General features: G+C 59.5%; 427 protein-coding genes, 3 tRNA genes, 1 other RNA gene and 2 pseudogenes (2 of these 433 running past the window's edge). 235 read left to right on the top strand and 198 right to left on the bottom strand.

The window, feature by feature from the left end; genetic code table 11:
* Positions 1-240, top strand: the final stretch of a protein-coding gene (locus tag AKG12_RS06820) for a LysR substrate-binding domain-containing protein (RefSeq protein ID WP_046801611.1). 657 nt of this gene lie to the left of the window's left edge; 240 of the gene's 897 nt are visible here — the last part of the coding sequence; its start codon lies off the left edge, out of view; it ends in the stop codon at positions 238-240.
* 7 nt (positions 241-247) lie between these two features.
* On the opposite strand, the gene AKG12_RS06815 is transcribed toward AKG12_RS06820, so the two are convergent.
* From AKG12_RS06815 to AKG12_RS06775, 9 genes are all read right to left on the bottom strand, one after another.
* The gene (locus tag AKG12_RS06815; protein WP_052818269.1) at positions 248-1114 is read right to left on the bottom strand and encodes a D-amino-acid transaminase; all 867 of its coding nucleotides are present in this window, start codon (positions 1112-1114) and stop codon (positions 248-250) included.
* Positions 1115-1134: 20 nt separating this feature from the next.
* Positions 1135-2193, bottom strand: coding sequence for a P1 family peptidase (locus AKG12_RS06810; protein WP_052818268.1), 1059 nt, complete (start codon positions 2191-2193; stop codon positions 1135-1137).
* A gap of 143 nt (positions 2194-2336) precedes the next feature.
* A complete protein-coding gene (locus tag AKG12_RS06805; protein ID WP_052818267.1) occupies positions 2337-3296 on the bottom strand; it encodes a sugar kinase in 960 nt (319 codons plus the stop codon).
* 20 nt (positions 3297-3316) lie between these two features.
* Positions 3317-4375 carry an ABC transporter ATP-binding protein gene (locus AKG12_RS06800; RefSeq protein WP_052818266.1) on the bottom strand — a complete coding sequence of 353 codons (1059 nt, stop codon included), beginning with the start codon at positions 4373-4375 and terminating at the stop codon, positions 3317-3319.
* 30 nt (positions 4376-4405) lie between these two features.
* Positions 4406-5227: a carbohydrate ABC transporter permease gene (locus tag AKG12_RS06795; RefSeq protein WP_175414563.1), complete on the bottom strand. Its 822-nt coding sequence runs from the start codon at positions 5225-5227 to the stop codon at positions 4406-4408.
* A gap of 14 nt (positions 5228-5241) precedes the next feature.
* Positions 5242-6180, bottom strand: a complete 939-nt coding sequence (locus AKG12_RS06790) for a carbohydrate ABC transporter permease (RefSeq protein ID WP_046801557.1) — start codon at positions 6178-6180, stop codon at positions 5242-5244.
* Complete coding sequence (locus tag AKG12_RS06785) at positions 6180-7511, bottom strand: ABC transporter substrate-binding protein (RefSeq protein ID WP_052818265.1); 1332 nt, start codon at positions 7509-7511, stop codon at positions 6180-6182. The genes AKG12_RS06790 and AKG12_RS06785 overlap by 1 nt, the downstream gene beginning before the upstream one ends.
* A 104-nt stretch (positions 7512-7615) precedes the next feature.
* Entirely contained in the window at positions 7616-8272 is a 657-nt protein-coding gene (locus AKG12_RS06780) for a GntR family transcriptional regulator (RefSeq protein WP_046801555.1), read from the bottom strand.
* Between the two features lie 21 nt (positions 8273-8293).
* Entirely contained in the window at positions 8294-9178 is an 885-nt protein-coding gene (locus AKG12_RS06775) for a dihydrodipicolinate synthase family protein (protein ID WP_052818264.1), read from the bottom strand.
* A 313-nt stretch (positions 9179-9491) separates the two neighbouring features.
* Here AKG12_RS06775 and AKG12_RS06770 point away from each other — a divergent pair, with 313 nt between their 5' ends.
* From AKG12_RS06770 to rutF, 7 genes are all read left to right on the top strand, one after another.
* The gene (locus AKG12_RS06770) at positions 9492-10103 is read left to right on the top strand and encodes a biliverdin-producing heme oxygenase (RefSeq protein ID WP_052818263.1); all 612 of its coding nucleotides are present in this window, start codon (positions 9492-9494) and stop codon (positions 10101-10103) included.
* Positions 10104-10505: 402 nt separating this feature from the next.
* Positions 10506-11597, top strand: coding sequence for a pyrimidine utilization protein A (rutA, locus tag AKG12_RS06765; RefSeq protein WP_046801552.1), 1092 nt, complete (start codon positions 10506-10508; stop codon positions 11595-11597).
* Positions 11594-12334, top strand: coding sequence for a pyrimidine utilization protein B (rutB, locus tag AKG12_RS06760; protein ID WP_052818262.1), 741 nt, complete (start codon positions 11594-11596; stop codon positions 12332-12334). Before rutA ends, rutB begins: the two co-directional genes overlap by 4 nt.
* Before the next feature lie 26 nt (positions 12335-12360).
* Positions 12361-12747, top strand: a complete 387-nt coding sequence (rutC, locus tag AKG12_RS06755; RefSeq protein WP_045023399.1) for a pyrimidine utilization protein C — start codon at positions 12361-12363, stop codon at positions 12745-12747.
* A 14-nt stretch (positions 12748-12761) separates the two neighbouring features.
* Positions 12762-13553, top strand: a complete 792-nt coding sequence (rutD, locus tag AKG12_RS06750; protein ID WP_052818261.1) for a pyrimidine utilization protein D — start codon at positions 12762-12764, stop codon at positions 13551-13553.
* Positions 13554-13570: 17 nt separating this feature from the next.
* Entirely contained in the window at positions 13571-14161 is a 591-nt protein-coding gene (locus AKG12_RS06745) for a malonic semialdehyde reductase (RefSeq protein WP_052818260.1), read from the top strand.
* A gap of 26 nt (positions 14162-14187) precedes the next feature.
* A complete protein-coding gene (rutF, locus tag AKG12_RS06740; RefSeq protein ID WP_052818259.1) occupies positions 14188-14712 on the top strand; it encodes an NADH-dependent FMN reductase RutF in 525 nt (174 codons plus the stop codon).
* Between the two features lie 136 nt (positions 14713-14848).
* On the opposite strand, the gene AKG12_RS06735 is transcribed toward rutF, so the two are convergent.
* From AKG12_RS06735 to AKG12_RS06725, 3 genes are all read right to left on the bottom strand, one after another.
* Positions 14849-16282, bottom strand: a complete 1434-nt coding sequence (locus AKG12_RS06735; protein WP_052818258.1) for an NAD(P)(+) transhydrogenase (Re/Si-specific) subunit beta — start codon at positions 16280-16282, stop codon at positions 14849-14851.
* Between the two features lie 20 nt (positions 16283-16302).
* Positions 16303-17877, bottom strand: a complete 1575-nt coding sequence (locus tag AKG12_RS06730) for a Re/Si-specific NAD(P)(+) transhydrogenase subunit alpha (RefSeq protein WP_052818257.1) — start codon at positions 17875-17877, stop codon at positions 16303-16305.
* 197 nt (positions 17878-18074) lie between these two features.
* Complete coding sequence (locus AKG12_RS06725) at positions 18075-19958, bottom strand: MFS transporter (protein ID WP_052818256.1); 1884 nt, start codon at positions 19956-19958, stop codon at positions 18075-18077.
* Positions 19959-20468: 510 nt separating this feature from the next.
* On the opposite strand from AKG12_RS06725, the gene AKG12_RS06715 reads away from it, so the two are divergent.
* Entirely contained in the window at positions 20469-21503 is a 1035-nt protein-coding gene (locus AKG12_RS06715; RefSeq protein ID WP_046801543.1) for an aspartate-semialdehyde dehydrogenase, read from the top strand.
* 214 nt (positions 21504-21717) lie between these two features.
* Positions 21718-22533, top strand: coding sequence for a lytic murein transglycosylase (locus AKG12_RS06710; RefSeq protein ID WP_052818254.1), 816 nt, complete (start codon positions 21718-21720; stop codon positions 22531-22533).
* A gap of 244 nt (positions 22534-22777) precedes the next feature.
* On the opposite strand, the gene AKG12_RS06705 is transcribed toward AKG12_RS06710, so the two are convergent.
* Positions 22778-23419, bottom strand: a complete 642-nt coding sequence (locus AKG12_RS06705) for a carbonic anhydrase (RefSeq protein WP_046801541.1) — start codon at positions 23417-23419, stop codon at positions 22778-22780.
* A gap of 174 nt (positions 23420-23593) precedes the next feature.
* A complete protein-coding gene (gene pdxY / locus AKG12_RS06700; RefSeq protein ID WP_046801610.1) occupies positions 23594-24469 on the bottom strand; it encodes a pyridoxal kinase PdxY in 876 nt (291 codons plus the stop codon).
* A 268-nt stretch (positions 24470-24737) separates the two neighbouring features.
* On the opposite strand from pdxY, the gene AKG12_RS06695 reads away from it, so the two are divergent.
* Both AKG12_RS06695 and AKG12_RS06690 read left to right on the top strand, forming a co-directional pair.
* A complete protein-coding gene (locus AKG12_RS06695) occupies positions 24738-26198 on the top strand; it encodes a phospholipase D-like domain-containing protein (protein ID WP_052818253.1) in 1461 nt (486 codons plus the stop codon).
* Between the two features lie 28 nt (positions 26199-26226).
* Complete coding sequence (locus AKG12_RS06690; protein ID WP_046801539.1) at positions 26227-27072, top strand: endonuclease/exonuclease/phosphatase family protein; 846 nt, start codon at positions 26227-26229, stop codon at positions 27070-27072.
* A 49-nt stretch (positions 27073-27121) separates the two neighbouring features.
* On the opposite strand, the gene AKG12_RS06685 is transcribed toward AKG12_RS06690, so the two are convergent.
* The 4 genes from AKG12_RS06685 to AKG12_RS06670 all read right to left on the bottom strand — a co-directional run bounded on the left by AKG12_RS06685 (position 27122) and on the right by AKG12_RS06670 (position 32986).
* On the bottom strand, positions 27122-27325 hold the full coding sequence (locus AKG12_RS06685; protein ID WP_046801538.1) for a hypothetical protein: 204 nt from the start codon (positions 27323-27325) through the stop codon (positions 27122-27124).
* A 291-nt stretch (positions 27326-27616) separates the two neighbouring features.
* Positions 27617-30811: an efflux RND transporter permease subunit gene (locus tag AKG12_RS06680; RefSeq protein WP_046801537.1), complete on the bottom strand. Its 3195-nt coding sequence runs from the start codon at positions 30809-30811 to the stop codon at positions 27617-27619.
* Between the two features lie 131 nt (positions 30812-30942).
* Positions 30943-32133, bottom strand: a complete 1191-nt coding sequence (locus tag AKG12_RS06675; RefSeq protein WP_046801536.1) for an efflux RND transporter periplasmic adaptor subunit — start codon at positions 32131-32133, stop codon at positions 30943-30945.
* Positions 32134-32188: 55 nt separating this feature from the next.
* Positions 32189-32986: an alpha/beta hydrolase fold domain-containing protein gene (locus tag AKG12_RS06670; RefSeq protein WP_046801535.1), complete on the bottom strand. Its 798-nt coding sequence runs from the start codon at positions 32984-32986 to the stop codon at positions 32189-32191.
* A gap of 134 nt (positions 32987-33120) precedes the next feature.
* Between AKG12_RS06670 and AKG12_RS06665 the strand changes: the two genes are divergently transcribed.
* The gene (locus tag AKG12_RS06665; RefSeq protein ID WP_046801534.1) at positions 33121-34020 is read left to right on the top strand and encodes a LysR family transcriptional regulator; all 900 of its coding nucleotides are present in this window, start codon (positions 33121-33123) and stop codon (positions 34018-34020) included.
* Between the two features lie 9 nt (positions 34021-34029).
* Here AKG12_RS06665 and AKG12_RS06660 read toward each other — a convergent pair whose 3' ends face one another.
* Entirely contained in the window at positions 34030-34929 is a 900-nt protein-coding gene (locus tag AKG12_RS06660; RefSeq protein ID WP_046801609.1) for a LysR family transcriptional regulator, read from the bottom strand.
* A gap of 190 nt (positions 34930-35119) precedes the next feature.
* Between AKG12_RS06660 and AKG12_RS06655 the strand changes: the two genes are divergently transcribed.
* Together AKG12_RS06655 and AKG12_RS06650 are read left to right on the top strand one after the other, a co-directional pair.
* Positions 35120-36301, top strand: a complete 1182-nt coding sequence (locus AKG12_RS06655) for an MFS transporter (RefSeq protein WP_052818252.1) — start codon at positions 35120-35122, stop codon at positions 36299-36301.
* A 66-nt stretch (positions 36302-36367) separates the two neighbouring features.
* Positions 36368-37201, top strand: coding sequence for an aldo/keto reductase (locus tag AKG12_RS06650; protein WP_052818251.1), 834 nt, complete (start codon positions 36368-36370; stop codon positions 37199-37201).
* A 151-nt stretch (positions 37202-37352) separates the two neighbouring features.
* Here the strand turns inward: AKG12_RS06650 and AKG12_RS06645 are convergent.
* Positions 37353-37427: transfer RNA gene (locus AKG12_RS06645), tRNA-Gly, on the bottom strand.
* Positions 37428-37800: 373 nt separating this feature from the next.
* Between AKG12_RS06645 and AKG12_RS30680 the strand changes: the two genes are divergently transcribed.
* Positions 37801-38022 carry a hypothetical protein gene (locus AKG12_RS30680; RefSeq protein ID WP_161991265.1) on the top strand — a complete coding sequence of 74 codons (222 nt, stop codon included), beginning with the start codon at positions 37801-37803 and terminating at the stop codon, positions 38020-38022.
* A gap of 78 nt (positions 38023-38100) precedes the next feature.
* Here AKG12_RS30680 and dps read toward each other — a convergent pair whose 3' ends face one another.
* From dps to AKG12_RS06590, 10 genes are all read right to left on the bottom strand, one after another.
* Complete coding sequence (gene dps / locus AKG12_RS06635) at positions 38101-38589, bottom strand: DNA starvation/stationary phase protection protein Dps (RefSeq protein ID WP_006312098.1); 489 nt, start codon at positions 38587-38589, stop codon at positions 38101-38103.
* Positions 38590-38711: 122 nt separating this feature from the next.
* Positions 38712-39470 (bottom strand): iron ABC transporter ATP-binding protein, encoded by a 759-nt coding sequence (locus AKG12_RS06630; RefSeq protein WP_052818250.1) that lies wholly within the window; start codon positions 39468-39470, stop codon positions 38712-38714.
* Entirely contained in the window at positions 39467-40435 is a 969-nt protein-coding gene (locus AKG12_RS06625; RefSeq protein ID WP_052818249.1) for an iron chelate uptake ABC transporter family permease subunit, read from the bottom strand. Before AKG12_RS06625 ends, AKG12_RS06630 begins: the two co-directional genes overlap by 4 nt.
* On the bottom strand, positions 40428-41393 hold the full coding sequence (locus AKG12_RS06620; protein ID WP_046801528.1) for an ABC transporter permease: 966 nt from the start codon (positions 41391-41393) through the stop codon (positions 40428-40430). Before AKG12_RS06620 ends, AKG12_RS06625 begins: the two co-directional genes overlap by 8 nt.
* Before the next feature lie 76 nt (positions 41394-41469).
* Positions 41470-42405, bottom strand: a complete 936-nt coding sequence (locus tag AKG12_RS06615) for a siderophore ABC transporter substrate-binding protein (RefSeq protein WP_046801608.1) — start codon at positions 42403-42405, stop codon at positions 41470-41472.
* Between the two features lie 416 nt (positions 42406-42821).
* Positions 42822-43082: a hypothetical protein gene (locus AKG12_RS06610; RefSeq protein ID WP_052818248.1), complete on the bottom strand. Its 261-nt coding sequence runs from the start codon at positions 43080-43082 to the stop codon at positions 42822-42824.
* Between the two features lie 128 nt (positions 43083-43210).
* Positions 43211-44728, bottom strand: coding sequence for a tripartite tricarboxylate transporter permease (locus tag AKG12_RS06605; RefSeq protein ID WP_052818247.1), 1518 nt, complete (start codon positions 44726-44728; stop codon positions 43211-43213).
* Positions 44729-44834: 106 nt separating this feature from the next.
* Positions 44835-45329: a tripartite tricarboxylate transporter TctB family protein gene (locus tag AKG12_RS06600; protein WP_046801525.1), complete on the bottom strand. Its 495-nt coding sequence runs from the start codon at positions 45327-45329 to the stop codon at positions 44835-44837.
* Positions 45326-46270 (bottom strand): Bug family tripartite tricarboxylate transporter substrate binding protein, encoded by a 945-nt coding sequence (locus AKG12_RS06595; protein ID WP_046801524.1) that lies wholly within the window; start codon positions 46268-46270, stop codon positions 45326-45328. Before AKG12_RS06595 ends, AKG12_RS06600 begins: the two co-directional genes overlap by 4 nt.
* Positions 46271-46700: 430 nt before the next feature.
* Positions 46701-47768 carry an ABC transporter substrate-binding protein gene (locus AKG12_RS06590; protein WP_052818371.1) on the bottom strand — a complete coding sequence of 356 codons (1068 nt, stop codon included), beginning with the start codon at positions 47766-47768 and terminating at the stop codon, positions 46701-46703.
* Positions 47769-47848: 80 nt separating this feature from the next.
* Here AKG12_RS06590 and AKG12_RS06585 point away from each other — a divergent pair, with 80 nt between their 5' ends.
* Positions 47849-48529, top strand: a complete 681-nt coding sequence (locus AKG12_RS06585) for a response regulator (protein WP_010972345.1) — start codon at positions 47849-47851, stop codon at positions 48527-48529.
* Entirely contained in the window at positions 48526-49920 is a 1395-nt protein-coding gene (locus AKG12_RS06580; RefSeq protein ID WP_052818246.1) for a sensor histidine kinase, read from the top strand. Before AKG12_RS06585 ends, AKG12_RS06580 begins: the two co-directional genes overlap by 4 nt.
* Positions 49921-49932: 12 nt before the next feature.
* Here AKG12_RS06580 and AKG12_RS06575 read toward each other — a convergent pair whose 3' ends face one another.
* The 6 genes from AKG12_RS06575 to hmuQ all read right to left on the bottom strand — a co-directional run bounded on the left by AKG12_RS06575 (position 49933) and on the right by hmuQ (position 53668).
* Positions 49933-50238, bottom strand: a complete 306-nt coding sequence (locus AKG12_RS06575) for an addiction module antidote protein (protein WP_026363923.1) — start codon at positions 50236-50238, stop codon at positions 49933-49935.
* 4 nt (positions 50239-50242) lie between these two features.
* Entirely contained in the window at positions 50243-50539 is a 297-nt protein-coding gene (locus AKG12_RS06570; RefSeq protein WP_052818245.1) for a type II toxin-antitoxin system RelE/ParE family toxin, read from the bottom strand.
* A gap of 45 nt (positions 50540-50584) precedes the next feature.
* Positions 50585-51469, bottom strand: a complete 885-nt coding sequence (gene purU / locus AKG12_RS06565) for a formyltetrahydrofolate deformylase (protein WP_046801517.1) — start codon at positions 51467-51469, stop codon at positions 50585-50587.
* A gap of 207 nt (positions 51470-51676) precedes the next feature.
* Entirely contained in the window at positions 51677-52453 is a 777-nt protein-coding gene (locus AKG12_RS06560) for a YbaY family lipoprotein (protein ID WP_052818244.1), read from the bottom strand.
* Between the two features lie 332 nt (positions 52454-52785).
* Complete coding sequence (gene hutX / locus AKG12_RS06550) at positions 52786-53310, bottom strand: heme utilization cystosolic carrier protein HutX (protein ID WP_052818370.1); 525 nt, start codon at positions 53308-53310, stop codon at positions 52786-52788.
* A 10-nt stretch (positions 53311-53320) separates the two neighbouring features.
* Positions 53321-53668, bottom strand: a complete 348-nt coding sequence (gene hmuQ, locus AKG12_RS06545; protein WP_052818242.1) for a heme-degrading protein HmuQ — start codon at positions 53666-53668, stop codon at positions 53321-53323.
* Positions 53669-53864: 196 nt separating this feature from the next.
* On the opposite strand from hmuQ, the gene AKG12_RS06540 reads away from it, so the two are divergent.
* From AKG12_RS06540 to AKG12_RS06530, 3 genes are read left to right on the top strand one after another with little or no spacing between them, the layout of a single operon-like run.
* Positions 53865-54758 carry a heme/hemin ABC transporter substrate-binding protein gene (locus AKG12_RS06540; protein WP_052818369.1) on the top strand — a complete coding sequence of 298 codons (894 nt, stop codon included), beginning with the start codon at positions 53865-53867 and terminating at the stop codon, positions 54756-54758.
* Complete coding sequence (locus tag AKG12_RS06535) at positions 54755-55843, top strand: FecCD family ABC transporter permease (protein ID WP_052818241.1); 1089 nt, start codon at positions 54755-54757, stop codon at positions 55841-55843. The genes AKG12_RS06540 and AKG12_RS06535 overlap by 4 nt, the downstream gene beginning before the upstream one ends.
* Entirely contained in the window at positions 55840-56622 is a 783-nt protein-coding gene (locus AKG12_RS06530; protein WP_046801513.1) for a heme ABC transporter ATP-binding protein, read from the top strand. Before AKG12_RS06535 ends, AKG12_RS06530 begins: the two co-directional genes overlap by 4 nt.
* A gap of 69 nt (positions 56623-56691) precedes the next feature.
* Here the strand turns inward: AKG12_RS06530 and AKG12_RS06525 are convergent, their stop codons facing one another.
* Positions 56692-57048 carry a YbaN family protein gene (locus AKG12_RS06525; protein WP_046801512.1) on the bottom strand — a complete coding sequence of 119 codons (357 nt, stop codon included), beginning with the start codon at positions 57046-57048 and terminating at the stop codon, positions 56692-56694.
* A 252-nt stretch (positions 57049-57300) separates the two neighbouring features.
* Here AKG12_RS06525 and AKG12_RS06520 point away from each other — a divergent pair, with 252 nt between their 5' ends.
* The 5 genes from AKG12_RS06520 (at position 57301) to AKG12_RS06500 (ending at position 61578) form a co-directional block, all read left to right on the top strand.
* Positions 57301-57696 carry a VOC family protein gene (locus AKG12_RS06520; RefSeq protein WP_052818240.1) on the top strand — a complete coding sequence of 132 codons (396 nt, stop codon included), beginning with the start codon at positions 57301-57303 and terminating at the stop codon, positions 57694-57696.
* Between the two features lie 14 nt (positions 57697-57710).
* Positions 57711-58424 (top strand): uracil-DNA glycosylase, encoded by a 714-nt coding sequence (gene ung, locus AKG12_RS06515; RefSeq protein ID WP_046801510.1) that lies wholly within the window; start codon positions 57711-57713, stop codon positions 58422-58424.
* A 70-nt stretch (positions 58425-58494) separates the two neighbouring features.
* On the top strand, positions 58495-59571 hold the full coding sequence (locus tag AKG12_RS06510) for a siderophore-interacting protein (protein WP_052818239.1): 1077 nt from the start codon (positions 58495-58497) through the stop codon (positions 59569-59571).
* 167 nt (positions 59572-59738) lie between these two features.
* A complete protein-coding gene (locus AKG12_RS06505; RefSeq protein ID WP_046801508.1) occupies positions 59739-60683 on the top strand; it encodes a VOC family protein in 945 nt (314 codons plus the stop codon).
* Between the two features lie 280 nt (positions 60684-60963).
* Entirely contained in the window at positions 60964-61578 is a 615-nt protein-coding gene (locus AKG12_RS06500) for an alpha/beta hydrolase (protein WP_052818368.1), read from the top strand.
* Positions 61579-61757: 179 nt separating this feature from the next.
* Here the strand turns inward: AKG12_RS06500 and AKG12_RS06495 are convergent, their stop codons facing one another.
* Positions 61758-62342 carry a transglycosylase SLT domain-containing protein gene (locus AKG12_RS06495; RefSeq protein ID WP_046801507.1) on the bottom strand — a complete coding sequence of 195 codons (585 nt, stop codon included), beginning with the start codon at positions 62340-62342 and terminating at the stop codon, positions 61758-61760.
* A gap of 674 nt (positions 62343-63016) precedes the next feature.
* Here AKG12_RS06495 and AKG12_RS06490 point away from each other — a divergent pair.
* Positions 63017-63550 (top strand): transglutaminase-like cysteine peptidase, encoded by a 534-nt coding sequence (locus tag AKG12_RS06490; RefSeq protein ID WP_052818238.1) that lies wholly within the window; start codon positions 63017-63019, stop codon positions 63548-63550.
* Between the two features lie 54 nt (positions 63551-63604).
* Here AKG12_RS06490 and AKG12_RS06485 read toward each other — a convergent pair whose 3' ends face one another.
* Positions 63605-64492: a DMT family transporter gene (locus AKG12_RS06485; protein ID WP_052818367.1), complete on the bottom strand. Its 888-nt coding sequence runs from the start codon at positions 64490-64492 to the stop codon at positions 63605-63607.
* Between the two features lie 241 nt (positions 64493-64733).
* On the opposite strand from AKG12_RS06485, the gene AKG12_RS06480 reads away from it, so the two are divergent.
* Positions 64734-66032 carry an adenylosuccinate synthase gene (locus tag AKG12_RS06480; RefSeq protein WP_046801505.1) on the top strand — a complete coding sequence of 433 codons (1299 nt, stop codon included), beginning with the start codon at positions 64734-64736 and terminating at the stop codon, positions 66030-66032.
* A 70-nt stretch (positions 66033-66102) separates the two neighbouring features.
* Positions 66103-68385 carry a hypothetical protein gene (locus AKG12_RS06475; RefSeq protein ID WP_052818237.1) on the top strand — a complete coding sequence of 761 codons (2283 nt, stop codon included), beginning with the start codon at positions 66103-66105 and terminating at the stop codon, positions 68383-68385.
* Between the two features lie 303 nt (positions 68386-68688).
* Here the strand turns inward: AKG12_RS06475 and rpoH are convergent, their stop codons facing one another.
* From rpoH to AKG12_RS06460, 3 genes are all read right to left on the bottom strand, one after another.
* On the bottom strand, positions 68689-69591 hold the full coding sequence (rpoH, locus tag AKG12_RS06470; RefSeq protein ID WP_046801503.1) for an RNA polymerase sigma factor RpoH: 903 nt from the start codon (positions 69589-69591) through the stop codon (positions 68689-68691).
* 168 nt (positions 69592-69759) lie between these two features.
* Entirely contained in the window at positions 69760-70584 is an 825-nt protein-coding gene (locus tag AKG12_RS06465; protein ID WP_046801502.1) for a class I SAM-dependent methyltransferase, read from the bottom strand.
* 287 nt (positions 70585-70871) lie between these two features.
* Complete coding sequence (locus tag AKG12_RS06460; RefSeq protein ID WP_052818236.1) at positions 70872-71894, bottom strand: RluA family pseudouridine synthase; 1023 nt, start codon at positions 71892-71894, stop codon at positions 70872-70874.
* A 38-nt stretch (positions 71895-71932) separates the two neighbouring features.
* On the opposite strand from AKG12_RS06460, the gene AKG12_RS06455 reads away from it, so the two are divergent.
* Both AKG12_RS06455 and AKG12_RS06450 read left to right on the top strand, forming a co-directional pair.
* Positions 71933-72325 carry a hypothetical protein gene (locus tag AKG12_RS06455; protein WP_046801500.1) on the top strand — a complete coding sequence of 131 codons (393 nt, stop codon included), beginning with the start codon at positions 71933-71935 and terminating at the stop codon, positions 72323-72325.
* Entirely contained in the window at positions 72315-73175 is an 861-nt protein-coding gene (locus AKG12_RS06450; protein WP_052818235.1) for a TrmH family RNA methyltransferase, read from the top strand. Before AKG12_RS06455 ends, AKG12_RS06450 begins: the two co-directional genes overlap by 11 nt.
* A 232-nt stretch (positions 73176-73407) precedes the next feature.
* On the opposite strand, the gene AKG12_RS06445 is transcribed toward AKG12_RS06450, so the two are convergent.
* Together AKG12_RS06445 and AKG12_RS06440 are read right to left on the bottom strand one after the other, a co-directional pair.
* Positions 73408-74649 (bottom strand): coiled-coil domain-containing protein, encoded by a 1242-nt coding sequence (locus AKG12_RS06445; RefSeq protein ID WP_052818234.1) that lies wholly within the window; start codon positions 74647-74649, stop codon positions 73408-73410.
* Positions 74650-74964: 315 nt separating this feature from the next.
* Positions 74965-75561 (bottom strand): DUF1134 domain-containing protein, encoded by a 597-nt coding sequence (locus AKG12_RS06440; protein ID WP_052818233.1) that lies wholly within the window; start codon positions 75559-75561, stop codon positions 74965-74967.
* A 251-nt stretch (positions 75562-75812) separates the two neighbouring features.
* On the opposite strand from AKG12_RS06440, the gene chpT reads away from it, so the two are divergent.
* The 3 genes from chpT (at position 75813) to AKG12_RS06425 (ending at position 78239) form a co-directional block, all read left to right on the top strand.
* The gene (gene chpT, locus AKG12_RS06435; protein ID WP_052818232.1) at positions 75813-76460 is read left to right on the top strand and encodes a histidine phosphotransferase ChpT; all 648 of its coding nucleotides are present in this window, start codon (positions 75813-75815) and stop codon (positions 76458-76460) included.
* An 87-nt stretch (positions 76461-76547) separates the two neighbouring features.
* Entirely contained in the window at positions 76548-77075 is a 528-nt protein-coding gene (locus tag AKG12_RS06430; RefSeq protein WP_046801495.1) for a GNAT family N-acetyltransferase, read from the top strand.
* Between the two features lie 117 nt (positions 77076-77192).
* A complete protein-coding gene (locus tag AKG12_RS06425; RefSeq protein ID WP_052818231.1) occupies positions 77193-78239 on the top strand; it encodes an alpha/beta hydrolase family protein in 1047 nt (348 codons plus the stop codon).
* A 73-nt stretch (positions 78240-78312) separates the two neighbouring features.
* Here the strand turns inward: AKG12_RS06425 and AKG12_RS06420 are convergent, their stop codons facing one another.
* Positions 78313-78828 (bottom strand): GNAT family N-acetyltransferase, encoded by a 516-nt coding sequence (locus AKG12_RS06420; protein ID WP_052818230.1) that lies wholly within the window; start codon positions 78826-78828, stop codon positions 78313-78315.
* A 139-nt stretch (positions 78829-78967) separates the two neighbouring features.
* On the bottom strand, positions 78968-79672 hold the full coding sequence (gene ctrA, locus AKG12_RS06415) for a response regulator transcription factor CtrA (RefSeq protein ID WP_003491823.1): 705 nt from the start codon (positions 79670-79672) through the stop codon (positions 78968-78970).
* Between the two features lie 480 nt (positions 79673-80152).
* Between ctrA and AKG12_RS06410 the strand changes: the two genes are divergently transcribed.
* Together AKG12_RS06410 and AKG12_RS06405 are read left to right on the top strand one after the other, a co-directional pair.
* Positions 80153-80503, top strand: coding sequence for a flagellar export protein FliJ (locus tag AKG12_RS06410; protein WP_003491821.1), 351 nt, complete (start codon positions 80153-80155; stop codon positions 80501-80503).
* A 285-nt stretch (positions 80504-80788) separates the two neighbouring features.
* Positions 80789-80992 carry a DUF1059 domain-containing protein gene (locus AKG12_RS06405; protein WP_046801492.1) on the top strand — a complete coding sequence of 68 codons (204 nt, stop codon included), beginning with the start codon at positions 80789-80791 and terminating at the stop codon, positions 80990-80992.
* Between the two features lie 249 nt (positions 80993-81241).
* Here AKG12_RS06405 and AKG12_RS06400 read toward each other — a convergent pair whose 3' ends face one another.
* From AKG12_RS06400 to cysQ, 4 genes are all read right to left on the bottom strand, one after another.
* Positions 81242-81523 carry a GNAT family N-acetyltransferase gene (locus AKG12_RS06400; protein ID WP_052818366.1) on the bottom strand — a complete coding sequence of 94 codons (282 nt, stop codon included), beginning with the start codon at positions 81521-81523 and terminating at the stop codon, positions 81242-81244.
* Positions 81524-81745: 222 nt separating this feature from the next.
* Positions 81746-82021 (bottom strand): CtrA inhibitor SciP, encoded by a 276-nt coding sequence (sciP, locus tag AKG12_RS06395; protein WP_004430042.1) that lies wholly within the window; start codon positions 82019-82021, stop codon positions 81746-81748.
* A 192-nt stretch (positions 82022-82213) separates the two neighbouring features.
* Positions 82214-83254 carry a DUF2793 domain-containing protein gene (locus tag AKG12_RS06390; RefSeq protein WP_052818229.1) on the bottom strand — a complete coding sequence of 347 codons (1041 nt, stop codon included), beginning with the start codon at positions 83252-83254 and terminating at the stop codon, positions 82214-82216.
* Positions 83255-83588: 334 nt separating this feature from the next.
* Complete coding sequence (cysQ, locus tag AKG12_RS06385; RefSeq protein ID WP_052818228.1) at positions 83589-84377, bottom strand: 3'(2'),5'-bisphosphate nucleotidase CysQ; 789 nt, start codon at positions 84375-84377, stop codon at positions 83589-83591.
* Between the two features lie 333 nt (positions 84378-84710).
* Between cysQ and AKG12_RS06380 the strand changes: the two genes are divergently transcribed.
* The 7 genes from AKG12_RS06380 to AKG12_RS06350 all read left to right on the top strand — a co-directional run bounded on the left by AKG12_RS06380 (position 84711) and on the right by AKG12_RS06350 (position 91242).
* Entirely contained in the window at positions 84711-85613 is a 903-nt protein-coding gene (locus AKG12_RS06380; RefSeq protein ID WP_046797796.1) for a branched-chain amino acid ABC transporter permease, read from the top strand.
* Positions 85614-85617: 4 nt separating this feature from the next.
* Entirely contained in the window at positions 85618-87015 is a 1398-nt protein-coding gene (livM, locus tag AKG12_RS06375) for a high-affinity branched-chain amino acid ABC transporter permease LivM (protein WP_046797797.1), read from the top strand.
* On the top strand, positions 87015-87905 hold the full coding sequence (locus tag AKG12_RS06370; RefSeq protein ID WP_052818227.1) for an ABC transporter ATP-binding protein: 891 nt from the start codon (positions 87015-87017) through the stop codon (positions 87903-87905). The genes livM and AKG12_RS06370 overlap by 1 nt, the downstream gene beginning before the upstream one ends.
* The gene (locus AKG12_RS06365; RefSeq protein ID WP_046797799.1) at positions 87905-88633 is read left to right on the top strand and encodes an ABC transporter ATP-binding protein; all 729 of its coding nucleotides are present in this window, start codon (positions 87905-87907) and stop codon (positions 88631-88633) included. Before AKG12_RS06370 ends, AKG12_RS06365 begins: the two co-directional genes overlap by 1 nt.
* A gap of 170 nt (positions 88634-88803) precedes the next feature.
* Positions 88804-89157: a DUF6867 family protein gene (locus tag AKG12_RS06360; RefSeq protein WP_046797800.1), complete on the top strand. Its 354-nt coding sequence runs from the start codon at positions 88804-88806 to the stop codon at positions 89155-89157.
* Positions 89158-89274: 117 nt separating this feature from the next.
* A complete protein-coding gene (locus tag AKG12_RS06355) occupies positions 89275-90393 on the top strand; it encodes a branched-chain amino acid ABC transporter substrate-binding protein (RefSeq protein WP_046797801.1) in 1119 nt (372 codons plus the stop codon).
* 132 nt (positions 90394-90525) lie between these two features.
* Complete coding sequence (locus AKG12_RS06350; protein WP_052818226.1) at positions 90526-91242, top strand: polysaccharide deacetylase family protein; 717 nt, start codon at positions 90526-90528, stop codon at positions 91240-91242.
* 29 nt (positions 91243-91271) lie between these two features.
* On the opposite strand, the gene AKG12_RS06345 is transcribed toward AKG12_RS06350, so the two are convergent.
* From AKG12_RS06345 to AKG12_RS06325, 5 genes are all read right to left on the bottom strand, one after another.
* Entirely contained in the window at positions 91272-91796 is a 525-nt protein-coding gene (locus tag AKG12_RS06345) for an AAA family ATPase (protein WP_052818225.1), read from the bottom strand.
* Positions 91797-92074: 278 nt separating this feature from the next.
* Positions 92075-93004 (bottom strand): response regulator, encoded by a 930-nt coding sequence (locus AKG12_RS06340; RefSeq protein ID WP_052818224.1) that lies wholly within the window; start codon positions 93002-93004, stop codon positions 92075-92077.
* The gene (locus tag AKG12_RS06335; RefSeq protein WP_052818223.1) at positions 93001-96396 is read right to left on the bottom strand and encodes a hybrid sensor histidine kinase/response regulator; all 3396 of its coding nucleotides are present in this window, start codon (positions 96394-96396) and stop codon (positions 93001-93003) included. Before AKG12_RS06335 ends, AKG12_RS06340 begins: the two co-directional genes overlap by 4 nt.
* A gap of 31 nt (positions 96397-96427) precedes the next feature.
* Positions 96428-97198: an SDR family oxidoreductase gene (locus AKG12_RS06330; protein WP_052818222.1), complete on the bottom strand. Its 771-nt coding sequence runs from the start codon at positions 97196-97198 to the stop codon at positions 96428-96430.
* A gap of 219 nt (positions 97199-97417) precedes the next feature.
* Positions 97418-98452 carry a glutamine synthetase beta-grasp domain-containing protein gene (locus AKG12_RS06325; protein ID WP_046798392.1) on the bottom strand — a complete coding sequence of 345 codons (1035 nt, stop codon included), beginning with the start codon at positions 98450-98452 and terminating at the stop codon, positions 97418-97420.
* Positions 98453-98932: 480 nt separating this feature from the next.
* Between AKG12_RS06325 and AKG12_RS06320 the strand changes: the two genes are divergently transcribed.
* The 22 genes from AKG12_RS06320 (at position 98933) to aidB (ending at position 116876) form a co-directional block, all read left to right on the top strand.
* Positions 98933-99139 carry a DUF2735 domain-containing protein gene (locus AKG12_RS06320; protein ID WP_052818221.1) on the top strand — a complete coding sequence of 69 codons (207 nt, stop codon included), beginning with the start codon at positions 98933-98935 and terminating at the stop codon, positions 99137-99139.
* A gap of 347 nt (positions 99140-99486) precedes the next feature.
* On the top strand, positions 99487-100776 hold the full coding sequence (gene urtA, locus AKG12_RS06315) for an urea ABC transporter substrate-binding protein (protein ID WP_052818220.1): 1290 nt from the start codon (positions 99487-99489) through the stop codon (positions 100774-100776).
* Positions 100777-101068: 292 nt separating this feature from the next.
* Positions 101069-102682 (top strand): urea ABC transporter permease subunit UrtB, encoded by a 1614-nt coding sequence (urtB, locus tag AKG12_RS06310; RefSeq protein ID WP_052818219.1) that lies wholly within the window; start codon positions 101069-101071, stop codon positions 102680-102682.
* Positions 102679-103854 carry an urea ABC transporter permease subunit UrtC gene (gene urtC / locus AKG12_RS06305; protein ID WP_052818218.1) on the top strand — a complete coding sequence of 392 codons (1176 nt, stop codon included), beginning with the start codon at positions 102679-102681 and terminating at the stop codon, positions 103852-103854. Before urtB ends, urtC begins: the two co-directional genes overlap by 4 nt.
* Before the next feature lie 7 nt (positions 103855-103861).
* Positions 103862-104623, top strand: coding sequence for an urea ABC transporter ATP-binding protein UrtD (gene urtD, locus AKG12_RS06300; RefSeq protein ID WP_052818217.1), 762 nt, complete (start codon positions 103862-103864; stop codon positions 104621-104623).
* 76 nt (positions 104624-104699) lie between these two features.
* A complete protein-coding gene (locus tag AKG12_RS06295) occupies positions 104700-105218 on the top strand; it encodes a hypothetical protein (protein WP_052818216.1) in 519 nt (172 codons plus the stop codon).
* 14 nt (positions 105219-105232) lie between these two features.
* Positions 105233-105928 carry an urea ABC transporter ATP-binding subunit UrtE gene (gene urtE, locus AKG12_RS06290; protein WP_052818365.1) on the top strand — a complete coding sequence of 232 codons (696 nt, stop codon included), beginning with the start codon at positions 105233-105235 and terminating at the stop codon, positions 105926-105928.
* 254 nt (positions 105929-106182) lie between these two features.
* Positions 106183-107436 (top strand): CE1 family esterase, encoded by a 1254-nt coding sequence (locus AKG12_RS06285; RefSeq protein ID WP_052818215.1) that lies wholly within the window; start codon positions 106183-106185, stop codon positions 107434-107436.
* Positions 107343-108194: an urease accessory protein UreD gene (locus AKG12_RS06280; RefSeq protein ID WP_052818214.1), complete on the top strand. Its 852-nt coding sequence runs from the start codon at positions 107343-107345 to the stop codon at positions 108192-108194. The genes AKG12_RS06285 and AKG12_RS06280 overlap by 94 nt, the downstream gene beginning before the upstream one ends.
* A gap of 111 nt (positions 108195-108305) precedes the next feature.
* The gene (locus AKG12_RS06275; RefSeq protein WP_006315002.1) at positions 108306-108608 is read left to right on the top strand and encodes an urease subunit gamma; all 303 of its coding nucleotides are present in this window, start codon (positions 108306-108308) and stop codon (positions 108606-108608) included.
* Positions 108609-108619: 11 nt separating this feature from the next.
* Positions 108620-108877 (top strand): DUF1272 domain-containing protein, encoded by a 258-nt coding sequence (locus AKG12_RS06270; protein WP_052818213.1) that lies wholly within the window; start codon positions 108620-108622, stop codon positions 108875-108877.
* A gap of 20 nt (positions 108878-108897) precedes the next feature.
* Positions 108898-109203 (top strand): urease subunit beta, encoded by a 306-nt coding sequence (locus tag AKG12_RS06265; protein WP_046797816.1) that lies wholly within the window; start codon positions 108898-108900, stop codon positions 109201-109203.
* 1 nt (position 109204) lies between these two features.
* Positions 109205-109561 carry a GFA family protein gene (locus AKG12_RS06260; protein ID WP_046797817.1) on the top strand — a complete coding sequence of 119 codons (357 nt, stop codon included), beginning with the start codon at positions 109205-109207 and terminating at the stop codon, positions 109559-109561.
* Positions 109562-109570: 9 nt separating this feature from the next.
* Positions 109571-109984, top strand: a complete 414-nt coding sequence (locus AKG12_RS06255) for a lysozyme inhibitor LprI family protein (protein ID WP_052818364.1) — start codon at positions 109571-109573, stop codon at positions 109982-109984.
* A 5-nt stretch (positions 109985-109989) separates the two neighbouring features.
* Complete coding sequence (locus tag AKG12_RS06250) at positions 109990-110634, top strand: hypothetical protein (protein ID WP_052818212.1); 645 nt, start codon at positions 109990-109992, stop codon at positions 110632-110634.
* 4 nt (positions 110635-110638) lie between these two features.
* On the top strand, positions 110639-112348 hold the full coding sequence (gene ureC, locus AKG12_RS06245) for an urease subunit alpha (protein ID WP_052818211.1): 1710 nt from the start codon (positions 110639-110641) through the stop codon (positions 112346-112348).
* Between the two features lie 9 nt (positions 112349-112357).
* Positions 112358-113029 carry a TIGR02117 family protein gene (locus AKG12_RS06240; protein ID WP_052818210.1) on the top strand — a complete coding sequence of 224 codons (672 nt, stop codon included), beginning with the start codon at positions 112358-112360 and terminating at the stop codon, positions 113027-113029.
* A 153-nt stretch (positions 113030-113182) separates the two neighbouring features.
* Positions 113183-113719: a peroxiredoxin gene (locus AKG12_RS06235; protein ID WP_046797821.1), complete on the top strand. Its 537-nt coding sequence runs from the start codon at positions 113183-113185 to the stop codon at positions 113717-113719.
* Positions 113720-114014: 295 nt separating this feature from the next.
* On the top strand, positions 114015-114500 hold the full coding sequence (gene ureE / locus AKG12_RS06230; protein ID WP_052818209.1) for an urease accessory protein UreE: 486 nt from the start codon (positions 114015-114017) through the stop codon (positions 114498-114500).
* 3 nt (positions 114501-114503) lie between these two features.
* Positions 114504-115175 (top strand): urease accessory protein UreF, encoded by a 672-nt coding sequence (locus AKG12_RS06225; protein ID WP_052818208.1) that lies wholly within the window; start codon positions 114504-114506, stop codon positions 115173-115175.
* A gap of 261 nt (positions 115176-115436) precedes the next feature.
* Positions 115437-116048 carry an urease accessory protein UreG gene (gene ureG, locus AKG12_RS06220; RefSeq protein ID WP_046797824.1) on the top strand — a complete coding sequence of 204 codons (612 nt, stop codon included), beginning with the start codon at positions 115437-115439 and terminating at the stop codon, positions 116046-116048.
* Positions 116049-116051: 3 nt separating this feature from the next.
* The gene (aidB, locus tag AKG12_RS06215) at positions 116052-116876 is read left to right on the top strand and encodes an AidB family quorum-quenching N-acyl homoserine lactonase (protein WP_052818207.1); all 825 of its coding nucleotides are present in this window, start codon (positions 116052-116054) and stop codon (positions 116874-116876) included.
* 89 nt (positions 116877-116965) lie between these two features.
* Here aidB and AKG12_RS06210 read toward each other — a convergent pair whose 3' ends face one another.
* The 10 genes from AKG12_RS06210 to AKG12_RS06165 all read right to left on the bottom strand — a co-directional run bounded on the left by AKG12_RS06210 (position 116966) and on the right by AKG12_RS06165 (position 129911).
* The gene (locus AKG12_RS06210; protein ID WP_046797826.1) at positions 116966-117655 is read right to left on the bottom strand and encodes a Crp/Fnr family transcriptional regulator; all 690 of its coding nucleotides are present in this window, start codon (positions 117653-117655) and stop codon (positions 116966-116968) included.
* 462 nt (positions 117656-118117) lie between these two features.
* A complete protein-coding gene (locus AKG12_RS06205; protein WP_046797827.1) occupies positions 118118-121438 on the bottom strand; it encodes an efflux RND transporter permease subunit in 3321 nt (1106 codons plus the stop codon).
* Between the two features lie 13 nt (positions 121439-121451).
* Complete coding sequence (locus AKG12_RS06200; RefSeq protein WP_046797828.1) at positions 121452-122645, bottom strand: efflux RND transporter periplasmic adaptor subunit; 1194 nt, start codon at positions 122643-122645, stop codon at positions 121452-121454.
* 364 nt (positions 122646-123009) lie between these two features.
* Positions 123010-124002 carry an ABC transporter substrate-binding protein gene (locus AKG12_RS06195; protein WP_046797829.1) on the bottom strand — a complete coding sequence of 331 codons (993 nt, stop codon included), beginning with the start codon at positions 124000-124002 and terminating at the stop codon, positions 123010-123012.
* 21 nt (positions 124003-124023) lie between these two features.
* Complete coding sequence (locus AKG12_RS06190; RefSeq protein WP_046797830.1) at positions 124024-124896, bottom strand: ABC transporter permease; 873 nt, start codon at positions 124894-124896, stop codon at positions 124024-124026.
* Positions 124893-125768: an ABC transporter permease gene (locus tag AKG12_RS06185; protein ID WP_052818206.1), complete on the bottom strand. Its 876-nt coding sequence runs from the start codon at positions 125766-125768 to the stop codon at positions 124893-124895. Before AKG12_RS06185 ends, AKG12_RS06190 begins: the two co-directional genes overlap by 4 nt.
* Positions 125769-125978: 210 nt before the next feature.
* Positions 125979-126773, bottom strand: coding sequence for an ABC transporter ATP-binding protein (locus tag AKG12_RS06180; RefSeq protein WP_046797832.1), 795 nt, complete (start codon positions 126771-126773; stop codon positions 125979-125981).
* A complete protein-coding gene (locus AKG12_RS06175; RefSeq protein WP_052818205.1) occupies positions 126770-127207 on the bottom strand; it encodes an NUDIX hydrolase in 438 nt (145 codons plus the stop codon). The genes AKG12_RS06180 and AKG12_RS06175 overlap by 4 nt, the downstream gene beginning before the upstream one ends.
* Positions 127208-127209: 2 nt before the next feature.
* On the bottom strand, positions 127210-128667 hold the full coding sequence (gene hydA, locus AKG12_RS06170; RefSeq protein WP_052818204.1) for a dihydropyrimidinase: 1458 nt from the start codon (positions 128665-128667) through the stop codon (positions 127210-127212).
* Positions 128664-129911 (bottom strand): Zn-dependent hydrolase, encoded by a 1248-nt coding sequence (locus tag AKG12_RS06165; protein WP_052818203.1) that lies wholly within the window; start codon positions 129909-129911, stop codon positions 128664-128666. The genes hydA and AKG12_RS06165 overlap by 4 nt, the downstream gene beginning before the upstream one ends.
* A 260-nt stretch (positions 129912-130171) precedes the next feature.
* Between AKG12_RS06165 and AKG12_RS06160 the strand changes: the two genes are divergently transcribed.
* The 3 genes and pseudogenes from AKG12_RS06160 to AKG12_RS06150 all read left to right on the top strand — a co-directional run bounded on the left by AKG12_RS06160 (position 130172) and on the right by AKG12_RS06150 (position 131659).
* The gene (locus tag AKG12_RS06160; RefSeq protein ID WP_046797836.1) at positions 130172-130813 is read left to right on the top strand and encodes a TetR family transcriptional regulator C-terminal domain-containing protein; all 642 of its coding nucleotides are present in this window, start codon (positions 130172-130174) and stop codon (positions 130811-130813) included.
* Between the two features lie 254 nt (positions 130814-131067).
* Positions 131068-131391, top strand: a pseudogene (locus tag AKG12_RS06155) (DUF2325 domain-containing protein); the annotation flags it as partial.
* Positions 131372-131659: a hypothetical protein gene (locus tag AKG12_RS06150; protein WP_052818202.1), complete on the top strand. Its 288-nt coding sequence runs from the start codon at positions 131372-131374 to the stop codon at positions 131657-131659. The pseudogene AKG12_RS06155 and the gene AKG12_RS06150, both read left to right, overlap by 20 nt.
* 6 nt (positions 131660-131665) lie before the next feature.
* Here AKG12_RS06150 and AKG12_RS06145 read toward each other — a convergent pair whose 3' ends face one another.
* From AKG12_RS06145 to uppO, 5 genes are all read right to left on the bottom strand, one after another.
* On the bottom strand, positions 131666-132076 hold the full coding sequence (locus AKG12_RS06145; RefSeq protein WP_502688805.1) for a DUF423 domain-containing protein: 411 nt from the start codon (positions 132074-132076) through the stop codon (positions 131666-131668).
* Positions 132073-132474, bottom strand: coding sequence for a group II truncated hemoglobin (locus AKG12_RS06140; RefSeq protein ID WP_052818362.1), 402 nt, complete (start codon positions 132472-132474; stop codon positions 132073-132075). The genes AKG12_RS06145 and AKG12_RS06140 overlap by 4 nt, the downstream gene beginning before the upstream one ends.
* A gap of 103 nt (positions 132475-132577) precedes the next feature.
* Positions 132578-132931: a HepT-like ribonuclease domain-containing protein gene (locus AKG12_RS06135; RefSeq protein ID WP_046797839.1), complete on the bottom strand. Its 354-nt coding sequence runs from the start codon at positions 132929-132931 to the stop codon at positions 132578-132580.
* Positions 132931-133227: a nucleotidyltransferase family protein gene (locus AKG12_RS06130; RefSeq protein WP_003520575.1), complete on the bottom strand. Its 297-nt coding sequence runs from the start codon at positions 133225-133227 to the stop codon at positions 132931-132933. Before AKG12_RS06130 ends, AKG12_RS06135 begins: the two co-directional genes overlap by 1 nt.
* 38 nt (positions 133228-133265) lie before the next feature.
* Complete coding sequence (gene uppO / locus AKG12_RS06125; protein WP_052818361.1) at positions 133266-134681, bottom strand: polysaccharide biosynthesis phosphomannomutase UppO; 1416 nt, start codon at positions 134679-134681, stop codon at positions 133266-133268.
* A gap of 257 nt (positions 134682-134938) precedes the next feature.
* Here uppO and uppM point away from each other — a divergent pair, with 257 nt between their 5' ends.
* Positions 134939-136564, top strand: a complete 1626-nt coding sequence (gene uppM, locus AKG12_RS06120) for a polysaccharide biosynthesis protein UppM (RefSeq protein ID WP_052818360.1) — start codon at positions 134939-134941, stop codon at positions 136562-136564.
* 18 nt (positions 136565-136582) lie between these two features.
* Here uppM and AKG12_RS30675 read toward each other — a convergent pair whose 3' ends face one another.
* Entirely contained in the window at positions 136583-136792 is a 210-nt protein-coding gene (locus AKG12_RS30675) for a hypothetical protein (protein WP_003509414.1), read from the bottom strand.
* A 246-nt stretch (positions 136793-137038) separates the two neighbouring features.
* Here AKG12_RS30675 and uppL point away from each other — a divergent pair, with 246 nt between their 5' ends.
* Complete coding sequence (gene uppL, locus AKG12_RS06110) at positions 137039-137833, top strand: polysaccharide biosynthesis UDP-hexose transferase UppL (RefSeq protein WP_046797840.1); 795 nt, start codon at positions 137039-137041, stop codon at positions 137831-137833.
* Positions 137834-138074: 241 nt separating this feature from the next.
* Positions 138075-138320: a hypothetical protein gene (locus AKG12_RS06105; RefSeq protein ID WP_052818201.1), complete on the top strand. Its 246-nt coding sequence runs from the start codon at positions 138075-138077 to the stop codon at positions 138318-138320.
* 24 nt (positions 138321-138344) lie between these two features.
* Here the strand turns inward: AKG12_RS06105 and uppJ are convergent, their stop codons facing one another.
* Together uppJ and uppH are read right to left on the bottom strand one after the other, a co-directional pair.
* Complete coding sequence (gene uppJ, locus AKG12_RS06100) at positions 138345-139289, bottom strand: polysaccharide biosynthesis UDP-hexose transferase UppJ (protein ID WP_052818200.1); 945 nt, start codon at positions 139287-139289, stop codon at positions 138345-138347.
* An 8-nt stretch (positions 139290-139297) separates the two neighbouring features.
* Positions 139298-140209: a polysaccharide biosynthesis endo-1,4-beta-xylanase UppH gene (gene uppH, locus AKG12_RS06095; protein WP_285277725.1), complete on the bottom strand. Its 912-nt coding sequence runs from the start codon at positions 140207-140209 to the stop codon at positions 139298-139300.
* A 212-nt stretch (positions 140210-140421) separates the two neighbouring features.
* Between uppH and uppI the strand changes: the two genes are divergently transcribed.
* Together uppI and uppG are read left to right on the top strand one after the other, a co-directional pair.
* On the top strand, positions 140422-141492 hold the full coding sequence (gene uppI / locus AKG12_RS06090) for a polysaccharide biosynthesis UDP-hexose transferase UppI (protein WP_052818198.1): 1071 nt from the start codon (positions 140422-140424) through the stop codon (positions 141490-141492).
* Positions 141493-141494: 2 nt separating this feature from the next.
* Entirely contained in the window at positions 141495-142574 is a 1080-nt protein-coding gene (uppG, locus tag AKG12_RS06085; RefSeq protein WP_052818359.1) for a polysaccharide biosynthesis glycosyltransferase UppG, read from the top strand.
* 42 nt (positions 142575-142616) lie between these two features.
* Here uppG and AKG12_RS06080 read toward each other — a convergent pair whose 3' ends face one another.
* Entirely contained in the window at positions 142617-143687 is a 1071-nt protein-coding gene (locus tag AKG12_RS06080) for a hypothetical protein (protein WP_052818358.1), read from the bottom strand.
* 524 nt (positions 143688-144211) lie between these two features.
* On the opposite strand from AKG12_RS06080, the gene AKG12_RS06075 reads away from it, so the two are divergent.
* From AKG12_RS06075 to AKG12_RS06060, 4 genes are all read left to right on the top strand, one after another.
* A complete protein-coding gene (locus AKG12_RS06075) occupies positions 144212-145561 on the top strand; it encodes an O-antigen ligase family protein (RefSeq protein ID WP_052818197.1) in 1350 nt (449 codons plus the stop codon).
* A gap of 184 nt (positions 145562-145745) precedes the next feature.
* Positions 145746-145946: a hypothetical protein gene (locus AKG12_RS06070; protein ID WP_052818196.1), complete on the top strand. Its 201-nt coding sequence runs from the start codon at positions 145746-145748 to the stop codon at positions 145944-145946.
* A gap of 2 nt (positions 145947-145948) precedes the next feature.
* Positions 145949-147148: an MFS transporter gene (locus AKG12_RS06065; protein WP_052818195.1), complete on the top strand. Its 1200-nt coding sequence runs from the start codon at positions 145949-145951 to the stop codon at positions 147146-147148.
* A 443-nt stretch (positions 147149-147591) separates the two neighbouring features.
* Positions 147592-149541 (top strand): methyl-accepting chemotaxis protein, encoded by a 1950-nt coding sequence (locus tag AKG12_RS06060; protein WP_052818194.1) that lies wholly within the window; start codon positions 147592-147594, stop codon positions 149539-149541.
* Positions 149542-149711: 170 nt separating this feature from the next.
* Here the strand turns inward: AKG12_RS06060 and AKG12_RS06055 are convergent, their stop codons facing one another.
* Entirely contained in the window at positions 149712-150041 is a 330-nt protein-coding gene (locus tag AKG12_RS06055) for a hypothetical protein (RefSeq protein WP_052818193.1), read from the bottom strand.
* A 333-nt stretch (positions 150042-150374) separates the two neighbouring features.
* Positions 150375-150451: transfer RNA gene (locus tag AKG12_RS06050), tRNA-Arg, on the bottom strand.
* Between the two features lie 520 nt (positions 150452-150971).
* Here AKG12_RS06050 and AKG12_RS06045 point away from each other — a divergent pair.
* On the top strand, positions 150972-151478 hold the full coding sequence (locus AKG12_RS06045; RefSeq protein ID WP_046797848.1) for a MarR family winged helix-turn-helix transcriptional regulator: 507 nt from the start codon (positions 150972-150974) through the stop codon (positions 151476-151478).
* A 251-nt stretch (positions 151479-151729) separates the two neighbouring features.
* Positions 151730-152005, top strand: a complete 276-nt coding sequence (locus AKG12_RS06040; protein WP_046797849.1) for a hypothetical protein — start codon at positions 151730-151732, stop codon at positions 152003-152005.
* Positions 152006-152057: 52 nt separating this feature from the next.
* On the opposite strand, the gene AKG12_RS06035 is transcribed toward AKG12_RS06040, so the two are convergent.
* Positions 152058-152519: a hypothetical protein gene (locus AKG12_RS06035; RefSeq protein ID WP_046797850.1), complete on the bottom strand. Its 462-nt coding sequence runs from the start codon at positions 152517-152519 to the stop codon at positions 152058-152060.
* Positions 152520-152621: 102 nt separating this feature from the next.
* Positions 152622-153626: a LysR family transcriptional regulator gene (locus AKG12_RS06030; RefSeq protein ID WP_046797851.1), complete on the bottom strand. Its 1005-nt coding sequence runs from the start codon at positions 153624-153626 to the stop codon at positions 152622-152624.
* Positions 153627-153881: 255 nt separating this feature from the next.
* On the opposite strand from AKG12_RS06030, the gene chvE reads away from it, so the two are divergent.
* The 4 genes from chvE (at position 153882) to araD1 (ending at position 158879) form a co-directional block, all read left to right on the top strand.
* A complete protein-coding gene (chvE, locus tag AKG12_RS06020; protein WP_046797852.1) occupies positions 153882-154946 on the top strand; it encodes a sugar ABC transporter substrate-binding protein ChvE in 1065 nt (354 codons plus the stop codon).
* Between the two features lie 90 nt (positions 154947-155036).
* The gene (gene gguA, locus AKG12_RS06015; RefSeq protein WP_046797853.1) at positions 155037-156575 is read left to right on the top strand and encodes a sugar ABC transporter ATP-binding protein GguA; all 1539 of its coding nucleotides are present in this window, start codon (positions 155037-155039) and stop codon (positions 156573-156575) included.
* A complete protein-coding gene (gene gguB, locus AKG12_RS06010) occupies positions 156572-157768 on the top strand; it encodes a sugar ABC transporter permease GguB (protein ID WP_046797854.1) in 1197 nt (398 codons plus the stop codon). The genes gguA and gguB overlap by 4 nt, the downstream gene beginning before the upstream one ends.
* A 115-nt stretch (positions 157769-157883) precedes the next feature.
* A complete protein-coding gene (araD1, locus tag AKG12_RS06005) occupies positions 157884-158879 on the top strand; it encodes a 2-keto-3-deoxy-L-arabinonate dehydratase AraD1 (protein ID WP_046797855.1) in 996 nt (331 codons plus the stop codon).
* Positions 158880-159364: 485 nt separating this feature from the next.
* Here araD1 and AKG12_RS06000 read toward each other — a convergent pair whose 3' ends face one another.
* The 7 genes from AKG12_RS06000 to AKG12_RS05970 all read right to left on the bottom strand — a co-directional run bounded on the left by AKG12_RS06000 (position 159365) and on the right by AKG12_RS05970 (position 164862).
* The gene (locus AKG12_RS06000) at positions 159365-159997 is read right to left on the bottom strand and encodes a histidine phosphatase family protein (RefSeq protein ID WP_052818191.1); all 633 of its coding nucleotides are present in this window, start codon (positions 159995-159997) and stop codon (positions 159365-159367) included.
* A gap of 19 nt (positions 159998-160016) precedes the next feature.
* On the bottom strand, positions 160017-160433 hold the full coding sequence (locus AKG12_RS05995; RefSeq protein ID WP_052818190.1) for a VOC family protein: 417 nt from the start codon (positions 160431-160433) through the stop codon (positions 160017-160019).
* 48 nt (positions 160434-160481) lie between these two features.
* Positions 160482-160946 (bottom strand): GNAT family N-acetyltransferase, encoded by a 465-nt coding sequence (locus tag AKG12_RS05990; protein WP_052818189.1) that lies wholly within the window; start codon positions 160944-160946, stop codon positions 160482-160484.
* 117 nt (positions 160947-161063) lie between these two features.
* Positions 161064-161660, bottom strand: a complete 597-nt coding sequence (locus AKG12_RS05985) for a class I SAM-dependent methyltransferase (RefSeq protein ID WP_052818188.1) — start codon at positions 161658-161660, stop codon at positions 161064-161066.
* A 4-nt stretch (positions 161661-161664) separates the two neighbouring features.
* Positions 161665-162486 carry a transglutaminase family protein gene (locus AKG12_RS05980; protein WP_046797860.1) on the bottom strand — a complete coding sequence of 274 codons (822 nt, stop codon included), beginning with the start codon at positions 162484-162486 and terminating at the stop codon, positions 161665-161667.
* Between the two features lie 21 nt (positions 162487-162507).
* Positions 162508-163449: an alpha-E domain-containing protein gene (locus tag AKG12_RS05975; RefSeq protein WP_046797861.1), complete on the bottom strand. Its 942-nt coding sequence runs from the start codon at positions 163447-163449 to the stop codon at positions 162508-162510.
* A gap of 3 nt (positions 163450-163452) precedes the next feature.
* Positions 163453-164862: a circularly permuted type 2 ATP-grasp protein gene (locus tag AKG12_RS05970; protein WP_046797862.1), complete on the bottom strand. Its 1410-nt coding sequence runs from the start codon at positions 164860-164862 to the stop codon at positions 163453-163455.
* 477 nt (positions 164863-165339) lie between these two features.
* Between AKG12_RS05970 and AKG12_RS05965 the strand changes: the two genes are divergently transcribed.
* From AKG12_RS05965 to AKG12_RS05950, 4 genes are all read left to right on the top strand, one after another.
* Positions 165340-166236 (top strand): DMT family transporter, encoded by an 897-nt coding sequence (locus tag AKG12_RS05965; RefSeq protein ID WP_052818187.1) that lies wholly within the window; start codon positions 165340-165342, stop codon positions 166234-166236.
* 78 nt (positions 166237-166314) lie between these two features.
* Entirely contained in the window at positions 166315-166932 is a 618-nt protein-coding gene (locus tag AKG12_RS05960; RefSeq protein ID WP_046797864.1) for a L,D-transpeptidase, read from the top strand.
* 241 nt (positions 166933-167173) lie between these two features.
* A complete protein-coding gene (locus tag AKG12_RS05955; protein WP_046798401.1) occupies positions 167174-167563 on the top strand; it encodes a DoxX family protein in 390 nt (129 codons plus the stop codon).
* 167 nt (positions 167564-167730) lie between these two features.
* The gene (locus AKG12_RS05950) at positions 167731-168639 is read left to right on the top strand and encodes a DMT family transporter (RefSeq protein WP_046797865.1); all 909 of its coding nucleotides are present in this window, start codon (positions 167731-167733) and stop codon (positions 168637-168639) included.
* 258 nt (positions 168640-168897) lie between these two features.
* Here AKG12_RS05950 and AKG12_RS05945 read toward each other — a convergent pair whose 3' ends face one another.
* A complete protein-coding gene (locus tag AKG12_RS05945) occupies positions 168898-170373 on the bottom strand; it encodes a DEAD/DEAH box helicase (protein WP_046797866.1) in 1476 nt (491 codons plus the stop codon).
* Between the two features lie 476 nt (positions 170374-170849).
* Between AKG12_RS05945 and AKG12_RS05940 the strand changes: the two genes are divergently transcribed.
* Entirely contained in the window at positions 170850-174548 is a 3699-nt protein-coding gene (locus AKG12_RS05940) for a response regulator (protein WP_052818186.1), read from the top strand.
* 33 nt (positions 174549-174581) lie between these two features.
* Here the strand turns inward: AKG12_RS05940 and mnmC2 are convergent, their stop codons facing one another.
* The gene (mnmC2, locus tag AKG12_RS05935) at positions 174582-175337 is read right to left on the bottom strand and encodes a tRNA (5-methylaminomethyl-2-thiouridine)(34)-methyltransferase MnmC2 (RefSeq protein ID WP_052818185.1); all 756 of its coding nucleotides are present in this window, start codon (positions 175335-175337) and stop codon (positions 174582-174584) included.
* Here mnmC2 and AKG12_RS05930 point away from each other — a divergent pair.
* The 9 genes from AKG12_RS05930 to AKG12_RS05890 all read left to right on the top strand — a co-directional run bounded on the left by AKG12_RS05930 (position 175336) and on the right by AKG12_RS05890 (position 181301).
* Entirely contained in the window at positions 175336-176559 is a 1224-nt protein-coding gene (locus AKG12_RS05930; protein ID WP_052818184.1) for an NAD(P)/FAD-dependent oxidoreductase, read from the top strand. The two genes, mnmC2 and AKG12_RS05930, sit on opposite strands and share 2 nt — an antisense overlap.
* Before the next feature lie 96 nt (positions 176560-176655).
* The gene (locus AKG12_RS05925) at positions 176656-177363 is read left to right on the top strand and encodes a DUF1045 domain-containing protein (RefSeq protein WP_046797869.1); all 708 of its coding nucleotides are present in this window, start codon (positions 176656-176658) and stop codon (positions 177361-177363) included.
* A gap of 205 nt (positions 177364-177568) precedes the next feature.
* Positions 177569-178492 (top strand): allantoinase PuuE, encoded by a 924-nt coding sequence (gene puuE, locus AKG12_RS05920; protein ID WP_052818183.1) that lies wholly within the window; start codon positions 177569-177571, stop codon positions 178490-178492.
* Positions 178492-178989 carry a 2-oxo-4-hydroxy-4-carboxy-5-ureidoimidazoline decarboxylase gene (uraD, locus tag AKG12_RS05915; RefSeq protein WP_052818182.1) on the top strand — a complete coding sequence of 166 codons (498 nt, stop codon included), beginning with the start codon at positions 178492-178494 and terminating at the stop codon, positions 178987-178989. The genes puuE and uraD overlap by 1 nt, the downstream gene beginning before the upstream one ends.
* Positions 178990-179042: 53 nt before the next feature.
* The gene (locus tag AKG12_RS05910; RefSeq protein ID WP_003509513.1) at positions 179043-179336 is read left to right on the top strand and encodes a nucleotidyltransferase family protein; all 294 of its coding nucleotides are present in this window, start codon (positions 179043-179045) and stop codon (positions 179334-179336) included.
* On the top strand, positions 179333-179695 hold the full coding sequence (locus tag AKG12_RS05905) for a HepT-like ribonuclease domain-containing protein (protein ID WP_052818181.1): 363 nt from the start codon (positions 179333-179335) through the stop codon (positions 179693-179695). The genes AKG12_RS05910 and AKG12_RS05905 overlap by 4 nt, the downstream gene beginning before the upstream one ends.
* Before the next feature lie 3 nt (positions 179696-179698).
* The gene (locus AKG12_RS05900) at positions 179699-180199 is read left to right on the top strand and encodes an ureidoglycolate lyase (RefSeq protein ID WP_052818180.1); all 501 of its coding nucleotides are present in this window, start codon (positions 179699-179701) and stop codon (positions 180197-180199) included.
* On the top strand, positions 180196-180552 hold the full coding sequence (uraH, locus tag AKG12_RS05895) for a hydroxyisourate hydrolase (RefSeq protein ID WP_052818179.1): 357 nt from the start codon (positions 180196-180198) through the stop codon (positions 180550-180552). Before AKG12_RS05900 ends, uraH begins: the two co-directional genes overlap by 4 nt.
* 5 nt (positions 180553-180557) lie before the next feature.
* The gene (locus AKG12_RS05890; RefSeq protein ID WP_052818178.1) at positions 180558-181301 is read left to right on the top strand and encodes a metallophosphoesterase family protein; all 744 of its coding nucleotides are present in this window, start codon (positions 180558-180560) and stop codon (positions 181299-181301) included.
* 3 nt (positions 181302-181304) lie between these two features.
* Here AKG12_RS05890 and AKG12_RS05885 read toward each other — a convergent pair whose 3' ends face one another.
* Positions 181305-182606, bottom strand: a complete 1302-nt coding sequence (locus tag AKG12_RS05885) for a D-alanyl-D-alanine carboxypeptidase (RefSeq protein WP_052818176.1) — start codon at positions 182604-182606, stop codon at positions 181305-181307.
* Positions 182607-182797: 191 nt separating this feature from the next.
* Here AKG12_RS05885 and AKG12_RS05880 point away from each other — a divergent pair, with 191 nt between their 5' ends.
* The gene (locus AKG12_RS05880) at positions 182798-183382 is read left to right on the top strand and encodes a TetR/AcrR family transcriptional regulator (RefSeq protein WP_052818174.1); all 585 of its coding nucleotides are present in this window, start codon (positions 182798-182800) and stop codon (positions 183380-183382) included.
* Positions 183379-183723 carry a DMT family transporter gene (locus AKG12_RS05875; protein WP_046797878.1) on the top strand — a complete coding sequence of 115 codons (345 nt, stop codon included), beginning with the start codon at positions 183379-183381 and terminating at the stop codon, positions 183721-183723. Before AKG12_RS05880 ends, AKG12_RS05875 begins: the two co-directional genes overlap by 4 nt.
* 196 nt (positions 183724-183919) lie before the next feature.
* Here the strand turns inward: AKG12_RS05875 and AKG12_RS05870 are convergent, their stop codons facing one another.
* Positions 183920-185053 (bottom strand): alpha-hydroxy acid oxidase, encoded by a 1134-nt coding sequence (locus AKG12_RS05870; RefSeq protein ID WP_052818173.1) that lies wholly within the window; start codon positions 185051-185053, stop codon positions 183920-183922.
* A gap of 177 nt (positions 185054-185230) precedes the next feature.
* On the opposite strand from AKG12_RS05870, the gene AKG12_RS05865 reads away from it, so the two are divergent.
* Positions 185231-185812: a hypothetical protein gene (locus AKG12_RS05865; protein ID WP_082178716.1), complete on the top strand. Its 582-nt coding sequence runs from the start codon at positions 185231-185233 to the stop codon at positions 185810-185812.
* A gap of 30 nt (positions 185813-185842) precedes the next feature.
* On the opposite strand, the gene AKG12_RS05860 is transcribed toward AKG12_RS05865, so the two are convergent.
* The 3 genes from AKG12_RS05860 to puuD all read right to left on the bottom strand — a co-directional run bounded on the left by AKG12_RS05860 (position 185843) and on the right by puuD (position 189442).
* Positions 185843-186565 carry a sulfite exporter TauE/SafE family protein gene (locus AKG12_RS05860; RefSeq protein ID WP_082178743.1) on the bottom strand — a complete coding sequence of 241 codons (723 nt, stop codon included), beginning with the start codon at positions 186563-186565 and terminating at the stop codon, positions 185843-185845.
* A 307-nt stretch (positions 186566-186872) separates the two neighbouring features.
* On the bottom strand, positions 186873-188183 hold the full coding sequence (gene guaD, locus AKG12_RS05855) for a guanine deaminase (protein ID WP_052818169.1): 1311 nt from the start codon (positions 188181-188183) through the stop codon (positions 186873-186875).
* The gene (gene puuD, locus AKG12_RS05850) at positions 188180-189442 is read right to left on the bottom strand and encodes a urate hydroxylase PuuD (protein ID WP_052818166.1); all 1263 of its coding nucleotides are present in this window, start codon (positions 189440-189442) and stop codon (positions 188180-188182) included. Before puuD ends, guaD begins: the two co-directional genes overlap by 4 nt.
* A 463-nt stretch (positions 189443-189905) precedes the next feature.
* Here puuD and AKG12_RS05845 point away from each other — a divergent pair, with 463 nt between their 5' ends.
* Positions 189906-190244 carry a hypothetical protein gene (locus AKG12_RS05845; RefSeq protein ID WP_046798405.1) on the top strand — a complete coding sequence of 113 codons (339 nt, stop codon included), beginning with the start codon at positions 189906-189908 and terminating at the stop codon, positions 190242-190244.
* On the opposite strand, the gene AKG12_RS05840 is transcribed toward AKG12_RS05845, so the two are convergent.
* The 5 genes from AKG12_RS05840 to AKG12_RS05820 all read right to left on the bottom strand — a co-directional run bounded on the left by AKG12_RS05840 (position 190220) and on the right by AKG12_RS05820 (position 197162).
* Positions 190220-191149: a LysR substrate-binding domain-containing protein gene (locus tag AKG12_RS05840; RefSeq protein ID WP_052818164.1), complete on the bottom strand. Its 930-nt coding sequence runs from the start codon at positions 191147-191149 to the stop codon at positions 190220-190222. The two genes, AKG12_RS05845 and AKG12_RS05840, sit on opposite strands and share 25 nt — an antisense overlap.
* 237 nt (positions 191150-191386) lie before the next feature.
* A complete protein-coding gene (xdhC, locus tag AKG12_RS05835; RefSeq protein ID WP_052818161.1) occupies positions 191387-192241 on the bottom strand; it encodes a xanthine dehydrogenase accessory protein XdhC in 855 nt (284 codons plus the stop codon).
* Positions 192242-192436: 195 nt separating this feature from the next.
* Positions 192437-194776 carry a xanthine dehydrogenase molybdopterin binding subunit gene (xdhB, locus tag AKG12_RS05830; RefSeq protein WP_052818159.1) on the bottom strand — a complete coding sequence of 780 codons (2340 nt, stop codon included), beginning with the start codon at positions 194774-194776 and terminating at the stop codon, positions 192437-192439.
* Positions 194777-194779: 3 nt separating this feature from the next.
* Positions 194780-196249: a xanthine dehydrogenase small subunit gene (xdhA, locus tag AKG12_RS05825; RefSeq protein ID WP_052818156.1), complete on the bottom strand. Its 1470-nt coding sequence runs from the start codon at positions 196247-196249 to the stop codon at positions 194780-194782.
* 136 nt (positions 196250-196385) lie between these two features.
* Positions 196386-197162, bottom strand: a complete 777-nt coding sequence (locus AKG12_RS05820) for a 3-hydroxybutyrate dehydrogenase (protein WP_046798406.1) — start codon at positions 197160-197162, stop codon at positions 196386-196388.
* Between the two features lie 232 nt (positions 197163-197394).
* Between AKG12_RS05820 and AKG12_RS05815 the strand changes: the two genes are divergently transcribed.
* The 4 genes from AKG12_RS05815 (at position 197395) to sbmA (ending at position 202234) form a co-directional block, all read left to right on the top strand.
* A complete protein-coding gene (locus tag AKG12_RS05815) occupies positions 197395-198456 on the top strand; it encodes an LLM class flavin-dependent oxidoreductase (protein ID WP_052818357.1) in 1062 nt (353 codons plus the stop codon).
* Between the two features lie 54 nt (positions 198457-198510).
* A complete protein-coding gene (map, locus tag AKG12_RS05810; RefSeq protein WP_052818153.1) occupies positions 198511-199263 on the top strand; it encodes a type I methionyl aminopeptidase in 753 nt (250 codons plus the stop codon).
* A gap of 329 nt (positions 199264-199592) precedes the next feature.
* Positions 199593-200783 carry an MFS transporter gene (locus tag AKG12_RS05805; RefSeq protein ID WP_052818150.1) on the top strand — a complete coding sequence of 397 codons (1191 nt, stop codon included), beginning with the start codon at positions 199593-199595 and terminating at the stop codon, positions 200781-200783.
* Positions 200784-200965: 182 nt separating this feature from the next.
* A complete protein-coding gene (gene sbmA / locus AKG12_RS05800; protein WP_052818148.1) occupies positions 200966-202234 on the top strand; it encodes a peptide antibiotic transporter SbmA in 1269 nt (422 codons plus the stop codon).
* A 244-nt stretch (positions 202235-202478) separates the two neighbouring features.
* Here sbmA and AKG12_RS05795 read toward each other — a convergent pair whose 3' ends face one another.
* Positions 202479-203462 carry a polysaccharide deacetylase family protein gene (locus AKG12_RS05795; protein WP_052818146.1) on the bottom strand — a complete coding sequence of 328 codons (984 nt, stop codon included), beginning with the start codon at positions 203460-203462 and terminating at the stop codon, positions 202479-202481.
* Positions 203463-203613: 151 nt separating this feature from the next.
* On the opposite strand from AKG12_RS05795, the gene AKG12_RS05790 reads away from it, so the two are divergent.
* The 5 genes from AKG12_RS05790 (at position 203614) to AKG12_RS05770 (ending at position 208123) form a co-directional block, all read left to right on the top strand.
* Entirely contained in the window at positions 203614-204198 is a 585-nt protein-coding gene (locus AKG12_RS05790) for an NnrU family protein (protein WP_046797890.1), read from the top strand.
* 155 nt (positions 204199-204353) lie between these two features.
* Positions 204354-205025 (top strand): tetratricopeptide repeat protein, encoded by a 672-nt coding sequence (locus AKG12_RS05785; protein ID WP_052818143.1) that lies wholly within the window; start codon positions 204354-204356, stop codon positions 205023-205025.
* Positions 205026-205155: 130 nt separating this feature from the next.
* Positions 205156-206586 (top strand): ribosome biogenesis GTPase Der, encoded by a 1431-nt coding sequence (der, locus tag AKG12_RS05780; protein WP_052818141.1) that lies wholly within the window; start codon positions 205156-205158, stop codon positions 206584-206586.
* Between the two features lie 196 nt (positions 206587-206782).
* Complete coding sequence (locus AKG12_RS05775; protein WP_052818139.1) at positions 206783-207391, top strand: DUF2026 family protein; 609 nt, start codon at positions 206783-206785, stop codon at positions 207389-207391.
* 120 nt (positions 207392-207511) lie between these two features.
* The gene (locus tag AKG12_RS05770; protein WP_052818137.1) at positions 207512-208123 is read left to right on the top strand and encodes a hypothetical protein; all 612 of its coding nucleotides are present in this window, start codon (positions 207512-207514) and stop codon (positions 208121-208123) included.
* Positions 208124-208321: 198 nt separating this feature from the next.
* Here AKG12_RS05770 and AKG12_RS05765 read toward each other — a convergent pair whose 3' ends face one another.
* Positions 208322-209371, bottom strand: coding sequence for a bifunctional monoglucosyl/glucuronosyl diacylglycerol synthase (locus tag AKG12_RS05765; protein ID WP_080842530.1), 1050 nt, complete (start codon positions 209369-209371; stop codon positions 208322-208324).
* A 171-nt stretch (positions 209372-209542) separates the two neighbouring features.
* Positions 209543-210463 (bottom strand): sugar kinase, encoded by a 921-nt coding sequence (locus tag AKG12_RS05760; RefSeq protein WP_052818133.1) that lies wholly within the window; start codon positions 210461-210463, stop codon positions 209543-209545.
* A 155-nt stretch (positions 210464-210618) separates the two neighbouring features.
* Here AKG12_RS05760 and bglA point away from each other — a divergent pair, with 155 nt between their 5' ends.
* From bglA to AKG12_RS30970, 3 genes are all read left to right on the top strand, one after another.
* Positions 210619-212283, top strand: a complete 1665-nt coding sequence (bglA, locus tag AKG12_RS05755; protein ID WP_052818131.1) for a beta-galactosidase BglA — start codon at positions 210619-210621, stop codon at positions 212281-212283.
* Positions 212280-212738, top strand: a complete 459-nt coding sequence (gene aac(6'), locus AKG12_RS05750; protein ID WP_052818129.1) for an aminoglycoside 6'-N-acetyltransferase — start codon at positions 212280-212282, stop codon at positions 212736-212738. The genes bglA and aac(6') overlap by 4 nt, the downstream gene beginning before the upstream one ends.
* Positions 212739-213044: 306 nt before the next feature.
* Positions 213045-213353 (top strand): hypothetical protein, encoded by a 309-nt coding sequence (locus AKG12_RS30970; RefSeq protein WP_285277724.1) that lies wholly within the window; start codon positions 213045-213047, stop codon positions 213351-213353.
* Positions 213354-213659: 306 nt separating this feature from the next.
* Here AKG12_RS30970 and ade read toward each other — a convergent pair.
* Positions 213660-215353 (bottom strand): annotated as a pseudogene (gene ade / locus AKG12_RS05740) (adenine deaminase).
* A gap of 279 nt (positions 215354-215632) precedes the next feature.
* On the opposite strand from ade, the gene AKG12_RS05735 reads away from it, so the two are divergent.
* Complete coding sequence (locus AKG12_RS05735) at positions 215633-216577, top strand: HD-GYP domain-containing protein (protein ID WP_052818127.1); 945 nt, start codon at positions 215633-215635, stop codon at positions 216575-216577.
* On the opposite strand, the gene AKG12_RS05730 is transcribed toward AKG12_RS05735, so the two are convergent.
* Both AKG12_RS05730 and AKG12_RS05725 read right to left on the bottom strand, forming a co-directional pair.
* On the bottom strand, positions 216574-217086 hold the full coding sequence (locus AKG12_RS05730; RefSeq protein ID WP_046797902.1) for a GNAT family N-acetyltransferase: 513 nt from the start codon (positions 217084-217086) through the stop codon (positions 216574-216576). The two genes, AKG12_RS05735 and AKG12_RS05730, sit on opposite strands and share 4 nt — an antisense overlap.
* Complete coding sequence (locus tag AKG12_RS05725; protein ID WP_046797903.1) at positions 217083-219272, bottom strand: anthranilate synthase; 2190 nt, start codon at positions 219270-219272, stop codon at positions 217083-217085. The genes AKG12_RS05730 and AKG12_RS05725 overlap by 4 nt, the downstream gene beginning before the upstream one ends.
* 282 nt (positions 219273-219554) lie before the next feature.
* On the opposite strand from AKG12_RS05725, the gene AKG12_RS05720 reads away from it, so the two are divergent.
* On the top strand, positions 219555-220460 hold the full coding sequence (locus AKG12_RS05720) for an extensin-like domain-containing protein (RefSeq protein WP_052818124.1): 906 nt from the start codon (positions 219555-219557) through the stop codon (positions 220458-220460).
* A 57-nt stretch (positions 220461-220517) separates the two neighbouring features.
* Here AKG12_RS05720 and AKG12_RS05715 read toward each other — a convergent pair whose 3' ends face one another.
* Complete coding sequence (locus AKG12_RS05715) at positions 220518-222758, bottom strand: TonB-dependent hemoglobin/transferrin/lactoferrin family receptor (RefSeq protein ID WP_052818122.1); 2241 nt, start codon at positions 222756-222758, stop codon at positions 220518-220520.
* A gap of 353 nt (positions 222759-223111) precedes the next feature.
* On the opposite strand from AKG12_RS05715, the gene AKG12_RS05710 reads away from it, so the two are divergent.
* Both AKG12_RS05710 and AKG12_RS05705 read left to right on the top strand, forming a co-directional pair.
* Positions 223112-223633 carry a TIGR00645 family protein gene (locus AKG12_RS05710; protein ID WP_046797906.1) on the top strand — a complete coding sequence of 174 codons (522 nt, stop codon included), beginning with the start codon at positions 223112-223114 and terminating at the stop codon, positions 223631-223633.
* A gap of 100 nt (positions 223634-223733) precedes the next feature.
* A complete protein-coding gene (locus AKG12_RS05705) occupies positions 223734-224450 on the top strand; it encodes a helix-turn-helix transcriptional regulator (RefSeq protein WP_052818119.1) in 717 nt (238 codons plus the stop codon).
* Positions 224451-224477: 27 nt separating this feature from the next.
* Here AKG12_RS05705 and AKG12_RS05700 read toward each other — a convergent pair whose 3' ends face one another.
* From AKG12_RS05700 to AKG12_RS05690, 3 genes are all read right to left on the bottom strand, one after another.
* Positions 224478-225626, bottom strand: a complete 1149-nt coding sequence (locus tag AKG12_RS05700; RefSeq protein ID WP_052818117.1) for a DUF2333 family protein — start codon at positions 225624-225626, stop codon at positions 224478-224480.
* A 240-nt stretch (positions 225627-225866) separates the two neighbouring features.
* Positions 225867-226319, bottom strand: coding sequence for a pseudoazurin (locus tag AKG12_RS05695; RefSeq protein ID WP_046797909.1), 453 nt, complete (start codon positions 226317-226319; stop codon positions 225867-225869).
* A 209-nt stretch (positions 226320-226528) separates the two neighbouring features.
* Complete coding sequence (locus tag AKG12_RS05690; protein ID WP_052818356.1) at positions 226529-227110, bottom strand: thymidine kinase; 582 nt, start codon at positions 227108-227110, stop codon at positions 226529-226531.
* Positions 227111-227496: 386 nt separating this feature from the next.
* Between AKG12_RS05690 and AKG12_RS05685 the strand changes: the two genes are divergently transcribed.
* The 4 genes from AKG12_RS05685 to AKG12_RS05670 all read left to right on the top strand — a co-directional run bounded on the left by AKG12_RS05685 (position 227497) and on the right by AKG12_RS05670 (position 231348).
* Positions 227497-228399 carry a choline ABC transporter substrate-binding protein gene (locus AKG12_RS05685; protein ID WP_420883546.1) on the top strand — a complete coding sequence of 301 codons (903 nt, stop codon included), beginning with the start codon at positions 227497-227499 and terminating at the stop codon, positions 228397-228399.
* A 187-nt stretch (positions 228400-228586) separates the two neighbouring features.
* Positions 228587-229438: a choline ABC transporter permease subunit gene (gene choW / locus AKG12_RS05680; protein ID WP_046798408.1), complete on the top strand. Its 852-nt coding sequence runs from the start codon at positions 228587-228589 to the stop codon at positions 229436-229438.
* Positions 229435-230481 (top strand): choline ABC transporter ATP-binding protein, encoded by a 1047-nt coding sequence (gene choV, locus AKG12_RS05675; protein ID WP_046797912.1) that lies wholly within the window; start codon positions 229435-229437, stop codon positions 230479-230481. The genes choW and choV overlap by 4 nt, the downstream gene beginning before the upstream one ends.
* A 543-nt stretch (positions 230482-231024) precedes the next feature.
* Positions 231025-231348, top strand: coding sequence for an ArsR/SmtB family transcription factor (locus AKG12_RS05670; RefSeq protein WP_046797913.1), 324 nt, complete (start codon positions 231025-231027; stop codon positions 231346-231348).
* A 138-nt stretch (positions 231349-231486) separates the two neighbouring features.
* Here the strand turns inward: AKG12_RS05670 and AKG12_RS05665 are convergent, their stop codons facing one another.
* Positions 231487-232662 carry a DUF3095 domain-containing protein gene (locus AKG12_RS05665; RefSeq protein ID WP_046797914.1) on the bottom strand — a complete coding sequence of 392 codons (1176 nt, stop codon included), beginning with the start codon at positions 232660-232662 and terminating at the stop codon, positions 231487-231489.
* Between the two features lie 286 nt (positions 232663-232948).
* Between AKG12_RS05665 and AKG12_RS05660 the strand changes: the two genes are divergently transcribed.
* The 4 genes from AKG12_RS05660 (at position 232949) to queF (ending at position 236063) form a co-directional block, all read left to right on the top strand.
* Entirely contained in the window at positions 232949-234055 is a 1107-nt protein-coding gene (locus AKG12_RS05660) for a branched-chain amino acid ABC transporter substrate-binding protein (protein ID WP_046797915.1), read from the top strand.
* A 66-nt stretch (positions 234056-234121) separates the two neighbouring features.
* Entirely contained in the window at positions 234122-234523 is a 402-nt protein-coding gene (locus AKG12_RS05655; protein WP_052818112.1) for a glyoxalase superfamily protein, read from the top strand.
* 155 nt (positions 234524-234678) lie between these two features.
* The gene (locus tag AKG12_RS05650) at positions 234679-235581 is read left to right on the top strand and encodes a cation diffusion facilitator family transporter (RefSeq protein ID WP_046798409.1); all 903 of its coding nucleotides are present in this window, start codon (positions 234679-234681) and stop codon (positions 235579-235581) included.
* A gap of 17 nt (positions 235582-235598) precedes the next feature.
* A complete protein-coding gene (gene queF / locus AKG12_RS05645) occupies positions 235599-236063 on the top strand; it encodes a preQ(1) synthase (protein ID WP_052818355.1) in 465 nt (154 codons plus the stop codon).
* 25 nt (positions 236064-236088) lie between these two features.
* Here the strand turns inward: queF and AKG12_RS05640 are convergent, their stop codons facing one another.
* On the bottom strand, positions 236089-236844 hold the full coding sequence (locus tag AKG12_RS05640; protein ID WP_052818110.1) for a DUF2076 domain-containing protein: 756 nt from the start codon (positions 236842-236844) through the stop codon (positions 236089-236091).
* A gap of 100 nt (positions 236845-236944) precedes the next feature.
* Entirely contained in the window at positions 236945-237535 is a 591-nt protein-coding gene (locus AKG12_RS05635) for a HupE/UreJ family protein (RefSeq protein WP_052818108.1), read from the bottom strand.
* Positions 237536-237767: 232 nt separating this feature from the next.
* Between AKG12_RS05635 and AKG12_RS05630 the strand changes: the two genes are divergently transcribed.
* Complete coding sequence (locus tag AKG12_RS05630; protein WP_046797919.1) at positions 237768-238349, top strand: ATP-dependent Clp protease proteolytic subunit; 582 nt, start codon at positions 237768-237770, stop codon at positions 238347-238349.
* Positions 238350-238521: 172 nt separating this feature from the next.
* Here the strand turns inward: AKG12_RS05630 and AKG12_RS05625 are convergent, their stop codons facing one another.
* On the bottom strand, positions 238522-238779 hold the full coding sequence (locus tag AKG12_RS05625) for a pentapeptide MXKDX repeat protein (RefSeq protein WP_052818106.1): 258 nt from the start codon (positions 238777-238779) through the stop codon (positions 238522-238524).
* A 219-nt stretch (positions 238780-238998) separates the two neighbouring features.
* Here AKG12_RS05625 and AKG12_RS05620 point away from each other — a divergent pair, with 219 nt between their 5' ends.
* Together AKG12_RS05620 and AKG12_RS05615 are read left to right on the top strand one after the other, a co-directional pair.
* A complete protein-coding gene (locus tag AKG12_RS05620) occupies positions 238999-239514 on the top strand; it encodes a sigma-70 family RNA polymerase sigma factor (RefSeq protein ID WP_046797921.1) in 516 nt (171 codons plus the stop codon).
* Positions 239511-240155, top strand: a complete 645-nt coding sequence (locus AKG12_RS05615; protein WP_052818104.1) for an NrsF family protein — start codon at positions 239511-239513, stop codon at positions 240153-240155. Before AKG12_RS05620 ends, AKG12_RS05615 begins: the two co-directional genes overlap by 4 nt.
* A 63-nt stretch (positions 240156-240218) precedes the next feature.
* On the opposite strand, the gene AKG12_RS05610 is transcribed toward AKG12_RS05615, so the two are convergent.
* Positions 240219-241301, bottom strand: a complete 1083-nt coding sequence (locus tag AKG12_RS05610) for an esterase-like activity of phytase family protein (protein WP_052818102.1) — start codon at positions 241299-241301, stop codon at positions 240219-240221.
* 281 nt (positions 241302-241582) lie between these two features.
* Between AKG12_RS05610 and AKG12_RS05605 the strand changes: the two genes are divergently transcribed.
* From AKG12_RS05605 to leuA, 4 genes are all read left to right on the top strand, one after another.
* On the top strand, positions 241583-242761 hold the full coding sequence (locus AKG12_RS05605) for a benzoate/H(+) symporter BenE family transporter (RefSeq protein WP_052818100.1): 1179 nt from the start codon (positions 241583-241585) through the stop codon (positions 242759-242761).
* A gap of 36 nt (positions 242762-242797) precedes the next feature.
* Positions 242798-243091, top strand: coding sequence for a BrnT family toxin (locus AKG12_RS29215; RefSeq protein WP_082178714.1), 294 nt, complete (start codon positions 242798-242800; stop codon positions 243089-243091).
* Positions 243048-243290 (top strand): type II toxin-antitoxin system BrnA family antitoxin, encoded by a 243-nt coding sequence (gene brnA, locus AKG12_RS05595; protein ID WP_052818097.1) that lies wholly within the window; start codon positions 243048-243050, stop codon positions 243288-243290. Before AKG12_RS29215 ends, brnA begins: the two co-directional genes overlap by 44 nt.
* A 317-nt stretch (positions 243291-243607) precedes the next feature.
* Positions 243608-245317, top strand: a complete 1710-nt coding sequence (gene leuA / locus AKG12_RS05590) for a 2-isopropylmalate synthase (protein ID WP_052818095.1) — start codon at positions 243608-243610, stop codon at positions 245315-245317.
* 86 nt (positions 245318-245403) lie between these two features.
* Here leuA and AKG12_RS05585 read toward each other — a convergent pair whose 3' ends face one another.
* Entirely contained in the window at positions 245404-246354 is a 951-nt protein-coding gene (locus AKG12_RS05585; protein ID WP_046797928.1) for a metallophosphoesterase family protein, read from the bottom strand.
* 65 nt (positions 246355-246419) lie between these two features.
* Here AKG12_RS05585 and AKG12_RS05580 point away from each other — a divergent pair, with 65 nt between their 5' ends.
* The gene (locus AKG12_RS05580; protein ID WP_052818093.1) at positions 246420-246911 is read left to right on the top strand and encodes an NUDIX domain-containing protein; all 492 of its coding nucleotides are present in this window, start codon (positions 246420-246422) and stop codon (positions 246909-246911) included.
* Positions 246912-246927: 16 nt separating this feature from the next.
* On the opposite strand, the gene AKG12_RS05575 is transcribed toward AKG12_RS05580, so the two are convergent.
* The gene (locus AKG12_RS05575) at positions 246928-247920 is read right to left on the bottom strand and encodes a glutathione S-transferase family protein (RefSeq protein ID WP_052818092.1); all 993 of its coding nucleotides are present in this window, start codon (positions 247918-247920) and stop codon (positions 246928-246930) included.
* Between the two features lie 296 nt (positions 247921-248216).
* On the opposite strand from AKG12_RS05575, the gene AKG12_RS05570 reads away from it, so the two are divergent.
* The gene (locus tag AKG12_RS05570; RefSeq protein ID WP_046797931.1) at positions 248217-248786 is read left to right on the top strand and encodes a GNAT family N-acetyltransferase; all 570 of its coding nucleotides are present in this window, start codon (positions 248217-248219) and stop codon (positions 248784-248786) included.
* A gap of 303 nt (positions 248787-249089) precedes the next feature.
* Positions 249090-250403 carry an MFS transporter gene (locus AKG12_RS05565; protein WP_046797932.1) on the top strand — a complete coding sequence of 438 codons (1314 nt, stop codon included), beginning with the start codon at positions 249090-249092 and terminating at the stop codon, positions 250401-250403.
* Between the two features lie 58 nt (positions 250404-250461).
* Here the strand turns inward: AKG12_RS05565 and AKG12_RS05560 are convergent, their stop codons facing one another.
* A complete protein-coding gene (locus AKG12_RS05560; RefSeq protein WP_052818091.1) occupies positions 250462-251427 on the bottom strand; it encodes an MBL fold metallo-hydrolase in 966 nt (321 codons plus the stop codon).
* A gap of 88 nt (positions 251428-251515) precedes the next feature.
* Here AKG12_RS05560 and AKG12_RS05555 point away from each other — a divergent pair, with 88 nt between their 5' ends.
* Complete coding sequence (locus tag AKG12_RS05555) at positions 251516-252469, top strand: LysR family transcriptional regulator (RefSeq protein ID WP_052818090.1); 954 nt, start codon at positions 251516-251518, stop codon at positions 252467-252469.
* Between the two features lie 149 nt (positions 252470-252618).
* Here AKG12_RS05555 and AKG12_RS05550 read toward each other — a convergent pair whose 3' ends face one another.
* From AKG12_RS05550 to AKG12_RS05530, 5 genes are all read right to left on the bottom strand, one after another.
* Positions 252619-253032 carry a GNAT family N-acetyltransferase gene (locus AKG12_RS05550; protein WP_052818089.1) on the bottom strand — a complete coding sequence of 138 codons (414 nt, stop codon included), beginning with the start codon at positions 253030-253032 and terminating at the stop codon, positions 252619-252621.
* Positions 253033-253118: 86 nt separating this feature from the next.
* Positions 253119-255203 (bottom strand): hypothetical protein, encoded by a 2085-nt coding sequence (locus AKG12_RS05545; protein ID WP_052818088.1) that lies wholly within the window; start codon positions 255201-255203, stop codon positions 253119-253121.
* Between the two features lies 1 nt (position 255204).
* Complete coding sequence (locus AKG12_RS05540; RefSeq protein ID WP_052818087.1) at positions 255205-258015, bottom strand: DUF4159 domain-containing protein; 2811 nt, start codon at positions 258013-258015, stop codon at positions 255205-255207.
* A complete protein-coding gene (locus AKG12_RS05535; protein WP_052818086.1) occupies positions 258012-258926 on the bottom strand; it encodes a DUF58 domain-containing protein in 915 nt (304 codons plus the stop codon). The genes AKG12_RS05540 and AKG12_RS05535 overlap by 4 nt, the downstream gene beginning before the upstream one ends.
* 37 nt (positions 258927-258963) lie before the next feature.
* Positions 258964-259974, bottom strand: coding sequence for an AAA family ATPase (locus AKG12_RS05530; protein WP_003523087.1), 1011 nt, complete (start codon positions 259972-259974; stop codon positions 258964-258966).
* 175 nt (positions 259975-260149) lie between these two features.
* Here AKG12_RS05530 and AKG12_RS05525 point away from each other — a divergent pair, with 175 nt between their 5' ends.
* Genes AKG12_RS05525 through AKG12_RS05515 form a run of 3 tightly spaced genes read left to right on the top strand, consistent with a single transcriptional unit; the run spans position 260150 to position 262667 of the window.
* A complete protein-coding gene (locus AKG12_RS05525; RefSeq protein ID WP_052818085.1) occupies positions 260150-260779 on the top strand; it encodes a DUF1285 domain-containing protein in 630 nt (209 codons plus the stop codon).
* A complete protein-coding gene (locus AKG12_RS05520) occupies positions 260776-261414 on the top strand; it encodes an NUDIX hydrolase (protein ID WP_046797938.1) in 639 nt (212 codons plus the stop codon). The genes AKG12_RS05525 and AKG12_RS05520 overlap by 4 nt, the downstream gene beginning before the upstream one ends.
* Positions 261411-262667: a CCA tRNA nucleotidyltransferase gene (locus tag AKG12_RS05515; protein ID WP_052818084.1), complete on the top strand. Its 1257-nt coding sequence runs from the start codon at positions 261411-261413 to the stop codon at positions 262665-262667. Before AKG12_RS05520 ends, AKG12_RS05515 begins: the two co-directional genes overlap by 4 nt.
* A 26-nt stretch (positions 262668-262693) precedes the next feature.
* Here the strand turns inward: AKG12_RS05515 and AKG12_RS05510 are convergent, their stop codons facing one another.
* From AKG12_RS05510 to hemF, 3 genes are all read right to left on the bottom strand, one after another.
* Entirely contained in the window at positions 262694-262879 is a 186-nt protein-coding gene (locus tag AKG12_RS05510; RefSeq protein ID WP_046797940.1) for a DUF1059 domain-containing protein, read from the bottom strand.
* A gap of 121 nt (positions 262880-263000) precedes the next feature.
* The gene (locus AKG12_RS05505; RefSeq protein ID WP_046797941.1) at positions 263001-263270 is read right to left on the bottom strand and encodes a hypothetical protein; all 270 of its coding nucleotides are present in this window, start codon (positions 263268-263270) and stop codon (positions 263001-263003) included.
* Between the two features lie 122 nt (positions 263271-263392).
* Positions 263393-264304 (bottom strand): oxygen-dependent coproporphyrinogen oxidase, encoded by a 912-nt coding sequence (gene hemF, locus AKG12_RS05500; RefSeq protein WP_052818083.1) that lies wholly within the window; start codon positions 264302-264304, stop codon positions 263393-263395.
* Positions 264305-264435: 131 nt separating this feature from the next.
* Here hemF and AKG12_RS05495 point away from each other — a divergent pair, with 131 nt between their 5' ends.
* Positions 264436-264708 carry a hypothetical protein gene (locus AKG12_RS05495; protein ID WP_046797943.1) on the top strand — a complete coding sequence of 91 codons (273 nt, stop codon included), beginning with the start codon at positions 264436-264438 and terminating at the stop codon, positions 264706-264708.
* A gap of 60 nt (positions 264709-264768) precedes the next feature.
* Here the strand turns inward: AKG12_RS05495 and AKG12_RS05490 are convergent, their stop codons facing one another.
* Both AKG12_RS05490 and AKG12_RS05485 read right to left on the bottom strand, forming a co-directional pair.
* Positions 264769-266421, bottom strand: coding sequence for a Na/Pi cotransporter family protein (locus AKG12_RS05490; RefSeq protein WP_052818082.1), 1653 nt, complete (start codon positions 266419-266421; stop codon positions 264769-264771).
* A gap of 174 nt (positions 266422-266595) precedes the next feature.
* Positions 266596-267057: a tRNA (cytidine(34)-2'-O)-methyltransferase gene (locus AKG12_RS05485; RefSeq protein WP_052818081.1), complete on the bottom strand. Its 462-nt coding sequence runs from the start codon at positions 267055-267057 to the stop codon at positions 266596-266598.
* 235 nt (positions 267058-267292) lie between these two features.
* Between AKG12_RS05485 and AKG12_RS05480 the strand changes: the two genes are divergently transcribed.
* The 4 genes from AKG12_RS05480 (at position 267293) to AKG12_RS05465 (ending at position 273000) form a co-directional block, all read left to right on the top strand.
* Positions 267293-268168 carry a phosphodiesterase gene (locus tag AKG12_RS05480; protein ID WP_052818080.1) on the top strand — a complete coding sequence of 292 codons (876 nt, stop codon included), beginning with the start codon at positions 267293-267295 and terminating at the stop codon, positions 268166-268168.
* A gap of 379 nt (positions 268169-268547) precedes the next feature.
* The gene (locus tag AKG12_RS05475; RefSeq protein WP_046797947.1) at positions 268548-270398 is read left to right on the top strand and encodes an ABC transporter ATP-binding protein; all 1851 of its coding nucleotides are present in this window, start codon (positions 268548-268550) and stop codon (positions 270396-270398) included.
* A gap of 178 nt (positions 270399-270576) precedes the next feature.
* Positions 270577-271008 (top strand): GNAT family N-acetyltransferase, encoded by a 432-nt coding sequence (locus tag AKG12_RS05470; RefSeq protein WP_046798412.1) that lies wholly within the window; start codon positions 270577-270579, stop codon positions 271006-271008.
* Between the two features lie 123 nt (positions 271009-271131).
* Positions 271132-273000: an ABC transporter ATP-binding protein gene (locus AKG12_RS05465; RefSeq protein WP_052818354.1), complete on the top strand. Its 1869-nt coding sequence runs from the start codon at positions 271132-271134 to the stop codon at positions 272998-273000.
* A 9-nt stretch (positions 273001-273009) separates the two neighbouring features.
* Here AKG12_RS05465 and AKG12_RS05460 read toward each other — a convergent pair whose 3' ends face one another.
* Positions 273010-273942 (bottom strand): endonuclease/exonuclease/phosphatase family protein, encoded by a 933-nt coding sequence (locus AKG12_RS05460; protein ID WP_052818079.1) that lies wholly within the window; start codon positions 273940-273942, stop codon positions 273010-273012.
* 308 nt (positions 273943-274250) lie between these two features.
* Here AKG12_RS05460 and petA point away from each other — a divergent pair, with 308 nt between their 5' ends.
* The 4 genes from petA to AKG12_RS05440 all read left to right on the top strand — a co-directional run bounded on the left by petA (position 274251) and on the right by AKG12_RS05440 (position 277849).
* Positions 274251-274829, top strand: a complete 579-nt coding sequence (gene petA, locus AKG12_RS05455) for a ubiquinol-cytochrome c reductase iron-sulfur subunit (protein WP_046797949.1) — start codon at positions 274251-274253, stop codon at positions 274827-274829.
* Positions 274830-274843: 14 nt separating this feature from the next.
* Positions 274844-276169, top strand: coding sequence for a cytochrome b (locus tag AKG12_RS05450; protein WP_046797950.1), 1326 nt, complete (start codon positions 274844-274846; stop codon positions 276167-276169).
* 22 nt (positions 276170-276191) lie between these two features.
* Positions 276192-277076 (top strand): cytochrome c1, encoded by an 885-nt coding sequence (locus AKG12_RS05445; protein ID WP_046797951.1) that lies wholly within the window; start codon positions 276192-276194, stop codon positions 277074-277076.
* A gap of 230 nt (positions 277077-277306) precedes the next feature.
* Positions 277307-277849, top strand: coding sequence for an adenine phosphoribosyltransferase (locus AKG12_RS05440; protein ID WP_046797952.1), 543 nt, complete (start codon positions 277307-277309; stop codon positions 277847-277849).
* A 274-nt stretch (positions 277850-278123) separates the two neighbouring features.
* On the opposite strand, the gene AKG12_RS05435 is transcribed toward AKG12_RS05440, so the two are convergent.
* The 3 genes from AKG12_RS05435 to ychF form a co-directional block, all read right to left on the bottom strand.
* Positions 278124-278591: a MaoC family dehydratase gene (locus AKG12_RS05435; RefSeq protein ID WP_052818078.1), complete on the bottom strand. Its 468-nt coding sequence runs from the start codon at positions 278589-278591 to the stop codon at positions 278124-278126.
* Positions 278588-279061, bottom strand: coding sequence for a MaoC family dehydratase (locus AKG12_RS05430; protein ID WP_052818077.1), 474 nt, complete (start codon positions 279059-279061; stop codon positions 278588-278590). The genes AKG12_RS05435 and AKG12_RS05430 overlap by 4 nt, the downstream gene beginning before the upstream one ends.
* A 325-nt stretch (positions 279062-279386) precedes the next feature.
* Complete coding sequence (ychF, locus tag AKG12_RS05425; RefSeq protein WP_046797955.1) at positions 279387-280490, bottom strand: redox-regulated ATPase YchF; 1104 nt, start codon at positions 280488-280490, stop codon at positions 279387-279389.
* A gap of 244 nt (positions 280491-280734) precedes the next feature.
* Between ychF and clpS the strand changes: the two genes are divergently transcribed.
* Complete coding sequence (clpS, locus tag AKG12_RS05420; RefSeq protein WP_046797956.1) at positions 280735-281046, top strand: ATP-dependent Clp protease adapter ClpS; 312 nt, start codon at positions 280735-280737, stop codon at positions 281044-281046.
* A 3-nt stretch (positions 281047-281049) separates the two neighbouring features.
* Here clpS and AKG12_RS05415 read toward each other — a convergent pair whose 3' ends face one another.
* The 5 genes from AKG12_RS05415 to AKG12_RS05395 form a co-directional block, all read right to left on the bottom strand.
* On the bottom strand, positions 281050-281502 hold the full coding sequence (locus AKG12_RS05415; protein WP_052818076.1) for a GNAT family N-acetyltransferase: 453 nt from the start codon (positions 281500-281502) through the stop codon (positions 281050-281052).
* 5 nt (positions 281503-281507) lie between these two features.
* Entirely contained in the window at positions 281508-282224 is a 717-nt protein-coding gene (gene pth / locus AKG12_RS05410; protein ID WP_052818075.1) for an aminoacyl-tRNA hydrolase, read from the bottom strand.
* 92 nt (positions 282225-282316) lie between these two features.
* Complete coding sequence (locus AKG12_RS05405) at positions 282317-283045, bottom strand: substrate-binding periplasmic protein (RefSeq protein ID WP_052818074.1); 729 nt, start codon at positions 283043-283045, stop codon at positions 282317-282319.
* A gap of 16 nt (positions 283046-283061) precedes the next feature.
* Complete coding sequence (locus tag AKG12_RS05400; RefSeq protein ID WP_052818073.1) at positions 283062-285449, bottom strand: EAL domain-containing protein; 2388 nt, start codon at positions 285447-285449, stop codon at positions 283062-283064.
* 237 nt (positions 285450-285686) lie between these two features.
* Positions 285687-286295 (bottom strand): 50S ribosomal protein L25/general stress protein Ctc, encoded by a 609-nt coding sequence (locus AKG12_RS05395; RefSeq protein WP_046797961.1) that lies wholly within the window; start codon positions 286293-286295, stop codon positions 285687-285689.
* Positions 286296-286600: 305 nt separating this feature from the next.
* Here AKG12_RS05395 and AKG12_RS05390 point away from each other — a divergent pair, with 305 nt between their 5' ends.
* The 3 genes from AKG12_RS05390 to adh all read left to right on the top strand — a co-directional run bounded on the left by AKG12_RS05390 (position 286601) and on the right by adh (position 291422).
* A complete protein-coding gene (locus AKG12_RS05390) occupies positions 286601-288685 on the top strand; it encodes a putative bifunctional diguanylate cyclase/phosphodiesterase (RefSeq protein ID WP_052818072.1) in 2085 nt (694 codons plus the stop codon).
* A 106-nt stretch (positions 288686-288791) separates the two neighbouring features.
* Entirely contained in the window at positions 288792-289751 is a 960-nt protein-coding gene (locus AKG12_RS05385) for a helix-turn-helix domain-containing protein (protein WP_046798415.1), read from the top strand.
* 153 nt (positions 289752-289904) lie between these two features.
* Complete coding sequence (gene adh / locus AKG12_RS05380; protein ID WP_046797963.1) at positions 289905-291422, top strand: aldehyde dehydrogenase; 1518 nt, start codon at positions 289905-289907, stop codon at positions 291420-291422.
* A gap of 132 nt (positions 291423-291554) precedes the next feature.
* Here the strand turns inward: adh and AKG12_RS05375 are convergent, their stop codons facing one another.
* Complete coding sequence (locus tag AKG12_RS05375) at positions 291555-293819, bottom strand: methyl-accepting chemotaxis protein (RefSeq protein WP_052818071.1); 2265 nt, start codon at positions 293817-293819, stop codon at positions 291555-291557.
* Between the two features lie 187 nt (positions 293820-294006).
* Here AKG12_RS05375 and AKG12_RS05370 point away from each other — a divergent pair, with 187 nt between their 5' ends.
* From AKG12_RS05370 to AKG12_RS05355, 4 genes are read left to right on the top strand one after another with little or no spacing between them, the layout of a single operon-like run.
* The gene (locus AKG12_RS05370) at positions 294007-294846 is read left to right on the top strand and encodes a glycosyltransferase family 2 protein (RefSeq protein WP_046797965.1); all 840 of its coding nucleotides are present in this window, start codon (positions 294007-294009) and stop codon (positions 294844-294846) included.
* 20 nt (positions 294847-294866) lie between these two features.
* Complete coding sequence (locus tag AKG12_RS05365; protein WP_046797966.1) at positions 294867-295154, top strand: lipid-A-disaccharide synthase N-terminal domain-containing protein; 288 nt, start codon at positions 294867-294869, stop codon at positions 295152-295154.
* Positions 295129-296640: an ArnT family glycosyltransferase gene (locus tag AKG12_RS05360; RefSeq protein ID WP_052818070.1), complete on the top strand. Its 1512-nt coding sequence runs from the start codon at positions 295129-295131 to the stop codon at positions 296638-296640. Before AKG12_RS05365 ends, AKG12_RS05360 begins: the two co-directional genes overlap by 26 nt.
* Positions 296630-297478 carry a phosphatase PAP2 family protein gene (locus tag AKG12_RS05355; protein WP_046797968.1) on the top strand — a complete coding sequence of 283 codons (849 nt, stop codon included), beginning with the start codon at positions 296630-296632 and terminating at the stop codon, positions 297476-297478. Before AKG12_RS05360 ends, AKG12_RS05355 begins: the two co-directional genes overlap by 11 nt.
* A gap of 293 nt (positions 297479-297771) precedes the next feature.
* Here the strand turns inward: AKG12_RS05355 and AKG12_RS05350 are convergent, their stop codons facing one another.
* The 6 genes from AKG12_RS05350 to lgt all read right to left on the bottom strand — a co-directional run bounded on the left by AKG12_RS05350 (position 297772) and on the right by lgt (position 303806).
* The gene (locus AKG12_RS05350; RefSeq protein WP_046798416.1) at positions 297772-298704 is read right to left on the bottom strand and encodes a ribose-phosphate pyrophosphokinase; all 933 of its coding nucleotides are present in this window, start codon (positions 298702-298704) and stop codon (positions 297772-297774) included.
* 220 nt (positions 298705-298924) lie between these two features.
* Complete coding sequence (locus tag AKG12_RS05345) at positions 298925-299689, bottom strand: hypothetical protein (RefSeq protein ID WP_052818069.1); 765 nt, start codon at positions 299687-299689, stop codon at positions 298925-298927.
* A gap of 90 nt (positions 299690-299779) precedes the next feature.
* On the bottom strand, positions 299780-300931 hold the full coding sequence (locus tag AKG12_RS05340) for a M24 family metallopeptidase (protein WP_046797970.1): 1152 nt from the start codon (positions 300929-300931) through the stop codon (positions 299780-299782).
* Between the two features lies 1 nt (position 300932).
* On the bottom strand, positions 300933-301727 hold the full coding sequence (gene pgeF / locus AKG12_RS05335; protein WP_046797971.1) for a peptidoglycan editing factor PgeF: 795 nt from the start codon (positions 301725-301727) through the stop codon (positions 300933-300935).
* 150 nt (positions 301728-301877) lie between these two features.
* Entirely contained in the window at positions 301878-302978 is a 1101-nt protein-coding gene (locus AKG12_RS05330) for a class I SAM-dependent methyltransferase (protein ID WP_052818068.1), read from the bottom strand.
* Between the two features lie 15 nt (positions 302979-302993).
* Entirely contained in the window at positions 302994-303806 is an 813-nt protein-coding gene (gene lgt / locus AKG12_RS05325; RefSeq protein WP_046797973.1) for a prolipoprotein diacylglyceryl transferase, read from the bottom strand.
* Between the two features lie 308 nt (positions 303807-304114).
* On the opposite strand from lgt, the gene AKG12_RS05320 reads away from it, so the two are divergent.
* The 4 genes from AKG12_RS05320 (at position 304115) to AKG12_RS05305 (ending at position 306498) form a co-directional block, all read left to right on the top strand.
* Positions 304115-304378: an accessory factor UbiK family protein gene (locus AKG12_RS05320; RefSeq protein WP_046797974.1), complete on the top strand. Its 264-nt coding sequence runs from the start codon at positions 304115-304117 to the stop codon at positions 304376-304378.
* A gap of 429 nt (positions 304379-304807) precedes the next feature.
* On the top strand, positions 304808-305308 hold the full coding sequence (locus tag AKG12_RS05315) for a type III secretion system chaperone family protein (RefSeq protein ID WP_052818067.1): 501 nt from the start codon (positions 304808-304810) through the stop codon (positions 305306-305308).
* 2 nt (positions 305309-305310) lie between these two features.
* Positions 305311-306129, top strand: a complete 819-nt coding sequence (proC, locus tag AKG12_RS05310) for a pyrroline-5-carboxylate reductase (RefSeq protein WP_052818066.1) — start codon at positions 305311-305313, stop codon at positions 306127-306129.
* 27 nt (positions 306130-306156) lie between these two features.
* Positions 306157-306498 carry a tRNA-binding protein gene (locus AKG12_RS05305; protein ID WP_045018976.1) on the top strand — a complete coding sequence of 114 codons (342 nt, stop codon included), beginning with the start codon at positions 306157-306159 and terminating at the stop codon, positions 306496-306498.
* Positions 306499-306577: 79 nt separating this feature from the next.
* On the opposite strand, the gene AKG12_RS05300 is transcribed toward AKG12_RS05305, so the two are convergent.
* The 4 genes from AKG12_RS05300 to AKG12_RS05285 all read right to left on the bottom strand — a co-directional run bounded on the left by AKG12_RS05300 (position 306578) and on the right by AKG12_RS05285 (position 310036).
* A complete protein-coding gene (locus AKG12_RS05300; RefSeq protein ID WP_052818065.1) occupies positions 306578-307957 on the bottom strand; it encodes an ATP-binding protein in 1380 nt (459 codons plus the stop codon).
* 30 nt (positions 307958-307987) lie between these two features.
* On the bottom strand, positions 307988-308701 hold the full coding sequence (locus AKG12_RS05295; RefSeq protein ID WP_046797979.1) for a response regulator: 714 nt from the start codon (positions 308699-308701) through the stop codon (positions 307988-307990).
* Between the two features lie 2 nt (positions 308702-308703).
* Positions 308704-309231, bottom strand: coding sequence for a MarR family winged helix-turn-helix transcriptional regulator (locus tag AKG12_RS05290; RefSeq protein ID WP_052818353.1), 528 nt, complete (start codon positions 309229-309231; stop codon positions 308704-308706).
* A gap of 199 nt (positions 309232-309430) precedes the next feature.
* The gene (locus AKG12_RS05285) at positions 309431-310036 is read right to left on the bottom strand and encodes a DUF1236 domain-containing protein (RefSeq protein ID WP_046797980.1); all 606 of its coding nucleotides are present in this window, start codon (positions 310034-310036) and stop codon (positions 309431-309433) included.
* A 233-nt stretch (positions 310037-310269) separates the two neighbouring features.
* Between AKG12_RS05285 and AKG12_RS05280 the strand changes: the two genes are divergently transcribed.
* The gene (locus tag AKG12_RS05280; RefSeq protein ID WP_046798418.1) at positions 310270-310914 is read left to right on the top strand and encodes an MBL fold metallo-hydrolase; all 645 of its coding nucleotides are present in this window, start codon (positions 310270-310272) and stop codon (positions 310912-310914) included.
* Positions 310915-310999: 85 nt separating this feature from the next.
* Here the strand turns inward: AKG12_RS05280 and AKG12_RS05275 are convergent, their stop codons facing one another.
* The 4 genes from AKG12_RS05275 to AKG12_RS05255 all read right to left on the bottom strand — a co-directional run bounded on the left by AKG12_RS05275 (position 311000) and on the right by AKG12_RS05255 (position 314128).
* The gene (locus AKG12_RS05275; protein WP_003494703.1) at positions 311000-311215 is read right to left on the bottom strand and encodes a cold-shock protein; all 216 of its coding nucleotides are present in this window, start codon (positions 311213-311215) and stop codon (positions 311000-311002) included.
* Between the two features lie 447 nt (positions 311216-311662).
* Positions 311663-312565, bottom strand: coding sequence for a DMT family transporter (locus tag AKG12_RS05265; protein ID WP_052818063.1), 903 nt, complete (start codon positions 312563-312565; stop codon positions 311663-311665).
* A 184-nt stretch (positions 312566-312749) separates the two neighbouring features.
* Positions 312750-313058 carry a hypothetical protein gene (locus tag AKG12_RS05260; protein WP_080841942.1) on the bottom strand — a complete coding sequence of 103 codons (309 nt, stop codon included), beginning with the start codon at positions 313056-313058 and terminating at the stop codon, positions 312750-312752.
* Between the two features lie 146 nt (positions 313059-313204).
* Entirely contained in the window at positions 313205-314128 is a 924-nt protein-coding gene (locus AKG12_RS05255) for an EAL domain-containing protein (RefSeq protein WP_052818062.1), read from the bottom strand.
* A gap of 211 nt (positions 314129-314339) precedes the next feature.
* On the opposite strand from AKG12_RS05255, the gene AKG12_RS05250 reads away from it, so the two are divergent.
* On the top strand, positions 314340-315542 hold the full coding sequence (locus AKG12_RS05250; RefSeq protein ID WP_052818061.1) for a pyridoxal phosphate-dependent aminotransferase: 1203 nt from the start codon (positions 314340-314342) through the stop codon (positions 315540-315542).
* A 210-nt stretch (positions 315543-315752) separates the two neighbouring features.
* Here the strand turns inward: AKG12_RS05250 and AKG12_RS05245 are convergent, their stop codons facing one another.
* Entirely contained in the window at positions 315753-316859 is a 1107-nt protein-coding gene (locus AKG12_RS05245; protein WP_052818060.1) for a calcium:cation antiporter, read from the bottom strand.
* 194 nt (positions 316860-317053) lie between these two features.
* Here AKG12_RS05245 and AKG12_RS05240 point away from each other — a divergent pair, with 194 nt between their 5' ends.
* Positions 317054-317320, top strand: coding sequence for a DUF2188 domain-containing protein (locus AKG12_RS05240; protein ID WP_046797986.1), 267 nt, complete (start codon positions 317054-317056; stop codon positions 317318-317320).
* Between the two features lie 108 nt (positions 317321-317428).
* Here the strand turns inward: AKG12_RS05240 and AKG12_RS05235 are convergent, their stop codons facing one another.
* Complete coding sequence (locus AKG12_RS05235) at positions 317429-318373, bottom strand: LysR family transcriptional regulator (protein WP_046797987.1); 945 nt, start codon at positions 318371-318373, stop codon at positions 317429-317431.
* Between the two features lie 90 nt (positions 318374-318463).
* Between AKG12_RS05235 and AKG12_RS05230 the strand changes: the two genes are divergently transcribed.
* Positions 318464-319498: an NAD-dependent epimerase/dehydratase family protein gene (locus AKG12_RS05230; RefSeq protein ID WP_052818059.1), complete on the top strand. Its 1035-nt coding sequence runs from the start codon at positions 318464-318466 to the stop codon at positions 319496-319498.
* Complete coding sequence (locus AKG12_RS05225) at positions 319498-319887, top strand: DUF6220 domain-containing protein (protein WP_052818058.1); 390 nt, start codon at positions 319498-319500, stop codon at positions 319885-319887. The genes AKG12_RS05230 and AKG12_RS05225 overlap by 1 nt, the downstream gene beginning before the upstream one ends.
* Positions 319888-319941: 54 nt before the next feature.
* Here AKG12_RS05225 and AKG12_RS05220 read toward each other — a convergent pair whose 3' ends face one another.
* The 4 genes from AKG12_RS05220 to trxB all read right to left on the bottom strand — a co-directional run bounded on the left by AKG12_RS05220 (position 319942) and on the right by trxB (position 323969).
* Positions 319942-321054 (bottom strand): alkene reductase, encoded by a 1113-nt coding sequence (locus AKG12_RS05220; protein WP_046797990.1) that lies wholly within the window; start codon positions 321052-321054, stop codon positions 319942-319944.
* A 127-nt stretch (positions 321055-321181) separates the two neighbouring features.
* On the bottom strand, positions 321182-321472 hold the full coding sequence (locus AKG12_RS05215) for an ArsR/SmtB family transcription factor (RefSeq protein ID WP_046797991.1): 291 nt from the start codon (positions 321470-321472) through the stop codon (positions 321182-321184).
* A gap of 601 nt (positions 321473-322073) precedes the next feature.
* On the bottom strand, positions 322074-322970 hold the full coding sequence (locus AKG12_RS05210; protein WP_046798419.1) for a LysR family transcriptional regulator VtlR: 897 nt from the start codon (positions 322968-322970) through the stop codon (positions 322074-322076).
* Positions 322971-322994: 24 nt separating this feature from the next.
* On the bottom strand, positions 322995-323969 hold the full coding sequence (gene trxB, locus AKG12_RS05205; protein WP_052818057.1) for a thioredoxin-disulfide reductase: 975 nt from the start codon (positions 323967-323969) through the stop codon (positions 322995-322997).
* A gap of 249 nt (positions 323970-324218) precedes the next feature.
* Between trxB and AKG12_RS05200 the strand changes: the two genes are divergently transcribed.
* Complete coding sequence (locus AKG12_RS05200) at positions 324219-324686, top strand: Lrp/AsnC family transcriptional regulator (protein WP_052818056.1); 468 nt, start codon at positions 324219-324221, stop codon at positions 324684-324686.
* 31 nt (positions 324687-324717) lie between these two features.
* Here the strand turns inward: AKG12_RS05200 and AKG12_RS05195 are convergent, their stop codons facing one another.
* Both AKG12_RS05195 and greA read right to left on the bottom strand, forming a co-directional pair.
* The gene (locus AKG12_RS05195; RefSeq protein ID WP_052818055.1) at positions 324718-325773 is read right to left on the bottom strand and encodes a glycosyltransferase family 4 protein; all 1056 of its coding nucleotides are present in this window, start codon (positions 325771-325773) and stop codon (positions 324718-324720) included.
* Positions 325774-325860: 87 nt separating this feature from the next.
* Positions 325861-326337, bottom strand: coding sequence for a transcription elongation factor GreA (gene greA / locus AKG12_RS05190; protein ID WP_026363859.1), 477 nt, complete (start codon positions 326335-326337; stop codon positions 325861-325863).
* Between the two features lie 222 nt (positions 326338-326559).
* Between greA and AKG12_RS05185 the strand changes: the two genes are divergently transcribed.
* The 3 genes from AKG12_RS05185 to AKG12_RS05175 all read left to right on the top strand — a co-directional run bounded on the left by AKG12_RS05185 (position 326560) and on the right by AKG12_RS05175 (position 330530).
* Positions 326560-327792, top strand: a complete 1233-nt coding sequence (locus tag AKG12_RS05185) for a putative DNA modification/repair radical SAM protein (RefSeq protein WP_052818054.1) — start codon at positions 326560-326562, stop codon at positions 327790-327792.
* Positions 327792-329243, top strand: a complete 1452-nt coding sequence (locus AKG12_RS05180) for a UdgX family uracil-DNA binding protein (RefSeq protein ID WP_052818053.1) — start codon at positions 327792-327794, stop codon at positions 329241-329243. Before AKG12_RS05185 ends, AKG12_RS05180 begins: the two co-directional genes overlap by 1 nt.
* A gap of 147 nt (positions 329244-329390) precedes the next feature.
* Complete coding sequence (locus AKG12_RS05175; protein ID WP_052818052.1) at positions 329391-330530, top strand: GGDEF domain-containing protein; 1140 nt, start codon at positions 329391-329393, stop codon at positions 330528-330530.
* Here AKG12_RS05175 and AKG12_RS05170 read toward each other — a convergent pair.
* Positions 330527-330715, bottom strand: coding sequence for a type II toxin-antitoxin system antitoxin (locus AKG12_RS05170; protein ID WP_046797998.1), 189 nt, complete (start codon positions 330713-330715; stop codon positions 330527-330529). The two genes, AKG12_RS05175 and AKG12_RS05170, sit on opposite strands and share 4 nt — an antisense overlap.
* Positions 330716-330774: 59 nt before the next feature.
* Here AKG12_RS05170 and AKG12_RS30670 point away from each other — a divergent pair, with 59 nt between their 5' ends.
* Complete coding sequence (locus tag AKG12_RS30670) at positions 330775-330978, top strand: hypothetical protein (protein ID WP_197283301.1); 204 nt, start codon at positions 330775-330777, stop codon at positions 330976-330978.
* Between the two features lie 24 nt (positions 330979-331002).
* On the opposite strand, the gene carB is transcribed toward AKG12_RS30670, so the two are convergent.
* The gene (carB, locus tag AKG12_RS05160; protein ID WP_046797999.1) at positions 331003-334491 is read right to left on the bottom strand and encodes a carbamoyl-phosphate synthase large subunit; all 3489 of its coding nucleotides are present in this window, start codon (positions 334489-334491) and stop codon (positions 331003-331005) included.
* A 157-nt stretch (positions 334492-334648) separates the two neighbouring features.
* Complete coding sequence (locus AKG12_RS05155; RefSeq protein ID WP_052818050.1) at positions 334649-335470, bottom strand: LytTR family DNA-binding domain-containing protein; 822 nt, start codon at positions 335468-335470, stop codon at positions 334649-334651.
* 85 nt (positions 335471-335555) lie between these two features.
* Between AKG12_RS05155 and AKG12_RS05150 the strand changes: the two genes are divergently transcribed.
* The gene (locus AKG12_RS05150) at positions 335556-336044 is read left to right on the top strand and encodes a DUF2306 domain-containing protein (protein ID WP_046798001.1); all 489 of its coding nucleotides are present in this window, start codon (positions 335556-335558) and stop codon (positions 336042-336044) included.
* Between the two features lie 87 nt (positions 336045-336131).
* Positions 336132-337064, top strand: a complete 933-nt coding sequence (ypfJ, locus tag AKG12_RS05145; RefSeq protein ID WP_052818049.1) for a KPN_02809 family neutral zinc metallopeptidase — start codon at positions 336132-336134, stop codon at positions 337062-337064.
* Between the two features lie 40 nt (positions 337065-337104).
* Here ypfJ and AKG12_RS05140 read toward each other — a convergent pair whose 3' ends face one another.
* Together AKG12_RS05140 and mcpU are read right to left on the bottom strand one after the other, a co-directional pair.
* On the bottom strand, positions 337105-337584 hold the full coding sequence (locus tag AKG12_RS05140) for a DUF2938 domain-containing protein (RefSeq protein ID WP_046798003.1): 480 nt from the start codon (positions 337582-337584) through the stop codon (positions 337105-337107).
* A 289-nt stretch (positions 337585-337873) separates the two neighbouring features.
* Positions 337874-339964, bottom strand: a complete 2091-nt coding sequence (gene mcpU, locus AKG12_RS05135) for a methyl-accepting chemotaxis protein McpU (protein WP_052818048.1) — start codon at positions 339962-339964, stop codon at positions 337874-337876.
* Positions 339965-340293: 329 nt separating this feature from the next.
* Here mcpU and AKG12_RS05130 point away from each other — a divergent pair, with 329 nt between their 5' ends.
* Positions 340294-341691: an MATE family efflux transporter gene (locus AKG12_RS05130; protein WP_052818047.1), complete on the top strand. Its 1398-nt coding sequence runs from the start codon at positions 340294-340296 to the stop codon at positions 341689-341691.
* A 103-nt stretch (positions 341692-341794) separates the two neighbouring features.
* On the opposite strand, the gene carA is transcribed toward AKG12_RS05130, so the two are convergent.
* Positions 341795-343000, bottom strand: a complete 1206-nt coding sequence (gene carA / locus AKG12_RS05125) for a glutamine-hydrolyzing carbamoyl-phosphate synthase small subunit (protein ID WP_052818046.1) — start codon at positions 342998-343000, stop codon at positions 341795-341797.
* Positions 343001-343338: 338 nt separating this feature from the next.
* Between carA and AKG12_RS05120 the strand changes: the two genes are divergently transcribed.
* Positions 343339-343788: a GatB/YqeY domain-containing protein gene (locus AKG12_RS05120; RefSeq protein ID WP_170979832.1), complete on the top strand. Its 450-nt coding sequence runs from the start codon at positions 343339-343341 to the stop codon at positions 343786-343788.
* A 290-nt stretch (positions 343789-344078) separates the two neighbouring features.
* Here the strand turns inward: AKG12_RS05120 and AKG12_RS05115 are convergent, their stop codons facing one another.
* Both AKG12_RS05115 and AKG12_RS29200 read right to left on the bottom strand, forming a co-directional pair.
* Entirely contained in the window at positions 344079-344408 is a 330-nt protein-coding gene (locus tag AKG12_RS05115; RefSeq protein WP_052818045.1) for a BrnA antitoxin family protein, read from the bottom strand.
* A complete protein-coding gene (locus AKG12_RS29200) occupies positions 344371-344652 on the bottom strand; it encodes a BrnT family toxin (RefSeq protein WP_080842538.1) in 282 nt (93 codons plus the stop codon). The genes AKG12_RS05115 and AKG12_RS29200 overlap by 38 nt, the downstream gene beginning before the upstream one ends.
* Positions 344653-344850: 198 nt before the next feature.
* Here AKG12_RS29200 and dnaG point away from each other — a divergent pair, with 198 nt between their 5' ends.
* From dnaG to AKG12_RS05100, 3 genes are all read left to right on the top strand, one after another.
* Positions 344851-346836 carry a DNA primase gene (gene dnaG, locus AKG12_RS05110; RefSeq protein ID WP_046798008.1) on the top strand — a complete coding sequence of 662 codons (1986 nt, stop codon included), beginning with the start codon at positions 344851-344853 and terminating at the stop codon, positions 346834-346836.
* Positions 346837-347229: 393 nt separating this feature from the next.
* Positions 347230-349284: an RNA polymerase sigma factor RpoD gene (gene rpoD, locus AKG12_RS05105; RefSeq protein WP_046798009.1), complete on the top strand. Its 2055-nt coding sequence runs from the start codon at positions 347230-347232 to the stop codon at positions 349282-349284.
* 197 nt (positions 349285-349481) lie between these two features.
* Positions 349482-350399, top strand: coding sequence for a DUF930 domain-containing protein (locus AKG12_RS05100; RefSeq protein WP_052818044.1), 918 nt, complete (start codon positions 349482-349484; stop codon positions 350397-350399).
* Between the two features lie 281 nt (positions 350400-350680).
* On the opposite strand, the gene AKG12_RS05095 is transcribed toward AKG12_RS05100, so the two are convergent.
* Positions 350681-353233, bottom strand: a complete 2553-nt coding sequence (locus AKG12_RS05095; RefSeq protein ID WP_052818043.1) for an HWE histidine kinase domain-containing protein — start codon at positions 353231-353233, stop codon at positions 350681-350683.
* A 266-nt stretch (positions 353234-353499) separates the two neighbouring features.
* Between AKG12_RS05095 and AKG12_RS05090 the strand changes: the two genes are divergently transcribed.
* Both AKG12_RS05090 and AKG12_RS05085 read left to right on the top strand, forming a co-directional pair.
* Positions 353500-353922 carry a secondary thiamine-phosphate synthase enzyme YjbQ gene (locus AKG12_RS05090; RefSeq protein ID WP_046798012.1) on the top strand — a complete coding sequence of 141 codons (423 nt, stop codon included), beginning with the start codon at positions 353500-353502 and terminating at the stop codon, positions 353920-353922.
* Between the two features lie 149 nt (positions 353923-354071).
* Positions 354072-354413, top strand: a complete 342-nt coding sequence (locus tag AKG12_RS05085) for a hypothetical protein (RefSeq protein ID WP_046798013.1) — start codon at positions 354072-354074, stop codon at positions 354411-354413.
* Between the two features lie 165 nt (positions 354414-354578).
* On the opposite strand, the gene AKG12_RS05080 is transcribed toward AKG12_RS05085, so the two are convergent.
* Positions 354579-355322: an SIMPL domain-containing protein gene (locus tag AKG12_RS05080; protein ID WP_046798014.1), complete on the bottom strand. Its 744-nt coding sequence runs from the start codon at positions 355320-355322 to the stop codon at positions 354579-354581.
* A 181-nt stretch (positions 355323-355503) separates the two neighbouring features.
* Here AKG12_RS05080 and AKG12_RS05075 point away from each other — a divergent pair.
* Positions 355504-355579 (top strand) — tRNA-Ile (locus AKG12_RS05075).
* A 160-nt stretch (positions 355580-355739) separates the two neighbouring features.
* On the opposite strand, the gene AKG12_RS05070 is transcribed toward AKG12_RS05075, so the two are convergent.
* On the bottom strand, positions 355740-356114 hold the full coding sequence (locus AKG12_RS05070; protein ID WP_052818042.1) for a hypothetical protein: 375 nt from the start codon (positions 356112-356114) through the stop codon (positions 355740-355742).
* 217 nt (positions 356115-356331) lie between these two features.
* Complete coding sequence (locus tag AKG12_RS05065; RefSeq protein WP_052818041.1) at positions 356332-356964, bottom strand: outer membrane protein; 633 nt, start codon at positions 356962-356964, stop codon at positions 356332-356334.
* 441 nt (positions 356965-357405) lie between these two features.
* Here AKG12_RS05065 and AKG12_RS05060 point away from each other — a divergent pair, with 441 nt between their 5' ends.
* Together AKG12_RS05060 and AKG12_RS05055 are read left to right on the top strand one after the other, a co-directional pair.
* Entirely contained in the window at positions 357406-357858 is a 453-nt protein-coding gene (locus tag AKG12_RS05060) for a hypothetical protein (protein WP_046798017.1), read from the top strand.
* A 210-nt stretch (positions 357859-358068) separates the two neighbouring features.
* Positions 358069-358629: a dual specificity protein phosphatase family protein gene (locus tag AKG12_RS05055; RefSeq protein ID WP_052818352.1), complete on the top strand. Its 561-nt coding sequence runs from the start codon at positions 358069-358071 to the stop codon at positions 358627-358629.
* 133 nt (positions 358630-358762) lie between these two features.
* On the opposite strand, the gene AKG12_RS05050 is transcribed toward AKG12_RS05055, so the two are convergent.
* Complete coding sequence (locus AKG12_RS05050; RefSeq protein WP_046798018.1) at positions 358763-360022, bottom strand: AGE family epimerase/isomerase; 1260 nt, start codon at positions 360020-360022, stop codon at positions 358763-358765.
* 179 nt (positions 360023-360201) lie between these two features.
* On the opposite strand from AKG12_RS05050, the gene metH reads away from it, so the two are divergent.
* Positions 360202-363975: a methionine synthase gene (gene metH / locus AKG12_RS05045; protein WP_052818040.1), complete on the top strand. Its 3774-nt coding sequence runs from the start codon at positions 360202-360204 to the stop codon at positions 363973-363975.
* A gap of 66 nt (positions 363976-364041) precedes the next feature.
* Here metH and AKG12_RS05040 read toward each other — a convergent pair whose 3' ends face one another.
* Positions 364042-365373: an MFS transporter gene (locus AKG12_RS05040; protein ID WP_052818039.1), complete on the bottom strand. Its 1332-nt coding sequence runs from the start codon at positions 365371-365373 to the stop codon at positions 364042-364044.
* 79 nt (positions 365374-365452) lie between these two features.
* Entirely contained in the window at positions 365453-366229 is a 777-nt protein-coding gene (locus AKG12_RS05035; RefSeq protein ID WP_052818038.1) for an AAA family ATPase, read from the bottom strand.
* A 330-nt stretch (positions 366230-366559) separates the two neighbouring features.
* On the opposite strand from AKG12_RS05035, the gene AKG12_RS05030 reads away from it, so the two are divergent.
* Positions 366560-367204, top strand: coding sequence for a hypothetical protein (locus AKG12_RS05030; RefSeq protein ID WP_052818037.1), 645 nt, complete (start codon positions 366560-366562; stop codon positions 367202-367204).
* Between the two features lie 44 nt (positions 367205-367248).
* Here AKG12_RS05030 and AKG12_RS05025 read toward each other — a convergent pair whose 3' ends face one another.
* From AKG12_RS05025 to AKG12_RS05000, 6 genes are all read right to left on the bottom strand, one after another.
* The gene (locus AKG12_RS05025) at positions 367249-368292 is read right to left on the bottom strand and encodes a zinc-dependent alcohol dehydrogenase family protein (protein ID WP_046798422.1); all 1044 of its coding nucleotides are present in this window, start codon (positions 368290-368292) and stop codon (positions 367249-367251) included.
* 141 nt (positions 368293-368433) lie between these two features.
* Positions 368434-369492 carry an ABC transporter ATP-binding protein gene (locus tag AKG12_RS05020; protein WP_052818036.1) on the bottom strand — a complete coding sequence of 353 codons (1059 nt, stop codon included), beginning with the start codon at positions 369490-369492 and terminating at the stop codon, positions 368434-368436.
* Positions 369493-369505: 13 nt separating this feature from the next.
* The gene (locus AKG12_RS05015) at positions 369506-370288 is read right to left on the bottom strand and encodes an ABC transporter permease (protein WP_046798024.1); all 783 of its coding nucleotides are present in this window, start codon (positions 370286-370288) and stop codon (positions 369506-369508) included.
* Entirely contained in the window at positions 370285-371169 is an 885-nt protein-coding gene (locus AKG12_RS05010) for an ABC transporter permease (RefSeq protein WP_046798025.1), read from the bottom strand. The genes AKG12_RS05015 and AKG12_RS05010 overlap by 4 nt, the downstream gene beginning before the upstream one ends.
* A 103-nt stretch (positions 371170-371272) precedes the next feature.
* Entirely contained in the window at positions 371273-372379 is a 1107-nt protein-coding gene (locus AKG12_RS05005; RefSeq protein ID WP_046798026.1) for an ABC transporter substrate-binding protein, read from the bottom strand.
* A 291-nt stretch (positions 372380-372670) separates the two neighbouring features.
* Entirely contained in the window at positions 372671-373549 is an 879-nt protein-coding gene (locus tag AKG12_RS05000) for a MurR/RpiR family transcriptional regulator (protein ID WP_046798027.1), read from the bottom strand.
* Between the two features lie 177 nt (positions 373550-373726).
* Here AKG12_RS05000 and AKG12_RS04995 point away from each other — a divergent pair, with 177 nt between their 5' ends.
* From AKG12_RS04995 to AKG12_RS04960, 8 genes are all read left to right on the top strand, one after another.
* Entirely contained in the window at positions 373727-374500 is a 774-nt protein-coding gene (locus AKG12_RS04995; protein ID WP_052818035.1) for an N-formylglutamate amidohydrolase, read from the top strand.
* A gap of 213 nt (positions 374501-374713) precedes the next feature.
* Positions 374714-376228, top strand: coding sequence for an amino acid permease (locus AKG12_RS04990; protein WP_046798029.1), 1515 nt, complete (start codon positions 374714-374716; stop codon positions 376226-376228).
* 63 nt (positions 376229-376291) lie between these two features.
* Positions 376292-377659: a glutamine synthetase family protein gene (locus tag AKG12_RS04985; protein WP_052818034.1), complete on the top strand. Its 1368-nt coding sequence runs from the start codon at positions 376292-376294 to the stop codon at positions 377657-377659.
* Between the two features lie 18 nt (positions 377660-377677).
* Positions 377678-379066: an aldehyde dehydrogenase family protein gene (locus AKG12_RS04980; RefSeq protein WP_052818033.1), complete on the top strand. Its 1389-nt coding sequence runs from the start codon at positions 377678-377680 to the stop codon at positions 379064-379066.
* On the top strand, positions 379063-380208 hold the full coding sequence (locus AKG12_RS04975) for an iron-containing alcohol dehydrogenase (RefSeq protein ID WP_052818032.1): 1146 nt from the start codon (positions 379063-379065) through the stop codon (positions 380206-380208). The genes AKG12_RS04980 and AKG12_RS04975 overlap by 4 nt, the downstream gene beginning before the upstream one ends.
* Before the next feature lie 385 nt (positions 380209-380593).
* The gene (locus tag AKG12_RS04970) at positions 380594-381310 is read left to right on the top strand and encodes an AAA family ATPase (RefSeq protein WP_052818031.1); all 717 of its coding nucleotides are present in this window, start codon (positions 380594-380596) and stop codon (positions 381308-381310) included.
* A gap of 144 nt (positions 381311-381454) precedes the next feature.
* A complete protein-coding gene (locus AKG12_RS04965) occupies positions 381455-382102 on the top strand; it encodes a TetR/AcrR family transcriptional regulator (protein ID WP_046798423.1) in 648 nt (215 codons plus the stop codon).
* A 46-nt stretch (positions 382103-382148) separates the two neighbouring features.
* Positions 382149-383354 carry an MFS transporter gene (locus tag AKG12_RS04960; protein ID WP_046798424.1) on the top strand — a complete coding sequence of 402 codons (1206 nt, stop codon included), beginning with the start codon at positions 382149-382151 and terminating at the stop codon, positions 383352-383354.
* A gap of 67 nt (positions 383355-383421) precedes the next feature.
* On the opposite strand, the gene AKG12_RS04955 is transcribed toward AKG12_RS04960, so the two are convergent.
* Complete coding sequence (locus AKG12_RS04955) at positions 383422-384813, bottom strand: L,D-transpeptidase family protein (protein WP_052818351.1); 1392 nt, start codon at positions 384811-384813, stop codon at positions 383422-383424.
* A gap of 156 nt (positions 384814-384969) precedes the next feature.
* On the opposite strand from AKG12_RS04955, the gene AKG12_RS04950 reads away from it, so the two are divergent.
* The 3 genes from AKG12_RS04950 (at position 384970) to AKG12_RS04940 (ending at position 386662) form a co-directional block, all read left to right on the top strand.
* A complete protein-coding gene (locus AKG12_RS04950) occupies positions 384970-385803 on the top strand; it encodes an aldose 1-epimerase family protein (protein ID WP_052818030.1) in 834 nt (277 codons plus the stop codon).
* Positions 385804-385934: 131 nt separating this feature from the next.
* Positions 385935-386273, top strand: coding sequence for a protein tyrosine phosphatase family protein (locus AKG12_RS04945; RefSeq protein ID WP_046798035.1), 339 nt, complete (start codon positions 385935-385937; stop codon positions 386271-386273).
* A gap of 47 nt (positions 386274-386320) precedes the next feature.
* On the top strand, positions 386321-386662 hold the full coding sequence (locus tag AKG12_RS04940) for a RidA family protein (RefSeq protein ID WP_052818029.1): 342 nt from the start codon (positions 386321-386323) through the stop codon (positions 386660-386662).
* Positions 386663-386874: 212 nt separating this feature from the next.
* Here the strand turns inward: AKG12_RS04940 and AKG12_RS04935 are convergent, their stop codons facing one another.
* The 4 genes from AKG12_RS04935 to AKG12_RS04920 form a co-directional block, all read right to left on the bottom strand.
* A complete protein-coding gene (locus AKG12_RS04935) occupies positions 386875-387639 on the bottom strand; it encodes a HugZ family pyridoxamine 5'-phosphate oxidase (RefSeq protein WP_052818028.1) in 765 nt (254 codons plus the stop codon).
* Between the two features lie 202 nt (positions 387640-387841).
* Positions 387842-389509, bottom strand: a complete 1668-nt coding sequence (locus tag AKG12_RS04930) for a thiamine pyrophosphate-binding protein (RefSeq protein ID WP_052818027.1) — start codon at positions 389507-389509, stop codon at positions 387842-387844.
* Complete coding sequence (gene caiB / locus AKG12_RS04925) at positions 389506-390708, bottom strand: succinate--glutarate CoA-transferase (protein ID WP_052818350.1); 1203 nt, start codon at positions 390706-390708, stop codon at positions 389506-389508. Before caiB ends, AKG12_RS04930 begins: the two co-directional genes overlap by 4 nt.
* A gap of 100 nt (positions 390709-390808) precedes the next feature.
* Positions 390809-391759: an alpha/beta fold hydrolase gene (locus AKG12_RS04920; protein WP_052818349.1), complete on the bottom strand. Its 951-nt coding sequence runs from the start codon at positions 391757-391759 to the stop codon at positions 390809-390811.
* Between the two features lie 147 nt (positions 391760-391906).
* Between AKG12_RS04920 and ettA the strand changes: the two genes are divergently transcribed.
* The 3 genes from ettA (at position 391907) to metF (ending at position 395626) form a co-directional block, all read left to right on the top strand.
* A complete protein-coding gene (gene ettA, locus AKG12_RS04915) occupies positions 391907-393556 on the top strand; it encodes an energy-dependent translational throttle protein EttA (protein WP_046798039.1) in 1650 nt (549 codons plus the stop codon).
* Between the two features lie 161 nt (positions 393557-393717).
* Positions 393718-394731 carry an ArsR/SmtB family transcription factor gene (locus tag AKG12_RS04910; protein WP_052818026.1) on the top strand — a complete coding sequence of 338 codons (1014 nt, stop codon included), beginning with the start codon at positions 393718-393720 and terminating at the stop codon, positions 394729-394731.
* 1 nt (position 394732) lies between these two features.
* Complete coding sequence (gene metF, locus AKG12_RS04905) at positions 394733-395626, top strand: methylenetetrahydrofolate reductase [NAD(P)H] (RefSeq protein ID WP_052818025.1); 894 nt, start codon at positions 394733-394735, stop codon at positions 395624-395626.
* Positions 395627-396089: 463 nt separating this feature from the next.
* Here metF and AKG12_RS04900 read toward each other — a convergent pair whose 3' ends face one another.
* The 7 genes from AKG12_RS04900 to AKG12_RS04870 form a co-directional block, all read right to left on the bottom strand.
* Positions 396090-397316: a lytic murein transglycosylase gene (locus tag AKG12_RS04900; protein WP_046798042.1), complete on the bottom strand. Its 1227-nt coding sequence runs from the start codon at positions 397314-397316 to the stop codon at positions 396090-396092.
* Positions 397317-397439: 123 nt separating this feature from the next.
* Positions 397440-398219 carry a glycoside hydrolase family 25 protein gene (locus AKG12_RS04895; RefSeq protein ID WP_046798428.1) on the bottom strand — a complete coding sequence of 260 codons (780 nt, stop codon included), beginning with the start codon at positions 398217-398219 and terminating at the stop codon, positions 397440-397442.
* Positions 398220-398472: 253 nt separating this feature from the next.
* Positions 398473-399189: a class I SAM-dependent methyltransferase gene (locus AKG12_RS04890; RefSeq protein WP_052818024.1), complete on the bottom strand. Its 717-nt coding sequence runs from the start codon at positions 399187-399189 to the stop codon at positions 398473-398475.
* Positions 399186-400436 carry a BtaA family protein gene (locus AKG12_RS04885; protein WP_046798044.1) on the bottom strand — a complete coding sequence of 417 codons (1251 nt, stop codon included), beginning with the start codon at positions 400434-400436 and terminating at the stop codon, positions 399186-399188. Before AKG12_RS04885 ends, AKG12_RS04890 begins: the two co-directional genes overlap by 4 nt.
* Positions 400437-400742: 306 nt before the next feature.
* Positions 400743-401825, bottom strand: coding sequence for a transglycosylase SLT domain-containing protein (locus AKG12_RS04880; RefSeq protein WP_052818023.1), 1083 nt, complete (start codon positions 401823-401825; stop codon positions 400743-400745).
* Positions 401826-401950: 125 nt separating this feature from the next.
* Positions 401951-402586, bottom strand: coding sequence for a LysE family translocator (locus AKG12_RS04875; RefSeq protein WP_046798046.1), 636 nt, complete (start codon positions 402584-402586; stop codon positions 401951-401953).
* A 51-nt stretch (positions 402587-402637) separates the two neighbouring features.
* Positions 402638-403849, bottom strand: coding sequence for a pyrophosphate--fructose-6-phosphate 1-phosphotransferase (locus AKG12_RS04870; RefSeq protein WP_052818348.1), 1212 nt, complete (start codon positions 403847-403849; stop codon positions 402638-402640).
* Between the two features lie 331 nt (positions 403850-404180).
* Here AKG12_RS04870 and AKG12_RS04865 point away from each other — a divergent pair, with 331 nt between their 5' ends.
* The 6 genes from AKG12_RS04865 (at position 404181) to rnpB (ending at position 409532) form a co-directional block, all read left to right on the top strand.
* On the top strand, positions 404181-404921 hold the full coding sequence (locus AKG12_RS04865) for a J domain-containing protein (RefSeq protein WP_035220735.1): 741 nt from the start codon (positions 404181-404183) through the stop codon (positions 404919-404921).
* Positions 404918-405697 carry an N-acetylmuramoyl-L-alanine amidase gene (locus AKG12_RS04860; protein WP_052818022.1) on the top strand — a complete coding sequence of 260 codons (780 nt, stop codon included), beginning with the start codon at positions 404918-404920 and terminating at the stop codon, positions 405695-405697. Before AKG12_RS04865 ends, AKG12_RS04860 begins: the two co-directional genes overlap by 4 nt.
* 247 nt (positions 405698-405944) lie before the next feature.
* Positions 405945-406484: a lytic transglycosylase domain-containing protein gene (locus AKG12_RS04855; protein ID WP_046798048.1), complete on the top strand. Its 540-nt coding sequence runs from the start codon at positions 405945-405947 to the stop codon at positions 406482-406484.
* 152 nt (positions 406485-406636) lie between these two features.
* Positions 406637-407824: an NAD(P)/FAD-dependent oxidoreductase gene (locus AKG12_RS04850; protein WP_052818021.1), complete on the top strand. Its 1188-nt coding sequence runs from the start codon at positions 406637-406639 to the stop codon at positions 407822-407824.
* A 59-nt stretch (positions 407825-407883) separates the two neighbouring features.
* The gene (locus tag AKG12_RS04845; RefSeq protein ID WP_052818020.1) at positions 407884-409074 is read left to right on the top strand and encodes an NAD(P)/FAD-dependent oxidoreductase; all 1191 of its coding nucleotides are present in this window, start codon (positions 407884-407886) and stop codon (positions 409072-409074) included.
* Between the two features lie 56 nt (positions 409075-409130).
* Positions 409131-409532: RNase P RNA component class A (gene rnpB / locus AKG12_RS07305), an RNA gene on the top strand.
* 78 nt (positions 409533-409610) lie between these two features.
* Here the strand turns inward: rnpB and AKG12_RS04840 are convergent.
* Positions 409611-410042, bottom strand: coding sequence for a winged helix-turn-helix transcriptional regulator (locus tag AKG12_RS04840; protein ID WP_052818019.1), 432 nt, complete (start codon positions 410040-410042; stop codon positions 409611-409613).
* A gap of 89 nt (positions 410043-410131) precedes the next feature.
* On the opposite strand from AKG12_RS04840, the gene AKG12_RS04835 reads away from it, so the two are divergent.
* The 15 genes from AKG12_RS04835 to AKG12_RS04760 all read left to right on the top strand — a co-directional run bounded on the left by AKG12_RS04835 (position 410132) and on the right by AKG12_RS04760 (position 426855).
* On the top strand, positions 410132-410977 hold the full coding sequence (locus AKG12_RS04835; protein WP_052818018.1) for an oxidoreductase: 846 nt from the start codon (positions 410132-410134) through the stop codon (positions 410975-410977).
* Positions 410978-411020: 43 nt separating this feature from the next.
* Complete coding sequence (locus AKG12_RS04830; RefSeq protein ID WP_052818017.1) at positions 411021-412022, top strand: NADP-dependent oxidoreductase; 1002 nt, start codon at positions 411021-411023, stop codon at positions 412020-412022.
* Positions 412023-412642: 620 nt separating this feature from the next.
* The gene (mraZ, locus tag AKG12_RS04820; RefSeq protein ID WP_046798055.1) at positions 412643-413083 is read left to right on the top strand and encodes a division/cell wall cluster transcriptional repressor MraZ; all 441 of its coding nucleotides are present in this window, start codon (positions 412643-412645) and stop codon (positions 413081-413083) included.
* Between the two features lie 14 nt (positions 413084-413097).
* Positions 413098-414123, top strand: coding sequence for a 16S rRNA (cytosine(1402)-N(4))-methyltransferase RsmH (rsmH, locus tag AKG12_RS04815; protein ID WP_052818015.1), 1026 nt, complete (start codon positions 413098-413100; stop codon positions 414121-414123).
* Position 414124: 1 nt separating this feature from the next.
* Positions 414125-414679, top strand: a complete 555-nt coding sequence (ftsL, locus tag AKG12_RS04810) for a cell division protein FtsL (RefSeq protein WP_046798057.1) — start codon at positions 414125-414127, stop codon at positions 414677-414679.
* On the top strand, positions 414679-416421 hold the full coding sequence (locus AKG12_RS04805) for a peptidoglycan D,D-transpeptidase FtsI family protein (RefSeq protein ID WP_046798058.1): 1743 nt from the start codon (positions 414679-414681) through the stop codon (positions 416419-416421). Before ftsL ends, AKG12_RS04805 begins: the two co-directional genes overlap by 1 nt.
* Before the next feature lie 59 nt (positions 416422-416480).
* Positions 416481-417941 carry a UDP-N-acetylmuramoyl-L-alanyl-D-glutamate--2,6-diaminopimelate ligase gene (locus AKG12_RS04800; protein ID WP_052818014.1) on the top strand — a complete coding sequence of 487 codons (1461 nt, stop codon included), beginning with the start codon at positions 416481-416483 and terminating at the stop codon, positions 417939-417941.
* A complete protein-coding gene (locus AKG12_RS04795; RefSeq protein ID WP_046798060.1) occupies positions 417938-419371 on the top strand; it encodes a UDP-N-acetylmuramoylalanyl-D-glutamyl-2,6-diaminopimelate--D-alanyl-D-alanine ligase in 1434 nt (477 codons plus the stop codon). Before AKG12_RS04800 ends, AKG12_RS04795 begins: the two co-directional genes overlap by 4 nt.
* A gap of 23 nt (positions 419372-419394) precedes the next feature.
* Positions 419395-420495: a phospho-N-acetylmuramoyl-pentapeptide-transferase gene (mraY, locus tag AKG12_RS04790; protein ID WP_046798061.1), complete on the top strand. Its 1101-nt coding sequence runs from the start codon at positions 419395-419397 to the stop codon at positions 420493-420495.
* 3 nt (positions 420496-420498) lie between these two features.
* Positions 420499-421908: a UDP-N-acetylmuramoyl-L-alanine--D-glutamate ligase gene (murD, locus tag AKG12_RS04785; protein ID WP_052818013.1), complete on the top strand. Its 1410-nt coding sequence runs from the start codon at positions 420499-420501 to the stop codon at positions 421906-421908.
* Between the two features lie 5 nt (positions 421909-421913).
* Positions 421914-423068, top strand: a complete 1155-nt coding sequence (gene ftsW, locus AKG12_RS04780) for a putative lipid II flippase FtsW (RefSeq protein WP_046798063.1) — start codon at positions 421914-421916, stop codon at positions 423066-423068.
* A 6-nt stretch (positions 423069-423074) separates the two neighbouring features.
* Positions 423075-424211, top strand: coding sequence for an undecaprenyldiphospho-muramoylpentapeptide beta-N-acetylglucosaminyltransferase (murG, locus tag AKG12_RS04775; protein WP_052818012.1), 1137 nt, complete (start codon positions 423075-423077; stop codon positions 424209-424211).
* Positions 424208-425623: a UDP-N-acetylmuramate--L-alanine ligase gene (gene murC, locus AKG12_RS04770; RefSeq protein ID WP_052818011.1), complete on the top strand. Its 1416-nt coding sequence runs from the start codon at positions 424208-424210 to the stop codon at positions 425621-425623. Before murG ends, murC begins: the two co-directional genes overlap by 4 nt.
* Positions 425620-426585: a UDP-N-acetylmuramate dehydrogenase gene (gene murB, locus AKG12_RS04765; RefSeq protein ID WP_052818010.1), complete on the top strand. Its 966-nt coding sequence runs from the start codon at positions 425620-425622 to the stop codon at positions 426583-426585. The genes murC and murB overlap by 4 nt, the downstream gene beginning before the upstream one ends.
* Positions 426586-426591: 6 nt before the next feature.
* The gene (locus tag AKG12_RS04760; RefSeq protein ID WP_052818009.1) at positions 426592-426855 is read left to right on the top strand and encodes a hypothetical protein; all 264 of its coding nucleotides are present in this window, start codon (positions 426592-426594) and stop codon (positions 426853-426855) included.
* A gap of 167 nt (positions 426856-427022) precedes the next feature.
* On the opposite strand, the gene AKG12_RS04755 is transcribed toward AKG12_RS04760, so the two are convergent.
* The gene (locus AKG12_RS04755; RefSeq protein ID WP_052818008.1) at positions 427023-428327 is read right to left on the bottom strand and encodes an MFS transporter; all 1305 of its coding nucleotides are present in this window, start codon (positions 428325-428327) and stop codon (positions 427023-427025) included.
* A gap of 543 nt (positions 428328-428870) precedes the next feature.
* Here AKG12_RS04755 and AKG12_RS04750 point away from each other — a divergent pair.
* The 9 genes from AKG12_RS04750 to AKG12_RS04710 all read left to right on the top strand — a co-directional run bounded on the left by AKG12_RS04750 (position 428871) and on the right by AKG12_RS04710 (position 441158).
* Entirely contained in the window at positions 428871-429797 is a 927-nt protein-coding gene (locus AKG12_RS04750) for a D-alanine--D-alanine ligase (RefSeq protein WP_046798069.1), read from the top strand.
* Complete coding sequence (locus tag AKG12_RS04745; RefSeq protein ID WP_052760216.1) at positions 429785-430717, top strand: cell division protein FtsQ/DivIB; 933 nt, start codon at positions 429785-429787, stop codon at positions 430715-430717. Before AKG12_RS04750 ends, AKG12_RS04745 begins: the two co-directional genes overlap by 13 nt.
* Positions 430714-432045, top strand: a complete 1332-nt coding sequence (gene ftsA, locus AKG12_RS04740; RefSeq protein WP_003522206.1) for a cell division protein FtsA — start codon at positions 430714-430716, stop codon at positions 432043-432045. The genes AKG12_RS04745 and ftsA overlap by 4 nt, the downstream gene beginning before the upstream one ends.
* A gap of 92 nt (positions 432046-432137) precedes the next feature.
* Complete coding sequence (gene ftsZ / locus AKG12_RS04735) at positions 432138-433886, top strand: cell division protein FtsZ (protein ID WP_052818007.1); 1749 nt, start codon at positions 432138-432140, stop codon at positions 433884-433886.
* 270 nt (positions 433887-434156) lie between these two features.
* Positions 434157-435116, top strand: coding sequence for a UDP-3-O-acyl-N-acetylglucosamine deacetylase (gene lpxC / locus AKG12_RS04730; RefSeq protein ID WP_052818006.1), 960 nt, complete (start codon positions 434157-434159; stop codon positions 435114-435116).
* Between the two features lie 236 nt (positions 435117-435352).
* Positions 435353-436219, top strand: a complete 867-nt coding sequence (locus AKG12_RS04725) for an outer membrane protein assembly factor BamD (RefSeq protein ID WP_046798072.1) — start codon at positions 435353-435355, stop codon at positions 436217-436219.
* Between the two features lie 15 nt (positions 436220-436234).
* Positions 436235-437908 carry a DNA repair protein RecN gene (recN, locus tag AKG12_RS04720; RefSeq protein ID WP_052818005.1) on the top strand — a complete coding sequence of 558 codons (1674 nt, stop codon included), beginning with the start codon at positions 436235-436237 and terminating at the stop codon, positions 437906-437908.
* Between the two features lie 114 nt (positions 437909-438022).
* Positions 438023-440197, top strand: coding sequence for an NAD-dependent DNA ligase LigA (gene ligA, locus AKG12_RS04715; RefSeq protein ID WP_052818004.1), 2175 nt, complete (start codon positions 438023-438025; stop codon positions 440195-440197).
* A gap of 64 nt (positions 440198-440261) precedes the next feature.
* On the top strand, positions 440262-441158 hold the full coding sequence (locus AKG12_RS04710) for an aminoglycoside phosphotransferase family protein (RefSeq protein ID WP_052818003.1): 897 nt from the start codon (positions 440262-440264) through the stop codon (positions 441156-441158).
* Between the two features lie 4 nt (positions 441159-441162).
* On the opposite strand, the gene AKG12_RS04705 is transcribed toward AKG12_RS04710, so the two are convergent.
* On the bottom strand, positions 441163-441699 hold the full coding sequence (locus tag AKG12_RS04705; RefSeq protein WP_052818002.1) for a GNAT family N-acetyltransferase: 537 nt from the start codon (positions 441697-441699) through the stop codon (positions 441163-441165).
* Between the two features lie 293 nt (positions 441700-441992).
* Positions 441993-442919: a DMT family transporter gene (locus AKG12_RS04700; protein WP_052818001.1), complete on the bottom strand. Its 927-nt coding sequence runs from the start codon at positions 442917-442919 to the stop codon at positions 441993-441995.
* A gap of 197 nt (positions 442920-443116) precedes the next feature.
* Between AKG12_RS04700 and gcvA the strand changes: the two genes are divergently transcribed.
* The 3 genes from gcvA to AKG12_RS04685 are packed head-to-tail and all read left to right on the top strand — an operon-like array spanning position 443117 to position 445209.
* Positions 443117-444019, top strand: a complete 903-nt coding sequence (gene gcvA, locus AKG12_RS04695; protein ID WP_052818000.1) for a transcriptional regulator GcvA — start codon at positions 443117-443119, stop codon at positions 444017-444019.
* Between the two features lie 43 nt (positions 444020-444062).
* A complete protein-coding gene (locus AKG12_RS04690; protein WP_052817999.1) occupies positions 444063-444671 on the top strand; it encodes a 3'-5' exonuclease in 609 nt (202 codons plus the stop codon).
* Positions 444672-444717: 46 nt separating this feature from the next.
* Positions 444718-445209, top strand: coding sequence for a CreA family protein (locus AKG12_RS04685; RefSeq protein WP_020009310.1), 492 nt, complete (start codon positions 444718-444720; stop codon positions 445207-445209).
* A gap of 213 nt (positions 445210-445422) precedes the next feature.
* On the opposite strand, the gene AKG12_RS04680 is transcribed toward AKG12_RS04685, so the two are convergent.
* A complete protein-coding gene (locus AKG12_RS04680) occupies positions 445423-445890 on the bottom strand; it encodes a chemotaxis protein CheW (RefSeq protein WP_003522339.1) in 468 nt (155 codons plus the stop codon).
* Between the two features lie 226 nt (positions 445891-446116).
* Here AKG12_RS04680 and AKG12_RS30665 point away from each other — a divergent pair, with 226 nt between their 5' ends.
* From AKG12_RS30665 to AKG12_RS04670, 3 genes are all read left to right on the top strand, one after another.
* Positions 446117-446275 carry a hypothetical protein gene (locus AKG12_RS30665; RefSeq protein ID WP_197283300.1) on the top strand — a complete coding sequence of 53 codons (159 nt, stop codon included), beginning with the start codon at positions 446117-446119 and terminating at the stop codon, positions 446273-446275.
* Positions 446276-446416: 141 nt separating this feature from the next.
* Positions 446417-447016, top strand: coding sequence for a cytochrome oxidase assembly protein Sco (gene sco, locus AKG12_RS04675; RefSeq protein WP_046798081.1), 600 nt, complete (start codon positions 446417-446419; stop codon positions 447014-447016).
* 93 nt (positions 447017-447109) lie between these two features.
* Positions 447110-447988 carry a 50S ribosomal protein L11 methyltransferase gene (locus tag AKG12_RS04670; RefSeq protein WP_052817998.1) on the top strand — a complete coding sequence of 293 codons (879 nt, stop codon included), beginning with the start codon at positions 447110-447112 and terminating at the stop codon, positions 447986-447988.
* A 148-nt stretch (positions 447989-448136) separates the two neighbouring features.
* Here AKG12_RS04670 and AKG12_RS30660 read toward each other — a convergent pair whose 3' ends face one another.
* Positions 448137-448310, bottom strand: a complete 174-nt coding sequence (locus tag AKG12_RS30660; RefSeq protein WP_003522343.1) for a hypothetical protein — start codon at positions 448308-448310, stop codon at positions 448137-448139.
* Positions 448311-448603: 293 nt separating this feature from the next.
* Between AKG12_RS30660 and AKG12_RS04660 the strand changes: the two genes are divergently transcribed.
* The gene (locus tag AKG12_RS04660) at positions 448604-450445 is read left to right on the top strand and encodes an aminopeptidase P family protein (protein WP_052817997.1); all 1842 of its coding nucleotides are present in this window, start codon (positions 448604-448606) and stop codon (positions 450443-450445) included.
* Here the strand turns inward: AKG12_RS04660 and AKG12_RS04655 are convergent.
* Both AKG12_RS04655 and AKG12_RS04650 read right to left on the bottom strand, forming a co-directional pair.
* Complete coding sequence (locus AKG12_RS04655; RefSeq protein ID WP_052817996.1) at positions 450442-450756, bottom strand: AzlD family protein; 315 nt, start codon at positions 450754-450756, stop codon at positions 450442-450444. The two genes, AKG12_RS04660 and AKG12_RS04655, sit on opposite strands and share 4 nt — an antisense overlap.
* Positions 450753-450855 carry the end of an AzlC family ABC transporter permease gene (locus tag AKG12_RS04650; protein WP_052817995.1) on the bottom strand. 617 nt of this gene lie beyond the right edge of the window, so 103 of the gene's 720 nt are visible here — the last part of the coding sequence; its start codon lies beyond the right edge, outside the window — the gene reads right to left on this strand; its stop codon occupies positions 450753-450755. Before AKG12_RS04650 ends, AKG12_RS04655 begins: the two co-directional genes overlap by 4 nt.

Raw genomic sequence — 450855 nt, 5'->3', positions numbered from 1 at the left:
CTGCCGCAATTCGAGCGGGTGCATGAGGGCAGCATGTCGGTGGGGCTGAAAGCCATGGCGATGGCCGGCTGGGGTGTCGCCTGGGTGCCGGAAAGCCTGATGCGGCACGAACTGGATAGCGGCGCGCTCGTGCGCGCCGCCGATAACAGTTTCGATATTGCCGTCGATATCAGGCTTTATCGTTCGAAGGAGAACCGCCGGCCCGTAGTCGAGCGCATCTGGGCGGTTCTCGAAGGCTGATGTTTGCTTAAATCGCGGTGCGGCGGGCGTTTTCCAGATAGAGCGCGCGCAGACGGCTGACGAGCGGGCCGGGCTTGCCGTTGCCCACTGGCTTGCCGTCGATCTTCGTCACCGAAACCACGAAGTTGGAGGCGCTGGTCAGGCAGGCCTCATCGGCGTTCAGCGCCTCTTCCAGCGTGAAGGGGCGTTCTTCCAGCGTGAAGCCGGCTTCCCTGGCCAGTTGCAGCGCGGCAAGACGGGTGCAGCCGGGCAGCGTCTTGTTGCTGTTGCCGCGGGTGATGATCTTCTTATCGGCGGTGACGATATAGGCGGTCGAGGACGCGCCTTCGGTCACGAAACCATCCTCGATCATCCACGCCTCGTCACAGCCTTCGGCCTTGGCGATGCGCTTTGCCATGACCTGCGGCAGCAGGCAGACTGTCTTGATATCGCGGCGTTCCCAGCGCTGGTCAGGAACGGATTTGACGGCGATGCCGGCTTCCTCGACGGGGGTGCCGATCAGCTTCTTCGCCTGGGTGAACATGACCAGCGTTGGCTTCAGATCGGCGGAGAACAGGAAGTTGCGGTCTTCAGCACCTCGTGTCAGCTGCAGATAGATCATGCCTTCCACGAGGTTGTTGTCGGCAATCAGGCGGCGCTCGGCCTCGACGATTTCCTTGGTCGTGACGGGGAGCGGCACGTCGATTTCGCGGGCGCTGCGTTCCAGCCGGGCCATGTGCAGGTCGCTGTCGATCAGCTTGCCTTCCAGAACCGAGGTGACTTCATAAATGCCGTCGCCGAACAGGAAACCGCGGTCGAAGATGGAAAGGCGGGCGTCCGCTTCGGGCAGGAATTCGCCGTTGACGTAAACGATGCGACCGGATGGGCTAGTCATGAAAACTCCGTCTGGAAAAGTCAGGCTGAAAGAAGGGTTTTAAGGGCGTCGATGGAAATGGCCTCGAGCGTCGCGGCTTTGCCGGTGCCGGCATTGAAGCCTGATGTCGTATTGGCTGCACAGAGCGAATTGAGGATCGCCTCCTCCGTCGCCTCAATCGCTGCTTCGAAGAGCGGCGAAATCGCATCGTTGGAAAGTTCTGGATAGTCTGCGACGGCCTTGCGGCGCGCGGGCGTGCGGCGCAGCCGCTCATCGGTGGAAAATGCCAGCGCATAGTCACCGGAGCCATTGCTGAGTGCTGCACCCGTGCGTGCCAGCCCGCCGAAGCTTCTGGCCGCCAAACGCTTCAGGTTGCGGGAGGAGAGCGGCGCGTCGGTGGCGACCACGATGACGATGGAGCCGTCCTTGTCCTTATGATCAGGGCTGACATAGGGCTGGCCGCAGACCAGCAGATGGCCGCCATAATTAGACTGCACCAGCACGCCGAGCGTATAGGCCGCCCCGGCGATGGTGACGATGCGGGATGCGGTGCCGATGCCGCCCTTCATGCCGAAGGCCACCGTGCCGGTTCCGGCGCCAACGCCGCCCTCGGCCACGGGGCCTGTGGCGGCGTTTTTCAGCGCGGCCGAGATTTCCTCGACGGTCGGGCGTCCGGCGCGGATGTCGTTCAGGCGGGAGTCGTTGGTCTCGCCGACGACCGAGTTGATCGACACCACCTTTTCATTGCCCGGCTGCGCCAGCGTATGGCGGTTGATCGCCTCGATGGCCCGGCCCGTTGCCAGCGTGTTCGTGAGAATAACAGGTGTTTCGAGTTCGCCGAGTTCCTCGATCTGGGTGGAGCCGGCAAATTTGCCGAAGCCGTTATAGACGGCGAAGGCGGCGGGCACCTTGTCCTGAAACAGGTTGCCGCCATGGGGAAGGATCGCGGTTGCGCCGGTGCGGATCGTCTCGCCCTCGATGACCGTGGAGTGTCCGACAGCCACCCCTTCGACATCGGTGATGGCGTTGAGCGGGCCGGTCTCGAAATGGCCGGGCCGGAAACCGATATCGCGCAGTCTCGGGCGGGTCGTCTGATGCATCGGGCGATCACTTTTGCGGAATGCAGGCTCAAGGTGGAACAGGCGCGGCTTGCGAAAAGCTTTGCTCTGACTTGACGTTAGACTACTTCGCCGGGAAACGGCATCGCAAAAATGGAATAGTTTTATGCGGGCAATGGATGCGCTCAGGAGGCGCGCAGCGCGGCTTCGCCTTCACGCTCCAGCCATTGCCGCATGGCTTCCTCGGTTTCTTCGCGCGTCGGTGCGCCGATGCGGCCGCCGAAGACCGTGCATTTGAGCGCGGCGGCAACGGAGGAGAGGCGAATGGCGGCGCGGCTTTCCATGCCTTGCGCCATCGCAAGCGCAAATGTGCCGTGGAAGATATCGCCCGCCGCCAGCGTGTCCACCGCCTTAACCTGCATCGTCGTCTGGAAATGCACCGTCGGATCGCCGGCCTCGGTCCACCAGCAGCCTTGCGGACCGGCGGTGACGGCGATGAAGGTCTGCGGATAGCGGGAATGCAGCACCGGCAGCATGTCTTTCACCGTTTCAAGCCCGGTCAGCCGGGCGGCGGCGGGTTCGGAAAAGACGATATGGGTTGCGGCGGGGGCCAGCTTCTCAAGGGTTTCGACCGGTGCAACGTCGCCATCCAGAATGGCGGGTTTGCCAAGCGCACGCGCCACAGTCAGCACATCAAGCGCCAGTTCCGGCCAGCGCACATCCACCAGAACCGCGTCGAAAGGAGCAATATCTTCCGGCGTGCAGGAGCGTTTTTTCTCGTGCAGCCGATGATCATAGAAAGGCACGATCAGCCGCTCGCCGCGGTCATCGATGATGATCGTCGACAGTGCCGAGCGCGCGCCGGCGGCAAGGGTCATGCCTGAAACATCGATACCGCTTTCGGCGAGATCGCGCAGGATGCGGGCGCCGGTCTCGTCATCTCCCACCGCACCCCAGAGGCTGGCGCGGCCGCCCATGCGATGCACGGCATAGGCGGCGCTCGACGCCATGCCTTCGGCGATCTGCAACATCTCGTAGGGCAGGACCTTGCCTTCGCCCTTGGGCATGTCGTGCACGCGGAACAGGGTGTCCAGCACGGCGGCTCCCACGCAGAGCACATGCTTGCCGTCCGGTTCCTTCACCATTCTCTTCGCTCCTGCCGTGTTCAGATACGCTTGCCGCTATCCTTGTCGAACAGATGCACCGTTGCAGGATCGATGGTAATGTGGATCGTGTCGCCGAAGCGGACATTGAGCCGCTCGCGGAACAGGCAGGCGATCTCGTCACCCTTGCAATTGAGCTTGGTGTAGATTTCCGAGCCGGTGCCTTCGACCAGTTCGACCCGGCCTTCGATGCCGGTTTCGGCGGCGCGGATATGTTCCGGCCGCACGCCGTAGACGAGGTCACGGCCGCCGAGCTTGCCGATATCGGCATTGGCGGGCAGCGGCAGGCTGAGGCCCTTTGCGGTGCGGAAGACGCCTTCCTCCACCCGGCCGCGAATAAAATTCATGGCCGGCGAACCGATGAAACCGGCAACGAAGAGATTGGCGGGATTGTCGTAAAGCTCGAGCGGCGCGCCGATCTGCTCGATGACGCCGTCATGCAGGACCACGATCTTGTCGGCCATGGTCATGGCTTCCACCTGGTCATGGGTGACGTAAATGGTGGTGGTGCCGATGCGCTGGTGCATGGCCTTGATCTCGCCGCGCATCTGCACGCGCAGCTTGGCGTCGAGGTTGGAAAGCGGCTCGTCGAACAGGAAGACCTGCGGATCGCGCACCAGCGCGCGGCCCATGGCGACACGCTGGCGCTGGCCGCCCGAAAGCTGGCGTGGATAACGGTCCAGCAATTTTTCTAGCCCCAGAATGGCGGCGGCCCTGTCCACCTTGGCCTTGGTTTCCTCGGCGCTGACCTTCTTCAGCTTCAGCGCGAAGCCCATATTGTCCTTCACCGTCATGTGCGGATAAAGCGCGTAGTTCTGGAAGACCATGGCGATATCGCGGTCGCGGGCGGGCAGGTGGCTGACCTCGCGCGCGCCAATGTGGATTTCGCCGTCGCTCAGCTCCTCCAGCCCGGCGATCATGCGCAGCAGGGTGGACTTGCCGCAGCCGGACGGGCCGACGAGGACGACGAATTCGCCATCCTTGATATCGATATCGATGCCGTGGATGACGTTGACCGAGCCGAAGCGCTTCTGGACGTTCAGGATATTGACCGGTGCCATTGTACAGGTTCCCGTATTTAAATTGTTGGTTCAGCCGCCCTTGACGGCGCCGGCGGTCAGGCCCGCCACGATCTGTTTCTGTGCGAACATGGTGAGCAGCAGCACCGGCAGCGTGACGATGAGCGCTGCGGCGGCAAGCGGTCCCCAGCTGACCTGCTCGAAGGACAGCATGTTGTAGACCGCGACCGGCAGGGTGCGCGTTTCACGGCTGGCCAGCACGATGCCGAAGACGAAGTTGTTCCACGAGAAGATGACCGCCAGAATGAAGGAGACGACGATGCCGGGCTTGGCAATCGGCAGCGCCACCAGCCGGAACACCTGCCAGGAGGACGCGCCGTCGATGCTTGCCGCTTCTTCCAGCTCCTTCGGCGTGGTCTCGAAATAACCGATCATGATCCAGACGACGATCGGCACGGTCACGACAAGATGAATGATGATCTGCGGCCAGAGCGTGCCCAGGAGGTTCAGCCATTGGAACAGCAGGAACAGCGGAATGAGGAAGGAGAGGCCGGGCGTCATGCGGGCGATCATGATGACGACAGCGGATTTTTCCGCCTTCAGTCGCGCAATCCCGTAACCGGCGGGCACGCCGATCACCAGTGCCAGAATGGTGGCTGCACCGGTGACGAGGACCGAATTCCAGAAATAGAGGAAGAAATTATTCTCCTCGAACACCTTCACATAGTTCGACCAGGCGAAACGTTCGGGAATGAGGATCGGCGGATAGGCGCCGTTGTCGATCTCGTATTTCAAGGACAGGGAGATCATCCAGATGAAGAACAGGATGACCGGTGAGATCATCACCAGCGCCACGAAGAACAGGCCGATGCGATCGATGTTTTTGCGTTTCAGGATTTTAGCGGACATCAGCGATCCTCCATCTCGTTCCATTGCGAGCGCTGGCGCACCATCAGAAGCACGAAGGACAGCGCCACGATGATGATGAAGAAGACGACGGCCATGGCCGAGCCGTAACCGATATCGTAATAGGCGAATGCCGTATTGTAGAGATAGATGTTGATGGTTTCCGACGCCGTGCCGGGTCCGCCTTGCGTCATCGCATAGATGATGTCGAAGCTTTTGACGGCGTCGATGGAGCGGATGATGACGGCGATCATCAGGAACGGCGCGATCATCGGCATCGTCAGGTAACGGAACTTCTGCCAGGCATTGGCGCCGTCGATTTCGGCGCTCTCATAGGGTTCGCGGGGTACTGCGGCCAACCCGCCGAGCACGATCAGCATGACGAGCGGCGTCCATTGCCAGGTTTCCACCAGCACCAGCGAGGGGATGACGGTGGACTGGTTGTAGATCCATTCCAGCGGGCCGATGTGGATGAAGGACAGCAGGTAGTTCAGAACGCCGAGCTGTGGGTGGAACATCATGGTCCAGACGAGCGCGATGGCGACCGGGGTCGCCATCATCGGCATGACGAAGACGCCGCGCAGAAAACCGCGCAGCGGAAACTGCGCATCGAAAACCAGCGCCGCCAATGTTCCGAGGATGAGCGGGGCGACCACCGACAGCACGGTATAGATGAGCGTGTGCCAGAGCGATTCCCAGAACCTGATATCGCTGGCGAGCCTTATATAATTCTCGAAACCGATAAAGCTCTGCTCCTGCCCAAGCGTCCAGCGATGCGCGCTCATCCAGAGTGTGAAGACCCATGGAAAAACGATCACCGCCAGAATGACGACAAGTGCCGGTATGACGAAGGGCCAGTAGTTGGGAGCAAGCCTTGCCGGCCTGCTCCCTTCTTTCCGGCTTGCGCCTGTCTTGGTGTTTTCGATGCTCACGGAGGCCATTATCCCTCGCTACGCGCCAGAACGGGTGCGAACTGTTCCGTCGCCTTTTTCAGCTCGGCTGCCGGGTCCGCGCCGCCGATCATGTTGGTGAGGCCGACCCCGTAGATGTCGCGGAATTCCGTCACCGGAATGATGACGGGAAGGGCAAGCTGCGAGACCTTGCCGGAACCGACGACCGCATCCAGCCAGGCGGCCGGCATCTTCACGCCTTCGCGCACCTTCTGGTCTTCGAGAATGGACTGGCGGAAGGGAACGCCCGCACCGGCCTGCAGGAGACGCGCGCCCATTTCATGCGAAATCGCCCATTGGCAGAAGAGATAGGCGGCTTCCTTCTTGCTGCTGGCTTCGACGACGCCTAGACCATCGCCGAAGGTGCCGGCGGCCTGGGTTGCCGGGCCCTTCGGCATGACGCCGTAACCGACCTTGCCGACCACGCGGGATTTTTCCGGATTCTCGATCGGCGGCGCAAAGCCGACGCCATCGAACCACATGCCGATCTTGCCCTGCAGGAAGGCCGACTGCGCTTCCGCCCAGTTGAAGCCGGAGACGCCGGGAGGGGCGGCTTTTGTCATCAGGCGCTGATAGAGTTTTGCAGCTTCCACCGCTTCCTTGGATTCGGTGTCGATCTTTCCGTCCGCACTGATGGGCTTGGCGCCGTAACCCAGCATCAGCGAGGTCCAGACCGGGGTGTTGGCGTTCTTCAGGCCACGCGCCACGAAACCATAGGTGTTGGTTGCGGGGTCGGTGATCTTTTCCGCCGCCGTCACCAGTTCTTCGAAGGTCTCGGGGTATTTCAGGCCCTTGGCTTCGAAGAGGTCCTTGTTCCAGTAGACAATCCAGTAATCCACCGAGAAGGGCAGCGAGCGCAGCACGCCGTCGCTATCCTTGGCAAACAGCATGCCGGCCTCGGCGAAATCCTTCTCGACCAGCGACGGATCGGTCAGCGACGGGTCCTTCAGGAAACCGCTGATATCGGCCAGCCACTTGCCCTTTTCAAACTGGCGTTTCTGCACGTGATAGCTCAGATGCACCACATCGAAGCTCGGCTTGCCGGAAGAAAGTTCGATGACGACCTTCTGGCGCTGCTGCTGTTCCGGCGTTGCTTCGGCATTGACCTTGATGCCGGTCAGCTCTTCGAATTCGCCGAGATATTTGATCAGCGTTTCGCTGCGCGGGCTTTTGACGAGGTTGACTTCAAGCGTGGTGCCGGCGTGTTTTTTCCAGTTCACCGCCGCCGATGCCGGGCGAATGCCGAGCATCGCGCCGCCGCCAAGCGCCGCCGTGCCTGCCAGAAAGGCGCGACGCGTGGGGTTGAGCAATGAATGCGTCATGTCAGTTCTCCTCCAGTTAGCCGGAAATTCTCCTCACCCCGGCTTGTTGCTTATTTTCATGCAATTCCGGCGCAGGATCCTCTTTAGTCCCTGCCGGAATTGCCCTATACCGCCAGCGCCCTGTCCCTTGCGTTGCGGATATGGGCGGTCAGACGCTCCACGGCGTCTTCGACGGATCGCCTCTCGATGGCCTCGAGAATGGCGAGATGTTCCTTCATCACCGACTTCACATGGCCGGCGATGCGAAAGCGCTCCTGGTTGATGAGACGCATCTTGATGGAGTTGACGCGATAGGCATTCGAGATGATCGAATTGCCGAGCGCATCGATGAAGGCATCGTGCATGCCCCAGTCCACCTGTTGCGCATGCTGATCGAGCTCCGGCGATTCTCCATTATTTTCAGCCGCTTCGGCGATATCGCGATGCTGTTTCAGAAGCTTGGCGATAGTTTCGTCGGAAGCGGAACGGGTAAACAGCGCCACGGCCTCCTTTTCGAGAAAGATACGGAACTGGAATGCCTCACGGATAAGGTTGATGTCGATATGGGCGACCTGCAAGCCCCGCTGCGGCACGGTCTTGATCAGCCCTTCCGCTTCCAGCCGCGGAATTGCCTCCCGGATCGCCCCCAGCGGCAGACCCGTCAGTTCCACGAGGCGGCGTTGCGAGATGAATTGCCCCGGGCGAACATCACGCGAGAGAAGGTGATGCGTAAAGCTTTCATACGCCCGTTCCCGCAACGTCTGTTCGCCGGTATCGTCCATGCTCAACCTTTCAAGGCCTGTTCAAGCGGCCTGTTTGCGAAACAGCGCATCGAAAGCGCCTTCGATCCGCCGCCGGTCTTCAGCTGAAATCGTAACGAGCGGTGCGCGCACATCCGCCCAGATATTTTCGCCTGTCGTGTGTGATACCAGCACCTTGACGGCAGGCGTAACCGGAAATTTCAGAAGTTCCACAACAAGATCGACGATGCGCTTGTCGTCCTTGCCGTCAACGGCCATGGCGCGCACTTCCTGTGTCAAGAAATTGGCAACGCCTGATATCGCGCCCTGACCGCCGCGGCGAACGCCCCTGGCGAGATCGCGCTCATCGCCGATCAGGATGGCGAGGTCGCCGTGCTCCTTCAGCAGGCGCTCGGTGTGGCTCCAGTTGCCGGAGGAATCCTTGACGCCGGTGACGATGCCGGGGAAGGCTTCTCTCAGCCGTCCCACCAGCTCGACCGACAATGTCACCATGGTCACGGACGGAATGTTGTAGACGAGAATGTCACGGGCATCCTTGCCGATTTTTGCAAAAACGGCAGAGAACCAGGCAAACAGCCCGTCATCGCTGACATTCTTGAAATAGGAAGGCGGGGCGAGAAGAATATTGCGAGCGCCCGCGCTCAACGCTTCCGCCGATTGTTCGGCCGCATCCTCGATGGAATCCACCAGAACGCCGGTGACGAGGCGGGAGGGTTCAATGCCGGCTTCAATGAAACGGGAAAGAATGATCTGCCGTTCACGGCTGCCGACCGAGCACCCCTCTCCAGTGGTGCCGAACAGTGTCACGCTGTCGCAGCCATTTGCAAGGCAGCGGCGGGCATGCGCGATCATCGCATCGATATCGACGTTTCCATCCGCTTTGAACGGTGTCGTCAGGGCTGCTGAAAGGCCGAATTTCTGGGTCAATTAAGATGCTCCTCCAAGGTGACCGCAGATTGATGGCATACTGACATGTTAGTTGTAAAGCAGTAGTTGTAACGTGATTTGTAACGTTCGGGTCCGGGGGGAAGAATTCGCTTTTCGACGCGGCGGGTGCCTTGTCTGTTTGTGGTCGAGGATGGGGCCATTGCCGATGATTGGCGCGGATGCCGTTTGCTGCCACTTTTGCCCGCAGGTTTTCTCTGCCAGGGGTCACGAAAAAATGCGAAAATAAAATTTGACTGTTGGAGTAAAGATTTTTATCAGGCAGTCTGAATATAGGGATAAAGGGACCATCACCATGACCATTGCGGAGCGGACAGCGCCTGTAGCAGAGATTGAACAGAGCCGCGTCAAGCGCCTGAAGGCGGCGACGCGTGGCGCCCATGGCGATCTCGATACCTTCATCATGGCATCCAAGCCGTTCGAGAGCCGGGAAAACTTCGGCAAATTCGTCGAAACCCAATATCTTTTCCATCGCGACCTCGACGTTTTCTTTTCCAATGCCACGCTTGATGGCCTGCTTCCCGATCTCAAAGGCCGCCGCCGTCTCGCCATGATCGAGCAGGACCTTGCCGATCTCGATCTTGCTATTCCGGAAGCCAAGGCCGCGCGTTTCACCGGCGAAACGCCGTTCGATCTGCCGGAGGCGATGGGCTGGCTTTATGTGGTCGAAGGCTCCAATCTCGGTGCGGCTTTCCTGCTGAAAGATGCGGCCAAGCTTGGCCTGACGGAAGAATTCGGCGCGCGCCATCTGGCCGGCGCACCGGAAGGACGCGGCCTGCACTGGCGCACCTTCACCGCCGCGCTTGATGAAATTGCGCTGACGGTTGAAGAGGAAGAGCGGGTTGTCGCGGGTGCCGAGGCTGCGTTCCGGGCCGTACATGCCTATGCGCAGCAGCGGCTGGGTTGAGGTTTTGGCATAGCTCTTGAAGAGCTATCCAAGATTGATCGCTATTTCGAAAACCCAACGCCGTCATCCTCGGGCTTGTCCCGAGGATCTACAACCGATTGATTTTATTTGACGTGGATAGATCCTCGGGACAAGCCCGAGGATGACGAGGAGTGTGAAGCGCGCCTCACCGCACTTTCAGGACCATTTCTACAACTTCCAATCATACGACTCTTGCATTCACTTCTGCCGAATAAACAGGCAAATATTTTGACCAAATGATAAATTTTTTATCTTTTGGTCAAGGCTCCGTCCGCCTCAAAATTTTATCCATTTGATAAAATTATTTTATTTGGTCTGGCACGGAACCTGCTACTCTTTTGTCAAGTCAGGAGACACCTGACGTAAAAAGGGAACAGCAAAATGGAAGTTGGTGTTTTTATCCCGATCGGGAACAATGGGTGGCTTCTTTCTGAAAACGCGCCGCAATACAAGCCGAGCTTCGACTTGAACAAGGCAATCACGCTGAAGGCGGAGCAATATGGTTTCGACTTTGCGCTGTCGATGATCAAGCTGCGCGGCTTTGGCGGCAAGACCGAATTCTGGGACTATAATCTGGAATCCTTCACGCTGATGGCAGGCCTTGCCGCCGTCACCTCCAAGATCAAGCTTTTCGGCACGGCCGCCACGCTGGTCATGCCGCCGGCCATTGTTGCCCGCATGGCGACGACGATCGACTCCATTTCTGGCGGCCGTTTCGGCATCAACCTGATTACCGGCTGGCAGCGGCCGGAATATAGCCAGATGGGGCTCTGGCCGGGCGATGATTATTTCGGTGATCGTTACGAATATCTCGGCGAATACACCACCGTTCTGAAAGAGTTGCTGACGGACGGGCAATCGGATTTCAACGGCAAGTTCTTCAAGATGGAAGATTGCCGCATGAAGCCGGTGCCGCAGGGCGATGTTAAGCTCATCTGCGCCGGCTCTTCCAATTCCGGCATGGCGTTCTCGGCCAAGTTCGCCGATTACAGCTTTTGCTTCGGTGTCGGCGTCAATACGCCGAAGGCCTTCGCGCCCACCAACGAGCGGCTTTTGGCGGCAACGGAAAAGTCCGGCCGCGAGGTCAAATCCGTCGTGCTGACGATGGTGCTTGCCGAGGAAAAATCCGAAGATGCCTGGGCGAAGTGGGAGCACTACAAGGCGGGTGCGGATGAGGATGCCATCAAGTGGCTCGGCCTGCAAAGCGCCGTCGACACCAAATCCGGCTCCGATACCAATGTGCGGCACATGTCCAACCCGGTCTCGGCGGTCAACATCAACATGGGAACGTTGATCGGTTCCTATGAGGAAGTGGCGGCCATGCTGGATGAAATGAGCGAAGTGCCGGGAACGGGCGGCGTGATGCTGACCTTCGACGACTTCCTCGAAGGCGTTGAAAAATTCGGCAAATATGTGCAGCCGCTGATGAAGAGCCGCGCGCATGTTCAGGCCGGACTGGAGGCTGCGGAATGAGCGAAGCCGTCGTGGCGGGCTACAAGGGACCGGAAAGCCGTTCGGAAAGTGTGACGCTTCCCGCAAGGCCGGAGCCGATTACCCTGAAACCCAGCGAGACCGCCGTTGTCGTGGTCGACATGCAGAACGCCTATTCGACAGAGGGCGGTTATGTCGATCTGGCCGGGTTCGATATATCAGGGGCCAAGGGCACCATCGCCAACATCAAGAAGACGCTGGATGCGGCGCGCGCAGCAGGTGTTCAGGTCATTTATTTCCAGAATGGCTGGGACAAGGATTATGTTGAGGCGGGCGGGCCGGGTTCACCCAACTGGCACAAGTCCAACGCCCTGAAGACCATGCGCAAGAGGCCGGAACTGCAGGGCCAGCTTTTGGCCAAGGGCACGTGGGATTATGCCATCGTCGACGAGTTGCAGCCGCAGCCCGGCGATATTCTGGTGCCGAAGACGCGTTACAGCGGTTTCTTCAACACCAATATGGACAGCGTTTTGCGCGCCCGCGGCATCCGCAATCTGGTCTTTGTCGGCATCGCCACCAATGTCTGCGTGGAAAGCTCGCTGCGCGATGCCTTCCATCTCGAATATTTCGGGGTGATGCTGGAGGACGCCACCCATCATCTGGGTCCGGACTATATCCAGCAGGCGACGCTCTACAATGTCGAGAAATTTTTCGGCTGGGTCGCCACCGTCAATGATTTCTGCGGTGTCATCTCGCAGGCCGCGCCCGTCAGCGCTTGATATCCAACCACAAAGAGGAGAACGAAATGCCGAAAAAGATTATCGTGCCTGCCGGTACCAGTAAACCCATCGCTCCCTTTTCGCCGGGAACCCTTGCCGATGGCGTGGTCTACGTTTCGGGCACGCTGCCCTTCGACAAGGACAATAATGTCGTGCATGTGGGCGATGCCAGTGCGCAGACCCGCCATGTTCTCGAAACCATCAAGTCCGTCATCGAAACCGCCGGCGGCACGATGGAGGATGTGACGATGAACCATATCTTCATCACCGACTGGGCGAACTACCAGGCCGTCAACACGGTCTATGCCGAATATTTCCCCGGCGACAAGCCGGCGCGGTATTGCATTCAGTGCGGCCTTGTGAAGCCCGACGCGCTGGTGGAAATCGCCACCGTCGCCCATATCGGCAAATAAGGCGAAGCGGCACGATGATGCATTTCGAGGTTCATGGCCGCACCGACCCTGAAGCGCCCACCATCCTGCTGTCATCGGGACTGGGCGGATCGGGCGCCTATTGGGCACCGCAGATCGAAGCCCTTGCCGATCATTTCCGGATCGTCACCTACGACCATCGCGGAACCGGCAGGACCGGCGGCGAGGTGCCGGCAGAGGGCGGCATATCGGCGATGGCGGATGACGTGCTGGAGATTGTCTCTGCACTGGACCTCGAAAAATTCCACTTCATGGGCCATGCGCTTGGCGGACTGATCGGTCTCGATATCGCGCTGCGCAGGCCCGGCATCATCGACCGGCTGGTTCTCATCAATGCGTGGAGCAAGGCCGATCCGCATTCCGGGCGCTGCTTTGATGTGCGGATCGAGCTTCTGGAGAAATCCGGTGTCGAGGCATTCGTCAAAGCCCAGCCGCTGTTTCTTTATCCGGCCGCCTGGATGTCGGAACATCAGGAACGGCTGGCCCGCGACGACGTGCATGGCGTCGCGCATTTTCAGGGCAGGGCGAATGTGCTGCGGCGTATTGCGGCGCTTCGGGCTTTTGATGTCGACCGTCGACTTGGCGATGTCGGCAATCCGGTTCTGGTGGTGGGCACGAAAGACGATCTTCTGGTGCCCTATACCCGCTCCCTGCGTCTCGTTGAGGGTTTGCCGCAGGGCGAACTCTGCCTTCTCGATTTCGGGGCGCATGCGGTCAATATTACCGAACCTGACCTTTTCAACGCACGACTTTTGCAGTTTCTGCTACCGGCAACACGAACATTCTGACGGGATTTTTTAGGACAATGACGACAGCACTCGACGACAAGGCACTTGCAACGCTCTTCACCGAAGCACGCACCCACAATGGCTGGACAGACAAGCCGGTCAGCGACGAGACGCTAGGCGCGCTGTACGATCTGACGAAGATGGGGCCGACTTCGGCCAATTGCTCACCGGGTCGTTTCGTGTTCGTGCGCAGCCCGGAAGCGAAGGAAAAGCTTCGGCCGGCGCTGTCTTCCGGCAATCTTGAAAAGACCATGGCGGCACCCGTGACCGTCATCGCCGCCATCGATAGTGAATTTTACGAGAAACTGCCGATGCTGTTTCCGCATGCGGATGCCCGTTCGTGGTTCACGTCCAGCCCTGCTGTCGCCGAGGAAACGGCTTTCCGCAATGGCACCCTGCAGGCGGGTTATCTCATTCTCGCGGCCCGGGCTTTGGGGCTGGATACCGGGGCCATGTCCGGTTTCGACAAGGGCAAGGTGGATGCGGCGTTTTTCGCCGGCACGACGTGGAAATCCAATTTCCTGATCAATCTCGGTCATGGTGATCCGTCGAAGCTCTTCGGCCGGCTGCCGCGGCTTGGCTTTGAAGACACCTGTGTGCTGGCTTGATGGCCTGTTAAGGAAGGATGGGTTAGATGCAGATGATGTCTCTTGAAAAGGAAGCGGAAATGGAGACGAAGACTGCAGAGCAACGCAGCCTCGAATACAGAAACGCCATGGCGCGGCTCGGTGCGGCGGTCAACATCGTCACTACCAATGGTGCCGCTGGTCGTGCGGGCTTTGCAGCAACCGCCGTTTGCAGCGTCTCCGACAATCCGCCCACGCTTCTCGTCTGCCTCAACCGCAATGCCTCAGCCTATAAGGTGGTGAAGACAAACGGTGTCATCTGCGTCAACACGCTCGCCGCGCATCACGAGGTGCTGAGCACGCTTTTTGGTGGAAAGACACCCGCCGATGAACGTTTTGCTGCCGGCAGCTGGGGCGTGCTTGAAACCGGCGCACCCGTTCTGGAAGACGCGCTCGTCTCTTTCGACTGCCGCATCCGCGAAGCCCATGACGGCGGCACGCACGATATCCTCATCTGCGATGTTGTCGGTATGAAGATTAATGCGGGCGATGAGGCGCTGATGTATTTCAACCGGCGTTACCGGGTGCTTTGAGCGCGTAAGACTCTTTTCACGGCGCAGACGCGCCGTGGCTGGATGCCGGATCAAGTCCGGCATGACGGACGAAACGTATCGTCGTTTCTCAGAAATTCAAAGGGCGTTTCCGGTCTCCCGGAAACGCCCTTTTCATTTACTTGATCAGCGGCAGAAGGTCGTTGATCGACTTCTTCGCATCGCCGTAGAACATCCGCGTATTGTCCTTGTAGAACAGCGGGTTCTCGATACCGGAGTAACCCGTGCCCTGGCCACGCTTGGAGACGATGACCAGTTTGGACTTCCACACTTCCAGAACCGGCATGCCGGCGATGGGTGAGTTTGGATCGTCCTGCGCTGCCGGATTGACGATGTCGTTGGAGCCGATGACGATGACGACGTCGGTATTGGGGAAATCGTCATTGATCTCGTCCATTTCCAGCACGATGTCATAAGGCACCTTGGCTTCGGCGAGCAGCACGTTCATGTGACCGGGAAGGCGGCCCGCCACCGGGTGGATGGCGAAGCGTACGGTCTTGCCGTCGGCGCGCAGCTTGCGGGTGAGTTCGGAGACCGCGCTTTGCGCCTGCGCTACCGCCATGCCGTAACCGGGCACGATGATGACGCTGTCGGCATCGTTCAATGCCGCTGCGACACCTTCGGCGTCGATGGCGACCTGCTCGCCCTCGATTTCCATCGCCGGACCCGTCGTGCCGCCGAAGCCGCCGAGGATGACCGAGACGAAGGAGCGGTTCATGGCCTTGCACATGATGTAGGACAGAATTGCACCCGAAGAGCCGACCAGCGCACCGGTGACGATCAGCAGATCGTTGCCGAGCGTGAAGCCGATGGCTGCTGCCGCCCAGCCGGAATAGCTGTTCAGCATCGAGACGACGACAGGCATGTCGGCACCGCCGATGCCCATGATCAGGTGGTAACCGATGAAGAAGGCCAGCAGCGTCATCAGCACCAGCGACCATGCGCCCGCGCCGTTGCAATACATGATGAGCAGCACGAGCGACAGGATCGCGGCGCCCGCATTAAGAACATGTCCACCCGGCAGTTTCTTCGCCTTGCCGTCCACCTTGCCGGCAAGCTTGCCGAAGGCGACGACGGAGCCGGTGAAGGTGACCGCGCCGATGAAGACGCCGAGGAAGACCTCGACCTTCATGATCGCCAGTTCGACAGGCGTCTTATGGGCGAGGATGGCGGAAAAGCCTGTCAGCAGCGAGCGCGCCGCCTCATCGAGCGAGGCGACATGCGCTTCCTCGATATGGGCGTTGAAACCGATGAAGACGGCGGCAAGGCCAACGAAGGAGTGAAGGGCTGCCACAAGCTGCGGCATTTCGGTCATCTGTACGCGGCTTGCGACGTAATAACCGAGGACGGAGCCACCCGCGATCATCAACAGGACGATGAAGCCTATGCCGACATCAGGTCCGAAGACCGTGGCGGCGGCGGCAAGCCCCATGCCCGTTATGCCGTACCAGACGGCGCGTTTGGCGCTTTCCTGGCCGGAAAGGCCGCCAAGTGAAAGGATGAAAAGAACGGCTGCGGCAACATAGGCCGCGGAAACGATACCAATGGTCATTTAAAAAGATCCCCGCACGCTCAGGACTTCTGGAACATGGCGAGCATGCGCCGTGTCACGAGGAAACCGCCGACGATGTTGATCGTCGCGATCAGGACGGAAAGCGAGGCAAGGATCACCACCAGCCAGTTGCCGGAGCCAATCTGCAGCAGCGCGCCCAGAATGACGATGCCGGAAATGGCATTCGTCACCGCCATCAGCGGCGTGTGCAGCGAGTGGCTGACATTCCAGATCACCTGGAAGCCGATGAAGCAGGCGAGCACGAAGACGATGAAGTGGCTCATGAAGCTTGCCGGTGCAAACAGACCGACGAGAAGCAGCAGTGCCGTGCCGATAACGAGCAGCCCGACCTGGTTTTTCGTCTGGGCCTTGAACTCGGCCCGTTCTTTCGCGTGCTTTTCCTCGGGCGAAAGCTCTTTGGCTCTTTCCTTCGGTTTCTGCGCGGCAATCGCCTGGATTTTCGGCGGCGGCGGCGGGAATGTTATCTCGCCCTGATAGGTGACGGTGGCGCCACGGATGACGTCGTCTTCCATGTTGTGAACCGGCTTGCCGTCCTTGGCGGGCGTCAGATCGGTCATCATGTGGCGGATGTTGGTGGCATAGAGCGTCGAGGCCTGCGCCGCCATGCGGCTTGGAAAATCCGTGTAGCCGATGACGATGACGCCATTGTCGGACACCACGCGCTGGTCAGGCACCGTCAGATCGCAATTGCCGCCGCGCTCGGCCGCGAGGTCGATGATAACGGAACCCGGCTTCATCATCGCCACCATGTCGGCGAGCCACAGTTTCGGGGCGTCACGACCCGGGATGAGCGCCGTGGTGATGACGATATCGATCTGCGGTGCGAGCTCGCGGAACTTCTCCAGCTGCTTCTCGCGGAATTCCGGCGAAGAGGGGGCGGCATAACCGCCGGTGGCGGCACCATCCTGCTGCTGGTCGGCGAAATCGAGATAGACGAATTGCGCGCCCATGGATTCGATCTGCTCGGCCACCTCGGGGCGAACGTCGAAGGCATAGGTGATGGCGCCGAGCGAGGTGGCCGTGCCGATGGCCGCAAGACCGGCAACGCCGGCACCGATCACCAGCACCTTGGCGGGCGGAACCTTGCCGGCGGCGGTGACCTGACCGGTGAAGAAGCGGCCAAAATTATTGCCGGCTTCGATCACGGCGCGATAACCGGCGATATTGGCCATGGAAGATAGCGCGTCCATCTTCTGGGCGCGGGAAATGCGCGGCACCATGTCCATGGCGATGACATTGGCGCCCTTTTCCTTGGCCTGCTCCAGAAGGTCCTTGTTCTGGGCGGGATAGAAGAACGAGATCAGCGTCTTGTCCGAAGACAGGCGATCAATCTCCGACGTTTCCGGCGGACGAACCTTGGCGATGATGTCGGATCCGGCGTAAAGCGCATCCGCGCTATCGACGACGGTGACGCCGGCTGCGCGATAGGCGTCGTCGGAAAATCCCGCCGCCTTGCCTGCACCGGTTTCGAGAATGCAATCATATCCGAGTTTCTGCAATGCCTGGGCGCTGTCGGGCGTCATGCCGACGCGCGCCTCGCCTTCATATAATTCCTTGGGCGTCCCGATCTTCAAAATGGCTCTCCCTGTGCCTGATAATATAGGGGGGTCATAGCCTATTCAGGGGGGCTTTGTCTCCATATTGATTTTGTCTTGCCTGCGACGGAATGACAGCCCGCTGCGACAGGCTCTGTCGATATGCCGGCTTGTCACGCAATAAAAAAACCCGGTGCCTGCGCACCGGGTTCCGAAAGTGTCGATCAGGATGGTGATCAATCCATGGTGTGGATGTCGCGATCCTTGGTTTCCGGCAGGAACAGCAGGCCGATGACCAGCGTGATGCCAGCAAAGACGATCGGGTACCAGAGACCGTAATAGATGTCGCCCTTCGCCGCGCTCATCGCGAAGGCGGTGGCGGGCAGAAGGCCACCGAACCAGCCGTTGCCGATGTGGTAGGGCAGCGACATGCCGGAGTAGCGGATGCGGGTCGGGAACAGTTCGACCAGGAGCGCCGCGATCGGGCCATAGACCATCGTCACATAGATGACGAGGACGGTAAGGACGGCAATGATGACGACCCAGTTCACAGCGGCTGGATCGGCCACCATGGCGAAGGCGCCGCCACCGGCAATGGTGTAGACGGCCATCTCGGCGGCACCGCCGGTCTCGGCCGGTGTCAGCAGCTTGTCCGCCACCAGCTTGTCGGTTGCCACCATCTTCTTGTCGGTGGCACGAACGGCTTCAGCATTGAGGCTGAGTTCCGGGTTTGCGGCGATGAAGGCGTCCAGTTTTGCGTCCGGAACCTGCGCTGCGCCGCGCACCAGCGGGTAGCCGCTGTCATGCAGTGCGATGTTGACCTGCTTCTGGAAGGCCTTGTCCTTGGCCGCGGCATCCGCACCGGCTGCGATCGCGTCGTAGCTGGCGATGGTGGCGTCGCCGAGCTTGACGCTCGCCGGCTGGCCGGCCGTTCCGGCAACCACGTCATAGGGCACGGAGTTGCGGGTCAGGAACGAGGTGGCGATATCGCAGGATGTGGTGAATTTCGCAGTACCCGTCGGGTTGAACTGGAATTTGCAGTCGCCGGGGGCGGCGGTCACGGTGGCGCGGACGGTGGATTGCGCTTCCGCGAGTGCCGGGTTACCCGCCCAGGTGAGCGCCTTGAACAGCGGGAAGTAGGTCAGCATCGCCAGAACGAGGCCGGCCATGATGATTGGCTTGCGGCCGATCTTGTCGGAAAGCCAGCCGAAGAGCACGAAGAAACCCGTGCCGAGGATGAGGGCGGCCGCAACCATGATGTTGGCTGACTGGCCGTCCACCTTCAGAATGCTCTGCAGGAAGAACAGCGCGTAGAACTGGCCGGTGTACCAGACGACGGCCTGACCGATGACGGCGCCGACGAGGGCAAGCAGGGCGATCTTGGCGTTCTTCCACTGGCCGAAGGCTTCGCTGAGCGGGGCCTTCGAGGTCTTGCCCTCATCCTTCATTTTCTTGAAGGCGGGGGATTCGTTCATTTTCAGACGAATCCAGACTGATACGCCGAGCAGCAGAACCGAAACGAGGAAAGGAATGCGCCAGCCCCAGGCGGCGAAGGCTTCCTTACCGAGCGCGAACTGTACGCCGAGAATGACCACCAGCGACAGGAACAGGCCGAGCGTCGCGGTCGTCTGGATCCACGAAGTGTAATAGCCTCTGCGGCCGTTCGGGGCGTGTTCGGCCACGTAAGTTGCGGCACCGCCATATTCACCGCCGAGCGCCAGACCCTGCAGCATGCGCAGGATGATGAGGATGATCGGAGCGGCGATACCGATCTGCGATGCACTGGGCAGGACACCGACGAGGAAGGTGGAAACACCCATGATGAGAATGGTGATGAGGAAGGTGTATTTACGGCCGACGATATCGCCGAGACGCCCAAACACCAGCGCGCCGAAGGGGCGCACGAGGAAGCCGGCGGCAAAGGCCAGAAGCGCGAAGATGTTGCGCGTCGTTTCCGGATATTGGCTGAAGAAGTTCGCGCCGATATAGATCGCGAGCGAGCCGTATAGATAGAAGTCGTACCATTCGAAAACCGTTCCGAGAGAAGAGGCGAAAATCACCTTCTTCTCCTCGCCCGTCATTGGACGGGCGGGGCTGCTCACGGCTGCAACATTTGCCATTGTCTGTCCTCCACAGATGTCCCAATCGGCGCAGTGCAGAGCCCGTCTCTCTCCTCCGGGCTCCCCTTTCGGGTGCAATGCGCATGACATCAGAGTGACAGAAAATTAACCCCAATAAGAGCGATGCTTTCGGATTATGACTTTAGTCTAATGTATAACGTGCGAAAATGTCGCAGAGCGGTTTTTGCCGGCCGGGAGCGGGCGGAGCGAAACATGCCTTTTTTCTTGACACAACTGAGAAACCTTCTAATAGCTTCTCGCGAAGAAGGAGCATCACCTTGCGCAGGCATGTTGCAGACATGATTGTCATGGAAGGACCGGCACAATCCGCCGGCGATGATCCGCGCCTTTCTTATTCCATCCGAATTACGGCCAAAACGACGATTAAAACCGTCTGACGTCTCTGGCCCGCCGCTCTCTCCCCGGTTTGGCTGGGGATCGAGGAAGCCGCGATGCGATGCGGTTTCCCCACCTCACCCAAAAGAGGAGAGACAGAAAGAGAGCTTGATCATGGGTTTCAAAGTTGCAATTGCAGGCGCCACCGGCAACGTCGGTCGCGAAATGCTCAATATCCTGGCCGAACGCGGCTTTCCGGCCGATGAGATCGTGCCGCTCGCTTCCGCCCGTTCGCAGGGCACGGAAGTCTCTTATGGCGATCGCACGCTGAAGGTTTCCAACCTCGAGAATTACGATTTTTCCGACACGGATATTTGCCTGATGTCGGCCGGCGGCGATGTGTCCAAGAAGTGGTCGCCGAAGATCGGCCAGCAGGGTTGCGTCGTCATCGATAACTCGTCCGCATGGCGCTACGATCAGGACGTTCCGCTGATCGTTCCGGAAGTCAATGCCGATGCGGTTGAGGGTTTTACCCGCAAGAACATCATCGCCAACCCCAATTGCTCCACGGCCCAGCTCGTCGTCGCGCTGAAGCCGCTGCATGACTTCGCCAAGATCAAGCGCGTCGTCGTTTCCACCTACCAGTCGGTTTCCGGCGCCGGCAAGGAAGGCATGGACGAGCTGTTCCAGCAGACCCGCGCCGTCTTCGTTGCCGATCCGGTTGAAACCAAGAAGTTCACCAAGCGCATCGCCTTCAACGTCATTCCGCATATCGACGTCTTCATGGAAGACGGCTACACCAAGGAAGAGTGGAAGGTTCTGGCCGAAACCAAGAAGATGCTCGACCCGAAGATCAAGGTAACCTGCACGGCCGTGCGCGTTCCTGTCTTCATCGGCCATTCGGAATCGGTCAATATCGAGTTTGAAAACGAGATCACCGCCGATCAGGCGCGTGACATCCTGCGCGAAGCGCCGGGTTGCCTCGTCATCGACAAGCATGAAAATGGCGGCTACATCACGCCGGTTGAATCCGCCGGTGAAGATGCGACCTATATTTCGCGTATCCGTGAAGATGCAACGGTTGAAAACGGCCTCAACATCTGGGTCGTTTCGGACAATCTGCGCAAGGGTGCTGCTCTCAATGCCATCCAGATCGCCGAACTTCTGGTCAATCGTGGTCTCATCAAGCCCCGCAAGGCGGCTGCGTGATACGATTTTTTAAGGTTCGTTAAGTATAACCCGTCTGTTCTGTGTGGGGCAGACGGGTTTTCCATTGGTGACGATCACGGCCAGTTTATTTGCAGGCCTTGCTGCCGAAAGGCAATTTAAGCCGCCAAAAGACAATTTGGCACCCGACCCCCTACAACGGCAACGTGTTGGTTCTCGGGATAAATTCCCCAAAGGATATCGAAGGCAGATTTTGATGCGGGCAATGAAGGCAATTCTGGCTGGTGTGGCCATGGTCTCGGTTTTGGCAGCGACGCCGGTTATGGCTGCGCAATGCGGCAACACTTCGGCAGGCTTCGATGCCTGGGTCGGCGCCTTCAAGCAGGAAGCGGCGGGCCGCGGTGTCAGCGCTTCGGTGCTCGACCGTGCCTTCTCCGGCGTCTCCTACAATCAGGCGACCATCCGCGCCGATCGCGGCCAGCACAGCTTCAAGCTGTCCTTCGAACAATTCATGCAAAAGCGCGGCGGCCAGACGATCATTTCGCGCGGCAAGACCATGAAGAAGAACAACGCTTCTCTCTTCGCTTCGATCGAGAAGGCTTACGGCGTTCCGGCCGGCCCGCTTCTGGCCATCTGGGGCATGGAAACCGGCTTTGGCGGCTTCATGGGCAACCAGCACACGCTTTCCGCCGTGGCGACGCTCTCCTTCGATTGCCGCCGTTCGGATTATTTCACCGAGCAGCTTTATGCGGCGCTGAAGCTCGTCGGCAGCGGTTCGCTCAACGTCAACGCCAAGGGTGCCGCCCATGGTGAAATCGGCCAGACGCAGTTCCTGCCGCTGAACGTCGTGCGTTACGGCGTGGATTTCGACCGCGACGGCCGCATCGATCTCGTCGGTTCGCGCGCCGATGCGCTGGCATCCACCGCCAATTTCCTTGTCGGCCATGGCTGGCAGCGTGGTGCAGGTTATCAACAGGGACAGGCGAATTATGCCGCCATCCAGGGCTGGAACGCCGCAAGCGTCTACCAGCAGGCCATTGCCTTCATCGGCAAGGCGATCGACGGCCAATAAGGTCGCTTTCCAAGGACTAAGGGCCCACTTTCGTCATGCCGGACTAGATCCGGCATCCAGCCACGGCGCTGGCGACAGAGGTTTTCCGCATAATCGACGTCATCCTCGGGCTTGACCCGAGGATCCATCGCGCGTCAGGTTGTGGATCCTCGGGTCAAGCCCGAGGATGACGACAGAGAGGTTGATGGCCATTGGACTTGTGGCTGATATGACCGTGTCGTTCTTTCAACCAAAAAACTGTTAATCACAAATCCGGGCGACGAAAGTCGCCGGTTTTGCCGTCCATCACCCACAATTCGCCGGTCGAAATATCGAACCACGCGCCGTGCAGCTTCACCTTGCCTGCGGTTTCCTGCGCCTTGACGAAGGGGAAACCGCGCAGGTTGGCGAGGGACGTGCGGATGGAGACGCGTTCCAGCGCGGTCTGGCGCTCGGAGGCGGTCATGACATCGTTGCTCTGGATCTGCTCGGCCGCTGATTTGACCATGTTCATCCATTTGCCGATGAAGTCACCGGGGGACAGCGGCTCGAGATTGGGATCGAGTGCTGCCTGAATGCCGCCGCAGCGGCCGTGGCCCATGACGACGATGTCCTTCACCTTCAGAACCTGCACGGCATATTCGATGGCTGCCGAGGTGGCGTGGTATTGTCCGTCCGGCTCGAAAGGCGGCACCATGTTGGCGACGTTGCGGACAACGAAAAGCTCTCCCGGTCCGCAATCGAAAATGGTTTCCGGCGCCGAACGGGAGTCACAACAGGCAATGAACAGGGTTTGCGGTTTCTGTCCGGTATCGGCCAGAACGCGGTATCTTTCGCGTTCGTCGACATAGCGGCCGCTCATGAAGTTCTTGTAGCCGTTCAGAAGAGTTTCCGGAAAATCTTTCATCTATCGCAGTACCGTTATGCTTGGACCAAGATCACGGGGCGAACCTGGCGCGTTGAAGACCAATCCTTTAGAGCATTTTCGCTTTTCTTCGAACCGCGAAACCGCTCCAACTTCCTGTTGCCGCATTTCCGGACGGAAAACCGAGGGCCACTTTTCCTGGAAATGCTCTAGCCGCTATTTGCGCTTGCTGCGTGAAGGATGCAAGAGATGACGCATCTGCACCATGGCCATGGGTGTGGAAAGACTTGAAGAATCGGTCTCAAGCGTCAGTTCGTTCATCTCGCGTTTTTTCGTGCGGGCCAGAATTTCGAACACGCTGGCGGTGGCCAGCTGCAGCGCCTTTTCATCATCCAGGCCTTCCAGCAGGCGGGCGAGGAACAGCGCCGACATCAGGTCGCCAAGCCCGTTCGGCGCATTCTCAATGGCGCGATGTTCGGCAAGCAGGGCGTGCCGGCCGCTGAGATAAAGATTGCCGGTGCCACCCGCCATCATCGGCACGGCCGAGGTGACCAGCATTTTCGGCGGGCCGAGTGCCAGCGCCGCATCCATGATGGCATTGTTGGTTTCAAGTTCGGCGCCGCTCATCCACGCCAGTTCGTAGCGGTTCGGTGTCGCGACGGTGGCAAGCGGGATGAGGTGGTCGCGAATGGCTTCGGCGGTCTCAAGGGGAATGTAAAGCCCGCCCAGATCGCCCATGACCGGGTCACAGGCGTAAATCAGCGACGGGTTCTTTTCCTTCAGGTTGCGGATCAGCCTTGCGACGGAGCGCACCTGTGCTGCGCTGCCGAAATAACCGGTGAGAACAGCCTTGACCTCGCCGACCCATTTGGCGTTCTCAAGGTCGCTCATGGCCTTGTCGAAGTCGTCGTCCTGAAAGCGCATCCGCGTGGATGGGCCATGACCGGGATGCCAGGGCATGACGATGGTGGGCACTGCCCATACCGGATAACCGAGGGTTTCCAGCGCGAAGACCGCGGCGCGATTGCCGACCGATCCACGCATGACGTGGCTGGAAATGACGATGACGGCGCCCTGTGTATTTTCCTGCATCACGGCCTTCTTGCTTTCAAATGTCGCAGAAGCGCGCAAGTGCCCCTGCCTAGAGATCAAGATGCGCTCTCATGACATATCGCAAGGCCGGTTTCCACCGTTAATCCCGCAAGGGTCTGTCCCGCAAAAGGATGGGCGGGGGCGGGCGTTCTTGCGCTGCCGGGTTGCCTTCCTGTTATTGCGCGATGGGCGAGGTGCGTTTTATTGGCGCACTGGGTCCTCCGAAAAGCGCGTTACACTTTTCGGTCTGATGCCCTATAGTTGTAATATGCTCGATCTCGTCATCGCCTATTGGCCCCATATCCTTGCCGTCCTTTCCATTTTGATGGGAACCGTGGCGGCCGTACATGCCACGATGACGAAGGAGGAGGTCCGTTCCGCGCTGGGCTGGGTGGGCGTCATCGTGCTGTCGCCCATCGTCGGCGCGGTCATCTATGCCATTGCCGGTATCAACCGCATTCGCCGGTCGAACATCACGCAGCAGCGGTCCTTCATGCAGGACGAGATCATGGATCGCGTGGCGCGTTTCGATGCGGATGCAGAACTCGTCGCCACGCGGTTTGGCCGCCGTTTTGAAGCGATGAAGACGCTGGGCGACCGGGTGACACGCCACGCGCTGACGACCGGCAACGCCATCGAGCCGCTTGTGACGGGTGACGTCGCCTATGCCGCCATGCTGGAGGCGATCGGCGAGGCGAAGCGGTCGATCATTCTCGAAACATATATTTTCGACAATGACAGGATCGGTTCCCGCTTCGTCGCGGCGCTCGAGCAGGCAAAACTGCGCGGCGTGGAAGTGAGGGTGCTCATCGATGCCGTGGGGGCGCGATATTCCGTGCCGAGCATCCTGCCGACGCTCCGGGACAAGGGCATCATCGCCGATGTCTTCAACGGCAATGTCATCATGGGGCTTCGGCTGCCCTATGCCAATCTGCGCACCCACCGCAAGATCCTGGTGGTGGACGGGCGCATCGCCTTTAGCGGCGGCATGAATATCCGTGAGGGTTTCACGCTGGAATTCGGTGGCGGGAAGCAGTCGCACGATACCCATTTCAAGATTACCGGGCCGGTGGTTTCGGATTTTTTCTCCATTGCGGCGGAGGACTGGCGTTTCACCACGAAAGAACTTCTGGACACGCCGGTCTGGGACATCGCCATTCCCGACGGCGTGCCGGGTTCGCAGATCGTCGCCCGGGTTTCCTCCTCGGGGCCGGATAAAAGCATCGAGACCAGTCACAAGATGCTGATGGGTGCGTTTTCCGTCGCCCGTTCCTCCATTCTTATCATGTCGCCCTATTTTCTCCCCGATCGGGAGCTTATTTCGGCACTCATAACCGCAGCAAGGCGGGGAGTGGTGGTCGATATCATCGTGCCCAAAAGCAACAATCTGGTGCTTGTGGACAGGGCGATGACGGCGCAGTTCGACCAGATGCTGAAGAATTATTGCCGCATCTGGCGGGCGACGGGGGCTTTCAATCATTCCAAGCTTCTGGTGATCGACGAGCGCTGGACCTATATCGGTTCCTCAAATCTCGATCCACGTTCGCTGCGATTGAACTTCGAGATCGATCTCGAAGTTATGGATGAGGCGTTTGCCGGGGTGATCGGGGCGCGCATCCGGGATGCGCGTGCGACCGCCTTGCCGGTGCGGCTCAGCGAACTGAATGGGCGGCCATTCGTTGTTCGTTTCGTGGAGCGTGTCCTCTGGCTCGCTTCGCCCTATCTTTAGAGCATTGGATGTGCGGAGACATTGACGCGTGAAGAAAAACGGTTTGCTGAACAGCGAAAAAACGGCCCTGGCGGCAAATAGCAGTTTGCCCGCCTTCGTCATGCAGTCGCTGCGCGACCATCGTCAGCGGCAGAAAGCGGTGCAGGCGGCGAAAGATCATTCCTTCCCCGTCATTGCTTCTTACAATGTGCATAAATGCGTCGGCCGCGACCGCAAGTTCGATCCTGATCGCACCAGCCGCGTCATTCAGGAAATTGGTGCTGATATCATTGCCCTTCAGGAGGCGGACAGCCGTTTTGGCGAGCGCACCGGCCTGCTCGATCTTGCCCGGCTGGAGCGGGAAAGCGGTCTCATTCCCGTGCCGGTGCAGGCAGGAGTGAAGGCGCACGGGTGGCATGGCAATGTCGTGCTGTTCAGGGAAGGTGCCGTCAGGGACGTGCATACGCTGAAACTGCCGGGGCTGGAGCCACGCGGCGCGCTTGTCGTGGAGCTGGATCTGAAAAGTGGCGGCACGCTGCGCGTCATCGCCGCCCATTTCGGCCTGCTGCGACATTCCCGCGCCCAGCAGGCGAAGGCATTGATCGGCCTTCTGGAAGCGCGCAACGAATGCGCGACCGTCCTCATGGGAGACCTGAACGAATGGCGGCTCGGCAACGGCTCGTCGCTCAACACGTTTCGGGACGCTTTCGGTGCGCTGCCGCCGGCGGTGCCGAGTTTTCCCTCCAACCTGCCGGTGCTGGCGCTCGACAGGATCATCGCCAACCGGGAAGGTCTGGTCGAGCAGGTGGAGGCGCATGACAGCGCGCTGGCGCGTGTCGCTTCAGATCACCTGCCGCTGAAAGCCGCGGTCCGGACAGACCTGCTTCAGGCCTGATCCCGCCACGACATGGTACGTCGCTCGCCGAGGCCGAGGCCGGGTCGGGTTAAAGCCGCTGTGCCGCCGCCATGTGGTTGCGCGAGCGCGCTTCCAGCAATGACGTGCGAATGGCTTCCATCAGTCGCTCTCGATTGTTTCTGGTCTTGCACCGGTCGAGATTCTGCGCGGCAAGCGCGAGATCAAGACCCTCATGCATCACTATAGAATAGGCAACGGTTGTTGCCCAGTTTTCGTAGTCCTGCTCCATCATGTCGCCCCTGAACTAAATCATTTAGTCCGAATCACCCAGTTCTTGGAAATTACCACAAAATACAAAGCATAAAACAGCATTGTTTCTTCGGGTTTTCGGCGATTTGTGAAGCTATATTGATTTTTCTCAGTTCTAACGCGGTGCAATATAGGTGCTTATTCCAGTTAAGCATTTGAAACTGATTCCATTTCAGGAGGGTTGCATAAACATTTCCGTCCATAAAAAACGCCGCGCATCTGATGATGCGCGGCGGGCTTGCGTCGAAGGTGGCGGTGGATGGGAGGTAAGGTTTCAGCCGGCCTTTTCGAGCTTGTAGTCCGAATTGGCCGGTTCTTCCTGCTTGTGCTGGATGAGCGGGCGGTTGCCCGCCAGCTTGCGCACCAGCACATAGAAAACCGGTGTCATGAAGATGCCGAAGAATGTCACGCCGATCATGCCGGAGAACACCGCGACACCCATGGCCGCACGCATTTCCGCACCCGCACCGGTGGAGACGACCAGCGGCACCACGCCCATGATGAAGGCGAGTGAGGTCATCAGGATCGGGCGTAGGCGAAGCCGGCTTGCCTCGATGGCCGCCTGAAGCGGCGTTCGTCCTTCAAATTCCAGCTCCCGGGCGAATTCCACGATCAGGATCGCGTTCTTCGCCGAGAGACCGACAAGGACGACAAGGCCGATCTGCGTAAAGATGTTGTTATCCCCTCCCGTCAGCCAGACGCCTGTGAGGGCCGCAAGCACACCGAGCGGGACGATCAGGATGATCGCAATCGGCAAGGTGAGGCTTTCATATTGCGCGGCGAGCACGAGATAGACGAGCAGCAGCGCCAGCGGGAATACCACGATGCTGGAATTGCCGGCCAGAATCTGCTGGTAGGTCAGGTCGGTCCACTCGTAATCGACGCCCGCGGGCAGGGTTTCGGCAAGGATTTTCTCCATGGCCGCCTGTGCCTGTCCAGAGGAGAAGCCCGGCGCCGGACCACCGTTGATATCGGCGGCAAGGAAGCCGTTATAACGGTTGGTGCGCTCCGGTCCTGTCGTTGCATCCACCTTCAGCAGTGTCGACAGCGGGATCATCTGGCCGGTCGCGGAGCGAACCTTCAGGCGGCCGATATCTTCCGCATGAGCGCGGAACTGCGAATCTGCCTGCACTCGAACGCTGTATGTCCGTCCGAAAGCATTGAAGTCGTTGACATAGAGCGAGCCGAGATAAATCTGCAGCGTCTGGAAGACGTCGCTGACGGAAACGCCCAGCTGTTCCGCCTTGGCGCGGTCGAGATCGGCGAAGAGCTGCGGCACGTTGATCTGGTAGCTGGAGAAGATGCCCGCCAGCTCCGGCGTCTGATAGGCCTTGCCGATCACCGCTTTCGCCGCTTCATCGAGCGTCTGGTAGCCGTAACCGGCGCGGTCTTCGATCTGCAGCTTGAAACCGCCCGTCTGGCCGAGACCGTTGACCGGCGGCGGCGGGAACATGGCGATGAAGGCATCCTGAATGCCCGCATATTTCTGGTTCAGCTGCATGGCGATGGCATTGCCGGACAGTTCCGGCGTCTTGCGCTTTTCGAAGTCATCGAGAACCGCAAAAACGATGCCGGAATTGGAGCCGATGGTGAAGCCATTGATCGACAGGCCGGGGAAGGCGATGGCGTGGCTGACGCCGGGTGTTTCCAGGGCGATGTCGCTCATGCGCTTGATGACGTTTTCCGTGCGGTCAAGCGTCGCGCCATCAGGAAGCTGGGCAAAACCGATCAGGTATTGCTTGTCCTGCGCCGGCACGAAGCCGCTCGGCACTGTCGTGAACATGCCATAGGTGGCGGCCACCAGCGCCATGTAAACGATCATGACAAGGCTCTTGCGCGTCACCAGCCCGCCCACGGTCTTGCCGTAGCCGTTGGAGGCGGCGCCGAAGGCGCGGTTGAAGCCGCGGAAGAACCAGCCAAGGATTTTGTCCATGAAGCGGGTCAGCCAGTCTTTCGGTGCGCCATGTTCTTTCAGCAGCAGAGCTGCAAGAGCGGGCGACAGCGTCAGCGAGTTGATGGCCGAAATGACGGTGGAGATGGCGATGGTCAGTGCGAACTGCCGGTAGAACTGGCCCGACAGGCCGGAGATGAAGGCAAGCGGCACGAAAACGGCGACCAGAACCAGCGCGATTGCGATGATCGGGCCGGACACTTCCCGCATCGCCTTGTAGGTGGCGTCACGCGGCGAGAGCCCGTTTTCAATGTTTCGCTCGACGTTTTCCACAACCACGATGGCGTCATCCACCACGATGCCGATGGCGAGCACCAGCCCGAACAGCGTCAGCGCGTTGATGGAAAAGCCGAAGGCATACATGACGGCGAAGGTGCCGATGATCGAGACCGGAACGGCGATCAGCGGAATGATCGATGCGCGCCAGGTCTGCAGGAAGAGGATGACGACAAGCACCACGAGGCCAACGGCCTCGAGGAGTGTGTCAACAACCTTCTCGATGGAGGAGCGTACGAATTTCGTCGTGTCGTAGACGATCTCGTATTTTACGCCATCAGGCATTGCCAGCTGCAGATTGTCCATCGTGGCGCGGACATTGTCGGCGATTTCGATGGCGTTGGAGCCGGGTGCCTGGAGGACGGCGACAGCCACGGCGGGTTCACCGTCGAGCAGCGAACGCAGCGTGTAATCGGCCGCGCCAAGCTCGATGCGGGCGACGTCACGCAGGCGGGTGATTTCACCGTTCGCGCCGCTCTTGACGATGATGTTGCCGAATTCCTCGGGTGTCGTCAGACGGCCCTGCGCATTGACGTTGAGCTGAAGATCAACACCATTAGGGCTTGGGGAAGCGCCGATGACGCCGGCTGCGGCCTGAACGTTCTGCTGGCGGATGGCGTCGGAGACGTCGCTTGCGGCGAGGTCATGTTCGGCGACCTTCTGCGGGTCGAGCCAGACGCGCATGGAATAGTCACCTGCGCCGAAGACCTGCACCTGGCCGACACCTTCGATGCGGGCGAGCCGGTCCTTGACGTTCAGCGTCGCATAATTGCGCAGATAGGTGATGTCATAGGCGTCGGTCTTCGAGACGAGGTTGACGACCATGATGAAGTCGGGCGAGCTTTTGACGGTGGTGATGCCGAGGGCGCGAACTTCCGCCGGCAGGCGCGGTTCGGCCTGCGACACGCGGTTCTGCACCAACTGCTGCGCCTTGTCAGGGTCGGTGCCGAGCTTGAAGGTCACGGTCAGCGTCAGCACGCCGTCGGAGGTTGCCTGGCTGCCCATGTAGAGCATGTCCTCGACGCCGTTGATCTGTTCTTCCAGCGGTGTCGCGACGGTTTCGGCGATAACGGTCGGGTTCGCGCCGGGATAGGTGGCGCGCACGACGACGGATGGCGGAACGACTTCGGGATATTCCGAAATCGGCAGGGCGCGCATGCCGAGAAGGCCTGCCACCACAATCAGGACCGAAAGCACGGCAGCAAATACCGGCCGGTCGACAAAAAATCTGGAAATATTCATATCCAGTCCCTCTCCGGGTCTTTGGGAATGCGAAGGCCGTTCCGGCGGCAATCCTGCCGCCGGTGAAGGCCGGTTCTGTCTGAAGGGGCGTCTCGCGAAAGCGCGGGACGCTTACTGATCAAAGAGGCGGGTTACTGCGAGGCAGCAACCTTGTCTTCCGTCTGCGGTGCGATGGTTGCGCCGGGGCGAATACGCTGCAGGCCATTGACGACGATCGTATCACCGGCGGCAAGGCCGCTTTCGATGATGCGCTGGCCATCGGCCGGTGCGCCCGGCTTGATCTGGCGGTAGCTCACCTTGTTTTCGGCATCGACCACGAAGACGAAACGCTTGTCCTGATCCGTGCCGATGGCCCGGTCGCTGATGACGATGCGGTTTTCCGGTTTCGGTTCACCCATGCGCACCCGCACGAACTGGCCGGGGATGAGCCTGCCATCAGGATTTTCGAAGACGGCGCGGACACCGATGGTGCCGCTTGCCGAATCCACCTGGTTGTCGATCAGGTGCAGCGTGCCCTTGATCGGCGTGCCCTCATCCGAAAGCGTGCCGATTTCCACCGGGATCTGTTCGAGGGCGGGCAGGGCGCCGTCCGTCTGCGGCAGTTCGGCAAGCGCCTTGGCCACCACGCCTTCGCTGGCGTTGAAGCTGGCATAGATCGGGTTGACCGAAACCAGCGTCGTCAGTGCAGGCGAAGTCGAGCCGGCGGCGACGAGGTTGCCGGCGGTGATTTCGATGCGGCCGACACGACCGGAAACCGGTGCGAGGATTTCGGTATAACCGAGATCGAGCTCAGCCGTCGTCAGGGCTGCGCGGGCAGCGCGAAGCTGGGCTTGCGCATCCGCAAACGAGCTTTGACGCTGGTCGAGATCGCTCTGGGAGATGGTGCGGTTATCGGAAAGCCGGCGGCCACGGTCGAGTTCCGTCTTCGCAAGGCTAACCTTGGCTTCAGCGGAGGCGACCTGTCCTTCAGCGCCCGCAACGGCGGCCTGATAGGGGGCGGGGTCGATGGTGAAGAGGGGATCGCCTTCTTTCACCAGCGCACCTTCGCGGAAATGCACAGCCTTGATCTGGCCTGCGACGCGGGAGCGGATCTGCACCCGCTCGACGGCTTCGAGACGGCCGGAAAACTCTTCCCAGCGCATGACGTCACGGCTTTCCACCTTGGCGACGGTGACCGGAATTGCCGGCGTCTCGGCAGGTGTGGAGGCGGCCGTGGCATCGCGGCTGGTGGGGAGATCGAAAAACAGTGCTGCGGCTGCAACGGACATAGCAAGTCCGATACCGGCGCCCGTCAGGGCCCGGCGCTTTGTGTTCAGCGTCATGGGTTTCTCCTTGGCTCCCGATCAGGAGCCGGTCAGTTTCTGAATAAATGCGGTATCAGTGTTTCAACTGGTCAACGAAGGTCTTGAATTCCGAACAGACGGATGAGACCCATCCGCCGCCCTCTCCTTGATAAAGCCCCGTCCAGCCGACGCCGGAGGGGAAAACATGCTGGCGGACGCTGACACCGGAGGCGATGAGCCTGTCGGCATAACCGACCGTTTCGTCGCGCAGAGGGTCGTCCTCGGCGGTAAAGATCAGCGCCGGCGCCACCCGGTTCAGCCGCGTACACTGGCAGGGCGCGGCATAGGGGTGGAAAAACCCGCATGCCTTGGCGAGATAGTGGCTCCAGCCATCCGCCCAGCGCTCACGCATGCCGATCCTGTCCGCGTCGCGAAAGGATTCCGTCGTCATCATCGGGTCGATCATGGGCGACAGAAGAATCTGACCTGCGAGTTTGCCGGGCATGCGGTCACGGGCCTTAAGGGCAAGTCCCGCCGCCACATTGCCGCCCGCCTCTTCGCCGGCCACGAACAGCAGCGATTTCGCGCTGCCATAATGTTTGCGGTCCCGGCTCAGATGGTCGAGCGCCTCAAAAGCGCAATCCATCGCCATCGGAAACTCGTTGCCGGATGGCTTGCTATAGTCAGCCTCGACAACGATGGCACCGCTTTCCGCTAAGGCCTGGGCTACCGGAAGTTCCGGGCAATTGCCGCCCTTTTCCAGAAACGAACCGCCGCGCAGATAAAGGATCACAGGCGGGTGGCTGCACAGGCCGGCGCTCTCATAACGGCGCACGGAAAGCTGGGATGCGGGGCCCCCACAGCATTCGATGTTTTCCCAATGCGCCTTCATTTGATCCGGTCCCGTGTACCGCCATCGGCAGTTCACCATATTTGCAAAATCTGAAATTCATATTATTGTTCGAGAGAAAACGATCAAGTACGTCAAAATGAAAACACTATTCCAAAAAAATGGATAATAGCTAGATGGATCAGCTTTCCGCCATGCGGGTCTTCACGCGCGTCGTCGAGACCGGCAATTTCAGCCGCGCCGCCACCGCGCTGAACATGCCCAAAACTACCGTGACCAACATGGTGCAGGCGCTGGAGGCGCATCTGCAGACCACGCTTCTCAACCGCACCACGCGGCGGGTGATGCTGACGACGGACGGCGCTCTCTATTATGAGCGAGCCTCACAGATTTTATCGGAAATAGAAGAACTGGACGGTAGCATGTCCAGCGCACAGGTGCAGCCTTCCGGCCGGTTGCGGGTGGAAATGGCCGGTGTCTTCGCGGACCTCGTGGTTATCCCACATCTTTGCGAATTTTACCAGCGTTATCCGCAAATCCGTCTCGATCTCGGTGTCGGCGACCGGCTGGTCGACTATATTGCCGAGAATGTCGACTGTGCGCTGCGGGTCGGCGTGCTGCGCGATCAGTCGCTGATTGCCCGTAAAGTGGGCGAACTCCGGTTCGAAACATTTGCCTCGCCATCCTACATCGAAAATTTCGGCATGCCGCGCGAACCGGAGGATCTGGAGAAGGATCACTATTCGGTGGGCTATCTCAATGCCACCACCGGCCAGATCATGCCGGCCTCCTTCGACAATGGTGTGCGCAGCGTCGAGCTGACCCCGAATTATGTGGTATCGGTGAATGACAGCCGCACCTATCTCAATGCCGCGCTGGCGGGCATGGGCATCGTGCAATTGCCTATCTTCATGGTGAAAGATCACCTGGCGCGTGGCGAACTGGTGCCGGTCCTTTCCGAATGGCAGCGCGAAGCCATGCCGATCTATGTCGTTTATCCGCAGACCCGGCACGTCACCAACAAGGTGCGGGTTTTTGTCGACTGGCTCGCCAAGCTGGTGCACGGCATGGTCTGAGGCGGTCAATCACCGCCCGACCCTTGCGGCGACAAAATCGATGAAGGCGCGCACGCGGGCGGCCAGGTGTTCGTGGCCGGCATAAACCGCGTGGATCACTTCCATCTCCTCGGCATTATAGTCTTCCAGCACCGGCACGAGCAGGCCCGCCTCTATATCCGGCTCGATATGAAATTCGCCGACCCTTCCGAGCCCTAACCCCGTCAGGCAGAGCCTTCGCATCGCCATGCCGCTGTTGACCGCGACATTGCCCGTGACGGGAAGGCGATAGACTTCCGCCGAACCGGGGTCACGAAATGGCCATTCGTTGAGGCTGCGGCTGAAATTGAAACTGAAGCAATTATGCTGCGCCAGATCCTGCGGTGTTTCCGGCATGCCATGTTTTTCGATATAAGCGGGGGAGGCGACGATGATCCGGCGCACCTCTTTCAGCTTTCTCGCCTTCAGGGATGAATCTCCCATCGCGCCCGAGCGGATGGCGATATCTGTGCGCTCCTCGATGAGACTGATGACACCGTCGGTCAGCGAAATATCCAGCTCGATTTCGGGATAAAGCGACAGGAACTCAGGCGCCAGCGGCAGGAGATAACGTTCGCCGAAACCCAGCGTGGCGTTGACGCGCAAAAGGCCGCGCGGCACCACCTTGCCGCCGCTCGCCACGATCTGCTCCGTCTCGGCTATGTCGGCCAGAATGCGCCTTGCCCGAAAAAGGTAGACTTCGCCTTCCGGTGTGAGCGTGACTAGCCGGGTGGAGCGGGCAAGCAGCCGGGTGCCGAGGCGGTCTTCGATACGGGTGACAAGCTTGCTCACCGCCGAGGGCGAAAGTTTCAGCCGACGTCCGGCGGCGGAAAAGCTGCCGAGTTCGGCCGCCGCCACGAAGACTTCCATTTCTCCGGCCCGATTGTCCATCGCCGCACCACCTGTGAAATTAATTCAAAAGTATTTATCCAGCCTTGCCGATTATCATGCAAGTCCCCTTCGCCCATATTGCGTCCATAGATTTGATCCAACCCGGACGGCACCGCTGTTCAAATGATCCAACCGGACGGCACCGCTGTCCAGAACGCCCGCGATCCCGCTGGGCGAAGAGGTATTCGTCATGCCATTGGCCATATTTGCCCTGACGATCGCGGCCTATGCGATCGGCACCACGGAGTTCGTCATCGTCGGCCTTCTGCCGACGGTGGCAAATGATCTCAACATTACCCTGCCGCTTGCCGGCCTCATCGTCAGCGTTTACGCGCTGGGCGTCACCTTCGGTGCGCCGATCCTGACGGCGCTGACCGGAAAGATTGAAAGGAAACCGCTGCTGCTCGGCCTGATGGCCCTGTTCATCATCGGCAACAGCGCCGCAGCGCTTTCTCCCAGTTATGAGATGCTGCTTGTCGCCCGCGTCATCGCCGCCTTCGCCCACGGCGTGTTCTTCTCGGTCGGAGCGACCATCGCCGCCGATCTCGTGCCGGAGAACCGTCGTGGCTCGGCGATTGCCATGATGTTCATGGGGTTGACGGTCGCCATCGTTACCGGCGTTCCGCTCGGCACCTATATCGGCCAGGTGTTCGGTTGGCGCGCGACCTTCTGGGCCGTTGCCGGGCTTGGCGTCATCGCCTTCTTCGGTATTGCCGCCCTTCTGCCGAACACGTTCAAAAAGGCGCCCCCTGCCAGCCTGCTCGATCAGGTCCGCGTTCTCGGTTCCGGCCGTCTGCTCATCGTCTTTGCCATGACCGCGCTCGGTTACGGCGGCACCTTTGTCGCCTTCACCTTCCTTGCGCCCATCCTGCAGGATGTCACCGGCTTTTCGGAAAAGAGCGTCAGCCTCATTCTGGTGCTTTACGGCATTGCCATTGCGGCCGGCAATATCGGCGGCGGCAAGATCGCTAACCATAACCCTGTCAAGGCGCTGATCGGCCTCTTCCTGGCGCAGTCCATCGTGTTGCTCGTCTTTTCCTTCACGGCCGTCTCGCCGGTGCTGACGCTCATCACGCTTGCCGCGCTCGGGTTCCTGTCCTTCGCCAATGTTCCCGGCCTGCAGCTTTATGTGGTGCAGCTCGCCAAGGAACATCGCCCCGGTGCCGTCGATGTGGCATCGGCGCTCAACATCGCCGCTTTCAATCTCGGTATCGCCATCGGCGCATGGCTCGGCGGTCTGGTGGTGGAATCGCCGATGGGCCTTGCCGCAACCCCGTGGGTCGGCGCCATTCTCGTTGCCGTCGCCCTGCTCCTGACCCTCTGGAGCAGCGCTCTCGACCGCCGCGCCGCGCTGACGCTGAAGACGGCTTAAGCTTTTCACACCCAATTCCCGGCCATTCCCCTTGGGCTGGTCGGGCAATATCATAGGAGAAAATATATGTTTGATGTTGCTGCCAATAGTGCTTCCATTCCGGCGCTCGGCTTCGGCACCTTCCGCATTCCTGGCCCGGATGTCCTGCGCATCGTTCCGCATGCGCTGAAAGCGGGTTTCCGCCATATCGATACCGCCCAGATTTACGGCAATGAGGCCGAAGTGGGTGAGGCCATTGCCGGCTCCGGCGTGGCGCGGGGTGATATCTTCCTTACCACCAAGGTCTGGGTCGAGAATTATCGGCACGATGCCTTCCTCGCCTCGGTCGATGAGAGCCTGAAAAAGCTGAGGACCGATTATGTCGATCTGCTGCTTCTGCACTGGCCGAACGAGGCGGTGGCGCTCTCCGAGCAGATCGGCGCGCTGAATGAGGTCCGGCAAGCCGGCAAGGTCCGCCATATCGGCGTTTCCAACTTCAATACGGCCCTGATGGCCGAAGCTGTGAAGCTCTCAAAAGCGCCGATCGTCACCAACCAGATCGAATATCATCCCTATATCGATCAGGACGTGGTGATGGCTGCTGCCAAAGCTGCGGGCATGTCGGTCACCGGTTATTACGGCATGGCTGACGGCAAGGTCTTTGCCGATCCGGTGCTGAAGGATATCGCCGCAAGCCGGGGCAAATCGGTGGCGCAGGTGGTGTTGCGTTGGCTCGTACAGCAGGAGGGCGTTGTTGCTCTCTCCAAAACCGTCAGTGAAGCCCGCGTTGATGAAAACCTCGCGATTTTCGATTTTGCGCTGTCGGCTGATGAAATGGCGGCGATCCGCGCTCTCCCCAGGCCGGATGGCCGCATTGTTTCGCCGGATGGGCTGGCGCCCGTCTGGGATGAAGCTGCCTGAACTATCAGGGCCGGGAGGGGCAACTCCTCCCGGTTTCATGCATGTGCGGGGAAACGGCCACGGTGCCAAAAACGGTCGCACGTTGGGCTTGCCAAGATGACCATCTGGCACAGCAACCTGCGCAAATCTTTTTTTGTTGATCTTGGAAAACTGGAGCGGGCGAAGGGATTTGAACCCTCGACCCCAACCTTGGCAAGGTTGTGCTCTACCCCTGAGCTACACCCGCTCAAAACCGCTGGTCCGGGGTAGTTCGCTGGACTGCGGACCGCCGAAGTGCGGCGACGGGTGCTATATCGCTCAATCGATTTTAGAATGCAATAGTTTCTTTTGCGGTTTCGGTGGAAATCCTTCCGGTCGCGGCTTTATTCGAAAGCACGCGTCGAAGGCTGCGCCAGACGCGGTCATAGCCGGGCGAAAGCGTTGTTTCGGCTGACCTTTATTCCAGCGACAAAGGGCGCGCGGATAACCGACAGTGCAGAAAATAACCTGTTTACATTTGGTTAAAATCTGATTCGACAAGTGATTCGTTCGGGTGTACAAAATTGATGCCCACGAAAAAAGAAACGATACTTGGCATATCATCATCGGGAGGATGAGCCTTGTCGTACGCAGCTTTTGAAAGAGTCGGCGCACAATTGTCGCCAGAACAAATCACCGATCTGCAGAATATTTTCGATGGTGTTTGTTTCGAGTGCCTTCAAGATCGCAGCAGCCATGTTGCCAATGAGTGTGCAGCAATTTTGATCCGTAGCGCCCAGCGCGGCATTCTGGATCATGAAATGTTGCGCGACATAGGGCTTGCGGTTCTGCGCCGCCATTGATGGCATCATCTTTACGAAAAAAGCGCCCGAATCTCTCGGGCGCTTTGCTGTGATGGGCCGGCTGCAGATGCCTTTGGCTCAGCTCTTTTCCTGTACGTGTGCTTCGAGGAACCACAACGATTTGTCGAGATCGCGCGAGGCGGCGGTGAAGATGTCGGCCGTCGTCGGATCACCGGCCTCGTCGGAATCGTCGATTGCCTTGCGGATCATGTTCGCCACCTCGCCATAACGCTCGATCAGAGCGTCGAGATGGTCGTGGATTTTATAGATATCGGTCGGATAGGCCTTGAGCTTCGTCGTTGAAGAGACGGCTTGCAGGCTGCCGAGCGCAGTGCCGCCAAGCTGCACGACGCGTTCGGCAATCGTATCGCCGTGATTGTCGAGCTGGGTGCGGAAGGTGTCGAGAAGCTCGTGGACGGCGATGAATTGCGGACCCTTCAGGTTCCAGTGCGCCTGCTTGGTCACAAGCGCAAGGTCGATCACCGAGGCCAGCGATTCATTCAGAATGCCGATCACCGTCGACTTGGCGTTGGAAGGCAGGTCGTTCTTCGTCTTGTGCGTCTTCATCGATGTCTCCTGAAGTTGCGGACGGAATGCCGCTTTGGAAAAGTCCGTCGATTAACGTCCGGGCCTGTGGCCCTGTTCCATGTTAGGGAACGCGACAGCAAAAATCCTGCACAATCATCATGTCATTCGTAAAACAGGCAGATGCGCCGGCCGTCTATCTCACTGACGCGGATCGGCATGTCATAGATGTCCTTGAGAATGTCGGGGCGGATGATCTCTTCCGCCGGTCCCTGATGGCAGATGCGGCCCTCGCGCATGGCGATGATGGTGTCGGAATACCAGGAGGCGAAGTTGATGTCGTGCAGCACCAGAACCACGGTCTTCTTCAATTCGTCGGCTGCCTTGCGCATGATCTTCATCATGCTGGAGGCGTGTTTCATGTCGAGATTGTTGAGCGGCTCGTCGAGCAGCACATAATCCGTGTCCTGACACAGAACCATGGCCACGAAGGCGCGCTGGCGCTGGCCGCCGGAAAGTTCGTCCAGAAAGCGGTCAGCCAGCGGTTCGAGATTGAGATATTCCAGCGCCCGGTCGATGTGGACCTTGTCTTCGATGGTGGGGCGGCCCTTGGAATAGGGGTAACGGCCGAAACCGACGAGATCGCGCACCGTCAGGCGCGAGGAGATGTGGTTGTCCTGTCGCAGGATCGAGAGCCGCTTTGCCAGCGTATCGGAAGCGGTCTTGCTCACATCCAGCCCGTCGACCGTCACCGTGCCTGTGTCCATGGACATAAGCCGTGCGACGATGGAGAGCAGCGTTGATTTTCCCGCCCCGTTCGGGCCGATGATCGAGGTGACGCCGCCTGTCGGAATGGAGACGGAGACACCATCGACGACGAGGTTATCGCCATAGGATTTGCTGATCTGACTGGCGATGATCATCGCGCACCCCGCTTCAAAATAAGACCGATAAAGACGATACCGCCCAGGAATTCGATGATGATGGAAAGCGCCGTATCGAAGGCGAAGACCCGCTCCAGCACCACCTGACCGCCGACGAGGCAGATCACGGCGATGAGGATCGCCGCCGGCAGCACATAGGCGTGTTTACCGTTGCCGGTGAGATAATGGGCCAGCGCCGCGACCAGCAGGCCGAAGAACATGACCGGGCCGACGAGCGCCGTGGAGACGGCGACGAGCACGGAGACCAGCACGAGGATGATGGTGACAGTTCGCTTGTATTCGACGCCGAGGCTGATGGCTGTCGCGCGGCCGAGGGAGAGGACGTCAAGCGTGTGCATCAGCCTGAGGCCGATCGCTGTCACCACACCGATGATGATGGCGGAGACGGCAAGAAGCGTGGGATCGATGGAGTTGAAGCTGGCGAAGAGCACATCCTGCAGCACCGTATATTCGTTCGGATCGAGCACGCGCTGCATGAAGCCCGAAAGGCTGCGGAAAAAGACGCCGAAGACGATGCCGACCAGTACGAGGAGATGCAGGCTGCGTTCCGCGCCGACGAAAAGCCAGCGATAAAGCAGGGCGGAAAAGGCGACGAGCAGGGCGGTCTCAGTGAGAAACTTCAGTTGCGGATCGATCATGACGACCGTTGCCGAACCGAAGACGAAGATCAGCCCGGTCTGCATCAGCACGTAAAGCGAATCGAAACCCATCACTGATGGAGTGAGGATGCGGTTGTTGGTGACCGTCTGGAACAGCACGGTGGAGACGGCTATGGTATAGGCCACCAGCAGCAGCGACAGAAGCTTGATGCCGCGAAAGCTCAGCACGAAACTCCAGCTGCCCTTCGCGCCGAGTGTCATGAAGGCGGCCATGGAGATGAGTGCGAATGCCGCAAGCACGAGCAGAACGGTTTTTGCCCGCCGGTCGGGATGTCTCTCACGCATGGTGGCGTTTCCGCAGCAGGAGATAGAGGAACAGCACGCTGCCGATGACGCCGACCACGGTTCCGATCGGTATTTCGTATGGCGCGCGTACCGTCCGGCCGATGATGTCGCAGGAAAGCACGAAAACCGCGCCAAGTGTTGCCACCCAGGGCACGGAGCGGCGCATATTGTCGCCGATCATCAGGCTGACGACATTCGGCACGATCAGCCCGAGAAAGGGGATCATGCCGACGGTTACGACGACGACCGCGCTCACCAGCGAGACGATGGTGAGGCCGAGCGCCATCACCCGGCGATAGTTGAGGCCGAGATTGGTGGTGAAATCGCGGCCCATGCCGGCCACGGTGAAGCGGTCGGCGGCGAGATAGGCGGCGATGGCGAAGATGAAGCCGACCCACAGCAATTCATACCGGCCGCGCAGCACGCCGGAAAAATCCCCGGTCATCCATGCGCCGAGCGATTGCAGGAGGTCGAAACGATAGGCGAAGAATGTGGTGACGGCGGAAATGACGCCGCCCAGCATGATGCCGATCAGCGGCACCAGGAGTACGTCGCGCAGCGGCACCTGTCTCAGGATACGCAGGAAAAGCGCTGTTCCGGCAAGCGCGAAAACGGCTGCCACCAGCATCTTGCCGAAGATCGGCGTTTCGGGCGCAAGTAGGGTGACGACCAGAAGGCCGAGGCCGGCGGATTCGGTCGTGCCTGCCGTTGAAGGTTCCACGAAACGGTTTCGCACCAGCATCTGCATGATGAGACCGGCAATCGCCATCGAGCTGCCGGCCAATATGAGCGCCAGCGTGCGCGGAATGCGGCTGACGAGCAGCACGCGCAGCGCATCCGCGCTCGTATCAGGTGCGAAAAGCGTTGTGAGTGAAACGTTGCTCACGCCGACGAACAGGCTGACGATGGCGAGCGTCAAGGCCAGAAGAAGGGCTGATATCAGTGAAAGGGACTTCACGTTGGCAGTTTCCGGAAAAGGCGAAAGCTCCCGGCGGCCTCAAGCCATCGGGAGCCCTGATGATGTTCGGCAGGGGTTATTTCTTCTCTGAGACGGCCTTGTAGACCTGATCGAGCAGGGTGTTGAGTGCCGTGTAACCGCTGCTGACGATATAGGCCGCCTGCGGATCGAGATAGACGATCTGCTTTTTCTTCCAGGCGTTGGTCTGGTGGATCAGTTCGTTATCCAGCACCTGTGCGGCGGCCTTGCCCGGGTCGGTGGCACGGCCGACACCGGCGTCACGGTCGATCACGAACAGCCACTCGGGATTGACTTCGGCCAGATATTCGAAGGATACGACGTCGCCGCGGTCGAAGCGGTCATCGATGTCGGCGGCGACCGGCTTGAAGCCGATTTCGGTGTGCAGCCAGCCGGTGCGCGAGCTCGGGCCATAAACGCCGACCTTGCCGGCATTGGTCAGGAGGATCATCGCCGTGCCGGAATTCGGGGCGATCTCTTTCAGCCTGGCGACTTTCTCGTCGAGGGCGGCGTCGAGCTTCTTTGCCTCTTCCTGCTTGCCGAAGATATCGCCGAGCTTGGTGATGTTGCCTTTGACGCTGTTGATGAATTCCTTGGAATCGATCGACATGTCGATGGCGGGCGTGATCTTCGAAACGTCAGGATATTTCGCCCGCGAACGGCCGCCGACGATGACGAGATCAGCCTCGGCTGCATTGATTGCCTCGTAATCGGGCTCAAACAGCGTGCCGACCTTCAGATATTTGCCGTCGGCGTATTTCTGCAGGTAGGCTGGCAGGTTGGAGCCAACGACGCCTGTTGGCTCGACGCCCAGCGCATCGAGATTGTCGAGCGAGGGAATATCCAGAACCAGAACCTTCTTCGGTGCCGCTTTCAGCACGGTTTCGCCCTGCGCGTGCTTTATCGTCATTTCCTCAGCACCTGCGGTCATTGCGCCAAGGCTGAAGGCCGCTGCCGCCAGCAGCCGAACGGGGAAGGTGAAGTTTATGGCCACGAATATGTCCCTTGCAATATGGTTCTGGACCGGCGGAAGTGCGCCCGCCGGGTTAACTTGATGTTCGCTATCAGCTTTATTGGCAAGGTCGGCGGAAATCAAAAATATGTTTTAGAATTGTTCTGAATTGCGGTGAGCGGGAAATGTGTGGGCGGGAGAGCATGGCTTGCAATCTCTCCGGACGTCATCCTCGGGACAAACCTACTGCTGTCCGGTTTAAATTTCCGGACAGGCTGCAGTCTCTTTGAAGTCGGTGGTGAAGGGTGAACATTCACTCGACGTCATCCTCGGCCCTGTGCCGAGGATCTAACCACGTCGAATAAAATCAAAGCTTTAGCAGATCCTCGGGACAAGCCCGAGGATGACGGAAGCACCGTTTTCGCTCGCGTCGCTAACCCGGTCCGTGTCCGCACGCCTCAATTCGGCGGCCAGTCGCCGATGATTTCGCGTCTTTCCAGCTTCAGCGACCGGTCGGGCTGCACGCGGTAGGTTTCCATTGCAAACCGCCCGTCATCCATGACGAATTCGTTGCTGAGCGTGCTGCCGACGGGGGATTTGGTGAGTTTGGTGCGAGGCTGCCCGCCATAGGTGATGCTGCCGGGAATGGGTTCCACATCGGGAGCGGCGGTGGAGCAGCCGGCAAGGGCCAGAACCATCATCATCGCGATCTTGCGCATGTTTTTCTCCTGCGTTTGGACAGGAGTTATATCATGGCCGCGTTCGCGCCACACATCCCGTTGGCGTGAATAAAAAAGGCCCCGCATCCGAGGATACGGGGCCAGTTGCCTTGGGAGGCTCTTTGTTATCAGTCCTCGTTGGCGGCAAGCTGCGACAGTACCTCGCCACGGCCGCGGATGCGCATGATCAGCGGGATGATGAAGGCGGCTGCTGCGACAGCGAACAGGCCGACGGCGATGGGCGAGGTGAGCAGCACTATCGGATCGCCCTGGCCGATGGCGAGCGCGCGGCGAAGCTGCTGTTCGGCAAGCGGGCCAAGGATCAGGCCGACGACAGCCGGCGCAATCGGATAACCGAAGATACGCATGATGTAGCCGAGGATGCCGAAGGCGAGCAGCATGCCGAGTTCGAACACTGAGGGGTTGGCGCCGATGGTGCCGAGCGTGGCGAACAGCAGGATACCCGCGTAGAGCCAGGGCTTCGGAATTGTCAGCAGCTTCACCCACAGGCCGACGAGCGGCAGGTTGAGCACCAGAAGCATCAGATTGGCGATGAACAGGCTGGCGATCAGGCCCCAAACGAGCTGCGGATTGGTAGCGAACAGCAGCGGGCCGGGCTGCAGGCCGAACTGCTGGAAACCGGCGAGCATGATGGCGGCAGTTGCCGTCGTCGGCAGGCCGAGCGTCAGCAGCGGCACGAGCGTACCGGCTGCCGAGGCGTTGTTGGCGGCCTCTGGTCCGGCAACACCTTCAATGGCGCCGTTGCCGAATTCTTCCGGATATTTGGTCAGCTTCTTTTCGGTGGCGTAGGAAAGGAAGGTGCCGATTTCAGCGCCACCGGCAGGCATTGCGCCGATGGGGAAGCCGATCAACGTGCCGCGCAGCCAGGGTTTCCACGAGCGCGCCCAGTCCTGTGCACTCATCCAGACCGAACCCTTGACGGCCTCGACCTTTTCGTCGCCGCTATTGCCCTGTGCGACGATGAACAGTGTTTCGCCGATGGCGAACATGGCCACCGCAAGCGTCGTCACTTCCACACCGTCGAGCAGGTCGGGAATGCCGAAGCTCATGCGGGTCTGGCCGGTCAGCTGGTCGATGCCGACAATGGCAAGTGCAAAACCGATGAACAGCGAGGTGAGGCCGCGCAGCGCCGAATCTCCGAAAGCGGAGGAAACGGTGACGAAGGCGAGCACCATCAGCGCGAAATATTCGCGCGGGCCGAACACCAGCGCCAGCTTGACGATAAAGGGTGCAACGAAGGCAAGCGCGATGGTGGCGATGAGGCCGGCGACGAAGGAGCCGATGGCGGCGGTGGCCAGCGCCGGGCCGCCTCTGCCCTTGCGGGCCATCTTGTTGCCTTCGAGCGCGGTCACGATCGAGGCGCTTTCGCCCGGCGTGTTGAGCAGGATCGAGGTGGTCGATCCGCCATACATGCCGCCATAATAGATGCCGGCGAACATGATGAGCGAACCGGCGGGATCGAGCCGGTAGGTGACGGGCAGAAGCAGCGCCACGGTCAGCGCAGGCCCGATGCCGGGCAGAACGCCGACGGCGGTGCCGAGCGTGACGCCGATCAGCGCATAGAGCAGGTTCATGGGCTGGGCAGCAACCTCAAGACCGTGCAGCAGGAATTCAAACGTACTCATGGACAGATGTCCCCCAAGTCGAGCAGAAGGGCGGGCGGAACGGCTGGCATTCGCGTCATCGCGCGCCGGCGGTTCCTGTTATCCCGAATTTTGGTCGGAATGGCTGTTAGAAGAACAGCCGTTCCAGAGGTCCGGCGGGCAGCGAAAGCTGCAGCAGGCGCGCGAAGATGAACCAGATGGCAAAGCTCAAAACGATGCCGATGGGGATCGAATACCAGAGCTTGCGTTTGCCGAAGGCGCGCGCCGTAAAGGCAAACAGCAGACCCGTGGCAATGGAGAAACCCGCCACATTCAGCAGCAGCATCTGCGCGGCAAGGCCGGCGACGACCCAGATGACCGGGGCGATTTCCTGTTTGTCGCGTTCGGGAAAATCACCGCGCCAGGCTTCAATGGCCGTCCAGAGCGCCAGGCCGACAAGACAGAAGCCGATGGCGTAAGGCACGGTTGCCGGGCCGACCGGCGAATAACCGGTAACGCTGGCGAGACGGGCGCTGTCCCAGAAGATCACTGAGGCGATGAGAACGAGGAAGACGGCGATCGCCAGCGCCGCCCAATCAGGGCGGCGCTTTTGATGTTGTGAAGGGTTGGAACCCTGGCTCATTTTACCAGTCCGATGTCTTTGAGGATCGTTTCGGTGGCGGCAGTGTCCTTGGCAAGCTGTGCCTTGAACTCGTCGCCGGAAAGGTAGGTGTCCATCCAGCTCTTGGTCTTCAGGGTTTCCTGCCACTTGGCGGATTTCGCCAGCTTCTCGACGTCTGCACTAACGGCCTTTTCCTGTTCCGGCGTCAGGCCGGGAGCAGCGGCGACCATGCGCCAGTTCTGAACCACGACATCAAGGCCGCTTTCCTTCAGCGTCGGTGCGTCAACGCCTTCCAGCTTCTCTTCGCTGGAAACAGCGAGCAGGCGCAGCGTGCCGGCCTTGACCTGGCTTTCGAATTCACCGTAGCTCGAAATGCCGGCGGTTACCTGCGAGCCGAGGATCGAGGCAAGCGCTTCGCCGCCGCCGGAGTAAGCGATGTAGTTGATCTTGGTCGGATCGACACCGGCCGCCTTGGCGATAAGGCCAACGGCGATATGGTCGGTGCCGCCGGCGGAGCCGCCGCCCCAGGAAACGCTGCCCGGATCCTTCTTCAGCTGGTCGACGAGGTCGCCGATGGTCTTCAGCGGCGAGGATGCCGGAACGACGATGGCTTCATATTCGCCGGTCAGGCGGGCGATCGGCGTCACTTCATTGAGGGTGACGGGCGACTTGTTGGTGAGGATCGCGCCGACCATCACGTAACCGCCGACGATGAGGGCGTTCGGGTTGCCCTTCTGCTGGCTGGCGAACTGCGCAAGACCGATGGTGCCGCCGGCGCCCGGTACGTTCTGCACCTGAACGCTCTTGGAAATGCCTTCTTCCTGCAGCACGGTCTGCAGGGAACGCGCGGTCTGGTCCCAGCCGCCGCCGGGGTTGGCCGGGGCAATGATGGTGTAATCCGCTGCAACCGCCGGAAGAGCGATCACGCCCGCCAGAAATGTGCCGATAAGAAAATGTTTCACGTAGAAAACCCTCCTCAGGATGCCCTTTTGGGCGTCGTTTTTCGTTTTATGCGGGGGGCTTCAGAGCGCATCTGTCCAGCGCTGAAAACTCAAGCGCAGGGCCTTGGCGATCGTTCAGATTTCCTCCCGCATCTTCTTCCGCCTCCACGGAATGAAGAAGGATTGCAGAGCATCACAAAAAGCTGTCATCTAACTGACGCTACGCAAGTCCTTGCGCATTTACTCTCTATTAATTTGTATCGGACGTCTACTGTGGCGTGTGGGACGACTTTGTTTTGCGCCGTCGATGTTCACTCCACCCTCATTCCTGTGCCTGTCACAGGAATCCAGTCGACGCACGTCTGTGCGGCGAGAAGAGTCCCGTCAGCCCAAAGACTTGGGCTGGCTGGATTCCTGTGACGAGCACAGGAATGAGGGAGGGGTGGGGAACCTACTGCGAGCGCAACGCCTCGTTCCAGCGCTCGATCAGGCGGCTGCGTTTCACCTGATCCAGATAGACCATCAAGCCGGGGCTGACGGGCACGGGACGCAATTGTGCGCCGTGGATGGCCTGCATGGTGTTGGCGGTGTTTTCGCCGGCCACTTCCGGACTGACGGCGGGGATCTGCAATTGCCGGGCCATGATCGTCTGGCCTTCCTTGGACATGAAGAATTCGAGATAACGGCGGCCGAGTTCGGGATTGGCGGCGGCTTCCGGCACCAGCCCGATGCGCGACATGACCACGGTATAATCCTTGGGCAAAACGATGCCGACATCGGGGTGGCGCGAGGCCCAGTCGGCCGCATAGGAGCCGAGAATATTGTAGCCCAGCACGAAACGGCCGTCGGAAACGCGTTCCAGAATGGCCGAGGAGGTGGAATAGACCTTTACGCCGGCGGCCCCCATGGCCTTGATGACGTTCCATATATCGCCGAATTGCTCCTGGTCCCGCGACATGAACAGGAAGCCGACACCGGAGCGCTCAATATCGTAGGTGGCGATGCGGCCATATACCTCCTTGGCATGGTGTTCGAGGTAATTGACGAATTCTGCGCGGGTGGCGGGCGGTTTTTCGGTGGTGAAGCTCGGCTTGTGATAGACGAAGACCGCCGGCTCGAAGGTCAGCGCATAGGCGGTGTTGCGCCAATTCGCCCAGGCGGGCCAGCGCGCGCTCATGGCGAGATCCGAACGCTGGGCGTAACCGTCATTGCTCAGTTTTACCTGCAGATCCATGGCGGAGGAGAAGGCGAAATCGGCGGTCTTTTTGCCGGCATCGGTTTCCTTGACGATGCGGTCGTAGATTTCGCCGGTCAGCATGTCCTCGTAATGGACGGCGATATCGGGATTGGCCTTCTGGAAACCCTCGATCATCGGCGTTGCCAAAGGTTCATCCAGAGAGGAATAGACTACCAGCGTTTGCGCGTCCGGCTTGCCAGATGGGGCCGGAAAAACGGCAACCTGGGCAAGCCCGGGCGAGGCCATGCAAAGACAGAGGCAAAGAAGAAGGCAGATACGCATGGAAAAGATCATGCCGCAGGCGCTTGCCATTCACAAGCGGCAAGGGCTTGGTTAAATTAGGACATCGCGGGAGGGAAGATTTGCGTATTTTGCTGGTCGAGGACAATCAGGTGCTGTCGGAGGGGTTGTCGGCGCTGCTGCGGGGCAGCGGTTACGCGGTGGACGTGGTTTCCGACGGCGCTTCCGCCGATGCGGCGATTGCGGCTGAAAGTTTCGATCTGGTCATTCTCGATCTCAACCTGCCGGAGATGGATGGTATCGAGGTGCTGCGCTCCATGCGTTCGCGCCAAGACAAGGCGGCGGTGCTGATCCTGACTGCGCGCGGCACGCCGGAGGAAAAGGTCAAGGGGCTGGATCTCGGCGCTGACGACTACATGATCAAGCCCTTCGATATCACCGAATTCGAGGCGCGGGTGCGGGTGCTCTTGCGCCGCAATGCCGGGCTGCGCTCTTCCGCGCTCAGTTTCGGCAAGGTTCTGTTCGATCTGACATCGCGCACCTTTTCGGCGGATGGGCGTCCGCTCGATATTCCGGCGCGCGAAGTGGCGCTGCTGGAAGTGCTGTTCATGCGGGCGGGCAAGGTCGTCGCCAAGGAAGCGATCGTGCAATCGCTGACAGGCTTCGACGACGATATTTCCGCCAATGCCATCGAGCAATATGTCAGCCGCCTGCGCAAGCGGCTCGCTCCCCACGGGCTGACGGTGAAGACCGCACGCGGCATCGGTTATTATCTCGAAAAGCTGCCGGAGATGGCTGAATGAGACAGGCCGCCTATTCGCTCAGGCGGCGACTTTTAGGCTGGCTTCTCATTTCCACTGCCATCATCGGCTGCGTTGCGCTGACCGATACCTGGCGCGAGGCGGTCAATACCGCCAATGTCGTCTCCGACCGGGTGCTTTCCGGTTCCGCACTTGCCATTGCCGAGCGGGTGGTGGTGGCCGAGGATGGTTCGCTGGAAGTCGACATCCCCTATGTGGCGCTGGAAATGCTGACATCTGCGGCGCAGGACCGGGTATTCTACCGTGTCGATGGGCCGAACGGGCAATTCCTCACCGGCTACCAGAACCTGCCGACGGTGGAGAACCCGAAGGGTGATACCCCCGCCTATCGTGATGCGGTGTTTCGCGATGAGCCGATCCGCATCGCCGCGATCCGCCGCTTTGCCTCCACCGGCATCAATTCCGTGCCGTTTTCCGTGACGGTCGCCGAAACCACCATTGCCCGCAGCCAGCTGGCGCAGGCCATCATCCTGCGTTCGGCACTGCGGCTGCTCTTGATGATCGTGGGGGCGGCGATCATCGTCTGGATCGCGGTGACGATTTCTCTCAGGCCGCTTTACCGGCTCAGCGAAGCCATTGCCGAGCGCAGCCCGAACGACCTGCATCCCATCCGCCAGTCCGTGCCGGTGGAGGTGGAAAATCTGGTGGAAACCGTCAATTCCTTCATGGTGCGGCTGCAATCGGCGCTCGATGCTCTCAGGCATTTCACCGGCAATGCCAGCCACCAGCTGCGCACGCCGCTTGCCATCATCAGCACCCAGCTAGCCCTTTCCGCCCGCGCGGGAAGTTTAGAGGAAGCACAGGCGGCGGCGCTGAAGGGCGGGGCGTCTGTGGCGCATGCCGAACATATCCTCGCCCAGCTGCTACGCATGGCGAACATCGATGCTGCCGGCTCCAGCGAAAAGCATGATTTTTCTGCGATAGACCTCGTGGCCGTTGCACAGAACGTGACTGCCGATTTCGTGCCGCGCGCGGCAGATGCCGGCATCGATCTCGGTTTCGAAGGCGAGGGTGAGGCGACCATTCTCGCCGAGCCGCTTTTGATCGGTGAGCTGATCGGCAACCTCGTTTCCAATGCCATCAATTATGCCGGGCGCGGTGCGGAAGTCACCGTCCGCGTCGGCGAGCAAGCGGGCGCCGTCTGGCTGGAAGTGGAAGATAACGGCCCCGGCATTCCGCCTGAAAAACGCGCCATGGTGCGCCAGCGCTTCGCCCGCGGCGAAGCCAACGCCGCCCCCGGCGCCGGCCTTGGCCTCGCCATCATCGAGGAGATCGCCGGGCTGTTCGGCGGGCGGCTGATGCTGGAAGACGGCGCGGAGGGGCGTGGGCTGAGGGCGCGGGTGGTGTTTGGTGGAGCGGAAAAGGCGCCATAACCCGTCGGTTTATCAGGCGGCCGTGTCTGCAGGCGATTTCGCCACCAGCGAGAGCCTGTAGCCCAGCGCGTCCGCGACCTTGGCAATCGTCGCCAGTTCCGGATTTCCCTCGCCGCTCAACGCCTTGTACAAGGTCTGGCGGGGAAGGCCGGTTTGTCTCGAAAGGTCAGTCATACCCTTGGCCCGCGCCACGACGCCCAGCGCATGCGCAAGTTCCTGTGCGTCGCCGCTCTCTGTGGCGTCGGCGATGTAAGCGGCAAGCGCTTCGTCACTATCAAGATAACGGGCAGCATCGTAATCGCGTGTCACAAGTGGCATGGTCTCACTCCTTGAGCGCTCTGGCCAGTTTCTTGGCTCTGGCGATGTCGCGGGACTGTGACGCCTTGTCGCCGCCACACAGCAATATGATGACGACATCGCCGTGCTGGACAAAATAGACCCGATATCCGGGTCCAAGGTCGATCCTGAGTTCGCTGACGCCTTCGCCAACCGGTTTCACGTCTCCGGGATTACCGTCCGCCAGCCGGTAAATGCGGCGTGCGATGCGGGCGCGCGCCTGCACATCGCGCAGACCCGCCAGCCAGTCGGCAAACTCGCTTGTTTCCCGGATCGTGAGCATGACCGAATGTAAACTGTGGTTGTCATTTCGTCAATGACGAAGGTTTCACCCCATCCGCTCGGAAGCATAACTTCCCGGGCTTGGCGGGAAGACCACGGTGCGGTTGCCGTTGATGAAGGTGCGGTGGTGGATATGGGCGTGGATGGCGCGGGCCAGAACCTGGCTTTCCACGTCGCGGCCGAGCGAGACATAGTCTTCGGCGCTCTGGGCGTGGGTGATGCGCACGGTGTCCTGCTCGATGATCGGGCCTTCGTCGAGATCGGCGGTGACGTAATGGGCTGTCGCACCGATCAGCTTCACGCCGCGCTCATAGGCCTGCTTGTAAGGGTTGGCGCCCTTGAAGGAGGGGAGGAAGGAATGGTGGATGTTGATGATCCTGCCTGACATCTTGCGGCACATATCGTTGGACAGCACCTGCATGTAACGGGCCAGCACCACAAGCTCCGTGCCGCTGGTCTCGATGAGATCCATCAGCTGGCCTTCGGCCTTCGGCTTGTTTTCCTTCGTCACCTTGATGTGGTGGAAGGGGATGTCGTGATTGACGACGACTTTCTGGTAGTCGAAATGGTTGGAAACGACGCCGACAATGTCGATCGGCAGCGCGCCGATCTTCCAGCGATAGAGCAGGTCGTTGAGGCAATGGCCGAAACGCGACACCATCAGCAATGTCTTCATGCGCTGGCCATCCGGATAGATGTCCGCCTGCATGCCGAATTTCTCCGCGACCGGCTGAAAGCCCTCGGTGATGGCCTGCAGGGACGCGCCTTCCTCTGAAATGAAGGAGACGCGCATGAAGAACTTGCCGGTTTCCAGATCATCGAACTGCGAACTGTCGACGATGTTGCAACCTTTTTCCGCCAGATAACCGGAAATCGCGGCGACGATGCCGCGGGTCGATTTGCAGGCCACTGTCAGAACATAGGATGTCATGCGTTTTCCCTCAAAGACGTCGCGCCGGCATGAACCGGCGCGGTTTGGCGCGTTCCATAGCGCAGCTTGGCGGCAGAGCAAAGCGCCAAGACGAACGCAGCCAAAGTCATAAAACGGGAAAGGCACCCGCGCCGTGCCGGAAGCGACATGGAATGTTCCACGGCCAGCACGGCGGCGGGAGCTATCGTGACAGGGTCGTTCCCAATTTCAGGCGCGGCGCAGGCGCATGGCCGTGCGGCCGCGGCCGTCGATCAGTTCCAGCGTGCCGCGGCGCGGCTCCAGCCGGAAGGAGCGCGCGCCCTCCAGCGCATCGATGAACTGCCGTTCCTGGCGCATGATATCAGGGGCGCAGGCCATCTGGGTGGAAATCATCCGGCCGAAATCGACGCGGTTGCGGCTGATTTTCACTTCACCGCCAATGCCGTTGCAGCCGGCATTGGCCGACACGCGGCCCTCGCGGGAAATTTCCAGCGTCGCCTGGCGGCGGCCACGAACCCGCTCGCCTCTGATATCCTGCACCAGCCAGCGCCCGTCAATGCCGGCTTCCGGTTCCGGCCTGCCCGGGCCGGCACCCACACGCTCCAGCACGAGGTCGGTATTATCTCGGCCACCTGTCAGTACCGAATAGCGCTGCGTGGTGGTGAAGAGCAGCCGGTCGCGGTCACGGATTTCGGCGCTCAGCGCATAGGAGCGGCGGCCCCTGATATCGCGGTCGTCATAACGCAGCACGAAGGGTACCGGCACCTGGCCGCGTGGGCGGATGGTGGTTTCGGCAATGGTCTGCGACGGCGCATCCGCCAGCGAAACATCGATCAGGCGCACTGTCACAGTCGCGCCCGGCGGCAAAGCGATGCGCTCACGATAGGAGACGGTGCCGCGCAGGCTTGCCGGTGCCGCCGCCGCGCCGCTTGCCGCAAAAAGCGGGGCGAGCGCAACAAGCCCGGCAAAACTGCGGCGCGAAAGAAGAGGCTGGCGATCATTCATGGGGCGTGCTCCGTGCGGTTTCCGTTCGAATTTCAACGGATGATAGAAAACGGCACTGAACGGGCGATGAACCGATGGATGTTCCCCTTAATGCTCGAGGAGAGGTTCGGGGTGGGTGATGGCGTGTTCGATTGCGAGAGCCGAGGCATCGCCACCCTCATTCCTGTGCTTGTCACAGGAATCCAGCCCCCGTGTGTCCACGCGGCAGAGGAGTCTTTTCAGCCCAAGGACTTGGGCTGACTAGATTCCTGTGACAAGCACAGGAATGAGGGCTAGGAGAGGTCGCCGCAGCCACGGAAAGCAGTTCCTCGGGCTGCAGCCTCCGGCTCACCTCAGCCGCGGAAACCGTCCCGCAGCGCTTCGAATTTCGCCAGTTGCTCGGCCCGCAATTCCTTGTTCTCGTCGCGGCGGACGAAAATCTTGAACATGGCGCCGCCGGCGGCATTCATGAACCAGACGGAACAGGAGCGGCGGCCGTGAAAACCGCGGTCAACGAAGGTGATGCCGGCGCAATTGTCCTTCTTGATGTGACCGCCGATCGGGCTGTCACCGTGGATGTTGAACCAGCCGTGGCTTTCACTGCCTTCCGGCAGGTGGCCGGGCACTTCCAGCACGATATCGCCGGTCTGCACGATCATGAGGACTTCGCCCCAGCTGCGCATCTCGCTCCAGATCGCGTCGAAACGGTCGGCGGCAGCGGACACGGCGGATCCTTCAGGCAGGATCGCCAGAATTTCGGCCGGTGTTACTTCGGCCTTGGCGGCGATGGCTTCCACGATACCGTCAGGCTTTTCGGCAAGGGCGGCGGCGGCGCGCGCCTGTCTGTCGTCATCGGTCTTTTGGGCTGCAATGCTCATCTGCTGTGCCTCAGGCGGCAATCGAACGGCGTTCGCCATTCTTGTCTTCATGGATGATGACGTCGAAGCCTTCAAAATGCGGGCCGGAGAGATATTCCACCTTGCCGCGGTTATCACCGGCTTTGGCGTGGGCGGCGCGGAACTGTTCGGATTTCGTCCAGGCGAGGAAGTCTTCCTTGGTGGCCCACACGGTGTGCGAGGCATAAAGCGTATGGTCGTCCGCCTTCGGGCCTTTCAGCATGTGGAATTCAATATAGCCCTGCAATTCGCTGAGGTGCGATTTGCGCTCGCGCCAGATGGATTCGAAGGTTTCCTCGTAACCCGGCACGACGCGAAAACGGTTCATTGCGATAAACATGAAATTCTCCCTTTAAGTTTCCAGTTTCAGTCAGGATATCCAGCCGCGGCGACGTTGGGAAGAGGCTCACGACAAAGCGAACAAATTTACTCCACTTATTGATTGCGCGGCTCATAAGCATGTGCAAATAACTCAAGTTAAATGGTGCGGGCAAAGCCGCGCCCGCCCGTATTTGGTCGTGTTTCAGGATAACGCCATGTTGAATTTTCGCCTTCGCCCGCTTGTTCTCGCCGCACTCGTGCCCGCCGCAATCGCCTTTGCCGCGCCGGCTGCCATGGCTTCGGACAAGGGTAATCCGGAGGCGAAACGTATTGTCGCGGTTGGCGGAACGGTGACGGAAATCCTCTATGCGCTGGGTGCGCAGGATCGCATCGTGGCGCGCGACAGCACCAGCAGCTATCCGGCGGATGCGCTTTCCAAGCCTGACATCGGTTATATGCGGGCGCTGTCGTCGGAAGGTATTCTGTCGCAGAAACCGGATCTCATCCTCTCCGAAGACGGCTCCGGCCCGGCGGATGTCGTCGCTATTCTCAAGGCCAGTGCGGTGCCTTTCGTCACGGTCGATACGCCGCCAAGCGGCGATGCGATACCGAAGAAGATCGAGGATGTCGGCGCGGCCGTGGGGCTTTCCGACAAGGCGAAGGCGCTGGCGGCGGACACCAGGGCCGGACTGGATGCGCTTGCCAAGGATGTTTCGACTGTCCCTGAAAAGAACAGGAAGCGCGTTCTTTTCGTGCTCTCCAGCGCCGGCGGCCGCGTCATGGCGGCGGGCAAGGATACGGAAGCCGCGGCGATCATCGAAATGGCCGGCGGCATTAATGCCGCTCAGGAAATCAGTGGTTACAAGCCGCTGACGGATGAGGCGGTCATTGCCGCCGCACCCGATGTCGTGCTGACGATGGCGCGCGGTGACCATGCCGGCAAGGCGGCCGAGATTTTTGCGCTGCCCGCCTTCCAGTCCACGCCGGCCGCGGCTGAAAAGGCGCTGATCAGCATGGACGGGCTTTATCTCATCGGTTTTGGCCCGCGCACGCCGGCCGCCGGCCGTGAGCTGGCAGCGAAGCTTTACCCGGAGGCGGTGAAGCCGTGAGCCTTGCTGCCTTGAGTTCCGCTGAGGGCAGGGTTGCCGGCGACAGATCCCGGCAGGGGGTCGTCACGCTTGCCGTGCTTGTCGGCATCCTGCTGTTTGCCTGTGGCGTATCGCTGGTCAGCGGACCGACGGGCGTCGGCATCTCCGAACTCTGGGCTTATCTCACCGGCGGCGCGGCCGAGCTCGACGCCCGTGATAAAATCATTCTCGAGGCGGTGCGCCTGCCACGCACGGCGCTCGGCATGTTGATCGGCGCGGGGCTTGGTGTCTCCGGCGCGATGATGCAGGGGCTGTTCCGCAATCCGCTGGCGGACCCCGGCATTGTCGGTGTCACCTCGGGGGCAGCGCTGTTTGCGGTTGCCGCCATTTCGTTGGGTGAAGGCGCGCTTGCCACGGTTGCGGTGTTTTTCGGCCCGCATTTCCTGCCGCTGATGGCGTTTTTCGGCGGGCTCCTGAACACTTGGGTGCTTTATCTGATCGCGACAAAGGATGGCGCCACCTCCACCACCACGCTCATTCTGGCCGGTATTGCGGTTGCGGCAATCAGCGGTGCGCTGACCGGCCTGATGATCTTCGTCGCCGACGACCGGGCGCTGCGTGACATCACCTTCTGGTCGCTCGGCTCGCTCGGCGGGGCAACACCCGCCAAGGTGCTCGCCACCTTGCCGTTCATCATCATCGTGCTTGCTATCATCCCCTTCGTCGCCCGCGGGCTGGATGCGCTGATTCTGGGCGATGCCGCCGCCTTCCACATGGGCATTCCGGTGCAGCGGCTGAAGCGGATCGTCATCCTGGCCGTTGCCGCCGCCTGCGGGGCGAGCGTGGCGGCGGCCGGTTCCATCGGTTTCGTCGGCATCGTCGTGCCGCATCTTCTGCGCCTCGCCATCGGTCCGTCGCACCGTTTCCTGCTGCCGGCATCGGCACTAGGCGGCGCCGCATTGCTGCTTTTGGCCGACAGTTTCGCCCGCACGGTGGCGGCGCCGGCGGAACTGCCCATCGGCGTGGTCACGGCGCTGATCGGAGCGCCGGTCTTCCTGTTCCTGCTGCTGGGCCGCGGCGGTTTTTCCATGCGGAACGCATCATGATCCGGGCCGAAAACATCACCCTCATCCGCTCCGGTCGCCGCCTGCTGGACGATGTCAGCGTCGATCTGCAGCCGGGCAAGGTCAATGTCATCATCGGCCCGAACGGTGCGGGTAAATCCACGCTGATGAAGGTTCTGTGTGGCGAGTTGCATCCGGAACATGGTTCGGTGACCTATAACGATATCGCCCTGCCGCTGTTCAAGCCGGTCCAGCTTGCCCGCCTGCGGGCCGTGCTGCCGCAGAATACCCAGCTTGCCTTTCCCTTTACCGCGCTTGAAATCGTCCGCATGGGGGCGGTGGCGCAGGGATCGCGCGCGCCGGAAGAACAGGCCCGCCGGGCGCTTGCCAAGGCCGGCTTGCGGGGGTTCGAGCAGCGCTCCTACAACATGCTGTCGGGCGGCGAGCAGCAGCGCGTGCAATTTGCCCGGGCGCTGGCGCAGGTGCCCTTTCCGGTGGAAAATGGTGAGGTACGGGCGCTATTTCTTGATGAACCGACGGCTAGTCTCGATATCGGCCACCAGATCGCGGTCCTGGAAACCGCGCGCGATTTTGCGGCTGGTGGCGGTCTCGTGCTCGCCATCCTGCATGATCTCAACCTTGCGGCGGAATTTGCCGATCAACTTATCGTCATGCATGGCGGCCGGGTGACGGCGAGCGGGCCATCGCTGGAAACCATCAGCGACGAGACGATCGCGCGGGTTTACGGCATTGGCGGCGTTGTCGGCCGGTTGCCGGCGCGGCATATTCCTTATGTGCTGCCGCAGTCGCGGCATCGCTAGGGCCTTTCCAAGGAAAAGTGGAAGCCGGTTTTCCGTCCGGAAATGCGGCAAAGCTCGAAAGTCTGAAATTCAGCTTTCCGGGCGGGTGGCGATGAACAGCGCCGAACCGAGCATGACGGCGGCAACAATTGCGGCGCGCATAAGCGGCGGGTCGCTGAGGAACCAGAAGGCAGCGTAACTCACCGTCATGGCCGACAAGGCTGCGATCTTGGCCTTGCGGGCGATTGCGCCACGTTCGCGCCAACGCCGAAGCGAAGGGCCGAATCTGGGGTGGCTGAGAAGCCATGCCTCGAGCCTGGGCGAAGAGCGGGAGAAGCACCAGAGCGCCAGAAGAAGAAACGGCGTGGTGGGCAAAACGGGAAGAAACGCGCCGACAATGCCGGTCGCGACCATAAGCCAGCCAAGACAGAGGTATAGAAGGCGCATGGCTATGCCGGTATCATGACTTATCTACTCATGATAGAGCGGCTGCGAGAAAACCGCGAGCCTTGTTGCCGCAGGCCCTAGCCACACCGGAAAAACCGGCGGTTTTTGCCATCACATTTGGCGTGATCGGACCGTTACTTCCTGTCGCAGGTCGCGTTTAGGGTTGAAAGCGCGACGCTCAGTCTTTATCCCCTTGGGCCGCGATGTCCGGAGCATAACCGGACCACCAAGGGTTAAGAAGAAGGAAACACCATGGCCAAGCTGATCCACTCGATGGTCCGGGTGCTGGACGAAAAGCGTTCGGTGGAATTTTACACGCAGGCTTTCGGGCTTGAGGTTGCGGAACGCGCCGAGTTCGAGAATTTTACGCTGATCTATCTCAGCAATGCCGAGGGCAATTTCGAGCTGGAGCTGACCGTCAATCGGGGTCGCGAAGTGCCCTATGCGCTGGGTGACGGCTATGGTCACCTTGCCGTCAGCGTTGCCGATGTGGATGCCGAACACCAGCGCTTCACCGAGATCGGGCTTTCGCCCGGCAAGATCATCGAAGCCGATTATAAGGGCCAGCCTTTCGCGAAATACTTTTTCATCTGCGATCCTGATGGCTACAAGATCGAAGTACTGCAGCGCGGCAACCGGTTCAAATAGGGTAGAGGCACATCATGGCAGAGGCAGGCGTCAAACTCGAGGATAGCTGGAAACGCGTTCTTTCCACCGAATTCGCCAGCCCCTACATGCTGAAGCTGAAAGACTTCCTGCTTGCCGAAAAAACAGCCGGCAAGCGCATCTTTCCCAAGGGTGCCGAATATTTCCGGGCGCTGGATCTCACACCGCTGGATGAAGTCAAGGTCGTCATTCTGGGACAGGACCCCTATCATGGGCTTGGCCAGGCGCACGGTCTGTGTTTTTCAGTCCAGCCCGGCGTGCGCATTCCGCCTTCGCTCGTCAATATCTACAAGGAATTGCAGGCCGATCTCGGCATCCGCCCGGTCGGTCACGGTTTTCTTGAGAGCTGGGCGAAACAGGGCGTGCTTTTGCTCAACAGCGTGCTGACGGTGGAGGAATCCCGCGCGGCCTCACATCAGGGGCAGGGCTGGGAGAAGTTCACCGATGCCGTCATCCGCGCCGTCAATGACGAATGCGATCACGTGGTGTTTCTGCTCTGGGGCTCCTACGCCCAGAAAAAGGCGGCCTTTGTGGATCAGCGCAAGCATCTGGTGCTGCGCTCGCCGCATCCTTCGCCGCTTTCGGCCCATAACGGCTTTTTCGGCAATGGGCATTTTTCCAAGGCCAACGCCTTTCTCGTCTCCCACGGCCGTCAGCCGATCGACTGGCAATTGCCGGAAACGGCGGGAAGCGACAAAAACCTTCTTTAGATACTCATAAATACCTTTGCGCTTTGCGGCTGCCGGGATTAAAGATAACCGGACTATAAAGTGAAGGATTATGCCCGTGTCTCTCCTGTCTGCAGAAACCTCCGTCTCGCTGCCCGATCCGCTGTCGATCGTCGATGCTTTCGAGGATCATTTTTCCGAGCATATGGAGATGGAGCGTGAGGGGCCGACGGTGCGCTTCAAGACCGAATATGGCCATGGCAGCTTCAGCGCCGAAGGCGGCCGTTTTGCCGCGCGGGTGAACTGCATTTCCGAACATATCCTGATGTCGGTTAAGGCCATGGTGGCCGAGCATATTGTCGAGTTTTCCGGCGAGACGGGGCTGGATTTCCGCTGGAGCGGCCATGGGGCCTACCAGCGGGAATTGCCCAATCTCTTCATCGGCAAGGTTGCCCGCGCCTATAACCTCACGCCGCATATGCGCCGGCTTGTGGTATCGGTCGAAAGCGGCATCGAAAGACTTGTGACCGGCGGCATGCATGTCCGCCTGCTGCTGGTGCCGGATCAGGCCCGTGCGCCGGTCTGGCCCTACCTGGCACCCACCGGCGCCATCGTCTGGCCTGCCGGCGACGATCTTTTGATGCGGCGCGTTTATACCATCCGTTCCGGCGATATTGGTCGCGGCGAGGTGGATATCGATTTCGTCATGCATGAGGGTGACGATATGCCGGGCGCGACCTTCGGTGCGACGGCAAAGCCGGGTGATGTTCTCGGCATCATCGGCCCAAGCGGCACCTGCCCGGAGGCGGAGCGTTACGTCTTTGCCGGTGACGAAACGGCGCTGCCGGTGATGCTGCGCATGGCAGCCGAAATGCCTGTGGGCAAGAAGCTCAGCGTCTACGCTGAAATTGACGACGAGGCTGAGCGGCAGGAGATTGTCTGCGCGGCCGATGTCGAATGGACATGGCTTTATCGTCGCGGCAAGCCTGCCGGCACCTCCGGCCTCATCGAAAAGGCGCTGCGCGACCACGCCTGGAGTGCGGACCACGAAGGCCTGCATGTCTTTGTCGCCTGCGAAAAATCCGAGGCGAGGGCGGCAAAATCCTTCCTGACCGATGAAATAGCCTTCCCCAAGGCGTCGCTGCGGGCTGTCGGTTACTGGGCCATGGGCGCTGCCGACGACCATTGAGGTCTGCGGCATGGCGGATTCGGCTGAACAGTGAGTTTTATCGTTCACCAATCGGGAACAATCCGTTCCCGTTGTCCGGTCTATGCCTTCTGCGCCTCTTACCCCATCTTTACGCCATGAACAGGGCGGGCCCGATTGCGAGGCCTGCCAGGCGAAAAGGGTTTATCATGCTCAACCAGATCAAGGGCCTGCACCACGTCACGTCGATGGCGGCCAGTGCGCGCCAGAATAACGGCTTTTTCACCGATACGCTCGGCCTGCGCCGGGTAAAAAAGACCGTCAATTTCGACGCGCCTGACGTCTATCACCTCTATTATGGCGATGAGGTCGGCACGCCCGGCTCCGTCATGACCTATTTCCCGTTCCCGCATATTGCCCAGGGCCGTCCCGGCACCGGTGAAGTGGGCACGACGCTGTTTTCCGTTCCCGAGGGATCGCTCGGCTACTGGCAGGAGCGGCTTTCAAAGGCCGGTGTTGACGGCCTGAAGGCTGACGAGGCCTTCGGCAACAAGCGCCTGCATTTTGCCGGACCTGACGGAGACGGTTTCGCGCTGGTCGAGGTCAGGGATGACAATCGCGCTCAGTGGACCGGCAATGGTGTCGGCGAAGATCAGGCGATCCATGGTTTTCAGGGCGCCAGCTTGCGTCTTCGCGATGAAGGGGCAACTGCCGAGCTGTTGAAATTCATGGGCTATCAGGAAGTGGATCGTCAGGATGGCGTGCTGCGCCTCGGTATTCCCGGCGGCAATGGTGCCGACTTCATCGACATCGAAACCATGCCGAATATCTCCGGCGCGCGGCTGGGTGCGGGGTCCGTGCACCACATCGCCTTTGCGGTCGAAAACCGCGCCAAGCAGCTGGAAGTACGCCAGGCGCTGATGGATACGGGCTATCAGGTCACTCCCGTCATCGACCGCGATTATTTCTGGGCGATCTATTTCCGCACGCCCGGCGGCGTGCTGTTTGAGGTGGCCACCAACGAACCCGGTTTCGACCGCGACGAGGATACCGCCCATCTCGGCGAGGCGCTGAAGCTGCCAAGCCAGCATGCGCATCTGCGCTCCGCGCTGGAAAAGCAGCTGGAACCGCTTGGGGACGAGAAGGCGGTTTAATCCGCTCTTACTTAGCCCTCCATTGCGTTTTGGCAGGACGTTGCCTCGTCTTTCTTCTCCCCGTTGGGGGAGAAGGTGGCCCGAAGGGTCGGATGACGGGGCAACGTTGCCGTATCTCACGACCCTTGCCCCCTCATCCCGCTGCCGCGACCTTCTCCCCGGCGGGGAGAAGAAGCAGGCGGCAAGCCGCAAGCCGCTCGTTCCACATGAGAATGCTCCGTTTGGCCGCCGAAGCTGTGCGGAAGCTGTTGAACCTTCTCTTTCCAGAAAGGATTATCTGATGAACAAGGACACCTATTTCCACAAATCCCGCGCCGGTGCCGCCGGTGCTCCGCTTTTCGTCGTGCTGCATGGCACGGGTGGCGATGAGAACCAGTTCTTCGACTTTGGCTCCCGTCTTTTGCCGCAGGCCACCATTCTCTCACCCGCCGGCGATGTTTCCGAACATGGTGCAGCGCGCTTCTTCCGGCGCACGGGCGAGGGCGTTTACGACATGGCCGACCTTGCCCGGGCAACCGACAAGCTGGCGGATTTCGTCAAGGCAAACCGCGAACATTACCAGTCCGGCCCAATCATCGGTCTCGGCTTTTCCAACGGCGCGAATATTCTCGCCAATGTGCTGATCGAACAGCCCGAGCTTTTTGATGCCGCAGTGCTGATGCATCCGCTGATCCCGTTCGAGCCGAAAATTTCCCCGGCAAAACCCACGCGCCGGGTGTTGATCACGGCGGGAGAGCGCGATCCGATCTGCCCGGTGCCGCTGACGACAGCGCTGGAACAGAGCCTTCAGGCGCAGGGTGGAACCGTGGAGACGGTATGGCATCCGGGCGGGCATGAAATTCGCTCGAACGAAATCGATGCCGTGCGGGAATTTCTCTCGATTTACGGGGAGTGATGCTGTCTTCCGTCATGCCGGCCTTGAGCCGGCATCCAGCCACGGCGCGTCTGCGCCGTGGAAAGAGTCTTTCGCGATCAAGGACTTGATCGCACTGGACCCCGGATCAAGTCCGGGGTGACGGAGGAAGGATTTGCTGCTCCGTCATATAATCCCAACGGAGCTAGTCCCGCCGAGCCTCAGCGATATCCACATTGCTGCAGCTGCGCCTCGTAACGCAGCGCCATGTTGGCGGAGCGGCGGGCGGCCTTCTGGACGGCGGAATTGTTGCGCCAGCTGCCCTTGGCATAACCGGCATGGCCGGAATAATAGGCGAGGTAGAGATTGTAGGGATCGTTCAGCGAAATGCCGTTTTCCCGGCGGCTCTTGGCGTGATACCAGCCGACGAAGTGGATGGCATCGGTGAAATCCGTGCGGCTTGCTCCCCGGCGGCCGGTTTCGCGCTGGTAAACACTCCAGGTGCCATCCAGCGCCTGGGCGTAACCATAAGCGCTGGACTGGCGCGTCCAGGGAATGAAGCCCAACAGCTTGGTGCGCGGCGGCCGTGCATAGGGACGGAAGGCGGATTCGGTGTAGATCGTCGCCATCATGACAGGCACGGGCACGCCGAACTCCCGTTCGGCCGCTTTCGCATCACGTCGCCAGTTGTTGAAAATGCCGTTCCGCTGTTCGAAAATCGCACAGGCATTGGTGACCTGTGACGGTGCGGTGGCGCAGCCGGCCAGAACGAGCATCAGAAAAACTACGGCAAATACGCCACGCATAACGGAACCCTTTCGTTCCGCTATTCTTAAATTGCTAACCATTAACGTCGGGTTTTAAGACAAGGTTAATTCAAATGCCGTCGATCAAGGGCCTGTTAACCCGCTGAAAATTCCTGTGGCCGGGATGGGGCGAAAACGTGCGTTGCGCTTCTGCCGCGCGCCTTTTTTCGGGATACATTTATCCCCGCGCGTCCACGGGTCCGGCCGGCCCGCTATAATCTCCTCATCCCGGTCATTGAGCGTGCGCGCGGCGCAAGGTGGACGGGGCAGGCGGCCGAACCGGGGAATTTCCCGATGTCACGGTTAAGGCAGCCGGCATATGTCCATCCGCCAAACAGGAACCCGTTTGGCGGGCGGCGTATATGTTGAGACCGGGGCCGCATCGCCTGCAAACCCTCAACCATCCTTTCAACACCCCGCAGCGATGCGGCCCATTTATCGCCTCTCAACACTGCTTCCGAATTGGGGCGGTGATATCGGCGCATATTTGAATAAAAAGCGGTCGTTGTACAAAAATGAAAACCGATAAAATTGTAGCAATCGGCTTAAAGCGCTCGAAAACAGTCGTGTGCCATTGTGGGATCACAGACGGAGAGCGCCTTTGAAAAGAGACGTTCCCACAAAACAGAAATCGAGACCGGCACAAGCCGGCGGATCGCCAAACGGGGTATGAAATGTTGAAGAAGATTATTGCTGCTGCCATCTGCGGAATTGTCGTTGCTTCCATGTCCACCCACGCCGATGCGGCGGGTGCTGCCGGTTTTGCCCGTGGTTTTGCCGCTGTTGAAAAGAGCGCGGTAACTGAGATCGGTGTTTCGGCGCCGGGCGGTTTTGATGGCTGTGTTCTTTCCGCCGGCCAATGTGTTTCGACGATTGCCGCGCCGCTTAACGGCGAGCGTCGTGAGGAACTGTTGCGCGTCAACCGCGATGTAAACGCCACCATGGGTGCGCTCGATGATTATTTTTCCGGCTTCGCAACCGATGTGCCCTCAACACCTTCGTTAAGCCTTGGCGATTGTGGTGATTGCGCCGCCATCAAGCGCACGGCGCTGGCCGGTGCCGGCTGGTCTTCGAGCGCGCTGCGCCTCGCCTTTTCGCTGAACAATGACGGATCGCTCGAAAAAGTGCTGATCGTTACCACCGACAAGGGCGATATCGTTCTCGGCAATGCCGTCTTTTCTCCGGCGGAGCGCGAAACCGCGCTTTAAGCCCATCTCTTCATGCCTGCCAGACTACGCCGGTTTCTCCTGATCCTATCTGGATCAGGAAGCCGGCGATTTTTTTCGTTCCGCGACGGCAATGCCGGCGAGCGCCATGACGAGTGCCGCAATCTGGTAGGTGTGCAGGGTTTCGCTGAGCACCACGACGGAAAGAAGCGTGCCGAAGACGGGTACGAGGTTGATGAAGAGGCCGGCGCGGTTGGCGCCGATCTGCTCCACGCCCTTGATGTACAGGATCTGCGCGATGAGGGACGCAAAAATGGCGGCATAGACCACCAGCACCCAGCCCTTCTGATCTGGCCAGACAACGCTGTTTCGCGACATTTCCCAGAAGACCAGCGGCACCGAGGTGAGGAGGGCGAAGAAGGCGGGAATGGCCATCAGGGTGCGCCAGTCGACCGCCGGTTTCCAGCGCAGGATGACGGTGTAGATGGCATAGACCAGCACGGCGAGCAGCATGACGGCATCGCCGACATTCATTTCCAGCTGCAGCAGCGAGACCGGATCGCCATGCGAGGCGAGCAGCGCCACGCCTGATATGGTGAGACAGAAGCCGACGATCTGGCCGAACAGCACGCGGGTGCGGAACAGGATGAAGTTCAGGACGAAGATGACCATGGGAATGCCGGCCTGAATAACGGCGGCATTGATGGCGGAGGTGTGCTGCAGGGCCGTGTAGAGAAACACGTTGAAGGCGGTGTAACCGACGCTGCCGAGCACGAAGAAATACGGCAGGCGCTTTTTCACCACCGGCCAGTCCTTGATGAGCTGCGGTACGGAAATGGCGAAGATGATGGCGACGGCGAAGACCCAGCGCAGGAAGGTGAAGGCCATGGGGCTGATGTGGCCGACGGCCAGCTTGCCGGCAACGGTGTTGCCGCCCCAGCAGAGCGTGGCGATGATGAGGGCGATATAGGCTTTGGAGGGCACGCTGATGTTTCGCTTCTTCACGGGGCGGGAAAACGGCAAAGGGGTGAATGGCGGTCTTGCGCCCGCGCTTGGCCCCCACGGGGCGAGATAATGCGGGAAATCCACGCCTTGTCACGGAAAAAGCAAAATTCTCCATAAGAAACAGGGTCGCTTTCCGTAAAACAACACAGTATACATTCGCGGGTTTGGGTTTCCCATCGGGTTATCGGGCGCGCAAGCGCCATGAGCAGGAAAGCAAGAAATGACGAATGTTGTGGTGGTCGGCTCGCAGTGGGGCGACGAAGGCAAAGGCAAGATTGTCGACTGGCTGTCCGAGCGGGCAGATGTCGTCGTGCGGTATCAGGGCGGCCATAATGCCGGCCATACGCTTGTCATCGATGGCATCAGCTACAAGCTTTCGCTTCTGCCGTCCGGCGTCGTGCGTCCCGGCAAGCTCGCCGTCATCGGCAATGGCGTCGTGGTGGATCCGCATGCGCTGATCGCCGAAATCGGCCGTCTGGAAGCGCAGGGCGTCAAGGTTACCCCGGAAAACCTGCGTATCGCCGACAATGCCACCCTTATTCTTTCGCTGCACCGCGAGCTGGACGGCATGCGCGAAGACGCCGCCTCCAACAGCGGCACGAAGATCGGCACCACCCGTCGCGGCATCGGCCCGGCTTACGAAGACAAGGTTGGTCGCCGCGCCATCCGCGTCATGGATCTGGCCGATATGGAGGCGCTTTCCGCCAAGGTCGACCGTATCCTCACGCATCACAACGCGCTTCGCCGCGGTTTCGGCGCGACCGAAGTTTCGCACGAGACGATCATGGAAGAGCTGGGCTCGATTGCCGAGCGCATCCTGCCGTTCAGCGAAACCGTGTGGCTGCTGCTCGACAAGAAGCGCCGCGCCGGTGCGCGCATCCTGTTTGAGGGCGCTCAAGGCTCGCTGCTCGATATCGATCACGGCACATACCCCTATGTGACCTCTTCCAACACGGTTGCCGGCCAGGCCGCCGCCGGTTCGGGCATGGGTCCGGGTTCGCTGGGGTACATTCTCGGCATCACCAAGGCTTACACCACGCGCGTCGGCGAAGGTCCGTTCCCGACCGAGCTGAATGATGAGATCGGCCAGTTCCTGGGCGAAAAGGGCCATGAATTCGGCACCGTCACCGGCCGCAAGCGCCGTTGCGGCTGGTTCGATGCCGCGCTGGTGCGCCAGTCGGTCGCCACCAATGGTATTACCGGCATCGCGCTCACCAAGCTTGACGTGCTTGACGGTCTCGACGAGCTGAAAATCTGCGTCGGCTACAAGCTTGACGGGCAGGAAATCGACCATCTTCCGGCCAGCCAGGGCGCACAGGCGCGCGTCGAGCCGATCTACATCACGCTGGAAGGCTGGAAGGAATCTACCGTCGGTGCCCGAAAATGGGCGGATTTGCCTGCTCAGGCAATCAAATATGTCCGTCAGGTCGAGGAATTGATCGGGGCGCCTGTCGCGCTTCTGTCGACAAGTCCGGAGCGTGACGACACCATACTTGTGACTGATCCGTTTGAGGATTAATGTCCTCGGCGATCTAGATTCATAAACCATATCGGGCCGGTACGTCGCCGGTCACGACGAGAAAGTGCTTATGGCGGATTTTGTAGCAGTCATTCGCAAGGCCGTGGATGGCTTGGCGAACAATACTCCCGAAAACCGGGCGAAGGTTTACGACAAGGCGCGCAGTGCGGTTGTGCGCCAACTCGAGAATATGAAGCCACGTCCGCCGGAAGAATTGTTGCGCCGGCAGATCGCCAAGCTGGACGCCGCAATCGCCGAGGTGGACAGCGAATATGCCGAGGCGCTTCCGGCGCTGGAGGAGGATGAAGAATTCTCCTCCGCTGCCGAAGAGGCCGCAGCACCTTACCATCAGCACGATATCGATGAGGATCGCGCGGCCCATGCCGCCGAGCCTGTCGAGGCGGAAGAACCCGCCTCGACCGAGGCCGCACAGCCAGAGCCGGCTTATGAAGAACCCGCCGTCGAGGAAGAGCCTCGCCACGAAGCGCCGGTTTCCGCCGCCGCCGAGCAGGATGAGCAGGTTTACGAGGAACAGCGTGAAGAAGAACGCGAGCCGGAAGAGCTCTATGAAGCGCCCGCTCCGATAACGCCTGCTGTTTCCGATGAAACGCACGGAACCTATTTCACCCGTGCGGAGGAAGAGCCGGCCTATCGCGCGGCTGACGAGCACGATCGCGAATTCGAAACCGCGCCGCGCGAAGATGATACGTCCGTTCCCGCCCATTGGGCAAAGCCGGTGAATGAGGACGACTGGCGCAAGCTTGAAGAAACGCAGGCCGACGATGCGCCCGCCGCTGACGACTATGCCGACGTGCGTGCCGAGACGGACGAGCGCCCGCTGGTTGCCGGTTATGCCGCGCAGCATTATCAGGACCCGGCGGTGAATTTCGAGCCGGAAAAGCGCGATGCGGATGACCGCTTCGGCCATGCGGCGGTGGATCACGATCCGGTCTTCGGCCGGCAGGATGAATTTTCCGAACCGCGCCAGACGGACGATACGACGCCGAAAAAGTCGGCCGTTGTTGAGGATTTCTCGTCCTATTTCCAGGACACCGAGATCGCCATTCCGGCCAAGGACGCGCCGGCTTTGCCGCGCGCCGACAATGATCCCTTCGGCGATCAGACACCGGCCAAGGACAACAAGGAACGCACCCCCTGGGACGATCTGGACGAGCTGATCGGTTATGACGGCGCGTCTTCTTCCAGCCGGGCAACTGCGGACGACACACCCGCCGTGGGCGCAGGTGCCGCGACGCCCGCCTACATGGTCAAGAAGAAGCCGCGCCGCAACTATGCGTCGCTGGTGCTTGCCCTTGTCGGAGCCGGGCTTCTGGCAGGTGGCGGTTATGCGCTGTGGATGAACCGCGACGCCCTGAACGACATGGTCGGCGGGCTGGTGCAATCGGCACAGAATGGTGGCCAGACCCAGACGCCTCCGGCCACTACTCCGACAGGTGAGGCGCAGACATCGACGCCGCCTGCAACCCAGCAGCCGCCCGCCACCGGGCAGCAGCCGGCAAACCACCAGACGCCGACGCATGGCGACGATGGTTCCGTGACCGGCACGAAGTTTACCCAGCGGCTTCTGGCCGACGGGACCGAGCGTGACGAGGGACCTGCGCCGGGCGCGAACGGCCAGCCGGTTACGGCAGAAGGCCAGTCGGTTTACGAGCAGAACGTCGCGCCGCCGCCTGCGGGTGAGGCTCCGGCCAATACTGCCGGCGCGCCCGCAGGAACGCCCAATGGAACACCTGCCGGCACGCCGCCGGCCCAGCAGCCTGCCGCTGCCGCCACCGGCGATCGCATGTTCCTTTACGAGGAAGTGCTGGGCCAGACCGTTCCAACGGCCATTCAGGGCAGCGTTTCGTGGTCGCTGCAGCAGGAAAATGATGCGGAAGGCAAGCCATCGCCCACCGTTCAGGGCCAGATCACGGTTCCCGGCCGCGGCTTGAGTGCGCTCATTACTTTCAAGCGCAACACCGATCCGTCGCTGCCGGCCAGCCACCTGATCGAGATCGTCTTCTCGGTTTCGCCCGGTTTCGAGGGCGGCGCGATCGACAGCGTCCAGCGTATCGCGATGAAGAGCACGGAGCAGGATCGCGGCAATGCCCTGATCGCGGTTCCGGCCAAGATCACCGACGATTTCCACATGATCGCGCTTAACGACTTCCCGGATGCGATGAAGACCAATCTGGAGCTGCTGAAGAGCCGCAACTGGATCGACATCCCGGTCTCCTATCGCAACGGTCGCCGCGCGCTTCTGACCCTGCAAAAGGGCAATGACGGCATCGCCGCCTTCGATAAGGCGCTCAGCGAATGGGCGGCGGCGGCACCTGCTGCCGGCGGTCAGTGATGATTTTGGGGGCTTGCCGAGAGCTTGCCCCCTCATCGCCTCGCTACGCTCCGGCACTTCTCCCCGGCGGGGAGAAGAATTTGCCGCGCCCGATTGCTCCCCAAGACATAGTCCCTGACATTTGATGCGGAATAAGACGCCGCCACGGTTTCTTCTCCCCGCCGGGGAGAAGTGCCGGAGCGCAAGCGAGGCGATGAGGGGGCAACGCCCACCGGTTCTCCGCAACCATGCGTCTGGCAAACAAAAAGCCCGCAGGTCTTGCGATCTGCGGGCTTCATATTGACTTGGACGTTTAAGGACGGCTTACGCATCCACCACGCGCAATGCGCGCGCAGCCTCGAGGGCTTCCTTCTGCACCGCTTCCTGCACCTTCTCGAAGGCGCGAACCTCGATCTGGCGCACGCGTTCGCGGCTGATGTCGAACTCTGAGGAGAGTTCCTCCAGCGTCACCGGATCTTCCGCAAGGCGGCGGGCCTCGAAGATGCGGCGTTCACGGTCGTTCAGCACGCCCATGGCCTTTGCCAGCATGCGGCGGCGGGTTTCCAGTTCGTCCTGCTCGATCAACACGGCTTCCTGGCTGTCATGGTCGTCCACCAGCCAGTCCTGCCATTGGCCGGACTCACCTTCGGAAGCCTTGATCGGCGCATTCAGCGACGCGTCGCCATGCAGGCGGCGGTTCATCGAGATGACTTCTTCTTCGGAAACCTGCAGCTTGGTGGCGATTTCCTTGACGTGTTCCGGCTTCAGATCACCGTCGTCGATTGCCTGGATACGGCCCTTCAGCCGGCGCAGGTTAAAGAACAGTCGCTTCTGGTTGGCCGTCGTGCCCATCTTCACCAGCGACCACGAACGCAGGATATATTCCTGGATCGAGGCCTTGATCCACCACATGGCATAGGTGGCAAGACGGAAACCGCGTTCCGGATCGAACTTCTTGACCGCCTGCATCAGGCCGACATTGCCTTCGGACACAACTTCGCCTATCGGCAGGCCGTAACCGCGATAACCCATGGCAATCTTGGCAACGAGACGCAGATGGCTGGTGACGAGCTTATGGGCGGCGTCGCGGTCGCCATGCTCGGCGTAACGCTTGCCAAGCATGTACTCTTCCTGCGGCTCCAGCATCGGAAATTTACGGATGTCGTCGAGATATCTATTGAGACCGGCTTCACCGGCCGTAATCGTAGGCAAACTATTGCGGGCCATAAAGCACCCCCTTATCTATGGTCTGGAACGGCGCCCTCTCTGGCGTGGCAAAATCACCCGCCCGAGGCACGCCGTAAGCTGCGGGTCGTTACCGACCCCGCACGAACCCATGTGACAGATATGTATGCGCCCGCCGCGTTTCAAGCGAACGCTGCGTTCACACATGCGTTATGTTCCGGCGGCATTGTCTCTGACCTGTTTAACTTTCGAACGGTAGATTCGTTCCGAAAAACCGCCAAGGCCGGAGCGTACCATCAGTTCATACATTACCCGTCGCCGCATGGGATTGTGCAGGCGCACGACGTTGGAACCGAGGAACTGCGTCTCGACATGGCCAAGCGCCTGCAGATCGGGGTCAGTGGCAATTGCGCCCGCATAAGTCGCGTGAAATTCCCGGCGGCAGACATAGGTTTTATATTTGGTCATGCCGAAGCAGACGAGGCTATGGCCATGGGTGCGCAGAAAATCGGCCACACCCACCGTCACCTCCGGCCAGGCCGGGTTGAAGGTATCGTCGAAAACGATGATGCCGTGCGGGGCGATCACCTCCATCGCCAGTTTCGCATCCGCCAGCACGTGATGCAGGTGGTGGCCGCCATCGATGCTGAAAAAGCGCGCCGGGCCGATGCGTGAGGTGATCTCGGCGGGGGCCAGCCGGGTGCTGTCGCCCCTGATGATCAAGTCCTCATCCATGGCAAAACCCAGCCGGCGGCCGTTTTCCATCAGCCGCTCATATTGATCGAGGCTGCCATCTTCGGGCGGATCAAGATCGAACAGATCGACGCCCAGCACCTTTTCCTGCGTCCCAGCGAATTTGCGCAGCAGGAAATAGGAGCGGCCATAATAGACACCGATTTCCGCCATTCCACCCTTGAGATCGTCTCGCGTCTGCGCCTGCAGCAAAGCCTTGAAGACAAGCGCATCGGGTGGGTCGATATAACCTTCTATGCTGCGTAGATCCTGAAATATGAACCGGCGGTCTTCGATATTCATGCGCGATAGATCCCGTCATCATGCCGGTTCCGCTCAGGCTTTTGCATCGAACGGAAGGCGTTGCTTGCGGCGTCGGTTATTCGGCAAGCTCGGCATGCGGCCACGGTGTTTGCGGGGACGATTACAAGCCTTGCGGGGGCCGAGGAGGTGCGACGATTGAAGCGAAATTGGGGCGGTCTACAAAAAGGACCGACTGCGGAATATCGCTATCCGCTAATCTTTTTTTATTATCCGGGACTTCCGGCGAGATACGTGGCGCGGTTTTTTTGACCGCGCCATACCAGTTTTCAGCTGCGCAGGGCTTCAAGCAGTTCTTGCATATCGTCAGGCATATCGGTTTCGAACTCCATCACCTCGCCGGTGCGAGGGTGTTCGAAGGCCAGCAGATAGGCATGCAGCGCCTGTCGCGGAAAGCGGTTGACGGTGCTTCTGGCCGGTTCTTCCAAAAGGTTCGCCTTGGTGCGGAAGGACGCGCCATATTCGGGATCGCCGATCAGCGGATGGCCGATATGGGCCATATGCACGCGGATCTGGTGGGTGCGGCCGGTTTCCAGGCGGCACTCCACCATGGAGGCGAGGCAGGAGGCGTCAGGCCGTTCATGGAAGCGCTCCATTACCTCGTAATGGGTGATCGCCTCGCGGGCGTCATCGGTATCCTCACGCTTGACGGTGCGTTTGGTGCGGTCGGCGCCGCGGCCAAGGGCAGCATCGATGGTGCCGCGCAATGTACGCGGGCGGCCCCAGACGACGGCCTTATAGGCCCGCTCCAGCGGCCCGGTGCGGCCGTGATCGGCAAATTGCGCGGCAAGATGACGGTGGGCATTGTCGTTTTTCGCCACGACCATGACGCCGGAGGTTTCCTTGTCCAGCCGGTGCACGATGCCCGGCCGCTTCACGCCGCCAATGCCGGAAAGGCTGTCGCCGCAATGGTGAATGAGGGCGTTGACCAGCGTCCCGGTCCAGTTGCCGGCGCCCGGATGCACGACGAGACCGGCGGGCTTGATGAGCACGATCAGGTCCTCGTCCTCATATTCCACGTCGAGCGGAATATCCTCGCCCTGCGGCACGGGGTCTTCCGGTTCCGGCATGACGATTTCGATGCGATCGCCCGGATGCACCTTCTTTTTCGGTTCGGTTACGGGCGTTCCGTTGAGAAGGACGGCGCCCTGTTCGATCAGCGCCTTCAGGCGGCTGCGTGACAGATCGCCGCCAACTTCGCCCACCAGCCACACATCGAGGCGGCCTTCGGCATCTTCCCCGGCAATCAGGACTTTCCTTGCGTCTCCGCCTTGTTTAAAGGGGTCGTTCATTGTTATTTTTCCGATCCATCAGCATTTCAGGGAACCCGATGACGCAGATCGAGCCAGACGAACAGGAAGACAAGCCGCTTGATCCGGCCGTGGAAAAAGTTCGCCGCAAGATGATCCGTTTGCAGATCGTGTCGGGCTCCGTGATGTTTATCAGCCTTATGGCCGTCTTCGGTGCGGTTGTCTACAAGGCGATGGGGCCGTCGAAAACGGTTCAGACGCAGAGTGCTGCGCCAAATCTTGCCGTTCCCACCGGTAACGGCCCGCTGGCTGTCACCGCCAGCCTGCCGCAGGGCTTCGTGATCGACAATGTCAGCTATTCCGGCGGCGACATGCTGTTTTATGGTCGGCTCGCCAATGGCACCCGCAAGGCGCTGGTCTTCAACGTCGCGGCCGGCCGTTTTCTGGCCGATGTGACTGTTGATGCCCAGTGAGGGCAACGAGGGTGTGCTGCTGGATGGGCGGGCGCTGATTCCGGTCGATGACCCGGCCGATCCGCGCATCGCCGCCTTTCGCGATATTCGCGAGCGTGACCTGACCGGGCGTCAGGGCCGCTTCATCGCCGAAGGCACGGTGGTGCTGCGCATGTTGGCCGCCGCCCACAAAGCGGGTGGCGCCTTCGCGGCGGAAAGCATCCTCATCCTCAAAAACCGGCTTGCGGGCGTCGCCGATATTCTTGCCGATTTTCCGGCCAAAGTTCCCGTTTATGTGGCTGAAGCGCCGGTGCTTGACGGCATCGTCGGTTTCCACCTGCATCGCGGCATTCTGGCGCTCGGCCGCCGGGTGGATCGTGATGGGCTGGAGGAGATGACGGCAGCGCTTCCGGCCGCCTCGCTGGTGCTGGTGGGCTGCGGTATTTCCAATCACGATAATCTCGGCGCGATGTTCCGCAATGCGGCGGCGTTTTATGCCGATGCAGTGTTGCTGGACGAGACCTCATGCGACCCGCTCTATCGCAAGGCGCTTCGGGTTTCCGTTGGGTCGGTCCTTTCGGTGCCTTATCATCGCGGTGGTGCTGCGGTGGAGATGCTGGAGCGGCTGTCCGAGGCCGGTTTTGCCATCTGGAGCCTTTCGCCAAACGGCGAGACCGAAATCCGTGATATTCCCCGTTCAGAGCGCATGGCGCTTGTCATCGGCACGGAAGGCGAGGGGTTGCCGCAATCGGTGCTGTCGCGGTTTCATACCGCGCGGATTGCGCAGTCGCCGCAGCTGGATAGCTTGAATGCGGGCACGGCTTCGGGGCTGGCGCTTTATCAGATGGCAGGGGTGATGGGGCGGATTTAAGGAGTGCTTACCGCTGCCTTTGCGTATGCGGCTTCACCCCCCTCTGCCCTGCCGGGCATCTCCCCCTCAAGGGGGGAGATCGACTCGTGGAGATGTCTCGCCTCTCTCAACGTTCGCGAATGAAGCGGTGGCAGCGCCTCTTGCCGATCTCCCCCCTTGAGGGGGAGATGCCCGGCAGGGCAGAGGGGGGTAAACCGCACCCACTGAGGCGGACTATCCCGCACCACCAGCTTTACTGTTCCCGCTTCCTCATCAACGCACTCGCCCCCGTCGCAAGGCTTTCCCGCCCCGATGAGCCGGAGGCCTTGGCCAGCAGACCCGGAATAGGCGACGTCTCGCCCTCCTGTGCAGCCGTCAGCGCAATCATCTTTGCGGCGATCCTCGCGATTTCGCGGCGGATGGGTTCGTCATTGCCGGTGCCGCGCACATTCAGCAGACGTTCGGTGAGCGCCGTTCCCTGATTAAGGATATCCTCGATTTCCTGCTCCAGACCTTCCGGCGAGGGTGTCGTCGGCTCAACCATGGGGGAGACCGCGGCCTCCTCCGTGGTCACCGCCTGTGTCACGTCCTCAGCAACGACGGGTGTGGTTTCGAGCGCGGCGGCTGGGGCCGGGACAGGGGTCGCCGGTTGCAACTGGCTCGCCGCTTTCTCGACCGGCACGGCCGGGTTCGGCAGGCGAATGATCATGTCGTTGCTGCGGCCGCCGGTTGCCGCCAGCTGTTCCTTCAGGCGGGCGACTTCCTGATTGCGCAGCGTCAGCATGGTGTCGAGATCGGCATTTTTCGCCATCACAGTGGCGACCTGGTCTTCCAGACGCGTGACCTTGCGGCTTTCGCGCGCAACCGCCGTCATGGCTTCCTTGTTGCGGGCCGCCACATCCTGCAATTCGCGGGTGGCGGTTTCGCCTTCCTTGCGGAAGCGCGAGGCGCTTTGTTTTGCCTGCTCGGCTTCCAGATCGCGGGTGGCGGCGGTGATTTTCGAATCATCCAGCTCGCGCGTCAGATTGGTGAGGCGGGCGGTGAGATCAGACATCTGGGCGGCGCGCTCGTTGGCGGCCTGTTCCTGTTGCGTGAGGTTCATGGCAATCGCACCGGCGCGTTCTTCGCTGGTATCGAGGGCGGCGCGCAATTCGCCGATCTCCAGCGTCAGCTCCTCGATTTTCAGCGAAAGGCTGCGGTTCTGTTCGCCAAGGCGATAGGCATCGCTGGAAGCGGCTTCGTTGGCGAGGCGCAGCGAGGTGTTTTTCTCCCGCTCGGTATCCAGTTCCTGGCGGACCTTGGCGTTTTCAGCGGCGTAAAGCGCGCGCGCCATGTCCTTCTGGGCGCGGACTTCCTGCGGGCTGATGGGCATCGTCGCGCGCAGGCGGTTTTCCGTATAGGCGACGATGCGGCGGTGGATCGCGGGTGCAATCAACAGGGCCAGCAGGGTTGCGGTGAGAAAACCCAATCCGAAAAGAATGGCATATTCGATCACGCGGGACAGTCTCCGAAACTCAGATACGCGCGCATTCGGAAAGAGGAGCGCGAAAGCACGTTACGCTATTATTGCAACCGTGGGGAGGGGTCTCCCGGCAATTGCACAGGCGGTGTCAGCGCCGCTTGTTTCTTCTCCCCGAGGGGGAGAAGTCCGCGGCAGCGGGATGAGGGGGGCACGGGTCATGAGGTGCCGGCAACGTTGCCCCTCATCCGACCCTTCGGGCCACCTTCTCCCCGCCGGGGAGAAGAAACTTGCCGCAATCTCTCGTCCTATATGCCAGCGCTGGCTCCGCTGCACTTTGATTTCAGCGAATCAGAACGGGTTCCAGGTCGGCTGCTGGGTAAGCTTCAGGTAACCGACGTTGATGCCGAGGCGTGCGCCGATGCCGGTGCGGATGGGGGCGAGCGTCACATCGCTGCTCTTCAGATAGGTCATGCCGACGCCGGCGACGATGAAGGCGGAACCGCTGACACCGCCATAACGGCGGTAAAGTGCATCGACGGAGGGAAGATTATAAACCAGCATCATGGCGCGGGTGCCCTGACCGCCATAATCCAGCCCGAGCGACGGGCCCTGCCAGAACACCGGGTGCTGGCCGGCATTCTTGGTATAAAGCGTGCCTTCGCCATAGGTGAGGCCGGCAACGAAGGCGCCGGAGCCTTCCTGGCCAAGAATGTAACCGTTCGGAAGTCCGTATTGCTGGAAGGCGCGCTCCACCACCTTGGCAAGGCCGCCGGTGGTTTCACCGAAGAATCCGTGGCCTGCATCCACGACTTCCTGGATGGAATATTGATCGCTGGTCTGGGCAAAGGCCGGTGCGACCCACATCAAGAGGCTCGCAAGGAGCGCGAAAATCTTTCCCAGTCCGAGGCGTGCAATGGTGCGGGTTTTCGTAAGGCGCATCGTCATGTCCGTCCGTCTGTTTCGTTAACGCATCAGCCCGAAAAACCGAATCGATTTTCGCAAGGGCCGATGCGTAGAGTCAAAGTTCTACAGCATCTGTCGTGCATCCTGGCGGATACACGGGGCTCCAATGTGGCCTGTTAAGGCATTTGGCATTTTGAAACCATCCTATTAACAATCGGTTTACCAAATATGGTGTCATTATGGCTTAACAATTTCCACACCGTCCGCGCCTCCCTTGCGCAGGAGAGAATTTTATGACGAGCAAACTCAATATCACGCTGTCCGGTCCCGATCTGGCGGCTCTTTTGTGCAGTCGCGTGTGCCATGATGTGATTTCTCCTGTCGGCGCCATCAATAACGGCCTCGAACTCTTGGACGAGGGCGGCACGGATGACGATGCGCTCGATCTCATCCGCACGTCAGCCCTTAACGCATCCGTGCGGCTGAAGTTCGCCCGGCTCGCTTTCGGCGCTTCCGGCTCGGCCGGTGCTTCCATCGACACCGGCGAGGCCGAAAAGGCCGCGCAGGATTTCGCTGCGGCTGAGAAGAAGGCTGAAGTCAGCTGGAACGGTCCGCGGGCCATCGTTCCGAAAAATCGTGTCAAACTTCTGCTCAACCTCTTCCTTGTCGCTTACGGCGCAATCCCGCGCGGCGGCAATGTGGATGTGCTGCTGGAAAGCCCCGATGGCGACGCCAAGTTCGAAATCACCGTCAAGGGTCGGATGATGCGCGTTCCGGCCAAGTTCGTGGAGATTTACGAAGGCCGGCTGGAAGAGGCGGTCGATGCTCATTCCGTGCAGCCCTATTACACGCTGCTTCTGGCGGAAGAGGCCAATATGACGGTGGAATATAAGGTGCATGAAGATCGCATCGTCTTTACCGCAAAGACGGTTGCCGATTGACCATTCGATTGCGGAGATGATTTTGCGAAAGGGCCGGGATTGCGTCTGCTGACGTACCGGCCTTTTTTCGTTTTGGGGAGCACGTTCATGGTTCGTCTGACCACCGCTCGCCTTCTCCTTCGGCCACACGCCATCGGGGATGAAGCGCTTTATCGCGCGTTCTGGGGGGCTGATGTTCCACAGATCGAGGGACTTACCGCGATTGCTCCGCTGGACGCGGAACTCGCATTCGCAAGGCTTTTGCGCTTTATCGGCCATTGGTCCGCTTATGGGTTCGGCCCCTTTGTGGTGGAAGAGCGTGCCACGGGGCGTATCGTGGGCGAGGTGGGCTTTGCCCATATGCGCCGTGGAAACGGGGCCGATTTTGATGGTGTTCCCGAGGCGATGTGGAAAATCGATGTCGAACTGGGCGGCAAGGGTGTCGCGACCGAGGCCGTGGAGGCCGTGACCGGGTGGTTCGACAGCAGCGGAATTTCGCAGCGGACCGTCTGCATGATCGATCCGCTGAACAGCCCTTCCTTGGCCATCGCCGCCCGATTCGGCTTTCGGCCATTCCGCGAAACGACGTTCCGGAAACACCCGATCCGGCTTTTCGAACGCGTGGCCGGGGTTTAGACGATTGGTGAGGGCGCTGCCTTGATCGTGTTTCAGTCCGTCCTCAAACCCGATTGAGGTCTCGGGCGGCGGCGGTTTGAGCCAGGAGTTGGTGCATATCAACTCCTGGAGCATCTCATGCGCAATTTTCTTCTGGCGACAATTGTCATCTTCTCCCTTGTTCCCGCCGCGATGGCGGAAAGCGCCATCGGTTTCAAGCAGATCAAATTGCTTGACGATGCCGGTGCAAGAGCGCTCAATGTATCATTGTGGTATCCGGCTGTTCCGTCCGGAAAAACCGAGGTCGTGGGTGAAAACGCCGCCTTTTACGGCCTTGGGGTTCAACCGGGTGCTTCCATTCCGCCCGGTTCCCGCCCCCTCATTCTGCTCTCGCACGGGTTTGGCGGAAGCTGGCGCAATCTGAACTGGCTTGCCGGAGAGCTTGCGCAGGACGGTTATGTCGTGGCCGCGCCGGATCATCAGGGCGAATCCTTTACCGAAGAGAATGCAGTCGAGGTCATTCCGCTATGGGAGCGACCGCGCGATATCGGCAGAACGCTGACGGCACTTCTTGATGACGATCGGCTGGCCGGCGAGATCGATGAGACGCGCATCGCCGTGATCGGCCATTCCCTTGGCGGCTGGACCGCGATGGAGCTGGTGGGAGGCCGTTATAACGCCGAACTTGCCTTGAAGGACTGCAACGCAGAGAAAACGCCACCGCAATGCAAGGCGCCACGGCTGCTGGCCAAGGTCGGCATCATCGGCGGTGGCAAGGCCGATCCGCGCCTTTCGATGGATTTGCGGGATATCCGCATCCGCGCGGCCATTGCGCTCGATCTCGGCCCGGCCGCCGGGTTTTTGCCGGAAACGCTTGAAGGCGTCGATGTGCCGGTTCTGGTTCTGGCTGCCGGTGTGGAGACGCCCGAGATCGCCGCGATCAGGGCCGATTCCGGTTATATCGCCCGGCATCTGCCAAAAACCACGACGATCTATCGGGAGATACCGGACGCCAGCCACTTCAGCTTCATGCAGCTGTGCAAGCCCGATGGCGAAAAAATCGTCGAAGAGATGTCAGCGGGCGAAGGTTTCGTCTGCCGGGATGGCGGGGGCAGGGGCCGCGCTGAGATCCACGCGCAAATCGCAGAGATAATCGGCGGCTTTCTCAAAGAGAAACTGCATTGAGACGCCTATCCGCCTGATAGATGGAGGGACGCCTCGCTGAAACCTTTCAGTTTTGTGCCGTGTCCCGATTCCTTCAAGCGGCGTTGAGAGGGTAATATCGGAAAACGAGATCTTCCGGGTCGTTGCGCGGCGCGGAGGAGTCGGGAGAACCACCGATTCGCTTGGCGACGGCGGCGGATTTGCTGTTTTGCGGGGATACGTAGCTCACCAGCGTGGACAGCTTCAGGGTTTCGAAGGCCCAGCCACGCAGCGTCATGGCGGCTTCGGCGGCATAACCTTTGCCCTCGTGGCCGTCATAAAGCAGCCAGCCCAGTTCCTTTTCGGGAAATAGCGGGCCGTGATTGATGCCGACCTGGCCGATGCATTCCCCCGTTTCATCAAGCTCGATCATCAGCGCGCCGTGGCCGAAGAAGTGCCAGTTGGCCAGATCGTGGCAAAAAACGCCCCAAGTTTTCCAGAGGTCATATGGTCCGCCGACACCGAGAGAGCGCGGTGAGGCCATGAAGGCCAGATAAGCGGGGAAATCCGCCATGGTCTGCGGGCGCAATGTCAGGCGTTGGGTTTTGAGAGTGGGGATAGGGTGGTTCATGGCATTGGTCCTTTTTGGGAGTGCCAATATGCGCTTTCTGTTGCGTCTGAATGAAGCGGGTATGTTTTGGCTGTGACGCACAACAAAAAACCCGCTGTCGCCAGCGGGTCTTTTAAAACTGTCCTGTCCTTATAAGGGATCAGGCGGTTTCGAGGAATTCCGTGGCGCCGTCAGGCTCGCGCAGAACATAGCCGCGGCCCCAGACGGTTTCGATGTAGTTTGCGCCGCCAGCGGCATTTGCCAGTTTCTTGCGCAGCTTGCAGATGAAAACGTCGATGATCTTCAGTTCCGGCTCGTCCATGCCGCCATAAAGGTGGTTCAGGAACATTTCCTTGGTCAGCGTCGTGCCCTTGCGCAGCGAAAGCAGCTCGAGCATCTGATATTCCTTGCCGGTCAGGTGAACGCGCTGGCCACCCACTTCAACCGTCTTGGCATCGAGATTGACGATCAGCTCGCCGGTGGAAATGACCGACTGCGCATGGCCCTTGGAACGGCGGACAATGGCGTGAATGCGGGCAACAAGCTCGTCCTTGTGGAACGGCTTCGTCATGTAATCGTCGGCGCCGAAGCCGAGGCCGCGCACCTTGTCCTCGATGCCGGCCATGCCGGAGAGGATGAGGATCGGCGTCTTGACCTTGGAAAGGCGCAAGGTTCTCAAGACTTCATAACCCGACATGTCAGGCAGGTTGAGGTCGAGAAGAATAATGTCGTAATCGTAGAGCTTGCCAAGGTCCACGCCTTCCTCGCCGAGGTCGGTCGTGTAGACGTTAAAGCTTTCCGACTTGAGCATCAGTTCAATGCTCTGCGCTGTCGCGCTGTCGTCTTCAATCAGTAGAACCCGCATAATTATCCCCTTTGCCGCCCGCGAACCGGTAAAACATTGCCTCGCGCGATGCGGATCCAGACGTTGCCTGATTTGCAGGCTGCCACCAAATGGTTAACAAATTCTAATTGCCTTTGGCAAGGTGTATCGAATTTATTAAGCAAAGAAGGCATTTCGCTGTTTTTGCACGTGAATCCACCATCGCCAAAATTGAAGCTTAACGTGAGGATTTCTCGCTAAGTGATTCAATCGACTCTTACATCGTCTGGCCCATTTTTTTGGACCTGGCATTTACCGACCCTTAAATGATCGTGTTTATCATTAACGATGCCCGTAAACGAAAGGTTAACGACGGTGGTTTTTTATTAACGTCGGGTAACTTTTAGGAATCATTCCGGCACAGGAGTTAACCTTTGCGGAGTGACGGGCGGGTTAAACGGGCCGATCAGGGGGGCATAGTGCCTTTTTGATCCGGGTCTCGCTATCCATGGAGTATTGCGTATGAAGTCGCGTGACAGCCTGGTTCGCCTGAAGGAATTTCAGGTCAATGAAAAACGTCGGCAGCTTAACCAGCTGCAGCAGATGATGTCCGAATTCGAGCGGATGGCAAAGGAACTGGTGCATCAGATCTCGCTGGAAGAGAGCAAGTCGGGCATTACCGATCCGACACATTTTGCCTATCCGACTTTCGCCAAGGCCGCGCGCCAGCGGGCGGATAATCTTCAGGTCTCGATCCGGGAGTTGAAGGCCCAGCAGGAAGCCGCCGAAGCTTCGCTGGAAGAGGTGCAGGCCGAATATGAAAAGGCCGCTGCCCTCGAAAACCGCGACGGAGCAATCCGCGCCCGCGCCTGATATCAGGCGCAACATCGGACGAATGATCGTCCTCATTGACGGCTGCCGGTGGATCAGGAGGCGGCTTTCAATGACGGGACGGCATGCATTTTTTTAAAAGGCCGCCTCTCAGGGGCGGCCTTTTGTTTTGCCGTGTCGCCGTATCTCCCTGCCGCCCGGCCACTCGCTGATTTCGATTGTCCGGGGGTGGGGAAAGGCGTAATTTAAGGGGGTTCCGACCGTGAGCCGGAGGCTTTTACGTACGCGCCTCAAGCGGGTGCGGACGGCTATGGCAGGGAGGGAAAAATGGCCCGCCAATATATTGATTGCCGCGAATTCCCCAGTGACAGCAAATGCACGATCGCCATCTCCGCCGATTCTCCGGAGGAGCTTATGGAAGCGGCCGTGCAACATGCTGTTGCCGTGCATGGCGCAAAGGATACGCCTGAATTTCGCGAGGAAGTCCGCCACAGCATGCATGCAGGGACGCCGCCGCTGAAGGTGGCGTGACGGGAGGCCCGACGCGCATTTATGAATGACGCAATATGGGAACGGTTGTGAAGGATCGAGCGTCTGCCGCTTGTTTCTTCTCCCCGCCGGGGAGAAGTCCGCGGCAGCGGGATGAGGGGGCGAGCTTGCCGGATTTCGGAGAGAGTGCCCCCTCATCCGACCCTTCGGGCCACCTTCTCCCCGGCGGGGAGAAGAAATATGAGGCGACGCTTGCGATTATTCTGCCCTCAGACAGAAGATAAAGCGCCCTTACCCCTGGATAACATCCGCCCATTCTTTATGGCGCAGCGTCTGGGCCTTGAAAAACGGGCAGAGCGGAATGATTTTCCAGCCGCCCTTGCGGGCCTCATCAATCGCGTGGGCTGCGAGCGCCTGGCCGACGCCTTTGCCGCGCAGGGCATCGGGCACGCCGGTATGATCGATGATGATAAGGGAAGGGGAGGTGCGCGAATAGGTCATCTCCGCCTTGTGGCCGTCGATGGTTGCCGAATATTCGCCGTGCGATCCGGTTTCGGTTGTCTTGATATCCATGATGTGCGCCTCCTTGCTGTTCGTATTGGCCACTGTAACGGCTTGCGCCTGAATTGAAACAGCGGGAAAGCGAACGCAGCGGACACAAACCGGCGACAATCATTTTACCGTAAGACTGGCATGCTGTGCGGGGAAATCCGAAATCAAACCAAATGCTCCGTCGAAAGTCCGACGGAGCATTTTGATAATTCGGTCTGGGCGCGTTGCCGCGCCGGCGCAATATCAGTGGCGATATTGCTGAATGCGCGTGGTGCGCAGGCCGGCAAGGCCATGATCGGAGATCGAGGACTGCCAGGACAGGAATTCTTCAACGGTGAGCGTATAACGCTCGCAGGCTTCCTCGAGGCTCAACAGTCCTCCGCGTACCGCTGCAACCACCTCCGCCTTTCTGCGAATGACCCAGCGACGGGTATTTGCAGGCGGAAGATCCGCGATCGTCAGAGGGCTGCCATCGGGGCCGATGACATATTTAACTCGTGGGCGTATCATTTCGGTCATTGGACACTCTATACAAACTCAAGACCATATGACGGGAACTCTATCCCCGTACCTTTAAAAATTGCCTAAGCAGCTCTAGACAATTTATTAAGAATTTGAACGGTTTCGCCTGATCTGTTCGAGTCGCCTTATTTTGCCGGGAAAAAATTTTTCCAAAAATCGCAATTTTTATCGTCCATCGGTTGTTTGCACTCACAGTGCTGCAAGCGAGAGGCATGTTTTCCCGTTACCCTGGGTAAATTCCGCCGTCCCCTCATGCTGCAGCCGCAGGCGGTCGCCGGCATTGAGGGAAAGGATGGAGGTTGCCGACTGCGAGGTGCCTGAAGTCGATGCATTGCCGGCGATGCCGAAGGGGGCCGCCGCGCCGTTGATGAAAAGCGTCACCCGGTGGCCGGAAGAGGAGACCACGGCGAGCATCAAGGCCGCCAGATAAAGACCCTTTGCCGGAACCACGAGTTCGCGCCCGCCGCCGCTCACCGCATCACCGAGCGCAAAGCCGCCCTCGGCGATGGAGAGCACGGAAAAACCTGCCGCCGTGCCATTGGCAGGTTTCGTCGTGCCCGCCGGCAGGCCGGCGACGGCGAGTGGGCGGTTCGGCATCGAGACCCTGCCGTCGCCGCTGCAAAGAAGTGCGGTGTGCCATGCGGCGCCATCCTCGCTGGTCTTGATCGAAAACCCGTCATTGCCGGCAAGGCCCATTTCCGCCCGGCCGCTCCAGCCGGACTGGAACAGCAGCGAGGCGGTATCGGCCTTGCCCGCCTTGTTGACTGTCAGGCGATGGCTGCCGTCTTCGGGCGCATGGGTGAAGAGGCTGGCAGGGGAGGCGAGCGCCAGACGGTTCGTCGTGTCGGCATCCGTGCCGATGCCAACCCTTTCCATCCGGCCAGCGGCAGGCAGCGGCATGTCGCGCCAGACGCCGTCGCGCAGGATGCGATATTTATCCTCACTGACAAACCAGGCCGTCCAGCCGGGCCGTGGCGTGATCGAGAGCCACGCGCCATCCTGCCGGAAGGCGAGCCTGCCGCCTTTGCCGGCCCAGTCACCCGCGGCATCCGCGGAGATGAGGAAGCAGTCTCCTTCCGCCGCATTTTCGGGCGGTGTGGCGACGGCGGCCTTGATGGTGAGCTGCACGATCGCATCCAGCCTTTGCAGGGCTTCGTTGTGGGTGACGTGTTTCTGTGCCTGGGAGGGGAGGATATAGGGAAGCCGAAGTCTCGCCGTCTGTTCCGTCATGATGTGCCTTCCGCGCTGATGTGTTCGTTCGCGGGGCATTGTGAGGCGGCGGGATGGGGTGGGGATGAGGGGGGATGGGATTATTTTGGGAGCTTCGGCGTATGCCGCTTCACCCCCCTCTGCCCTGCCGGGCATCTCCCCCTCAAGGGGGGAGATCGGCAGGAGGCGCTGCCACCACTTCATTCGCAAACGTTGAGATGGGCGAAACCCGCCCGCGAGTCGATCTCCCCCCTTGAGGGGGAGATGCCCGGCAGGGCAGAGGGGGTAAACCGCACACACCGAAGCTCACCAATGCCGCACGTCACAGGAGGCCGCAGAAGACGCCGAGCGCCCGTTACCCCGCGACTTCCACCGCCACCGCCCCTTCGGCAATAAAATCCGGATTGGCCAGCGCATCCTCGCCATCACCCCTCACGGCATAAGCGAGCAGCTGGCCTTTGCAATCGAGCGTCCGGCCGCCTGCGGCACGCAGCACGGCGTCGCCGGCGGCCGTGTCCCATATCATGGTGCGGCTGAAGCGGGGATAGATATCGGCGGCCCCTTCCGCCAGCATGCAGAATTTCAGTGAGGAGCCGACGGAAATGCAGTCTTTCAGCCCGTGTTCGGCCACGAAAGCTTCCGTCTTCGCCGTGCAATGCGAGCGGCTGATCAGCGCCACGGGCGAAGCGCCGCGCTGGCGCGCGCGGATGGGGTGGCGGGAAAGGATTGCTCCCTCGCCGGAAATGGCGAGCTTTTCGGCCTTGTTGCCTTCGCCAGTCCATGCCTGCCCGCGACAGGGTGCGTAAACCACGCCCGCAACCGGAGCGCCGTTGCGGATAAGCGCGATATTGACGGTGAAATCGTCCTTGCCGGAAATGAATTCCTTGGTTCCGTCAAGCGGATCGACCAAAAAGAACTCCTTGCCCGTTTCCGGCAGAATGCCGTTTGAGACAGCCTCTTCGGCGATCACGGGAATGTCGGGAAAATGAGCGGCCAGCGCCGCAAGAATAATTGTTTCGGCGCGTTGATCGGCCTCGGTCACCGGCGAGCAGTCATCCTTATAAGACACATGCGGGCCGGCGCGATGGACCGCCATGATTGCCTGCCCTGCGTCCAGCGCCGCTTTCGTCAATATGTCGATCATCTCTTTGCCGTTGCCATCCCGTGCCGGGATCTTTCGATCCCCAATGTCGCTACTCCTTTGCCCGTCGCCCGTCAAATAATGGCGGTAGACAAGACTAAAATAAGCATTCCAGCGTCATTTTTTCAGCACTTCCTGCCAAAATCATGGCTCTTTTGACCGGGAAACGGGCACATGGTGTGGAAATTCCAAATTTTGTGCAGGATCGCCTGTTTTTGACTTCACATTTTTAGCGAACACGATATGCATTTTGGGAGTGGGGATGCCCGCAGGGGCTCCCCCTATAATTAACATAACGAGGCGTGGCCCATTTGAGGCCATACCCGGGGGAAAGACATGGAGTATTTTATCCAGCAGCTCATCAACGGGCTGACTCTTGGATCGATCTATGGCCTCATCGCTATCGGCTATACGATGGTTTACGGCATTATCGGCATGATCAACTTCGCCCATGGCGATATTTTCATGCTTGGCGGCTTCGCCGCGCTGATCGTTTTTTTGATTGCAACATCGTTTTTCGCCGGCATTCCGGTGGCGCTTCTTCTGCTTCTGATGATGGTCGTCGCCATGCTGATGACCGGCCTGTGGAACTGGGTCATCGAGCGCGTCGCCTACCGGCCTCTGCGCGGCTCATTCCGGCTTGCACCGCTGATCACCGCCATCGGCATGTCGATCGCGCTGTCCAACTTCATCCAGGTCACCCAGGGCCCGCGCAACAAGCCGATCCCGTCCATGGTGACGGAAAGCTATCATTTCGGCGCCATCACCGTATCGCTGAAACAGCTGATCATCATGGTCGTTACCTCGGTGCTGCTGTTCGCCTTCTGGTACATCGTCAACAAGACCCCGCTCGGCCGGGCGCAGCGCGCCACCGAGCAGGACCGCAAGATGGCTGCCCTGCTCGGCGTTGATGTCGACAAGACGATCTCCATCACCTTCATCATGGGTGCGGCGCTGGCTGCTGTCGCCGGTACGATGTATCTGATGTATTATGGCGTGGCTTCGTTCAGCGACGGCTTCGTTCCCGGCGTCAAGGCCTTCACCGCGGCCGTTCTCGGCGGCATCGGCTCGCTTCCGGGCGCCGTTCTCGGCGGCCTTTTGATCGGTCTGATCGAATCGCTGTGGTCGGCCTATTTCTCCATCGCCTACAAGGATGTCGCGGCATTCGGCATCCTGGCTTTCGTGCTGATCTTCAAGCCGACCGGTATTCTCGGTCGTCCGGAAGTCGAGAAGGTGTGATCCCATGACCAATATCGCTTCCGAAAATGCCGCTTCCAGCCCGAGCCTGATGGCAACGGCGGTGAAGGAGGGGCTGATTGCCGGCGTCGTCTCGTTCGGCATGTTCATTCTCTACATCGGCATCATCACCTATCAGGATATCAACAACCAGCTGATCTGGGGCACCCGCTGGGGGCTGCTGGCGATCTTCGTCGCCGTCGCCGCCATTGGCCGTTTCCTCGTGGTTGGCTTCTTCAAGCCGTCGATGGATCGCCGCAGGCTTGCCAAGGCAAAAACCGGCATTCTGGAAATCTCCGAGGACAAGGGCTTTTTCCATAAGCACTTCCTCAAGCTGGCGCTGGTTCTGCTGCTGCTTTACCCTGTTATCGCCGTGCAATTGTTCGGTTTTCAGGGTTCGCTGAAATTCGTCGACAATTTCGGCATCCAGATCCTCATCTATGTGATGCTGGCCTGGGGTCTCAACATCGTCGTTGGGCTGGCCGGCCTGCTCGATCTCGGCTACGTGGCCTTTTATGCGGTTGGCGCTTATTCCTATGCGCTGCTGTCCAGCCAGTTCGGCCTGTCCTTCTGGGTGCTTCTGCCGCTTGCCGGCATTCTTGCCGGCTTCTGGGGCATCATCCTCGGTTTCCCGGTTCTGAGACTTCGCGGCGACTATCTGGCGATCGTCACGCTCGCCTTTGGTGAAATCATCCGTCTCGTGTTGCTGAACTGGACAGATGTGACCAAGGGCACGTTCGGTATTTCCGGCATCGCCAAGGCTTCCGTCTTCGGCATCTGGTCCTTCGATGTCGGCGCGCCGAACAACTTCGCCAAGGCGTTTGGCCTGTCGATGTCATCGGCCTATTACAAGATCTTCCTGTTCTATGTGATCCTGCTTCTGTGCATGCTGACGGCCTACGTCACGATCAAGCTGCGCCGCATGCCGATCGGCCGCGCCTGGGAAGCGCTGCGTGAGGACGAAATCGCCTGCCGTTCACTCGGCATCGATACCGTCATCACCAAGCTCACCGCCTTTGCGACGGGCGCGATGTTTGGCGGTTTTGCCGGCTCGTTCTTCGCGGCGCGTCAGGGTTTCGTGTCGCCGGAAAGCTTCGTGTTCCTCGAATCCGCCGTCATCCTCGCCATCGTCGTGCTTGGCGGCATGGGGTCGCTGACAGGTATCGCCATTGCCGCCCTCGTCATGGTCGGCGGCACGGAGCTTCTGCGTGAAATGGAGTTCCTGAAGCACATCTTCGGGCCTGATTTCACACCGGAACTCTATCGTATGCTGCTGTTCGGCCTCGCCATGGTCATCGTCATGCTGTTCAAGCCGCGCGGCTTCGTCGGCTCGCGTGAACCCACGGCCTTCCTCAAGGAGCGCAAGGCCGTGTCCGGCAGCTTTACCAAGGAAGGTCACGGTTGATGGCTTCCGGAACGATGAACATGACATCCAATGCGACTGGCAATACGACTGGCGACACGATCCTCAAGGTCGAACATCTCTCGATGAAGTTCGGCGGCCTGATGGCCATCAACGACTTCTCCTTCGAGGCGAAGCGCGGTGAGATCACCGCGCTGATCGGCCCCAACGGCGCTGGAAAGACCACGGTTTTCAACTGCATCACCGGTTTCTACAAGCCGACGATGGGCATGATCACCATGCGCCAGCAAAGTGGCGAGGCGCATCTTCTCGAGCGCCTGCCGGATTTCGAAATCACCAAGAAGGCGAAGGTGGCGCGCACCTTCCAGAACATCCGCCTGTTTTCCGGCCTCACGGTTCTGGAAAACCTGCTGGTGGCGCAGCACAATGCGCTGATGAAGGCCTCGGGTTACACCATTCTCGGTCTCCTCGGCCTGCCTGCCTATAAGAGGGCGGTTGCAAGCTCGATCGAGAAAGCCAAATACTGGCTGGAAAAGGCCGATCTGATCGACCGCGCCGACGACCCGGCCGGTGATCTGCCCTATGGCGCGCAGCGCCGTCTGGAAATCGCCCGCGCCATGTGCACGGGGCCGGAGCTTCTGTGCCTCGATGAGCCGGCCGCCGGTCTCAACCCGAAAGAATCGCTGGCGCTCAATGCGCTCCTGCGCGGCATCCGCGATGAAGGCACGTCGCTGCTCCTCATCGAGCATGACATGTCCGTTGTGATGCAGATTTCCGACCATGTGGTGGTTCTGGAATATGGCCAGAAGATTTCCGACGGCACGCCGGACCATGTGAAGAACGACCCGAAGGTCATCGCCGCCTATCTGGGTGTCGAGGATGATGAAGTGGAAGACGTGATTGCGGAAGAACTCGACGGAGGAGCGGCCTGATGTCCGGTGAACCGCTTCTGAAAGTCCAGGGTGTCGAAACCTATTATGGCAATATCCGCGCTCTGGCCGGTGTCGATGTCGAGGTCAACAAGGGTGAAATCGTCAGCCTGATCGGCGCCAATGGCGCCGGCAAGTCGACGCTGATGATGACCATCTGCGGCAGCCCGCAGGCGCGTGCCGGCCAGGTGATCTTCGACGGCGAAGACATTACCCAGCTGCCGACGCATCTCATCGCCCGCAAGCGCATTGCCCAGTCGCCCGAAGGTCGCCGGATTTTCCCGCGCATGACGGTGCTGGAAAACCTGCAGATGGGCGCCAATCTCGATAACCTCAAATATTTCAAGGAAGACGTCGAGAAGATCTTCGTGATGTTCCCGCGCCTGAAGGAACGCCAGAGCCAGCGGGGCGGCACGCTTTCCGGCGGCGAGCAGCAGATGCTGTCCATCGGCCGCGCGTTGATGGCAAGGCCGAAGCTCTTGCTGCTTGATGAACCGTCGCTCGGTCTCGCGCCGCTGATCGTCAAGGGCATCTTCGAGGCGATCAAGAAACTCAACCAGGAGGAAGGGTTGACCGTCTTCCTGGTGGAGCAGAACGCCTTTGCCGCGCTGAAGCTTTCCGACCGCGCTTATGTGATGGTCAACGGCAAGGTGACGATGAGCGGTTCGGGCAAGGAACTGCTGGCCGACCCACAGGTGCGCGCCGCTTATCTGGAAGGCGGACGGCACTGAAAGATTTTACTTGCGCCGCAAATTTTGCGGCGCAAAACTGCAAACGGTGTGCAGCCGCTGCCTTCGTGCAACGGCTGCACACAAAACAATAAAATGCCCACCGGCAAAACGGCGGGACGACAGATAAGGCAGGGTCTGGGCATTTTCGTCCGGCACTGATGGGGAAAGAGATGCAGGGCCTTTTTTTCGAAACCGATAACGGCGTGCGTTATGTTCTGCGCGCACTGGTTGTCCTCTTGGGTTTCTGGACGGCATGGCGCACGGGCAAGTCCGTGGCCGATGGCTGGGGCGATTATACGCGTGTGGTGATCTATACGCTGGCATTGGGGCTGGTGATGCGCTTCCTGCATCACGCGCTCTTCAACGGGCCGTTCATCAACGGCTTTTATTACGTGTTTGACGTCGTTCTTCTTCTGGTCTTTTCCAGCATCGGTTTCCGCATGCGCCGGACAAGCCAGATGGTCAATAACTACTATTGGCTTTACGATCGCACGTCGGCATTTTCCTACAAGAAGAAAGATTGACAGGCGGATTTTTCCGGCTGCACAATGCTCGTCAGAGTGGAACGGTTTCTGTTCGGTTAAGGTGGGTACCGAACAGGTCCTTGCAATCAACCCATCCAAGGAACTGGGAGTAAAGTAATGAAGAAGTCTCTTCTTTCCGCTGTCGCGCTGACCGCCATGGTCGCCTTCGGCGGTTCGGCCTGGGCCGATGTCGTGATCGCTGTCGGCGCACCGCTGACCGGCCCGAACGCTGCTTTTGGCGCTCAGATCCAGAAGGGTGCCGAACAGGCTGCGAAAGACATCAATGCCGCCGGTGGCATCAATGGCGAGCAGATCAAGATCGTGCTGGGCGATGACGTATCCGACCCGAAGCAGGGTATTTCGGTTGCCAATAAATTCGTTGCCGACGGCGTGAAATTCGTCATCGGTCACTTCAACTCCGGCGTTTCCATTCCGGCTTCCGAAGTTTATGCCGAAAACGGCATTCTCGAAGTGACGCCGGCTGCAACCAACCCGGTCTTTACCGAGCGCGGCCTGTGGAACACCTTCCGCACCTGCGGTCGTGACGACCAGCAGGGTGGCATTGCCGGCAAATATCTTGCCGACCACTTCAAGGACGCCAAGATCGCCGTCATTCACGACAAGACCCCCTATGGTCAGGGCCTTGCCGATGAAACCAAGAAGGCAGCCAATGCGGCCGGCCTGACGGAAGTCATGTATGAAGGCGTGAATGTCGGCGACAAGGACTTCTCGGCGCTGATCTCCAAGATGAAGGAAGCCGGCGTTACGGTCATCTACTGGGGTGGCCTGCACACTGAAGCCGGTCTGATCATCCGCCAGGCGGCCGATCAGGGCCTGAAGGCGAAGCTGATTTCGGGTGACGGCATCGTTTCGAACGAACTGGCGTCCATCGCCGGTGACGCTGTCGAAGGCACGCTCAACACCTTCGGTCCCGATCCGACGCTGCGCCCGGAAAACAAGGAGCTGGTCGAGAAGTTCAAGGCCGCCGGCTTCAACCCCGAAGCCTACACGCTCTACTCCTATGCAGCCCTGCAGTCGATCGCAGGCGCGGCAAAGGCCGCCGGTTCCGTCGAGCCGGAAAAGGTTGCCGAAGCTCTGAAGAAGGGTACCTTCCCGACTGCACTCGGCGACATCTCCTTCGATGAGAAGGGCGACCCGAAGCTTCCCGGCTACGTCATGTACGAGTGGAAGAAGGGTCCGGACGGCAAGTTCACCTACATCCAGCAGGGCAGCTAAGCCTTTCTGCGATACATGATCGAAGCCCGGCAGCGATGCCGGGCTTTTTGTTTTGCAGCTTCTGCCTGCCACACTGGAGACAACAAGGCGGGAAACAAAAGCCTCTCACGAAAACTGCAATGGGGGGTGGCAATGACGATAAAGCGGGCCTTGTTTCTGTTCCTTGTTCTTGCCGTGCTGGCGGGCGCGCTTCTCGGCCTGCACGCCTTCAGCAAATCCCGCACGACACAACTCTTCGGGACCATCATCGCAAGGGTCGAAACGGAGAAGTCCGTCGTGGCGCTGACATTCGACGATGGACCTTCGGCGCGCTTCACCGAGAGTGTCTTGACGACCCTCAGGGAGCGCGGGGTGAAAGCGACTTTTTTCCTGACGGGTAAGGAAACCGAAGAAAACCTGCCGCAGGCGCGGATGATCGTGGGCGCGGGGCATCAGCTCGGCAATCACAGCTATGCGCATTCGAACATGATGCTGATGGGACCGGCGCGGATCAGGGAGGAAATTGAGCGCACCGACGTGGCCATTCGGGCCGCGGGCTACGGAGGCGAGATCATGTTCCGGCCGCCCTATGGCAAGAAGCTGGTGGCCTTGCCCTGGTATCTTTCCCGGCATGAGCGGAAAACCATCATGTGGGATGTTGAGCCGGAATCGTTTCCTGATGTCGCCGGGGATACGGCTGCCTTTGCAAAACACGTTATCGAGCAAACGAAAAACGGCTCGATCATCATCATGCATGTCATGTATCGAAGCCGCGAGATATCCCGGCAGGCCTTGCCCTTGATCATCGACGGTCTGCGTCAACGCGGGTTTGAATTCGTCACCGTTTCGCAATTGCTGGACAGTCGCTGAGGCCGGTTCAGCTGCCTGCGGGGTGCCGTTCAACCGATCCGCGTCAAGATAAAGTCTGCACGTTCTTCGATGCCTGATTTCGGGAGCACGACGGTGTCGTAGCCAAGCTCGTCATAGTCGCGGACTAGACGCTCGTATTCCTCGACCGCCGCATCGAAATCGTGTTTGCGTTCGCTGTCGCCCCTGTAGATTTCCGGCCATGGCGGGGTGAGGAAGACCAGACGGTTATACCGGTGTGCATCCCGCAGCGTCTCGATGAAGGCATCGCCATTTATGTGTCGAAGCGCTGAGGCGGCGTCGATGAGGCCGCGATCGAAGAAGATGGGGCCTTCCGGCGGGGCCTTTTGCCGGTCTTCGAGCGCCATGGCGATGGCGCGGCGGGCGAAGGCCTCCATGTCGATCCATGGCAGGGCGGTGCCGTTGTTGCGGGTTTCTTCGATGACGATGCGGCGGCCCGGTTCCTCGACGGTGGCGAAACCGCGTCGGGCAAGTTCGGCCAGAAGCGTGGATTTTCCGCCGCCGGAGCAGCCGGAAAGGATGATGAAACGGTCCATGGGTGTTTGTTCCTGTTGGGTCAGCGGATCGGACTGTGATTTTGGGTGATGGGTCGCCGCGAGTTTCTTCTCCCCGAGGGGGAGAAGGTGGCCCGAAGGGTCGGATGAGGGGGAAACGTTGCCGGATTTGCGGAGAGCTTGCCCCCTCATCCCGCTGCCGCGGACTTCTCCCCCTCGGGGAGAAGAAACAAGGGGCCGCCGCTCGACGAATGAGCGGACGTTGCGCGCTCAAGCGGAAAATATATGCCGGACGAACCTTAGCATATTAACGGCAGTCGTCACCCCTGATGTAATATATGCGCCGCCTTCACAGCCGCCGATGCCCGGTTTTCCACGCCGAGCTTCACATAGATCTGTTCCAGATGCTTGTTCACGGTTCTCGCGGAAAGGCCGAGAATATCGCCGATATCGCGGTTGGATTTGCCCTTGGCGATCCACAGCAGCACTTCCGATTCCCGTGTTGTCAGGGCGAAATGGTTTTTCAGCAGATGGTCGTCGGATTTCTCGTTGGCGGCGGTCAGGCGGAAGAGATATTCGTCCGGTCCCATCGCGCCGAGGAAGGAGAGTTGCAGGGCTGGCCTGCCGGCCTCGGTGATCGTCAGGGGCGTGTCGCGGGCGGCATCCACCGTCGCCCTGTCCGAAAGCCAGCCGGAAATATGGGCAACGACGATCTCCAGCCCGTCGTCGCGGCCGGTGGCGGCGTTGACCAGCCTTGTCGCCTGCGGCGTCGACCAGTGGATGGCGCCATTGGCGCGCACGGCGAGCAGGTGTCGACCGGCGGCGTCGAGCGCGACGCGGGCGCTTTGGGCCGAGCGGGCATTGGAAAGGTGCACGCGGATGCGGGCGCGCAATTCATCGATATTGATCGGCTTGGTCAGATAATCGACGCCGCCGGATTCGAGCGCCCGCACCACATGTTCGGTCTCGGTCAGCCCGGTCATGAAGATGACGGGCACCTGCGCCACCGCCGCATTGGCCTTCAGGCGGCGGCAGGTCTCGAAACCGTCCATAACAGGCATGACGGCGTCGAGCAGGATGATATCGGGCGTGATGCGTTCGGCAATGTTGAGGGCTGCCTGGCCGGAGGTGGCGATGAGGGCGGAAAAGCCGGACTGTTCCAGCGCGTCGGTGAGAAACCCGAGCGCTTCCGGGCTGTCATCCACCAGCAATACGATGTCTCTCGGGGCTGCCGCCGCCTGACCGCTCATGTCGTGCCGTCCCCCGTGTCGTTATCCGCAAACCGTTTGAGAAAATGCGCGTAACCGGCCAGATCGAAGGCCTGCACATAGGTGCCGAGCTCCTGCGTGAAGGGCAGGTTATCCGTGTTGCGGGCAAGATCGGCGAGTTTCGCCTCTATGCCGCGTATGTAGCCTATTTCACCGAGCCGCTGCAAATCCTGAATGTGAATTGCGCCGGGATGGACGATCTGCGCCACGGGCGGCGGCGATGGCGATGGCGGCATATCCGCCTCGTAGATCCATTTGAGGCCGAGATGCACGGCGAGCCTGTCGCACAGGTGGCGGATATCGACCGGTTTGGCGATGGCGTCGTTGTGATTGTCTTCTCCCGCACCCGCCACTGTTCCGTCGCCGATATTGGCCGAGAGCATGATGAGCGGGGCGGTCTGCCCGGCTTCCCGCAGTTTCGTAACCAGCTGCCAGCCGGTCATGCCGGGCATGGAAATATCGATGAGGAAGAGGTCGGGCTTCACGCCTTCGATCAGCGTCAGGCATTCCGGCCCGCTTTGCGCCGTCAGCACCACGAAATCGAGCGGTGAGAGCACCTGCCGCATCAGCTCGCGGTGATCCTCATTGTCATCAACCACGACGATGGTGCGGCGCGGGCCGGAATAGGAGCGGATGGTCTTTTCCGGCGCCGGCGCCGTGCTTGGCCGGTGCACGGCAGACAGCATGAGGCGGACGCGGAAGGTGGAGCCATTGTCCTTTTCGCTGGAAACGGAGATTTCGCCGCCCAGCGTATTGGTGAGAAGCCTCGTAATGGTGAGGCCGAGGCCGAGGCCGGGCATGGGGCGCACGCTTTCCGCCTCACCGCGCTGGAAGGGTTCGTAGATGCGGGCGAGGTCCTTTTGTGCGATGCCGCGGCCGGTATCGGAGACCGTGAAGCTCGCCACCTGGCTGCGATAACCGACATCGAAGGTGACGGCGCCCTCATCGGTGAATTTGATGGCGTTGGAGAGCAGGTTGACGAGAATCTGGCGCAGCCGCTTTTCATCGGTGCGGACATATTGCGGCAAAGCGGGGGAGCGGTGGTGGCGGAATTCCAGCCCCTTGGCCTGCGCCTGCGGGCGGAACATATCGACGATCTGGTCCAGGAAATCCTGAATATTGATCTCGTTGGAATAGACCTGCAGGCGGCCCGCCTCGATCTTGGAAATATCGAGAAGCCCGTCGATCAGGCCGGACAGGTGATCGGCCGAGCGGCGGATGACCTTGATCGCCGATTGCCGGGGCTGGGGGATGGTGTCGTCGCGTTCGAGGATCTGGGCATAACCCAAGACGGCGTTGAGCGGCGTGCGCAATTCATGGCTGAGGCCCACTACATAACGGCTCTTGGCGCGATTGGCGGCCTCGGCCGTTTCCTTGGCGTCCTGAAGGGCGGCGTCGGTCTTCTTGTGGGCGGCGATTTCCTTTAGCAGCAATGTGTTCTGGCGGGAGGATTCCTCTTCCGCCACCACTCGGCTGTCATGGGCGAGAACGAGGAACCAGCAGACGATGCCGGCTATGACGGCGAAGACGAAAAACACGATGAGGATGGTGCGGTTCACCACATCGGCTGTTTCCGGCGAGGCGGTGCCGACCTGATGGGCGATCATCGCCAATATACCGCCGATGGCGGTGACGGCAATCGCCGCCGCCATGCCATAGCGTCCGAGCCGGGTGGCGAGCTTCGCCACCAGTTGATCCGGCAGGAAGGATTTCGCGACGGTCGCCACCTGATAGTTGAGCTTCGCCTTCGGCTTGCACATGTCATGGCAGCGGCTGTCCAGCGAGCAGCAGAGCGAACAGATCGGTGCGGCATAGGCGGGACACCATGCCATGTCTTCCGGCTCGAAAGGGTGCTCGCAGATGGAGCAGGTGATGGTGCTTTCTTCGCGCCATTTCTGGCGCGGCTTGCGGGCGAGATAAAATTTGCCCTTCGTGCCCCAGGCAATCAGCGGCGAAGCGATGAAAGCGACGATCAGCGTCAGATAGGGCGCGAGCGATGCGGCGAGCGGTCCGAAGGCGCCAAAATGCGCCATCAGCGCAATGGTGGCCGAAAGCGCCATGGAGCCGACGCCGACGGGATTGATGTCGTAGAGGTGGGCGCGCTTGAATTCGATGCCCGGCGGGGCAAGGCCGAGCGGTTTGTTGATGAAGAGATCGGCTGAGATGGTGCAGAGCCACGCCATGGCGATGATGGAGAAGATGCCGAGCGTTTCTTCCAGCAGCCGGTAAATGCCGAGTTCCATCAGAAGCAGCGCGATCGCCACGTTGAAGACCAGCCAGACGACGCGGCCGGGGTGGCTGTGGGTGAGACGCGAGAAAAAGTTCGACCAGGCGAGCGAACCCGCATAGGCATTCATGACATTGATCTTCAGCTGTGAGACGACGACGAAAGCAACCATCAGCAGCATGGCGGCGGTTTCGTTGGGGATCATGTAACCGAAGGCGGTGAGATACATCTGGGCCGGATCGGCGGCGCGATCCACCGAGACGCCGGAGCTGAAGGTGAGCACCACGAGAAAGGAACCGGCGAGCAGCTTCGGCACGCCGACGACGACCCAGCCGGCACCGGCCAGGAAAACGGCAATGCGGTGGCGAAGGCGGCTCTGGCCTTCGGCAGGCAGGAAGCGCAGGAAGTCCACCTGCTCGCCGATCTGTGACATCAATGCAAGGATGACGGCCGAGGCCGCGCCGAATTCCACGAGGTTGAAATCCGCCACCGTGCCCGGTGGACCGGAAGCGTGGTGAATGCCGGAAAAGGCCCGCCAGAGATCGTATTTTTCCCAGTCCATCAAGGCGATGAAGATGAAGGGCAGGACGTTCAGCACGATCCAGAAGGGCTGGGTGATGATCTGGAAGCGGCTGATGAGGCGCACGCCATGGGTGACGAGCGGAATGACCATGACGGCCGAGATGATATAGCCGATCCACAGCGGAATGCCGAGCGCCAGTTCCAGCGCGCCGGACATGATCGACGCCTCGATGGCGAAGAGCATGAAGGTGAAGGCGGAGTAGATCAGCGAGGTGATGGTGGAGCCGATATAACCGAAGCTCGCGCCGCGCGTCAGAAGATCGATGTCGACACCGTGGCGGATGGCGTAACGGCTGATCGGCAGGCCGACGGCCAGCATGGCGATGGCGGCGACGAGGATGGCGTAAAAGGCGTTGGTGGTGCCGTAGGAGAGGGTGATCGCCCCGCCGATGGCTTCCAGCGCCAGAAAGGAAATTGCGCCGATGGCGGTGTGGGAAATGCGGTTTGAGGAAAATTGCCGGGCGCTTTTGGCGGTGAAGCGCAGCGCATAATCTTCCAGCGTCTGGTTGGCGACCCAGCGGTTATATTCGCGCCTGACGGGGATGATGCGTTGCCGTGCGGCCATGCCTATCGAGCGCCTTTCCGCAACGGGCCTCTCACAGCCGCACCGACATGCCGCCATCCACCGTCAGCACATGGCCATTGACGAAGGAGGCCGCATCGCTGGCCAGAAACAGCGCCGCACCGGCGATTTCATCCGGCCGGCCCCAGCGCTCCAGCGGCACCCGCAGCTTGGCGAAGGCCACCATCTCAGGATTTTCGGAAAGGGCGGCGTTGGTTTCGGTGGCGAACATGCCCGGCGCTATCGCGTTGCTGGTGATGCCGCGCGCGCCATATTCCACGGCAATCGCGCGCATCAGCCCGGTCAGCCCCTGTTTGGCGACGGGATAGATCGCATCCCCCGGCCGGACGATATGGCCGAGAATGGAGGTGATGGTGATGATGCGGCCGTAACCATTGATGTTCATGGCCTCTGCCGCATCCCGCGACAGCGAGACGGAAGAGGTGAGGTCGGTGCGGATGAGTTCCAGCACGTCCTCGTCGCTGAATTCGGCAAGCGGGCGGCGGTCGCGCGCGCCGACATTGTTGACGAGGATATCGAGATGGCCGGTTTCGTCCATGATACGGCGGACAAGGGCGCTGCCGGCTGCGGTGTCGGCAATATCGAAGGCGGCGTAATCGGCTTTTCCGCCGGCCTTGCGCAGCACATCTGCCGCCTGCTCCAGCGTTTCGGCGTTGCGGCCGCTCAGCCAGACATGGGCGCCCGCTTCGGCGAAGGCGCTGGCAATTTCAAAACCGAGGCCGCGGCCGCTGCCGGTGATGATGGCCGTGCGGTTTTCGAGAGAGAATTTCTGGAGAATGCCCATCGCTCACCTTTTTTGCTTCAGAGCATCGGACCGAAAACGATGTTGCGATTTTCGGAAGATCCGAGGCTGTTGGTCAAAGCCACGCAGCTTCTTTGAGCTGGCGTAGGGGAAGACTATGCCGTGTGCGGCGTTCCGTGAAAGGTCGCCAGTCCGGCCTGGCCGTTCGGTGGACATAAAAATGGCGTCGCCCGGCTCAGGGCGACGCCATGTCTTGGCTTATCAGGCAGCAGCCGACTTTGCGAGCGGCACTTCCGCGATCGTCTGCAGAACGACGGAAGCGATCTGGTATGGGCAGCCCTGCGAGTTCGGACGACGGTCTTCGAGGTAACCACGGTAACCGTTGTTGACGAAGGAATGCGGAACGCGGATCGAGGCGCCACGGTCTGCCACGCCATAGGAGAACTTGTTCCACGGAGCGGTTTCGTGCTTGCCGGTCAGGCGCAGATGGTTGTCCGGGCCGTAAACGTCGATGTGTTCCTGCCAGTTCTTGGCAAAAGCGGCCATGAGGGCTTCGAAATAGTCCTTGCCGCCAACTTCGCGCATGAACTTGGTGGAGAAGTTGCAATGCATGCCAGAGCCGTTCCAGTCGGTATCGCCGAGCGGCTTGCAATGGAATTCAACGTCGATGCCGTACTGTTCGCAAAGGCGCAGCAGCAGGTAACGGGCGATCCAGATCTGGTCGGCGGCGCGCTTGGAGCCCTTGCCGAAGACCTGGAATTCCCACTGGCCCTTGGCCACTTCGGCGTTGATGCCTTCGTGGTTGATGCCGGCTTCGAGGCAGAGGTCGAGGTGCTCTTCAACGATTTCACGGGCAACCGAACCGACATTCTTGAAGCCGACGCCGGTGTAATAAGGACCCTGCGGAGCCGGGTAACCCTGTTCCGGGAAGCCGAGCGGGCGGCCGTCCTGGTAGAAGAAATATTCCTGTTCGAAACCGAACCATGCATCCTCGTCCTCGAGGATGGTGGCGCGGCTGTTGGAGGCGTGCGGGGTAACGCCATCGGGCATCATGACTTCGCACATGACGAGCGCACCGTTGGTACGGGCCGGGTCGGGGTAGATCGCAACGGGCTTCAGCACGCAATCCGACGAATGGCCTTCAGCCTGCTGGGTGGACGAACCATCGAAACCCCAAAGTGGCAGCTGCTCGAGTGTCGGGAATTCGTCGAATTCCTTGACCTGTGTCTTGCCGCGCAGGTTGGCGACCGGCTTGTATCCATCCAGCCAGATGTACTCGAGTTTGAACTTAGTCATTACGAACCTCTCATAGGTAAAGATGCGAAGCCTTGAGGCTTCCGTGGCTTTCGCCGCCGGAAGCGCTTTCGCGTTCAAGGGCTGACCCCATAGATGCATGCCGCGTGCCAGATTGGCGATGTTTAGCAGATTCTTCGAAAAATCTTTCAGAGGCTCTGGAGCGCAAGGGCTGCGATATTGCGGGAACCCGTTCCTGCTGCGCCGCAGAAGGCAAATTCACCCCTCATGTTTCGTCATTGAATCCTGATAGATAGCCGGCGTCCTGGCAGAGAATGCCCTGTTGCGGTGCAATGATTTCAATTGCGCGCGACGGATCGGCATTTGCCCCAAAAACTGGCGCTTCCGGAATGGTTTTTCTTGCTGATTGGTCGCTTAGTGCCTATATTTTTCGCAACGTGATTTTTTTTTAATCAAACGGAGCGAATCCGGCCTTTGCGGGTTTGCTTCAGACAAAAAGTGCCTCGATGCAAACAAAGTGAGATGATCGAAATGGCAACTGGCATTCATCGCGAGACGGCAACGATTTATCAATTCCCGGTCGGCGGGCGCGCGGGCCTTTCCAGGTTCGGCAACAGCGGACTTAGCGAGCTTGAGCTTCAGGCGCGGGAGCCGCATGTGGATTTCGGTTCCTGGTATCATGATGAAGCGATCCGGGATGAAGAGCGGGGCGATAAGCCGCATTCCTGATGTGAGACGACGGTGCGGCGCATTTCTTCTCCCCGTGGGGGAGAAGGTGGCCCGAAGGGTCGGATGAGGGGGCAACCCCTCCGTATATCTCGACCCTCGCCCCCTCATCCCGCTGCCGCGGACTTCTCCCCGGCGGGGAGAAGAAACAAGTTTAAGCCGCCCATTCCACATGGGGCCCCTTTACTCGTATCTGCCCTTAAAACCTCCCCCCTGCATCTTTCGCCACCCCGACTACGTCAATTGACGTATACGGTTTCGCGTTCGCGAGATCGATAGTCCCTCCCAGCAGCGGCCGCAGATGCCGCTGAGCCTTGATAAGAGGCCAAACAAGGAGAGGGGTTCTTCCGATGATATTCCGCAAGACGCTTAATGCTGCGCTGCTTGGCGCGATCCTGTCCACCACCGCCTTCCATGGCGCTTTTGCCGCTGACGACACCATCAAGGTCGGCGTGCTGCATTCGCTGTCCGGCACCATGGCGATTTCAGAGACGACGCTGAAGGACGCCATGCTGATGCTCATCGACGAGCAGAACAAGAAGGGCGGCGTGCTCGGCAAGAAACTCGAAGCCGTGGTGGTCGATCCGGCTTCCGACTGGCCGCTATTTGCCGAGAAGGCCCGCCAGCTGATTTCGCAGGACAAGGTCGCGGCCGTTTTCGGCTGCTGGACGTCTTCGTCGCGCAAATCCGTGTTGCCGGTCTTCGAAGAGCTGAACTCGATCCTGTTCTACCCGGTTCAGTATGAGGGTGAAGAATCCTCGCGTAACATCTTCTACACCGGTGCGGCGCCGAACCAGCAGGCCATTCCGGCCGTCGATTATCTCGCCAGCACCGAAGGTGTGGAGCGCTGGGTTCTGGCCGGCACGGACTATGTCTATCCGCAGACCACCAACAAGATCCTGAAGGCCTACCTGATGTCGAAGGGCGTCAAGGAAGAGGACATCATGATCAACTACACGCCGTTCGGTCATTCCGACTGGCAGACGATCGTCTCCGACATCAAGAAATTCGGCTCGGCCGGCAAGAAGACCGCCGTGGTCTCCACCATCAACGGCGATGCCAACGTGCCTTTCTACAAGGAACTGGCGAACCAGGGCATCAAGGCTGAAGACATTCCCGTCGTCGCCTTCTCCGTTGGCGAAGAAGAGCTTGCCGGTCTCGACACCGCACCGCTGGTCGGCCACCTTGCCGCCTGGAACTACTTCCAGTCCGTCGATGCGCCTGTTAATGCCGAATTCATCAAGACCTGGCACGCCTTTACCAAGAACGACAAGCGCGTGACCAACGACCCGATGGAAGCCGCCTATATCGGCTTCAACGCCTGGGTAAAGGCTGTCGAATCCGCCGGTACGACGGATACGGACAAGGTTCTCGACTCGATTATCGGTGTTTCCGTGCCGAACCTTTCGGGCGGTTACTCCACCGTCATGCCGAACCACCACATCACCAAGCCGGTGCTGATCGGCGAAATCCAGGCCGACGGCCAGTTCGAGATCGTGCAGCAGACGCCGCAGGTCGTGGGGGATGAATGGTCGGATTATCTGCCGGATTCGAAGGATCTGATCTCTGACTGGAGGAAGCCGATGTCGTGCGGCAACTTCAATGTGGCCAGCGGTAAGTGCGGCGGCAAGGGTAGCTGATTAGCCCCGGGGGATGGTGCCGCTCCCTCTTCGTTGGGGGCGGTGCTTCAATAGTTGAAAACTGAACAAGCGTGCCCCCCTCTGCCCTGCCGGGCATCTCCCCCACAGGTGGGGAGATCGACTCGTGGCTAGGCCCCGCATTTCTCTTCGGTCGAGATAGAGCGATGCGAGCGCACCTTGCCGATCTCCCTCCTTGTGGGGGAGATGCCCGGCAGGGCAGAGGGGGGTAAACCGCATACTCAAGTGGCATTACCCACAAACGCCCCGTCGCAAACCGCCCAAGGAACCCGACATGACGATCCGATCTTTTCTCGGAGCCATCTTCCTCTGGCTCACCCTGGGGATCGCAGCCCAATCCTTCGCGCAAAGCGAGCCGAAGGCGCTGATCGACCAGCTCGGCACGGCGGATTTCAAGCAGGCCGAAGTGCTGATCGGGCAGGTCGCTGCCACCGGCGATGCGCGTGTCGTGCCGGCGCTCGAGGCTTTCGCGTCAGGCGATCTTTACGTGCGCAAGGCCGATAATCTGGTGTTCATGACGAAACCGGCAGGTTCCAATTTTACGCTGATCGACCCGCTGACGGGCGAAAGTGCGGGTGAAGCGCCGAAGGCGACTGTTACCAAGATCAGGGTCAACAACAATCTGCGACGCGTCATTCGCGCCGCACTCGGCGGCCTGACCTTGCTCAGCCCGGAAAAATCCGTGCGGCTTTCCGCGGCTGATGCCGTTCTGAAAGCGCCGAGCGCCGAAAATCTCGAATTGCTGGAAGCGGCCATCGCCAAGGAGGCCGATACTGAGGTGCGGACCCGGATGGAGGAGGCGCGGGCTGTCTCGCTGCTCTCCTCCGAACGGTCGCTCGAACAGAAGAGGCAAGCGATCGCGACCATCAAGAAGCTCGGCGGGCGCGATGCCATCGGCATTCTCATGGCGGCGTCGGCCTCCGTGGATCAAAGCCTGAAACCCGATATAGACGAGGCCATTTCCAGCATCGAAAGCGCGCTTGCCTTCTGGGATTACGTGCAGAATGTCTGGTATGGCCTTTCACTCGGTTCCGTTCTGCTGCTCGCCGCCATCGGTCTTGCCATCACCTTCGGCGTCATGGGCATCATCAACATGGCCCATGGCGAAATGGTGATGATCGGCGCTTACTCCACCTTCATGGTGCAGGAGGTGATCCGCACGCATTTCCCCGGCCTGTTTGACTGGTCGCTCGCCATCGCTCTGCCCGCCGCCTTTCTGGTGACGGCCTTCGTCGGCCTCGTGATGGAGCGCGGCGTCATCCGCTTTCTTTACGGGCGGCCGCTCGAAACGCTGCTCGCCACCTGGGGCATTTCGCTCATCCTGCAACAGGGCGTGCGCTCCATCTTCGGGCCTACCAATCGTGAGGTTGGCAGCCCGAGCTGGATGTCCGGCTCCTTCAGCGTCGGTTATCTCAATTTCACCTGGAACCGGGTGTGGATCGTCTGTTTTTCGCTTTCGGTGTTCTTCGCGCTGCTGGTTCTCCTGAAGCGCTCCGCTTTCGGGTTGCAGATGCGCGCCGTGACGCAGAACCGCCGCATGGCCTCTTCCATGGGCATTCGCACGCCGTGGGTGGATGCCTTCACCTTCGCGCTCGGTTCGGGCGTTGCCGGTCTCGCCGGTGTGGCGCTGTCGCAGATCGACAATGTCTCGCCCAATCTCGGCCAGAGCTACATCATCGACAGTTTCATGGTGGTGGTGTTCGGCGGCGTCGGCAATCTCTGGGGAACGCTGGTGGGCGCCCTGTCTCTCGGCGTGCTCAACAAGTTCCTCGAGCCGACTGTGGGCGCCGTTCTCGGCAAGATCCTCGTGCTCGTTCTCATCATCCTGTTCATCCAGAAGCGGCCGCGCGGTCTCTTCGCACTCAAGGGAAGGGCGATCGAAGCATGATTACCGGCTTCCTCCTGCGCGCGCTCGATCGCCGCATTTCCATCGCCATCGGCATCATTCTGGCCATTGCCGTGCTTGTGCCTGCTTCCAACCTGCTGTTGCCTCAAGACAGCGCGTTCCGCATCCCGACCTACATCATGTCGATGCTGGGCAAATATCTGGCCTATGCGCTCCTGGCGCTGGCGCTTGATCTCGTCTGGGGTTATTGCGGCATCCTCTCGCTCGGCCATGCCGCCTTTTTCGCGCTCGGCGGTTACGCCATGGGCATGTATCTGATGCGGCAGATCGGCACGCGCGGGGTTTATGGCCATCCGGTGCTGCCTGATTTCATGGTCTTCCTCAACTGGAAGGAACTGCCGTGGTTCTGGCAGGGCTTCGACATGTTCTGGTTTGCGGCGCTGATGGTGCTTGTCGTGCCGGGGCTGCTCGCCTTCGTGTTCGGCTGGTTCGCCTTCCGCTCGCGCGTCAACGGCGTTTATCTCTCCATCATCACCCAGGCCATGACCTATGCGCTGCTGCTTGCCTTCTTCCGCAACGACATGGGTTTCGGCGGCAATAATGGCCTCACCGATTTCAAGGACATCCTCGGCTTTTCCGTGCAGGCGGATGGCACCCGCGCCGTGCTGTTTGCCATGACGGCGGTGATGCTGGCGCTTTCGCTGCTGATCGCATCCGGCATCGTCAATTCCAAATTCGGCAAGGTGCTGGTGGGCGTGCGCGATGCCGAAAGCCGGGTGCGCTTCCTCGGTTTCCGGGTGGAAAACATCAAGCTCTTCACCTTCGTCGTTTCGGCCATGATGGCGGGCATTGCCGGTGCGCTGTTCGTGCCGCAGGTGGGCATCATCAATCCCGGCGAATTCTCTCCCGCCAACTCCATCGAAGTGGTGGTGTGGACGGCGGTGGGCGGGCGCGGCACGCTGATCGGGCCGATTATCGGCGCTGTCCTGGTCAATGGCGGCAAGAGCTATTTCACCGGCGCTTTCCCGGAATTCTGGCTGTTTGCGCTGGGCGGGCTCTTCATCGCGGTGACGCTGTTCTTCCCCAAGGGCATCGTCGGCACGCTGCAACACTATCTGACCCGGCGGCGCGAAAAGCGTGTTGCGCTCGCGGCAGGCGATGCCCAGCCGGGCAATGACGGTGCCGTAACAGTGGCGCAACAGGCGGCGGAGTGAGGCGGATATGAACACGATTTCCGAAAACAGAACGAAGAGCCTGCTTTATCTCGATGGCGTCTCGGTATCCTTCGACGGTTTCAGGGCGCTGAACTCGCTCTCCTTCGTGGTGGAGCCGGGGGAGCTTCGCGCCATCATCGGCCCGAACGGTGCTGGCAAGACGACGATGATGGATATCATCACCGGCAAGACGCGGCCGGATACCGGCACGGTGCTGTTCGAAGACAGTATCGACCTCACCAAAAAGGACGAGGCGGATATCGCCCAGCTCGGCATCGGGCGTAAGTTCCAGAAGCCGACGGTGTTTGAAAGCCATACCGTCTGGGACAATCTGGAACTGGCGCTCAACCGCAGGCGCGGCGTCTTCGCAACGCTGTTTTACCGGCTGACGGAGGAAGACAAGGCGCGAATCGAGGAAATCCTCGCCACCGTGCGCCTTGGCCACCGCCGCGGCGATCTTGCCGCCAACCTCTCGCACGGCCAGAAACAATGGCTGGAAATCGGCATGCTCTTGGCGCAGGAGCCGAAGCTGCTTTTGGTGGATGAGCCGGTGGCGGGCATGACGGATGCGGAAACGGCGGAAACCGCCGTGCTTTTGAAGGAAATCGCCAAGACCCGCTCTGTTGTCGTGGTGGAGCACGACATGGGCTTCATCCGCGAGCTGGGGGTGAAGGTGACGTGCCTTGCCGAAGGCTCGGTGCTGGCCGAAGGGTCGATCGATTTCGTGTCCAGCGATCCGAAGGTGATCGAGAATTATCTGGGGCGATAGAAAGAGCTGGCCTCTACTTGTGCCTGTAATAATAACCGGATTTAAGTTGAAAAATTTAAAATCTGGAGTTGATCGAATGGCGTTGATTGGAATTCTGGTTATGGCAATCGGTGCTGCGGCAGTCTGGTATTGGCGATTGAAGATGGTGCGTGAGGCCGGTAGCGAAATCATCGACACCGTCGAGAAAATGCGGGGCGCCTATAAGCGCAGGGCATTTCGGAAAAAGGCCGAAGTCGCACCAATCGCGTCCATTCGTGATCCTGCGATTGCTGCGGTGGCATTCTTCATGTGCCTTGCCAACGAAAAGCCGATGTATCTCGACGCGGCAAAAAAAGTTGTCCGTGAAAAGATGAGAGACATCATTTCGCCGGCGGATATGGAAGAAATTATCGTCTTCGGAGAATGGGCATCCAGAAATGTCGTCAATCCCGAAGACCCGATCCGCAGATTTCGCGATTTATGGGCGAATGCGCTCGATTTCGATGAAAGACGACAGTTGATCGATATTGCCGAAGAGGTCAGCCAGGTCGGTGGCGACAAGACCAGCGAGCAGGAAAATGCCCTGCAGGCTTTGAGACGAACATTGCTGAATTAGAACAGGTGGATGAAATGCTGAACGTCGACAACATCAACCTCCATTACGGCGCAGCGCAGGCCCTGCGCGGCGTTTCGCTGACGGCGGAGATGGGCAAGATCACCTGTGTCCTCGGCCGCAACGGGGTGGGCAAAAGCTCGCTTCTGCGCGCCGTTACCGGCCAGCACGCCATCAGTGCCGGGACGATCAGCTTTGAAGGGGCGGCGCTGGATGGGATGGCGCCTTACCATCGGGCCAAGCGTGGTGTCGGTTACGTGCCGCAGGGGCGGGAAATCTTTCCGCTGCTCAGCGTTCAGGAAAATCTCGAAAGCGGCTATGCGCCGCTGCCGCGTAAGGAACGGTTCATCCCGGATGATATTTTCAGCCTGTTTCCGGTGCTGCAATCCATGCTGGGAAGGCGCGGCGGCGATCTCTCCGGTGGTCAGCAGCAGCAGCTCGCCATTGGCCGGGCGCTGGTGACGCGGCCGAAGATCCTCGTTCTCGACGAGCCGACCGAAGGTATCCAGCCGTCGATCATCAAGGATATCGGCCGGGCGATCAAATATCTCAGGGATTCCACCGGCATGGCGATCCTGCTGGTCGAGCAATATCTGGATTTCTGCCGTGAGCTTGCCGATTACGTTTACATCATGGATCGCGGTGAGATCGTCCATGAGGGGCCGGCTGAAACGCTGGATACGCCGGAAGCTCGGCGTCATCTGACAGTATAAATCGAGACTAAAAATACTGCGCGCCGATCACGGCGTGCAAACGGCCGATTAATATTTTGAAAGCCTATGCGCCTCTGCATGGCTTTTATGCGCAATTTTAGCATTTCGTTGAATAAAAGCCTGTGATATTGGCAGCGCAAATGCTGCATGCGAGACACAGGAAAAGTCTATTCGCACGCCGCGACAGTTGATCCCTTACATTCCATGCACCTCCGACGTATCGTCGGAGACATAGTGCCAATAAAGGCGTGTCAATGCATCAAGACTTTGCAACTGGCCGGGCTGCCCGGTTGTTCCGCTCCGCCCGCACCCTCGTTCTGGGCATTGCGATGTGCGCAAGCGCCGGTGCCGCGGCGTCGGCATCGACCTGCGGTCAGCTTCCCGGACCCGGCGTGGAGCCAGGCCGGCATGATTTTTCCATTCTCTCTAACGGGCATAAACGCGACGGCGTCTATTTCGTTCCCTCCGCCTATGACGGAAAAAAGCCGTTGCCGGTGGTATTCGATTTCCATGGCTCCAACAGCAATCCGCACGGTCAGCTGAACCGCAGCGGCTGGGACAAGCTTGCCGAGCGTGATGGCCTGATGGTCGTGGCACTGGCTGGCAGTTTGAACGGCGAATTACCCGGCACCCATGCCTGGAACGTGCCGGGCGTTACCACGCGCCCCGGTGGACTGGATGAGGTCGGTTTCATTCGCAATGCGATTGACATGGTCAAGGGCAAATTCTGCGTGGATGAAGAGCGCTTTTACGGTTCCGGTTATTCCGGCGGCGGGCGCATGCTGTCGCAATTCATCTGCAATGGCAGCGCGGATTTCACCGCCGCGGGCTTTGTCGCTTCGCTGCGCGCGGGTTATCCGCTGGAAACCGAAGGCAAATGGGGACCGGATGCGGCAAGCTGCGCACCGGCGCGGCCGATGTCGATCATCGCCTTTGCCGGGTTGAAGGATCCCGCCAACCCCTATCAGGGTGGTGGCAAATCCTATTGGCAATATGGCGGTGAGACGGCGCTGAAGCGCTGGGCCGAGATGGATGGTTGCAAGGGCGGCGCCAAAACCAAGCCGGGTGAGAGCTTCACCGTGAATTCCTATGATGTCTGCAAGGGCGGTGCGCGCATCCAGTCCTATGTCATCGAAAACTGGGACCATGCCTGGCCGCGCGCCGCCATGAAGGCGGAAGTGCTGGCCGCGAGCGCCGTCGTTACCCGCAAACCCGGCGGCGAACAGACGCCGAAGGCGGAACCCGCCGTGGAGCGCAAGATGCCCACAGGCGAAGTGACCCGCACGGTTGATGCGGCCGAAAGAATGTGGGACTTCTTCCGTAATACGGAAGGGCAGCTGGTGGTGGACGCCGTCGTCAAGAAGGATTGTGGCGCCAAGGCCTCGTCCGCTTCCGCAACTACATCGGAGACCGCGTGCAGCAGCAACAGCAAGCCATCGGCACTTCCGGTTGCGAAGACGCTCAACCTGTCCGGCAGCAGCGCGCCCGTGGCAGAGGACGCATTGTAACCAAGGCGGTTGAAGGTCGCAGCCGGCTGGACGAGCTGTTTCAGGAAGGCTGCGCCAAAATCCGACTGCCGGATACGTTTTCGAACGAAGCCGAGGCCATTCTCATCAATTCTTCCGGCGGGTTGACCGGCGGAGACGAAATAGAGTGGCAGGCCACGGCCGGTGCCGGCACCTCGCTGGTGGTGACAACGCAGGCCTGCGAAAAGGTCTATAAGGCATCATCAGGCACAGCCACCGTCACCGCCCGCGTTTCGGCCGGGCCGGGTGCCCGGTTACACTGGCTGCCGCAGGAAACCATTCTCTTCGACCGCGCTTCCCTGACCCGCCGGCTGGAAGCCGATCTTGATCAATCTTCCGAATTCATCGCCGTCGAAGCAGTGCTGCTGGGCCGTCAGGCCATGGGCGAGGCGATGACGCATGGCCTTTTTCGTGACCGCTGGCGCATTCGCCACGGGGGAAAGCTGGTGCATGCCGAAGAGCTTCTGCTTGAGGGTGAGGTGGCGGAGCTGACCGTAAAACCGGCGGTTCTGGCCGGTCAGGTCGCCTTTGCGACGCTGCTTTATATCGGGCCTCTCTCCGAGGCGCTTCTGCCTAAAATCCGGGCTATTGCCGGTGAAAGCGGCGGCGCCAGCGAATGGCAGGGCAAGCTTGTTGTGCGCGTCTCTGCCGCCGATGGTTTCTCCCTCAGAAAATTGCTTTTTCCGATCATTTCGCTCTTGCGAAACGGCGCGCCAGTGCCGAAAGTCTGGAATCTGTAACCTCCGGATCGCCCGCGACAGGCGACCTACCGGGGTCTGTCAAACAAGTCGGATCTGTTCCCCGAAACCCTCAGTGGTTTGCGGAGCAGGTGCGAAAGCTGCGGGACGACGATGAACCTTAGCCCAAGAGAAAAAGACAAGCTGCTGATTTCCATGGCCGCCATGGTGGCGCGCCGCCGGCTGGAGCGTGGCGTGAAGCTGAATTATCCGGAAGCGATTGCGCTGATTAGCGATTTCGTCGTCGAGGGCGCCCGTGACGGCCGCGCCGTTGCCGACCTGATGGAAGCTGGCGCGCATGTGATTTCCCGCGATCAGGTGATGGAAGGCATCGCCGAGATGATCCATGATGTGCAGGTGGAAGCGACGTTTCCGGATGGCACCAAGCTGGTGACCGTCCATGAACCGATCCGATAGAGGAGGGTGGCATGGCGCTGGAACTGAGGCCCAATTGCGAATGCTGCGACCGCGATCTTGCACCCGACAGCCGGGATGCAATGATCTGCTCGTTCGAGTGCACCTTCTGCGTTGATTGTGTGACGGATGTGCTTCAAGGCGCCTGCCCGAATTGCGGCGGTGAGCTGGTTCGCAGGCCGGTCCGCCCGGCGGCAAAACTCGTCAACAATCCGGCGTCAACGACGCGCGTGCTGAAAGCCGAAGGCTGTCCGGCCGCGACCGCCGCCTGAAACAGATAAGGGAGAGCACCATGAAGCCAGGCGAAATCATTGCCGCAGAGGGCACCATCGAGCTCAATGCCGGCCAGCCGACGGTGACGATCGAGGTGGCCAATTCGGGCGACCGGCCGGTGCAGGTGGGCAGCCATTACCATTTCTTCGAGACCAATGCCGGGCTTATTTTCGAGCGCGACAAGGCGCGCGGCATGCGTCTCGATATCCCGGCAGGCACGGCGGTTCGTTTCGAACCCGGCCAGAAGCGGGAAGTAACGCTGGTGCCGCTTTCCGGCAAGCGTGAGGTTTACGGTTTTCGTCAACAGGTCATGGGGAGGTTATGAAATGGCCAGTGCGCATTATCATGGAAGCTGCCAATGCGGCGACGTCAGCTTCGAGGTCGATGCCGATCTCGATCACACCATTGTCTGTAATTGCTCACGCTGCAAGCGTCTGGGTTCTACGCTCGCCTTTGCGCCGCGCGAGAAATTCACCCTGCTTTCCGGCGAGGACAAACTGACGGAATACCTCTTCAACAAGCACCATATTCATCATCTTTTCTGCTCCACCTGCGGCATTGAAAGCTTTGCTTATGCCGATGGGCCGGATGGAACGCCGATGGTGGCGGTGAACGCCAATTGTCTCGATGGCGTCGATCCGCGGGCGCTGAAGCCGCAGGCTTTCGATGGCGCGGCGGCCTGAATGATGGGTATGAGCAGGAAAAACTTCGGTTTCGTGGCAGCCTTGCTGCTGACCGGCGGCTTGTCGCTGCCGGCGGTGGCGCAGGATGAGCCGGATTGCAAAGCGCCGGAAACGCAGACGGATATGACCATCTGCGCTGGCAAGGATTATGAAAAGGCCGACAAGCAGCTCAACGCCGAATACCAGAAGCTGCGCAAGGCGCTCACTGCGCGCGACAAGACGGCGGATGCGGACGGCAAGGGCGCGACCGAGGCACTTGTGGCGGCCCAGCGTGCCTGGGTGGCGTTCCGCGATGCCAATTGTGCCCTTTCCGGCTTTCAGGCACGCGGCGGCACGATGGAGCCGATGCTGATTTCGTCCTGCCTCGCTGAAATGAGCGGCAAGCGCGCTGAAGAACTGCGCCAGCTTGGCGAGGGTTTCTGAACGGCATGGGGCGGCGCATCACGATTGTCGGAAACGGGGAGTTGCCGTTGGGTGCGGCCGATTTCATCGACCGTTCCGACATCGTCATCCGCTTTAATGACTGCCGGTCGCTGGGGCCTGGCGGCACGCGCACCGATGTGGTGGCTGTCTGCAACACGGGGCGGCCGGGCCGTGAGATGACTGAAGGCACCGACTGGCGCGAGAGTGATGGGGTGCGGCAGGCTACCGCCATCTGGTCGGTGCGTGATCCGGCAAAGTTTGCCGAAATGGAGCCGGATATTCGCCGGCGCTGGCCGGAACTGACCGATTTCTGCGCCGATTATACCGCCGCTTTCGCTGCACTTGCGCGGGAAACGGGCAAGAGCCACATCGTCATTCCCCGCGGCGTGCATGACAGGCTGGATGTGGCGCTCGAAGCCTATACGCCCGCACCCTATGTCTGCCCCAGCACCGGCCTTTTTGCCATCGCCCATGTTCTCGAGAATGTGAGCGGCGATGGTGACGAGGTGGCGATTGCCGGTTTCGGCCATCAGGGCTGGAGCGGCCATCCGTTCACTGCCGAACAACAACTGGTCGAAGCCCTCACAAATGAGGGCCGGCTGACACGAATTTCTCCCACATCGATTTTCTCCGCGTCCGAAGGAGCCTGAGCCCATGCCTTACAAGATTTCCCGCGCCGCCTATGCCGGCATGTTCGGCCCGACCGTTGGCGACAAGGTGCGTCTTGCCGATACCGAACTCTTCATCGAGATCGAAAAGGACCACACGACCTATGGCGAGGAAGTGAAATTCGGCGGCGGCAAGGTCATTCGCGACGGCATGGGCCAGAGCCAGGCGACGCGGGCCGAGGGCGCTGTCGATACCGTCATCACCAATGTGGTGATCGTTGACCATAGCGGCATCTACAAGGCGGATGTGGGCCTGAAGAACGGGCGCATCCACGCCATCGGCAAGGCGGGCAACCCGGATACGCAGCCGGGCGTGACGATCATCGTCGGTCCTTCGACGGAGGCGATTGCCGGTGAAGGCAAGATCCTGACGGCCGGCGGCATGGATGCGCATATCCATTACATCTGCCCGCAGCAGATCGAGGAAGCGCTGATGAGCGGCGTGACCTGCATGCTGGGCGGCGGCTCCGGCCCGGCACATGGCACGCTTGCCACCACCTGCACCGGTGCATGGCATATCGAGCGGATGATCGAAAGCTTCGATGCCTTCCCGATGAATCTGGCGCTGGCCGGCAAGGGCAATGCCTCGCTGCCCGCGCCGCTGGAAGAGATGATCCTCGCCGGCGCCTCCTCGCTGAAGCTGCACGAAGACTGGGGCACGACGCCCGCCGCCATCGACAATTGCCTGACGGTTGCCGATGAATATGATGTGCAGGTGATGATCCACACCGACACGCTGAACGAGAGCGGCTTCGTGGAAGACACGGTCGCCGCCATAAGGGGCCGCACCATTCATGCCTTCCACACCGAAGGGGCGGGCGGCGGGCACGCGCCTGATATCATCAAGGTCTGCGGCAATCCCAACGTCATTCCGTCTTCCACCAACCCGACGCGGCCCTATACCGTCAATACGCTGGCCGAACATCTGGATATGCTGATGGTGTGCCACCACCTGTCGCCGTCCATTCCCGAAGATATCGCCTTCGCTGAAAGCCGCATCCGCAAGGAAACCATCGCGGCGGAGGATATTCTGCATGATATCGGCGCGTTTTCGATCATCTCGTCGGATAGCCAGGCCATGGGCCGTGTCGGCGAGGTGGCGATCCGCACCTGGCAGACCGCCGACAAGATGAAGCGCCAGCGTGGCCGCCTGAAGGAAGAGACCGGCGAAAACGACAATTTCCGTGTCCGCCGTTACATCGCCAAATATACGATCAACCCGGCCATCGCCCAGGGTGTCAGCCATGAGATCGGCTCCATCGAAGTCGGCAAACGTGCGGATCTGGTGTTGTGGAATCCGGCCTTTTTCGGCGTGAAGCCGGAGATGGTGCTGCTCGGCGGCTCGATTGCCGCCGCCCCGATGGGTGATCCGAATGCCTCCATTCCCACGCCGCAGCCGATGCATTACCGGCCGATGTTTGCCGCCTATGGCAAGCTGCGCACCAATTCCTCGGTCACTTTCGTCTCGCAGGCGTCGCTGGATGCCGGCCTTGCCCAGCGCCTTGGCGTCGCCAAGACGCTGCTGCCGGTGAAGAATGTGCGCGGCGGCATCTCCAAGGCGTCGATGATCCACAATTCGCTCACCCCGCATATCGAGGTCGATCCGGAAACCTATGAGGTGCGGGCGGATGGCGAACTTTTGACCTGCGAACCGGCCACCGTGCTGCCGATGGCGCAGCGTTATTTCCTGTTTTAACGGCGTTTCGTGTTGAGATTTATCACAAAGTGGATCGGCGGCGGCGTGCTGCTGATCGTCCTGTTTCTTATGCTCGGTACCCTCGTGCCGCGCCCCTTTTTCGCTGACAATGCAGACGGCGGCGCGAAGGATCGCGAGATTCTGCTATTGTCCAATCCGATCCACACCGATATCGCCCTGCCGGTCGATGACGATCTGCGGCGGGTGTTTTCCGAGTTGCAGGAGGACGGTATTGCCGTCAATCATCCCGCAGCTGCCTATCTGGTGTTTGGCTGGGGTGGACGGTCGTTTTATATAGAGACACCCACCTGGGCCGATCTGAAACCGATGCCGGTGCTGCGCTCGTTCACGCTTGACCGATCGGTGATGCATGTGGACGTGACGGGAGACTTTCCCGCCGATATGGCCGGAGTGAAACGGCTTCGTATTTCTGAAGAGGGCTATCAGCGTCTTCTCGCCGGTATCAGGGCAAGTTTTGTCAGAAATGACGGCAAGGTCCAGCTTGTCCCCGGTGCCGCCTATGGTTTGACGGACGCGTTTTTCGAGGCGAATGGCTGGTTTAATGCGCTGGCCGGCTGCAACACTTGGTCGGCCGTCATGTTGCGCGAAGCCGGTATTCGAACAGGCTGGTGGACGCCCTTGCCGCCGCTGTTGCGCTGGTCGGTCGATCTCCACAATTGATCCTCTGCCGATGCGGCATTTCGTACATTCGATGACTTGAATCCGATTTTTATGCTGCACCGCAGCGCATCTTGCGCTATGGAAACGGCAAAAGAATTCCGTGCGGATTGATCCCAAGCGATCCGCGTAAAACACCTGATCAGGAGAAAAGCCATGCTCGGCAAAAAAGTGCCCGCCGTAACTTTCCGCACGCGCGTTCGTGACGAGGCCGTTGGCGGCCCCAACCCGTTCCGCTGGCAGGACATGACCTCCGACGATTATTTCAAGGGCAAGAAGGTCGTTCTGTTTTCGCTGCCGGGCGCCTTCACACCGACCTGCTCGACCTATCAGCTTCCCGATTTCGAAAAGCTGGCTGGCGAATTCCGCGCGCTCGGCGTGGATGAAATCTATTGCCTGTCGGTCAACGATGCCTTTGTCATGAATGCCTGGGCCAAGGGCCAGAACCTCGAAAACGTCAAGGTCATTCCGGATGGTTCGGGTGAGTTCACCCGCAAGATGGGCATGCTGGTCGCCAAGGACAATCTCGGTTTCGGCATGCGCTCCTGGCGTTACGCCGCCGTCATCAATGACGGTCTGGTGGAGCAGTGGTTCGAGGAAGAGGGCTATCAGGATAATTGCGAATCCGACCCTTACGGCGTTTCCGCGCCGCAGAACATTCTGGAAAACCTGAAAAGCCGCGCTGCGGCCTGATTTTGGTTTTGTGAAGGCCCGGCACCGATGTCGTGTTCGGGGTGCCGACAGGAGGCGAAAACCTCTCCTCCGTCATCCTCGCCCTTGAGGCGAGGATCCATAAACGTCTGACGGGTGGATCCCCGGGTCAAGCCCGAGGATGACGTTGAAAGTGGAGAAAGGTTTGCACCTGGCCCGGCTGTGATGCCGGGCTTTGTCATTCTGGTGGCCATGTGCCCTGAAATCGCGCCTTGAAATCCCCCCGCCTATCCGTCAAAAATCGAAACCCCAAGACAGTTTTCGAACGGATCATCCCATGCTGCGCGTTACCTCTTACCATCCTGCCGGAACCCCTGGCGACGAGCCTTCCGGTTATGTCACGCTGGCGCATGACCAGCGGCATCTGCGCCGCAAGCTGCTGCATCTGCAGAATGACGAGATGGTGATGCTCGATCTGAAGGAAGCCGTGCTGTTTGCCCATGGCGACCTTCTGGTGGTGGAAAACGGCGATCTGATCGAGGTTCGGGCCGCGGCTGAAAAGCTGTTTGAAATCACGCCGAAGGATCGGCTTCACCTGATCGAGCTCGCCTGGCATCTGGGCAACCGGCATCTTTCGGCACAGATCGAAGAAGAGCGCATTCTCATCCTGCGCGACCACGTGATCCGCGCCATGCTCGAAGGTCTCGGCGCCACGGTGCGCGAGGTGGAGGAACCTTTCCAGCCGGCGCGCGGCGCGTATCACGCCCATGGCGGCCATTCCCATAGTCACGGGCATGATCACCACCATCATGATCACGGTTGATCCGTGAGCGACGATCGCGGCGTTGCCGCCTTGCTGCGGCTGATGGCCTGGCTGTCGCCGGCCTTTCCGGTTGGCGGTTTTTCCTATTCCGGCGGGCTTGAAAAGGCGGTTGAGGATGGGCGTGTGCCCGATGCAGCCGGTCTTCTTGGCTGGGTGGAGACACTTCTGCGCCACGGCAGCCTTTGGAACGACGCGGTGTTTCTGGCGGAAGGCTGGCGCAGGGGCAGCGATGCCGCCGCCCTGAATGAAATGGCCACTCTTGCGCGGGCGCTGGCTGGCGCAGCGGAGCGATATCGCGAAACGGTACTTCTGGGTGATGCCTTCGTCGCCGCCGCGGGCGCATGGCCGCATGCGGTTCTGGAACTGTTGCCCAAGGAGTGTCCATATCCTGTCGCCGTCGGGGCCGTGGCCGCCGCGCATGGGGTGCCGCTTAAGGAAACGCTTGCCGCTTTCGCACATGCCGGCGTCTCGCAAATGGTTTCGGCCGGCATCCGCCTTGGCGTGGCAGGCCAGAAGGATGGCGTCGCCATTCTGGCAGCAAGCGAAGCGGTGATTGAGGAGATGACTGCGCGGGCTGCGCAATCCACGCTCGATGACCTCGGCAGCGCGACGATCATCGCCGATACGGCGGCGATGCGCCACGAGGTGCAGGGCACGCGGCTTTTTCGCTCCTGAAAGTTACAGCATCGATGGAGCGAGCGCATGCCGCTTGTTTCTTCTCCCCGAGGGGGAGAAGGTCGCGGCAGCGGGATGAGGGGGCGAGCTCCCCGAAATCCGGCGACGTTGCCCCCTCATCCGACCCTTCGGCCACCTTCTCCCCCCTCGGGGAGAAGAAACTCGCGGCACGATCCTTGCATATCTTGAAGCGAGTAGCGGAGGAGATATGGTGAGACAGAACCAAAGCATAGTGAAGGAAACACAGTCGTGAAATCGGGCATGAAATCGGGCAATGGCCCGTTGCGTGTTGGCATTGGCGGGCCGGTTGGTTCGGGCAAGACGGCGCTGACGGAAAAGCTCTGCAAGGCGATGAGCGCCGATTATTCCGTCGCCGTCGTTACCAACGATATCTATACGAAAGAGGATGCCGAGGCGCTGGTGCGCATGCAGGCGCTGCCGTCGGAGCGTATTGTCGGTGTGGAGACGGGCGGTTGCCCGCATACCGCTATCCGCGAGGATGCGACGATCAATCTGCAGGCGATTGCCGGGCTCAATGCGCGCTTTCCCGATCTGGATGTCGTCTTCATCGAATCCGGTGGCGACAATCTCGCCGCGACCTTTTCGCCCGATCTTGCCGATATCACCATCTATGTGATCTCCGTCTGTCAGGGTGAGGAAATTCCGCGCAAGGGCGGGCCAGGCATCACCCGCTCCGATCTGCTGGTCATCAACAAGAAGGATCTCGCACCTTACGTCGGGGCCGATCTGACCGTAATGGATAATGATGCGACCCGCATGCGCAATGCCATGCCCTTCGTCTTCACCGATATGAAGCGGGGCGATGGGGTGGAGCATATCGTCGGTTTCCTGAAAGAGCAGGGCGGTCTCTGAGCCATGAATACGCCTCTTCATTTCGGTCCCTATGCCGTGTCCCGCTTTGTCGATGGCGTCTACAAGGCGCCGGTCGGCCATCTTATCCATCGGCAGGGCGAGGTTGCGCTGGCCGCGGTTCTTGCCGGGCTTGAAGGCGAGACGGTGGATGTGGATGTCAATTGTTTCGCGCTCTCCGGGCCTGATGGCATCTGGCTGATCGATGCCGGTTGCGGCACCGCCTGGGGTGCGGCCTATGGCCATGCCCGCGCGGCGATGATCACCGCCGGTATTCAGCCGGCCGATGTGACGCGTGTCATCCTAACCCATATTCACGGCGACCATGCGTTGGGTCTCATTGATGGTGACAAGCCATATTTTCCCAATGCGGAAATATGGGTGCCGGAGGCCGATCTTGGCTTTTTCACCAGTGCGGATGCCCGCAAGAGCTTGCCGCCAGCCCGGCAGGGCGGTTTCGATCTCGCCGCCCGGCTGCTCGATATCTGTGGTGCCATGCTGCGGCCGATCCCCATGGGCATGATTGCCGAGGATATCGAGGCGATCGCCATGCCCGGCCACACGCCGGGGCATGCCGGCTATCTCATCGGCAGCGGTGATAACCGGCTGTTATTGTGGGGTGATGTGCTGCATGTGAGTGGATTGCAGGCTGACGATCCTGAAATCGCTTTCGTTTACGATATCGATTCCGAACTTGCCTATGCCACCCGTCTTTCGGCGCTGGCCGAGGCGGCCGATCACGGCTGGCTGGTGTCCGGTGGCCATCTTGGCGGCTTTTTCCATATTGAACGGCAGGGCGACGCCTTCCGCTTCGTGCCGCAGCCGGGTTGATCTGCCCTTTCCACAATGGCGAAATCCACAATGGCGAAAGGCGGGCTACCGGCTGGCATCCCGCCCTTCTTCCTCTCCCGCTGTCTTTTCTAGATCTGCTTCAATGCGGCGACGTCATTGACCTGCACGATGCGGCCGCGCACGGTGACGCCTGATTTTTTCAGCGCCGAGAAGGCGCGTGACAGGGCTTCCGGCGCAAGGCCGAGCTTGCCGGCAAGCAGGCTTTTCTGGAACGGCAGCCGCAGCGAAAAGGATGTCGCATCACGCGGGCCCTGATTGATGAGATAATGGGCGACGCGTTGTGGCGCGGTCTGCAGCCGATCGTTGGCGATGCAATCCATGGTGCCAAGCAGGCTGTTGGAAAGGCAGCGCATGACGGCTTTGGCGATTGCCGGTTCCTGATCGATCAACGCCCGGATTTTCGCGAGCTCGAAACGCGCCACGGTGCAGCTTTCCGCCGCCTGCGCGCTGTAGCGATAGGTGTCGCTGCCGAAAATCAGGCATTCGTTGAAGGTATCGCCCGGACCGCTGACGCGCACATCCGCCTCGCGCCCATGCCTGTCCAGCCGGTAAAGCCTGATATAACCCGACAGAACGCAATAAAAATGCTGCGCCGCTTCGCCTTCCTTGAAGAGCACATGGCGGGCGTTGACATTGATGATGGTCGCCGCCTCCATCAGCTTCAACGCCACTGCGTCATCCGCTATCCCGATCAAGGGCGCGCGCAGCAGAATGTTCCTGTCCCTGTTGCTCAGCTTCACGGTCTTGTTCACGTCCATCCGGCTCCCGCTCAAACCTTTTGCCGGGCTGTCCGAAGCGATACGAAACCGGGGATGTTCCGTTTCCCTTACGCCTATCTGCAAAGAACTCATCGCACTATCCTTCGACCGGCAATTCCCGATGCGAGGGAGATTAGCAGTTCACCTGAAAAGCGAATTGATTTCGATCAAACGGGGTTGCAGTCGTTATGTGAGAGGAAATGACGGGCTGTTCGTGTTTCAAAGCACAGAGGGGAAATATGGGGCGGGCGATTGCCACATATTTCTTCTCCCGAGGGGGAGAAGTCCGCGGCAGCGAGATGAGGGGGCGAGGGTAGAGGGATTCGGCAACGTTGCCCCCTCATCCGGCCCTTCGGGCCACCTTCTCCCCCTCGGGGAGAAGAAACCGGCCGCAACGCCCTGCGATAAGTAACCTCGCCACAAAAAGAAACGCCGGGCACTGGACTCGGCGCTTTTTTACTTTCATTCCGCAGCAAGCGGCGGCAGCCGTAATATGTTGCTGCCCTTGTCTGCGGCCTTGTCGCCGGTGCCCTTTTCCATGCCGGCGACCCGCGCCTCCAGCGAGGAGAGTGCCAGGCTGTTTTCGCGGGCGATCTCCGAGAGTTTCTCGTTGGAGAGAGCCTCTTCCTCCTCTTCCTTCTTGCCGACGAAGCGGCCGAAGAGGTGGGCGAGCAGGCGCGACAGGTCGTCCATGATCAGGAAGAAGGCAGGAACCACGATCAGCGACAGAACGGTTGATACGATGATGCCGCCGATGACCGCGATTGCCATCGGTGCGCGGAACGAGCCGCCTTCGCCGACGCCGAGTGCGGAGGGCAACATGCCTGCCGACATGGCGATGGAGGTCATGATGATCGGGCGGGCGCGCTTGCGACCGGCCTCGATCATGGCATGCACTCGCTCCATGCCGTGACGGCGCATCTCGATGGCGAAGTCTACCAGGAGGATGGCGTTTTTCGTCACGATGCCCATCAGCATCAGGATGCCGATGAGAACCGGCATGGACAGCGCGTTCTGGGTGATGATGAGCGCGACGGCCACGCCGCCGATGGCGAGCGGCAGCGAGAACAGGATGGTGAAGGGCTGGATGACATCCTTGAACAGCAGGATGAGCACGACAAGCACCAGCAGCAGGCCAAGCAGCATGGCGTTGACGAAGCCCTGCTGCATTTCACCCTGCACCTTGGCATCGCCGCTTTCCGCCAGGCGCACACTTGCCGGCAGCTTGGTTTCCTCGACGATCCGCTTGAATTCGGCCGTCGAGGTATCGAGCGCCGTGCCGAATGGCACGTCGGAGCCGATGGAGACGACGCGGTTGCGGTCGTTGCGCTTGATCGAGCTCGGACCTTCCGAATAGTCGATATCGGCAACGCTGTAGAGCGGCACCAGCGAGCCGGATGCGGTCTTGATCTTCAGGGCGCGGATGGTGGCGAGATCGCGGCGGGTATCGATGGACGCCTGCACGCGGATCGGAATCTGCCGGTCATCCAGAGAAATCTTCGTCAGCTGGGCGTCGATATCGCCGATGGTGGCGACGCGAACCGTCTGCGAAATCTGCTGCGGCGTGATGCCGAGGCGGGCGATTTCATCCTTGCGCGGGCGGATCTGCAATTCCGGACGCGGCAACGCGCCTTCCGAGCTGACATTGGCAAGGATGGGTGAGGCGCGTAGACGGCTTTCGAGAATGCCGACGGCGTCGTTCAGGTCCTTCTCGTTCGACGACAGGAAGTTGAAGCTCAGTTCGCGTTCCGCACGGTCGTTCAGCTTGATGATGCGCACATCCGGAATGGCGCGGACCTTGGCGAAGATGTCCCGCTCCACATCCCATTGCGGACGTGTGCGGCCCTTTTCTTCCACCTTCGGAAGATATTGGCCGATGAGCGGAATGGAGCCCAGCCCCTTGTTGACCAGCACCTTCAGCAATGAGTGGTCGATATGCTGGAGGATGACGTTGACGGTGGCGCGGCGAAGTTCCAGATCGCCCTTGGGCGAAGCGCCGCCGAGAATGAAGACGCTTTCCACGCCGTTGATGTCACGGATGGCATGGAAGATTTCGGTCGTCGTCCGGTCGGTTTCATCCAGCGTCGCATTGGGCGGCAGTTCCACCGAGAGCGTCACGCGCGATGCGTCGTCCGGCGGCAGGAAGCTGCCCGGAACGCCGGCGAGAAGAATGACGGAGGCGACGAGGAAGCCGACGGCGCCGATGAGCGTGAGGTAACGCGCCCACCATTTGCGGGTGGTGGCGGAAACCATGCGCGTATAGGCCTTCATCAGCCGGCCGTCATTATCGTGATGGTCGTCCATCGCGTCTTCGGCGCGCATCAGATAGGCCGCCATCAGCGGTGTGATGAGGCGGGCCACTGCCAGCGAGAAGAACACCGAGAAGGCAACCGTCAGACCGAACTGGATGAAGTACTGACCGGGAATGCCGGGCATGAACGAGACAGGCACGAAGACGGCGATGATGGTGAAGCTGGTGGCGATGACGGCGAGACCGATTTCGTCGGCGGCCTCGAGCGCTGCCCGATAAGGCGTCTTGCCCATCTTGATGTGACGGGCGATGTTCTCGATTTCCACGATGGCGTCGTCCACGAGAATACCCGTGGCGAGCGTCAACGCCAGGAAGCTGACGAGGTTGAGCGAGAAGCCCATGATATCCATGATCCAGAAGGTCGGGATCGCGGAAAGCGGTAGCGCGACGGCGGCAATCAGGGTGGCGCGCCAGTTGCGAAGGAAAAGCAGGACCACGATGATGGCGAGGATGGCGCCCTCGATCAGCGTATCAAGCGCCGCCTTGTAGTTGCCATAGGTGAAATAGACGGCGTCATCGACCATCTGGATCGAGACTTCCGGATGGTCCTTGCGGACCTTTTCGAGGCTTTCCGCCACGGTTTCGGCAACCGAGACTTCGCTTGCACCCTTGGAGCGGAACACCGCGAAGGTGACGGCGGGGTTGCCGTTGAACCGCGAGAAGGATTTCTGTTCCTGATAGGTGTCGGTCACCGTACCCAGTTCGGAAAGCTTGACGAAGCGGCCGTTGGAGAGCGCGATGGTGGTGTTGGCAAGTTGCGTCACGTCGCGGGTGTCACCGAGCGTGCGGATCGTCTGCTCATTGCCGCCGACCTGGCCGCGGCCGGAGCCGAGATCGACGTTGGTGCCGCGCAGCTGGCTGTTCACCTCGCTTGCGGTGATGCCATAGGCATCAAGCTTTTCGGGGCTGAGCGAAACGCGCACCTCCCGGTCCGCACCGCCATAACGGTCGACCTTGCCGATGCCGGACTGGCCCTGCAGCGAGCGCTTGATCGTGTCGTCGACGAACCAGGACAGTTCTTCGAGCGTCATGTTCGGCGAAGAAACGGCAAAGGTCTGGATCGCCTGGCCTTCGACGTCGATCTTGCTGACGACAGGCACTTCGATATCGGCGGGCAGATCGCTGCGGATCTTGTCGATGGCGTCCTTCGTGTCCTGAACCGCCTCTTCCGTCGGCTTTTCGATGCGGAAGACGACCGTGGTCGTCGATTGGCCGTCGACTACGCTGGACTGTATTTCATCGACGCCGCTGATGGCGGCGACGGCGTCTTCGATCTCCTTCGTCACCTGCATTTCCAGCTCGGAGGGCGAAGCGCCGCTCTGGGTCACGGTGACGGCAACGACGGGGACGTCGATATTCGGAAAACGGGTGATCGGCAGGGTCTTGAAGGCCTGCATGCCGAGGATCATCAAAAGCGCGAAGCCGAGAAGCGGCGCAATCGGGTTACGGATTGACCATGCGGAGAAGTTCATTTCATTCCCTCAGTCAGTTGGACGCAGCCGTCTGGGCTTCAACCGGGCGGATCCGGTCACCATCGCGCACGAATGCTCCAGCTTTCTCGACAACCTTGTCTCCAGCGGCAAGGCCGCTGACAATTTCGATGAAACCGCTGTCTTCTATGCCGGTCTCGATCTTCACCTGCTTGACGACGTCGCCTTCCACCTTGCGGGTGGTCGAGCCTTCGCGTCCGGACGTGACGGCCGATAGCGGCAGGGCAAGCGCGTTCGTCTCTTCAACGATGATCTCGGCGCTGGCATACATGCCTGATCGTGCCGGGCTGTTTTCCGGCAGCACCACATGCACGGAACCGAGGCGCGTCGTCGGATCGACGGTCGGCGAAACGAGGCGCACCTTGCCCTCTATTTTCTGGGCTCCGCCGGCAACCGTCAAATAGGCTTTCTGACCGGCCTTGACCTTCTGGATATCGGTTTCCGAGAGATCAGCGACGAGTTCGATCGCGCCATCCTTGATGACGGTGAAAAGCGGATTTCCGGCACCGCTGGCAATGGCCCCGACCTTGGCGTTCTTGGCTGAGACGATGCCGGCGACAGGAGTTTTCACGCCGGTGCGGGTCAGTTTCAGATCGATATCGTCGATCTGCGCGGCGACGACCTTGATGTCAGCCTCGCCGGCGGACACCGCCTGTTTTGCTGCCTCCAGCCGGGCCTGTGCCACCTGCGCGGCGGCTTCGGTCTTTTCAGTCTCGGAGACGGAACCGGAGCCGCTCTGGCCGAGCTTGGCGGCGCGGTCACGCTGACGAAGGGCATCGTTGAGATTGGCCTGCGCTTCCAGCACCTGCGCTTTCGACTGGGTGACGGAGGCTTCTGCCTTGGCCTTGTTGGCCTCAAGCTGGCTCTTTTGCAGCACAAGGCTGTCGGAGGAAAGCACGGCCAGAACCGCATTGGCTTCCACCCGGTCGCCAATATCGGCATTCAGCGTGTCGATCGACAGGCCGTCAACCAGCGGCTGGACGTAGATCTCGTCCACGGGGCGGATTGTGCCTGTCGCGATGATGCGGTCCACGAGATCGCGTTTTGCGGCGTGCGCCACGATGATGGAGGGCAGGTTCTGCTGTTTGACCGGTGCCGGCGCTTCGCCTTCGGCGGCAGCCGAAAAGGGCAGGGCCGTTGCAGAAAGAAGGACGAAAACGAAGCGGTTAAAAGTAACTTTATGCTGCATGTGTCTTGGCTCGCGCAATATCCGATCACATGTCCTGCAGCCGTGAGGCGTGTTTTAATAGGTCATGCGATAGCGAATGTGAAACAAGGGATCACAATACTTCCTTTTCGATCCTCCCGATTCAAACGCCCCTCAACGCGAATCTCAAGCACCTTGCCCTTGTGCTTTTTCTACAAGATCAAATTTGGCAGTCTTGTGGGCGGGACTCTAATTGTTGTTGTCGTGCAAATCAATCCGCATAGCCACGATGGTTGATATACATTTTTGTATAGGGCCGGATATTGCAATTCATCAAATACGTTACCACTGAAAAACGAAACGCGCGGGCAGAGCCGCGCGTTCCATGCTTTCGGGTTCGATTTGACTATTTCAGCGCCGCATCGGTGATTTCGGTGGTGTAGGCACCGGATGGTTCCTTGGTGATGACCGGATCGGACCCGCCGCCGAGCAGCGTCTTGACGGTGCGGTCGTAATCCGCCTTGTCGAGCGCGCCTTTCGAGCCGGCAGTCAGCTTGGCGACTTCGCCCATCATGCGCTTCTGGTGCTTTTCGGTCTGGGCGCCGGAGGCGTCGTTTTCGAGAACGATGTCGGCCGCATCGTCAGGGTTTTCTTCCGCCCACTTCCAGCCCTTCATGGAGGCACGGACGAATTTGACCATGTCTTCCTTGAACTTGGCGTCCTTCAGCTTGTCTTCGAGAACATAAAGCCCGTCTTCGAGCGTCGCCACGCCTTCGTCCTCATATTTGAAGGTGACGAGTTCCTCCGGCTTGATGCCGGCGTCGATAACCTGCCAATATTCATTATAGGTCATGGTGGAAATGCAGGCGGCCTGCTTTTGCAGCAGCGGATCGACGTTGAAGCCCTGCTTCAGGACAGTGACGCCATCCGCGCCGCCGGTGGTTGGGATTTTCAGGTGCGCCATCCACGACAGAAACGGATATTCATTGCCGAAGAACCAGACGCCCAGCGTCTTGCCCTTGAAGTCGTCGGGCTTGGTGACGCCGGTTTCTTTCAGGCAGGTCAGCATCATGCCCGACGATTTGAATGGCTGGGCGATATTGACCAGCGGCACGCCCTTTTCACGGGTGGCGAGTGCGGATGGCAGCCAGTCGACGATCACATCCGCACCGCCGCCGGCCAGAACCTGTGCCGGTGCAATATCCGGGCCGCCCGGCTTGATGTCGACATCAAGGCCTTCGGCTTCGTAAAAACCCTTGTCCTTGGCAACGTAATAACCGGCGAATTGTGCCTGGGTCACCCATTTCAGCTGCAGGGTGATCTTGTCGGCGGCCTGCGCACTGAAGGCCGTCATCAGTGACGCGCCGGCAAGAAGCATGGATGCAAGTTTCATTTTCATCGCTGTTCCCTTTTTCGTTATTTACGTTCGTCCCCCACGGACGGACGGATGCCAGAAGGTGACGGCCCGCTCTGCGAGCGCCACCAGACCGTAAAAGCCTGAGCCGGCCAGTGCGGCGACCGCGATTTCGGCCCAGACCATATCGACATTGCTGCGGCCCATTTCCGCCGAGATGCGGAAACCCATGCCGACGATGGGTGTGCCGAAGAATTCCGCGACAATTGCGCCGATCAGCGCCAGCGTGGAATTGATCTTCAGCGCATTGAAAATGAAGGGCCAGGCGGCGGGCAGGCGCAGCTTTACCAATGTCTGCCACCAGCCGGCGGCATAGGTGCGCATCAGGTCGCGTTCCATGTGGCTGGAAGCGGCAAGCCCCTGCACCGTGTTCACCAGCATCGGGAAAAACGTCATGATGACGACGACCGCCACTTTCGACTGCCAGTCGAAGCCGAACCACATGACCATGATGGGGGCGATGCCGACCACCGGCAGAGCGGAGACGAAATTGCCGATGGGCAGCAGCCCGCGCTGGAGGAAGGGTGAGCGATCGATGAGGATGGCGACGATGAAGCCGAGGCCGCAGCCGAGCACATAACCCGTCAGCACCGATTTGAGGAAGGTCTGGCGGAAATCCGCCCAGAGGATCGGCAGGGAGCCAAGAAGGCGGGCAAGAATGGCGCTGGGTGCCGGCAGCAGGATGGGCGGCACGGAAAACCCGCGCACCACACCTTCCCAGATGGCGAGAATGGCCAGCCCGAAGAGAAGGGGTACGGCGATGCGGCTTGCGCGTTTTGCCGCCTGCGCGGAAAATCTGCGGCGCACCAGCCATTCGTTGCAGGCCCAGGCGGCAAGCCAGAACAGGATCGCGCCGAAAAACCAGCCGGGGTTCGTCATGGCCTTGCTCCCATTCGTTTCAGGACCGCGGCGTGGGCGATGCCGATGATGGACACCAGCAGGGCCGCGACACCGGCGGCCATGAACAGTGCCGCCCATATCTGCACCGTCTGGCCATAATAGGAGCCGGAGAGCAGCCGCGCGCCGAGACCGGCGACGGCCCCCGTCGGCAATTCGCCGACGATGGCGCCGACCAGCGCAATCGCAATGGCGATCTTCAGCGAGGTGAAGAGATAGGGGAGTGCGGCGGGCCAGCGCAGCTTCCAGAAGATTTGCGCAGGCGAGGCATTATAGGTGTGCATCAGATCAAGCTGGATGGTTTCCGGGCTTCTGAGACCCTTCACCATGCCGACGACGATGGGGAAGAAGGAAAGATAGGTGGAGATCAGCGCCTTCGGCAGCAGCCCGGAAATGCCGATGGAATTCAGGACGACGATGATCATCGGTGCGACTGCAAGGATCGGGATCGTCTGGCTGGCGATGATCCACGGCATGACGGAGCGATCCATGGCGCGATTGTGGATGATCGCGACGGCAAGCAGGATGCCGAGCACCGCACCGATGGCGAAACCGAGCAGCGTGGCGGAGAGTGTGACGCCGGCATGATAGATGAGGCTGCGTTTGGAGGTGATCGCCTTGTTGACGGTGGTGTCCCACAGTTCGGCGGCAATCTGGTGCGGGGCGGGGAGAACCGGGCGTTCCTGGGCGAAGGTTTGCGGCAGGAGTTCGAAGAAGCCCGGCGTTTGACCGGCGCGGGTGGCCTGATCGCGGGCGAAGGGCATGTTGAGATAGATGACGGCGAGGTGCCAGAGGATGAGGATGGCGAGGAGGACGGTGAGGATGGGGAGGATGCGGTGGCGGAGGAGGGTCATGGGTTTTCGCTCCGCTGCTCACTCCGAGGGTGCGGCTTACCCCCCTCTGTCCTGCCGGACATCTCCCCCTCAAGGGGGGAGATCGACTCGTGGTTGGGTCTCGCCCATCTCAAAGCTCGAGAATTAAGAGGGGAGTGCGCCTCCTGCCGATCTCCCCCCTTGAGGGGGAGATGCCCGGCAGGGCAGAGGGGGGTAAAGCTTGCGATGACCTCACCCCTCATAGCTATGCCCCGCCTTCAACCCCTCACGCACCCGATGCGCAATCGCCAGAAATTCCGGCGTCTCGCGAATCTCGAGCGGCCTCTCCCTCGGCAAGGTGGACGTAATCACATCCGTCACCCGACCCGGCCGCGGCGACATGACGACGATTTTCGTCGAGAGATAAACGGCTTCCGGAATGGAATGGGTGACGAAGCAGATGGTCTTGCCGGTCGTATCCCAGAGTTTCAGAAGCTGTTCGTTGAGGTGATCGCGGACAATTTCGTCCAGCGCGCCGAAGGGCTCATCCATCAACAGCAGGTCGGCATCGAAGGCGAGCGCGCGGGCGATGGAGGCGCGCTGCTGCATGCCGCCGGAAAGCTGCCAGGGGTACTTCTTGCCGAAACCGTTGAGGTTGACGAGGTCCATCGTGCGGTCGATGCGTTCGCGCTGCTGGGCTTTGGTGTAACCCATGATTTCGAGCGGCAAGGCGATGTTCTTTTCGATGCTGCGCCAGGGATAAAGCGCCGCGGCCTGAAAGACATAACCGTAGGATCGGTCTTGCCGGGCGTTTTCCGGCGTCGTGCCGTTGACGGTGATCTCTCCCGACGTGTGTTTTTCGAGATCGGCGATGACCCTGAGAAAGGTGGTCTTGCCGCAACCCGACGGGCCGATGAAGGAGACGAATTCGCCCTTGCCGACCTCCAGGTCGACATTGGACAGCGCATGTACCGGGCCATCCCCCGTTTCGAAGGTGAGGCCGAGATTTCTGGCGGAAACGACGGAATAGGGGGAGGCCGGATTCATCGTGGCTTGGTTTCGCTTTCCATCAGGGCCGCGCGCGCCAGTGGCAGCATGCGGGTTTCGGTGAGTCTGGCGATCGGCAGATCGGGTTTGGCGTCGAGATCGAGCCAGCGCACTTCCTCGATTTCCGCCTGCGGCAGGACCTCGGTATGAAGTCTGGCTGTAAAAGCATGGGCGACGACATCGGCCCCCGGCTCATTGGCGGCTTCCTCGCGAAAAACGCCCTCATAACGAACGGCATGGTCGGGCAACATCAGGCCGATTTCCTCGGCAAGTTCGCGGTGAAGCGCCTGTTGCGGTGTTTCGCCCGGGTCGATCTTGCCGCCCGGTTGCATGAATTGCGTGGTGCCGCGCTTGCGCACCACCAGCATCTGCCGCCGCTCGTTTAAAAGAACGGCAGCGGCGATGATGATCTCACGTCTTGCTTCAGTGCTCATGGTTACACGCCCGATGCCGGGATGCCGCTGCGTTCCACCCGGCGTGGCGAAACGAGTTCCTTCCAGGTGGAGAGCGCGCGGCTGACGGCGGGGTAGGGGTCGCGGGCGACGAACTGGCCGTGGCCCGGCTGCGTTTCGATGCTGCCCTCCTCGATGCTGACGAGACCGCGCGACAGGGTGAAGCGCGGCAGCCCCCTGATCTTTTGTCCCTCAAACACGTTGTAATCGATGGCCGACTGCTGGCTCGCCGCGCTGATGGTCTTTTTCAGTGCCGGATCCCAGACGACGATATCGGCATCGCTGCCAACGAGGATTGCGCCCTTTTTCGGATAGATGTTGAGGATCTTGGCGATGTTGGTGGAGGTGACGGCGACAAATTCGTTCATCGTCAGGCGTCCGGTCGCCACACCATGGGTCCAGAGCAGCGGCATGCGATCTTCCAGCCCGCCGGTGCCGTTCGGTATCTTGCGGAAGTCACCGATACCGAAACGTTTCTGCTCGGTGGTGAAGGCGCAATGGTCGGTCGCCACGCATTGCAGCGAGCCGGAGGCGAGACCTGCCCAGAGGCCGTCCTGATGCTGCCGGTTGCGGAAGGGCGGCGACATCACCCGGCGGGCGGCGTGATCCCAGTCGGCATTGGCATATTCGCTTTCATCGAGGATCAGGTGCTGGATCAGCGGTTCGCCATAGACCCGCATGCCGTTTTGCCGGGCGCGGCGGATCGCTTCATGGGCCTGCTCACACGATGTGTGGACGACATAAAGCGGCGCACCCGCCATATCGGCGATGATGATGGCGCGGTTGGTTGCTTCACCCTCCACGGAGGGAGGACGGGAGTAGGCGTGCGCCTCCGGCCCGACATTGCCTGCCGCCATCAGTTTTTCCTGCATCTGCGCGACGATATCGCCGTTTTCCGCATGCACGAAGGGAATGGCGCCCAGTTCGGCGCAGCGCGAAAAGGAGGCGAACATCTCGTCATCATTCACCATCAGCGCGCCCTTATAGGCCATGAAGTGCTTGAAGGAGTTGATGCCCTTTTCCCGAACCACCGTCTTCATTTCGTTGAAGACCTGCTCGCCCCACCAGGTGACGGCCATGTGGAAGGAATAATCGCAATTTGCGCGTGTCGCCTTGTTGTCCCAGCGTTGCAGGGCCTCGAGGAGCGATTGCCCCGGCTCCGGCAGGCAGAAATCCACCACCATGGTGGTGCCACCGGCGAGCGCCGCCCGCGTGCCGCTCTCGAAATCATCGGCGGAATAGGTGCCCATGAAGGGCATTTCCAGATGCACATGCGGATCGATGCCACCGGGCATGACATAACATCCGGTGGCATCGAGCACCGTGCCGCCCGTCAGATCGGGCCCAATCCCGATGATCCTGCCGCCTTCGATCTTCACATCGGCCTTGTAGGTGAGGTCGGCGGTGACGATGGTGCCGTTCTTGATGATGGTGGCGGTCATTCCACGATCTCCGCAGTCTCCAGCACCGCATGCAGCAGCACGTCGCAACCGGCCTTTGCCCATTCCGGCGAAATCTCTTCCGCCTCATTGTGGGAAAGCCCGTCCACGCAGGGGCAGAAGATCATGGTGGAGGGGGCGACCCTTGCCGTCCAGCAGGCATCGTGGCCGGCGCCGGAGATGATGTCCATGTGGCTGTAGCCCAGTCTTTCGGCGGCGGCGCGCACGCGGCCGACCAGCACCGGATCGAAGGTGACGGGGTCGAAATGGCCGATGGCCTCGATCGTGCAGCCGACGCCGAGTTCTTCGGCGATAACAGGCACCTCGCGTTCGAAGATGGCGCGCATGCTGTCGAGTTTCGCCTGTGAGGGGGTTCTGAGGTCGATGGTGAAGACCACCTTGCCGGGCAGCACGTTGCGGGAATTGGGGGTGAAGATCATCTGGCCGACGCCGGCGACGGCGCCCGGCTGGTGGGCCATCGCCACTTCCTGCACCTTTTCGAGAATGCGGGCGGCGGCAAGGCCGGCATTGACGCGCATGGCCATCGGGGTGGAGCCGGTATGGGCTTCCTTGCCGGTCAACGTCACTTCCAGCCACCATAGCCCCTGGCAATGGGTGACGACGCCGATCTGTTTGTCTTGCGCCTCCAGGATAGGTCCCTGTTCGATGTGATATTCGAAATAGGCGTGCATTTTGCGCGCGCCGACGTCTTCTTCGCCCAGCCAGCCGATGCGCTTCAGTTCGTCACCATAGGTCTTGCCGTCGGTGTCGGTACGGCTATAGGCGTAGTCGAGATCGTGGATGCCGGCAAAGACGCCTGATGCAAGCATGGCGGGCGCAAAACGTGCGCCTTCCTCGTTGGACCAGTTGGTGACGGTGATCGGGTGTTTGGTCCTGATATTGAGGTCATCAAGGCTGCGCACCACCTCCAGCCCGGCCAGCACGCCAAGCACGCCATCGAACTTGCCGCCCGTCGGCTGGGTGTCGAGATGGCTGCCGATATAAACGGGAAGCGCATCCGGGTCCTCGCCCGGGCGGGTTGCGAACATGGTGCCCATGCGGTCGACGCCGAGCGTCAGTCCCGCCGCCTCGCACCAATGCTTGAACAGGTGGCGGCCTTCCCCATCCTCATCCGTCAGTGTGCGGCGATTATTGCCGCCGGCGATGCCGGGGCCGATCTTCGCCATGTCCATCAGACTATCCCACAGACGGTCGCCATTGACCGTCAAGTTCTTACCCGCCGCCATGAAATGTCGTCCTCACCTGTTTTGTTTTTATCGAAGCAAAGCTTGTGCCGTTCCCGTTTTTGCCGACTAAGATAACAGCCATTGCCTTGTGCTGGCGATGATGGATAAATTGACCGGCTGGTAAACAATGCAAATTTGCGATGACGTCAGCAAGGGACTTTCGTGACGAATCGCACTAATTTTGCCCAAACTGTACGCGTCGATTATTTTTTAATCATACTGTAGCGGCAATTGCATCGAAAAGAAACAGAGAGCAGAGAATGGCCATACCGCGCGCAGCGAAAACACAGAAGCGGACCCGCATTCAGGAGGAAAAGCAGGAAGCTATCCTCGAGGCAGCGCTCAGCGTATTTTCCATCAACGGCTTTCGTGGTTCCACCATAGACCAGATTGCCGAGGCGGCCGGCATGTCCAAGCCGAATGTGCTTTATTATTTCCGCACCAAGGAGGCGATGCATCGCGCGCTTATCGAGCGGGTGCTGGATACATGGCTTGATCCGCTCAGGGCTTTTGACGCCGAGGGCAATCCGGAAAGCGAAATCCGCTCCTATATTCGCCGCAAGCTGGAAATGTCGCGGGATTTCCCGCGTGAAAGCCGGCTGTTCGCCAATGAAATACTGCAGGGCGCACCGCATATCGAGGATGAGCTTAAAGGACCGCTGAAGCAACTGGTGGATGAAAAGGCCGAGGTGATCCGTGCCTGGGTGAAGGCCGGCCGGATCGCCAAATGTGACCCCTACCATCTCATCTTCTCGATCTGGTCGACCACCCAGCACTATGCGGATTTCGATGTGCAGGTGCGGGCGGTGCTGGGTGACAAAAACGGCGGCGATGGTCGGTTTGAAGATGCGGCCCGGCATCTGGAGCAGCTTTTCATGGGTGGATTGCGGCTAAACGGCTAGGCGGGACGGGGTCTCGCGAATATGTGATCGATGTTTTGCATCAAAACATGAGGAAAATGATCACCTTTATACTTTACTCCAAAACTCATCTTTATTATGGTGCCGCTATCCCGAACGTCCGGGGCATGAAAAATCAACCGGCAGGTGAGGGAATGGCACGCAAGGAAAAGAAGAAGGCCGAACGCGGCGGCAAGCAGGGCAAGGGCGCGCCTCAAAACGAAAAGGACGTGGCCGAACAGCAGCTTTCCGGGCCGAAGAGCTTTCTTTATGTTGGCGGCCGTGACTGTCAGGTTGCCCATCTTCGCCAGATCGCCAGCAATTTCGGCGCCGAACTTATCCATCACGATGGGGGATTGCGTGAGGCGGTGTCGCGCATCGATACCGTTCTTCCTTCCGTCGACTGCGTTTTCTGCCCGATCGACTGTATCAGCCACGATGCGTGTCTGCGGGTGAAGTCGGGTTGCAAGAAATTCGGCAAGACGTTCATTCCGCTGCGCAATGGCAGCAAATCCAGTCTGGAGCGGGCGCTGCAGACGATGAATGAACGGACCTCCGGCGATGAGCGACGAGCGCAATAATTTCCATGATGATGAGCCCGCGGCAGCAGAAGCCTGCCGCGTGGAACTGCACAAGATGGCTGAACAGGGCGCCGATCCGGCCCTGACGGACATGTATGAAATCGTCGGCGAACGGGAGCGGCGCAACCGTGCGGCGGCGGCCGACAGCAATGTGGTGGTCTTTCCCCATCTGCGTACCCGCCAGCCCGGCGAAACGCCGTCCTTCGCCCTGGGCGAGGCGGCTGAAGACGGCCGCAACATCCTGTCATTTCGCTGGACGCGACGTTAAGGTTGATCAGCCTTTCGGCTTCAAAAATGCCCCGGCGCAGAGCACGAGCCACCCGGCAATCATGCCAAGGCCACCCGTGGGTGCGGCGAAGGGAAACAGGCTGTGGCCGAAAAAATGCCTGACGACGAGATCGCCGACGAAGACCGCCGTGCCGAGGCCGAGGATCAGGCCCGCCGGAATGGCGGTTCTGATGCGATCCGCGCCGATATGGAGCGCCACCAGCACCGGGGCATGCGCCAGCGCCATGGCTGAGGCATTGCCCAGCATATAGGTTTCGCCCGTGTGGGTGGCGGCGGCGGCAAGCATCACACCGGCAGCCCCAAGCAAACCGCCCAGCAGCAGAATGAAAGATCGCAACCGTTCGCGCGGCACTGTTGCGTCTGTCGAACTTCCGTCGCTCATGCTTGAATTGCTCATGGGCTGTCCGCCTCCTGGTTCTGCATGTGAAAGGCCAGCCGCTCCACCGGCGCCCAGATGATCTCGCGCAGCTTCGGGTTCTCGATGGTTTCATCCATGGCGCGGCGGAAGCAGAGCAGCCATTCGTCGCGCTCGGCAGGGCCGATGGGCGCGACGAAATGGCGGCGGCGCAACATCGGATGGCCGTGTTTCTCGACATAGACGGGCGGTCCGCCAAGATATCCCGTCAGATAATCGTAAAACTTCGCTTCACTGCCGGAAAGATCGGCAGGGTGAATGGCACGGCAATGCGCCGCCTCCGGCAGGGTGTCCATCAATTCATAGAAACGCCGGGTCAAGGCCTTGACGGTCGCATCGCCGCCGATCGCTTCATAAAGGGTAATGGTCTCGCCGCTCATCGTCCGCCTCATCTGGCCCTTCGGTCCTTATCGCTTTCTCAAGCGGGAAGAGCAACAGGGAAAGGCGGGATGCGACATTTGGGACATTGTGCCGATAGAAACCTCAGTTTTCGGGCCCGACGGATCGTTGAATAGCCTGAACGGCTATTTTGAGTGGCGCGACATGTTCGGTCACCACGGCCCAAACCACATCGTCCGCGATCTTGTGGTATTCATGGCGGAGAATATTGCCGATTCCGAAAATCTGTTTCCATGGAATGTCCGGCGCGAGGTTAAGCAATTCCTCCGGTATGTGTCGCGATGCCTCTGAAACGATCTCCAGAGCGCGCTGTACAGCAAGCTTGAGCAGCCAATTTTGCTGGAAATCAGCAAGCGACAGGCCTGCAGTGTGGGTCTCAATACCGTTTATGGCCTCCAGAATTTCGGCGAGAACCGGCCCGACCCTGCGTCTGGTCATCAAAATATCCGTACGGCGGATTGCTCGATGTCATTCCGGAGCAACGGATGGAGGCTGTTGCGTGTCGTCACGTCGACTTCCACGGCTAATTCTTCTTCCAGAAACTGCTTGATACCGACGAGATCGATCAACGAGAAACGGCGGCCCGGATCATAGTCGATGAAGATGTCCAGATCGCTGGAGGCAAGGGCCTCATCGCGGGCCGTCGATCCAAAAAGATAGAGCGACGTCGCGCCCATGCTTTTCACTGCATGGGCGTGTCGCTTGAGTTTTCTTATTGCGTCCGTTCTCTTCATGCGCGCAGCTTACACCATCGCGTATGCGGCATCCACTCTCACCCAAAATTGCGGATGAGATCGAGCCCCTTGTTCAAAAGCGTTTCGGCTTCATCCTGATTGGCGGCTTCGACGTAGCAGCGCATTTCCGGCGCGTTGCCGGAAGGGCGGAAGTGGATGGTGCTGCCGTCGGTGAGCGCCACGCGCAGGCCGTCGATGTCGCTGAGCGTCTTGACCTTGCCGACCGGGGCAAGGAAAGCCTCGAGATTGTCGCGAGACGCGCGCAGATGCGTCATCAGGGCGGTGCTTTTTTCCTGGGCGAAATTCTCCAGACGGTCGGCGGCGGCGACCGGCAGATTGTAGGCGGCGGCGATCTCCGACAGCGGCTTTTTCTGCTCGGCTGACAGCAGCAGCACAGCGAGAACCGGCAGGAAGCTGTCACGCGTCGGCAGTGGCGAAACTGCCCTTCCATTGAGCGTGAATGCCGAAGCCGTCAGCAGGCCGCCATTGGCTTCGAAGCCCATGACGCCGTTTCTGCCGGCGGCAAGCGCCTCTGCCATGCCGGCGATGACGAAAGGCGAGCCGACCTTGGTGCGAACGACCTCGAAGGAACCGCTCGCTTCAATGCCGGAATTGGAGGTGACGGGGGTGACGACCACGCCGGCATCGAGGAAATTGGCGGTGATGAGCCCGATCAGGTCGCCGCGCAGCGGCACGCCGTTCTCATCGGCAAGCAGCGGGCGATCACCGTCACCGTCAGCGGAAACGATGGCGTCGAGACCATGCTCCGGGGCCCACTTCCTGAGAAGCGCCAGCGTTTCCGGCGAGACCGCCTCGGTATCAACAGGAATGAATGTTTCCGAGCGACCGAGCGCCACGACGTTAGCGCCATAATGGGCGAGAACGTCGACGAAGAGATCGCGGGCCACGGTGCTGTGCTGGTAAACACCGATCTTGAGGCCCGACAATGCCTTTTCCGGCAGAAGGGCGATGTTGCGTTCGTAAAACAATTCGGCTGCGATTGCGGAATGGTCTTCCGCCGTCGCGGCCTCGTCGCTGATGCCTTCCGCTTCGACTTCGGCTGCAAGGGCGGCGATTGCCGTTTCATCCTGCTTGTCGATTTCGCCGTCCGGGCGATAGAATTTGATGCCGTTGCGATCGGCCGGAATATGCGAGCCGGTGATCATCAGCGCGCCGGCCTTCAACGACAGGCCGTAAAGCGCCAGAGCGGGTGTCGGCACGGTGCCGCAATCGAGGGGGGTAAGACCGGCGTTTTTCAGCGCGGCGATGCAGGTTGCCGAAACATCAGGGCTCGAATCCCGGAAATCGCGGGCCACGAGAATGGGGTCGCCTGCCTTTGCCTGACCCGATGTGAGAAGGTGCCTTGCAAATGCCGTGGCATAGACGGCCGAGGCTTTTCCCTTCAGATCGACAGAGAGACCGCGAAGGCCGCTCGTTCCAAATTTCAGGCTCATGCCAAACTCCGTTTCGATAAAATCTTTGAGGTTCAAATGGATAATGCAAAAATATAACGCCTGAAAGAACCGTATCGATCCATTCACGTCAATCCTCTCTTTCATGATGGACGCGAATGGGCGATGATTGCGGGAATGAAGCGGGTAACTTAAAATTCACCCGTCATATTTAAACTTGTCCGTCTATAGCGGCTGTGGCGACGATGGAAACCATCTGTTGCCGGCCTTTTTGTGGTTCATTCGAGTTGGATTGGCTGATGTACAGGCTTCAAAAGGCGGGACATAAGCAGGCACGTCCGCTTGATGAAAAAACGGCGCCCGCCGCGAGAACCCACGGTTCCCTGCTGGACGATCTGGTGGATGAGGACGAGGTTTTCGAACGCACGGTGCTGAAAGAACATCTGGAGCCGAAACCGGCCGCCGCAGCCGAGCCGGCTCCAGCCGAAAAGCCAGTGAAACCATCCTCGCCGACCGGTAGTCTGGCGGCCGCGTTGCCGGGCCTGAAATATATCGACAGGATCGGTGTGGACGATATCCTCATCTGGCTGCGTAACGGCATTGTCTGGATCGTGCTGGCGATCATTCTCTGCGTCGCCGCCGCACTGACCTATGCTTCCATGACGCCGCCGCGTTACACCGCCTATACGGATATCGTTGTTAATCCCTCCAATCTCAACGTCGTCAATGACGGCGTGTTTTCACCGAGCCAGCAGCGCGACACCCAGATCCTCGAAGTGGAAAGCAAGCTGCGCACCATCACCTCGCGCAACGTGCTGGCACGGGTGGTGGATGAGCTGAAGCTCGATCAGGACGCCGAATTCATCAGCCCGCCGCCGCTTGCCCGGCTGAAGGCGATGTTTTCGTCGAAGCCGGAAGATGGCGACAACCGGGTCGGGGCGCTCCGTTCCCTCGGCGACCGGGTGGCGGCGGAACGCGATCCGCGCTCCTTCGTGGTGACGCTCTCGGTCTGGACCAACGATGCGGAAAAATCCGTGACGGTTTCCAAGGCCATCGTCAAAGCCTTTGAAAGCGAGTTGTTCCAGACGACCTCCGACAGCAGCCAGCGCGTTGTCGACGATCTCAAGAAACGGCTCGAGGAGATGCGCGAGAACGTGACGGCTGCCGAAAAGCGGGTGGCGGATTTCCGTCGTGAGAACGGGTTGCAGGAAAATAACGGCCAGCTGGTCAGCAATCTCGCCTCCGGCGAACTGAACGCGCAGGTTCTTGCGGCACAGCAGCGCGTCATTCAGGAAGAATCACGTCTGAAGCAGATGGAAGCGGCGATTGCCCAGAACCGCACGCAGAGCGATGCCATCTTCGACAGCCAGACCATGAACACCATCCGCGCACAATATAGCACCCTGCAGCAGCAGATCGGCGCGATGACGCTGACCTATGGCGCGCGGCATCCGCGTCTGGCAACCGCAGGGGCGGAGCGCGCCATGCTGGAACGCGGCATGGCGGATGAAGCGCGGCGCATCCTGCAGGCGGCCAAGACCAATGTCGCCGAGGCCCGCTCCTCGCTCGATGCCCTCAGATTGAAGGCGGTAGCGGAACGGGCCAACGTCTTCACCGACAACGAGGCGCAGGTGCGGCTCAGGGATCTGGAGCGCGACGCCAATTCGGCTGCCGCGATCTACGAGACCTATCTTACCCGCTCGCGCCAGCTTGCCGAACAGCAGTCGATCGATTCCACCAATGTGCGGGTGATTTCACAGCCTGTCGCGCCGAATTCCAGAAGCTGGCCGCCGGGCAAGCTGACCTTCCTGATTGCCGGTGGTGCAGGTGGTCTGTTCCTTGGTCTCGGCATTGCCGGGGCGCTCGGGCTCTGGGGTTATCTGCGCCGCAACGACCACGATGAAAGTGCTGCGCGCTACGCCTGATGAGGCTGGCCCGCTGCCCTATTCTTCCGAAATCAGGCCGTCATACACTTCGAGCAGGGCAGCGGCGATGGCAGCACCCAGCGCATTGCCTGCATCCCGAATGCCAGCCTCGTCGCCGTCGCGGACCGAAATGGCGAGATCGGACGCTTCGTTGGCGACGATTTCCTTTGCCCGTTCTATTGCCCAGAGGCCGAAATCGCCGCGGTTGTCGATCGAGATGGTTTCCATGGCCGGGACCTTTTCTGTGGTGTGGTTTCGCCGTTCCTTAACCCATCGGCCGGGAAACCGGAATAGGCGGAAAGCGTGGTCTCAACCTCCGGGCGTGTAAATCGTCCGCTTCAAACGATGGGTTTATAAAAATATTAATGATAGTTCTTCGTAGTGTTTGAAGCCTTATACCTTAAGCATATGTGTGACTATAACAATGAAACGATGCCTATCTTGGACACCGGACAGATTATGACAGGGAGCGAAATGCCGGATGCGAAAGGGCCGAACACGACCTGGCCCGTCATTCCGCTTGCGGCTTTACCCATCACTGACGCGACGATAGAAGAAACGGCTGAGGATTTCATCCTGCGGGCGGGGCACGTGCGTGCTGTCGGCGCAAGGCCGTTCTATTCGACCTCGGCGAACGGTCAGGTCATCGCGCTCTGCCATCACGACAGGGAATTTGACGCCATGCTGCGGCAGGCGGACCAGATTCACGCCGACGGCATGTCACTGGTCATCTTTTCCCGCACGTTCTGCCCGAATGCACTGCGCGAACGCGTGGCCACGACGGATCTCGTTCATGCGGTTGCCCGCCGGGCCGAAGAGACGGGTGCGCGGTTTTATTTCCTCGGTGGCTCCGAAGAGGTCAACCGCGCCGCGGTGGAGGAAATGCAGAGGCTTTATCCGCGCCTGGTTTTTTCCGGGCGGCGCAACGGTTATTTCAGCCGGGACGAAGAAGAGGCGATCCTTGCCGATGTCGTCGCATCGCAGACCGATATTCTCTGGGTCGGCTTCGGGATTCCGCTGGAGCAACGCTTCGTTTCGCGCAATCTGGACAGGCTTTCCGGCATTGCCGTGGTCAAGACGTGCGGTGGTCTGTTCGATTTTCTTGCCGGCAAGAACAGCCGCGCGCCGCAATGGATGCAGGATATGGGGCTGGAATGGCTCTACAGGGCGATGCTTGAGCCGAGACGCCTCGGCAAACGCTACCTGCTGACCAATCCCATCGCTATATATTCGCTTCTGAAACACAGCTACCGGGCTTCGGGACGCTGACGAAGCGGAGAGGAAGACGGCGGTTTTGCCGTCCTCGGTTTTGCCATTCTCAGTTTTGCCATTCTCAGTTTTGATTGCGCGGCGAATTTTTTGAAAGCCGCGCGCGCCAATCTATATGAGATCATCCTAACGTATTGAAACGATGCGCCTCGCCGCTAAAATACGTTGCAACTGGGCGCAACGGCGTTACACTGGGGAAATATTATAAATTTATTCGAATCAGAGATATTTGAGGGCAGCGATGGTCATTACGTCCATTTCTCTTTTTGTCTATGGGATTGGCACTGTTACCTCTCTCGCCATGACCTATATTGAAGGCGCCCGCCGCGACAGGGATTGGGATTTTTATCGGGTGACCGGTATCGTTCTTTGTTTCTTGTGGCCGGTTCTCGTTCCGCTTCTCATTCTTGCAGCCGTGTTTTCTTCCTTCGGTTTCCAGAAACGCATGAATGCGATTTCGCTGGGCAGGGAAAAAACGTTGGGCTGACACGGGTGCCCGCAATGAGGGATATCAGGCCTTTTTCACCGGCGCCTTATAGGGCGTGAGCGTGATGCCCAAGCTCGCCATCACGCGGCCGATGGACATCAGCGGCGGATGGGTGGCAGGCAAAAGCGCACCGGTTTTCAGGAAAGCGGCAATGGCGCGGATGAGCGACAGGCACAGGCTGACGACGTTTTTGGCGGCAAGCAGCAGTCCACCCTTGAGGCCAGGGCGGCGAGCGCGGTCGATGCTATAATTGATGATGCCGGTTCTTAGCGAGCGCTCCATGATCCAGCGCGGCGCCATGCGGTTTTCCGGCACGTATTCTATGATGAGGGCTTGAGCGTTCCAGGCGAATTTGAAACCGGCCTTACGGCAGCGGGTGAAGAAATCCATATCACCACCGCCGAGGAAATTGAACCGCACGTCGAATTCCGGTTTTGACAAGCTTTCGAAAACTTTCCGCGAAATCAGGCAATTGCCGGATCCGTGAATCTGCTCGACGGGACCGGTCGGCGCTTCGATGGAGCCGAACAGCGGATGTGACAGCACCGCCTTTGGTGCGGGTGCGTCGAATTCACGGTTGACCGGTCCACCGACGATATCGGCGCCGAAGGACCTGGCCGCCGACACCATTTCGGCAAGCCAGACGGGGGAGGCGGCCTCGTCGTCATCGATCATCAGGAACCATTGAGCGGAGGGATAGCTCTGCCGGGCGGTGCGGAAGGCGGTATTGATGGCGTAACAATTGCCCTGCGTCGGCTCCACCAGTGTCTGGCCGGTCGTGCCGCTTTCGCCAAAAAATGCACGTGCGACGGCAAGGCCCTGCTGGCCTGCGCCATCATTGTCGACCACGACGATGGCGAAGGGAAAATCGACCTTCTGCGCCGCGAGCGACAAAAGCGTCTTTCGCAAGCCTTCGGGCCGGCGGAAACTGGGAATGCACACCACCGCTTCCGGCATGATCTCGGGCATGGAAACTCCTAAATACCGGCAAGCGCTGCGGCGGAAAAAACGACGGCCCTGAGGCTTTGGCGGGGGCGATGAATGAGGGTATCGGCGAGCGCCGAAAAGGCCCCGCGGTACCGGCGGGCGCGGAAGGCCTGCGCCACTGTGTAGGCATTCATATGGTTTTCGGATTTGTGGCGAAGCCGCCGCAGTTCCTGCGGGGAAATGGCGGCGACGATGGCGGGGTCGGAAAACACCGCCTCGATGGCCGGTTCGCAATCCCGGAAGGTCAAAAGCCGGTTCATCATCACGCTCGTCCGATGCACCCGGTAATCGAGAACATGGCAGCCGGGCAGATAGACAAAGCGACCGGCAGCGGCGAGCCTGCACCAGCCATACCAGTCTTCCGCGTAACGCAGGGTCTCGTCGAAACCGCCGAAATCCTGAAAGATGCGGGTCCTGACCAGCATGATGCCGCCATTGACGATGAAGTTTCCGCCCAGCAGCGGCTGGAGGATGAAACCGTCAGGCTTTTCACGCCGGCGGATGAGATTGCGCCGGCCGATCTTCGCGCCGTTTTCGTCGATACGCTCATAATCGCCATAGGCGGCAACGACGTCAGGGCCGGAGATGCCGGCGCAAAGGGCGGCGATGGCGCCTGGCTTCAGACGGTCGTCGGCATCGAGGAACATCGTCCATTCGCCGCGTGCCTGCGACAGGCCGAAATTGCGCACGGCGGAAACGCCCTGCCGGCCCTGCGGCCGGGCAAGCAATTTGACACGCGGATCGGAGAAACCTTCCACCTTTTGCGCGGTGGTATCGGTGGAGCCGTCATCGACCACCAGCACCTCGCAAATGGTCTCGCCCTGAAGCAGGACGCTTTCGATCGCTTCCACGATGTAACGCTCGCCGTTGCGAACGGGAATGACAATCGAAACGGAAACCAAGGTTTTCAACTCCATAAGGGTGGGCCAAGAATTCGCACAGCGAAGTTACTACCGGATTAAGCGGGCCTCGCCAATTATGACGTGGTATAGCGTCGGTTAACCTTGCAAATCTTTAATATCCTTTTGGCATGATCGTGGTGTTATGTTTTGAGAATTAGAGCGCGGTTGCGTCCTGTTGGACATTGATGCGCCAGGGTTGCGGAGGCGGGTAAATGCGGATCGGGCGGCGGAATTTTCTGGGCGGTGTGGCAAGTGCCGGCCTGTTGCATGCCATGGCCGGCCCGGCCCTTGCCGCGCAGAAGAAGACACCGGTCAAAACCGCCCCTTATGGCGCCGCCGTCTATCTGCCGGATCTTAATGCCGATAGCCGCATTGGCACGGCTGTTGTCAAATATTGCTCGCGCATCACCCCGGTTACCGAAATGAAATGGGAGGTCATGCGGCCTTCCGCTGACGTGTTCGATTTCGCCGCCGCCGATGCAATCGCCAACTTTGCGCGTCAGCACAAGCTTTCCATGCACGGCCATCCGCTGATCTGGTACGCCTCCAACGCACCCTGGCTTGCAAGTATCGGCGGCGGCGGCAAGGTCGAGAAACTGATGGAGACCCACATCGTCAAGGTGATGGAGCGTTACAAGGACGTGATCCATAGCTGGGACGTGGTCAATGAGCCGATCCCTGACGTGCCGGGCAATGTGCGCGCGCGGCGCGATGCCTGGTATTACGGGGCGGGGTCGGACGCCATCAAGAAGGCCTTCGATATTGCCCATGCGGTCGATCCGAAGGCGCAGCTTGTTCTCAACGAATATGATGTGGAATTCGCCGTCGAAAAATCGCCGGCCAAACGCGCAGCCTTCCGCAACCTCATTCTTGAACTGCTTGAGAAGGGTGCGCCGATCAACGCCATCGGCCTGCAGGGGCATCTGCGCGGCGGCTGGCCTATCGCCAAGGACGAGCTTGCCGCCTTTGCCACGGAAATGCGCAGCTACGGCCTTGCCATTCTGGTGACGGAGCTGGATGTGATGGACCAGACGCTGCCCGGCCCGGAGGCCGAGCGCGATATGCTGATCAACGGTCAGGTCCGCGATTTTCTCGAAGCGGCCTCGGCGGGTGGGGGGCTTTCCTCGATCACGACCTGGGGCATTTCGGATCAATATAGCTGGATCCGCTGGGCCTATCCGCGCCGGGACGGCACGGCCAATCGGCCGCTGCCGTTGGACTGGAGCTTCAACGAAAAACCGATGATGGCCGTCATCAACGAATTCCGGAACCGTGGTGCATGAGCATGAGTGCTGAAACGTTGCTTCCTCCCGTACAGAAAGCACTGCAGATCAATCTGCATCCCTTCGACGCACCGCATGCGGCCCTTACCCTGCCACATCAGCTGCGGGTCTGGGGCGGTCAGGTGGACCGCATTCTTCTGACTGTCGATACCGGGCAGGTCGGGGCAGGCCGTTACAAGGGCAACGGCTTTGATGCGGCCAGCAAACGCCTTTTCGACATGCTGGAGGAAATGCAGACCAACTATCCGCATCTGTATGTGGATGTGGTTGATTACAGCGATGCGGCACGCAACCTGGTGGCAAAGACCTTCTTTTCGCGCTCGCCGATCCCCTATCCGGCCAAGGCCTTCGATGGTGGGCCGTTTCATGTTTATTTCTACGGGCTGAAACGCGCCAATGCCCGTTATGTGCTGCATATGGACAGCGACATGATGTTTGGCGGCGGCAGCCAGAACTGGTTCGAAGAGGCCGTTGCCCTGCAGAGGGCCAACCCCGATGCCCTGTGCATCACGCCGTTTTCCGGGCCGCCGACCGTGCGTGGCGATCTTGATATTTCCCGCCATGTCGGCATGCCGGGCGTGAGGAATATTCCAGAGCCGCGCAAGCTGCCATCGCGCATCCCCACATGGCGCTTTGCCACTGTCTCCACGCGGCTTTTCATGATTGACATGGACCGCTTCGCCAAACGGATCGGCTCGCTGGAACTGCTGCGGCCGGATGCCAAGCGGCGTATCCGCTCCTACGCCTATAACCAGCAGCCGGTCTCGATGCCCGCCGAAGAGGTGCTGAGCACCAACATGATGCGCGTGGGCGTGCACCGGCTGGATTTTCTCGGTACGGGAAAGGGCATGTATTCGTTGCATCCGCCCTATCGCTCGCCGGAATTCTACGCGGCGCTGGGGTCGATCGTCGAACGTATCGAAAAGGGTGACGTTCCCGAAGGGCAGCTGGGCGACTTCGATATCAATGGATCGATGGTGGACTGGACCAGCGCGCTGGCGGCCAAGACGCGCTCCAAACGTTACGCGAAGGCGCTGCGCCACCTGATCTCGGCGAATGTCCAGCGTTTCACCAAGGCGTAAAACGCTGCGGCCTGCCTTCTGCGTCAAACACGTGGGGGCGGCTCAATAGTCGGTTATCAGCTTGCTCCAGCGTTCCGAGCACAGGCCGCCAATATAGATGTCGCCGGCAATCGCCCGGTCCCGCAGTGCTTCATCCCGGGTTGCCATGCAGAAATATCCGTCATGGCGAAAGCTCATATGGTTCTGGCGGTACAGTGCATTTATGAGAAAGGGCTGCGACATGCCGGTGACGTGGGCGTAGTTCTCGTCGTCGAAATGGCGGAACAGGGTGTTGAGCACGTCGTTTTCACGACCGGCATCGCAGACGAGATTGAGCACATAGGCGGTTCTTCCCGGCTGGCCAAAAAACAGGGCGGCGCCCATGACATGGCCTTCGGCGGTTTCGATGGTCAGGCTTTTCAGTTCACCGAGGCTCTCATTGGTCCTGCTCATTTCTATCAGCCAGTGGAACTCCTCGTGAGACCATTCCGGACGAATGGAAAATCGCTCGATCATCGTCAGCGCCTTGCGGCGGAATGTCTCGAAATCCACGGTTCTTACCCTGGCGCCGGCGACTTGATGCGGCCTCAAGCCTTTTTTCCATGATCGCAGAATACCGTCGACAAATCCAAGCGCCGACAGGGCAAGCGTGGTCTTGGCCAGTTTCGAGCGTCGCGGCATGCGCAGCGCGATCGTGCAGAAGGGCTTGAGGGCCTTGTGCCATTGCAGGCTTTCGATCGGCATCATGGTGCCGCCGATCGCGACCCAGTGATCGGCGCTGACGGGGGAGGCCGTGTCCGAAAACAGCATGTCATGTTTCGCTGCCCGCATGCTGCGAGACAGGCGGGCAGCCCCCAGCGCGCCGAGTTTCCCATCCGATGCGAAAGCGCATAATAATCTGGCGGTAATGGCTTTTCCATTCGCGATAAACCGCATGGGGACCGCGAGAATGACGCTTGTGACCCTGTTTTCCCCCGCGTCATAGACGACGCTGCCATACTCCGGATCAAAGATGGGGCTGCTGAAGAACAATGTTTCGACATAGGAGCGCAAATCGAAGTTTACTTCACGCCCGGTCTTCTTGAAAGCGCTGTTGAGCACCGCCTCGACCGCCTCGACATCGTCCCTGCGCATGGGGCGAATACCGACCGTTCCGGGCTTGTCCGGGCACCGTGTCGATTGACCGCTATCGCCATCGTCCATGTTGGTGTGTCTCGGAACGTCCACCTTAGGTCTCCAGCCTTATGCGCAATTATGAGATCAACTCAAGGATATATCTTAAGTTGTTAATAGAGGCTAAAGAGAGCCTTGGGCTATGCCCTCAATACGCCCAAATGGATATTCCATCGCGTAGGTAGAAGTAATCTATTCGATGGTTTATTTCGTTCTAATATTAATTAAATCAAATATTTGATTTCAACGGGCAGAATTTTTTCCGGCGGAAATTCCGTCACTTTCCAAATTGACCTGCCGAATTCGGCTCTGTTTCTCTGCCTGTGCGCCTATCCCTTCCTAACAAAAGAAAATGACGAAATTACTATTCTTCCGTGCATTACGAATAACTAAAAAATAGGATATTTGCAGGATATTCCTGTGACGGGGATGAAGCATCGGATACGATGTGTGCCGACGTGGAAAAAGGAAGAGAAAAACCCCTTATGGATGCAGCGGACGACGGACAGGGGCGTGGATATTGGCGGGACGCATTGTTTTATGTGACCTTCCTTTACTTCACGATCGGCTTTTCGCCCTATGTTTCACTTTCCTCCACTTATTCCGGCTCCGCCATGGCAGCCGGCTCCAGTCTTCTCAACCAGTTCACCGCGATCATTCTGCTTTTCAGTTTCGTGGCGTTCATGGCGAAGGAAAAGTCGTTCTCGATCCTCTTTGCACCGCGCCTGCTGATAGCGGCGATTTTCGGCTGGTATGCGTTCACTTCGCTGGTGGGCGAAGCGCCGATGTTCTCGCTGCGGCGACTGGTAATGTGCGCCATCATCTGTGCGCTTGCCGATGGTTTCCTGCAATTGCCGCGCTCCGAGCGGCATTTCACCACAATGCTTGCCTTCTGCGTGTGGATTATCCTGTTCCTTTGCTATTTCGGTATCGCCGCTCTGCCCGGACGGTCGATTCATCAGGTCAGCGATGCGCTGGAGCCGTTTCTTGCGGGCAACTGGCGGGGCGTCTTCAATCACAAGAACGAGGCTGCCTCGATCATGTCGGTGCTGATCATCGTCGGGATCTATCTTTGCAGGCGCTGGTCCTTTTTCGGGGGGCTGGTGGTTCTGCTGCTGTCGCTGATCTTTCTGGTCAAGTCAGGCGGCAAGACGGCACTTGGGCTGATGCCGATCATCATTGGCACAGGCTGGTTCATCGTACGCTGGCCCCAATGGCGATATCTGGTCGTGACCCTGCTGATGGTGGTCTTCGCGACGGTGGTGATCGGCACCACCGTCGATCCGGTCTTTTCGCAGATGCTGACCAAAATGGGGATCGACGCCAGTTTCACAGGCCGAACCGATATCTGGACCATCGCCATTGATTATATCCATCAGCGACCGGTTTTAGGATACGGATATCAGGCCTTCTGGCGCAGCGACGCGCTGCTATCGAGTTCCATTGAAAACAATAGCTGGGCGGCGACCGCGCCGGCTGCGCATAATGCCTATTTCGACCTCGTGCTTGCGGGTGGCGTGCCGGGTCTGGTGCTGGTGCTGGTATGGATTTTTCTGCTGCCGCTTCATTATCTTGGCAAAATGGATGAGGCCACGCGCAAAAGCCCGCTGACACGGCTTTATGTCGGCGTCTGGCTTTATGTGCTGCTTTACAGCTTTCTGGAAACGATCCTCATGCTGAGTGCGGGTTTCGTCTGGTTTTTCCTTATCGTTGCCGTGATGGGCCTGCATCTGCAGGCAACTGCCAGCCTGGTTCAGGATGAGAAGCGGCGGGAGCCGGCCCGCGCCGACGGTGAAGGGATGATGGTGCCGAAGCCTCTTTCGCGCCACCCATAGGCAGTTGGCTGCCGACGATATCGGGCAGGAGGAAACCGGCTTGTGCGCGTGGTGCTACGCCGGGGTGATGGCGGGACTGGAGACACCATCCGCCATTGATGGGCATATGTTTTTTATCGCGGCTATTGACCTCAACTATAGTTGAGGAACTATCAGAGCATGGAACACTGTTGAAGGACGTTCCATGAGCGATATCATACTCTCCCTACGGATCATATTTGGCAGCGGGCGCAATCCGCGGTTCTGCGACATCATCGGCAAATGGCTGCTGGTGCGGCCCCGGCCGCCGGTGGTAAGCGCGCTGGTGACGATGATGAACACACCTGGCTGGTGGGCGCATGTGCTGAAGCAGGCGCGTTCCGCTACCCCTTGCAGGGAGGCGTGACGATGGCTGAAAATTCCACGGCGCTGAAAATCACCCTGCTGTTTGTCGCCACACTCACCATCATGGCCGGGACGACGGTTGCGCCTTCGCTGCCCGCTATCGAACAGAACTTCCTGTCGACAGCCAATGTCGGGCTGTTGAGCCGCATGGTGTTGACCTTGCCATCGGTTTTCGTCGCACTCTGCGCGCCCGTCGCCGGGATGCTGGCGGATCGCTTCGGCCGCAAACGGCTGCTGCTGGGCGCAATCCTGCTTTACAGCCTTTCCGGCATATCCGGTCTTTTTGCTGACAGCCTTGCGGGCCTGCTCGTTGGACGGGCGTTTCTGGGTCTGGCGATCGGCGGCATCATGACGATCGGAACGGCGCTGGTGGGCGATTATTTCGAGGGGCCGGCACGGGAGCGCTATCTCGGGCTGCAGCAGGCTTTCACCCAGCTCGGCGGCGTCTTTTTTGTCGTGGCGGGTGGGTTGCTGGCCGATATTCACTGGCGCGCACCCTTTGCGGTCTATGCCGTCGCCCTCGCCATTCTGCCGGCGGCCCTGATTTTCCTGAGGGAACCGGCACGGGGCGATAGCCGCGCCCGGGACGCCGGGCCGGCTTTTGCGGTCAATTGGCCGCTGGTGGTTGTGCTGGCGGTGGCAGTGTTTCTCGTCAACGCGCTGTTTTACACCATCCCCTCGCAATTGCCGTTTTTCATGCGTGAACTCGGCGTGTTTTCCGGCAGCGTTGCGGGATATGCGATTGGCATCTTCAATCTGGCGGGGGCGCTGACGGCGCTCAATTTTGCAAGATTGCACAGGCATATGGGGGTAGCCGCCATTCTTGCCGTTGGGTTGGTGCTGATGGCGACGGGATTTGCGCTGCTTGCCATGGCAGACGGGCTGGTCTCCATGCTGTCTGCGGTTGGTGTGGCGGGGCTTGGTCTCGGCCTTGTGATGCCGGCCATCATGTCCACGACGATCATGCTAGCACCGCTGCGGCTACGCGGGCGTATCGCCGGCATCGTCACGGCATCGATGTTCCTTGGGCATTTCATCTCGCCGCTGGCGAGCCAGCCGTGGATTGCCCGGTTTGGTTTTGCAACGGCCTATCGCGATATCGCCCTGGTCTTTGCCGTTATGGCCGGTCTTGCGGCATTGGCCGCCATTATTCAGCACTGGGTGGTGATGCGAAAGGCACGGTCTTTTGCCCGAAGCGGATAAGGGCCTGGCAGGGGCGGCGGCTACCCGCCGCCGCACGCGTCTTGATTTGGCAGGGCTGGCGGTGATGGCCCTGCCGTCGCTTTGCCGTCTTATATTTGCCGGGCGTCCGGATAGGAAGGAATTGTAAAGTTTTTAACTATAATCATTTTATCAGACAAGAAATGGCAGTGGGCATCCAAAAAGCAGCCCTTCCATTTTTCTCGAAATGTGGTCCGGCGCCCCCGCTCGCTGGCGGGCCGCCCGCGTCGCACGAATGGTAACCTGCCGATATCTGAGGAAAAGGCATTACCCTTCGCGGACGCACGCATGATGCAAATTACGGCCCGAGCCGATGATGCGTCTCGTGAAACCTTGATGATCAAGGTGTTCGACGTGCAATGCCAGTCTTGCCGAACACCTCCGGCACGGGGAAGGAGCGGCTTTTGTTGACGTGAGGTTTCCCCGTGTCCTTTCTTCAAAATGCCAGTATCCGCACCAAAATCCTGTCGCTTATTCTGCCGCTCTGTATCGTTGGCCTTGGCGCCACCGCATTCATGTCCAACCGCTACAAGGAAGCGGATACGACCTATTCATTCTTCATTGCCAATGACAACGCCGCTCTGGTGGAGCTTGCGCGCGCCAACCGAAACCTCGTCGCAGTTGCTTATGGCGCCTATCAGGTAATGGCCTATGACGCGGCCGGACCGGATATCAAGGTCGCCCGGGATTTCTACACCGAGAGCAAGAGGCTGCTGGTGATGCGCCTTAACAATGTGAAGGCGGCATTTCCGGAAGAGACGACTGCCATTGACGGGTTTCTTGCAAAGTCGCAGGAGATTACCGCAATCACGGACAAGGCGGTTGAGCTGGGTCTGGCCAATCAGAACGAAGACGCGGCAGCCCAGATGCTGAAGGCCGATGCCGCCATTCGCCCGACGGCTGACAATATGGCTGCGCTGCTGGAAAAGCTGGTCAACGGCGTTGCCAAGGGAAGTGGCGAGCTGACGGATGAGACCAATTCGACGATCCTGACATCGCTTGCCGTGATTGGATTTGTTTTCTCCATCGGCGTCATTCTGGCGATTTTTGTGGCGTCGCGTGGCATCACAACCCCGATCGCCCGTCTGCGCGAGCGCATGGTGTCGCTTGCCGGCGGCGAGACGGCAACGGAAATCGACGGCATGGGCCGCGGAGACGAAGTTGGCCAGATGGCCAAAGCCGTTCAGGTGTTCCGCGAAAATGCGCTTGAACGCCTTCGCCTCGAGCAGGAGACGGAAGCCAATCGCAGCCTGTCGGAAAAGGACCGCATCGAGCGTGAGCAGCAGAAGGCAAACGAAGCGGCCGACGTCAAATTCGCCGTCGAAAATCTGGCTGCCGGCCTTTCGAAACTGTCGGAAGGTGATGTTTCCTACCGCATCGGCCAGCCGTTCACCGCGACGCTGGATAGCGTTCGCAACGATTTCAACATGTCGGCGGAAAAGCTGCAGGCGGCCCTGACCAGGGTTGCGCAGAATGCCGGCGGCATCGGTGCCGGCGCAAACGAGATCAAATCGGCCGCTGATGATCTTGCCAAGCGCACGGAACAGCAGGCCGCAGCCGTGGAAGAAACCGCTGCCGCCCTGGAAGAGATCACCACCACGGTGCGCGATTCCACCAAGCGCGCGCAAGAAGCCGGCCAGATCGTCAGCCGCGCCAAGGCGGGTGCCGAACAATCCGGCGAAGTGGTGCGCCGCGCCGTGGTCGCCATGGAACAGATCGCCAAATCCGCCAATGAGATCAGCAACATCATCGGCGTGATCGACGAGATCGCTTTCCAGACCAATCTTCTGGCACTAAATGCCGGTGTGGAAGCCGCGCGTGCGGGCGAGGCGGGCAAGGGTTTCGCCGTGGTGGCGCAGGAAGTGCGCGAGCTTGCGCAGCGCTCCGCCAGTGCGGCCAAGGAAATCAAGGCGCTGATCAACACGTCTAACGATCAGGTGCAGCAGGGCGTTCAGCTGGTGGGTGACACCGGCAAGGCGCTGACGACCATCGTCTTAGAAGTGCAGGAAATCAACCGGCACGTGGTCTCCATCGTGGAATCCGCGCAGGAGCAGTCTTCCGGTCTCCAGCAGATCAACACGGCCGTCAACCAGATGGATCAGGACACGCAGAAAAATGCGGCGATGGTGGAGGAAACCAACGCCGCAAGCCATAACCTCGCCAAGGAGGTCGCGTCGCTCAATCAACTGCTCTCGCAGTTCAGGCTTGCCGACGCCGCCTATCAGCAGAAGAGCCAGCCCGCTCCGGTTCGCAATGCCGGCGGCAACGACAGGCCGGTCGCATCCCCCGTCCGCGCGCTGGGCCGCAAGATCGCATCCGCCTTCTCGGGCAACGCGGCCGTGGATACGTCAAAGGATGACTGGCAGGAGTTTTAAGCGAGGGTTGGTTGTTTGCAGGAGCGTCGGCGGGGTTATCCCCGCCGATGTTCAGGAAACATGCCGCGCAATCGAAAATCGTTTGCGCGGCATAATTTCAACAACGGATGATCGGTCTATTCTACCCTCACGGCAGCTCTGCGTGGAACCGCAGAAGCGCAAGGCCGAAATCACTTGCCCTGCAGGACACGGATGTACACCGGCCTGTGATTGACATAGTCGCTATACGTAATCCGCTTGCTTGCGACTGCATCATATGTCCGCTTGCAATAGGTGAAAGCAATGTTGCTGCTCGGGCTGACATTCATAAGCTTCGCCATTTCGGCGCTGTCACTTGGAGAGACCTTCCTTGTGGCTTCTTCACATTTTTTTATCACGTCACGTTTGATGGCCGGGCTGCCGCTGACCATTTCTTGCTCGCGATTAAAATTCGCTTCTGTCTGGCATCCCGCCAGAATGAATATAGATATCGAAAGAGTAAAAATCGTCTTTGTTTTCATTTATTAAGCGTCCATATTTGTATTTGCTATCTGATTATCAATGTACGTATACATCCATAATTTTATATTTTAATCCAATTTGCGGAATATAATTTTTTATATGGGCGACTGAGCTGCGGCTTTGTGTTTTTCACGAAATTTGCAATGAAAATCTGGAAAATCTTACCGCTACTGCGCGCCCTGCTGTTTTGATCTCGCCTCTCGATCGAATAGATTGAAGAGGTGGAAGGCGTGGCATAATGTTGTCAACATGAGGCAAGCCGAAGCCTTGCTCACATTTCCTTGCGAGTGTGAAGTAACTTACAATGCGGCGAGATTTCTAGCTTCGGTAAATGGCGCACCCGACAGGATTCGAACCTGTGACCTTTGGAATCGGAATCCAACACTCTATCCAGCTGAGCTACGGGTGCAGCGGTCACGCTTGAATCGCGTGCAGCGGTTGGTTCATACCTCAGCTTTCTTTCCGCATCAATGTCTAAAAATCAGAGATTTGCGAAACGGCACCTGTTTTTCTGCCGGGGTGAGACGCGGTTTGTTGCGGGGTGCTGATGCCTTTGTGCGGGTTGGGGAAACAATGCGTCGTTTGGCGTATTGCTTTTTCTGTTGAAATCGGGTTTCCCCTATAAGTAGTATGTTATCGCCTGATCCGGCAGCTGTTTTGCCGTCATCATGAGCGGGTGGCGAGATTGGTGCAATGCCTTTCAAACACGGCGCGGCAGGTGGTGCCATACCCTTAAAATCGGCGGGTAAATAGTCATATTTTTCTCAGTCTTCAGATGGCGGCCTGGAAGTGGGATTTGGGGTTTTGCGGATTAACTGTCAAATTATTATACAATATTAGTATCATCTACATTTATTTGGGATACAGTTTTGGAACGTTGTCGGTTATGATTTCGGCAGGGTAAAGGAACGAATCAAGCGGGGGATCGGATGGCTTTGCGATTGGCACATAGCAACGGGCCGCGGGCGGAAAAGGCCGAAAGCGACGGAGTGCAGCCGGTGCATCTTACAGCGATTGACTATGGATTGTTGACGACGGCGATCGGCTATCATTTGCGACACTCGCAACTTGCCGTGGCAAACGGGTTTTCCGATGTGCTGGCAGAACGGGGATTGCGACCGGCCGATTTTTCCGTTCTCGTCATTGTCGGTGGCAATCCTGGCCTGAAACAAAGCGATGTGGCGGAAGCGCTCGGCATCCAGCGCGCCAATTTTGTCGCGATCGTTGACAGCATGGAAGAGAAGGGTCTGCTTGTCCGTCGCCGGTCGGAAGAGGACAGGCGTGTTCATTTTCTCGACATGACCGAGGAAGGCAGCCGCCTTCTCGACAGCCTTTCCGATTCATGGCGCGACCGTGAGGAAAAGCTGATCGATAGGATTGGCGGCAAGAAAGCCCGCGACCAATTGCTGTCGCTGCTTGGGCGTCTGCGGGGCTGAACACCGCTATCGGCGATGGGGCCGCTCTGGAGTGGCAACGACCCGGAAAGTGCGGGTCGTGCCGATTTTTCGGCCCGCTGGGCCGTGCATGGGGATTTGCCCTTCCGGTATTTTCACGACAGCCTGATTGGTAGCGGCTCGATTTGCGTTGCAATTTTCCTGTGAAACGGCCAAGACGACCTGCATATGCCTTTGGTCACCCGATGCCGTAAGAGTTCGGTCGGCCGGAAAAGGCCGGAAACGGGAACGCCATGCTGAACATCGATACCAGCCATCCGCTTTATCGCCCTTTGTGGGTCAGGTTGCTGATCGTTGGCTTTTGCGCGGCCTGGGCTGTGATCGAATTCGTCAATCGCGAGTTTTTCTGGGGAACGATCGTCGGCGGCATCGCAGCCTATGCTGCCTATGAGCTGCTGGTGAAATTCAAACCCGTGAGCGTTAATGATGCGGCCAAGGGTGGAGCGGACAAGTCTGCGCCGGACGAACCCGCCGATAACGCGCCCGTCGACAAAAACGACGCTGGCTGACATCGGCATATGCTGCGGCAGGCGCTGCCGGCCTTGCATTCCATTCCATGATTTAGGTTTTCAGCATCCGGATCGCCTGGTCGATCAGCAGATTTGCGGCCGTCATGCGCAGGGTCGCATTGTGCCGGAACTCCGGTTTCACGCCGTCCGGGTGGTTGAGGCGGGCGAAGGCGCGGCGTTTTTCCGCAAGCGTTGCCGCGGTGTCGGTTTCATGGATCGCCAGTTCCATTGACACATCCGCGAGCGAAGTCTTTTCAAGATGGGCCGGCATGGGTTCCGGCTCTGGTTCCGGCTGTGGTTCAGGCGGTGGCGCCGGATCGGCCAGAAAGGCCAAATAGGCGTCGAGGCCGCCGTTTCCCGGTTGCGGTGCAGCAGAAGGTGAGCTGACGACAAAACCGGAGTTGAAGCCGGCGATGCGGTGGTTGACTGGCGGCGGCGGTTCCGCGGCTTCTTCTTCTCTTTCCTGCTTCAGTCTTTCGACGACCGACTGGAAGACGGATTGTCCGAAAAGCATGCGGCTGTTCCCCTGCGCCGGCCCGTAAATCCGGCCTGTTTATAAGATGAAGGTGGCGTCTGGCTTTCCACGTCGTTGCGGGCCTCTCGTGATGGCCTGTCATCATGGGCCGGTCAGCTTGCGGCTTTCATCCAGGACCAGATCGTAAAGCAGCCGGGCGCTGGGCGGCAAAACGCGGCCTTTGGTGGTGATGATGCTGTAGGGCTTGACCACAAGTTCGAAATCCGTCGGCAGGATGCGGGTGCGGCCGATGTCGGCCTGCTGGCCTGTCACGAATTCGGCCATGTCCTGGGCGATCGGCGCAATCGCATTGGTGTTGCAGATCAGCGCAAGTGTCAGCAGCATGGACGGCGTGTTGATGATATTGCGCGGCATACCCACGCCATGGGTGAGGAACACGTCTTCCATCGTTCTGCGCAGCAGGGCGCCCGGCGGCTGGAAAACCCAATCGTAAGCGGAAAGATCGCCCAGCGTTACCGGCTCGCCGCCAAGCAGGGGGTGGCCTTCGCCGACCACCAGACAGGCGCGCTCGATGCCGATTTCATGGATGGAAAACAGGCCGGGGTCGAAATCGTCAGGGATGCGGCCGATGATGAAGTCGTGACGCGCGGCCAGCAATTCCCGGGCCAGCACATTGCTGCTTTCCACCTGCACGTTGATCTCGATGCCGGGATAGGTGTCCGTCGCCCGCTTGATGGCGGGAACCACAAGGCTGATGGCAGGTGCTGTGACGGCGCCGATATAGACCGAGCCGCCGCTGCCGGATTTCATCTGGTTAAGCTCGCGGCTCGCCTCGCGCAGTTCCAGCAAGATGGTGCGCGCCCGCCGCGCCAGCGCCTCGCCGAATTTCGTCAGCACCACGCCGCGCGAGGCCCGTTGACAGAGCGGGCTTTTGACGATGGCTTCCATTTCGGAAAGCATGCGCGAGGCCGCCGGCTGTGTTATGTTCATGGCGGCTGCCGCGGCGCTGACCTGCCCGTGCTCCTCGATCATGACCAGCATGCGCAGATGGCTCATCTTCAATCCGGCGCGCAGAAGCGGGTTGTCTTCAAAGACGAAAAGCGCGTCTGTTGTTTGCGTCTGCTCATACACTTTCTGGTTGCTCATTCGCCGTTTTATACCCCTCATCGGTTATTGTATCGATTTAATATAGCATAATTGATATAGGTAAGCCGATATATTCTATTTGACAGTTATATGGATTCAGAACAGTTTGCGGGATGCCGGGGAGGAGCGGCATCTGTTCCATTTCGCAGCTGCGAGATCGGGACGGGCCGAACGCGGCTCCTTCCTCTGACGGCATGAATTTCATGGTGCGCCGCAGCAAGCGGGCACCAGAGAAGGGTTCAAGGGAGAGAGTTAATGAAGTCCATTATTTCGCTGATGGCGGCTTGTGCCATCGGTGCTGCTTCCTTCGCAGCACCGGCTTTCGCACAGGACAAGGGTTCCGTCGGCATTGCCATGCCGACCAAGTCTTCCGCTCGCTGGATCGATGACGGCAACAACATCGTCAAGCAGCTGCAGGAAGCCGGTTACACGACCGACCTGCAATATGCCGACGACGACATTCCGAACCAGCTGTCCCAGATCGAAAACATGGTCACCAAGGGCGTGAAAGTCCTCGTGATCGCCTCGATCGACGGCACCACGCTGTCGGACGTTCTGAAGCAGGCTGGCGAGCAGGGCATCAAGGTCATCGCTTATGACCGCCTCATCCGCAACAGCGGCGACGTCAGCTACTACGCCACCTTCGACAACTTCCAGGTTGGCGTTCTGCAGGCGACTTCGATCACCGACAAGCTTGGCCTGAAGGACGGCAAGGGTCCGTTCAACATCGAGCTGTTCGGCGGTTCTCCTGACGATAACAACGCCTTCTTCTTCTATGATGGCGCAATGTCGGTTCTGAAGCCTTACATCGACAGCGGCAAGCTGGTCGTAAAGTCCGGCCAGATGGGCATGGACAAGGTCGGTACGCTGCGTTGGGATCCGGCAACGGCCCAGGCCCGTATGGATAACCTGCTGTCGGCTTATTACACCGACGCCAAGGTTGACGCCGTTCTGTCGCCTTACGACGGTCTGTCCATCGGCATCATCTCCTCGCTGAAGGGCGTTGGTTATGGTTCGAAGGACCAGCCGCTGCCGGTCGTTTCCGGTCAGGACGCTGAAGTCCCGTCGGTCAAGTCGATCATTGCCGGCGAACAGTATTCCACCATCTTCAAGGACACCCGCGAACTCGCCAAGGTGACCGTGAACATGGTCAACGCTGTTCTGCAGGGCAAGGAGCCTGAGGTAAACGACACCAAGACCTATGAAAATGGCGTCAAGGTCGTTCCGTCCTACCTGCTGAAGCCCGTTGCAGTAACCAAGGAGAACTACAAGCAGGTTCTCGTCGATGGCGGTTACTACAAGGAAGACCAGCTGAAATAAGCTCGACACACATGCGGGGATGACTTGGCGTCATCCCCGTTTTTCCATAAAAATAAAAACGCCGGAATTAATCGGGCGCTGGATTGCGATATGGCCAATACCATTCTCGAAATGCGGAACATCACCAAGACGTTTCCGGGCGTGAAAGCGCTTGAGAACGTCAACCTCAAGGTTAAAGAGGGTGAGATCCACGCACTCGTCGGTGAGAACGGCGCGGGGAAGTCGACCTTGATGAAGGTCCTTTCCGGTGTTTACCCCGCCGGCACCTATGAGGGCGAAATCCACTATGAAGGCGCAGTGCGGAATTTTCGCGCCATCAATGATAGCGAAGATATTGGTATCATCATCATTCACCAGGAACTGGCGCTGGTGCCGCTCCTGTCGATTGCGGAAAACATCTTCCTTGGCAACGAGGTCGCCTCGAACGGCGTCATCAGCTGGCAGCAGACCTTCAACCGGACCCGCGAACTCTTAAAGAAAGTGGGCCTGAAGGAATCGCCGGAGACGCTGATCACCGATATCGGTGTGGGCAAGCAGCAGCTCGTCGAAATCGCCAAGGCGCTGTCGAAGAGCGTGAAGCTGCTCATCCTCGACGAGCCGACCGCCTCGCTGAACGAAAGCGATTCCGAGGCGCTGCTCAACCTTTTGATCGAATTCCGCAAGCAGGGCATGACCTCGATCATCATCACCCACAAGCTCAACGAAGTGCGCAAGGTGGCCGACCAGATCACCGTTTTGCGCGACGGCATGACGGTGAAGACGCTCGACTGTCATCAGGAAGAAATCAGCGAGGATGTCATCATCCGCAACATGGTGGGACGCGATCTGGAAGATCGTTATCCGCCGCGCGACGTGCCGATCGGCGAGACCATTCTCGAAGTCAAGAACTGGAACGCCTATCACCAGCAGCACCGCGACAGGAAGGTTCTGCACGATATCAACGTCACCGTGCGCAAGGGCGAAGTCGTCGGCATTGCCGGGCTGATGGGGGCAGGGCGCACCGAATTCGCGATGAGCGTGTTCGGCAAGTCCTACGGCCACAAGATCAGCGGCGAAGTGCTGATCCATGGCAAACCCGTGGATGTGAGCACCGTGCGCCGCGCCATCGATGCCGGTCTTGCCTATGTGACGGAAGACCGCAAACATCTCGGCCTCGTGCTCAACGATAATATCCTGCACAACACCACGCTTGCCAACCTGGCCGGCGTGTCGAGTGCCAGCATCATCGACGACATCAAGGAAATGAAGGTGGCGAGCGATTTCCGCACGCGCCTGCGTATCCGGTCCTCGGGCATCTTTCAGGAAACGGTCAATCTTTCGGGTGGCAACCAGCAGAAGGTGGTGCTGTCCAAGTGGCTGTTCTCCAATCCTGATGTGCTGATCCTCGACGAGCCGACACGCGGCATCGATGTCGGCGCGAAATATGAAATCTACACCATCATCAACCAGCTCGCTGCCGACGGCAAAGGCGTTCTGATGATATCATCGGAAATGCCCGAACTGCTCGGCAATTGCGACCGCATCTACGTCATGAACGAAGGCCGCATCGTCGCTGAATTGCCGAAGGGAGAGGCGAGCCAGGAAAGCATCATGCGCGCTATCATGCGCTCAGGGGAGAAGAACTCATGAGTTCGGCAAACACAACAAGCGAAGAAAGTAACGTCATCTCGATCTCATCCTATATTCGCTCGAATATCCGCGAATATGGCATGCTGATCGCGCTCGTCGCCATCATGGTTTTCTTCCAGTTCTACACCGGCGGCATTCTGTTCCGCCCTGTGAACCTGACCAACCTTATCCTGCAGAACTCGTTCATCGTCATCATGGCGCTGGGCATGCTGCTCGTCATCGTCGCCGGGCACATCGACCTTTCGGTCGGCTCCATCGTTGCCTTCGTCGGCGCGATCGCGGCCATATTGACCGTGCAATGGGGCATGAACCCGTTCCTGGCGGCGCTGATTTGTCTCGTCATCGGCGGTATCATCGGTGCTGCCCAGGGTTACTGGATCGCCTATCACCGTATTCCGTCCTTCATCGTCACCTTGGCGGGGATGCTGGTGTTTCGTGGCCTGACGCTGTTCGTGCTCGGCGGCAAGAACATCGGTCCTTTCCCGACCGATTTCCAGATCATCAGCACCGGCTTCCTGCCTGATATCGGTGGTATCGAAGGTCTCAACACCACTTCGATGATCCTGACCCTGCTGATCACGGTGGCGTTGTTTTATCTGGCATGGCGTCGCCGCGTGGTGAACGTGAAGCATGGCATCGACGTGGAGCCGTTCGGTTTCTTCATCGTGCAGAATCTGCTGATCTCAGGTGCTATCCTGTTCCTGGGTTACCAGCTTTCCACCTATCGCGGCCTGCCGAACGTGCTGATCGTGATGCTGGTGCTGATTGCGCTTTACAGCTTCGTGACGCGCCGCACCACCATCGGTCGCCGTGTCTACGCCATGGGCGGCAATGAGAAGGCGACCAAGCTTTCCGGTATCAACACCGAACGCTTGAGCTTCCTCACCTTCGTCAACATGGGCGTGCTGGCCGGTCTTGCCGGCATGATCATCGCGACCCGCCTCAATTCGGCAACGCCGAAGGCCGGTGTGGGCTTCGAACTTGATGTGATCGCAGCCTGCTTCATCGGCGGCGCTTCCGCATCGGGCGGCGTTGGCAAGATCACCGGCGCGGTCATTGGTGCTTTCATCATGGGCGTCATGAACAACGGCATGTCGATCGTCGGTCTCGGCATCGATTTCCAGCAGATGGTCAAGGGCCTCGTGCTGCTCGCCGCCGTGTTCTTCGACGTCTACAACAAGAACAAGGGCTGATCGGCCCACCCAAATCGCAAATCAAAAAAGTGGCCGGTTTCCGGCCACTTTCATAAGGTGCAGGCGCAAGGCGCCGACGAAGATAAGGCGCGTTGCGCCGCAGGAAGGAAATCCCGTGCTCATTTCACAGATCAAAGATGCCAGTGGCAAAATCATTGTAGCGGTTCGCGAAGACGGCGGACAGGCGCAGGTCGTCAAGGGTGCCGGTTCGGTCTACGCGCTTGCCATGGAAGCCGCCAATAGCGGCAAGAGCCTTGCCGATGTCATTTCCGCCCATGGTCTCGGCGATGCCGTCGACCTCGAAGCGGCCTATGCCGAAGGCCGTTTCCTGCCGCCGATCACCCATCCCGATCCGGCGCATCTGCATCTGACCGGCACGGGGCTTACCCATCTCGGTTCGGCCGCAACCCGCGACAGCATGCACAAGAAGACCACGGAAGCGGCGGAAGAAAGCCTGACGGATTCCATGAAGATGTTCCGCATGGGTCTCGAAAACGGCAAGCCCAAGGCTGGCGAAAAGGGTGTGCAGCCCGAGTGGTTCTACAAGGGCAACGGCCATGTGGCGGCAGCACCGGGTGCAGCGCTCACCTCGCCATCCTTTGCGCTGGATGGCGGCGAAGAGCCGGAAATGGCCGGCATCTACGTCATTTCGGACAAGGGCGAACCCGTGCGCATCGGCTTTGCCGTCTCCAACGAATTTTCCGATCACGTCACCGAGCGGGTCAACTATCTCTATCTCGCCCATTCCAAGCTGCGCCCGGCAAGCTTCGGCCCGGAAATCCGCGTCGGTGCCGCACCTTCGGATATTCGCGGCACCTCGCGTATCCGCCGCGGCGACAAGGTCATCTTCGAAAAGCCGTTCGTCTCGGGTGAAGACAACATGTCCCACACCTTCGCGAACCTCGAATACCACCACTTCAAATACGGCCTGTTCCGTGCGCCCGGCGATGTGCATGTGCACATGTTCGGCACGGCAACCCTTTCCTTCGCAGATGGCATCAAGCCGGAGGCCGGCGACGTCTTCGAGATCGAGGCAGCCGGTTTCGGCCTGCCGCTGAAGAACCCGCTGGCCGTGGACGCGGAAGAAGAGATCGCCGTTCGGCAGATCTGATCTGCGGGCTGACTTTGAGAATGCCAAGGGGGGTGGGGTCATCACATGGTAGTCCCATCCCTCGACGTCGTCCTCGGGCTTGACCCGAGGATCTGCAACAGACTGACCTGCGAGACGTGGTTGGATCCTCGGGTCAAGCGCACTACTATCCGGTTTAAATGATCGGACACTCTGTATGGCATTGATTTAGCAAGTGTTTAGACGTGTCGTAAGATTTTGGACACGAACGAAGCGTGGCGTCATCGGATGAATGACGGACGTTTCCAGACACTCTGACGTCATCCTCGGGCTTGTCCCGAGGATCTGCCAACGCATTGATTTTGTTGACGTGATTAGATCCTCGGGACAAGCCCGAGGATGACGTTGAGAAAATATTCGACCGTACGCAATTCACTTCGAAGCAATGTAGCCTGCCCGACGCTAGAGGTTAGGCCTTATGTCCAATTGTCCCTTTGCGTGCGGGCAATGTTCAAGCGGATTGCTTCTCAACCATCGTCGTCTGTCAGATGCGAAACATCCGCCAGTGAAACGACGGCGCGATTTTGCCAATAGTCGTCTTCCTTCAAATGCGTGATGCTGCCAGACCGTGCCGGAAAACTGACATGGCCGACGCTTTCGATCGGCATCTTGATCCATGCCGCGATGACGAAAGTCAGAGCAAAGCCATGGGTAACGATGACCTGCGCGGGGCAGGGGCGTGATATAATGGTATTCACCGAGCGGTACACCCTTTCGGCCACTTCACGTCTCGTTTCACCATCAGCAATTCCGCCGCGATGATCCATACGGTTATGATGAGGGGCGGGGATCTGGCGGGCGTCGAGCCACTCCTGCGGCATGCCGCCTGCTGAACCGTAGCTTATTTCCCGCAGGTCATCTGTGCTTTCAAAAGGGTGCTTGAGGTGTTCAGCGATGATTGCAGCTGTCTGGGAGGCTCGGAGAAGATCGGAGCTGAAGATTTCAACCGGGGCGCTGCCGATCATCGCTGTAAGCTTGGCGGCTGTCGCCTCCGCATCGGCCCTGCCCTTGGGTGTCAGCTCGGTATCATACCAGCCCCCGACTTTGTTCTCGACATGGTGCACGGATTGAGTGTGCGTGACGACAAAGATGTTTTTCATAGCATTTTTCCCAGTATTTTCAGGCCTGCTCAATCCCCCACAGCTTGCCTTCGCCGATCTCCACTGAATTACCCGCGGGATCGCGGACATAGACGGAATAGCTGTCATTCGGCCAGCGATGGTAATGTTCGACGGGAATTCCAAGCGCTTCGAAACGCTCCTTCCAGCCATCCACTTCCGATTTATTCTTTGCATAAAAGCAGAAGTGGCCTTGGCCCACCGCCCCATGGCGCGGGATCGGATTATCGGGGTCTGCCCGGCGGGATTGCTGCGGATCGAAGATCAGCAGCATTTGCTGGCCGCATCTGAAGAAAACAAATTGGCCGGGCAGTCTGCGCACCATCTCCAGCCCGAACACATCGCGGTAAAAGGTCTCGGCGGCGTCGAGATCATTCACGTAGATTGCGGTTTCCATGACGGCTGTTGGCGGGTGCATGTTTCCTCCGGTATCTACTGTTGTCCGACACTGGAAGTGGCGGGACGCTTATGTTTTGGTGCTGAAGGTCAGCACGGTCAGATCGTGTTTGCCGACGCCGCGTTCCAGAACGGTCCAGCCGCAATTGATGTAATAGGTTTCGAGATCGCGCTGGCAGCAGAGATAGCTGGTGTGATGGCCGAGTTCGGCGGCCCTTTGTGTGGCGGCCTGCATCAAGGCCCGCGCCACACCTGAGCGCCGTCGGTCTTCTTCCACCCAGAGAGCGGCAACCCACGGCAGATATTGCGGCCGCTCCTCCAGATCGCAATGGATAAGGAATGCGGAGCCGACGTAAGCCTCACAGTCATGGGCAACGAAACCGGTGGGCAGTGCATGGGGATTGGTCATGTCCTTCAGGTGTTCGGCGACGTCGCCGACCTGAAGGCCGCTATCCTGCCACCATGCCGTCCAGACGCGCTGCGCGATGACGGGGCCGTGGGACTGGCAGTCGCGATAGTCGGAAATAGTGTACAAGGCCGTCTCCCGGCCGGCTTCCTTCCCGCAGGCTGAAGCCGGATCATGCTTTCAAATCAATGCGGCGATTTAAACGGTCGGGAGATGCTTTCGCAACCGGCAAGTTCCGGAAATGGATCAGGACTTCGTTGCCGTGACATGCAGCCAGTCGGTCGGCATCTTGTCGTAACCGCTGCCGTGGCGGGATGTGATCTCGATGATTGTCCAGTCAAATTTACCGTAGGCATTTTCGAGCCAGGCTTTGGAAGGATAGTTGTAATAACGGCCAAACGTGTCACGGCCTTCCGCTTCTCCGGCCTTGAAACTGGCGTAAAACACACCGCCCGTTTTCAGTGCCCCGTGAACACGGCCGATAATGCCGGCAAGTGCTGCGCGTGGCACATGCAGCAGGCAGGCATTGGCCCAGACACCGTCATAACGTTCTTTGTCGTTAATATCCTCGAACAGCAATGTCGCGACGGGAATTCCAAGCCGGGCTTGCGCCGCTTTGGCGATCTCGGGTGTTCCATCGGTGGGGTGAACGTCGAAACCGGCAGCCAGCATAAATTCGCTGTCCTGGCCACCGCCGCATCCCAGTTCGAGAATGCTTGCACCCTCTTGCAGCTGCGCCAGGAATGTTTCGAGATGCGGACGATCCGCCGCCTGTTCGCGCGAGGTGTAGACCGCGGCGTTACCCGTATAGAAGCCGATCGTTTCGTCGTCCTTGCCGGTCATGGTCTCAGCTTTGCGACTGGCTCTGGCTCTGCGACTGCTGCACGGTGACAGTCACATTCAGCGTCTCACCGGCGGGGCCGATGCGCATGCCTGATATCGGCGCGCAGTCGCGGTAGCACAGGCCCGACGCGATGCGGACATAACGGTCATCGGGGCAGATATTGTTGGCGGCGTCGAAGCCGACCCAGCCAAGCCCCTGAAGATGCACCTCGGCCCAGGCGTGGGTGGCTGTCTGTTCCTCCACCTCTTCCATCATCAGATAACCGGAAACATAACGGGCCGGCAGGCCCATCAGCCGGGCGGCGGAAATCAGGATATGGGCATGGTCCTGGCAGACGCCCTTGCCGGCTTCCAGCGCCGCTTCCGCCGTGGTTTCAATGTCGGTCGAACCCGGAACATAGTCCACCTTGCGGTGAATATTCTCCATGAGGTCGTGCAGGCGTGAGAGTTCGGTATCGCCCGTGCTGACTTTTACCAGTTCACGCACCAGCTTTCCCGGCTTGGTGCGCGGCGTCTCGCGCTGGAAGAGCCAGAGCGGCGCATTGCCGACATGGTGCCCGAACACGCCGGCTTTGTCTTCGGTGGTGACGAGACCGCTTGCCACAACCTTGACCTTGCGTTGCGGCCCCTCCGTTTCCACCAGCGCAACCCGGTTGCCGAAATGGTCGTCATAGGTCACTTCGACGGTGGCGCCATCGACCGAGACGTCCCAGTTCTCCACCGTCTGGCATGGGCCGGTCTGCGGTGTCAGGCGCAGCCGCTGCAACGCATAGGGCATCGGCTCGTCATAGACATATTCCGTCGTATGGGTGATTTTCAGACGCATAAGCTGTTCCCGTCCACGCGCTTATTGATAAAAGCGGTAGCCTTCCATGATTTCCTGTCCCAGCTGCCCGTTCCGGTTGATAAATCTCTCCAGAAACTCGTGCAGACCTTCATCCATGACGCGGTTGATCGTCGTCTTGCGCAGGCTGTCGCGAATGCTCTCGGCCGTCTCATGCGCCTTGTGCCTTTCGCCGTAGTCTTCTGCTATATAATTGAGGTTGCTGGCGATCTTCTCGTAACAATAGGCGAGCGAACGCGGCATGCGACCATTGAGAATGAGGAAGTCAGCAATATTGGCCGGCTTGTATTCCGCATCATAGACCCAGCCATAGGAACGGTGCGCCGAGACCGAGCGCAGAATGGATTCCCATTGTGCATTGTCGAGCGAGGAGCCAACATGCGCCACAGCCGGTAGCAGCACGTAATATTTGACATCGAGAATGCGGGCGGTGTTGTCTGCGCGTTCGATGAAGGTGCCGATGCGGGAGAAATTGTAGAGATCGTTGCGCAGCATAGATCCATGGAAAGCGCCGCGCACCAGACCGGCGCGGTGTTTTATGCCGTCAATGGTCTGCGGCATGTCCGCCGGCTTTACCCTGCGCTCGAGGCTGGTCTTGAGCTCGATCCAGAATTCGTTGGTCGCTTCCCAGGTCTCGCGCGTCAGCGCGGTGCGCACCATGCGGGCATTGTTGCGGCCCGCCTCGATGCAGGAGAGGACGCTGGAAGGGTTGGCTTTATCCCGCAGGAGATAATCGATCGCATCCGCCGTCGTTACCTTGTCGTGCGTTTCGAGAAAGGCCTCGTGCACGCCGGCGCTTTGCAAGACGCCGTCCCAGTCCTCATCGCCGCTGCCTGAGCGCGTCAGTGAAACGCGTAGGCCCGCATCGATAAGCCGGGCGATGTTTTCAGCGCGCTCGATGTACCGGAACATCCAGTAGAGCCCGTTTGCCGTTCTGCCCAGCATGGCTTAGTCCTCCAGTACCCATGTATCCTTGGTGCCGCCGCCCTGGCTGGAATTGACCACCAGCGAGCCCTGCTTGAGCGCGACGCGGGTCAGGCCGCCGGGAATGATCTTCACCTTGTCCGACACCAGCACATAGGGGCGCAGATCGACATGGCGCGGCGCGATGCCGTTCTTCACCATGATCGGCACGGTGGAAAGCGACAGCGTCGGCTGCGCTATGTAATTGGAGGGGCGGGCTCTCAGCTTTTCGGCAAATAGCGCCCGTTCCTTTTTCGTTGCCGTGGGGCCGACCAGCATGCCGTACCCCCCCGAACCGTGGACCTCCTTGACGACCAGTTCGGCAAGATTGTCGAGCACGTATTTCAGGCTGTCCGGCTCCGAACAGCGCCATGTCGGCACGTTTTCCAGGAGCGGCTTGCGGCCGGTATAAAATTCGACGATCTCAGGCATGTAGGAATAGACGGCCTTGTCATCGGAAATGCCCGTGCCGGGCGCATTGGCGATGGTGATGTTGCCGGCGCGGTAGACATCCATGATGCCGGGTACGCCGAGTGCCGAATCCGGCCGGAAGGTCAGCGGATCGAGGTAGTCGTCATCGACGCGGCGATAAAGCACATCGATCGCTTCATAACCGCGGGTGGTGCGCATCTTGACCTTGCCGTCCATGACACGCAGGTCGGAGCCTTCCACCAGTTCCACGCCCATCATGTCGGCAAGGAAAGAGTGTTCGTAATAGGCGGAATTATAGATGCCGGGAGTGAGCACCGCTACACGCGGCTTGCCAGTGCAGCCGGGCGGTGCGAGCGAGGCGAGCGATTGCCGTAGCAGATAGGGATAATCTTCCACCCGTCGCACGCGGTTTTCGTGGAAAAGTTCCGGGAACATCTGCATCATCGTCTCGCGGTTTTCCAGCATGTAGCTGACACCGGAGGGCGTGCGGGCATTGTCTTCCAGAACATAAAACTGGTCTTCACCGGTGCGGACGATGTCAGTGCCGACAATGTGGGTATAGACGCCGCCGGGTGGGGTGAAGCCGATCATTTCCGGCAGGAAGGCTTCGTTTTTCTCGATGATTTCGCGGGGGATGCGGCCGGCGCGGATGATTTCCTGCTTGTGGTAGATATCGTCGAGGAAAGCATTGAGGGCGAGAACACGCTGTTCGATGCCCTGGGCCAGTTTGCGCCACTCACGTCCGGAGATGATGCGCGGGATGATATCGAAGGGGATCAGTTTTTCTGAACTGTCGGCATGGCCGTAGACTGCGAAAGTAATGCCGGTTTTTCGAAAGATGTTTTCCGCGTCTTTTGATTTCTGGATCAGGTGCGACCTGTCCTGTCGGCTGTACCACTCGTTATAGTTTTCATATGGGCTTCGCGGAGTGTTGTCCGCATTTATCATTTCGTCAAATGCCAACTTCGATGTCCCCTTTTTTACCATATGAATACAAGGCCAAATGCAATGCAAGAACTATGCGGACCTCCTCATGAAGATTTTTTGTCGCCCTAGAGTTTTAAAAAAGAAGCGTTTTTTCGGTTTCAGCCTATAAATGCGGCATCGTCAAAATGGTTGCGCGGCGCGGCAGGGCGGAAGGGCATGATGGTGCTGTGCGCGCTGTGGGCGAATGCACAAAATTTGTTCGTTCGTTTTCGGTTGATGGATCGCGGATGCCGCATCAGAAAAACTGAAAGATGTGATCACGAAAACGCCTTTGACCTTTGGCGGGGATGGCGATACCGCCTTGGCAAAGGGTCCGGGTGCCGCCGCAGGCCAGATGACAGGCCGGCCTGCTCTTTCGCCGGTGTGCCTTGGCCGAAATATCAATTCGCTGCATGACCTTGCGTCCCCGGCAATGTCCGAGAGGCGGGATCATGCCGCACAGGGGATGTTCCCATGTCGCTTGACCGCCTGGCTCCGGCCATTTTCGTGTTTCTCTGGTCGACCGGCTGGGTCACTGCCAAATATGCGGTCTATTATACCGGGCCGTTGACCTTCCTCTGTCTGCGGTATCTGCTGGCTGGCCTGATATTGTGGGCGATCTGCCGGTTGTCCGCCATTTCCTGGCCGAAGAAGCGGGCTGATGTCCTGCGGGCGATCCTGTCCGGCGTGTTCCTGCACGGCATTTATCTCGGCATGATCTGGTGGGCCATCGGGCAGGGCGTGCCGGCGGCGATTGGCGGCATTATTGCCGGCCTGCAGCCGCTGATGACGGCGGTGGCCGCCCGTTTCATGATTGGCGAGAGAATCTCACCCATACAGCGTGCCGGGTTGCTGCTCGGTTTTGCCGGCATTGCCATTGCCGTGCTGCCGAAGGTTATGGCCACAGGTGCACTGGGCATGTCCGTGCCGCTTTATGCCGTGGCGGTGAATGTGCTGGGCATGGTGTCGGTGACCTATGGTACGCTTTACCAGAAGAAATATGTCCATGGCGGAAACATCATGGCGGTGGCGACGCTGCAATATGTCGGCGCGCTGCTGGTCACCGTTCCCTTTGCGCTTTTGCTGGAAGACGGGCATGTGGACTGGAGCCTCGGGCTGGCTGCCACGCTTGGCTGGTCGGTGGGGGCGATTTCCATCGGCGCGGTGGCGCTGCTTCTGTATCTGATCAGGCGCGGGCAGGTCTCGCGCGCGGCCTCGCTGATCTATCTCGTGCCGCCGCTTGCCGCCGTGGAAGCTACGCTGCTTTTCGGGGAAACGCTGACGCCAGCCATGATTGCCGGCACGGTTCTGGCGGTCACGGGGGTCTATCTCGCCAACCGCCGGCCTGCCGCGTCGGTTGCGGCGGGTTAATTGCTGCAACCTCATATTAGGGGTTTGTTAACCATAAAATTATACCTCTCGTTAATCACATGATTTGGCGGGGGTTACATGTCTATTTCACGTCGTGGGGTTCTGTTCGGATTGCCACTGTTTCTGGCGGGCTGCGCGAATACCGGCATCGGCCAGCAAAGGCTTAATTATGCGGCGAAGCCGGAAGAGAAATTCCCGCTTCCCGCCATGCATCTCGACAAGGTCAAGCCGGAACTTCGCCGGCAGGAGGTCACCTACGACACCAGCCATCCGACTGGCACGGTGGTGGTGGATACGCCGGCACGGCGGCTCTATTACGTCATGGGCGATGGTCGCGCCATGCGTTACGGCGTCGGTGTCGGCCGGCAGGGTCTTGCGCTGAAGGGCGACGCCTATATCGGCCGCAAATCCGAGTGGCCTTCCTGGACGCCGACCGCAAACATGATGCGTCGCGATCCACGTAACCTGAAGTTTGCCGGTGGCATGGCGGGCGGCCCGAACAATCCGCTCGGCGCACGCGCGCTTTATCTCTATCGCGGCGGCAACGATACCATGTTCCGCCTGCACGGCACCAACCAGCCGCAATCCATCGGCCACGCCATGTCGAGCGGTTGCATCCGCATGCTCAACCACGATATCATCGATCTTTACAGCCGCGTGCCTGTCGGCTCCAAGGTGGTTGTGCTGCAGGCGTGATGGAGAGGCGGATTTTTCCGCCTTTGCCTCGTCGAAAAATGCCTGTACCCTTGAGTTGATTTTTTCAGAAGATGACCAATTTTATGCTGGAAAATCAACCATGTGTAGAATGCCTCCCTTTCCGTATTTAAGGGAGTTCTGCAATATCGGAAACGTGATTTCCGGTGTTCGAGACGTGTATCCATAAAGGAGAAAATGCACTGTATCGAGCGCGGCACCACTTCAACGGGGACACATGAACATGGCAACTTTCGATAATCTTTCTCGCTATCGGCCTTATGCTCTGGCGGCACTGCGCATCATCGCAGCGCTGCTTTTCATCGAACACGGAACGCAGAAGCTGTTCGGCTTTCCAGCATCGCAGATGGAAGGCTCGCTGCCGACCCTGATGCTGGTGGCGGCGCTTCTGGAACTCGTCGGCGGCATTCTCGTGCTGATCGGCCTGTTCACGCGACCGGTCGCCTTCATCCTTTCCGGCCAGATGGCCGTCGCCTATTTCATGGCGCATGCGCCAAGCAGCTTTTTCCCGGCCTTGAACGGCGGCGATGCGGCTATCCTGTTCTGCTTCGTATTCCTTTATTTCGTCTTTGCCGGTCCGGGAGCTTTCTCGGTGGATGAGCGCCGGGCCTGATCTGCCCGACCGATCATCATGGATCCTTTTGCCGAAGCCCCGCATGGTCATGCCGTGCGGGGCTTCGTGTGATAAAAAGGGGGGGAAACTTCGGCCACGGCCGAAGCACCGATGCTTGTTTCCGGGCTACGAAGGGTTCATCCTGAACGCAGTTGGAAAGTCGATCCGTGAACACTCAAAGTCCCATTGCCCGTGAATTGCTGCTGCTCGCGCTCCTGTCCACGCTGTGGGCGGCTTCTTATACGTTCATCAAGATCGGCGTGGAGACGATACCGCCCATCACCTTCATCGCATGGCGAACCCTGATCGCCGGTCTGCTTCTTCTGGTCGTGATCCGGCTGCGCGGGCTGCGATTGCCGAAGGATTTGGCGACCTGGCGACTGTTCTTCATTCAGGCCTGTATCAACAGCGTGTTGCCTTTCACGCTGATCGCCTGGGCGGAGCAGAGCATCGATGCCGGTCTTGCGGTCATTCTCAATGCAACAACGCCGATCTTTACCTTTCTTCTCACCGCGCTGGTTATCAGGCACGAGGCGGTCAGCGGGCGCAAGCTGTTCGGCACCACTGCCGGCATGACGGGTGTGTGCCTCATCATCGGCATGGAGGCGCTGAGTGGTGCGGGCGAGGCGATATGGAGCCAGCTTGCCGTGCTGACAGCGGCGTTTTCTTATGCCTGTGCGGCGATATTCGGCAAGAACTTCAAGGGGCTCGATCCGATCATGCCGGCGGCTGGCTCGCTTATCTGCGGGGCCGTCCTGCTGCTGCCCGTCAGCCTGATCGTTGACCGGCCGTGGACATTGTCGCCTTCGGCCGCTTCGCTCACTTCGCTTGTGTGCCTGAGCGTTTTTTCAACCGCGCTCGCCTTCATGATCTATTTCCGGCTGATGCAGACGCTCGGTTCGGTCGGCACCACCTCCCAGGCTTATCTCCGGGTTCCGGTCGGCGTGGCGATCGGCATGGCATTTCTGGGAGAGGTGCCGACACCTGCCATGTGGGTCGGTCTTGTCTGTGTGATCGCCGGCGTGCTGGCCATGACCTTGCCATCCCGGCGCCGGCCGGTTGTGCAGCGTGGGTGACGGCAAAGAAAAACCCCGCAGGCCGGTGGCTTGCGGGGTGTGATCTGAAGGCGTCTCGGAAGAGGACAACCGCATAATAGACCGAGCGGGTGCCGCTTGTTTCTTCTCCCCGAGGGGGAGAAGGTCGCGGCAGCGGGATGAGGGCGCGCCTCTGCCGGATTTCGGAGGGCTTACCCCCTCATCCGACCCTTTGGGCCACCTTCTCCCCGGCGGGGAGAAGAAATGGGCCGTAAGCGTCCTCAATCCACGCGAAGCAACTTAACGGTTGCGGCCGCGATTGCCGTTGCCGGAAGCGCGCTTTTCCTGGCCGTTGCCGCCAGCAGGTGCGTGGCGGTTGGCGCCGCTGCCGCCGGGCTTGCGGGCCGGACGGCGGTGCTTGCGCGGGCCGGCCGGACGACCTGCATCGCCTTCGGCCTGCTTCACGCGCTTGAAGTCGGAGGTGACTTCCAGATCATTGTCCGCATCGCGCGGCGCGTGGTTGCGGGACGGGCGGGATTCGCCGTTGTGACGTCCACCTTCACGCGGGCCGCGCTGCTGGCCACCATTATTGTTGTTGCGGCCGCCACGGTTGTTGTTGGGGCGCGTCGGGCTGGCAAGGCCGGCCGGACGTTCACCTGACGCGACCGGGATATCGATCTTCATCAGCTTTTCGATGTCGTGCAGCAGGCGGGTTTCGTCCGGCGCGCAGAAAGCGATGGCGATGCCGTCGCGGCCGGCGCGGGCGGTACGGCCGATGCGGTGAACATAGGCATCAGGCACTTCCGGCAGGTCATAGTTGAAGACGTGCGTTACGGCCGGAATGTCGATGCCGCGGGCGGCGACGTCGGTTGCGACCAGAACCTTGATGTCACCATCCTTGAAGCCCTTCAGTGCCCGCTCGCGCTGGCCCTGGCTCTTGTTGCCGTGAATGGAGGCGACCTTGAAGCCGATATGTTCCAGATGCTTGTACAGCTTTTCCGCGCCGTGCTTGGTGCGCAGGAAAACGATCGAGCGGCCGTCCGGGTTCTCGTTCAGCGACTTCTTCAGGAGATCGGTCTTGTCGTTCTTGCCGGCGACGAAATGCACGTACTGCTCGACCTTGTCGGCAGCCTTGCCCGGAGGCGTGACCTCGACCTTGATCGGGTCGGTCAGGAAGTTGCTGGCAAGCTCGGAAATCGCCTTCGGCATGGTGGCCGAGAAGAGCAGCGTCTGCCGCTTGGGCGGAACCATGCGGGAAATCTTGCGCAGATCATGGATGAAACCGAGATCGAGCATCTGGTCAGCTTCATCAAGCACCAGATAGGTGACCTTGGAGAGCGAGATGGCGTTGCGGGCGATCAGGTCCAGCAGGCGGCCGGGCGTGGCGACGAGGATGTCGGTGCCTTTTTCGAGCTGCAGCTGCTGCTTGTTGATCGACGCGCCGCCGACAACCTGGTTGATGCGCAGCGGCGTCTTCTTCACGAAGGAGCGCAGGTTTTCGCCGATCTGGTTCACCAGTTCGCGGGTCGGTGCAAGGATCAGCGTGCGGGTGGTGCGGTTTGCCGGACGGTCAGCCTGCTTCATCAGCATTTCGATGATCGGCAGGCCGAAGGCTGCGGTCTTGCCGGTGCCGGTCTGTGCGAGGCCGATGAGGTCACGGCCTTCGAGCAGCAGCGGAATGGCTTTTGCCTGAATGGGGGTAGGGGTTGTGTAGCCAAGCTGGGTAACGCTGGCCACGATCTTTTCGGAGAGGCCGAGTTCGCTAAAACTGGTCAATATATTGCCTTTCGGGGCGCCAAAACAAACTCATCCGGAGCAGGGCTGCTGTCCGGTGGTTTCGGCGTCAAGAACCCCGCGTGAATTGGGAACTTGTGGGTTGGAATAACTTTCTGCGCATCAGTGCGGCAAATGCCGTCTTCTGTATTCGTTGCGCTTTTCCTTCATGCGGGCCAGATTTCTCTTGGAACAAGTCGTTCTGGACATACGCTGCAGCTCACGCGGCTGCCGAAGGTGAAAGCTTGACCGGCATGTGGGCGTTTTGCGCGTTAAAGTCAAGCGATAGTTTTATAATGCCGCTGTCTGGCGACGCATGGCAGCCATGCGCAAGGTCGGGCGGTTATGGCTGGAATGGCGCGTCGGGGCGAATAATTATGGTTAAAAAAGGGTAGCGGTGCCGCTCGGTACATAGCAAACGGCGATTTTATCACATAACGTTTTTACGACGATATCCGGAAATATTTGATTCGACAGAAATGGAACTGCACGGTGTGGAGTATCGATTGACCGAAGGCAGCGGGTTGCTGGAAAAAGCTTACAGGGCCGTCGCCGCCCTGGACTTGCCCGCGTGCATCAAGGACAGCGAGCTGCGCTATCTCATGGTCAACGCCGCCTATGGCCGGATCATGGGGCGTCCACCCGCAGCGTTTCAGGGGCAAACGAGCCTTTCCCTCTCCGCCGATATTCGCGATGCCGAGCGGGAAGACAGGGAGCGCCGCTCGCTGGTCTTCGCCACGGATGAGCTTATCGCCTGTCATGGTGCGGCGTCTTTCGGGCCACATACGCTTCGTTGCGAACGTTTTATCGGCGATGACGGCAATCTCTTCCTGTTCGAGGCATTCGAGGAAATGCCGGCGGTTGCCATTGAGGGCTTTTCCAGCGGCAATAACGCCTCCGAATTGCTGTTCGGCAGCGGTGTGATCGATCTCATCGACGCCGGTATCGTTATCTATGACGATGAAAACCGGCTGATTTATTGCAACGCCCGCTTCGTGGAATTCTACAGTGCCTTCGGTGTTGCGCTGAAGCCGGGCATGCGGCTAGAAGCGCTGATGGAAGCGGTCTATTTTTCGAGCGGTTACAGCCGCGCGAAAGTGGACGATCCGGCTTTTGAAAGCTGGAAGCAGGAGCAGCTGCGGGATTTTTCCCTGCCCTATCTGGAAAGGGTGGAGCAGTTTGCCGATGGCCGCTGGGTGCGCATGGTCAACAAGCGGCTGGAAAACGGCATGCTGGTCGGTCTGCGCATCGACGTGACCGAGTTCAAGGCGCATGAGACCCTGCTCAGCACGCAGATCCGCGAGACCTGGCTGCTGCGCGCCGCGCTTGAGCAATTGCCGGTGGCGGTGTTCCTGCGCGATCACGACAGGCGGCTGACTTTTGCCAATGCGGCCTATGAAAAATTCGTCGGAGGCGATCTCGCCCATTTCATCGGCAAGACCGAAAACGAGATGTTTCCGGCGACGGGCGAGCAGTCCCGCCTTGAAAACGAGCGGCTGCTTGAAACCGGCGAGGCGATTGAGAAGGCGGAAACCCTGCCGCTGCCGGATGGCGGCTCCGTTCCCGTCATCACCCGCCTCGGCCGGGTGGCGACGCCTGACGACGAATATTATCTGGTCGGCTCGGTCACCGATGTCAGCCTGTTGCAGGACCGTGAAAATGCGCTGATTGCGGCACAGGCCAGGGCAGAGGCGCTGCACCGCCAGCTGGAGGCGATTCTTCACGCCCTGCCGGTGGGGGTGCTGCTCATCAATGCCGATCTCGTCATCGAATATGTCAATCCGTTCTTTTACGAGGTTTGGGGCGAAATTGGCGGCGAGAAGTCGCTGGTCGGCAAAAGCTATCGCGACTTCATGGAGCTGAATTTCGAAAGCGGCCTTTACGACTACGGCGACATGTCCTTCGACGATCTTTATAGCCAGCGAACGGAGCGGCTTCTCAGCAAGGAGGCCTCTGCCCCCCGCGAAGTGCGCAGCAAAAGCGGCAAGGTCACCGTCATCTCGAAAACCCGCCTCGATGGCGGGAAAATCCTCAGCACTTACGCCGACGTGACCGATGTGCGCATGCGCGATGCAGAGATCATGAAGGCCAAGGCCGAGCTGGAGCGCGTCGGCGAATATATGCAGGGCGCCACGCGCGCCATGGCGCAGGGCCTGGTGCTGGTCGAGCAGGGCACGATCATCATGTCCAACGAAGCGATGGCGCGGATGTTCGACGTGCCGCCGCATCTCCTGGAAAAAGGCCGCAACTGGTCGGGCTTCTTTGCCCATTGTGCCAAGCGCGGAGATTTCGGCACCGCCGAGGAGGCGGCGGCGACGCTCGCCGCCTGGAAAGACAATATCGCCGCCAACCAGCCGTTTTCCTGGCTCATCCATGTGGCCGGCAAAACCTGGCTCAATCTGGAAGCCACCAATAGTTCCGGCAATTATTGGCTCGTCATCGTCACTGATGTGACCGAGATGAAGCTGCGCGAGGAAGAGTTGCAGCGGCTGCTTTCGCGGGCGGAAGCGGCGGATCGCGCCAAATCGGAATTCCTGGCCAATATGAGCCATGAAATCCGCACGCCGATGAACGGCGTGCTCGGCATGGCGGAGCTTCTGGCTAAATCCAATCTGGATACGCGCCAGAAGACCTTTACCGATATCATCGTCAAGTCAGGCAATGCCCTTCTGACGATCATCAACGACATTCTCGATTTTTCCAAGATCGAGGCCGGGCAGATGAAGCTGCGCAGCGTGCCTTTCGATCCGGCCGAAGCGGTGGAGGATGTGGTTTCGCTCCTCTCCTCGGCGGCGCTGGAAAAGGACATAGAACTGGTTGTCCGGATCGACCCGTCGGTTTTCGGCAAGGTCATGGGCGATGCCGGGCGGTTCCGTCAGATCGTCACCAATCTCGTCGGCAATGCCGTTAAATTCACCGAAACGGGGCATGTGCTGATCGAGCTTGCTGCGCAGTCGGCTGAGGCGTCCGAAACCATGCTCTCGCTGCGCGTCGAAGACAGCGGCATGGGCATTCCGCGCGACAAGCTCGAGACCATCTTCGACAAGTTCATCCAGGTGGATGGTTCGGCGACGCGCCGGCACGAGGGAACAGGGCTTGGACTGGCGATCACGGTTGGCCTTGTCGGTCTCTTCGACGGTTCGATCAATGTCGTGAGCGAGGTCGGCAAGGGATCGACCTTCGAGGTCAATATTCCGTTTCAGGTCACCGAAAGGCGGCGCGACGTTCCGCTTATGTCCGTGGCGATCGACGATATCCGGGTGCTGGTCATCGACGACAATGACGTCAATCGCCGTATATTGACCGAGCAGCTGAAGACATGGGGCATTGATGGCCATGCGGTGGAGGACGGCCCGTCCGGCATCGCCGTGCTGCAGGAGGCCGTGTCGCTCGGCTTTGCCATCGATGCCGTCATTCTCGATTATCATATGCCTGTCATGAACGGGCTGGATGTGGTCGAGCGTATTCGTGCGGACCAACGTTTCGATGAGATTGCCATCGTGTTCCTGACCTCCATGGATGTGGTGGGCGACGAGACGCTGTTTACCGATCTCAACGTGCAGGCGCATCTGATGAAACCGGCACGGGCGCGGCTTTTGCGCTCCACCCTGTTCGATGTGGTGCGGGATGTGCGGCTGAAGCGTGCCCGCTTGCAGCCGCTGGCGCTGGAGCCAAGCGGCGGAGCCGTGCGCCCGGAAAGGCGTCTGGCTGAAAAGAAACAGCGTATTCTGCCAGCGGCCCCGGCTGTTCCCGAACGCCGCAGGCCGAGCCTGATCGACGTGCTGGTGGCCGAGGACAATGACGTCAACCAGATTGTCTTCACCCAGATTTTGCAGCAGGCGGGTTTGCGTTTCCTGATCGTCGGCAACGGCAAGAAGGCGGTTCAGGCGTGGGAGGAAAACAATCCCGCCATCATCCTCATGGATGTCTCGATGCCGGTCATGAACGGCCATCAGGCCACGCTCGCCATCCGCGCCGCCGAACAGGCGGCGGCTGACGGCCGGCATGTGCCGATCATCGGTGTTACCGCCCATACGCAGGAGGCTGACCGGGAACTTTGCCTGCAGGCGGGCATGGATGATTATCTGTCGAAACCGATCAGTCCTGAAATTCTCGAGGACAAGATCGCGCAATGGCTGGGGGATGCCATGCCCCGCCGTGACGCGCCAGGCGTCTGATCATCCGGCGCGGCGACGGTTTTCGGAATTGCCTCAGGCGGGCCGTTTGGTGCCGCAGAGCATCTCCCGCTTTCCGGCAAAACCCTTGCGGCGCTCCAGATCAAAACCGGCGGCGATGAGGTTGCGGCGAACGAAACCGGCGGCGGCATAGGTGGCGAATGTGCCCTCCGACGCCGTTTTGGCAAAGAGCGCCTGCATGATTTCCAGCGACCACATGTCTGGATTACGCGCCGGCGCGAAGCCATCCAGAAACCAAGCGTCGAAACTCTCGTTGCTGTTGGAGATTCCGGCAAGGGCCTCGCCGCAGACCACCGTCAGGCGCGTCTCGCCATCCAGCTCGATTTCGACCCTGCCTTGTGGCTCTTCCGGCCAGAGGGCGACGAGCGCCTTGCGCTCAGTATCTACCTCCGGCCAGCGGGAAAGCGCCCGGTCGATTTCGTCCGCCTTCATCGGGTAAAGCTCGAAGGAGATGAAATGCAGCCTGGAGCGGCCGTTGCGGACTTCTTTCCATTGGCGCCATGTCTCGCAGAGATTAAGGCCGGTGCCGAAGCCCAGCTCACCGATGCGGAAGACGCCCTCCCGTTCAAGCCAACGTTCTGGCAGGCCGTTTCCGGAGAGAAAGACATGGCCGCATTCCAGCCTGCCATCCGTCTGGCAATAAAAATGATCGTCAAAAGCCAGCGAATAGGGCATATCCCCGTCACGCCAGTCGAGTGCGGTGCGGGTTTCTCCGGTTGCGGAACCGGTCTCTGTGCCAGCCTCTGTGATAGTGTCGTTGGAATTTTTCATGGCTAATGCCGATAATCCTGCTTTCGAACAGGGTCAATCTCCAAGATTGGCAGTGTCAACATTGCCCGGTTCCATACCGCTCCTCATCGTCGGTGGCGGCATTATGGGGCTATGGGCCGCCGTCAAGGCAGAACGGCTCGGAATAGACACTCTGCTGGTCGAGGCGGAGCAGCTTGGCAGTGGAGCAAGCGGCGGGCTGCTTGGCGCCTTGATGCCGCATATGCCGGACCGCTGGTCGGACAAGAAGCAGTTCCAGTTCGATGCCCTCGTGGCGCTGGAAACGGAAATTGCCGAGCTGGAAGCCGATACCGGGCTTTCCGCCGGTTATCGCCGTTGCGGCCGGATCATTCCGCTGCCCAAGCCGCATTTGCGCGGCATCGCGGAGCGGCACGAGCGGGATGCCGGGGAAAACTGGGTTTCGGGCGAGCGCCGGTTCCACTGGCATGTCGGCGACCGGCCTTCCGTTCTTGAATGGGTGGATGATGCGGCGGGTCAGGCGGGGTTTGTGCTGGATACGCTGGCGGCGCGGGTTTCGCCGCGCGCGATGATCGCCCTTCTCTCGGCGTTTCTCCGCAAGGCGCATCACGTGCGGGTGGCGGAGCAGCGCCGTGTTGTCTCACTCGACCCGCAGGCCGGGCGGGCAGTGCTGTCTTCGGGGGAAGAGATTGTCTTCGGCCATGCCATTGTCGCCAACGGGCATGGCTCTTTCCCCCTGATCCGCGATGCGCTCGGCCTGGAGACCGGCGTTGCGCTCGGGCAGGCGGTGAAGGGGCAGGCAGCGCTTCTTGATGCGACGGTTGACCCGGCCATGCCGGTCGTCTTCCTGAACGGTCTTTATATCGTGCCGCATGAGGATGGCACCGTCGCCATCGGCAGTACCAGCGAAGATTGTTTTTCTGCGCCTTTCAGCACCGACGAAAAGCTGGAAAAGCTGCTTGCCGAGGCGTGTGCGGTGGTGCCATCGCTTGCCCACGCATCAGTTCTCGAGCGGTGGGCCGGCCTGCGGCCAAAGGCGGTCGGGAGAGACCCGATGGTGGGGTCGGTTGCCGGTTGTCCGAAGCTTGTTGCGCTTTCGGGTGGTTTCAAGGTCAGCTTCGGTCTTGCCCATTTTCTTGCCGATGCGGCGTTGCAAACCGTGTGCGGGGAGACACCTGACCTGCCCGTCGGGTTTCGCCTTCAACAACACGTGAATATTGCCGTCACGGACTTTGGAAAGTGCTGATCAGGCCGTCCACGTCGTTAATCTGTCATGCAAATCACCTATTTGCTGGCCTGCAACGAGGCCGGTTTGGCCGCTTTTGCGGCGAGGTGACAGCGCATGCGATACGCCATTCATTTCACGCCTACCCCCAATGACCCCCTGACGCAGGCAGCCGCCGCGTGGTTGGGGCGCGATGCCTATTCCGGTCAGGCGGTGGAGCCGCCGGGCATGATCGATCTCGGCATGCAGGAGATTTCATACCACACGGCGCTGCCACGCCGTTACGGTTTCCATGGCACGATCAAGGCGCCTTTCCGGCTTGCCGAGGGCCATTCCGAGGCCGCGCTTTTGCGCGACCTGATGTATTTCTCCGGCAAGCAGGATCCTTTCACGCTTCCACAACTCGTGGTGGCAAGGCATGGAAATGTCTTCAGCCTCGTCCCCGAGCGCCCCTGCGAAGTGCTGCATTTTTTCGCCGCCCGCGTGGTACAGGAATTCGACCGTTACCGCGCGCCGCTTTCCGAGGCGGAAATCGAGCGGGCGGATCCGGACCGGCTTTCGGCCTCGCAGCTCACCAACCTGCATCGCTGGGGCAGCCCGCATGTGATGGATGAGTTCCGGTTCCAGATGTCGCTGACGGGCGGTGTTGAGCCTGCCAGCAGCCAGAGAATCGAGCGTGCCGTGCGCAAGGTTTTCGAGCCGTTGCTGACCCGGGAACTGCAATTTTCCAGCCTTGCTCTCTTCATCGAGGATGAACCGGGTGCGCCCTTCCGGGTGCATTCGCTGCATCCCATGGGCCGCGTGTCCGCCCGCAAGATTGCCTGAGAAACGGCTGCCCATAATCGTATACAAAAAAGCATCGGAATGTCGGCAAAATTGATCTCGACATTCCGGATGCGGATGATACCGTTCGGCATCGCATATCCGAAGTTTGCGCCGGTTACCCATTCCGGGGTCGGCGCGCTTTGGAGATTTGTTTATGTCTCCCTAAATCGGTTTTCGCCTGGGGAGAGATGTCTTGGGTGGCTGAATGATTTCCGACAATTACTCCCGCAATCTGGTGGGCTATGGCCGTCATGTTCCCGATCCGAAATGGCCGGGCGGCGCGCGCATCGCCGTGCAATTCGTCATCAATTACGAGGAGGGCGGCGAAAGCTGCATTCTCGATAATGATAAGGCGTCAGAATCGCTGCTGTCGGAAATCGTTGGCGCCCAGCCCTGGCCCGGCCAGCGCAACCTGAATATGGAATCGATCTACGAATATGGTTCGCGCGCCGGCTTCTGGCGGCTGTGGCGCATGTTCACAGGTCTTGGCGTCACCACCACCGTTTATGGCGTGACCGCCGCCATGGCCCGCAATCCGGAAGCCGTTGCGGCCATGAAGGAAGCGGGCTGGGAAATTGCCAGCCATGGTTATCGCTGGCTGGAATATAAGGATTTCTCCGAAGAGGAAGAGCGCAAGCACATAACCGAAGCAGTGCGCCTGCATAAGGAGGTAACCGGCGAGCGGCCCTACGGCATGTATCAGGGCAAGCCTTCGGACAATACGCTGCGCCTCGTCATGGAAGAGGGCGGTTTTCTCTATTCGTCGGACTCCTATGCCGATGATCTGCCCTACTGGGTGAAGGGTGCGAAGGATGAGCCTTTCCTGATCATTCCCTATACGCTTGACACCAACGATATGCGTTTTGCCACGCCGCAGGGCTTCAATTCCGGCGACCAGTTCTTCACCTATCTGAAAGACGCGTTCGACGTGCTTTATCAGGAAGGCGCTGAAGGCGCGCCGAAGATGATGAGCGTCGGCCTGCATTGCCGTCTTGTCGGCCGGCCCGGCCGCGCGGCGGCACTTCGCCGTTTCATCGAATATGTGCTCAGCCATGACAAGGTTTGGATCCCGCAGCGGATCGAGATCGCCCGGCACTGGCATGAACATCACAAGCCGGTGGCTCCGTGATGTCGGCGCGGCAGGAATTTGTCGCCCGGTTCGGTGGCGTGTTCGAGCATTCGCCCTTCATCGCCGAACGTGCCTATGATGCCGGTGCGGTCGAGGGTGATTTGACGGCGAAGGCGGTTCATGCCGCACTCACCGCGCAGTTCCGTGCCGCTTCCGAGGCCGAAAGGCTTGGCGTGTTGCGGGCGCATCCCGATCTTGCCGGCAAGCTGGCGATTGCGGGCGAACTGACGGCCGATAGCCGCAACGAACAGGCGGGGGCGGGGCTGGACCGGCTTACCCCGGAAGAGCACGCCCGTTTCACTGAGCTGAACAGCGCCTATACCCAAAAATTCGGCTTTCCCTTCATCATCGCGGTCAAGGGGTTGAACAGGCACGATATTCTTTCCGCCTTCGAAACCCGCATTGGCAATGATGCGGCGCAAGAGTTCGCGACCGCGACGGCGCAGGTGGAGAAGATCGCCTGGCTTCGCCTTTCCGCGATGCTGCCGGAGGGTTGAATTGGCGAGCGGTGACCGTTCTGCTAGAATCGCGCCGTCTGGAGATTGAGATCATGAGACCGTCCGAGGTGCTGGAAAAGAACAGGGAAGCGATCCGCGAAGCGACGAAACGCTTCAACGCGGCAAACCCGCGCGTGTTCGGCTCCGTTGCGCGCGGCGAGGACCGGCCGGACAGCGATCTGGATATTCTGGTGGATGCGCTGCCGGGGGCCACCTTGTTTGATCTGGGCGGCCTGTTGGAAGAGCTATCGGCCATCATGCGCGGGACGGAAATTCATCTGTTGACGCCTGGGGACTTTCCCGAGCGCGTTCGTGTGAAGGTTCTGCAGGAAGCGAAGCCTGTATGAGGGTCGAGCGGCTGCACGTTTATCTTCAGGATATCAGGCAGGTTGCTTCGGAAATCATCGACTTCGTTCGACTGAAAACAAAGGATGAATTTTTGGCTGATCTCGTCCGCCAACGGGCGGTCGCGATGAACCTTCTGATTATCGGCGAAACGACGGCGCGGATAATGGAGGAGTTCCCTGCTTTCGTGGCGGATTTTCCCGATATTCCCTGGGTCAAGATGCGCGGAATGCGAAACAGGATCGCGCACGGCTATATGAGCATCAATCTGGAAACGGTCTGGGATACGACCCAGACGGCTATATCTGATCTTCTGGACAAACTCTCTCTTCTGCATAACTGGCATGCCCAAGGTGAATGACATTTGACTGATTTTCTCGACATAAAACCCCTTACCAAGCAAGCATTCGCATCCTTCGGTGATGTGATCGAAGCTACGCCTTCTTCCATGCGCCACATCAATGGCGGCCAGACCGAGAGGCACCATGCGCTTGCCGCACCTGAGGCGGCGGGCGAGGGTGCGCGTATCATCCTCAATATTTTCCGTGGGCAGCCGCGTGTCTTTCCGCATGAAATCGAGATGATGGAGCGGCATCCGCTCGGCAGCCAGAGTTTTTCGCCGCTTTCCGGCAGGCCTTTCCTCGTCGTCGTTGCGGAAGATGACGGAGGCCGGCCGGCGCGGCCGCAGGTGTTTCTGGCGCGTGGCGATCAGGGCGTGAATTACCGCCGCAATGTCTGGCATTATCCGCTGATGCCGTTGCAGGCGGTTTCGGATTTTCTGGTTGCTGACCGCGAAGGGCCGGGTAACAATCTGGAAGAGTATTTTTTCGATGAGCCCTTCATGATCGCGGAGCCTAAGCCATGACCGGTCTGACCACCCATGTTCTCGATGCCGCCCATGGTACGCCGGCGCAAGGGTTGACAATCGAGCTTTACCGGCTCTCCGGCGATCGCCGCGAGAAGCTGAAGACGGTGAAGACCAATAGTGACGGCCGGGTGGATGGCGGGCCGCTGCTAGTCGGAGAGAGTTTCAAGGCGGGCGAATATGAGCTGGTTTTCCATGCCGGCGAATATCTGCGCGGCAAGGGCTTGGCGCTGCCGGAACCGGCCTTTCTCGACATTATCCCGATCCGTTTCGGCATTGCCGATGAGAGCGGCCATTACCATGTGCCGCTTCTGCTTTCGCCCTATAGCTATTCCACCTATCGAGGAAGCTGATTGCCATGATCTTTGCCGCCATCGCCGATATTCACGGAAACTGCGCTGCGCTTGAAGCCGTGCTGGAGGATATCGCCAGGCTTGGGATCAAGGAGATCGTCAATCTCGGTGATTGTTTCAGCGGGCCGCTTGAGGCGGGTTTTACCGGTGATGTGCTGGTGGGCAACTGGATACCCAGCATTCGCGGCAATCACGACCGGGAACTTATCGAGCGGGCACCGGAGGATATGGGGAGCTGGGAAAGGCCGGCCCATGCGCAGATGACCGCTGCGCATCTGGACTGGCTTCAGACTTTGCCCTTCAGCATGGTATTCAAGGACGTCGCCTATTGCTGCCACGGCTCGCCGCTTGACGATCTCGACTATTGGCTGGAAACGCTTTCACCGGAAGGTGTGCTGAAACTGCGGCCGCTGGCTGAAATCGAGGCAAGGGCGGAAGGGATCACCCAGCCGCTGATGCTGTGTGGCCATACCCATATTCCCCGCGCGGTGCAGCTTTCCGATGGCCGGCTGATCGTCAATCCCGGCAGCGTCGGCTGCCCCGGCTGGAAGGACGATACGCCTTTCGACCACCACGTCGAGGCCGGTCATCCGCTTGCCAGCTATGCCGTGCTGGAAGAAACCGGGCGTGGCTGGCAGGTCTATTTCCGGAATATCCGCTATGACAATCTGGCCATGGCCGAGATGGCACGGGTCAACGGCATTCCTTATCTGGCCGATGCGCTGGCGAGCGGCTGGCTCAAGCGGTAAAACTTACCCCTCGCTGTTCATCACCACGCAGGCGTAAGACTGCGCCTTCAATTCCTTGCAGGCGGAAACCGCCGAAGACTGGTCTTCGAAGCCGGTGAAGCGGGCGCGGTAGAGGGTTGCCGAGCCGCTTTGCACCGCTTCGGTATAGGGGGCGATCCCGGCATAGCTTCCGATGTTGGAGCGGGCATTGGCGAGCAGCGAGCGGGCGGCGGCTTCGCTGTCGGCTGCGGCGATCTGCACTTCCCAGCGGCTTCTCTGGCCCGTGGACTGGCCGGCGGAGGCTGCCGCGGGAGCCGGCCGCGGAATGGCCGAAACCTGCATCATATCGGCCATCTGGTTGTTGGCCGTGGCGATCTGCATGGCGACCGGATCGGCGCGGCGCTCGGCGAACATCGGTAATGGCACGGAGGCGGGCGGTACGGCAGCGGGGCGCGCGGTTGCGGGCGGCACATCGAAGGTGCGGCTGACATTGGCGCTGGCGACGAGCTGTTCGGTGTTGCGGCTTCTCGATGCCTGCGGCACGGCCTTGTCGAGAAGGGCGGCCATCTGGGCATCGCGGCTGCGTGCGGTCTTGCCACCCAGCACGACGCCGACGACGCGGCGGCCATTGTGGTTGATGGCGCTGACGAGGTTGAAGCCGGAGGCATTGGTGTAACCGGTCTTGATGCCATCCATGCCCCGATAGCGATACATCAGATTGTTGTGGCCGCGGATGCGTTTTCCCCGGAAGCTGAAGGATTCCATGGCAAAGAGGTCATATTCCTTGGGGAAGTCGCGCTGCAGCGCAAGGCCGAGCTTCGCCATGTCACGCGCCGTCGTCACCTGCGATTTGCTGGGCAGGCCGGAAGCATTGCGAAACACCGTTTTCGACATGCCGAGCTGGCGGGCCTTGCGGGTCATCATCTCGGCAAACCTTGCTTCGGAGCCACCGAGGTGATCGCCCATGCCTTCCGCCATGTCATTGGCGGATTTGACGATCATGCCATAAACGGCTTCGCGCACGGTGAAGGTCTGGCCCTGGCGCACATAAAGCTTCGAGGGGATGACGGCTGCACCATTCTTGGACATCTTTATCTTCTGGTCCCAGCGAATCCGGCCGGCATGCAGCGCCTCGAAGGTCATGTAGAGCGTCATCATCTTGGTGAGCGACGCGGGGTGGTTCAGCACATCGGCATTGCGGGACGCCAGAACCTTGCCGGTATTGGCATCCATGATGAAATGGGCGTAGCCGGCCTGCGCGGGCGATGCCTGTAATGAGAGGATCGCGCAAAAGAAGGCGAGCGCGAAGACCCATGTTCCCGCCATTCCCCGTTTGACCGTTCCCGACATAATCCGCCCCTTTTGTTTGACCGCCGCTGTTGATTTCAAGTTTTACTGACACTTTCCGGCAACAAAACCGCTAAAACTTTAGAGATCGCTTTCATGCTTAATTAAGTATGAATTTCAACCCATACGCTGCCCTCACAATTTTCTTGAAAAGAAACCTACCATCCGGTATGTTTTGCGACATGACAAATGCTCACGAAAGAAAGAAACAGCCCGAGATCGTGCGTCGCAGCCTGCTTGACTGCGCGGCGAAACTTGCTGCCGATCAGGGCGTTGCGGCACTTTCGATACAGGCCGTGGCCGATGCGGCGGGGGTGACGAAAGGTGGATTGTTCCATCATTTCGCCTCCAAGCAGGCCCTGCTTGAGGCGGTGATGGCGGACCTTCTTTCGGCGCTGGACGCGGAAATCGACGCACTCATCTCACAGGATTGTGAAGCTTACGGATGCTTCACGCGGGCCTATGCGAACGCGGTTTTCGATGATCGTGACCGAGATTCGGGCAGGCAATGGGCGGCGATCTCGGTTTCCATGGTCGGTGAACCGTCGCTTCGGCGCATGTGGACCAGTTGGGTCGAGGGGCGTCTTGCCCGTCATAAGGATACGGATGACGGGGTGGTACTGGAGATGGTGCGGCTCGCGGCTGATGGCATCTGGTTTGCCGATCTTCTGGCTGATGATAGCAGGGCAGGTGGCGACAGGGCGGCTCTCAAGGCCCGGATGATCGCCCAGACGAAAAAGGAATTGGAACGATGAACGCGGCACTTTTTACCTATGGGGCGCTTGTCGCGGCTATTGTCTGCGAGGTTATCGCGACGTCTTTCCTGCAGCAGTCGCAACAGTTCACGAGGTTGCTACCGACGGTGCTGATGGCACTATTTTACGGTGCGGCCTTTTATCTGCTGTCGTTCACATTGCGCGCCATGCCGGTCGGTGTGGCCTATGCGATCTGGAGCGGGCTCGGCATCGTGCTGATTTCCGGCATTGGATATTTCGTGTTTCGCCAGACGCTGGATCTCGCCGCCGTCATCGGTCTCGGGTTTATCGTGACGGGGGTGGTGATTGTGAATGTGTTTTCGAAGACGGTGGGGCATTGATAGGGCTTCTCCACCTCATTCCTGTGCCTGTCACAGGAATCCAGCCGGCGCGCGTCTGTGCGACGGGAAGACTCCTTTCAGCCCAAGGACTTGGGCTGGCTGGATCCCTGTGACAGGCACAGGGATGAGGTAGGCAGTACGGGACTTTCTGATACGCCGGCTCTGAGGTATCGCCTCGTCTACTACAGCGTCACCATCACGCCAGAATGCTGCGGTCCACATCCGTCATCAGCCGCTTGCCGCAAAGCGCCATGCTGACATCCATTTCCTTGCGGATGATCTCGAGCGCAGTGGTCACGCCCTGCTTGCCATCGGCACCGAGGCCATAAAGGAAGGGGCGGCCGATATAGGTGCCTTTGGCGCCGAGCGCCACGGCCTTCAGCACGTCCTGACCGGAGCGGATGCCGCCATCCATATGCACCTCCACCTTATCCCCGACGGCATCGACGACCTTCGGCAGCATGGCGATGGAGGAATGGGCGCCGTCGAGCTGGCGGCCGCCATGGTTGGAGACGATGATGGCGTCGGCGCCTGTATCGAGCGAGGCGCGCGCATCTTCCTCGTCAAGAATACCCTTGAGGATCAGCTTGCCGCCCCAGCGTTCCTTGATCCATTCGACATCTTTCCAGGACAGGCGCGGATCGAACTGCTCCGCCGTCCAGGAGGAGAGCGAAGAGAGGTCGGAGACATTTTTGGCGTGGCCGACGATATTGCCGAAGCTGCGGCGCTTGGTGCGAGCCATATCCATGCACCATTTCGGCCGGGTCGCCATCTGCCAGATATGTTTCGGGGTGAATTTCGGCGGTGCGGAGAGGCCGTTGCGCAAATCCTTGTGGCGCTGACCGAGAATTTGCAGGTCGAGCGTCAGCACCAGCGCCGAGCAGCCGGCGGCCTTGGCGCGGTCGATGAGGTTGTTGACGAAATCCCGGTCCTTCATCACGTAAAGCTGGAACCAGAAGGGTTTCGAGGTGACGGAAGCGACATCCTCGATGGAGCAGATGCTCATGGTGGAGAGCGTGAAGGGCACGCCGAATTCTTCCGCTGCCTTGGCCGCCAGCATCTCGCCATCGGCATGCTGCATACCGGTCAGGCCTGTGGGGGAGAGCGCCACCGGCATCGAAACCTTCTCGCCGACCATTTCGGTGGCAAGCGACCGGTCGGTCATATCAACCAGCACGCGCTGGCGCAGCTTTATCTTGGCGAAATCATCCTCATTGGCGCGGTAGGTGCTTTCCGTCCACGCGCCGCTATCGGCATAGTCGAAAAACATTTTTGGCACACGGCGCTGGGCCTGATTTTTCAGGTCAGCTATGGTCAGGATTTTGCCCATGGATAAAGCCTTCACATTTAAATGATGGCTTCACATATCATATTCGATGTCGGTGCGCGAGTTGGACAGTCGCAGTTTGAAGGTTTTTTTGAATCGCTTTCACCTCAAAATTAGAGTTGATATTTTCTTGGTATCGGGCAATTCTATAAGTATATCTCCGAATCGGAATTTTTAATAATGTTTATATACTTACTTAGAATTTTTGCTGCCGTTCTTATAGTTCCAAATATTGCTTTTGCAGCGGAGTGCCCTTCGGTCAAGAGTCATAAGAGCGGATTTGTCCTTAGTCATAGTGGCGTGCAAAGCGAATTCAAAACATCGGGACCGGTGGTTTCCGTTCAACATGGCTTTGCTGACGGTGGAAAACAGAAGGCTTTCCTGTATCAAGGGCTTATAGAAATTTTCCGTTCGGGAAATGACGGGAATTACAATCAGTATTTCACGTCGAATTTGAACGATTTCTGGCCGTTGAGAGTCGGTGCCCGCCGCACTTTCGAATTCATTCCGCTGGACGCCGATGCTTTTAAGGAGAAGTGGACTCTGGACCTTGCCGTTACAAAACGACGGGCTTTTTCTATTGGTTATTGCAGTTATGACGTTTTCAACGTCCTTTACGACGTCAGAAGAAACGGTGAGGAAGTTGAACGCTGGACGGCGGTTTATGCGCCGGATCTGCTTGCAACGGTTGCAAAGATCTACGACGAAGGTACCAGTAACGAAGAAACCGTAAGCTACACGGCTATCAAACCGTTGAAATAATGTGCTTGCCATGCTTGGCGACAGCGCGGGTTAATTCCAGAATGCACGCAGAAACAATTCGAAGCCTAGCAGAAGCAAACAGATGAGAAACCAGCTCCGAAACGTCGCCGGGCTGACGATATGGCGGATTTTTTGGCCAAGCCACATGCCGAGAAGCGCTGGCAGGACGGCGAGAGCGGAAAGCGACAGATGCTCGACACGAAAAGCATTCTGGGAAGCAAGACCGGCGGCGAGCGCGACGGTGGAGACGGTGAAGGAAAGGCCGAGCGCCTGCACGAGATCATCCCGGCTGAAACCGAGCGACTGGATATAGGGCACGGCGGGCACGACGAAAATTCCGGTGCCGCCGGTCAGCAGGCCGGTTGTCAGCCCTATGGCCGGCGAGAGCCTGGCTTCCAGCCGTGGCGGAACGGAGAGGGGTTTGGCGAAGAGGCTATAGGCCGCGTAAGCCGCAAGGCACAGGCCGAGCGCCGAGGTGGTCCAGACGCCGGTGCCTGATGTCATCAGCCGGATGCCGATGAGGGTGCCGAGGGCAATGGCGATCATCATCGGCCACAGCCGCTTCACGATGGCCCGGAAATCAGGCCCGGCCAGCAATTGCCAGATGTTGGTGATGAAGGATGGCAGGATGAGCAGGCCTGCGGCGACGACAGGCGGCATGAACAGGCCGAGCACGCCCATGGCGACGGTGGGCAGTCCCATGCCGGTCACGCCCTTGACGATGCCCGCGACGGTGAAGGTCGCGAAAACCATGAGCATGGTGGTTGTGTCCAAATCCGGCACGGCGCACTCCAGAGGTCATTCTCGTTTTGGCCGGTATGGCGTTGGACGATCATTAAGAATCGAGCGGGTGCGACACGGCTTCTTCTCCCCGCCGGGGAGAAGGTGGCCCGAAGGGTCGGATGAGGGGGCAACGCCAGCGATAGACCGCAAGCTTGCCCCCTCATCCCGCTACCGCGACCTTCTCCCCGGCGGGGAGAAGAAACGAGCAGCACCCGCTCACTCCAATATGTGACCGATATAAAGGAGGCCGCAGCTTTATGTTTCGGCCTCAGCCGAACTATGCCAGCACGCTCTTCATCGCCCTGCCGGCCACATAGGTCTCCACCACCGTGCGGTCGTCGCCCATGGTCAGCATCAGGAAGAGTTCTTCCGTCAGGCTGTTCACCACTTCCATCTTCAGCGCCATGGCGGGGGTGGAAGAGGCATTCAGTACGGTGATGTCCGCGTCCGTGCCGGCCTCCAGCGTGCCGATGCGGTCGACCATGGAAAGGGCCTCGGCATTGCCACGGGTCATCAGATACCAGCTTTCCAGCGGGTTCAGGCGCTCTCCCAGCAATTGCTGGATCTTGTAGGCCTCGTCCATGGTGCGCAGCATGGAATAGCTCGATCCGCCGCCGATATCGGTCGCAACCGCGATGCGCACGGGCTTTTCCCGACGCTGCAGCTTTTTCATCGGGAAGAGGCCGGAGCCGATGAAGAGGTTGGACGTGGGGCAATGCACCGCCACCGCGCCGGTTTCCGACAGCACGTCCGCCTCGCGCTCGGAGAGATGGATGGCGTGGCCGAGCAGGGTCTTTTTGCCCATCAGGCCGTAACGCACATAGATATCGGTATAGTCGGTCGCATCAGGGTAGAGTTCGCAGGTATATTTGATCTCGTCGAGATTTTCCGAGAGATGCGTCTGGATGAAGAGATCGGGGAATTCCTGCGCCAGCGCCTGTGCGGCTTCCATCTGCTTCGGCGTGGAGGTGATGGCGAAGCGGGGGGTGATGGCGACGTGGTTGCGGCCCTTGCCGTGCCAGTCGGCGATGACCTGACGCGTCTCGTCATAGGAGGTTTCCGGCGTGTCGAGCAGGCCCTGCGGGGCGTTGCGGTCCATCATCACCTTGCCGCCCACCATCAGCATGTTGCGCTTCATGGCCTCAGTGAAGAAGGCGTCGGCGGAGGTCTTGTGCACGGAGCAATAGGCAGCGGCCGTGGTGGTGCCGTGGCGCAGAAGCTCGTCGTAAAAATGCGTGGCGATGCGCTGCGCGTGCGCGGTTTCAACGAAACGGCATTCTTCCGGGAAGGTATAGGTGTTCAGCCATTCAAGAAGATTGGCGGCGTAGGAGCCGATGACCTGCATCTGCGGAAAATGCAGGTGCATGTCGATGAGGCCCGGCACGATGAGATGCGGCCGGTGGTCCTTTTCCTCGATATCTTCGGGGGCTTGCTTGCGGATATCGGCATATTCGCCGATGGCGGCGATCCGGCCGTCTTCGATCAGCAGGCCACCGTCTTCGATATAGAGATAACTTTGCGTATCGTCGATTGCGAGCGGCGCGCGGCGGAAGCTCAGCAGGCGGCCACGCAGCAGAACCATGCTCATTCAGTCTTTCCTTCGGCTTTTCCGGCCCCGGAAACCGCGCTTTCATACCATGCGGTCAGCACCTTGCGCTCATCCGGGGTGATGGCGGTGATGTTGCCGGGAGGCATGGCATGGCTGCGGCCGGCTTGCAAATAGATTTCGCGGGCATGGGCGGCGATCTGTTCGTCGGTTTCGAGCTTCACCGATTTTGGCGTGAAGGGCACGCCTTCCCAGACAGGCTCGGCCGCATGGCACATGGAACAGCGGCCCTGAACCACATCGCGCGCCTTGGCGAAATGGGCGTCGCTGACGAATTGCTGCTGCATCGGCGAAAGGGTGGCGGCCTTTTGTTCCTCTTCGCCGGTCAGCACCTTCGGCACGGTGGAAAGCCACATGATGACGATGAAGATCAGCGCGGTCGCAAGCCAGGTCCAAGTCGGCTTGCCCTTGCGGGCATGGGTGGTGTTGAACCAGTGTCGGATGGTGACGCCCATCAGGAAGACCAGTGCGGCGATGATCCAGTTAAACTGCGTGGCAAAGGCCAGCGGATAATGGTTCGACAGCATGAAGAAGATGACCGGCAGCGTCAGGTAGTTGTTGTGCAACGAGCGCTGCTTGGCGATGCGGCCATATTTCGGGTCCGGCGTGCGCCCGGCGATCAGGTCGGCGACGACGATCTTCTGGTTCGGGATGATAATGAAGAACACATTCGCCGACATGATGGTGGCGGTAAACGCGCCGAGATGCAGGAAGGCGGCGCGGCCGGTGAAGACCTGCGTATAACCCCATGCCATCGCCACCAGCGCGACATAGAGCACGATCATCAGGCCCCAGGTATTGTTGCCGAGCGGCGATTTGCAGAGGAAATCATAAAACAGCCAGCCGATGGCCAGTGAAGCGAGCGACAGACAGATTGCCTGGAACTGGGTGAGCGCCAGCACGGAATGATCGATGAGGAAGAGATCGGCGCCGCCATAATAAACGATGCAGAGCATGGCGAAGCCGGAAAGCCAGGTGACATAGCTTTCCCATTTGAACCATGTCAGGTGCTCGGGCATCTGGGCAGGCGCAACCAGATATTTCTGGATGTGATAAAAGCCGCCGCCATGCACCTGCCATTCCTCGCCATAGGCCCCCGGCGGCAGATGCGGCCGTTTGACCAGCCCGAGATCGAGCGCGATGAAATAGAAGGACGAGCCGATCCAGGCGATGGCGGTGATGACGTGGAGCCAGCGGACGGCAAAGGCCATCCATTCCCACGCAATGGCATATTCGTACATGCGGTTCCCCTGATCCTTGTGCAGCGCACCTTGCGAGAAATTTGGCCGTTAGGGAAGGGAAAAGCAGAGGATGGGAGGCGATTGTTCACAATCCGGTTCGCTTGTGTGCACAACATCAATCGGGTGGAATATTTGCGACAACAGGCCCGGCAAAGTTGCGGTGACGGTTTGCTGCCCAATAGTTTGTGCTTAGCTGGCTAACGCGACTCAGCTATTATTCCGTGAGCAGTCTGATGATGTGCTAAAATAAAGGGCTGCGGAGCTTTTAAAGCTTCCATGACATGTTTCGCTGGCGGTTATTCCGAAAGTGGGTGCTGCGAACCCTGTGGCGGGGGCAGATCAGGGGCAGGTGTCGCGGTTCCCGGTGCCGTTGTGTCCGGGTGCGTGTTGATGTGTGGAATTTGAATGAAGGGACGCAATGACCTTCCGGCAGCCGCCGTTGTTTTCAACGGAGACCATGCCGATGCGCCTTGTTCTGACGGTCCTTTTCTTATCTCTGGCGTTCACCGCCACAGCACTTGCCCATGAATCCCACAAGGGGTTCAAATATGAAAGCTATTGCTGCAATGGCGATGCCGAAACCGGCGACTGCCAGATGATCCCTACGCGCAGCGTTCGTGTCACGCCCGACGGATATGAGGTTTCGCTCGCCCCCGGCGATCATCGCATGGTGACGCGACGCCACACCTTCAATTGGTCGCAGAGCGAGGCAAGACGGTCGGAGGACGGCGAATATCATCTTTGCCTGTTTCCGGACGAGGATACGCCGCGCTGTTTTTACGCGCCTGACATGGGGTATTGATGGGGCTGCGGCGGCCGGCTTTCTTCGATCCGCTTCAATATCCAGTCGCGAAACAGTTTGATCTTGCGGATGTTCCTGCGGTTTTCGGGATAGACGAGCCAGTAGTTCTTTCCTTCGCTGCTGAGATGCTCGAAGGGCTGGTAAAGACGGCCAAGCGCGATCTCATCGGCGTAGAGTTCAGGGGTGAGCATGGCCACACCCTGACCGGCGATCGCCGCTGCGGCTTCGAAAGCCTGTACGTTCAGGCGGCTGCGCGGATAACGCTCCAGATCAGGATTTTCAATACCGACTTCCCGGAACCATTGGCTCCACCACACGTCACCGGGATCGATGATACGCAGGCGCAGAAGGTCTTCAGGCGTCTTCAAACCATCGATGCTTTGCGCAAGATCGGGATGCAGCATCGGCGTATAAACGCCGCGAAGCAGCCGATGATAGGTCAATCCCTTGCCGTCGTCCCGACTCCAGCGAATGGCGACATCGCAGTCCGACTGGTTGAAATCAATCAGGGCGCCCGATGTTTCCAGCCTGACGGCGATGGAGGGATGTTCAAGCTGGAAGGCGCCCAGATGTCGCGACAGCCAGCGTGATGCGAAGGTGGCCGTGGAATGTATGGTCAGGGTGGCGTCGGGTGTCTCGCGCACACTGTCGACGGCCTCCCGCAGCGTATTGAAGGCGTCGGCAACCTTGGGCGCCAGTTTCTCTCCCGCCTCCGTCAGCGATACCTGCCGTGCCGTGCGCAGGAAAAGCGGCTCGCCGATGTTCTCCTCCAGCAGCTTCACCTGATAGCTCACCGCCGTCTGCGTCATGCCCAGCTCTTCACCGGCCTTGGTGAAGCTCAGATGCCTTGCGGCGGCATCGAAGACGCGCAGGGCATTCAGGGGGAACTGGCGAGACATCTTCATGGATAAGTTCTCTTTATGCCAAAGGCCAAAGGTTTCATTGGTTTTTCTCCTGAAACCAGAGCATTTTTAGCTCAATTCATCAACTGAGCTTCTGACATTTTTGAATGGAGACGAACATGCGCACAGCACTTTTGCGCGCGTGGTCCCGCCTGCGTGCGGGCCTGCGGACAGCGGAACAGTTTGCCTTTGAAAGCTTTCAGCCGGACAATCTGGCTGATGAAAGCCTGCCCGATGGGCTCAAGCGTGATCTTGGTCTTGAGGATGGGCGTGTCGATTTTCGTTGCGACGGATTTCGGCAGCGGAAAATGCTTGCAGCAACTCGGCTGCCACAAGGGCCGCTATGACGGCGGGGCGCTTGTCCCTCACGCTTGTGCCGCCGATGGGCAGGATGAGTTTTTGAAGCCGGGAAGGGGGCTCTCCTTCCCGTTCCAGCCAATGGGCGAAGGTGGCGCGTTTGGTCTTGGAACCGATCATGCCGACATAAGCGAGATCGTCGCGGGCAAGCGCTTCCTTTGCAATCAGGAAATCGAGCGCGTGATCGTGGGTGACGATGATGGCCGCGCCGTTTGCGGGAATTTCCGCGACGAGAGCCTCCGGCATCGGGGTCAGCACGGATGCGACGCCGGGAGAAAGATCGCGCAGTTCGTTTTCACGGGTTTCCACCACGGTTAGCGTCAAAGGCAGAAGCGACAGGGCCTCGGCCAGCGCCTTGCCGACATGGCCCGCCCCGAAAATGAAGACTGCGGGCTGCTGCTCGGCTTCGCCCTTAACCCGTGCTTCAAGCGCTGCCGCGATTTCCGCCGTTATCAGCCGGAACCGGATGAGGGTGCGGCCGCCGCAGCATTGGCCGATTTCCGGGCCGAGCGGGATATCCATCCGGTCTTCGGCAACGCCGCTCCGCAGCATGGCACGGGCGTGGTCTATGGCCATATATTCGAACTGCCCGCCGCCGATGGTTTCCCAAAGGCCGTCTTGCGAAACCAGCATGAAGGTGCCGGCTTCGCGCGGGGATGAGCCTTTCACGGCCTCGATTTCCACGAGGATCGTTGCGGGAGAGCGGGCGAGGAAAGTGGATAAGGAAGTGTCAGGCATTGGGGCTGGCCCCCTCATCCGGCGCTGCGCGCCACCTTCTCCCCCGCTGGGAGAAGAAACCCGGAGCGCTGGCTTCGCCCACCTTACATACTTTCAGGAAAGGCGAGTCGGCGCGGCATATTTCTTCTCCCCGCCGGGGAGAAGGTGGCGCGAAGGGACGGATGAGGGGGCTCGGCCGCATGGGTACGTCCTCCCTCACACCTTCTTCAGCCGTTCCACCGCCATCAGCACCCGCTCGGGCGTTGCCGGCGCATCGAGGCGCGGGCAGACCTTGTAATCGGCGACGGAGGCGACGGCCATGGAGAGGGCTTCGAGAACCGAGATCGCCAGCATGAAGGGCGGTTCGCCCACGGCCTTGGAGCGGCCGATGGTGGGTTCGGCATTTTCCGCCCATTCCGCCAGCCTGACGTTAAAGCTCTTCGGCCGGTCGGAGGCGAGCGGGATCTTGTAGGTGGAAGGCGCATGGGTGCGCAGCCGCCCCTTGCCGTCCCACCACAATTCCTCCGTGGTCAGCCAGCCCATGCCCTGCACGAAAGCGCCCTCGATCTGGCCGATATCGATGGCGGGGTTCAGCGATTTGCCGACATCGTGGAGGATATCGGTGCGTTCCATCAGGTATTCGCCGGTCAGCGTATCGATCGACACTTCCGAGCAGGCCGCGCCATAGGCGAAATAATAAAACGGCGTGCCGCGGCCGGCGGCGCGGTCCCAGTGGATTTTCGGCGTCTTGTAAAAACCGGCGGCGGAAAGCTGCACGCGGGCGAAATAGGCCTTTTTGATGAAATCATTGAAGGCGATTTCCTCAAGGCCGATGCGCACCCGGTTCGGCAGGAAGGCGACCTCTTCTTCCGGCACGTTCCAGTTCTCGGCGGCGAATTTGACGAGCCTTTCCCGGATTTGACGGGCCGCGTCATAGGCGGCCATGCCGTTAAGGTCGGTGCCGGAGGAGGCTGCAGTAGCTGACGTGTTCGGCACCTTGCCCGTCGTCGTGGCTGTGATCTTCACCCGGCCGATATCCACCTGGAAGGCATCAGCCACCACCTGCGCCACCTTGGTATAAAGGCCCTGGCCCATTTCGGTGCCGCCATGGTTCAGGTGGATGGAGCCGTCATTATAGATATGCACCAGCGCACCCGCCTGATTGAAGGCGGTCATGGTGAAGGAAATGCCGAATTTGACAGGCGTGAGCGCGATGCCCTTGCGGATGATCGGGCTCGTTTTGTTGAACTCGACGATCGCCTCTCGCCGCGCGCGATAGTCGCTGGAGGTTTCCAGCTCCTCGACGATGCGGGCGATGATATTGTCCTCGACCTCCTGGTGATAGGGCGTCGTGGTGCGGCCCGAGCCGGTCTCGCCGTAGAAATTCAGCTTGCGGATATCGAGCGGGTCCTTGCCCACCGCATAGGCGATTTCCTCGATGAAACGTTCCGCGCCCAGCATGCCCTGCGGGCCGCCGAAACCGCGAAAGGCGGTGTTGGAGACGGTGTGGGTTTTCAGCGGCCGCGAGGTCAGATGCACATGCGGGTAGAAATAGCTGGAATCGGCATGGAACAGCGCGCGATCCGTGACCGGACCTGACAGATCGGAGGAAAAACCGCAGCGGGCGGCATAGGTGGCGTCGACGGCGTGGATGCGGCCTTCCTCATCGAAGCCCAATTCGTAATCGACGCGGAAATCATGGCGCTTGCCGGTGGCGCTCATGTCCTCGTCGCGGTCCGGGCGGATTTTCACGGCCCGGTTCAGCTTCTTGGCAGCGATGGCGCAGAGGGCTGCGAACTGGTTGCCCTGCGTTTCCTTGCCACCGAAGCCGCCGCCCATGCGGCGCACCTGCACGGTAACCGCATTGGACGGCACCTGCAGGATGTGGCTGACGATGTGCTGGATTTCGCTGGGATGCTGGGTGGAACTCCACAACGTCACCTCGTCATCCTCGCCCGGCACGGCCATGGCGATGTGGCTTTCGAGATAAAAATGTTCCTGCCCGCCGATCCGCATCGTGCCGGTGAGGCGGCGCGGTGCGACATCCATTTCGATCTTGGCATCGCCGCGCTTCAGCGTCATCGGATCGATGACCAGCGCGCCGCCATTTTCAATCGCCGTGTCGATATCGGTGAAATGCGGCAGGTCCTTATAGGTGATCTTCGCCTTGCGGGCCGCCTTTCTGGCGATATCGCGGGTTTCGGCGAAAACCGCGAAGATCGGCTGCCCGTGGAATTCGACCTTTGTCTCGGCCAGTAAAGGTTCATCGTGGCGACCGCCTGACGAGATATCGTTTTCGCCGGGCACGTCCTTGCCGGTCATGACCCACAGGACGCCCGGTGTGGCCTCGACTTCGGAAAGGTCCATCGAGACGATTTCGGCGTGCGCCCGGTCGGAAAGGCCGAGCGCGCCGTGGACGAGACCGGCGGGCTCAGGGATATCGTCGATATATTCGGCGCTGCCCGTTACATGCTTGTGGGCGGAGTCGTGCCGGAGCGACGTGTGGATGGGGCCGTCGATTTCGGTCTTGGTCTTGTCGAAGCTTGTGGTGTCCATGGTTCAAGCCTCCTCCAGTGCAAAACGTACAAGTTCCTGCTTTTCGCCCGAAGTCTCGAGGAAAAACCGCGTCAGCAGGTTTTTCGCCGTCAGCTGCCGATATTCGGCGGTGGCGCGCCAGTCGGTGAGCGGTGTGAAATCCTCATCCAACACATCGCGCGCCGCATCGATGGTATCCTGCGACCACGCCTTGCCGAGAAGGGCTGCCTCCAGATGCGCGGCCCGTTTCGGCGTGCCGGCCATGCCGCCGAAGGCGATGCGGATGTCTTCCACCGCGCCATCGGCATCAAGCGTCAGATTGAAAGCGGCGCAGAGCGCGGAAATATCCTCGTCGCGCCGCTTGGAAATCTTGTAGACGGCGTAATGGCTTTCCGGCTTCTGGAACGGGATGAAGAGCTTTTCGACGAATTCGCCGCTCAGCCGGTCCTGTTTGCCGTAGTCGATGAAATAGCTTTCCAGCGGCAGGCTGCGGCCGCCGGAAGACGAGCGCAGGGTCAGCGTCGCGCCAAGCGCAATCAGCGCCGGCGGCGTGTCGCCGATGGGCGAGCCGTTGGCGATGTTGCCGCCGATGGTGCCCATATTACGGACCTGTTCGCCGCCGAGGCGGTTAAACAACTGTGCAAGCGGCGGGAAATGCGTCGCAACGGTCTTGAAGGCCTGGCTGTAGGTGACGCCGGCACCCAATGTCACGCCCTCCTCATCCACCGTAATCGCCTGCAAATCGCCGAGATTGTTGATGAAGATGACGGGGTTCAGCGCCCGCATCTGCTTCGTCACCCACAGGCCGACATCGGTGGAGCCGGCGACGATGGTGGCCTTTGGTTCAGCGGCGTAAATCTCGGTCAAATCGGAAAGCGTCGCCGGAATGATGGTGCGATCCTCACCGCTGGTGACCGTGATCGTCTCGTTTTCGCGGATCGCCCAGAGCCTTGCCATGATGTCGGTGCGGTCACGTTGCAGCGGGTCGAAGAGCGCACTCGGGCGGGCCGCGGCGATTTTTTCGGCGGCCTTCACGATCGGCTCGTAGCCCGTGCATCGACAGAGATTGCCTTGCAGCGCCTTTTCAATATCGGCGCGGCCGGGTTTTTCGCTTGATAGCCAGAGGCCATAAAGCGACATGATGAAGCCCGGCGTACAGAAGCCGCATTGCGAACCGTGGAAATCCACCATGGCCTGCTGCACGGGGTGAAGCGTGCCGTCGCGCGCGGCCAGATGCTCCACCGTGACGATATGAGTGCCGTGCAGCGAGCCCAAAAAGCGGATACAGGCATTGACGCTTTCATAACGCAGCGAACCATCGAGCAGCCGCCCGACCAGCACCGTGCAGGCACCGCAGTCGCCTTCCGCACAGCCTTCCTTTGTCCCGGTCAACCGCTTGCTGATGCGGAGGTAATCGAGAAGCGTGTCCGTCGGTCCGAAATCCTTCAGCGAGATGGTTTCGCTGTTGAGGATGAAGCTGATCGCGTCTTTCATGCAATGCCCTGCTTTTTGTCCGGCTGCCGAGCCGGTTTCTTGTCATTTTCCCGATACATCTATGCACGCCCGTGCGCGCATATCGATTTCCGTTTTGGCAATTCATTGTTTCCAGAACGGAAAGAAAATCCGGCAATTATTGCGCCGTCCAGCCGCCATCCACGGAAATATGCGTGCCGGTGATATTGCTTGCGGCGTCGCTTGCCAGAAACAGGGCCGCCGCCGCCACGTCATCGACGGTGACGAATTGCTTGGTCGCCTGCAATTCCAGCATCACGTCGTTCTTCACCGCCTCTTCGCTGATGCCGCGCACCTTGGCCATTTCCGGTATCTGCTTTTCGACCAGCGGTGTCAGCACGTAACCGGGACAAATGGCGTTGACGGTAACCCCGGTTTGCGCAAGTTCCAGCGCCGCCGTCTTCGTCAGGCCCATGATGCCATGCTTGGCCGCCACATAGGCCGATTTGAACGGCGAGGCGACGAGACCATGGGCCGAGGAAATGTTGATGATGCGGCCTTTGCCGGCCTTCTTCATCAGCGGTATCGCGGCGCGCATGGTATGGAAGGAACTGGTCAGATTGATGGCGATGATCCAGTCCCATTTTTCTGTCGGGAAGTCCTCGATGGGCGCGATGTGCTGGATACCGGCATTGTTGATGAGCACATCCACCGAGCCGAGCTTTTCATGGGAGGAATTGATGAGGTCGGCAATCTCGTCCGGTTTCGTCATATCCGCCGGGTGATAAAGCACGCGCCCGCCGCTTTCGGCTTCCAGCAAAAGTCGAAGCTTTTCAATCTCGTCCTCGTCGCCGAAACCGTTCAGTACGAGATTGGCGCCTTCCCTTGCAAACCGCTGGGCGATGCCAAGGCCGATACCGCTTGTGGAGCCTGTCACGATAACTGTCCGATGCATGCTTTCCCCTTTTTGCATTACTTCGCACATGTTTAAGCAGGTTATGCCCAAAGGGGGCGGGCTGGCAATCGTCATTTGGGGCGCGATTTCGGGGGGCATTTCAGGGAAGGCTGGCGCGGTGGTGAATCCGGCTGCGCCTATCCATTTTTTCGAAGCTAAGCTTCCAGATTTTGCGTTTGTCTGGGGGGCTGTCCGTGCCTATCTCTGTGGCAAGCAAACAGAGGTATCGTTTATGGAACTCGGTCTTTACACATTCGCGGATGTCAATCCCAATCCCGCCGATGGCCGCGGGCCGGAAGGCGCGCGCCGTCTGAAGGATCTTCTCGAGGAAATCGAGCTTGCCGATCAGGTCGGGCTCGATGTTTTCGGGCTGGGCGAGCACCACCGCCCGGATTATGTCGCTTCCTCACCCTCCACCGTGCTTGCGGCGGCGGCGGTGAAAACCAGGAACATCCGTCTCACCAGCGCCGTCTCGGTGTTGAGTTCGGATGATCCGGTGCGGGTATTCCAGCAATTTTCGACCGTCGACCTTCTGTCGAACGGTCGCGCCGAAATCATGGCCGGGCGCGGCTCTTTCATCGAATCCTACCCGCTGTTCGGTTACGACCTTGAAGATTACGACGTGCTCTTCGCCGAAAAGCTCGATCTGCTGCTGGCGCTGCGCGAACAGGAAATCGTCACCTGGTCCGGCACCAAACATCCGGCCATCAATGGGCGTGGGGTCTATCCGCGCCCGCTGCAGGAGCGTCTGCCGGTGTGGATCGCGGTGGGCGGCACGCCGCAATCGGTCGCGCGTGCCGGGGCCATGGGCCTGCCGGTGGCGCTTGCCATCATCGGCGGCGAATACCGCCGCTTCGCACCGCTGTTCGATCTTTACCATGAGGCGGCGCGCCGGGCCGGTCAGGAAAAGACCACGCTGCGCACCAGCATCAATGTGCACGGCTTCATTGCCGACACAACAGACAAGGCGGCGGACCAGTTTTACGGCCCGCAGGCGGAGGTGATGAACCGCATCGGCCGCGAGCGCGGCTGGGGGCCGACGAACCGCGCGCATTTCGATGCGGCGCGCGGGCCGGAGGGCAATCTCTTCCTCGGCGAACCCGAGCTGGTGGCGGAAAAGATCATCAAGGCACATGGTGTGTTCAAGAATGATCGCTTCCTGCTGCAGATGGCCATCGGCCTGATGCCGCACGACCAGATTATGCGCGGCATCGAGCTTTATGGTACGAAAGTCGCGCCGATCGTCAGAAAAGAATTGACGGGGAGTGCCGATCCGGTGAAAGCCACGGCCTGATGATTACCAAGGCGGGCGTTTTGAGACCCGCCATATAGAACGACGGACAGAGACATGGTCATTTCCACCGAAGAAGAACTGGTTCTGCTGAAGGATATCGGCCGTTTGTGCGCCGTTGCCATGCAGACCATGGCGGACGCGCTGGAACCCGGCATCACCACGGCCGAGCTGGATGCCATCGGCCGCAAGGTGCTGGAGGATAACGGTGCGCAATCGGCGCCGGAATTCTGCTACAAGTTTCCCGGCGCGACCTGCATCAGCGTCAACGAGGAAGTGGCCCACGGCATTCCGGGGCCACGCATCATCAAGGCGGGTGATCTCGTCAATATCGATGTCTCGGCGGTGAAGAACGGCTTCTTTGGCGATACCGGTTCGTCCTTCGCCGTGCCGCCGGTGAAGAAGGAGATCGAACGGCTGTGCCGCGATGGCAAACGCGCCATGTGGACAGGCCTGCAGCAGGTGAAAACCGGCCGGCCCTTTGCCGATATCGGCAATGCCATCGGCGCTTTTGCGAAAAAGAACCGCTATACGCTGATCACCAATCTGGCGAGCCACGGTATCGGGCGCTCGCTGCATGAAGAGCCGAAGGAACTGGCGACCTGGCCCGACAAGGACGAACGGCGCATCATGCAGGAAGGCATGGTGTTCACCGTCGAGCCATTTCTCTCGACGGGCGCTTATTGGGCCGAAGACGGCGATGACGATCCCTGGACGCTCTATAGCGACCCGAGCGCGCCGACGGTGCAGTATGAGCACACCGTGGTTGCGACGAAGAACGGGCCGTTGGTTCTGACGCTGGTTGAGTGAGGGGCGGGGGCTGAGTTCCGTTTATCAAGGGCAAATTACAAACGTCTATTGTCTCGTCTTGGCCCTGAGTGAGGCGAGCGGGTGCCCCTTGCTTCTTCTCCCTGAGGGGGAGAAGTCCGCGGCAGCGGGATGAGGGGGCGCCCTCGCCGGATTTCGGAGAGCTTGCCCCCTCATCCGACCCTTCGGGCCACCTTCTCCCCGGCGGGGAGAAGAAACAAGCGGCACACCCGAACATTCCGACGCTCGCAAACTGACAGATAAAGTCGGCTTATGAGGCCGATCAAAATAACTCGCTTGTCCCTCATCCGCCCCGTTGCGATAAGCCATGCATGAGCATCGACAAGCCACTTTCCGCCAGACATCTGACCGCACTCGGATTTTCCGGGGCGCTGATGATGGCCTCCGCCATGGGTTTCGGCCGCTTTTCCTTCACCCCCATCCTGCCCGGCATGATGGCGGATGTGCCGCTCTCGGCGGGGGATGCGGGCATTGTGGCGGCGGGCAATTTTGCCGGTTATCTGGCGGGTGCGGTGCTTTCGGCCTATTCCTGGGGCTCTGGACGGGAGCGGCTGGTAGCACTTGGCGGTCTGTTTTCCACCGCTGCGCTGCTGCTGGCCATGGCGGCTTTCAATTCCGTCGCGGCCTTCACCATCATCCGGTTTCTTGCCGGTGTCGCCAGCGCACTGACCATGATCTTCACCTCGCAGATCGTCATCGGCCATGCCGTCAAAGCGGGCAGGGATAATATCCAGGCGTTGCATTATGGCGGTGTCGGCGCGGGCATCGCCATCTCCTCGCTTGCGGTCTATCTGATCGGCGTCGTTTTTGATGGCGGGGGTTCCTCATGGCGTGAGGAGTGGATCGCAGGTGCTGCCTTTTCCTTCGCCACATTCCTTCTCGTCTGGCGGGTGCTGCCCGCAGGCCCGCCGCGACATGCATCCTCGGCGGCGGAGCCGCCGCTCAACTGGACGCGGCCGCTGTTTCTGACAACGCTCGCCTATGGGCTTTTCGGTTTTGGTTATGTCATCACCGCCACCTTCATTGTGGCGATTGCCCGCATGGCTGCTGCCGGTGCCTTCGTGGAATTTCTGGCCTGGTTCATCACCGGCTGCGCCGCCGCCGTTTCCCTGTTTCTCTGGAAGCCGGTGCTGAAGTCACAGGGGCTGAAGCGCGCTTTCGTGATCGTTCTTGCCGTCGAAGCCATCGGCGTCTTTGCTTCCGTGATGCTGCCGCCCGTGCCGGGCGTTCTGGCGGGTGGCCTACTCTTGGGGCTGACCTTCATGGTCATCACCGCCTATGGCCTGCAGCTCGGCCGGGAATTTGCCGGGCCAAGCCCGCGCCGCGCCTTCGCGCTGATGACGGCGGCCTTCGGAACGGGCCAGATCGTCGGGCCACTGGCCGCCGGCTGGATCGCCGAGGTGACGGGCAGTTTTACCGCACCCAGCATTCTCGCCTCCGCCGTGCTTGTCGTCAGTATTGTGCTGATGCTGCCGGTGCTCGCCACAGAGCGGAAGCGTTAGGCGCGGGCCGTCTTTCCCAGCCTTTATGCGGTGTTCCATCTTGGCTCGTTTCGCCAACTTCGTCTTACATCTTGTTAAGGTCCGCGCTTCGCCGTTGCTGTGCACAAATTTCTGCCCTAGGTTCGGGCCATCTAGTGCTTCGCCAATAATGGCTGATTTCAAACGCGCGTGAGTTCGAAAACGTGTTTCATTCTTTCTTTCCCAAGCCGAAAGCTTTCTTTACATCCGCCATCGTTTGGGCCTTCTTCGCCATTCTTGCTTGGTATTTCATCGTTGAAAGGGTAGGGGCGTCCTGGGGCTACGTGATGCCAGAACAGGAACCCTATGATCTCAGTTATTTTCTGGTTCCGGCAAACTTGTTCTTTTACGGCTATCTCGCATCGTGCCTGGCGTTATTCGGCGTCGTCTGGACCGTCATCGCCAGGGATCACCCCTGGAAGCTCTGGTCTATCTGGGGATCACTGCTGATTATCGCAGTGACCTATTTCGGCGTCCAGATTTCCGTCGTCATCAATAATTTCCGGCGGCCTTTCGGTGATCTTCTGCAAAATGCCCTTTCCAAACAACCGGGTATCGAAGTCTGGGATTTTTACAGCCTCCAGATCGTCTTCGCCAAGATCGCCTTTCTCAGCATGGCGGTTTCGATCCTGACGGATTTCTTCACCAGCCATTACATCTTCCGCTGGCGAACCGCGATGAACGACTTCTACATGTCCAAATGGGAAAAGCTGCGCCACATCGAAGGTGCGTCCCAGCGTGTTCAGGAAGATACGATGCGCTTCTCCTCCACGCTGGAGGCATTGGGCATCACCCTGATCAATTCGGTAATGACGCTCGTCGTTTTTCTGCCGATCCTGTTTGCGCTGTCGTCCTACGTTTCCGAACTGCCGATCATCGGTGAAGTGCCGCATGCGCTGTTCTGGCTGGCGATCGTCTGGTCCATATTCGGCACGGTGCTCCTGGCGACGGTTGGCATCAAGCTGCCCGGTTTGAACTTCCGCAACCAGCGTGTGGAAGCTGCCTATCGCAAGGAACTCGTCTATGGCGAGGATCACGCCGACCGCGCCCAGCCGCCGACAGTCAAGGAGCTCTATTCCAATGTGCGGAAGAATTATTTCCGCATGTACTGGCACTATCTCTATTTCAACGTCGCACGGTATTTCTACATTCAGGCCGATGCGGTGTTCCTGCTCCTGATGCTTGTTCCCACCATCGTCGCCGGCAAGATCACCTATGGTATCTACCAGCAGATCGCTACGGCCTTTGGTCAGGTCAGCAATTCGTTCCAGTATCTGGTCAATTCCTGGACGACGATCATCGAACTGCTGTCCATCCACAAGCGTCTTGTCGCCTTCGAAGCGGCAATCGACGACAAGCCCCTGCCTGATATCGACGTGCGTTATCTGCAGCGGGAAGCGGAAGCCGGTGAACTGGCGGCCAACAAGCCCTGAAAAAAGGCGGTCGATTGGCCGCCTTCAGCTCTTGAGCATGTCCTACGGTGACGATGTGTTTGATGAACTGCCTCATCCGCACCCGTCACCCCGGACTAGATCCGGGGTCCAGCGCGATCAAGTCCTTGATCGCAAAAGACTCTTATCACGGCGCAGACGCGCCGTGGCTGGATGCCGGGTCGAGCCCGGCATGACGGAGGAGAGGTGTTCGACCTTTGTCACGAAACGGAGAGTGTGAGGAAGTTTACCCCTCGGTTTTCTGCTTCTTGCGGGCCTCGATCATCGGCATGGCCTCAGCATAACTCACGCAGGCGACATCGTCTTGCCGGCAGACTTCGCGCAGCAGGCGTTCATAGGCGTTCCAATAGGCGCCGCCATTCATCTTCACGAAATGAAAGCCCATCTGTAGCGGAATGCGCTCGCCATTGTACTGTCTGTCGAAGGCATTGCGGAAGGCCGCATAGGCGCGGTCCTCGAATTCCCTGGCGCGATCCGGCGTCTCGACGCCGATGGAGTGGCGGATGAAGAGATTGTAGTCCATGGCGATGATGGGACGATTGCCCGGCCCTTCGGGAATGAGCGGCAGGCCGAAATGCTCTATGCCGTCGCGCTCCGCCGGCCATTCCGGCCCCTTGGTGATGCTGGTGGCATCGTAAACGAAGCCGTGTTTTTTCTGGGCGGCGGTCAGTGCCGGTCCCTGCGACAGATAGGGTGCGCGGAAACCGTTGATGTTCTTCACCATGTTGCGCCAGCCTTCAGGCTCTTCGCCCTTCTTGCCGATCATCTGCCAGGCATTTTCCAGCGTGCTGGTGAAGGTGGTGAATTCGCCGTCCCATTGTTCGGCGGTCCATTGGCCTCCATCGAAATGGCCGCAGGTGTGGTTGCCGATCTCGTTGCCTTCACGATAGGCGGCCCAGATGTTTCTGAGCCTCGTCTCCACCTCTTCCGGCGACTGGCCGAAACCGACATTGGAGCGACCGGCCTTCTGGCCCGGACCCTGATAGGTCTTGGCGCTGGTCTTGCGGTCCATGACCAGCGTGCAGGCGAGAAAATAGGTGAAATGCGCGCCGACTTCCTTCGCCGTCGCCCGGCTTCTTTCCCACAGCGTATTGTCGCCCGCACCGTCAAAGGAGACGATGACGAGCTGCTTCGGCTTTTCCGTATTTTCGGCGAAAGCGGGCAGGGCGGTGAGAAGCGACAGGGAAAAAGCGGTAAATGGGCGAAACATCAGTCATCCGTCATATGATACACTTTGGCCTTTTGCGGGTGGAATAAGGCGAAGCTTTGAATAGTCTGGCTTTTTTACGTCTTTCAGCCTAATTCCTGTTCTGCCTCGCGGTGATAGGGCCGCGTTCCGATCCACCGGGGGACCGTGTTCCATGCTTTTTCTCGTACTCTGTCTTGCCTTGTTTTTCCTGACGCATCTTTTGAAGGTGTTTGCGCCGCAATTTCGCGCGCGAATGATTGCGAAGCTGGGTGAAGGTCCTTTCAAGGGGCTTTATTCCGTCGCCAGCCTCATCACGCTTGGCCTCGTCATTTATGCCTTTGGGGAAGCCCGGCAGGAGACGGGCATGTTGTGGTATCCGCCGGTCTGGACGAGCCATCTTGCCGTGACGCTGATGCTGCCGGCGATGATCTGTCTTATCGCCAGCCTCATACCGGCTGGCCACATCGCGGTGAAGACGAAGCATCCGCTCATTCTCTCCGTCAAGATCTGGGCGCTCGCCCATCTTCTGGCGAATGGCGAAACCTCTTCGATCCTGCTTTTTGCGTCGTTCCTTGCCTGGGGTGTGGTGATGCGCATTTCGCTGAAGCGGCGGGAAAGGGCGGGCGAAAAAGTGCTCCGTCCCTTCGTCTCGGGCCGCTATGATGTGGTGGCCATTGTCGGCGGCATCGTTCTCTGGGGGGCTTTCATCCTGAAACTGCACGAATGGTTGATCGGCGTTCAGCCGATCGCGATGTAGGAAATCAACGTTTCCCCCTTACATATCAGGCAAAATAGGCTAGAAGGCCGACCATGACCCGGTCGGCCACGCTTGTGCTTGCCCGGGTAAGCGGCTTGGTATGTCCGCGGACGGATGGATCGGCGACGATCTCCGCGCGGGTAACGGAGAATTTGATGGCAAACGAAAATGATACCTTTATCCGCGAAGTGAACGAGCAGATCCGCTCCGAGCAGCTGTCGCGCTTCTGGGGCCGTTACGGTATCGTGGTTGCGGGCGCCGCCGTTCTCGTGGTTCTCGGTGCTGCCGGCGCCGGCATTTACGAATACTGGAACACCAGCCGCGCTTCCAATTCCGGTGACCAGTTCCTTGCGGCGCTGACGCTCGCTTCTGAAAACAAGACGGATGAGGCGCTGAAGGCCTTTGCCGATCTCGAAACCTCCGGTCACGGCAATTATCCTGTGCTGGCGAAGTTCCGTTCGGCCACGCTGCTGTCGCAGAAGGGTGATGCGGCCGGCGCCATCGCTGCCTTCACCGCCATCGGCAACGATACATCTGCGCCGCAGGTCTTCCGCGACACGGCCAAGGTGCGGGCGGCCTGGCTTTTGGTCGATAACGGCACCTATGATCAGGTGGTTGCACTGGCCGAGCCGTTAAGCGCCGAAGGCCAGACGATGCGGGCGTCGGCCCGCGAGGCACTCGGCCTTGCTGCCTACAAGGCCGGTGATTTCGTCAAGGCCAAACAATGGTTCGAGCAGATCGTCAACGACACGCAGGCACCGCGCAACGTGACGAGCCGTGCGCAGATCATGCTCGACAATATCACCGCTTCGGGCAAAGCTGCTTAAAGCCGCTCTCCGAGCTATCGCCCCGGCATTTCTTCGCATTGCCAAAGCGATCCAACTGATTATTTTACGCATGTCTTTTGCCCAAAACAGGTAACGTTTTGGGCAGACTTGCTCTAAGGAACAGACAACAATGAGCTTCACCGTCGCCATAGTCGGGCGCCCCAATGTCGGCAAGTCCACGCTTTTCAACCGTCTGGTCGGAAAGAAGCTGGCCTTGGTGGACGACACGCCAGGCGTGACCCGTGACCGCCGCCCCGGCGACGCGAAGCTTGTCGATCTGCGTTTCACCATCATCGATACCGCCGGTCTGGAGCAATCCGGGCCGGAAACGCTTCAGGGCCGCATGTGGGCGCAGACGGAAGCCGCAATCGATGAAGCCGATGTAACGCTGTTCGTGGTTGACGCCAAGGCGGGGCTGACGCCCGCCGACGAGACGCTCGGCGAAATGCTGCGCCGTCGCGGCAAGCCTGTCGTGCTGGTGGCCAACAAGTCCGAGGCGCGCGGTTCTGACGCCGGTTTCTACGATGCCTTCACGCTCGGTCTTGGCGAGCCTTGCCCGATCTCGGCCGAACACGGTCAGGGCATGATCGACCTGCGCGACGCCATCGTTGCGGCGATCGGCGAAGATGCCGCCTTCCCGCCTGAAGTGGACGAGGCGGAGACGGATATTGTTCTGCCGCGCGCTGAGCCCGGCAGCGAGGAAGAGGAAGACGAAGAGCCCGTCTATGACGAGACCAAGCCGCTGCGCGTCGCCATTATCGGCCGACCGAATGCGGGCAAATCGACACTCATCAACCGTTTCCTCGGTGAAGACCGGCTGCTGACCGGCCCGGAAGCCGGCATTACCCGCGACAGTATTTCGGTCGAATGGGACTGGCGCGGCCGCACCATCAAGATGTTCGATACGGCCGGCATGCGCCGCAAGGCCAAGGTGACGGAGAAGCTGGAAAAGCTCTCGGTGGCGGATTCGCTGCGCTCCATCCGTTTTGCCGAGACGGTGGTGATTGTGTTCGACAGCACCATCCCGTTCGAAAAACAGGATCTGCAGCTGGTCGACCTCGTTATCCGCGAAGGCCGCGCCGCCGTGCTCGCCTTTAACAAGTGGGATCTGGTGGAAGACCCGCAGGCCTATCTGGCCGATCTGCGTGAAAAGACCGAGCGGCTGCTGCCGCAGGCGCGCGGCATCCGCGCCGTGCCGATCTCCGGTCAGACGGGTTATGGCCTCGACCGGCTGATGCAGAGCATCATCGATACGGACAAGGTCTGGAACCGCCGTATCTCTACCGCCAGGCTCAACCGCTGGCTGGATGGGCAGACCACGCAGCATCCGCCGCCGGCCGTTTCCGGCCGTCGCCTGAAGCTGAAATATATGACGCAGGTCAAGGCTCGCCCGCCCGCCTTCATGATTTCCTGCACCCGCCCGGAAGCCATTCCCGAGAGCTATACGCGTTATCTGGTGAACGGTTTGCGCAAGGATTTCGACATGCCTGGCGTGCCGATCCGGGTGCATTATCGTGGGTCGGATAATCCGTTCGAGAGCAAGGCGAAGAAGAGGCGTTGATTTTGACGTGAAGAGTCGCCGCGCATTTCTTCTCCCCCTCGGGGAGAAGGCGGCCCGAAGGGTCGGATGAGGGGGCAACCTCTCCTGATATCTCGACCCTCGCCCCCTCATCCCGCTGCCGCGGACTTCTCCCCCCGGGGAGAAGAAACAAGCGGCGGGCGCTCGTCCAACGTCTTGTTTTGAAGAGTAAAAGACCATGCTGATCAAGCAGACCGACTATCACCGGATTTACCGGGTCATCAACAGCCTGCTCCTCAGCCAGAATGCCGATCCCGCTTCGGCCTCGATGTATTTCAGTACCTTCGGCGCTTTCATCCTCAAGCAGCACTACAAGGTCAAGGCTTTGCCGAAGGGTGGGCTTGCCGCCTATAATCTGGATGGGAAGGTCCTGCTGTTTGCGGATCATCGTGACGATGGTTACGTGACGGGTGCGGGCGACAATTTCCATTGCTGGGTCGAGGCGGATGGATGGGTGATCGATTTCATGGCGCCGGCTTTTGCCGATGGTGCCCGGGGATTGTCCGTGCCGCCGAAGATGTTTCAGCGCCCACTATCCACGATGGCGGCATCAATCAACGATCTCGGGCAATCCGGTGATTTCTTCTACCGTTCAGAACCTGAAGCGACGGCAAGACGCTTTGCCGACTGGCACCACCACGCCATGCTCGGGGATATGGCAAGCGTCGCCGCCAACTGGTTCCGCAAATCGCCGAAGCAGATGTCGGCATCGCTGTCGGTGACGGATAAGGACGGCAAGCCGCGGACTGTGCCGCTTTCCGGGCAAATGCTTACCGGAGCATGGTGAAGGCAGGTTCCGCCGCACGGCGCTGATCCCCAAAGGTTTCGGCAGCGAAAGGTCTTTTGATTTATAAGGGCAACCCTGCTACGCAGATTAAACTGCACAGGGACGGGATGACGTGCTCCTATGGCCGATGAAACGATTTCAATAAGCTTCACGCCCGACCCGAAACATATCCCCGACTATGTCCATGGTTATCAACATCAGGCGTATGAAAATTACAGCATGATTCTCGACAAGTCGTGGACGCGCCATCTTGCCTCGGCAAGAGTGAAGCTGTCGATATTTGCGGGACTGGCTGCCGGTTTCATCTATTCCCTAAGCCTGCCATGGTTCCCGGGTGTCTGGCCGGTGGTCGGTTATTGGGTGTTTGCACCCGCACCGATCGTGGCCCTCGTCATCTGGTGCATTATCTGGCAGGGCGCGAGACGGGAGGCGAAATCCTATTACGAGGTTCTGGCACACTGGAATATCGCGCACGAGCGCATGTATTCGCCTCATTTGCTGATCGAAATCGGGCCCGAAGGCTTCAAGCAGGTCACACGGCTGGACACCGTGCACTTGAGCTGGGCGCGCTATCATCTCGCAATCACGCCGCCCGACAGTCTGGTGCTGGTTTTTCACGGAACGGTGGCTGTCATACCGAACAGCGCCCTGCCGATCGCTCCAAAGGACATTATCGAGAAGATCAACCAATGGTCCGCAGCCCAGCAAAAAGAGCTTCTTCCTATATCCTGAAGCGGCATCCCAATGGAGCTGGCGGGGTATCATCTTGAAATAGGACGGCCAGCGTAATCTCGCGGCAACCGCCTGACGTCAATCAGCAGCCCGACCCCGTTCTAAAGATAACGGCAGTCGCGTCCTGATCGCCTTGTGACATTCCCGTCATGTTTCGTCCACTGTCCTTGCAGAAAAAACCGGGGGATGTGTTTACCTTCAGGCCAGCCGTGAGCGGGACAGGAGCGGCAGGGATTTTCCAGCCGCGTGAATGACGTTGTCGAGGAATTGCCGCGACGCCTTTTCCCAGCTGTAGCTTTTGGAAAGCGCCAGCGCCTCCTGCGGTGAACAATGAAGTGCTGCCAGACAGGCATTGCGAAGATTGTCATCCAGCGCGCCGGCGGCCGGGTTGCCGCCGAGAATGTCGATCGGCCCGGTGACGGGGAAGGCGGCAACGGGTACGCCGCTTGCCAGCGCTTCCAGAATGGTGTTGCCGAAGGTGTCGGTCTTCGAGGGGAAAACGAAGACATCCGCCTGCGCATAGGCATCGGCCAGCTCTTCGCCGGTCTTGACGCCGGTAAACAGCACGCCGGGATATTTTTCCTGCAACTCATGGCGGGCCGGGCCATCGCCGATGACGACCTTCGATCCGGGCAGGTCGAGTTCCAGGAATTCCGGCAGGTTCTTCTCCACCGCCACACGACCGACCGTCATGAAGATCGGCCGTGGCAGATCGAAAGGCAGCGTGGTTTTCGGGCGCGGATGGAACAGTTCGGCATCAATGCCCCGGCTCCAGCGCTTCAGGTTCTTGACGCCGCGTGCTTCCAGCTCGGTCTCGAGGCTCGGCGTCGCCACCATGCAGGTGTTGCCGCCATTGTGGAACCAGCGCACGAAAGCATAAAGCCAGCTTTCCGGGATTGGAAAACGCGCCGCGACATATTCGGGAAAGCGGGTGTGATAGCTGGTGGAAAAACGCATATGGTTCTTCACACACCAGCGCCGCGCCATGAAACCCAGCGGCCCTTCGGTGGCGATATGCACGAAGGAGGGCTGGCTTTTTTCGATCTCGGCCGCGACACGGCGATAGCCGGCGACCGAGAGGCGGATTTCCGGATAGGTGGGGCAGGGAATGCTGTAGAAACTCTGGGGCGTGACCATGTTCACATCCACACCCAGCCGCGCCAGCTCGGTATTGGTGTTTTCTATCGAGCGAACCACGCCGTTGACCTGCGGGTGCCAGGCATCTGTGACAATCGTGATTCTCGTCATGAAACACTGATCCTGCTCATCTGCGCGCAGGCGATTCCCCATTGCCCGGCTTCCGCCCGTATATGCGGCGCGCGTGTTACAGGATCATGTCAGGCCATGTGACGGTGGGGAAGTGGGGTTTTCGTGCAGAAGTTTGCGGTTGTTCACGGCGCTTCCCAGTGCGGCGGAGCCTTATCCCACTAGCGGCAGCAGCTCGGGGCTGATCAGCGCGCCGTGGTGACCGATGACGGTTGCCGCCGCCCTTGCCGCGAAGGTGGCCGCTTCCTCCGGCGAACTGCCGGTCACATAACGGGCGAGGAAAGCACCGTTGAAGCTGTCGCCGGCGCTTGTCGTATCCACCACGTCCACGGCCTTCACCGCCGGGGCGTGACTGCGGCTGCCGCCGAAATCGAGCGTCGCACCCTTCGCGCCGTCTTTCACCACGATGTTCTCGACGCCAAGCGAACGGTAACGGTCGATGGTCGCTTCGACCGATCCGTCGCCGAAATGGCTGGCCTCGTCATCGAAGCTCGGCATCACAAGCGTTGCGGCGCGTGCGCCGTTGGTAATTGTCTCGAGCATCACGTCTTTGTCGGCCCAGAGGCGCGGGCGGATGTTCGGATCGAAGACCACGGGTTTGCCCGCCGCCTTGGCGCGGCGCAGCTCGGCCAGAAACGTATCGACATCATGCGCGGAGGCGAGGATGGCGAGGGTGATGCCGGAGAAATAAATGACGTCAGCGCTTTCCACCGTTCGGCGCAAGTGGTCTGCGTCGGCTGCCAGCTGCCTTGCGGCGGCGGCGTTGCGCCAATAGCTGAAGGTGCGTTCGCCGTCTTTCAGGTTGATGAGGTAAAGGCCCGGCGTGCCGCCCTTGATGCGGCGGATTGTTCCCGTGCAGATGCCGGCTTCCGCAATGAAGGCCAGCATGTCTTCCGAAAGCGGATCGTCGCCGAGCGCGGTGAAATAATCGACCGACCAGTCTTGTGGCAGGCAGGCGCGGGCATACCAGGCGGTATTGAACGTATCCCCGGCAAAACCCTTGCGCAGCAGCCCGTTGCCGGCCTGCGACAATTCCACCATGCATTCGCCAATCGACAGAAACCGTCCGCCCACGCCGTCATCCTCCCGTTTTTTCCAGCCATGCGGCTTACGACGAGTGCGCGCCGCTGACAAGGGCGGTTCTGGCCGATTGTGCATCTGCGAAGTTCCGGTTTACGCGGGCGCAACGGCTTTATATTCTCGAATGAACCGCCATCAGGAGATCGCCCATGACGCCAACCCATGCCCCGGTCCACAAACCCCAAGCGCAATCGGACTGGTGGAAGGGAGCGGTGATCTATCAGGTCTATCCGCGCTCGTTTCAGGACACGACCAGTGACGGTTACGGCGATCTTGCCGGGGTGACGAAACGGCTGCCCTATATCGCCTCGCTCGGCGTTGATGCCATCTGGCTTTCGCCGTTCTTCACTTCGCCCATGGCCGATATGGGTTACGATGTTTCCGATTATTGCAATGTCGATCCGATGTTCGGCACGCTTGCCGATTTCGATGCGCTGATGGCCGAGGCGCATCGGCTGGGGCTGAAGGTGATCATCGACCAGGTCATTTCACACACGTCAGATCAGCATCCGTGGTTCGTGGACAGCCGTGCCAGCCGCACCAACAGCAAGGCCGACTGGTATGTCTGGGCCAATCCCAAGCCGGATGGCACCGCACCCACCAACTGGCTTTCCGTGTTTGGCGGGCCGGCATGGGAATGGGACGGCGTGCGCAAGCAATATTACATGCACAGCTTCCTCGCCTCGCAGCCGGACCTTAATTTCCATAATCCCGAGGTTCAGGATGCGCTGCTGGAAACCGTGCGTTTCTGGCTGGATCGCGGCGTTGACGGTTTCCGGCTCGATACCGTCAACCATTATTTCCATGACAAGCTGCTGCGAGACAACCCGCCGCTTTTCGATGAGGAGAGCTTTGGTCTCGATGCCTCCGACGTCAATCCCTATGGCATGCAGGACCATCTCTACGACAAGACGCGGCCGGAAAATGTTGCTTTTCTCAAACGCTTCCGTGCGTTGCTCGATGACTATGAGGGCCGCGCCACCGTGGGTGAGGTGGGAGACGGCGCGCGCTCGCTGAAGACGGTTGCGGCCTATACGTCCGGCAATGACAAACTCAACATGTGTTACACTTTCGATCTTCTCGGACCGGATTTCAGCGCAAAACACCTGCGCGGCTCGGTGGAGACCTTCGGCAAGGTGGTGACGGATGGCTGGGTGTGCTGGGCCTTTTCCAACCATGATGTGGTGCGCCATCTCAGCCGCTTTTCCGAAAGCGTGGAGGAGCAGACACGGGTGGCGAAGCTCGCCATCTGCGTTCTCGCCAGCCTGCGCGGTTCCATATGCCTCTATCAGGGCGAGGAACTGGGGCTGACGGAGGCCGAACTTGCCTTTGAGGATTTGCGCGACCCCTATGGCATTCGTTTCTGGCCCGCCTTCAAGGGGCGGGACGGATGCCGCACGCCGATGGTTTGGGAGACCGGCAAGCCGAATGCCGGTTTTTCAAGCGCTGAAAAGCCCTGGCTGCCGGTGCCCTATGCCCATGCCATGCAGGCAGTTGATGCGCAGGAGCGCAAACCGGAGTCGGTACTCAATCATTATCGCGCGGTTCTGTCTTTCCGCAAAGGTCACGGCGCGCTGCGCGATGGCGACATGCACTTCATCAAGACCAATCTCGACGTGCTGGCCTTCACACGCCAGAAGGGCGGCGAAAAATTGCTGTTCGTTTTCAACCTGACCCGTGAGGCGGTGGAATTCCCGATACCGAAGGCCATGCGGGTCACGGATATATTGCCGATGCCCGGTTTCTCGCCGCTGTTCGATGGGGGGATTGTAAAGCTCGATGGGCTGGATGTGTTTTGCGGGGTCGTCGCATGAGCAGGCAATTTGTCATCGAGACTGCGGGCGAAACATCGCTCGATGACTGGTCCCTCCTGCGGCACCGCTTGTGGTCCGACGCCTCACCCGCTGAACACCGGGCGGAATTGCAGGACTTCTCCGACAATGAGGTTGGATTTATTGCCCATGATCCGGCGGGTGCGGCCATCGGTTTTGCCGAAGCCAGCCTGCGGCAGGACTATGTCAACGGATGCGACACCTCGCCCGTGGCGTTTCTCGAAGGTGTTTATGTGGAGGAGGCGTTTCGCAAACTGGGCGTTGCGGCTGCATTGATTGCCGAGGTGACCCGTTGGGCGATCAGCAGGGGCGTGAGCGAGCTTGCTTCCGATGCCGATATTTCCAATGTCGATTCACACCGCATGCATGCGGCGCTGGGGTTTGAGGAAACGCAGCGGGTGGTTTATTTCCGTAAGTCTCTGCCTCTGGGTTCATAACCTCCCGGCACTGTTCAGCCAGCAGACGATGTCAGTCTTCACGGGTGCGTTCTGACGCCCAAATGCGGAGCCATAGTCGTGTCTCGGGTGTTGAATAGTACTATTTAGGTATTTATGAATTTTATAATATATTAAACTTAAATTGGTTCATGGTAAAAGCCTATGTATATTCTTATTAATAAGTACAACGAAGTAATTTTTTCATAATTACTTAGTTGTTAGCGATCCTCGGGCAAGCTTCCATTATTAATGAATTGAAACCCACAGATTTTCGGTTTCCACCCATAAAGTGAAGCAGGGATTGTCATGTCCGTTTCAATCAAGAGTTTTAATCAGTCCAGTACCGCCAATGCCACATCCTCCCGTGCCAAAGCTCAGGCCGCCCCTCCATCCATCAGAGACGTCTTCCTTTCCGGGCAGTCAGCGGCCCGCGCATCCACACCGAATCCAGCCCCGAAAACCGCTTCAGCCGACTATATCGCATCGCTGGCCTTCATGCGGAATCTGAAGGCCAAGCTTTCGTTGGCGGGGGACGATCCGGCGCAATATCTGCGCGCCCGGTCGATGATGGGCGCTCTCGAGCGCGGGGCCCTGCAGGTTTCGACCCCCACCTAGGGCAAAACGATCGACGCCTGGGATCCGAACCAGAAAAACGCCAAGCCGACGACAGCCACTGACATCGCCAAGACCAATTGGGTCGACTTCCTCAACACGCAGCTGAAGCGCAGCGAAGACGGCGCGCTTTCCAGGGATGGAAGCGGCAGCTATGTCGACAAGGCGACGGGAAAACACGCCTATTTTGGCAGGGTCGCGGGCAAATATTATTACGTCACCTGGCCTTCGGAGACGAAAGCATGAGGCCGCTCTCGCGGCCTCAACGCAGATTGAGCGTATCCGCTGCCTCTGGTCGCTAAACCACCATTAAATCAGCGTAAACCGGTCCACGTCCACCATGCCCATATCCGAAATCTTCAGATGCGGAATGACGGGCAGCGGCAGGAAGGCCACCTGCAGGAAAGGCTCCTCCAGCGTCGTGCCGAGCGCATAGGCCGCCTTTCGCAGCGTATGCAGCGTGTCGCGCACCGTCCATAGGGTTCGAGGCTCATCAGCCCTGCGACGGGCAAAGCGATCTCGCCGGTTACACTGCCGTCTTCCACCACCACGAAACCACCCTTGATTTCGCCGAGCCGGTTGGCGGCGAGCGCCATGTCGTCCTCGTTGACGCCGACGACGCAGATATTGTGGCTGTCATGGCCGACAGTGGAGGCGATGGCGCCTTTCTTCAGGCCGAAGCCCTGAACGAAACCATTGGCATGGTTGCCGTTCTTGCCGTGGCGTTCGATGACGGCGACCTTGATGATGTCGTTCGCAAGATCGACGGTGGTCTGGTTGCCATCCGTTGGCAGCTTGTAGCGGCGGTACTCGGTAATGATCTTGCCGGGAAGCACGCCCATGACGGGTGTTTCGCCTTCGGTGACAGGCACGCCAAAATGGGAAGCGAGCACCGGTCTTGCCTTGACGCTGTCGAGGCCGACGGGGGCGACCGGTTTGCGTGTGGCAAAAAGGGCGTCATCGACGATCCGTCCGCCTGATAACACCATGCTGGCCTTGCAGTTCTGCAGGCTGTCGAGGACCACAAGATCGGCGCGCCAGCCGGGTGCGACGAGGCCGCGATCACGCAGGCCGAAGGCTTTTGCGGCGGAAATCGAGGCGGCGCGGTAGATGGCGAGCGGTTCCACGCCGCTGGCGATGGCGGTGCGGATCATATAATCGAGATGGCCCTGTTCGGCGATATCGAGCGGGTTGCGATCATCCGTGCAGAGCGCCAGATAGGGCGACAGGCGCTCGGTGATAATAGGCATCAGGGCGTGCAGGTCTTTTGAGACCGAGCCTTCACGCACCAGAATATGCATGCCCTTGCGGATTTTCTCCATTGCTTCCGGGGCGCTGGTGCATTCATGTTCCGTGCGGATGCCGGCGGCGAGATAACCGTTGAGCGCCGTTCCGGAGAGAAGCGGTGCGTGTCCGTCGATATGCTCGCCCTGAAAGGCCGCAAGCTTTGCCATGCACACCGGGTCCTTGTGGATGACGCCCGGAAAATTCATGAATTCGGCAAGACCGATGACCTTCGGATGATCGCGGAACGGCAGCAGCTTTTCGATGGGCAAATCGGCGCCGGCGGTTTCCAGATGGGTGGCGGGCACGCAGGAGGAAAGCTGCACGCGGATGTCCATGATTGTTTCCATGGCGCTGTCGAGGAAGAACTGAAGCCCCTCCACACCGAGAACATTGGCGATCTCATGCGGGTCGCAGATGACGGTGGTAACGCCATAGGGCAAAACGCAGCGGTCGAATTCGTGTGGTGTCACCAGCGACGATTCAATGTGGAGATGTGTATCGATGAAACCCGGAACGACGATCTTTCCGGAAATGTCGATTTCCCTGATGCCTTTATAGTTCTCGCAGGTTCCGACGATCGTGTCGCCACATATGGCGATGTCCGAGGCGACGAGTTCTCCGGTGACGAGGTCGAAGAAACGTCCGCCCTTGAGAACCATGTCCGCCGGTTCACGGCCCGTACCCTGATCGATGCGCGTTTCAAGTCTGGAATTCATGCGGGTTTCTTCGGCTCCTGGTTTACGTCGTATGCGAGAATTTTCACTATTTACATTCCAAGGTTGATTATTGGTCTATTCGAATTTATGCTTTGAGTTTTAAATATATCCGGAGTAAAATATTTTCATATTTGTGTTATCTAATCTTTCGAGGTCCAAGTTTAGGTAAAATCGGGAAGGCTTAACTTCACCTTTATATTTTAGGCGGTTGCGTGCCGACATTTTTTACGAATTACGGTTTCAGGTTATCATTCCCGGGAAGGAAAATAAAAGCATCTGATGCTCAAACGAATTTCCAGCCAGCAACTGACGATTGGCATGTTTATCGAAGCGGTCGAAGGAACGCTTTCGAACCAGGGATTTTTAAAGCGGCACCGCTTTCTTTTGCGGCACGAGGAATTAATGCGTCAATTGAAATTAAGCGGCGCCGAAAGCATTATCATCAATACGGCCAAGGGACATGATACCGAAGGCAGCGCGCGCTCCGCGGCCGTTTCGCCGCAATCGGACAATTGCCCGGGAACCGTCGCCGCCGTTACTCATGCCGTGCGCTCGGCCGCCGATGCGATTGCCGAGACCTTCGCCTCCGCCGAAGCTGGCGGCTGTGTTTCGTTGAAGGGCATGGCTGCCGCGGCGAGCAAGATTTCGGATGCGGTGCAGTCGAACCCGGCGATTTTCATCGGGGTCACCCGCCTGAAATCGAAAGACGAAACGACCTTCGTTCATTCGGTCTCCGTCAGCGGTCTGATGATTCTTTTCGGCAATTATCTCGGGTTGGACAGGGGAGCGGTCGATCTGCTCGGCATCAGCGGCTTGCTGCACGACATCGGCAAGGTGGAAATCCCCTCTTCTATCCTAAACAAGGCGGAGGGGCTGAGCGCCAATGAGCGGGAGATCATCAATCTTCACCCCGTATTCGGCCGGGATATATTGTCGCGCAACGCACAGATGCCTGGCATGGTGCTTGATGTCTGCTTCAACCATCATGAGCGGATGGACGGCGGCGGTTATCCGAGTGGCCGTGCGGGCAGCGAGATCAGCCTTTACGCGCGTATCGCGGCGATCTGCGACGTCTATGATGCCGTCACTTCGGTCAGGCCCTACAAGAAGCCGTGGACTGCGAATGACGCGCTGACCTGGATGCTGCGGCGGGAAGGGCATTTCGACATGCAGCTTCTGAAGAAATTCGCGCTGTGTATTTCCGCCTCGCTGCCGAGGGGTTAGGTGCCGAAAATGATCGCCATGTTCAGGCTGTCGATGTAACGCCCGTCGATCAGAACGGCGTCACGGCCCCGGCCTTCATGCACAAAACCGATCTTTTCATAAAGCGCAATTGCTCTGGCATTGTCCGCATGTACGCTTAGCTCGACACGATGCAGCCCGCATTGACGGGCGGCATCGAGTGTCTGCCGCATCAGCCGTCCACCCAGCCCCTTGTCGCGATAGGCGGGCAGGATGCCCATGCCGAGCGTGCCGCAATGGGCGCGGGTTGCTCTGCTCTGGCGGCGAATATCGCACCAGCCGGCCACTTCGCCATCCGCAATCGCCACGAATTGCGGATGGTCGTTTTCAATCATGTCGAGAACGAAGGCGCGGACAGAATCGAGCGGCGGCGCCTCCAGGAAGCTCAGATATTTCCGCTCACGCGAAACCGTATCGAGAGCACGGTGAAAGCTTTCAACGTGCTCCGCCCGGATGGGTTCTATGGCAATGGCGCCGGCTGCGGCCATCATGCCGCCTTCGTCTTCGCCTTGCGGGTCAGATGCACCACGACGTTCTCGATCATGCGCATGCCGGCGTCCTGGCCGAGCGTCATGATCGATTCCGGGTGGAACTGAACGGCGGCTACCGGCTCCTTGGCGTGTTCGATGCCCATGATCGTGCCGTCCTCGCTTTCCGCGGTGATGATGAAATCACGCGGCAGGGTGGCAGGGTCGGCGAAGATCGAGTGGTAACGACCGACGGTCACTTCCTTGCCGAGGCCGGAGAAGACGAGACCGGGTTCCAGCACGCGGATGCGCGAAGGCTTGCCGTGCATCGGCACCGCAAGCTGGCGCAACTCACCGCCATAGGCTTCCGCCAGAGCCTGAAGGCCGAGGCAGACACCGAAAATCGGCAGATCACGGGCGCGGGCGGCCTTGATCGTCGCCTTGCAGTCGAAATCCGTCGGGCTGCCGGGGCCGGGAGACAGCACAACGAGATCGGGCTGGAAGCGGTCAAACACGTCTGCGGCGACCGGCGATCTGACGGTGGAGACCGTGGCACCCGTCTGGCGGAAATAATTCGCCAGCGTGTGCACGAAACTGTCTTCGTGGTCGACGAGCAATATCTTGACGCCGGTGCCTACCTTGGCGGCATCGCGCTTGGTGGCCGCCGAGTTGGTGGCTTTTGCGTCACGAATGGCTGCGATCATGGCGGACGCCTTCAGTTCGGTTTCTGCTTCTTCTTCCTGCGGGTTGGAATCGTTGAGCAGTGTCGCACCCGCACGCACCTCGGCGATGCCGTCCTTGATGCGGATGGTGCGCAGCGTGAGCCCCGTATTCATGTCGCCGTTGAAGCCGACCATGCCGATTGCGCCGCCGTACCAGGCGCGCGGGCTCTTTTCATGACCTTCGATGAAACGCATGGCCCACAGTTTAGGTGCACCGGTGACGGTGACGGCCCAGGCGTGGCTGAGGAAACCATCAAAGGCGTCCATATCGTCGCGCAGGCGGCCCTCGATGTGATCGACGGTGTGGATGAGACGCGAATACATCTCGATCTGGCGACGGCCGATGACCTTCACCGAACCCGGTTCGCAGACGCGGCTCTTGTCGTTGCGGTCCACATCCGAACACATGGTGAGTTCGGATTCGTCCTTCTTCGAGTTGAGCAGTTTCAGGATCTGCTCGCTATCGGCAATCGGATCGTCGCCGCGCTTGATGGTGCCTGAAATCGGGCAGGTCTCGATGCGGCGGCCGGAAACGCGCACGAACATTTCCGGCGAAGCGCCGACCAGATATTCCTGATGGCCGAGATTGATGAAGAAGGAATAGGGCGAGGGGTTGATCGCCTTCAGACGACGGGAAATCGCCGATGGATTGCTTTCGCAACGCTCCATGAACTTCTGGCCGGGAACCACCTCGAACAGATCGCCGCGGCGGAAGCTTTCCTTGGCCTTCACGACAAGTTCGGAATATTCGCCGGGACGGTGATCGCCCTTGGGCGGGATCGTATCGGTGGTCTTGAAGGGATCGGGCGTGATGTCGGAGGACTTGCCGTCCGTCGTTACGCCGTCCTTTTCGAAATCGTAACGGTCGATCCAGGCCTTGGCGGAATAGTGGTCAACGACGAGGATTTCATCCGGCAGGTAGAGCACCATATCGCGCTGATCTTCCGGGCGCGAAAGCGACAGCTTGATCGCGTCGAACTGGAAGGCGAGATCGTAGCCGAAGGCGCCGAACAGGCCGATGGCCGAATCCGCGTTCGAATAAAAAAGGTCAACGATGGCGCGCAGCGCGGTAAAGACCGTCGGGATTTTCGAGCGTTCTTCCTCGGTGAAGACGCGGTCCGGTTCGTTGACGGTAAGATCGAGACGGCGGGCGGAGGATGCGCCGAGCGTGAGATCGGGCGTCGCCTTCAGCTTTTCGGTAATAAAGCCGAGCAGCACTTCGCCACGGCCATTATAGGCCTCGATCCACATCTTGCGGCCAAAACAGGAAATGCCGAGCGGTGGGTCGATGATGGCCGTATCCCATCGGGTGTAGCGGCCGGGATATTCATAGTTGGACGAAAAAACCGCGCCGCGGTGAGAATCGAGCTTTTCGATGTAATTATCGATGGCGCTCGCATAATCGGCGGGTCGACGCTTCCGGCTGACTTTTATGTCGCCTTTCGTCTCGTAGGTTTCCGCTCCGTCATCCTGAATGATCGTTACCATTTCTTTCGTACTTCCTGTTGTTCAGGCCCGATGACAGGCGGCAAAATAACAAAAAAGCCGCCTGAAAATTCGGGCGGCTTGGACTTTGTCTGAAGACATGACTGGTCAAGGCCGCGTAAAGCTGCTCCACCACCAGTTAGCAATGTTCATAGACACGATATTCATGGGAAAATTGTTAGCGTGCACGATCCGCCTTGGCAAGCGGATTTCGGTGAGGGAATGAACCTTACCTGCCGCTGCTGCGTTGCTCTCCTGCCGAAACGGTCAGGAGTACCCCGTATAATGCTTCATCGCCTGTGTCTTCTGGTAGCCAGCCTTGCATTGATTTCCGCCTCGGAACCGCCCCCCCAGGTGCCTGTGCCACAGCCCAAGCCGGGTGAGGGGCAATCCTCCACCCCTTCGGAAAAGCCATTGGACGGGAAGGCGCAAGACCCGGTGGAAGCGCCGAAACCGGTTCCGAAGCCGCAGGCTCCGGAAGAACAGAAACCGGATGGTGAAAAGACACCCGCTGATAAGGGTGCCGATGACGCGAAGGGGAAAAGCGAGGGCAAGGATGGCGGGGAACAACAGAAACCAGCTGACGAAGCGGCAAAACCGGAGAAACCACCGGAGCCGGTAAAGCCGGAAGACCCGGCAGCACTTGAGGCCTGCCTTGGTGCGCTGAAGGAAATCGGCGCGGAATTCAAAAAACTTGAGCCGATCCGTGACGAAGAGCAGGGCTGCGGCGTTGAAGCGCCAATTGAGCTTTCCACGGTTCTGCCTGATATAAAGCTTGAACCTTCAGGCACCATGCGCTGCGAAACCGCGCTTGCCCTTTCCCGCTGGACCAAGGAGATGGTGTTGCCGGCGGCGGCCCTTGCCCTGCCGGAGAAGAAGGTGACGGCCATCGCCAATGCCTCGACCTATATCTGCCGCAACCGCAACAGTGCGGAAAACGGCAAGATTTCCGAACATGCCAAGGGCAATGCGGTGGATATTTCCACGATTTCCTTCGACAAGGGCGAGCCGCTGGTGATGAAGCCGCGCGGCGAGGACGGAACGCCGGAAGGCGCCTTCCAGCGCACGATTACGGCCGCTGCCTGCCTGTTCTTCCGCACCGTTCTTTCCCCCGGCAGCGATGCCACCCATCAGGATCACCTGCATCTCGACGTCTTGGAACGCAAGGGCGGCTACCTCTATTGCCGCTGACAAAAAAGGGGCGACCCGAAGGCCGCCCCGACTGGAGATGATGGTTCTGGCCCGGGTTTAGAATTTCTGGGTCAGAGAGATTTTGAAGCTGCGTCCGGCTTCCGTATAGAAGTCGACCGGCTGGTTGACGCTGCTGACGGTGTTGGGATTGACGTCGCGAACGCCGACCGCATTCCAGTATTGCCTGTCGAACAGGTTGTAGATGCCGGCCTGAATGCGCAGGCCCTTCGTCTGTTCCGGCTCCCACCAGCCGGTCAGGTTGAAGATGCCGTAACCGGGTGCGTCAAAGGTGGTCGCGACCTTGTCGTCACGCATGCCGGACGAGAAGATGCCGGTGAATTCCGTGCCCCATGTTTCCTGCGCGTAGCCGATGCCGAGCACGGACTTGAACGGTGCCACCGTGCGGATGAACTCGTTGGTGTCTGTGTCCTTGCCATAGGCGTAAGCGAGCGAGGCATGGGCGAAGAAGCCGTTTGCGAGATCCTTGCGGACCTTGGCTTCCACACCGGAAATTTCGACATTGTTGCGGTTGCGATAGGTGAAGAGCGATCCGTTGCCCCTGCCGCCAAAGCCGGGGAACAGGGTCGTCGAGGTCGTGTACTGCTCGATGAAGTTCTTGTACTTGTTGTGGAACAGCGTCAGGCTTCCCGTGAGGTCACCGGAGGCATAGTTCGCGCCGATTTCAAAACCATTGCTGGTCTCGGGGTTGAGGGCGGAATTGCCGACCACTGCGTAACCGGAGCTGACGTTGGAGAAGTTCAGGTACAATTCATTGATCGTCGGTGCACGATAGGCCATGGACCATTGTGCGAAGAGCTGAAGTTCCGGTGTCACGTCATAGGTGGCAAGCAGTTTTGGCGAGAAGCGCGAGCCGCTGTTGCCGCTCGGCAGGCCGAAGGTGTTGTAGCCGCTGTTGCTGGATACCGAACCATCCGGATCGTAGTCATAGGAATCGAAGCGCAATCCGGGGGTAAGGCGGAAGCCGTTGCCAAATGCGATTTCGTCATCGAGATAGAGGCCGAGGCTCTTGCCGCTCACGTCAGGCATGTCTGATTGCGACGAAGAGGTTGAACCAGCCGTGTTGGCGAAAAGCTCCTGGCTGAAATCGGTCGTCATGGCGTTACCGCCGAAACGGACCGTGTGCTGCACGCCGCCGAGTTCGAAACCGGATTCAAGGCCGCCAACGATGCCAAATGCGCTGTTGCGCATGCTGTCTTCGCGAATATAGAGCGAATTGTTGGTCAGTCGGTCTCCGGCGCCGGACTCCTTGGAAAGACGCGTCCAGTAAAGCGAAAGATTGGCGGCGTCGATGAAGCCGTCGGTCGAGGGCGCTTCGTATTCGTAATCGAGGGATACGCGATCACGCTCGGTATCCTCGTAGCCCCTATAGTCGCCGATGCGGTAGGTCGATCCCGAAACGCTGACGCCCTGCAGGGTCTTCATGTCGCTGCGGTTTCTCAGCGAATAGCGCTCGGCTGTCAGGCCGATGCGATGGCCGCCCTCAAGATCCTGACGGATCTTGAACATCAGGTTGCTTTCATAGGTGTCGGCGGGATTGGGCTTGGTGCGGCGCGTGCCGTAGATATCGGCCGCGCCCTTGTTGTCCGTCTCGTTGCCGCGCTTGTAGGAACCCTGGAACAGGACCGAGGTGTTCTCGATCTTCTTGGCGACGGCGAGCGATCCGCCGACGCTTCTGTCTTCGCTGTCATAGGTGGTCTTGGCGACACCGCCCCAATCCCTGCCTTCGCCGATCAGGTCTTCCGGCTCGAGGGTGCGCAGCACCAGCGCGCCGCCGAGAGCACCGGATCCGATACGGCTGGAATCTGCGCCGCGCACCACGTCAACCGTCGAGAGCGAGGAAAAATCGAAGCTCGAATTCGTATTGCTCAATGTGGTGGTGGCCTGACCCTGCCGGGCGAAGTTTTCGAAGAAGGGAACGGGAATATTGTCAATCAGCGTTACGACACGTGCGCCGCCGAGGCCCCGAATGAACAAGCCGCCGGGCCGGCCGGGCTTGGAATCCACATAATCGACGCCCGGTTCCGTGCTGTTGCCGAGGTCCTTGATGCTGCCGATGTCCTTCTTGCGGATGTCTTCCGCCGTGGTCTGGCTCGCCAGTGGCGTATCGGCGGCGGCATTGGCGCTTTTGACGCGCTTGCCCTTGACGACGATCCTTTCAAGCGTGGTAGCGCCGTCCGCCTGCGACGCGGCATCCTGTGCCCGTGCGGGGCCGGCAAGCGGCAGAAGAGACATGGCAGTGCACAGAAGCAGCGCGGAATGGGTGCGCGAGATGGACATTAAGTACCCCCGGTAGGCGCGCGGATAGACACGGCGCGCGAAAACGCGCCGCACTTTTGCGCGGCTTAAAATGTTCTGAATTGTTACGGGCGAGCCGATAAGCGAGGACTAGAAAACATGATGATAACTGTCAACATATTATATATGACTTTTCGCATCATGTTTTAAAGCATAACGGTATGTTGCAGAAATGTTACGGGCCGCCGTGGCGTCTTCCAGGTGCTGAATGCGGCAAAAACGCCACGGTGCCGCCAAAGTCCCGACATTGCCGCTTGCTAGGATATTCGCAGCCAGTTTACATGGCGAAAGAAAGCATGCTCCAACAATAAACAGATTATTAATCGGATACGGAAATGAAGTCTCTTGAACTGCTCGTCGAGCGGATCATCCTCTCCAGCCGCTGGCTGCTCGTCGTTTTTTATCTCGGGCTTGTCGCGGCGCTGGCGGTTTACGCGTTTTCCTTCGCGCTCAAGTTCCTGAAGGTTGCAAAAAACGTCTTTATTTACGACGAGTCGGATATGATCCTCGCCATGCTTGGGTTGATCGATGCGGCGCTGGTCGCCAGCCTGATCGTCATGGTAATGATTTCCGGTTACGAGAATTTCGTCAGCCGCTTCGACAATGCGGATGACGAGGTTTCTTTTCTGGGCAAGCTCGACGCCGGCAGTCTGAAGATCAAGGTCGCATCGTCGATCGTGGCGATTTCGTCGATCCATCTGCTGCAGATATTCCTCAACGCCAACCAGTATTCGGACAGCAAGCTGATGTGGTTCACCATCATCCATCTGGCTTTTGTCGTCTCGGCGGTTATGCTCGGTTTTCTGGAAAAACTGATGGCCAAGCCAAAGGACAAGTCCGAAAACCCCGCGCTTTAATCCAGGTGGTCCGCCCGTCATGAAGGTCGCAACCGTCTTCGCCTCTGCTGTCTGTTCCTCACATTGGGACATTTTGCGCCCATCGGGTGGTGGTGGCTGAATGTCGAAGACGGAGCGCCAGGCCAGACTTTGCCGTGACCTGTCCGCCGCCGCCGACAGGCAGCAATGGTTGATGGCGCTGCAAGAGGTAATGCACGCATTCGGCTATGCGCATGTGACGCTGATGAAATTACCCGGTGGCAGCAATGCCTATGCCTTGCCAACAGTTGTGGAAAGCACCCTGCCGGTCTGGGTTGTGAATGCGATGACCGCGAATGGCGCGCTTGGCGAGTGTCCGGTTATCAAGCGCGGCGCCTCATCGATGATGCCGCAATACTGGTCGCTGGAAGACGCGGATATTGCCTGCGGAACGCTGGCGGAAGCGGGGGCCTCGCTCGGCAGCATCGGCATCACCTCCGGGCTCATGGTGCCGGTGAGCGGCATGAGCGGAAACCGGCATCTGATGAATTTTGCGGGTGATCGTGATACCCTGTCACAGGCATCGCTGAATGAGCTGGGCATGATCGTGCTGCATGCTCTGGAGGTCTATGATCGTCTTTGCCGCATCGGCTCCAAAGGCCCGTCGCCCCTCACGAAACGGGAGCTTGACGTGGTGCGCTGGACCGCGCAGGGCAAGACCTCCGTGGAGATCGCCGAGCTTCTCTCCATCTCGGAGCACACCGTCAATACCTATATGAACAATGCCATGCGCAAGCTCGACTGCGTCAACCGTACGCAACTGGTGGCAAAAACCATACGTCAGCGCCTGATAGATTGAGCCGGCCGCGAAGAGCCGGCTCCCTTGTCAGCGGTCGAGAACGGAACGGAGCTCGACGAGGTTGGAGCGCACCCGCAGCACGTAAAAACCCATCGTGGCGAGATGCGAGGGCATGATCCAGCCGCTTTCCTCACCGTTGGAAATGATCGCCGGCTGGATGCGAAGCGCCGCACGGGTCTGCGCCAGCGTGTCGTTCCACAGGTTGGTCAGGTTGCGCTCGCGGATGACCTGCGCGAAGTCCGATCCGGCGGCGGAAAGCACGCCGTAATATCCGTAGAGCTGGCCATAAGCGAACCAGAAACGGTCGTCGGCGCGGGTGTCGAACCAGCCGCCATTATAATTCTCCGAACGCTCGCGCAGAATTGCAGAGGTGGAGCCGATATCGCCGGCGATGCGGTCGATGAACTGGATGAGGTTGTCGGCACGGGTATCGAAGACGGCCTTGCAGGCGGTCAGTTCGCCATTAAAGGCCTGGAAGCTGCGGATCGCGGCGCGGTAATAGCTGGGCGTCGGCGTCTTCGGGCCGAAGGGATCGAGGCCGAAATACCAGGAATATTCGCTGAACTGCATGTTGCCACGCGCTTCCTGGAGATTATTGTTGATACCAGAGGTTCCGCGCACGCGGCCGAGCGTATCCACCAGTTCCACCGAGGTGCGGCGCACGGCCTGGTTCACGCCACGCTGGAATGAGGCCTTGTTGTCCAGAAACGGCGTGCTGTCCCAGTCCATGCCGAAAAGGCCGAGACGGTAAAGCAGCATGGAGGAAATCCATGCGTTCTGGTTGACGTTGAAATCGGTGAGATCGGCGGCGGCATCGACGATGGCGGATCGCTGGCACACCGGTGCGGACGTGTTGGCGGCAGCGCCGGCGGCCGCAGCCGGGGTGGCGGTCGGCAATTCCTGTCCGGGCGGAACGGTGCGTTCGGCTAGCTTGTAGCGGGAAATGTAATCCGGGTCGAAATTGCTCCAGACCTGCGTCTGCCAGACGAAATATCCATAAAAGCCGGCAAGCAGGATGAGAACCAGAGCGATCGGCCCCTTGATGATCCAGTTGCGATCGCGATACCAGCCATGGGCGGCCATGAAGGGCCACAAAAGCCAGGCGACGACCATGCCGGCGGCCTTGCCGATGGCGCTGAAGGCTGCCTGAATCAATGCGGTGATCCGGTCGATCATGTCGTCATAGTCTCCTCTGCCCGTGGGGCTGGACGCCGGAAGAAAATCCGCGGCTCAACCGGGCGCCCTTCGGCGCTTCGGAAAAACCACGGTCATTTACTGTCTTCCAGATATGTCCCGGTCAACCGGGATACAACATGATTGCGAAACTTTTCTCAACCTGCGGTCCGCGTCGGCTGTTCCGGCATGCTCAGACTGCTTCACCGGATACTACCGTCGCGGAGCCGCGGGGATATGCTGTTACAGGCCGAGCTTGGCAATCTCGGCGTTCAGCCGGTCGCGGGCTTTTTTAGGCAGCTTGCCATTCTTGACGGCATCCAGATTGGCCGGCGGCGCATCGCCGACGACGACTAGCGCTATCATTCCCATGCCGAGATGCGGCGTGCATTTGATGACATAAGCGCCTTCTTTGTCGACAGTGACCTTCACCGTCTCGTTCATCTTGCCCTTGAAGTCGGCGACACCTTCGGGGATCATTTCCTTGACGGCTGCCGCATCATGGCCCTTGTCGACCGGGACGAAGGTGATGACGTCACCGACGGCGGCCTTGACGGTTGCCGGTTCGAAGACCATCGCCTGACCGTCGCTGCCCTTGTTGAGCATCTTTACTTCGATTTCAGCCGACAGGGCGGGAAAGGCGAAAAGGCCTGCGATGATGGCGAGGCTGGCGAATTTGGCAGTTTTGTTCTGCATAATTTTGCTCCTGAGAGAAAGCACATCCACGCGAATGTGTCTCGGTGGTCTTAGCGCAGGAGCAGGGCAGCCATCTTTGCGAAAAATCAAATGCGGCAACCGGACGCAGATTTAGAGCGCTTTCACTTTTCTTCGGATGGCGAAAAACTCTAACTCTTTGTTTAGTCGCGTTTCAGGACGGAAATGGGGGCACTTTTCCTGGAAATGCTCTAGCCGCCCTTCACCGTTTCCACCCAGTGGCGGCGGCAGAAGGACACATATTTTTCGTTGCCGCCGACATCGATCTGCGCGCCTTCCTTGACGACATTGCCCGCATTGTCGAAACGGGCAACCATCGTCGCCTTGCGGCCGCAATGGCAGATTGTGCGGATTTCGCGAAGCTCGTCGGCAATGGCGAGCAGTTCCTTCGAGGCCGGAAAAAGCTTGCCCTGAAAATCGGTGCGCAGCCCATAGGTCATGACCGGGATGTTCAGCCGGTCGGCAATGGCGGCCAGCTGCCAGACATGGTGTTCCGAAAGGAAGTTGGCTTCGTCGATGAATACGCAGGCGACCGGCGCTTCGGCATTGAGGGCCGACACTTCGGCGAAGATATCCGTGCTTTCGTCGAAGGTCCGGGCGTCGGAAGAAAGGCCGATGCGCGATGCCACCCGGCCGGCACCCGCCCGATCGTCAAAGGCGGCCGTGAAGATCAGCGTGCGCATGCCGCGTTCCTGATAATTATAGGACGCCTGCAGCAGCATGGTCGATTTGCCGGCATTCATTGCCGCATAATTGAAATAGAGTTTTGCCATTATCCACTCCCGGAGCGCCTTTGCGTCCTTCGGACGCGCCGCAACAATGCTCCAACCTCTTGAATCGGCGCATCGCGCCTGCGCAAAACCGATTCTCATTCCTGAACCGATGTTGCAATCTGCGTCTTTTGACGGCGAAGAAGCGGGTTGAAAAGTGCGGCGATGGAAAAAACACAGATTTCCACGGCCTGCCATTCTCGCCTTTACACCGTTAAAGACCGACATTTTCACGGTTTTGTCGCAAACGGTGGGCCAAAGCACGCAAATGCACGCGAGTTGATTGTGGCTGGCAGATATTGATAATGGCAAGGGAACGAAAAAACAGGGAGCAAGCGATGTTTGCAAATAAAAGTCGCTGTCTGGCCTTGGCCGCAGCAATCTCCTCCATGACGTTCAGCGCGGCCGGTGCCGCCGAGCCGGCAAGTTGCGGTACGGTGCGTTTTTCAGATGTTGGCTGGACCGACATCACGGCCACAACGGCGACCGCCACCGTACTTCTGAAAAGCCTGGGTTATGAAACCGACGTCAAGCTTCTCTCCGTACCCGTTACCTATACATCCTTGAAAAACAAGGACATCGACGTCTTCCTCGGCAACTGGATGCCGACCATGGAAGGCGATATCGCGCCTTACCGCGAGGACAAATCTGTTGAGACGGTGCGTGAAAACCTGACGGGCGCGAAATACACGCTGGCGACCAACGCCAAGGGCGCGGAACTCGGCATCAAGGACTTCAAGGATATCGCCGCCCATAGCGCCGATCTTGGCGGCAAGATTTACGGCATCGAGCCGGGCAATGACGGCAATCGCCTGATCCTCGACATGGTGGCCAAGGACAGTTTCGGTCTGAAATCATTCGAGGTGGTGGAGTCTTCCGAACAGGGCATGCTGTCGCAGGTTGCCCGTGCGGAAAAATCCGGCGAGCCGATTGTCTTCCTCGGCTGGGAGCCGCATCCGATGAATGCGAATTTCAAGCTGACCTATCTGACCGGCGGCGACGAGGTCTTCGGCCCCAATCTCGGCGGCGCGACGATCCATACCAATGTCCGCAAGGGTTATGTCGAGGAATGCCCGAATGTCGGCACTCTTTTGAAGAACCTGCAATTTTCCCTGCCCATGGAAAACGAGATCATGGGCAAGATCCTGAATGACGGCCTTGAGGGCGAAGCGGCAGCGACCGCCTGGCTGAAGGCCAATCCGGCAGCGATCGAGCCATGGCTCGCCAACGTCAAGACCAAGGACGGTAGTGCCGACGCCTTGCCCGCCGCCAAGAAGGCACTGGGCCTTTAACGCAAGACTATGCATGACTGCGTCCGGCCTGTGCGACAGGCCGGATTGCAGCGGGAAATAACGATGCCCATGCATGACCTCAGCCGGCGAATTTTGTCGCATCGCAGGTCACGCGCCAGCACCGCGTCCGGCAGTCTCGCTGCCGGCCGTCGTTTCTGCATTTGTTCACGAAAGGTCTTTTCTTACCGTGGAATGGCTCAGCGCTCCTGAAAACCGCCTGCCTGTCGGCCGATATGCCAAGGAGGCCATCGACTGGCTGACCGGCAATCTCGCTTTTTTCTTCGATTGGCTTTCTTTCATCTTCCAAAGCGTCATCAACGCCCTGCTTTATGTTTTGCAGGCGCCGCATCCGCTGATCATCGTCGCGATATTGACGGCGCTTTCGGCCTGGACACGCCGCTCGGTCGGCATGCCGCTCTTCACGGCGCTCGGCCTGCTGCTCATCATCAATCTCGGTTACTGGAAAGCCACGACGGAAACGCTGGCGCTGGTGATTGCCGCGAGCGCTGTGTGCATGATCATCGGCATACCGCTCGGCATATTGGCGGCACGGCGTAAATGGATCTATGCCGGCATGCGCCCGGTGCTGGACCTGATGCAGACCATCCCGACCTTTGTTTACCTCATTCCGGCGCTGGTGCTATTCGGCCTTGGCATGGTTCCGGGGCTCATCGCCACCGTCATCTTCGCCATTCCGGCCCCCGTGCGGCTTACCCGCCTCGGCATCGTCTCGACGCCGCCGGCGCTGGTGGAGGCGGCGGTCGCCTTCGGTGCGACGCCGTCTCAGGTTCTGCGCAAGGTGGAGCTTCCCTTCGCTGCGCCGCAAATCATGGCGGGCTTGACCCAGACGATCATGCTGTCGCTGTCGATGGTGGTCATCTCCGCTCTCGTCGGCGCCAACGGGCTCGGCGTACCGGTGGTGCGCGCGCTCAACACCGTCAATATCTCCATGGGCTTCGAGGCGGGACTATGCATCGTCATATTAGCGATCGTTCTCGACCGGCTTTTCCGACTTCCCGGTGCGGAGGATGACCTATGAGTGATGCCATCATCTTCGGAAATGTCGACATCGTATTCGGTGACCGGCCCGATGCCGCCCTGCCGATGATCGACAAAGGCAGTACCCGTGACGAGATCAATAGCGAGACCGGGCTGGTGCTCGGTGTTGCCAATGCCTCGCTGTCGGTGAGTGAAGGCGAAATCCTCGTGCTCATGGGGCTTTCCGGATCCGGAAAATCGACGCTGCTTCGGGCGGTCAATGGTCTGGCGCCGGTGGTGCGCGGCAATGTCGGTGTGAAGACCAAGTCCGGTTATGTCGATCCCTATCGCTGCCCGGCGAAGACGCTGCGCGACCTGCGCACGCATACGGTTTCGATGGTGTTCCAGCAATTCGGCCTTCTGCCCTGGCGCAATGTGGCCGACAATGTCGGCTTCGGGCTTGAGCTTTCCGGCGTGCCGGAAGCAGAGCGCAAACGCATGGTGGCCGAGCAGCTGGAGCTGGTGAACCTGTCCGCCTGGGCCGACCGCAAGGTGGGGGAGCTTTCCGGCGGCATGCAGCAGCGCGTGGGGCTGGCCCGGGCCTTTGCCACCGGAGCACCGATTCTCTTGATGGACGAGCCGTTTTCGGCGCTCGATCCGCTCATCAGAAGCCGTTTGCAGGACGAGCTCCTGGAATTCCAGAGCCGGCTGAAGAAGACCATTCTCTTCGTCAGCCACGATCTGGACGAAGCATTCCGCATCGGCAATCGCATCGCCATGATGGAAGGCGGGCGCATCATCCAGTGCGGTACGCCACAGCAGATCGTCAAGCAGCCGGCCACGCAATATGTCGCTGACTTCGTGCAGAACATGAACCCCATCTCGATGCTCACCGCCGCCGACGTGATGAAACCGGGTGTGGACGAGCGAAACGGGCGGCTGACCGTGGCGGCCACTGCGCTTGCGTCATCGCCGCTGATCGACATTCTCGATGCGCTTGCGAAGCATTCGGGCGCGATTGGTGTCGTCGACAATGGCGCCATCATAGGCACGATTTCCGCAGATGAGATCGTGACCGGGCTGACCCGTCACCGAAAAAAATAATATTTTTTTCTGCGAGAACAGCATAAAGGGCCTTCCGTGATGGATGGCCCTTTATGCTTTTAAACGGACGTTGCAGCGCAAGTTATACCTTCCCATGGTAGCAAAGAATATTTTTGGTATCACAAGTTATGCATGAAAATAATTACTAATAAAAATCATATTGCAAATTTCGAGAAAATTGCGCAAAGTTAATCTAGATTCTGTAGGCCGTTGCTAAATTTAAGGTGGTATAAGATTGCAGCCTCAAAACCGGTCACTGGTCGTCAGGATTTATACGCTCAAATTCTGATCGTTTGCTGCTTATAAATACTACCGCTAATACATAAGGTTATTGATAAATTGATAAAAATCAGGCAAAAAGATTATAATTTAGTCGCGATGTCTTAAGTAAATAAATGATCAAGAATAGTCTTTGAAAGGGACACGATATAAGCAAGATTTAGGTATATACAACGTATCCGCCAAATTATAAAAACTTCTTTTGGAACACCTATTATAGCCACCATGACGGTCTTTCCGACTGTCATCAGGAGACTTGAGCGTATGGATAACCAATCTCTGTCGGAACATAGCATCGCCGCTGCAGACTTGCTCTCAGCGATGGCGAATCCCAAGCGCCTGATGATCTTATGCACGCTGGTGGATACGGAAGTGCCGGTCGGTGTTCTCGCTTCGCAGGTTGGTCTCAGCCAGTCCGCTCTTTCGCAGCATCTTTCTAAATTGCGTGCGCAACGGCTGGTCAAGACACGACGGGATGCGCAGACCATCTATTATTCCAGCAATTCCGAATCCGTCAAAAAAATCCTCGCATCCCTCGAGGAAATTTATTGCCAGGTGCAGAAGAGCAGCAGCAAGACTGCCGCTTGATCCCACGGCCATTTTCAGGCCTTTACGGCAACATATCCGTTGAAACCGGCGCACGACGCCGGTTTTTCGTTTTCGGGTCCTGCGTTTGCATCAGAGGGTCCATAGGGCAAAGAGATGCGCCTCTCACACCGGCGGGTTTCAGGAGGATGGCGCCGCCTGCATCTGTCGTTTGAGGCGGCTCGACGCAGCCGCATATCCGCCATCTGCGCCGTCCACGAAATGCATGTGATCTCGCGAAAGCGGCGAGGGAACGATACAGGTCATCAAGGCAGCCCCCTGCTCGTGCAGGCCGAAATAACAGGTTCCGGACAAGCGGGCCTGTTCCAGCCGGGCATGGATTTTTTCGAGCCGCGCGGCGTCTATGTCCACCGTCATCTTCAGCCCGTCATCGAATTTTCTGAAATCGGTATTGCTGGCCACCGAGCGCCGGTAACGCATGGCATTGAACCGTCCAAGCGATAGTCCCGTCCGGCCGAGGAGATTGACGAGCAGGCTTTCGCCGAGGATGCGCAGCGAACGGCGCTTCTGCCCCCAGCCATCGTGATAGGCCGCGCCGGCCTTTGCTTCCAGATCGAGGCCTTCTCCAACAAAACCGAGCTTCGGTCCGTCCTCCGGCACGGGGTGGCCATGTCTTGCATCCTGTGCGGCCAGGTCAACGAGATCGACGACCAGTTGCCGGAAGGCGGGCATATCCTGCGACGGTCCCGGCACGGCGATGATCGACACCACCTTGCCATGGGTGGCCGGAATGGGGTTCCAGCGACATGAGAGGCCAGTGAGATCCGGCCGCTCACCCGCCGCCGCGGCTGGCAGGGTATATTGCCCGTCTTTCATCCGCGCTTCCGCCCAGCTGTTGCCGCCGCCCGAAAACATGGCGTAGGAAACATCTTCGCTTGCCTGAAAGCGTGCGACCCTGACATCGAAGCCGTTTGTGCGGATGTCTTCGATCGGGACCAGGGCGACCCGCATCGAAAGGTCGAGATCGTCCTTCACCCAGCGCTGCACGTTCGAAAGAGCGATGCCTGCAAGCGGCAGTCCATTTGCGGGCACGGCGACGGCAGCGCCATCACCGCCGAAGACGAAGGGCAGGTCGTGGCGGCCAAGACTGTTCGAGACGCCTGATATGACCGCCGCGCCGGCCATGTTGACGGACTTGTATCTGCCGGCGCCGATTGCGGCCGTCGAATCGACGATATCGGCGATGGCCAATCCCCATCCCGGCGGCAGGGCGCGGTAAAGCGCCGGGTCTGCCACGTCTTCAAAATGCCGGAAGACGGGGAGGCCCGTCAGAAATGCGTCATCTGCTGCGATCATGCCGGCATTATCCTCTTCTGGCAGGCAAACGCCAAGGGTTTACGAAGGGTCGATTATCGGTTCTGATGGCGCAATCATGACGGGCGGGGCGATTGATTTACAGGTAATAGACCTTATCCAACAAAGGTGACTTGCATAAATCATCAAACCTTCCGTATGAGTTGAGATTGAAGGCTCGGAATTCAAACATGGAACGAGTTTTCGCCGGGAGGCGTCCGATAGGTTTCATTCGGTCAACGCCCATGGCGCTCACCGGGTCCGCGACCCCTTTTAAGGAGACACCAGGATGAAACTGAAGACATTGACCAGCGTGACGCTTGCAGCGTCCTTCGCATTCGCACCCCTTGCCCATGCCGAAATCGTCATCGGGCTGATTGCGCCGCTGACCGGCCCTGTCGCCGCCTATGGCGACCAGGTCAAGAACGGCGCCCAGACGGCAGTCAATGAAATCAACAAAAAGGGCGGTATCCTCGGCGAACAGATCGTGCTGAAGCTGGCCGACGATGGCGGTGAACCGAAGCAGGGCGTTTCCGCGGCCAACCAGCTCGTTGCCGAAGGCATTCATTTCGTCGTTGGTCCGGTGACGTCGGGCGTCGCCATTCCGGCATCGGATGTCTTTGCCGAAAACGGCGTGCTGATGATCACTCCCACGGCAACTGCGCCGGGCCTGACGAACCGTGGCCTTTCCAACGTCTTCCGCACCTGCGGTCGTGACGACCAGCAGGCCGAGGTTGCGGCGAAATACGTTCTCGCCAACCTCAAGGACAAGAAGATCGCCATCATTCACGACAAGGGCGCTTACGGCAAAGGTCTCGCGGATGCCTTCAAGGCAACGCTGAATGCCGGCGGCGTGACCGAAGTTCTCTATGATGCGCTGACACCAGGCGAAAAGGATCTCGGCGCGCTGACGGCCCGCCTGAAGTCCGACAATGCCGATATTGTCTATTTCGGCGGTTACCATCCGGAAGCCGGTCTTCTGGTGCGCCAGTTGAAGGATATCGGCTCCAAGGCCGCCGTCATCGGCGGTGACGGCCTGTCGAACAGCGAGTTCTGGAACATCGGTTCGCAGGCTGGCGAAGGCACGATCTTCACCAACGCCTCCGACGCGCTGAAGAACGATGACAGCAAGGCCGCAGCCGAAGCGCTGAAGGCCGCCAACATTCCGGCGGAAGCCTTCACTCTCAATGCCTATGCTGCCGTTGAAGTGTTGAAGGCCGGCATCGAGAAGGCTGGAAGCGCCAAGGATGCCGAAGCGGTTGTCAAGGCTCTGAAGAGCGGCGATGCTTTCGCCACGGCCATCGGCAAGGTCACCTATGGCGAGAATGGCGACCTGACGTCGCAGACCTTCTCGCTCTTCAAGTGGCAGGACGGCAAGATCGTCGCCGCCGAATAAGCCTACGATACCGGCCGCACCCGTTGCGGCCGGTCTTCTTTTATGGCCTGAAAAGGGGCAGTGACAATGGGCGACGCCGAGAAGCACAGCCTTTCAGAAATCGGTTTCGAGCGAACATTCCCAATCGTCAGGATTTTCGACGAGGCCAAAGCGCGGGAGTTTTATGTCGATTTTCTCGGTTTCGAGGTCGACTGGGAACATCGCTTCGGCGACAATTTCCCGCTTTATATGCAGGTATCGCGCGCCGGAATGGGGCTGCACCTCAGCGGCCACCACGGCGATGCGACGCCGGGCTCCAACATCTTTGTCACCATGCGCGGCGTTCACGCTTTTCAACAGGAACTGGCGGCACATGATTATCGCTTCATGAAGCCGGGCGTCGAAGAACTGCCATGGGGCGATGTGATGGAAGTCACCGATCCCTTCGGCAACCGCATCCGCTTCTGCGAACAGAAAAGCGAGGATTGAGGTCGTCGATGCGACGTTGAGGCTCTTGACCTTGCCGGCGGTTTGAACGATAGAAAACCCCAATAGCGAACCGCGCGCACGGAGACCCCGTGCGCGCGGTTCGTGCGTTTTGGCAGTCGGTCATGCAATTCGTTCGCATCCGCACGGGGGCAAAAATGAACAGTGAAGGCAATGCACTGGTAAGGAAGCTCGCATTCTGGGGCATTCCACTTTCTTTCGGCGTGCTGGGCCTCAAGCTTCTGGCCTGGTGGGTCACGGGGTCCGTCGCACTTCTGTCTGATGGTCTGGAATCGACCGTCAATGTGGTCGCGGCCTTCATCGCCTATTTCGTCATCCGGTATGCGCAGAAACCTGCCGATGACGACCACCAGTTCGGCCATCACAAGGCGGAATATATTTCCGCCGTCGTGGAAGGTGTGCTGATCGTCGTTGCCGCGCTGTTGATCGTGCAGGAAGCGTGGGGCAGCCTCTTCAATCCGAGGCTGCCGGAAGCGCCGGTTCTCGGTCTTGCCATCAACGCATTTGCAGCGGTCATCAATGCCGTCTGGGCGACGACCCTGATCCGCGTCGGCAGGAAATACGCTTCCCCGGCGCTTGCCGCGGATGGCCATCACATCATGTCCGATGTCGTGACGTCAGCGGGCGTTCTCGTCGGCCTCATTCTGGCGCTTCTGACGGGTTACGCCATTCTCGATCCGCTGCTCGCCATACTGGTGGCCATCAACATCCTGTTTCAGGGATCGAAGGTCATCCTGCATTCGCTTGGCGGGCTGATGGACCGGGCGGTGGAGCCGGAAGAAGACGAGGCGATCAAGAAAGCTATCGCCGAACATTCCGGCGGCGTGATGGGCGTGCATGACCTGAGAACCCGGCGCGCCGGTTCGGCGGCTTTCATCGATTTCCACGTGGTCGTTCCCGCCACGATGACGGTGCGGGAGGCGCATGATATTTGCGACCGCCTTGAAGATGCCATAAGGGAGGTCATACCGGGCGCCAGCCTTGCCATTCACGTCGAGCCGGAAGGCGAAAAGGCGCATGGCGTCAAAGTCATTGTATGAATGAACAGGAGTTTTCCATGTCCGTGACGGATGTTTCCGGCCTGTCGCAGCTGGGCACGAAGGTCGATACGCCCGAGAGCCCGGAAAAGGCTATTCTCGAAAAAGTGCCGAACGGCAATGCCGGCACCGATTATGTCGTGCGCTTCACCGCGCCCGAATTCACCTCGCTTTGCCCGATGACCGGCCAGCCGGACTTCGCCCATATCGTCATCGATTATATTCCGGGTGATTTCCTGGTGGAATCGAAGTCGCTGAAGCTTTTCCTGCAATCCTTCCGCAACCACGGCGCATTCCACGAGGATTGCTCGGTCTATATCGCCAAGCGTCTGGTGGAGCTGCTGCAGCCGAAATGGCTGCGCATCGGCGCTTACTGGTATCCGCGTGGCGGCATTCCCATCGACGTCTTCTGGCAGACTGGAGCGGCGCCCGAAGGCGTGTGGCTGCCGGATCAGGGCGTCGCGCCTTATCGCGGTCGGGGCTGATCCGGCTGTTTAGACGCATCAAGATTCAGGCGAACGAACCGTCGTCGCCTGAATCGGAATCCATATCGTCGGCGCTGTCATCATAATCGGCCTGCTGTGTATTGTCGTCATCGTCGTTGTTATTCTGCTGGCTGGCGCTGTCGCCGTAATAATTGTTGACGACGGTTTCCTCGACGGGGGCGCTACCCGCCGCATTACCGCCGCCGAAGGGTGAACCGAGCCCGAGTGACGACATGTGGCTGCCGAAAATGCCGCTCAACGAATTGGCAAGCAGCATGCCGCCTGCGACGCCGGCGGCCGTGCCGAGCGCGCCCTGCAGAAATCCACCACCTGAACGCCCAACGGCAGCAGGTTGCTGGCTCCAGGGGCCGCTGGGTTGCTGTTGACCGGCCTGAGATCCCCACGGACCGGCCGTCTGACCGGCAGTATCGTTGCGCCATGAGGTTGGCGCCACAGCAGGGGCTGGCGTTGGTGCGGGTGGCTGAGGCTGGCCGGTGCCGAAAATGGAACTCAGGAACCCGCCCTGTGCGGCCGCCTGCGGGGCGCCATTGCCGCTTTCCAGCGCATGGATGCGTTCTTCGAGCTGCCTGATATGGGCTGCTGCCGCTTCCAGCCCTTTTTCCTGAACGATCACCGCCTGGGCGAGATAATAGGGGGCTGCGGGCTGATCGCGCACGGCGTCTGCGATCAATGTTTCCGCCTCGCGGTCACGCGGGGTGGCGGATGCGGTTTTGGTCCTGTCGAACAGGGCCTTGAGAAGCTGGCTTTCTTCCGGTGACATATGCTGCCTCCTTACCGTGAAGCGTAAATCCACGATAAGGAGGTAGGCCTCAATTTTGGCTTTTCAAAGCGGCCCGAATTTTAAATTTCGGTAATGATCGTCAGCCGCCCAGGGCAAGCGACAGGCCGGCGATTGCCGTCAGCGCGCCTATGGTGCGGCTTGCCACCGAGCCGAAACGGGCAATGCCAAGGCCGAGCGCGATGCCGGCCAGATGCAGCAGCGCGGTGGCGATCATGAAGCCAAGGCCGAATTGCCAGGCGCCTGCACTGCCCAGTTCACCACCATGGGCGTAGCCATGGAAAAGCGCGAACGCGCCGACAACCGCTGCCGCAGCCGCCGCGGGAAGCTTTGCCGCTGCGGCAACCAGCAGGCCGAGACCAATGACGGAGGCGAGAATGGCGGGTTCGACGAAGGGAAGACCGATACCGTAAACCGCCATCAGAAACCCGACGGCCATGGTGCCAACAAAAGCGGAGGGCACGATCCACAGGGCTTTTCGGTCACTGTCCGCCGTGGCGATCTGCGAGGCCCATATGCCGACGGCCACCATCGCCAGAATATGGTCCGCCCCAAAGAAGGGGTGGGAAACGCCGGCCATGAAGGAGCCGTGTTCTTCCGGGTTCAAATGGGCAAAGGCGGGCAGGGCGGTAACGCCGAGCGCGGCAGCGGCAAGGCTTAGTCTTTTCAGCATGTTTCCCTCTTTTGATTGTTGCTGCCGGTCAGGATCCTGGGCTTCCGGGCCGGGCGGCGCTGCAATAAGGGGTCGACGATATCGTGAACGCAAATATGCTGTCCATGCGTCATCTGCCGGGGGTGCTGTTTATTGTTCAGGCGCGAACCTTGTCTTTTTCGCTCATTGCCTTACGTAACAAGTCGCACTATGTCCGAAGGGCATGCAAGAATTACGCTGGAGAGAGCCGTTGATGAACGAAGACGAAGACGACAAGAGCAAGGAACTGCCGATCGGCAAGGAAACGGAAGCGAATCTTTTCAAGTCGCGTTCGATCTTCATCTATGGTGGCATCACGCAGGAACTGGCGCAGAAGGTCTGCACGCAGCTGGTCGCGCTTGCCGCCGCCAGTGACGACGACATTCGCGTTTACGTCAATTCACCGGGCGGTCACGTGGAATCGGGTGATTCCATCCATGACATGATCAAGTTCATCAAGCCGAAGGTCTATATCATCGGCACGGGCTGGGTCGCTTCCGCCGGCGCGCTGATCTATGTTTCGGTGCCGAAGGAACGGCGCCTTTGCCTGCCCAACACCCGCTTCCTGCTGCACCAACCCTCCGGCGGTACGCGTGGCATGGCATCCGACATCGAAATCCAGGCCCGCGAAATCATCAAGATGAACCAGCGCCTGATCAAGATCTTCTCCAAGGCCACCGGCCAGAGCGAAGAAAAGATCGCCAAGGATATCGATCGCGATTATTGGCTCGGCGCGGACGAGGCCAAGGATTACGGCCTCGTCGGCAAGATCGTCGAGAGCCAGTCGGAACTCTGAGTTTCTGATTATCTGTTGAAAAAGCCCGTGCCGGTGGAAACCGGCGCGGGCTTTTTCATTCAGGCTAGAGCATTTCCAGCCAAAGCGGGATCGCTTTTACGTCAGGACAATGCGTAAAAACAAAGAGACGGAGTGTTTTCGCGTTTCGGAGAAAAGCGAAAATGCTCTGGTGTCATTTCATGGTGTCGCAGGCCTTCATCATGTCGGCCTTCTTCATCTTGTCCATTTCCATGCCAGCCTTGTGCATGCAGTCCTTCTTGCTGGCCATGGACATGCCGTCCTTTTTCATCGATTCCATTTTCATTGTCTCAGGCTTCATGGCGTCTTTCTTCATCGTATCGGTTTTCATGCTGTCGGCATGGACGATGCCTGCGAAAGACAGGGCGGACAGCATGGAAGCGACGGCAACGGCTGCAGAAATGCGGGTCATGAAAGGTCTCCTCTGGACGTCATCTTGTGTCCGCCGGCGTTGTGCCGGGGGTTCACGACTGTCCATTCGGTCGGAAACGGCCTATCGTTACAGCTTCACGGTCTTGTGACGGCATATTCGGGCGAGATTTTTTTAAAGCCATTATGTAACAATATCCTTCGGACTGCGAATAACCCGATAGTGACGATGACAGGCAGCCTTTCGGAAGAAACATTAAAGATATTGATGCTGCGTTCCCTTGACGGGGACGATAGCGCCTACAGGCATTTGCTCCACGCCTTGCGCCGGTTGCTTATTGCCTATTACGGGCGGCGCATGGCCTCCACTTCCAGAGGCGATGTGGAAGATCTTGTGCAGGAAACCCTTTTGTCGCTTCACGCCAAACGGGAGACCTATGATCGTGCGCGACCGTTCACGGCCTGGTTCTTTTCGATCGCGCGCTACAAGCTCATCGACCACTATCGCGGCAGGGGCGGGCGCATGCGGGCGGAAGTCGAGCTCGATGAAACGCTGGAGGCCGAGCCAACCATCGATGCGGTGACGGCACGCATGGATGTGGAGCGGCTGCTCGACGACTTGCCGGAACGGCAACGCGACCTCATTCGCAATGTGAAGCTTGAGGGGCAGTCGATTGCCGAAGCGGCAAAAAAATCCGGCCAGACCGAGCTTGCGGCAAGGGTCGGCATCCACAGGACGCTGAAAGTCCTGGCGGCAAAATTGCGGGGAGATTCGTGAGAAAGACGGACGACATCATTGATCAACTGGCGGGTGACCTCAGGCCCGTATCCGCGTTTGCGATGGAGCGCAGGCTCGCGCTTGCGGTCTTGCCCGCACTCGGCATTTCGCTGGTGCTGATGCTCGTCATTCTCGGGCTGCGCGTCGATATGGATGATGCTTTCACCGAACTGGGTTTCTGGATCAAGTCAGCCTACAATGCCGTGCTGGCCGTGGCTGCATTTGTCGCCATCAGGCGCCTTTCCAGCCCCGAAGGGGACAGTGGTCTTTTCTTTGTTTGGCTTGCGCTGATTTTCGTCGCGATGGTGGCGATAGCGCTTGTCCAACTCGGTTTTGCCGTGCCGGGCAGTTATCGCACCCTTATTCTGGGATCGTCGGCGCTGCATTGCCCGTTTCTGATCGCGGCTTTTTCACTTCCCGTGTTTTCGGCGAATTTCGCTGTTCTCAAGCGCTCCGCCCCGGCTAACCCCACGCTTGCCGGTTTTGTCGGTGGCCTTGCGGCGGGTGCGGCCGGAGCCTGGGTCTATTCCTGGTTCTGCACCGAAAACGGCATGGCATTCGTGTTGATCTGGTATTCGCTGGGCATTCTCATGATGGGCCTGATCGGTGCCTTTGCGGGTTCCCGTTTTCTGCGCTGGTGAAAGGCACTTTTCTTGCCGGCTCCGAACGTGGTCCGGAGCCGGTATCTTATGCCGTCACTGACATCACTGACCCAGATTGGCGGGAATTGCGAAGGCTGCGAATTGGGTGAACTGCTTGCCCGGATTGAAATTATCGTCCGAGGCGATGAAGAAAAGCTGCTTGCCATCCACCACCGGTCCGAAGGCGAAGCTTTCGATGTTGTCGATGTCGAGCCCGAAATCGCCTTCGTTGATCTCGAACCACGGGGTTTTCGATACGGCGCGCACATTCGCCGCCTCGATCTTCTCCTTGCCGAGGATGTTTTCCGCGCCGGACAGGTCGGCAATGAAAAAGCGGATATGGTTGCCGACGCCGGAAGCGAAATTGCGCTCTACAGTGACGAATCGACCATCCGGCATGGCGGCGATGGCGGAGAGACCATTGTCGTTGTATTTCGGCTCGGCGGCTGTCGGGGTCTTGGAGATCGCCTCGGTGACATAGACATGTTCGGCGACCGGCTTCAGTGTCGCCGTGTCGATGACGAGAATACGGGCCGGGCTGCCGGCCTGCGGGGTCGCCTTCTGCCCGTCCTGGGTCAGCGCGTTTTCCGTGGCGGCGATCAGCCGGTCGGATGACAGGGTCAGGCCTTCAAAGCCGAGATTGTTCTGCACGCCCCTGGTCTTTGCATCATTGACGAGATAGGCGTCAGGCAGTTCCAGCCGTTTCACATTACCGCCATCGAGGTCCGACACATAGATCGCCGGCTGGTTTTTCAGGTCGCGTTCCGAGGACCAGTAGAGCTTGCCGGCCTTGCGGTCGAGCGCGATGCCTTCGGCGTCGATGCCCTTCAGCGCGAAGGCTGCGCCGGTCTCGTCCTTCAATTCGCGCGTGGCCGCGATGTTCAGCGTGACGACACCTTCCGTGACGGCCAGTTCCAGCTCGTAATAACGGGCAGGGCCTTTTTCGACACGGTCATCGGAAATAGCCAGATAGCGGCCGGTTTCGCTATCAAAACTCAGATCGGAAATGCCGCCGAAAGCGACGCCATTGATCGAGAGGCCGGAAGGCACGACGATCTGGCCGAGAAAGGCTGGCGCTGGCGGGGTCTGGGCGGCGGCCGGAAGGGCCACAAGGCAGAAAGCGGCGATAGTGGCGATGCGAAACATGGAGGCGATCCTTCTTGTGGCGACTGCCCTGTTGGGATGGATGCCGCGAGGATTAGCGCCCTGCCGCTAAACTTTGATGACGTTTTCCGTATCTCCGTACCTGAAGTCCGGCGGTTCATCTTGCCAGGCCTTGTCTTTTTTGATCCTGACTATAGTCATGCTTCATCCAAAGCGTGTCGCGCCGTCCGGATTCGCGCCCTACGCTTCAAATTTTGTTCCTGCCTGTCGCCCCGCGGTCCGCTGCGGTTCTTGCGACTGGCAGCAGGCCCGCAGAGTGCTTCATGCTGAAAGATTTTTCCGTCCAGAGCCTGTTCATGGGATGCCTTACCGCCTTTGTCGGTTTTGCCAGCTCCTTTGCCGTCGTGCTGCAGGGACTGAAAGCCGTCGGCGCGACGGATTTCGAGGCTGCCTCCGGGCTGATGGCGCTTTCGGTGGCGATGGGGCTTTGCGCCATCGTTCTTTCCGTCACCACCCGGCTGCCGATCAGCATTGCCTGGTCGACGCCGGGTGCGGCCCTTCTGGCAACCACCGGGGTGATCGAAGGCGGATTTCCGGCGGCTGTCGGCGGGTTCATCATCTGCGCCGTCCTGATCATCATCGCCGGCCTGTTCAAGCCGCTCGGGCGCGCGGTTGCCTCCATTCCCGCGCCACTTGCCAATGCCATGCTGTCAGGTGTCATCATCGGCCTGTGCTTTGCGCCGATTAAGGCGATCGGCTTTAACCCGGCGCTCGGCCTGCCGATCATTCTCGCCTGGATCGTGGTTGGGGCTTTCCGGCGGCTTTTCGCCGTGCCTGCGGCGCTTGCTGCCTTCGTGCTTGTCATGATTTTCGGGGTCGATATTCCGGCGGGCGCGCTCGATAGCGTGGCGCAATCGCTGACGCCGCCGATGGAATGGGTAACGCCCGTCTTCAGCCTGCACGCCGTCGTCTCCATCGCGCTGCCGCTGTTCATCGTCACCATGGCCTCGCAGAACATTCCCGGCATCGCCGTGCTGAAGGTCAATCATTACGATCCGCAACCCGGACCGCTCTTCGCAGCGACCGGCTTTTTTTCGCTGCTGTCCGCGCCCTTCGGCGGGCATGCCGTCAATCTTGCGGCAATTACGGCGGCGATGTGCGCGGGCGAGGACGCCCATCCTGATCCGAAGCGGCGTTACTGGGCGGCGATCGTCGGCGGTGTCGGTTATATCATCTTCGGCCTGTTGGCTGGCGTGGTCACGGCATTCGTGGCGCTGGCGCCGCCTATCCTCATTCAGGCGGTGGCAGGGCTGGCGCTGGTCGGCGCCTTTTCTGGCTCTGCCGTCGCGGCTTTCAAGGAGCCGGAGACGCGAGAGGCGGCTGCGATCACCTTTCTCATCACGGCCTCGGGCCTCTCCTTCGGCGGTGTTTCCGGGGCTTTCTGGGGGCTGATCGGCGGCGGGTTGATGATGGCGTTGCAGCGGCTGGTGAAGCGTGGTTAAGTGGTGGAAATGGTATAGTTTTTATATTATATTCTTATGGTATTCGAATTTGATCCGGTAAAGAGCGCTGGGAATAAAGACAAGCACGGCATTGATTTTGTCGACGCGCAGGCATTGTGGCACGATAAATACGGTTTGACGGTTACCGCGAACGGTATTGGAGAAGAGCGGCTCGCGCTCATCGCTCTTCTCGGAGAGAAATTGTGGCTGGCTGTCCATACATTGCGAGGCGGCCGTATTCGCATCATTTCCGTGCGCCGTGCCCGTGAATTAGAGAGGCATCATTATGAAGACCATAAGCGTAGAAGAATTCGACAGGATGGCCGATGATGGCGAAGACATCAGCGAATATCTCGACTGGTCGACGGCGCGGCATCTCAACATCGAACCCAAGCGCGTCAACATCGATTTTCCGACATGGGTCGTCAACGATCTCGACAACGAAGCGCGACGTCTCGGAGTGACCCGGCAGTCGCTTGTCAAATTGTGGATCGCCGAAAGACTCGAGAATGGCAGGCAAGTAAAATAACCTGCGCATCACAACATCACTTGTCAGACCGCCAGCCGCTGTTTATACACGTCGCCATGAGCAACAGCATCGCAACCATTTTCGGCATGAGCGCGCAGATTTCTGCGAAGGCCTCGCCGTGCGGTGCACTCTCGCTTCTTAGCCTCGACCTTACACGCGGTTGCCGGGTCCAGTGAGGAGCGCCCGGCGGCCGAAAGCCCGCTGGCGCAAACGCTCCTCATCTCGAAATCTCATTTTATACTGGATTTAGGCCCTAAAGGGCCGCGCATCCGCCGATGGCTTGAAGAAGCCCGCGGACTGCGCAAGGAGGAAGCGAAATGGACGGCAAGATCACCAATATTTCCAAGGGCATGAACGACGCGAACGTCAAGTATCGCCCTTACCCGACCATCAATATCCCCGATCGTACATGGCCGGGCAAGACCATCGACAAGGCGCCGATCTGGTGTTCGGTGGACCTGCGCGACGGCAACCAGTCGCTGGTCAACCCCATGGGCCACGACCGCAAGGCCCGCATGTTCAAGCTGCTGCTCGAAATGGGTTTCAAGGAAATCGAGATCGGTTTTCCTTCCGCCTCGCAGACGGATTTCGATTTTGCCCGCTGGTGCGTGGAAGAGGGCAATGTGCCTGACGACGTCTCCCTGCAGGTGCTGGTGCAGTGCCGCCCGGAGCTGATTACCCGCACCTTTGAGGCACTGCGAGGCGCCAACAAGCCGATCATCCATTTCTACAATTCCACCTCGGAATTGCAGCGCCGTGTCGTGTTCGGCAAGGATGTGCACGGCATCAAGCAGATTGCCGTCGATGCCGCCAAGATGATCACCGACATGGCGGCCAAGGCCGGTGGTGGTTTCCGCTTCGAATATTCGCCTGAGAGCTTTACCGGCACCGAACTGGAAGTGGCGCTGGAAATCTGCAACGCCGTGGTCGAGGTGGTGAAGCCGACGGCGGACAACAAGCTGATCCTGAACCTGCCTTCCACCGTTGAGATGGCGACGCCGAACATCTATGCCGACCAGATCGAATGGATGTGCCGCAATATCGACAACCGCGAAAACGTCATCATCTCGCTGCATCCGCATAATGACCGCGGCACCGGCATCGCCGCGACCGAGCTGGGCCTGATGGCGGGTGCGGACCGTGTCGAAGGCACGTTGTTCGGCAATGGCGAGCGCACCGGCAATGTCGACGTCGTGACGCTGGCGCTGAACATGTATACGCAGGGCGTCGATCCGGAACTGGATTGCCGCGATATCGAGCGCATCAAGGCCGTCTATGAATATTCCAACGAGATGACGATTCCAGAGCGCCATCCTTATGTCGGCGAACTGGTCTATACGGCGTTTTCCGGCTCGCATCAGGATGCGATCAACAAGGGCATGAAGGCGATCAAGGTTGCCAACCATCCCGTCTGGGAAGTGCCCTATCTGCCGATCGACCCGAAGGATGTCGGCCGTTCCTACGAGGCGATCATCCGCATCAACTCGCAGTCCGGCAAGGGCGGCATCGCTTATATTCTCCAGCAGGATTATGGCATCAACCTGCCGCGCAACCTGCAGGTGGAATTCCGCGAGGAGATCCAGCGCATCACCGATGAAGAAGGCGTCGAACTGCCGGCCAAGCGCATCTATGAACGCTTTATCGAGCGTTATGTGACGCAGCCGAATGCGCGCATCAAGTTCGTCGATCACCACACCTATCCGGCCGGCGATTTCAAGGGTGTGCGCATCGTTGCCGCCGAAATTACCGACAATGGCGAGGTGAAGCGCATCGAGGGCAAGGGCACCGGCCCGATCGACGGGTTCATCAATGCGCTGTCGGTCTATCTCGGGGTTGATCTGTCGGTGAATGATTATTCCGAGCATTCGCTGCAGCATGGCTCCAATGCTTCGGCCATCGCTTATGTCGAGATGGAGCATCCGGGCGGCAAGCTGTTCGGGGCAGGCGTCAATACGAATATCGTGGCGGCGTCGCTGGAGGCGATTGTTTCGGCGGCTAATCGGGTGCTGGAAGAGCGGGCTAAGTAAGCTTGTTTTGAGGGTGGGGCTTTACCCCCTCTGCCCTGCCGGGCAGAGGGGGTAAAGCCCCACCCGCGAACCTTGATCTCGCGAACCTATTCCCTCGGCAAAGAAAACCCCAGCGGCCGCCCGTTTTCATAAAATACCCGCACATCCTCCAGCGCCACGCCCGTCCCCGTCTCATCAAGACTATGGCGCTCGCAGGTGACGTTCCAGGTGCCGGGACCACCGGAAATATGAAAGAGATTATAGGCCGCGCGCGGTTTTTCACCGCCCGGTCCCTGGCTGGCGGAGGAAATGCCGACGACCGGGATGTGGTCTTCCCCGTGATGGGTGTTCAGCCAGTACACCGTATTCAAATGGGTATGACCGTGCAGCACGAGTTCCGCGCCACCGACGCCGAGAGCGGCGGCAAAGCGACGAACGCCGAACATGCGTTTATGGGCGGCAGTGGCGCCCCGGATCGGCGGATGATGGATCATCACAACGCGAAAAAGGCCCTGTTCACCGGCTTTTTTCAAAAGCTCCGCCGTCGCGCGCGCCTGTCGGTTGCCGAAATAGCCGGTTGCCGAAAAGGGCGGTGTGGCAATCGAGGTGGAGCAGCCGATCAGTGCGACGGGACCACGCACGCGCATATAGGGGAAAATCTTGCGGTCGTCGTCCCATTCCGGCGGGTCGCCATCGCCGCGCACATAGGGGTACCAGGCCTGCATGGCCTTGTCGTGCGCGCCGGAAACGTAGGCGTCATGATTGCCGGGAACGACGGACGTCTTTTCAGGATCGCCCACTTCCTCCAGCCAGTCGGCGGCGGCACGAATTTCAATGCCGGTCGCAAGATTGACGAGATCGCCGGTAATAGCCAGATGATCCGGCGATTTGCTCTCGAGATCGTCGAGCAGTTTTTCCAGCGTATCGGTGAAGAGATGCTTACGGCGGTTGCGGTGCCAGTTGACGAAACCGGTGATACGCTTGGATGCAAGTTCCCGGAAAGTGAGTTTCGGCAGTGGCCCTAAATGGACGTCTGAAATATGCGCAAGTTTGAACATGGCGGCAGAGATAACCTATGATATGTCGCACGTCCAATAAAAGCCGGCCGGCGGGGGAAACCAGGGTGAATGACGAGACAACCGAGCGACAGGCCCGTCCGTTCCATATGCGTGTCTTCATCCGCTTTCTGCATTTCGTTTTCCTGCTCACGCGGGGCGCCACGCTTGGGGTGCGTGCGGCCTGTTTCGATGAAAATGGCAGGATTTTTATGGTGCGGCACACCTATCTGCCCGGCTGGTATCTGCCGGGCGGTGGCGTGGAGCGCGGCGAAACCCTGCTTGCGGCGCTGCACAAGGAAATCCGCGAGGAAGGCAATCTCGAAGCGGCTTCTAAGCCAGAGCTTTTCCACGTCTATCTCAATCTGGAAGGCAGCAATCGCGACCATGTCGCGCTTTACCGGCTTGATGTCATCCAGACCCGGCCGAAAAAGCCGGATCATGAAATTGCCGAAAGTGGTTTTTTCGACCTTTCGGCTTTGCCTGAAGGGGTGACACCCGCCACCCACCGCCGCCTTGCGGAACTTGCCGGCAGAGCGGCGGTTACCGATCACTGGTAACGGCGGCGGCTTTCCTTCAGGCAAGCGTCTCGCGGCCATGGGCCATGGTCAGGTCCAGCTCGGGTCCGACGGGCACGATGCCGGTCGGGTTGATGGTACGGTGGCTGCGGTAATAATGCTCCTTGATGTGGCGCATATCCACCGTGTCAGGCACGCCCGGCGTCTGGTAAAGGTCGCGCAGGTAACCCGTCAGGTGCGGATAGTCGTGGATGCGGCGGATATTGCATTTGAAATGACCGACATAGACAGGGTCGAACCGCACCAGCGTCGTGAACAGGCGCCAGTCCGCTTCCGTCTGCTCCGTACCGAACAGGAAGCGTCTGTCTTTCAGGCGATCTTCCAGCGTATCAAGCGTTTCAAACACCTTCACGGCATTCTGCTGATAAGCATCCTGCGTGGTGGCGAAACCGGCCTTGTAGACGCCGTTATTGACGGTGTCATAGATCACGTCGTTCAGCGCATCGATCTCGGCGCGCAGCGCTGCGGGATAATAATCCGCGTTCGATCCGGTAAGGTCGTTGAAGGCGGAGTTGAACATGCGGATGATTTCCGCCGATTCATTGGAGACGATGGTGCCGCGATGTTTGTCCCAGAGCACCGGCACGGTGACGCGGCCCGAATATTTGGGGTCCGCCCGGGTATAGACCTGCCAGAGCGTGGAGGAACCGAAAAGGTGGTCTTCCGTCGCGCCCGGTGTGCGTTCGCTCTCAGGCTTGAATTCCCAGCCATTTTCCAGCATCAGCGGATCGACAACGGAAACCGAGATCAGGTCTTCCAGCTTTTTCAGCTTGCGGAAGATCAGGGTCCGGTGCGCCCAGGGGCAGGCGAAGGAGACATAGAGGTGGTAGCGATCCTTCTCCGCCTTGAAACCGCCTTCGCCCGAAGGGCCGGGGGTGCCGTCGACCGTCACCCAGTTGCGGAATTGTGAGGCGCCGCGCTTGAAATGCCCCTTGGTTTCCTTGGTGTCGTACCAGACGTCTTTCCATACGCCTTCCACCAGCATGCCCATGACGATCTCCTTGATTGTTTCCTTGACGGCGATCCTAACCGTTCCTTGTCGTCTCGCGAACCCGCAAGGCGTTGAACAATGCGTTTCTGCTCTTGCCTGGGCTGAATGATATGGCTTCGAGATTTGTTCTGGACGGGTGGGAATTTTCCTGATAATTGCGATTTTCACAAATCTGAGGAAATTGCTGACTATGATCGAACCACGGATGCTCCGACGACGCTGACGCTCCTGAACGCCCTTACCGGCGCAGCCGTCACCTATTGTCGCACCCGCATTCTGGAAGTTTCGGTCTCTTCATGTCCAAGCACGATCTTGTCTACCTCACCGAGGACGCGTCGCACGACGCCATCATCGACGTCATCAACGAAGAAGCATTTGGTCCCGGCCGGCACACCCGTGCGGCAGCACGCATCCGTGAGCAGGGGCCGCATGACCGGTCGCTGTCCTTCGTCTGCGCCGATGACGGCGAAACCATTGCTTCGGTGCGTATGACGCCGGTTCTGGCGGGCGATGTGAAGGGCCATATGCTCGGGCCCCTTGCCGTTCGGCCCTCGCACAAGAACATGGGCATCGGCCGGGAACTCGTTCGGATCGCCATTGCGGCTGCCCGGCGGAAGGGTTCCGAAGCCGTGATCCTGATCGGCGATCCGCCCTATTACATGCCGCTCGGTTTCGAGAAGGTCGCTTATGCGGCGCTTGATTTTCCGGGACCGGTCGACCCGAACCGCGTGCTGGTGGTGCCTGTCGGTGACGATGTGCACCAGCGGCTGAAGGGCAGGATCGGCTGGCGCAAATGCGAGGCCGTGATGCCGGCCGCTGCGGCGGAAGATGAGGGTTTTGAGGAGCCGCTCAGGGTTTACGGCTGAGGGGTTATCCGAAGGGGCAGCTTTGCCTTTTCTCGCCAGTGCTTCTGTCTTCCCTCATTCCTGTGCTTGTCACAGGAATCTAGCCGACGCGCGTCCGCGCGACGCGAAGACTCTTTTCAGCCCAAGGACTTAGGCTGGCTGGATCCCTGTGACAAGCACAGGGATGAGGGGGAGCGCAGGGGGGCGCCTATCGTTGCGCCGAGCATTTCGTTTCAACCGAGCGCACTCCTCCACAGAATTCAATTCCGTTTCCTCCCCCTATACGATAGCAAATCAAAGTACATTTCTTCAAAGGGGCGGGGCATGACGGCGATTACCATGAACGATGCGCTGGAGCGCGCGGGCGCAGGCGCCTATCAGCGGCGGCTGATGGGCATTTTCGGCCTCGTCTGGGCGGCGGATGCCATGCAGGTTCTGGCGGTTGGTTTCACCGCCGCCTCGATTGCCGCAACCTTTGGCCTGACGGTGCCGCAGGCGCTGCAGACCGGAACGGCGTTCTTCTTCGGCATGTTGCTGGGTGCTGCCGGTTTTGGGCGGCTGGCGGATCGTTATGGCCGTCGCCGGGTGCTGATTGTCACCGTGGCCTGTGATGCCCTGTTCGGCGTGCTTTCGATATTTTCGCCAGATTTCACCATTCTGCTCATCCTGCGTTTTCTCACCGGTGCCGCCGTGGGCGGCACGCTGCCGGTGGATTATGCGATGATGGCCGAGTTCCTGCCTGCCAAAAATCGCGGCCGCTGGTTGGTCTTTCTGGAAGGCTTCTGGGCCGTCGGGACGCTGATCGTGGCGCTGGCGGCCTGGGGCGCCAGCCTCGCCGGCGTCGCCGATGCCTGGCGTTATATTTTTGCCGTGACGGCCTTTCCGGCCGTCCTCGGTCTTGGGCTTCGCTTTCTGGTGCCGGAATCGCCGCTTTACCTGCTGCGCAGCGGGCGATTGGAGGAAGCCAAGGCCGTCGTCAACCGTATGCTGGTGACGAATGGCCGTGCGCCGCTCGATGCCGCGACCGGACTTTTCCAGCCTGACGTGGCCAAGGGGCAGGGGATATTTTCACCGGCGCTCCGGCAGCGCAGCATGATGATCCTCACCATCTGGTTCCTCGTCTCCGTTTCCTATTACGGCGTTTTTACCTGGATGCCGGCGAAGCTGGCGGGAGACGGTTTCGGCTTTGTGCGCGGTTACGGTTTCCTCGTGCTGGTGGCGCTGGCGCAGATTCCCGGTTATGCGCTTGCCGCCTATGGTGTTGAAAAATGGGGTCGCAAGCCGACGCTGATCGGTTTTTGCCTGCTCTCCGCGCTTGGATGCCTGCTTTTCACGCTCGCTTCCGGCGGTGCGATGATTGCCGCCTCGCTTCTCATCATGAGCTTTGCGCTGCTCGGCACCTGGGGCGCGCTTTATGCCTTTACGCCGGAGCTTTACCCGACGGAATCACGGGCGACCGGCATGGGGGCTGCAGGCGCCATGGCAAGGCTGGGTGGCCTGCTGGCCCCGTCTCTGCTCGGTTATGCCATTGCGCAGGGATTTGGTGTCGCGATCGGCATATTTGCCGGGCTGCTGGTGCTGGCGGCCATCGCGGCCACGATGATCAATGCGGAAACGCGGCAGGTGGCGTTGACCTGACTGCCGCTTAGGGGTGATGGCCTGATCTGATCCACGATCAGGCCATTTTGTTCTGCGCTTACAGCGTCGTATAATTGACCGGCAGCCAGTCGTAATTGGTGCTGTCGGTGCGCACATGGCCGATGCCGGGGAAGGCGATATGCGCGCCGGCCACCAGATATCTGCCCTCCACCGCCTGTTTGAACGCCAGATCACGCGCGATGACGGCAGCCTTCTGGTCGACGTCGAACTCGATGGCCACATCAGGCTCATCGAACTGGAGGATATCGCCATGGGTGATATCGCCCCAGAAGACGATCTTCTGGCCGTCGCTTTCGAGTACGATGCCGCTGTGGCCGGGCGTATGGCCAGCATAAAGGATCGAGCCGAGACCGGAGACCGGTGCGGCATTATCGCTGAAGGTCTCGAATTTACCGGCATCGATATAGGGCTGGATGCTTTCCTTGGCTTCGGCATAACCTTTCTTCAGCGCTTCAGGGGCTGCCTTGGCCTTTGCCTCGTCAAGCCAGAAGGCGGCTTCGCGCGCATTGACCCTGAGCGTCGCATTGGCAAAGACGCGTTTGCCATCTGCCGACAGTCCGCCGGAATGGTCCGTGTGGATATGGGTGAGGATAATGTCGTCTATCTCGTCGGCCTTGTAACCGGAGGCCTCAATATTCGCGACGAGCCTGCCGAGGCTCGGGCCGAGATAGGTGCCTGTGCCCGCATCGATCAGCACCAGCCTGTCTCCTGTGTTGACCAGAAACGCATTGACCGACGTCGGTGTCTCTTCCGGCAGGAACGCATCCCTTAGCACCTTGGCCGCATGTTCCGGCGTGGTGTTGGTGTAGATTTTGGCGAGCGGCAGCGCAATGACGCCGTCCGAAAGGGCGGTGACTTCCACCTTGCCGACCATCAGCCGATAAAAGCCGGGTGCCTGCGTGGCAGCCAGGGGCGCCTTGGCGAATGCGACGGTGGGCGCAACGAAAGGTGCGGCGAAGATGGCACTGGCAGCGCCTTTGAGAAGTGAGCGGCGTGATGGCATGGAGGAGCTCCTGGGTTTGGGGAACGTCTTGAAAGTTTCCGAACTCCAGCTAAGTGTAGGGAGGCCAGCAATCAAATCGATGTGACTTATGCAAACTATCGATCATTTCAATCTCCGTTCTTTCGACCTCAATCTTCTCATCGCTTTCGATGCGATGATGGAGGAAATGAATGTCACGCGCGCCGCGCGGCGACTGAAAATCCAGCAGCCGGCCATGAGCCACAACATCTCCACCCTGCGGACGCTGTTTCAGGATGAGCTTTTCATTCGCGTGGGACAGGAGATGAAACCGACAGCGCGGGCGCTCAATCTGGCCGGGCCGGTGCGGCAGGCGCTCCGGCAGGCGCAGGCGGCGGTGATGACTGCGGATGTTTTCGATCCGGCAACGGAACGCCGCACCTTCCGGCTAGGCATGTCGAGCGAGGTGGAACTGTTGCTGTTGCCGGACCTGACGGCGCGGTTGCGCGAAATTGCGCCGGGAATCCGCATTCTCGCCCGCAGCGGGCAGGAGCAGGAAATCACGGCGATGCTGGATACGGGTGTGATCGACATGGCGGTGGGATGCACCTATTCGAAAGAGCAGCGTCACCATTGCGAGCCGCTCTATTCCTCCAGCGTGCTTTGCTGTTTCAACCCGGCCCTGCTCGATCTGCCCAATCCCGTGGGACTGGACGCCTATATGGAGGCCAAACACGCGGTTATCTCGCAGACGGACAGCCTGCGTGGCTGCATCAAGGATGCGCTGGAACTGAGCGGATTGGAAATCGATGTGGTCGCAGCCGCACCTGATTTCCTCTCGGTTCTGGCCACGGCGCGATCTTCGGCGGTGCTGGCCACCGTGTCCTCGCGCATCGCGCTGCGTTATGCGCCGATGCTCGGATTGGAGATAAGCCCGGTGCCCGTAACGCTCAATTTCCCGCCCGTTGCCATGGTCTGGACATTGCAGACCGACGCGGATGCCGGGGCCGTGTGGCTTCGCCAGCAAATCCGCGAGGCCATGGTTCGCAATGTGGATGGTGGGGTATCGGGGATCGCTGCCTAGAGCATATCTCCCGTGTCTCGCACCTCTCGACGGTCGAGAATGAAGCGGCGAGAAAGCCTCTTGCCGATCTCCCCCCTTGAGGGGGAGATGTCCGGCAGGACAGAGGGGGGTAACGATGTGCGCGATCGTCTACGATTTTCAACAGCCTGCTAGAAGCGTTTCTCGAGCCAGGTGATCGATTGGCCGCTGGAAAGGGGGCCGAGCGAGCCGATCCTGGTGAAGCCGTAGCGTTCGTAGGTTCTCAGGGCATCCGGGTTCATCGTGTCGATATAGGCCCCCATGCAGCCGCGCTTTCTGGCTTCCTCCTCCGCCATTGCAAGCAGCTTCGCAGCTGTGCCCTGACCGCGCATGGTTTCCGGCACGAAGAGAAGCTGCACATAAAGCCAGCCGCGGCCGGTATATCCCACCAGACCGCCTGTCACAGTGTTCTCGTCGTCACGAATGGTGATGGTGAGGTCGCGTTTGTCGCTTTCACCGAAACGGGCGAGATTATAGGCCACCAGCGGATCGCGGATGGCCTTTTCGGCCTCTGCATCCGCGACGTCGCTCAAAACGAAATTCATGATTTTCTTTCCCCGAACGCCGGGCGGCGGCCGTTTGTCGTTTTCCAGTTCGAGACGCGGAAAAGCCTTGCGCTACTGCTGAGGTTCTACCGCCCTTCACGCCACCAGAGCGCGGAGAAGGCAAGCAGCAAGGCGGCAAGCCCGGCAAAACCGGCAAACAGCGGCAGGGTGTTGACACCTTTCAGCACCGTCTCGTCAGTCAGACGTATCAGCATGCGATCCTCGTCGGCAACCCTGATGTCACCCCGCACCGGCAATATATCGGGCAGCGCGATGCGGCCGGAATTATCGGCGACACGGTGCACGCTGCCCCTGGTGGCGTCGGCCAGCGGTTTCAGCGTTTCGGTGGTCGAGATCATCGCCTTGAATTCCGGCGCATCCACCGCGCCGACATGGACGAGGGTGGTGAAATCGCCGTTTTTGATCTCGAACAGGCCGGTTTCGTCCATACGGCGCTCGATCCTGTAAAGACCGGGCTCGGTGCTGGTGAAGGCCATGTTCTCGGTCTTGCCGGAAGGGAAGCGCACGCTTGCCTGACCGGGATCGTCGCCGATGGTCTGGCGGGTGATTTGCAATGTGCGGCCATTGGCCCGCGCCGTCAGCGCTTCTTCTTCAAGCTCCGGCTCTTTCATCAGCCAGTGGGCGATACGGCGGTAAAGCGCCACATGCGGGCCACCGCCTTCATAACCGCGAGCCCAGAGCCAGCCCTGATCGGACAGCAGCATGGCCACACGGCCTTCGCCCTGACGGTTCAGCACCAGCAGCGGGTCCTGCCCGTCGCCCAGCATCACGGTCTGGCCCTGCGGCGGGTCGACGCTGATGGTGCGGAACCAGCGGCCCCATTGCGGCGGCTCAACGCCAGATCCATCCAGCCCGCGGGTGACGGGGTGTTTTTTGCCCGCTTCCGAAAGGCGCGGATAGAAGGCGGCCTGATGCACCTGACCGGTCGGCTGTGCCGGCAGAACGGAGGCGAGCGGCGTCATGGCGATCGAATCCTGACCGGCATGTTCCGGCCCGGCGGCGATCAAGAGCGCGCCGCCCTTTTCGACATATTGGGCGATGTAATCGTAATAGAGGATCGGCAGCACGCCGCGATGCTGGTAGCGGTCGAAAATGATGAGGTCGAAATCCTCGATCTTTTCGACGAACAATTCGCGGGTGGGGAAGGCGATCAGCGAGAGTTCGTTGATCGGCGTGCCGTCCTGTTTTTCCGGCGGGCGCAGAATGGTGAAATGCACCAGATCGACCGAGGCGTCGGATTTCAGCAGGTTACGCCACGCCCGTTCGCCGGCATGCGGCTCGCCGGAGACCAGCAGCACGCGCAGGTTCTGGCGGATGCCTTCGATCAGGTGAACGGCGCGGTTGTTGGCGGCCGTCACTTCGCCGGGAAGCTCGGCGACGGAAAATTCCATGACATTGTTGCCGCCGCGCGGAACCTTGAAACTGAACGGCGTCGGCTGGCCGGGGGTGGCCTGCAGCGTGGCGATTTCTTCGCCATTCATCTTCACTGTCACTTCCGCCGCACCGCCGCCTGCGGGGCGGCCGTCATCGAACACACGCAGCGTCAACTGCTGTTCCTCGTTGACGATGCCGAAGCGTGGGGCGCGGACGATCTCGATGCGGCGGTCGAACTCATCGGCCTTGCCGGTGATCAGCCCGTGCACGGGGGCGCGGAAGCCCAGCGCCTGTTCGGCGTTGGGCAGGGCATTCGGGATATCGTGAATCTGGCCGTCGCTGAGGAAGATCGCGCCGCCGACGCGTGACGGCGAGACATCTGACACGGCGGAGGAGAGCGCCGAAAAAAGCTGCGTCGAGGGCGAATCACTCTCGCCATCGTCGCGCACTTCGACGATGCGTGGTTCGATGCGCGGGAAGCGGGACAGCCGGTCTTTCAGCGTCTCCAGCGCGGTATCGGTCATTTGTGGCCGGTCCTGCACGTCCTGGCTCTGCGAGCGATCGACGATTACGGGCACGATGGTGGAGAGCGGCTCACGTTCCTCCTGCGTCAGAAGCGGATTGGCAATGGCCGCAAGCAGAGCGGCGAGCGCCAGCCCGCGCAGCCATGCGCCGCGCACGCCGCGCCACAGGCCGATGAAGGAGAGCGCGAGGGCAGCGACGGCCAGAATGGCAATCACGATCCACGGCAGGAAGGGGGCGAAGGTCAATGTCATGTCACTGCCCCAACCGTTCGAGAAGTGCGGGAACGTGGACCTGATCGGCCTTGTAGTTGCCGGTCAGCATATACATCATGATGTTGACGCCGGAGCGGAAGGCATGTTCGCGCTGCATCTCGTCCGGCGGCACGGTTGGCAGAACCGGTGCGCCCTGCGGATCGACGGCCCAGGCGCCGGCGAAATCATTGCCCGTTATCATGATCGGCGTCACGCCATCGCCGGAGGAGGAGAGGCCCGAGGTGGTCTTCGCCGCGCCCTGACGGGATTCCACCCAGAGCGGCGAACCATTGTAACGGCCGGGGAAATTGGTGAGCAGGTAGAAGGAGCGCGTCAGCACGTGGTCTTCCGGCACGGGCTCCAGCGGCGGAATATCGATATTGGCGAGGATCGCCTGCAAACGCTCGCCATTAGCGCTTGTCGTGCCGGTGTCGAGCGACGTGAACTGGTCGCGTGTATCAAACAAAACCGTGCCGCCGGCGCGCATATAGGCGTCGATGCGCGATATGGCGGCGCTGGACGGCATGGGTGCCGTGGCGGAAACCGGCCAGTAGATGATGGGATAGAAGGACAATTCATCCTTGGAGATGTCGAGGCCAACCGGCTGACCGGGCTCCAGCGTCGTGCGCCAGGTCAGGAATTCGCTGAGACCTTGGAGACCCTGCTCGGAAATGCGGTCGACATCGTCTTCGCCGGTGCGGACATAAGCGAGATGTGTCGTATCCAGCCGCTCGAAAATCTGCTCGTCGCCGGGTTTCGGATCGTCGGCGCGGGCATCCGTTGGCGACATGGCGGCAAAGGCGCCCAGGGCCAAGAGTATGGTAGCGGCGGTGGCGCTGCGTGCTTTCGGCAGACGTGCGAAGGCGCCGTTCATGAAGAGAACGATCAGGCTGTCGGCAATCAGCATCAGGAAGGCGGCGATGAACAGGGTCGGGCGCAGCGATTTGGCGGTTTCGCCGATCAGCGCTTCGCTGGTGGTGCTGACACCGGCGGCGGACGTATCGAGCGGGCGCAGCGTCGCACCTGCCGGCAGGAGGTTGAGAGCCACGAAACCATCCTCTGTGCCGTAAAGGCCGGGGGGATTGTCAAAACCGGTACGCGGCGGCTGGCCGGCGCGCATTTCCAGCGGCCGGGCAGTGCCGATTTCGGCTGAAAGCGCGCCTTCGGCCGTCAGCAGCCGGAAGGGCGGCAGGGCGGCGGCCGGGGCATTGGCGTTGGCGGAAGCGCCGCCCGCCTTCGACAATTGCACGATACGGCGCAGCATATCGACGAAATGGCCCGAGATCGGCAGGTCGGACCAGCTTGCTTCAGCGCTGACATGGAAGAGCACGATGCGGCCAGCCTCGACAGTGCGGGTGGTGACGAGCGGCGTGCCATCGGCAAGGCTTGCCCATGTGCGTTCCGCCAGATCAGGTGTCGGTTCGGCCAGAACCTGGCGTTTGACGAGAATGCCATCCGCCTTCGGCATGCCGGCGAAAGCGCCGAAATTCGGGAAATCGGCAAGCGGCTGCGGCTCGGCCCAGGAGAGCGCGCCACCAAGCGCACGTTCGCCCTGCCTGAGCGTCACCGGCACCAGAGGATCGTCTGCCGGGGCTGCGGCAAGGCGCGGCCCGGCGAAACGGATGAGCGTGCCGCCGCCGGCGAGCCAACGCTGCATCGGCTCATAGGTTTCCTGCGGCAGGCGGCCGATATCGGCCATGACGATGACGGAGGGGTTGGATTGCAGGATTTCCGGGATCGCCTGCGCCAGATCGGCCTGCCGCTGCGGAATGAGATCGGCGAAAGGCTGAAGCGCGCGGCTGATGTAATAAAGCGGTTGTAGCAGCGGTTGGAAATCATTGCCGGTTTCACCGGCCAGCAGCGCCACGCGACGGCGGCGGAAGCCGTCGTCGAGAAGATGCACCGCACCCGCCGTCGACACGCCTTCGAGGGACAGGCGGGCAAAATCGTTGCGCAGTTCGAAGGGGGCTTCCACCGTTGCCGTGGTTTCGGCCGCGCCGGGCGCGAAGTTCGCGATGCCATTGGCGAGGATGCGGCCCTGGCTGTCTTGCGCATTGACGGTCAGCCGGGCGGCTTCGGCCGTGTCGAGCCGCGAAAGTGTGACGCTCATGGCATCGGCATTGTTGGTGGCGCCGGTGATGGCGGCGATGGCCTTGCCGTCGCCCTTCACGATGCGGAATTCGGCGGGTGAGAGGCTGGCAAGCGTTCTCATCGCGTTTTCATCCTGCGCGGTCTGAACACCGTCGGCAATATAAGCGAGCGTGCCGGGGGTCGTGCCGTTCAGCGCCTCGGTGATGGCTTCGGCCGTGCGCACGCGGTCCGGTATCAGCGGTTTCGGCTTGGCGGCGGCAAGCTTGTCCAGCGCCACGGCTGTCGTTCCCGAGACGGCATCATGTTCGGCATCGGCGGTGAAGCTGATGGAGACGGGGCGGTCGGCCCGCTCCGCATCGCCGATCAGGGCCTGAGCGGTGGCCACGCGCCTTTCCCAGTCGGGTGCGGAGGCCCAGCCATTATCGACCAACAGCACCAGCGGGCCGCTGCCAGCAATGCTGTTGTTGCGCGGGTTCACCACCGGATCGGCCAGCGCAAAAATCACGGCGGCGGCCAGCGCCATGCGCAAAAGGGTCAGCCACCACGGGCTTTTCGATGGCGTTTCCTCGCGCTTCAGCACCGTCGCCAATATCTTCAGTGGCGGAAAGACTTCCGCCTTGGGGCGTGGCGGGGTGAGCCGCAGCAGCCACCAGATGGCGGGCAGCGCCAAGAGGCCGAAGAGGATATAGGGGCTGGTGAAGACGAAAGGCAATGCGCTCATCGGTGCCCACCGTCTTGCGCTGGCGCGCCGGAAAGATACATGTGAACGGCCACAAGCGCCTCGGAAGCGAGATGATCGGTGCGGTGGAAGACGAAGTTCCAGCCGAGACGGCGCAGCGATGAGGACAGCGCCTCGCGCCTTGCGAGATAGGCGCGAGTGTAATCCTCACGAATGGTCTCGGCGCGGCCGGACACCAGTTTTTCGCCGGTTTCCGGATCGGTGAATTCCGTACGGCCGGAATAGGGGAAGGTTTCCTCGGCCGGATCGGCGATTTCCACCACATGGCCGCGCAGGCCACGTCGCGCCAGAGGCGAAATCCGCTCCATCACGTTTTTCGCATCATCGAGAAAATCGCCGATGAGGACGATATCGCTCGCGCCGCGGATCATGCCCGTTTCCGGCATGCCTGTGGTGAGCGGCGCATGCATGATGGCGGCGGCGAGCCTCTCGGCGGCGTTTCTGGCCGAGACCGGCTCCATGATGCCGGGGCAGCCGATGCGCTCGCCCGAGCGTGCGAGGATTTCCGCCAGCGCCAGCATCAGCACCAGCGCCCGGCTTTCCTTGGAGACAGAGCCGAGGGTGGATTTGAACATCATCGATGGCGACATGTCGGCCCAAAGCCAGATGGTGTGGGCGGCTTCCCATTCCCGGTCACGCACATAGGTATGGTCGTCGCGGGCGGAGCGCCGCCAGTCGATGCGCGACAGGCTTTCGCCTTCGGCATAGGGGCGGAACTGCCAGAAATTTTCGCCGATGCCGCGCTTGCGGCGGCCGTGCCAGCCGGCGGTGACGGTGTTGGCGATGCGCTTTGCCTCGACCATGCAGTCCGGCACCAGTGCGGCACGCTGGCGCGCGCGCGCCAGAACTTCGCTACCCGGCGTCTTGTCTACGATCTGGCCGATGGATGCCACAGGCACTCCTTTCGCGAAAGGTTAGGCACGCGTCTTTTTAGTTCTTCGCCTGCTCCACGAGGGCTGCGATGACATCGCGCACCGACATGCCTTCGGCGCGGGCCGCAAAGGTCAGCGCCATGCGGTGTTCCAGCACCGGTTCGGCCAGCGCATGGACATCGTCCAGCGACGGGGCGAGCCGGCCTTCGTAGAGCGCACGGGCGCGAGCCGTCAGCATCAGCGACTGGCCGGCGCGCGGACCTGGTCCCCAGACAACGTGCTTGTCGGTCAATTTGTTGCCATGGCCGGGGCGGGCGGAGCGGACGAGCGAGAGGATCGCATCCACGACCTTGTCGCTGACCGGCATCTGGCGGATGAGGGCCTGGATTTCCATCAGGCGCCCGGCATCGATCACGCCGCGCGCTTCGCCGGAGGCGGTGCCCGTCGTATCGAGAAGAATCTGGCGTTCGGCGGCAAGTTCGGGATAACCGACATCCACCTGCAGCAGGAAGCGGTCGAGCTGGGCTTCGGGCAGCGGATAGGTGCCTTCCTGTTCCAGCGGGTTCTGGGTGGCGAGAACATGGAACGGCTTCGGCAGCTCATAGGTCTGGCCGGCCATGGTGATGTGATATTCCTGCATGGCCTGCAAAAGTGCGGACTGCGTGCGCGGGCTGGCGCGGTTGATTTCATCGGCCATCAGCAGCTGGCCGAAAATCGGACCCTTGATGAAACGGAAGGAACGGCGGCCGTTCTCGTCCTGATCCATGACTTCGGAACCGAGAATATCCGACGGCATCAGGTCCGGTGTGAACTGGATGCGGTTGGCATCCAGGCCGAGCACGGTGCCGAGCGTGGTGACAAGCTTGGTCTTGGCGAGGCCGGGAACGCCGACGAGCAGCGCATGGCCACCGGAGAGGATGGCGAGAAGCGTGTTCTGCACCACTTTTTCCTGGCCGAAAATGACCTTGGAGACTTCCGTGCGGATGGCCGCGATGTCGGAAAGCGCCTTTTCGGCCGCGGCGACGATGGCCTTTTCATCGAGGGTTTCGCCGGTATTCATCACGCCCATGTCGCTCTCCTCATACCTTCGCCGCTGTCACAGTCGCATCCCGGTTTTGCTGGCAGTCGGCCGGGACGGATTTTGCGCTGCATATAGCTTATTGCTCTCTTGGCCGCTGACAAGCGCCATTCGAATGACTATGTCGTGACTTAGTATTTCCTTATCGGCAAAGCGAGACTCGAATATGGCAGCGGAGACGATAAATTCGGCTGATGATGCGGCGGGGCTTGCGGCGATGATTTCCCGCGCCGCCGAACAGACCGGCGACGCCAAGCGCGGGCCGGCCCCGGTGGAGCGCTGGAATCCGCCCTTTTGCGGCGATCTCGACATGGAAATCCGCGCCGATGGCACCTGGTTCTACCTCGGCACCCCCATCGGCAGGGCGCCGCTGGTGCGGCTGTTTTCCACGGTTCTGCGCAAGGATGAGGACGGCAAGACCTATCTTGTAACTCCTGTGGAAAAAGTCGGCATCCGGGTGGTGGATGCACCATTCGTCGCGGTGGAAATGACGGTGAATGCGGGTGTCGAGGATGGCGAATCCTTGCTGACCTTTCGCACCAATGTCGGCGACGTGGTGGAGGCGGGGCCGGAGCATCCGCTGCGCTTTGAAATTTTCGGTGAAAACCGCGAATTGAAACCCTATCTTCTGGTGCGCGGCCGGTTGGAGGCGCTCGTCTCGCGGGCCGTGATGTATGATCTCGTTGCGCTCGGCGAGGTGATCGACGTGGATGGCGTCGAGATGTTTGCGGTGCGCTCGGGCGGGGTAATCTTTCCGGTGATGCCCGCAAAGGAACTGGAACGGCTTTCACAATGACGATGATGACAACGGGCCTCAAGGCTTTTACCGCCGCCGATTTCCGCCGCCGTGTGCTGCAGGAAGGCGAGGGCGTGGCCGAGCGGGAAAATGGCGACCATGTGCTCAATCCGGGTGTGGTGCTCTCTGGCAACGGCATTCGGCTGAAGGATGCCGCAGTGCTGATACCGGTTATCGACGATGGCAACGATGCGCGGGTGATCTTTACCCAGCGCACGGCAACCCTGCGCCAACATTCAGGCCAGATTTCCTTTCCGGGCGGCGGCATCGATGCCGAGGACCGCACGCCGGAAGAGGCAGCACTGCGCGAGACGGAAGAGGAGATCGGCCTTTCCAGGTCCTTCGTGGAAACGGTCGGACGACTGCCGGATTATATTTCCGGGACCGGTTTTCGCATCAAGCCGGTGCTGTCCGTCGTCCGTCCGGGCTTTGATTTGACGCTTAATCCCACGGAGGTGGATGAGGTTTTCGAGGTGCCGCTGTCCTTTTTGATGGACCCGGTCAATCACGGGCGCGGCAGCCGCATCTTTCAGGGGAAGGAGCGGTTTTTCTACGAAATGCCCTATGGCGAACGCTACATTTGGGGCATTACGGCGGGCATCGTCAGGACGATTTACGAGAGGTTTTATACATGAATAGCCTTGCCGGGCGTGACTGGTTCGAAAAACCGGCGCTGAAGCGCATCTTCACGCTTCTGAATGCCGATGGCGGCGAGGTGCGGATCGTCGGCGGCGCGGTGCGCAATGCGCTGATGGACCTGCCGGTTGTCGATGTCGACATGGCAACGACGCTTACCCCCGATGTGGTGGTTCAGCGGGCGAAGGCGGCGGGCATCAAGGCGGTGCCGACCGGCATCGAACACGGCACGGTAACGCTGGTGATCGATGGCGAAGGTTTTGAAGTCACGACTTTGCGCCGTGATGTCGAGACCAATGGCCGCCACGCGCAGGTTGCCTTCGGCACCGACTGGCAGACCGATGCCGAGCGGCGGGACCTCACCATCAATGCTCTTTATGCCGACGAGAAGGGCGAGATCATCGATCTCATCGATGGCCTTCCCGATGTGGAAACCCGCACGGTGCGCTTTATCGGCGATGCGACGATGCGGATTGCGGAAGATTATCTGCGGATTCTCCGGTTTTTCCGGTTTTTCGCTCATTATGGCTCAGGTCGCCCCGATGCAGATGGTCTGCGGGCAAGCGCGCGGGCCAAGGACAAGCTTGGTACGCTTTCGGCCGAGCGCGTCTGGAGCGAGCTGAAAAAGCTGCTTTCCGCCCGCGATCCTTCCCGCGCCCTGCTGTGGATGCGGCAATCGGGTGTTCTGGCGGAAATTCTGCCCGAAACGGAGAAATGGGGCATCGATGCCATTCACGGGCTGGTGGCGACGGAGCAGTCCCTCGGCTGGGCGGTGGACCCCATGCTGCGGCTTGCCGCCATCGTGCCGCCCGACAAGGAGCGGTTGGCGGCGCTTGCAACGCGACTGAGGCTGTCGAAGGCTGAGGCCGGATATCTTGCTAATTGGGCTTCCGCCCCGGTTATCGACCCTGAAATGAAGGAGACGGCGCTTGACCGGCTGCTTTATCGTGAGGGCGTCGAGGGTGTGAAGACGCGGCTGAAGCTCGCGCTTGCCTCGGCCCGTGCCGACCTTTCGGCGGGTGATGCGGCGATGCAGAAAGTGGCGCGTCTTTCGACGCTGCTGACGAGAGCGGAAAAATTCAAGAAGCCGGGATTTCCCTTGAGCGGTGCGGATGTGATGGCCGCCGGCGTCGAATCTGGCCCGAAGGTGGGCGAGGTTCTGAAAAGCCTTGAGGAAAAGTGGATCGACGTTAATTTCTCACTGGACCGGGCAGCGCTAACCGCCCGGCTGAAGACCATGCTGGAGAACTGAGGCTGCAGCGATGACGGCGGTTCGGCTTAAGCCGCATTTGCCTCATCGCGGATGCGGGCCTTGATATTGTCGATCATATTTTCGCGGATCGTGGTTTCGCCATGGGCCGAGCGCATATGCTCCACCGTGCGGCGGACAACTTCGGCGTCGTCATCGGCGCGTGTATGCCAGGCACAGCCGGGCACGAGCGTTCCACATTCAAACAGTCTCATTGGTTTTGCCTCCCTGTTTCGAGTGAGGGACAGCATTGAATGAACATGCTGTCCCTCGCACAAGAAACGAATGTTCGCCGCTTATGTTCCAGAGCGGCGCCCTTCGACCTTATTCAGGCCCCTATTCGGGCATCGCCCAGCACTGGAAAACAGAGGATGTGCTGGCTGCCGGAACTTTTGTACGAGGCATTTCGTCATTGGCCGCCCGCCGTGCCGTCGTTTGTCCGGCAAGGGTGCGCTTTACCTGTTCGACATAAAAGGAATGCGGCAGTTCGCGATCGCCCGTGGCACGCATTTCCGCTGCCAGGCGGTCGATCAAATCAGGGGTATCGATGGATTGCGGTGCTGCCTCGGGGGAAGCAGAAATAGGCATGCTGTTCGAAGTAATCATGACGATAGCTCCTCCAGTACGTCTGCGGGAGGAGACTACCACTGCCTTGATTTTTCCATAAGTCCTAATTTGCGCCATTTGCGACAAATTGGCTGATGAGCGTCAAATTTGCGTGAGGTTTTTTAGGGCCAGCGCACCACCGGCGGCAAAGACGACAGGATCGATTCGACGTTGCCGCCCGTCTTCAGGCCGAAGATGGTGCCGCGATCGTAAAGCAGGTTGAATTCCACGTAGCGGCCGCGGCGGATAAGTTGCTCGTCGCGGTCCTCTTCCGTCCAGTTCTGGTTGAAATTGGCGCGGACGATCTTCGGATAGACCAGATTGAAGGCGCGGCCGACATCCTGCACAAAGGCGAAATTGGCGTCCCAGCCGCCCTTTTCTTCTTCCGGATGCAGCCAGTCGAAGAAGATGCCGCCGGTGCCGCGTGGCTCGTTGCGGTGTTTCAGGAAGAAATAATCGTCGCACCACGTCTTGTATCGCGGATAATCGGCGACCGGATGACGGTTGCAGGTGATCTCGAAGGCGCGGTGGAACAGCTGGGTGTCCGGGTCCTCTTCGGTGCGCCTGCGTCCCAGCACCGGCGTCAGATCCGCACCGCCGCCGAACCAGTGACTGGTGGTCACGACCATGCGGGTATTCATATGGACGGCCGGCACATTGGGATTGACCGGATGGGCAATCAGCGAAAGGCCCGAGGCCCAGAAACGCGGGTCTTCTTCCGCACCCGGTATCTGCTTGCGGAATTCCGGCGAAAATTCGCCATAGACGGTGGAAGTGTGCACGCCGACCTTTTCGAAGACGCGGCCTTCCATCATCGACATCCTGCCGCCGCCGCCTTCGCCATTGTCGCGCAGCCAGTCCTTCTGCACGAAGCGGCCGGGCTCCTGATCCGACAGGGGGCCGGTCAGGTCGTTTTCGAGCGTTTCGAAGGAGGTGACGATGGTGTCGCGCAGATGCTGGAACCACGCCTGGGCAACGGCCTTCTTGTCTTCGATGTCCTCGGGCAAGCCCTTCGGCAAGATTGGCCGTTCCATATCTCTTCTCTCCTGCGGTGAAGTCCGTTCCCTGCCGCGTCTAGCAGGTGTTTGCGCCGCGCACAAATTCGACTCGCCAAGGCGGCGTGCCGACACTATCTTTACCGATGTAGGTGCCAGAGGTGAATATCATGACGAAATTTGCCGGACCGCCCCTCGACGGGCTGAAGCGCAGGATTGCCAATCACCGCAAGGAACGCGAAAGCGCCGGCGGCGAACAAAAACGGGACGGCATGTTCGTGCGCCAGACCTTCTGTCTTGGGCGTGAGGAGGCCCGTGCCAAGGCGCGCGAATGGTTCGACAGCTTTCCGAAGGCCGCCTATTGGACGGAAGTGGAAAGCTGGCGGCTGCTGGAAGGCGACCGCATCGAATTCACCATGCGCAGGCTTCCCTCGGCCGATTGAGTTTCAGAGCGGTTTCGCATTTCCGGACGGGAAGCCGAGGACCACTTTTCCTGGAAAGGCTCAGGCGCGCGGCTCGGCATAACGCAGGCGGCTTTCGATCAGCACGCCGCTTTCATCCAGAATGGGATGCGCCACCGAAACGATATGGGCGTTGATGCGCTTCAGATCCCGCAGCATGTCGAGGTGCAGCGAGCTGGTCTGCATGCTTTCTGCCAACCCGTCACGCAGACGCTCCAGATGGCGGTTGGAGGACTGTTTTTCGAGGCGGCGTATATCCACCTTGCTTTCCATCAGCCGGCGGGCAAGATCGAAATCGCCGGTGACCAGAATGCTCTGCGCGGCCCGCAGATTTTCAATGGTCATGTCGAACAGGGTTTTCAGCTCCTCGTAACCGTCGTCGGAAAATTTGAAGCTGTTCAGCACCTTCTTGCGGATCTGCTCGCAGATGCCTTTTTCGATGATATCGCCGATATGTTCGAGATTGATCGCATAGTCGATGATGGCGATCGAACGGCGCGCTTCCTCGTCGGCAAGCCCCTTGCGCCCCAGTTGCGAAAGATAGACCTTCACCTCCTGCTGGCGGCGGTCGACCTTCTTTTCGAGCAGGGAAACTTCCTGAAGCGGCGTCAGATCATTGTGCTTGAAGGCGTTTTCGGCGCGGATCAGCATTCGCTCGATGCTGTCGCCGACGCTTAGGACTTCGCGGGTGGCGTTGGCAAGCGCGACGACCGGCATATCAAGAGCCTGCTGGTCGAGGAAATTCGGGCCGTCTTCAGCCTTCGGATCGCCCGGCACGAGTTTCGCCATCAGGTCGGATATCAGGCCGGAGAAGGGCCAGGCCACCGCCGCCAGAATGACGTTGAAGATGAGATGCGCATCCACTGGCAACTTGGCGGGCGAAAGCGGCAATTGCTGCAAATACGCTGCGCCGTAAGAGGCGAGCGGCATGGCGATGAGGCAGCCGATGGTGCGCACCACGAGGTTGCCGATGGTGATGCGTCGCGCAGATGCGGGCCCGGAGAGCGTGGCGATGACGGGCGGAATGGCGCCGCCGAGGTTGGCGCCGAGAATGAGAACGATGATGAGGCCGGCGGAAAGCGTGCCGGTGGCGGCCAGCGACAGGATGAGCACCACGACGGCAAGGCTGGAAGAGGAGACGAAGGCCAGCACGGCGGAGAAGATCAACGCGACGGGCCATGCGCCATCCAGCAGGCCGATGAAGACGCCAAGGGCGGGGGAGGCGCGCATCGGTTCCGTGGCCCCGCTCAAAAGATGCAGCGATAGAAGCATGAGGCCTATGCCAATCACCGCCGTTCCGCCGCCCTGTCTGGCATTGGAACTGCCTTTCTTGAGGATGATGCCTGAAAGGATCAAAAGTGGTGACAGCCATTCCACCCCGGCGGCCACAATCCATGCGGTGACTGCGGTGCCGACATTGGCGCCAAGCAGCACCACCTGCGCCATGCGCGGTTTGATGAGGTCACGTTCGGCGAAGGAGGCGACGGTGAGCGCCGTTGCGGTGGAGCTTTGAAGCGCGACGGTGGCGAAGAAGCCGGAAAAGAAGGAACGCGGGCCGTTCTGGGTGCCGGTGGCCAGCACGCTTCTGAGTTTCATGCCGAAGGCGCGGGTGACGCCGTCCTTGACCTGCGCCAAGCCGAAAAGCAGCAGCGCGACCGCGCCGAGAAGGTTGACGATGACAATGGTGGATTGCATGCTACGTCTCCTCACACCCGCCGGCGGATTGCCCCGGCGAGGGCGATTTTTAGTTGCCCGGCTAATCAGTATAGGAGCGTGAACGCGTCCGGTACAGGCCATGTTGCGACAGTTTCGCGATGAAATCGGTCAATTTTCATATTTGCCTGAAAAAATGGCTGCAAAGATGGCAGGTCAGGCCCATTCCGTCTGGCGCAAGGCCTCGTCGGAGATCATCGCCGCCGACATGGCGACGTTGATGGAGCGTTGTCCGGGCACCATGGGGATGATGATTCGCTCATCCGCTTTTTCATGCACGTGGTCTGGCACGCCGGCACTTTCCCGCCCGAAGAGCAGGATATCATCGGTGCGGTAGCTGATATCAGTATAGGGCAGGGCGGCCTTGGTGGAGGCGAGAACAAGGCGGCGGCCGGTGGCTGCACGCCATTCCTCGAAGCGATCCCAGCTGACATGGCGCGTCAGTGCCGCCGCGGCAATATAATCCATGCCCGCCCGTTTCAGATTGCGGTCGGAAATATCGAAGCCGGCCGGCTCGATGATATCGACGCCGAGGCCGAGGCAGGCGGCCAATCGCAGGATGGTGCCGGTATTGCCGGGAATATCGGGCTGATAAAGGGCGATTCTGATTTCGGGCATGGTTTTCTCATGGCGATTGGAGTGCCTGCCCGATTATCACGAGCGGCGGGCGGGCAACAGATGCGGCACAAAAAGTCCCTTTCCGGTGCCGTCGTCGGCCGGATATTCATTCGCGTGACACACAGGGCGGCTACCCATTCACCAGCACATCGTCAGGCCTGTCCGGAACATCGGTCGTGGCCGTCACGATATCTTTTCGAGCCGGATTTTCTGCACATAACAACAGGAGGACGCGATGTCCGAACGGGTGAATTTTGTCCATCTGACCGATCTGCATATCGGCAATCCGCAGCTGCAGGATGATGATCTTTATTCCGACACCTCGGCTACGTTGTCCGCCACGCTCACGCAGATCAAGGCGTTGGTGCCGCCGCCGGAATTCATCGTCGTCAGCGGCGATCTGACCAACCGGGGCGATGCCGGCAGCTATGAAGAACTCAAGCGCCTGATGGCTGAGGCGGAACTGGATGTGCCGGTGCTTTTCGCGCTTGGCAATCATGATCGTCGTGACGGCTTTTATCCCGTCATGCTCGGCCGCCACGAAGATCTGGACGCACCTTACGACCATTCGCAGGTGATTTCGGATATCCATGTCATCGTCATGGATACCAGCGTTCCCGGCAAGGTCGGTGGCGCTTTCGAGCCCGGTCAGATCGAATGGCTCGAGGAAGAACTCGAAAACCATCCCGACCTGCCGAAACTCCTGGTGATGCACCATGCGCCGGCGCTGGATTTCGACCGTCCCGATGCGGAGTGGGAATCCCTGTCCTTCGACGATACCGAGGCGCTGGATGAGGTGCTGTTCGAACACGACGTCATGGGCATTCTGGCGGGCCATATCCATTATGATCGCATGTCGCACTGGCAGGGTATTCCCGTTGTCGTCGGCATCGGCCAGCATTTCGCTACCGATCCGCTGTGGCTGCATGAGGGTGTACGCATGCTGTCGGGTGCATCTTTTGCCATCGGCACGGTGCGGGATACCGGTCTGACTGTCACCTTCGCGCCGCAGCCCAGCGATCGCCGGGAACTCAAGCGTCATACGCAGGCCGGCATGGTTGAGCTCGTTACGGAATATGAAAGTGGGCAGGCGCAGGACGCAGCCGAATAAGACGGCATATTCAGATTGAGTGATGGGCGGTAACCTTTGCGGGTAAATCCGCCCATTTTGCTCTGTTGGACACAATCGAGAGTTTTCTGACGCATCCAGTATCTTTCCGACTGGTCATTGATTAATTTTTACGCTACAAGGCCACATCTTCAACACCAGCTAGGGAGGTTCTCATGGATATTCACATTCGCTTTCGCCTCCCGGCCCCAGCAGTGCCGCTGCTGGCTTAGGTGTTACTCCGCGGTTTGACCGCGTTTCCCATTTCTCGATTCGTCATGTGGCTGTCACGGCCATATCCAAAGACTTTTCCGTTCCGTCGTGAGCCATATTTGCGTTTGCTCACCTTTCGATGGGGCGATTGATTGCCGGAGCTTGGCCTATGTTTGGCTGGTTTGAAAAACGCCTCGATCCATTTCCCTCTTCGACGCCTGATGTGCCGCCGAAGAGACTGTTGCCGTTCCTGTGGCATTATGTGAAGCCCGCCTGGCCGTGGCTGCTGCTGCTTGGCCTGATGTCCATGGGCATCGCCATTGCCGAAGCCATGCTCTACAAATTCCTCGGCAATATCGTCGACTGGCTTTCCACGGCCGATCGCGCGACGTTTTTCGCCGATGAGGGCTGGCATCTGATCGTCATGGCCGGACTGGTGCTCGTGGTGCTGCCGCTGATGGGCGCTGTCCACACCATGACGATGCACCAGACGCTTGCCGGCAATTTCGGCATGATCGCGCGCTGGAAAATGCATCGTTTCCTGCTGCGTCACTCCATGAACTTTTTCGCCAATGAATTTGCAGGCCGGGTTTCGACCAAGGTGATGCAGACGGCGCTGGCGATCCGCGAAGTGGCGCTGAAGGTGATTGACGTCTTCGTCTATGCCATCAGCTTCGTCGTCTCGATGTTGTTCATGGTGGCGGCGGCCGACTGGCGGCTGGTCATTCCGCTTCTGGCATGGCTCGGCATCTATATGTGCATTCTCGCCTATTTCGTGCCGAAACTCGGTCGGCTGGCGCAGGAACAGGCCGATGCGCGCTCGATGATGACGGGGCGGATCGTCGACAGCTACACCAATATCTCGACGATCAAGCTGTTTTCCCATGCGGGCCGCGAGGAGAGATATGCGCGTGAGGGTATGAATGTGTTTCTCGGAACCGTTCACCGCCAGATGCGCAAGATCTCCGGCTTCAACATCCTGATCGACCTCAACAATGCCGTGGTGCTGTTTTCCACGGCGGCGCTCGGTCTTTATTTCTGGATGCAGGGTTCGGTGACGGCCGGTTCGGTCGCCATCGCCATCAGCCTCGCCATGCGCGTCAACGGCATGTCGCAGTGGATCATGTGGGAAGTCACGTCGCTGTTTGAAAATATCGGCACGGTCTATGACGGCATGTCGATGATGACGAAACCGCACGATATCGTCGATGTCGCCAAGGCGCCGCAGCTTGCGGCACCGCAGGGCGCCATCCGTTATGACAATGTCCGCTTCCACTACGGCAAGAACAAGGGCGTGATCGACGGGCTGACGCTTGATATCAAGCCGGGCGAGAAGGTTGGTCTCGTCGGTCGCTCAGGCGCTGGCAAGACGACGCTGATGAACCTGCTGCTGCGCTTCTATGATCTGGAAGCAGGCAGGATCACCATCGACGGGCAGGACATCTCGAAGGTGTCGCAGGACAGCCTGCGCGAGTTGATCGGCGTGGTGACGCAGGATACTTCGCTGCTGCATCGCTCGATACGCGACAACATCGCCTATGGTCACCCCGAAGCCACCGATGAGCAGGTGATCGCGGCGGCGAAGCGGGCGAATGCCTGGGATTTCATCGAAACGCTGGTCGACATGCATGGTCGCCAGGGTCTCGATGCCCAGGTGGGCGAACGCGGCGTGAAACTGTCAGGCGGCCAGCGCCAGCGTATCGCGATTGCCCGCGTGTTCCTCAAAAATGCGCCGATTCTGGTGCTGGACGAGGCGACCTCGGCGCTCGACTCGGAAGTCGAGGCGGCGATCCAGGAGAACCTGTTCTCGCTGATGCAAGGCAAGACGGTGATTGCGATTGCCCACCGCCTTTCGACGCTGACCGAAATGGACCGGCTCATCATCCTCGACAAGGGCCAGATTGTCGAGGCGGGCAGCCATGCGGAGCTGGTGGCGATGGGCGGCATCTATGCCGATCTGTGGCGACGCCAGTCCGGCGGTTTCATCGCCGACCACGAAGCGGAAGTGGCCGCGGAATAAGGAAAGAGAGAGGGCGGGAGTGATCCCGCCCTTTTGTCAAAGGCCTGAACCTCTCTGTCGTCATGCCGGCCTTGAGCCGGTATCCAGCCATGGCGTGTCTGCACCGTGAGGAGCGCATTTTTTTTTGCGATCAGGCGCGGATCGTGTCGGACTTCGAAACCGGAGTAAAGGGATGCGAATGGAGCTGATATCACCGCAAGTATCCACCCCTTCCGAGTTTACGACCGAGTGGCGTGGAGCCTTCGAGAATGCTGAGGTCAATGCCCTTCATGCCGAGTGCTTTGCGCATCGGCTCCTCGCTGATGACTGGTGGTCGCAGGTCAACCGCTTCAGTCTCGGCTGGGTGTGCACCCGCCATTTGGGGAGGCTCATCGGGTTCGTCAACATCGCATGGGATGGCGGGGTCCACGCGTTTGTTGTCGATACAATGGTGTCGTCTGCTTTCCAACGTCAGGGCATTGCAAAGGCGCTGATAGGGGAGGCGGTTAATCAGACGAAAGATACCGCCTGCGAGTGGCTTCACGTGGATTTTGACCCGCACCTCCGGCAATTCTACTTCGACGCCTGCGGATTCCGCCCTACGGACGCTGGGCTAATCGCACTGAAGTAGCAAGATCGCCTGACATCCATTTCCATTCCCGCCCTTTTCATTTCACGAATGTTACCGAAATATAATCTCTTCCCAAAGGCTCTGCGGCTGTTCCGGCGACGGGAATCCGCCTATATCCGGATGATGGTCATTACGCGCATCTTCGAGTTCTTCGAGAACTGGATTAGGCCCTTCGCCCGCAAGGACGACCTGCGGCCGCCTGAAAACACATTTGCTTTCATCTGGTTTTATATTTCGCAGGCCAAGGCGCCGTTTTTCGCCATGCTGGTGCTGGGCGGGCTGACTGCGGCCATCGAGGCGGCGCTGTTCTGGTTCGTCGGGCGGCTGGTGGATATTCTCTCGACCGTGAAGCCGGAAGAGGGCTGGGCCGGGCTGCTTTCCGCCCATGGTGGCGAGCTGGTGGGCATGCTGGTGTTGATCGGCGTCGTGCGTTTTATCGTCACGATGATTACGGCGCTGGTGGACCAGCAGATCATCACGCCCGGCTTTTACAATCTGGTGCGTTGGCAGTCCTACATGCATGTGGCGCGGCAATCGCTTTCCTTTTTCCAGAATGATTTCTCCGGTCGCATCGTCACCAAGGTCTGGTCGGGCGGGCAGGCGGCGGGTGATCTCGTCACCTCGCTGATGGAAAGCGTCTGGTTCGTCGGCATTTATTCCGTCTCGATGCTGTTTCTGATCGGCGGGCTGGACTGGCGGCTTGCGGTCGTCGTGCTTGTCTGGGTGCTGATCTTTTCGGCGCTGGCGCGTTATTTCGTGCCGCGCATCCGCTACCATTCAAAAGAGACGGCGGAAGCGGCGTCCATGCTTTCCGGCCGTATGGTGGATGCCTATAGCAATATCCAGACGCTGCGGCTGTTCGGGCGTGATGATGCGAATGACCGCTACATGCGGCAGGGCTTCGACATCTTCCAGAATGCCACCATGACGTTCACGCGGTTCATCACCGGCGTGCGCGCCTCCATGGCGTTGCTGTCGGGCGTGATGATCACCTCCATGGCGGCGCTGTGCATTGATCTGTGGCTGTCCGGCAGGATCAGTTCCGGGGCGGTGGCCTTCACGCTGGCGCTGGTGCTGCGTCTCAACTTCCTGCTCGGCCGCTTGATGACGCAGTTCAACGGCATCATGCGCAATTTCGGCACGGTGCAGAATGCCGCCGAGTTGATCTCGCAGCCGATCGGCCTCACTGACGCGCCGGGTGCGGCGGTGCTGGAGGTCAAAAAGCCGAGTATCCGCTTTGAGAATGTCAGCTTCCATTACGGACGGGCGAATGGCGTCATCGACAATCTCAATCTTGAGATCCAGGCGGGCGAAAAAGTCGGTATCGTTGGACGCTCCGGAGCGGGAAAATCCACTCTCGTCAACCTGCTCCTGCGGTTTTACGACGTCGAGAAAGGCCGTATCCTGATCGACGGGCAGGATATTGCCAAAGTGACCCAGGAATCGCTGCGCGCCCATATTGGCATGGTCACACAGGATACCTCGCTTTTGCACCGCTCCATCCGTGACAACATCATGTTCGGCCGCATGGATGCCACCGAAGCGCAGTTGCGGGAAGCAACGCGCCGGGCCAAGGCGGATGATTTCATCGAGAGGCTGGAAGACCAGCGCGGCCGCACCGGCTTCGATGCCCATGTGGGCGAACGCGGCGTGAAACTCTCCGGCGGCCAGCGGCAGCGCATTGCCATCGCCCGGGTGATGCTGAAGGACGCGCCGATCCTCGTGCTCGACGAGGCGACCTCGGCGCTCGATTCTGAGGTGGAGGCGGCGATCCAGAGCAATCTGGATGAGCTGATGCAGGGCAAGACGGTGCTCGCCATCGCTCACCGGCTATCGACGATCGCGGCGCTGGACCGGCTGATCGTGATGGATCAGGGTCGCATCGTCGAACAGGGCAGCCATTCCGATCTGGTCTCGCAGGGCGGACTCTATTCGGAGCTTTGGGCACGGCAATCGGGTGGTTTTCTCGCTGCCGAGGAAGCTGCCCAATAAAGGCGCGCGCTATTTTCCGATCATGAAATCCGCCATCAGTCCGTAATGATTGGAGCCGAGGCTGTCGGGCAGGCGGGTCGTCTTCATCAGGATTGCCGGCGCACGGGCGAAGATGTGGTCTATGGCGATGCCGAAGCGACCGGCTTCCGTCGGCCAGGTGGCGGGTTCGAAGGTCGCTTTCTTCAGCTCATTGGCGGCGAGGAAAGCGCGCATATCGGGGGCGATGCTCGCCGAATTGAAGTCTCCCGCCAGAATGAGTGGCCCGGTGACGCGAAAGAGAATTTCGCTGACCTCATCCAGCTCATCGCGGTGATAATCGTCGAAATAGGGTTTGGTGATGTGCCCGGCGGCAAGCGTCAGTTCCGTGCCGTCGACATCGACGCTGGCAATTGCGAAACGGTCGCGGCGCAGATCGCTAAGGCTGTGGAAACGGCCTTCCAGCAACGGCCGCTTAGACAGGATCAAAAGGTCGCAGGTCGGCGTTCCCGAATAACAGCCGAGCCTGTGGGGATAGGTTTGCTCAAGCCGTGGCAGAGCCGATTGCAGGGCTGCCGCCTCGAACAGATAGACCGCATCCGCGCCTGATTCGATAATGGTGTCGGCAATCGCATCCGCGTTGGCGGCATTGTCCATCAGCACGTTGAAGGACAAAAGCCGGAAAGGCCTCGCATCCGATGCCGGATTGGCGGATGTGGAGAATTCCATCAGCATGGCGATGGCGTGGATGGCAAGTGCCAGTGACCAGACGACGAGCAGGGCGGAAACCGCGTCGCGCGTGAACCAAAAGACGAGGCACGACAACAGGATACAGACAATGGCGATGTGGAGCTGGAAACTTGTGACGAAGGCGAGAAGCCAGAAATCCGTCACATAACGCAGGCTGGCGATGAAAAGAACGGCAGCCACCATCGTGGAGACCATGCAAGCGAGCTTCGCCGTCATTCGAATCCCTGCTTTCCGAGCTCTCCCTCTGCGTCTCGTAACATGGGGCACAGGCGGGCACAATGTTGCCCACCTGCCAAGGCTCGGGAAAAATGCGAAACAAATCGGCCCCCTCAGGCAGAATTACGGCAGCTTTGTGTGCTTTGCTCTTGCCAAGTCAGTCAATATTTTGCGATCAAACACAGTGACGCGGTTTCTTGATGCCGCAGTTGTGTCCAGGACGATGGGACGGAGTTTGTCCTGGATCAAATCATAGCGGGAGGACTCATGCGATTTACGGCAAAAACAGCGCAGAGGATGGTGTAGCGGTGAGCGAGCACGTAACCAATCACGACGCCTCGGGTGAACCGACCCGTCGCGATTTTCTTTATCTAGTAACCGGAATGACGGGCGCCGTTGGCGCTGCTGCAGTCGCATGGCCTTTCATCGACCAGATGCGTCCCGATGCATCGACGCTGGCGCTCGCTTCCATCGAAGTGAATGTCGCGGCGGTCGAGCCGGGCATGTCGCTTACCGTGAAGTGGCGCGGCAAGCCGATTTTCATCCGCAACCGCACGGAAAAGGAAATCGATGAAGCCAAGGCGGTCGCTCTCGGCGACCTCAAGGATCCGGTGGCACGCAACGCCAATATCGCCGTCGACGCCCAGGCGACGGATGTTGACCGTTCGGCCGGTGAGGGCAAGGAGAACTGGATCGTCATGATCGGCTCCTGCACCCATCTCGGTTGCGTTCCGCTCGGCCAGGCCGGCGATTTCGGCGGGTGGTTCTGTCCCTGCCATGGCTCGCACTACGATACGGCGGGCCGCATTCGTAAGGGTCCGGCGCCGCAGAACCTCGCCATCCCGACATTTGCATTCACATCCGATACCGTGATCAAGATCGGATAAGGGGACAGATATTCATGAGTGGCCATTCCAGTTATCAGCCGTCCACCGGCATCGAGAGGTGGATCGATTCGCGGCTTCCCTTGCCGCGCTTGATCTATGACAGCTTCGTTGCCTATCCTGTCCCGCGTAACCTGAACTACGCTTACACCTTCGGTGCGATGCTTTCCGTCATGCTGATCGTGCAGATCCTCACCGGCGTCGTGCTTGCCATGCATTATGCCGCTGAAACGACGGTTGCCTTCAATTCTGTCGAAAAGATCATGCGTGACGTCAACCACGGCTGGCTGCTGCGTTATATGCACGCCAACGGCGCGTCGTTCTTCTTCATCGCGGTCTATCTGCACATTGCCCGTGGTCTTTATTACGGGTCCTACAAGGCGCCGCGCGAAATCCTCTGGATTCTCGGCTGCGTGATTTATCTCCTGATGATGGCGACGGGCTTCATGGGCTACGTGCTTCCCTGGGGCCAGATGTCCTTCTGGGGTGCGACCGTTATCACCGGCTTCTTCACGGCTTTCCCGCTGATTGGTGAATGGATCCAGCAGTTCCTGCTCGGCGGCTTTGCGGTGGATAATCCGACGCTCAACCGCTTCTTCGCGCTTCATTACCTGCTGCCCTTCATGATCGCGGGTGTGGTCATCCTGCACATCTGGGCGCTGCACGTAACCGGCCAGACCAACCCGACCGGTGTGGAAGTGAAGAGCAAGACCGATACGGTTCCCTTCACGCCCTATGCGACGCTGAAGGATGCGCTCGGCGTTTCGGTGTTCCTCATCGCCTATGCCTGGTTCATCTTCTACATGCCGAACTTCCTCGGCCACCCTGATAACTACATCATGGCGGATCCGCTGAAGACGCCGGCGCATATCGTGCCGGAATGGTATTACCTGCCGTTCTACGCGATGCTGCGCGCCGTCACCGTCAACATCGGGCCGATCGATTCCAAGCTCGGTGGTGTTCTCGTGATGTTCGGGGCGATCATCGTGCTGTTCTTCCTGCCCTGGCTCGATACGTCGAAGGTTCGTTCCGCCGTCTATCGTCCGTGGTACAAGCTGTTCTTCTGGATTTTCGTGGTCAACGCCATCGTGCTCGGCTGGCTGGGTTCGCGCCCTGCTGAGGGTAGTGGCCTGATCGGGCTGATCTTCTTCGGCGATATAAAAGGCAACTATGTTGGCTTTTCACAGCTCGGCACGTTCTATTATTTCGGGTTCTTCCTCGTCATCATGCCGATCCTCGGTCTGGTCGAAACGCCGCGGCGTATTCCGAATTCCATTACCGAGGCCGTTCTTGAAAAGAACGCCGCCAAGAAGGGTGCCGCGCCAGCGGCCGCCCAGATCTGAGCGCGAAGGAAGGATGACGACAATGAAGACGCTTCTCACGAGCATCGCGCTTATCGCCGCCATTGGCTGTTCCTCCGCCGCATTCGCGGCCGAGGAGAGCCATGACCTCGCCACCAAGACCGAACATGCGGTTGCCGGCGGTCACTTCCCGGTTATCAAGCCCGAGGAGCAGAGCTGGTCCTTTGCCGGACCTTTCGGCAAATACGACAAGGGCCAGCTGCAGCGCGGTCTCAAGGTCTATAAGGAAGTCTGCTCCGCCTGCCATTCGATGAGCCTTGTTTCCTTCCGCACGCTGGGAGATCTCGGTTATTCTGAAGATCAGGTGAAGGCTTTCGCTGCCGAATACGAAGTGCAGGACGGCCCGAACGCCGATGGCGAAATGTATAGCCGCAAGGCCGTGCCTTCCGATCATTTCCCTTCGCCGTTCCCGAACCACGAGGCGGCAGCCGCCGCCAATGGCGGGGCCGCACCGCCTGATATGTCGCTGCTTGCCAAGGCGCGCGGTGTGGAGCGCGGGTTCCCGCAATTCATCATCGACATGATCCCGATCATCGGCGGTTACCAGGAAGGCGGCCCGGATTACATCCATGCGCTGCTGACCGGATATCAGGATGCGCCGGCCGGTGTTGAAGTGTCGGAAGGCACGCATTTCAACCCGTATTTCGTCAGCGCCGTGGCGCTGAAGATGGCGCCACCGATCAGCGCGGATCAGGTGACATACGACGACGGCGCGCCGCAGACCGTGGATCAATATTCCAAGGACGTGTCGGCATTCCTGATGTGGGCCGCAGAGCCGCATCTGGAACAGCGCAAGCGCACCGGTTTCATGGTCATGGTGTTCCTGTTCATCTTCACGGCGCTGATCTATCTGACTAAGAAATCGGTCTACGCCCGCAAGGAACATTGAGCCGGTTTTAAATGGCTGCAATCACTGGCCCCCACGGTTTTCCGTGGGGGCTTTTTTATGGCCTCTCCGACAGAGCTGTTGTCCGATCGCAGTTCGCGCGGCTGAGGCGTTGAGGTTCTGTACCAACAGATCATGGCCGGAGGTCGCGGTCCTTTTTTGTTGGTCCGCCGCCATCAAATTGATAGGGTGGCTCGAACCTTCTGATCCATTCCCATATAAATGGAAATACCATGACCCTTATCGCTTCGGAGCTTTCCGCTGCCATCCGTTCCATTCCCGACTATCCGAAGCCGGGCATCATCTTCCGGGACATCACCACATTGCTTGGCAATCCCCGGGCTTTCCGGCGGGCGGTGGACGAGCTTGTGCAGCCCTATGCGGGAACGAAGATCGACAAGATCGCCGGCATGGAAGCGCGCGGCTTCATTCTGGGCGGGGCGGTGGCGCATCAGCTCTCGGCCGGTTTCGTGCCCATCCGCAAGAAGGGCAAGCTGCCGCACACCACGGTACGGGTTGCCTACAGCCTGGAATATGGCGTGGACGAAATGGAAATGCATGTGGACGCCGTGCAGCCCGGCGAGAAGGTCATTCTGGTCGACGACCTGATCGCGACCGGCGGTACTGCCGAAGGCGCGGTCAAGCTTTTGCGGCAGATGGGCGCGGATATCGTTTCCGCCTGTTTTGTTATCGATCTGCCCGATCTCGGTGGCCGCAAGAAACTCGAAGACCTCGGCGTCGAGGTGCGGACGCTGGTGGAATTTTCGGGACATTAAGGCGTGCGGGGCGTTACCCCCCTCTGCCCTGCCGGGCATCTCCCCCTCAAGGGGGGAGATCGGCAAGACGTACTCCCACCGCTTCATTATTAAACGTTGAGATGGGCGAGACCTTGCCACAAATCGATCTCCCCCCTTGAGGGGGAGATGCCCGGCAGGGCAGAGGGGGGGTAACGCCCCGCATGCCTCAGAGCGTTTTCGCTTTTTTTGAGTCGGGAAAACGCTCTGAGGCCTGTCCGGGGCAATCGGCAGCAGCCATTTTGCCCCGGTGGGTTTATTCGAACTCCAGAACGCCGCTCTGGAAGGTCATCACGGTTTGGCCCGACTGGTTCACGCCCTCATTGAAGGTGGTGTTCAGCCAGATGCCTGCTCTTGATTCCAGCGGGCGGGCATCGAGCAGGGTGACGAAATAGGTCACATCATCACCGGCAAACACCGGCTTCTTCCATTTGAGCTCTCGAAACCCCGGAGAGGGGCCGAGCCGCGGTGGCTCGATGCCCTGCTGTTTCAGCCTTTTGACCTCTTTTGCCCAATGGGAGAGAAAACATTTCATCCAGCCCGCGCCGGTGTGCCAGCCGGAAGCGCAGAGCGCGCCGAAAACGCTGTCTCTGGCGGCTTCGGCATCGAGATGAAAGGGCTGTGGATCAAAATCGCGGGCGAAGCGAATGATGTCTTCGGCGGAAAAATGCAGCGTGTCGAGGGTGACGCGCTCGCCGATCGGGGATAATTCTGCCAGTCTCATGCTGCAAGGCCTCCGTCTGCCCGCATCAGGAACATTACGGTGTTTTCGCCCTGCGCGACCAGAATGCCGCGCTGATTGTAAAGCTCATGGCGGAATTTCACGAGGCCGATGCCAGCGCGCGACGCGGAAGGGCGCTGTTCCAGAACGATGGATTTTCCCGAAAGCGTGTCTCCGGCCAGAACCGGCTTTTTCCAGTCGACGTAATCGATGCCGGGGCTGCCCTGCGAGGTTGAATTGGCAATATAGCTGTCTGCCATCATCCGCATCAGCAGGCTGCAGGTGTGCCAGCCTGATGCCGCCAGCCCGCCGAGAATGCTCTGACGTCCGGCTTCTTCGGAAAGATGCATGGGTTGCGGATCGAATTCGCTGGCGAAAGCAATGATCTGCTCTGCGGAAATCGATTGCGGTCCGAGGGGGAATTCCCGCCCGACGGAAAAATCCTCATAGGTGTAAATCGCGACCGGCGTCATGGCGTCCTCCCTTCGCACAGTCAATGTCGGCGCATCTAAGATGATTTTTCCCTTTACGTAAAGGTCAAATCGAAGCCGGAAATGTGGGAATGGGAAGGTGATATGAAGAGAGTTAGCGCGTCTTGCTTCTTCTCCCCGCCGGGGAGAAGGTCGCGGCAGCGGGATGAGGGGGCGAGGGTCGAGAGGTACGGCAACGTTGCCCCCTCATCCGACCCTTCGGGCCACCTTCTCCCCGGCGGGGAGAAGAAACAAGCGGCAATGTCCGGGGTAATTCGATTAGCGTTACATAACGAAACGGACCGATCACCACCCCGCCCAAACCAGATCAGGTGTTGAAGCGGAAATGGATGACGTCGCCGTCCTGAACGACATATTCCTTGCCTTCGTCGCGCCCCTTGCCGGCTTCCTTGGCGCCAACTTCGCCCTTGTAGGCGATGTAGTCGTCAAAGCCGATGGTGAAGGCGCGGATGAAGCCGCGTTCGAAATCTGTGTGGATGACGCCGGCGGCGGCGGGGGCCTTGGTGCCACGCACGATCGTCCAGGCGCGTGTTTCCTTCGGGCCAACGGTGAAATAGGTGATGAGGTCGAGCAGGTGATAGCCGGCGCGGATCAGCCGATCGAGACCGGCCTCGTTAAGACCGAGGGCCGAGAGGAATTCCTCGGCTTCATCGGCCGGAAGCTGTGCAACTTCGGCTTCGATCGCCGCCGAGATGATCACGCATTCGGCGCCCTGCTGCTTTGCCATCGCTGCGACGGCCTCGGTGTGCTCGTTGCCGGACGATGCGTCGGCTTCCGAGACGTTGCAGACATAAAGCACCGGGTGCGACGTCAGAAGATTGAGGCTTTTGAGGATTTCGATCTCCTCGGCTGCCAGCGTCTTCAAAAGCAGGCGTGCCGGCTTTCCGTCGTTCAGCAGCGCGATGACGGCTTCCATGACGGGAAGCTGGGCGAGGGATTCCTTGTCCTTGCTGCTGGCGCGCTTGCGGGTCTGCTCGACGCGGCGTTCCAGGCTTTCGAGGTCGGCGAGCATCAGTTCGGTCTCGATTGTTTCGGCATCGCCGACCGGGTTGATGCGACCTTCCACGTGGGTGATATCGTCGTCTTCAAAGCAGCGCAGTACGTGTACGACGGCATCGACTTCGCGAATATTGGCGAGGAACTTGTTGCCGAGACCTTCACCCTTCGATGCGCCGCGCACCAGGCCGGCAATGTCCACGAAGGAGATGCGGGTCGGAATGATTTCCTTCGAACCGGCGATGGCCGCAAGCTGCTGCATACGCGGATCGGGCACCGCAACCTCGCCGGTGTTCGGCTCGATGGTGCAGAAAGGATAGTTGGCGGCCTGTGCGGCGGCCGTTTTCGTCAGCGCGTTGAAGAGGGTGGACTTGCCGACATTTGGCAATCCAACGATACCGCATTTGAAGCCCATGGCTTGAAACCTGTCCGTTTGAAAGAATTCGTTGAGGAGCCTTTTGCGGAAAGGGCAGGGCAAGGTCAAGCCCGCGGGCCGATTTGGGCCGGCAAAGCCCTGCGAAAGGTGACGATTTCCGAGCAGGCTTGCCGATAGCGCGGTTGCGGCGCAATATAAGCGGGTCCAAGGCGCGATCTTTCGCCATCCAGCGGGATTTTTCCCCCTGAACCACGATGATGAACCACCATGACGAGCGACAATCATGAGTGACAGTCCTGTCGATCTCAAACCGAAACCGAAAGTCAAACCGAAGCTGGAGCGGCCGAAGCTCTACAAGGTCATGCTGCTGAATGACGACTATACGCCGCGCGAATTTGTCACCGTGGTGCTGAAGGCCGTCTTTCGCATGAGCGAGGAAACCGGCCACCGGGTGATGATGACGGCGCATCGCTTCGGCAGTGCGGTGGTTGTCGTCTGTGAGCGCGACATCGCCGAGACCAAGGCCAAGGAGGCGACCGATCTTGGCAAGGAGGCCGGTTTTCCGCTGATGTTCACCACCGAGCCGGAAGAGTAAACATTAGTCCGGCCGGATCTGAAAGCCGGTCTTGTTCTGCACAAAACCGCAACTTTCGTAAAAGGCATGAACTGCGGGGTCGTCGCGGCCCGTCAGCAGCATGACCTTGTAACAGTTTACGGCAAAGGCGGCCTCGATGGCATGGCGGACGACCATGCGGCCATATCCCCGGCCGCGAAGCGCTTCCAGCGTCACCACATTCTCGATGAGAGCATAGGGTCGGGCGGCGCGTGTCAGGTTTGGAACAATCAGAAGCGTGGCGGTCGCAACCGGCTGTCCGTCATGCATTGCCAAAAACACGGTCAGGCCGGGCTGGTTGAGCATGGCGGCGAAGGGCGCACCAGCCTCATGCGTCGTCAATTCAGGGTCCGATGGATTGAGCGCCCGGTAAAGCTCGAGCAGGCCGGGCAGATCGCCGGGACCGGCGTCGCGCAGGGCGATGGTCTCTGAAAGCATTCGAGCTAGTCCTTCTTACCGAACATTCGCTTCAGCATTTCTGCCATCGGCCCGGTTTCCGGCAGCTTTTTCGGCTGGGCGCTGTTGCGCGCCTGATGGATGTGGGACTGCCCGGCGGGTTTGGCCGCCTTTGCCGGCTTTTCTGCCTCCGGTTTGCTGCCCGTGGCAAGTGCCAGCTTGTTCATCAGCTGCGAATCCTCACCCTTCACCAGCATGGCGGCATTGTCGGCAATGGCGTCCAAAAGCGGATCGAGCCAGACCCGGTCGGCCTTGGCGAAATCGCCGAGCACGTGGCCGTGCACCCGCTCCTTGTCGCCGGGATGGCCAATGCCGAGGCGCAGGCGGCGGTAATCCTTGCCGCAATGGGCATCGAGCGATTTCAGGCCATTATGGCCGCCATGACCGCCGCCCGTCTTGATGCGCGTGCGGCCGGCGAGAAGATCGAGTTCATCATGGATGGCGATGATGTCGCCGGGCGCCAGCTTGAAGAAGCGCATGGCCTCGCCGACGGACTCGCCGGAAAGGTTCATATAGGTGAGCGGCTTCATCAGCAGAACCTTCTCACCGCCGATCTCACCTTCGGAAATCTCCGCCTTGAACTTTCTCGCCCACGGCGAAAAGGAGGGCAGGCGCTGCAGCGCGTCGACGGCCATGAAACCAATATTGTGGCGGTTTCCCGCATATTGTGCGCCGGGATTACCAAGTCCTGCGATGATCTTCATGGGGCATGTCCGCGTTTTACCTGATGCTGCTGTTGTCACCATCCCGAAATCCGCCGGCTGTCAATCTTTTTATGGATTTGCGGGATGTCGCTTCAGGGGCTGACGAGATTGTAGCGGTCGAATATCCGCTGCTGCGTTCCATCAGCGATCAGCCTGTCCAGCCGCGCCTGCAACTTTGCGATAAGCGCGTCGGGAACGCTTTTGTTGCAGGCTAGGCCCAGCTGTTGCCGCGTCAGGGTAATCACTTCCCTGAACGTGCCAACCGGCAGGCTTTTGAAGGTACTTTCCGACATGGGCATCAGGTCGATGCGCCCCGCTTTCAGCTTGTGAAGCGTGATCTGGAAATCGGCGCCGACATCCACCTGCGGGAAGCCGAGCGTTTCCAGAAGGGTTTCGGTATAGTCGCCACGCTGGGTGCCGACGCGGTATTTCTTCGCGTCCTCAAGGCTGGAGACATTGATATCCGCTTTGCGGCGCGCCACGAGAATGTTGCGATCGCTGTGAATAGGCGAGACCCATTTGAAGAGTTTTTCCCGCTCCGGCGTTCGCGCCGTGGCGAAGACGCAATACATGGTCTGTGTCGTGGCCAGGGCAATTGCCCGCGCCCAGGGCATGACAGCGACTTCATAACTGGTGCCGGTTTCCTCCAGCACGATCTTCAGCTGATCGAAATAAACACCGTGCACGCTGCCGTCGGCGGCCTGCTGATTATACGGGGGATAGACTTCTGTCGTCAGGAAAAGCTTGGCCGCGCTGGCCGGCCCTGGGGCGAACAGGAGTGCGAGAGCAAGAAAGATCAGACAAATGCGGATCAATCCCATGGCTCTTCCCACCGCCTCACGCTTGCCGTGCCGCGACGCGGCCAATATCGGATATTGTGTCCAATGTCTTGATCAGCCGTTCGAGGGGCTGTGGCCTTGCGAAGAAATAACCCTGTCCGTAGTCAGCGCCTATTTCCGTCAGAAGTTCCTTCTGCTCTTCCGTCTCGACGCCCTCTGCGATGACGGTGCAGTTCATCTTGTGCGAGATGGCCGCTATGCCTTCGACCAGCATGCGGTTGCGCTGCCTGATTTCCACTGCGTCGTCGCAGATGGAGCGGGTGAAGGACTGGTCGATCTTGACGATATCGACCGGAAAACGGCTGAGATAGCTGAGCGAGGAATAACCCGTGCCGAAATCATCCAGCGCGATGCGGCAGCCCAGCTGGTGAATGGCGTTGAGGATCGCCCGGATTTGCGGGTCGTCCTTCATGATGACGGCCTCGGTTATCTCGATGACCAGTCGCCTGGGAAGAATGCCGTGCCGATGCAGAACGCCGGCGATCCGCGTCGGCAAGCCCGGTTCGAATTGCAGCGGTGAAAAATTCACTGCCACATAGGTCTGTTCCAGGCCCGGCAGACGCGACAGCCTGGCAAGATTGGCGATCGACTGATCGAGAATGACATTGCCGATGCGATGGATGGTGCCGTTTTCTTCCGCAAGGCTGATAATGGCGGCGGGGGAGAGCAGACCCTTTTCCGGGTGGTTGAGACGCAGCAAGGCCTCGAAGCCCGCCGTTCCGCCGGTTGCGAGGTCTTGAATTGGCTGGAAATGCGCCTCGAACCAGTCTTCGGAAAGCGCCTGTGCGATATCCCGCTCCAGTTCCGCATGTTCGCGGGCCCGGTCCATGATCGAACTGTCGAAGATCTGCGAGCCGTTCTTGCCCGTTCTTTTGCGGCTATACATGGCCATGTCGGCATTTTGCAGAAGCTCGGCGGCGCTGGTGGCGTGCAGAGGATAAACCGCCATGCCGATGCTGGCGCTGAGGCGGATGCTGTTGCTGCCGATCTCAAAAGGCGTATCCAGTATGGCGCAAATCCGCTCGCAGAACTGCAAGGCGCGCTCTTCTACCGTGTCGCCGGCAAGCAGGATGGCGAATTCATCGCCGCCCAGACGCGACGCGCTGTCCAGCGGTGTCAGCAGGGGTTCGAGTTTCAGCGTGAATTCACGCAGAACCGCGTCGCCCACCGCATGGCCGAGATTGTCGTTAATGGCCTTGAACCGGTCCAGATCGATGAACAGGCAGGCCAGTTCGCTAGCGTTCCTGTCCGCTTCACGGATTTGCAGGTCGAGGATCGACTCAAAACCCTGACGGTTGAAGAGGCCGGTCAGATGGTCGGAAATGGCCTGTTGGCGGTTGCGTTTTTCCGACTGGCGCAATTCGGTCACGTCAGTCATGACGCAGAGGCATGTGCTCTGCTGTGCCGCGTCGCCGGAATCGAGGGCTTTTTCGAGGATGAGCGCATCCATGACGCTGCCACCCATGCAATGAAAGCGGATGGTGATGCCGACATGCGAAGCCTCGGGCGACTGTTGCGTCGCCTTGCGTTCCTGGAACAGGGAACGGTCATCCGGGTGGATAAGATCGGCGAAGTTGAGGCCGAGTATCCTGGCACGGTCATAACCCGTCGCCTGCACCCAATAATCGCTGACTGCGGCAATCCGATCGTGCCTGTCGAGCGAGAACAGCATGGCGGGTGTCCGGTTGTAGATTTCCGTCTTGCGCTCATGGGCGTTCTTGATCTCCAGCTCTTCCTTTTCAAGCTGGGTCTGCATTTCGTTGAAGCTTTTCGCCAGCCGGCCGATCTCATCCTTTGAGCGCCAGTCGACATGGTGGCGGGAGCCGAGACGCCGTGTCGCCTCTATCGCTGCCGCAAGCCGCATCAGCGGGCGGATGACCATGAAGCGGTTGCCGGCAATGGCCGCCAGAACGATGGTCAAGATGGCCAGAACGAAAATCGTGATGAAAGCCATCTCGGTGCGGCTGAGAGAGGTGAGAAGGCTGACATTGTCATAATAGACCGTCAGTTCACCGACAGTGACCGTGCCCTTCGTCGTCTTGTAAGTTACCTCGCGCGTCGTCGAGGCGGCATCCTGAATAATGTCGCTACCAGCCGTCTGCACGATATCGAGCTGGCCGGACGTATCCTTGACCTCGACCATCTTGATCATCGGGTCGGAAACAAGGGTTCCGGTAATCTGATTTATGGTGTCGTCGTCCATATCCCAAAGGGGACGGGCGAGCGCCTGCGAATTTGTCGACAGCAGAATCTCAAGGTGATTGCGCTGGCTACGGATGGCCTCGTTGTAGGAGAGCGTCAGCAAAAGCGTAAAGAGCGGAGCGACCACTGTAAGAAGTGCGCCGGAAACAATCGCGATAAAGCGGCTTTCGACGGAATGAGCCATGTTAGATTGCAGCTACCCTTTGCCCCAGAATTTTTGCGCGCCATTTTCGTCCGTCCGGAGTTTCCACAACGGCGCAAGGGTATCGTTTCATGGAAGTGTTAATCGACGCTAAAACAGGGTGGGCATCCCGCATGGTCCGCAGGTTTTCTGTCTTTAAAGTTCATAAAAACTAAAAGGCCCGTTCCGAAAACGGAACGGGCCTCAATGCGCAAAGCTATCCGGCCTTGCGGCCACCGATTATTCTTCGGAAGCTTCTTCGGTCGTTTCTTCTGCAACGCCTGCGGCCGGAGCGACGATCGTTGCGATCGTGAAGTCACGGTCGGCGATCACAGGCGAGATGTTCTTCGGCAGCTTCACATTCGAAATGTGGACGCTGTCGCCGATCTTCAGACCAGACAGATCAACCGTGATGAATTCCGGAATGTCGTTGGCCGGGCAGTGGAATTCCACCGTGTGGCGAACGATGTTCAGAACGCCGCCGATCTTGATGTCCGACTTTTCTTCGTTTTCGAAGTGAACCGGAACTTCAACGTTGACGAGCGTGTTGCCCGAAACGCGCAGGAAGTCGACGTGCATGGTGAAGTCGCGGACCGGATCAAGCTGGTAATCCTTCGGGAGAACCTTGATCTTCTTGCCGTCGACGTCGATGATCGCAACCGTCGTCATGAAACCGCCAGCGTGGATACGCTTGGTGACTTCGTTGGTCGACAGGGCGATGGAAATGGGGGCCTGCTTGTCACCATAGATGACAGCGGGAATCAAACCGTTGCGGCGAAGTTCACGAGAGGACCCCTTACCAACTCGTTCGCGCGCCTCGGCCTTGAGCTCATACGATTCTTTGCTCATGGCAATTCCTTTCGAGGTTATATGGAGAGTTCACGCCGACAGTGCGGCCTGAACTGGAGAGGCCATAAAGCCATCCCGCCCGCGTTGCCTCCAAGGGTGTCTACACGGGTGCGGGCGCTATAATACAAAAGGGCCATAAAGACAAGAGCAGCCCGCTTTTCACGGGCATCTAGTCAGGATTTTATTAGTTACAACTAATTCACTCGTTTGTTGCAACTTTTAATATGTGCTTATCCATGCATATAAACTCGCTGAAAACCTGGCAAATGATAAAGCTGCACAAAATTCCAATTGTGTAGATAACAATGCTGACAGTTCTCCAGTGCCTCGCCATCGATCATGACTTCCGATACACCGCCGCAGCGGTCTTCGTCTGCATGCTGGGAAGCTTCGTGACGATACGTCTTTTTTCGAGGGCGCGTCTGGCGACCGGGCTCCAGAAGGTCAATTGGCTGTTTCTGGCGGGCGTGAATGGCGGTGCTGCAATATGGACCACCCATTTTGTGGCGATGCTGGGTTATTCCGCGGCAGGCGAGGTGGGTTACGATCCCTATCTGACGGGACTTTCGCTTCTTATCGCCATTACCACGACGACCGCCGGCTTCGGCATTTCCGCCTATGCCGGACGCAGCGTGCTGGTGGAAGCCGGTGGCGTCATCCTGGGTCTTGGTATTGCGGCGATGCACTACACCGGCATGGCTGCTTATAATGTACAGGGCATGATTTTCTGGAACCAGACTTATGTCATCGCCTCGCTGGTGCTGGGGGCGGTGCTGGGGGCGATTGCGGTCAACAGAGTGGCGCGGCCGCTTAACCGGTTCTGCCAATATAGTGCGGTGACGTTTCTGATCCTGGCCATCGCCTCGATGCATTATACCGGCATGGCCTCGATGTCCTTCGCGTTTGATCCTCGCGTCGTCATTCCCGAGAATCTGCTGCCGCCGGCCATCATGGGCGGAGGTGCCATCGCGGTCACGCTTCTGCTGCTGGCGCTCGGTCTTTCCACTTATGTCATCGATGCCCAGTCCACCCAGCAGGCGGTTGCCCGCTATCGTCATCTTTCGCTGCACGATCCGCTGACGGGCATTCCCAACCGCGCGGCCTTCATCGAACATCTCAACCGCCGCACACGCCATCTCTCCCTGGGCGCGCATACCGCACTTCTGTCCATCGATCTCGATCGCTTCAAGGAGATCAACGACGTGCACGGTCACGCCGCGGGCGACGCGGTGCTGCGCGCCATTGCCGACCGGGCGAGTTCCGTGCTGAAGGCCGGAGAGTTTCTGGCGCGCATGGGTGGCGATGAATTCGTGGCGATGACCCATTCCTATTATACCCGCGCCGATGGTGCGGAATTCGCCCAGAGACTGATCGAGCAGATCAGCAAGCCGGTCGAGTGGAATGGGCAGACATTTTCCGTGGGCGCAAGTGTGGGTATATCCGTCCGCAACAGCGGCGCCATTGACGCCGATACGCTGATGGCGCAGGCCGATGTCGCCATGTATCGGGCAAAAAGCGGTAGTTCGGATACGATCTGCTTCTACGACAAATCCATGGACGAGGCCGCCCGCGAGCGCAACGCGCTTGCCATCGCCATGCGCAGTGGTCTCGCCAATAAGGAGTTCGAGCTTTACTACCAGCAGCAGAACGATACCAAAAGCGGCAGCATTGTCGGTTTCGAGGCGCTCTTACGCTGGAAACATCCCGAGCGGGGCATGATCTCTCCCGCCGAGTTCATTCCGATTGCCGAACAGACCGGCTTTATCGTCGAACTCGGCGAATGGGTCCTGCGGGAAGCCTGCGTGCAGGCGGCGCTGTGGAAGAAATCGCTTGCCATCGCCGTGAACGTCGCGCCGCAGCAGCTCGCGGACAATGATTTCCCTGAAAAGGTGGAGAGGATCATTCTGGAGACGGGACTTGCGCCGGAAAGGCTTGAGCTGGAAATCACCGAAGGCAGCATCATCGCCGACCATCGCCACGCGCTTGTCACGATCCGCAAACTCAAGGCGCTCGGCGTCAAGATCGCCATGGACGACTACGGCACGGGCTATTCTTCGCTATCGACCCTGCAGAGTTTCCCTTTCGACAAGATCAAGATCGACCGTGCTTTCATCGACGGCCTGGCGACCAACGTACAGTCGGAGGCGATTGTCCGCTCGACGCTCATTCTGGCGCATAGTCTCAATATTCCGGTGCTGGCGGAAGGGGTGGAGACCAAGGCCCATATCGAATTCCTGCGCCGTGAAGGCTGCCTGCAGGTGCAGGGCTTCTTTTTCGGCAAGCCCGGTCCGCTGAACTCCATCGCCAATCTCGTCGATGACACGTTTCTTTCGGTTGAGGAGGAAACCGACGTGAGTGACGGCCGGCGTTACTTCAAGACGGCTCGATAGGCTGGCCGCAGCCCGCGGTTGCGCCCGGCCTTGCCGGTCGCAAAGTTTTTAGTTGAAACATGAACGCTTCCAGCGCACCATCGCCGAAAAGCTTTGGGAGGAGCGTATGCCGACCGACATCGCCCATGCAGAACGCGTGTATGAAACAGCGCGCCACCGTTCCGCAGCCGCAAGTTCTCCGATTGTCGCTTCATGGCGCCGCTGCATGGTCAAGCATCGTCTTGCGCCGGAGGAAAACCGCAAACCGATCTTCCTCAGCGAGTTCGAATTTCGCCGCGCCCGCGAAAGTGCTGCGGGCCTGATCGCCGAAAGCACCGACGAACTCGACCGCATCTTTCACAGCGTCGGCAAATCCGGCTGCTGCCTGCTTTTGACCGATGCGCAGGGCGTTGCGCTGGAACGGCGGGGTGCTGCCAGCGACGACCGGGATTTCCGCGCGCTCGGTCTCTGGTCCGGCGCCGTCTGGAGCGAAGCGAGCGTCGGTACGAACGGCATCGGCACGGCGCTTGTCGACGAGCGCTCGGTGGTGGTCTATCGCGACCAGCATTTCTTTACGTCGAACACCGAACTCTGCTGCACCACCGCGCCGATCCGCGATCACACCGGCCGGGTGACGGGTGCGCTCGATATTTCCACCTGCCGTGACGACATCAACGAAATGACTTTCTCCTTCGTCACCCAGGCGGTGAGGGATGCGGCGCAGCGCATCGAGGGCAATCTTTTCCGCCGTGCCTTTCCCGGCGCACGCATCGTCGTTGTGCCGACCGGTTTCGGTGCGGCGCTTTCGCTGCTGGCGGTGGATCAGGACGATCTCGTTCTCGGTGCGACACGTGCCGCCCGTCTTGCGCTGAAGCTCGACGACCATGCCATCGCGCAGGGTTTGCCCGCTGCCGATATTCTGCAGGAAGAGCGTCATGACAGCGGTTCCGACCTTGCGGAAGCGGAGCGTTCGGCACTGCGGCGGGTTCTGTCACGCACCAATGGCAATGTCACGCAGGCCGCATCCCTGCTCGGCATCAGCCGCGCCACGCTGCATCGCAAGATGAAGAAGCTTGCCGTGCATTGAGGCTGTTTAAGCTGTCCTGCGGCGGGTCTGTCGCAGATGTGAGACAATGTGCGCTGCGGAACCGCGCCGCCCCTCTACCCGACCGTACTATCTAGGCCCACCTTCCTCTCATGCGGTCCGTCGCGGATCGTTTTCATCAGGGAGGATGAAATCATGAATATTCAGGTTCAGCAGAAAGCCGGCGAAGCGCCCTTCAAGCTGAAATACGGCAATTACATCGGCGGCAAATGGGTGGAGCCGAAATCCGGCCGCTACATGGACAATCTTTCCCCCGTCACTGGCCACAAGATCTGCGAAGTTCCGCGTTCAGATGCATCCGATATCGAATTTGCGCTGGATGCCGCCCACAAGGCCCGCGACAAATGGGGCAAGACGAGCATAACCGAGCGTTCCAATATCCTGCTCAAGATCGCCCAGCGCATCGAGGAAAATCTCGACCTCATCGCCCGGGCCGAAACCTGGGATAACGGCAAGCCGCTGCGCGAGACCACCAATGCGGATATTCCGCTGGCCATCGACCATTTCCGTTATTTTGCGGGCTGCATCCGTGCGCAGGAAGGCACGATCGGCCAAATCGACAACGACACCGTCGCCTATCATTTCCATGAGCCGCTTGGTGTTGTCGGCCAGATCATTCCGTGGAACTTCCCGATCCTCATGGCCGCCTGGAAGCTTGCACCCGCGCTTGCCGCCGGCAATTGCGTGGTGCTGAAACCGGCGGAACAGACACCTGCTTCCATTCTGGTGGTGATGGAACTGATCGAAGATCTGCTGCCGCCCGGCGTCCTCAACATCGTCAACGGCACGGGCCTCGAAGCCGGCAAGCCACTGGCGCAGAGCAACCGCATCGCCAAGATCGCCTTTACCGGTTCCACCTCGGTCGGCAAGGAAATCATGCGTTATGCGGCCGACAACGTCACCAACATCACGCTGGAGCTGGGCGGCAAGTCGCCGAACATCTTCTTTGCCGATGTGATGAACGAGGACGATGCCTTCCTTGACAAGGCGCTCGAAGGTTTCGCCTTCTTCGCGCTCAACCAGGGGGAGGTCTGCACCTGCCCGTCGCGTGCGCTGGTGCATGAATCGATCTATGACCGCTTCATGGAAAAGGCCATCAAGCGCGTTCAGGCCATCAGCCAGGACGATCCGCTCAATCCGTCGACCATGCTGGGCGCACAGGCCTCGCAGGAACAGTTCGACAAGATCATGAGCTATCTTGAAATCGGCAAGAAGGAAGGTGCCAAGGTGCTGACCGGCGGCGACCGCAAGACGCTGACCGGCGACCTCAAGGACGGCTATTATATCCAGCCGACCGTCTTTGAGGGCAATAACAAGATGCGCGTCTTCCAGGAGGAAATCTTCGGTCCTGTCGTTTCCGTCACCACTTTCAAGACAGTGGAAGAGGCGCTCGAAATCGCCAATGACACCGTCTACGGACTGGGTGCCGGCGTCTGGAGCCGTGACACCAATATTGCCTATCGGGCTGGTCGCGGCATCGAGGCGGGTCGTGTGTGGACCAATTGCTACCACGTCTATCCGGCGGGTGCGGCATTCGGCGGCTACAAGCAGTCGGGCATCGGTCGCGAGACCCACAAGATGATGCTCGATCACTACCAGCAGACCAAGAACCTGCTCGTTTCCTACAGCCCGAACAAGGTCGGTTTCTTCTGAGCTCCTCCCCGGAAGCCGGCAAGGGTCATCGTGATCTCCCGTCGCCGGCGCGTTCCCAGGGGCTTTGGCCCCTGGGAGCCCGGTACAAATAAAAAGGCCGGAGGTTTTGCCTCCGGCCTTTTTCGTTGCAGCTTATGCCGCGTAACGCTGGTCCCGCTGTTGGCTATGGCCGACGGAGAATTGCCCTACCTGTTCGGTCAGGCCATCCGCCTCGTTTGCCAGCGAGAAGGCCGCTGCCGTGGTTTCCTCCACCATGGCCGCATTCTGCTGTGTCACATGATCGAGTTCATTGACGGAGGCATTAATTTCGCCGAGGCGACCGGACTGTTCGCGCGATGCGGTGGCAATCGCGCCGATCTGGTCGTTGACCGACTGGATGCGTTTCTGGATCTGCTCGAGGCTTTCGCCGGTCTTCAGCACCAGCGCCACGCCGCTTTCCACATCACCCGCCGAGGTGGCGATCAGTGTGGTGATGTCGCGGGCGGCGGCTGCCGATTTCTGGGCGAGCTCGCGAACTTCCTGCGCCACGACAGCAAAGCCCTTTCCGGCTTCACCGGCACGCGCCGCTTCCACGCCGGCATTCAGCGCCAAAAGGTTGGTCTGGAAGGCGATCTGGTCGATGACATCGATGATCTGGCGGATCTTGGACGAAGAGGTCTCGATACGCTCCATGGCGACGATCGCTTCTTTCACGACAGCCGTGGATTTATGGGCGTCCTGCATGGTTTCCGCCGTCGTACCGACTGCGACATCGCAGCGTGAAAGCGAAACATTGACGGCCTGCGTCATGTCGCCGAGAGCCGCTGCGGCTTCTTCAAGGGCGGCCGCCTGACGTTCCGTGCGCCGCGACAGATCTTCCGATGCGCTTTTCAGCTCGCCGGAGCCGGAGCGGATGGCATTGGCGCTTTCGCCGATATTGGAGATTGTCGCTTCCAGCCCCGCCATCGAGTTGTTGAAGTCGATGCGCAGATGATCGAGCGAAGGTACGAAGGATTTTTCAATACGCAGATCGAGCCTGCCGGCTGCAAGATGGGCAAGGCCGGAGGCAAGCGCATCGACCGCCTCTTCCAGTTCCTTGGCGCTTCTCGCCTTTTCCATTTCCCGCTGGGCGCGTTCCTCGTCCAGTTCCTCGCTCTTGCGATGGGACTCGGCTTCCATGTTCTGCTTGTCCAGAATGCCCTGACGGAAGGATTCCAGCGCGCGCGCCATGGTGCCGATCTCGTCGCCACGGGAAACCGCCTTGATTTCGATGTTGTTTTCACCGCCGTTCAGGCGTTCCATCAGCCCGGCAAGGCCGGTCAGCGGTTTGGTGAGGCTGGCGGACACGAAGATACCGACAAGTGTCATGACAGCGAGCACCGCCAGTGTCGCCAGCGTCGCCCAGAAGGCCAGATCATTGGCGGCGGCGAGAACCTTGCTTTCCTGCTGGCCGATTGCCAGAAGATGCTTCTGTCCGAAGACGGAGACCGGGCGATAGGCATAGAAGATGTTGCCCGCAGGCGTATGCGCCATTACCGTTCCGGCATCGCTGGTGCCGGAGAGGGCCGCGAGGCTTTCGGAAACGGCGGCGTCTGCGCCGCCCGAAAGCACGCCTGCCCGGCGTTTGCCATCTGCTGTCAAGAGAACGGCGTCATCGATGGACTTGCCGGTTTCCTCAGGCGTGACCACCGCACCGATGCGGTCGGCTGAAATGCGCATGATGACGGCGCCCTTGCGCTGCAACTGGCCCCAGTTGGAGACCGCGAGCGGCATGCCGACCATGGCCGAATCATTCGCTCCGCCGGTAAATCCCGTCGTGCTGACGATACCGTCCTTGCCGGCTTCCACGCGGTCGAACAATTCCTTGATCGCGCTGTTCTCCGGGTCCGTGACATTGGTCAGGAAGTTCTTGCCCTTGGTGACGGAATAGATAATCAGCCCGGTCTTGTCGATCACATAGATATCGCTGACCCGGGTGTTGCGCCAGACGCTGGCGATGGTCGCGTTGATTGTCGCGTGGCGAATGGCGTAGAGCAACCGCAATCCTTCGCCGTTGAAGGAGGCGCGCTCCTCCTCGGAGACACCTTCGCGGCGGAAGGCCTGGATGATCGCATCCTTTTCCGTCGGCACGACATTGGTCATGGTTTCCAGCGCCTGGGCGATAGCGGCATTCTGCGACAGTTCGGAAATGCTCTGTTCAACCCGCAGCGTATAGGCATCAAGCTGCTTGGACTGGTTTCCTGCAACCGTCTCCAGCCTTATTTTGCTGGCGTCGATCAGGCCCGACTTGCCCATCTCATAGGACAGCAGCCCCACGGACAGGCAGGAAACCAGCGTTGCGCCCGTGACGAGCGCCGCAAATTTAGCCTTGATTGACAATGATTTAGCTCTGACAGCAGTCGGATTTGCACCCGGCATCTGTTTCCTCCCCCAAAAAAACGTTGCCGCAGCGTCGCAACAATTGTTTACGGCCACGTTAAAGGGCTGAAATTTGTATGATTATTTCCCGCATACCGCGAAAAAATCGCTGACCTGCAGCGGTGTCGCGCCCGTAATAAAACTGCAACAGAACGGGCGCATACCGTGCAAAGTTCAACGGTCGTTCATGTTCATGCAAGCTTTTCGCGCTCCATCTCCTGCCACTATCGATGATGTTTGCGGAACCCGCGCAGACGGATGTGACGGAGCCACCTTGCGATCGACGCCGGATTTCGCCGTTATCGTGCCCATGCACAATGAAGAAGCGAGTGTGGAAACGCTCGTGGCGGAGATTGTGGCTGCGTGCCAGCCGGTCGGCCAGTTCGAGATCGTCGTGGTGGATGACGCCTCCTCCGACCGCACGGCGGATGCCGTTCTTGCGCTCGGCGATCGTTATCCCATGCTGCGGCTGGTGCGGCACAACCGTCAGGGCGGGCAATCGGCGGCGATCCATAGTGGTGTACAGGCGGCGCGCGCGCCTGTTATCTGCATGCTTGACGGCGATGGCCAGAACCCGCCGGACAATCTGCCTGCACTTCTCGCGCCGCTTCTTTCCGCCAATGCCGCCGGCCGTCTCGGGCTCGTCGCCGGCCAACGCGTTGGCCGACGCGATACGCTTGGAAAACGGCTTTCTTCCCGCTTCGCCAATGGGCTTCGGGCACGGATATTGAAGGACGGAACGCGCGACACCGGCTGCGGCCTCAAGGCCTTCCGCCGCGACGCCTACCTCGCCTTGCCCTATTTCGATCACCATCACCGCTATTTCCCGGCGCTGTTTAATCGCGACGGCTGGCAGGTCGCCCATGTCGATGTGACGCACCGTGCGCGGCAGCATGGCAATTCCCACTACACCAATATCGGCCGCGCGCTTGTCGGCATTCACGATCTGATCGGCGTTGCCTGGCTGTTGCGCCGGCGCAAGCGGGCAAGCTGGGCCGAAACTTTCAAAACGGAGACATCGCCGTGAATACACCGGCCATATGGTCCATGCTGCATGTGAACAGCTGGGAGGAATTTCTCTGGGTCATGACCGGCTTCATGGGCCAGATGCTGTTCACCATGCGTTTTCTGGTTCAGTGGATTTCGTCGGAACGGGCCAACCGTTCGGTCATCCCGGTGGCCTTCTGGTATTTTTCCGTTCTCGGCGGCCTTGTGCTGTTGTCCTATGCGGTTTGGCGTCGCGACCCGGTCTTCATCATCGGACAGGCGTCCGGCCTGTTCATCTATGCCCGAAATCTCTGGTTGATCCATGCAGAACGCCGCCAGCATGCATGACGGGACAGCGGCTTTGCCCTATGCGCAGGCGAGCCAGCAGCGCCAATGGATGACGCTGGCGCTTACGGCCATCGTGCTTGTGACGGCGCTGCGCGTCCTCGGTCTTGCCTTCAATCGAACCGATCTGTTCGTTGATGAGGCGCAATATTGGCTGTGGGGCCGGGAGATGGCTCTCGGCGCTTATTCCAAACCGCCGCTGATCGGCTGGCTCATCCGCGCCTTCAGCATTCTGGGCGGTGGCGAGGGCACTTTTCAGGTGCGGCTGGCCGCACCCGTGGTGCATGGCATCGCTGCGGCGGCCATCCTTGTTCTCGGACGAATGATCTACGATGTCAGGCTGGCTTCGCTCGCCGCCGTCGTCTATCTGACGCTGCCCGCCGTGACGCTTGGCAGCCTGCTGATCTCGACCGATACGCCGATGATGCTGTTCATCGTGCTGTCGATGATCTGCGTGCGCAAATTGGCGCAGGCCCGCAGTGAGGGCAGGGCGGCGGTGGGCTGGAGCGTTGCGCTCGGTCTCTGTTTCGGCCTCGGCCTGATGTCGAAATATGCGATGATCTATTTTCTGCCATGCTTCATCGCAGCTGGCTGGCTTTGCATGGGCTGGCGCATCCGGCTGCGGGACGCAGGCGTTGCCGCCCTTGTTTGCGTCGCGGTCATCGCTCCCAATCTGTGGTGGAATGCGGCGCATGATTTCATGACCGCGCGCCATACGGCTGACAATGCCAACTGGCATGGCGTTCAGCTGAAAATCGGTCCGGCGCTTGAGTTTTTCTTCTCGCAGGCGGGTGTTGTCGGGCCGTTCGTCTTTGTCGCCATGATTGTAGCGACATTGCGCGCCAAGAATGCCGAAACCCGGGCGCTGGTCGTTCTTTCGGTGCCGATCGTGCTTTTGATCACGGCGCAGGGGTTGATGTCGCGGGCCCTCGCCAACTGGGCCGTCGGGGCTTATGCGGCGGGTGTGCTTCTGGCGGTGCCGGTACTGGCATCCCGACGCTGGCTGACGGTTTCCACCCTCGTGCTTGGTGGTATTGTCGCCGTCGTGCTGCCCGTCATGACAATTGCCGGGACGGAACTGCGCCTGCCGAGCGGTGAATTGGCGATGAAGCGTTATCTCGGCCGGTCGGAATTGGTGTCTACCGGTTTTACGCGGGCGAAGGAAACGGGGGCGGATGCCATTGTCGCTTCCGATCGCTCCATATTGGCCGAGCTTTTTTATCAGTTGCGGGACGAAAAACAGGTGCTGACGCGCGCATTGCCGGAAACCGGCGTGCCTTCCAGCCACTACGCGCTTCTTTATCCGTTGAAAGCCGGTGAGGCGAAAAATCCCCTGTTCCTGGCAAGCATGGATGGTCTGCCGGCCTGCCTGACCGGCGAAGCGCCGGTTGTGCGCTGGACCGCCGGGCCGGGCTTCCTCGAAGGCAGGGAAATCGGGCTATGGCGCCTGCCGCCGCAATGCATTCCGGGAGGCGCCAATGGACAATGATCTTTCGCATATGCGGATCACGATCTGGGTAATGTTCGTCACCCTGGCGCTTGTCATCCTGTTTGCGACCTTTCCCTCTATCGATCTTGGGGTTTCTTCCCTGTTCTTTTCTCCCGAGGGGCGTTTGTGGTCTGGCCGCGAACCGCTTCCCGAGTGGTTTCGCGATACATTGCGCGAGCTGACGGAACTCGCCACCATTTTGGCCTTCATCGTCTTTATCGGCAACATCCGGCTCGGTTCCGTGCAGCGTACCGGTTGGCGCGTCTGGGCGTTCCTCTGCGGGCCGGTTGTTTTGTGTGCCGGGCTTCTGGTCAACGGCGTGCTGAAAGCCAATGTTGGTCGTGCCCGGCCATTCAGCGTCAGCGATTTCGGCGGGCAGCAGCTTTTCACACCGCCCTTTCAGTTCAGCACGCAGTGTTTTTCGAACTGTTCGTTTTCGTCGGGGGAAACGGCACTGATCGCCAGCTTTTTCCTACCGCTCTGCGCGCTTGTCTGGCCCCGCCTGAAATGGCGCGGTCGTGTTGTGATGGGCAGCTTCGCCGCCGGTGCAGTCATCTTCATGTCCGGTCTTCGTATCGCGGCCGGCGGGCATTTCCTCAGCGATGTGGTGATGTCTGTGCTGTTTTCAGCACTGACGACGCTGTTTCTCTACCGGGCGCTGGCAATCGGTCGCCATCGACATCTGTTTACGAGTGATGCCGTTACGGCCGATACCGTCAGCCTGTGGCGCAATGGCAGCCATGCCGTGCGTGTGCGGGCCCGGCGCTGGTGGCCGAAAATCAAGGCCGCCGCCACACGCCTGCAGCGTCCGCCGGATGCGGGCGCGGCATCGTCTTGAGTGGCGTAGAATAATTTTTGCGATTGCGCTTTAACGCGTCAATGGTTTCCGTGAGGCGAAAGGCAGCGACCTTTGGTCGAGAACACGTGCTGCAGGGCGGCTTGTGTTCCCAACAATATAAATAGTGCGATTTTTTTGCTTGAAACGCGCATGCGTTCAGCGGACGCTCGGATGCGAGGTTTTCAAACCCTCAGTCATCCTCGGGCTTGACCCGAGGATCCATAATTCGTTGAAATCAAAGGATCCTCGGGTCAAGCCCGAGGATGACTGAGCGCGAGGAGATGACGGCAGCGTCAGTCGAACAGGCCGGACACCGACTGTTCCTGCGCGGTGCGGTTGATTGCTTCACCGAGCAGGCCCGCCGTGCTGATGACTCGGATATTATGCGCGGATTGCACACCGGTGGTCGGCTGGATGCTGTCGGTGATGACGAGTTCGCGCAGCTTCGAGGAGGCCACGCGGGCAACTGCGCCGCCGGAAAGTACGCCGTGGGTAATATAGGCGGTGACGCTGGTGGCGCCTTTCTTCAGCAGCGCTTCGGCTGCATTGCAAAGCGTGCCGCCGGAGTCGATGATGTCATCGATCAGGATGCAATCCTTGCCGGAAACATCACCGATAACGTTCATGACTTCGGATTCACCCGGACGGTCGCGGCGCTTGTCGACGATGGCCAGCAGACAGTCCAGACGCTTCGACAGGGCGCGGGCGCGCACCACGCCGCCGACGTCAGGTGAAACGACCATGACGTTGTTGGTGTCGTAATGTTCCTTGATGTCGCGGGCCAGAATGGGGGCTGCGAACAGATTGTCGGTCGGGATGTCGAAAAAGCCCTGGATCTGGCCGGCGTGAAGATCGAGCGTCAAGACGCGGTCGGCGCCGGCTTCGGTGATCAGATTGGCGACGAGTTTGGCGGAAATCGGGGTGCGGGGGCCGGCTTTGCGATCCTGGCGGGCATAACCAAAATAGGGAAGCACCGCGGTGATGCGCTTTGCCGAAGAGCGGCGCATGGCATCGATCATGATGAGCAGTTCCATCAGATGATCATTTGCCGGAAACGATGTGGACTGAACGACGAAAACGTCCTCACCACGTACGTTTTCACTGATTTCTACGAATATTTCCTGATCAGCAAACCGCTTTACGGTGGCATTTCCGAGAGGAACGTTGAGATACTTGCAGATCGCTTCGGCAAGGTGCCGGTTCGAATTGCCTGCGAAAACCTTCATTGCGGCCGCCTGTTTCCATGCCATCGCCTTGCGCTACGGAAGTCTGTCTGCCGTAACCAAGCGTCGTTCAAGGGGAGGAACATCCGGCCGAAAAGCCTTTGCCGGACACGCCTTGTTGCCATGCGCGCCTTAATAGCGCTGTTGCTTCCGATTGCAAGAGGACTCAGCGCTTTCGCAATGATTTTCATGAAATCTCTGTGACTTCTCCCGCCGTTTCACCTCATCCCCTTTGAGACTGCTTCCATGATGAATAGTCGTTGAGCGTTTTTGCGGCGATATCCTGCATGACCCTGTCGGTCACGGCGGCCCATGGATCGCTGCCTTTGGCGGCCACTGTCTCCTGTCCCTGAAGACGGTGGAGCCGCACACCATTGGCATCCAGAACGTCCCAGACGTAAATGACATTGACCTTGCCGCCATCGGCGAAGGCGGAGAAATATCCCTTCAGGATGTTTTCGGCCGAATTGTCGTTGGAGGCGCGGATGGTCAGTCCCTTCGCCCGTGCTTCGGCACCCAGTTGCCGCGAGAGTGGCGTGACGGCCTGAACGGGCGCGCCGATGATCGGCAGGAAGCGGATGGTATTGCCGGAACCGGCAGGAGCAAGCGAGGCCGTTTGTTGCAGGGGCGGTTGCTGGCCACCCGCAGGGGATGGTGCGGATGAAGGGGCCTGGCCAAGCGGCTCACCATACTGGCTGCCGCTGGAAAGCGCCTGTGCCTGCGCCTGCAAGGAATTCTGCGGCGCATAGGCCGGCACGGAAGATGCGGTTGCTGAAGCGCCTGCCGGCGCGCGGTCGGCAGCGGCGGCCATCTGGTCGAGATCGCCCTGGGTTACCGGCGTCGATTGTGAGGCGTTGTGGCCAACATCCACCTGCGGGGTCAGCGCCTCCGTGGTGTTGCAGCCCGAAAGGGCCAGCACCAGTGCCGGAACGGCAAGAGCTGGAAAGACAAGGGCTGGGAAAGGGGAGACACACCCCGTCCGGCTCATGTGACGTTTTCTCTCATGTTCCGCTCCTTCTTGCCCAAGGTGGCGGCAATGTAAGGGCGGTTTTCCCGCTCTGTCAAACCCGGTAGTGATTTAAGCTGTGAGAAGATCGAGGCTATGGCGCGAGAGCGGCTCCGGAGCGCCGTCCGTGGTCAGATAGGTCTGGCCGAGCGTCATGGCGGTACCGGCATCGGAGTCCATCACGATCATGTGCACGAATAGCGTCATGTCGCTGGTAATCTCCTGCGGATTGCCGGCATGGAACATCTGATGCTCCATCCAGGAAGGGGAGAAACGCGCGCCCAGCGAATAACCGCAGGAGTTCAGCCGGTGACGGGTCAATCCGCGCTCGTCCATCACGCGGGCATGCACGTCGAAGACATCGCCGAAGGTCTTGCCCGGCCGCAATACGTCCTCAATGGCGGTGAGGTTTTGCAGGCAGGCGCTGTAAAGCTCCTTTTGGCGGAAATCCTGTTCGCCGATTACCACCGTGCGCATCATCGCTGCGTGGTAATGGGCGCTGACGCCGGCCCATTCCAGCGTCAGCTGGTCCTTGGTATCGAGCCTGCGGCGGCCGGCCTTGTAACGGCATAGCAACGCGTCGGCGCCGGAGCCGATGATGAATTCATTGGCGGGATAATCACCGCCGCCCGCCAGCACCGCGCCCTGCATCGCTGCGAGAATTGCGGCTTCGTCCGCGCCGGGCTTGATGAGTGGCAGCGCCGCGTCGAGGGCGTCGTCGGCCAGCTGGCCGGCCTTGCGGGCATAAGCAATCTCGGCCGGGCTTTTGACGAGCCTAAGCGTGCTGACGAGGTAGGAGGCGTCAACCATCTGGCCGAAGCTGGCAAGCTGGTTGTCCAGCAGGCGGGCGACACGGCCGGTCATGCCGTGGGTATCGTATTCCACGCCGATCTTTGCGCCGAGCAGGTCGAGGTCGCTCAGGAGATTTTTAAGATCGAGCGTCGGGTCCGCATTGGGCCGGTCGACCCAGATGAGGATATTTTCGATAATCGAGGTATTGCGCGCCTGACGCAGATCGGCCGAGCGGGTCAGCAATGTCATGGAGCCGTCCGACTTGACCACCAGCGTCTGGAAGAAGCAGTAGCCGAAGGTGTCGTAACCGGTCAGCCAATACATGCTTTCCTGCGCGAAAAGCAGCAGGGCATCCAGCTTCTCTTCCGCCATTTTTGCCATCAGCCGCTCGCGGCGGGCATCGAATTCCGAAAGCTCGAAGTGCAGGGCCATGTCAGTCCTCCAGAATTGCGATTGCGGAAATCTGCCGGCCATAATCGGGTTCGGCGCGGTGGGTGGTGCGGCGGTAGGAATAGAAACGTTCTTCGTCAGGATAGGTGCAGAGGCCGAGATTTTCCGCCTTTACGCCGGCTTTGGTCAGACGGTCGATGGTGAACCGCTTGAGATCGAAGAGGGCATGGCCCTGCTTATCCGCTTCGGTGAAATAAACCGCGTAAGCCGGATCGATATCGGTGAAGCGCGCCACATATTCCGGCCCGACCTCGTAATTGCTCTGGCTGATGGAGGGGCCGAGTGAGGCGGAGATGCGCTCGCGGCTGGCGCCCAGCTTTGTCATGGTCTCGATGGTGTTTTCGAGAACGCCGAACAATGCACCCTTCCAGCCGGCATGGGCAGCGCCCACGACACCGGCTTCGGCATCGGCAAACAGGATCGGGCCGCAATCGGCGCTCAGCACGCCAAGCACGAAACCCGGCGTCGCTGTCACCATTGCATCGGCCTGCGGGCGGTTGCCATCATAGTTTTCGTCGACCACGAGGACATCAGGGGAATGGACCTGATGCACGGTGGCGAGGCGTTCCGCGGACAGGCCGAACCATTGCGCCACGCGCCGCCGGTTTTCCTGCACAAGTTCAGGCTCGTCATGCGAGCCGAGACCGACATTGAGACCCTGATAAAGCCCTGAGGAGACGCCGCCCTGCCGGGTGAAAAAACCGTGGCGAACACGGTTTTCACTAGAGGCGGCGAGCAGGGGGCTCTGGATGGGGAGCGGCAGCGTTGCGTTCTGCATGGTGCGGGAGTTCCTTGGAGAATATCGCTGTTGGCCAGTGGGGTGCGTTAAGCGAGATGTTTCCTGTTGCTGCGGCGTTGCGCGGCGTGTGTGATGCAGTGTGCCTGCTTCGTGTGTCGCGGCGATGTTGGCCCAGAGGTTATTGCGCTGTCAATCCACCGCACGAAACGGCATGAGATGAAGCGCGGGACTTGAAACGGCGACGACCTTGAAAAGTTCCCCCATCTTGCCGGCCCCTTCGCCGGCGAGACGGTTGACCGCTTCGGCTATGTCCAGGGTCTGGTCAGGTGTTGCTTTTGCGGCAAGTGCGCTCGCCCTTTCCTTAAGGCCGAGGCCATAGAGAAAGTCACCCTGCCTCAGCGTGCCATTGATATGAACGCCGGTTGCCTGCGCTGTTTTCACGAGGCTTTCGAAATCGACGTGGCTCGTCAGGTCGGCCTCGCCCGGATGTGCCAATGGCGGGTCGAAGGCATGGTTGCGCATGGCCTGCAGGGTGTCGCCAAACCCGGCGACCAGATGGCCGTAATCGACGGCGAGCGCCGTACCGCCATGGGCCGACAGGCGCTGGCAGATGGCCGTCATCACGGCTTCGCGGGCGGGTGAAACTTCGAATATGGTGCCAAGCGGCTGTCGTTCAGGCTGCGGCGGCAAAAGGGCCGGGTCGATGCTGGCAAGGCCGGTCGAGAAGACAAGCTCGTCATTCGCATCGAGACTGACGACCCGTTCGCGAAAACCCTGCGGTGTTCTCACGAATTGCCGGATCGGAATGGCGTCGAAAAGTTCGTTCGTGACGAGGAGCAGGAAGCCTTCGGGCACCACGTCGAAACTTTCATGCCATGTCAGCCGGTCGGCATGGTCGGCAAGCGTTTCTTTCTGGATTGTGGAAAGGCGGGGACTGGTTTCAACCAGATGCACCCGCATCGTTTCGTAAAGCGGCGGCGCGATGCGGCGGATGACGCGCAGCATGTCCGACATCATGCTGCCGCGACCGGGGCCGATTTCCACCAGCTGCGTTTGAGCCGGTGCGCCGTGCCGCTGCCAGGCATGGACAACGAAAACCCCGAGCATTTCTCCGAAAAGCTGGCTGACCTCGGGTGCGGTGATGAAATCACCCGAGCGGCCGAAGGGTTCGCGGCTCTTGTAATATCCGTGTTCGGGATCAGCGAGGCAAAGCGAGAAATAATCGGTGACGCTGAGCGGACCGTTGAGCCGGATAAGGGATTTGATGCGTTGCGCAAGCGGTGTGGTCATGGCAGGCCATACCGCTCAGGCGCTTTTTGCCGCGCCGCGCGCGCGAAGGACCGCCCACAGCCCCAGAAGGAACATGGGTGTGGAAAGCACCATGCCCATGGTCAGCCAGTTGCCGGCCAGATAACCGATCTGGGCGTCCGGCTCGCGGAAGAATTCCACGAAGATGCGCGACAGCGCGTAACCGCAGACGAAGATGCCGGTGACGACGCCGGGCGTCTTCAGCGCCTTGAAGGCATAGATGGCAATGGCCAGAATGATGACGAGCACAAGGCCTTCGAGGCCAGCTTCATAAAGCTGGCTCGGGTGCCGCGCAAACGGACCGCCGGTTGGGAACACGACTGCCCATGGAACGTCGGCGATGCGCCCCCACAATTCGCCATTGATGAAATTGGCGATGCGGCCGAACAGCAGACCGATGGGTGCCACGGCCGCAATGACATCGAACATGCTCCAGACCGGGATGCCGTTCTTGCGGGCAAAGAGGATCATGGCAATGGTAGTGCCGATAAGCCCGCCATGGAACGACATGCCGCCGTTCCATATTTCCAGCGCCCGTATCGGGTTGGCGGCAACGGCGCCGAGATCGTAAAACAGGATGTAGCCGATGCGGCCGCCGAGCACGATGCCGCCCGCTGCCCACAGGATAAAATCGTCAAGATGCTGTGCCGAGATCGGCGACGTATCGTTTGGCCACAGGCGATCCGTGCGGGCGAGGCGACGGGCATAAAACCAGCCGAGCATGATGCCGGCGACGTAGGCAATGCCATACCAGTGGATCGCCAGAGGCCCGATGGAGAGCGCAACCGGATCGATATTGGGAAATGGCATGATGGCAAGTTGAGTGGGAGCGGCTAACAATCCGTATATTCCGTCATCGTTGCTGGGCGGACAACAGAATGATCCATTGCCTCAAGGGGCCGGGCGATGATGCTCACCGGTCTCCCTGACGCCAAGGAAAATGGCGATTGCCGAGGCGGCGGTCAAGGTGATTTTTCGTGAGCGGATTGCGATGCCGGGCGCTGCAGCGAAAGGCCGCATTTTTCGATTTCGCTTGCAAGGCGGCTGCCGAGCACCTACCTGAAAGGCATCAACAGCAGGGAATGGAACGCTCCCTGAACCGACGAAGGAACAGCGCCATGAGCACGACAGGCACCAACCGTATTCTGGATGAATTCGCCAAGCTGATGACCGATGCGGCCGGCGCGGCGCAGGGCGTGCGCAAGGAAGCGGAAGCCGCCCTTCATGCACAGGCCGATCGCTGGCTGAACAGTCTTGATGTCGTCAAGCGTGAGGAATTCGACGCGGTGCGTGAAATGGCCATCAAGGCGCGCGATGAAAACGACGCGCTGCGCGCCCGCATCGAGGCTCTGGAAGCAAAGCTTTCGGCCACTAACGACTGATTCTTTAGCGCTTTTTCCTGATGGGTCCCGGATCGCCTGCGATTCCGGGACTTTTTGTTTACGGGCCATGCAACCCGAACTAATCTCCGGTTGCCGTAACCAGCCTCCAGCGCGATTTTTTTGGGGCCTGTGGACACTTCCAAAAAACGCAATCGCCAGAGTCGCTTATGTATCTCGCCTGAGGTGATGGGGGAGAAGATATCCACTGTTCAAAAAGCAAAAATGGCAGCCAAGGGGTGGCAGCAGGACTCGGCCATTATACACTGATTTTAAATGATGATTCGAAACGACCTGGTAAGCTCCGGACAGGGTGAATGCGTAATTCTGTTGGTGTCGGGCAATCGTCTCAAATGTTGAATCCGGTTTGTGTGTGCGTTTTGTGCCCGGCGTTCAAAACAGAACATTCCATACCGGCTGAGAAGGTGCCGCATGAGCCTGATAGAATTTGAAATTGAGCGTCAGTCCAATCCCGTGGACATGATCGAGATTGTCGCCGCCTCGAACGACTGGTCGTTCGAGCGTTCCGGTGAAGACGAGATCGCCATGACGGTGGCGGGCCACTGGGCCGACTATCACGTTTCCTTTGCGTGGATGGAGGATTTCGAAGCGCTGCATCTGGCTTGCGCTTTCGACATCAAGGTACCTGACCAGCGTGTCAATGAAGTCATTCGCCTGCTCTCGCAGGTCAACGGCCAGGTGCTGATGGGTCATTTCGATCTGTGGCGGCAGGAAGACGTGGTGATCTTCCGGCAGTCCCTGCTTCTGGCTGGTGGTGCCGAACCGAACAACCAGCAGGTGGAAGTGCTGCTTTCCAGCGCGCTGGAAGCCTGCGAACAATATTATCAGGCATTCCAGTTCGTAGTCTGGTCGGGGCTGGATGCGAAAAGTGCAATCGAAGCGGTCATGTTCGAGACCGTCGGAGAAGCGTGACGATGGTGTACAAGGCTTCCGGTCCGCTCGTCCTCGTCGGCGCCGGCAATATGGGCGGCGCCATGCTTTCGGGCTGGCTGAAAAAGGGCGTGCCGGGATCTCAGGTCATCGTCGTCGATCCGGGCCCTTCCGATGCCATGCGCACGACGATTGCCGAAGCCGGCGCGGCGCATAGTCCAAGCGTTCCGCAGGGCGTCAAGGCAGGCATTCTTTTCGTGGCGGTGAAACCGCAGATGATGGAAGCCGTGCTACCGTCTCTCAAGCCCTTGCTGGGGCCGGATACCGTCGTTGTCTCGATTGCCGCCGGCACGACCATCGGCACCTTCGTGTCGCAGTTCGGCGCGGTTGCCGCCGTGCGGGCCATGCCCAACACGCCGGCCATGGTGGGGCGCGGTGTGACGGGCGCCTATGCCAATGAACTGGTAACGCCGGAGCTTAAGGCTGTGGTGGACGGATTGCTGAAGGTCAGCGGTCCGGTCGAATGGGTGGAAACCGAAAGCGATATAGACGCGGTGACCGCTGTCTCGGGCAGCGGCCCGGCCTATGTCTTTTATCTGGTGGAATGCATGGCGGAAGCCGGCCGTAAGGCCGGTCTGCCGGCGGATGTGGCCATGCGCCTGGCGCGAGAAACCGTGGCCGGCGCAGGTGAGTTGCTGCACCAGTCTCCCGATGAGGCGGCGCGGCTGCGCCAGAATGTGACCTCACCGGGCGGCACGACGGCTGCGGCACTTTCCGTGCTGATGGCTGAGGATGGCATGCAGCCGCTGTTCGACAAGGCGGTTGCGGCGGCAAAAAAACGCGCCGAAGAACTTGCTGGTTGAATCATTGCAGGCGGGTGGGAGCAGGGCATGAGCGGTGAAATTTCCTACGCCGATTTTGAGAAGGTCGACATTCGTGTCGGTACGATCGTTGAGGCTGAACCCTTTCCCGAAGCCCGCAAGCCGGCAATCAAGGTAAAAATCGATTTCGGACCTGAGATCGGCATCAAGAAATCTTCAGCGCAGATTACGGTGCATTATACGCCTGAAAGTCTGGTTGGCCGGCAGGTGCTGGGTGTGGTGAATTTTCCGCCGCGCCAGATCGGTCCGTTCCGCTCCGAGGTCCTGACGCTCGGCTTTGCCGACGGTAACGGTGATATCGTGCTTGCCGCCGTTGAACGGCCGGTGCCGAACGGCGAGAAAATGTGCTGAGACAGCAGCACGGGCGTTCGATCTTTCAGGTTGAGCACGGGACTCCCCAACGCCTCATGACAGTTTTCTGTTCGGCGTCCTACGCCGGAATTTTGACGATTACCCGCAGTCCGCCCAAGGGGCTGTCATCCAGCGATACGTCGCCGCCATGGCTGCGGGCGATGTCGCGGACGATGGAGAGGCCAAGTCCCGTACCGGAGGCGTTGAGGTTGCGCGCCTCATCCAGCCGGAAGAACGGCTTGAAGACATCCTCTCTAGAAGCTTCCGGAATACCCGCGCCGTCATCATCGAAGGTCATGATGATGGAGCGCGGCGCCTTGCGGATATCGATGTGCAGATTGGTCGCATAACGCCGGGCATTCTCCGCCAGATTGGCGACGAGGCGGGAAAGAGCATTCGGGCGCGCGATGATGCGGTCGATATTATAAAGCTCGTAGCTGAATTTCTTGCCGTGAAGCTCGAAATCATGGCCGATCTTCTCCAGAAGTGCGGGAAGCTCGAGCGTGCCGACGTCCTCTTCGACATCGGTGCGGGCAAAGGTCAGATAGGCCTCCAGCATCGACTGCATGTCCTCGACATCCTTGTCCAACCCTTCAAGGTCCGGATTATCGCCCGCCAGAGCCAGTTGCAGCTTGAAACGGGTGAGGATGGTGCGCAGGTCGTGGCTGACGCCGTTCAGCATGGCCGTGCGCTGTTCCATCTGCCGCTCGATGCGTTCGCGCATCAGGATGAAGGCGAGGCCCGCCCGCCGGACTTCATCTGCGCCACGGGGAGAATAGGCTGTGAGTTTCTGGCCGCGGCCGAAATTCTCTGCCGCCTTGGCAAGCGCTTCGATGGGCTTGATCTGCCCGCGCAGGAAGAGGATCGAGATAGCAATCAACACCAGCGATGCGCCGACCATCCAGACGAGGAAGATATGGGTATTTGAGGCATAGGCTGCGCTGCGGCTGGTGAAGACGCGCAGGGTTTTGTCGTCCAGCTGGACGCGGATTTCGACCAGAGAGCCGTTGCCATAGGTATCGATCCAGAATGGCCTGCCGATCTGCTGCGTCAACTGATCGGCCAGAATTCTGTCGAGGATCGAAAACAGCGGCTCCGGCCTCGGCGCGGGCAGGTCTGCCTTGGGTTCGATATAGACGCTGAGATCCAGCTTCTCGCGGGCAATGCGGATGACGCGCTGGTAGTCATCTTCCTCGGGGTCGGTTTGCAGGAGCTCGATGATCGCGGCGATATCGCGCGTCACGGCAGCGGAAAGACGTTCCGTCACCAGCTGCCAGTGCCGCTCCATGAAGACGGCGGCGACCACGCCCTGAAGCAGGATCATCGGCAAAATGATGATCAGCAGCGAACGTGTATAAAGCCCGGTGGGCAGCCAATGGCGCAGTCCTCTGGCAAACGAGCGCCAAGCCTTTGCTATACCACTTTTTTTGACCGTACTGAGAAAATCGAGGCTTGCCATGGCCGTGCGCCCGCCTTTCGTTTGTCCTTGTCAGTCCACGCTCAGCCGGTAGCCGATGCCGCGTACCGTTTGCAGATAGACCGGATTGGCGGGGTCGTCCTCGATCTTGCGGCGAAGACGGTTGATCTGCACGTCGATGGTTCTTTCGCCCACTTCCGATTCCGCCTCGACCAGTTCGTGCCGTGGGATGGTGTCACCGGCGCGAAGTGCAAAAAGCAGCATGATCTCCTGCTCGCGGTCCGTCAGGCGGATGGTTTCGGGGCCGCGGCGCAATTCCTTCTTGGGAATGGAGAAGCTGTAGGGCCCGAACATGATCTGCTCGATCTTCGGTGTATCTGGCGAGGTGTTGCGCCGCAGGATGTTGTTGATGCGCAGCACGAGTTCGCGCGGATCGAAGGGTTTGGCGAGATAGTCATCCGCCCCGGCCTCCAGCCCCTCGATGCGGGAATCCGCTTCCGAGCGGGCGGTCAGCAGAATGACCGGCACGGATTTGTCCTCGTTCAGCGAGCGGGTGAGCGAAAGTCCGTTTTCTCCCGGCATCATCACGTCGAGGATGAGCAGGTCGAAACGGATGCCGATCATCTTGCGCCGGGCTTCGGCCGCATCTGCAGCGACGGAAATGCGGTATCCCTTCTCACCCAGAAAGCGCTGGAGAAGGTTGCGAATGCGGGCGTCGTCGTCAACGATGAGGAGGTGGGCGGCGTCATCATCAGCCGGCGGGCGCTTTGTCGTTGCTGTCGCCATCGTCACTCGCCTTCCGCTGTTGTCGGGCTGCGCATCTGCGCCAGGAATTTTCGCACGCAGGCGCGGGCATCGGGACCAAGTCCCTCCAGCGCACGATCGATACGCCGCGATTGCGGTTCACTCAGCGCCAGCGCCAGTTCGCGTCCGGTCAGCGTCGGATAAAGCCGCCGCTGGCGGCGGTCTTCGGGACCGGCCATCTGGCGGATATAACCGTCGTCGATCAATTGCTTCAGCACGCGAGCAAGGCTCTGTTTGGTGATCTGAAGCGTGTCGAGCAGATCCGCCACCGTCATGCCGGGTTGCCGGCTGACGAAATAGACCACCCGGTGATGCGCACGGCCATATTCCAGCTTCGACAGGATGACATCGGGATCGGAGACGAAATCGCGATAGGCAAAAAACAGCGCCTCGATCGTATCGAAGTCGATCTTGCCGTCGTCAACCTTCGGGAGTGCCGGTATTTGCCTCGCGGCGGCGGTTTTGAGCGATTGCGGTGGCACTGCGGTTCCTTCATATCCTGCGGCTGACATACGTCGATGCGCCAATATTCTGTAAACATAGCCGAAAATGCGTCCGCTCGGGAGAATGTCGCCGATCATTTTCTGTTGCGGTGGATAATATGCTGCGGGTGCGGGTGCAACTGGAATCCTGAGTGACCTTTACCGGAAATAGAAAAGAGCGCGGGAAGCCCGCGCTCTTCAGTTGTTTCATACCGTTCAGTAAGTGGGTCTACTGGTAGACGTAGACGATGCGGTGGGTTGATGGCTCGACCAGAACCGGCACGTCGTTCACCCGGACATAACGATACTGATAGTCGGGAACTTCAACGAGACGGGTATCTGACGGCAGAGTTGTGCCGACGACCACGTCGCCATCGAAGGTGACGGTGTCCGCAGGATGCTCGTCCATATAGGTGATAACCGCTTCGGGCGGGGTGATGTCGACATCGCCAACGCGGCCGAGATTCGGATCACCGGGATTTGGTTCAGCCTGCACGCTTGAGGTCTTCTCATACGTCACGACAGGCACGCTGAGTTCGGTGCGACGGTCTTCGAGAATGACGGGAGAACCCTCATACATGACATTCAGATAGTCCGCATGCGCCCAACCGCGCAGGCCATTGACCTCGATGCGGCACCAGCTGCTGCCATCCATGCAGCCGTCCAGAACCGCACTGCTGCCACGGGTGGCCAGGCCCAGTTCGGGATAGTCTTCGCCGGGGCCTGAGCGAACGGAAATATCCGATGCGGTGGTGGCGACCATGGCGGCGTTTGCATAACCGGCCATCAGGGCGAAAGCGCCGCCAGCCATGAGCATTTTAAGCGTCTTGTCCATGTGTCTCACTCCTTTTAAGACTGGAGCTACAACGTCGGAGCCACCCGGGCGTTCCACATTTTTCGGTAGCAATTTCCGTTTTGAGCAGGAATATGCCGGTTATCTTATTGAATTTTATTGTTATTTTTAAAGGCAATCCGGCAACGGAAAAGCCGTATCTTTTCTCCGCCATTGTACTGGGGCCGGTCGCGGTCTATAGGAAGCGGGATTTTTCGGACAAGGAGACACGGGATATGGGAAAGTTGCAGGCGGGCATTATTCCGGTCACGCCGTTCGAGCAGAACTGCACCATCCTCTTCGATCAGGATACCAAGGAGGGTGTTGTCGTTGATCCCGGCGGCGATGTGGACGTCATCCTTCAGGTCGTCGCTGAAAACGGCATCACCCTCAAGGAAATCTGGCTGACCCATGGACATCTCGATCATGCTGGCGGTGCCGAGGAATTGCGCGCGAAACTTTCGCTGCCGGTGATCGGTCCGCATGAGGATGACCGGCCGTTGCTGGACAGGATCGAGGTGCAGGCCGAAAAATACGGTATCGCCGGTCTTCAGAATGTTGTGCCGGACAAATGGCTGAAGGACGGGGACAGGGTATCCTTCGGGGACCATGTCTTTGAGGTCTATCACTGCCCGGGCCACGCCCCCGGCCACGTCATCTATTATAATCGTGACCAGCAATTTGCCCATGTTGGTGACGTACTGTTTGCTGGGTCGGTGGGGCGGACCGATCTGCCCGGCGGGAACCACGAGCAATTGATGGCGTCCATTCGCGACAAGCTTTTGCCGCTCGGCGACGATGTCGGGTTCATCTGCGGGCATGGTCCTGGTGGTCGGCTGGGCGATGAACGCCGCAACAATCCCTATCTTCAGGGGATCTGAGCGCGTTACGCATGGCGTATGCGCAGGCATAAAAAAACCCGGCATTCCTGCCGGGCTTCAACTAGAAAAGAAAGCCGTTTTAGGGTCAGCCAGCAATCTGCAGATTGACTGCCTTCGGGCCCTTGCCGCGACGATCCGGTTCCGTGTCGAAGCTCACTTTCTGATTTTCTGAAAGTCCGGACAGGCCAGAAGCCTGTACAGCAGAGATGTGAACAAAGATATCAGCGCCACCATTGTCTGGCTTGATGAAGCCGAAGCCTTTGTCTGTATTGAAGAATTTTACGGTGCCAGTTTCGGCCATGCATCAGGTCCTTTTCGCTCTGCCCGCGTTCAGCTACAGGCAGCATTACAGTTTTGCCCCGCGAGGGCGTTGGCAGGCAGTTCTTGACTATTGAGAAAATGGACCTTCACAGCGGGAAGTAATGGCGTTCTCATCCAACGTTTTTCGTCCCACCGCCCGAGGTTTTTAGCGTCCCCAGTGCGCAAATTTTATAGGCCTTCCCATGCTCGCAAATTGCCCGAACCGCGGTAGAGTGATGCGTTTATGGAAAATTGGCAAGCAAAAGTTTTCACGGGCTTTTTGTCAGATAAAAAACCTGCGGTAGAATAACGGCGTGCAATCGCACATTTTTTTCGCATAGGCGATATTTGATGAAATAATTGCCGGTTGGGGTGGGTGTTCCCGGCAAAATTTTGGATGCCGAAACGCGTTTTTTACGCGGAGCGAGAAAAAACGGTTCTTTTTGCGTCAGGCTGTTCCAGCCACGGTTTTTTGCCGTTTTCGCGTCAGTTCCGGCACCAGTTCCACGATCAATATGGCGATGAATATGATCAGGCAACCGACATAACCGGCGCGGGAAATGGTCTCATTCAGGAAAAGCGAGGCCATCAACGCGCCGAAAAGCGCTTCCGAGGACAGGAATATCGCCGCCTGCGGCGCCGTGGTGTAACGCTGGCCGATGACCTGCAAGACGAAGGCAAGGCCGGAGGATACGAGGCCGACATAGAGGATTTCTGCCAGCGAGGCTTCGATTGCGCCCATGCTGATGGGTTCGAAGGCAATGCCGATCATGCAACTAAGAAGGGAGCAAACCGCGAACTGAGTGCAGGAGAGGGCCAGCGGCCGCCCGCTCTCGGAGACGAAGCGGCCGGCAAGCGTGATCTGGATCGCCCAGAAGAAGGCGCAGATGATGCTGAGAATATCTCCCCTTGTCAGCGCCTCGAATGCGCCGCCGGAGAGGAGGAAGATGCCACCAAGCATCATCAGGGCGCAGGGCCAGACGATCCAATGGGGATGCCGCCGGTAAAGCACGACGGCGATCACGGGCACGAAGATGACGTAAAGCCCGGTCAGGAAGCTGGAATTGGTGACGGTCGTGGTCAAAAGCCCGACCTGCTGGGTGGTGGCACCACCGAACAGGGCAAGCCCCACGAGGATATAGCTGCCGATTTCCTTGCGGCGCGGCGGTGATTTTTTCGACCGGGTTTCAAGCATCGCAAAAGGCAGCACGGCGATTGCTGCAATGGCGAAACGCAGACCGACGAACCAGAAAGGGCCGATGGAGGCCATGGCGGAGGATTGCGCGACAAAGCCGCCTCCCCATATCGCTGCGGCGAGCAAAAGCAGCATATTGGCCTGAATACGCGTCATTGTTGGCACCAGCACACAAGGGGCCGGAAGATCATTCAATCGCGGCCCTGGCAATTCGGGGATTTTTTGAAATGTCGATCAGACGGTTTCCCGGGTGCTTTAGCAGCAACCTGCCGGTGCCGCAAGCCGGCGGAAGGTGGTCACCGCCAGACGGGGCGACTGCCATGGCTTTTGGGGCATCACCTTATTTGTAGCGGCGGGCTTCATCCTTGAGACTGCGCCGGGTAAGCGTCAGGCCGCCGATGCCGAGGCCGATGAAGGCCGCAGCCGAAAGGATGATGAGCAGGAAGTGCGGACCCGCCTGCGAGGTGGCCGCTTGCGGGATCGAGGCAGTTTGCAATGTATCGACGGCTTGGGCCGCCGCATTGGCGGATGTCGCGATACCCGCGGCCATGGTGACGATGACAAGAAAAGCAGCCGCTGCCATCCAGAGGGAAAACAGCGTTCTCTGCGCCCTTAACCTTTCAACGGAAGTCCGGTCGTTGGTAAACATGGCGATTGCCTCTTGTCCCTGTCCATGAAGGATAAAAGAGGCTTCGAAATGGACGGCTTGGAGACCGAATTCTGGCGTTCCGCGGTATTTATTGCGGCAATATTGTGGCAAGCGTGATTACAGAGAACTGCCGGCCGCAGATAGGCTCAGAGGCCGCGTTTTCCGAAGGTGCGGGTCTGGCGCTGTGGATGCGGCTCCGTTGGGCGCTCTTCGCGGAAAAAAGGTGGCATCGTACGGTCCGTCCGCGGAGCAGTATTGAAATAGGCGCTGCCGAGTTCGGGAAAGCGTGCGTCGAAACTTGTGGGCGCGAGTTCCGGTTTGGCGAGAGCGTAACCCTGCATCAGCACGACGCCGAGTTCCTCACACAGATCGACCTGCCAGCCGCTCTCCAGCCCTTCGAATACCGGCTCTATTCCATCGTCGCGAAACTGGCTGACGATGACGCGCAGAAGGGCGGCCCCTGCCGAATTCTGCATGAAATCGCGTACCCAACCCGCTTCGAATTTGACATAATCGGGTTTGATGAGTTTTACCCGGTCGATGTCGGAATCGCCGGCACCGTAGTCGTCCAGCGCCACGCGAAAGCCGATGTCGTGCATGTGGTAGGCGAAGTCTGCGACCATCTGCGTGTCGGAGGCTTTTTTCTCGGAGATTTCGCAGACAATACGGTCTGCCGTCATGCCGGCCTCGTGGGCGGCAAGGCGCATGCGCTCCACTTCCTGCCGCATCTTTGCCGGCGTCTGGAACAGGCCCGGATGGAAGTTGACGAAGATGCGGGCGCGGGAACGGTTGAGCCTGCCGGTATTGAGAATGTGGATGGTGCGCAGGATACTGTCGATATTCTCGATATCGTCAGGCTCCACGAGGGAGAAGAACTCGCTTGGTGTCACCGGCTCGCCGTTGCGATGCGGCCGCACCAGACCTTCGAAGGAATCGATGTCGAGCGCGCCGCTCGTCGTTCGACGGAAAATGGGTTGCAGGGCAGATTTCAGGTTGAATGTTTGGTAGGCCGTGGACCATGTGCCATCGACCTCGCGGACAAGACTGGAAAAGATGCTTTTGGGCGCCATTTTTCAACCAGCTATAGAGACACGACCCCTAGGCTCGCGAATATAGCGTATCAAGCGTTACTTCCGGGTTAAGGAAGGTTTAAATTCCCTGCCACAGCACATAAGCCGGCTTTTGACCTTGAAAGAAGGTCTGTCTTTCGACATAGAAAGTGCCGCAGAAGACAAGTTTTTCAGCGTCTACCGATGTCAACCCCAATAGGACCGATTAAAAATGGCCTTCCTTGCCGACATTCTCTCCCGCGTAAAGCCATCCGCCACCATCGCCGTTACCCAGAAAGCCCGTGAGCTGAAAGCGAAGGGCCGCGATGTGATCAGCCTTGGCGCCGGCGAGCCGGATTTCGATACGCCCGATAATATCAAGGAAGCGGCCATCGACGCCATCAAGCGCGGCGAAACCAAATACACGCCCGTTTCCGGCATTCCGGAACTGCGCAAGGCCATTGCTGACAAGTTCAAGCGCGAAAACGGCCTGGATTACAAGCCGGAGCAGACGATTGTCGGCACCGGCGGCAAGCAGATCCTTTTCAACGCCTTCATGGCCACCCTCAACCCGGGTGACGAAGTCGTCATTCCCGCGCCTTACTGGGTCAGCTACCCGGAAATGGTGGCGATCTGCGGCGGCACGCCTGTATTCGTCGACACCACGCTTGAAGACAATTTCAAGCTGACGCCGGAAGCGCTGGAAAAGGCGATCACACCGAAGACAAAGTGGTTCGTGTTCAACTCGCCTTCCAACCCCTCGGGTGCCGCCTATTCGCATGACGAACTGAAGGCGCTGACGGACGTGCTGGTCAAGCATCCGCATGTCTGGGTGCTGACGGACGACATGTATGAGCACCTCACCTATGGCGATTTCAAATTCGTCACCCCGGTTGAGGTTGAGCCTGCGCTCTATGACCGCACGCTGACGATGAACGGCGTCTCCAAGGCCTATGCCATGACCGGCTGGCGTATCGGTTACGCGGCCGGCCCGCTGCCGCTGATCAAGGCCATGGACATGATCCAGGGCCAGCAGACCTCGGGCGCCAGCTCGATCGCGCAATGGGCGGCTGTTGAAGCGCTGAACGGCACGCAGGATTTCATTCCGACCAACAAGAAAATCTTCGAAGGTCGCCGTGATCTCGTCGTCTCCATGCTCAACCAGGCCAAGGGCATCAATTGCCCGTCACCGGAAGGCGCATTCTACGTCTACCCGTCCTGCGCCGGCCTGATCGGCAAGACCGCGCCATCTGGCAAGGTCATCGAGTCGGATGTGGACTTCGTCTCCGAGCTTCTGGAAGCCGAAGGCGTCGCCGTCGTGCAGGGATCGGCTTTCGGCCTCGGCCCGAACTTCCGCATTTCCTACGCCACGTCGGAAAGCCTGCTGGAAGAAGCCTGCAAGCGCATTCAGCGTTTCTGCGCCGATTGCCGTTGATCGGTTGATACAGTCTTGAAGGAAGCCCGGCAGTGATGCCGGGCTTTTTTTGTTTTTGATAGATGCCCGCTCATTCGACGTCATCCTCGGGCTTGACCCGAGGATCCACAACCCGGAGTGATGGATCCTCGGGTCAAGCCCGAGGATGACGGCGGAGGGGTTTCGACGACGCCTTTCAGATACTGGAAATCCGGGTAGGCCCCTGGTTTTTTAAAGCCCCTGAAACAGCAGCATGATGAAGGTGGCGAAGAGGATGAAATGGGTCATCCCCTCGATCGCATTGGTCTCACCATCATTGAGATTGATGGCGGCGGCGATGAGGGTGATGAAGACCATGACGGTTTGAACCGGCGTCATCGCCATGATGAAGGGCTGGCCGGTATAAAGCGCGATCCCCTCCATGACCGGCACCGTGAGAATGACCGTCGACAGCGATGCACCCATGGCGATGTTGACCACGGCCTGCATGCGGTTTCGCAAGGCGGAGCGGAGTGCGGTGAGGATTTCCGGCGATGCCGAGATCGTCGCGACCACCACGGCCATCAGCGCCGGTGGCGCGCTGGTGCCTTCGAGGCTCTGGCTTAAGAAGGCCGCCATGAATTCCGCGAGTACACCGATCAACACCACGCCGGCGATGATGAGCCCGATGGAGAGGGACACGCTGCCTTCTTCCTCCTCTTCCGCGTGGCTGCCGGATTGTTGGCCGGCGGGATGCGCCTTGCGGGGATAGGCATAGCTGAAGAAATAGCTGTGCGGACCGACCTGCATTTTGAGGAACAGGGCATAAAGCGCGATCATGGCGACGATGGTAAAGGCGGAATAGACGTGCCAGCTTTCGTCGGGAATGAACTCCGGCACGATCATCGAGATGCCCATGGCGGTGAGGATCATCACGCCGTAGGTCTTGCCGGAATCGTCATTATAGGGCTGCTCGCCGTGGCGCAGCCCGCCGAGCAGGGCGGCGAGGCCGAGAATGCCGTTGATGTCGATCATCACGGCGGAATAGATCGTGTCGCGCACCAGTGTCGGTGAGCTGGATTCGCTCATGATGGTGGCGAGGATCAGCACTTCCACGGCAACTGCCGAGAGTGTCAGGATCATCGTGCCATAGGGATCGCCGACCTTGGCGGCGAGGATTTCGGCGTGATGGGCAACCCGCATCGAGACCAGAACGATGAGCCCGATCAGGGCGATCGCGGCGATGAGCGAGGCCGTCTTTCCGGCTCCGAATATCGCATGTTCGGCCATATAGGCGGCGATTGCCGCCGGTATCGCGAGCAGCAATATGCGCTCCTGCTTCAGAATAGAACCCACCATTGATTTCCCTTCCCCTGATAGCCGCAGGCTGTGACGTATCGTCTCTCAGATCAAGCAGGATTTGCGCTTGAGTGCTTTTGGTAGGATAGTGATGTCGCAGGACATGCTGCTCATGCCGCGGTGTCCCCGTTGGGTGCAATGCTTGAAACGCGGTTGTGGTTGCCATGTCGCCTACTGAAACAGGAGGAACATGCATGACCAAAGTAGTGTATGAAATCGTCGAACATGACGGAGGCTTCGCTTACCGCATGAACGGCGCTTATTCTGAAACTTTTCCTTCCTATGCGGATGCCGTCGAGGCTGCGCGTATCGTTGCCGCTGAACAGCAGGTGGGCGGCGATGACGAGGAAATCAGCTATCAGGACGAACGCGGCCAATGGCATGAAGAATATAGCCAGGGCGGTGACCGGCCGGAAGCTGAGGTCGTGGACAAGACTTTACCGTCGGCCAGACTGTTTTGATGAAAGAGCCGGCATTTCCGGTCAAATCGGCATCACCTTACATGTTCCGCAAGTTGGTTTTACATCATCGCGGACCGAGGTGTGCTCGGCCTCCGTTGCCGGTCAGCCTTAACGCCGTTGTGGTGGTGCGCCCGGGTCGGTCTCCTTGAGATGCGCCTTCAGGCCTTCGACGAGGGCGCTGAACATGGCACGACATCGTGGCGAGGTCTTCAGATTTTCATGCATCGCGACCCAGGTGTGCAGCGGGATGTCGATATCGGGAAGAACCTGCACCAGCCGCGGGTCCTTGCGCGCAAGGCCGATCTGACAGACGCCGATGCCCGCGCTGGCGCGGATCATGGCAAGCTGGGCGAGATTGCTGTCGGCGCGGATTTCGAAGCAGATGTCTTCAATGTCGGGTATTTCCGGATCAAGGGCGCGCATCCGCTGAATGGCCGCCCTGATGAAAGGCGTCTTGCGGTCGAAACCGACCATCCGGTGCTCGTTTAATTCTTCCATGACCTTCGGAATGCCGGCTTTCGCCAGATAGTCGCGCGTCGCATGAAAGCCCAGACGGAAATTGCCGATGTAGCGCATGACGATCGCATCCTGCTGCGGTTCGGTCATGCGGATGGCGATATCGGCTTCGCGCCGCAAGAGGTCTTCCAGCGTATCCGATAGCGAAAGCTCGATCTCGAGCCGGGGGTGAATTTCCTGCATGGCTGCGACGATGGGCGGCAGCATTTCCACGCCGATGATGTCAGATGCGCTGATGCGCACCGTGCCTTCGATCTTGCCGACTTCGCCGGATGCCGCACGCATGAGCGCTGCCGCTGTCGCCGCGAGATTTTCCGCATAGGGCCGGAGCGCAAGGGCAGCTTCCGTTGGCATCAGCCCGTGCGGAGAGCGGATGAACAGCGGAAAGCCGACCGCCTCTTCCAGCGCGCCGATATGGCGCCCCGCAGTCGGTTGGGTGATGCCCAGTTCACGCGCGGCCGCAGACAGCGAGCCGTCACGCAGCACGCTGAGGAAGGTGCGGTAAAAATCCCAGCTGACATCCCGGCTCTTGACCATAAATTTTTGTATATCTGCTCCACTCATTTCGACAATTTCGTATATCGCGCAACGGAACGATACTCCAGCCCACAAGAAGGAGTGACGGCGATGATATATGAAAAACACGCAAATACAGCAGACAATCAGCCTCTGGCGCTGATCGTCGGGGCGAATGGCGGTGTTGGCAGCCATGTGGCGAAGATGCTGTTGCAACGCGGCTGGCGGGTGAGGGCGCTGACGCGCCAGCAGGCACCATCCGGTGTGGTGGACGGTATGGAGTGCGTGACCGGCGACGCCATGAACCGGCAGGACGTGGTGGAGGCCGCGAAAGGGGCAACGCTCATCGTCCATGCGGTCAACCCTCCGGGATATCGCAACTGGGACAGGCAGGTGCTGCCGATGCTCGACAACAGCATCGCGGCGGCCGAGGCCTGTGGGGCGAGGATCGTCTTTCCCGGCAGCGTCTATAATTTTGGTCCGGATGCTTTTCCGCTTCTGACGGAAGACAGCCCGCAAAAGCCTTTCACCCGCAAGGGTGCGTTGCGGGTGGAGATGGAGCGGCGGCTGAAGATGGCGTCGATGCGCGGCGTGCCGGTGCTGATTGTCCGCGCCGGGGATTTTTTCGGTCCGGATGCGAAAAACAACTGGTTTTCACAGATGCTGGTGCGGCCGGGCAAGCCGGTGCGCAGCGTCCAGAACCCTGCGGCACCCTATGCCGGACATCAATGGGCCTATCTGCCTGACGTGGCGGAAACGATCGGCCGGTTGCTTGATCGCTCGGGCGAGCTTCCAGCTTTCGCCGTTTATCACATGGAAGGTTTCTGGGATTTCGATGGGTTACAACTGGTCGGGGCAATCGAGCGGGCTGCTGGTCATCCGGTCAAGATGCGTCGGCTTTTCTGGCCGGGCATAAAGCTGGCCGCACCCTTCGTTCCGCTGTTCCGTGAAGTGCTGGAAATGCAATATCTCTGGCAGATGCCGATCCGCATGAGCAACCGCAAGCTTGCGGATTTTCTTGGAGCGGAACCACGGACGCCGATTGATGCAGCCGTCTCGGCGACATTGGCGAGCCTCGGCTGTCTCGAACAGGTGCAGCAACCGGCGAGCCTCCATCATCCGGCTGATGCCGGGGGCAGGGTGTGATGGCCACGGCGGCAAATGGGATGTCAGCGCGGCGTCGCGTGTTCGCGGTTATTTCGGCAGGCGTGCCGGTGCTGATTTTAGCGCAGGTGCTCTTGGCGGGGTTGTCGATCTATTATGACGGATCGCTGATTTCGATGCATAAGGGGCTTGGCATGTTTATCGCCGTCCCCGTCGCGTCGCTGGTGGTCCTTGCGCTGCGTTACGATGATTTGCGGCCGAACCTCAATCGTGCGCTGGTTTTGCTTGCCCTCTATTGCCTGCAAGTGGCGCTGATGAGCATCGGCCGGGAAACGGGCAATGGCTTTCTGCAGGCGCTGCATGTGGCCAATGCCTTTGTCATGGGTGCGTTTTCCGATTTCGCCGCCCGGCAGGCGCGCATCGCATCCTGAAACGCCAAACGCCGCACTGCTGAGAAGCAGTGCGGCGTTTGGTTTTATCAATGATCAGCCGAGCGCCGGATAGTCGGTATAGCCTTCTGCGCCGCCACCATAGAAGGTTGGCTGGTTCGGCTCATTCAGCGGCGCATCGTTCTTGAAGCGGCGCACCAGGTCCGGATTGGCGATGAAGGCCTTGCCGAAGGCGACGGCATCGACCTTGCCGCTTTCCACGGCTTCGATGGCGCTTGCACGGTCGTAGCCATTATTGGCGATCCACAGGCCCTTGCCGCCGGCATTGCGATAGGCGCCCTTGAAGGCGGCGTAATCGAAGGGCTTGTCGCCCTGCTTGAAATCACGCGGGCCGCCGGTCGCACCCTCGACGACGTGGATGAAGGCGAGATTGCGCTTTCCGAGCTGTTCCGCCACGTAATTGTAAAGCGGCTGCGGATCGGCCTCGAAAATATCGTTGGCAGGCGTAACGGGGGAGAGACGGATGCCGGTGCGGCCCGCGCCGATTTCTTCCGTAACCGCATCCACCACTTCCAGAAGGAAGCGGGCGCGGTTTTCGATCGAGCCACCATAATCGTCGGTGCGCTGGTTGGTGCTGGATTTCAGGAACTGCTCGATCAGATAACCATTGGCGGCATGGATTTCGACACCATCGAAACCGGCTTCCAGCGCGGCACGGGCGCCGCTGCGGTAATCTTCAAGGATGAGGCCGATATCGTCGATGGTGAGCGCGCGCGGCTCGGAGGTCTCCGCAAAGGCGCCGGTGCCGTCATCATTGATGATATAGGTCTTCGATTTGGCAGGGATGGCGGAAGGAGCGACGGGCTGGCCGCCATGTGGCTGCAGCGACGTATGCGAAATGCGGCCCACATGCCAGATCTGCGCAACGATCTTGCCACCGGCCGAATGCACGCCGTCGGTGATCTTCTTCCAGCCTTCGACCGCTTCCTGCTTGTAGAGGCCCGGAACATCGGCATAGCCCTGTCCCTGCTGGGAAATCGGCGTGCCTTCGGTGACGATCAGCCCGGCTGTGGCGCGCTGCTCGTAATAGGTGGCGTTCAGATTGTTGGGAATTGCCCCCGGCGAACGGTTGCGGGTGAGGGGAGCCATGACGATACGATTGGCGAGTGCGATATCGCCGGCCTGTGCCGGTTCGAAAAGACTGGTCATGCGACTTCACTTTCTGGTCGGTTGGCGAAATTGCGCTTAGGGCGCGCTGTCTTTCGGTCTGGGTGCCGGAAGGAGAACCGCTTGCTGGTTTCCGGTCCGGCACCCCAGGGCTCAAAGCTTGGGAGGCTCAGAGATTCGCGTGCAGATAATTGCGGAACGCGTCGATGGTTTCCTCGTTGCGTTCGAAAAACACCCATTGCCCGACCTTCTTCGACCGGATCAGGCCGGCTGCCTGCAACACCGCCAGATGCGACGAGACGGTGGATTGAGACAGGCCGCTGATCTGAAACTGGTTGGCGCACACACCCATGCTGAGCGGATGATCCTGGCAGAAGTGATTTTCCGGGCACTTCAGCCATTCCAGAAATTTCAGCCTCGCAGGGTGGGAAAGGGCTTTGAGGACTTCCTCCGGGTTCATCGGTGTTTCTCTAATATCTGGCATGAACGATGTTTATATCGATGATTTACGATATACAAATCACGTATCCGTGAGGGCCTGTGGGGTGGCGGGAGCGCTTCCCAAAAAAGAAGGCCGCTGGATGTCTCCGCGGCCTGATAAGTTTGAAGGTTAAAACCTCCAGAGGGGAACAGCTGTCGCGTGCCTTATGGGAGCGTGACAGCCAACTAAAATATGGGAGCGCCAATAATGCAAAACAAGGTTGCATCGTGCGATATTTCGCCAAATTGGGGAAAATTCTTGCGGGTAAAAAAAGAGGGCCGCCGGATAGATCCAGGGCCCTTTAAGTGTGAAGGTCAAAAACCTCCAGAGGGGAACAGCTGATGCGGTGGAACTGGGAGGAAAAGCCACCGTGTGCATCAGCTGAGAGCGATATGGTGCTTTTTTGTGCACGAAACAACTCTTTTTTGTGCAGGTCAGGCATGCGCGCGATGCAGGCCTCGATATTTCCGGTATATTTTATGTGCAATGCTGGTGAGGGCCGCCCATCGGCAGCCCTCACATTCACAATTTTAAGTATTTGAATTTAAACGGATATCTTTGGTTTCCGACTATTTTAACGTCAGAAGTTCCAGTTCCGCGCCTTGGCGACGATGAAATCTCGGAAAGCTTTCAGCTTTGCAGCGTTTTTCATTTCATCGGGATAGCAGAAGTAGGTATCGAATGACGGAATATCCGCAGCCAGCGACAGCTGGATGAGACCGGGATCGCGGCCGACGATGTAGTCGGGCAGACAGGCAATGCCTATTCCCAGCAGGCAGGCACGTTTGATCGAGGTCTGGCTGTTGATCTGCAGATGCGGGATGCGCGTATTATCCGAAGACCGTCCGGCATTCTCCAGCCAGTTGACGTCCAGAAGGTAGTTGGGCGCCGGTTCACCGAAGGAGATGATGCGGTGATTGTCCAAATCCTCGATCGACTGCGGTTCGCCGTGGCGATTGATGTAGGACGGCGCGGCATAGACATGCATGTGCACCGTAAACAGCTTGCGCTGAATAAGGTCCGATTGCTGCGGCTGGCGCAGGCGGATGGCGCAATCGGCGTGGCGCATGTTCACGTCCAGTTCCTCGTTGTCGAGGATGAGCTGGATCGACATTTCCGGATAGAGTTGCAGGAATTCCTGCACCTTGTCCGTCAGCCAGCCCTGGCCGAGACCAACCGTCGTCGTCACGCGCAACTTGCCGCTTGGCTTCTCCGTCGTTTCGGTCAGTTGCATCTTGACGGTTTCGAGCTTCAGCAGCACGTCATGGGCGGTGCGATACAGCAGCTCGCCCTGTTCGGTGAGGATCAGGCCGCGAGCGTGACGATGGAACAGCTTGACGCCGACATCCTGCTCCAGTGCGCTGACCTGACGGCTGATGGCCGACTGGGACAAATGCAGCTTGTCGGCAGCATGGGTGAAAGACCCTGCTTCGGCTGCGGCATGAAAAATGCGCAGTTTATCCCAGTCCAATGGCATTGCCATGCCTATCCTGCCTTTCGGTTATTCCGCTGCAACCGCAAGCGGTTGTTGCGCCGTGAGATAGCGTTCTGCTTCGAGGGCGGCCATACAGCCCATGCCGGCGGCGGTGATCGCCTGGCGGTAAATGTCGTCGGTTACGTCACCGGCCGCGAAGATACCTTCGACGTCGGTTGCCGTGGAATCGGGGGCGGTCCACATGTAGCCGTTGTCTTTCAGCTTCACCTTGCCCTTGAACAGTTCAACCGCAGGCGCATGGCCGATGGCGACGAAGACACCATCGATGGGCGTGTCGCTGATGACGCCGGTTTTGGTGTCACGCAAACGCACACCCGAGACGGAGGGTGGCATGGGTGGCTTGGCCGGAGCGCCGGTGATTTCGGCAATTTCCGTGTTCCACAGGATCTTGACGTTTTCCTTGGCGAACAGCCGTTCCTGCAGGATCTTTTCCGAACGGAAGCTGTCGCGGCGATGCACGACGGTGACCGATTTGGCGATATGGGCGAGATAGAGCGCTTCTTCCACGGCGGAATTGCCGCCGCCGACCACGATCACATCCTTGTTGCGATAGAAGAAACCGTCGCAGGTGGCGCAGGCGGAAACACCGAAGCCCTGAAAATGCTGCTCGCTCTCGATGCCGAGCCATTTGGCCTTGGCGCCGGTGGCGATGATCAGGGTATCGGCGGTCCAGACCTGACCGGAATCGGTCTTGACCACAAATGGCCGGGTCGTGGTATCAACTTCGGTGACGAGGTCGCTGACGATTTCCGCACCCACATGGGTTGCCTGTTTCAGCATCTGGTCCATCAGCCATGGGCCCTGGATCGGATCGGCAAAGCCCGGATAGTTCTCCACATCGGTGGTGATCATCAATTGCCCGCCCTGTTCCATGCCGGCAATCAGCACAGGTTTCAGCATTGCGCGGGCCGCGTAGATCGCCGCGGTATAGCCGGCGGGACCGGAGCCGATGATCAATACCTTCGTGTGGCGGGCAGACATGGGAACATTCCTTCTCAATAGCAGGGTCTTCGCTCAAGGCCTTCCAGCCGCAGGACGGCGGACGGGCCGCAACCCCTTCGTTGGCAGGTATTTAAGGTTGTCTAGTGTCTTTATTCAAGGGCAGCCTTGCGTTACCAACAAGGCAGTTGTGGATGCACGCGCAATTTTGTGACCGGCCGGCGGCATATTGTTGCGAATCCCGTGCCGAATAGTACAAGGAACTTCTACGGCTTAACGAGGAACTTCTCCGTGACCAGCGTCGAACTCGATGCCATCGATCTGAAAATCCTGCGCGAATTGCAGCGCGACGGGCGCATGACCAATGTGGAACTGGCCGAAAGGGTCGGTATTTCCGCACCGCCATGCCTCCGGCGCGTCCGCAAGCTTGAGGAAGCTGATGTGATCGAGGGTTATCACGCCATGTTGAACGCGCCGAAGCTTGGTTTCGATCTCGTCGCCTTCTGCATGGTCGGCCTCAAGCGGCAGGCGGACAGCAACCTGAAGGCCTTCGCGGCGGCGACGGGCGGATGGTCGCTGGTGCGGCAGGCATGGATGGTGTCAGGCGAAAGCGATTTCCTGCTGCATTGCGTCGCCAGAAACCTCACCGAGTTTCAGGATTTCGTCATCGAGGTTCTGACGGCGGACGAAAATGTCGATACGGTGCGCACCATGCTCACCATCCGCCAGGTCAAGCGCGTCGGTCTCGTGGAAATCTGAACGGCGGGCTTTGCAGCTGCTTTGCCGAGCGTTATCCGCGCCGTAGCGCGTCATAAACCGCACCGAGACTTGTCGCCTCTTTTTCCAGCGGGAATGTGGTGCGCACATGCGCAAGCCCGGCGAGCGCATGGCTCTTGGCCAGAGCAGGGTCCGCAAGATAGGGCTTTATCGCATCCCTGAGCGATGCATAGTCCCCGGCCTCGACGACCATGCCGGTCTCGCCCTTGACGGTCATTTCTTCATAGGCGCCGGCATTGCTGGTAACGACCGCCGTCTGCGAGGCCATGGCCTCCAGTGGCGTCAAGCCGAAACCCTCATTGCGTGACGGCGCGACATAGAGCGTCAGTCGCCGATACCAGGGCTTGATGTCATCGACTTCGCCCTGAAACACGATGCGGTCGGAAAGGCCGGCCGTGGCAACATCGGCCTTCAGCGTATCGCCAAAGGCCTTGTGTTCCGCCGTCACGCGGCCGGAAACCACGGCTGTCCATTCCGGATAGTGTGGTAGAAGCTCGATCATGGCGCGCACGAAGAGGTCGGTGCCCTTCTGGTGGCGCACCCGCCCGAAACAGCCGATCAGATATTGCCCCGGCAGGCCGGTTGACGCGATGGTATCCTCGGCGCCCGTCGCCGGGTGAAACAGCTCGGTATCGACACCGTGCATGACGACCCTGTGGGGAACTTCCAGAAACGCGCCGGAACGACCGTTTGTCGCAACGACCGCATCCATCTTCGAAATCAGAAAGCGGGTATAGGCGGAATGCCGCCTCTGTGCGGCCGAGGTGAAGAGCAGCTTTACCTTCATGCGCAGTACATCACGCATGAAAATGCCCGGCAGCATTTCAAGATTGCGGCGGGCGTGCCAGATGCGGGGGGCGCCGAATGGCCCGTTTTGCCAGAGACGCCACAGATCGCGGAAGCGCACATGCGGCAGATGCGGTGGCAGGCCGGGGCCGATGACGGCCACTTTCTGTCCCAGCCGGTTCTGCACCGGAATGAGCTGCACGATGGTGGAGGTGACGCCGGAGAGCCTGCGCTTGAAGTTCGGCGCAAGCACCTGCACATCTTTCAGACTGACGTGGGACAAGATGGGCTTCCGTCTCTGCGGCTGGTTTGGCGGTTTGATACGTCAGAAAGCAATGCGCCCGCGAGGGGCGCATTGCGGTGAGGCTCATCAGCCCCACTGTACCGCGAGGATTTCGTAACCCTTGGCGCCGCCCGGGGCGTTGACTTCGATGCTGTCGCCGACTTCCTTGCCGATCAAGGCGCGGGCGATGGGCGAAGAGATGGAAATGCGGCCTGCCTTCACATCGGCTTCCTGGTCGCCGACGATCTGGTAGGTCTTTTCCTCGTCGCTGTCCTCATCGACCAGCTTGACGGTGGCGCCGAACTTGATCTTGGAACCGGACATCTTGGAAAGGTCGATGACCTCCGCGCGCGCGGTCAGGTCTTCCAGTTCGGTGATGCGGCCTTCATTATGGCTCTGGGCTTCCTTGGCAGCGTGGTATTCGGCATTTTCCGAAAGGTCGCCATGGGCGCGCGCTTCCGCAATTGCCTCGATGATACGGGGACGTTCCTCCTGCTGGCGAAAGCGCAGCTCCTCCTGCAGCTTGACGAATCCACCCTGAGTCATCGGCACTTTTTCTACCATTTTTTTATCCTTCGCAGTCCTGTCGCTTTTACTTGCAGACACAAAAAGAAACAGGTTCCGGAGAGGAACTCCGGAACCATGCCAAAATCATAACTAAGCCGACTATATCAGAAGACGACAGCGAAATGCCAGCAAATTTGAGGCGGTCAATTTTATACGTCCATTCATGGAGTTAAGCGGCATGATTGACATTTTTCAATAGAACATATAGTGAACATAATTATGAAGAAGTCAATCAGGCAACGTCTGGCCATTCTCTCCGATGCGGCGAAATATGACGCATCCTGCGCCTCCAGCGGCACGACGAAACGCAGCTCCGCTGCGTCTGGCGGGCTGGGTTCAACGGAGGGGTCGGGTATCTGCCATGCTTATGCGCCGGACGGGCGCTGCATTTCGCTCCTGAAAATCCTGCTCACCAATTTTTGCATCTATGACTGCGCCTATTGCATCAACCGCTCCTCCAGCAATGTGGAGCGCGCGCGGTTTACTGCCGAAGAGGTGGTGTGGCTGACGCTGGAGTTCTATCGACGCAACTATATTGAGGGGCTGTTTCTGTCTTCCGGCATTATCCGCTCCTCGGATCATACGATGGAAGAGATGGTGCGCGTGGCGCGGGAACTGCGCGTTACCCATGGATTTCGTGGTTATATCCATTTGAAATCGATCCCTGAAGCATCGCCGAAGCTCATAGAGGAAGCGGGGCTTTATGCGGACCGGCTGTCGATCAATATCGAGTTGCCGACCGATAGCGGTATTGGTCGTTTCGCGCCGGAAAAGCAGCCCGCCAATATTCGCCGCTCCATGGCCGATATCCGTCTGAAGATCGAGGAGGCGGGCGAGCCGACGGCGCGGACACGTCGGACCAAGCGCTTCGCGCCCGCCGGACAGAGCACACAGATGATCGTGGGTGCTGACGGGGCCGATGACAGCACCATCCTCTCCACCAGCGCCAGGCTTTATGGCAGTTATGGTCTGCGGCGCGTCTATTATTCGGCCTTCAGCCCCATTCCGGATTCTTCGAAAAACCTGCCGCTGATCAAGCCGCCTTTGATGCGTGAGCACAGGCTTTATCAGGCGGACTGGCTTTATCGGTTTTACGGTTTTGACATCGGCGAGATAACCGCGATTGGTGGCGATGGCATGCTGGATCTCGATATCGATCCGAAGCTGGCATGGGCGCTCAAAAATCGCGACCGTTTTCCAGTGGATGTGAATGTCGCGGATCGGGAAATGCTGCTGCGAGTGCCGGGTTTCGGCACCAAGACGGTCGCTTCCATTCTCTCGTCGCGACGGTTTCGGCGGGTACGGCTGGAGGATATTGCCCGCTTTGGGGTGTCCCTGAAAAAAGTGAAGGCCTTTATCGTTGCGGACGGCTGGACGCCGGGCAAACTGATTGAACGGCCGGATCTGCGGGCAATGTTTGCGCCGCAGCCTGAACAATTGTCGCTGTTGTGATGTATGGCCCGGTTCTGGAAGGGCGGGGCGATCTCAGCGAGTGGCGTGACGCGGCTCGGATGGCGCTTGCCGCCAATATACCACCGGAAGCGATTGACTGGCGGCTGTGGGATGACGAAGCGGGGCTGCTGGATTTTGCCGGTGAGCCGTTGCCGACACCCAGGGTTGGGGAAGCACAGGTTTCCGTTCCGTCCGCCTTCGTGGCGCTGGCGCAGGCGGTGATCTGTCACAGCGATAATGGCCGTTTTGCGTTACTATACCGGCTGTTGTGGCGGCTTAGGCAGGATCGCGCCCTGCTGCAGTTCAAGTCCGATCCGGATGTTTCACAAGCGCGGCTGCTCGAAAAATCCGTCCGCCGTGACTGTCACAAGATGACGGCCTTCGTTCGTTTCAAGGAGTTACCATTACCGCAGGGGCAGGGTGGGCGACGGCGCTTCGTCGCCTGGTTCGAGCCGGATCATTTCATTGTCGAGCGCGAGGCGCCGTTTTTCCAGCGGCGGTTCACTGACATGGACTGGCTGATCGCAACGCCGAAAGGATCTGCGCGATGGGATGGAAGCGTGTTGCAGACGTCGCGGGAGGCCGCCGCTCAACCCGACCTGAAAGATGAAACGGACGATCTCTGGCGGACCTATTATGCCAATATTTTCAATCCGGCCCGCTTGAAGATCAAGGCGATGACGGCGGAGATGCCAAAAAAATACTGGAAGAACCTGCCGGAAGCGGATCTCATTCCCGGCCTCATTCTGGGCGCGAAGGCGCGGGTGCTTGATATGGCGGCCAAGGCGGCAAGCCAGCCGCAGCCGTTTCACCACCGCCTGCAGGCCGTTGCCGCCGCGGCGCGGAAGGAGTCCCCGCAGGAACCGGAAGATTCGCTTGGGTCCCTGAGGCGGCAGGCAGGCCAATGCACCCGATGTCCGCTGCATTGCAAGGCGACACAAACTGTTTTTGGCGAGGGGCCGGAGAATGCGGATGTCATGATCGTCGGCGAACAGCCGGGCGATCACGAAGATCTTGCCGGAAAACCTTTCCTCGGTCCTGCTGGTCAGCTGTTTGATCGAACGCTGGGCGAGATTGGCGTGGATCGCAGGCGGCTTTACGTCACCAATGCCGTCAAGCATTTCAAATATGAAACACGCGGCAAGCGGCGTATTCACCGGCGGCCGGATGCGGGTGAGGTTCAGCAATGCCGCTGGTGGCTGAACCAGGAAATTGCACTGGTGCAGCCGAAGCTCATCGTCGCCATGGGCGCTACGGCGCTTTATGCCCTGACCGGTGGCAAGGAGAAAGTCACCGAAGTTCGGAGCCGCCCTCTTCCCATGCAGGAAGGGCGGACGCTTTTTGTCACGGTGCATCCATCCTATCTGCTGCGTCTGCCGGATGCGCGGGCGAGAGAGGCGGAAACTCTGCTCTTCAAAAAGGACATGGAGTTTCTAAGATTATTCGAATAAATTGTTTTATTGATCTATTTATATATAAAAATGTATTTTAGTTTTTATGAATATAACTTACGTTTTTTGATTCGGTATTTTTATTAAAATTTTATACTTATCGATGATAATTGAATCGGTCTTATTTATTTATTGCGTGGACATATTATGTTGGGTGAACTCGACCTCACGACAGTCATATTGATGCAGAAGTGCTCTTATATTGTAGGATTGTTGAGTTTCATCTATCTAAAGTTGTCAAATCGTGGGTTGCGTGGCCCGGTTGCTCTTGCTGCCGGCTTTGCAGCCATGACAATTGGTTCCACACTCGCCGGTTACGGCGAATGGGGGATAATGTCACCGGCTTTATGGCGGCTCGGCAGTGTCGTTTTCGGCATTGTCGGTTATGCGCTGATCTGGCTCGGTCTGAAAGTTCTGAGCGACGGACGCCCTGTGGGCCGCCGGACGGTGGTCGCCCTCTGTCTTGTCGCGCTGCTGGCGATTGTCGTCGCGCTGCAAGTGGCTGAAAACAATGCGTATCGCGCGGCTTTGTTCAATGGCTGCGCGGCTCTCGCCTATCTTGCGGGCGCGGTTGGGCTTTTCGCAAGGTGGCGCAAGGAGCGGCTTCTCTCCCGTCTGGCGCTTGGCGCAATCGCCGGGATTTCCGGTCTGATTTCGCTCTCTGTGGTGAAGAGCATATTTTTCCCGGACTATGCCACCATCAACCTGGTCAATGCGTTTTTCTTCATCATCATGTTGAATTTCGCCATCGCGCTGTTCGTGATGATGCTGGTGGCCGAGCGGTCCGAACGGAAATTGCTGGTTCTCGCCAATACCGACCCGCTGACCGGCGTCAAGAACCGCCGGTTCTTTTTCCAGGCGATGCCTGCGGCGCCCGATCCTGCCGATGCGGCCATGCTGCTGGATATCGATCACTTCAAATCGATCAACGACCGTTTTGGCCATGCCGTCGGTGACAGCGTCCTTCAGGAAGTGGCAAAACGCATCGGCGGCAGCATACGCGGCGGCGATGTACTGGCGCGGTACGGTGGCGAGGAATTCATCATCTTCCTGCCGGGTGCGGGTGGTCAGAAAGCCTCTGTTATCGGCGAGCGTATTCGCAATGCGGTTGCGGTCAATGACGTTGATTGCGGTGGGTTGCGCGTTGGTGTCACGATCAGCATCGGCGTTGCGACCGCGGGCGAGATGCGCTGCGACCTGCAGACGCTGGCGGAAATGGCGGATCGCGCCCTTTACCGGGCCAAGAGCGAAGGGCGTAACTGTGTGCGCGAGGCGCTGGCGGCCTAGCCCTGCGGCTCGCTCACTTCATCCGCCGCGGCGCGATGGTGCAGGGCTTCCTTGAGCAAGATCTCGATCTGGGCATTGATGCTGCGCAATTCGCCGCTGGCCGTGTTCCTGATCACGTTCAATATTGCGGGTTCGATCCGCAGCGGAAAAGCCACCCGTTCCGGTCCCGGCGGACGTCCAGCCATCGCTTCAGCCCCGCAAGGTTTCGGTGTCGATCACCGGGGTTGGGTCAACAGGCGCGGAAATGCCGGCGATCATGCGGGCAAGCATGGGCGGACTATTTCCGCCTGCGGTCGGCGGCGGTATGTCGGTCTTGGATAGGGGCATCATGAACCTCACGTGGGAATGGTGGGTTTTTGATACCGGAAACGGATTGCAGGGGGATTACGCAATGCGAAACGCCGCGGATCTTGCGACCCGCGGCGTTTCGTTTTCATTCAGCACGTGACGGCGCGGATTTCCCGCGGGCCGCTTACTGGAAATAGCTCTGCAGCGGCTTCACTTCCAGATTGCCGGCCTTCAGCGCCTTGATGGCAAGGGCAGCGGCTTCCGCGCCGGCCATTGTTGTGTAGTAGGGTACCTTCTGCATCAGTGTTGCACGACGCAGCGACTTGCTATCGGAAATCGCCTTGTTGCTATCAGTGGTATTGATGACGAGCTGGACCTGACGGTTGCGGATGGCATCTTCGATATGCGGACGGCCTTCCTGCACCTTGTTGATCTTTTCAGCGTTGACGCCCCGTTCTGCGAGGAAACGCTGGGTGCCGCCGGTCGCCACGACTTTGAAGCCGCTTTCCACCAGAATGCGGATGGCGGGGAGAACGCCTTCCTTATCGTCGTCACGCACCGAGACAAAGACGGTGCCGGAGCGCGGCAGGTCGACGCCGGCGCCGAGCTGGCTCTTGGCGAAGGCCAGTGCGAAATCCGTGTCGAGGCCGATGACTTCACCGGTCGAGCGCATTTCAGGTCCGAGCAGAATGTCGACGCCGGGGAAGCGGGCGAAGGGGAAGACGGCTTCCTTGACGGCGATGTGCTTCAGGTTGCGCGGATCAGGCTTTTCGCCGTAAGCCGCAATCGCCGCACCGAGCTTTTCACCGGCCATGACGCGGGCGGCGATCTTGGCAATCGGCGCGCCGATGGTCTTCGCCACGAAAGGCACGGTGCGCGAGGCGCGCGGGTTGACTTCGAGAACGTAGATCGTGCCGTCCTTGATGGCGTATTGCACGTTCATCAGGCCGCCGACATTGAGCGCTTTTGCAAGTGCCGTCGTCTGGCGTTCCAGTTCGTCAAGGGTTTCCTTGCTCAGTGAACGGGACGGCAGCGAGCAGGCGCTATCGCCCGAGTGGATGCCGGCTTCTTCGATGTGTTCCATGATTCCGGAAACGAAGACGCTTTCGCCGTCGCAAAGCGCATCGACGTCCACTTCGACGGCGTTGGTCAGGTAGCTGTCGAACAGAAGCGGGTTCTTGCCGAGCAGGGTGTTGATCTGGCCGGTCTTGTCGTTCGGGTAACGCTGCTTGATGTCCTCAGGCACGAGACCCGGAACCGTGTCGAGCAGATAGGTCTGGAGCTGGCCTTCCGAATGGATGATCTGCATGGCGCGGCCACCCAGAACGTAGGACGGGCGAACCACCAGCGGGAAGCCGATTTCAGACGCGACGAGGCGGGCCTGCTCGACCGAATAGGCGATGCCGTTGTTCGGCTGAGCGAGATCGAGCTTCATCAGCAGTTTCTGGAAGCGGTCGCGGTCTTCGGCAAGGTCGATCATGTCAGGCGCTGTGCCGAGGATCGGGATACCGTTCTTTTCCAGCGCTTCGGCAAGCTTCAGCGGGGTCTGGCCGCCGAACTGCACGATGACGCCGACGAGTTCACCCTTTTCCTGTTCGGCACGCATGATCTCGATCACGTCTTCGGCCGTCAGCGGTTCGAAATAGAGGCGGTCGGAGGTGTCGTAGTCGGTGGAAACCGTTTCCGGGTTACAGTTGATCATGATCGCTTCGAAGCCGGCATCCTTCAGCGCGAAGGCGGCATGGCAGCAGCAATAATCGAACTCGATGCCCTGGCCGATGCGGTTCGGACCGCCACCGAGGATAACGACTTTCTTGCGGTCGGAAACCTGCGCTTCCGAACGGGCGGCGCCGACGAAGGGGATTTCATAGGTCGAATACATGTAAGCGGTCGGCGAAGCGAATTCGGCCGCGCAGGTGTCGATGCGCTTGAAGACCGGGCGAACATTGAGGCTGTTGCGCAGCTCGGCCACTTCCTTCGGGCGCTTGGACGTCAGGCTGGCGAGGCGGGCGTCGGAAAAGCCCATGGCTTTGAGCATGCGCAGGTTTTCGGCATCCTGCGGCAGGCCGTGCTCGCGGATGCGGGCTTCCATGTCGACGATCGCCTTGAACTGGGCGATGAACCACGGATCGATCTTCGAGTTTTCGTGGACTTCCTCTTCGGTCATGCCCATGCGCAGCGCCTGGGCGACCATGCGCAGACGGTCCGGCGTCGGTGTGCCGATGGCGGCGCGGATGGCGTTCTTGGAGCCTTCGCCTTCCTCAAAGCCGGGGATTTCGATTTCATCGAGACCGGTGAGGCCGGTTTCCATGCCGCGCAGAGCCTTCTGCAGCGATTCGGCGAAGGTGCGGCCGATTGCCATGACTTCGCCGACCGACTTCATGGCGGTGGTGAGGATCGGCGAAGCGCCCGGGAATTTCTCGAAGGCGAAACGCGGGATCTTGGTGACGACGTAGTCGATCGAAGGCTCGAAGGATGCCGGCGTCGCACCGCCGGTAATGTCGTTTTCCAGCTCGTCCAGCGTGTAGCCGATGGCGAGCTTGGCGGCGATCTTGGCAATCGGGAAGCCGGTGGCCTTCGATGCCAGTGCGGACGAGCGCGAGACGCGCGGGTTCATTTCGATGACGACGAGGCGGCCATCTTTCGGATTGACGGCGAACTGCACGTTCGAGCCGCCGGTTTCCACGCCGATCTCGCGCAGCACCGCAATCGAGGCGTTGCGCATGATCTGGTATTCTTTGTCCGTCAGCGTCAGCGCCGGCGCAACCGTGATCGAGTCACCCGTGTGGACGCCCATCGGATCGATGTTTTCGATGGAGCAGATGATGATGCAATTGTCCGCCGTGTCGCGGACCACTTCCATCTCATATTCCTTCCAGCCGAGAACCGATTCTTCGACCAGCACTTCGGTGGTGGGCGAGGCGTCGAGGCCGCCCGAGACGATGTCGAAGAATTCCGAGCGGTTATAGGCAATGCCGCCGCCGGTGCCGCCGAGCGTGAAGGACGGGCGGATGATGGCGGGCAGGCCGACATGGTCGATTGCCTGCGCGGCAATCGCAATCGCATGGGCCATGTAGCGCTGCTTGCGGTCAGTCTCGCCGAGGTTCCACTGGTTTTCGAGATCATCCAGCGCCTTGTCCAGTTCAGCGCCGGAAAGCTTTGCCTTCAGCTCAGCGCGCGCCGCCTCATGGGTCTTGCGGTCGGCATCCTTGATTTCGGTCGCGTTGGCCAGCATAGATTTCGGCGTTTCAAGGCCGATGCGCGCCATGGCTTCGCGGAAGAGAGCGCGGTCTTCGGCCATGTCGATGGCTTCCGGCTTTGCGCCGATCATTTCGACATTGTAACGGTCGAGAACGCCCATGCGCTTGAGAGAAAGCGCAGTGTTGAGCGCGGTCTGGCCGCCCATGGTCGGAAGCAGCGCGTCCGGGCGTTCCTTGGCGATGATCTTCGCCACGACTTCGGGCGTGATCGGCTCGACATAAGTGGCGTCGGCAAGGCCCGGATCGGTCATGATGGTCGCGGGGTTGGAGTTGACCAGAATGACCCGGTAACCCTCTTCCTTCAGCGCCTTGCAGGCCTGCGTGCCGGAATAGTCGAATTCACATGCCTGACCGATGACGATCGGTCCCGCGCCGATGATGAGGATGGACTTGATATCTTGGCGCTTCGGCATGGCTCTCTCGTTCCGCTTTTTGGTTGCGCAAAACACCGGCCACGGTGGAAGATCACCGGCCGGGGAGCGCAATTCAAATGTTTTCAGGCTAGAAGCGGCTTATAGGCAAATGTTTTTGAGAACGGAACCCCATAAATTCCGGAATCGACAGAAACTCTTAACCGACAGGGGCATGCGCGGCGAAACGGGCCTGCACAGCAGCATTGCGGGAGCGGCTGACGGGAATTTCCGTGCCGTCTCTGGTCATGAGGTGCAGGCGGCCCGCCTGTTTGCGCAGCGAGACGACGTCGGCATCGGCAATCCAGTGCGAGCGGTGTACCTGCAAGCCTTTCGTATCGCCAATTTCCTTCATCGCATCGGCAAAACGCAGCAGAACCAGCTGACATCCCCGCGTCGTCACCACCTCGGTATAGTGATCCTGCACGGAAAGACGCAGCAGCGGTCCGCGCCGCTCCGGCTCCAGGCGGTCAAGAATTGCGGGACGCTCCTTGACCGAAGGTGGTGGCGTGGTTTCCGCTCCTGTCTCTTCGGTTGGATCGGTTGTGTTTGCGGGGCCGGCTGTCAGGTAACCGAGGAAACAGAATATCAGGCAAAGCGGCAGAGCAGCCTGAGCATCCTCGCCAATCGAGGCGATATCGACGGGCTGCGCGAAAAACGCATGGTTAGCGAGGGTTATGGTCGCACCGATCGGCAGGGCGGCGGCGATCGCTCCGGCCATCATCCGGGCAAGCGGGCTTGTCAGCGTCCGTACCAGCGCGGCATTGGCGAAGGCCGAAAAACCGGTGGTGATGATCCAGCCCGAGCCTAAGAGCAGGGTCCAATAGGCAGCCCTTGGCCAAAAGGCCATTTTCTGGCCCGTACCATAGGGACCTGTCACGATGAAGAGAACGGCTATGGCGACGAAGGTGCTCCACAACGAGCGGGAACGACCCTTCGCTTGCAATTGGCGAAGCGTGGATTGCACGACATTGCCGTTCACGAAGTTCTCCCGCTGTTTGCGCTATTCCGGTTGAGCCACGCCATGTTTCGCTGAAATTGCCGCCGAGTTCAACCGGGTGAGACAAATGTCCCTTCAACCTCTTCTCGACGCGCCTTTCGCCGTTCAGCTGCATGTGGCGACGGTCATTCCCGCCGCCATTCTCGGCGCGGTGGTTTTGTTTTCTCCCAAAGGCACGCCTCTTCACCGGCTGCTCGGCAAGATCTGGGTCGCGCTGATGGTTCTCACGTCCTTCTCGACATTCTTCATCCATGAACTGAATGTCTTTTATGGTTTCAGCCCGATCCACCTGATGTCGATTTTCACCATATATGGCTGTCTGCAATCGGTCTATTTCGCGCGCAGGGGTGAAATAAAGCGCCATATGCGGATCATGCAGGGCGTTTATCTCGGCGGCATCGTCATTGCGGGCGGTTTCACCTTCCTTCCCACGCGTATCATGAACGAGGTTGTTTTCGGCAATGGCGGGGAGGATTTTCTGACGCTGTCGGTCGGTGGCCTGTTGTTTGTTTTCCTGTTCGTTGCGGTCTTCAGGCAAAAGCGGCGTGCCGCCTGAGAGAGGCCAAGCTTTCTTCCGGAACAAGATGTATTATAGTGCCGTTATAAGGCAGCTTGTTGAGGCGATATTCGCCGGGAGAAGAGCATGGAATGGAGAGGGCGTCGCCAGTCGGACAATATCGAGGACCGGCGCGGCATGTCAGCGGGTTCGGGGCCTTCGGGCAACGATCCTTTTTCCCGAGGGGGAATGCGTGTGCCGATTGGGCGTCGCGGCGGCGGCATCGGCATCGGCGGCATTCTGGTCATCCTGCTGATCAGCTGGGTGCTTGGCATCAATCCGCTGACGCTGCTTTCGGGCGGCGATATTTCACTGGATGGTGGTGGCACAACGCAGCAATCCGGAACGCAGCAGCCCGGCACGCGTCCGCAGGGGCAATCATCTGACGAGACGACGGCTTTCGTTCGTACCGTGCTGGCCGAGACCGAAGATACGTGGAGTGGCATTTTCCAGTCCGCTGGCGAGACCTATCAGAAACCGACGCTGGTTCTGTTCTCCGGCCAGGTGTCTTCCGCCTGCGGTTATGCTTCGGCTGCCAGCGGCCCGTTTTATTGCCCGGGTGACCGCAAGGTCTATCTCGACACCAGCTTCTTCAAGGAATTGGACCAGCGTTTCGGTGCGGCCGGCGATTTCGCCCAGGCTTACGTGATTGCGCATGAGATTGGCCACCACATCCAGAACCTGACCGGCGTTCTGCCGGAGTTCAACCGCCGCCGCCAGTCTATGAGCCAGGTGGATGCCAACAAGATGTCCGTGCGCGTGGAGCTTCAGGCGGATTGTTATGCCGGCATCTGGGGCAAGTTCACCGAGCAGAAGGGCATTCTCGAAACCGGCGACCTTGAGGAAGCGTTGAACGCCGCCCATCAGATCGGTGACGACACGTTGCAGAAGCAGACCCAAGGTTATGTGGTGCCTGATAGTTTCAACCACGGCACCTCGGCACAGCGGGCGGAATGGTTCAAGCGCGGTTTCCAGAGCGGCCGTGTCGAAGATTGCGATACGTTCTCGGCCAATCTTTGAGAATGAAGAGATGAGGGGGCTTTTTAGCCCCCTTTTTTGTTTAGCGCATCAAAAGCGCCACGGCATACATGCCGAGTGCGAAGACCGTATGGGCAACGAGGTTGAGAACACGAACCTTGGTGGGATTGGGCGTTTTTGAGGCCGCCCAGCCGATGCCGAGACCCGGCTGCAACAGGAACCAGCCCGCGCCGACCGTGACGATGCCGACGATCCACGGCTGGATGAAGGACGGGTTTGCAAACCAGGCAGCCGGCACCACCAGCGCCAGAATGATGCCGTAGAGGATGCCGACGGCGTAGTGCGAAATCCAGCCGAGCGCCAGTTCATGTTCATAAGGCGCGGCTGTGGCGATGCTATCGTGAAATATCGTACCTTTTGGCACATGCCAGAACCAGCGGCCGACCGGTGCCCAGTTCGGCGCTGACTGGCCAAAAAACCGATGCAGCACAATCGCCCATATATCCATAAACACCGTGCCGCCAATGCCCATGGCAATGCCGCGCCAAATCAGTTCCAGCATGAGTTCCTCCGCATATCATGATCGATCAAGCTCTAGCGGATCGGGCGGGTGGAGAGAACGGGGTATCTTTCGCACAGCAAATAAAAATGGCCGGATCGATCCGGCCATGAAAGAGGTTGAAACCTATCCTCCGTCATGCCGGACTTGATCCGGAATCCAGCTACGGCGCGTCTGCGCCGTGAGGAATGAGTCTTTCGCGATCAAGGACTTGATCGCGCTGGACCCCGGATCTAGTCCGGGGTGACGGCGTTTGTATGCGTTGCCTCCACTAAACGAGCAGGCGGTTCCCCTAAGCAGCCCGCCCATAATCCGCCTGCCGTCGCGTTGCCGTGGCGAGCTGGAACTGCGCGAGCAGATCGTTGAGCGCCGCCGCTTCCGAAGCAAGGCCATGGCTTGCGGCCGTCTGTTCCTCCACCATGGCGGCATTCTGCTGCGTGCCCTGATCGATGGTGTTGATGGCGGTGTTGATTTCCTGAAGCCCGGTCGACTGTTCGCGCGACGACGTCACGATGGCGTCGATGTGGCGGTTGATCTCCTGCACTTCGCGGACGATGGTTTCCAGCGCCTTGCCGGCATTGCCGACGAGATCGACGCCGGATTGTACCTGCGATGTCGAGGCATTGATCAACGTCTTGATTTCCTTGGCGGCATTGGCGGAGCGCTGGGCAAGTTCGCGCACTTCCTGTGCGACGACGGCAAAACCCTTGCCGGCTTCACCGGCACGCGCCGCTTCCACTCCGGCATTCAGCGCCAGAAGGTTTGTCTGGAAGGCGATTTCATCGATCACGCCGATGATGTTGCTGATCTCCGACGATGATTTCTCAATGCCTTCCATGGCGCGAACCGCATCTTCGACGATGATGCCGGATTGTTCGGCATTGCCGCGGGCGCGATCAACCAGACGTCCGACTTCCTCGGCGCGGCGGGCGGGGTCCTTCACGGTGGTTGTGATTTCCTCAAGCGCTGCGGCGGTTTCTTCCACCGAGGCTGCCTGCTGCTCCGTGCGCCGTGCCAGATCGTCGGCGGATTGGCGAATCTCACCAGCACCGGCGTCGATTGCGCGGGCATTCTGGCCAACGGTGCTGAGCGCCACATTCAGCTTGGCGACGGAATTGTTGAAATCGTCGCGCAGGCGGTCGATGCGGCTCACGAAAGGCGTGTCGATGCGGTAATTGAGATCGCCGTCCGAAAGATGCGCCAGACCTTTGGCGAGCGAATCGACCGCGAACTGGATGTCCGCCGCGTCTTTCGCCGAACTTCTCTCCCGCTCGTTGCGCTCCTGTTCGGAAAGCGTGCGGTTTTCTTCGGCGTCACCTTCGAGACGCAGGCGCTCCATGGCGTTCGACCTGAAAACGGCGACTGCTGCGGCCATCGAGCCGATCTGGTCGGTGCGCTCCTGGCCGGGAATGGCGACATCGAGATTGCCGGCCGCAAGGCCTTCCATGGCCGAGGTCATCTGCGTGACGGGGCGGACGATGAAACGGGAGAGCACAGTTGCAAGCAGCGCGATCATGATTGCAGCGGCAAGAACCGTGGCAATGGTCGCTGCCAGCCGGAACTGGCCGATTGCGCTATAGGCTATATCGGAATCGACGACAAAGCCGAGATACCAGTCGACCGAAGGCAGGCCGGCAACCGGGATGAAGCTGGTGATCTTGCCCTTGCCGTCAATTTCGGTCTGGGAAATCGCCGAGGAAATTGCCGGTGTGTTGACCTTGAAAAGATCGCTCAGCGGCTTGTCGACGAGTTTCGGATCGGGATGAATAAGGATCTTGCCGTCCTTACTGACCAAGAAGGCGTAACCGTCCGTGCCGGCATCTACGGACTTGATCATCTTTACCAGCGAATCCAGCGAGAAGTCGCTTCCCGTCACGCCAGCCAACTTGCCATCAACGGAAACGGGCATCGCTGCAGTGATGACGAGGCCGCCGGTCGAGGCGTCGGTGTAAGGTTCGGTCAGCACCGGCTTGCCGGCCTTGACCGCATCCAGATACCAGGGGCGCTTGCGCGGGTCATAACCTTCCGGAAGCGGTGTTTTCGGGAACGTCGTGAAGACGCCGTTTTCGGCATTGCCGAAATAGGTGGACATGAACTGCGCTGTCAGCACGTCGTTCTGAAGGAACTGCAGCTTGGCATCGTCCTCCGGAAGCTTCGCAAGCGTTTTCGCCACCGTGTCGGTGAGCATGATGCGGCCGTTCAGCCAGTTTGCGATGCTCTGTGCGGCCTGCTTGCCGGACGAATCGATGTTTTCCGCCACCGCTTCCGTCGTGACCCGGTGCTGAAGGCTATCGATATAGAAAGAAAATCCCGCAAAGGCGGCGACAACAAGTGATGATGCCGCAAACAGAATGCGCGTCATGAGGTTGGATTTTTTTGGCAAGCTACACGTCCTTGAAACCAGATATGCCCGGTCGGGTCATCTTGGAGAATGGGGGGAAAGACATGCCTCTAGGGCGGGAATATTCTGCGTCATGCAGCTTATGATTTAAAAGAACTACGCGATGTTCTAATACGTAAAGTGAAATGGTAAAATTCGACTAAATTTGTTTTGGTTCATGCCGTTTCAGACTGTGCCGGCAGGTTTTGCCACTTTGCGTAAATTTTGATCATCGGGCTGCAAAGGTTGCGTGCAGGAAGGGAATATTTTATTCATCACCCTGCTGCCATTGCGCAATTCGCGGGCAATGGCCAAAATTCAGGTGAATTACAATGTCTTCGTCGGTTGTTGCAGAAACCGTTCCCTCCGGATCGGGGTCGTGGCTTTCGCATTTCAAGGCTACGCTTGCGCTTGGAATTCCGCTTATCGGTGCGCAGCTCGCGCAGCTTGGCATCCATACCACTGACATGGTCATCGTCGGGCAGCTGGGGGCTGAAAAGCTGGCGGCCATGGTGCTGGCCGGGCAGTTCTTCTTCGTTGTCTTCATTTTTGGCTCGGGCTTTTCCGTGGCCGTGGTGCCAATGGTGGCACAGGCTTATGGGCAGGGCGATGCGACGGCGGCCCGCCGCTCGCTGCGCATGGGTATGTGGGTGGCTATCGCCTACTGGATCCTCGCTTTGCCGATCTTCTTCAATGCCGAGCGGATTCTGGTCTATCTCGGGCAGAATCCCAACGTGGCGGCGCTGACCGGCCATTATCTCGCCATCGCCAAATTCGGCCTGCTGCCAGCTTTGCTTTTCTACGTGCTGCGCGGACTTGTCAGCGCCATCGGCCGGGCGGGCATCATTCTTTATGTCACCATCATCATGTTGGTGATGAACGGTGTGATGGCTTATGCGCTCGTGTTCGGCCATTTCGGCTTGCCGGCAATGGGCATGAATGGTGCTGCCGTCGTTGCCGTCATCGTCAATGCCTTCAGCTTCATCTTCATCGTTTTCTATGTACAGACGCGTGAGGAGACGAAGAAATACGAGCTGTTCGTGCGTTTCTGGCGGCCGGACTGGCATGCGCTTTTCGAAGTGCTGCGTCTCGGCCTGCCGATCAGCATCACCATCCTTGCCGAAGTGACGTTGTTTGCCGCCGCCTCGATCCTGATGGGACAGATTGGCACCGTGCAGCTTGCGGCGCATGGCATTGCCCTGCAGCTTGCCTCGATCGCCTTCATGATCCCGCTTGGCCTGTCGCAGGCGGCAACCGTGCGCGTGGGCATTGCCCGCGGTCAGGGAGATTTCAAAAATCTCATTCGCGCCTCCATCATGATCTACGCCATTGCCTGTGGCATTGCACTTTGCGGCGGCATCCTGTTTGCGGTCGTTCCGGACTTTCTGGCGAAATGGTTCCTCGATCCAAAATTGCCGGAAGCCGCGGAAGTGCTCGCCTATGCCAGCAGCCTCGTGGTGATCGCCGGCGTCTTCCAGCTGGTGGATGGCATTCAGGCCGTGACGGCGGGGCTGCTGCGCGGGCTGAAGGATGCCCGCATTCCAGCGATGCTGGCGCTGATCTCCTATTGGCCGATCGGCCTGGCGCTTGCCTGGACCATGGCCTTTCCGCTCGGTTTTGGCGGGCGTGGCGTCTGGTTCGGTTTCGTGATCGGTCTTTCGACGGCAGCTGTTTTGCTCACCGTCCGCTTCGTCATTCTGGTGAAGCGCGAAATGCAAACGGCCCGCTGATAGCGGGCCGTGCGAATGTTGGAAAGCTTTCCATACCCGCCGAAGTCAATGGATCCTCGCCTCAAGGGCGAGGATGACGGAGGAGAGGTTTCGAAGGCCTGTCTCAGCGCTCGGCGAGCGCTGCCTCGCCTTGTCTCTCGCGCAGCAGGTTGACGAAGCGGCGGAAGAGATAATGGCTGTCCTGCGGGCCGGGTGAAGCTTCCGGGTGATGCTGGACGGAGAAGACCGGCTTGCCGACGATGCGCAGGCCGCAATTGGTGCCATCGAACAGCGACGTGTGGGTTTCTTCGACGCCATCAGGCAGCGATTTGGCATCAACCGCAAAACCGTGGTTCATCGAGACGATTTCAACCTTGCCTGTCGTGAAGTCCTTGACCGGATGGTTGGCGCCGTGGTGACCCTGATGCATCTTTTCGGTCTTTGCGCCGACGGCGAGGCCGAGCATCTGGTGGCCGAGGCAGATGCCGAAGATCGGCAGCTCGCTCTTGATGAGGTTCTGGATGACCGGCACGGCATATTCGCCTGTAGCCGCCGGGTCTCCCGGGCCGTTGGACAGGAACACGCCATCCGGCTTCAGCGCCAGAATGTCTTCGGCCGAAGTCTGGGCGGGAACTACGGTCACCTTGCAATCGAGACCGGCGAAAAGGCGCAGAATGTTACGCTTGACGCCGAAATCCACGCAGACGACGTGATATTTGGCATCGGCTTCGCCGAGCGTGCCATAACCCTTGTTCCAGACCCACGGCGTTTCAGCCCAGCTGGAGGATTGGCCGGAGGTCGCTTCGATGGCGAGGTCGAGGCCGACAAGGCCGCTCCAGGCCTTTGCTTCGGTCTTTAGCGCCTCGATGTCGAAGACGCCGTTCGGATCATGGGCGATGACAGCGTTCGGCGCGCCGTTTTCGCGGATCCATGCCGTCAGCGCGCGCGTATCTATGCCACAAAGGCCGATGACACCGCGGGCCTTCAGCCAGGCATCCAGATGCTTGACGGCGCGAAAGTTCGAAGGGTCGGTGATATCGGCCTTGAAGATGACGCCGACTGCGCCGCGGCGGGCGGCGGGTGTCAGGTCTTCAATGTCTTCCTCATTGGTGCCGACATTGCCGATATGCGGGAAGGTGAAAGTGACGATCTGGCCGAGATAGGAAGGGTCGGTGAGGATTTCCTCGTAACCCGTCAGCGCCGTGTTGAAGCAGACTTCGGCCTGAACCTTGCCGGTTGCGCCGATGCCTGTGCCCTCGATCACCGTGCCATCGGCAAGAACAAGCATTGCGGTCGGTTTGCGGGTAGTCCAGGGCGCTGTCTCGGTCATCTCGTTCCGTTTCTGCCGCTTCGCACCCCGCCTCTTGAAAGGCAGGGGGTAAGGGGCCATTTTTGTCGCAGGCTTCGTGACATAAAGGGGCGCGCGATAAAGCTCGCGTTCCGACCCTTCGTTAAAATCTCGTGCAGGTGCCGGAAAATAACGAAAGCAGCCCAAGCGGTCAACCATAGGCTCAAGATTTACGCGGATTTAAGATGCCGTGGATTCAAGGGCTTATGCAATTGATTTGCTTGAGCGTAGTTGCTCGTTTATGTCGTTGCGAAAAATAAGGTGGAAAGTTTGCCTATCGCGAAGCTGCGGAATGGGCTTTCCCAAGGAGAAGAAAAATGATGCGCGACACGTTCGCAAATACTTTGAAAGATGCGCTGAAGGCTCGTGACGCCCGACGTACATCGACCGTGCGTCTCATTCAGGCGGCCATCAAGGATCGCGATATCGCCAATCGTGGCGTGGGCAAGGACCCCGTCAGCGACGAAGATATCATGCAGATCCTGACCAAGATGGTAAAGCAGCGCGAAGAGTCCGCCACCATCTATGACGGTGCCGGCCGACCCGAGCTCGCCGCGCAGGAGCGCGAGGAAATCGTCATCATCAAGGAATTCATGCCGGAAGAAATCCCGGCCGAGAAGGTGCGCGAACTGTGCCAGGCCGTCATCAGCGAAACCGGCGCCTCCGGTCTGCGTGACATGGGCAAGTGCATGAACGCGCTGAAGGAACGTTATCCCGGTCAGATCGACTTTGCGAAGGCCTCCGGCGTTGTCAAGGACTTGCTGAAGTAGACTTCCACCATGTTGAAAAAAGTAAAGGCAGGGTAGCCGAGGCTACCCTGCCTTTTTTCTGTCGACGAAAGCGCATTCCGGCGGATCAAAATGCGGTCCCTCACAGGCTTTTTTAGGGGGACGTGCCTGTGGGCGTCGGCAGATTTATGGAAATGTTCACGCACTGCCTTTGACTGTGTTTTGTTTTTACACCGTCGCGACGGGGCGCTCAAATTACAAAAACATAATTTTTGGTGATGTTGCACTGCCATAAATTCGCCGGAAGCAGGCGCAATGGCGGCTTTCCATCGTCAACCCGGCCGTTTTTTCTGCTCATGCACATAGTGGCGCAGAACCGCATTCATCCGGGTTTGATAGCCTTTGCCGGTGGATTTGAAAAAATCGACGACATCCTGGTCCACGCGAATGGAAATCGATTGCTTGGGGGTGGGGAAAACCACTTCGGCCTTCGACCAGTCGATGTCTTCAAAGCCGGCCCAGTCCGGATCGTCGCGCATGGCGCGGTCGATATCCTCGTCGGTCATGGCGTCGACACGCGCCCAATCGGTGCGATCTTCACCCCTGGCGATCTTTTCCCGGATCTCATCCAGAGAATATCTGACGATACGTTCTTCGCTCATTTTTCCTTGTCGCCCTTGCCGATATGATCCGGCAGACCTCGCCCCGCATCGTATAAACGATTGCGATGAGATCGTCTGTTTCCGGGCATATCGCCAGAATACGACACTCCCCATTTTGATCGGAGCGACTTTCCAGATGGGGTTGTGAAAGCGCTCTTGCCGCCCTTGGAAAGTCGATGCCGTGCTTCTCGATATTGCTCAGCCGCTTGTTTTCATCCCAATCAAAGGAAATGAAATCTTTCATCACGATATCCATGAGTTGCCTACCGCTGCTTTCAGCTCATAGGCACTCATGCACTGAGTATGCATATACAATCGTATATTCTTCTGTATATACACCGATGTCAATGCCGCCTGTGAATAGTGGGTATTATTTACCTACCCATTTTGTATTGCGGCCTTTATGCGCTTATATGAAAGACTGGCCTCTAACAGGTAACCCATGCGCTTTTCCAATTCTTTTCTCGATGAGATACGCGACCGCGTGAACATCTCCGATGTGATCGGCCGACGTGTGTCCTGGGACAAGAAGAAGACCAATACGCCGCGGGGCGATTATTGGGCCTGCTGCCCGTTCCACGGTGAAAAAAGCCCCAGTTTCCATTGTGAGGACCGCAAGGGGCGGTATCATTGTTTCGGTTGCGGTGTTTCCGGCGATCATTTCCGGTTCTTGACCGACCTTGAGGGCTTGAGTTTTCCCGAGGCCGTGCAGCAGATTGCCGATATGGCCGGTATTTCCATGCCGCAGCCTGATCCGCAGGCGGAAAAGCGCGAGCGTGAGCGCACCTCGCTGCAGGACGTCATGGAAATGGCGACGCTATTCTTTCAGGATCAGTTACAGACGGCGCTTGGCGCGCGGGCGCGGGCTTATTTGCGCGATCGCGGGCTGACCGGGCGCACCATCGAGACCTTCAGGCTTGGTTTTGCGCCGGATAGCCGCAATGCTCTCAAAGAGCATCTGGCGAGCAAGGGTGTGGCGCGCGAGCAGATGGAGGCCTGCGGGCTGGTGGTGCATGAAAACGTACCGGTTTCTTATGACCGGTTCCGGGATCGCATCATGTTCCCGATCCTGTCGTCGCGGGAAAAGGTGATCGCTTTCGGCGGCCGCGCCATGGCGGCGGATGCGGTGGCGAAGTATCTGAATTCCAACGAGACCGAGCTTTTTCACAAGGGCAATGTTCTTTACAATTTTGCCCGCGCCCGTCGCGCCTCGCAGGCTGCCGGCGGCACGGTCATCGCCGTTGAAGGCTATATGGATGTCATCGCGCTTTATCAGGCCGGTGTCGAAAACGCCGTCGCGCCGCTTGGTACGGCGCTGACGGAAAGCCAGCTCGATCTCCTGTGGAAAATGTCGCCGCAGCCGATCCTCTGCTTCGATGGCGATGGCGCCGGCATTCGCGCCGCCAACCGTGCGGCGGATCTGGCCCTGCCGCATATCAAGCCGGACCGCTCCGTCAGCTTTGCGTTGTTGCCTGACGGAAAGGACCCTGATGATCTCGTGCGGCTGGAGGGGCGCGCGCCTTTTGACCGGGTGCTTTCGGAAGCAAAGCCGCTTGCGGCGATGGTCTGGAGCCGTGAGACATCCGCCGTTACCTTCGATACGCCCGAAAAGCGAGCCCAGCTTGAAAGCCGCCTGCGACAGATCGTTTCCGTGATCGGCGACGAGACGGTGCGCCGTTTCTATCAGCAGGATATGCGCGACAGGCTGAATGGCTTCTTCCAGCCGCGCTTTCAGCAGGGCGGGCAACAGGGCGGTAACTTCCGTCGCGATGGCGGGCAGGGCGCCGGGCGCGGCTTCCAGCGCAATGCGCCGGGGCGGGGCGGGGCGATGTCGACGCCTGCCAGCAGTATTTCGGACCGGTTGGCGCAATCGGGCCTGGTGAGGGGGTATCAGACCAAGCCCTCGCTCCGGGAAAGCGTTCTTGCCATCACCATCGTCAACCATCCCGAATTGCTGCTCGAGGAATATGACGAGATCGCTGCCATCGACTATGAGAACCGTGATCTGCAACGTCTGTGGTCGACGGTGCTGACCTATGCGGCGGAAAGTGCGGCGGAGATATCGCGGGCCGGGCTGATCGAGCGCCTGTCGCAGCAGGATTTCGAGGCGCTGTTGAAGACGATGGACCAGCAGGTGCGTAATGCCCGCCTGTGGACGGCGACTGAACAGGCGGCGATGGAAGATGCGCGTGAAGGTTATGTGCAGGCGCTGTCATTGCACAAGCGAACCAAATCCCTGCTCTGGCAGAAGCGGGAGCTGGAACGGGAAATTGCCGAGGCGACGGATGACGAGCGCGGCACGCTTCTGGTACGGGCATTGGCCGAGGTTCAGCTGGAAATCGGCCGAATGGAAAATCAGGAGGCGATCATCGATGGTTTCGGGGTTATGTCCGGGCGGGTGAAGGGGCCGGCCTTCGGCCATGGCTGAGAGGGCTGGCCAAGAATTGAAAGACGTGTGGGGTTGCCTTTTGCGGCAAGCGTCCTAAATAGGGGATAGTCTGGTGATAACCGCGAAATGCGGCCTTTTTTGAGAATTTCCGTGGCTGTCTCGCCCTCAAAGGCTTGACGGGGCGGGAAATAGCGGGAATCACCATTTCAGGAAAAGTAAGGTGGAATGAGCCTTGGCGGATAGAAATTGCATGAGCAAGCATTTCCGGGTGCACTGTCTTTGCATTCTGCCTGAGGCTGCCGTGGTTAATCGGCAATTAAAGATCACTCCGTTAGGTGTCTGACAGTGATTCGCGGCAAACCGCTGGATGCTCATGGGGCGGACGGCGATGCGGCGGAACAGGTGTTAGCGTCAGGGAAAGCGACGAGATAGATGGCAACCAAAGTCAAAGAAAACGAAGAAGCAGAAAACGAACGCGACGGTGCGACGGACGGTCCGCTTCTCGATCTTTCGGATGACGCGGTCAAGAAAATGATCAAGGCCGCCAAGAAGCGCGGCTATGTGACGATGGACGAGCTGAATTCCGTCCTGCCGTCCGAAGAGGTGACGTCCGAGCAGATCGAAGACACGATGGCTATGCTGTCCGATATGGGCATCAACGTCATCGAGGACGAGGATGCTGAAGAAGCGTCTGGCGAGGCTGAAAGCGACGATTCGGAATCGGAAGATTCCGAAGGCGGCGAACTGGCGCCCTCCGGCGGCACAGCACTTGCGACCGCCAAGAAGAAAGAACCGACCGACCGTACCGATGACCCGGTGCGCATGTATCTGCGCGAAATGGGTTCCGTCGAGCTTCTGTCGCGCGAAGGCGAAATCGCCATCGCCAAGCGCATCGAGGCCGGCCGCGAAACGATGATTTCGGGCCTGTGCGAAAGCCCGCTGACGTTCCAGGCGCTGATCATCTGGCGCGACGAGCTGAATGAAGGCACGACGCTGCTGCGCGAGATCATCGATCTCGAGACCACCTATTCGGGTCCGGAGGCCAAGGCTGCGCCGCAGTTCCAGAGCCCGGAAAAGATCGAGGCGGACCGCAAGGCTGCCGAAGAAAAGGAAAAGACCCGCAAGCTGCGTGCGCCGACCGGCGACGATGACGTGACCGATGTGGGTGGCGATGGCCTTCCGCCGGAAGAGGAAGAGGAGGACGACGACGAGTCCAATCTTTCGCTTGCCGCGATGGAAGCCGAACTGCGCCCGCAGGTCATGGAAACGCTCGACACCATCGCTGATACCTACAAGAAGCTGCGCAAGCTTCAGGATCAGCAGGTTGAGGCGCGTCTGGCCTGCACGGGCACCCTGTCTTCCGGCCAGGAGCGTCGTTACAAGGAACTGAAGGATCAGCTGATCACGGCCGTCAAGTCGCTGTCGCTGAACCAGAACCGTATCGACAGCCTCGTCGAGCAGCTCTACGACATTTCCAAGCGTCTGATGCAGAATGAAGGCCGGCTGCTGCGCCTTGCCGAATCCTACGGCGTCAAGCGCGACAGCTTCCTCGAGCAGTATCACGGTGCGGAACTCGATCCGAACTGGATGAAGTCGATCGCCAATCTGGCCGCGCGCGGCTGGAAGGAATTCGCCCGCGAGGAAAGCAACACGATCCGGGAAATCCGTCAGGAAATCCAGAACCTCTCCACGGAAACCGGCATTTCCATCGCCGAATTCCGCCGCATCGTTTCCATGGTGCAGAAGGGCGAGCGAGAAGCGCGCATCGCCAAGAAGGAGATGGTCGAGGCCAACCTGCGTCTGGTTATCTCGATTGCGAAGAAATACACCAATCGCGGCCTGCAGTTCCTCGATCTCATTCAGGAAGGCAATATCGGCCTGATGAAGGCGGTCGACAAGTTCGAATATCGCCGTGGTTACAAGTTCTCGACCTATGCGACCTGGTGGATCAGGCAGGCGATCACCCGCTCGATCGCCGATCAGGCGCGCACGATCCGTATTCCGGTTCACATGATCGAGACGATCAACAAGATCGTTCGCACCTCGCGCCAGATGCTGCACGAGATCGGCCGCGAGCCGACCCCGGAAGAGCTGGCCGAGAAGCTGGCCATGCCGCTGGAAAAGGTGCGTAAGGTTCTGAAGATCGCCAAGGAGCCGATCTCGCTCGAAACCCCCGTGGGTGACGAAGAAGATTCGCATCTCGGTGACTTCATCGAGGACAAGAATGCGCTCTTGCCGATCGACGCCGCCATTCAGGCGAACCTGCGCGAGACGACAACTCGCGTTCTGGCTTCGCTGACGCCGCGCGAGGAACGTGTTCTGCGCATGCGCTTTGGCATCGGCATGAACACCGACCATACGCTGGAAGAAGTCGGCCAGCAGTTTTCGGTCACGCGCGAACGTATTCGTCAGATTGAGGCGAAGGCGCTGCGCAAGCTGAAGCATCCGAGCCGCTCGAGAAAGCTGCGCAGCTTCCTCGACAGCTAAGCGTTGCGCTTCCTTTAAAATTGAACCCGGTCAGTCATCTCTGGCCGGGTTTTTTGTTTCACGCACTGGCGAACTCTGCGACAAGCCTTATGTGTGAGGACGAAGCATTCCGCTTTTGGTGGATATGCGCAGGTTCGATTTGGTTCGATGAGATGCAACAGGTTTCGGCAAGCAGATGGCGTCGGGGAGGATGGGCTGTGCCCGTCTCCGTGCTGCTGCATATTGCCGTTGTCGCTCTCTTCTTTTTTCAACTGCCGGAGCGGATAGCCGAGCCGCAGGAGCCGGAGAGCATCAGCGTCGATCTGGTGCCGCCACCCGAAGAAAAAAAGGCGGAAGAGGCTCCACCACCGGGCGAAGAGAAGGCGAAAGAGGAAAAGCCGCAACCTCCACCTCCACCGCCCACTCCTCCGGCAGAAGAGGCAAAACCTTTGCCGCAGCCGCAGGCGACGTTGCCGGCCATCGCCATGAGGCCTGAGGAAATGCAGGCGGACCGCGAAGACAAGCCGGGAAAGACTGAGGAAGCGGAAAAGACCGAGCCTTCCAAGGAGCCCGCAAGCCAGCCTGAAAAGACGGCCGAGGAAAAGCCCGCACCTGTCGCCGCCAACAGCGATCTTCAGGCTTCCGCCGAGCAGGGGGAAATCGCGGTCTCACCCATCAAGGAAGAATCGCAACCGGATCAGCCGCCCGTGCCGCAGGCAAAGCCGGTTGAGGAAAAGCCTGCGGACGCGGCGGAAGAGAAGCCCGCGAAACTTCCGGCGGCCAAAAGCTTATTGTCGTCCGCCGTGTTAACGCCAGCTCAGCGACGGCAGATTTTTGGCGATCTATCGCCCCGTCGTCGCATCGTGCAACTTTGCCAGGCAGAAGCATTGGCCCAAATAAGGGAGGTTTATACGGCCACCCGAGGCATGTATGGCTTTTCCGACACCGGCGGGCGCATATCCGGCAATCTACTTGACGCTACCGGGGGTGCATTCAACGTTGGCGACGTCTGGCGCGATGTCACGTTTCAATGTGAGGTGGATGTCGAGAATTACGCGGTGACGGCCTTCAGATTTAAAATAGGTGATGTCATCACGGCGGCTGAAGCAAAGAAACGAGGTTTCACCGGGCGGTAGCAGACCATTCGTCCCTCGCGGGGGCAAGTGAAACAAGGGTTCCTTTCATCGATTCCATCCCTTCTCCCTCATTCCTGTGCTTGTCACAGGAATCCAGCCGACGCGCGTCCGCGCGGCGAAGAGAGTCATTTCAGCCCAAGGACTTGGGCTGGCTGGATCTCTGTGACAAGCACAGAGATGAGGGAAGGAAGCGCCGGAAAAACGGCCTCCCGATACACCAGCCGGGAAGCATCGTGTCGCACTCCATGTGGCTGCAAGGGGTGCGTGCTTAAAGAGCTACCTCACACCCGCTCCGCATCCCCCACCAGAAGCCCGATGCCAGCCATCAGTGCATCCTCATCATAAGGCTTCCTGATCACCGGCACGTTGCCGAATTCGTCCGGCACCATGCTGCCATCCGCATAACCGGTGGCGAACAGGAATGGGACGCCGCGGCGGTGGAGTTCACGGGCGACGGGGATCGAGGTGTCGGAACCGAGATTGATGTCGAGGATGGCGACGTCAGGCATGTAGCTCTTCAGCTTTTCGATCGCCATCGCCGATGAGGTTGCCGTTTCGATCGTCTTGATGCCGTTGTCTTCCAGCATGTTTTCGACATCCATGGCGATCAGCATCTGGTCTTCGACAAGCAATATCTTCAACGGTTCCTCCCGATTGTAACGTCTGGCCTGCGGCGCGATTTCTTCCTCGGTTTTTGCGGTGGAAGCCGCCGCGGCCGATGAAACGTGGCGGGAGGGCAGGACAATGTCCGCCTCCAGCCCGTCCGGCAGATATCGCATCGTGCTGCGTCCGCCGAGATCATAAGGAATGCTGCGACTGATGAGCGCCGTGCCGAAACCGGCGCGCGACGGCGTCGGCAGCTTGGTCGGCAGGGTTTCACGCCATTGAATTTCGCAATCGCGGTTCTCGTTGACATCCCAGTGTACGTGCAATTGCCCGCCGGTCTGCGAAAGCGCACCGTATTTAGCGGCATTCGTCGCCAGTTCATGCAGAACCAGAGCCATGACGGAGAAAGCGCGCGAATCGAGCGTGATCTGCGGGCCTGCAAGTTTCACCGCCGTTTCCGGCGAACGATGCGGCGACAGTTCAGCTTCCAGCAGATCGCGCAACGCGCCACCGCCTTCACCGCGAATGATCTGGTCATGGGCGAATGACAGCGCCTGAATGCGACCCTTCAAGGCGGTGACATATTCCTGCAGCGTCTTGCCCTCCTGCGAGGGATTGCCGACCAGCGACTTGATGATGGCCAGAACATTCTTGACGCGGTGATTAAGCTCCTCGTTCAACATGCGCTGGCGCACTTCCGCGCGCTCCCTTTCGCCGGCCATCAGCTCGCTGTGATGGAAGGCGACCTCAACAAGCGCAATCCTGGCCGCTTCGGCAATTTCCCGGTCTGCCTCCGACCAGGGCTGCGCCTGCAGGCGAACGGTTTCTTTCCAGATTGCAAAGCTCTTGCGGGGGGTGAGACGGTCACCTAACGGCCCGGTCTCATAGGATTTTTCGGGATTGCCTGCCCAGTTCAGATTTTGCACGATCTCCTTGCGGAAAAACAGCAGGTAGTCGTTCTTGACCTGCGACAACGGAATGGCGAGCATCCCGGCGGCGGTGCCGGCATAGATTTCCGCTTCCGGTATGGCTTGCGACATGGCATGGGTGGCCCAGACCTTACCTTCCGAAGCCGAGGCGACAAAGCGCGCCAGCCGTGGAATGGCATCCTGTGGCGGCGTTGCGCCATGGCCGTGCCAGTTGTTGCCGACCCAGAGCCCGACGCCATCGCAGGGCATCAGATCGGCGAAATCCTGGAAACTGTCGATCAGCAATTCTTCGATGTTGGTGTGATGAGCGGCAAGCCGCAGGAAGCGGTCAAGTGCTGCATGGGCGTGGTTGACGGTATCGAGCCGGCGTTTCTGCTTCAGAACCTGCAAATGCATGGAGAAAAACTCTCCGAACATTTCGGCGGCGATCCTGACCGGCATTGTCAGCACACGCGGAGAATAATGGTGACAGGCGATGAGGCCCCAGAGAGCACCATCGACAATCACCGAAATCGACATGGAAGCGCCGACACCCATGTTGCGAAGATATTCGCAATGGATGGGCGAGACGCTGCGCAGATGCGCGAAGGACAGATCGAGCGGTTCGCCGGAGGCATCGAAAGCAGGCAGGATGGCAACGCGCGCGCCGCTGGCATTGGAAATGATGCGCAGCGTGTTCTTGAGATAAAGCGCCCGGGCTTGCTGCGGTATGTCGCTGGCCGGAAAATATTGTCCGAGAAAGCTTTCCAGGTCCGGCTGCTTTGCCTCTGACACCACCTTGCCGGCCCCGTCATCCTCGAAACGGTAGATCATCACCCGGTCATAACCCAACGTCGCCTTTATCAGCCGGGTCGTTCTTGAAATCAGGCTTTCGACGCTGTCAGCCTCACGGATGCGATCCACCATCTTGCGCGCCGTGCCAAGCGGCTGCGTTTCGCTTTGCGATGGTTCGAACTCGATGATGGTGGTGGATTTGTAGCGGTGCAGAGCAATATCGAAGCTGCGGCCATCGCTCATCTGCATGTTGGGCAGCATGGCGGGGCGCGTGGTTCTGCCGGTTACAGTCAGCGCGTTGCGAAGATCGTGGACGAGGTCTTTACCGAGCACCTCTTCGGCAGTCCTGCCGTTCAGATCGCCCTCAATGCCCAGAATGTCGCGGCAGTTTTCCGAATGACGCAGAACCATGCGCAGGGAATTGTCGCAGGCGATCAGACAGCCATGCGGTTGAATATAACCTGGAATGTGGATGGGTTCGCGATCGCAATTGGTCAGGTCGACTTGATAGTCAGTGGATGCCATGAATACGTCTTTCGCACCCTGTGCCTGGCTTGGTACTTGTCTTGCGCTGAAAATATTCTGTTCGTCGAGGGACGGGGAAGCCTGAATAGTTCATTCTGATATTGCCAACCCTTCCCCGTTTTCTTGCAACCGTGACGCCGCTTTTCCGTTAGTTGTTACGGCCCGCCGTCACGTTATTGTTTTATCTCTACCCCCATCGGGTAGAATTTGACATGGCGTAACGTTTGCAACGTCGATTTTGTTCCAGCCTGTTTGAAAGAAAAAATGTGCCGCAGAAGACAATAACCATCGCCACCCATGGGCAGGGGCTCTACGAGTTTACATCCGAGGCCAAGGGTTTCGTGAGAGAGAGCGGCGTGGACGAAGGCTTGCTGACCGTCTTTGTGCGGCATACATCGTGCTCGCTGCTTATCCAGGAAAATGCCGATCCGGATGTCCGGCGCGATCTCTCGGTGTTCTTCTCCCGCCTCGTGCCGCCTTCGGACGATGCCTCGATGCGCTGGGTCACCCACACGCTGGAAGGCCCTGATGATATGCCTGCCCATATCAAATCGGCACTGACTGCGGTTTCGATCGGCGTGCCGATCGGGCAGGGCAGGCTTGCGCTTGGCACCTGGCAGGGGATTTATCTTTTCGAGCACCGCGACCGGCCGCACCGCCGCGAAATCGTGCTGCATATTTCCGCCTGATATTCCGTTAGGGAATGTGTGTTTTCCCGTTAATAACAATGAACCCCTGCTGAACATGCGGTTCTGTTAATATTCAGACGGGTGGGGCTAGGGTCTCGTCAATCGCTGAGGGACGTTCCCTGCCGGCGAAGAACAAATGGAGTGAGTTCATGTTCAACACCTTCGCAAAAGCCGGCCTTGCCGCTCTCATTGCCTTCGGCGGCATCTCCGCCACCGCTCCTGCGGCTTCGGCTGGCTCGGATGTTCAGTTCAGAGTTCAGGTTCAGGATGGCTATGGCCATGACAGAGGCCGCGGCTGGGGTCGTCCCGATCGCCCGCGCTTTGGTTGCTCGCCGCGCTTTGCGGAAGAAAAGGCAAGCCGCATGGGTCTTCGCCGTGCCCGCGTTGTTGATGTGTCGCCGCGCCGCGTTGTGGTTGCAGGCTTCGACCGTCGGGGCCGTGACCGCATCGTCTTCGCCAATGAGCGTGGCTGCCCGGTCATCCGCCGCTAAAGCGGACAATATCGATCCGGTGACATCCCCGTCCGCCGGATGGGTAAAAAATGCCCCTCGCTTGTCCGGAAAGGCAGGCGAGGGGCATTTCTTTTTTAACCGGCCGATGGCCGGATTTTAAGTATGGGCGAGAGGCGACACGCAGGTGCCGCCCCTCCATTGTTCTTACTGGTCTAGGGCGAAGGTGACGTTGACCACCACGCTGTAATTGTTCTCACCCGAAGCGATCGGCACGCTGTCGGCTTCCTTCATCATCGAAGCGCGCATCGCGCCGGCTGGCATCGGCATCGGGCGCTGTGAGTTTTCGCTGATCTGGATGACGCGGCCGAGCTTCACGCCTGCCGCTTCCGTCAGCGTTTTTGCCTTGGCGATAGCATCGGCCACGGCCTGCTTGCGGGCCTCGGTAACAGTGGCCTCCGGCTTGTCATTGGTGAAGGTGATATCGCCGCCCTGATTGATACCAAGCTTGACGGAGGTATCGAGGATCGCGCCGAGCTTCTTCAGGTCGCGCACCCGCACGGTCAGGCCGTTAGAAACCTGATAACCGGTGATTTCAGGCGCAACATAAACGCCGTCCTTGGGCTCATAATGCTTGTAAAGCGGCTGTACCGAGAAATTGCTGGTCTGCAGATCCCGGTCTTCGATGGCGGCTTCTTTCAGCGCTTTGAGAACATCGGCGAGTGCCTTGGAATTCTCCGTGAGCGCGGCAGCTGCCGTCTCCGCCTGCTTGACGACGCTGAAGGAGAGAATAGCCATATCAGGGGCAATGGCCGCCTGGCCTTCGCCGGAAACACTGATGGTGGCTTCGCGCGGGTTGGCGTCCTGCGCAAGCACCTGGCTTGCCAGCGGCACCATTGCTGCTGCGGTCAAAGCGGTGAGTGCGAAAAGGCGGGCCTTTTTTGTTGTCATGGTGTTTCCTCGTTGATTGTGTCCCTTTGCAGGGTATTGCCTTAGATTGTGTAGCTAATACGGCGGCGCTGCCTTGCGAAAGCATCAATGGCTTGTCGGGCTATAAAAATTACGTTAGAGCGTGACCCACCGGATTCGAACCATTGCGAAACCGGTATTTCGGATCACCTTGTTCCGATAAGGGCCTGTAGCTCAATGGTTAGAGCCGGCGGCTCATAACCGCTTGGTTGGGAGTTCGAGTCTCTCCAGGCCCACCATTTTCTTTCATATTTCCAATGAACTGGCGATATTCCGCAGGGGCGAATCGATATTTCGTTGATCATCGCCATCTTCGGCACTTTTGGCTCCATACAACAAAAAATCCGACCAGCCATTCAGACTGATCGGATCATCCGTTGTGAATTTTTGGCCATGCGGTCAGTTACAGACCCGCATGCTTTCGGTGTGCCAGCCGCCGTCATAGGAATTGGGAATGCGGCGGTCTTCGAACCAGCAGCGCGGGCGGGGCGGCGGCGGGGGTTCGTAGTAGCGGGGGGCGTTGTTGTTGCCGTTGGCGATGGCGCCGCCGATCAGGCCGCCGATGACGCCTGCGGCAAGGCCACCGGCGATTGCTGCGCCGTCATTGTGACGGCGATGTTCGCGGTAGGGCGGCGGGGGCGGGCCGCCACGGTCATAACCACGGTCGTAGCGCGGACGATAGGGATAATCCTGCGCGGCGGCGGTGCCGTAGGATGCGAAGACGCTGCCGGTGGCGACCAGCGCGGCAAGGGTGGAAAGAATGATCTTTTTCATCGGGGGCTACTCCATAAGCCTGCCTTGGGAGATAGAGGCTCATTATGCCCGCATGATGGCACGGGTCTGCTGAACGGTTTGTGAATGTTTCGTTGTTGAGGGGTTCATGTTTTTGGCATCGCTAAAGTCGGCAGGTTGAGGCGGGCATTGTTCTTTTGGCCAAGAAAAAGCCCGGCGAAGGGCCGGGCTTTTTCTTGCTGAAGCTGGTTGGGAAGGATCAGAATTTCACGCCGAGACCCACCTTGACGGTGTGCTGGTCGAAATCGGTATTGACGCCAAAAATGTCCTTGTCGCCATAATCGTTGTAGCGATATTCCAGTCGGCCGAACACATTGTCGGTGAAGGCGTAGTCGAGACCCGCGCCAACGGTGAAGCCGTTGAACGTGGTGCTGTCCTTGCCGGCGCCGGGGGTTTCGATGAAACCACGTGTGGCTGTCCAGCCGGCAGTGCCGTAGAGCAGGGCGCGGTCGAAGGCATAACCGACGCGGCCGCGGACGGAGCCCTGCCAGTCGGTGCCGATCTGCACGCCGGCATAGTCATTGTCATTCCAGTTATAATCGACATCACCTTCGATGCCGACGACGAAATTATTATCGAACTGGTAATTGTAACCGGCAAAGGCACCCAGAATGCCGCCATCGAAATTATCCGAAGCGACGGGACCGCCAGCCGAAAAATCGCCATTCGCCCAGCCCGCGCCGCCTTGAATACCAAGATAGGGGCCAGACCAGGTGAAGACCGGCAGGGTTTCCTGCGCGACCGGAGGTGCCGGCGTTTCGTAGACGGCATCCGCGGCCATTGCGGTGCTGGCCGAAAGGGCCAGAAGTGACGTTACGATCAACGTTTTCATCGTTATTCTCCCTGAGCTACTGTCGTCTATAGCATATATTAGTCGCATTTAATATGGTCTCGGGCCTGGCAGTTCCAAGAGGTGCTGTGTCCTCCGGTGTTCTTGACTGTCGTGCCCGGATCGCGGCGTTTTTTCTCGCCCCGCCATGCTGTTGTGATGCGGCGAACGTCTTCAGCGGTGTTTGGTTCCCTTTGTCTTTCTGTCGGCGGGCCGGCGAACTGGCTGTCCGGTGTCACGCTTGGTTGTCTTGACAGCGGGGGGCACGACCATAGAGTTGTGCCTGTCCGTGGCAGGACCGCCGCTTCGGCGCTCAGCCGCTTCACATCGGAAAGGATGTGGTGAGCGGTTGAACCGTTGTTGTCACGCCGGGTCGCCATGGACGGAAATGGGTAAGGGAGGGCAGGATCGCATGCGGGTTTGTTTTTATGAGGGAGGGGCGACGTGATCGTCGGAGCCGTTCTCAGTGCCGTTCTTCTTCTGACCCTCATCGCATTTCCGCGGCATCTCAAACCCGTCGTCATCTGCCTGCTGCTGATCTGGGGCGCGACCGCTGCCTTTGTCATTTATGACTGGTGGCGTGGCAGCCAGCGGCTCGGCCATGTCATTGCGACAGCCAGTTTCGATGCCGCCTGCCCGGATCCGGCTTTGCCCATTCGCGTCAGTTTCCGCAACGACAACAATGTCGCGGTACAGCGCCTGACCTATACGCTCGAAGGGTTCGAGCCCGCCTTTCGCGCCTCCGTCGCCTTTGATCCCTATCAGGTCAGCGAAAGGCGCATCGAGGCGGGGGAGACTTTCGCCGCATGCCGCGCTTTCCGGTTGCGCAACAATGAAAGAGTGGAACCCCAACGGCTGGAATGGCGCGTTACCGTTATTTCGGCTGAGTTTGATTGAACCGCCGGTCGCGGGTGCGGCCATCACGGCATTTTGAAAACTCCACCTCTGCCGCGCAGCGGCGTGAAAACCCTTGCGGTGCAGCGGATCTGTGCGGGCCATCAGCCGATTGCCTGCCAAGCGGCTGCCTGTTTGGCCGGTGGCGGACTTGTTTTTGCCGGTTTGCAATGCCATCTCGCCACCGTCCGATGAATGTCGCGGGTTGATGTTTTGCGTATTATTTTGAAGTTTCTGAAAATCACGGCCATCGGCCTTGTCGGCCTGCCGGTTCTGGCGGGCGCACATATGGGTATCGGCCAGCTGACCGGAAATTTTCATGAGGTCATCCCCGGCGAACTTTATCGTTCAGCCCAGCCGAGCGGCAAGGATATCGCAACCTATGCAAAGGCTTACGGCATAAAGACCATCATCAACCTGCGCGATGAAAAGCGCGAGGGCTGGTATGACGCCGAAAGCCAGGCGGCGAAGAAAAACGGTATCCGGCTGGTCGATTATCCGATGAGTTCAAGCGAAAAGCTTTCGCCGCAAGATGCGGAAACGCTGGTGGCCGTGCTGCAGAATGCGGAAAAACCCATCCTTATCCATTGCGAACATGGCGCCAACCGCACGGGGCTTGCCTCGGCAATCTATGTGGGAGCCGTGGCCGGCAAGGGCGAGGCGGCGGCCGAATTCCAGCTTTCGCCCTATTACGGGCATGTGCCGATCCCCGGTATCGGCCGATATGAGATGTACCAGTCCTGGGATGATTTCGAGGAAACCATCGGCTTTTGAGGGTTGCTTTATACGCGACGTCATCCTCGGCCCTGTGCCGAGGATCTAACCACGTTGCGTTCGGCAGATAGGTTGCAGATGCTCGGGACAAGCCCGAGCATGACGGCAGAAGGGCTATTGGCCGCAACGCGCCTCAATAATCACCGCCGGTTTCCGCAATCACCTTCGTCAGGCTTCCCGTGGCCGGGAAAAGCGGGATGAGGCAGGCCTGAAGCGCGTGGTAGATATCGCCCTTGCCGGGGAACAATGTATGCGCCGGAACCAGATTTTCCGTCAGTTCCTCGTGCCAGCCGCCATTGTCATGGTCGATGAAGTTGTTGGAGATGGTGCTCCAGATGCGGCGATAGCTGTCTTCGTAAAAGGGGTCCGCCGGCAGGTTTTCGTTCAGGAAGTGGGCAGCACCCGCCGCCTCGCACATCGGCCACCAGAGCTTTGCCGTCTTGTCCGGATTGTCGTCCCAGTCGAGCGTGTAAAAGAAGCCGCCCTTTTCCCGGTCCCAGCCGAGCGCCATGGATTGCACGAATAGCGATTTTGCGGCCACCGGCATCCAGTCGTGGCGGCGCTCGCCCAGCACCCACAATTGCAGGATGAGACGTGCCCATTCCAGCCAGTGGCCGGGGGTGGAGCCGGAGGGGCGGAACATTTCGTTGCCGCGATACTCCTTGTCCAGCGTCCAGTTCTCGTCGAAATGCTCCGGCACGCGGAAGTCCAGTTCGCCGGCGCGGCGGCGGATGACGAGATCGGCGATGCGTTCGGCCTTGCTGAGATAGTTGCTGTCGCCTGTCGCCTCATAGGCGGCCATCAGCGCTTCGGTCAGGTGCATGTTGGAATTCTGGCCGCGATAATTATCGATGGGCGACCAGTCGCGGTTGAATTCCTCGGCGATGGCGCCGTGTTTTTCTTCCCAGAAGCGGGTTTCCAGCACCTCGGTAATATCGGCCAGCATCCGGTCGGCCAGCGGATGCCCGACGGTCTTGGCGGAAGAGGCGGCCAGAAGCACGAAGGCATGGCCGTAACCCTGCTTGGTGGCGTCCACCGGGCCGGCATCGTTCACCTGCCAGAAATAACCGCCATGCTCACTGTCACGGTGTTTGTTCCAGAGATAGGTCATGCCGTGGTCGACGATATCGCCGCAGCCCGGCCGGCCGAGCAGATGGCCGATGGAGAAGCAGTGCACCATGCGGGCCGAGGCGTGAATGCCGCGCACGGGGTCATTTTTCTGCAGCGGCGCGCCCTTGGGATCGAGGTCGAAAAAGCCGCCGGCGGAATTCACGGCGCGATACTGGAAGAAATCGAAAAGTCCTTCGGCCTGTTTCACCAGCCATTGGCGGTGCCAAGGAAGGGTGTTCCAGTTGCGGCTGTTGTGATCTTCCTCGGGCATTTCGTCCTCCATGCGGTTTGCTGCCTTGGCTTATATCCTTGCCGTATAAACCTGTCATCTGTCAGTGAAATTTCGTAGTCTGCCGCAACGACGCAAAGCTATGCCTGTCCCTTGAAGATATATTGACATAAACATATCTTTATGTGACTTGACGGCTTGCGATCTTGCAAATCGAAATGAGGAGTGTGCCCGTGTTTGACGACCTGTTTGGCCCTGAAGGGGCAAAGCGCGACGGCGCGGAAATTTTCAAGGCGCTGCGCGAGGCCGCAAGCGAACGCATCCTCATTCTCGATGGCGCCATGGGCACGCAGATCCAGGGGCTGGGTTTTGACGAAGACCATTTCCGTGGCGACCGTTTTATCGGCTGTGCCTGTCACCAGAAGGGCAATAACGACCTTCTGATCCTGACCCAGCCGGATGCAATCGAGGAAATCCACTATCGCTACGCCATGGCGGGTGCGGATATTCTCGAAACCAACACGTTTTCGTCGACGCGCATTGCGCAGGCCGATTACGAGATGGAAAATGCCGTCTACGACCTCAACCGCGAGGGCGCAGCGATTGTCCGTCGTGCCGCCCAGCGCGCCGAGCGGGAGGACGGCCGCCGCCGTTTCGTGGCGGGCGCCATCGGCCCCACCAACCGCACGGCCTCCATTTCGCCTGATGTCAACAATCCCGGTTATCGCGCCGTCAGTTTCGACGACCTGCGTATCGCTTATGGCGAGCAGATCGACGGTCTGATCGACGGCGGGGCCGATATCATCCTCATCGAGACGATCTTCGATACGCTGAACGCCAAGGCGGCGATCTTCGCCTGCGAGGAGCGTTTCGAGGCCAAGGGCATCCGCCTGCCGGTCATGATCTCGGGCACGATCACCGACCTTTCCGGCCGCACGCTTTCCGGCCAGACGCCGTCCGCGTTCTGGAACTCGGTGCGCCACTCCAACCCCTTTACCATCGGCCTGAACTGCGCACTGGGTGCGGATGCCATGCGTCCGCATCTGCAGGAACTGTCTGACGTGGCCGATACCTTCGTCTGCGCTTATCCCAATGCCGGCCTGCCGAATGAATTCGGCCAGTACGACGAAACGCCGGAGATGATGGCGCGTCAGGTGGAAGGCTTTGTCCGCGACGGTCTCGTCAATATCGTCGGCGGTTGCTGCGGTTCGACGCCGGAGCATATCCGCGCGATTGCGGAGGCTGTCAAAGGTTACAAGCCGCGCGAAATTCCCGAGCACAAGCCGTTCATGTCGCTTTCGGGCCTCGAGCCTTTCGTGCTGACCAAGGACATTCCTTTCGTCAATGTCGGCGAACGCACCAACGTCACCGGCTCGGCTCGCTTCCGCAAGCTCATCACCGCCGGTGATTATACGGCGGCGCTGGCTGTCGCCCGCGACCAGGTGGAAAACGGTGCGCAGATCATCGACATCAACATGGATGAGGGCTTGATCGATTCCGAAAAGGCGATGGTGGAGTTCCTGAACCTCATCGCCGCCGAGCCGGATATTGCCCGCGTGCCTGTGATGATCGACTCATCCAAGTTCGAGATCATCGAGGCCGGCCTGAAATGCGTTCAGGGCAAATCGATCGTCAATTCCATTTCGCTGAAGGAAGGCGAGGAGAAGTTTCTCCAGCAGGCGCGGCTCGTCCATAATTACGGTGCGGCGGTTGTGGTCATGGCCTTCGATGAGGTCGGGCAGGCCGATACCTATGAGCGCAAGGTCGAGATCTGCTCGCGCGCGTACAAGCTCTTGACAGAGAAGGCGGGCCTGTCGCCGGAAGACATCATCTTCGACCCCAACGTCTTTGCCGTCGCGACGGGTATCGAAGAGCACAATAATTACGGCGTGGATTTCATTCAGGCCACTAAGACCATCCGCGAAACCATGCCGCTGACGCATATTTCCGGCGGTGTTTCCAACCTGTCCTTCTCCTTCCGCGGCAATGAACCGGTGCGTGAGGCGATGCACGCCGTGTTCCTCTACCACGCCATTCAGGTCGGCATGGATATGGGCATCGTCAATGCCGGGCAGCTTGCGGTTTACGACAATATCGATGCCGAACTGCGCGACGCCTGCGAAGATGTGGTGCTGAACCGCCGCGACGATGCGATGGAGCGTCTGCTTGAAGTGGCGGAGCGTTTCCGTGGCACGGGCGCCAAGGATACGAAGGTGCAGGACCTTTCCTGGCGTGAGCTGCCCGTCGAGAAGCGGCTGGAACATGCGCTGGTCAACGGCATCACCGACTATATCGAGGCCGATACGGAAGAGGCGCGCCAGAAGGCCGCCCGTCCGCTTCACGTCATCGAGGGGCCGCTGATGGCCGGCATGAACGTGGTCGGCGATCTCTTCGGTTCGGGCAAGATGTTCCTGCCGCAGGTGGTGAAATCCGCCCGCGTGATGAAGCAGGCAGTGGCCGTGCTGCTTCCCTACATGGAAGAGGAAAAGCGTCTGAATGGCGGCTCCGAGCGCAGTGCCGCCGGCAAGGTGCTGATGGCGACCGTGAAGGGCGATGTGCACGATATCGGCAAGAACATCGTCGGCGTCGTTCTCGCCTGCAACAATTATGAGATCATCGATCTCGGCGTCATGGTGCCGACGACGAAAATTCTTGAAACGGCGATTGCCGAAAAGGTGGATGTGATTGGCCTTTCCGGTCTTATCACGCCCTCTTTGGACGAAATGGTGCATGTGGCCGCCGAGATGGAGCGGCAGGGTTTCGACATTCCGCTGCTGATCGGTGGCGCAACGACCAGCCGGGTGCATACGGCGGTGAAAATCCATCCGCGTTACGAGGCGGGGCAGGCGATCTATGTGACCGACGCCTCGCGTGCGGTGGGTGTTGTCTCGGCGCTTCTCTCGGCCGAGCAGAAGCCTGCTTATATCGATGGTATTCGCAGCGAATATGCCAAGGTGGCGGAAGCCCATGCCCGCAACGAGCGCGAAAAGCAGCGTCTGCCGCTTTCCCGCGCCCGTGAGAACGCGCACAAGATCGACTGGTCGAGCTACAGCGCCGTCAAGCCGCAATTCTTCGGCACCAAGGTGTTTGAGACCTATGATCTGGAGGAGCTTTCCCGTTACATCGACTGGACGCCGTTCTTCCAGACCTGGGAATTGAAGGGCCGTTTCCCTGCGATCCTTGAAGACGAAAAGCAGGGCGAAGCGGCGCGGCAGCTTTATGCCGATGCACAGGCGATGCTTGCGAAGATCATTGAGGAAAAGTGGTTCCGGCCGCGGGCGGTGATCGGCTTCTGGCCAGCCAATACGGTGGGCGACGATATCCGGCTGTTCACGGATGAAAGCCGCGGCGAAGAACTCGCCACCTTCTTCACGCTGCGCCAACAGCTTTCCAAGCGCGATGGACGCCCGAATGTGGCGCTGTCGGATTTCGTGGCACCTGTCGATAGCGGCGTTGCCGATTATGTCGGTGGCTTCGTGGTGACGGCAGGTATCGAGGAAGTGGCGATTGCCGAGCGTTTCGAGCGGGCGAATGACGATTATTCGTCCATTCTCGTCAAGGCGCTGGCCGACCGTTTCGCGGAAGCCTTTGCCGAGCGCATGCATGAGCGGGTGCGCAAGGAATTCTGGGGTTATGCACCGGAAGAGGCTTTTGCCGGCGATGAACTGATTGGTGAAGCCTATGCCGGTATCCGCCCTGCACCCGGTTATCCGGCGCAGCCTGACCATACCGAAAAGAAGACGCTGTTTGCCCTGCTCGACGCCACCAATGCGGCGGGTGTGGAACTGACGGAAAGTTATGCCATGTGGCCGGGCTCCTCCGTCTCCGGCATCTATATCGGCCATCCCGAGAGCTATTATTTCGGTGTCGCCAAGGTGGAGCGGGACCAGGTTCTCGACTATTCGCGCCGCAAGGATATGCCGGTCACAGAGGTGGAGCGCTGGCTCGGGCCGGTACTCAACTACGTGCCGACAAATGGCGCGGAGGAAATAGACAGCGCGGCGTGATGCTTCGAGCGTTGCTGCAACAAAAAAGCGCGGGTTCTGCCCGCGCTTTTTTGTTGGCCGTTAAGCTTACGACCTCAACGCCGCCAGTTCTTCTATGCCGACATGGCTCTCGACCTCGCTGCCGCGCAGATAGAGGTAAAGGCCAATGCAGAAGGCGAGGACGGCGATGAACACCAGATACCAGGCATGCGCCATGGGATTGACGGCAAGTGCCGTGGTCACGCCAATCGGTGTCAGTCCACCGAAGACGGCATAGGAGACGTTATAGGCGAAGGAGAGGCCGGAGAAGCGGACCGATGCCGGGAAGGCGCGCACCATGACATAGGGCACGGCTCCCGCCATGCCGACCGAAAGGCCCATGACGCCGTAGAGAATGAACATGGTTTCAAGCGACGCGCCAGCGTAGCTGTAGAAGGTGAAGGTGGCGATGCCGAAGAAGATGCTTGCCACCATGAAGAAGATGCCGGAGCCGACGCGGTCGATGAGCGCGCCGGCAATGATGACGCCGAAGATCAGGAACAGCGTGCCGAAGCTGGTGCCGGCCAGCGCCTGCGTCGGGGTGTAGCCATAAAGCTTTTGCAGGAATGTGGCTGTCATCAGCGTCGTCACGACGATGGCGGCCGAGAGAACCCAGGTCAGCAGGGCGGAAATGACCACGCCGCGCATATGGTGTTTCAGCACCAGCCCGAGCGGCAGCTTGTCCGTCAGTGATTTCGATTTTTTCATCTCGTTGAAGATCGGCGTCTCTTCCAGCCAGCGGCGCAGATAGACGGCGATGAGGCCGAAGATGCCGCCGAGCAGGAAGGGAATGCGCCAGGCATAAGCCGCCACATCTTCTGCCGAGAACAGGGAATTGATGGCAAAGGCGATCAACGAGCCCAGCATGATGCCAAAGGAAAGACCCGATGTGAGGAAACCGCAGGCAAGCCCGACGCGGCGGAAGGGCACGTGTTCGGCAACGAAGGTCCAGGCGCCCGGCACTTCACCGCCGATGGCCGCGCCCTGCAGCATGCGCAGGATGATGAGCAGGATGGGGGCGGCGACGCCGATGGTGGCATAGGTCGGCATCAGCGCCATGCCGAGGGTGGAGAGCGCCATCAGGAGGATGGAGAAGGCAAAGACGCGCTTGCGGCCATAACGGTCGCCATAATGCGCCAGAACGATGCCGCCGAGCGGTCGCACCAGATAACCGGCGGCAAAGATGCCGAAGGTCTGGATCATCACCAGCCAGTCCGGCATTTCCGGCGGGAAGAACAGATGGCCAATGACGGTGGCGAAAAACACGAAAATGATGAAATCGTAAAATTCGAGTGCGCCGCCGAGGGCCGAAAGGCCAAGAGTTCTGTAATCCTGGCTGTTCAGGGGCCGGGCAGCTGCCGGTGTGTTGGTGGGAGACATAGGCCTGCTTCTTTTTCTAATTCACATGTTGCTAATGGGCATGCTGCAAGAGAAGTGGGATTTCAAGCTTTATCGGCTCTCAATCGCTTATGAATTTTGATGGACGATCGAGAAAGCGCCGCAGGAAAGTGATGTTCTCCAGCTCGTCATAGAGGCGTTCGGTGATGCCGTTCTCATCGAAATAATAGATCGTCGCTTCGGGAATGGCCAAAAGCACGGGTGAATGGGTGGCGATGATCAGCTGCCCGCCACTGTCGGCGGCGTGGCGGATGATGGCCGCAAGCTCCAGCTGTTTTTGCGGTGAAAGCGGGCTTTCCGGTTCGTCGAGGAAATAGAGGCCGGCGCCATGCACCCGCTGTTGCATGATATCGAGAAATCCTTCGCCATGCGACCGCCGGTCGATGGTGTTGTTCCTCACGATCCTGCGAAAGGTCTCCGGGGTTTCTTCCGGAAAGTCCTCGCCTTTTTTCAGGGCTTTTTCCCGCTCCCAGCGAAAATCGTCCAGCGTCTCTTCATTCAGCCGGCGGATATAGCCAAGCACATCTTCGGCGCGCATGAACATGCGGATTTTCGGATATTTCTTGCGGGCGAAATAAAAGGCCTTTGCCACGGTCTCGGCATGCTGAAGGTACAGATCGCCCGAAACCTGGCCGTGGTTGCCGATGGCATAGGCCGTCATTCCGGCCGCCAATCCTTCCAGAAGCGTTGATTTACCGGAGCCGTTATTGCCGGCAAAAAAAGTGATCGGCGTCTTGAATTCCAGGCGTTCCAGCTGGCGTAGCGCCGGAACCGAGAAAGGATAGTCGTCCCGTCCGCCCGGGGTTTCTTTCATGGTTACGCTATCGAGAAACAGCATGTCTCGGTCCTTGCATCTAATCCGTCATGTTTGCCGACGTTGCGCTCTGTCGCATCATTGCGGCCCTGGTCTCAAAGCAATTGCGTGTGATTGCGGCTTAACGTGGGGCCCTATGTGCGCAATGGTTTGCAGTGTTGGCGGAAATACGCCATTCCGCCTCTTTAGAAGATCATATTATTATAAATTAGATGGTATACATAAAGTAATAATTTGTATATTTTAGATAAATATAATAAATATCTGAAATTCATGATTTTACTTTAAGTATAAATCTTAAATTAATTCAGTAATGCCAGTTATCATCATTCTCGTTGTTATTGGAGAGAGTGAATGAAGCATGTTGCGCTTTTTTCGGTTGCGGTTCTATTTTCTGCGTTATTCGTGAGCGAAGCTGAGGCGCGGAGGTCTCGGTTTTTTGTCATCCCCGGATTTGGCGGCGGCGAGACAATCGATCTCGTTTACGATCTGCCGGACAACGAGCCTTTTCTTCGTGACGGGGAAGCATTCGACGTTGGCTATCTCAACAGCGGGGATAGGAGCGGTTATGTGCTGTATCGTGGAGAGCGGTACAGCAAGCTCAGCGATGCGGACATCGCCAGGCTGAAGGCGACGCTTGGTTTTGATCCGACGACAAAAGACCGCATGGAGCGGGCGGCGAGGGGCAGCGACGCGCCCTGGAACCTCGTGATTATCATAGCGGTCGCAATTGTTGGTATCTTTGTGCTTGTTCACAAGGGCATGCAGGTCGTGCGGTGGATTTCGCGATTGGCGACGACCTCCGCAGTTGCGGGAAGTAAGCAACAGCAGGAGGAGGATGCCCCCGACCCGCTAGAGGTCCGCAAGAAACAGCTGATAAACCGTCAATGGAGCGATAGCCAGACCGATCACGCGGCGCATATCCCGGCAGCATCGCCGGCCCATGCGTCTGCCCCGGGAGCGGCTCCGGTCCGGGCGTTCGGGCGCAGGGGTGCCTGAACCGGACGCAATTTGCGAATCTCAGGTGGTTGCGGGAGCCTGCACTATTCGAACCGGTCGATGATGCTGATGCCGCTTTCTTGGAAACTGTCCATGGCGGGCAGGGCCGTGATGGCGTCGGAGAGGGTGATGTGGCGGCCGATCAGTTTTTCCGGTGCAAGCTTGCCGCTTTCGATCATGGCCAGCATGTCTTCATAACGCCATGCCTGCATGCCGTGGCTGCCGTAAATCTCCAGCTCGTGGGCGATGACCCGAGCCATGGGAATGGCGGGCATGGCGTGATCGGCCAACATGAGGCCAACCTGAACATGGCGGCCGCGCCGGCGCAGATTGCTGATGGAATTGCAGCAGGTCTGCGGATGACCGAGGGCGTCGATTGACACATGCGCGCCGCCGCCCGTCACTTCGCGCACCGCTTCCGAAACATCGGCGACCGATCGGCTGTTGATGGTGGCCGTCGCGCCGAGCTGGCGGGCGAGTTCGAGCTTGTCTTCGGCAATGTCAATGGCGACAACCTGCGCGCCAAGGCCCGCGCCGATCATGATGGCGGAGAGGCCGACACCGCCACAGCCATGTACCGCCAGCCATTCGCCGCCCTTCAGGCGCCCCTGATCGGTAACGGCGCGGAAGGAGGTGGCGAAACGGCAGCCGAGGCCGGCAGCGGTGGCGTAGCTCATCGTATCAGGCAGATGCACGAGGTTCTGGTCGGCATAATCGATGGCGACATATTCGGCAAACGAACCCCAATGGGTGAAGCCCGGCTGGAACTGCGCCTCGCAGACCTGCTGGTTGCCGGAGCGGCATTCATGGCAGTGGCCGCAGCCGGAAACGAAAGGCACCGTAACACGGTCGCCTGTCTTGAAACGGGTGACGTTCTTGCCGACCGCGGCGATGACACCGGCGAATTCGTGGCCTGGAACATGCGGCAGGCGAATATCCGTGTCATGCCCCATCCAGCCATGCCAGTCGCTGCGGCAGAGGCCTGTCGCTTTTACCTCGATGACCACGCCACCATCGGTTGGCTCCGGATCGGGCAGGGATGCGACGACAGGGGTTTCGCCAAATCGTTCGTAAAAAAGCGCGCGCATCATGGCCTCATATTGCTGGCATGCAGGTTCGTATTCAATACCTGCTCTATATCTTTATTTCTTCGCATTTTCCGGACGCAAAACCGCTACGCACTTTTACTGGAAATGCTCTAGCCTCTTCCACCGATGGAGAAAAGCGGTTTAGTCCTTGATCACCATCAGATCGCCGGCTGCGAATTTGAGCGTCACCTGTTCGCCAATGGCGGGCGGCGCGGTGCCGGGATCATTGAACATGTCGAAAGACAGGGTCGAGCCGCCGAGATCGAGACGGGTGCGGATAACGGAGCCGAGGAACTGGCTGGAGGTGACGGTGCCGGAAATGGCGACATCGCCTTTCGCGTCGCTGCCGAGCGAGCCCGCTTCCGGGCGGAGCGCGAGGGTGATTTTTTCGCCGTTTGCGGCTTCGACCGGCTTGTGGAGCGTGATCTGCTGCTCTCCGACGCGGATGATGTTGGACGCGGAATCGACGATGGTGGCGTCGATGAGGTTCAGCGTGCCGACGAAGGAGGCGACGAAGCGGGTGGCGGGCTTATTGTAGATATCGAAGGGCGTGCCGATCTGGTCGGCACGGCCGCCATTCATCACCACGATGCGGTCGGAGATCGACAGCGCCTCTTCCTGATCATGGGTCACGAAGATGGTGGTGATGCCAAGCTTTTGCTGGATCTGGCGGATTTCCTCACGCAGCGACACGCGGATCTTGGCGTCGAGTGCGGAGAGCGGTTCATCCAGCAGAAGCACTTCCGGCTTCGGCGCGAGCGCGCGGGCAAGCGCCACGCGCTGCTGCTGGCCACCCGACATCTGGTAGGGATAGCGGTCCGCCAGATGTTCCAGATGGATGAGCTGGAGCATTTCCTTCACGCGCGCATCGATCTCGGCTTTCGGCTTGCCGGCGACTTTCAGGCCAAAGGCGACGTTTTCGTAGACATTCATGTTCGGGAACAGCGCATAGGCCTGGAACACCATGCCGATATTGCGCTGGTTGGGGCGCAGCGTCGTCTGGTCCTTGCCGTTGATGACGATGGAGCCGCCGGTCGGGATTTCGAAGCCGGCTATCATGCGCAACACGGTGGTCTTGCCGCAGCCCGATGGCCCGAGGAAGGAGACGAATTCGCCCTTTTCGATGGCCATGTTGAAATCATGCACGACCTGCACGGAGCCGAAGGATTTCTTGATGTTGCTAAGTGTCAAAAAGCTCATGAAAATCTTGTCCTCAGGCCTTGGGAGGCGCGCCCTTCTGGTAGCGTGAAACGAGTTGGATCAGACCAAGGCAACCCCAGGTAATGCCGAACGAAATCACGGCAAGTGCTGCCGGCTCATAGGCGCGGTTGGCGCCAAGCAGCTGCATGTAGGGGCCGAAGGCCGGGCGGTTCAAAAGGGCCGCCATGGTGAATTCACCGATGACGATGGCGAAGGTCAAAAACGCACCAGACAGCACGGCGACCAGAACATTTGGCAGGATGATGCGCGACAGGATGGTCGTCCAGCCTGCACCGAGGCTTTGGGCGGCTTCCGTCAGCGTCGAAACATCGATGGTCCTGAGGCCCGTATCGACGGCGCGGTACATATAGGGCAAGGCCAGTGTGGCATAACCGAACATCAGAAGCAGGTTGGTGCCGAAGGTCGTGCCGGTCAGCGGCAGCCAGCTTGAGGTGTTGTAAAGCCTGATATAACCGAAAACGATGACGATGGCCGGGATGACCAGCGGCAGGAGCGTGATGAATTCGATATAGGGACGCAGGTGCGGCAGTTTCAGGCGCACCCAATAGGCCGTCGGCACCACCAGCAGAACCCCGAAAACGATGGTGAACAGCGCCATTACCACCGAATAGCTGAAGGTTTCCTGGAAACGCGGATCGGTGAGCACCTTGCCATAGGCGTCGAAGGAATATTCGCCGCGCCGCATCTTCAGCGAGAAGTTGGTCATGCCGATCAGCGGCAGGGCGAAATAAAGCAGGCCGAAGATCAGCGCGCCCCAGGCGAAGAACCGCTTCATTTCAGCCACCTTTCGCTGCGGGCGCGCAGCCAGATATATAGCGCATTGGCAATGCCGGTGACGACAATCATGCCGAAGGCGAGTGCGTAACCAAGATGCGGATTGCCCAGAACATCGCCGCGGATCTGCGCGAAAAGCAGGATCGGCACGATGTTGAGCGAGGAACCGGTGAGCGCGATTGCTGTGGCCACCGCGCCGAAGGCATTGGCAAACAGCAGCGACATGGTGCCGAGCAGCGACGGCAAAAGGATGGGGAAGGCCACCATGCGCCAATATTGCAGGCCGGTCGCGCCGAGGATTTCCGCAGCCTCGCGCCATTCGCGCTTCAGCCCGTCCAGTGCCGGCGTGATGATGAGGATCATCAGCGGTATCTGGAAGAACAGATAGGTGACCGTGAGGCCCCAGAAGGACAGGATGTTGAAGCCGAGGAGCCGAAGATCAATGCCGATCTGTGTCTTCAGGAAGACGGTAAGCAGGCCAACCGGACCAAGCGTGGCGATGAAGGCGAAGGCAAGCGGAACGCCGGCAAATTGCGAGGCGACGCCCGAAAAGGTGAGAAGCGGCCCGCGGATGCGCTGCGGCAGGCCACCGAGCACCACGGCGGCGGCGACGCCAAAACCGATCAGGCAGCCGAGAGCCGCCGAGGCGAGGCTGATCTTGATCGAAATCCAGTAGGCCGAAAGAATGGACGGGGTGAAAAGCCCGGCGATGTTTTCCAGCGTCAAGCTGCCATCGGCATGCTGAAACGCGCCAATGACGATCTTCATCGTCGGCATGATCAGAAACAGCAGAACAAAAACGGCAAAAGGTACGACGCCTATCCAGTGCAGCGGCAACTTTCTGCCCGCGTCGGATGGTCCGCCGGTGTTGGTTGATGGCATGCCTTGTCCCCAAACGCCGTTTTCGAACGGTCTGTCTATTAAGGTCTTCATTATAAGAGAAACACCCCGGCTTTTTGATCAGCCGGGGTGCTTTTTCAACAGTTTACTTCACGTTTGCGCCGACGACGCTGTCCCAGCCGGCCGTAACGGCGGCCTTGTTGGCGTCAACTTCCTCGAGCGTTGGGAAGATCGCCTTTTCATAGGCGGCTGCCGGCGGCAGGCTGTCGATCAGTTCCTGCGGAACCTTGCCAGCCTTGACCATGGCGTTGAAGCGGATCGGGTGGCAATAGCCCTTCAGCCAGCCGAGCTGACCGTCGTCGGAATAAAGATGTTCCATCCACAGCTTGGCGGCATTCGGATGCGGCGCGTAAGCGGAGATACCCTGAACGTAAACGCCAGCCAGAACGCCCTTCTCAGGGACGACAACTTCCGTCGGCGGGTTGTCGTTCAGCGTCTTCTTCCAGGAAAGGGCGTTATAGTCCCAGGCGATGATGATCGGGGTCGCGCCCTGCGCCAGCGTGCCGGCCTTGCCGATAACCGGCAGGAAGTTTCCGGCCTTGTTGAGGTCGGCGAAGTACTTCAGGCCGGCTTCACCGGCTTCCTTGCCGGATTTCGCACCGGAGGCAAGACCAGCGGCGAGAACGCCGAGGATCGCTTGGTTGGAAGCGCGCGGATCACCTGCGAGTGCTACCTGACCGGAATATTCCGGCTTCAGCAGGTCGGCCCAGTCCTTCGGCGTGTTCTTGACGAGGTCCTTGTTCACGAACATCGACATCACGCCGTAATAGTCGCCGTACCAGTAACCGTCGGCATCCTTGACGTTGTCGGGAATTTCGTCCCAGGTGGAGACCTTGTAGGGCTGCAGCAGGCCTTCAGCCTTCATCTGCGGGCCGAAAGCGAGGCCGACGTCGACGACGTCAGGCGCCTGCGGGCCCTTGTTGTCCTTGTTTGCCTTGACTGCTTCCACTTCGTCGGCGGAGCCGGCGTCGGGGTTCAGCTCGTTGACGGTGATTTCCGGGTACTTCGCCTTGAAGGCGGCGATGACGTCGCCGTAACCGCACCAGTCGTGCGGCAGCGCAACGGTGGTCAGCATGCCTTCCTTCTTGGCGGCAGCGATCAGTTCGGCGCTCGGTTCAGCAGCGGCGATCGCGGTGGAGGCGATGACCAGTGCAGTGGTCGTAGCAAGCAGTCGGCGGCAGTGAGAGATCACTTTTTTCTCCTCTTCGTGTTCTCATATTGCGGACGCTGATACGGATTCTAGATGAAGCTAATGTGACGGCTGGATTGCAATTTATTTATCCGGATTCCGTCACTTTACGCCCATTTTCCGCCATCGTCAGGCTTTTATGCCTGCAATTGCGGGATAATCCCCTCATCATCCTATTGGCCAGATCTGTTCCCCAGCTTGGTTATGTACCCTGTTTTTCGTGCTGGTAGCGATCACAGGTATCCAATCAGCGTGCGGCATCCGCGTCAAGCAAGTTGCCGGCTATATAATTTCTCATGTTCTGTCCGGCCGGCGGAACAGCCGCGTCTGCTCGAACAGGCCCTCCAGCGCGTTCATGCGCTGCTTCGTTTCATCCCAGGTGCCGCTTTGCACCGCCTCGATCAGCGCTTCGACCACGAATAATGTGACGACTGAGGAATCCCAGGCCGAGGGTGCCTCAATCTTCACACGGAAAGTGTGCAGCGCGTGGCGCGCCACCGGTGATGTCCATTGGTCGGTGAAGAGAATAATCTGCACGCCGTTTGCTTTCGCGACTTCGGCGAGTGTCGTCATATCGTGTTCGTAGCGACGGATATCGAAGATTACCAGCACGTCGCCGGCGCTCATATTCAGCATATATTGCGGCCAGGCGCTGGAATTTGATGACATCAGCGTCGTTTTCGGCCGGATCACCTGCATATGGGTGAAGAAATATTCGGCGATCGCGCCGGTAATGCGTCCGCCGACGAAATAGATGCTGCGTTTGCGGTCGGAAAGCAGTGCTGCCGCATTGTCGAAGACGGCGGTATCGAGGTCGCTCAACGTGTCGCGCAGATTGCCGGTGATGGCGTCGGCAAAGCGGTTGAGAATATGCAGCCCCGGCGCATTGGTGGCCCAGCGGTCGTGTTTGGCGACCGGCCCGGAGATTGTCGCTTCAAGCTCCTGGTGCAGATGCGCCTGAAATTCCGGGTAGCCCTTATAGCCGAGCTTCTGCACCATGCGCGCCACGGTCGGTGTTGAAACGCCTGCATTTTCGGCAATGGTGGTGATGCTGCCGAGGCCCGAGACGGGGTAGTTGCCGAGCAGGCTCTCCGCCAGCCGTTTTTCCGAACGGGTCAGCGCATCATAATGGGCATGTATGACATCCGACACGGTCGCCGTCGTGCTGCGCAAATCTTTCCCCTTCCGGTCTTTCTGCCGGTGCTTCCACTAAAATAAACATCTGTGTCGGCGATCGAGTCAATGGGAAAAATGAAGAGAAAATTTCAAAATTCCATTTGACACTGGCAATAATGTGAAGAATTCTTTTCGTCGTTGACGGAACGGCGGGTTTCCGGATGGGGTTCGTGCATGACGGTGCGTTCACGGTTTTTCAAGCAGGTGGAAGGACAGGCGGTTGGCGTCGAGAACGCTGCGGGGAAGGGCGATGTCCTTCTCGTCTGCGAACATGCTTCCGCCACCATCCCTGAAAAATTCGGTACGCTCGGTCTGTCGCCGGAGGTGCTCTCGAGCCATGCGGCCTGGGATCCAGGTGCCCTTGCCGTGGCGCGACTGCTTTCGCAAAGCCTTGACGCCACGCTCGTCCATCAACGGTTTTCGCGTCTGGTCTATGATTGCAACCGCCCGCCCGAATCGCCTTCCGCCATGCCGGTGAAAAGCGAGATTTACGATATTCCCGGCAATTTCGATCTTTCCGAAGCGGAGCGGTTCGCCCGCACTTCTGCGCTCTATGTTCCGTTTCACGACCGCGTCAGCGAGATCATCGCCGAGCGGCAGGCCTCCGGGCGCAGGGTGGTCGTGGTGACGATCCACAGTTTCACACCGGTCTATCACGGCCAGTTTCGCGCGGTCCAGATTGGCATTTTGCATGATAGCGACAGCCGTCTGGCCGATGCGATGCTGGCTGGCGCCGAAGGGTCGGCGCTCACGGTCAAACGCAACGATCCCTATGGTCCGGAAGATGGCGTGACGCATACGCTGAGGCTACATGCGCTGCCGGACGGGCTTTTGAACGTCATGATCGAGATCCGCAACGATCTCATCACCAATGAAGGGGAGCAGGCCGCAATTGCCGGGTTCCTCCACGAGCTTATGGGGAAGGCGCTCTCATCAATCGATGAGTGAGGGAGCAAGGGCTGGCCGATGGTGAAAACACCGGGGCCGGCCACCAGACGAGACTGCCGACATTCAAGGAAAGCCGGAAAGGCATGAAGCGGCAAGGGAACAGCAAATGCGTGCGGCACAGCGCGGAAACCTTCCGCAAGTGCTGAAAACTGGGGCACAATCGGCCAATAACGGCTGACTGGCTTGTTTTTTTCTTATTCAGGAGAGAAGGGCATGGACAGTTCATCGTCAGGCGTCAGCTACAAGAAGGCTGATGCATCCTATTTCGAAAAACGCGGACTATCCCGTTATGCGGGCGTCTGGTCGCTCTGGGCGCTCGGCGTCGGGGCGGTCATATCAGGGCATTTTTCCGGATGGAATTTCGGCTTTTCCACCGGCGGCTGGGGCGGCATGCTGGTGGCGGGCATCATCATCGCCATCATGTATCTGGGACTGACATTTTCGATCGCGGAAATGAGCCCGGCCTTGCCGCATACGGGGGCGGCCTATTCCTTCGCCCGTACCGCGATGGGTCCCTGGGGCGGCTTCGTCACCGGACTTTGCGAGAATGTCGAATATGTGCTGACGCCGGCGGTCATCGTCACCTTCATCACGGCCTACATGAATTCCATTCTGGGGCTCGATCCGGCCTATTCACCCTTTGTGTGGATAGGTTTCTATCTGATCTTCCTTGCCCTCAACGTCTTCGGGCTGGAGCTTTCCTTCAAGGTGACGCTGGTCATCACGCTGATTTCGCTCGGTGTTCTGGTGTTTTTCTGGATCAGCGCCATTCCTAACATGGATTTCTCGCGTTTCGCGCTGAATATCGGCGTTGGTCCTGACGGCAAGGCTGTGGAGCTGCCAGAGGGCGGCGGTTCGTTCTTCCCCTTCGGTTTTTCGGGCGTTCTCGCCACGCTGCCTTTTGCGGTCTGGCTGTTCCTCGCCATTGAACAGCTGCCGCTGGCGGCGGAAGAATCGGTCGATCCGAAACGCGATATGCCGAAGGGCATTATTCTCGGCGTCATCACACTGATGGTTTCGGCCTTCATGATCGTGCTGCTCAACCCGTCGCTGCCCGGTGTCGGCGCCTTCCATCTCGGTTCATCGCTGGAACCGCTGCTTGATGGTTTCAAGGCGATTTACGGCGATGGCGGCGTGGTGCTGCTTGGTCTCGTGGCGCTCACCGGCCTGATCGCCAGCTTCCATACGATCCTGTATGCGCAGGGCCGGCAGATCTATTCGCTGTCACGTGCGGGCTATTTCCCGACCGTGCTGTCGATCACCCACTCGAAATACCGCACACCCTTCGTCGCCAACATTGCCGGCGCGATTGTTGGTCTTGCGGTCATGCTGGTCATCTGGTTCTCGCTGGGTGCGGAACAGGGCGGCAGCATCATCGGCAGCGTGCTTTTGAACATGGCCGTGTTCGGCGCGATGTTCTCCTACATCCTGCAGGCGATTTCCTTCATTCTGCTCCGAAAGAACCTGCCGCATATCGAGCGGCCGTTCCGTTCGCCCTTCGGTATTCCGGGTGCGGTGCTGACGATCATCATCGCCATCGTCACGCTGCTTTACCAGATCCAGGATCCGAACTTCAGCAAAGGCGTGCTGTGGGTAGCGGTCTGGTTTGCCGTGGCGATCGCTTATTTCGCCTTTGTCGGACGCCATCGCCTCATCCTGTCGCCGGAAGAGGAATTTGCGCTGGAGCACAAGCAGGCTGCCATGGCAGCGGCGGCTGCAAAGGCCTGATGCTCAAACAAACGGGCGGCCGTATGCGGCCGCCCGGCCAAGACAATAAAGGGAACGGACAAAATGACGAGCTATACATTCGACGCGCTTAAGATGGATGTCGCCGAGGGGCGCATCGACACGGTTCTGGCCTGCCTTGTCGACATGCAGGGGCGTCTGATGGGCAAGAGATTTCAGGCCGAATTTTTCGTTGAAAGCGCCTATGAGGAAACCCATAGCTGCAATTACGTGCTTGCCACCGATATGGAGATGGAAACCGTTCCCGGCTATAAATCCTCCAGCTGGGAAAAGGGTTATGGCGACTATGTGCTGAAACCCGATCTTTCGACGCTGCGGCGTGTGCCGTGGCTGGAAGGCACGGCGCTGGTTCTGTGCGATGTGCTCGATCATCACACCCATGAAGAAGTGCCGCATTCGCCGCGTGCGCTCCTGAAAAAGCAGGTGGCGCGGCTGGAGGCCATGGGGCTGAAGGCCTATATGGCGACCGAGCTGGAATTCTTCCTGTTCGACCAGACCTTCGATGCGGCGCGCGCCAGCGGCTACAAGGGCCTGAACCTCGCCAGCGGTTATAATGAGGATTACCATATCTTCCAGACGACCAAGGAAGAGGATGTCATGCGGGCGCTGCGCAAGGGTCTGCAGGGGGCGGGAATTCCGGTCGAGAACTCCAAGGGCGAGGCGTCTCCCGGCCAGGCCGAAATCAATGTGCGTTATGCCGAGGCGCTGACCATGGCCGACCGGCACGCCATCATCAAGAACGCCACCAAGGAGATCGCCTGGTCGAAGGGCAAGGCGGTGACTTTCCTTGCCAAGTGGAACTATAACGCCGCTGGCAGTTCCTCGCATATTCACCAGTCGCTGTGGAGCCTCGATGGCAAGACACCGGCATTCCTCGACAAGGATGCCAAGCATGGCATGTCGGAACTGATGCGGCATTATGTTGCCGGGCTTCTCGCCCATGCCAGCGAGATCACCTATTTTCTGGCGCCCTACATCAATTCCTACAAGCGGTTCATGGCTGGAACGTTTGCGCCCACCAAGGCGATCTGGAGCCTCGACAACCGCACGGCCGGATATCGCCTGTGCGGCGAAGGCACCAAGGGCATCCGCATCGAATGCCGCGTCGGCGGCTCCGATCTCAATCCCTATCTCGCCATGGCGGCTTTGCTTGCGGCGGGCATTGACGGCATCGAAAATAAACTCGAACTTGAGCCCGCTTTTGTCGGTGATGCCTATGGCGGCAAGGATGTGCGCGAGATACCCAAGACATTGCGTGACGCCACCGCCTTTCTGGATGGATCGAAAATGCTGCGCAACGCCTTTGGTGACGATGTGATCGATCATTACGTCCATGCCGGACGGTGGGAACAGGAAGAATACGACCGCCGCGTGACCGACTGGGAAGTGGCGCGCGGTTTCGAACGAGCCTAATCATTACGGGAAAACATCATGACCATGATCCAGAATATCTCGCCCATCGACGGTTCGGTTTATGCCGAGCGGGAGGCGATGTCGCTGGAGGCGGCGCGGGCCGCCGTTTCGAAGGCACGCAAGGCGCAAAAGGACTGGGCTCGCCGCCCGCTTGAGGACCGCGTTCAGCTGGTTCTGAAGGGTGTCGCGCGCCTCAACGAAATGGTGGCGGAGGTGGTGCCGGAACTGGCGCATATGATGGGCCGTCCGGTGCGTTATGGCGGCGAATTCAAGGGCTTCAACGAGCGCTCCAACTATGTCGCTTCCATTGCGGCCGATGCGCTGGCGCCGCTCGTCATCGAGGAAAGCGGCAATTTCGAACGCCGCATCGAGCGCGAGGCGCATGGCGTGGTCTTCGTCATCGCGCCGTGGAACTATCCCTATATGACCGCGATCAACACCGTCGCACCCGCCTTGATGGCCGGCAATACGGTCGTCATCAAACATGCGGCGCAGACGCTGCTGGTCGGCGAACGCATGGTGCGGGCTTTCGTCGAGGCCGGTGTGCCTGACGATGTCTTCATCAACGTCTTCCTCGACCATGGCACGACTTCGGCGCTGATTTCCGAGGGCCTGTTCAATTTCGTCAATTTCACCGGTTCGGTGGAAGGCGGTCGTGCCATCGAGCGCGCCGCTGCCGGCACCTTCACCGGCCTTGGGCTTGAACTCGGCGGCAAGGACCCCGGTTATGTGATGGAGGATGCCGATCTCGACGCTGCCGTCGATACGCTGATGGACGGCGGCACCTATAATTCCGGGCAATGCTGCTGTGGTATCGAGCGCATCTACGTCAACGAAAACCTTTACGACGAATTCGTCGAGAAGTCCGTTGCCTGGGTGTCCAACTACAAGCTCGGTAATCCGCTGGAACAGGAAACCACGCTCGGGCCGATGGCCAACAAGCGTTTCGCCAAGGTGGTGCGGGCGCAGATAACGGACGCCGTTGCCAAGGGCGCCAAGGCGCTGGTCGATCCGAAACTGTTCCCGGCCGATGACGGCGAGAGCGCTTATGTCGCGCCGCAAATCCTCGTCAATGTCGACCATTCCATGGAATTCATGACCGAGGAAACCTTCGGCCCCGCCATCGGTATCATGAAAGTCAAAAATGATGACGAAGCCATCGCCCTGATGAATGACAGCAAATACGGCCTCACCGCTTCGCTGTGGACGCAGGATGCGGCGCGTGCCGGGCGCATCGGTCGCGAAATCGAAACCGGCACTGTGTTCATGAACCGCGCCGATTATCTCGACCCCGCCCTTTGCTGGACCGGCGTGAAGGAAACCGGCCGTGGCGGTTCGCTCTCCGTCCTCGGTTTCCAGAACCTGACCCGTCCGAAATCCTACCATCTGAAGAAAGTCACGAAATGAATATCGTCGCCAACTGGAGCTACCCCACCGCCGTCAAGCTTGGCCGTGGCCGGATCAAGGAACTGGCGGAAGCCTGCAAGACGCTCGGCATCAAGAAGCCGCTTCTCGTCACGGATCGCGGCCTTGCCAATATGGCGATTACCGCGCACGCGCTCGACGTGCTGGAAGAGGCGGGACTTGGCCGGGCGATCTTCGCCGAAGTCGATCCGAACCCCAACGAGATCAACATGGAAGCCGGCGTGAAGGCTTACCGCGATGGCGGCCATGACGGTGTCGTCGCCTTCGGCGGCGGCTCTGGCCTCGATCTCGGCAAGACCATCGCCTTCATGGCCGGGCAGACGCGCCCGGTCTGGGATTTCGAGGATATCGGCGACTGGTGGACACGGGCGGATGCCGCCAAGATCGCGCCCATCGTCGCCGTGCCGACGACGGCGGGCACGGGTTCGGAAGTCGGCCGCGCCAGCGTCATCACCAATTCGCAGACCCATGTGAAGAAGATCATCTTCCATCCGAAGCTTTTGCCCGGCGTCGTCATCTGCGATCCGGAACTGACGGTCGGCATGCCGAAGGTCATCACGGCGGGCACGGGCATGGATGCCTTTGCCCATTGCCTCGAGGCCTATTCCTCGCCCTTCTATCATCCGATGAGCGCCGGTGTGGCGCTGGAGGGCCTGCGGCTCGTCAAGGAATTCCTGCCGCGCGCTTATAAGGACGGAACTGACATCGAGGCGCGCACCAATATGATGGCGGCGGCGGCGATGGGGGCGGTGGCCTTCCAGAAAGGTCTCGGCGCCATTCACTCGCTCTCTCACCCGATCGGCGCGGTCTACAACACACATCACGGCATGACCAATGCCGTCGTCATGCCGGCGGTGCTGCGTTTCAACCGGCCGGCCATCGAGGACAAGTTTGCCCGCGCGGCAGCCTATCTCGGTATCTCCGGCGGCTTCGACGGCTTTTATGACTACGTGCTGGAACTTCGCAAGGAACTCGGCGTGCCGGAAAACCTGACCGCCATGGGCATCAAGCCGGACCGTATCGACGAACTGGCGGCGGAGGCGATCAAGGATCCGAGCTGCGGCGGCAATCCGGTGCCGATGACGCTGGAGAATACCAGGAAATTGTTCGAGGACTGCTTTTAAGGAGCTACCTTTATTCGTCAAGTTTGTGAGAGGTTGAGAGGGTGCCGCATGTTTCTTCTCCCCGTCGGGGAGAAGGTCGCGGCAGCGGGATGAGGGGGCAAGGGTGCGGTCTATCGCTGACGTTGCCCCCTCATCCGACCCTTCGGGCCACCTTCTCCCCGGCGGGGAGAAGAAAATAGCGGCAACGTCGTGCCCTGCATCAGAACCGAGCTACGACATGACCCCTAATCCATGAAGCCCGCGATGACCCGATCGCGGGCTTTTCGCTGCGCGGCATAAGCGTCTTAGCCTTTTATTAACCCTGTTCGTTAAGATTACGGAAAGCACCATGAATTGCTTCGGTGCGTGAATGAGCATGAAACGGCTCTGACCAACAGGGGGTGTCATGTCAGTCATCACTTTCGCCAATACCAAGGGCGGCGCCGGAAAAACGACCGCCGTGCTGCTTCTGGCGACCGAACTGGCCCGCAGCGGCCACCGCGTGACGGTTCTGGATGCCGATCCGCAATTGTGGATTTCCCGCTGGCATGAATTGTCCGGCGAGATCGAAAATCTCTCGGTGATTTCGCATGTGACGATGGCCTCGCTCGAGGGCCATATTCGCGAAAACAAAACCAATACCGACTGTTTCATCATCGATCTGCCAGGTGCGAAAAGCCCGCTTTTGACCATGGCTCTCGGCATTTCCGATCATGTGCTGATCCCGGTTCAGGGCTGCGCCATGGATGCGCGCGGCGCTGCCGAGGTTCTGGACCATATCGAATTCCTGAAGCGCAAGATGGGCAAGGAGATTGCCCATTCCATCGTGCTGACGCGGGTGAACGCCATGGTGGCGACGCGCTCGCTGCTGCTCGTCAAGATGCTGCTGGCGGAAAAGAATGTTTCGGTTCTCAATACGCCGATTGTCGAGAGAGCGGCCTATCGCGATATTTTCGATCTTGGCGGCACGCTTCTCTGTCTCGATAAGAACAAGGTGAGCAATATCGACAAGGCGGTCGAGAATGCCAGAGCATTCGCCGGCGAAGTGCTTGGCCTGCTGCCAAAACGCCTGTTGCGGCTCGGCACGCCACCCGCGCGCCTCTTCACCCGCAAAGCCGCCTGAGACACTGTTTTCAACGTTCGCCCCGTCTGCGGTGTTCATCGCCGCAGAGGCGGGATGATGTTTCAGATGCTCGACTGCCGTTTGGCTCGCCCGAGTGCGGTCACGGCCTTTTCCTGTCAGCTTCATTATTTTCTTGATTTGGAAATGATCGTTTCCTATATTCCGACCATGAGCAATATCAGCCACAACCAGTCCGAGGAACAGCGCCATCGCGGCAGGCCGCGTGAGTTCGATATCGACCGAGCGCTCGATGGTGCGATCAGGGTTTTTTCCAGGCGCGGTTATCACGCCACCTCCGTGGGTGATCTTACCGATGCGATGGAGCTGGCACAGGGCAGTCTTTACAAGGCCTTCAAGGACAAAAAGGCCGTCTTTATTGCCACGATGGAACGCTACAGGATTGTGCAGACCGAGCGTTTCGAGGCGGCGGTGGCCGGTTACAATACCGGTAACGAGCGCCTGAGGGCAGGGCTGATGTTCTATGCGGAACGGTCGCATGGCGGTGCCGGCTCTGATGGATGCCTTGTTGTCGGTGCTGCTGCCGATCTGGCGGCGCTGGATGATGATATTGCCGTCGTGGTCGAGCGGGCCGTGAAGGCGAGGGAGCGGATTGTCGCCCGTCTCGTTGCCGAAGGGCAGAAGGATGGTTCGGTGCATTCGAAGGCCGATCCCGATGATCTCGCCCGGGCGATGCTGTGCATGATGTACGGCATGCGTGTGGTGGGAAAGACAGGGCGCAGCCTCAAAGACATGGTGGCCGTGGTGGATATCGCCATGAAACTTGCCGAGTGATTTTGTGACTATTTAGGAAACGAATGTTTCCATATTGGAGAAGATGATGACGACGCGTGTAATTGAAGGGGAGGATGTTGAGGCAACATCCATGTCCCCGGCTCTGACCTTTCTGTTGGCGACAGCCTGCGGATTGATTGCCGCCAATCTTTATTATGCCCAGCCGCTTGCCGGCATCATCGGGGCGGAGCTTGGTCTTTCCGCCGGCGCCACCGGGCTGATCGTGACCCTGACGCAGATCGGTTACGGTGTCGGCCTGCTGTTCGTCGTGCCGCTCGGCGATCTCATCGAAAATCGCAGGCTGGTGGTGAGTTCTGTCGCGATGGCGGTGCTTTCCCTTGTGGCTGCGGCATTCGCGCCGCATGCGGCTCCGTTTCTCATCGCGGCCTTCCTGGTGGGCGTCAGTTCGGTGGCGGTGCAGGTTATCGTCCCCTATGCCGCCCACATGGCGCCGCACGCCATTCGCGGGCGGGTGGTCGGCAATGTCATGAGCGGGCTGATGGCCGGCATCATGCTGGCGCGGCCGGTATCCAGCCTGCTGTCGGAAGTGGTTTCGTGGCGCGGCGTGTTTCTCACGTCGGCGGCAGTCATGGCGCTTCTTGCAGTGGTGCTTTTCCGGCTTCTGCCCGCCCGTATGCCGGAGGCACGGCTGGGTTATGGCTCGCTGATGGCCTCGATGGGAAGGCTTGCCCTCCACACGCCGATCCTGCGGCGGCGGGCGATCTACCATGCCTTCCTGTTTGCAGCGTTCAGCCTGTTCTGGACCACGACGCCGCTTTATCTGAGCGGACCGCATTTCAACCTGAGCCAGGGTGAGATTGCGCTTTTTGCGCTTGCCGGTGCTGCGGGCACCGTGGCTGCGCCAATTGCAGGGCGGATGGCTGATCGCGGCTGGACCCGTGCGGCAACTTTCCTTGCATTGGTGGCGGTGGCGCTTTCCTTCGCCGTCACGCATCTTGCGCCCGAAGGGTCGCATCTGGCGCTCGCCATTCTGGTGGTTGCGGCAATCGTTCTGGATTTCGGCGTCACCACCAATCTGGTGCTTGGCCAGCGCGCCATCTTCACGCTCGGGGCGGAATTCCGCAGCCGCCTGAACGGCATCTATATGGCGACGTTTTTCATGGGCGGCGCCATCGGTTCCGCCGTGGGTGGCTGGGCTTATGCGGTCGGAGAATGGGGCGCGGCCTCGTGGATCGGCTTCGCCTTGCCGGTCGCGGCCCTTCTATATTTCCTCACGGAAAAACGCGACTGAAACGCGATTAAATGAAAAAAAGCCCGGCGGACCACAATCCGCCGGGCTTTTCTTTTCTTCCGGTCGATTATTCCGCGAATTCGACCACAACGCCGGCGCGGACCATTTTCGCCAGTTCGGTCGCATCCCAGTTGGTCAGGCGGATACAGCCGTGACTGTTGGTCTTGCCGATCTTCGAGGGTTCCGGTGTGCCGTGAATGCCGTAGGTCGGCTTTGACAGCGCAATCCAGACCGTGCCGACCGGACCGTTCGGACCCGGCGGGATCTGCAGTATCTTGTCGTTCTGGCCCTGCTTGAAGTTGATCTTCGGATTATAGGTGTAGCCCGGATTGAGCGCGATGCGCTCGACCGTATGCGTGCCGCTCGGGGAAGGCGTGTCCGTGGAGCCGATGGTGGCCGGGTAGGCGGCGATCAGATTGCCGTCCTCGCCATAGGCGAAGACCTGCTTGATGCCCTTATGCGCGACGATGCGGGCCACCTGTCCCTTTTTCGCGTCACCCGGATTGACGACCTTGATGATCGTGCCGGGCACGGAGAAATCGATGCCGGGGTTCAGTTCCTTCAGATAGTTCTCATCCATGTGGAAACGTTCGGCGAGCGCTTCCGAAGTCTTTGTGAAGGACAAGGCGGGCAGCTGCGATTTTTCAGCATAGTCATCCGGAATCGACGCCACATAGGGACCGGCCGCATCGGCGGCGGTGATGGTGTAGTCGACGATGGGCATGCCGCCGGAGGACCGCAGGCGCTCCAGAATGTCGTCGGAATTGTTCGGGTCGAGCTTTTCGCCCGTCATGTCCTGCCAGGCGGCAATCGCCTTGTTGACGTTGTCACCCATCTTGCCGTCGATAACGCCGGGCGAGATGCCTTCGCGGTCGAGGAAGGTCTGGAGCGCGACGATCTCCTGCCGCGAACGGTTGACCGGTGTGGTCACCGGGGTGTGGCGTTCGATCAGGTGATCGGGTTGTGGGACGGCGGCCGTGGTGCTTTCGCCGGGCATGGGCTGGCCGAGCGGGCCGCTTTCCACCGCGCCGGGGCCGGGAACTGAGCCGGTATAGACATTGTCGCCGGAGCCATCACCGCGATATTCGCGATAATCACGCACGCTGCCATTGTCCTGATAACCGTAATCGCGCGGTGGCTCACGGTACTGGCCGCCGGGGGCGGGCGGATAATAGGTGGTGTCGCGCTGCTGGCGCGCCTGCTGCCGCTGTTGATAGCCGGAAGGCATTTCAGTGGCCAGCAGATTGCCGTACTGGTCGTAAAACACCGTGCGACCCATCGCATCGCGGCTGATGACGATGTCGCTGCGCTCTGGCATGAAGTCGAGCACGCGACCGTCAGGTGTTACCAGCATCGTCTGCTGGTCGCCATAACGCTGCTGCGCGCCAGCCTGTAGCGGGGCGAAAGCCGCCACTACCGCGACTGTCAGACCCAGAGCTGCGTTAAGAAACTGTTTCACGATTCTGCTATCCTTGCTTCGTTCGCCCATAAACACACCGCAATCTTGACCCTATTGTGAAAAAGGTGAATTCGCGGTTAATGCAATCTTAATTTCCGTCACGGCTAGTAGCGTTTCCGTGATTCATGCGTTTTTACTGCCACAGGAGAGGTTGTCTTGCGTTCGTTTCAGGCTGGCAGATCGCCCCATATTTTCCTCGATGAAACCTCTGTTTTCGATATTGGTTCCTGTATCGTCGATGGCACTGACATCGCGCCCGGCCGCGCCATTCCCGATGATGGGGATGCACGCATCGACCATTCGCTGGAGGGCTTTCTCTTCACCTGCGGTCCGGATCATATCCGTCATCCCGAACTGATCGACGGTGACGGCGAGGGGCGTCGATATCCGTTGCATGGGTCCTTTTCCTCGCATCCCGCGACGATCATCGCTTTCGACGTTCATGAGTCCAATGCGCTGGCGCGTGTGGAGGTTCCCGTGAAGCTTGCCGATGGCGGCACCGCACTTCTGGAACGGACATGGCGCATCGATGGTGAAAGCGGCGAGGTCAGCCTTGACGACCGGATCGTCAATACGAGTTCGCGGCCGATTCCGGTCTTTCTGATGTATCACATGAATGTCGGCGCGCGCCTGTTTGACGACGCCGTGCGGCTTGAAGGCGCCATGCTTGAAGGTGGCGGCCATGGCTGGCGTTTCGGCGAGGAGCCAGGAACTGTTTTCTGCGTCTCTGCCGGCAAGGACGAATTGGCGGAATTGAAGCTTGGCCCGATTGCGGCCATCGGCGGGAAGACGCTGACCGTGCGTTTTCGCACGGAGACGCTGCCCTATCTCCAGATGTGGCGCAACCAGCAGGACCCCGCCAATGTGCTCGGCATCGAGCCGGTTTCGCATCGCTGGGTTGGGCGGAGCGAGCTTGAGACCGCCGGCGAGTTCAATATTCTCCAGCCGGGTGAAAGCCGCAGGTTCGGTCTGCGCTTTTCAATCCTCTGAATGCCGTAGCGAATGCCATGCCGAATGACGGTGCGCCGTCATTGACGCAGGGGTTTTGACCGCTTACATCGGATGCGGATTTTGAAGGGTGACAGCCAGCGGCGCGGACGCCGGTTTCAGCGGAGGCAGACATGGATATCAGGCGCATAGACGACGAATATTCGGTAACGGGACAGATCAGCGTCGCCGATCTGGATGAGGTCAAGGCACTCGGCTTCAAGTCGATCGTCTGCCACCGCCCTGACGGCGAAGAAGACGGCCAGCCGCTTTTCGCCGATATTGCCGAGCGCGCAGAGCAACTTGGCCTCACCATCATGCATGTACCGGTTGGTCGCTATGGCGTCGACGCCGATGCCGTTGCCGGCATGGTGGATGCGCTCGATGAATTGCAGCGCCCGATGCTTGGCTATTGCCGTTCCGGTGCGCGCTCCACGGCGATCTACGAAAAGACCCATCACCTGCGCGGCTGATTTTCCGCGCATCGTTCTATTTTAATGCCAATCAACAGGAGTTTTCCATGACCATCAAGCGTATCGAGCCGGGCAAGCGCATGAGCGGCGCCGTCGTACACGGCAACACCGTCTATCTGGCCGGCCAGGTCGGCGAGGGTACGAGCGTGACGGAACAGAGCAAGTCGGCGCTGGCGGAAGTCGATCGCCTGCTGGCAGCTGCCGGTTCCGACAAGTCGAAAGTCCTGCAGACGATCATCTATCTCTCCGACATGTCCACCTTCGGTGAAATGAATGCCGTCTGGGAAGGCTGGATCGACCCGGCAAACCCGCCGGCCCGCGCCACCAGCGAAGCAGCGCTTGCTACCCCGGACTACAAGGTTGAGTTCATCGTGACTGCTGCTCTCTGAGCATCCGTCTGAGTTTTCTGAGAAAGGCCGGGTCGCGGAATGCAGCCCGGCCTTTTTTGATGGGAAATTCGAAACGCTCGTTTCGTCATCTTCGGGCTTGTCCCGAGGATCCACTCACGTATCACAACTTGATAGGTGGCAGATGCTCGGGACAGACCCGAGCATGACGGAAGAGAGACGATTGTCCCAGGTTTATGAGTCGTTTGCGCCCTTCATTTCACAAGCAAAGCAAGCGCCTTCTCAAACTGCTTCAACGTCGTCACCCGCCCCGCAAACCACAGCCGGGCCAGATCGCTGGCCGAAGCGAGATCGATGCCATCAGGGTCAATGGAGGTGATCGTCCAGCGACCGGCCTTCGCGCCGGCCAGAACGGCGAGCCGGGCCGCTTCGCCTTTGATGGCATTGAGGCGGGTCGCTTCGCTTTGCGCCACCGCCATCAGTTCCGCCGCGCCGGAAAGCTCCGTGCGCAGATCGGCGGGGGTGATGTTGCTGGCATTGCGGGCCGGGCCGCCGTTGATCTGTACGCCTTCCGTTCGCAGCCGGTAAAGCCTCGTGTCGGGAAGGGAGAGGTAAAGTTTCGCCTTGGGATAGCGGGCGATGTAGCGCTGTCTCGCAAGCGGCACCTCAGCCGGGTCGATCAGTTCCGCTTTCCCCACCAGCGTCAGCCGCGGCAGCGTCAGCGCATCGCCCTTGCCGAAGGGGGCGAGCGTCAGCGAGATGCGCGGGTCTGCCTCCATGTTGCGGGCGTGCAGCGTCAGGCCCGCCGCGAAGAAGAACGGCGTACCATCAGGCTCGATGCCGATATTGGTGGCAGTCGTATAAGGATAGCCGCTGACCGGATCGAGGGTAGCGAGCGCTGCCGTGCGGGATGTGTGCAGCACATCGCGGGCCACGCGCACGGCCTCGAAAGGTGCGCCGGCCGAGGGCTCGATCTTCGCGCCGCGTGGGGTGATGACGGGAGGGGCTGCATCCGGCATGTCGTTTCCTGATCCGAAGGGCTGCTGAAAGAAGTGTTAAACCTCTCTTTCGTCATGCTCGGGCCTGTCCCGAGCATCTGCAACCGATGAATTTTACGATACGTGATTGGATCCTCGGGACAGGCCCGAGGATGACGTCGTGCGAGCGTCAGGATTTACACCATGCCGAAGCCGTGTCCATCACCAATATCGAAGGGCGATATCAGGCCCGGGTTCTGATCTGCGTCAGCGTGCGCGTTGGCGTGATGGCCTCGGCGTCCAGCTTCACCTCGATGATGGCCGGCTTGCCGCTTGCCCGCGCGCGTTCGAAGGCGGCGGCGAAGTCCTCGGTTTTTTCCACCGTTTCGCCGTGGCCGCCATAGGCCTTCGCAAAAGCGTTGAAATCCGGATTGACGAGATCGGTGCCGCTGACACGGCCTGGATATTCCCGTTCCTGATGCATGCGGATGGTGCCGTAGGTGCCATTATTGACCAGGACGGTGATGATCGGCAGTCCATAACGGACGGCGGTGATGAATTCCTGCCCATGCATCATGAAACAACCATCACCGGCAAAGCAGATCACCTCACGCTCCGGGAACAGATGTTTGGCGGCGACTGCCGCCGGCAGGCCATAACCCATCGAGCCTGATGTTGGCGCCGATTGCGTGTTGAAGCGGCGGAAACGGTGGAAACGGTGCACCCAGGTGGCGTAGTTACCCGCGCCATTGGTGAAGATCGCATCCTCGGGCACATTGGCTTCGATCCAGTCCATGATCGGACCCATCTGCACCGCACCCGGGCCGGTCTGCGGCGGGGTCGACCAGGTGAGGTAAGCCTGATGCATGGCGGCCGTGCGGTCTGCCCAGGCGGCATTGGCTGAAAGCGAGATGGAGGAGAGGGCGGTGACGAAATTGTCCGGCGCAGCGCAGATTGCGAGATCGGGGCGATAGACGCGGCCAAGCTCTTCGGCTTCCGGATAGATGTGGATGAGTTTCTGCGACGGGTAGGGAATGTCGATGAGCGTATAACCGGAGGAGGGCATTTCGGAGAGGCGGCCGCCGAGCAGAACCACGAGATCGGATTCCTTGATCTCCTTTGCCAGCGCCGGGTTGATGCCGATGCCGACATCGCCGGCATAGGAGGGGCTGAGGTGATCGAACAGCATCTGGCGGCGGAAGGAACAGCCGATGGGCAGCTTGTGATTTTCGGCAAATGCCCTGAAGGTCGCCACGCTTTCCTCGGACCAGCGGGTGCCGCCGATGATGAAGATCGGACGTTTTGCCTCGCCCAGCATTTTTGCGAAGGCGGCCATCTGTGACGGGCCGGGATGTGCCTCGACGGGTGTATAGGGCTTTGCCTCGGGCGCTTCGACCTCTTCCACCAGCATGTCTTCAGGCAGCGTCAGCACCACCGGGCCGGGGCGACCGGAGGTGGCAACAGTGAAGGCGCGGGTGACGAATTCCGGGATACGGCGCGCATCGTCGATCTCGCCCACCCATTTGGCGAATTCGGTGAAGGCGCGGCGGTATTCCACTTCCTGAAAGGCTTCGCGCTCGCGGGCGTCGCGCTGCACCTGGCCGATGAACAGGATCATCGGAATGGAATCCTGCCTTGCGATGTGCAGGCCGGCCGAGGCGTTGGTGGCACCCGGGCCGCGGGTCACCATGCAGATGCCGGGTTCGCCCGTCAGCCGGCCCCAGGTATCGGCCATCATGGCGGCGCCACCTTCCTGGCGGCAGACCACGGTTTCGATGCCGCTTTCATAAAGCGCGTCCAGCACGGCCAGATAGCTTTCGCCCGGAACGCAGGACACGCGGGAGACGCCGTTGGCCTTCAGCGCTTCGACGATCAATTGCCCACCTGTTCTGGTATTGCCTGTTGTTTTCATGGCGTGGTGGTCCTTTCGATGTTTTCCAGTTCGGCCAGCACCTGTGCCTGATGCTCACCGAGCTTCGGGCTGGGGCGTTCATAGCGCAAGGGGGTTTGCGAGAGCACAATGGGGGTGCGCACGCCGGGAATGACGGTGCCGTCTTCCGTTTCGAGATCGACACGCAAGCCCCGCGCCTTGATCTGCGGATCGGCGAACATTTCCTCGATGGAGTTGATAGGCCCGGCCGGCACGGCATTCTTTTCGCAGACGGTCAAGAGATCGCGCTTCTGCCATTTCAGCGTTTCGGTGGAAACGATCTGTCGCACGTCCACCTTGTGCGCCACGCGGGCCTTGTTGGTTGCAAAGCGCTCGTCATCGGCGATTGCGCCAATGCCGAGGATGTTGCAGAGGCGGCGGAACTGACCGTCATTGCCGACCGCGAGGATCAGGAAACCATCGGCCGTCGGCACCACTTCATAGGGGGAAATATTCGGATGCGCGTTGCCGAGCCGGACGGGTGGCTTGCCGGAAATCAGGTAGTTCATGTTCTGGTTGGCGAGCACGGCCGACTGCACATCCAGAAGCGCCATGTCGATATGCTGGCCTTCGCCTGATCGAATGGCGTGGATCAGTGCCGCCTGAATGGCTGTCACGGAATAGATGCCGGTGAAGATATCGGCGACGGCGACGCCCGCCTTCATCGGCTGGCCGTCCGGTTCGCCAGTGATCGACATAAAACCCGACATGCCCTGCACGATATAGTCATAACCGGCGAAATCGGCATAGGGCCCGGTCTGGCCGAAGCCGGTGATGGAGCAATAGATCAGCTTCGGATTGAGCACCTTCAGGCTCTCGTAATCGAGGCCGTATTTGGCAAGCCCGCCGCGCTTAAAGTTCTCGATGACGACATCGGCGGTGCGCACCAGCCGGCGCACCAGCTCGCAGCCATCCGGCGTTTTCAGATCGGCGACGATGGAGCGCTTGCCGCGGTTGGTGGCGTGATAATAGGCGGCGGAGAGGTTTTCTCCATCCGCGCCTTCAACGAAGGGCGGCCCCCATGTACGGGTATCGTCGCCGCCCTCGGGGTTTTCCACCTTGATGACGTCAGCACCCATGTCGGCCAGCATCTGCCCCGCCCAGGGACCGGCCAGAACACGCGCTAGCTCGATGACGCGAATGCCGGATAGCGGCTGTTTCCTGTTCGGCATGTCGGTCATCTGTCCCCCGGTATTGTCGGCCTGCCGGTTTATAGACTGCTGCTTGCCCTGCCGCATGTGATTTTATCTCATGGACTTATTCCGTTTCGGCAAAGGCTCCTCAGTCGCCGACGACGCGGCTGCACCAGGCGGCGAAATCCGCCGCGACGGCCTGCCAGCCGATTTCGTTCAGGGTCTCGTGCCGCATGCCCCGGTAGATCGTATGCTCGACATGGCTGAAGCCCGCCTCGCGAAAGCGCTCCGCAAGCCAGACGATTTCCTTGCCGTTGTTGGTGGCGGCGTCCTGATCGCCGCTGATCAAAAGGATCGGCAGGGTTTTCGGCAGGCGCTCCATGAGTTTCGGGCCGCGATAGGAGAGTTCGAAAACATCCTGCCAGAGGGAGACGCTGGCCTCGAACTGGCACAGCGGATCCTCCGCATAGGCGTCCACCGCCGCCTTGTCGTGGCTCAGCCAGTCCGCATGGGTGCGTTTTTCCGGCATTCTGGCGTTCCAGACGCGGAAAGTCGCTTTCGGCAGAATGGCGCTTGGCACGTCCGAGCCTTTCAGCATCTTTTCCAGCCGCAGCAGAACCTGCGCGACGCGGCCCATGAGGCCGGGATTGAGGTTGGAATTCCAGATGGAGAGGCCATCAAAGGCATCCGGGTGGCTGACGGCGGTGTTGAGCGCCACCAGACCGCCCATGGAATGGCCGAACAGGACCACCGGCAGGCCGGGGTGCCTTTCGCCGACCATCCGGCGTATCGCCATGACATCGGCGACGACCTTGCCTGCTCCGTCCTTCCAAGCGAAGCGACCGAGAGGCGCGTCCGCAGCCTTCGTGCGGCCATGGCCGCGATGGTCGTGGGCGTAGACCTCGAAGCCCTGCTTCGACATCACATCCGCAAGCCGACGATAACGGCCCGCATGGTCCACCAGCCCGTGGCAAACCATCAATACGCCGCGCGCCGGAGAAAGAGCGGAGGGCTGGTGGCGAAAGGCGATGGATGCGCCGGAGGGGGCGTCCAGCCTTTCAATCCGGCTGAAGGCGGAGTCGTCCGTCGTCTCATTCATCATCGCACCCATCGTATCATCACGCAGCTTGTCATAATCATGGGGTCATAATCGTGCCAGAGGTTGCCCCACGGTCCTATTTACCCTACATAGCGGCAAATTTCCCGATACGTACTCTTAAAATTCCGATGTGGAGCATTCGCTACAATGGCACGTCAATTCATCTATCACATGGCTGGGCTGAACAAGTCCTATGGCGCGAAGAAGGTTCTGGAGAACGTCCATCTCTCCTTCTACCCCGATGCCAAGATCGGTATCCTCGGCCCGAACGGCGCCGGTAAGTCGACCGTTTTGAAGATCATGGCCGGTCTCGACAAGGAATATACCGGTGAAGCCTGGCTCGCCGAAGGCGCGACGCTCGGTTATCTCGAGCAGGAGCCGAAGCTCGACGAAAACAAGACCGTGATGGAAAACGTCATGGAAGGCGTTGCGAGCAAGACGGCAATCGTCGACCGCTACAACGAACTGATGATGAACTATTCCGACGAAACGGCGGATGAGGGCGCGAAACTTCAGGACATGATCGACAGCCAGAACCTGTGGGATCTGGAAAATCAGGTCGAAATGGCCATGGACGCCCTGCGTTGCCCGCCCGGCGATTCACCCGTGACCGGCCTTTCGGGTGGTGAGCGCCGCCGCGTTGCGCTTTGCAAGCTGCTGCTTTCGCAGCCCGACCTGCTGCTGCTCGACGAACCGACCAACCATCTGGACGCCGAAACCATCGCGTGGCTGGAAAAGCACCTGCGCGACTATCCCGGCGCCGTGATGATGATCACCCACGATCGCTACTTCCTCGACAACGTGACCGGCTGGATTCTCGAGCTGGACCGTGGCCGCGGCATTCCTTACGAAGGCAACTATTCCGCTTACCTGCAGGCGAAAGCCAAGCGCATGCAGCAGGAAGCCCGCGAAGACGCCTCGCGTCAGAAGGCTATCAGCCGCGAACAGGAGTGGATCGCTTCCAGCCCCAAGGCCCGCCAGACGAAGTCCAAGGCGCGTATCCGCGCTTATGACGAGTTGGTGGAAGCCGCTGAAAACCGTCGTCCCGGCGACGCGCAGATCGTCATTCCGGTCGCCGAGCGTCTGGGCCGTGTCGTTATCGAAGCGGAAAACCTCACCAAGTCCTATGGTGACCGGGTGCTGATCGAAAACCTCACCTTCAAGCTGCCTCCGGGCGGTATTGTCGGCGTCATCGGTCCGAACGGTGCGGGCAAGACCACCCTGTTTCGCATGATCACCGGTCAGGAACAGCCCGATAGCGGTTCGGTGACTGTCGGTGAAACGGTACAGCTGGGTTATGTCGACCAGAGCCGCGATACGCTGGCAGGTGACAAGACCGTCTGGGAGGAAATCTCCGGCGGCAACGACATCATCAAGCTCGGCAAGTTCGAAGTGAATTCGCGCGCCTATTGCGGCGCCTTCAACTTCAAGGGCGGCGATCAGCAGCAGAAGGTCGGCAATCTCTCGGGTGGTCAGCGCAACCGCGTTCACCTCGCCAAGATGCTGAAGGCCGGCGGCAACGTGCTGCTGCTCGACGAACCGACCAACGACCTTGATACGGAAACGCTGGCAGCGCTTGAAGAAGCGCTGGAAGCCTTTGCCGGTTGCGCCGTTATCATCAGCCACGACCGCATGTTCCTCGACCGCCTGGCCACCCACATCCTCGCTTTCGAGGGTGACAGCCATGTGGAATGGTTCGAAGGCAACTTCGAAGACTACGAAAAGGACAAGGTCCGCCGTCTCGGCCCGGAAAGCATCAAGCCCGGCCGGGTGAGCTACAAGCGCCTGACGCGCTGATCCCTTTCCATATCTCTTCAAAAAGGCCCGCCGCAAAGCGGGCCTTTTCTCGTGTAATAAGTGGACTTGATGGAGGTGCAGCACAGTTTGCGCTTGCATCGATCGCCACATCGACATAAAGATATCTTTATATGTTGATTAGCTTGCGAGGTGCAGCAGACGTGGCGTTCGGTTTGGACAAATTGGTGGATCTCCTGAAGGCGGCGGGTGAACCGACGCGCTTTCGGCTGCTGGCGCTTCTGGCTGCCGGCGATCTGACGGTTACCGATCTTACCGAAATTCTCGGCCAGTCGCAGCCGCGCATCTCCCGTCATCTTAAGCTTTTGACGGAAGAGGGGCTGATCGAGCGTTATCAGGAAGGCGCCTGGGCCTATTTTCGTCTGCGGCAGGATGGTGAGCCCGCCGTTGTCATCAGGCAGCTGCTTGGCGCTGCATCGCCCTCCGACGCCGTTCTCCAGCGTGACAGCGAGCGGCTTGCCACCGTCAAGCGGGTGCGGGCGGAACGTGCACAGGATTATTTCAGCCGCAATGCTTCCGCCTGGGACGAGCTGCGCCGCCTGCATGTGAGCGACGAGGCCGTGGAAGGCGCGCTGCTGAAGCTGGTTGGCACCACGCCCGTCGATTCGCTGCTTGATCTCGGCACGGGCACTGGCCGCATCCTCCAGCTTCTGAGCGGCGTCTATCGCCGTGCGATCGGGGTGGATGCCAGCCGCGACATGCTTTCGGTGGCGCGCGCCAACCTCGACAAGGCGGGTGTGGTCAATGCGTCCGTCCGCCATGGCGATATTCTCAACCTGCCGCTGGAAGGACAGGATTTCGATCTGATCGTCATCCATCAGGTTCTGCATTTTCTCGACCAGCCGGAAATCGCGCTTTCCGAGGCAGCACGCATGCTGCGACCGGGTGGGCGGCTGATCGTCATCGATCTGGCGCCGCATTCCTTCGAATATCTGCGCGACGAGCACGCGCATGTGCGGCTCGGCTTTTCACATCCGCTAATGGAAGAATGGCTGAAAAAGGCCGGGCTTGAGCCCGACCGCGCCGTTGATCTTCATTCTGAAAAAGCGTCCGACGAAGCTCTGGACGTGACGATATGGGTTGCCCGCGACCAGCGGCTGCTGATGGCAGACGATGTGGTGCAAGAGGCGGTTTTACTTGGCTCCCGGAGGGCATGATATGTTGAGGTCGGAAACCGCGCGCCACGATGGCGATATCCGGTTATCTTTCGAGTTTTTCCCGCCCAAGAATGCCGAGATGGAGACCCATCTCTGGGAAACGGTTGCCGAGCTGAAAAAATGGAACCCGGATTTCGTGTCCGTCACCTATGGCGCCGGCGGATCCACCAAGGCGCCGACGCTGGATGCTGTGCGCCGGATGATCGGCGACAGCCATCTGCCGACCGCCGCGCATCTGACCTGCGTGGATGCCAGCCGTGACGATGTGCATCAGGTTGTCGAAGAGTTTCGCAATGCCGGCGTGCGCCATTTCGTGGCGCTGCGCGGCGATCCCTCCACCGGCATCGGCACTGCATACAAGCCGCATCCGGAAGGTTACGAAAACGCCGCAGCTCTGGTGAAGGGCCTGCGCGAGATCGGCGATTTCGAGGTTTCCGTTTCGGCCTATCCGGAAAAACATCCGGAAAGCGCAAGCGAGGCGGTTGACATCGACATGCTGAAGCGCAAGGCGGATAATGGCGCCACCCGTGCGCTGACCCAATTCTTCTTCGATAATGATGTGTTCGAGCGTTATATGGAGCGGGTGACGGCGGCGGGCATCACCATTCCGGTGGTGCCGGGCATCATGCCGATCCAGAACCTGACCCAGCTGAAGCGTTTCGCCGGCCGCTGCGGCACCAGCGTTCCCGGTTTTCTGGATGAGCGTTTCGAAGGTTATGATGATGACCTTGAAGGGCGCGCCCGCGTGGCCGCCGAGGTTGCCGCAGAGCAGATCGCCGATCTGCAGCGGCGCGGCGTGAACGAGTTCCACCTCTACACCATGAACCGCGCGCCGCTAGTCAATGCGGTGCTTGAAAATCTCGGGCTGGAACGCCTGCGCCGCAGCGCGGCCTGATTTAAAAACTCTATTTTCGACATGAAAAAAGCGCAGACCCGAAAGGATCTGCGCTTTTTAAATTCGTGTCATCTACGGTTCTTATCTGCGTTTGGTCTTCACGTCTCGTCAGATGAAAAGCATCATCGCTACGAACAAAAACGCCAAACCGACTGCCAAGGCATTGAGAGATTTTGTAAGTCCCATGGGTGCCTCCTGTTGTTGACAGGTTCGATAATATGACCGTTTTGTGGCAGTTGAAAAGCGGTTTCTGTGATGCAGTGCAGCACGCTTTGAGGCGGCATAAAAAAGAAGATTCTGTAATTATCTGAAAATAAAAGATTATTTCTCTTTCACGCAGTGCTTCATATGTTTAAAAAAAGTAAATGACCGGGGTGTTATCCCCAGTCATCCAGTCGAGATTAACGATTTCGCCTTGATTCCGGCGGACAGATTAAAGGCCTGACGGCGCCGTTAAGATTGCTTAAAGCGCCTGCAGAAGAGCCGCCGACGGCCAGCCATCCGCGGGCATGCCGAGGCGCTGCTGTTCCTTCTGGATGGCGACACGGGTGCCGGAACCCAGGATGCCATCGACCTTGCCGACATTGTGTCCACGTGCCTCAAGCTTGGTCTGAAGTTGCTTCATCGTCGCGTCATCAAAGCCCGGCTCGGGATTGCCCTTATTGTAGACGGGCGAACCCATCAGGCGGGTGGCGAAATAGGCCGCCGAAGTCGTGTAGATGAACGACTGGTTCCATTCCAGATAGATGTTGAAATTCGGATAGGTGATGAAGGTCGGCCCCTTGCGGCCCTGCGGCATGATGAGGGCTGCGGGCAGGGAAGCGAAGTTTTTGTTGCCGTCACGCGGCGTCACGCCAAGCGCAAACCATTCACCGGCGGTGAGCGGACCGCCGAGGCCGGATTTTTCCCATGGCAGGTTTTCCGGTAGGGAGACTTCCTGAATCCACGGCTCGCCCTTCTTGAAGCCGAGATGCTGGATGAATTTTGCAGCGGTCAGGATGGCATCCGGGGCGCTATCCTTGACGTTGATGTGGCCGTTGCCGTCACCATCAACACCGAAGGCGATGATGTCCTTGGGCAGCATCTGCACCTGGCCGATTTCACCGGCCCATGCGCCGGTGTTGGCGGCGGGGTCGAGATCGCCATGCTGGACCATTTCAATGAGCGCCAGCAGCTGCGGACGGAAAAGTTCCGGGCGGCGGCAATCATGCGAGAGGGTCACCAGTGCATTGCGGGTGTTGAAATCACCCTGAACGGCACCGAAGTCGGTTTCCATGGCCCAGAACGCGGCGATGACGCCAGCCGGTACGCCGTATTCACTTTCGGCGCGAGCGAAGGTGGAGGAGAGCTCCTGCAGCTTCCTGCGGCCGATATCGAGACGGGCCTGGCTGACGGTGCGCTGGGAGAATTCCAGGAAGGTCTGGCGGAAGACGCCCTGTGCACGGTCACGCGAAAGCACTTTCGGGTCGATCTGCGCGCCGGCAAGCGCCTTCTGGATCGCGTCGGCCGGAATGCCCTTGGCCAGCGCATCGGCTTTCACGCCCTCGAGAAATGCGCCGAGATCACCGCCGCAGGCGACCTGCTTGGGATCGTCAGGCGAGGCAACGGGCGGCGTGGCAAGGGCGGAGCCAGTGGAAAGAAGCGACAAAGCGGCGGCAAAAATGATGCTGCGCGACCGGAAGGTAGACATGGGAATTTCCTCAATGGGTTGTAGGCCCGCTTTACCCATATGTTTGCGACAAAAAAACGGGTCTCGCAGCCAGACGACAGGTGAGAACGCGGTTTTTTCGAATGTGTTGCTTCTTGGCCGTGTTTATTTGGCGGAAGCGACCCATTTCCGCCAGTTTTTCTCACTGCCGGCAAAAACATTGATATCGGTCGGGCCGTTTACGCCGGGCACAACGCCGGTTGCCGTATATTGCCAGAAGGCCCATTGGCGTTCTTCGTAGATCTTGGCCGGATGGGCTGCGACGGAGCGCACCCAGAAATGGTAATTCTTGAACTGGCCAACGAGATTGTCGCGGTGGAAATCAACAGAGGTGTAGATAATCGGGCGCTTGCCGTAATGGGCTTCGAGGCGATCCATGAAACGCTGCATCTCGGCGCGGACGATGCCGGGTGCGGGCCTTGTCTTGCAGGTGGGGGAGGCGGGGTTCCATTCGACGTCGAGAACCGGCGGCAGGGTGACGGCTTCCTTCGGCACGTTGCGAATGAACCAGTCGGCCTGAGCATCGGCCGTCGAGCAGAAATAATAGAAATGATAGGGCGCGTGGAGGATATCCGCCGCTGCGGCGCTGCGCCAATGGTCGCCGAATTTCGGATCGATGCGGTCCGATCCTTCCGTCGCCTTGATGAAGACGAAGGACACACCTGACTTGCGCACGGTCTGCCAGTCGACATCGCCATTCCATTTGGACACGTCGATACCGTGCACCTCGTGGCGATGCGGGTTATTCATGCCGAAATCCTGTGGGTCGGTATCGGCGAATTTCGGCTTGGAAACGGATGCGGTTTCAAGCAGGTCGTAACTCGTGGACGTGCAGCCGCCGATCAAGAGCAAAGCCGACAATAGTGCCGAAAAACGCAGCCGCATTGGAACCCTGATGAAAGTGTTGTTGCCCATCCCGCAGCCGCAACATGGCGCGGCGCATCTCCCGATTTACCCATAACATGGTAAACAAATTGATATGGCAAGGGGCAATGGCCCTTTTCGACATTGCAAGTCGCTGGATTTGAAGCGATTTGTGGTGTGGTGGCGGGAATAACGGCAAGGATTCGCAAGTGGTACGCCGCGCGTTGGCAGCGCACCCCTGTTCCTGCGGAGGCGCCGGAATCTTTTTCGAGAATCAGGCGTCCGCCAGCATCCGGCTGATTTTCGGCTGCACTTCGGCGATCGGAAGCGTGATGACGGCCCGCCACGCGTAACCGCGGGCGATCTCTTCAAATTCAAGATTACCGTCAAAGCGGCCAGCCATATTGGCCAGAACATAACGAAGATTGGCGCGTGGCGTCACGTGGAAACGGTTAAGCCACGCCTGCAGAAGGGTGCGGAACCACTTCGGTAATTGTTCCTGCTGGCCAAAATCGACAATATGCAGGGAACCGCCCGGTTTGAGCGCCGTGAGCGCCTGTTCGACCGCCTTTTCCCATTCCGGTATCATCGACAGCGCGTAGGGGATCATGACGCGGTCGAAACCGTCGGGCTGGCCGAATTCAGCGGCGCGAAAGGCAGTGGCATCGGCCACGCGCAGAATGGGGCGCTCCGCCTTGCCGGCGAAATTTTCCGACGCGGTCAGCAGCATTTCGGATGAGATATCGAGGCCGAAGAGTTTTGCCTGCGGAAACTTCCGGCTGGCCAAAAGCAGGTTACGGCCCGTGCCACAGCCAACTTCCAGCAGCGTGCCGCCATCGGGCACATCGAGGCCGGAAATGGTCCTGTCGCGGCCCAGAAGGTAATATTTGCGGGTGATATCGTAGATATGCCGCTGGTGGCGATACATGCGGTCCATCAGGCCCGCATGCGCGCTGTCTGCAAGACCCACATTCTCGCCAATGGTTTTCATGCCATAGCCCTCTGGTAGATATGGAAACCGCCATAAATGGCCGATCGATCCATGGCGTTCAGCTCTTGCGAGCGCTCTTCGAGATAGACCCACTGGTTGCGAATGTCGGTGGAGAGCCTGCCTTCGATAACACTCTTTTCGGCGGCGGTGCGGAAGATGACGCGTGCGCCGGGAGCGGCTGTGCGACTGATCTGCGACCACAATTCGTTGAGTTGCCCGTCCGTCATCCAATCCTGCGCGTCGAGGAGAATGTAGCGATCAACGCCGCTTGCCGGCTTTTTGGAAAGAAGCTCGGTATAGGTGGCGTGGTGCACGGCGACGCGGGCCGTATTATTACGGATCGTCTCGTAATATTCCGGCTTCAAATAGGCGGGCAGGGCGCCTTCATGTGGCTCGGGATAACGGCGCGCAAAGGCCTGCCAGGCGAAATAATTGTCGCTGAGCGGGAAGTTGCAGGCAAGCTTTTCCAGCCGTTCCTTGAGCACGGCGGCAACCGTGCCGTTAGAGGAAAGGCTCGCCAGCTCGTCATATTGACGGGGCGGAATACCGAGGCCGAACAGAGAGCTTTTACGCTTCGTCAGCCAGCGCACCACCGGCTTGTCGAACAGGGGGGCGACCTTGCTGTCGAAAAACTGGCGTTGTTCGTCCAGCGTGCGGGTCTTGGCCATTTCAGTGAGTTTCACGCCGTGCAGGCGCGCCATCAAATGGCCGGCGCCGATGAAACGGCCAAGCAGGCCGGTGCGATAGATGTTCCGGTCGAACACTGAGATGCGGCGGCGGCCGGAGAGGGTACGCTTCGACCAGTAGGCCTTGGTCGTATCGTCGAGATGGTCAGCGATGAAGCGGTCGTAACCATGGCTGTTGCTGCGCGTATTGGCGCGGCCGAAGTGACGCACGACGTCCTGATGGGCAGGCAGGTGGCGGAAGGCGGCGAGCTTCAGCTTGTTGAGGGCAATGTGATGCGGGTTCAAATCCACCACATCGATGCTGGCAGGGTTGCGGGAGAGATAGGCCAGCATGTTGCAGCCGCCCGAACCGATGGTGACGACCCGGTGGCCTTCGCCAAGCTCCATCGCTTCCATGTCGATTTCCGGGTCTTCCCAGATTTGCGGATAAACGAGACCGGAAAAAAGAACTCCGAAGAACCTTTCTGAAAGGCCGCTTTTCGAGAGTGCCTTGTGCTGGAGCAATGCGGACTTCAGTTTCGTGTTTTTGCTGAAGCCGGTCTTGGGTGCCGCACTCGTCATATGTTCACCTCTCAGTCGATTGAGAGGCGTCTACAGCCGTGACGCTACAGTTTGATGACAGGGGCTGTGGGTGAAAGCAACGAATCAGAAAGACGGTGGGAAACCTGCCTACGCCTGAGATTATCGATAAGGCAGTCATCACGGGCGGCGTCATCCTCGGGCTTGTCCCGAGGATCCAATCACCATGACAAAATCAGACGGTTGCAGATGCTCGGGACAGGCCCGAGCATGACGGAGGATAGGTTTGCGTCATATCTTCAGAGAAGCCGTAGGGTTACACGGCGTTTCCAACCGAGCCGGAGGCTATTACTTCCGCAGAACGTGCAGCATGCCCTTGCGCTTGGCATCGTAATAATAACCGCGGGCATAAAGACGGACCGCGTTGTCGCGGTTGTTGTCGGCCACCACCCATGCGCCGCTCAGATATTTGACGGCGTATTTGAGGTTGGTTTCAGCATCGAACAGACCGGAGGCAGGGCCATCGAAGCCCATGGAGCGGGCCGTGGCGTGCCTGATCTGCATCAGGCCGAAGTTGCCGCTGTTATAGGCGCCGGGATTGTACATGCTTTCACGCTGCACAACGCGGTGAACCAGATCTTCCGGCACATTATACATGACGGCATATTTGGAAATAAGACCGCTCAGCTTCTCGCGTCCGGCTGGCGCTGCCTTGAGCGGCGTCGTCATCGCTTCGTTCTGTCGGATGGCGGCAAGGGCGGCGTTGGTGGGGCCAGAGGCGTAGGCAAGAACCGTGCTGTCCGGCTTTGGCAACGGAATGACTTTTCGTTCCGCCGTCAGTTCAGTGCCGATGGAAGGCGAACCGGGCGGCGGCGGTGCGGGCGGGAAGCTGCCCTTTACGGCAACGACCTGCGGCAGATCGGCTGCGGCGTTGTGGATGGCCGGCTGTGCCGCTGAGCCAGCGGTAGCAATCGCGGCTGCTGCCGGAGTGACGCCTGTCGGCGCGAGGGCCGCGACCGTGGTCGGCGCGGATGTCATCACCGTCGCCTGGGCGACTTCATTCTGCTGCGGTTGCATCTGCGCGTTAATGGCGGCTGCCGCTGCGATTTCAGAGGCCGGCGGCAGGGCCACGCGTCCGCCCTTGACGGCGACTGCGGTGGGAAGTGCTGCAGGCTGGGAAGAGGTTGCCGCATCAGCGGTCTGGGTCGCCGGTGCGGCGGCTGTTGCGCCGGGTACCGTTTCGGCTGCTGCCGTCTGCGTCGATGCCTGGGCGGGTGCCGTAGCGGGGTTGACTGTTGCGATTTTCGGGCCGTTCGGACCTTCCTTCGCGGTATATTCGACGCTGGTACAGCCGCTTAATGCCAATGCCAGACCCACGGTGGAAGACAGAAGAAGTGCACTTCTTCCGCGGAATTTGCCCGAATTTCGCATGTTGCCGCCTTCGTTATGCCTGTCTCTCGATACCCCCGCGTCAAGCGAAGCAGGCAGTGTCCCGTCGAGCCTTCATTAACCTATTGTAAGGATAGCGGCAAGCCGGGACGTGGCATCCCGGTTTTTCAGGCTGCGATGCGCCTGTAACCGGCGCTGACGGCGCGGCCGGAAATGAAGTGGGTGCGGTATTTTGGCCGGATTTTCTTCTCGCCCGACATGCGGCGCACCAGCGCCAGCGTTGAGCCGGCAAACAGCGCCTGTGCGGTGAGAACGGCAAGCGCTAAAAGCAGGATTGCGGCCTGCGCCGCCGCCAGCGTTTCCACGGCGTTGCCGGAGGTGGAAATGAATTGCGGTAACAGCGCCAGAAAGAATGTGAAGTAACGCGGGCGCAACGCGGCAATGGCGTAAGAATCGCGGAAAATGCCGCTCCATGATTTGCCCGGCAGATTGTCGTTATCGGCATTGGCCGCCTGGGCGGCGGGTGTCGCAAAAGTCCACAACAGGAACAGCATCAGCCAGCCGATGCCGGCCCATTGCACTATGCCCAGGAAGGATTGCGGCAGATAGGCCAGACCGGCCACCGGAATGGCCGAAATCGTCATGGCCGTGACGACGCCGAGCGCTCCGCCGCTAACGGAGGCGAAGATGGTCTTTTTGCCGCGGATGGCGGCATAAGAGGCGACAGAGAATACAAGGGGAGAGGGAAGTGCGAACACAACGGCACATGCTGCACAAAAAATCAGCCAGGCCTGTCCAGACATTCTTTTCCTCCTTGCCCTCCCTGTCACCGCATTAATTAGCCTATCGTAAAATTAGGCCGCTGTGAACGGTTGACCGACGTGTTCCATCACTTCGGTAAACCATTTTGCAGAAAGGTCGAAATGCTTTCCGCCCTTGATACGCGGAAACTCGATCGTCCGCAATTTGCCGTTCTGATCTTCATCATGGCCGGTGACGCCGGAGACCTTGTTGAGCGCGCTTTCGACGGCGAGATCGACCATGCCCTGGATGAGCCGCAGATCAGCGCCATTGGCGGGCGCGGACCGGGCGAAATAGCCCGACTTCTGCACCATGGAGCGTTCGGCGCCGATGAGGCCGGCGAATTGCTTCTGGAACCAGCCACCAACATTGATGGTGTCGATCTTCACATGGCCGAAGGCGTCGCGCTTGACGGCTTCGCCAGACGATTCCCGTTCGGCAACGATGGAATCAAGGCCGGCACCTTCGGAAACGAACAGTGTAACGTAGCCGTGTCTGTCCATGATCGCCTTCAGGCGTTCGGCTTCCGCCTCGATGTCGAAGGCCATTTCCGGCAGGTAGATGCCGTCGATATTCTTCATCTGCGTGTTCATCATCAGGCCTTCGACATATTCATTGCCGCTGGTCTTCTGGATATAGGCGCGCGCGGTTGCCGCCGTCAGCCAGCCGCAATGGCGGCCCATCACTTCATGGATCACGAAGGTCTTCGGCGCAGCGCTCTGTTCGTTGCTGACATTGTCGAAGAAGGACGCGCCAACTTCGGCAGCTGTCCATGCGCCGAGAGACTGCTTGATCGGCACCACGTCATTGTCCACAGTCTTCGGCAGGCCGACGACGGTGAGGTTATAGCCGTTGGCGCCGAGATAGGCGGCGAGGTCGGCGGCTGTCGTATTGGTATCGTCGCCGCCGATGGTGTGGAGAATGGTGATGCCGTCAGCGGCCAGCCGTTCGGCGGCGACGCGAAGCGGATTGTCGCCCTCTTTCACCAGTCCGCGCTTGGCGCAGTCGGCGGCGTTGGTGAGCTTGACGCGGCTGTTGCCGATCGGCGAGCCGCCGTATCGGTGCAGCAACGGGGCCTTTTCACGCATCTCGCTGGTGATCTCGATGCGATCGCCCAGAAGAACGCCCTGATAACCGGAGCGATAGGCCACGATGTCGATCTCAGGCGCAATGTCGCTATAGCGCTCGATCAGGCCGCCGACGGCGGAAGAGAGACAGGGCGCAAGGCCACCCGCGGTCAGCATTGCGACTTTCTGTTTGGCCATCATGGCTCTCCTTTTTGCATAAACTCAAAGACATGTCTGGCAAATGGATGCGACAGCCGCGTGTAGGTGTAAAGTGAATTTATCAAGAAAAACGCCGATTTCTCGCGGCTTTTCAGCGGCTTGAGGAAACTGACGGAATATAATCGTTTCAATCCGCATCGAGGCCATCAGTTGCCTGTGTCCGCTTGCGTCACCTGTGGAAAACCCCGGCCGTGCCGTTTGCCCCCTTCTTGTTCCTGAAGCAAAACTGTCGCAAAGATGAATAAAAGTTAATGCCGCAGCACTGCCGGACATATTGCATTCACGGCAATATCCCGTCATGCTTGACGGCATGATGTTCGATTTTGCCTGTCTGCAAATTTCATCCCTGTGGGAGCGGCTGCTCGGCGCAATCGGCGACGCGGCAGGCGGTGCGCTTGGACGCGTGGTTGAAGCCATCCGCACCCTCTTTGAAGGGGACCCGGAGACACGGCGCAAGGTTTCCTTTTCCGTTGCGATTATCGCACTCTCCGCCAAGATGGCGAAGGCTGACGGCGTCGTCAACGATGCCGAGGTGCGCGCCTTCCGTCAAATCTTCGATTTTCCCGAAGAAGAAGCGCGAAACGTTGCCCGTCTTTACAATCTCGCGCGTCAGGACGTTGCCGGATACGAGGCCTATGCCGAGCGCCTTGCCGGTCTCTGCGGTTCCGGGCACGATAATTGCGAGATGCTGGAAAGCGTCATCGACGGACTGTTCCATATTGCCAAGGCCGATGGGCTGATCCACGAGCGGGAACTGGCCTTCCTTGGCCGTATCGCTGAGATATTCCATATCACCGAAGACCACTTCGAAACGATCATGGCGCGGCATGTCCATATGGACGGGCGCGATCCTTATCGTGTGCTTGGCGTTTCGCCCTCGGACGACTTTCTGGATATTCGCAAGCGTTACCGTTCGCTGGTTGCCGAACACCATCCCGACAAGCTCATTGCACGCGGCGTGCCTATGGAATTGCATGCTGCCGCCAATGAGCGTATGGCGGCTCTCAATGCCGCTTATGCGGCCATCGAGAAAGAACGCCGCGTCGCATGAGTGAATGTCTGCCGGATTTTACCCCGGATTTTCCGGGCGCAGCCATTGCGCCGTCGCCTAATCATGGCGAAAGACTTGATGTGGCCGGCCCCGATATCATTCTTCTGCATTATACCGGCATGACGACGGCGGACGGCGCGCTGTCGTGGCTCTGCAATCCCGAAAGCCAGGTCTCCAGCCATTATTTCGTTTTCGAGGACGGCCGCGTCATCCAGATGGTGCCGGAAACCCGCCGCGCCTGGCATGCGGGCAAAAGCACCTGGGCAGGGGATCAAGACATCAATTCCCGCTCCATCGGCATCGAAATCGCCAATCAGGGCCACCCCGGCGGTTTGCCGGAATTCCCGAAGAAACAGGTCGACGCCGTCATCGAATTGTGTCGCGATTGCGGCCAGCGCTGGAATATCGCGCCTGAACGGGTGCTTGCCCACTCGGACGTAGCGCCTATCCGCAAGGTCGATCCGGGCGAAAAATTCCCGTGGGACATCCTGTCGCAGAACGGTGTCGGCCATTGGGTGGAGCCTGCGCCGATCCGCGGCGGGCGCTTTTTCCAGCGTGGCGACCATGGGCAGCCGGTGGAAGCACTTCAGTCGATGCTGTCCATTTATGGATATGGCGTTGAAATAACAGGCGCTTATTGCGAAAAGACCGAAGGCGCCGTTGCTGCCTTCCAGCGGCATTTCCGTCCGGCTCTGGTGGATGGCATCGCGGATTTTTCCACCATCGACACGCTTCACCGGTTGATTGCCAGCCTGCCGAAATTTTCGGCCGCTTAAACGCGAATTCTGGAAAATAGTTCCCTGTTTTCCGGGCGTTCAAGTCGCTTTTTTTGATGTGCCACAGTTAATCCGCATTGAGGAAGTTTAAGAACAGCACTGCATGCGGTGTCGTTCTTCAGGGGAACCAACCGTCAATATCAATCAAGGAGACTGGACTGCGGAAGGTCGCGATCGACTTTCCGGGCGCTGAATATTTGTGTCGCTTCATTGGTTCAGTCATCCGATCTGGAGACTTTTTCTACATATGAACAGGGTTGTTGTTGCTGTTGCGGCGGGTGTTGTTATGCTCGCTTCACAGGCGGGGATTGCTTTTGCCAAAGACGAGGACGTCAAGACCAAAACGGTGACGCTGGAGACCTTCTTCCGCAAGCCCGGTTATCCCATTCCGGAAAAGAGTCTGCCTGCGTCGCTGAAGAACGACTATTCCGATCTGATCGTCAAATATGCCAAGCGCTATGGCGTTCCCACCAATCTGGCGCATGCCGTGGTTTCGGTGGAAAGCAGGTTCAACCCCAAGGCTCGCGGCAGCGCAGGCGAGGTCGGGCTGATGCAGATCAAGCCGGCAACGGCGCGCATGATGGGCTTTCGCGGCACGACAAAGGCGCTCTACGATCCCGAGACCAATATTCGCTGGGGCATGCAATATCTGGCGACCGCCCACCAGCTTGGCGGCGGGCAGGTCTGCAGCACGATCCTGCGTTATAATGCCGGCCATGGCGCCACACGGATGAACCCGGTGTCCAAGCGTTATTGCGGCAAGGTGCAGGCGTTGCTGGCCAGCTGAGGTTTTGCGTATCTTTTCAGGAAGCATTTCCTGGAAAAGCGGAACCGGTTTTTCCACCCGGAAATCCGACAACGCCCCAAGCTTTTGCGAAAAGCGATTCCGGTTCGCGCGGGCATGCTGTAGTCAGGGATAAATCTGATACGGAGCATGTCATGCCGGATTTCAAATATATCGTGGTCGGGGCCGGGATGATGGGTGCGGCCGCGGCGCGGCACCTTTCGGCGCAAACGGATGGTGTGGCATTGATCGGGCCGGCCGAGCCCGCCGATCGCAAGACCCACAAAGGCGTATTTTCGAGCCACTACGACGAAGCGCGCATTACCCGTGGGTTTGACGGCGATCCGGTCTGGGCGGAACTGGCGCAACGTTCCATCCGCCGTTATGCGGAGATTGAAGCCAAAAGCGGCATCCGTTTCTTCACCGAAGCGGGCTGCCTGTTTACCGGAAACGGCAAGGGGCTTGCCGGAGATTACATGTCGCGGGCGCTTTCCTCTGCCGACCGTCTCGGTCTTGGCGTGGAAACGCTCGGCGCTGACGCGCTGGCTGGCCGGTTTCCGATGTTCTCGCTGCCTGCCGATCACGGTGGTTGCCTCGAGGCCGGTAATGCCGGCCACATCAATCCCCGCGCGTTGGTGAGGGCGCAGTGCTCGATTGCCGGGGCGCAGGGCGCGCATTTGGTGCGCGAGACCGCGGCGCATATTCGCGATACCTCGCATGGCGTCGAGGTGGTGACGCGGGAAGGTGCTGTTCACACCGCTGAAAAGGTCATCGTGGCCGCGGGTGGTTTTACCAATATGGCTGAGCTGTTGCCTTCGCCGGTCGATATGGCGGCCACCGGTCGCACCATCGTATTTTTCGAGCTCGATGAGACAAGGCAAGCCCTGTTCGGCGCCATGCCGTCAACTATCGTGCTGGCGGAGACGGAGGACGACATCGTCTACATCCTGCCGCCGGTACGCTATCCCGATGGCAAGGTCTATCTGAAGATCGGCGGCGAAAGCGAGAAGGGCAGGCTCGAGACACTGGCCGGGGCGGTGGACTGGTTCCATTCCGACGGCACGCCGGGCGAGGTGGAATTCCTGACGAGGAAGGCCCTGTCGCTGATGCCCGAACTTGCCGGCTGCCCCGTGACCTCCGGCTCCTGTGTCGCATCGATCACCCGCAGTGGTTATCCCTATATCGGCTATACGCAATCCTCCAATATCGCAGTTCTGACTGGCGGCAATTTCGTCTCCGCCAAGTCTTCGGACGAGATCGGACGGCTGGGCGCAATGCTGCTTTTGAACGGTCAACTGACCGAGGATGAGTTCGCGGCTGAAATGTCGCCGGTTTTCGTCTGACATGCCTCTGCGAAGCGGCTACAAGGTTGCTATCGAACTGGGTGAATGAAGAGGGCGGCATGTCGGGACATTTCAATTATATCGTCGTGGGTCGCGGCATGATGGGTGCCGCCGCCGCCCGACATCTGGCCGAAACGGTGGATGGCGTGGCGCTGATCGGCCCGGGTGAACCCGCCGATATCAAATCACATCATGGCGTTTTCGCCAGTCACTATGATGAAGCGCGGATTACCCGCACCATCGATGGTGATGCCGACTGGGCGCTGCTCGCCAACCGCTCGATTGCGCGTTATGCCGATATTGCCGCGAGAAGCGGCGTGGAATTTTACGCGCCGGTCGGTTGCCTGATGGTGGGGCCTCAGCGGGGCGGGGATAATCCGTTTGTCGATGATGTTCGCGAAGCGGCGACGCGGCTCGGTGTTGCGACGGAATTGCTGGATGGCGAAAGCCTGAAAAGCCGGTTTCCCTATTTTTCCTTCGAACCGGGCTGTGAAGGCGTGTTCGAAAGGGACAATGCCGGTTACGTCAACCCGCGTGGGCTGGTGAAGGCGCAGGCCATTCTGGCGGAAAAGGCCGGTGTTACGCTGATCGACGATATCGTCGTCTCGACGCGGGAAGAGGATGGCCGCGCTTCGGTGCAGACGGCTTCGGGGGCGGTTTATACCGCAGATCGGGTGCTGGTGGCGGCCGGCGGTTTCTCGATTACGAAAGATTTGCTGCCGCAACCGGTCGAACTCAATGTCTATGCGCGGACCGTCGCTTTCTTCGAGGTTGATGAAGCAGATCTTGGGCAATATGCCGCTATGCCGTCGCTGATCTACGAGCCGCACGACACCGCGAAACATATCTATCTTCTGCCGCCGGTGCGGTATCCCGATGGCAAATTCTATCTCAAAATCGGTGGTGATCCCGACGACAAGGCGGTTGGCAGCGATCCGGAAATCCGGGAATGGTTCCGGTCCGGCGGACGTGAAAGCGTGCGTGATCACCTGTCGGCCATCGTCGGAACGCTGGTACCTGCCGTCGATCTTTCGCGTGTTTCGATGGCCGCCTGCGTCGTCTCCAAAACGCGGAGCGGTTATCCCGCCATCGGCTTTACCGCCTCGCCGCGTATCGCGGTTCTGACCGGCGGCAATGGAACCGCGGCCAAGAGTTCCGATGAGATCGGGCGGCTGGGTGCCGCACTGCTGCGGGATGGAGAAATCGCCGATGGTGCTTTCACGACGGATTTCACGCCCGCATTTCTTTGATCCTTGATTGCGCTTTTCGGTGGCTTTCGCTCCAGAACATGGTTATGCAGCCCATGCCAGTTGGCCGGGCAGCCGCGCTTTACCAATGTCGAAAGACGGTAAGGTGAGGAAAGTCCGGGCTCCACGGAAATACGGTGCCGGATAACGTCCGGCGGGGGTGACCCCAGGGAAAGTGCCACAGAGAGCAAACCGCCATGCCTTGCATGGTAAGGGTGAAAGGGTGGGGTAAGAGCCCACCGCGCCGCTGGTGACAGTGGTGGCAAGGTAAACCCCACCGGGAGCAAGACCGAATAGGGATGACACGGGACGGGCGAAAGCCCGTTTACAGCCGGTTTCCGGGTCCGTCATCCGGGTGGGTTGCGCGAGGCGGCATGCAAATGCCGTCCCAGATGAATGGCTGCCACGTTCCGGGTCAAACCGGAGCCATACAGAACCCGGCTTACAGGCCAACTGGCGAATTTTCCTACCTGTGTGCGATGCTCCGCTGCTAATCCGGAGCATTTGCGGTGAAGGTGATCACTTTCTGCGACGCGTGCTCATTCGGGTTTCGCGATACGGATGGGACGGGTTCCGACCGGGGCGCCGGTCACGCGATCTATGGTGACGGGATCGATTTCCGTTCCGGTCTCAGCGTCGAAAAAACGGGTTACCTCACCGCCGCCGCGATGCTTGTTTCCCCATGCGCCAATTGCAAACAGCACCGGCAGAAAATCGCGACCGGCTTCCGTCAACATATATTCGTAGCGTGGCGGACGATCGGAATAACGGCGTTTCACCAGTAATCCCTCTTCGGTCAGCGATGAAAGCCGCGCCGTCAGCATCGTCGGCGCGATGCCGAGGCTCTTGCGAAAATCATCGAAGCGGGTGAGGCCCGCATGGGCATCGCGCATGATCAGCATGCTCCAGGCATCGCCGACAAGGGCGAGGCTGCGGGCGATGAGGCAGGGCTGGTCCGAGAGATTTTTCATGTCGATATCTTTTTAGTAGTGACTTTGTATCGATTTGATAGTAACTCAATGCTCATTGTTGTTCCATAACAAAATGAAAGTGGACGCAGATGAGCAAGACAGAACGCGGCATCGCCCTGGTGACGGGCGCATCCTCCGGCATCGCCCTGGTGACGGGCGCATCCTCCGGCATCGGGCTGGTGACGGCGCAGGCGCTCCGGCGCGACGGTTACCGTGTGTTCGGCACCAGCCGAAAGCCGATGCCCGATATCGAGGATGGAATTTCGATGCTGGTCTGCGACGTTACCGACGATGCGTCCGTGCGGCGCGCGGTGGATGAGGTTTTGAGCCGTGCGGGAAGGATCGATCTTCTCGTCAACAATGCCGGGATCGGATTGCTGGGCGGTGCGGAGGAATCGACGACGGAGCAGGCGAAGGCCGTATTCGACGTCAACGTATTCGGCGTCATGAGAATGACGAACGCCGTCCTGCCCGTCATGAGGCGGCAGCGTCGCGGCCGTATCGTCAACCTCAGCTCCATCCTTGGGCTGATTCCTGCCCCCTATAATGCGCTCTACGCCTCGACCAAACACGCCGTCGAAGGTTATTCGGAATCCCTTGATCACGAAGTGCGGACGCAGGGCATCCGCATCGTGCTTGTCGAGCCTGGCGTTACCCGCACCCCCTTTGAAGAGAACATCACGCGGCCTGACCGGCCACTTGCGATTTACGATACCGTTCGCGCGGACGCCGAGAAACTGATGCGTGACGTCATTGGAAAGGGCGATGCCCCGGAGGTGGTCGCAAAAGTCGTTCTAGAGGCTGCCAATGCGACATCGCCGAAACGGCGCTATACTGCCGGAAAAGCTGCGGGGCAGGCGCGCTTCATCCGCCGTTTCCTGCCTGAGTCCTTCGTCGACAGGAGCTTTCGGAAATTCAGCAGACTTGCCGATTGAGCTTTTATTGCCGGTGCCGGCCGCAGAAACGAGAGTTAGTCCGATGAAATCATTTCTGATCGATCGCTACAAGAAAGGCGGCGCATTGCGGCTCGGCGAAATCCCCGAGCCGGAATTGCGCGCAAACGACGTTCTGGTCGAAATCCGCGCCGCCAGCGTCAACCTTCTGGACAACAAGATCAGGGACGGAGAGTTCAAGCTCATCCTGCCGTACCGCCTTCCGCTGGTGCTGGGCAACGATGTGGCGGGTGTTGTGGTCCGCGCCGGCGCCAATGTCCGCAAATTCAAGCCCGGTGACGAGGTCTATGCCCGTCCGGACCAGGCGCGTATCGGGACATTTGCCGAGTATATTGCCATCGATGAGGCCGATGTGGCGATGAAGCCGAATAATCTGACCATGGAAGAGGCGGCATCCTTGCCGCTTGTCGCCTTGACCGCGTGGCAGGTGCTTGTCGAGCGGGCCAATGTGCAGAAGGGACAGAAGGTGCTGATCCATGCCGGCTCCGGCGGCGTGGGCACTATCGCGATCCAGCTTGCCAAACATCTCGGGGCTTATGTGGCCACAACCACGAGTACAGCCAACGTGGATCTGGTAAAAAGTCTCGGTGCAGACGTCGTGGTCGACTACAAGAAGGAAGACTTCGAAAAAGTGCTGCACGGTTATGATGTCGTGATGAACAGCCTCGGAAAGGACACGCTGGAAAAATCCATTGCGGTGCTGAAGCCGGGCGGCAAGCTGATTTCGATTTCCGGCCCACCCGATCCGGATTTCGCACGGCAGAATGGCTCCGGCTGGCCGCTTCGGCAGGTCATGCGCCTGTTGAGCCTTGGCATCAGGAGGAAATCGAAACGCCGGGGGATCGGCTATTCTTTTCTCTTCATGACTGCGAATGGCGGGCAGCTTGAAAAGATTACCGCTCTGATCGAGGCGGGCCACATACGTCCGGTGATGGATCGGATATTCCCGTTCGAAAAGACCAATGAGGCATTGGACTATATCCAGACCGGTCGTGCGAAGGGCAAGGTCGTCATTGCGGTGAAGTGACGTTTGCGGTCCGTGGGGCCAGCAATTCCTTTTGCAGTTCGATTGCCGGGCAAATTTGGGGCCGATTCCCGGCTTATCGGGCGGCCCTTGAAGCCATCAGGCCTTTTGCCGAAGTGTTTCCGATGAAGTATGACGCTGCATCCCCGTCGCCGGTGGCGCAGAGCGCAATCGTGACGTGGCTTTCTGTCCATTCCGGCTGAGGCCGTGAGCCGGACGAAGAGGCGCCTTCGTCCGGCCGGCGATCAAAAGCGGCGCCGCCGAAATCATTTCCTTGTTTCAAAACGGAAAAATGTCGATCTCACCGCGCTTTGGCGTGCCGTGAAAAAGCGTCTTTGCGGCCGAAGTAAACCATTCGTTAAACTTAACGGCTTATGAATTTCCGATGCGAAGTCGGTATCGTGCCGGCTTCTCCCATTGACGCCCATAGTGTCCCATGATATCCCAAATACACACCACACTGGGTCGTGTTTTTGACCCGCAATCGCTGAAACGAGTGAGGAGCCTGCAAGGGGCTGCTGCAGGGCATGTTGCCCTGGCGCTTGGCGATGTGTCGTGCGTACCGGTGTTGTCTGTGGGGCGGATGGTTCGTCTGGCGGATTGCGGTTTGGGCGAGTTGAGTAATGGACCGCTTTTTATCGAACGTAACGAACAGGATCGACGCCAAGGGGCGCGTTTCGGTTCCGTCTCCGTTTCGTTCGGTGCTGGTGAGGCGCGGTATCCAGGAGCTTTATTGCCTTCAGGATTTCGCTTTCCCGGCAATCAGTGTCGGCGGTCCGGATTTGCTGGAGCGCTACGAGCGGCAGATCGCATCCATGGATGCCTTCTCGCCGGAAGCGAACGCGATGTCGCTGCTGGTTCACGGCGGCGGTGTCTTCATGAAGCTCGACCAGGAAGGTCGGTTGATGGTGACGGATTTCGTGCGGGAATTTACCGGCATATCCACCGAGGTCACCTTCGTCGGACGGGCGGATCATTTTCAGCTTTGGCAACCGAATGCGTTTTTGGGCGCGCAGGCGGAAGCAAGAGCGGGGCGCGGTTTTTCGGCTGCTCGCCCCGCATAGGACGGGGACACGGAATGGCGGCGAATTCTGGCGGACGATCTTCTGATGCCGATAGCGGACCTCAGCGTCACATCCCTGTCCTGCTTCGCGAAGTCATTGCCGCGCTTGAACCCGCATCCGGAAAGATCATCCTTGATGGCACTTTCGGTGCCGGCGGCTACACCCAGGCCATTCTCGATCAGGGCGCCAACGTCATCGCGCTTGACCGCGATCCGACCGCGATAGCCGGCGGTCAGGCGATGGTTGCCGCCAATGGCGGCAGGTTAAACCTCATTCAATCGCAATTTTCCGATCTGGCGAGGCACGCGCCGGAAGGCGGCCTTGACGGCGTCGTTCTCGATATCGGCGTTTCCTCCATGCAGATCGACGAGGCCGAGCGCGGTTTTTCCTTCCAGAAGAATGGCCCGCTCGACATGCGCATGTCCGCTTCCGGCGTTTCGGCGGCGGATGTCGTCAATCGCGCGAAAGTCGGTGATCTCATCCGCATCTTCGGTTTTCTCGGTGAAGAAAAACAGCCGGGCCGCATCGCCCGCGCCATCGAGAAGAGGAGGGCAGACGAGCCCTTCCGCACCACGCGCGATCTTGCGGGTCTCATCGAGATCGTCACGCCGCGCAAGGCGAAAGACAAGATCCATCCTGCGACGCGGGTGTTTCAGGCGCTTCGGGTTTTCGTCAATGACGAACTCGGCGAGTTGGCGCAGGCGCTTTTCGCTGCAGAGCGGTCCTTGAAGCCCGGTGGTCGCCTGGTAGTCGTCACCTTCCATTCGCTGGAAGACCGCATCGTCAAGAAATTCTTCTCCGACCGTTCGGGCAAGGCCGCCGGTTCCCGGCACCTGCCGATGGTCGAAGACAAGCCCGCCATTTTCGACAATATCGGCAAGCCGATGATCGCCGCCAGCGATGCGGAGGCGGAACTCAATCCGCGTGCCCGCTCAGCCAAGCTGCGGGCCGGTCTGCGCACGACCGCGCCAGCGCGCGCGGCGGATTTCTCGATCTTCGAGCTTCCCGATCTCGCCAGCCTTGAAAAGATGGGAGGCTGATATGCTGCGTACTTTCGATGTCATCTTGATGGGGGTCATGGTCGCGGCGGCCGTCGTCACCTATTCGATCAAGCACAAGGCCGATCTGAAGCTCGAAGAGGTCCGCAAGCTCGAGGCCGAAATCAAGCTTGAAAAGGATACGATCGATTTGCTGCGGGCCGACTGGGCGCTCTTGACGCAGCCGAACCGTCTGCATCGTCTGGTCAATGCCTATCAGGACGAGCTTGGTCTTTCGCCGACGCTGCCAACACAATTGGCGCAGCCGCGCGAGCTGCCCATGCTGCGCTCGCAATTGCCGCAACCGCCTGAGCCGGAAGGCATGAGCGTCGAGGATGTGATTGCCGCTGCCGTCAACGGTTCCAAGCCGGGCGCGACGCTTGGCGCGGCCACCAAAAAGAAGTCGCCGCCGGCGGGCCAGATCGCCGCCAATGGCGCCCCGGTTCCGACGCCGCGGGCACGCGTTTCCCGTCCCCCAGCGGCTCCGGCCGTCTCCGCCGTTGCCGGTGATGAAACCGATGACATGGATGACACGATAACAGGATCGGTGAACCGCTGATGTCTTTTCTCTCCCGCGTCATGGTTTTGAAGAGCAAGGCTCATTTTTCCGCCAGCACGACCGGCGTTTATACCGACCATGCGGCTTTCGAGGGCGCCCGCAAGAAAAGGGCGGCGCAGGCGAAGAGCCGCGTCGGCCTGATCATTTTCGGATTCGTCGCTTTTTACGGCGTCGTGGGCGGCCGTCTGGTGCAATATGGCATGGCGGAACAGGAAACCGTTTCGAGCATCGCACCCGCAGACCGGCTGATGGCGTCGCGCCCGGACCTTCTCGATCGCAACGGCGAGGTTCTCGCCACCGATATCCGCACTGTCTCTCTATTTGCCGAGCCGCATCGCATTGTCGATATCGACGAGGCGATCGAGAAGCTGCGCACCGTTCTGCCTGATCTCGATCAGCGCGGCACCTATCAGAAGCTCACCTCAAATTCCCGTTTCCAATGGCTGCGTCGTCAGTTGACGCCCAAACAGCAGAGCCAGATTCTGGCGCTCGGTATTCCCGGTGTGGGATTCCGCCCGGAAAAACGCCGGTTCTATCCGGGTGGGCCAACGGCTGCCCATGTCGTCGGTCATGTGAACATCGACAATCGCGGCGTGGCGGGTATGGAGCGTTATGTCGACAATCAGGGACTTGCCGATCTGACGGCGCTTGGCATGACCAGCGATCAACCGCTGGAACCGGTAAAGCTTTCGATCGATCTGCGCGTGCAGTCCATCGTGCGTGAAGTCGTAACGTCGGCGATCGCCAAGTTCCAGGCAATCGGCGCCGGTGCCGTGGTGCTGGACGTGCATACGGGTGAAGTTCTCGCCATGGCCTCGGTGCCGGATTACGATCCGAACAACCCGGCCGAAGGGGCGAAAGAGGGCTGGCTCAACCGCATGTCGAACGGTACCTTCGAAATGGGGTCGACCTTCAAGTCCTTCACCATCGCCATGGGCCTCGATTCGGGTCGTGTGCGTCTGGGTGACAGTTTCGACGCCCGTTATCCGATCCGGATCGGTGGTTTCACCATCAAGGACTTCCACGGCAAGAACCGCGTTTTGTCGGTGCCGGAAATCTTCCAGTTTTCGTCCAATATCGGTACGGCCAAGATCGCCGACACCGTCGGAACCGAAGGCCACAAGGAGTTTCTGACGAAGCTTGGACTTTTGACCCGCATGCAGACGGAATTGCCGGAGGTAGCGCTGCCATCGCAGCCGCGTGAATGGAAAAAGATCAACTCCATCACCATTTCCTTCGGTCACGGCGTTTCGACGACACCGCTGCAGACGGCGGTTGCCGGGGCTGCACTCGTCAATGGCGGCAAGCTGATCGAGCCGACCTTCCTGCCGCGCACCCGCGAACAGGCCGATATGGTGGCAAAGCAGGTTCTGAAGCCCACCACCAGCAAGGACATGCGCTTCCTGTTTGAATGGAACGGCGTGAACGGGTCCGGCCGCAATGCGCGCGTCGACGGTTTTAACGTCGGCGGCAAGACCGGCACGGCGGACAAGGTCGTCAATGGCCGTTATGTGCGCGACAAGAACTTCAACGCCTTCCTGTCGGCTTTCCCGATCGACGACCCGCAATATGTGGTGTTGACCTTCATTGATGAACCGAAGACGGACAAGGGCAATGGCGCAGCACTCGCCGGCACGTCCGCAGCGCCGATGGTGCGCGATATCATCGCCCGCACGGCGGCAGTGCTGGGTGTGAAGCCGAAGTTCGGCAAGGATGGCTCGGCCTTGCTCGTGTCTTATTGATTGTTAGAGCTTATGATGTTCCGGCGATTCGCGCCGGGGGGACAAGACGGACACAGTCGATGAATTTGCGAGATATATCCGGAAACGCGTTTCCGGAATTGAAAGAATTGCTCCTGTCTGAGATCGGGGCGATCGAAATCGGGGGAATAACGGCAGACAGCCGCAAGGTTCAGCCCGGCAGCCTGTTCGTGGCGGTTGCGGGCACGAAGGCGGATGGTGCGGCCTATGTGAAGGACGCGGTTGCCAAGGGTGCGGTTGCCGTCGTTTCTGCACATGCGGTGCAAGCTGACGTGCCGGTGCTGGCCGTTACGGACCCGCGCCTCTATCTCTCCCTTGCCGCAGCCCGGTTCTACGGAAAACAGCCTGAAACCATGGTTGCGGTCACCGGCACGGCTGGAAAGACTTCGGTCGCCTCTTTCGTGCGGCAGATCTGGGCCTTTGCCGGCCATGCCGCCGCACAGATTGGCACGACGGGTGTCATTGCGCCCGGCCGCGAGGATTATGGCGCGCTGACGACGCCCGACCCTGTGACATTGCATGCACTTCTGGCCGAGCTTGCCTCCGAAGGCGTAACGCACGCTGCGATGGAGGCTTCGAGCCACGGCCTCGACCAGCGCCGCCTCGATGGCGTGAAGCTTGCAGCGGCCGGTTTCACAAATCTCGGCCGCGATCACATGGATTATCATCCGACAGTTGAGGACTATATGGCCGCGAAGATGCGGCTGTTCGACACGTTGATGGAAAAAGGTGCGCCGGCGGTGATCTTTGCCGACGATCCCTGGTCGCAGCAGGCGATCCGCGCCGCTGGTGATGCGGGCCTTGATATTCGCACTGTCGGCCGCAAGGGCGATTACCTGGCGCTGAAACGGGTGGAGCATTTCCGTCATAAACAGATGATCGAAGTGCATCATGACGGCGTGATTTACGAAGTCGATATTCCGCTCGCCGGCGATTTTCAGGTGGCCAACGCTCTCGTGGCGGCCGGCCTTGCCATGTCCACCGGCGTTTCCGCCACTGTAGCGATGAAGGCGCTTGAAAAGCTGATCGGCGCTGCCGGTCGTCTGGAACTCGTGGGCCAGACGAAGAACGGCGCGCTTGCCTATGTGGATTATGCCCATAAGCCGGATGCGCTGGAGAATGTGCTGACCTCGGTCAGACCTTTCACTTCAGGCCGTATTATCACCGTCTTTGGCTGTGGCGGCGACCGCGACAAGGGCAAACGCCCGATCATGGGTGAAGTAGCGACGCGGCTTTCCGACATCGTCATCGTCACCGATGACAATCCGCGCTCGGAGGATGCCGCAACGATCCGGTCCGAAGTCATGGCGGCGGCGCCGGGTGCAGTGGAAATCGGCGACAGGTCGCAGGCGATCCACCATGCGGTGTCGCTGCTTTCAAACGGCGATACGCTGATCGTCGCGGGCAAGGGGCATGAAGAGGGGCAGATCGTCGGTTCCGTGACACTGCCGTTTTCCGATCATGAACAGGTGCGCGCTGCGCTGGAAGGATTGAAGATTTGAGCTGGTTATGGACAGTCGCCGATATGATCGCCATCACGGCAGGACGCCCGGTGGGCAACCTGCCGACCGGAATCACCGGCATTTCCATCGACAGCCGGACCGTTAAACCCGGAGAGGCCTTCTTCGCCATCAAGGGTGATCGGGTCGATGGCCATGATTATACCAGCTTTGCCGTTGCAAATGGTGCCGGCCTTCTGGTCGTGGCCGAAGGCAAGCTGCCGGCGCTCGGCCGGCTGACCGTGCCGATGATCGTGGTGGAGGATGTTCTCGCCGCACTCGGCAAGCTCGCCATCGCGGCGCGTGAAAGAACGTCGGCGCGTATCATCGCGGTGACCGGTTCGGTCGGCAAGACGACGACTAAGGAGATGCTTCGGCAGGCTCTGGAGCCGTCGGGCCGGGTTCACGCGGCGGTCGCTTCCTTCAACAATCATTGGGGTGTGCCGCTGACGCTGGCGCGCATGCCCGCTGATACCGAATTCGGCGTGTTCGAAATCGGCATGAACCATTCCGGCGAAATCCGCCCGCTGGTGAAGATGGTACGCCCGCATGTGGCGATCATCACCACCATCGCTGCTGCCCATCTCGGCAATTTCAAGAACATAGAAGAAATCGCAGCCGCCAAGGCGGAGATATTCGAAGGTCTGGAGGAGGGCGGCTCCGTCATCCTCAACCGCGACAACGCCCAGTTCGAGCAGCTTGAAGAGGTCGCGCAGGAACAGGGCATCGAGCATGTTCTGACCTTCGGGCAGCATGCAAAAGCCGATTTTCGGCTTGCCGATTTCGAAAGCACGCCTTCGGGTTCAACCATCTGGGCGATCGTGAACGGCGAGACCAGCGAATTGCACCTGAACGTTCCCGGTCGTCACATTGCCGACAATGCCATGGCCGTGCTTGGTGCTGTTGCCGTGACCGGCGCCAATCTCGACCGGGCTTTTGAGGCGCTTGGAACACTCGAGGCGGTGAAAGGGCGTGGCCAGCGCCACCGGCTGACAATCGACGGCGGCTCCTTCTTACTCATCGACGAGAGCTATAATGCCAATCCGGCTTCGATGCGGGCGGCGATTGCCGTGCTGGCGGAGACCGAAACGCAGGGCCACGGCCGGCGCGTTGCAGTTCTCGGCGACATGCTGGAAATGGGTGAATTTTCCGCGCAGCTGCATGAGGAGCTGGCCGGGCCGTTGCTTGCGGCGGGTATCGAACATGTCTGGCTGGCGGGAGAGGCGATGGCCGCTCTTCGCGATGCGTTGCCGGACAGCGTCACCGTCATCTGGTTCCCGACAACAGTGGAACTCACCGATTTCGCCCTGCAATGGGTGCAACCGGGAGACGCGCTCATGGTAAAATCGTCACTGGGGCTTGGTTTCGGCAAGATTGTCGCCGCCCTGCTTGACAAGTATCCGGCATTCCCCGAGACGGAACGCCAAGTCTGAAATAGCCTTTTGAAAGGGCAAATATGCTGATCTGGCTCGTCGAACTGTCGGATAAAGTTCAAGTCTTCAACCTCTTCCGGTACATCACCTTCCGGGCGGGTGCCGCAATGTTCACCTCTGCGTTGATCGTCTTCCTGTTCGGGCCGGCGATCATCAACTCGCTGCGCGTTCGCCAGGGCAAAGGCCAGCCGATCCGCGCCGACGGGCCGCAGACCCATTTCAAGAAGGCCGGTACGCCGACCATGGGCGGGTTGATGATCCTTGCCGGTATTCTCGGTGGTTCGCTGCTCTGGGGTGACCTGTCGAATGTCTATGTCGTCGCCGTTTTGATGGTGACGCTCGGTTTCGGCGCAATCGGCTTTTACGACGATTATCTCAAGGTGACGAAGCAGAGCGACAAGGGTTTTTCCGGCAAGGCTCGTCTCGGCATCGAATTCGTGATCGCGGCGATTGCCGTGTTCTTCATGATGAAGATGGCGCTTGCTTCCGCGCCGCATGGCGGCACGCTCGGCAGCTCCATCGCCTTTCCTTTCTTCAAGGAATTCGTGATCAATCTGAGTTACTTCTTTGTGCTGTTCGGTGCTTTTGTCATCGTCGGTGCTGGCAATGCGGTGAACCTGACGGATGGCCTCGATGGTCTCGCCATCGTGCCGGTGATGATCGCTGCTGCCACTTTCGGCGTGATTGCCTATCTCGCCGGCAACGCGGTTTTCGCCAATTACCTTCAGATCAATTTCGTGCCCGGCACCGGTGAACTTGCCGTCATCGTCGGTGCGGTCATCGGCGCGGGCCTCGGTTTCCTGTGGTTCAACGCGCCGCCCGCCGCCATCTTCATGGGCGACACGGGTTCGCTGGCGCTCGGCGGTCTTATCGGCTCCATCGCCGTCGCCACCAAGCATGAGATCGTCATGGTCATCGTCGGTGGCCTGTTCGTCATGGAGACGCTGTCGGTCATCATTCAGGTGTTCTGGTTCAAGCGCACCGGCCGGCGCGTTTTCCTGATGGCGCCGATTCACCACCATTTCGAGAAAAAGGGCTGGACGGAAAGCCAGGTGGTGATCCGTTTCTGGATCATCTCCGTGGGTCTCGCGCTGCTTGGCCTCGCCACCCTGAAGCTGAGGTGAGCGATGATCCCGGTCACGTCGTTCAAAGGTAGGAAAGTCGCTCTCTTCGGGCTTGGCGGTTCAGGTCTCGTCACGGCCCGGGCGCTGGTTGCCGGTGGTGCGGAAGTCGTCGCTTTCGACGACAATCCCGACAGCGTTGCGAAGGCGCAGGCCGAAGGCATCACGACGGCGGACCTTCGAACGATAGACTGGCCCTCGTTTTCTTCCTTCGTGCTGGCGCCCGGCGTGCCGTTGACGCATCCAAAGCCGCACTGGTCGGTGGACCTTGCGAAAGCAGCGGGCGTTGAGATCATCGGCGACATCGAGCTTTTCATTCGCGAGCGCCGCGCCCATGCGCCGGATTGCCCCTTCATCGCGATTACCGGCACCAACGGCAAGTCCACGACGACGGCGCTGATCGCCCATATTCTGAAGGCTTCGGGCCGCGATACGCAGCTCGGCGGCAATATCGGCACGGCGGTGCTGAGCCTCGATCCGCCGAAAGCGCAACGTTTTTACGTCGTCGAATGCTCGTCCTATCAGATCGATGTCGCACCGACGATTAACCCGACCGCCGGTATCCTGCTCAATCTGACGCCTGATCATCTCGACCGGCACGGGACGATGCAGCATTATGCCGACGTCAAGGAACGGCTGGTGGCGGGTAGCAACACTGCAATTGTCGGTGTGGATGACAGCCATTCGACGCTGATCGCCGATCGCATCGAGCGCGCCGGCGTCAAGGTGGAGCGCATTTCCAAGCGCAACGTCGTTTCCGAAGGTCTTTATGCCGAAGGCAGCCGCATCCTGCGGGCACATGGCGGCACGTCTTCGCTGCTGGTCGATCTCGACGGTATCCAGACCCTTCGCGGCAGCCACAATGCGCAGAACGCTGCGGCGGCAATCGCCGCCTGCCTTGCGGTCGGCGTTTCCGAAGACGAAGTGCGCGCCGGTCTCAAATCTTTCCCGGGCCTCAAGCATCGCATGCAGCCGGTTGGACGGCGTGGCAACGTCACATTCGTCAATGACAGCAAGGCGACCAATGCGGATGCCGCGGCACCTGCGCTTTCGAGCTATGAGCGGATTTACTGGATCGCCGGCGGTCTTCCCAAGGCGGGTGGCATAACCAGCCTGTCGCCGCTGTTTCCTCACATCGCCAAAGCCTATCTGATCGGTGAAGCGGCGGCGGAATTTGCCGCGACGCTCGGCGAGGCGGTGCCATATGAAATATCCGGCACGCTGGACAAGGCTGTGCAGCATGCGGCGGCAGATGCGGAGAAAGATGCAACGGCCGGCAATGTCGTTATGTTATCCCCGGCTTGCGCAAGCTTCGATCAATATAAGAACTTTGAGATCAGAGGTGATTCGTTCGTCGCACAGGTTGCGGCGCTCGACGGCATGACGATGCTCGTTCACTCTGGAAAAGGGGGCTGAAGGCCATGGTAAGCCGAGTTGATCGCGGTCCGGTTGCGGAATGGTTCTGGACTATCGACCGTTTCTTTCTGGCGGCGTTTGTCGCGCTGATGGGCATAGGCCTGATGTTGTCCTTTGCGGCGTCGCCTGCGGTTGCCGAGCGTATCGGCCTCAACAGCTTCTTCTTCGTCGAACGTCAGGCGATGTTCATGGTGCCGTCTCTGGCGATCATGGTCGGCCTGTCTTTCCTGTCGCCCCGTCAGGTGCGGCGTGTGGCGGTCATCATGCTGATCGCTTCGCTGTTGATGATGATCTTCGCGCTGTTCTTCGGCATTGAGGTCAAGGGTGCACGGCGCTGGATTTCCATCGGCACCTTCTCAATCCAGCCTTCGGAATTCATGAAGCCTGCCTTCGTGATTGTCTGCGCCTGGCTGTTCGCTGAACGGGCGCGTCACCCGGAAATTCCCGGCAATCTCTTCGCCATCATCACTTTCGGCATCGTGGCGGCACTTCTGATCGCCCAGCCGGACTTCGGCCAGACGATCCTGACCTCGGTTGTCTGGGGCGGCATGTTCTTCATGGCGGGCGTGCCGTGGTTCTGGATCATCATGCTCGGCGGTGTCGGTGTCGGCGGCATCATTTCCGCCTATCTGATGTTGCCGCACGTGGCTGGCCGTATCGACCGTTTCTGGACCGGCGAAGGCGATACGTTCCAGGTGGATACGGCGCGTGAGGCGATCATTCGCGGCGACTGGTTCGGACGCGGACCGGGCGAGGGCATCGTCAAGCGTATCATTCCCGACAGCCATACCGACTTCATCTTCTCGGTGGCGGCGGAAGAATTCGGCATCATCTTCTGCATGTTCCTGGTGGCCATCTTCGCCTTCATCGTGCTGCGCGGCCTGTCGCACGCCTTCAAGGAAAAGGACGATTTCTGCCGTTTTGCCGTCGCCGGTCTCGTGCTGCAGATCGGCATGCAGTCGATGATTAATATCGGCGTCAATCTGGAGCTGATGCCCGCCAAGGGCATGACGCTGCCTTTGATTTCCTATGGCGGTTCGTCGATGATGGCGATCTGCGTGACCGCCGGCTTCCTTCTGGCGCTGACACGCCACAGACCTGAAAAGCGGGCGCAGGAGCGCAGCTTCTTCCGCGTCGGTTCCGGCGTTCCAGCGGAGTAAACGATCATGAGCAAGGGTATTGTTCTTCTTGCCGCCGGTGGAACCGGCGGCCATGTGTTTCCGGCAGAGGCCCTGGCGCACACGCTGAAAGCGCGTGGTTATCAGGTGCATCTCGTCACTGACAGCCGTGCCGAGCGTTATGCCGGCAAGTTTCCGGCAGATGAAATTCATGTGGTGCCGTCGGCCACCATCGGCTCGAAAAACCCGATTTCCGTGGTGCGTTCGCTCTGGAAGCTGTGGGTAGGTCTTCGTGCGGCGCGTCGGCTGGTTACGAAACTGAAGCCGGTCGCGGTTGTCGGCTTCGGCGGGTATCCCACCGTGCCGCCGCTTCTGGCATCGACCGGGCTTGGCGTTCCCTCAATCATTCATGAGCAGAATGCGGTGATGGGCCGCGCCAACAAGGCGCTGGCAGCGCGGGTGAAGGCAATCGCCGGCGGTTTCCTGCCGCCTGCCAATGGCCAATATTCCGACAAGACGGTGGCGACCGGCAATCCGGTGCGCCCGGCGGTGCTGGCGGCCTCTGAGATTCCCTATACGCCATCGCAGACGGGGGAGCCTTTCCAGCTTGTGGTTTTCGGCGGTAGCCAGGGTGCGCAGTTTTTTTCGAGCGCCGTTCCGGCAGCGATCTGCCTGATGAAGGACGAGCAGCGCAAGCGCGTCGTCGTGACCCAGCAGGCCCGGCCCGAAGACAAAGACAGCGTGATAGCCTCCTACCAGAAGCTCGGTGTGAAGGCTGACGTTTCACCCTTCTTCGGTGACATGGCCTCGCGCATCGCAGAGGCCGATCTCGTTATCAGCCGCTCTGGCGCTTCGACGGTGTCGGAGCTTTCCGTGATCGGTCGTCCGTCGATCCTTGTGCCCTATCCGCATGCGCTCGATCACGATCAGGCGGCCAATGCGGCCGCACTTTCGGCCGCCGGCGGTGCAAGCGTCATCAAGCAGTCGGAACTGTCGCCGCAGAAACTCTCCGGCCTGCTGTCGTCGGCGCTTTCGGAACCGGATCGTCTTTCCTCAACGGCAGCGGCGGCCAAGGCAACCGGAAAACCGCATGCGGCGGAAGTGCTGGCCGATCTGGTGGAGGCGATTGCCGAAGGCCGGTCCGTACAGGAATTTAAAAAGAATAATGAAGGAGTTGGGGCATGAAGATGCCGAAAGCCATAGGCCTTGTTCATTTCATCGGCATAGGCGGGATCGGCATGAGCGGCATTGCCGAAGTGCTTCACAATCTCGGCCATCGCGTTCAGGGATCCGACCAGTCCGATAGCGCCAATGTCCAGCGCCTGCGCGACAAGGGCATCGAGGTTTTTGTCGGCCATACCGCCGATAATCTCGGTGATGCAGAAGTTGTGGTTGTTTCCACCGCCATCAAGAAGAACAATCCGGAATTGATCTCGGCGCGGGAGAAGCACCTGCCGATCGTTCGCCGCGCTGAAATGCTGGCCGAGCTGATGCGCTTCCGCAATGCTATCGCCATCGGTGGCACCCATGGCAAAACCACGACCACCTCCATGGTTGCGACCCTGCTGGAAGCCGGCAATCTCGATCCGACCGTCATCAATGGCGGCATCATCAATGCCTATGGCACCAATGCCCGCATGGGTGAGGGCGAGTGGATGGTGGTGGAGGCCGACGAATCCGATGGTACCTTCCTGAAGCTTCCGGCCGATGTGGCCGTCATTACAAATATCGATCCCGAACATCTGGATCATTACGGCAATTTCGATGCCGTGCGCGCCGCATTCCGGCAGTTCGTTGAAAACGTGCCGTTCTACGGCTTCGGCGTCATGTGTCTCGACCATCCCGAGGTTCAGGCGCTGGTTGGCCGGATCGAGGACCGCAAGGTCATCACCTATGGCGAAAACCCGCAGGCGGATGTGCGGTTTTCGAATGTGCGCATCGACGGCACGCGGTCCATCTTCGATGTGGAAATCCGTCGTCGCCGCACCGGCAAGATATTCTCCTTCACGGATCTCGTTCTGCCGATGCCCGGCCGCCACAATGTTTCGAATGCGACGGCGGCGATTGCCGTTGCCAACCGCCTTGGTATTTCGGAAGCCGACATCAAGAAGGGGCTTGCCTCCTTTGCCGGCGTCAAACGCCGCTTCACGCTGACGGGCGAAGCCAATGGCGTGCAGGTCTTCGACGATTACGGTCATCATCCGGTTGAAATCAAGGCTGTGCTGGCCGCGGCGCGGGAGGCCTGCAAGGGGCGCATCATCGCCGTGCACCAGCCGCACCGCTATAGCCGTCTTTCCAGCCTGTTTGACGATTTCGCGCATTGCTTTAACGATGCTGACACGATTATTCTTGCTCCGGTCTATGCCGCGGGCGAAGATCCGATCGAAGGCGCAAGTTCGGAAGCGCTGGTGTCGGCCATCAAGGCTGCCGGCCACCGCGACGCCCGTTTTCTCGAAAAGCGGGAGGACCTTGCGTCGCAGGTTGCAGCCATTGCGAAACCGGGTGATTTCGTGGTTCTCTTGGGGGCTGGGAATATCACGCAATGGGCAGCGGTGCTGCCTTCGGAATTGAAGAGCATATCAGGAAAGTCTGAATGAGACAGGTCGATGGGGTAAAATTGCTGGGGAGGCTCGGCGACGGGGTAAGGGAATTGCGGGGACGTCTGACACCGGATGCGCCCATGGACCGCGTGACGTGGTTCAGAGCCGGCGGTTTGGCGGAAGTCATGTTCCAGCCGCACGACACTGATGATCTTATTGCCTTCCTGAAAATTCTGCCGGAAGACGTGCCGTTGACCGTGGTCGGCGTCGGCTCGAACCTTCTGGTGCGCGATGGCGGCATTCCGGGCGTCGTCGTCCGTCTGTCCGCCAAGGGTTTCGGCCAGGTGGAGCTTGCCGGCGAGAACCGTATCAAGGCTGGCGCGATCTGCCCGGACAAGCATATTGCCGCCATGGCCATGGATAACGGTATCGGTGGGTTCCATTTCTTTTACGGCATTCCCGGTTCCATCGGTGGCGCGCTGCGCATGAATGCCGGCGCCAATGGCGGCGAGACGCGCGATCGCGTCGTGGAAGTCTATGCGGTCGACCGGCAAGGTAACCAGCATGTGCTTTCCAATGCCGATATGGGCTATAGCTACCGCCATTCCGGCGCCGATGCCGGCCTGATCTTCACCGGTGCGCTGTTTGAAGGTTACCCGGAAGACAAGGCGAAAATCCGCGCCGATATGGACGCCGTGCGCCATCACCGCGAAACCGTGCAGCCGATCCGCGAGCAGACGGGTGGTTCGACCTTCAAGAATCCCGAAGGTCATTCGGCCTGGGAGTTGATCGACGAGGCGGGTGGCCGCGGCCTGGTCATCGGCGGCGCGCAGATGTCATCGCTGCATTGCAATTTCATGATAAATACCGGCCATGCGACCGGCTACGATCTGGAATATCTCGGCGAGACCATCCGCAGGCGGGTATTCGAAAAGTCGGGCATTCGGCTGGAATGGGAAATCAAGCGCCTTGGCCTGTTCATGCCGGGTCGGGAAGTGGAGCCTTTCCTGGGGGCTTGAGAATGAATGGCCGGTGAAGGCGCAACGGTTGAAGATGAGCGGGAGCGGCGCCGGCTGGACATTGTTTCCAACGAGCGCCGCAAGCTCATGGCCAATGCGCTGGATCGGTTGTCTACGGCCTTTATTGCCCTCGGCGTTGTCGGTCAGGCATTGTCGTTGACGCCGGCGTCGGCGAATGTTTTCAGTATTGCCGCTATGGCGGGTTGGATCTTCAGTGCTGTTGCACTACATTTGACGGCGAGACGTGTGCTTGGAGGCCTAAGACTATGACCTCGCAAATATTCATCTGGTATGTATTTCCCTGGCTGGTTTCCGCCATATGTCTGTGCTGGTTGGCCTACGACCATTACAAACATCCGGGACGCTGAATTGCATGCAAGTAAAAGCCCGCGAAACTGGTGTTTCGCGGGCTTTTTGCTGTCAGGATTGTCTCAGGCTCAGACTTCGTCCTTGCGCGACAACAGAATGCAGGCAAGCGTGATGATGGCGGAGAGGCAGAGGTAATAACCGACGTAGCCCATGCCGTAATTCACCTGCAGCCATGTGGCGATATAGGGCGCCAGCGATGCGCCGAAGATGCCGGCCATGTTGAAGGTGATGGACGAGCCGGTGTAGCGCACGCGGGTCGGGAAGGGGGCGGCGAGCGCCGTTCCGATCAGGCCATAGGTCATGCCCATCAGCGTCATGGCCAGAGCTGCGAAGACGAAGATCGAACCTTCGCTGCCGGTCATCAGGCTGGGCAGCAGGAAGGAGAACAGGCCGATCAGCACTGTCGTCAGGATCAGGATTTCGCGACGGCCGAATTTCTCCGCGAGCTTGCCGGCGATCGGGATGAAGATGCCGAAAACTATGGAGCCGAGGATCTGCACTTCCAGCGCGTCGAGGAACGGGATTTTCAGAACCTTGACGTTGTAGGAGAGCAGATAGGCGGTGCCGATGTAGAACAGCACGAAGGTGGCCAGAGCCACGAAGGTGCCCAGCACGAGGCTGCGCTTGTGGTTGCGGAACAGTTCCGCGACCGGCACGGCCACACGTTCTTCCTTTTCAATGGCTTTCTGGAAGTCGGGCGTTTCGGTGATCGACAGGCGAACCCACATGCCGACTGCGATCAGGATGATCGAGGCGACGAAGGGAATGCGCCAGCCCCAGCTTAAGAGCGCTTCCTGCGACATGAAGTGCAGGAGAATCCAGAACACACCGGAGGAGAGGAACAGGCCGACGGGTGCGCCAAGCTGCGGGAACATGCCGTACCAGCTGCGCTTGCCCGGAGGTGCGTTTTCCGTGGCGAGCAGGACCGCGCCGCCCCATTCGCCGCCAAGGCCGAAGCCCTGGCCGAAACGGCAAAGCGCGAGCAGCAGCGGCGCAAGAACGCCGGCGGTTTCATAGGAGGGCAGGAGGCCGATCACGACCGTTGAAACACCCATGGTCAGAAGGGCGGCAACGAGAGTTGTCTTGCGGCCGACGCGGTCACCATAGTGGCCGAAGACGACAGCGCCGAGCGGGCGGGCGAAAAAGGCGATGGAGAAGGTGGCGAAGGACGCCAGAAGTGCCGTCATCGGATCGTTGTTCGGGAAGAACAATGCCGGGAACACGAGCACTGCGGCCGTGGCGTAAACGTAAAAATCGAAAAACTCGATGGTCGTGCCGACCAGGCTGGCAGTGAGAACTCGTGCAGGCGAATTTGTCTTTACAACGTTCGAATTGCCAGCTGTCGACGATACCGGAGATATCGCGTCAGTCATGGTTTGGGTTCCATTTCAGATGATTGGAATGTCATGCCTTGGGAGGCAGGGACTGCGTTAACGCAATTTTTGTTCTTATGGAATGCTAAAAAAGAAATAATGCAAATAATGTGATCTTTGAAAGCGACGGGTCTGATGGGCGGCCTCCGGATGCGATTCCGTGATTGAGAGACTGATTCAGGCCGCGGATTTAAAACGCTGAAACGTCAGATAATTTTCACTGGGGAAAAGCGCCGTTCGTTAACGTTTCGGCCTTGCTTTCAGCGGGGAGCGGCAGGCGCGCTGGCGGGGCTTTATTTCCGATCATTGAAAACCTGCATGTTGCAATCCATGCAACTCTCTGATTCCAAGGAGGGAATCCGGATCGATGCTGATTCTTTAATGGAACTCGGCATGTTGGGCGCGGTGGTTAACGAAAGTAAACGATTCATTAACCTTAATGGCGTTTAACTGATCTCAAGGGTCATGTGCCAGAATCACCGTCCGTCAAATTCGGTCGGTTTGGGCGTGGTTCGTAACGGAGAGTTGGTGTCAGAGGGTTCGATGGGCGGCAAGCACGTAGCTGTTCTTTTGGGTGGGTTTTCGTCGGAGCGGCCGGTCAGCCTCTCGTCGGGCAACGCTTGCGCGCTTGCGCTGGAAGGCGAGGGCTACAAGGTCACCCGGGTCGATGTAGGGCGCGATGTCGCTGCCGTTCTCGCGGAACTGCGCCCGGACGTTGCCTTCAATGCGCTGCATGGCCCCTTCGGTGAAGATGGCACCATTCAGGGCATTCTCGAATATCTGGCCATTCCCTATACCCATTCCGGCGTGCTGGCTTCCGCGCTCGCCATGGACAAGGCGCAGGCCAAGAAAGTTGCTGCCGCCGCCGGCATTCCGGTTGCTGCCGAGCGCGTCATGAACCGCTTCGATTTCACCAGCGAACACCCGCTCGCGCCACCCTATGTGGTGAAGCCGGTGCGTGAAGGTTCGAGCTTCGGCGTGGTGATCGTCAAGGAAGACCAGTCGCATCCGCCGCAAATCCTCACCTCTTCGGAATGGCGCTACGGCGATCAGGTCATGGTCGAACGTTATATCCATGGCCGCGAACTGACCTGCGGCGTGCTTGATGGCGAGGCGCTTGGCGTCACGGAAGTGGTGCCGCTCGGTCACAATTTTTATGATTATGATGCGAAATATGCGGCTGGTGGCTCGAAACATGTCATTCCCGCAGAAATTTCACCGAAAATTTACCAAAAAATTCAAACACTGGCGGTTATGGCGCATCGGGCGATCGGGTGCCGTGGCGTAAGCCGTTCAGACTTTCGTTACGACGACCGCTTCTCAGAAGATGGCGAAGTTATCTGGCTTGAAGTGAATACACAGCCGGGCATGACGCCGACCTCCCTGGTGCCGGAAATGGCGGCCCATGCTGGCCGCTCCTTTGGTAACCTTGTCAGCTGGATGGTGGAGGACGCTTCGTGTTTGCGGTGACCGGCAAAAAGTCGACGGCAAAAAAGCGCGAGCAATATGCGGCGGCGGCCAGTGCCGACGATCGCAGGGTGCTGCCGCGTCCGCTGCGTCGCTTCGTGCGTTTCGGTGTCAGCCTTGCGACCGGGCGCATTCACATTCCCGCCCATACGGGTACGATTTCGGCCATCGCTTTTTACGCGGTGACCGGGCTTTACGGCATGTCGCTCGGCGGACACACCAACATCGTCACCCAGACCACGACATCGGCTGCGGGCTTTGCGGTTGAAGACGTGAAGGTCTCCGGCAATCGCCAGACGTCGGAAATCGAAGTCTTCCAGCTTCTCGGCCTCGATGGCAGCACCTCGCTCATCGCGCTCGATATCGATGCGGCGCGCCGTAAGCTCGTGCAGCTTCCCTGGGTGGAAGATGTCGATATCCGCAAGGTCTATCCCAAGACCGTCGAGGTTCGCCTGAAGGAGCGTGAAGCCTTCGGCATCTGGCAGCACGGAACGGAACTGTCGCTGATCGAAAAAAGCGGCAGCGTGATTGCTCCGCTGCGTGACAATAAATTCGCCGAGTTGCCACTGTTTGTCGGACGTGATGCGGAAACCGGTGCTGCCGGTTTCGTCGGGCAGCTGGCCGACTGGCCGGAAATCCGCAACCGTGTCCGCGCTTATGTCCGCATTGCCGGCCGTCGCTGGGATCTGCATCTCGATAACGGCATCGTGGTCAAGCTGCCGGAAGAAAACTTGCCGCAGGCGCTGCAATTGCTGGCGCGGCTCGATCTCGAGGAAAAGGTTCTGTCGCGCGATGTCGCCGCGGTCGATCTCAGGCTCGCGGACCGCACCACGATCCAGCTGACCGAAGGGGCGACAGAGCGCCGTCAGGCCGCCGTCGATGCGCGCACCAAGGCTCTCAAGAAGGCGGAGAAGAACACATGAGCTTATTCGGTTCTTCCCATTTCGGCCTGCCTCGCCTGAAGCCGCTTTCCTCCAAGCGTAGCCACATTGTCTCGGTGCTGGATATCGGCTCGACCAAGGTCGTGTGCATGATCGGCCGGCTGACGCCGCGCCAGGAGAGCGAAATTCTGCCCGGTCGCACCCACAAGGTCGAAATCATCGGCATCGGCCATCAGCGTTCGCGCGGCGTGAAGTCAGGCGTGATCGCTGATCTCGACGCGCTGGAAGGCGTCATCCGTCTGTCTGTCGATGCGGCAGAGCGCATGGCGGGGCTTACCGTCGACAGCCTGATCGTCAATGTTTCCGCCGGACGGCTGGCGAGCGATATCTATACCGCGAGCATCGATCTCGGCGGACAGGAAGTGGAAGCAAGCGACCTGCGCAAGGTTCTGGTGGCTGCAAGCCAGCAGTCCATGCGCCAGGACCGGGCGATCCTGCATTCGCTGCCGACGGGCTATTCGCTGGATGGCGAGCGCGGCATCCGCGATCCGCTCTCCATGTATGGCGATCTTCTCGGTGTCGACATGCATGTGGTGACAGTTGAACGCACGGCGCTGAAGAACCTCGAGCTTTGCGTCAATCGCGCGCATCTTTCGGTCGAAGGCATGGTGGCGACGCCCTATGCCAGCGGTCTTGCGGCGCTGGTGGATGACGAAGTCGAACTCGGCTGTGCGGCCATCGACATGGGCGGCGGCACCACGACGATCTCGGTTTTCGCCGAAGGCCGGCTCATTCACACCGATGCGATCGGCCTTGGCGGCCATCACGTCACCACAGATCTTGCACGTGGCCTCTCGACACGAATCGAAGATGCGGAGAGACTGAAGGTGGTGCATGGTTCGGCTTTGCTGAATGGCGCGGATGAGCGCGACATGATTTCGATCCCGCCGATTGGCGAAGATGATCGCGATCAACCATCGCAAGTTTCAAGAGCACTTGTAACCCGCATCGTGCGGGCGCGTATCGAAGAGACGCTGGAATTGATCCGTGATCGCATCCAGAAGTCCGGCTTCAGCCCCATCGTCGGCAAGCGCGTTGTCCTGACCGGCGGCGCGAGCCAGCTGACGGGGCTGCCGGAAACGGCACGGCGCATTCTCGCCCGCAACGTTCGCATCGGTCGCCCCATGGGCGTGGCCGGTCTTCCGGTAGCGGCAAAGGGACCGGCATTTTCAACCGCCTGCGGACTGATGATCTATCCGCAGGTGGCGGACATCGAAATTCATGCGGCGCAAGGCGGAATGTTCTCGCCGTTTGGTACGGGTAGCGGCCGGATAGCCCGGGTGGGGCAATGGCTGAAAGAGAGTTTTTGAGTGGCCTCGTGGCGTAAGCCGGAGGTTTCAGAGTTGAGTTTTCAAGAATCGGCCAGCGGGGCGATGCGGCCAGAGAAAGAAGGAATGGTAAAATGACGATACAGCTGCAAAAGCCTGATATCACCGAGCTGAAGCCACGCATCACCGTTTTCGGTGTTGGTGGCGGTGGCGGTAACGCTGTCAACAACATGATCACGGCCGGCCTCCAGGGTGTCGACTTCGTCGTCGCCAACACGGATGCCCAGGCACTGACCATGACGAAGGCAGATCGGGTCATCCAGCTCGGCGTCAACGTCACCGAGGGTCTCGGCGCCGGTTCCCAGCCGGAAGTCGGCCGCGCCGCCGCTGAAGAATGCATCGATGAGATCATCGACCACCTGAACGGCACCCACATGTGCTTCGTCACCGCCGGCATGGGCGGCGGCACCGGCACCGGTGCTGCACCTGTCGTCGCACAGGCGGCCCGCAACAAGGGCATCCTGACGGTCGGCGTCGTCACCAAGCCTTTCCATTTCGAAGGCGGCCGCCGCATGCGTCTGGCCGAACAGGGCATCGAGGAACTGCAGAAGTCCGTCGATACGCTGATCGTCATTCCGAACCAGAACCTTTTCCGCATCGCCAATGACAAGACGACCTTTGCCGACGCCTTCGCCATGGCCGACCAGGTTCTCTATTCGGGCGTTGCCTGCATCACCGACCTGATGGTGAAGGAAGGTCTCATCAACCTCGACTTCGCCGACGTCCGCTCGGTCATGCGTGAAATGGGCCGCGCAATGATGGGCACCGGCGAGGCCTCGGGTCCGGGCCGTGCAATGCAGGCTGCGGAAGCGGCAATCGCCAACCCGCTGCTCGACGAAACCTCGATGAAGGGTGCACAGGGCCTGTTGATCTCCATCACCGGCGGTCGCGACCTTACCCTGTTCGAAGTCGACGAGGCTGCAACCCGCATCCGCGAAGAAGTCGATCCGGATGCCAACATCATCCTCGGCGCCACCTTCGATGAAGCTCTGGAAGGTCTCATCCGCGTGTCGGTCGTCGCCACCGGCATCGACCGCGTTGCGGGCATTGGCGAACAGAATGTTGCCGAAATGCGCGCTGCTGCCGCCAAGCCGCTTATCCGTCCTTCCGCGGCCGTTGCTTCTGCTCCGGCCGCAGTTCAGCCTGCCCAGTCAGTATCGCAGGCACCCAAGACCGTAGACCCGATCGCCCAGACCATCCGTTCGGCGGAAGCTGAAATGGAACGCGAACTCGGTTTCGCCGCACACCAGCAGCCGGCTCAGGACTTCCGTCCGCAGAGCAAGCTGTTCGCATCGTCCCCGGCTGAAGCGCCGGCTCTGCGTCCGGCCCAGCCGGTTCAGCAGGCCGCTCCGGCCCCGATTGCTCCGGCACCGGTCTACCACGCTCCGGAACAGGTTGCCGCCCCGGCTCCGCGCATGCAGCAGCCGCAGGCTCCTGTCTATCAGGAACAGGCGCCGGTTGCCCGCCAGCCCGAGCCGGTACGTATGCCGAAGGTTGAGGACTTCCCGCCGGTCGTGAAGGCCGAGATGGATCATCGTGATCGCGCTACTCCGGTTGCACAAGAAGAGCGTGGCCCGATGGGTCTTCTGAAGCGCATCACCAACTCGCTTGGCCGCCGCGAAGAGGAAGAAGTTCCCTCCGACATGATGGATGCGCCGAGCATGGCGCCGCAGCGCCGCGCGCCGCTTTCGCCGGAAGCCAGCCTCTACGCACCGCGTCGTGGCCAGCTTGACGACCACGGTCGCGCAACGCCCGCATCGTCCAGCCATCATGATGACGACCAGCTGGAAATTCCGGCCTTCCTGCGCCGCCAGTCCAACTAAAGGCGATTCCATCCGCCTCTCCAAACGCCCGGGTTTCACGACCCGGGCGTTTCGTTTATTTTGCGTGATTAACACTAAATTAATTTTCATTTTCAATGGTTTAGGCGTGTAACAATCCGAAACGAACAGTGATTTGTCGTGGCACCTACATGTGCGTATGTATGAGGCTGGGTAAAGGAAAATACGGACTTGGCCGGTCGCCAAAACCGGCTTTAAAACTTGAACGGCGCTTCACCAAACGGCGCGGTTTGCAAAACAAGGCATATACGCATGACTATCGGACTGCTCGGATTTCAGACAACTATCGCAAATGCTGTTCAGCTTAAAGGCATTGGCGTGCATTCCGGCAATCCGGTCTCTATGACGTTCCAGCCCGCAGAAGCTGGGACGGGCATCGTATTCCATCGCCTTCATGACAATGGCAACGTCACCGAGTTGAAGGCGGTTTCGGTCAATGTCGGCAATACCGACCTGTGCACCGTGCTCGGCCGTTCGCTGTCCCAGTCAGTGGCGACGATCGAGCACGTCATGGCCGCCATCTACGCCATGGGTCTCGACAATCTCGTCGTTGAGGTTGACGGTCCGGAAGCACCGATCATGGATGGCAGCTCTGCTCCTTTCATCGAAGCCATCGAATCGGTCGGCATCAAGACCCTCGGTGCGAAGCGCCGTTATATTCGCGTCACCAAGCCGGTGCGCATCGACTCGGGCGCGTCCTGGGCGGAATTCCGTCCCTATGACGGCACACGCTTTGAGGTCGACATCGATTTCGACACGCCGCTGATCGGCAAGCAGTCCTGGAAGGGTGACCTGACGGCTGAAACCTTCAAGAATGAATTGTCGCGCGCCCGTACCTTCGGTTTCATGCGTGACGTGGAGCGCCTGTGGGCTGCCGGTTACGCGCTCGGCTCCTCGCTTGAGAATTCGGTCGTCATTTCCGATGACAACAGCGTCATCAACATGGAAGGCCTGCGTTACGCCAAGGACGAATTCGTCCGTCACAAGACGCTGGACGCCGTGGGCGACCTGGCGCTTGCCGGCGCGCAGTTCATCGGCTGCTACCGTTCCTATCGCGGTGGGCACAAGGTCAATGCCAATGCGCTGAAGGCGCTGCTGAGCGACCGCACGGCTTACGAGATCGTCGAGGCACCGGCTGCTCGCAACCAGATGGTGCGCGCCCGTGAATTCGTACCGGTCAACATGCCGGAATTTGCGCCCTGGTCTGCTTAAGTTTGTTCGCAGGCTATCGATTGACAGAAAAGGCCGCTCCCTTTGGGGGCGGCTTTTTTATGGTGCAGGGCAAGATGTTTCGTCATATCGCCTGATATTCATGCGATTGCGCGCGCGGATGCCATAAAAATGCGTTAATGCGTCATCATTGCGTTGCCCTGCGGATGCTTTTATGGCTAGAAACGCCAGTGCAAAGCCGATGCTTATGTATTTGCGCGGGAAGTGGGAACTGTCGAATGAAGCATGTAGGGTCTGGTGCGATGAAGGGTACGATGCGGGGGATCGCCGTTTCGTTGTTGTTGGTCGGTGCAAGTGTTGCCGTCACGGCCTGCCAGTCCGATCCGGATATCGACATTACCAAGCTCGGCTTCGAGTCCGATCCGCCTGATGTTCTGTACAAGCAGGGGCTTGCCAACATGAACGCCGGCAACATGACGGAAGCCTCACGCAAGTTCGAGGCGATCGACAAGCAATATCCATTCACCGAATGGGGCCAGAAGGCGCTTGTCATGCAGACCTTCATTGCGACGCGCACCAACAAGAATGATGTGGCCATCACCAACGGCAGCCGCTTCCTGCGGCAATATCCGCGTTCCAAGGATGCCGCTTACGTTCAGTATATGATAGGCCTTGCCTATTCGAAGCAGATTTCCGACGTGACGCAGGACCAGCGCGCAGCCCAGCGCACGGTCGAGGCGATGAACAAGGTGGTCAACGACTATCCCGATTCGGAATATGTCGCCGATGCGCAGGCCAAGATCCGTTTCGCCCGCGACCAGCTCGCCGGCCGCGAAATGCAGGTCGGTCGTTATTACCTTGAGCGCAAGGAATATCTCGCCGCCGTTTCGCGTTTCCGAATCGTCGTCGAGCAGTACCAGAACACCAACCAGATCGAGGAAGCGCTGGCGCGTCTGACGGAGGCCTATTATGCGATGGGTCTTGCCGACGAGGCGCAAACTGCGGCCGCCGTTCTCGGCAACAACTATCCCGACAGCCAATGGTATGCGGATTCCTACAAGCTGCTGAAGGGTCAGGGGCTGGAGCCGCGTGAAAACAAGGGGTCCTGGATTTCGCGCGCCGGCAAGAAGCTTATCGGCGCCTGAGACGGGGCATAGGCCATGCTGGTCCAGCTCTCGATTCGCGATATCGTCCTGATTGAAAGGCTCGACCTCGGTTTTGAGGCGGGCCTTTCGGTGTTGACGGGTGAGACGGGCGCGGGCAAGTCCATTCTGCTCGACAGTCTCTCCCTTGCGCTGGGTGGCCGGGGTGATGGTGGCCTGGTGCGCCACGGCGAAGAGAAGGGGCAGGTTACCGCCGCTTTCGAAGTGCCGAACAATCATCCGACAAGGCTGCTGCTGCGCGAAAACGGTCTCGATGACGATGGCGATCTGATTTTCCGCCGGGTGCAATCCGCCGACGGCAGGACCAAGGCCTATATCAACGATCAGGCCATCAGCGTGCAGATGATGCGCCAGCTCGGGCAGTTGCTGGTGGAAATTCACGGCCAGCATGATGACCGCGCCCTTGTTGATACCGATGCCCACCGCACGCTGCTGGACGCCTTTGCCGGGCTTACCGATGAGGCCCGCGCCGTTCAGGGTTTCTACCGCACCTGGAAAGATGCCGAGCGTGCCCTGAAGACCCACCGCGCCAAGGTGGAGGCAGCAGCCCGCGAGGCGGATTACCTGCGCTCTTCCGTCGAGGAGCTGGAGACACTTTCGCCGCGTGACGGCGAAGAGGATGAACTGGCCGAGCGCCGTGCTGTGATGCAGAAATCCGAACGCATCGCCGGCGATATCGCTGAAGCCAGCGAGTTTCTGAACGGCAATGCTTCGCCCGTGCCTGTCATTGCATCCATGATGCGTCGGCTTGAGCGCAAGAGCCATGAAGCGCCGGGATTGCTGGAAGACACCGTGCAATTGCTGGATGCCGCGCTTGACAACCTTTCCAATGCGCAGATGGAAGTGGAGGCGGCGTTGCGCCGCACCGAGTTCGATCCGCGTGAGCTGGAGCGGGTGGAGGAGCGACTGTTCGCGCTGCGCGCCGCCGGCCGTAAATACAATGTCGCGGTGCCTGACCTGCCGGCTCTTGCCGAAAAAATGGTGGCTGATCTCGCTGATCTCGATGCCGGTGAAGAAAAGCTTGGCAAGCTGGAGGCCAATCTCGGCGTCGTCAAAGCTGATTTCGACCGTGCTGCCCAGTCACTTTCCGACAAACGCCGCCATGCGGCGGATGCACTTTCCGGTGCTGTGATGGCCGAGCTTCCGGCGCTGAAGCTGGAGCGGGCGCGGTTCACCGTCGAGGTAACCTCCGATACCGAGCAGGCGACGGGCGACGGCATCGACACGGTGGAATTCCACGTTCAGACCAATCCGGGCACACGGCCGGGGCCGATCATGAAAGTCGCCTCGGGCGGCGAATTGTCCCGCTTCCTCTTGGCGCTGAAAGTGGCGCTGGCGGATCGCGGTTCGGCACCGACCCTGGTGTTCGATGAAATCGATACGGGTGTTGGTGGTGCTGTTGCGGATGCTATCGGCCAGCGGTTACGTCGCTTGTCGAAGACCGTGCAGGTCCTGTCCGTTACCCATGCGCCGCAGGTGGCGGCGCGGGCGGCGACCCATCTTCTCATTTCCAAGGGCCCATCCGGCGATGGCAGCGAGCGCATCGCCACCCGCGTCGCTACCATGGAGCCGAAACACCGCACCGAAGAGATTGCCCGCATGCTTGCCGGCGCGTCGGTGACGGATGAGGCGAGGGCTGCGGCGGCCCGTCTGCTGGCAGCCAAGGACTGACTGCTGCCGATAGAGTTGCGCGAGCGGATTCGGCTTGTGAGTCCAACGGCAAAACTGTTTTTAATGTTTGTTATTTCGGCTAAAAGCGTTCGGTAATTCCGAAAAGAGGCCGTCATGTCGAAAGACCAGAAATCCGTCGAAAACCTCACCGAGCTTGAAGCCTCTTCGGAGCTGGCATTTCTGGCCGCTGAGCTTGCGCGCCACGATGCGCTTTACCACGGCAAGGATGCGCCGGAGATTTCGGACGCCGGCTATGATGCGCTGAAGCGGCGCAACGACGCCATCGAGGTGGCTTTTCCAGCGCTGGTGCGGGCCGACAGCCCGTCGAAAAAAGTCGGTTTCGCACCGCTTCCGACCTTTGCGCCCATCGTGCATGCCCGCCCGATGCTGTCGCTCGACAACACGTTTTCGGAAGGGGATCTGCGGGATTTCGTCAGTTCCGTCTATCGTTTCCTCGGGCATCTGCCTGACGATTCCATCGCATTTACCGCCGAGCCGAAGATCGACGGGCTTTCCATGTCGATCCGCTATGAGAAGGGTAAGCTGAAGACGGCGGCCACGCGCGGCGATGGCACGACCGGCGAGAACGTCACCGCCAATATCAGGACCATCAAGGAAATCCCGAACGAGCTGCCTGCCGATGCACCCGATGTGGTGGAAGTGCGTGGTGAGGTCTATATGGCCAAGAGCGACTTCATGGCGCTCAACGCCCAGATGGAGGCCGAAGGCAAGCAGACCTATGTGAACCCGCGCAACACGGCATCCGGTTCGCTGCGCCAACTCGACGCCAATGTGACGGCGAAACGCAAGCTGCGGTTCTTTGCCTACGCGTTAGGTGAAGTCTCTGACGGCGGCCAGCCTACGCGGATTGCCGATACGCAATATGGCATCGTCGAGAAATTCCGGAAGTGGGGATTTCCGGTCAATCCGCTGATGAAGCGATTCACCTCTGCCCAGCAATTGCTTGAGCATTATAATGAAATCGGCGTCGCGCGGCCTGATCTCGATTATGATATCGATGGTGTCGTCTACAAGGTCGACCGGCTCGATCTGCAGGAGCGGCTGGGCTTTCGTTCGCGCAGCCCGCGCTGGGCTACAGCGCACAAGTTTCCGGCCGAACAGGCTTTCACCACGGTCGAGAATATCGAAATCCAGGTGGGGCGTACCGGGGCGCTGACGCCGGTGGCGCGCCTGACCCCGATCACGGTCGGCGGCGTCGTCGTCACCAATGCGACGCTGCACAATGCCGATTACATCGAAGGCATTGGCAATAGTGGCGAGCGCATTCGCCCTGAGGATCATGACATTCGCATCGGCGATACTGTTATCGTGCAGCGTGCTGGCGATGTCATTCCGCAGGTGCTGGATGTTTTGCTGGAAAAACGCCCTGCCGAAGCGGTGAAATATGCGTTTCCGGAGAAATGTCCTGTTTGCGGCAGCCATGCGGTGCGGGAACGCAATGAAAAGACTGGCAAGCTCGATTCGGTCACGCGCTGCACCGGCGGTTTCGTCTGCCGGGCGCAGGCGGTGGAGCATCTGAAACATTTCGTTTCGCGTAATGCCTTCGATATTGAAGGGCTGGGCACCAAGCAGATCGATTTCTTTTTCGAAAGCGACGATCCAGCGCTTTCGATCAAAACCGCTCCGGATATTTTCACGCTGAAGGTGCGGCAGGAAGCCTCCCACCTGACCAAGCTCGAAAATATTGACGGTTTCGGCAAGGTCAGTGTCAAGAAGCTGTTTGATGCCATCGACGCCCGCCGCGAGATCGATCTGCATCGGCTGATCTTTGCGCTCGGCATCCGTCATGTCGGCGAGACCACGGCGAAACTTCTGGCGCGTTCCTATGGCACCTATCAACATTTCGAAGAGGCCATGAAGGCGGCAGCCGATCCGGCAAGCGATGCCTGGGCCGAACTCAACAGTATTGACGGCATCGGCGAGGTGGTGGCCCGCGCCATCATCGAGTTCTACAAGGAGCCACGCAATCTCGATGTTATAGACCGGCTGATACGGGAGCTGCAGCCGAAGGAGGCCGAAAAGCCGTCCACCGAAGGTAGCCCTGTGGCGGGCAAAACGGTGGTCTTCACCGGCTCGCTGGAGAAATTTACCCGGGACGAGGCCAAGGCCCGGGCGGAAAGCCTGGGCGCGAAAGTGGCCGGTTCCGTCTCGAAAAAGACGGATATTCTGGTGGCGGGGCCGGGGGCCGGCTCCAAGCTGGCCAAGGCGGCGGAGCTTGGCGTGCAGACCATGGACGAGGATGAGTGGCTGGCGCTGATTGGTGGCTGATATGCCGTCATTGCCGTGTTGTCCTGCACCGCTAGAGGTTTGCGCCTGAAACGGGGAACGCATCATGGATGACCGCATTGTCGTCACCACCCAGCAGGTTCGCATGCTGATTGCCCGCCAGTTTCCCCAATGGGCGGCCCTTGATGTTCGGCCGGTGGAACCAAGCGGCTGGGACAATCGCAGCTTCCGCCTTGGTGACGACATGCTGATCCGCATGCCAAGTGCTGAGCGCTATGTGGCGCAGGTGGAGAAGGAACATCGGTGGTTGCCGGCCCTTGCGCCCCTTCTGCCTGTTCCGATTCCAGCACCGTTAGCGCTTGGACAGCCGGGCGAGGATTATCCGTTCTGCTGGTCCATTTATCGCTGGCTAAAGGGTGAACCTCTCGCCCTCCAGCTCGACAGCATCGATCTTTCGGCGATCGCCAGTGATGTTGCGGCGTTTTTGAAAGCCCTGCATTCCATCAATGCTTCGGATGGCCCACCTGCGGGCACACATAATTTCCATCGCGGTGGATCGCTTGCGGTCTATGACGGGGAGGCGCGAGCCTCGGCGGCGCGCCTTTCCGATGAAGTCGATCAGGGACTGGCCATGGAGATATGGCAGCTTGCGCTTTCGAGCCGCTGGCGGGGGCAGGGCGTGTGGGTGCATGGCGACATTGCCGAGGGCAATCTGCTGGTGCAGGACGGGCGCCTTTCGGCCGTCATCGATTTCGGCAGTTCCGGCGTCGGCGATCCGTCGTCCGATCTCATTCTCGCGTGGAATGTGCTTGATGCGGAAAGCCGGGCTGTTTTTCGCCGGGCGCTGAATCTGGATGGGGCTACATGGCGGCGAGGGCGCGGCTGGGCATTATGGAAGGCGCTGATCGTGCTGGATGCCGAGCGCGGGCGCAACGAAAAAATGGCCGAATGGTCGCGGCGGACCATTCGGGAAATATTTGAAGATCATTCCTTGGCCGTCTGAACCACTACCGCAGACGCGCCATGCAATAGGCATCGATATATTCGCCGTCGCGGAAGGCGAAGGATTTCAGGTGGCCCTCGACCTCGAAGCCGAATTTGCGATAAAGCGCCAGCGCCGCTTCATTGTCGGTAAAAACGGTCAGTTCGATCCGTTTCAGGTCCAGCCAGCGATCTGCAATGGCGAGGATTTCGCCGATCATGGCGCTGCCAATTCCCCGTCCCTTATAGGCATCATGAACACCCATGCCGATGCTGCCCGCATGTGCCCGGCGGTTGGTGTGGCGCGTCAAGCCGATATCACCGACGATCTTGCCGTCAAGGATGGCGATCAGCGCAAAGCTGTTGGCTGACTGGGTTTCGATGCCCTTGCGAATATCTTCCGGATTCTGATGCGGCCAGCGCAGCGTTCCGTAGCGAAATCCGGCCATGTTGTGCAGTGCTGTTATCCCCGGCGCATCTGCCGGGGTGCGGGCGCGAATGCACAGGCCTTCGGGCCAACGCGCATCAGGGTCAAGGGGTGAGGGTATCTCGCATTCCGGCATGTCTGCTCTCCTTGGATATTCGGCCGAGGCAGAGCGGGAACACCAAACCCTGCCAATATGCGGCAGGGTGGTGGACGGATGACCAGCTGACTAACGCACTGACACCGCCACGCGCCCTGCGGGGCGAATGGTCACGGTGAGATGCATGTGGGTAGCAAAGCCGGTCATGGCGGCATAAGGCCAGAGGAGCCACTGGGCGTCAAGGCGGCACGGCAGGGTTCACTCCCGAAAAATACCGGGTGAGAGGAAAGGATGAGGCAGCTCTCTTGCAGGCCGGCCCGATCTTCCCGCCCTCATTGCAGCCGTTGGCGAGGCTGGCGCAATCTGGAAAGCAATCTGCCATCGATCGCGGCCAGCCCGGCAGCGATCATCGCCATGCCGGCGAAATGCTTCATTTCCAGTTGCTCGCCGAGAAGCAGTGAGCCGAGCAGGATGGCGCTGACGGGAATGAGGAAAGTAACGAGGGCGAGATTGGTGGCGCCGGCGCTGGCAAGAATGCGGAAGAAAATCAGATAGGCGAGCGCCGTCGACAGCAGGGCGATGCCGATAAGCGCCCCCCAGGTGCCGAGGCTCGGCATGGCGAGCGTCCACGGCTTGTCGATGAGAAGGGCGGCCGGGATCAGCATCAGCGTCGAAGAGGATATCTGGCCGGTGGCGGTCATCAGTGGCGGCACGCCCATGGCCTTGAAACGGCGGCCGAATATGCCCGCGAAGGAATAGGAGATGGCCGCGCCGAGAATGGCGATCTGGCCCCAGAGGCCGGATGATCCGCCGAAGGCTGCCGGGCCGATCATGGTCGCCACGCCGGCAAAGCCGATCAGCACGCCGGCGAGCTTGTTGCCAGTCATCTTCTCGTCGGCGGTGAGGAAGTGGGCGACGATGACGGTGAAGAGCGGCGTGGTGGCATTGAGGATCGAAGCAAGCCCGCTGGCAATCTGGGTCTGGCCCCAGACGATCAGGCAAAAGGGAATGATGTTGTTGAGCAGGCCCATGCCGAAAAAGGCGCGCCACACCGCCCATTCTCGCGGCAGGCGAAGGCCCATGATGCGGCAGACGATGAGAAGCGCGATTGCCGCGAGGCTGACGCGCAGCGTGACGATGGTGACGGGCGGCAGTTCCTTGACCGCGACGCCGATGAAAAAGAAGGATCCGCCCCACAGGAGCGAAAGCGCGACGAGCATTGCCCATTCGCGGGCATCCATCTGTTTCTGTATCGCCATTTTAGTCTCCCAAAAGCATGAGCATTGACATGATCGCAGACGGGATCACCGCCATCCACCCGATATCGGTTGAGTTCAGCTCAAGCCGACAATGTGTGTTTTCACGGCGTCTCATGTCTTGTTGTGCCTATTTACTCCCTGTTTTATGGTATCTTCAAACGATTGTTTCTCGCACGATAATTGAGATGAGCTAAATCATGGCAGCCGAACTACCTTCTCTGAAAGGTTTGCAGGCCTTTGAAGCCGCGGCGCGGTATCGCAGTGTCACGCTCGCCTCCAACGAGCTGAATGTCACGCCCGGCGCGGTCAGCCTGCAGATCCGGGAGCTGGAGGCGCGTCTTGGCGTGCAGCTGTTTTTCCGCAAGCCGCGCAGCATCCAGCTGACGCGTGAAGGGGAACGTTATTACGGCGCGCTTCGCACCGCCTTCCGGATGATGCGCGAGGCGACGGCGGAACTGACGGCTCGCTCCGAGATCACCGTTCTGACGCTGAGCTGCACGCCGACTTTCGCCGTGCAATGGCTGATGCCGAGATTGCCTAGTTTCCAGCAGCAGCACCCGCATGTGGATGTCCGCATCAGCGTGACGAACCGGCTGGTGGATTTTTCAAGGGACGATGTCGATCTGGCGGTGCGGCACGGTTTTGGCCGTTATGAAGGGCTGGAGAGTATCCGTTTCATCGATGACAGCACCCTGCCGGTCTGCTCCCCACAGTTCCTGGAAAAATATGGGTCGCTTCAAGAGGCGAGCGACCTGAAATCCGTGCCGCTTCTGCACGATGAGAACCGCAATGAATGGCGGCGCTGGCTGGAGGCGGCGGGGGCGTCAGACGTGGATGCCTCCGGCGGCACGGTCTTCATCGACAGCAATGGCGCGCTGGATGCGGCGAAAGCCGGGCACGGCATTGCGTTGACCCGCCGTTCGCTGGTTTCCCGCGAACTTGCGGAAGGTGCATTGATCGCACCCTTCGGGAAAGACATGGCCAGCACGCTTGCCTATTTTCTGGTTTATCCGCGACGCATGCTTGATAATCCCGATCTGGTCACGCTTATCGAATGGATGCTTTCGCAAGCGCGTTCAGCCGAGGCCGGTTCTCTTTGATGCCAATCCGGTTTATGCCGGAATGAAACAACGGGAATCACTCTTGAAAACCATCGCCATCGATTTCGAGACCGCCAATGAGGAGCGGGGCAGTGCCTGCTCCGTCGGGCTTGCATGGATAGAAGACGGTAATATCGTTCGTGTCGAGGAACGTCTTATTCGCCCGAAGGACATGCGGTTTTCGTCCTTCAACATTGCCGTGCACGGAATTCGCCCTGATGATGTCGAGGACGCGCCGGAATTTCCTGAAGTGATGGAAGAGTTCATCGACGACTTCCATGGCGCCACCATGATCGCCCACAATGCCGCGTTCGATTTCAGCGTCATGCGGGCCTCCTTCGACAAATATCGGCAGCCCTATCCGGACCTTTCCTACCTGTGCAGCGTCAAGATTGCCCGGCATGTCTGGCCACATCTGGAATCGCACAAGCTGAATGTGATTGCCCATCATCTCCAGCTGCGTTTCGTGCACCACAATGCCGCCGAAGACGCGGTTGTCTGTGCTGCCGCATCGATTGCGGCGGCGAAGGCCTTGCGTGTCGCCCATATCCGCGATCTGCCGGAAAAGATCGGCATGGTCGCCGGCCGCCTCACATCCACCGGCTACCAGCCTTGCAGCATGAAAAAACGCGCTGTCGCCCGGGTTGCTTAATGGTGTCGCCCACCTATGTTTGAAGCAGCGTAACGGAGAAGACGCGATGACGATGAAAACTCTGTCGGGTTTGTTTGCGGGCTTTCTGGCATTGCTTCCGGTGACAGCGGCGCATTCGCAGGTCGTGGGTGAGGTCGGCGTCGACTGGATCGGCAACGATATCGTCATCGAGGCGATCGCCGATCCGAAGATCAAGGGCGTGACCTGCCATGTGACCTATTTCGAGCGTGGTGTCATTGATCGGTTGAAGAACGGCAACTGGTTCGAAGACCCTTCCAACAATGCCATTTCCTGCAGCCAGACGGGGCCGGTGGAGATCGGCGATATCGATCTCTCCAAGGGTGGGGAAGAGGTGTTCCGGCAGGGCATGTCGCTGGTCTGGAAGAAGCTCGTCGTCAGCCGCGTCTATGACAAGGCCAATGACACGCTGATCTATCTGGTGCATGCGCGGGAACTGACCGACGGTTCGGCCAAGATGGCCATTTCCACGGTGCCGCTCTATAATCAGCAGGTGACGTGGGAAAAGGGCAAGCCGTGAGGGTTTGCCACCGTCGCTGCTGCGCATAATTCAACCGCGACGTCATCCTCGGGCTTGTCCCGAGGATCCAATCACGTATCTTAAAATGATAGGTTGCAGATGCTCGGGACAAGCCCGAGCATGACGGAGGAGAGGTTTACAGCCCGGCCGTGCACCTCAGGATAAGTCGCAAGATCTATCCGTTTATTATCAATGTGAAATCGGCCGATTTAATCAGGCCGCTTCGCGCGCCAACTCGTCCGCAATGACGGTGTCGAGGTTGAGGAAGCAGACCATGCTCTTTTCCAGCGCCACGATGCCGCGGCAGAAGCTGCGCTGTTCTTCCGGAATGATATCCGGCGCGGGCTGCAGGTCTTCGGAACGGATGGTCATCATGTCGGAGACCTGTTCCACCAGGAGGCCGACCAGCTTGCCGCCGATATCGGTGACGATGATGGCGGAGCGTTCGGAGGGTTCGGTCATCTTCATGCCGAGGCGGCCGGCCATGTCGATGACGGGAATGACGGCGCCGCGCAGGTTGATGAGACCGAGAACATAGGGCGGCGTGTGCGGCATCGGGGTAACCGGCGCCCAGCCGCGGATTTCGCGGATCGCCATGATGTCGATGCAGAATTCCTGATCGCCCAGATGGAAGGAAACGATTTCGAGATATGCGCCGGATTGCTTGATGGCGTTGGACATGACGGCAGGTTTCCTCTGATGGCTCTCTAACAGGCCCACGCAGGATTGAGCTTTATGCGGTGGCCGGGGAATGGACCGGGAGACATCATGTCGAGGCTTTAAAAACCGCTATGGTCATAATGCACAGCAAGATTTTAAACTTTCCCTAACAATTGCCGCTCTCTCCCCCGCAAAACCCAGTATTTTGGCGGTTTTCGCGTCGGTGTAAAAAGGTTATGATGGCTCTATGAACGCACTCGTTTCCAAACCGCTGAAGTTTATTCTGGCAAGTCTTGCTGTCGTCGCTTCGCTTGCCATCGTGCTTCTTGCCTTCGACGGCTGGGTGCGACACAGCACGGATATCTTCCTTTCCACCGTGCAGAGCGGTATCGCCTGGTGTCTGTAAGCCGCCCGGCAGTTGCGGCTTTGTGACAAATCAGCGCGGTTCCCGCAAATACGTCCAGTTGATTTGCGGTCGCAGTCGCCGTTCGTTATCAGTCTGCCAGGGCCTGCGATATGCTGTAGGCTTTCGGGGTAGGATTGGACAATGAGAAATATTCGCATCGTATTGTGGGCCGTGGTGGTCGTTCTCGCCGGTGTCGTCAGCTGGCTGACGATCGAAATGACGAAGACCCGTGAGGAGATGGTGGAAACGGCCTATGGCGTGCCTTTCGCGCTCACCGCGCAGGACGGGCAGCCGATCACCGAAAAGGCGTTTCAGGGGAAGCCGACAGCCTTGTTCTTCGGTTTCACCCATTGCCCGGAAGTCTGCCCGACGACACTGTTCGAGCTGAACGGCTGGATGGAAAAGGTGGATCCTGCCGGCGACAAGATGCAGGCCTATTTCGTCTCCGTCGATCCCGAACGTGATACGCCCGAGATCATGCAGCAATATGTTTCCAACGTTTCGAAGCGGATTACCGGCATTACCGGTCCGGCCGACAAGATTGCCGAGACGCTGAAAGGCTATCGCATCTATGCCAAGAAGGTGCCGGTGGACGAGAAGGATCCGAATGGCGATTACACCATGGATCATACCGCGTCCGTCATCCTGCTCGATGCCAAGGGCCGTTTTTCAGGCACCATTGCTTATGGCGAAAACCCTGAAGTTGCCGAGCAGAAGCTCCAGAATCTTCTGAAGGGCTGATAGAGCCGGCATAATTGCGCCAGGCTTATTGGACTGGCGCAGCTTTTGTGGCAAAGGCAAGACAACAACCTCAGCCAGAGAAAGCAGCCTGCCGTGAGCGAAATCCGACTTTACGTCACCACGACCGAAATCAAGGCCGGCGAAATCCTCGATCTCATGTCGGATTATTTCGGCGAGGAGGATGTTGCGATCGCCACGACCGAGGTGGATGAGAAGCGCGACATCTGGGAAGCCTCCGTCTATTTGATGGCCGAGCAGGAGGATGAGTTCCGCGAGCGCGTCAGCGCTTTGCTTGCGCCAGCATTTCCCGGTCTCGTCATTGAAAAAGAGATCGTTCCCGATGTCGACTGGATCGCCAAGTCGCTAGAGGGGCTGAAGCCGGTCAGGGCAGGGCGCTTCATCGTGCATGGCGCGCATGATCGCGACAAGGTGCAGCCGCACGATCTGGCTATCGAGATCGAGGCGGGGCAGGCTTTCGGCACAGGCCATCACGGCACGACGGCGGGTTGCCTTGAAATGATCGAGGATGTTCTGCGTGCCCGGACGGTGCGAAACGCGCTCGATCTCGGCACCGGTAGCGGTGTTCTGGCGATTGCCGTGCGCAAGATGCGCCATATTCCCGTGCTTGCGACGGATATCGACCCCATTGCCGTCAAGGTGGCCAAGGAAAATGTGCGGCTGAATGGCATCGTTTCCGGGCTGTCGCTGGAAACTGCACCGGGCTTTCACTCCGATGCCTTCCGCAAGCATGGCCCTTTCGATCTCATTATCGCCAATATTCTGGCGCGGCCGCTCATCAAGATGGCGCCACAGCTTGTCACGCATCTGGCGCCCGGCGGCACCGTCATCCTGTCGGGTATTCTCGCTTCACAGCGCTGGAAGGTTCTCGCCGCTTATAATGGCGCGCGGCTTTCCCATATCCGCACCATCTGGCGCAACGGCTGGGTCACGCTGCATCTGCGCAAAGACTGACGTTCTTTCGACATCGCTTTCGGGCAAAAGAAAAGGCGGCGCTTTCGCGCCGCCTGGAACCCGCGAGCATATGGGAGGAGCTTGCTCAAGCGGGTCGACGTATTCCTGGTGAGACGCGGTGGAGGGAGGATCGCCGCGCCTGACGTTATCAGAATACGTAGCTGGACTTTGCCTTGCGACGCAGATCGGCGCGGTTCATGCCCAGCGCTTCGAGCGACTTGTCGTCAAGGTTCAAAAGTGCTGCGTTGACATGGCGGCTGACCTGACGCTCGCGTGCTTCAACGACGCGATCGAAGGCGGTGCGGAGGAAAGATTTTGCCATTGCTTCAAATCCTTGGTTGCCAGGAGAGTGTCTCTCTCGCTGTGTTGATCCAGATATAAGCGATGTGATTTTGTTTGGTTAGATGGGATGTATCAATGTTGATATGCGCAGAATGCATATCACTTGTTTTCTAGTATTACTTATTTCGCAAAATATGCATAATTTATCACCGCAATCGGTTCTGTCATATATGGCTTGAAACCGGGTTTGCCCACGTGGCATTGTCGTTGTGCGCCAATGATTTGACGGCGTGAATGAACAGCTTTCCTCATGACAGTTCCCGAAAGACGCCCATGTTCCAGACCTTCGAAAACAAATCCGCGCCGCAATTCGGCAAGGCCCGCGTCGAGGCGCTGCGCGCCGGTTTCGACGCCCTCGGTATCGACGGTTTCCTGGTGCCGCGCGCCGATGAATATCAGGGGGAATATGTGCCTGAATGCGCCGAGCGCCTGTCCTGGCTGACGGGGTTCACCGGTTCGGCCGGCATCGCGCTGGTGACACGCGGCGAGGCCGTGGTTTTCGTCGATGGCCGGTATACGACACAGCTCAAGTCGCAGGTCGACCAATCCGTATTCACGGGCGGTGATCTGGTCGGGGCGCCGCCTTCCGTCTGGCTATCCGAACATGCGGCGCAGGGCTTTCGACTGGGGATCGATCCGTGGCTGCATACCGGCGCTGAATTGAAGCGGCTGGAAAAAGTGCTGGCGGCCAAGGGCGGTTCCGTCGTGCTGCTGGAGCGCAATCCGCTTGACGCCCTGTGGCAGGACCGCCCGTCCGAGCCGCTGGAGCCCGTTGTTATCCAGCCGGAAGCCTTTACGGGCAAGTTGGCGAAAGAAAAGATCGCGCTGCTGGCGGAGACGGTTTCGGCCAGGCAGGCTGATGCCCTGCTGGTCACTGACCCGTCCTCCATCGCATGGATTTTCAATATTCGCGGCAATGACGTGCCGCATACCCCGCATCCGCTCGCCCGTGCCATCATCTATGCCGATGGCAGGACGGATATTTTTCTCGACAAGCGCAAGACCGGCATCGAGGCCGAGGCCTATCTGGCGCAAATGGCGACACAATTACCGCCATCGAAGATTGCCGACCGCCTGCATGCGATTGCCAGTGCCAAGGGCCGGGTCATGGTCGATGCCGATCTGGCGCCGGTGGCCCTGACGGGAGCAATCACGGCGGCGGGCGGCACATTGGTCGAAGCGGCCGATCCCGTCCGCCTGCCGCGCGCCTGCAAGAACAAGGCGGAGCTTGCCGGTTCAGCCGCAGCACACGTGCAGGATGGTGCGGCCATGGTCGAATATCTGAGCTGGCTGGATCGCCAGCAGCCGGGCAGCGTCACCGAAATCGCGGCGGTCAAGGCGCTGGAGGCAACGCGGGCCAGGGTGGGGCAGGCGATGCAGAACCCGTTGAAGGATGTGTCTTTCGATACGATTTCCGGCGCTGGCGAGCATGCTGCCATCATCCACTACCGCGTCACCACCGACACGGACCGCCCACTTGCCGATGGCGAGATGTTCCTCGTCGATTCCGGCGCGCAATATGTCAACGGCACCACTGATATCACCCGCACCGTCGCAATCGGCACGGTGCCGGAAGAGCAGAGGCGTTTCTTCACGCTGGTGCTGAAGGGGGTGATCGGTATCAGCACCGCACGGTTTCCGAAGGGAACGCGCGGTTGCGACCTTGATCCGCTGGCACGCATCGCGCTGTGGAAGGCCGGGGCGGATTATGCCCATGGCACCGGCCACGGTGTCGGCTCCTATCTCTCGGTGCATGAGGGGCCGCAGCGTATCGCAAGGCTTTCGACGCAGGAGTTGCTGCCGGGCATGATCCTGTCAAATGAGCCGGGTTATTACCGCCCCGGCGCTTTCGGCATCCGTATCGAGAACCTGATCTATGTGCGTGATGCGGAGGAAGTGGCCGGCGGCGACCAGCCAATGTTCTCCTTCGAGACGTTGACCTGGTGCCCCATCGACCACCGGCTTGTCGTTGTGTCACTCCTCACCGACGAGGAACTCAACTGGCTGAACGCCTATCACGCGGATGTTCTGGAGAAGCTCTCTCCGCTGATCACCGATGAAGAGGTGAAAGCCTGGCTTGTTGCCGCGACCAAGCCACTGGAAAGGATCGCTTAAAGCAGCCCGAAATGCCTGATGGCGATGACGACGGCCCAGCCGATTGCCAGCATCGTCAGGCCGGGAAACCGCAGGCAGACCAGAAGGGCTGCCACCATGCCGATCTTCACTTCGTATCCGCCTTCAAAGAAGGCGGGTGCGACAAGCGTGGTCAGAACCGCAACGGGCACGGCGTTCAGGCCGGCCTCCATGCGCGGCGGAATTGATTTCATTCGCGTCATCAGCACATAGCCGCCGATGCGGGTGAGATAGGTGGCGATGGCGGCGAGCGCAATCAGGATCATCGTGTCGGCGTGGAGCATGTCGCTCATGGCGTTTCCACCCCGTTTTCAGGATTGGCCTCGCCGTTGGGTTTGGGCGGATAAAGGACGGCGACGAGGATGCCGGCGACCGCGCCGAGGCTGACATGC

Source organism: Agrobacterium sp. SUL3 (genome assembly GCF_001263295.1).
In the GTDB taxonomy this organism is placed as follows: domain Bacteria; phylum Pseudomonadota; class Alphaproteobacteria; order Rhizobiales; family Rhizobiaceae; genus Agrobacterium; species Agrobacterium tomkonis.
Note: the sequence above shows the minus strand (reverse complement) of the source record. Positions and strands in the feature narration are given on the sequence as shown.

Excerpts from the sequence above, each read along its gene's own strand:
- AKG12_RS06815 (WP_052818269.1), bottom strand. The coding sequence starts at position 1,114 with ATGACTAGCCCATCCGGTCGCATCGTTTACGTCAACGGCGAATTCCTG.
- AKG12_RS06810 (WP_052818268.1), bottom strand. The coding sequence starts at position 2,193 with ATGCATCAGACGACCCGCCCGAGACTGCGCGATATCGGTTTCCGGCCC.
- AKG12_RS06805 (WP_052818267.1), bottom strand. The coding sequence starts at position 3,296 with ATGGTGAAGGAACCGGACGGCAAGCATGTGCTCTGCGTGGGAGCCGCC.
- AKG12_RS06800 (WP_052818266.1), bottom strand. The coding sequence starts at position 4,375 with ATGGCACCGGTCAATATCCTGAACGTCCAGAAGCGCTTCGGCTCGGTC.
- AKG12_RS06790 (WP_046801557.1), bottom strand. The coding sequence starts at position 6,180 with ATGGCCTCCGTGAGCATCGAAAACACCAAGACAGGCGCAAGCCGGAAA.
- AKG12_RS06785 (WP_052818265.1), bottom strand. The coding sequence starts at position 7,511 with ATGACGCATTCATTGCTCAACCCCACGCGTCGCGCCTTTCTGGCAGGC.
- AKG12_RS06780 (WP_046801555.1), bottom strand. The coding sequence starts at position 8,272 with ATGGACGATACCGGCGAACAGACGTTGCGGGAACGGGCGTATGAAAGC.
- AKG12_RS06770 (WP_052818263.1), top strand. The coding sequence starts at position 9,492 with ATGACCATTGCGGAGCGGACAGCGCCTGTAGCAGAGATTGAACAGAGC.
- rutA (WP_046801552.1), top strand. The coding sequence starts at position 10,506 with ATGGAAGTTGGTGTTTTTATCCCGATCGGGAACAATGGGTGGCTTCTT.
- rutB (WP_052818262.1), top strand. The coding sequence starts at position 11,594 with ATGAGCGAAGCCGTCGTGGCGGGCTACAAGGGACCGGAAAGCCGTTCG.
- rutC (WP_045023399.1), top strand. The coding sequence starts at position 12,361 with ATGCCGAAAAAGATTATCGTGCCTGCCGGTACCAGTAAACCCATCGCT.
- rutD (WP_052818261.1), top strand. The coding sequence starts at position 12,762 with ATGATGCATTTCGAGGTTCATGGCCGCACCGACCCTGAAGCGCCCACC.
- AKG12_RS06745 (WP_052818260.1), top strand. The coding sequence starts at position 13,571 with ATGACGACAGCACTCGACGACAAGGCACTTGCAACGCTCTTCACCGAA.
- rutF (WP_052818259.1), top strand. The coding sequence starts at position 14,188 with ATGCAGATGATGTCTCTTGAAAAGGAAGCGGAAATGGAGACGAAGACT.
- AKG12_RS06735 (WP_052818258.1), bottom strand. The coding sequence starts at position 16,282 with ATGACCATTGGTATCGTTTCCGCGGCCTATGTTGCCGCAGCCGTTCTT.
- AKG12_RS06725 (WP_052818256.1), bottom strand. The coding sequence starts at position 19,958 with ATGGCAAATGTTGCAGCCGTGAGCAGCCCCGCCCGTCCAATGACGGGC.
- AKG12_RS06715 (WP_046801543.1), top strand. The coding sequence starts at position 20,469 with ATGGGTTTCAAAGTTGCAATTGCAGGCGCCACCGGCAACGTCGGTCGC.
- AKG12_RS06710 (WP_052818254.1), top strand. The coding sequence starts at position 21,718 with ATGCGGGCAATGAAGGCAATTCTGGCTGGTGTGGCCATGGTCTCGGTT.
- AKG12_RS06705 (WP_046801541.1), bottom strand. The coding sequence starts at position 23,419 with ATGAAAGATTTTCCGGAAACTCTTCTGAACGGCTACAAGAACTTCATG.
- pdxY (WP_046801610.1), bottom strand. The coding sequence starts at position 24,469 with ATGCAGGAAAATACACAGGGCGCCGTCATCGTCATTTCCAGCCACGTC.
- AKG12_RS06695 (WP_052818253.1), top strand. The coding sequence starts at position 24,738 with ATGCTCGATCTCGTCATCGCCTATTGGCCCCATATCCTTGCCGTCCTT.
- AKG12_RS06685 (WP_046801538.1), bottom strand. The coding sequence starts at position 27,325 with ATGATGGAGCAGGACTACGAAAACTGGGCAACAACCGTTGCCTATTCT.
- AKG12_RS06680 (WP_046801537.1), bottom strand. The coding sequence starts at position 30,811 with ATGAATATTTCCAGATTTTTTGTCGACCGGCCGGTATTTGCTGCCGTG.
- AKG12_RS06675 (WP_046801536.1), bottom strand. The coding sequence starts at position 32,133 with ATGACGCTGAACACAAAGCGCCGGGCCCTGACGGGCGCCGGTATCGGA.
- AKG12_RS06670 (WP_046801535.1), bottom strand. The coding sequence starts at position 32,986 with ATGAAGGCGCATTGGGAAAACATCGAATGCTGTGGGGGCCCCGCATCC.
- AKG12_RS06665 (WP_046801534.1), top strand. The coding sequence starts at position 33,121 with ATGGATCAGCTTTCCGCCATGCGGGTCTTCACGCGCGTCGTCGAGACC.
- AKG12_RS06660 (WP_046801609.1), bottom strand. The coding sequence starts at position 34,929 with ATGGACAATCGGGCCGGAGAAATGGAAGTCTTCGTGGCGGCGGCCGAA.
- AKG12_RS06655 (WP_052818252.1), top strand. The coding sequence starts at position 35,120 with ATGCCATTGGCCATATTTGCCCTGACGATCGCGGCCTATGCGATCGGC.
- AKG12_RS06650 (WP_052818251.1), top strand. The coding sequence starts at position 36,368 with ATGTTTGATGTTGCTGCCAATAGTGCTTCCATTCCGGCGCTCGGCTTC.
- dps (WP_006312098.1), bottom strand. The coding sequence starts at position 38,589 with ATGAAGACGCACAAGACGAAGAACGACCTGCCTTCCAACGCCAAGTCG.
- AKG12_RS06630 (WP_052818250.1), bottom strand. The coding sequence starts at position 39,470 with ATGATCATCGCCAGTCAGATCAGCAAATCCTATGGCGATAACCTCGTC.
- AKG12_RS06625 (WP_052818249.1), bottom strand. The coding sequence starts at position 40,435 with ATGCGTGAGAGACATCCCGACCGGCGGGCAAAAACCGTTCTGCTCGTG.
- AKG12_RS06610 (WP_052818248.1), bottom strand. The coding sequence starts at position 43,082 with ATGCGCAAGATCGCGATGATGATGGTTCTGGCCCTTGCCGGCTGCTCC.
- AKG12_RS06605 (WP_052818247.1), bottom strand. The coding sequence starts at position 44,728 with ATGAGTACGTTTGAATTCCTGCTGCACGGTCTTGAGGTTGCTGCCCAG.
- AKG12_RS06600 (WP_046801525.1), bottom strand. The coding sequence starts at position 45,329 with ATGAGCCAGGGTTCCAACCCTTCACAACATCAAAAGCGCCGCCCTGAT.
- AKG12_RS06590 (WP_052818371.1), bottom strand. The coding sequence starts at position 47,768 with ATGCGTATCTGCCTTCTTCTTTGCCTCTGTCTTTGCATGGCCTCGCCC.
- AKG12_RS06580 (WP_052818246.1), top strand. The coding sequence starts at position 48,526 with ATGAGACAGGCCGCCTATTCGCTCAGGCGGCGACTTTTAGGCTGGCTT.
- AKG12_RS06575 (WP_026363923.1), bottom strand. The coding sequence starts at position 50,238 with ATGCCACTTGTGACACGCGATTACGATGCTGCCCGTTATCTTGATAGT.
- AKG12_RS06570 (WP_052818245.1), bottom strand. The coding sequence starts at position 50,539 with ATGCTCACGATCCGGGAAACAAGCGAGTTTGCCGACTGGCTGGCGGGT.
- purU (WP_046801517.1), bottom strand. The coding sequence starts at position 51,469 with ATGACATCCTATGTTCTGACAGTGGCCTGCAAATCGACCCGCGGCATC.
- AKG12_RS06560 (WP_052818244.1), bottom strand. The coding sequence starts at position 52,453 with ATGAATGATCGCCAGCCTCTTCTTTCGCGCCGCAGTTTTGCCGGGCTT.
- hutX (WP_052818370.1), bottom strand. The coding sequence starts at position 53,310 with ATGAGCATTGCAGCCCAAAAGACCGATGACGACAGACAGGCGCGCGCC.
- hmuQ (WP_052818242.1), bottom strand. The coding sequence starts at position 53,668 with ATGTTTATCGCAATGAACCGTTTTCGCGTCGTGCCGGGTTACGAGGAA.
- AKG12_RS06540 (WP_052818369.1), top strand. The coding sequence starts at position 53,865 with ATGTTGAATTTTCGCCTTCGCCCGCTTGTTCTCGCCGCACTCGTGCCC.
- AKG12_RS06530 (WP_046801513.1), top strand. The coding sequence starts at position 55,840 with ATGATCCGGGCCGAAAACATCACCCTCATCCGCTCCGGTCGCCGCCTG.
- AKG12_RS06525 (WP_046801512.1), bottom strand. The coding sequence starts at position 57,048 with ATGCGCCTTCTATACCTCTGTCTTGGCTGGCTTATGGTCGCGACCGGC.
- AKG12_RS06520 (WP_052818240.1), top strand. The coding sequence starts at position 57,301 with ATGGCCAAGCTGATCCACTCGATGGTCCGGGTGCTGGACGAAAAGCGT.
- ung (WP_046801510.1), top strand. The coding sequence starts at position 57,711 with ATGGCAGAGGCAGGCGTCAAACTCGAGGATAGCTGGAAACGCGTTCTT.
- AKG12_RS06510 (WP_052818239.1), top strand. The coding sequence starts at position 58,495 with ATGCCCGTGTCTCTCCTGTCTGCAGAAACCTCCGTCTCGCTGCCCGAT.
- AKG12_RS06505 (WP_046801508.1), top strand. The coding sequence starts at position 59,739 with ATGCTCAACCAGATCAAGGGCCTGCACCACGTCACGTCGATGGCGGCC.
- AKG12_RS06500 (WP_052818368.1), top strand. The coding sequence starts at position 60,964 with ATGAACAAGGACACCTATTTCCACAAATCCCGCGCCGGTGCCGCCGGT.
- AKG12_RS06495 (WP_046801507.1), bottom strand. The coding sequence starts at position 62,342 with ATGCGTGGCGTATTTGCCGTAGTTTTTCTGATGCTCGTTCTGGCCGGC.
- AKG12_RS06490 (WP_052818238.1), top strand. The coding sequence starts at position 63,017 with ATGTTGAAGAAGATTATTGCTGCTGCCATCTGCGGAATTGTCGTTGCT.
- AKG12_RS06480 (WP_046801505.1), top strand. The coding sequence starts at position 64,734 with ATGACGAATGTTGTGGTGGTCGGCTCGCAGTGGGGCGACGAAGGCAAA.
- AKG12_RS06475 (WP_052818237.1), top strand. The coding sequence starts at position 66,103 with ATGGCGGATTTTGTAGCAGTCATTCGCAAGGCCGTGGATGGCTTGGCG.
- rpoH (WP_046801503.1), bottom strand. The coding sequence starts at position 69,591 with ATGGCCCGCAATAGTTTGCCTACGATTACGGCCGGTGAAGCCGGTCTC.
- AKG12_RS06465 (WP_046801502.1), bottom strand. The coding sequence starts at position 70,584 with ATGAATATCGAAGACCGCCGGTTCATATTTCAGGATCTACGCAGCATA.
- AKG12_RS06460 (WP_052818236.1), bottom strand. The coding sequence starts at position 71,894 with ATGAACGACCCCTTTAAACAAGGCGGAGACGCAAGGAAAGTCCTGATT.
- AKG12_RS06455 (WP_046801500.1), top strand. The coding sequence starts at position 71,933 with ATGACGCAGATCGAGCCAGACGAACAGGAAGACAAGCCGCTTGATCCG.
- AKG12_RS06450 (WP_052818235.1), top strand. The coding sequence starts at position 72,315 with ATGCCCAGTGAGGGCAACGAGGGTGTGCTGCTGGATGGGCGGGCGCTG.
- AKG12_RS06440 (WP_052818233.1), bottom strand. The coding sequence starts at position 75,561 with ATGACGATGCGCCTTACGAAAACCCGCACCATTGCACGCCTCGGACTG.
- chpT (WP_052818232.1), top strand. The coding sequence starts at position 75,813 with ATGACGAGCAAACTCAATATCACGCTGTCCGGTCCCGATCTGGCGGCT.
- AKG12_RS06430 (WP_046801495.1), top strand. The coding sequence starts at position 76,548 with ATGGTTCGTCTGACCACCGCTCGCCTTCTCCTTCGGCCACACGCCATC.
- AKG12_RS06425 (WP_052818231.1), top strand. The coding sequence starts at position 77,193 with ATGCGCAATTTTCTTCTGGCGACAATTGTCATCTTCTCCCTTGTTCCC.
- AKG12_RS06420 (WP_052818230.1), bottom strand. The coding sequence starts at position 78,828 with ATGAACCACCCTATCCCCACTCTCAAAACCCAACGCCTGACATTGCGC.
- ctrA (WP_003491823.1), bottom strand. The coding sequence starts at position 79,672 with ATGCGGGTTCTACTGATTGAAGACGACAGCGCGACAGCGCAGAGCATT.
- AKG12_RS06410 (WP_003491821.1), top strand. The coding sequence starts at position 80,153 with ATGAAGTCGCGTGACAGCCTGGTTCGCCTGAAGGAATTTCAGGTCAAT.
- AKG12_RS06405 (WP_046801492.1), top strand. The coding sequence starts at position 80,789 with ATGGCCCGCCAATATATTGATTGCCGCGAATTCCCCAGTGACAGCAAA.
- AKG12_RS06400 (WP_052818366.1), bottom strand. The coding sequence starts at position 81,523 with ATGGATATCAAGACAACCGAAACCGGATCGCACGGCGAATATTCGGCA.
- sciP (WP_004430042.1), bottom strand. The coding sequence starts at position 82,021 with ATGACCGAAATGATACGCCCACGAGTTAAATATGTCATCGGCCCCGAT.
- AKG12_RS06390 (WP_052818229.1), bottom strand. The coding sequence starts at position 83,254 with ATGACGGAACAGACGGCGAGACTTCGGCTTCCCTATATCCTCCCCTCC.
- cysQ (WP_052818228.1), bottom strand. The coding sequence starts at position 84,377 with ATGATCGACATATTGACGAAAGCGGCGCTGGACGCAGGGCAGGCAATC.
- AKG12_RS06380 (WP_046797796.1), top strand. The coding sequence starts at position 84,711 with ATGGAGTATTTTATCCAGCAGCTCATCAACGGGCTGACTCTTGGATCG.
- livM (WP_046797797.1), top strand. The coding sequence starts at position 85,618 with ATGACCAATATCGCTTCCGAAAATGCCGCTTCCAGCCCGAGCCTGATG.
- AKG12_RS06370 (WP_052818227.1), top strand. The coding sequence starts at position 87,015 with ATGGCTTCCGGAACGATGAACATGACATCCAATGCGACTGGCAATACG.
- AKG12_RS06365 (WP_046797799.1), top strand. The coding sequence starts at position 87,905 with ATGTCCGGTGAACCGCTTCTGAAAGTCCAGGGTGTCGAAACCTATTAT.
- AKG12_RS06360 (WP_046797800.1), top strand. The coding sequence starts at position 88,804 with ATGCAGGGCCTTTTTTTCGAAACCGATAACGGCGTGCGTTATGTTCTG.
- AKG12_RS06355 (WP_046797801.1), top strand. The coding sequence starts at position 89,275 with ATGAAGAAGTCTCTTCTTTCCGCTGTCGCGCTGACCGCCATGGTCGCC.
- AKG12_RS06350 (WP_052818226.1), top strand. The coding sequence starts at position 90,526 with ATGACGATAAAGCGGGCCTTGTTTCTGTTCCTTGTTCTTGCCGTGCTG.
- AKG12_RS06345 (WP_052818225.1), bottom strand. The coding sequence starts at position 91,796 with ATGGACCGTTTCATCATCCTTTCCGGCTGCTCCGGCGGCGGAAAATCC.
- AKG12_RS06340 (WP_052818224.1), bottom strand. The coding sequence starts at position 93,004 with ATGAGCGGTCAGGCGGCGGCAGCCCCGAGAGACATCGTATTGCTGGTG.
- AKG12_RS06335 (WP_052818223.1), bottom strand. The coding sequence starts at position 96,396 with ATGGCCGCACGGCAACGCATCATCCCCGTCAGGCGCGAATATAACCGC.
- AKG12_RS06330 (WP_052818222.1), bottom strand. The coding sequence starts at position 97,198 with ATGGGCATTCTCCAGAAATTCTCTCTCGAAAACCGCACGGCCATCATC.
- AKG12_RS06325 (WP_046798392.1), bottom strand. The coding sequence starts at position 98,452 with ATGACTAAGTTCAAACTCGAGTACATCTGGCTGGATGGATACAAGCCG.
- AKG12_RS06320 (WP_052818221.1), top strand. The coding sequence starts at position 98,933 with ATGATCGAAATGGCAACTGGCATTCATCGCGAGACGGCAACGATTTAT.
- urtA (WP_052818220.1), top strand. The coding sequence starts at position 99,487 with ATGATATTCCGCAAGACGCTTAATGCTGCGCTGCTTGGCGCGATCCTG.
- urtB (WP_052818219.1), top strand. The coding sequence starts at position 101,069 with ATGACGATCCGATCTTTTCTCGGAGCCATCTTCCTCTGGCTCACCCTG.
- urtC (WP_052818218.1), top strand. The coding sequence starts at position 102,679 with ATGATTACCGGCTTCCTCCTGCGCGCGCTCGATCGCCGCATTTCCATC.
- urtD (WP_052818217.1), top strand. The coding sequence starts at position 103,862 with ATGAACACGATTTCCGAAAACAGAACGAAGAGCCTGCTTTATCTCGAT.
- AKG12_RS06295 (WP_052818216.1), top strand. The coding sequence starts at position 104,700 with ATGGCGTTGATTGGAATTCTGGTTATGGCAATCGGTGCTGCGGCAGTC.
- urtE (WP_052818365.1), top strand. The coding sequence starts at position 105,233 with ATGCTGAACGTCGACAACATCAACCTCCATTACGGCGCAGCGCAGGCC.
- AKG12_RS06285 (WP_052818215.1), top strand. The coding sequence starts at position 106,183 with ATGCATCAAGACTTTGCAACTGGCCGGGCTGCCCGGTTGTTCCGCTCC.
- AKG12_RS06275 (WP_006315002.1), top strand. The coding sequence starts at position 108,306 with ATGAACCTTAGCCCAAGAGAAAAAGACAAGCTGCTGATTTCCATGGCC.
- AKG12_RS06270 (WP_052818213.1), top strand. The coding sequence starts at position 108,620 with ATGGCGCTGGAACTGAGGCCCAATTGCGAATGCTGCGACCGCGATCTT.
- AKG12_RS06265 (WP_046797816.1), top strand. The coding sequence starts at position 108,898 with ATGAAGCCAGGCGAAATCATTGCCGCAGAGGGCACCATCGAGCTCAAT.
- AKG12_RS06260 (WP_046797817.1), top strand. The coding sequence starts at position 109,205 with ATGGCCAGTGCGCATTATCATGGAAGCTGCCAATGCGGCGACGTCAGC.
- AKG12_RS06255 (WP_052818364.1), top strand. The coding sequence starts at position 109,571 with ATGAGCAGGAAAAACTTCGGTTTCGTGGCAGCCTTGCTGCTGACCGGC.
- AKG12_RS06250 (WP_052818212.1), top strand. The coding sequence starts at position 109,990 with ATGGGGCGGCGCATCACGATTGTCGGAAACGGGGAGTTGCCGTTGGGT.
- ureC (WP_052818211.1), top strand. The coding sequence starts at position 110,639 with ATGCCTTACAAGATTTCCCGCGCCGCCTATGCCGGCATGTTCGGCCCG.
- AKG12_RS06235 (WP_046797821.1), top strand. The coding sequence starts at position 113,183 with ATGCTCGGCAAAAAAGTGCCCGCCGTAACTTTCCGCACGCGCGTTCGT.
- ureE (WP_052818209.1), top strand. The coding sequence starts at position 114,015 with ATGCTGCGCGTTACCTCTTACCATCCTGCCGGAACCCCTGGCGACGAG.
- ureG (WP_046797824.1), top strand. The coding sequence starts at position 115,437 with ATGAAATCGGGCAATGGCCCGTTGCGTGTTGGCATTGGCGGGCCGGTT.
- aidB (WP_052818207.1), top strand. The coding sequence starts at position 116,052 with ATGAATACGCCTCTTCATTTCGGTCCCTATGCCGTGTCCCGCTTTGTC.
- AKG12_RS06210 (WP_046797826.1), bottom strand. The coding sequence starts at position 117,655 with ATGGACGTGAACAAGACCGTGAAGCTGAGCAACAGGGACAGGAACATT.
- AKG12_RS06205 (WP_046797827.1), bottom strand. The coding sequence starts at position 121,438 with ATGAACTTCTCCGCATGGTCAATCCGTAACCCGATTGCGCCGCTTCTC.
- AKG12_RS06200 (WP_046797828.1), bottom strand. The coding sequence starts at position 122,645 with ATGCAGCATAAAGTTACTTTTAACCGCTTCGTTTTCGTCCTTCTTTCT.
- AKG12_RS06195 (WP_046797829.1), bottom strand. The coding sequence starts at position 124,002 with ATGAAAATGAAACTTGCATCCATGCTTCTTGCCGGCGCGTCACTGATG.
- AKG12_RS06190 (WP_046797830.1), bottom strand. The coding sequence starts at position 124,896 with ATGACGAACCCCGGCTGGTTTTTCGGCGCGATCCTGTTCTGGCTTGCC.
- AKG12_RS06185 (WP_052818206.1), bottom strand. The coding sequence starts at position 125,768 with ATGACCCTCCTCCGCCACCGCATCCTCCCCATCCTCACCGTCCTCCTC.
- AKG12_RS06180 (WP_046797832.1), bottom strand. The coding sequence starts at position 126,773 with ATGAATCCGGCCTCCCCCTATTCCGTCGTTTCCGCCAGAAATCTCGGC.
- AKG12_RS06175 (WP_052818205.1), bottom strand. The coding sequence starts at position 127,207 with ATGAGCACTGAAGCAAGACGTGAGATCATCATCGCCGCTGCCGTTCTT.
- hydA (WP_052818204.1), bottom strand. The coding sequence starts at position 128,667 with ATGACCGCCACCATCATCAAGAACGGCACCATCGTCACCGCCGACCTC.
- AKG12_RS06165 (WP_052818203.1), bottom strand. The coding sequence starts at position 129,911 with ATGGCGGCGGGTAAGAACTTGACGGTCAATGGCGACCGTCTGTGGGAT.
- AKG12_RS06160 (WP_046797836.1), top strand. The coding sequence starts at position 130,172 with ATGGCCATACCGCGCGCAGCGAAAACACAGAAGCGGACCCGCATTCAG.
- AKG12_RS06150 (WP_052818202.1), top strand. The coding sequence starts at position 131,372 with ATGAGCGACGAGCGCAATAATTTCCATGATGATGAGCCCGCGGCAGCA.
- AKG12_RS06145 (WP_502688805.1), bottom strand. The coding sequence starts at position 132,076 with ATGAGCAATTCAAGCATGAGCGACGGAAGTTCGACAGACGCAACAGTG.
- AKG12_RS06140 (WP_052818362.1), bottom strand. The coding sequence starts at position 132,474 with ATGAGCGGCGAGACCATTACCCTTTATGAAGCGATCGGCGGCGATGCG.
- AKG12_RS06135 (WP_046797839.1), bottom strand. The coding sequence starts at position 132,931 with ATGACCAGACGCAGGGTCGGGCCGGTTCTCGCCGAAATTCTGGAGGCC.
- AKG12_RS06130 (WP_003520575.1), bottom strand. The coding sequence starts at position 133,227 with ATGAAGAGAACGGACGCAATAAGAAAACTCAAGCGACACGCCCATGCA.
- uppO (WP_052818361.1), bottom strand. The coding sequence starts at position 134,681 with ATGAGCCTGAAATTTGGAACGAGCGGCCTTCGCGGTCTCTCTGTCGAT.
- uppM (WP_052818360.1), top strand. The coding sequence starts at position 134,939 with ATGTACAGGCTTCAAAAGGCGGGACATAAGCAGGCACGTCCGCTTGAT.
- AKG12_RS30675 (WP_003509414.1), bottom strand. The coding sequence starts at position 136,792 with ATGGAAACCATCTCGATCGACAACCGCGGCGATTTCGGCCTCTGGGCA.
- uppL (WP_046797840.1), top strand. The coding sequence starts at position 137,039 with ATGCCGGATGCGAAAGGGCCGAACACGACCTGGCCCGTCATTCCGCTT.
- AKG12_RS06105 (WP_052818201.1), top strand. The coding sequence starts at position 138,075 with ATGGTCATTACGTCCATTTCTCTTTTTGTCTATGGGATTGGCACTGTT.
- uppJ (WP_052818200.1), bottom strand. The coding sequence starts at position 139,289 with ATGCCCGAGATCATGCCGGAAGCGGTGGTGTGCATTCCCAGTTTCCGC.
- uppI (WP_052818198.1), top strand. The coding sequence starts at position 140,422 with ATGCGGATCGGGCGGCGGAATTTTCTGGGCGGTGTGGCAAGTGCCGGC.
- uppG (WP_052818359.1), top strand. The coding sequence starts at position 141,495 with ATGAGTGCTGAAACGTTGCTTCCTCCCGTACAGAAAGCACTGCAGATC.
- AKG12_RS06080 (WP_052818358.1), bottom strand. The coding sequence starts at position 143,687 with ATGCGCAGGGACGATGTCGAGGCGGTCGAGGCGGTGCTCAACAGCGCT.
- AKG12_RS06075 (WP_052818197.1), top strand. The coding sequence starts at position 144,212 with ATGGATGCAGCGGACGACGGACAGGGGCGTGGATATTGGCGGGACGCA.
- AKG12_RS06070 (WP_052818196.1), top strand. The coding sequence starts at position 145,746 with ATGAGCGATATCATACTCTCCCTACGGATCATATTTGGCAGCGGGCGC.
- AKG12_RS06065 (WP_052818195.1), top strand. The coding sequence starts at position 145,949 with ATGGCTGAAAATTCCACGGCGCTGAAAATCACCCTGCTGTTTGTCGCC.
- AKG12_RS06055 (WP_052818193.1), bottom strand. The coding sequence starts at position 150,041 with ATGAAAACAAAGACGATTTTTACTCTTTCGATATCTATATTCATTCTG.
- AKG12_RS06045 (WP_046797848.1), top strand. The coding sequence starts at position 150,972 with ATGGCTTTGCGATTGGCACATAGCAACGGGCCGCGGGCGGAAAAGGCC.
- AKG12_RS06040 (WP_046797849.1), top strand. The coding sequence starts at position 151,730 with ATGCTGAACATCGATACCAGCCATCCGCTTTATCGCCCTTTGTGGGTC.
- AKG12_RS06035 (WP_046797850.1), bottom strand. The coding sequence starts at position 152,519 with ATGCTTTTCGGACAATCCGTCTTCCAGTCGGTCGTCGAAAGACTGAAG.
- AKG12_RS06030 (WP_046797851.1), bottom strand. The coding sequence starts at position 153,626 with ATGAGCAACCAGAAAGTGTATGAGCAGACGCAAACAACAGACGCGCTT.
- chvE (WP_046797852.1), top strand. The coding sequence starts at position 153,882 with ATGAAGTCCATTATTTCGCTGATGGCGGCTTGTGCCATCGGTGCTGCT.
- gguA (WP_046797853.1), top strand. The coding sequence starts at position 155,037 with ATGGCCAATACCATTCTCGAAATGCGGAACATCACCAAGACGTTTCCG.
- gguB (WP_046797854.1), top strand. The coding sequence starts at position 156,572 with ATGAGTTCGGCAAACACAACAAGCGAAGAAAGTAACGTCATCTCGATC.
- AKG12_RS06000 (WP_052818191.1), bottom strand. The coding sequence starts at position 159,997 with ATGAAAAACATCTTTGTCGTCACGCACACTCAATCCGTGCACCATGTC.
- AKG12_RS05995 (WP_052818190.1), bottom strand. The coding sequence starts at position 160,433 with ATGCACCCGCCAACAGCCGTCATGGAAACCGCAATCTACGTGAATGAT.
- AKG12_RS05985 (WP_052818188.1), bottom strand. The coding sequence starts at position 161,660 with ATGACCGGCAAGGACGACGAAACGATCGGCTTCTATACGGGTAACGCC.
- AKG12_RS05980 (WP_046797860.1), bottom strand. The coding sequence starts at position 162,486 with ATGCGTCTGAAAATCACCCATACGACGGAATATGTCTATGACGAGCCG.
- AKG12_RS05975 (WP_046797861.1), bottom strand. The coding sequence starts at position 163,449 with ATGCTGGGCAGAACGGCAAACGGGCTCTACTGGATGTTCCGGTACATC.
- AKG12_RS05965 (WP_052818187.1), top strand. The coding sequence starts at position 165,340 with ATGTCGCTTGACCGCCTGGCTCCGGCCATTTTCGTGTTTCTCTGGTCG.
- AKG12_RS05960 (WP_046797864.1), top strand. The coding sequence starts at position 166,315 with ATGTCTATTTCACGTCGTGGGGTTCTGTTCGGATTGCCACTGTTTCTG.
- AKG12_RS05955 (WP_046798401.1), top strand. The coding sequence starts at position 167,174 with ATGGCAACTTTCGATAATCTTTCTCGCTATCGGCCTTATGCTCTGGCG.
- AKG12_RS05940 (WP_052818186.1), top strand. The coding sequence starts at position 170,850 with ATGGAACTGCACGGTGTGGAGTATCGATTGACCGAAGGCAGCGGGTTG.
- AKG12_RS05930 (WP_052818184.1), top strand. The coding sequence starts at position 175,336 with ATGGCTAATGCCGATAATCCTGCTTTCGAACAGGGTCAATCTCCAAGA.
- mnmC2 (WP_052818185.1), bottom strand. The coding sequence starts at position 175,337 with ATGAAAAATTCCAACGACACTATCACAGAGGCTGGCACAGAGACCGGT.
- AKG12_RS05925 (WP_046797869.1), top strand. The coding sequence starts at position 176,656 with ATGCGATACGCCATTCATTTCACGCCTACCCCCAATGACCCCCTGACG.
- puuE (WP_052818183.1), top strand. The coding sequence starts at position 177,569 with ATGATTTCCGACAATTACTCCCGCAATCTGGTGGGCTATGGCCGTCAT.
- uraD (WP_052818182.1), top strand. The coding sequence starts at position 178,492 with ATGTCGGCGCGGCAGGAATTTGTCGCCCGGTTCGGTGGCGTGTTCGAG.
- AKG12_RS05910 (WP_003509513.1), top strand. The coding sequence starts at position 179,043 with ATGAGACCGTCCGAGGTGCTGGAAAAGAACAGGGAAGCGATCCGCGAA.
- AKG12_RS05905 (WP_052818181.1), top strand. The coding sequence starts at position 179,333 with ATGAGGGTCGAGCGGCTGCACGTTTATCTTCAGGATATCAGGCAGGTT.
- uraH (WP_052818179.1), top strand. The coding sequence starts at position 180,196 with ATGACCGGTCTGACCACCCATGTTCTCGATGCCGCCCATGGTACGCCG.
- AKG12_RS05890 (WP_052818178.1), top strand. The coding sequence starts at position 180,558 with ATGATCTTTGCCGCCATCGCCGATATTCACGGAAACTGCGCTGCGCTT.
- AKG12_RS05885 (WP_052818176.1), bottom strand. The coding sequence starts at position 182,606 with ATGGCGGGAACATGGGTCTTCGCGCTCGCCTTCTTTTGCGCGATCCTC.
- AKG12_RS05880 (WP_052818174.1), top strand. The coding sequence starts at position 182,798 with ATGTTTTGCGACATGACAAATGCTCACGAAAGAAAGAAACAGCCCGAG.
- AKG12_RS05875 (WP_046797878.1), top strand. The coding sequence starts at position 183,379 with ATGAACGCGGCACTTTTTACCTATGGGGCGCTTGTCGCGGCTATTGTC.
- AKG12_RS05870 (WP_052818173.1), bottom strand. The coding sequence starts at position 185,053 with ATGGGCAAAATCCTGACCATAGCTGACCTGAAAAATCAGGCCCAGCGC.
- AKG12_RS05865 (WP_082178716.1), top strand. The coding sequence starts at position 185,231 with ATGTTTATATACTTACTTAGAATTTTTGCTGCCGTTCTTATAGTTCCA.
- AKG12_RS05860 (WP_082178743.1), bottom strand. The coding sequence starts at position 186,565 with ATGGTTTTCGCGACCTTCACCGTCGCGGGCATCGTCAAGGGCGTGACC.
- guaD (WP_052818169.1), bottom strand. The coding sequence starts at position 188,183 with ATGAGCATGGTTCTGCTGCGTGGCCGCCTGCTGAGCTTCCGCCGCGCG.
- puuD (WP_052818166.1), bottom strand. The coding sequence starts at position 189,442 with ATGTACGAATATGCCATTGCGTGGGAATGGATGGCCTTTGCCGTCCGC.
- AKG12_RS05845 (WP_046798405.1), top strand. The coding sequence starts at position 189,906 with ATGCGCCTTGTTCTGACGGTCCTTTTCTTATCTCTGGCGTTCACCGCC.
- AKG12_RS05840 (WP_052818164.1), bottom strand. The coding sequence starts at position 191,149 with ATGAAGATGTCTCGCCAGTTCCCCCTGAATGCCCTGCGCGTCTTCGAT.
- xdhC (WP_052818161.1), bottom strand. The coding sequence starts at position 192,241 with ATGCCTGACACTTCCTTATCCACTTTCCTCGCCCGCTCTCCCGCAACG.
- xdhB (WP_052818159.1), bottom strand. The coding sequence starts at position 194,776 with ATGGACACCACAAGCTTCGACAAGACCAAGACCGAAATCGACGGCCCC.
- xdhA (WP_052818156.1), bottom strand. The coding sequence starts at position 196,249 with ATGAAAGACGCGATCAGCTTCATCCTCAACAGCGAAACCATCTCGCTG.
- AKG12_RS05820 (WP_046798406.1), bottom strand. The coding sequence starts at position 197,162 with ATGCATCGGACAGTTATCGTGACAGGCTCCACAAGCGGTATCGGCCTT.
- AKG12_RS05815 (WP_052818357.1), top strand. The coding sequence starts at position 197,395 with ATGGAACTCGGTCTTTACACATTCGCGGATGTCAATCCCAATCCCGCC.
- map (WP_052818153.1), top strand. The coding sequence starts at position 198,511 with ATGGTCATTTCCACCGAAGAAGAACTGGTTCTGCTGAAGGATATCGGC.
- AKG12_RS05805 (WP_052818150.1), top strand. The coding sequence starts at position 199,593 with ATGAGCATCGACAAGCCACTTTCCGCCAGACATCTGACCGCACTCGGA.
- AKG12_RS05795 (WP_052818146.1), bottom strand. The coding sequence starts at position 203,462 with ATGTTTCGCCCATTTACCGCTTTTTCCCTGTCGCTTCTCACCGCCCTG.
- AKG12_RS05790 (WP_046797890.1), top strand. The coding sequence starts at position 203,614 with ATGCTTTTTCTCGTACTCTGTCTTGCCTTGTTTTTCCTGACGCATCTT.
- AKG12_RS05785 (WP_052818143.1), top strand. The coding sequence starts at position 204,354 with ATGGCAAACGAAAATGATACCTTTATCCGCGAAGTGAACGAGCAGATC.
- der (WP_052818141.1), top strand. The coding sequence starts at position 205,156 with ATGAGCTTCACCGTCGCCATAGTCGGGCGCCCCAATGTCGGCAAGTCC.
- AKG12_RS05775 (WP_052818139.1), top strand. The coding sequence starts at position 206,783 with ATGCTGATCAAGCAGACCGACTATCACCGGATTTACCGGGTCATCAAC.
- AKG12_RS05770 (WP_052818137.1), top strand. The coding sequence starts at position 207,512 with ATGGCCGATGAAACGATTTCAATAAGCTTCACGCCCGACCCGAAACAT.
- AKG12_RS05765 (WP_080842530.1), bottom strand. The coding sequence starts at position 209,371 with ATGACGAGAATCACGATTGTCACAGATGCCTGGCACCCGCAGGTCAAC.
- bglA (WP_052818131.1), top strand. The coding sequence starts at position 210,619 with ATGACGCCAACCCATGCCCCGGTCCACAAACCCCAAGCGCAATCGGAC.
- AKG12_RS30970 (WP_285277724.1), top strand. The coding sequence starts at position 213,045 with ATGTCCGTTTCAATCAAGAGTTTTAATCAGTCCAGTACCGCCAATGCC.
- AKG12_RS05735 (WP_052818127.1), top strand. The coding sequence starts at position 215,633 with ATGCTCAAACGAATTTCCAGCCAGCAACTGACGATTGGCATGTTTATC.
- AKG12_RS05730 (WP_046797902.1), bottom strand. The coding sequence starts at position 217,086 with ATGATGGCCGCAGCCGGCGCCATTGCCATAGAACCCATCCGGGCGGAG.
- AKG12_RS05725 (WP_046797903.1), bottom strand. The coding sequence starts at position 219,272 with ATGGTAACGATCATTCAGGATGACGGAGCGGAAACCTACGAGACGAAA.
- AKG12_RS05720 (WP_052818124.1), top strand. The coding sequence starts at position 219,555 with ATGCTTCATCGCCTGTGTCTTCTGGTAGCCAGCCTTGCATTGATTTCC.
- AKG12_RS05715 (WP_052818122.1), bottom strand. The coding sequence starts at position 222,758 with ATGTCCATCTCGCGCACCCATTCCGCGCTGCTTCTGTGCACTGCCATG.
- AKG12_RS05710 (WP_046797906.1), top strand. The coding sequence starts at position 223,112 with ATGAAGTCTCTTGAACTGCTCGTCGAGCGGATCATCCTCTCCAGCCGC.
- AKG12_RS05705 (WP_052818119.1), top strand. The coding sequence starts at position 223,734 with ATGTCGAAGACGGAGCGCCAGGCCAGACTTTGCCGTGACCTGTCCGCC.
- AKG12_RS05700 (WP_052818117.1), bottom strand. The coding sequence starts at position 225,626 with ATGATCGACCGGATCACCGCATTGATTCAGGCAGCCTTCAGCGCCATC.
- AKG12_RS05695 (WP_046797909.1), bottom strand. The coding sequence starts at position 226,319 with ATGCAGAACAAAACTGCCAAATTCGCCAGCCTCGCCATCATCGCAGGC.
- AKG12_RS05690 (WP_052818356.1), bottom strand. The coding sequence starts at position 227,110 with ATGGCAAAACTCTATTTCAATTATGCGGCAATGAATGCCGGCAAATCG.
- AKG12_RS05685 (WP_420883546.1), top strand. The coding sequence starts at position 227,497 with ATGACGTTCAGCGCGGCCGGTGCCGCCGAGCCGGCAAGTTGCGGTACG.
- choV (WP_046797912.1), top strand. The coding sequence starts at position 229,435 with ATGAGTGATGCCATCATCTTCGGAAATGTCGACATCGTATTCGGTGAC.
- AKG12_RS05670 (WP_046797913.1), top strand. The coding sequence starts at position 231,025 with ATGGATAACCAATCTCTGTCGGAACATAGCATCGCCGCTGCAGACTTG.
- AKG12_RS05665 (WP_046797914.1), bottom strand. The coding sequence starts at position 232,662 with ATGATCGCAGCAGATGACGCATTTCTGACGGGCCTCCCCGTCTTCCGG.
- AKG12_RS05660 (WP_046797915.1), top strand. The coding sequence starts at position 232,949 with ATGAAACTGAAGACATTGACCAGCGTGACGCTTGCAGCGTCCTTCGCA.
- AKG12_RS05655 (WP_052818112.1), top strand. The coding sequence starts at position 234,122 with ATGGGCGACGCCGAGAAGCACAGCCTTTCAGAAATCGGTTTCGAGCGA.
- AKG12_RS05650 (WP_046798409.1), top strand. The coding sequence starts at position 234,679 with ATGAACAGTGAAGGCAATGCACTGGTAAGGAAGCTCGCATTCTGGGGC.
- queF (WP_052818355.1), top strand. The coding sequence starts at position 235,599 with ATGTCCGTGACGGATGTTTCCGGCCTGTCGCAGCTGGGCACGAAGGTC.
- AKG12_RS05640 (WP_052818110.1), bottom strand. The coding sequence starts at position 236,844 with ATGTCACCGGAAGAAAGCCAGCTTCTCAAGGCCCTGTTCGACAGGACC.
- AKG12_RS05635 (WP_052818108.1), bottom strand. The coding sequence starts at position 237,535 with ATGCTGAAAAGACTAAGCCTTGCCGCTGCCGCGCTCGGCGTTACCGCC.
- AKG12_RS05630 (WP_046797919.1), top strand. The coding sequence starts at position 237,768 with ATGAACGAAGACGAAGACGACAAGAGCAAGGAACTGCCGATCGGCAAG.
- AKG12_RS05625 (WP_052818106.1), bottom strand. The coding sequence starts at position 238,779 with ATGACCCGCATTTCTGCAGCCGTTGCCGTCGCTTCCATGCTGTCCGCC.
- AKG12_RS05610 (WP_052818102.1), bottom strand. The coding sequence starts at position 241,301 with ATGTTTCGCATCGCCACTATCGCCGCTTTCTGCCTTGTGGCCCTTCCG.
- AKG12_RS05605 (WP_052818100.1), top strand. The coding sequence starts at position 241,583 with ATGCTGAAAGATTTTTCCGTCCAGAGCCTGTTCATGGGATGCCTTACC.
- AKG12_RS29215 (WP_082178714.1), top strand. The coding sequence starts at position 242,798 with ATGGTATTCGAATTTGATCCGGTAAAGAGCGCTGGGAATAAAGACAAG.
- brnA (WP_052818097.1), top strand. The coding sequence starts at position 243,048 with ATGAAGACCATAAGCGTAGAAGAATTCGACAGGATGGCCGATGATGGC.
- leuA (WP_052818095.1), top strand. The coding sequence starts at position 243,608 with ATGGACGGCAAGATCACCAATATTTCCAAGGGCATGAACGACGCGAAC.
- AKG12_RS05585 (WP_046797928.1), bottom strand. The coding sequence starts at position 246,354 with ATGTTCAAACTTGCGCATATTTCAGACGTCCATTTAGGGCCACTGCCG.
- AKG12_RS05575 (WP_052818092.1), bottom strand. The coding sequence starts at position 247,920 with ATGGGCATGCTGGTGGAAGGCGTATGGAAAGACGTCTGGTACGACACC.
- AKG12_RS05570 (WP_046797931.1), top strand. The coding sequence starts at position 248,217 with ATGTCCAAGCACGATCTTGTCTACCTCACCGAGGACGCGTCGCACGAC.
- AKG12_RS05565 (WP_046797932.1), top strand. The coding sequence starts at position 249,090 with ATGACGGCGATTACCATGAACGATGCGCTGGAGCGCGCGGGCGCAGGC.
- AKG12_RS05560 (WP_052818091.1), bottom strand. The coding sequence starts at position 251,427 with ATGCCATCACGCCGCTCACTTCTCAAAGGCGCTGCCAGTGCCATCTTC.
- AKG12_RS05555 (WP_052818090.1), top strand. The coding sequence starts at position 251,516 with ATGCAAACTATCGATCATTTCAATCTCCGTTCTTTCGACCTCAATCTT.
- AKG12_RS05550 (WP_052818089.1), bottom strand. The coding sequence starts at position 253,032 with ATGAATTTCGTTTTGAGCGACGTCGCGGATGCAGAGGCCGAAAAGGCC.
- AKG12_RS05545 (WP_052818088.1), bottom strand. The coding sequence starts at position 255,203 with ATGACATTGACCTTCGCCCCCTTCCTGCCGTGGATCGTGATTGCCATT.
- AKG12_RS05540 (WP_052818087.1), bottom strand. The coding sequence starts at position 258,015 with ATGAGCGCATTGCCTTTCGTCTTCACCAGCCCCTATATCCTCTTCGGC.
- AKG12_RS05530 (WP_003523087.1), bottom strand. The coding sequence starts at position 259,974 with ATGGGCGTGATGAATACCGGCGAAACCCTCGATGAAAAGGCCATCGTC.
- AKG12_RS05525 (WP_052818085.1), top strand. The coding sequence starts at position 260,150 with ATGGCAGCGGAGACGATAAATTCGGCTGATGATGCGGCGGGGCTTGCG.
- AKG12_RS05520 (WP_046797938.1), top strand. The coding sequence starts at position 260,776 with ATGACGATGATGACAACGGGCCTCAAGGCTTTTACCGCCGCCGATTTC.
- AKG12_RS05515 (WP_052818084.1), top strand. The coding sequence starts at position 261,411 with ATGAATAGCCTTGCCGGGCGTGACTGGTTCGAAAAACCGGCGCTGAAG.
- AKG12_RS05510 (WP_046797940.1), bottom strand. The coding sequence starts at position 262,879 with ATGAGACTGTTTGAATGTGGAACGCTCGTGCCCGGCTGTGCCTGGCAT.
- AKG12_RS05505 (WP_046797941.1), bottom strand. The coding sequence starts at position 263,270 with ATGATTACTTCGAACAGCATGCCTATTTCTGCTTCCCCCGAGGCAGCA.
- hemF (WP_052818083.1), bottom strand. The coding sequence starts at position 264,304 with ATGGAACGGCCAATCTTGCCGAAGGGCTTGCCCGAGGACATCGAAGAC.
- AKG12_RS05495 (WP_046797943.1), top strand. The coding sequence starts at position 264,436 with ATGACGAAATTTGCCGGACCGCCCCTCGACGGGCTGAAGCGCAGGATT.
- AKG12_RS05490 (WP_052818082.1), bottom strand. The coding sequence starts at position 266,421 with ATGCAATCCACCATTGTCATCGTCAACCTTCTCGGCGCGGTCGCGCTG.
- AKG12_RS05485 (WP_052818081.1), bottom strand. The coding sequence starts at position 267,057 with ATGCCCGAAATCAGAATCGCCCTTTATCAGCCCGATATTCCCGGCAAT.
- AKG12_RS05480 (WP_052818080.1), top strand. The coding sequence starts at position 267,293 with ATGTCCGAACGGGTGAATTTTGTCCATCTGACCGATCTGCATATCGGC.
- AKG12_RS05475 (WP_046797947.1), top strand. The coding sequence starts at position 268,548 with ATGTTTGGCTGGTTTGAAAAACGCCTCGATCCATTTCCCTCTTCGACG.
- AKG12_RS05470 (WP_046798412.1), top strand. The coding sequence starts at position 270,577 with ATGGAGCTGATATCACCGCAAGTATCCACCCCTTCCGAGTTTACGACC.
- AKG12_RS05465 (WP_052818354.1), top strand. The coding sequence starts at position 271,132 with ATGGTCATTACGCGCATCTTCGAGTTCTTCGAGAACTGGATTAGGCCC.
- AKG12_RS05460 (WP_052818079.1), bottom strand. The coding sequence starts at position 273,942 with ATGACGGCGAAGCTCGCTTGCATGGTCTCCACGATGGTGGCTGCCGTT.
- AKG12_RS05450 (WP_046797950.1), top strand. The coding sequence starts at position 274,844 with ATGAGTGGCCATTCCAGTTATCAGCCGTCCACCGGCATCGAGAGGTGG.
- AKG12_RS05445 (WP_046797951.1), top strand. The coding sequence starts at position 276,192 with ATGAAGACGCTTCTCACGAGCATCGCGCTTATCGCCGCCATTGGCTGT.
- AKG12_RS05440 (WP_046797952.1), top strand. The coding sequence starts at position 277,307 with ATGACCCTTATCGCTTCGGAGCTTTCCGCTGCCATCCGTTCCATTCCC.
- AKG12_RS05435 (WP_052818078.1), bottom strand. The coding sequence starts at position 278,591 with ATGAGACTGGCAGAATTATCCCCGATCGGCGAGCGCGTCACCCTCGAC.
- AKG12_RS05430 (WP_052818077.1), bottom strand. The coding sequence starts at position 279,061 with ATGACGCCGGTCGCGATTTACACCTATGAGGATTTTTCCGTCGGGCGG.
- ychF (WP_046797955.1), bottom strand. The coding sequence starts at position 280,490 with ATGGGCTTCAAATGCGGTATCGTTGGATTGCCAAATGTCGGCAAGTCC.
- clpS (WP_046797956.1), top strand. The coding sequence starts at position 280,735 with ATGAGTGACAGTCCTGTCGATCTCAAACCGAAACCGAAAGTCAAACCG.
- AKG12_RS05415 (WP_052818076.1), bottom strand. The coding sequence starts at position 281,502 with ATGCTTTCAGAGACCATCGCCCTGCGCGACGCCGGTCCCGGCGATCTG.
- pth (WP_052818075.1), bottom strand. The coding sequence starts at position 282,224 with ATGAAGATCATCGCAGGACTTGGTAATCCCGGCGCACAATATGCGGGA.
- AKG12_RS05405 (WP_052818074.1), bottom strand. The coding sequence starts at position 283,045 with ATGGGATTGATCCGCATTTGTCTGATCTTTCTTGCTCTCGCACTCCTG.
- AKG12_RS05400 (WP_052818073.1), bottom strand. The coding sequence starts at position 285,449 with ATGGCTCATTCCGTCGAAAGCCGCTTTATCGCGATTGTTTCCGGCGCA.
- AKG12_RS05395 (WP_046797961.1), bottom strand. The coding sequence starts at position 286,295 with ATGAGCAAAGAATCGTATGAGCTCAAGGCCGAGGCGCGCGAACGAGTT.
- AKG12_RS05390 (WP_052818072.1), top strand. The coding sequence starts at position 286,601 with ATGCTGACAGTTCTCCAGTGCCTCGCCATCGATCATGACTTCCGATAC.
- AKG12_RS05385 (WP_046798415.1), top strand. The coding sequence starts at position 288,792 with ATGCCGACCGACATCGCCCATGCAGAACGCGTGTATGAAACAGCGCGC.
- adh (WP_046797963.1), top strand. The coding sequence starts at position 289,905 with ATGAATATTCAGGTTCAGCAGAAAGCCGGCGAAGCGCCCTTCAAGCTG.
- AKG12_RS05375 (WP_052818071.1), bottom strand. The coding sequence starts at position 293,819 with ATGCCGGGTGCAAATCCGACTGCTGTCAGAGCTAAATCATTGTCAATC.
- AKG12_RS05370 (WP_046797965.1), top strand. The coding sequence starts at position 294,007 with ATGTTCATGCAAGCTTTTCGCGCTCCATCTCCTGCCACTATCGATGAT.
- AKG12_RS05365 (WP_046797966.1), top strand. The coding sequence starts at position 294,867 with ATGCTGCATGTGAACAGCTGGGAGGAATTTCTCTGGGTCATGACCGGC.
- AKG12_RS05360 (WP_052818070.1), top strand. The coding sequence starts at position 295,129 with ATGCAGAACGCCGCCAGCATGCATGACGGGACAGCGGCTTTGCCCTAT.
- AKG12_RS05355 (WP_046797968.1), top strand. The coding sequence starts at position 296,630 with ATGGACAATGATCTTTCGCATATGCGGATCACGATCTGGGTAATGTTC.
- AKG12_RS05350 (WP_046798416.1), bottom strand. The coding sequence starts at position 298,704 with ATGAAGGTTTTCGCAGGCAATTCGAACCGGCACCTTGCCGAAGCGATC.
- AKG12_RS05345 (WP_052818069.1), bottom strand. The coding sequence starts at position 299,689 with ATGAGCCGGACGGGGTGTGTCTCCCCTTTCCCAGCCCTTGTCTTTCCA.
- AKG12_RS05340 (WP_046797970.1), bottom strand. The coding sequence starts at position 300,931 with ATGGCCCTGCACTTCGAGCTTTCGGAATTCGATGCCCGCCGCGAGCGG.
- pgeF (WP_046797971.1), bottom strand. The coding sequence starts at position 301,727 with ATGCAGAACGCAACGCTGCCGCTCCCCATCCAGAGCCCCCTGCTCGCC.
- AKG12_RS05330 (WP_052818068.1), bottom strand. The coding sequence starts at position 302,978 with ATGACCACACCGCTTGCGCAACGCATCAAATCCCTTATCCGGCTCAAC.
- lgt (WP_046797973.1), bottom strand. The coding sequence starts at position 303,806 with ATGCCATTTCCCAATATCGATCCGGTTGCGCTCTCCATCGGGCCTCTG.
- AKG12_RS05320 (WP_046797974.1), top strand. The coding sequence starts at position 304,115 with ATGAGCACGACAGGCACCAACCGTATTCTGGATGAATTCGCCAAGCTG.
- AKG12_RS05315 (WP_052818067.1), top strand. The coding sequence starts at position 304,808 with ATGAGCCTGATAGAATTTGAAATTGAGCGTCAGTCCAATCCCGTGGAC.
- proC (WP_052818066.1), top strand. The coding sequence starts at position 305,311 with ATGGTGTACAAGGCTTCCGGTCCGCTCGTCCTCGTCGGCGCCGGCAAT.
- AKG12_RS05305 (WP_045018976.1), top strand. The coding sequence starts at position 306,157 with ATGAGCGGTGAAATTTCCTACGCCGATTTTGAGAAGGTCGACATTCGT.
- AKG12_RS05300 (WP_052818065.1), bottom strand. The coding sequence starts at position 307,957 with ATGGCAAGCCTCGATTTTCTCAGTACGGTCAAAAAAAGTGGTATAGCA.
- AKG12_RS05295 (WP_046797979.1), bottom strand. The coding sequence starts at position 308,701 with ATGGCGACAGCAACGACAAAGCGCCCGCCGGCTGATGATGACGCCGCC.
- AKG12_RS05290 (WP_052818353.1), bottom strand. The coding sequence starts at position 309,231 with ATGTCAGCCGCAGGATATGAAGGAACCGCAGTGCCACCGCAATCGCTC.
- AKG12_RS05285 (WP_046797980.1), bottom strand. The coding sequence starts at position 310,036 with ATGGACAAGACGCTTAAAATGCTCATGGCTGGCGGCGCTTTCGCCCTG.
- AKG12_RS05280 (WP_046798418.1), top strand. The coding sequence starts at position 310,270 with ATGGGAAAGTTGCAGGCGGGCATTATTCCGGTCACGCCGTTCGAGCAG.
- AKG12_RS05275 (WP_003494703.1), bottom strand. The coding sequence starts at position 311,215 with ATGGCCGAAACTGGCACCGTAAAATTCTTCAATACAGACAAAGGCTTC.
- AKG12_RS05265 (WP_052818063.1), bottom strand. The coding sequence starts at position 312,565 with ATGACGCGTATTCAGGCCAATATGCTGCTTTTGCTCGCCGCAGCGATA.
- AKG12_RS05260 (WP_080841942.1), bottom strand. The coding sequence starts at position 313,058 with ATGTTTACCAACGACCGGACTTCCGTTGAAAGGTTAAGGGCGCAGAGA.
- AKG12_RS05255 (WP_052818062.1), bottom strand. The coding sequence starts at position 314,128 with ATGGCGCCCAAAAGCATCTTTTCCAGTCTTGTCCGCGAGGTCGATGGC.
- AKG12_RS05250 (WP_052818061.1), top strand. The coding sequence starts at position 314,340 with ATGGCCTTCCTTGCCGACATTCTCTCCCGCGTAAAGCCATCCGCCACC.
- AKG12_RS05245 (WP_052818060.1), bottom strand. The coding sequence starts at position 316,859 with ATGGTGGGTTCTATTCTGAAGCAGGAGCGCATATTGCTGCTCGCGATA.
- AKG12_RS05240 (WP_046797986.1), top strand. The coding sequence starts at position 317,054 with ATGACCAAAGTAGTGTATGAAATCGTCGAACATGACGGAGGCTTCGCT.
- AKG12_RS05235 (WP_046797987.1), bottom strand. The coding sequence starts at position 318,373 with ATGGTCAAGAGCCGGGATGTCAGCTGGGATTTTTACCGCACCTTCCTC.
- AKG12_RS05230 (WP_052818059.1), top strand. The coding sequence starts at position 318,464 with ATGATATATGAAAAACACGCAAATACAGCAGACAATCAGCCTCTGGCG.
- AKG12_RS05225 (WP_052818058.1), top strand. The coding sequence starts at position 319,498 with ATGGCCACGGCGGCAAATGGGATGTCAGCGCGGCGTCGCGTGTTCGCG.
- AKG12_RS05220 (WP_046797990.1), bottom strand. The coding sequence starts at position 321,054 with ATGACCAGTCTTTTCGAACCGGCACAGGCCGGCGATATCGCACTCGCC.
- AKG12_RS05215 (WP_046797991.1), bottom strand. The coding sequence starts at position 321,472 with ATGAACCCGGAGGAAGTCCTCAAAGCCCTTTCCCACCCTGCGAGGCTG.
- AKG12_RS05210 (WP_046798419.1), bottom strand. The coding sequence starts at position 322,970 with ATGCCATTGGACTGGGATAAACTGCGCATTTTTCATGCCGCAGCCGAA.
- trxB (WP_052818057.1), bottom strand. The coding sequence starts at position 323,969 with ATGTCTGCCCGCCACACGAAGGTATTGATCATCGGCTCCGGTCCCGCC.
- greA (WP_026363859.1), bottom strand. The coding sequence starts at position 326,337 with ATGGTAGAAAAAGTGCCGATGACTCAGGGTGGATTCGTCAAGCTGCAG.
- AKG12_RS05185 (WP_052818054.1), top strand. The coding sequence starts at position 326,560 with ATGAAGAAGTCAATCAGGCAACGTCTGGCCATTCTCTCCGATGCGGCG.
- AKG12_RS05180 (WP_052818053.1), top strand. The coding sequence starts at position 327,792 with ATGTATGGCCCGGTTCTGGAAGGGCGGGGCGATCTCAGCGAGTGGCGT.
- AKG12_RS05175 (WP_052818052.1), top strand. The coding sequence starts at position 329,391 with ATGTTGGGTGAACTCGACCTCACGACAGTCATATTGATGCAGAAGTGC.
- AKG12_RS05170 (WP_046797998.1), bottom strand. The coding sequence starts at position 330,715 with ATGGCTGGACGTCCGCCGGGACCGGAACGGGTGGCTTTTCCGCTGCGG.
- AKG12_RS30670 (WP_197283301.1), top strand. The coding sequence starts at position 330,775 with ATGCCGGCGATCATGCGGGCAAGCATGGGCGGACTATTTCCGCCTGCG.
- carB (WP_046797999.1), bottom strand. The coding sequence starts at position 334,491 with ATGCCGAAGCGCCAAGATATCAAGTCCATCCTCATCATCGGCGCGGGA.
- AKG12_RS05150 (WP_046798001.1), top strand. The coding sequence starts at position 335,556 with ATGTCCCTTCAACCTCTTCTCGACGCGCCTTTCGCCGTTCAGCTGCAT.
- ypfJ (WP_052818049.1), top strand. The coding sequence starts at position 336,132 with ATGGAATGGAGAGGGCGTCGCCAGTCGGACAATATCGAGGACCGGCGC.
- AKG12_RS05140 (WP_046798003.1), bottom strand. The coding sequence starts at position 337,584 with ATGCTGGAACTGATTTGGCGCGGCATTGCCATGGGCATTGGCGGCACG.
- AKG12_RS05130 (WP_052818047.1), top strand. The coding sequence starts at position 340,294 with ATGTCTTCGTCGGTTGTTGCAGAAACCGTTCCCTCCGGATCGGGGTCG.
- carA (WP_052818046.1), bottom strand. The coding sequence starts at position 343,000 with ATGACCGAGACAGCGCCCTGGACTACCCGCAAACCGACCGCAATGCTT.
- AKG12_RS05120 (WP_170979832.1), top strand. The coding sequence starts at position 343,339 with ATGCGCGACACGTTCGCAAATACTTTGAAAGATGCGCTGAAGGCTCGT.
- AKG12_RS05115 (WP_052818045.1), bottom strand. The coding sequence starts at position 344,408 with ATGAGCGAAGAACGTATCGTCAGATATTCTCTGGATGAGATCCGGGAA.
- AKG12_RS29200 (WP_080842538.1), bottom strand. The coding sequence starts at position 344,652 with ATGAAAGATTTCATTTCCTTTGATTGGGATGAAAACAAGCGGCTGAGC.
- dnaG (WP_046798008.1), top strand. The coding sequence starts at position 344,851 with ATGCGCTTTTCCAATTCTTTTCTCGATGAGATACGCGACCGCGTGAAC.
- rpoD (WP_046798009.1), top strand. The coding sequence starts at position 347,230 with ATGGCAACCAAAGTCAAAGAAAACGAAGAAGCAGAAAACGAACGCGAC.
- AKG12_RS05095 (WP_052818043.1), bottom strand. The coding sequence starts at position 353,233 with ATGGCATCCACTGACTATCAAGTCGACCTGACCAATTGCGATCGCGAA.
- AKG12_RS05085 (WP_046798013.1), top strand. The coding sequence starts at position 354,072 with ATGTTCAACACCTTCGCAAAAGCCGGCCTTGCCGCTCTCATTGCCTTC.
- AKG12_RS05080 (WP_046798014.1), bottom strand. The coding sequence starts at position 355,322 with ATGACAACAAAAAAGGCCCGCCTTTTCGCACTCACCGCTTTGACCGCA.
- AKG12_RS05070 (WP_052818042.1), bottom strand. The coding sequence starts at position 356,114 with ATGAAAAAGATCATTCTTTCCACCCTTGCCGCGCTGGTCGCCACCGGC.
- AKG12_RS05065 (WP_052818041.1), bottom strand. The coding sequence starts at position 356,964 with ATGAAAACGTTGATCGTAACGTCACTTCTGGCCCTTTCGGCCAGCACC.
- AKG12_RS05050 (WP_046798018.1), bottom strand. The coding sequence starts at position 360,022 with ATGGAGGACGAAATGCCCGAGGAAGATCACAACAGCCGCAACTGGAAC.
- AKG12_RS05040 (WP_052818039.1), bottom strand. The coding sequence starts at position 365,373 with ATGTCTCCCACCAACACACCGGCAGCTGCCCGGCCCCTGAACAGCCAG.
- AKG12_RS05035 (WP_052818038.1), bottom strand. The coding sequence starts at position 366,229 with ATGCTGTTTCTCGATAGCGTAACCATGAAAGAAACCCCGGGCGGACGG.
- AKG12_RS05030 (WP_052818037.1), top strand. The coding sequence starts at position 366,560 with ATGAAGCATGTTGCGCTTTTTTCGGTTGCGGTTCTATTTTCTGCGTTA.
- AKG12_RS05025 (WP_046798422.1), bottom strand. The coding sequence starts at position 368,292 with ATGCGCGCGCTTTTTTACGAACGATTTGGCGAAACCCCTGTCGTCGCA.
- AKG12_RS05020 (WP_052818036.1), bottom strand. The coding sequence starts at position 369,492 with ATGAGCTTTTTGACACTTAGCAACATCAAGAAATCCTTCGGCTCCGTG.
- AKG12_RS05015 (WP_046798024.1), bottom strand. The coding sequence starts at position 370,288 with ATGAAGCGGTTCTTCGCCTGGGGCGCGCTGATCTTCGGCCTGCTTTAT.
- AKG12_RS05010 (WP_046798025.1), bottom strand. The coding sequence starts at position 371,169 with ATGCCATCAACCAACACCGGCGGACCATCCGACGCGGGCAGAAAGTTG.
- AKG12_RS04995 (WP_052818035.1), top strand. The coding sequence starts at position 373,727 with ATGACGGTGCGTTCACGGTTTTTCAAGCAGGTGGAAGGACAGGCGGTT.
- AKG12_RS04990 (WP_046798029.1), top strand. The coding sequence starts at position 374,714 with ATGGACAGTTCATCGTCAGGCGTCAGCTACAAGAAGGCTGATGCATCC.
- AKG12_RS04985 (WP_052818034.1), top strand. The coding sequence starts at position 376,292 with ATGACGAGCTATACATTCGACGCGCTTAAGATGGATGTCGCCGAGGGG.
- AKG12_RS04980 (WP_052818033.1), top strand. The coding sequence starts at position 377,678 with ATGACCATGATCCAGAATATCTCGCCCATCGACGGTTCGGTTTATGCC.
- AKG12_RS04975 (WP_052818032.1), top strand. The coding sequence starts at position 379,063 with ATGAATATCGTCGCCAACTGGAGCTACCCCACCGCCGTCAAGCTTGGC.
- AKG12_RS04970 (WP_052818031.1), top strand. The coding sequence starts at position 380,594 with ATGTCAGTCATCACTTTCGCCAATACCAAGGGCGGCGCCGGAAAAACG.
- AKG12_RS04965 (WP_046798423.1), top strand. The coding sequence starts at position 381,455 with ATGATCGTTTCCTATATTCCGACCATGAGCAATATCAGCCACAACCAG.
- AKG12_RS04960 (WP_046798424.1), top strand. The coding sequence starts at position 382,149 with ATGACGACGCGTGTAATTGAAGGGGAGGATGTTGAGGCAACATCCATG.
- AKG12_RS04945 (WP_046798035.1), top strand. The coding sequence starts at position 385,935 with ATGGATATCAGGCGCATAGACGACGAATATTCGGTAACGGGACAGATC.
- AKG12_RS04940 (WP_052818029.1), top strand. The coding sequence starts at position 386,321 with ATGACCATCAAGCGTATCGAGCCGGGCAAGCGCATGAGCGGCGCCGTC.
- AKG12_RS04935 (WP_052818028.1), bottom strand. The coding sequence starts at position 387,639 with ATGCCGGATGCAGCCCCTCCCGTCATCACCCCACGCGGCGCGAAGATC.
- AKG12_RS04930 (WP_052818027.1), bottom strand. The coding sequence starts at position 389,509 with ATGAAAACAACAGGCAATACCAGAACAGGTGGGCAATTGATCGTCGAA.
- caiB (WP_052818350.1), bottom strand. The coding sequence starts at position 390,708 with ATGACCGACATGCCGAACAGGAAACAGCCGCTATCCGGCATTCGCGTC.
- AKG12_RS04920 (WP_052818349.1), bottom strand. The coding sequence starts at position 391,759 with ATGAATGAGACGACGGACGACTCCGCCTTCAGCCGGATTGAAAGGCTG.
- ettA (WP_046798039.1), top strand. The coding sequence starts at position 391,907 with ATGGCACGTCAATTCATCTATCACATGGCTGGGCTGAACAAGTCCTAT.
- metF (WP_052818025.1), top strand. The coding sequence starts at position 394,733 with ATGTTGAGGTCGGAAACCGCGCGCCACGATGGCGATATCCGGTTATCT.
- AKG12_RS04900 (WP_046798042.1), bottom strand. The coding sequence starts at position 397,316 with ATGTCTACCTTCCGGTCGCGCAGCATCATTTTTGCCGCCGCTTTGTCG.
- AKG12_RS04895 (WP_046798428.1), bottom strand. The coding sequence starts at position 398,219 with ATGCGGCTGCGTTTTTCGGCACTATTGTCGGCTTTGCTCTTGATCGGC.
- AKG12_RS04890 (WP_052818024.1), bottom strand. The coding sequence starts at position 399,189 with ATGAAAACCATTGGCGAGAATGTGGGTCTTGCAGACAGCGCGCATGCG.
- AKG12_RS04885 (WP_046798044.1), bottom strand. The coding sequence starts at position 400,436 with ATGACGAGTGCGGCACCCAAGACCGGCTTCAGCAAAAACACGAAACTG.
- AKG12_RS04880 (WP_052818023.1), bottom strand. The coding sequence starts at position 401,825 with ATGCGAAATTCGGGCAAATTCCGCGGAAGAAGTGCACTTCTTCTGTCT.
- AKG12_RS04875 (WP_046798046.1), bottom strand. The coding sequence starts at position 402,586 with ATGTCTGGACAGGCCTGGCTGATTTTTTGTGCAGCATGTGCCGTTGTG.
- AKG12_RS04870 (WP_052818348.1), bottom strand. The coding sequence starts at position 403,849 with ATGGCCAAACAGAAAGTCGCAATGCTGACCGCGGGTGGCCTTGCGCCC.
- AKG12_RS04865 (WP_035220735.1), top strand. The coding sequence starts at position 404,181 with ATGATGTTCGATTTTGCCTGTCTGCAAATTTCATCCCTGTGGGAGCGG.
- AKG12_RS04860 (WP_052818022.1), top strand. The coding sequence starts at position 404,918 with ATGAGTGAATGTCTGCCGGATTTTACCCCGGATTTTCCGGGCGCAGCC.
- AKG12_RS04855 (WP_046798048.1), top strand. The coding sequence starts at position 405,945 with ATGAACAGGGTTGTTGTTGCTGTTGCGGCGGGTGTTGTTATGCTCGCT.
- AKG12_RS04850 (WP_052818021.1), top strand. The coding sequence starts at position 406,637 with ATGCCGGATTTCAAATATATCGTGGTCGGGGCCGGGATGATGGGTGCG.
- AKG12_RS04845 (WP_052818020.1), top strand. The coding sequence starts at position 407,884 with ATGTCGGGACATTTCAATTATATCGTCGTGGGTCGCGGCATGATGGGT.
- AKG12_RS04840 (WP_052818019.1), bottom strand. The coding sequence starts at position 410,042 with ATGAAAAATCTCTCGGACCAGCCCTGCCTCATCGCCCGCAGCCTCGCC.
- AKG12_RS04835 (WP_052818018.1), top strand. The coding sequence starts at position 410,132 with ATGAGCAAGACAGAACGCGGCATCGCCCTGGTGACGGGCGCATCCTCC.
- AKG12_RS04830 (WP_052818017.1), top strand. The coding sequence starts at position 411,021 with ATGAAATCATTTCTGATCGATCGCTACAAGAAAGGCGGCGCATTGCGG.
- mraZ (WP_046798055.1), top strand. The coding sequence starts at position 412,643 with ATGGACCGCTTTTTATCGAACGTAACGAACAGGATCGACGCCAAGGGG.
- rsmH (WP_052818015.1), top strand. The coding sequence starts at position 413,098 with ATGGCGGCGAATTCTGGCGGACGATCTTCTGATGCCGATAGCGGACCT.
- ftsL (WP_046798057.1), top strand. The coding sequence starts at position 414,125 with ATGCTGCGTACTTTCGATGTCATCTTGATGGGGGTCATGGTCGCGGCG.
- AKG12_RS04805 (WP_046798058.1), top strand. The coding sequence starts at position 414,679 with ATGTCTTTTCTCTCCCGCGTCATGGTTTTGAAGAGCAAGGCTCATTTT.
- AKG12_RS04800 (WP_052818014.1), top strand. The coding sequence starts at position 416,481 with ATGAATTTGCGAGATATATCCGGAAACGCGTTTCCGGAATTGAAAGAA.
- mraY (WP_046798061.1), top strand. The coding sequence starts at position 419,395 with ATGCTGATCTGGCTCGTCGAACTGTCGGATAAAGTTCAAGTCTTCAAC.
- murD (WP_052818013.1), top strand. The coding sequence starts at position 420,499 with ATGATCCCGGTCACGTCGTTCAAAGGTAGGAAAGTCGCTCTCTTCGGG.
- ftsW (WP_046798063.1), top strand. The coding sequence starts at position 421,914 with ATGGTAAGCCGAGTTGATCGCGGTCCGGTTGCGGAATGGTTCTGGACT.
- murG (WP_052818012.1), top strand. The coding sequence starts at position 423,075 with ATGAGCAAGGGTATTGTTCTTCTTGCCGCCGGTGGAACCGGCGGCCAT.
- murC (WP_052818011.1), top strand. The coding sequence starts at position 424,208 with ATGAAGATGCCGAAAGCCATAGGCCTTGTTCATTTCATCGGCATAGGC.
- murB (WP_052818010.1), top strand. The coding sequence starts at position 425,620 with ATGAGACAGGTCGATGGGGTAAAATTGCTGGGGAGGCTCGGCGACGGG.
- AKG12_RS04760 (WP_052818009.1), top strand. The coding sequence starts at position 426,592 with ATGGCCGGTGAAGGCGCAACGGTTGAAGATGAGCGGGAGCGGCGCCGG.
- AKG12_RS04755 (WP_052818008.1), bottom strand. The coding sequence starts at position 428,327 with ATGACTGACGCGATATCTCCGGTATCGTCGACAGCTGGCAATTCGAAC.
- AKG12_RS04750 (WP_046798069.1), top strand. The coding sequence starts at position 428,871 with ATGGGCGGCAAGCACGTAGCTGTTCTTTTGGGTGGGTTTTCGTCGGAG.
- ftsA (WP_003522206.1), top strand. The coding sequence starts at position 430,714 with ATGAGCTTATTCGGTTCTTCCCATTTCGGCCTGCCTCGCCTGAAGCCG.
- ftsZ (WP_052818007.1), top strand. The coding sequence starts at position 432,138 with ATGACGATACAGCTGCAAAAGCCTGATATCACCGAGCTGAAGCCACGC.
- lpxC (WP_052818006.1), top strand. The coding sequence starts at position 434,157 with ATGACTATCGGACTGCTCGGATTTCAGACAACTATCGCAAATGCTGTT.
- AKG12_RS04725 (WP_046798072.1), top strand. The coding sequence starts at position 435,353 with ATGAAGCATGTAGGGTCTGGTGCGATGAAGGGTACGATGCGGGGGATC.
- recN (WP_052818005.1), top strand. The coding sequence starts at position 436,235 with ATGCTGGTCCAGCTCTCGATTCGCGATATCGTCCTGATTGAAAGGCTC.
- ligA (WP_052818004.1), top strand. The coding sequence starts at position 438,023 with ATGTCGAAAGACCAGAAATCCGTCGAAAACCTCACCGAGCTTGAAGCC.
- AKG12_RS04710 (WP_052818003.1), top strand. The coding sequence starts at position 440,262 with ATGGATGACCGCATTGTCGTCACCACCCAGCAGGTTCGCATGCTGATT.
- AKG12_RS04705 (WP_052818002.1), bottom strand. The coding sequence starts at position 441,699 with ATGCCGGAATGCGAGATACCCTCACCCCTTGACCCTGATGCGCGTTGG.
- AKG12_RS04700 (WP_052818001.1), bottom strand. The coding sequence starts at position 442,919 with ATGGCGATACAGAAACAGATGGATGCCCGCGAATGGGCAATGCTCGTC.
- gcvA (WP_052818000.1), top strand. The coding sequence starts at position 443,117 with ATGGCAGCCGAACTACCTTCTCTGAAAGGTTTGCAGGCCTTTGAAGCC.
- AKG12_RS04685 (WP_020009310.1), top strand. The coding sequence starts at position 444,718 with ATGACGATGAAAACTCTGTCGGGTTTGTTTGCGGGCTTTCTGGCATTG.
- AKG12_RS04680 (WP_003522339.1), bottom strand. The coding sequence starts at position 445,890 with ATGTCCAACGCCATCAAGCAATCCGGCGCATATCTCGAAATCGTTTCC.
- AKG12_RS30665 (WP_197283300.1), top strand. The coding sequence starts at position 446,117 with ATGAACGCACTCGTTTCCAAACCGCTGAAGTTTATTCTGGCAAGTCTT.
- sco (WP_046798081.1), top strand. The coding sequence starts at position 446,417 with ATGAGAAATATTCGCATCGTATTGTGGGCCGTGGTGGTCGTTCTCGCC.
- AKG12_RS30660 (WP_003522343.1), bottom strand. The coding sequence starts at position 448,310 with ATGGCAAAATCTTTCCTCCGCACCGCCTTCGATCGCGTCGTTGAAGCA.
- AKG12_RS04660 (WP_052817997.1), top strand. The coding sequence starts at position 448,604 with ATGTTCCAGACCTTCGAAAACAAATCCGCGCCGCAATTCGGCAAGGCC.
- AKG12_RS04655 (WP_052817996.1), bottom strand. The coding sequence starts at position 450,756 with ATGAGCGACATGCTCCACGCCGACACGATGATCCTGATTGCGCTCGCC.